This window comes from Streptomyces sp. NPDC059866 (assembly GCF_042731325.1).
In the GTDB taxonomy this organism is placed as follows: Bacteria; Actinomycetota; Actinomycetes; order Streptomycetales; family Streptomycetaceae; genus Streptomyces; species Streptomyces flavusporus.
Genome location: NZ_JBHWJT010000003.1, coordinates 103,469 through 458,893 on the forward strand (window position 1 = coordinate 103,469; position 355,425 = coordinate 458,893).

Sequence of the window (355,425 nt, forward strand, 5' to 3'; positions counted from 1 at the left end):
ACGTGACCGTCCCCGTCGGAGACCCCGCACCCGGCGCGACGGCAGCGACCGTCGCAGTGAACGACACCTGCTCCCCCACCGCCGACGGATCCGGATCCGAGACCACGGTGACCTCCGTCTCCGCCGCGGTCACCGTGTGCGTGTCGGTACCGGTGGCGGACTGGAAGTCGGCGTCGCCGCTGTAGTCCGCGGTGACGGTGAACGGGCTGCCGGTCGTGGTGGTGTAGGTGTGGGTGACCGTCGCGGTACCGCCGGCGACCGGCGCCGTCACCGGCGCGCTGCCGTCACCGAAGTCGAACGTGACCGTCCCCGTCGGAGACCCCGCACCCGGCGCGACGGCAGCGACCGTCGCAGTGAACGACACCTGCTCCCCCACCGCCGACGGATCCGGATCCGAGGCCACGGTGACCTCCGTCTCCGCCGGCGTCACCGTATGCGTGTCGGTGCCGGCCGAGCCCGTGAAGTTGCCGTCACCGCCGTAGGAGGCGGTGATGGTGAACGGGCTGCCGGTCGTGGTGGTGTAGGTGTGGGACACCGTCACCGTGCCGCCCACCAGGGTCACCGTCTCGGCCGGGCTGCCGTCACCGAAGTTGATGGTGACGGCACCCGTGGGCGTGCCGGTCCCCGGTGCCGTTGGTGCCACCGTCGTGGTGATGGTCACCTCCTCGCCGACCGTCGACGGATCGGGCGTGGACGTGACCGTGGTGGTCGTGGCCGAGGGGATGACGGCGTGGGTGTCCGTGTCCGTCGAGCCGGTGAAGTTGGCGTCGCCGCTGTAGGTGGCCGTCACCGTGAACGGGCTTCCGGTCGTGGTGGTGTAGGTGTGGGACACCGTCACCGTGCCGCCCACCAGGGGCACCGTCTCGGCCGGGCTGCCGTCACCGAAGTCGAGGGTGACCGTGCCCGTCGGCGTGCCCGCGCCCGGCGCCACCGGCGCCACCGTCGCGGTGAAGCTCACCGGCTGCCCCACCACCGACGGATCCGGCGAAGACGTCACTGTCGTGGTGGTGTCCGAGGCCCCCACGGTGTGGGTGTCCGTGCCCGACGACGGGGTGAAGCTCCCGCTGCCGCTGTAGGTGGCCGTTACCACGAACGGGCTGCCCGTGGTGCTGGTGTAGGCGTGCGTGGTCGTGGCCGTGCCACCGGCCAGCGGCACGGTCACCGGCGGCGACCCGTCCCCGAAGGTGAAGGTGACCGTCCCCGTCGGCGTCCCCGCACCGGGCGCCACCGGCGCCACCGTCGCGGTGAAGCTCACCGGCTGCCCCACCACCGACGGATCCGGCGAAGAGGCCACCGTCGTGGTCGTCGTGGCCGGCAGCACGGTCTGGGTGTCGGTGCCCGTTGACGGGTTGAGGTTGGCGTTCCCGCTGTAGGTCGCGGTGACCGTGTACGGGCTGCCGGTGGCGCTGGTGTAGGTGTGGTTGACCGTGGCCGTACCTCCCACCAGGGGAACCGTCGCCGGCGGCGACCCGTCGCCGAAGGTGAAGGTCACCGTGCCTGTGGGCGTGCCCAGCCCGGTGGGCACCGGCGCCACGGTGGCGGTGAAGCTCACCGGCTGCCCCACCACCGACGGATCCGGCGAGGAGCTCACTGTCGTCGTGGTGGCCGCCTTGCCCTGGACCGTGTGCGTGTCCGAGCCTGTCGACGGCAGGAAGTTGGCATCCCCGCCGTAGATCGCGGTGATCGTGTGCGGGCCGACGCTCAACGTGTTGGTGGTGACCGTCGCCGTTCCCCCCACCAGCGGCGCCGTCAGCGTCGGCCCCCCGCTGATGACGAAGGTGACGGTGCCCGTCGGCGTGCCCGCCCCCGGCGCGACCGGCGCCACCGTCGCCGTGATCGTCACCGGCTGGCCGAAGACCGACGGGTCCGGCGAGGAGGTCACCGTCGTCCGGGTGGACGCCTTGATGACCACCTGGACAGTGGCCCCCGTCGACGAGGTGAAGTTGGCGTCACCGCTGTAGGTGGCGGTGACCGGGAGGCTTCCGACGGGCAGGTTGGTGACCGTCGCTGTCGCGGTACCGCCCACGACGGGCGCCGTCACGGTCGGCCCGCCCGTCACGGTGAAGGTGACCGTCCCCGTGGGAGTCCCCGCCCCGAGCGGGATGATGGTCGCGGTCAGCGTCACCGGCTGACCGAAGACCGCTGGATTCGGCGAGGTGGTGACCAGAGTTACAGTGCCAGGCATGAATGCGGCCCTCCAGTGATCGAGGCTGGTCGAGGCCGCCTCTTGTCGCCGCACTGCTGGGGGCTGCTACCGCCGGTGATCGATGTTGGGCACCACAGACCGCCATCCCCCGACAGTGAGATGGGCGGCCCCGGTCGGTCTCACAAGTACGCGCCCGACCGGCTCCGCCACGCCAGATGCGCGACAGCAATTCCCTCGAACTGACGAGCGCACAAGCCGCGCGCGGCGCCGACACGGCCTACACCACCGGCGCGCAACGATCGGCGTGCGCCGGGCAGTTGGACGGGGAGGAAAAACACGCCGGTCGTGCGCGTGGTGGACCTGGTTGATGTTCACCATGATTCCGTCGATGCAGATGGTGGCGTACCTGGACGAGCATCCACTCGGGATGGTTGATCGCCCAGATGGCGACACCGCCTTTGCGAACGGGACTTCACCGGCCCCGAGGGTCTACGGCAACTCCGACGTCATCGGAAGTCCTCCTCGCGGTACTCGTTCTGCGAACCCGCGGCCGTGGCCTCGCGCAGCTCGATGCGGCGGATCTTGCCGGAGACGGTCTTGGGCAGTTCGCCGAACTCCAGGCGCCGGATGCGCTTGTAGGGGGCGAGGACGGTGCGCGAGTGCTCGAACAGCACCTTCGCCGTGTCGGGGCCGGGTTCCCACCCGTCGGCGAGGACGACGTACGCCTTCGGTACGGCGAGGCGCAGCTCGTCGGGGGCGGGCACGACGGCCGCCTCGGCGACGGCCTCGTGCTCCAGCAGCGCGCTCTCCAGCTCGAACGGGGAGATCTTGTAGTCGGAGGCCTTGAAGACGTCGTCCGCCCGCCCGACGTACGTGATGTGTCCGTCCTCGTCCCGGGCGCCGATGTCGCCGGTCCGGTAGTAGCCGCCGGCCATCGCCTCCGCCGTACGGTCCGCGTCGCCGTGGTAGCCGGTCATCAGGCCGACCGGCCGCACGGACAGGTCGAGCGCGATCTCGCCCTCGGCCGCGCCCGGTTCGCCCGTCACCGGGTCGAGGAGTTCGACGTGGTAGCCGGGGCTGGGGCGGCCCATGGACCCGGTCTTCAGCGGCTGGCCGGGGCTGTTGGAGACCTGCACGGCGGTCTCCGTCTGTCCGAAACCGTCGCGGATGGTCACACCCCAGGCCCTGCGGACCTGTTCGATGACCTCGGGGTTGAGCGGCTCTCCGGCGGCCACCGCCTCGCGCGGCGGGGTGCGCAGCTGGGTGAGGTCGGCCTGGATGAGCATGCGCCAGACGGTGGGCGGGGCGCAGAAGGTCGTCACCCCTGCCCGGTCCATCTCGGCCATCAGCCGGGCCGCGTCGAACCGGCCGTAGTTGTGGATGAACACGGTCGCCTCCGCGTTCCAGGGGGCGAAGAGATTGGACCAGGCGTGCTTGGCCCAGCCCGGCGAGGAGATGTTCAGGTGCACGTCGCCGGGTTTCAGGCCGATCCAGTACATGGTCGCCAGGTGCCCGATCGGGTACGAGGTGTGGGTGTGCTCGACCAGCTTGGGGCGGGCGGTCGTCCCCGAGGTGAAGTACAGCATCAGCGGGTCGTCGGCCCGGGTGGGGCCGTCGGGCGTGAAGCCCGCGGGGGCGGCGTACGCGTCCTCGTACGACTGCCAGTCCGCCGGCGCCCCGCCGACCGCGATGCGCGTGTAGTCGCCGGGCACCTCGGCGAACTTGCCGGTGTCCTCGGAGCGGACGACGACGTGCCGGACGCGGCCCCGGTCGACGCGGTCACGCAGGTCGGCGGGGCCGAGCAGCGGGGTGGCCGGGATGACGACCGCGCGCACCTTCATCGCGGCGAGCGCGGTCTCCCACAGCTCCGCCTGGTTGCCGAGCATGACGAGGATCCGGTCCCCGGCGCGGACGCCGCGCTCGCGCAGCCAGTCGGCCGTCCGGTCGGAGCGCTCGGCCAGCTCCGCGAAGGACAGGCGGGTCTCACGGCCGTCCTCCTCGACGATGTGCAGCGCGGTGCGGTCGTTCCCGTCCGCGACCACGTCGAACCAGTCGAGCGCCCAGTTGAAGTACTCGGGGCGAGGCCAGGCGAAGCCCTGGTAGGCGGTGGCGTAATCCTCGCGGTGTTCCAGCAGGAAGTCCCGCGCCGTGCGGAACTGCTGCGTCGCCGTCGTCATCTGTCCTCCTCGTTACCGGACCATTGCCGGGCGGCTCGCTGCCGACGTGTCATCCATGACGCAGGTCTCACTACCCCGAACGGGAGCAGGGGCACTGCCGCAGCGCATGAGCCCTCCCAGTCATTCAACGCTCACCTGAAATTGCCTATACATCCAGGTTGTTAGTTCCCTCACCACGTCGCCTCTCCGAATTTCAACGACTCGTTGCCTAGAATTTGGCCCGAACACGACACACGGAGGGAGCGGTGACCGTGCGACGGGACTTCAAGGAGCCTGCCCGAAGCCGCCCCGACCTGGTCATCGGCCGGGAGGAACCGTTCACGGCGGCGCGTGAGCAGCTCGGCCGAGGGGGCAGTGTGCTGCTCCACGGGCCCGCAGGAATAGGAAAGTCGACCGTCCTGCGGTCTTTGGCCGCGGATTACGCCCGAGCGGCCCGGACCGTGTTGCGCTGCTCCGCCACGGAGTCCGAATCCCATCTGCCCTTCCTGGCCCTGGCCGACCTCCTCGGGCTGGTCCTCGACGAGGTGTCCGAGAAGCTGCCCGTCGCCCAGCGCACCGCCCTGGAGTCGGCGCTCACCGGCCGCGGCGAGTCCACCCTCCAGCGCGACGGCCTCGCGCTGCGCCTGGCGGTGCTGTCCGCGCTGCGCGCGCTCGCCGCCGAGGGACCCGTCCTGGTCGTCGCCGACGACGTGCAGTGGCTGGACTCGGCCAGCGCCGAACTCCTCGGCTTCGCCGCCCGCCGTCTCGGCGACACCCCGGTCCAGGTGCTGTACGCGGTACGGACCGAGGGCCAGGAGTACGACCGCCATCTGCTCGCCTCTCCTCCGGACACCCTCCCCGTCCGTCTGGGCCCGCTCTCCCGCGCCCAGGTCTCCGCGCTGCTCGACGACCGCGGCTACACCGGCCTGCCGCGCTCCACCGTCCGGGACATCCACCGCACCAGCGGCGGCAACCCGCTCTTCGCCCTGGAGCTCGGCCGCGCCCTCGCCGAGAACCCGACCCCGCCGCGGCCCGGCGAGCCGCTGCCGGTGCCGACCTCGCTGCGGGCCCTCGTCCTCAACCGGCTGGGGATGCTGTCCGGCGAGGCCCGGCACACCCTCCTCGTGGCCAGCGCGGGCGCCCGCCCCACGCTTGCCCTGCTGCATGCGGCCGGCCGGGAGAGCGCCGAGGCGGAGACCGCCCGGGCGGCCGAACTCGGACTGCTGGCCACAGAGCCGGAGGGGCCCGCCGTACGCTTCGCGCATCCGCTGATCTCGGCCGCGCTGTACGCGGAGGCATCCGCGCAGGAGCGGCGGGCCGCGCACGCGGCGCTGTCCACGGCGGCCTCCGATCCGATCGAGCGGGCCCGGCATCTGGCCCTGGCGACCACCGGCACGGACCCGGAAGCAGCGGCGCGGCTCGCGGAGGCCGCCGCACTCGCCCGGGACCGCGGGGCACCGTCGGTCGCCGCGTCCCTCGGGCTGCTGGCCGCCCGGCACACCCCGGCCGACAGCGTGCCCGGCCCCGACGACCGGCGCTTGCAGGCCGCCGAGGACGCCATCACCGCCGGTGAGGTGGACCTCGCCCGGGACATCGCCCGCGAGGTGCTGACCCGGGCCACCGTGCCCGCGGAGCGGGTGCGGGCCTGGATGGTGGTGATCGAGGCGGCCGGGCAGGCCCTCGGGGAGGTCGACGCCGTCTTCCCGCAGGTACTGGCCGACGCCGGCGACGATCCGCGGCTGCTGGCCCTGGTGCACTACCAGCTGGCGTGGCGGGCCCTGGTGGTCGAGGGCGACTTCGCGGAGGGCCGGGAGGAGGCCGCGCACGCGGCGGACCTGGCCGCCCGGGCCGGCGACCGGCGAACCGAGTTGCTGGCGCTCGCCTTCCAGGCGCAGGCCGAGACCTTGATGGGCCACCCGGGCGCGCCCGCGACCATCAAGCGGGCGCTGAAGGAACCGCAGGACCCGCAGGTGGCGTGTCACCACAACGGCGCGGGTTCGACGCGCCTGCGCTGGCTGCTGATGAGCGACCAGCTGCCCGAGGCCCGTAGCACTGTGACCGCACTGCTGCGCGAGGTGCAGCGGCGCGGGATGGTCGAGAGCGAGGTGCACTTCCTGCGCCTGCTCGCCGAGACCGAACTGCGCTCGGGCCACTGCGGCCGGGCTCTCAACCTGGCCCGCGAGAGCCTGCGCCTGGCCCGCGACTCCGGCATCGGCGAGGTCGCCTCCGCCGTGCTCACCTCCATCGCGGAGGCCTCGGGCGGGGATGTGGACCGGGCGCTGGCGCTGGCGCGGGAGGCGGTGCAGCACGCCGAGGAGGACGGCGACCAGATCTACATGTCCCGGGCCCTGGCCGCCCTCGGCTACGTCCAGTTGGTCGCCGGGGACGCCCAGAGCACGGTCGTGTCGCTGCGCCGGGTGCGGGAGCTGGAGCAGGGGCTCGGCGTGACGGACCCGGCGCGCGGGCGCTGGCACGGTGACCTCGCGGAGGCGCTGGTGCGCATCGGTGAGCCGGCCGAGGCGCAGGACGTCATCGACGTGACACGGGAACAGGCGATGCGGCTCGGCCGGGAGAGCGTGCTGGCCGTCCTGGACCGGGCCGAGGCACTGGTGCGGGCGGCGCACGGCGAACACGAGGCGGCACTGGCCCGGTTGACGTCCGTCCAGGACCGGCTGGCGAAGCTGGGCTACGGGCTCGAGGAGGCGCGGGCCGCCTTCGAGTCGGCGCGGCTGCGCACCCTCTCCCACTCCCGGCTTCTCCCCCACTCTCGACTTCGCTCGAGCGGGGGGACCCCCATGGGCGGGGGGATCCCCGTCCCGGGCCCGACGTCGTACGACGAGGCGGCGCGGCTGTTCAGACGGTGCCGGGCGCTGCCCTGGCTGCGCCAGGTGGACGCGGCGGCCGCCGCGGGCCCGTCCGGCCGGCCGTCCGTCCCGGCGGCCGCGCCCGCCGCGCTCGACGCGCTGGAGGGGCTGGCCTCGATGGAGCGTCAGGTCGCCGCGCTCGTCATGGAGGGCGCGACCAACCGGGAGATAGCCGGGCGTCTGTTCATCAGCGTCAAGACGGTCGAGGCCACGCTCACGCGGGTCTACCGCAAGCTGGGGATCCGATCGCGGGTGGACATCGTCAGACTGGCGGCGGGACGCCACGCCAGGTGAGGGCCGTACGCGAGATCAAGCCGTACACCAAGTGAGGCTCACACAGGGCCTGTTGCGGGGAAACCGAGGGATTCCCCTCCCCAATTCCCTTAGGGAGTTCCCTCATTGGGACGGAAGCGTTCCGGGTTCTAGCGTAAGGGAGTGCCGCTCGCCGGGCACGCGGGGGTCGGTCCCGAGACCCTCGTGCTCAACCCCCACACCCGCGCGACCCCCCACCGGCAACCCTTGAGGAGACTCATGCCCGGGCTCACCCGTCTCAGAAAGACCGCCGCCGTCCTCACGGCGGCCGCTGCCGCCGCCGCGACCGCGCTGCTGACCGCTCCGGCCGCGGTCGCCGCCCCGCAGCCCATCGTCGGCGGCACGACGACCACAACGACCGCGTACCCGTTCATGATGCAGATCACGGACGCCTCGCAGGACCAGTTCTGCGGCGGCACGCTGGTCTCCCCCACCAAGGTCGTCACCGCCGCGCACTGCATGGTCGGCGAGACCACCAGCAGCGTCCGCGTGGTCGGCGGCCGCACCTACCTGAACGGCACGAACGGCACGGTGAGCCGGGTCAGCAAGATCTGGATCCACCCGAGCTACACGGACGTCACCAACGGCGACGACGTGGCCGTCCTGACGCTGTCGACGTCCATGCCGTACACGACGGCGCCGTACGTCTCCTCCTCGCAGACCTCCGTCTACGCGGCCGGCACCACCGCCCGCATCCTCGGCTGGGGCACCACCTCCTCGGGCGGCAGCTCCTCCAACCAGCTGCGCACCGCGACGGTCCCGACGGTCTCCGACTCCAGCTGCGCCGGCTCGTACGGCTCGGACTTCGTCGCGAGCGACATGGTGTGCGCCGGATACACCTCCGGCGGCGTGGACACCTGCCAGGGCGACAGCGGCGGTCCGCTGCTCATCGGGGGCCGCCTGGCGGGGATCACTTCCTGGGGCGAGGGCTGCGCGGCGGCCGGCTACCCGGGCATGTACACCCGCCTCACCACCTTCTCGAGCCTGGTGACCGCGCAGGTCAACTCCTAGGCAGAACAAGGACTCCTGAGTACCCCTCAGGTGAGTGACCAGGGGGCGTTGCGGGCCTCCACGAGCGGCCCGCAACGCCCCCTTTCCATGCCGTACGGGTTCCCTGCCGTTCAAGGGATGACGGTCCCGAAGCGGATGTCGTACGACGACTCCTTGTGCAGCACCCGGAGCATGCGCGCGCCCTCCTCGGTCACCTCGGCTCGCTGGGCCTTGGTGAGCCTGCCGAAGGGCTCGATGACGAGGGCGTCGCCGAGCAGCCGCCACACACCGGCCAGGAAGCCGTCGACGAGGAGCGGGCAGTAGACGGTGTTCGCCTGCCAGGTACGGCCCCGGTTCGCGGGCGGCACCACCCGGGTGCGGTCGGCGTGGGACAGCAGCAGGTTGTCGAACTCGGGCAGGAAGCGCGGCGGGGCCGGGGTCTCCGGGTCGGGGCGGGGCGCGTCGGGGAGGTCGAAGAGCTCGACGCCGTGCTCGTCGCGGAACGTGACCAGCCGGGGGCGGAGCCGTTCGAAGACGGGGCGCATCCGGGTCAGGCCGGACCAGGTCTGCATGTCCTTCACGGAGGCGGGTCCGAAGGCGGCGAGGTAGCGCAGCACGGCGGTGTCGGGGCCGTCGGCGGGCTCGGCGGGGCGGCCCAGCCAGTGCTCCGCGGTGGTGAGGGCGACCTGGGCGCTGCGGCCCCACAGTCCGCGCGGGGTGACCTGGACGAGGGGGAGCGTGCAGCGGGCGGCCACGGCGAGGGCCTGCGGGTCGGCGTCCGGCCACTCGACGAGCAGGGCCTCGCGCAGCTGCCGCATCGTGCGCGGCTCGGCCTCGACCAGGTCACGGGCGAGCACGGCGAGCCGGTCCAGGTCGACGCCGGCGAGCCCCTTGCGGAACAGGTTGAGTTCCCGGGTGCGGGCGGGCTGTACCAGCGGCCGCAGGGTGAGGCAGTCGTCGGCGGTGTGCAGGTGGATGGTCGAGCGCAGGGTGACGATACGGACGGCCTCGCGGCGGGCCAGCAGCCCGGACAGCTCCTCGGGGGTGAAGCCGTCGAGGCGGGCGGCGAGCGCGTAGTACGGGGGCTTGACCTCCTGCGCCTGGAGGCCGACGAGGTGTTCCACGGCCGCCGCCGCGGACAGCGGGGAGCGGCGCAGCAGCAGCTGCCGGTCGAGGGTCGCGCGGTTCAGGGCGCGGGTCCCGAGCACCGGGGCGGTCACGACGGGCTTCGTCCTGGTCATGCAGCGCACGCTAACGCGACCTGCGGACAGCTTCTGTCCGCAACTCTCACCGGGTCTCCGGCCGACCGCCCCACCGATACCGTTTGCCCCGTATATCCTGCTGAACGATCCTGCTGAACGATCACACAGCCGCAGGCCAGACCCGGAAGGCAGCGCGATGTCCGAGCGACGCGCCCGACCCGCCGCGAAGAACTCCAGAAAGTCCGGCTGGCGCCGCGCCCTCCCCCCGACCCAGCCGCCGAAGACCCCGGACCCCGCCCCCGAGGCCCCGGAGCCGCTGCCCACGGAGATCCCCAGCGTGGTCCAGGCCGTCGTCTACCAGGACGGCGTCCGCGTCTCCTCCCCCGTCGGCCTCGCCGAAACCTACCGCGAACTGCGTGAGCAGCCGTCCGGCATGGCGTGGATCGGCCTGGCCCGCCCCACCGAGGGAGAACTGCTCTCCCTCGCCGACGAGTTCGATCTGCACCCGCTGGCCGTCGAGGACGCGATGGAGGCCCATCAGCGCCCGAAGCTGGAACGCTACGGCGACACGCTGTTCGTCGTGCTGCGGGCGGCCCGGTATCTCGACGCACCGGAGGAGGTCGAGTTCGGCGAACTGCACGTCTTCGTGGGCCCCGACTTCGTGATCACCGTCCGCCACGGCGCGGCCCCCGACCTGTCGGCGGTGCGCCACCGCATGGAGGAGACGCCCGAGCTGCTGAAACTGGGCCCGGAGGCGGTGCTGTACGCGATACTGGACGCGGTGGTCGACGGCTACGTGCCGGTTGTCGCCGGCGTCCAGAACGACATCGACGAGATCGAGACCGAGGTCTTCGGCGGCGACCCCGCGGTCTCCCGTCGCATCTACGAACTCTCCCGCGAAATGGTCGAGTTCCAGCGCGCCACCCGCCCCCTCGTCGGCATGCTGCACGGCCTGATGGCCGGCTTCGCCAAGTACGGCACGGACGAGGAACTGCAACGGTATCTGCGGGACGTCGCCGACCACGTCACCCACACCAGCGAGCGGGTCGACGGCTTCCGTCAGGCCCTGACGGACATCCTCACGGTGAACGCGACCCTGGTGACCCAGCAACAGAACGCGGAGATGCGGGCGTTGGCGGAGGCGGGGTTCGAGCAGAACGAGGAGATCAAGAAGATTTCAGCGTGGGCGGCGATCCTGTTTGCTCCGACGCTGGTCGGGACGATCTACGGGATGAACTTCGACCACATGCCGGAGCTGCACTGGGTGTCCGGATACCCCTTCGCAGTGCTTCTGATGGCGGCTGTATGTACCAGTTTGTACGTCATCTTCAAGCGGAAGGACTGGCTCTGAGTAATCGCCGCGAGAGGTGCTGCCCTGAGGGGATGCGGCTCCGATCGCAGGCGCTGACGGCCCTGGAGTCCTAGCTCAGACGCCAGCCGCAAACTAGCCGGGTGATCACGTGGCTGCCGTCGTGGCGGCCTGTTCGTCGTGTTCGCGCAGCATCCGCATGACGGTGGCGGGCGAGGGGTGCTGGCCCTTCTTCACGCCCGTGGTGATGACGAGCCGTTTGGCGATGTCGCGCAGGCTCATCTCCTGGTCGCGTAGGTGAAGGGCCATGGAGAGCATGGACTCGTCGGTGACGCCCGCACCGCCGATGGTCTTGCCGCGCTTGCGGGCGGACTCGTGGCCTTCGAGGGTGCGGTCGCGGATGTACTCGCGCTCCATGCCGGACATCGCCGCGAGCACCGTGAATACGATCCCGGAGGGATCGTGCGAGCCCTTGAGTTCCCCGGTGAGGAACTCCAGACCGACGTCGCTCGCCTTCAGTTCCTCGGCGAGCATGGCAAGTTCGATGCCGCGACCGAGTCGTTTGTGTTCGTGGACGACGAGGGTGACGGCGACGCCGGAGGAGCGGATCTCCCCGGCGAGCTTCACAGCGGCCTCCAGTTCGGGGCGCCGGGTGGCGCGGGTGGAGATCATCTCCGAGAAGACGCGCGTCACTCCGGCCTCGGTGAGGGAGTCGAGTTGTGCGTCGAGGGACTGCCGGGCGGTCGAGGCGCGGGCGTATCCGAGGCGGACGTGCCCGACTGGTTCGGCGCCGGCGCTCACCGGCCGGGGCAGCTCGGTCCAGACCGACCCCGGCTTGCGTACGGCGGGGGTCGGCACGCTCAGGGCCTTGGCGAGTTGGGGCACGAGGCGGAAGCGGGCGGTGTGGTACTGGATGGCCACCTTGTTCTTGCCGGTCCGGCACGGGGAGCCCGCGGGGGCGGCGCAGGTGGACCGCCGGGTGATCACCTGTTTCACGAGCGACCACCTATGAAACGGCCTGTGCATCTCGTCGCTCCTCGGCTAGGTCATTCAGGCCGCTCCCTGCGGACCGGGCTGTCGCGCCAGTTGGGGACCCCCTCGTCATTGGGCCAGAACTGCTCACCGCAGTCGCAGAACCAGACGGTCCCACTCCCGCCGGGCCAGATCATCTGATCGGACCAGGGCCGGTGTCCGGTGCGCCGGGCGTGCCACATCGCTCGGATCTGGTTCAAGTGCCCCTCCTTGTCCGCGAGGTCCCCAGTGTTCCAGGCACGGCGCTATGGTCCGGGCGACCGATCAGATGCTGGTGGTCCACTCACCATCTCCGCGCCGAATGCCCTCGCTCCTCCTGAGCGAGGGCATTCGGGGTCCCGGACGCGAGCTACTACAAGGTGGTCGTCCTCTACATCGAGGACGACTTCCACGCGGACGACGAACCCGTGGCCCGTACGCCCTTCCAGCCGGGCCCGAGTCCGCGTCGGCGCGGCCGTCCGGGGTCCAGCGCGGGCACCTCGGCGACGTCCTCGGTGGCGGCCGGGATGAGTCGGCGGCGCAGTCCGGCGGTTGCGGCCGGCACCGCGGCGAGGGCTCGCGCGGCCTCCGGGTCGATCGCTGCGAGGGCCTCGGCGAGCATGTCGATGGCGTCCGCCGCGTCCTCAACCGCGCCCGTGCTCCACGCGCTCGGGGTCACCGCGTCGACCAGCTCGCACACAGCATCGGCCGCCGCCGCCCGTTCCTCGACACCCGGCCCGGCCTCTCCCAGTTCCATGTCCCGCCCAACGACCTTGCCGTCTGCCAGATGCCCCGCCGCCACGGCGTGGGCCCGCGCCGATGGACGTGGCGCGGGCCCACACTCCCGACGATGCCTCTGACCAGGTCAGACAGCGAAACGCTGCTGGAGTACCAAGGGTTAGGTCGTGATCAGCTCCGGTGGTACCGGTAGCGACATGAGGCGGAGGAGGTCAGCGACTTTGGTGTCGAGTTGTCCTCCGACCTCGGAGCGATGCGGGGATCGCCGAAGCTGGCTCAGGATCGTGCTGCCACGCTCTTGCGGCGCTGCACGATCTCGTTCAGGCGCGCGGTCTGCTCATCGATGGCATGCGGCCCGTTGCCGGTCAGGACACCGTGGGTGTCGTCCCGGATGACCTTGACCTCGGCTGGGTTGAGGGTCACGTCGACCTTGTATCCGGCATCCTTGAGCGCCACGTCGACGAAGAAGGCCAGACGGGTCTCCTCGCCAGGGATCTTCGGGTAGCCGCCGTCGAGAATCTGCAGCTCGCCGTAGTCGGGAACGGTGGTGATGTTGGCGCCCTTGAACGCGTGGTCCTCGTTGATGCTCACCTTGCCGTCGGCGTCGACGCGGTACTTGGCAGCCGTCATCGCGACGGGCGCGTGGCAGATCAGCGAGCTCGGGACGTCGTTCTCCCGCAGTTGGTGGAGCAGTTCGCCGACCACCGGGTTGTCGTGGAAGTCGATCATCGGTGCGTGGCCGCCCGGCGCGTGCATGAAGTCGAAGTCGGCAAGCGAGAAGTCGTCCGTTCCGTCGCGGTGCCGGGCGAGCAGTTCCTCGATGGAATACCACTTCTGCTCCGGCAGGGCCTCCAGGCTTGCGACGAGCTCCTCACGGATGGAGCCACCCTCCTTGTCGGTATTCGGCAGGACCTGGGAGACCGGCATCCGGCCGAGGTGGCGACGCAGAAGGGCGAGCTCGGTGTCACGGCGGGCGACCAGCTCGGGGTTCTCCTCGCGCACCTTTTCGACGCTGTACTGCTCGTTCTGCATGGCTACGCGCACGCTGGCCGGGCCGAGGTCTGCGCCGCCGTGCATGCCGAGCGCCATGCCGTTGATGTCGAGCGTCGGGAGCTTGCCGTCCGGCGTCGCGAGGACGAAGTCGTGGGTGTCCTCGTACTGTGCGAGAACAGCGGCCAACTCGACGAGGAACCAGCCGATGTTGATGCTGCGGCCTTCCGGCTTGGTCAGTGGCAGCTGTGATCCCGACGAGACGACGATGAGTGCCTTGGGGCGGGTGCTGTCGTTGGTCATGATGGTTCTTCCTTGTATCCGTTGTGGTTCTGGTCGCATGTCTTGTGGAAATTGATCGGGGATCTTTGGTCAGGCCGGCGCACCGGAAGCGCGCTTGATGAGGGCGTCGAAGACCCGGGGGCAGGAGGCGGCTGAACAGACCAGCGGCGACGCGCGCCGCTGACCCTGCTGTGACTGGTGTGCCCCAGCGTTGAGGGTCCACGGCCGGACGCGTACCGCCGCTCGGTTCAGGCCGGGTTGCCCTGGGACAGGGCGGAGACGTCGGCCCAGTCCTGCCAGGTCTTGAGGCGCTCGGCGTACACAGGGGGAAGCAGCTCCAGTCCCGCGGTGCCGAAGAAGACGCGCAGGGGCGGGGTGCCGGCGTCGACGATCTTCAGAAGTGCCGGTCCGGCCGCGGTGGGGTCGCCGATCTTCATGTCGCGCCAGCCCTCGGCCACGGCCGCACGCACCCCGTCGTAGACGGGCAGCTGCTCGGCAAAGCTGGCGGAGGCACCGGACCAGTCGGTGGCGAAGCCGCCGGGCTCGACGCTTCATCACGCCCGGCAGCCGGGAGAGCCAAGCCGTGTTCGTGTGCAAGAACCCGGACTGCGGCTGGTCGGGCAACGCCGACTGGAACGCCGCCCGGAACATCTTGCACCTGTACCGGATGGGCCACGCGCTCATCCCGGCTGCCGGGAGGGCAGTCGTCAGGCGCACTCGTGGCGTCAAGCCCGCCACCGCAAGGTAGGCAGGAACCTCCTTCCTGAGCCTGCGAAGGGAGGAGAGCACTTCAAAACGTCAACGCCGATCTCGCGGCGTCGGCCCTGGCCGTGGCCCTCGACGCCGAGCGGCTGGTGGTGCTCACCGATGTGGCGGGGCTGTACGCGAACTGGCCGCACAGCACCGAGGTGATCGAGCGCCTGACGGCCGACGCACTGGACGGGCTGCTGCCCGGACTGGCGAGCGGGATGCTGCCGAAGGTGGAGGGCTGCCTGCGGGCCGTCCGCGGCGGCGTGCGCAGGGCGCACGTACTCGACGGCCGCGTGCCGCACGCGGTACTGCGCGGCGTCCTCGACGAGGACGGGCCCGGCACCACCGTGGTTCCCGACGACAGCCCGGTCACAGGATCCTTCTGAGGATCCGCGCATTGCGCCGTGGGTCCAGGGACTCCGCCCAGGACCGGGGTGCCAGGCGCGCAGTCGTGGGCGTGAAGCCGTACCGGAGGAACAGGCCGCCGCTGCCGGTCGTCGCCGTGAACAGGCCACCGAGCGACAGGGCGTGCGCCCTGGCCAGCACGGCGTGCAGGAGCCCGGCTCCCACTCCGCTTCCCTGCCTCTGCCCGGCCACGCAGAAGTTGTACACGACGCCCGCGGCCCTGCGGCCCTCCCCCGGGCCGGCCGGGTGCACGCGCAGGCCCACGCAGCCTTCGAGGGTGCCTGCGGGGGTCTCCGTCACGAGGAAGTCGGCCGCGTGGGTGGCGTAGAGCGATACGGGCCGCTCCCGCAGCGCCCCCGAGCGGACGAAGGGCCGGGACAGGTCGGCGAGTGCGGCAGCGTCCTCCGCACGGGCGACGCGCACGGAGAACGTCGGCGCGAGGAGCGTATGCGGCCCGGTCACCCCTCCGCGCACGGGCGGCCCGGATAGTCGTCGGTCTCGGGTACGCCCGCTGCGCGCATCCGGCGCAGAACCTCGTGCAGGACCGACTCGTCGCCGAGGTCCACGGGGCAGTTGGTCTCCCGGTCGAAGACCAGGGTCTCGCCGGCCGTGTTCCAGACGACCCAGCGACGCCGTAACCCCTGTTCCTCCCAGAGGTGCGCATAGCTCTCCACAACTGCCGTCTTCCTGCTCATCACGCCGCCCTGCCGGTTTCACGGCCGTCGACGTACGTCGCCACCACCTCGATGTCTCCGATGCGGGACGTGTCGACGCGCCGGGGGTCGTCGCCGAGTACGACCAGGTCGGCGAACTTGCCCGGGGTGAGGCTTCCGAGGTTGTCCTCCCAGTGGCAGGCGAAGGCGCCGGCGACCGTGTAGGCCCGCAGGGCCTCGTCGACGGTGATGCCCTCGTCCGGGCCGATCACCTGACCGGACCCGGAGGCGCGCTCGACCATGAACTGGACGGCCCGCAGCGGGGATCCGTCCGTGACGGGGCGATCGGAGCTGCCCACCAGCGTGATGCCGTGATCGAGGAACGCCCTGCCGCGGTAGAGCCACGGCGCCCGCTCCTCGCCCATGATCGCCGCGTAGTCGTCGCCGAAGTAGCGCAGGAAGTTGGGCTGGACGACCGCACTGATGCCGAGCTGCGCGAAGCGCGGGAGCTGGTCGGGGCGGATCAGCCCGGCGTGCTCGATGCGGTGCCGGGCACCGGGGCGCGGCCGGAGGTGCTGGGCCCGTTCCAGGGCGTCCAGGGCGACGTCGGCGGCGCGGTCGCCGATCGCGTGGACGGCGAGCTGCCACCCGGCGAGGTGGCCGTCCACGATCGTGTCCGCGAGCACGTCCGGGTCGTCCTGCAACTGGCCGGTGTGGTCCAGCCCTTCGTACGGACTGCTGAGCGCCGCGGTCCGGGCCATCATGCCGCCGTCGGTGAAGATCTTCAGCGCGCCCACGGAGAGCCGGTCGTTGCCGAAGCCGGTGCGCAGGCCGAGGTCGAGGGCCCGGGGAATCCCGTCGGCTTCGTGGGCGGCGACCGGGTGCAGCCGGTCGGCGGACACCATGAGCTGCACACGCAACGGCAACCGGCCGGTGTCGCAGGCGAGTTGGTAGGCACCCAGCTCGACCGGGCTGTGGCCCAGGAGGGTGCCGCCGATTCCGGCCTCGGCGCAGGCCGTGACGCCCTCGGCCAGGCAGGTCCGGGCGGCGCGCCCGATCGCCTCGGCCAGTTCCTCCTGGGAGTGGGGCAGGCGCAGTGCGCGGGCGGCGCCCATGGCACCCTCGGCGAGGAAGCCGTTCTCGTGCGGGATGCCGGCGGGGAGCAGGTCGAGTACGGCGGAGTTGACGACGCAGCCGTGCCCGGAGTCGTGCAGCATGAACACCTTGTGCCCGTGGCTGACCTTGTCCAGTTCGGCGGCGGTCAGATGACGGCCCAGGGCCCGCTGGTCGTAGCCGGCGATGCTCACCCAGGTGCCGGGCGAGCCCTTCCGGGTGACGGCCTCCTCCACGACGGCGAGCACGTCGTCGATCCGCGTGCACCCCGCGATGCTCGGGGTGTTCTGCTTGAACCCGGTCCAGGCCAGGTGGACATGGGCGTCGATGAACCCGGGCAGCACGGTGGCGCCCTGCAGGTCGATCACCTCGCGGGCGGGCAGGGAGGTCACGGCCTCGTCCAGGCCGACGATCCGGCCCTGCCAGATGCCCAGGTCGTGGGCGACGGGGTGGCCGGGGTCCATGGTGAGGAAGCGGGCGTTCGTCAGTCTGGTGCTGAGCATCGGGCGTCAGGCGTCCATGGACTCGGCGAGCGAACGGGGGCGCAGGTCCGTCCAGTTGGCCTCGACGAACTCCAGGCAGGCGTCCCGGGTGTTCTCCTCGAAGGCGATCGTCCACCCCCCGGGCACGTCCGCGAAGGACGGCCAGAGCGAGTGCTGGCCCTCGTCGTTCACGAGGACGAGGAAACGGCCGTCGGCGTCGTCGAAGGGGTTGGTGCTCATGTGCGGTGGCCTCCTGGAGAATTAGGTTAGGCTCGCCTAATCAAAAACGAGCTTAGCCTTCTCGGTTTCCGCTCCACAAGGAGACGTTCATGAAGTTGGTGGGGGAAGACGCCTTCGTCGCGTTCGGACTGTCCGGCGCACCCGGCACCGACGAGTTCTGGGCGACTGCGAGGACACCGGCGTCGATACCCGACGGCGACGGTTGGGTGACCCTGTTCCTGCGGCGCGGGTCCGAAGCGGCGAGCATCGGCTTCGAGAGCTGGTCGGAGCCGGTCCCCCTGCGCCGATGGGGCGACACGGACTGCTGGTACGCCGAGGTGCGCATGCCTGCGCGACTGCGGGTGACCTACCAGTTCCTCGTGGGCGACGAGGCGTACGCCGACCCGTTCAACCCGGTCGGTGCGGGCGGTGACCGGTCCATCGCCGCGACCCCGGACGCCCCGGCCCAGCCGCACTGGCCCGTCGTCGGCGCGGCCGACGTCCTCCCCCTGCCGCGTACCCGGCTCCGCTGGAGCAGCGAACGGCTCGGCGGGCGGCGTACGGTGCGCGTCCACCCGGCGGGCGGCGGCGGACCGGTGGTCCTGCTGCTCGACGGGGACGACTGGCTGTACCTGCACCCGGCCATGACCGCGTTCGACTCGGCCGTCGCCAGTGGCGAGATGCCCCCGGTCACCCTGGTCTTCCTTCCGGCCAAGGACCGGGCGGCCGAGTTCGCGTGCAGGCCCGAGCTGTGGGAGGCGGTCCGGGACGAACTGCTGCCGCTGGTGGCGGAGAGCGGCGTACCCGCCGACCCGGACCGGCTGGTGGTCGCCGGGCAGAGCCTCGGCGGGCTGAGCGCGATGTACGCGGCGCTGGAGTACCCGGAGTTGGTGTCTCGCGTCGCCTGCCAGTCGGGGTCGTTCTGGTGGACACCTGATTCCGTGGACCTGGCGGACCCCTTGGGCGGCCCGGCCGGCGGCGCCATCGCCGCGCGGCTGCGGGAGCGCCCCGACCTGTCCGGGCTGCGGGTCGCGTTCGACGTGGGGGAACACGAGACGCGGATGCTGCCGCACTGCGAGCTGGTGGAGAGCCTGGCCGAACAGGCCGGGGCGGCTGTGCGGGTTTCGCGGTCGGCAGCGGAGCATGACCGAGCGGGCTGGCGGCACGCACTGCTCAGGGATGTCGCCTGGGCGCTCCGCTGGGAGGGCCGGGAGTAACTGCGGGCCGGTGGGGGCTGGTCGCGCCCCGCGGCGGAGCCGCAAAACGACACAGCCCCGCGCCCCTTTCGGGGCGCGTCACCGCGCCACCGCCGAGCAGTACTCCTCGTCGGTGGCCAGCAGGTTGCGATGGGTGTCCTCGGCCGTGATGACGCCGTCGTCCAGGACGAGGACCCGGTCCGCGGCGTCCAGGAGGGCCGGGCTGCTGGTGATCACGATGGTGGTGCGGCCCCGGCGCAGCTTTGCGACGTTGCGCGCGATGAGCTGTTCGGTGACCGCGTCGACGGCTGTCGTCGGATCGTGCAGGACGAGGACGTCGGTGTCGGCGGCCAAGGCGCGGGCGAGGGACAGCCGTTGGCGCTGTCCCCCGGAGAGGTTCGCGCCGCGGTCGCGGACGGCGTAGTCCAGCCCTTCGCGGTGCAGGGCGACGACGTCGGTCAGCATGGACGCCTCGACGGCCTCGGGGACCGTCCGGCTGGTGCCCGAGGGGTCGATGTTCGTACGGAGGGTGCCCGCGAAGATCTCCCCGTCGTACGGGTTCACCAGCATGTGTGCGCGGACCGCCTCGATCGACAGGTCCGCGAGCTCCTGGCCGCTGACCCGCACCACTCCCTCGTACGCGTCGGGCGGGACGTTCACGGCCAGGACGAACGCGAGGTCGGCCGCCGCGCGCGGCTGGTAGGGGGCGATCGCCACGAACTCACCGGCGGCCACCTGGAACTTCAGATTCCGCAGGGTCCCGTGGCGGACGCAGTCGATCTCGAGGTCTCCGCCCGTGGCCGGGCGCCGAGGCCCCGGGGTCGTGACCGGCGGTGCGGTCAGCACCAGCGCCATCCGCTCGGCGGAAGCGCGCGCGATCATCACGTACTTGGGCATCTCGGAGAACAGCTTGAGCGGTTCCATGATGAACTGCGCCAGCCCTACGGCCATGACGAGTTCCCCGATGTTGATCCGGCCGTTGAACGCCAGCCAGCCGGCCGTCAGGGTCACGGCGGCGGCGAGGACCGCGTTGAGGGCCAGCGCGGTGCCCGCGTACGCGCCGTTCACCTTGGCGACGGTGATCGCCTGGAGCTTCGCCTCCGTACTGACCTTCCGGTAGGACCGGAACGCCGCGTGGTTGCCGCCGAAGCCGTGCAGCGGGCGCAGGCCGGTGATCAGGTCGGCGACCTTCGCGCCCGCCCGCGCCACCCGGGCCTGCTGTTCCTGGGTACTGGAGCCGATCCGCTTGGACAGCACGCTCAGGATCGACAGGATCGCGACGGTTCCCACGATCACCAGCAGACCGAGCCGGATGTCCGCCAGGCCCAGCGCGACCGCCGCGACCAGCACCGCGACCAGCGAGCTGATCAGCAGCGGCACCACCTCGATGATGTCGGCGGTCTGGTCGGCGTCCTCGGTGGCGATGGTCAGCACCTCGCCGGACTTGAGGTCGACGTCCCTGGCCACCGGCTGGAGTCCGCAGGCCGCGACCTTCACCCGCCAGCGGTGCGCCTCGGTCGTGTTGGCCTTCTGCAGGATGCGCATCCCGAACCGCCACGACAGCGACACCGTCGTGATGATCACGGCCAGCGCGCCGATCGACAGGCCGAGCGCGCCGAGGCTCCGGTCCCGCATCGTGTGCTCGACGATCAGGCCGAGCGCGATGGGAAAGGCGGTCTCCCCCGCCTGGTACAGGCCCATGAGGAGGGTGCCCCAGGCCATGGCGCCGATGTTGCGGCGCAGTGCGGTGCGGAGGATGTCGGACCCCGGGCGGGGCCGCTGCGTGTCAGGAGTGGTCATCGAGGTGGCGGGCAATCGCTTCCGGGGTGCGCAGGGTGAACAGATCGCGGATCGTGATCACAGGACCGTACTCCCGGCGGAGCAGCCCGGTCAGCCGCACCGCCAGCATGGAGTGCCCTCCGAGGGACACGAAGTCGCTCACCGCGCTCACCTCGTCGTCGTCCAGGTCCAGTGCCTCGGCGAAGAACTCGCAGACCGTGGTCTCGGTCTCGGTTTCCGGGCCGCGCTCCCCCGCCGTGGTCAGCGCGCCGAGCGGCTTGGCCTCCGGCAGCGCCTTGGTGTCAGCCTTCCCGTTCACCGTCAGCGGGATGCTGTCGACCTGGGCGTAGTGCGTCGGCCGCAGGAAGTCCGGCAGCCCGGCGCCCACCTCGGCGGCGACCGCCGCCAGGTCGGAGCCGTCGAGGACGAGATAGGCGGCCAGCCGGTACGCGCCGTCGACCTGCGGGTCGGGCTGGGCGACCGCGGCGACGAACCGCACCGCCGGGTGCGCCGCGAACACGGCCTCGACCTCGCCCAGTTCGACCCGGTGCCCCCGGATCTTGACCTGCTGGTCGGTGCGGCCCAGGTACATCAGGTTCCCGTCGGGCCGCCGGACCACCAGGTCCCCGGTGCGGTACATGCGCTCGCCAGGTTCGCCGAACGGGCAGGCGACGAAGCGGTGCGCGGTCTGGGCGGGCTGTCCGAGATAGCCGCGCGCGATGCCGATGCCGGACACGTACAGCTCGCCGGGAACGCCGTCCGGCAGGGGCCGCAGCCATGGGTCCAGCACGTACACGTCGGTGTTGTCGATCGCGACTCCCACCACCGGGTCCTGGCACTCGAAGGTGCCGACGCCGAGGGTGTTGATGGTGTACTCGGTGGGTCCGTACAGGTTGTAACCGACCGTCCCCTCGGTCTCCGCGAGCCGCTGCCACAGCGTCGGGGTGACGGCCTCGCCGCCCAGCAGCACCAGCGCCGGCCGTCGTGCGGGGTTGTCGAGCAGGCCCTCGGCCACCAGCTGCTGCGCGTAGGTCGGGGTCACGTTGATGACGTCGATGCCGTGCTCGAGGCAGTACTCGACCAGCCGGGGCGCGTCACGGCGCAACTCCTCGTCGCAGATGTGCACTTCGTGCCCGTCGGCGAGCCACAGCAGCTCCTCCCACGACATGTCGAACGCGAACGACACGGTGTGCGCGATCCGGAAGACCCGGTGGCCGTGCTCCGCCAGCACCGGCTCGAAGATCCGGCGCTGGTGGTTGATCAGCATGTTGGTGAGCCCGGCGTACTCGGTCACCACGCCCTTGGGCTTCCCGGTCGATCCGGAGGTGTAGATCGTGTACGCGGGGTGCCGCAGGCGGCCCGGGTCGTCCGGCGCGAATGTCACGAACGGCTCGGCCTCGGGGAGGGGACGGTCCAGTTCGATGAGTTCACCCGTCAACCGGGGTGACACGGCGCTCACCGTGAGGATCACGTCCGGGCGGGCGTCCGCGACGATCGCGGCGATCCGCTCGTCCGGGTGGTCCAGCTCCAGCGGTACGTACGCGGCGCCGACGCGCAGCACGGCGAACAGCGCCACGATCGAGTCGAGGGAGCGCGGGATCGCGAGACCCACGGTCGTCTCGGGGCCGATACCGCGCCCGGCGAGCACACCCGCCAGCGCCCGGCTGCGGTCCCGGAGTTGGGCGAAGGTCATGGTCGAGCCGTGCGCGACGAGCGCCACCCGCTCCGGATCGCGGTCCGCCGCCTGGTCGAACCGGTCGACGACGGTGTCCGTGCCGACGTCCGTGCGTTCGGCGGGTTCGGGCTCCGGCCCCAGACCCGGCAGCGCGCCGACCGGCCCGGTCGACCGGGCCAGGTCCTCGAGGACGCGCAGATAGTCGTCGAGGAGACGACGGGCGTTCCCGGTGTCCTCGTCGCGGTACTCCAGCTTGACCGTGAGCCGGTCGCCGGGCGTGACGACCCACGTGAACGGGTAGTGCGTGGAGTCATCGGCCTTCACCGAGGTGATGCCGTGCCGGGCGTTCATCTCGGCGAACGCGTCCATGTCCAGGAAGTTCTGGAGCACGAACAGGTTGTCGAACAGGGTGTCGTGCCCACTGGCCCGCTGGATCTCGCCGAGGCCGAGGTGCTCGTGCTCCATCGCCTCGACCCTGGCCGCCTGCACGGCCGACAGGTACGCGCGGACCGTGTCGTCCGGCCGGGCCCGCGTCCACATCGGCACGGTGTTGAGCAGCACACCGACGATGCCGTCCAGGCCTTCGCCCTCCCGGCCGGAGACGGTCACGCCGAACACGGCGTCACTGCGGCCCGTGCGGGCGCCGAGGAGGAGGCCGAACGCGCCGGTCAGCACCGAGTTCAGCGTGACGCCGTGCGCCCTGGCCGCTTCCCGCAGCAGGTCCGACTGTTCGGCGGACAGCGTGTGCACGAGCGCGCGCGGCAGGTCGTCCGAGAGGGTCGGCGCCGGTCCGGCGAGCAGGGTCGGGCCCGGGAGGCCGGCCAGGTGATCCGCCCAGAAGCGTTCCGATACGGCGGGGTCCTTGGCGTCGAGCGCCCGGGCGTGGTCCTCGAAGCCCGGCGTGGCCGGGGTCGTGTCCCACGGCTCGCCCGCTACGACGGCCTGATAGGCGTCGAACAGGTCCCGCAGCACGATCTCGCGGGACCAGCCGTCCCACAGCAGCAGGTGGTAGCTCAGCAGCAGACCGTCGCGGTCGTCGGGCAGCCGCACCACGGTCAGCCGGATCAGCGGCGGCTCACCGGGGTCGAATCCCGTGTCGCGGTCCCGGACGCGCAGGGCTTCGACTTCCGCGTCCGTCGCCAACTCGACCGTACGGACGGCGACTTGCCGCCCCGCACTGAGGACCTGGACCGGATTTCCGTCGTCGTCGGTCGTGAAGCCGGCGCCCACGACCGGGTGCCGCGCGATCACGTACGCCATCGCCTCGGCCAGCGCGTCGGTGTCCAGGCGCCGGTCGAAGGTGAACCAGCTCTGCGCGACGTAGTGTCCGGCCGTGCCGGCCATCTGGGCCTGGAAGTACAGGCCGCGCTGGAGCGGGGTGACCGGTGCGGTGCGCTCGGCTGTCGCGGAGGCGTCCGCGATGCGTTCCAGTGCGCTCCGCCAGTGCTCGGTGAGCTCGTCGGGGATGCCCTCGGCGAGGGTGAAGGCCGCGTGCAGGCTGCCGGTGGCCTCGTCGAGCCACGCGTTGACCTCGACGGCGTACGGGCTGCCCTGGTCGCCGCCGGTGATGTGCAGGGCCTGGGACTCGCTGCCCCGGCCGAGGTAGTTGAACAGCACCTGCGGGCGGGCGTTCAGCAGGGGGGCCGTCTGTGGGTTGAGGTACCTGAGCCGGCCGTAGGCGACGTGCGCGCGCTCGTCCGGCTGGCGTTCGGTGACCTCGCGCGCCGCGGCGACGGGGTCGGTGTGCGCGGTGAGCCGTACGGGCGCGATGGAGGTGAACCAGCCGACCGTGCGGGTGTAGTCGTGGTGTTCGAGAGCCGGGACCCGGCCGTGCCGCTCCAGCTCGATCGCGAGATCGGTGGGCGACGGCTGGACGTGGGTCAGCGCGGTGCGCAGCGCGCCGCACAGCAACTCGGTGAGACCGACGCCGAGTGCGGCGGGCGCGGTACGTGTCACGCGGTGGCTCACTTCGGGCGCGAGCACGACCGTGGTCTCCCGCAGCCGCTCGACCGTGGGCAGCAGCGCGGGTGCCTGGAGCGTGGTGACCCAGTGCCCGAGGTCGTCGACGGCCTGGGCGGACCGGAGCGTCAGTGCTTCGGCGTACTCGGCGTACGACGTGGTCGGCGGCGCCAGGGTCTCTCCGCGCAGGGCAGTGGCCAGGTCGTCCAGCAGGATCAGCCAGGACACCGAGTCGACGGCGAGGTGGTGCACGGTGACGACCAGGGTCCGGCTCGCCTCCAGCCACGAGAACGCGATGACGTCCCCGGACTCGGGGTCGAGCCGTCCGGCGGCTTCGTTCGCCGCCGTGGTGGCATCGGTCGTGTCCGGTCGTACGACGGTGACCTCGCGGGCGGGTTCGGTGCGCAGTGCCCACACCCCGTGCTCGACGCGCAGCCGCAGCCGGAGGGCCGGGTGTGCGGCCACGACGGCGTTCGCGGCGCGCTCGGCGTCGGCGAGCCCGGTGCCCTCGGGTGCCACCAGCGTCCTGGCCTGGGCGAACCGGGCGAGCGATCCGCCCAGCTCGCGCTGGCGCAGGATGATCGGCGTCGGTATCAGCGGGCCGTCCTCGCGGCGGACGGGTGCGGGCGTCGCTGACTGCGGGGTACTCGTCCCGACGTGCTCGGCGAGCGCGCGCGGCGTCCTGAGCAGGAACACGTCCCGGGGCGCGATCGGCAGGCCGAGCGTCCTGGCCCGGTTGATCACGGTGATGGCAAGGATGCTGTCGCCGCCGGCCCTGAAGAAGTCGGTGTCACCGTCCACGGCGGAGCCGGGCAGGGTGTCGGCGAAGATGTCGACCAGGGCGGCGAGCGCGGAGTCACTCACGGCCACCGGGGCGTCGTCCTGTGCTGCCCGTGCGATCAGGGCCTTCCGGTCCAGCTTGCCGTTGACCGTCAGCGGCAGCGCGTCGACCGGCAGCACCCGGCCCGGCACCATGTGCACGGGCAGCTTCGTGGACAGCTGCTCGGTGACGTCACGGGGCACCCGGCCCACGACGTGCGCGACCAGGTGGTCGCCGCTGTCGGCCACGGTGACGGCCGCATCGACCACGCCGTCGAGTTCCCTGATCGCGGACTCCACCTCGCCGAGCTCGATCCGGAATCCCTTGAGCTGCACCTGGTCGTCGGCGCGGCCGACGAACTCCAGCTCGCCGTCGAGCGTGCGGCGGGCGAGGTCGCCCGTGTGGTACATGCGGGAGCCGTCGCCCGCGAACGGGTTCGCCACGAACCGTCCCGCGGTGAGCCCGGGCCTGCCCAGGTAGCCGAGCGACACCTGGTCACCGGCGACGTAGATGGCGCCCACCCGGCCCGACGGCACCGGCCGGAGCCGGTCGTCGAGCAGGTAGGTGACCAGGCCGGGTATCGGACCGCCGATCGGGCTGACGTCGTCGCCGGAGGCGAAGTCCTCGTCGGTCAGCACCCGGTGGGTGACATGGACGGTGGTCTCGGTGATGCCGTACATGTTGACCAGCTCGGGCGAACCGGTGCCATGCCGCTCGACCCAGCCGCGCAGCCGCCCCAGGTCCAGCGCCTCGCCGCCGAAGATGATCCGGCGCAGTGCGGGCAGCGGCTCACCGGCATGCCGGTCCGCCTCGATGAACTGGTAGAACGCCGACGGGGTCTGGTTGAGCACGGTCACTGAGCGCTCGCGGACCAGCCGGTGGAAGTCGACCGGGGAACGGGTCAGCCCGTACTCCGGCACCAGCAGCTCACCGCCGTACGCCAGCGCGCCCCACAGCTCCCAGACCGCGAAGTCGAAGGAGAAGGAGTGGAACTGGACCCACACGTCGTGCGGGCCGAAGTCCATGTCGGGCCGGGTGTTCGCGAGCAGCGTCACCACGCTGGAGTGCGGGACGACGACACCCTTGGGCCGGCCGGTCGATCCGGACGTGTAGATCACGTACGCGGGGTCGTGCCAGCCGGCCTCGGGCTCGGTGGTGTCCCCCACCGGCAGTTCGTCCCCCTGCACGAGCACGCGGGCCGGCACGCCCGCCCGGGCCAGCAGTTCCGTGAAGCGGTCCCGCTGCTCACGCTCCACGAGAACGACCTGCGGAGCGGCGTCGGCGAGGATGTACTCCAGCCGTTCGTCCGGGTAGGCCAGATCCAGCGGCACGTACGCGCCGCCCGCGCTGACGATCGCGACCAGGGCGACCACCTGCTCGACGGAGCGCGGGACGGCGACGGCGACCCGCTTGCCGGGCCCGACACCGGCCGCGCGCAGGGTAGAGGCCAACTCCTTCTTCGCGTCCGCCAGTTCGCCGTAGGTCAGTGACCGGGTCCCGCCGTCGAGACCGCACTGTGTGACGGCGGTGGCGGCCGGGTCGCGGTGCGCGGCGGCGTCGAACAGTCCGCCCAAGGTCGTCGGGGCGATCCGCGCGGGTCGCCCGGCGTTCCCGGGCCCCAGGTCGTCGACCCGGGCGTCCGGCCGGGTGAGCAGGCCGGTGAGGGCCGAGGTGAACGTACGCAGGATCTCCCGGACGCTCGCCTCCCCCAACAGCTCACCGTCGTAGATCAGGTTGAAGCGCGGACGACCGTCGACCGCCCGCTCCACCACCAGCGTCAACGGGTAGTGTGGAGCGCCCTCGTTCACGATGTCGGTGATGACCAGCTCATCGCCGGCCTCCCGCAGACCGTCCACATCGGTCGCGACGTCAAACACCACCAGGGTGTCGAACAGCGGGCCGCCGGCGCCGGCCTGGCGGCCGATCCTCGCCAGCGAGACATGCTGGTGCGGCAGTACCGCGCTCTGGTGCTCCCGTACCGAGGCAAGCAGGTCACCGGAAGTGGTCGTACCGGTCCAACGAGCGCGTACGGGGATCGTGTTGATGAACAGACCCACCATGTCCTCGATACCGGGCACCTCCGCGTCGCGCCCGGACACCGTGGAGCCGAACACCACGTCCCTGCTGTGCAGGATGCCGCCCAGCGTCACCGCCCAGGCGCTGTGCACGGCCACGCTCAGCGGCACGCCGGCCGAGCGGGCGGCCGCGTCGATGTCGTCCGCCGGCTCCACGGCGGTGTCGGCGAACCGGTCGGACGGGGTGTGTCCCTCGGCGACCAGCGAAGGGCCCGGCAGGTCGGCGAGTTGCTCGCGCCACACCCGGTCGCTCTCGTCCTCGTCGCGGCCGGCCAGCCGGCGCACGTAGTCGGGGAAGCCGCCGACGGGGTGGACGCTCCCCGGCGCGTGGTACTCGGCCAGCAGCGCGCGGAGCATCGGCGGCACCGACCAGCCGTCGGCGATGATGTGGTGCACGGTCTGCACCAGGACGTTCCGGCCGGAGCCTGCGCGAAGGAGCGTGTACCGCATCAGCGGGCCGGTGGCCAGGTCGAACCCGGCGCGGCGGTCCCGCTCGGCGTACTCGCGTATCTCGTCGTCGGTGATGCCGGGGCGGTCCAGCGTGGTGAACGGCGCCTCCACACCGCTCTCCAGCACGGAGACCACACGGCCGTCGGCGAGGGCCACGAACCGCGCGGCCAGGTTCGGATACAGCGTGAGCAACCGGGTGGCCGCCGCGGCGAGCCGGTCGGGGTCCACCTCTCCGTCCAGCGTCAGCAGTTGCTGCTCGACGTAGGCGCCCGCCGAGTCGTCGTCGAAGACCGAGTGGAAGTACAGGCCCTCCTGCAGCGGGGTCAGCGGCAGGATGTCCCGAAGCCGGGGGCCGTCCAGGGCGTCGACGTCGGCCTGAGTGAGCGGCACCGGGCCGAAGTCGCTGGGAGAGTGGCCGCCCTGGTCGAGCGCGGCAAGCCCGGCCAGAGCCACCCGGAAGTACTCGCCGAGGGTCGCGATGTCGTCGTCGGTGAACATCCCGTCGGGCCAGGAGATGGTGGTGACCAGTTCGTACTCGCCACTCGCCGCGGGTTCGGCGATCGCGTTGAACTCCAGGGGACGCGGCAGACGCATCCTCGGGTCGCGCTTCTCGCCCAACTGGCCTGTGGTGCTCGCAAGTTGCCAGTCCCCGGAGGCGCCCGCATCGAAGCGGCCGAGGTAGTTGAACAGCACCTGCGGTGCGGGCGCGTCGAACTCGGTGTGGGTCAGGTACCGCAGGGCACCGTAGGAGACGCCGTTGTCCGGGACCCGGGCGAGGTCCTCCTTGACCGCCTTGAGCGCGGCGGCCAGGTACTCGGGCGCCGTGAAGTCGGCCGCCGCGCCGGGGTCCACGGTCACCGGGAACAGGGTGGTGAACCAGCCCACGGTCCGCGACAGTTCCGGCTCGAAGCCGGCGGTGCCCGCCACGAACTGTCCTTCGCGGCCGTGGCCCTCGAGTTCGATGTGCGCGAACGTCTGGTCCTGCCCGAGGTCGCGGCGCCGGCGGGCGAGGGTGACGGCGAGGGCGGTGAGCAGGACGTCGTTGACGCCCGCGTGGAACTTCGCGGGGATCTCGCCCAGCAGCGCGGCCGTGACCTCGGGACCGACCGAGACGGTCCGGAGCCGCTCCCGCGCGACGGTGTCGGCTTCGGACAGCGCGCGCCTGCTCACCGGCCCGTCCGCTCCCGGCAGGGGACGCCAGTAGTAGGCGCTGTCCGCGTCGAACGCCGCACGTTCCAGCAGCTGCGTCCAGCGCCGGAACGACGTGCCCACCGGGGGCAGCTCGATCGGCGTGCCCGAGGCGAACTGCCGCCATGCCGTGGCCAGGTCCTCCATCAGGACCCGCCAGGACACGCCGTCGATCACCACGTGATGGGCGACCAGGACCAGCTGCCGTGCCTCGCGGCGCCAGACCGCCCGCAGCATCACGCCGCCCGCCGGGTCCAGCCCTTCGGTGGCGAGCGCGACGCACTCCTCGACCGGGCCGTCGCTCTCCTGCCACCCCGCGACGGCCTGGTCCGCCTCCGGTATGTCGAAGCTCCAGCGGTCACCGCGCACCAGCGTGGCGCGCAGCATGTCGTGCCGCCGGACCACGGCGGCGAGGATCGCGTCGAGCGCGTCGGCGGTCAGGTCCGCCGGGGTGTTCAGCACCACCGACTGCACGAAGCCGTCGATCGCGTCCGTGGTCTCGCCGAGCCACTGCACGATGGGCGAGCCCACGACGGAACCGGTCGCGACATCGCCGTGGTCCACCGTGGAGACGTCCTCACGGCTCGCCACCGCCGCCAGCGCCCCCACGGTGCTGTGGGCGAAGATCTGCCGTGCCGTGACGTAGAGACCGGTGTCGCGCAGCGCGCTCAGCAGCGAGATCGCCAGAATGCTGTCTCCGCCGAGCTGGAAGAAGTCCTGGTCGACGCCGACCTCTTCGAGCCGCAGCACGGACGCGACCGCCGCGCACACCGCGCGCTCGTTCTCGGTGGTGGGCCGGACGAGCGAGCCCGTCCCGACGGCAGGCTCGGGCAGCGCGTTCCGGTCGAGCTTGCCGTTCGCGGTGAGCGGGAACTCCGTCATCACGACGATGTGGGCGGGCACCATGTACTCGACCATGTGCTCGACGGCCCACGTCCTGACCTCGTCCGCCCGCAGGTCCTCGCTGCCTGCGGCCGGGATCACGTATCCCACGAGGTAGGTGCCGCCGGCCGCGTTCTTCTTCGCGACGACGCAGGTGTGGCGTACTCCGGGGTGCTCCGCGAGACCGACCTCGACGTCCTCGATCTCCAGCCGCATACCGCGGATCTTGATCTGGTTGTCGGCCCGGCCGAGGAAGTCCAGCGACCCGTCCGGGTTGAACCGGGCGAGGTCACCGGTCCGGTACAGCCGGGAACCGTCGTTCGCGAAGAGGTTCGCGACGAAGCGGGACGCCGTCAGGCCTGGCGCGCCCACGTACCCCCGCCCCAGGAGGAAGCCGCCCACGTACAGCTCGCCGCCGACCCCGACGGGGACCGGGCGCAGCTCGTCGTCGAGCACGTACAGCTGGGTGTTGGGGTTGGCCTTGCCGATCGATGTCGACAGGCGTTCCGCCGCGCCCCGGTAGATGACGTGCGAGACGCCGATCGTCGTCTCGGCCGGGCCGTAGCCGTGGTACATGGGGATGTCGAGCCTGGTGCGGAACCGTTCGTACAGCTCCGGGGTCAGCACCTCGCCGCCGCACCACACGTGCCGCAGGCTGTCCAGCCGTCCGGAGTCGCCGGCGATCTCCAGCAGCACGTCCAGCATGGACGACACCAGGTACGTGAAGGTGACGCGCTGTTCGGCGATCACGCTGAGCAGGTGGTGCGGGTCGCGTTCGCCGCCGGGCCGCAGGACCACCAGCCGGGCACCGGACACCAGCGGCAGGAAGATCTCGTTGATGGAGATGTCGAAGGACAGCGGCGCCTTGAACAGCGACGCGTCGTCGTGACCGAAGCCCAGGATCTCGCCCACCTGCCACAGCAGACGCTCGCTGATCGCCTCGTGCCGGATCATCGCGCCCTTGGGCCGCCCGGTCGAACCGGACGTGAAGATCACGTACGCCAGGGCGTCGCCGAGGACGGTGACCCCGGTCCCCTCGGTCGGGTAGGAGCCGAACCGCCAGTCTCCCAGGTCGACGGCCACGGCTTCCGGTTCGGCCGAGTCGTGCTCGCCCGAGGCGTTGAGCTGCACCACGACCCGGGCGTCCTCGATGACGACGGCCCGGCGCGCGGCGGGCCACTGCGGATCGAGCGGCACGAACGCGCACCCCGCCTGGAGCACGGCGAGCAGCCCGATCACCATGTCGGCGGAGCGGCTCAGTGAGATGCCGACGACCTGTTCGGCGGTGAGCCCGCGTTCGAGCAGATGGTGGGCCAACTGACTGGAGAGCTCAGCTGCCTGACGGTAGGTCAGTGTCCGGTGCTCGTCGACGACGGCGACGGCGTCCGGCCTGGTCCGCGCCTGCTCGCGGAACATCTCCACGATGGTCGGGCGGACCCGGTCGGCCCGGGTGTCGTTCCACTCGGCCAGGGCCTCGAGCCGCGCCGCCACACCGGACGGGCCGATGGTACCGAGGGGCCGGTCCGGGAAGTCGGCCAGGTCGTCCAGCGCGAGCTGCGCCTCGGCGGCCACTACGCCGTCCGGGACGGTGATGCTCCGGCCGTCCGCGCCGGCCTCCCAACCGCCGAGCCCGGCACCGCCGTTGTCGACCCATGCGAGGACGTCGGCGAACAGCGTGCCGGGGGTGAGGTCGATGCCGTCGGGACTCCGGCCCGTCGCCCAGTACGACAGCCCGATGGCGCATGCTTCGGCGATGGTCCGGTCGGAGAAGTCGCCGGTTCGCCGGCGTACGTCGGCCAGGCGCTCGGGAGTAAGCCGTACGAGACGAGTGCTCGGTTCCATCATCGAAGCCTCAGCATCCCTTCCGAGGAATGAAAGTAAGCTCTCACCTGAATCAGGGTTACCTAACTGCCTTCTCGCCAGGCCCGCCACAGTCGCGCATACCGGCCGCCCAGAGCCACCAGCTCCTCGTGAGTTCCCTGCTCCACGACGCGCCCCGCGTCCAGCACGGCGATCCGGTCCGCCGCCATCGCCTGGGTCAGCCGGTGCGCCACGAACAACGTGGTCCGGCCCTGGCACGCGGCCAGCACGGCCCGCTCCAGCTCGGCGGCGCCCTCGCTGCCCGCCTCCGCCGTCGACTCGTCGAGCACCACCACCGGAGAACGGCCCAACACCAGCCTGGCCAGGGCGATCTGGGCGACCTTGGTGACGTCCAGGCGCTCACCGCCCTCGCCGACCAGGGTGTTCAGCCCCTCGGGCAGCGCGTCGACCCACCCGTCGGCGCCGACCGTGCGCAGCGCACCCATCAGCTCGGCGTCGGTCGCTTCCGGCGCGGCCAGCCGCAGGTCGTCGGCGAGCGGACCGGAGAACACATGCGTCTCCTGCGTCAGGATGCTCACCAAGGCCCGCGCCCCGGCCTCGTCCAGACCGGCGAGGTCGGTCGACCCGACGCGCACCGATCCGGTCTGCGGGGTTCCGATGCCCGCGATCAGCGCGGCCAGGGTCGTCTTGCCCGCGCCCGTCGCCCCCACCAGGGCGAGCGAACCACCGGCCGGGATCGTCAGGTCGACGTCCTTCAGGACCGGCTCGTCGGTGCCGGGGTAACTGAACGTCAGCCCCTCCACCGTCACCGGGAACGGCCCTGCATGCGCCGACGCGACGGACGCGTCGCCCACCAGCCGGTCCTCCGCGTCCTCCCCCAGGACCCCGACCAGCCGGGTCAGGCTCGCGCCCGACTTCTGCGCCTCGTCGAAGGTGAACATGATGAGGCCCAGCGGGGTGAACAGCTTGTGGAACAGCAGCGGGGCCGCCGACACCTCGCCCAGGCTGGCGGCATCGGCCTCCAACAGGGCGTACCCCACCACGAGGATGAGGACCAGCCCGATGAACTCGGCGCGGTTCTCCCTGCCGACGAACCGGCCGAAGAACCGGAACACCTCGATACCGAGGTTGCGCACCCGCCACGACTCAGCTGTGACCTTCTCGCGGAAGGCCTCCTCGAGGCGGTACGCCCGGACCGTGTCGATCCCGTCCAGACCGCTGATCAACGCCTGCGCACGGTCGGCCTGGGCCAGCCGCTGCTTCCGGTAGAGCGGGGCGGACCGGGGGAGATACCAGCGCAGGGCCAGCACGTACGCGGGCAGCGCGCCGGCGCCCGCCAGGCCGAGCCGCCAGTCCAGTCCGAACATGCCGACCGTGGCGATGGCGACCAGCACTCCCGCCGAGAACACCGTGGGAACGGCCGTGCGGATGCCCTTGGAGATGACGGCCACATCGTCACCGACCCGGGAGAGCACGTCTCCGCGGCCGACCTGCTCGATCCGTGCGCTCGGCATCCCCAGCACCGCCCGGACGGCGCCTTCGCGCAGCCGCGCGAGCAGATCCGCGCCCAGCCGCCCGATCAGGTACGTCGACACCGCGGTGGCCGCCGCGCCGAGCAGCGCGGCGGCCGCCATCAGGGCCCCGATCGTGACCAGGACCGACTGCGATGCGCCGTCGACCACCCCGTCGACCACCCGGCCGAGCAGAAGCACCGGGAGCACCTGGAGCGCCGCCCCGGCCACCGTGGTGAGCACGGTGGCGACCGTCAGCCAGGGCACTTCGCGGCAGTGTGCCGCGACCCATCGGGTGGCCTCGCGTCCGGTCGCCGTGCGCAGGGTCGCCGGGGCGACGCGTGTGACGGTGGTGCTCACACCTACTCGACCGACTTGACGAGTTCGTCGATCGCGTACGGCATGGAGAGCAGCGTGCCCTGGGAGATGGCCGCGCCGACCGCCGGGCCCTCACTGTCCAGCAGGTACGACACCTTGCCGTTCTTCACCGCGTCGAGGTTGGCGAACAGCTTGAACTTCTTCAGCGCGTCCGTGTCCGCCTTGTCGTTGATGACGAAGATGCGGTCGACGTCGACCAGGTCGATGCGCTCGGGAGAGAGCTTGGTGTAGAAGCTGCCGTCCGCGACCTTGTCGATCTCGGTCTGGTACGTGAAGCCGATGCCCGTCACCAGCCGTCCGCGCACGTCGGTGGAGGTGAACGGCGCCACCGAGTCCTCGTACCAGGACAGCGCGACGGCGGTCTGGTCCGCGAACTCGGGGTGCGCCTTCTTGGCCGCGTCGAGTTGCCCCTGGATGTCCGCGACCATCTTCTCGCCCTCCTCGGCCTTGCCGAGTGCCTTGGCGATGTGGAGCGCGTTGTCCTGCCAGGGCGCGCTGAAGGGCTCCTTCTCGGCCTTGGTACGGCCCACCGTCGGGGCGATCTTGGAGAGCTTGTCGTAGGCGGCCTGGTCGACCTCGGAGTAGACCGCGATGATCAGGTCCGGGCGCAGGGCGGCGATCTTCTCGTAGTTGGGGCCGGAGTCACCGTTCTTCATGATGACCTCGGGCTTGGTGTCGCCCCACTTGTCCTTCACCCAGGGCCACTGGGTGTTGATGTCGGGGCTCTGGCCCGCCGGGTTCGGGTACTGGTCGGTCATGCCGACCGGCTTGATGCCGAATGCCAGGACGCTCTGGTCGTCCGTGTAACCGACGGTGACCACCCGCTCGGGGGCCTTGGCGACCTTCGTGGATCCGAACGCGTGCTCCACGGTGACCGGGAATACGCCGGCGGCGGTCGAGGTGTTGTCGCCGGCGTTGTCCGCCGAGTCGGACGAGTCGGAACCGCATCCCGCGAGGAGGCCGACGCCGAGAGTCGCAGCGGACAGTACGGCCGCCAACCGCCGCAACGGCTTCGTACGCGTCGTTCTTGTGAGGAGCATCCGGAATCCCCTTGCTGTCGCGCTGTCCACTACACCCCGTCTGAGGGCAGGCAAACCGTACCGTGAGCGAGTGAGGTTAGCCTAGCCTAACTTAGGTAACTTTGCAGTGGTTCAGTCGAGTTGGACGTGAGTACGGCCGATCGGCACGATCAGCGGCCGGTCGCCCACCGGGTCGTCGATCACCTTGGCGCGCAGTCCGAACGCCTCGTGCAGCAACTCGGCGGTGATCACGTCACGGGGGTGCCCCTGCGCCAGGATCGACCCCTCCCTCATCACGATGAGGTTGTCGCTGTAGCGGGTGGCCAGATTGAGGTCGTGCAGCACCATGACCACGGTGCACCCCGACTCGTGCAGGTCGTCCACCAGGTCGAGCACGTCGATCGCGTGCGCCAGGTCCAGGTAGGTGGTCGGCTCGTCCAGCAGGAGCAGGTCGGTGCCCTGGGCCAGGGTCATCGAGATCCAGACGCGCTGGCGCTGTCCGCCGGACAGTGAGTCGACCGGGCGGTCGGCCAGGTCGGACACCCCGGTCATGGCCAGCGCGCGCTCCACGACGGCGGCGTCGTCCGACGACCACTGCCGCAGCCAGCTCTGGTGCGGATGGCGGCCCCTGGCGACCAGGTCGGACACCGTCAGCCCCTCGGGCGCGACCGGTGCCTGGGGCAGCAGGCCGAGCTTCTTCGCCACGTCCCTGGTCCTGAGCCTGCCGATGTCGTCGCCGTCCAGCACAACCGTCCCCCTGGCCGGCTTGAGCAGCCGCGACAGGGTCCGCAACAGGGTCGACTTGCCGCAGCCGTTGGGGCCGATGACCGTGGTGATCACCCCTGGCGGGATCGCCACGTCGAGTTCGTCGATGACGGTCCGGGCGCCGTACCCGACCGTGACACCCCTGGCTGCCAGCCGTGCGGCGTCCTCGACCCCGGACTCGGTCTTGGTGATGGACTGAGCGACCACAAGGCCCCCTTATTCAGGCTTGCCTAACTTTGTATCAGCTATCTGCGGTTCGCCCGTACGAGCAGATAGACGAGGAAGGGGCCGCCGATCGCGGCGGTGACCACGCCGACCGGGAGAGTGATCGGCAGTGCCGTGCGCGCGACCAGGTCCGAGCCGATCAGCAGCAGCGCTCCGACCATGCCGGAGGCCACCATCGGCGGTGTGGGGCACCTCGCCAGACGCATCGCCACCTGCGGCGCCACCAGCGCGACGAACGGGACCGGGCCCGCCGCGCTCACCGCCACACCGGCCAGCAGGACCGCGCACAGCAGCAGGACCGCCCGCACCGTCGAGTAGCGGACGCCCAGGCCCGCGGCGACCTCGTCGCCGAAGTGCAGCGGCTTGAACTGGAACGAGACACACGCCACGACGATCAGGAGGACGAGTGTGCACCAGAGCGCGATCCGGACCTCGCCCCACGACCGGTCGTCCAGCGAGCCGACCAGCCACGCCTGGGCCCGGGCCACGTCCCTGATGTCGGCCGTCACCAGCAGCCAGGTGGTGATCGCCTGCATCACGGCGCTCACCGAGATACCGATGAGGATGAGCCGGAAGCCGTCGATCCCGCGCCGCCACGCCAGGAAGTACACCAGCAGCCCCGTGCCCAGACCGCCGGCGAGCGCCGCCGCGGACAGGCCCACGGAGTCGACGACCGCCGCGGCGGCCCCGCCCGACACCGTCACCCCGAACACCGCGACCGCGCTGGCGCCGCTGGTGATCCCCAGGATGTCCGGGCTGGCCAGCGGGTTACGCGCGACGGACTGGGTGATCGCCCCGGACACGCCCAGCGCGATCCCCACGACGAGCCCGGCCAGGGCACGCGGCATCCGCAGGTCCATGATCACGAACTCGTCGACCTGTTCGCCCCCGCCGGTGATCGTGGCGATCACCCGGGGCAGACTGATGGGGAAGTCCCCGATGCCGATGGACAGGCAGAACACCAGGAAACTCGCCCCCGCCAGCAGCAGCGTGACGAGGACGATCCAGGGCCGCCAGACGAACGACACATGACCGAGCCGCACGCCCGGCGCCACCGATGGCTTCAACTCTGTCCCGTTCATGCGTTCTTGAACTTTCCGCGCCACACCAGACCCGCGAAGAACGGGGCACCGAGGAGAGCGACGAGGACACCCGCGTCCAACTCGCCCGGCCGCACCACCAGGCGGCCCACGATGTCGCAGACCAGCAGGACGACGGCGCCGAGCAGACCCGCGTACGGCACCAGCCAGCGATAGTCCGGCCCGGTGAGATACCGGGCCACGTGGGCCACCATGAGTCCGAGGAACGCGATGGGGCCGCACGCCGCCGTCGCCGCGCCCGCAAGGAGGGTGATGGCGGCGATGCCGACGGTCCGGCTCAGCGTGATGTTCACGCCCAGCCCCCGTGCCACGTCGTCGCCCAGGTTGAGCAGGTTGATGGCGGGCAGCGTGGTCAGGGCCAGCACCAGGCCGACCGCGATGAACGCGGTCACCGGCCAGATGACGTCGAATCCGACACCGGCCACGGAGCCCGCGTTCCAGAACCGCAGCGCGTTCAGCGACTCCTTGTCCGACAGCGCGACCGCCGTGGTCATCGCCGCGAGAAACACCGTGACCCCTTGCCCGGCCAGTGCGAGCGTCAACGGATTGCCGGCGCCCCGGCCGATGCTCGCAAGCCCGAACACGACGACACCGGCAACTGCCGCCCCCAGGAAGGCGAACCAGACGTACTGGAACGGGTTGTCGAACCCGAACACGGCGATCACCGAGACCACGGCGAACGAGGCACCGGAGTTCACCCCGAGCAGGCCGGTGTCGGCGATCGGGTTGCGCGTGTACCCCTGGATCAACGCCCCGCCGACCCCGAGGGCGATGCCCGCCACGATCGCGAGCACCGTCCGGGGCACCCGCACGGTCTGCACGATGAGCCTGATCTCGGTGAGCCGCTGGTCGGGGTCCGGCGCCGCGAACAACCCGTGCCACACCTCGGCAGGACTCAACGCGCGCGCACCGACGGCCAACGACACCGCCCCCGCGACCACGAGGATCACCACAAGCGTGCCCAAACCCACAACCCGCCGCCGACGGGCCTCTGTTGTGGCCTTGGACGCGGGGCGCTCCACTGCAGTCGTGCCCATGTCGACGTACGTTATCCCTTTGGTTTCACGGGGTTGCACAGGGCTGCCGCGCCTGCCGGATGCGATGCCACCCGGCGGGGCGCGGCGGTGTGGGGGCGAACCTGTGGGCGGACTAACGGGCCGTGCTGCCGGTTCCGTCGGCAACCGCCCGGGCCTCGTCCGAGGCGGACTTGAGACCCCGGTCGAGGAGCGAGTCCAGGATCTCACCGACCCTGATCGCGGTGTTGGACAGCAGGGACGACGTGATGCCGTGCGTGTGCTCCGTGCCGCCCTGCAGATAGATGCCGCAGTGCAGGCCGGGGTCCGTCGCGATGCGGTAGTCACGCTCGACGCGGACCCGGCCCTCGTCGTCGCGGAGGCAGCGGTCCGCGACCTCGCCGAGGAGGCCGAGGGGGTCGGCCGGGCTGTAGCCGGTGGCGAAGACCACGACGTCCGCGTCGAGGAGCGTCTCCTCGCCGGTGACGAGGGACTTCACGGTGGCACGGACCTGGCCCTGTGTCTCCTTGACGTCGGTGAGCCGGGAGACGTTGAGGAAGCGCAGCCGCTCGGTGCCGAGGACCTTCTCCTGGTACATCTGCCGGTACAGGTCGTCGATCAGGTCGATGTCCACCACGGAGTAGTTGGTGTTGCCGTGGTAGTCCATCAGGCGGCGCTTGACGTTCTCGGGTGCGGCGAAGTACTCGTCGACCGCCGCGGGGTCGAAGATCCGGTTGGCGAAGCTGCTGTCGTCCGCGGGGCTGTAGCCGTAGCGGGAGAAGACCGCGCAGACCTCGGCCCGGGGGAAGCGGCGGTGCAGATAGGCGACGTTCTCGGCGGCACTCTGCCCGGCGCCCACGACGACGAACCGGGAGGGCGAGGTGCCCTCCAACGCGTCGACCTTCGCCAGCAGTTCGGAGTTGTGCCAGACGCGCTCGCCGCGCTCCACGCCCTCCGGCATGAGGGGACGCAGCCCGGTGCCGATGACGAGGTTGCGGGCCCGGTGGACCACGAGCCCCTCCCCCGAACGGACCGTCACTTCCAGGTACTCCACGGCCCCGTCACGGACGACGGGCGCGACGCCGACGACCTCGTGACCGTAGGAGACCATGTCGTCGACCTGGGCCGCGGCCCACTCGAAGTAGTCGTGGAACTCCACCCGCAGCGGGAAGAGGTTCTTGTGGTTGATGAAGTCGATCAGCCGTCCCCTGCTCTTCAGGTAGCAGAGGAAGCTGAACTCGGAGGCCGGGTTCCGGAGCGTCACCAGGTCCTTGAGAAAGGACACCTGCATGGTCGCGTCGTCGATCAGCATGCCGCGGTGCCAGCCGAAGCGCGGCTGCTGCTCGAAGAAGTGAGCGGTGATCGCCTCGTGCCGGCCGACGCGTGCGTTGTGCTCGCTGAGTGCGATCGCCATGGCCACATTGGACGGCCCGAAGCCGATGCCAATGAGGTCGTGGACCAGTGGTGCGTCAGCAGGAAGAACCTGTGACATGTCACTCCCATCGTGCGGGGCAGTCGCCTGTCGAGCGTGGGGAAGTCGAAAGGTGGGCACGCCGACGGAGCGGCCCGCGAACTTAGGTGAGCCTAAGCTAATCCCGTGAAGCTGTCGATAGGGCAAACCGGACAGCCGGAACATCGACACCTGTCAACTGGGGCTTTATACACAGCCGTTGCAAACTAAGGTAAGCCTTGCTTCACTTGTCCCTGGTCAGCCCCTGTCCTGAGGAGGAACCCATGCGGGTCGTCATGTTCGGTTACCAGACCTGGGGGCACCGCACCCTGCAAGCCCTCCTGGACTCCGAACACGACGTGGTACTGGTCGTGACGCACCCCAAGAGCGAGCACGCGTACGAGAAGATCTGGAGCGACTCCGTCGCCGACCTCGCCGAGGAGCACGGCGTCCCGGTGCTGATCCGCAACCGCCCTGACGACGACGAGCTGTTCGAGCGTCTCAAGGAGGCCGACCCGGACATCATCGTGGCGAACAACTGGCGGACATGGATCCCGCCGCGCATCTTCGACCTGCCGCGCCACGGCACGCTGAACGTGCACGACTCGCTGCTGCCGAAGTACGCCGGCTTCTCCCCGCTGATCTGGGCGCTGATCAACGGCGAGTCCGAAGTGGGCGTCACGGCGCACATGATGAACGACGAACTCGACGCCGGCGACATCGTCCGGCAGGAGGCGGTGCCGGTCGGACCGACGGACACCGCCACGGACCTCTTCCACAAGACCGTCGATCTCATCGCCCCGGTCACGATCGGCGCGCTCGACCTCATCGCCGCCGGGCAGACGGAGTTCACCAAGCAGGACCGGTCCCGGGCGAGCTTCTTCCACAAGCGGTCCACCGAGGACATCCGCATCGACTGGACCTGGCCGGCGGAGGACCTCGAGCGTCTCGTCCGCGCCCAGTCCGAGCCGTACCCCAGCGCCTTCACCTTCCACAAGGGCAAGCGTCTTGAGGTCCTGGCCGCCGTGGTGTCCCAGGGCCGCTACGGCGGTACGCCCGGCCGGATCTTCTATCGCGAGGGCGACGGCGTGGTGATCGTCGCCGGGGCCGACGCGCGCACCGGCCGCAACCACGGCCTGGCCATCACGCGCGTACGGACCGAGGACGGCCGGGAGCTGGGGGCGACGGAGTACTTCACCTCCATGGGCGGCTACCTGACCAGCCGCCCCTGAGCGACCACCGGCCGGCCTTCACTCAGAAGTTCCTGACCACCTCGGTCCCCAGCCAGAACAGGATGGCCAGGGCCGCGAGCACACCGACGGCCTGCATGACCCAGCGCGGAATTCCACTCATGGCACCCGTCCTCACCGAGTGGGTGTACGCGTCCTGCCCTCCACCTACCCTCAATGACCGGACTCCGCACCCCCGGGCCCCGCACACGTAGGTGCGCCCACGCCCACCACTGACGACCGGACCGGCAGGTGGGGCCGTTGCGGCGCGCCGCCTGCCGGCCGGAATGCCGGTGGCTCAGGACGGGCGGGCGACGGGCAGCCAGATGCGCATGCCCGTCGGTCCCCGCTCGGCCCACCGGTGGTACGGGACGAGGACGAGGTCCATGGATGCGGTACTGCCCGTTCCGCGTACGTCGGCCGGTGTCCCGTACGGCCAGGCCGGTTCGGGGTCCTTCCGGTGGTTCGTGGAGGCCCGGATCGTGACGCGGTCCTCGTGGTCCATGGGCGCTGCGCGGGTGTCGACTGTCAGATCGTCGAGCTCGGTGCCGTCCGGGAGGTCGACGGATTCCGCGCAGTACACGAGCGGGCCGCGTTCGACGGCGACGCAGCCGCGGAGGGCGTCGATGCGGTGGTCCGGCCAGGTGAAGCGCGGGGTCATCGGGAGGTGGAGGCGGATCTCCTCCCCGGTGGTGAGTTCCCGGTCCACGACGGCCAGGCCCGTGGCGACGGAGCGCCGGCGCCCGCCCTCGTCGAGCTCGGCGCCCCGGGCCCAGGCGGGCACGCGCAGCCGGAGGGTCACCGGCCCCTCGGGCGCCCGCACCACCCGTACGGTCACGAGGCCGTCCCGCGGGTAGTCCGTCTCGACCTCGAGCGACACGGTCCGTCCGTCCCCCAGCTCGGCCTCGATCCGGGCGCCGGCGTACTGCAGCAGCGTCAGTTCGTGCCGCCCCGCCGTGGCGAGGTGGGTGTGCCAGGTGGCCAGCGTGCGGGCGACGTTGGTGGGGCAGCAGGACACGTCGAACCAGGCGGCGCGGGAACCGCCCTCGGCGCGGGGGCTCACGGCGTCGTCGTCGGAGGTCTCGCCGGACACCCGCTGGTGGAGCGGGTTGGCGTAGAAGAACGCCCGCCCGTCCGAACGCGGCGAGGTGGCGATGATGTTGAAGAAGGTGCGCTCGACGAGGTCGGCGTACCGGACGTCTCCGGTGGCGAGGTACAGCCGCCACGACACCATGACCGAGGCCACGCCGGCGCAGGTCTCGCAGTAGGCGCGGTCCGGGGGCAGCTCCCAGTCCTCGCCGAACCCCTCGTCCTGGTGCCGGGATCCCATGCCGCCGGTCAGATGGGTCCGCCGCGCCACCGCGTTCGCCCACTGGCGCTCGACGGCGGCGAGGAGCTCCTGGTCGTCCTGCTCCACGGCGACGTCGACGGCCGCGGCCGACAGGTACAGCGCGCGCACGGCGTGGCCGCGCCAGGTGTCGGCCTCGCGGATCGGCACGTCGTCCTGGAAGTAGGCGCGGCCGAGCGGGATGTCCTTCAGGGCGCCGTGCCCGCGGCGGTCCAGGAACAGCCGTGCCTGCTCGACGTAGCGGCTCTCGCCCAGCGCGCGCCCCAGCTCGGCCAGTCCGACCTCGATCTCGGGATGGCCGCAGATGCCCTGCAGCCCGTCGGGGCCGAAGGTGTCGCAGACGTGGTCGGCGGCCCGGCGGGCGACGGCCACGAGCTCGTCGGCGCCGGTCGTGCGGAGCCGGGCGACGGCGGCCTGCAGCAGGTGCCCGGTGCAGTACAGCTCGTGGCCGAACTCCAGGTCGCTGTAGCGGGGCTGCCGGCCGGCGTGCCCGAAGCAGGTGTTGAGGTAGCCGTCGGCGTCCTGGGCGCGGGCGATGCGTGCGGTGAGCCGGCGCACGGCGTCGTCGTGGACCTGATCGCCGGAACGGCCGTACTCCCATGCCAGGGCCTCGATGAGCTTGTAGACCTCGGAGTCGGCGAAGGACCAGCCGGGCCGGTCGGGTCCTGTCGTGCCGTCGGCGACCCGGTCGAAGTTGGCGAGCCAGCCCAGCCGTTCCATCCACTGCTCGCAGTGCTCGAGGCTCGCCGTGGCGTTGGTCTGCTGCAGCGTCGCCCAGAATCCGCCGGTGAGCGTCGTCTCGCCCATGCCGAGCGGTCGCTGCCGGCCCCGGGAGGGGAGTACCGGGCGGCCGCCCTTGGGGTCGGCGCCGGTCGTGCTCTCCTGCACGGTCACGTTCGTGGTTCTCCTCATGCGGTCAGGGGGACGTCCGCGCCCTCGCGGGTGAAGACGGGGATGTGGTCGATGGGGGCGGGCACCGTCACGGTGCGGCCGCCCTCGTGGACCTCGCCGCTCCCGGCACAGACCCAGCGGGTGCCGGCCGGGAGGTACACCTCCCGCGACCGTTGCCCGGGCTGTGTCACCGGCGCGACGAGGAGGTCCGGGCCGAACAGGAACGCGTCGTCCACCGCCCAGGCGTGCGGATCCTCCGGATGGTCCACGAACAGCGGCCGCATCGGCGGCAGTCCGGTACGCGCGGCTGTGCGCATCTGCTCGTGGATGTACGGGCGCAGCCGCTCCCGCAGGTGCAGCAGGCCCGAGATGATGTCGTACGCCTCTTCTCCGTACGACCACACCTCGTTGGGGCCGCCGGTCTGCGCGAAGGAGGTGGGGTTGCGCGGCTCGCGGTCGCCGTGCAGCCGGAACAGCGGGCAGAACACGCCGAACTGGAACCAGCGGATCATCAGTTCCCGGTAGGCCGCATCGCGCGCGTCGCCGCCGTGGAAGCCGCCGATGTCGGTGGTCCACCACGGGATGCCGGACACGGCGGTGCTCAGCCCGGCCCGTATCTGCTGCCGCAGGGACTGCCAGGTGGCGGGGATGTCGCCCGACCAGAGCGCCGCCCCGTACTTCTGTGCGCCCGCCCAGGCCGAGCGGCACAGCAGCACCGTCGGCTCCCCGTCCGCCGCCATGCCCTCGGCGAACAGACGGGCGTTGTCCCGCGGGTAGATGCCGGCGACCTCGGCCCCGGGCCCGGCGTACAGGGACAGGTGTCCGGGGTGTGCCGGGTTCAGCTCGGGTTCGCAGGCGTCCAGCCAGAACACGCGGACGCCCAGGTCGCGGTAGTTGCGCCGGACCAGGTCCCATACGAACTGCCGTGTCCGGGGGTTGGTGGGGTCGTAGAACGCCACCGGCATCGGCGCGGCCATGCCTTTGTCCTGGATGGTCTGGTGGAACTCCACGCCCTGGTGGGTGCCGACGAGGAGACCGCGGTCGCGGTAGTCCGCGAAGTGCTCCGACAGCGGCGAGACCGTCGGCCAGATCGAGACCATGAGCTCGACGCCCAGTTCGGCCAGCTCGTCGACCATCGCCTTGGGGTCGGGCCACTCGCTCTCGTCGAAGCGGTAGTCGCCCATGGCCGACCAGTGGAAGTAGTCGGCGACGATGACGGACAGCGGCAGGCCTCGGCGCCGGTGCTCGCGGGCGACGGCGAGGAGTTCGTCCTGGTCGCGGTAGCGCAGCTTGGACTGCCAGAAACCGCTGGCCCACTCGGGCAGTTCGGGGGTGTGCCCGGTCGCGTCGGCGTAGCGGGCGAGGATGCCTGCGGGTGTCGGGGCGGCGGTGAACCAGTAGTCGATCTCGTGTGCCTGGCCGGCCTGCCAGCGCGTGGCGTTCTGCGCGAACTCGGCGCGGCCGACGGCCGGGAGGTTCCACAGCAGCCCATAGCCCCGGTTCGACAGCACGAACGGGATGCTCACCTCGCCGTTGCGCTGGACGAGGTCCAGGGCGAGCCCTTTGAGGTCCAGCCGGCCGTGGGTTCGCTGCCCCATGCCGTACAACCGCTCGCCGTCGTACGCGGCGAACTGCTGGTGCACCTCGTGGGTGCCCCACTGGTTTCCGGTGAAGACCCGGGCCCCCGGCAGCCAGAAGTGCTCGCGGCTCTCGGCCAGCAGCTCGTCTCCCGTGCTCGTGCGCGTGAAGGTCAGCAGCGGCTCGGGGTAGGCGGCTCGCCGGTCGAAGTCCACCTGCACGGTGAGGTCGCCGTGGACGAACGTGGCCCGGTCCTTCTCGGCGGTGATCTGCGGGAGGGCGCACGGCGGGGGCTGGTCGTCCAGGGCGCCGTGGCTCTCGGCCGGGATCCGGTGCTGTGCCGCGCGGACGCGGACACTGTCGGCGCCCCAGGCCTCGATGGTCAGGACCTCGTGGCGGTGCCGTACCTCGAGGGCGGTCGGGGACGGTCGGAAGCTCACCATGAACTCTTGTTCCTCACAGTCGGTTTCCCCACGGTCAGTCCTTGACGGCGCCCGCGGTGACGCCGCCGGCGACGAAGCGCTGGGCGACGACCAGCAGGACGGCCGCGGGGACGGAGGCGACAGCGGCGGTCGCCATGATCGAGTTCCACTCGGTGGTGTTGTTGCCGATGTAGGCGTAGATCCCGAGGGTGATCGGGATCGCGTCGCCGTTGCGGTCGAGCGTGGAGGCGAAGACGAAGTCCGACCACGCCCACAGGAACGCGAACAGCGACACCGTCAGCACGGCGTTGCGGCTGAGCGGCAGGATCACGGAGCGGAAGATCCGCCAGGTGTTCGCGCCGTCGATCTTCGCGGCCTGCAGGAGCTCGCCGGGGATGCCGGACATGAACGCCGTCAGCACCATGACGCCGAAGGGCACGGCGATCGTGGAGTCGGCGATGATCAGGCCCCAGACCGAGTTGAGCCAGCCGAGCCGCACATAGATGGCGTAGAAGCCCACCGCCATGACCACGCTGGGGACCATCTGCGCGACCAGCAGCAGGAAGTTGACCGTGCCCGCCCCCCGTGGGCGCAGCTTGGCCAGCGAGAACGCGGCGGGCGCGGAGATCGCCAGGGTGAGCAGCACACAGCCGAGGCCGACGCCGAGGCTGGTGGTCAGGGCCGGCAACTGGTCGCGTACGACGTTCGCGTAGCCCTCGAGCGTCGGGTCCCACGGGAACCAGTGCGGCGGGTCGGACCGCATGTCCTCGGTCCTGGTCAGGGACACGTTGAAGATCCAGTAGACCGGGAAGAGCATGACCGCGGTGAGGAAGACCCCCAGGGCCGTCTTCCACCAGGGCCTGCGCCGGGGGTGCCGGGGCGTGACCGAGGGCGTCGGCGCTGTCATGACCGCTCCTGTCGACGCTGGAGGTGGAGGTAGAGGAAGCCGAAGGCCAGGGCGATGAGGATGAGCAGGTTGCCGATCGTGGCCGCGGGCGAGAAGTCGGGCAGCCCGGTGCCGAAGGCCTCCCGGTAGGACCACACGGCCAGCGTGGTGGAGGTGCTGCCCGGCCCGCCGGTGGTCATGATCCAGATCACGTCGACGACCTTGAGCGTGTAGACCAGACCGAGCAGCAGGGTGATCGCCGAGACGGGGCGGAGCAGCGGGAAGGTCACCCGCCAGAACTGCTGCCAGGCGTTCGCCCCGTCCAGCGCCGCCGCCTCGTACAGCTCGCGCGGGATGTTCTGCAGACCCGAGTAGAGGATGACGAGGTTGAACGGGATACCGAGCCAGATGTTCGCGATGATCACGGAGGTCAGCGCCCAGCCCGGGTCGGTGAGCCAGTTGATCTGACCGATGCCGAACGCCTCGAGGGCCGCGTTGACGATCCCGTTGTCGCTGTTCATCATCCACGACCAGGTGGAGCCGGAGACGATCAGCGGCAGCAGCCAGGGGACGAGGAACATGCCGCGCAGCACCCCGGACAGGCGGAAGTTGTCGCGGAAGAACACGGCGAGCGCGAGGCCGATGGCGTACTGCGCGGCGATCGAGACGAGCGTGAAGACAAGGGTGTTCCGCAGCGCGGGGCCGAACGCCTCCGATCCCATGATGTCGCGGTAGTTGGCCAGACCGGTGAACTCGGCGCCGCCCTGCACGAACGACCTGACGGTGTAGTCGTGCAGGCTGAGATCGATGTTCCGGTAGAGCGGGTAGGCGTAGAAGGCCAGCAGGTAGGCGATGAGCGGGGCCAGGAACGCGAACGCGGCCCACTGGGTGGAGCGCCCGCGCCCGCGGATCCGCGGGCGCGGGGCGGAGGTTGGCTCGCCGGCCGCCCCGCCGGCCTGCCGGGCCTGCGGGGCGGACTTCGTGGACATGTTCATGAAACGGCTCCTCGGGCGGCGGTCAGCCGACCTCGTCCTCGGCGGTCGCCTGTGCTTCGCCGAGCGCGTCCTTGGTGCTCTTGCTTCCGCTGAGGGCCTGCTGCACGGCGGTCCACAGGGGCTCGGAGATCTTCGGGTAGTCGGTCCCGAGGTCGTCGCTGGTGCGTCCCTTGGCGGTGCGTACGGCCTCGACCCACGGCTCGAGTCCGGCCTGGTCGGCGAGGAGCTTGTCCTGTCCGGCCTTCGTCGGCGGGATGTAGTACGCGAAGGTCGTGGCCGTCTCCACCATGCCCTCCGGGGTGGTCATGCACTCCACGATCTTCTTGGTGGCCTCGTACCGGCCCGTGTCGTCCTGCACGGGAGTCGTGAGGAACTCGCCGCCGGTCGGGGTCGGGGCCACCCCGCCGTCCTTGCCGGGTATCTGGATCACGCCGGTCGGGAAGTCGGCCTCCGCGGCGCTGTTGACCTGCCAGGTGCCGTTCACACCGAAGGCGAAGTCGCCGGTCAGGAACTCCTCCCAGGTCGTGTTCTGGGAGTTGTTGATCACGGAGTTGGGTGCGTAGCCGTTCTTCAGCCAGCCGGTCCACAGGTCGAGGGCCTCGGCGGCCTCGGCCGAGTCGAGGTCGCGCAGATCCGCCCCGGCGCCCCAGAACCACGGCAGGAACTGGAAGGAGCCCTCCTCGGTGCCGATGCCGGCGAACGTGATGCCCTTGTGCCCGGCGTCCTTCACCTTCTTCAGGGCGGCGGTGAGCGACGCCCAGTCCTTGACCGAGCCGGGGTCGACGCCGGCGTCGTCCAGGACGGTCTTGTTGTAGTAGATGGCGAGCGTGTTGGCGCCGATGGGGATGCCGTACTCCTTGCCGTCCACCACACCGGCCGCGAGCAGGTTCTCGTCGATCTCGGAGGTGTCGAGGCCGAACTCCTCCATCGTGGTCAGCATGCCGGTGTCGGCGAGCGTCGAGACGGCGGGGTTGTCCAGCAGGATGATGTCGGGCGACGTGCCCTCCTGGGCGGCGAGCAGGGCCTGGTTGGTCAGCGCCGTGGTGTCGTAGGCGGTGCGCTTGATGGTGACGCCCGCCTCGTCACCGCACTTCGTGACCCGCTTGGCCCAGTCGGACGACTTGTTGTGCTGCGGGTACGGGTCCCACCAGGTGTAGGTGTCGTCGGCCTGGTCGCCGCCGCCGCTGCCGGTGTTCGACGAGCAGGCGACCGCGCCGGTCATGAGGACGAGGGCGGCGCCGAGCACGCCCGCGGCACGGAAGGGCTTCGGGAGGTCTCTCACTGTCTTTCTCCTTGAACTCATGAGGTGCTGGGTGGTGCGGAGGGCACGCCGGTGCTCCCGCGGTCGACGAACTCGGGCGTGAGGAGCCGCAGAACGTGCGGCTCGTCCCTGGCCTGCGGGGTGACGATCCGGCGCACGAGCTGCCGTACGGCCATCTCCCCGAGGAGGTCGGGTGCGCTCTCGATGGAGGTGAAGGGCAGCGAGAAGGTGCGGGCGAACTCGTCGGAGTAGCGGCCGATGACCGACAGGTCCCGTGGTGTCCGAAGACCGCGGGCGTGCAGGACGGACGGCAGCGCCGCCGCGGCCGCCTCGTTGTTGAGCAGCAGGCCGGTCGCGGCCGGGTGGGCGTCCAGCAGCGCGTGGAGCGTCCGTCCGACCTCCGGCTGCCGCGACTCGCCGAAGACCGCGTGGAGTTCGATGCCGCGGGCCCGCGCCTGCTGCACCACCGCGTTCTGCAGCCGCCACACATAGGCGCCGCCGCGCTCGACGACGTGCTCGGGCTGCGAGACCAGGATCAGCTCCCGGTGCCGCAGCTGGTGCATGTGGTCGACCATCAGCCGGCCGGCCGCCTCGAAGTCGAGGTCGAAGACGTCCACGCCGGAGCAGTCACCCGGCAGCCCGACCAGCGCCCCTGGCTGGGGCGCCGACCTGAGGAGCGGGAGCCGGGCGTCGTCCTGCGCGACGTTCAGCAGGACGACGCCGTCGACCATCCGGGAGCTGGTGATCCGGCGCAGCGCGCGGGCGCCGTCGGTCTCCGTGACGAGCAGGGTGTCGTACCCCAGCTCGCGCGCGGTGTCGGAGACGCCCAGCATGTACTGGAGCATGGCCGGGGCGAACTCGTCCTCGTGGAACTGGGCGAGCAGGCCGAGGACCATCGTCTCCGCGGTGGCGAGGGCGCGGGCGCCGGCGTTGGGGGTGTAGCCCAGCTCCCGCGCCGCGTCCGCCACCCGCTGCCGCACTTCCGCGGAGATGGACCGCTTGCCCGACAGTGCGTACGAGGCGGTGCTGCGGGAAACCCCGGCGGCGCGCGCGATGTCGCCGATCGTGACCACTCTGACTCCCTTGTCCTTTCACTTCACGGCCGTGAGGGCGTTCACCTCACGGCCGTGGGGCCGTTCAACCTCACGGCCGTGGGGCCGAGAACCTGGCGACCGTGATCCTGTCGATGAGGGGCGCGTACTTCGAGCGCAGCAGGACGCCCGGGAACGTGTCCGACGCGTACGTCTCGCCGTCGAAGTTGGGCAGTTCCTCGGACCTGAAGGTGATGGCGTTGTCACCCTTCTCCAGGCGGACGGGGACGGTGAGTTCCCAGAAGTTGTTCTCGTGGAACGAGTGCGGGAACGTCACACGCTGCGGCTTGCCACCGCCCACCGTGATGTCCGCGTGCCGGACGAGGGGGTCGGGGTTGTAGTGCGTGGCCTCCGACTGCTCGGGGTTGGAGTAGCGGATGCGCAGGGCGTACAGACCGGCCCGGTCGACCGTGACGTGGAACGTCGCGGTGTTGCCGTTGCCCGGTTCGCCGCCGATGCCGGTGACGGCCGTGCCGTCGGTGGCCAGGGAGAGCGGGCTGAGCTCGGCCGAGCCCGCGAGCTCGGCGTCCTGAGCTTCGTAGGTGCGCTCCGGCAGCGCGCCCTCGGTCGGCGTGACCGTGAGGCGGTCGACGAGGATGGTGGACGAACCTCCGGTCAGCGTCACCTTGTTGACGCCGCCCGAGAGGGAGACCGCCGCGCTGCTCCTGCCCTTGGCCAGGCGCAGGACGTCGTGGCCGTTGACGGAGAGCCGGGCGCCCGAGCCGGCGAGGGCGTCGACCTTGAGGGTGGCCTCGCGGTCGGCGGGCGAGTAGACCCAGAACGTGGCGGTCTGGCCCTTCGCGAGCCGGGCCGCGCCCGATCCGGTGGTCGCCTGCTTCGGCAGGTCGTAGACGGGGCGCGCCCCGCCGCCCAGCCAGGCCAGTTCACCTTCGTACACCTGGGTGCCGGCCGACGCCTCCGGCAGGGAGAGGGTCAGGCGGTCGACGATGGCGTCACCCTTGGTGGCGCGCTTGCCGTCGAGGCTCTTCGCGGCGAGCGTGAGGGTGTGCCTGCCCTTGGTGAGCTTCACCTTGGTGTCGGTGTGGTCCCACACCACCCACTTGTAGCCGAGCGGCAGGTACAGCTCCTGCTCGCTGTCCGCCTTGCCGTCCACACTCAGGAAGACGTTGGTCGGGCCCTGCTCCTTCACCTTGTCGAAGGTGTTGAGGGAGTTGGCGAAGACGCTCAGGTCGTACGTGCCGTCCTCGGGCACGTCCACGGTGAAGTCGAGCTCGACGTCCGAGCCGGTGCGCAGGCCGCCCACGTCGTAGCCGCCGGAGGTGTAGAACTTCGACACGTCGCGGGGCGAGCCCTCCGGACCGTTCTTCGAGTAGCCGGAGCCGGTGTGGGCGGCGTCCTCCGCCTCGTACGAGCCCTGCCAGCGCACGGGCGGGGACTGCGTGCCCGCCGCCTTTCCGGCCGGGCTGAGGACGATCTCGTACGCCGAGGACTCCTTCAGCTTCGGCAGCGCGCCGTCACCGAAGTCGACGACGACCTTGCCGTCGTCACCGACCTTCAGGTTCTGCTCCGAGAGCAGCTTCGGGCCGGAGTTGTCGCCGACCTGCCCGCTCCACTCGATCTCCCTCACCCAGGCGTGCACGCGGTCCCCGAAAAGATTCTTCGGGACGTTGTCGAAGGTGATGTGACCCTTGCCGGTGGAGCCGCCGAAGATCAGCCGTGACTGCTTCTTCTTCTCGTCGAGCGTGGCGACGCCCTGCATGGTGTAGTTCTCGCCGGGGAACGGCGGGGTCACCTTCACGGTGTGCCCGCTCATCGAGGCGTACGAATTCAGCAGCCACCACTGGCCGTTGCCGCGGTTGGACTGCACCGCGGAGTCGGAGAGGTTGCCGTCGATGTTCCAGTACGCGATGTCGGCGTCCACCTTGGACTCCTCGATCGCGGACACCCACTGGATCATCTGGCCGGGGACCGAGGTGTGGTAGTTGAACGCGTACTCGTTGATGTTGACGGGGAGTTGGGTGCCCTCACGGTCGGTGCCCTTGAACAGGTCCTTCTCCCACGCCCGGTACTTGGCGACGCTCTCGCGCACCGCCTCCGGGTGGCTCAGCTCGTGCCAGGTGATGACGTCCGGGAGGGTGCCGGCGGCCAGGGTGTGGGTGAGGAAGCCCTTGACCTGGTCGTAGAGGATGCTGGTGTTGGGGCCGGCGATGCGGACCTCGGGCATCCTGCTCTTGATGAGCTTGTGGAAGTCGTCCCAGGCGGCGAAGTAGTCGTCCGGGTCGTTGAGCCAGCTGACCTTGTCGTAGCTCCACTCGCCGGTGCCGAACATGTTGCCCTCGGGCTCGTTGAACGGCACGAAGACGATGTTGTCCTGGTACTCCTTCGGCAGCTTCAGGACCTGGTCGACCTGCTCGGCGATCTTCTCCCGGTAGAGCTTGAGCTTCTCCTCGGGGGTGTCGCCCGGCCACTGGTACGGGAAGCCGCGGTGGATGTCCGTCATGTAGATGTACACGTCGCCGTCGGTGCTGTCCGCGAGCGGCTTGACGACCTCCAGCGCGTCGGCGCCCGGGTGCTGCGGCCCGTCCTGCGCCTTGGTCGAGACGGTCCGCAGGTTCATGCCCTCGATGAGGTTGTTCGTCGGCACGTCCTGCCCGTACACGCCGTACAGGGTGCCGGAGGCGCCGCCGTGGAACTTGCCGGTGTCCGAGCCGAGGTCGACGTTGAGCTGACCCTCGCGGACCACGGTGACCGTCGCCTGCACGGCGCGCCCGGCCGCTGTTCCCGCCACGGTGAACGTGCCCGTCTGGGCATATTTCTCGGGCGGTACGGCGTCCCAGGTGATCGGGGTGTCGCGGTCGTAGCCGTCGGAGAAGGAGGAGCGGACGGCGACGGGGAGGGACGGGGCGGTTCCGGTCGTGGTGCGGGCCTCGAAGGACGTCCGCGAGAGCTGCTGGAGAGTGGGGAGGTTCCCGGCCATGTCGGCCACCTGTTCCGAGTTGAGCGCCGAGTGCCACACGGCGAAGTCGTCGACCGCGCCCTTGAGCAGCGGATCCGGCCAGAACGACTTGCCGATGTAGCCGGCGGCCGTGGCCGAACTGTCCAGCAGATCCTTGGCCTTGATGCCGGTCTCGGCGGAGGAGACCGCCACACCGTCGAGGTAGGTGGTGAGTCGGCGGGCGGAGCTGTCGAGGGTGACGGTGACGGTCCGCCACTCGTTCGCGGGAAGCATCGCGTAGCCGTTGACCTGTGCCTCCGCGTTCCCTCCGCCGGTGGTCGCGGCGGTGCGCAGCACACCGTTTCCGCTGTACGGGGTGGCGAAGAGGTACTTGGTGGTGTCGGTGCCCAGATCGAAGATCCGCTGCCAGGACGACTTGTCGCCGCTCCACTTCACGCGCGCGGAGACCGTCAGGTCGGTTGCGGAGCCGACCGCTTCGCGGGGCAGACGGACGTACGCGCCGTCGGAGGTGGGCGCCCCGCCGGGCAGGTCCAGCGCCGAGCCGCCGTCCGCGCCGCCGACCAGGGCGGCGGTGGAGCCGTTGACGAGAGAGCCGTCGAGCCCGTTGCCGGAGCTGTCGGTGACCTTTCCCGAGCTCAGGTCGTCGGCGTCGAAGGTGTAGTGCAGCTTCGGGGCCGGCAGTTCGGCGGCGGTCGCAGCCGGCACCGTCAGGCCCGTGGCCAGCAGGCCGGCGCCCAGTGCGGTGACGACCAGCGCGCGTGGGCCCGGGCGCGCCCGTCTTGCTCTCGATTGCACCATCGGTTGCAGCTCCTGTGAGTCGATACGTGGTCTGTCGAACCGGTTCGACGCCGCTCGCTGCCGCCCTCTTTCGAACCGGTTCGACAACGAGGCCGCCGTCACTCTCCTTGCTGTGTGGCGCCGTGGTGATACGCGATGCCGCCGAGGTTCGAAATCACGAACGTCATGCGGGATTTCGCCTCGGCGAGGATGGCTTCACTCCGGGCGTGGCGTCAACACCCGTGACACACATCGGTCATGGCGCTCTTACGGAGGACGCGTACGTCAGCCCGTGGGGGGCTGTTCCCCTGGGACCGTGAGCAGCGTCAGATGGGCCAGATCTCCCGGTGGAGGCGTCGTCACCGACCACAGCGGCGCGGGGGTTCCGTCGGCGACCGCGGCCGGGGCGTCGGTCAGCCTCATCCGCTCGCGCAGCCGGCCGTAGAAGTCCATCGGCCCCAGCCGGACGGCCCGCAGCCGGCGCGGGGCGGCGTACACGCCGATCCAGTCCCCGGGGCTGAGTACCCCCCGCACCTGACCGTCGATGCTGACCGCGGCCTGTCCCGACCGTTCGAGCACACGCAGGCCGACCGGCTCGTCGGGGGCCGTGACGACCGAGCGGTTGAACGCCATGTGCGGGGCGACCGGCGTGAAGACCAGGACGTCCGCCCGGGGCGAGACGACGGGTCCGCCGGCGGCGAAGCTGTAGGCGGTCGAGCCCGTGGGCGTGGCGACCAGCAGGGCGTCGGCGGAGTAGGACGCCAGGAGCCGGCCGGAGACGTAGACACCGACCGACACCTGGCGGTCCCTGGAGAGCTTCTCCAGTACGACGTCGTTGAGCGCGGTGACGTTCAGGGGGATGCCCCACTCGTCGTCGACCTGGCAGTCGGGGAGCACCTGCGGAGACGGCAGGAGCGGCCCGCGGCCGTACCGCATCAGGGCCTCCATGCTCGCCGGCACTTGCAGACGGCAGGAGGCGCGCAGGGTGAGCAGCATACGGCTGTCGATCTGGAACCGGTCTTCCCGCACCGCGTCCAGCGCCGAGCGCACCGTGGCGGCGCAGACCTCCGTCAGGAAACCGACCCTGCCCAGGTCGACCCCGAGGACCAGCGCGTCGTGCTCGGCGGCCAGCCGGGCGCCGCGCAGAAAAGTGCCGTCGCCGCCCAGGGTGACGATGAGGTCGGGATCGCCCGCGGCTTCGACCTCCTCCTGGGCACTGCGCCGCCCTCCCTCGTCCCACACATCGATGTCCGTGCATCGCACGGCGTGCTCCCCGCACCAGGCCCGGACGACGCAGGCCGCCTCCACGGCCTCCGTACGCCCGCCGTGCACGACCAGTCCGAGTCGGCTCACCGTCATCTCTGCCTCCCCGACATCACATGACTCGTTCAGGCGCGGGGACGTCTCATCGAGTCGATCAATACATCACACCCCTTGCGCAGTCCTGCGGCAACCGGATGCCCTCTGCGGGGGGCCTGCCGTCATCCTCCGTTCATACGACCTTTGTTGTGACATGTACTGACTAAGTCGAAGAATGGCGCCATGAGCGAATCCGAGCAGCCCCACCACCATCACGGCGCCCGCGGCATCGTCGAGCGGATCACCGAGCACCACGAGCAGGCCGTAAGGCGCCGCGAGGAGGAGGCCCTCGCCGAGGCCGCCGGGAGCGCCGCTTTCGATCTCGGCGCCGACATCGCGCTGCCCACGGCGGGACACGGCCCCGTGGGCTACGACGTCGAAGCGGACCTCGGCACCGACAAGGAGCCCCCGGAGCTCCGCTCCTAGGAGCTCCTCGGGGAGACGGGCGACCGGTCAGGCACGGACCAGGGGTGTGTCGACCAGGTGCTCGTACGTCGGTGACCGTGCGGACGTGATCGGCGATCGCGTCCGCACGGCCAGGGGTGGCGCCCGGTCAGCCCGTCGCGCGCACCGCGTCGAGGATCACGTCGGCGGTCTTCTTCGGCTGGGAGACCGCGACGGCGTGCGAGGCGCCCTCGATCTCGACGACGGTGGCCCCGGCCCGCTTCGCGCCGAACAGCTGGACCTCGGCGTCGATGGCCTGGTCGGCCCCGGCCACGACCGCCCAGGACGGCTTGGTCTTCCACGCCGCCGCAGCCGCGGTCTCGGTGAAGGCCGAGGCGGCGAGCGGACGCTGCGCCACCGCGAGCACCTTGGTGACGGCCTCGGGGACGTCGGCCGCGAAGATGGCGGGGAACGCCTCGGGGGTGATGGTGACCTCGACGGCCGGGTCCGCGCCCTCGACGGGGTACGTGACCTGCCTGAGGTTGCTGACCAGCGGCGAGTCGGGGAACCGGCCCTGCAGCTCGCCGAGGCTCTCGCCCTCCTCCAGGACGTAGGCCGCGACGTAGACCAGCCCGACGACGTTCTCGGTGACACCGGCCACGGTGATCAGCGCACCGCCGTAGGAGTGGCCGACCAGGACGACGGGACCGTCGATCTGGGCGGCGACGGAGGCGATGTAGGCGGCGTCGGACGCGAGGCCCCGCAGCGGGTTGGGCGGAGCCACCACGGAAACGCCCTCCTTCTGCAGTTCCTCGATGACCCCGGTCCAGCTCGCCGCGTCGGCGAACGCGCCGTGTACGAGGACCACCGTGGGTGTGGACGTGCTCATGTCTGTGTCTCCTCGGATGCTCGGAACGGCCGGCTTCAGGCCGTGTGCAGCGCGGCGCGCAGGGTGGCGACGGCCATCGTGATGGCGGCTTCGGCGGCGTGGGTCCCACGCAGGGCGTTGAGCATCACGAAGTCGTGGATGATGCCCTGGAAGCGCACCGCGGTGACCGGGACGCCCGCCTCGCGCAGCTTGTTCGCGTACGCCTCACCCTCGTCCCGCAGCACGTCCGCCTCGCCGGTGATGACCAGGGCCGGGGGCAGGCCCGTGAGCTGGTCGGTGGTGGCGCGCAGCGGGGAGGCGGTGATCTGCGCGCGCTCGGCCTCATCGGTCGTGTACTGGTCCCAGAACCACTGCATGCCGTCGCGGCGCAGGAAGTAGCCTTCTGCGAACTGATGGTACGAACCGGTGTCGAAGGCGGCGTCCGTGACCGGGTAGAACAGCACCTGCTGCACCAGCGGGACGTCACCGCGCTCCTTGGCCATCAGGGTCAGCGCGGCGGTCATGTTGCCGCCGACGGAGTCACCGGCGACGGCCAGCCGGGAGCCGTCGAGCCCCTTGCTCGCACCCTGCCGGACGACCCACTGGGCGACGGCGTAGTTCTGCTCGATGGCGACGGGGTAGCGGGCCTCGGGAGAGAGGTCGTACTCGGGGAAGACCACGGCGGCGCCGGCGCCGACGGCGAGTTCCCGGACCAGGCGGTCATGGGTGTGGGCGTTGCCGAACACCCAGCCCGCGCCGTGGATGTAGAGGATCACCGGGAGGGTGTCCGCGGCGCCGGCGGGCTTGACGATGCGGGCCCGCACGCTGCCCGTCGGACCGCCCGGGACGGTGATCCACTCCTCGTCGGTCTCCGGCTTCTCGACCGGGCCGGACTGCACCTCGTCGACGGCCTTGCGCCCCTCCGCCGGAGGCAGGTCGAACAGGTACGGCGGGTTGGCTGTGGCCTCCGCGAAGGCGGCTGCCGCGGGTTCCAGTACCGGCTGGACCGGCTCGACGGCATCGGACATGTGTGTCTCCTGGTGTGTCGTGCGCTACGCCGGGCTTTCCGGCGTGAAACGGCCCCGGGCCGTGCACAGAGCACTCCGGTGCCGCCGCTCGCCACGCTAAATCCGCCGGGCGGTGGGGAATTGTCCGCCAGCGCACCACGACTGGTCCCACAACGCCCGGAAATCAGTCCGGGGGCGGCCTGTGCGCCGCCCGCAGGCCGAGGCGCTCGCCGTGCGCGCCGGCGTCATCACGGTCGTGGGGCGCCGGTTGCGGGGCGCACCAGTCCGCGATGTCCCGTCCGTCACGGTCGATCCGCTCGACCGTGACGGCGTCGTCGTACCCGGCGGCGTACCCGGCCCGGCGGATCAGCGCCGGTCGGCGCGCGCGGCCCGGCCTGTCGTGTCCCGCCACTCGCTGGGAGACATGCCGTAGGCGGCGCGGAAGACCCTGCTGAAGTGGGCGGCGCTCAGGAAGCCCCAGCGGTTGGCGATCGCCGCGATGGTCCAGTGTCCCCGGGTGTACAGCATGAGTTCACGTCGGCACTCCTCGAGCCGGCGGCGCTGGATCCACCGGCCGACCGTCGTGCCCTCGTCCTTGAACAGCTTGTGCAGGTACCGGACGGATATGTAGTGGGCGCCGGCGATCGTCTCCGGTGACAGGTCGGGGTCCGCCAGATGCAGCTCCACGTACTCCCGGATCCGCGTCATCAGCGGTGACGGGGCGTCGGGTGTGCCCGGCCCGTCCCCGCCCAGTTGTTCCACGGCGAGGGTGGCCAGGAGGTTCACGGCGTTCCGGGCGAGCATCTCGCCGACCGGGGGGCGGGACGCGGCGGCGGTGTCGGCGAGGTCGGACAGGAACGGCGACAGCAGGGCGCCCAGGCGGGAGGTGCGGGCCACCGGCGTGCTCATGAGCCGGTGCACGTCGGACTCCTCCAGCCCGAGCGACTCGCGCGACACGAGGAACACCTTGGTGCGGAACCGCTCCGGGAAGTCCAGCGTCGTCGGGTGGTGGAGGTCGTAGAAGCAGATGTCCCCCGGGCCGAGGGAGACGTCCACCGGTTCCTGCGGGGTGGGGTGGCCGCCGCGAATGCCCACGAAGAGATACTCGCCGCCGGCCCGGGCGGTCAGCCGGAGCGGCCGCCGGGCCGGGCGGGGACCGTCGCCCGCCGGGCCGGCCGACGGGTGCAGCCGCTTCTCCCTGGGCAGGTCCGTGGCCGGCGCGTCGGTGACGACGATGTCGAGGCCCCCGGGCATCCGGCACACCGTGTCCTGCCTGTCCTGCCTGTCCTGCCGCAGCGGCGTCCCCCGTGGCGTTCCCGTCTCCTCGTCCCGAGCCTCGATGGTGCTGGTATGGGACATCATCCGCCGTCGCCTCCGAGGCCAGCCGAAACCGTCTGTGCGTGAAGCGGTGACGGTGTCGCGGGCCGGGGTTGCCCGGCGCCCCTGGTCAGGCCGTCATCCGCTCGGTTCGGAGCGTAGGTCGGCCGGTGTGCAAAAGAAGTGACAAGGAAGTGACACGGCCTCTTTCGGCGGACTCTTCCGGACTTGCCCCGCGTTCGGTGCGCGACCGGCGTCGTCGTACGTCTCGGTGAGTTCGGCGGCGAAGGCGCGCACCAGGTCGTGCAGGGCGTAGCGGCCGGGCTGGTGCTCGGTGACGAGGTGGGCGTCGGCGAGTTCGCCGAGGACCAGCCGGGCCCGGCGGGCGGGAAGGCCGGCCAGGGTGGCGGCGGTGGGCGCGGTGATGTCGGGGCCGGGGTGCAGTGACAGCAGCCGGAACAGCCGGGCGCTCTCCGGCGGCAGAAGCCGGTAGGAGCACAGGAAGGCGGCCCGGGGGTCGGTGGTGCCGTCGACGGCGGAGAAGGCGTCGAGGCTGCCGTGGGGGGCACGGAGTTCGGCGGCGATGGCGGACAGCGGGAAGTCCGGGCGGCCGGCCGCGCGTGCGGCGACCACGGCCAGCGCGAGGGGCAGACGGCCGCACCGGGCGACGATCTCGTCGGCCGCCTCGGGCTCGGCGGCCAGGCGGGCGGGTCCGATCCGCAGGCCCAGCGTGGCGCGGGCGTCCGCCGGGGACGGCGGTTCCAGGCGCAGCGGGCGGGCGCCGGAGGCGATCAGGCCGGCGAGTGCGTTACGGCTGGTGACCACGGCCAGGCAGCCCGGCGAGACGGGCAGCAGTGGGCGTATCTGTTCGGCGTCGGCGGCATCGTCGAGGACGATGAGGATCCGCCGGTCCGCCAGCACACTGCGGTACAGGCCGCCGAGCGCGTCCACGCAGTCCTCCTCCGGGACGCGGTCCGGGGGGACGCCCAGCGCTCCGAGCATCATGCGCAGCGCCTGCGGGGGGTGCAGCGCCGGCCGGGCGGGGTCGAAGCCGCGCAGCTCGATGTGGAGTTGGCCGTCCGGGAACCGCTCGGCGACCTGGTGGGCCCAGTGCACCGCCAGCGTGGTCTTGCCGATGCCCGCCATTCCGGTGATCAGGATCGTCGCGGGTGCTCCGGCGGAGGTCGCCGCAACGTCGGTGAGGGCGGCGAGTTCGGCTCGCCGGCCGGCGAACACGGTGAGGTCGGGCGGTAGTTGAGCGGGCCGGGCGTACGGCTCGACGGGGTCCGGCCGCGCCGTGCCGGGCGCTGGGCCTGCCGTCCGCGTCGGCCGGTCGAGCGGCCGCACCTGCTGACGGAGCACTCGGGTGTGGGCCGCGCCGAGCTCGGGACCGGGAGAGACGCCGAGTTCCTTGTCCAGTCGGCGGCGGACGTCGTCGTACGCCGCCAGTGCCTCCGCCTGCAGTCCGCATGCCGCCAGCGACAGGACCAGCCTGGCGTGCAACGACTCGTTGAGCGGGTCGAGTTCGACGGCCTGGCGGAGGCTGGGCAGAACGCGCTCCGTGCGGCCGCACAGCAGTGCCGCGTCGGCCGCCATCTGCGTGGTGTGCGCCAGCTCGCGCTCCACGTCGGCGAACGGCGCGTGCTCGCGCGTGGCCGCGGGCACGCCCATCGCCACCCGCCCCTGCCACAGGCTGAGCGCGTCGGCGAAGTGCCGCGCCGCCACCTCGGGCCGTCCGGTGACGGCGGCCCGCTTGCCCCGCCGGGTGAGGTCGCGGAACCGCAGCAGATCGACCTCCTCGGTCTCCGCCTCCAGCACATAGCCCCCGGTGCGGCGCAACAGGCGTCGTCCGGGCGCCCGCGGCGGCAGTCCCGGTTCGAGCAGCCGCCGCAGCGAACCGGCGTAACGGCGCACCACATTCTGCGCGGTGGCCGGTGGCCTGCCCGCCCACAGCGCGTCGACGATCTCGCCCAACTGCACGGGGCGGCCGGCCTGCACCAGCAACAGACCGAGCAGGGCGCGCTGTTGGGGATACCCGAGATCGAGCTCCCGCTCCCCCTGCCACACCCGAAGGGGCCCCAGCACCTCGAACCGCATCATCGTTCTGAGCTCCGTCTTGCCGCCGCGCACCATCGGGCGCCGCACCGGCCGCGCCCCCGCACAGCGTAGAAGCGCCTGCTGCCGTCAGGCGGGGCCGGCATGTTCCTCCTGCTCGTGGCCCTGCTGCCCGGCCAGCCGGGCAGCGACCCGGTCGGCGCCGGGGTGCCCGAGCGCGGTGAAGAGGTCACGGGCCTGCTGCCAGGAGGCGCGGGCTCCCGGGAGGTCGCCGGTCGCAAGATGGGTGTCGCCCATGTGACTGAGCGTCTCGGCCTCCATGTGCGGCACCCCGAGATCCCGGTAGAGCGTGAGCGCGTTGCGGTAGCCGAGGAGGGCCTGCGGGTGGCGGCCCAGGTGGTGGTAGGCGTAGGCGATGCTGTCCCAGGTGGCGGCCTGTCCGTAGCGGTCGCCCAGTTCCTGCAGGAGGGTCAGGGCCCGGAAGCAGTGGCGCAGCGCCTCACGGTGCTCCCCCAGCTGGGAGTGGTACCAGCCGACGGAGTTGAGGACACCGGCTTCCGCGGCCTGGTGGCCGGCGGCCCGGAAGAGGTCCAGCGCCAGCTGGTTGTGCCGGAGGGCACCGGCGAGATCGCCCTGCTGCTCGCTCTCCCAGCCCAGGCTGCGGTGGGTGTGCGCGCGGCCGATGGTGTCGCCCAGTTCGGCGGCCATGGCCAGGGCACGGTCGAGGCGGGGGCGGGACAGCTCGTGCAGGCCCAGTCGGCCCTCGGCCCGGGCCAGTCCGCGCATCCCCCGGGTCTCCCGGGCACGGTCGGCCCGCCGGAGGGCGGCGTCGAGCGCGGTGCGCTGCGCGGCCAGCCCGTCGTGCCAGTGGCCACGCCGGTCGAAGTACGGCTCGAGCGACCAGGCCAGCAGGCAGGCGAGCCGGTCGTGGCCGGAGCCGGCGGCCGCGTCGAGGACGGCGAGCAGCACGGGGTGTTCGACGGTGAGCCAGGCCAGGGCGTGGTGGTCGTCGGCGAGCGGCTCGGGGGGTACGTCCTGCACGTCTGCCGGGGCCGGCTGGGGCACGGGATCCCCGTTCGGCGCGAGCAGCGCACCGGCGGTGTGGGCGGTGTGCGCGTAGTGCTGGTAGAGGCGGTGCGCGGCCGCCCGGCGCTCGGCCTCGGGGTGCTCGGCGTGCACGAGTTCGGCGGCGTGGGCGCGCAGCAGGTCGTGGAAGGTGTGGCGGCCGGGGGCGTGCTCGCTGATGAGGTGGGCGCCGGAGAGCTCGGCCAGCAGCAGCCGTGCCCGCCGTACCGGAAGGCCGGCCAGGGCGGCCGCAGCGGGTGCCGTGAAGTCCGGGCCCGGGTGCAGGGCGAGCAGCCGGAAGAGCCGGGCGGCTTCCGGCGTCAGGACACGGAAGGACCAGGAGAACACCGTGCCGACGTCCGCGGAGGTGTCGGTTCTGGCGAAGGCGTCGAGGCTGCCGTGGGCCTCGCGCAGTTCGGCGGCGACGGCGGACAGCGGGAAGTGCGGGTGGGCGGCGGCGCGCGCGGCGACGCAGGCCAGCGCGAGCGGCAGTCCGGCGCACAGCCGGGTGATCTCGTCCACCGCCCCGGGCTCGGCGGTGACGCGCTCGGATCCCAGCCGGCGGACGAGGAAGGCCCGTGCCTGGTCGGCGTCGAACGGACGCAGGGTCAGCCGATGGGCCGCGTGCGCGGCCACCAGGCCGGACAGTTCGTTGCGGCTGGTGACGATGGTGAGACAGCCGGGGGTGCCGGGCAGCAGCGGCCGTACCTGGTCGGTGTCGCGTGCGTTGTCCAGCAGGACGAGGACCCGTCGTCCGGCCAGCACGCTGCGGTAGAGCGCGGTCTGCGCGTCCACGTGGCGTGGAATGCGTTCGGGCGGCACGCCGAGGGCGTCCAGGAAGCCGCGTACCGCCTCGCTCGGTTCCAGGATCGCCCCGGAGGTGTCGAAGCCCCGCAGGTTGACGTAGAGCTGACCGTCGGGAAACCGGTCGGCGATCCGGTGGGCGAGATGCACGGCGAGCGTGGTCTTGCCGACGCCCGCCATCCCGCCGATCGCACCGATCACCACCGTCCCGGCCGTCCGCGCGTCGTCGGCGAACAGCGCGAGCGCCTGGTCCAGCTCGGCCCGTCGGCCGGTGAAGACCGGCAGTTCGTGCGGCAGTTGTACGGGGACGGGAGGGGCGGCCGTCCGTGTGGCGGGGCGAGGGCCGGCCCCGGCGGCCGGGGCCGGCCCGCCGGCCAGGACCGCCCGGTGGGCGTCGCTCAGTTCCGGACCGGGGTCGATCCCCAGCTCGTCCGCGAGCCGTGCCCTGACGGTCCGGTAGGTGCTCAGTGCCTCCGGCCGCAGACCGGTGCCGGCCAGGGCGAGGATCAGTCGGGCCAGCAGGGGTTCGTCCAGCGGGTGGTCGGCCGCGGCACTGCGGAGTACGGGCAGGACCGCGTCCGGCGCACCGGCGTGCAGGGCGGCGTCGGCGGCCTCCCGCACGGCCGTGAGGTACTCGTGTTCCAGCGCGTCGAGCGCCAGGTGCGCACGTGTCTCCGGGGGGATCCCGGAGGCGACCGGCCCCTGCCAGAGGGCCAGTGCCTGCGTGAGGAGCTCCACGGCCCCTGGGTACGCCCCGTCCGCGGCGGCCTGCCGGGCCTCTTCGCGCAGTCTGCGGAAGTGGAGGAGGTCCAGGGAGTCGCTGTCGGTGACGAGCCGGTAGCCGCCGGCGCCCCGGTGCAGCCAGCGGCCCTCCGAGCGGGTCGGCAGCCCCGGCTCCAGCAGGCGGCGCAGCGTTCCGACATGGCGGCGGACCACATTGACCGCGCTGTGCGGTGGGTTCGGCCCCCACAGTGCGGTGACGATGTCGTGGACGGCGGCGGGCTGACCTGCCCGAACCAGCAGCAGGGCCAGCAGAGCCCGTTCCTGGGGGCGCCCGAGGCTCAGCTCCTGCTCCGCACGCCAGACGCGGACCGGCCCCAGGATCGCGAACCGCACCGGCTCCAACGGCACGTCATCCCCCTCCGGTCGCCCCGTCCAAGGCTCAACTGTACGTCACCCAAAGCATTACCCAGAGTTACGAACTGGACGTGACGCCCGGCCGCAAACCGGCAGAGCGGCTTGCCTAAAGCCATTAGGCAAGCGCATAATCAATTCTGTCGAATGATGGGAAGGCTATGGCACGCGCAGGACTGACTCCCGAACGCCTGGCCCTGGCCGGGGCGGAACTGGCCGACGAGGTCGGCTTCGACCAGGTGACCGTCTCGGCGCTGGCCAGACGGTTCGATGTCAAGGTCGCGAGTCTGTACTCGCATCTGAAGAACTCCCAGGACCTCAGGACCAGGATCGCCCTGCTCGCCCTGGAGGAACTCGCCGACCGGGCCGCCGACGCCCTCGCCGGGCGGGCCGGCAAGGACGCCCTGATCGCCTTCGCCGACGTCTACCGCGACTACGCCCGGCAGCACCCCGGGCGCTACGCCGCGGCGCAGCTCAGGCTCGACCCCGAGACGGCCGCGGCAGGCGCCGGCGTCAGACACGCACAGATGACGCGGGCGATCCTGCGCGGCTACGACCTGACGGAGCCGGACCAGACCCATGCGGTCCGTCTGCTGGGCAGCGTCTTCCACGGCTACGTCAGCCTGGAGGCGGCAGGCGGATTCAGCCACAGCGCTCCCGACGCGCAGGAGTCCTGGACACGAATCCTGGACGCCCTCGACGCCCTTCTGCGCAACTGGCCGCCCAGCCCCTGACCCGGAACCTCCCGAGAACCTCGATCCGAGCGACCCTCTCCATCAACAGGCCGAGGCCATGCACCCCCACCCCACCTGGATCACCACGCCCCTCACCGCGGACCTCCTGCGCGGTGCCCTCGAACTGGAACACACCGCGCACGGTGTGCTGCCGCACCGGCTGCCCGCCCGGGCCCGCGCCCAGTGCGCCGACGGACAGCTCGCCATGGCGGAGTCCCAGCCCTCCGGCGTACGGCTGGTCCTCCGCACCGAGGCCACCGCCGTCGAACTGGACACACTGCCCACCAAACGGGTCTACACGGGCGCCCCGCCCCGCCCGGACGGCATCTACGACCTGCTCGTCGACGGCCGCCTGGCCGGCCAGGGCAGCGTGACCGGCGGCAACACCCTGACCATCGACATGGCCACCGGCACCACCGAGAGCCGGCCCGGCCCGCCCGGCACCCTCCGCTTCACCGGCCTGCCCGACGGGATGAAGGACGTCGAGATCTGGCTGCCGCACAACGAGACCACCGAACTCGTCGCCCTGCGCACCGACGCACCCGTCGAGCCGGTACCGGCCCGTGGCCGCAAGGTGTGGCTGCACCACGGCAGTTCGATCAGCCACGGCTCCGACGCCGCAAGCCCCACCGCCACCTGGCCGGCCCGCGCCGCCGCACTCGCCGGCGTGGAACTGATCAACCTCGGTCTCGGCGGCAGCGCCCTGCTCGACCCGTTCACCGCGCGCGCCCTGCGGGACACCCCCGCCGACCTGATCAGCGTCAAGATCGGCATCAACCTGGTCAACACCGACCTGATGCGCCTGCGTGCCTTCATCCCGGCCGTCCACGGCTTCCTCGACACCGTCCGCGAAGGCCACCCCGGCACGCCGCTGCTGGTCGTCTCGCCCATCCTGTGCCCCATCCACGAGGACACGCCCGGCCCCAGTGTCCCGGACTTCACCGCCCTCGGCGCCGGGCGACTGCGGTTCCGGGCCGCGGGCGACCCGGCGGAGCGCGCGAGCGGGAAACTCGCGCTGGGCGTCATCCGGGACGAGCTGGCCCGGATCGTGGAGCAGCGATCGGCCGACGACCCGAACCTGCACCACCTCGACGGGCGCGCACTCTACGGCGAGGCCGACCACGCCGAACTCCCCCTGCCGGATGAACTCCACCCGGACGCCGCCACCCATCGCCGCATGGGCGAACGGTTCGCGGAGCTCGCCTTCACCGCCGACGGCCCGTTCACGGACCGCAGTTCGTCACCTGCCTGCGCTGAAGCATCGGAAAGGTTCCCGGGTCGGTCTGCCTAGGATCTTCCTGTGGCCACCTTCCTCCTCGAACGCACAGCGCCCCTTCCCCTGCCCGAAGCGTGGCACCGGCTCACCGACTGGCCCCGCCACGGCGAGGTGGTCCCGATGACCCGCGTCACCGTGACGACGCCCCCACCGACACACGAGGGCACGGTCCTCGTCGCCCGCTCCGGCATCGGCCCGTTCACCGTCGCCGACCGGATGGAGGTCACTGTCTGGCAGCCGCCGGCCGACGACGACACCCCCGGCCTGTGCCGTCTGGAGAAACGCGGCCGGGTCGTGCGGGGCTGGGCGGAGATCGAGGTCCGTCCGGGCCCCGGCGGCCGTACGCGCGTGTTCTGGCGGGAGGAACTCCGGCTCCGCCTCCTGCCCGGCATGTTCGACCCGGCCCTGGAGCGGGCGGCACGTGCGGTGTTCGGCCGGGCGGTGAACCGGCTGCTGCGGCGGCCGTGACGGTGTCCGACGGCCGGTCGGGGCGCCGGCCGGACGGCCGCTCAGGCCACCGACCCGATCCGCCCCGCCGACGCCGACGGCATGTCGTGGTGGATCGGGGTGTGCGCGCCGGTCAGTGACATCCCGCTGCCGCCGCGCCGGTCGGCGACGATCTCCGAGGCGATGGACAGGGCCGTCTCCTCCGGTGTACGGGCGCCCAGGTCGAGGCCGATGGGTGAGCGCAGACGCGCCAACTCCGGCTCGGTGACGCCGACTTCGCGCAGGCGTGCGGTGCGGTCCAGATGGGTGCGGCGGGAGCCCATCGCGCCGACGTACGCCACCGGCAGGCGCAGCGCGAGCTTGAGCAGGGGTACGTCGAACTTGGCGTCGTGGGTGAGGACGCACAGGACCGTGCGGGCGTCCACGTCGGTGCGTTCCAGGTATGTGTGGGGCCACTCGACGACGATCTCGTCGGCCTCGGGGAAGCGGGTGCGGGTCGCGAAGACGGGGCGGGCGTCGCACACCGTGACGTGATAGCCGAGGAACTTGCCGACGCGGACCAGCGCCGACGCGAAGTCGATCGCCCCGAAGACGATCATCCGGGGGGCGGGGACCGACGACTCGACCAGAACCGTGAGCGGCGCTCCACAGCGAGAGCCCCGCTCTCCGATCTCCAGGGTGCCGGTGCGGCCGGCCTCCAGGAAGGCGCCCGCCTCGGCCGCGACCGTGCGGTCCAGTTCCGGATGGGCGCCGAAGCCTCCGTCGTACGAGCCGTCGGGGCGGACCAGCAGCGCACGGCCCGTCAGCTCCGCCGGGCCGGTCACGATCCGCGCCACCGCCGCCGCCTCCCCTCGCGCGGCGGCGGACAGTGCGGAGGCGAACACCGGCCGGACGGGATCGTCCGCCCGTACCGGTGTGACCAGGATGTCGATGATGCCGCCGCAGGTCAGCCCGACGGCGAAGGCGTCCTCGTCGCTGTAGCCGAAGCGCTCCAGGACCGGCTCACCGTCCTGCAGCGCCTGCCCGCACAGCTCGTAGACCGCGGCCTCCACACACCCGCCGGAGACCGAACCGATCGCCGTGCCGTCGGCGTCCACCGCGAGGGCGGCGCCGGGCTGACGCGGGGCGCTGCCGTCGACGGCCACCACGGTGGCCACCGCGAAGTCGCGTCCCTGCCCGACCCACCGGTACAGCTCTTCGGCGATGTCCAGCATCTCTCGGTCTCCTTGACGGCGGTTGTGTGGAGGGCACTTGGATGAGCGGCTAGTGGACGCCCAGCCAGCTCTCGATCGGGTTGAGGGCGAAGTAGACGACAAAGATCACGGTCAGCGCCCACATGAAGGCGCCGATCTCGCGCGCCTTGCCCTGGGCGACCTTGATGGCGACGTACGAGATGACACCGGCGGCGACACCCGCGGTGATCGAGTACGTGAACGGCATGATCACGACGGTCAGGAAGACCGGGATCGCGGTGGCACGGTCGGACCAGTCCACATGCCGGGCGTTCATCATCATCATGGCGCCGATCACCACCAGGGCGGCGGCCGCGACCTCACCCGGCACGATCGCCGTCAGCGGGGTGAAGAACAGGCAGGCCGCGAAGAACAGACCGGTCACCACGGACGACAGGCCCGTACGGGCGCCCTCGCCGACACCGGTCGCCGACTCCACGAACACCGTCTGACCCGAGGCGCCCGAGACGCCGCCGATCGCGCCGCCCGCGCCGTCGATGAACAGCGCCTTCGACAGACCCGGCATCCGGCCCTGCGCGTCCGCCAGCCTGGCCTCGGTGCCGACGCCGATGATCGTCGCCATGGCGTCGAAGAAACCGGCCAGCACGAGCGTGAACACGATCATGCCGACGGTCATCGCGCCGACCTCGCCCCAGCCGCCGAACTCGACGTTGCCGAAGATCGAGAAGTCCGGCATCGAGACCGCGCTGCCGTGCAGTTCGGGGGCACCGCTCGCCCACTGCCCGGGATCGATGACGTCCAGTGTGTTGAGGAGGACGGCGAGCAGGGTGCCGACGACGATGCCGATCAGGATCGCGCCGGGGATGCCGCGCGCCTGGAGCATGAAGATCGCGAGCAGGGTCACGGCGAAGAGCAGGACCGGCCAGCCGGCGAGTTCACCGGCCGGGCCGAGGGTGACCGGGGTCGCCTCGCCCTGGTGCACGAAGCCGGCCTTGTAGAAGCCGATCAGGGCGACGAACAGGCCGATGCCCATGGTGATCGCGTGCTTCAGCGGCAGCGGGATCGCGTTCATGATCATCTCGCGTAGGCCGGTGACGACCAGCAGCATGATGACCACGCCGTACATCACACACATGCCCATCGCCTGCGGCCAGGTCATCTGGGGAGCGACCTGGGAGGCGAGGACACCGGAGACGGAGAGGCCGGCGGCGAGCGCGAGGGGGACCTTGCCGAAGACGCCCATCAGCAGCGTGGTGAGGGCCGCCGCGAACGCGGTCGCGGTGATCAGGGCCTGCTGGGCGAGCGTGTCCCCGGCGGCGTCCTTGCCGGACAGGATCAGGGGGTTGAGGAGGAGGATGTACGCCATCGCCATGAAGGTGGTGACGCCGCCGCGGACTTCGCGCGCGAGCGTGGATCCTCGGTGGGATATGTGAAAGTACCGGTCGAGCCAGGACCTGCCGGCCGCGGTGCGGGTTCCTTCGCCCGCATCTTCGGCGGTGGTCCTGGGCTCGAGTGACTGCTGGGTCATGGTGCCGTCTCCCAAGGTTCACAGGGGCACCCGTGCGTTTGCCTTCGGCGACTCACGGGATTTGGGATGTGCACGACCCGGGGGACGGCCCGAGACGGACAATGGGGGCCCGGGGGACGAGGTCCCCCAGGAAAAATCACCTGCTCGACTCCCGGCGGGTCACGTTCCCGTCAGGTGCTCCGGGCGTACCGGCGTCCTGTTCAGCTCCAGGCCCGTCGCGTTGCGGATCGCCGCGAGTACGGCCGGAGTTGAGGACAGGGTCGGGGCCTCGCCGACGCCTCGAAGGCCGTACGGGGCGTGGTCGTCGGCGAGTTCGAGGACGTCGACCGGGATGGTCGGGGTGTCGAGGATGGTGGGGATCAGGTAGTCCGTGAAGGAGGGGTTCCTGACCTTGGCCGTCTTCGGGTCGACGACGATCTCCTCCATCACCGCCACGCCCAGCCCCTGGGTCGTACCGCCCTGGATCTGGCCGATGACGGACAGCGGGTTGAGTGCCTTGCCGACGTCCTGGGCGCAGGCCAGCTCGATCACCTTCACCAGGCCGAGCTCGGTGTCGACCTCGACGACGGCGCGGTGCGCGGCGAAGGAGTACTGGACGTGGCCGTTGCCCTGGCCGGTGCGCAGGTCGAAGGCCTCGGTCGGCCGGTGCCGCCACTCCTCCTCGACCTCCACGGCCTCGTCCTCGAGGACGTCCACCAGGCCGGCCAGTACCTCGCCGGCGTCGGTGACGACCTTGCCGCCCTCGAGCAACAGCTCCGCCGTCGCCCAGGCCGGGTGGTACGGACCGAACTTGCGGCGGCCGAGGTCCAGGACCTTCTCGCGGACGAGCTCGCAGGCGTTCTTCACCGCGCCACCCGTGACGTACGTCTGCCGCGAGGCCGACGTCGAACCGGCGCTGCCCACCTGCGTGTCCGCCGGGTGGATGGTCACCTGGGTGACGCCCAGCTCGGTGCGGGCGATCTGCGCGTGGACGGTGACGCCGCCCTGGCCGACCTCCGCCATGGCCGTGTGCACGGTGGCGACGGGCTCTCCGCCCACCACCTCCATGCGCACCCTGGCGGTGGAGTAGTCGTCGAAGCCCTCGGAGAAGCCGACGTTCTTGATGCCGACCGCGTAGCCGACACCGCGTACGACGCCTTCACCGTGCGTGGTGTTGGACAGACCGCCGGGCAGCTGCCGTACGTCCACGCCCTCGGAGCTCTCCCACTCGCGCTCCGGCGGCATCGGCATCGCCTTGACGCGGCGCAGGAGTTCGGCGACGGGGGCCGGGGAGTCCACCGGCTGCCCGGTCGGCATGATCGTGCCCTGCTCCATGGCGTTGAGCTGCCGGAACTCCACCGGGTCCAGGCCGAGTTGCTTGGCCACCTTGTCCATCTGCGCCTCGTAGGCGAAGCACGCCTGGACCGCGCCGAAGCCGCGCATCGCCCCGCACGGCGGGTTGTTGGTGTAGAGGGCGAGGGCCTCGATCTCGACGTCGTCGACGACGTACGGCCCGATGCCGAGGGAGGCGGCGTTGCCGACGACCGCCGGGGAGGCGGAGGCGTACGCACCGCCGTCGAGCACGATGCGGCACTTCACATGGGTGAGCTTGCCGTCCTTCGTCGCCCCGTGCTCGTAGTGGAGCTTCGCCGGGTGGCGGTGGACGTGTCCGAAGAAGGACTCGAAGCGGTTGTAGACGATCTTGACGGGCTTGCCGGTGCGCAGCGCCAGCAGACAGGCGTGGATCTGCATCGACAGGTCCTCGCGTCCGCCGAACGCACCGCCGACGCCGGCCAGCGTCATACGCACCTTGTTCTCGGGCAGGCCGAGCACGGGCGCGATCTGGCGCAGGTCGGAGTGCAGCCACTGGGTGGCGATGTAGAGGTGGACGCCGCCGTCCTCGTCGGGGACCGCGAGGCCGGACTCGGGGCCGAGGAAGGCCTGGTCCTGCATGCCGAAGGTGTACTCGCCCTCGACGATGACGTCGGCGCGCTCCCGGGCCGCCCGGACGTCCCCTCGGACGATCGGCTGACGGTGCACGATGTTCGGGTGCGGGACGTGGCCGACGTGGTGGTCGTCGCGGTTCTCGTGGACGAGGATCGCGTCCGGCGCGGTCGCGGAGGCCTCGTCGGTGATGACGGGCAGTTCGCGGTAGTCGACCTTGATCTTGGCGGCGGCGCGGCGGGCGGTCTCCGGGTGGTCGGCGGCGACGATCGCGACCGGCTCGCCGTGGTGGCGTACCTTGCCGTGGGCGAGCACCGGGGTGTCCTGGATCTCCAGGCCGTAGTTCTTCACCTCGGTCGGCAGGTCGTCGTACGTCATGACGGCGTAGACGCCCGGCGTCGCGAGGGCCTCGCTCGTGTCGATGGAGACGATCTCGGCGTGGGCGACGGTGGAGCGCAGGATCTGGCCCCAGAGCATGTCCTCGTGCCACATGTCGGACGAGTACGCGAACTCGCCGGTGACCTTGAGGGTGCCGTCCGGGCGGAGCGTGGACTCGCCGATGCCTCCCTTGGTCCGGGAGCCCTGGGTGATCTTTGTGGGTGCGCCGTTGGTCGGCATCGTCAGACCGCCTCTCCCTGCCGGGCGGCCGCCAGGCGGACCGCGTCCATGATCTTCTCGTAGCCGGTGCAGCGGCACAGGTTGCCCGAGAGCGCCTCGCGGATGTCCGCGTCGGTCGGGTTCGGGTTGCGCTCCAGCATCTCGTCGGCGGCGACCAGCAGGCCCGGGGTGCAGAAGCCGCACTGGACGGCGCCGGCGTCGACGAACGCCTGCTGGATCGGCGAGAGTTCCGTACCCTCACCGGTCTGCGAGTCGGTGCCCTTGGCCTGCCATCCCTTGGCCTCGTCGAGCGAGGTCCCGCAGGAGTCGCCGCAGGACCGCTGCTTGGCGTGGTCCGCGAGCCCCTCGACGGTGACGACCTCCCGGCCCTCCACCTGACCGGCGGCGACCAGACACGAACACACCGGCACGCCGTCCAGCCGGACCGTGCACGACCCGCACTCGCCCTGCTCGCAGGCGTTCTTCGAACCCGGCAGTCCGAGCCGCTCGCGCAGCACGTACAGCAGGGACTCGCCCTCCCACACGTCGTCGGCTTCCTGCGGGCGGCCGTTGACCGTGAAACTGACGCGCATCACGCGACTCCCTCTGTGCGTGCGGCGGTGCCGCGGTACGACTCCCAGGTCCAGGTGAGCGTCCGGCGGGCCATCACGCCCACCGCGTGCCGGCGGTAGCTCGCGGTGCCCCGGACGTCGTCGATCGGGTTGCAGGCGGCGGAACACAGGTCCGCGAACTGCTTGGCGACCGAGGGGGTGATGATCTTTCCGTTGTCCCAGAAGCCGCCCTCTTCGAGCGCCGCGTTCAGGAACTCCTCGGCGGCCCTGGCCCGGATGGGCGTCGGGGCGGCCGAGCCGATCCCCGTACGGACGGTCCGCGTCTGCGGATGCAGCGCGAGCCCGAAGGCGCACACGGCGATGACCATCGCGTTGCGCGTGCCCACCTTCGAGAACTGCTGCGGCCCGTCGGCCTTCTTGATGTGCACGGCGCGGATCAGCTCGTCGGGCGCCAGGGCGTTCCGCTTGACGCCCTGGTAGAACTCGTCGATGGGGATCAGGCGGGTGCCTCGCACCGACTCGGCCTCGACCTCGGCGCCGGCCGCGAGAAGGGCGGGGTGGGCGTCACCGGCCGGGGATGCGGTGCCGAGGTTGCCGCCGACGCCGCCGCGGTTGCGGATCTGCGGGGAGGCGACCGTGTGCGAGGCGAGGGCGAGGCCCGGCAGCTCGGCGCGCAGGCTCTCCATGATCTGGGAGTACGGGACGGAGGCACCCAGGCGCACGGAGTCCTCGCCGACCTCCCATTCGGAGAGGTCGCCGATGCGGTTGAGGTCCATGAGGTACTCGGGCCGGCGGTGGTCGAAGTTGATCTCGACCATCACATCGGTGCCGCCCGCAATCGGCACAGCGGTGGGGTGCTCGGCCTTCGCGGCGAGCGCCTCCTCCCAGCTGGCGGGGCGAAGGAAGTCCATGACCGGCTCTCTTCTTCGTCTCGTGAGTCGTACAGATTGAGCCAATCCGTGTGCGGCGGGCCCGGCTCGTTCATGTGCTCTTAACGCGGATCGACGTCAGTACACAGCGCCGTGCTCCGGCAGGGTCAGTCACCGAAACCATGAAGGAGTTGGCTGGCCAGGGCGGTCATCTTGTAGATTCGTATGAATGGAGGTCATCAGTAACCTCCTGGTTTTCCTGTGGAAACGTGCAGGAACAGTCACGTGACCAGGGACACAGCGCGGGAGACGGCGAGCACCGCTCGACCGCCCACCGAACGGGCCTCTCACCGGCGGACCCGTCAAGATCCATCGTAGTTTTCGAGACAAAGAACGGCGGCGACGAGAAATGCGGCTGCGCGCACTGCTGGACACCGACGCGCTGGGCCTCAAGCTGCTCGGCGGCGAGGACGAGCTGGACCGCACCGTGCGGGGCGTGATGACCACCGACCTGCGGGACCCCAGCCGTTACCTCTCCGGTGGTGAGCTGGTGCTGACGGGTCTGGCCTGGCGCCGGGGCGCCGCCGACTCGGAGCCTTTCGTACGGATCCTGGTGCAGGCCGGCGTGGCCGCCCTCGCGGCCGGTGAGGCCGAGCTGGGCGATGTGCCCGAGGACCTCGTCCAGGCCTGCGCCCGGCACCGGCTCCCCCTCTTCGCCGTGCACGAGTCGGTGGCCTTCGCGACGATCACCGAGCACGTCGTACGGCAGGTCTCCGGCGAGCGTGCCGGGGACCTGGCGGCCGTGGTGGACCGGCACCGGCGGATGATGACCTCGGGCCCGGCGGGTGGTGGCCCGGACGTGGTCCTGGACCTGCTCGGCTCGGACCTGGACCTGCGTGCCTGGGTGCTGTCGCCGACGGGACGGCTGATCGCCGGCCCGAAGGCCGGGGGGCCCGGGCTGCCCGCGGAGGCGTGCGCGAAGCTGGCGGCCGAGCACCTGGCGGCCGCCCGCACCGGCCGCCGCGGGCCGCACCGGATGATCCTCGGCAGTACGACGTACTCCCTCTTCCCCATCCGCAGCAGCGGCCGCTCCCCGCAGGACTCCCGGGACGTGCGCGAGACGGTGCTCTCCGACTGGCTGCTCGCCGTGGAGGCGGACGCCGGTGACTGGGCGGAGGAGCGGCTCGACCTGCTGCACGGCGTCACCCAGCTGATCGCGGTCGAACGGGACCGCCGGGACGCGGCCCGCACGGTACGGCGACGGCTGGCCCAGGAGGTGCTGGAACTGGTCCAGACAGGCGCCGCACCCGCCGAGATCGCCGCCCGTCTGCGCGTCGCCGCTCCGGTCCTGCTGCCCGGCCTCGGCACCGCCCCGCACTGGCAGGTGGTCGTCGCACGGGTCGAGTGGGACGAAGCGGGCAGCGGGCCCGCAGGACCCTCGGCCGAGGAGGGTGGCGGGCGACGGGTGGGCGGGATCGAGGCCGGCCCGGTGGCTCAGTCCCTCCTGGAGGAGATCCTGGTCGACCCGCTCGCCACCGGCCCCGAGCCGTCCGACCGCATAGCCGTGGCGCACACGGGTGACGAGGCGATCGCACTCGTCCCCCTCCCGGCGGTGTCGACGGAGCACGACGGCTCCGAGACCGGCGTCCTGGCGGACGCGCTCCTGGCCTCCGTACGTGACCCCCTGTCGGCGGGCCTCGACGACGACGGCCGGGTCACGCTCGGCGTCAGCGCGGCGGTCCACTCGGCCGAGGGCCTGCACGGGGCACTGGAGGAGGCCCGGCACGCCCGCCGGGTGGCGGCGGCCCGCCCCGGCCGGGTCTGCGCGGCCGGCCACCACGAGCTGGCCTCGCACGTCCTGCTGCTCCCCTTCGTCCCCGACGACGTACGCCGCGCCTTCACCGCCCGCCTCCTGGACCCGCTGCGTGACTACGACCGCCGGCACCGCGCCGAACTGATCCCGACCTTGGAGGCGTTCCTGGAGTGCGACGGCTCCTGGACGCGCTGCGCGTCCCGCCTGCACCTGCACGTCAACACACTGCGCTACCGGGTCGGACGAATCGAGCAGTTGACGAGCCGCGACCTGTCCCGCCTGGAGGACAAGCTGGATTTCTTCCTGGCGTTGCGGATGAGCTGAAACCCGAAGGGCCCGAAGAGCCCACGAGTTTGTGAAATCCTTCACCCGCCCCCTTGGCCGGGCAGCTGAATTGGTGCTGAAATGCGGCCACCACTCAACAGCTCAATGGCGTGCTCGGGGAGGGCAACGTGGCGCATACCGCCATGTCTGGTACCGGAACGACCTCAGACGACGATCCCCTCCAGACCGCGGTATGGCGGTTGCGCTCGCGGGCGTGCTGGGCCGACGCGGCGGCCCTGCTGCCGCCGACCACCCCGGCCGCAGCGCTCCAGCGGGCCGCGCTGCTGGTCGAACGGTGCCTGTACACCGAGCAGGGCTGGGAGGACGCCGAGGACGCGCTGCGGACGGCGGAGGCACTGGCCCACACCGACGAGGAGCGGGGGGCGGCCGCTTGTGAACGCGGGCAACTTGCCTACGCGGCCACGCTGCACGGGGTGCGGGACCGGGCCGACGAGGCGCGGGCCGCGCTGGGGCGGGCGGCGGCGCTGATCCCTCCGGGGGCCGCGGGGCGGGCGCTGCTGGACTTCCGGCGCGGGCTGCTCGCCGAGAACCTGGCGCACGCGCCGCAGGCCGCGCGGGCGGCGTACCGGCGGGCGCATGCGGGGGCGGCGGCGCATGCCGACGCGTTGCTGCTCTCCTTCACCTGGCGGCACCTTGCCGGACTCGCCCTGCGGGACGGGGAGTTGGCCGAGGCCCGGAACGGCTTCGCCGAGTCCCTGCGGATCCGGGAGGAGTTGGGCTACCTGGTCGGTACGGCACCGGCGCTGGTGTCCCTGGCCGACGCGGAGACGGAGCCGGAGGCGTCCCGGCTGCGGGAGGAGGCCCGTCGGCTGTTCCGGCTGCTCGGGGGCGTACCAACGTGGCTGGAGCCCCGGTTGGCACCGCCGGCGGCGACGGCGTAGGCCTCAGGCGGGGCGCCGGACATGGGTGGGCCGCGCGGCCCGGTGCCGCCGCGCTCTCACCGCGTACCGACGAAGTGCACCCGCACCAGTGCCCGTACGGCGTCCAGGTCCCGTGCGATCAGGGCGTCCAGCACGGCCGCGTGCTCGGCCGCATCGGCGACCAGGTCCGAACGGCCGGCCGAGGCCGCGGCTCCCGCCGGCGGCCACTGCGTCCGGCGGTGCAGGTCGTCGGCGATGCGCACCAACTGCTCGTTCCCCGCGAGCGACAGCACGGCCCGGTGAAAGGCCCGGTCGGCCTCCGCGTACGTCGCCCGGCAGCCGGACGACGCCGCGCGGACCGTCGCCTCGGCCGACGGCCTGAGCTCCGCCCAGCGTTCCGCGGGAACCGTACGCGCCAGCCGCAGGATGACGGGAACCTCGATCAGCCCCCGGACCTCGGCCAGTTCGGCCAGTTCCCGGGCGTCCCGCTGGACCACCCGGAAGCCGCGGTTGGGCACGACCTCGACGGCGCCCTCCAGGGCGAGCTGCTGCATCGCCTCCCGGACGGGTGTCGCGGACACCCCGAACCGTTCGCCGAGCGCAGGCGCCGAGTACACCTCGCCGGGCCGCAGCTCCGCCGTCACCAGCGCGGTCCGCAGGGCGTCGAGGATCTGCCCGCGCACGGAGGCCCGCTGGACCACGGGCCGGGCCCGCTCGGCGAAGGGCCGCGGGACTGGCTGCTCGCTGTGCGTGTGTTCACCGCGCACCGCACCGGCCGAGTCGGCCCGTTCCCGGTCGACGTCCGCAGCCCGGGGCTGCGAGGGCACTCGCACCGCCGGGGCCGGAAACTCCGGAACGCCCGTCTCGGCGAAGCCCTGCGTGCCCTGCTTCACGGGTCCTCCTCCGGATGTTTCCGTACTTGTTTCGGTACTTGGGTCATTACGGCGGCTTGTTACTCGTCCGTCAAGCACCTTAGGGGCAGAAGCCACCGGTTCAAACCCGGACTGGGGTTCGGTAAGGTAAGGCTTACCTTCAACCCACTGGGAATCGGTGATCCCGTATGCCTGTGTCCCGTTCGGCCGTCGCGGACGCGTACGCCCGTCTGACCGAGGTCCTCCCCGGGCTCGCCATCACGGAGCCGGCCACCGGTGATCCCCTCCCGAGCGGTGCCGGATGGATCACCGCTGCCTCGCTCGCAGCAGGCGGGACCGGCCTCGACGCCTTCCTGGCCTGGGACGACGCACAGGTACGGAGGGACTACGGACAGCAGGCCCGCCCGGATGTGGTCGCAAGTTTCGGCCTGCACCGGTACGCCTGGCCGGTCTGCCTGCTGATCACCGTGCCGTGGTTCCTGCACCGACGCGTCCCCCGCTTTCCCGTGACGCACGTCTCGTACAACCGGAGCGTCCCCGGCCTCTCCATGGGCCGCCTGGCGGTCCGCCCGGACGGCTTCGCCTGTCTGCCCGGCGACCCGGCCACCGCCCTGCCCGGCGCCACCGTGGTCGCCGGCGAGGAGGCGCTGCGGGCCGAGCTGCGGGCGGCGGTCGCCGAGCACTTCGAACCGGTCCTCGCCGCCTTCGGCCCGCGCATGCGGCGCCGCGGACGCGCGCTGTGGGCCACGGCGACCGACGAGATCGTGGAGGGGCTCTGGTACGTCGCCGGTCTCCTCGGCGAGCGGGAGCGGGCGAAGCGCGAGCTGGAGCTGCTGCTGCCGGGCGCCACCAAGCCGTACGTCGGTTCGGCGGCGTTCCGCGAGCTGACCGGGCCGAACGGCGAGTCGCTGCCCACCCGGGACCGGGCGAGCTGCTGCATGTTCTACACCCTCCGCCCCGAGGACACGTGCACCACCTGCCCGCGCACCTGCGACGCGGAACGGGTCGTCAAACTGGCGGCGGCCGCGGTCGGCTGAGGCCGCGTCCACAACTCCTTAATCGAACTCAACTCCCATACTTCAAGCGGCAGTTCGAGCCGAACGTCGCCGCAGGCATCCCCTTGCACTTCGTTGGCGGCCTCTTGCCCCGAAACCCCCTGAGGACCGGCGGGTCTGGGCCACCATGGCGGGCGTTACGCCCTATCCCAATGCAAGGGACCCCCAGATGAGATTGACCGACATATCGCTGAACTGGCTGCTTCCGGGCGCCGTACTGCTCCTGGGCATGCTGGCGGCGGTGGCGGTGCTCCGGCGCGGCAGGACGGCCGCGGGGAAGGACACGAGCGCGGACGACTCGTGGGAGCGTGCCGAAGAGCGCCGCAGGCGCAAGGAGGCCATCTACGGCACGGCCTCCTACGTGCTGCTGTTCTGCTGCGCCGCGGTCGCTGCGGCCCTGTCCTTCCACGGCCTCGTCGGCTTCGGCCAGCAGAACCTCGGCCTGACCGGCGGCTGGGAGTATCTGGTGCCGTTCGGCCTGGACGGCGCGGCGATGTTCTGCTCCGTGCTCGCGGTGCGCGAGGCCAGCCACGGTGACGCGGCGCTCGGCTCCCGGATACTCGTATGGACGTTCGCGGGCGCCGCGGCCTGGTTCAACTGGGTGCACGCGCCCCGGGGCGCCGGCCACGCGGGTGCCCCGCACTTCTTCGCCGGCATGTCCCTGTCGGCCGCCGTGCTCTTCGACCGGGCGCTGAAGCAGACCCGCCGGGCCGCCCTGCGCGAACAGGGACTGGTCCCGCGTCCGCTGCCGCAGATCCGGGTGGTCCGCTGGCTGCGGGCGCCCCGCGAGACGTACCGGGCCTGGTCGCTGATGCTTCTGGAAGGCGTGCGCACCCTCGACGAGGCGGTCGACGAGGTGCGCGAGGACAGGCGGCAGAAGGAGGAGACCCGGCTGCGGCGGCGCGAGCAGCAGCGGCTGGAGCGTGCCCGGCTCAAGGCGATCAGCCGGGGCCACGGCCGGGGTTTCGTCGGCCGCGGCGGTGGCCGGCAGGTGGAACTGCCCGCCGTGGAGCAGGGCGCCGAGCGGCTCTCCGCGGAGCCTGCCATATCGGCGCCGGAGCAACTGCCCGTGCGCGCACGGCCCTCGCTCCAGCCCGTGCGCAGCGGTTCTGAGCCAGTCACCGTGGACCTCACCGCGGAGGACGACACCATGGCCCTGCCACGCCTGGACTCCCTGGAGCGCAAGCTCAAGGACCTCGAGCAGCAGTTCGGCTAGAACGCGCCTCGGGGCGTCGGGACGGGGGCGCGGCGCACGCGATGTGGCCGCGCCCCCGTCCCGTTCGTCATGCGGCGTCCGCGTCGAGCTCGAACCACACCGACTTGCCCACCGCGTGCGGCCGTACGCCCCACGCGTCCGCGAGGGACTGCACCAGCACCAGGCCCCTTCCGTGCGTCCCCTCGTCGGCCTTCGGTGCGCACAGCCGGGGCCGGCGGGCCACGAAGTCCCGTACCTCCACCCGCAGTCCACCGGGTCCGACGGTGGCCGTCAGGACCGCGTCGTGGTCGGTGTGGACGATCGCGTTGGTGACGAGCTCGCTGGTGAGCAGCTCCGCCGTCTCGGACCTGCCGGGCCCTCCCCAGTGTCGCAACAACTCACGCAGTTCCCTGCGGGCCTGTGGGACCGCCCGCAGGTCCGCCCGGCCGAGTCTGCGCCTCAGCTGGGGCGCCTGTGCCCGCTCCTTGGCGGCGCCCCCTCGTGCCTGCCTCTCCATGTCCCCCGCCCGCGTGCCGATGTCGGTTCCCCTCCTGCTCGAACACGTTCACGGAGATCCATGCCCCGTCGACAACGGGCCAGTCATGCGGAATCGTCAACGACCGGGTGTTCGGGGAGACTGGCCGATTTTGTACGCCGTGACGCCGCCGGACAGCCCCTGAAGCGGCCCTAAGGCGCCTCCCAGACGGCCGCCGCCGTACGGTCGTCGGCGTAGCCCTTGACTCTCACCTGGGTGTCGGCGAGGAAGGCGGCGAGGCCCGGCGGCTCCGGGTGGGACCACCGCTGGGTGAGATGGGCGGGCAGCTCCGGCTCGCCGCGCAGCGGGTCGGCGAGGCCGCCGGTGCACATCAGGAGCGTGTCGCCCGGCCGGGCGACGGAGGCGCGGAAGCGGAAGGGTTCGCGGGGTGGCTCGGGGGGCGGGTCGTACGGGGTCGGCGGTGTCGGGATGCCGAGGTCCATGGTGAGCCGGTCGCCCTCCGGCGTCTCGGACGGCAGCGATCCGAAGCCCACCACGGGCTCGCCGGTCACCTCGGTGACCTTGGGTTCTATGTCCTGCCAGGCACCGTCACGCAGCCGGAACAGTCCACCCGCGCCGACGCCGAAGAAGACGCGGGTACGGCACTCGGGGTCGGCGGGCAGGAGCAGACAGCGCAGGGTGGCGGCGTACTCGTCGGGCTTCAAGCCCTGTTCGGCGGCGCCGGCCCGGAGTCTGCCGAGGCTGCGATCGGTCAGCCGGTGCAGTCCGGACTTCAGGTCGCCGCGCCGGCCGGCCCGGATGTCCTCGGTGAGCCGCGGATGGCTGCGGCCGACCGCCCGGCCGATCCACCGGCACAGCTCGGCGGCCGCGCGGTGTGCCCCGGCCGTGGCCCGCGCGCCGGTCGCCATCGCCACCAGCACCAGCGCCTCGTCGCCGCTGCCGAAGCGGGCGGTGAGCAGCGAGTCGCGGCGCGGTTCGCCCCGGTACCGCGCGGAGTCCCCCCGCACCGAGGCCGCGCGCAGGGTGCAGGCCCCGTACCGGGCGCCGTCCAGCACGGTGTCGGCCACCAGGTCGCCGAGGTCGTCGGGATCGGCGGGAGGGAGGGCGGTGGGCTCGGCCTCGTAGGTGGGTGGGCCGGAGCCGACGTGATGCAGGGCCGGGGTGACGTGCCGGGCGGGGGCGGTCGGCTGCGGGGGGCCGTCCGGGGGCGTCTCGGAGGGTTCGCGGGGTGCGGGTGCGGCGGTGGTCGTGGACGGGGGGTCTGCCGAGGTACCGCTCCCGGTCGCCGCGGCGGTGGGGCCCTGGGGCGCGGACGGGAAGGTGTCCGGACCCGGCGGTGCGGCGGTCGGCGGCTGCGAGGGGGCACGGCGTACGCCCGAGCCGTCCCTCGGTTCCGGGACGCGGGTGTCCGGGTGGTGGGTGTGGTTGCCGTCGGTGTCGCCCACCGCTCCGGCCGCGGAGGCGAAGCGGTCGTCCAGCGAGTCCGGTGTGCGTGTGGGACCCGTGTCCTCGGTGGAGTCGTCGTACAGCTGCCCCCACCAGTCGTCGGAGTGACCGGTGGGCCTTCCCCCCTGCTGGCTCATGCCCCCAATTGTCCACCGCACGGGCCGTATGAAAACGGGGCATCCGGAAAATGCGGCGCGACACTCCGCACCGGACCACGTGTCGGGTGAGCTGTCGAACGGACACGCGAGAGACGTCGCCGGGCGGCTCCACCCCCCACAGGAGAACCACCCGGCGACGTCGGGAGACCCGGCCCCCCGCCTGCGCCGGTGGCCCCCACCTTGGCAGAGTTGCGGGAGGTACGGCGATGATGTGCCCAGGCGGTTTTGCGCCGTGGCCGGTTTCCGCCACGGCCCGCACCGCGGGGTCTGGTGTCCGGGGAGGGACGACGGCTGATGCTGGCGGCGATAGGGCTGGACGAGACGCACGAGGGGGCGTACCGGGCACTGGTGGCCGTGGGCGCCGCCGACGTACCCGATCTCGCCCGGCGGCTGACGCTCGGCGAGTACGACACCGAGCGGGCGCTGCGCCGGCTGGAGCGGCACGGGCTGGCGGCCCAGTCCTCCGGGCGACCCGGGCGCTGGGTGGCGGCCCCGCCGGGGGTGGCGCTCGGGGCGCTGCTCGCCCAGCAGCGGCACGAACTGGAGAAGGCGGAACTGACCGCCGCCCTGCTCGCCGAGGAGTACCGGGCGGCGGCGGCCGAGCCGGCCGTGCACGACCTGGTCGAGGTGGTGATCGGCGCGGCCGCGGTCACGCAGCGGTTCCTGCAGTTGCAGCTCGGTGCGAGTGACGAGGTGCGCGCGCTGGTCACCGGCAACCCGGTGGCCGTGACCGGGATGGAGAACCACGCCGAGGAGCAGGCGGCCGGCCGGGGGGTGCGCTACCGGGTCGTGGTCGAGCGCTCGGTACTCGACCAGCCGCACGGACTCACCGAGTTGGGCGCGGCGCTCGGCCGGGACGAGCAGGTGCGGGTGGTGGACCAGGTGCCGACGAAGCTGGTGGTCGCCGACCGGGCGCTCGCACTGGTGCCGCTCACCTCGCCGGTCGCGGAACCGGCCGCGCTGGTGGTGCACGCCAGCGGGCTGCTGGAGCTGCTGTCCGGGCTGTTCGAGTCGGTGTGGCGGGACGCGCTGCCGCTGCGGATGGGCGACTCCGGCGTCACCGTGGAGGGCCCGGACGGTCCCGACGGCACCGATCTGGAGATCCTGTCGCTGCTGCTCGCCGGGCTGACCGACGCGAGCGTCGCGAAGCAGCTCGACCTGGGCCTGCGGACCGTGCAGCGCCGGGTGAAGCGGCTGATGGAGCTGACCGGGGTGACGACCCGGCTGCAGCTGGGCTGGCATGCGTACGAGCGGGGCTGGGTGGCGCGGGACCGGTAAAGGTCCTGTCCGGGGACCTGCGAGTTCGGGCGGGCTCCGGCACGCTGGGCAGATGGGAGTGTGGGAGCTCCTGCTGGCCGGACTGGTCATGCTGCTCGGCCTGTGCGGAGTGCTGGTGCCCGGCGTGCCCGGGTCGTGGCTGGTGTGGGCCGCGGTCATGTGGTGGGCGTTGCTGGATCCGCGGCCGGTCGCCTGGTTCCTGCTCGTCGGCGCCACCGTCGCGCTGCTCCTGTCGCAGGTGGTGCGCTGGGCGCTGCCGCCCCGTCGGCTGCGGGCGAGCGGCGCCACCCCACGGATGGCTGTGTACGCCGGAGCCGGCGCGTTCCTCGGTTTCTTCCTCGTCCCCGTGGTCGGGGCGATCCCCGGCTTCATGGCCGGCATCTACGTCTGCGAACGGCTCCGCCTGGGCCGGCACGGCGAGGCGCGCGCGGCCCTGCGCACGGCGATGCGCTCGGGTGGCTCCAGTGTGCTGGCGGAGCTGTTCACCTGCCTGCTGATCATGGGCGCATGGCTGGGCGTGGTGATCTGGGCCTGACCGGCCCCCACCGGGCCCCTGGGTCAGAGCACGCCTTCCAGCGTGAGCAGCTGCACCTTCCGGTCGAGGCCGCCCGCGTAGCCGGTCAGTGCGCCGTCGGCGCCGATCACGCGGTGGCAGGGGCGGAGGATCAGCAGCGGGTTGGCGCCGATCGCGCCGCCGACGGCCCGTACGGCGGCCCTGGGGGCGCCGATCCGGGCCGCGATCTCGCCGTACGTGGTGGTGGCGCCGTACGGCAGTGAGTCCAGGGCGGCCCACACCCGCTGCCGGAACGCGGTGCCCTCGGTGCGCGACGGCAGGCGGAACTCCTTGAGCTCGCCGGCGAAGTACGCGGCGAGCTGTTCCTCGGCCTCGCGAAACAGCCCGGGGTCGTGCAGCCAGCCGTCCTGGACGGTGCGGCCGCCCTTCTGGCCGGGCACGGACAGGGACGTCAGTGTGCCGCTCGGGTCGGCGGTGAGGAGCAGCTCGCCGAGCGGGCCGGCGACGGTGGTCCAGTGGGTCGGGGTGGTCATCGGTACTCCAACTCCCCTGCTGTGAGCAGGTGTTGTACGGCGTACGAGCGCCAGGGGCGGCAGCTGTCGGGAAGGTCCGTGTCGGGCGGCGCCACGTCGGGGTCGCCCAGGGCGCGGGTGCGGATGGCGGTGACGGTGGCGCCGTCCAGGCCGGGCACGGCGAGCAGTGCCGCCTGTGCGTCGTCCCGGTCGGCGCCCGGGTCGAGCCGTACGGCGCCGTCGGCGAGGGCGGCGGTGAGCGCGCCCAGGGTGCCGCCGGGCTCGGCCTCCGCGAGGACGGCCGGTTCGGGGAAGACATGGGTGAGGGTGCCGCACGGGACGTCGAGGGTCTTGCCGTACCGCCGTACGAGCTGCTCCGCCGCCGGTCCCACCAGTGCGCGGACCGCCAGCTCCGCCGGGTCGGCGGCGCCCGGCGAACGCAGTCCGGGCCGCGCGGCGACCAGCGGGGCGAGCCGTGGGTCGGCGCCGAGCCGCTCGTCGACGGCGTACGGATCGGCGTCGAGGTCGAACAGCCGCCGCAGCCGCTGCACGGCGGTGGTGAGGTCGCGCAGGTCGGTGAGGTGCAGCCGCGCGTCGAGCCAGCCGCCCCGGTGGCGGGCCGAGCCGGAGCTGCCCGGCCGCTCGTCGACCGCGGCGATTCCCGTGCCGTAGGGCAGGCGGAGCGTACGGCGGTAGGTGCGGCCGCCGGGCGCCCCGCTCACCTCCTCGATGCCGGGCACCGCCTCGCGGGCCAGCAGGTCGAAGACGGCACCGGCGTGGTACGGGCCCCGGTGGGCGAGCCGCAGCGGAATCCCGGCGCTCGGGGTGTCCGCCCGCCGGGCCGGACGGCGCCTGGGTGCGGCGGCACGCAGTTCGCTCGGCGTCGACGCGTACACGGCGCGGATCGTGTCGTTGAACTGGCGCACGCTGGCGAACCCGGCCGCGAACGCGATCTCGGTGATCGGCAGGCCGGTGGTCTGGAGCAGCACCCGGGCGGTGTGCGCCCGCTGGGCCCGGGCCAGTGCGACGGGGCCGGCGCCGAGCTCGGCGGTGAGCTGGCGCTGCACCTGCCGGGCGCTGTAGCCGAGCCGCGCGGCGAGGCCGGCGACGCCTTCCCGGTCGACGACGCCGTCGCCGATCAGCCGCATGGCCCGCCCCACGACGTCGGCCCGCGCATTCCAGTCGGCCGAGCCCGGCACCGCGTCCGGCCGGCACCGCCGGCAGGCCCGGAATCCCGAGCCCTGCGCGGCGGCGGCCGTCGCGAAGAACCGCACGTTGTGCCGCCTGGGCGTCACGGCGGGACAGCTCGGCCGGCAGTAGATGCCGGTCGTCTCGACGGCGAAGAAGAACGCCCCGTCGAATCGCCCGTCCCTGCTGCGCACGGCCTCGTACCTGCTGTCTTCGTCCATCACGCTGTCCAGTCTCCGCCGTGGGGAGCGGAGCTGCTGGCGGAAATCGGACGTGACGTCGGTCTACGTCCAGCGCCCCCGCTTCGCCTCCATCGCCGCGCGGCCCTGCGCACCCTTCCGCTTCCAGTCCTTGCGGATCTCCGCACGCAGCCGCGCGTCGGTCTTGGCCACGATCCGCTGGTTCTCCCGCAGGAGCTTGCGGTAGCTCTCCAGCCGTCGCACGGGCAGTTCCCCGGAGTCGATGGCGGCCAGCACCGCGCACCCGGGCTCGGACTCGTGGGCGCAGTCGTGGAAGCGGCAGCGTTCGGCGAGCTCCTCGATCTCGGAGAACACCTGCCCGACCCCGGTCTCGGCGTCCCAGAGGCCCACACCCCTGAGCCCCGGGGTGTCGATCAGCACACCGCCGGCCGGCAGCAGGAGCAGATTGCGCGTGGTGGTGGTGTGCCGGCCCTTGCCGTCCACGTCCCGCGTGGCCTGCACATCCATCACGTCCTCGCCGAGCAGCGCGTTCGCGAGCGTCGACTTGCCCGCGCCGGACTGCCCGAGCAGTACGGACGTACCACCGGAGACGACCGCCGCGAGGACCTCGAGCCCGTCCCCGTCGACCGCGCTGACCGCGAGCACCGGCACGCCCGGCGCCGTCGTCTCCACGTCCTGGACGAGATGCGCGAGCGTCGCCGCGTCCGGCACCAGGTCGGCCTTGGTCAGGACGACGACCGGCTGCGCCCCGGATTCCCAGGCGAGCGCAAGGAAGCGTTCGATACGGCCGAGGTCGACGTCGACGGCGAGCGACACGGCGACGATCGCGTGGTCGACGTTGGCCGCGAGGATCTGCCCCTCGGACCGCTTGGAGGAGGTGGAGCGCACGAAGGCGGTACGGCGTGGCAGACACGTCCGTACGTAGCGGGGGTTGCCCGCGGGTTCGACGGCGACCCAGTCGCCGGTGCACACGACGCGCAGGGGGTCGTGCGGGGTGACGAAAGCGGTGTCGGCCCGCAGGACGCCGTCGGTGGTGACCACGTCGCACTGACCGCGGTCCACCCGGAGCACACGCCCGGGCAGCAGCCCTTCGGAGTCGTACGGGGCGAACGTCTGTGCCCATGCCTCGTCCCAGCCGTAGGGAGCGAGCGCGGTGGAAGCAGAAGTGGAAGTCAAGGGTGACCCTTCACAAGGGTGGCCCCGGCGGGCGCGCGGATGTCCGGCGCGCGAAAGGTGTCGGGTGTCAGCCGGTGACCACGGAGGTGGACTTGATGAACTTCTGGTTGCGGGCAGCGCCCATCACAGAGACAGCCATCGGTCACACCTCCCGTTCCGCACTCGGTCGACAGCGGCGACCATGCGGTCGCCGTGCGAAGCAGTCCTCACCGTAGAGCGGCACGCACGCGAGTGCCACCGATTTATGCACCTGCGCCCGGCGCGCCTCGGTGATCGACCGCGGTCCGCGGAGCTGTGCTACAGTTCCGGAGTTGCAGTTGTGGTACCCATGAAGCTATGTGCGCCTGACAGGAATGCTTTTCCTCGAGGCGCACTATTTGTTTTCCGGCATCTCCGGATGGGGCCTCTGCCTACAGAAGGAGAACGTCATGGCACAGGGAACCGTGAAGTGGTTCAACGCCGAAAAGGGTTTCGGCTTCATCCAGCAGGACGGCGGCGGCCCCGACGTCTTCGCCCACTACTCGAACATCGCGACCCAGGGCTTCCGTGAGCTCCAGGAGGGCCAGCGGGTCTCCTTCGACGTCACGCCGGGCCAGAAGGGCCCGCAGGCGGAGAACATCGTCCCCGCCTGATCGCCGGACGCGTATCCGCTCACCGGGGTCCGCACCGCCATGGTGCGGACCCCGGTTTGTGCTGTTTCCAGGAAGGCAAATAACTGCATGTCCCGCAGGCCCCAGAAGCCGAACCGGCGCGCCTCGTCATCCCCACCGTCCGCGTCGTCGCCAAGGGAATTCCGGCTGCCGGAAAGCGCGACGCCCGCACTTCCCGCCGTCGAGGACTTCGCCGGTCTGGACATGCCGGCGGCGCTGCTGAAGACCCTCACCGCGCAAGGCGTCACCACCCCCTTCCCCATCCAGGCCGCCACGCTGCCCAACTCGCTGGCCGGCCGTGATCTGCTGGGACGGGGACGCACCGGCTCCGGCAAGACCCTCGCGTTCGGGCTGGCGCTCCTGGCCCGCACGGCCGGACTGCGCGCGGAGCCCAGGGCACCCCTCGCCCTCGTGCTGGTGCCCACCCGTGAACTCGCCCAGCAGGTCACCGACGCGCTGACCCCCTATGCGACGGCGGTGAACCTCAGGCTGGCCACCGTGGTCGGCGGGTTGTCCATCACCAAGCAGGCCGCCGCGCTCCGGCGCGGCGCCGAGGTGCTCGTGGCGACCCCCGGCCGGCTCAACGACCTGGTGGCACAGGGTGACTGCGTGCTCGACAGCGTACGCATCACGGTGCTGGACGAAGCCGACCAGATGACCGACATGGGCTTCCTGCCGCAGATCACCAAGCTGATCCAGCGCGTACGGCCCGACGGACAGCGCATGCTCTTCTCGGCCACCCTGGACCGCAACATCGACCGCCTGGTGCAGCGGTTCCTGACCGACCCCGTGGTGCACTCCGTGGACCCGTCCGCGGGAGCGGTGACCACCATGGAACACCACGTGCTCCACGTCCAGGACGAGACCGACAAGAAGGCCGTCACCACGCGCATCGCGGCCCGTGACGGCAGGGTCATCCTCTTCCTCGACACCAAGAGGTCCGCCGACCGCCTCACCAAGCGGCTCCTGACCGTCGGTGTCCGCGCGGCCGCACTGCACGGAGGCCGCTCCCAGCCGCAGCGCAACCGCACCCTGGAACAGTTCAAGAGCGGCCAGGTCACCGCACTCGTGGCGACCAACGTCGCGGCCCGGGGCATACACATCGACAACCTCGACCTCGTCGTGAACGTCGATCCCCCCACCGACCACAAGGACTACCTCCACCGAGGCGGACGCACGGCCCGCGCCGGCGGCTCCGGCAGCGTGGTCACGCTGGTCCTGCCCGAGCAGAAACGGGACGTCACCCGGCTCATGTCGGACGCGGGCATCCGTCCCCGGACAGCCCGCATCACGTCGAGCGACGCGGAGCTGGCCACCATCACCGGCGCCCGCGAGCCTTCCGGCGTGCCCGTCACCATCGAGGTCCCCCAGCCGGCGACACCCACAGCGTCCCGCCGAGACCGGAAAACCGGCACCGAGCCCAGCAGGCGTTCCAGCCGCCGACGCCGAAACAGCGGCGGGTCCGGAGCGGCGACAGGTGCTGCCACCGGGACGGGGGGCCGGAGCTCGGACCGCCGGGCCACGGCCGAGGCGGCAGCCACTGCCGGCACTGCCGCAACCGGCGGGCGCGGCTCTGCCCGCCGAGCAGGAGCAGACGGAGCCAAGGGTGGTGCCGTCGGCGCGGGCGGCCGCAGGGCCGCTGCCGCTGCGGCGACCGGCGCTGCCTCCGGCAAGACCGTCCGCGGATCCGGCCGGCGCACGGCGAAGGGATCAACCACGCGCGGCACGGCCGGCACCGGCGGCCGCGGCTCCGACCACCGAGGAGGCCGCCGCAGCTCTGCCACCTAGGGAGGTATCAGGCACCATCCCCCTGTTGATCACCTCGCACAGGCGTTCGTCGGCGGCGCAGGGCTGGACTCGCGAGCAGTCGCGAGTCGCGCCCTGGGCCACCCACGACCTCGGTCAGCGCGGCGATCGTGGACACCTCCTGCAAGGCCTGTTCGCCGAAGGCGTGGGCATCGGCGTAGTCGGCGTAGCCGTACCGTGCGAAGGGGGCGGTGTCGAAGAGTTCCCGTACCAGGACACGAGCCCGCCCAGGGCCGCGGTTCCCTCCGGCACCTGACCGCTCCGGCGCCGAGCCGCCGCTCCGGTGCTCATCCAGGTCTGCCTGGTCCCGTGTGCTGATGTGCGGCCGCTCGTGGCGGTCGCGTAGGTGACCGCCTTCTACCTCAGGTCAGCGGACGGGGCTTTGCTGTCCACGGACGCCTTGGCGCAGTCCTCCCCGTTCAGCGTGAAGCCGTACGCCGGTGAGTTCTTGCCGCGCCAGGACGACAGGAAGCCGAAGGAGATGCTGCCGTCGGCGGGGACGGACCGGTTGTAGTCGGCGGCGTCGACGACGACGCGCGCGCCGTTCTGGGTGAAGCTCGCGTCCCACATCTGGTCGATCCGCTGGCCGTCCCGGAAGGACCAGGCGACCCGCCAGTCGTCGAGGGCGTGCTCGGTGGTGACGGTGACGGTGGCCTGGAAACCGTCGGGCCACTGGCCGACGAGGTCGTACCGGACATGGCAGGCGGCCGGTTCGTCATCGGCCGGGCCGGTGTCCGCCGGAGTGGTGGAGGTGGAGGTGCCCTGGGGTTCCGGGTCGGGGTCCTCGTGCCGGGTCGGCGGGTCGGACCCCTCGCGATCGGACGGCTCGGGCGACGCGGACGCCGGGTCGGAGGGGCGGGGGTCGGCGGACGGTATGGAGGGGTGCGGGTCGGCGACGGGCTGGCGGTCGGAGCCTTCGCCGGATCCCGCGGCGTTGTCGCCGGTGCCGCCGCGGGGCATCAGGGTGACGGCGAGGGCGAGCAGGGAGACGAGGGTGGCGGCGACGAGGAGTCCGTTGCGCAGGACGCGGGACTTGTCGGCACCGGCCCCTGCCGCCTCGTCGTCCCCGTCGCCCGCGGCGGGGCGGCCGGCGCCGAGGCGGACCTCGGCGGCCCGGCGACGGCGTTCCAGGTAGGCGAGGCCGCCCCAGCCGATGACGCCGCCGGCCAGGGCGCCGGGCAGTCCGCCGCCGTGCAGCCGCAGGCAGGCGGCGGCTTCCGCGCACTGTGTGCAGCGGGCGAGGTGCCGGGAGAGGTCGTCGGGGGTGTCGGCGATCGGCGAGCGGGTGATCGCGTCGAGCAGCCGGGCGTAACTGCGGCACTGTGGGGGCAGCGGCGTGTCGAGGTGGTTGCGCAGGCAACGGTCCCGGAACAGGCCGCGCACTTCGGTGAGTTCCTCGGCCACGCCGGACGGGTCGAGGCCGAGCCGACGGGCCACCACCGGCAGCGGCAGCGCCTCCACCTCGGCCAGCCACAGCAGTTCCGCGTCGGGTCCCTGCATGTCGCGCAGGGCGCGCAGGGCGAGCGGGCGGTGCAGCGGCGGTCCGGTGTAGCGGGCGGCCTGCTCGGAGTTGAGCCACAGGCGCAGTTCGGGGTCGAGGCGGTGGCCGTCGCCCTGGCTCTCCCAGTCGGCTGCCGTGGTGCGGACGGCGGTCAGCAGCAGGGCGATCCGCGGCAGTCGGGGGGCCCGCCGGCCACCGCTGCGGTGCGTTCCGGAGTCGGCGGAGCGGGCCTCGCGTATACCGTGTGCGAACGCCTCCCGGGCGAGCTGTGTCGCCGCCGCGGAGCCGGACGTGCACAGGTCGGCGTACGAGAGCACCGTGTCCCAGCACTCGGAGAACAGCGCGGCCTCAGCGGCGTCCTGGGGGGTCGGCAGGTCGGGCATGAGTCTCCTGCATCCACATGCGAGGTCAACTCGCCACATCGGCAAGGGAGTTGGGGGGAACCTCAGGGCGGGTCAAGAGCTTTTCACGGTTCCGCCACAACTGACAAGCCGCGTATTCAAATCCCCCTGCGTTCCTCCGTCCACGCATCGGCGCTCGGTGACTCATACGGATGGGAGGCCGGATCGTCTCGATCCGGCCCGGGGCGTGTCCCTCCTACACCTCTGCCGGCTCCTGCGCGGGCAGACTGTCCATGAAGGAGCTCACCGAGAAAACCGCACGGCCGGGTCCGGGCGGGCCGTAGCCGGGGGGCGAGGAGAGACCGAAGTCGTCCATGGTGGCGCGGTAGGCCTCCAGCAGCCGGATGTGGTACTCCAGCGGCGCGCCCTGCGGGTTGGCCTTGCCGAGCGGGGTCGTGGGCTCGGGGCACCAGGTGGTGAACCGGGGCGTGATGCCGTGCGACATGAAGAAACGCAGGCCCTCGGTGGTCGACTCGATCGCCTCGTCGACCGTCGTGAAGCCGAAGGGCTCCGCCATCTCCACGCCCGCGACGAAGTTGGGGATGACGTTGCGCGCGCCGAAGATCTCCGCGGAGTCGAGGATGCGCTTGTGCCACTCGTCACGGCCGACGTAGCGCTCCTTGCCCGGGCAGTACAGCTCGAACAGACGCCGGTCCCACACCTCGTAGTTGGGGTGGTAGATCTGCACGCCGTAGTCCTTGAAGCGCTGTACGTCGTCCTTCGGCAGCGCCTGGGCCACGACCTTGCCGATCCACCGCCCCGGGAAGCGCTCCTCGATGGCCTTGGCGTAGTGGCCGTAGAAGTCGGCCTCGTCCCGTCCGGCGACCGTCTTGGTGATGGCGCCGCCGGTGAGCGTGTAGGCGGTGGACGCCTTCGCGGTGTCGTACCGGTCGATGATCTCCAGGGCCTCGAGGACCTCCTCGACGTCCTTCACGCCCGTGTACGGCCGTCCGGCGGCCTTGTGCTGGCGCCAGTTGTGGTTGATGTCGCAGTACTGGCACTCCTCCTTGGCGCCGAAGTACTGGCAGACCCGGAAGACGGTCAGGTAGATGAGGTAACCCCACTGGATGGTCGGGGCGACCTCCATGACGGACTTTCCGTTGGACAGCTTGTGCCGGTAGTACTCGGGCATCGGCGGCACACCGACGTCGGCGATGCGCCTGCCGTCCAGGTAGAGCCCCAGCAGGCCCTCGTCGTCGGCGGCGACGCGGTACGGCGAGGACGGGTTCACGCGCACGGACACGACGGTCCGCCGCAGGTCGTACGGGCCGCCCGTGAGGATGATCTCCTCCGGCGGACGCCGCAGCGCGGCCTCGCCCAGCTCGGGCAGGGTGCCGTGGTCGAAGGAGAAGATGAAGTACGACTTCGGCTTCACCTCACCGCCCTCGTTGTCGCTGAGCGCGGACGGGTCGAAGGCCACACCTCCGCGGAGCAGGTCCTCTTTGAAGACGGCCTCCCGCGGCACATGCGGGAAGCGCTCCATCAGATCCTCGACGAGCGCGGTGCGGCTGCCCATCACGTGTCTCCTCCTTGTGGCGATTCCCTGGTGCGACGTTCGACATCTCACGGTATGCCCCCTGCCTCCTCAGGTGCGCAGCCGGGTCCGGCACGGCACGGACGTATCCGACATTTCGGGTATCAGATGGCCTCCGACCGGCGCCCGCCGCATCGGCGCCGGTCACCGCAGTGATGTGATGGCCCCGACGTTCTCGACACCTCGGGGAGGGGCCGCCGTATGACCGGGACCGTGACCAACTGGGCCGGCAACATCACGTACACCGCCAAGGAGCTGCACCGCCCGCGCACGCTGGACGCGTTGCGCTCGCTCGTCGCGGACAGTGCGCGGGTGCGGGTGCTGGGCAGCGGGCACTCCTTCAACGCGATCGCCGACCCCGGCGCCGAGGGCGCGCTGGTGTCCCTGACCGCGCTGCCGCCCGGGGTCGACGTCGACACGACGGCCCGTACGGTACGGGTCTCCGGTGGCGTCCGGTACGCCGAACTGGCCCGCCGGGTGCACGACCACGGTCTCGCCCTGCCCAACATGGCGTCCCTGCCGCACATCTCGGTGGCCGGCTCGGTGGCCACCGGCACCCATGGTTCGGGGGTCGGCAACGCACCGCTCGCGGCTGCCGTACGGGAGGTGGAGCTGGTCACCGGCGACGGTACGACGGTGACCGTCGGCCGGGGTGAGGAGCGGTTCGGCGGTGCGGTCACCTCGCTCGGCGCGCTCGGCGTCGTCACCGCGCTCACCCTCGATCTGGAGCCGGCCTTCGAGGTCGAACAGCATCTGTTCACCGAACTGCCGCTGGCCGGGCTGGACTTCGAGACGGTGATGGCGGTGGCGTACAGCGTGAGCCTGTTCACCGACTGGCGCGAGCCGGGCTTCCGGCAGGTGTGGGTCAAGCGGCGCACGGACCAGCCGCTGCCCGGCTTCCCCTGGGCGGCGCCCGCGACCGAGGCGCTGCACCCGGTGCCGGGGATGCCCGCCGTCAACTGCACCGAACAGTTCGGCGTGCGCGGGCCGTGGCACGAGCGACTGCCGCACTTCAGGGCGGAGTTCACGCCGAGCAGCGGCGCCGAGTTGCAGTCGGAGTACCTGATGCCGCGCGCGTACGCCGTCGACGCGCTGCACGCGCTCGACGCGATCCGTACGGTCATGGCGCCGGTCGTGCAGACCTGCGAGGTGCGGACGGTCGCCGCCGACGGCCAGTGGCTGAGCCCGGCGTACGGACGGGACACCGTGGCCGTGCACTTCACCTGGGTCGAGGACCTGGCGGCCGTGCTGCCGGTGGTGCGGCGGGTGGAGGAGGTGCTGGAGGCGTTCGAGGCCCGGCCGCACTGGGGGAAGGTGTTCGCGGTGCCGGGGGCGCGGTTGCGGGAACTGTATCCGCGGCTGGGGGACTTCCGGGCGCTGGCGAAGGAGCTCGATCCGGCGGGGAAGTTCACCAACGCCTTCGTCCAAGCCATCCTGCGCGACTGACTCCCCGACTTTCTCCACCCCCTTTCCTAACCCCTTGTCGAAAGGCGCGCCAGCCCATAGCCTTGCGCCGCGCCGGTGCCGACGTCGTCCCGGCCTGGTCCGGAAGGGATGGGGGCACCTGCGGTGAAGACTCCGGCGCTGTGCTTTTCCGGGGGACAACCCCCGGACCCCCGGCAGGAGTTCAGCGACTGGTGCTTGTCAGTGAGGGGAGTTCGATGAAGCGCAGCACGTCACGCGACATCCGCACCGCGAACCGCTACGAGGTGCTGCGCCAGATCATCGCCACGTCCCCCACCTCACGGCAGGAGCTCGCCGCCGCGACCGGCCTGAGCCTCGCCACGGTCGCCACGCTCGTCGGGGAGCTGCTCGACCTCGGGATGATCACCGAGGTCGGGTTCGAGGACTCGGCGGGCGGCCGGCCGCGCGGGCTCGTGGCCGTCAACGCGTCGGGCGGCGCGCTGATCGGCGTCGACATCGCGGAGACATACGTCCATGTCGAGCTGTTCGACCTCGCGCTGACCGTGCTGGCCCGCGCCGACGAGGACATGCGGCCCGGCGAGAGCCGCCCGGAGCAGGTGGTCAGCCATGTCGCCGCCGCCGTCGGTTCGGTGGTCGCGCAGGCCGGGATCGAGGGCGCCCGGGTGCTCGGCGTCGGGGTGAGCGTGCCGGGGCAGGTGGACCGCGACACCGGTGTCTCCGAGTACGCGCCCAACTGGGACTGGCACGACGTGCCCCTGCTCGACCTGCTCGCCGAGCACATCGCCTACCCCCTCTACCTGGACAATCCGCTGCGCGCCTGCGCGGTGGCCGAGCTGTGGTTCGGGGCCGCGCGGGGCCGCGGCGACGCCGTCGTGGTCAACCTCGGGACCGGGGTCGGCGCCGGGCTCGTGCTGGGCGGCGGGCTGCACCGGGGCGTCAGCAACAGCGCCGGCGAATGGGGCCACACCACCCTCGTGCTGGACGGCCGGCTGTGTCACTGCGGCAACCACGGCTGCGTGGAGACCTATGTCGGCGCGCCCGGAATCATGCAGCACCTGCGGGAGTTGAGCCCCGGCAGCACCCTGCTGCACCCCGAGGACCAGACCGCCACCATCGACGCCCTCGCCCGCGCGGTCACCGCGAACGACCCGGTCGCCGTGAAGGTCGTCCGGGACACCGCCCGTTATCTGGCCGCCGGCATCGCCGACCTGGTCAATCTGTTCAACCCCGAAGTGGTCGTGCTCAGCAGCTGGGTCGCGGCCACCCTCGGCGAACCGCTGCTCGCCGAGGTGCGCGAGGCCGTCGCCCGGCATGCGCTGCGCCGGCCGCTGGCCGCCACCGAGATCGTCCTCTCCCCGATCCCCACCGACCCGGTCTCCCTCGGCGCGGCGACGTTCGCGCTCGAGGGCGCCCTGCAGTCCGTCGGGCAGAGGAGTGCACGACGTACCACCGCCCCCGCAAGGAGCCGTACCGCACCACCTTCATGACGACGGAAGGGATGCACGTTGCGCACCAGCAGATCGATCCTCACGACAGCCGCGGCCGCACTGGCTGTCTCCGGAGCCCTGATATCCGCACCCCCCGCAGGCGCCGCCGACTCCGCACCCGCCCAGGTCTCCCCCCACGCCGCCCAGACCATCGACAACATCGGCGCCTCGGGCGCCTGGTGGGTCAACGATCTCAAGAACTTCGACCCCAAGGTCCAGGCCCGGGTGGCGAAGCTGCTGTTCTCCTCGAAGGGCCTGGACCTGAGCAGCTACCGCTACAACATCGGCGGCGGCGGTACGGCGGTCACCACACCGTCGCGCGCCCCCGAGGACTTCCGTAACGACGACGGAACGTACGACTGGAGCAAGGACAAGGGCGGCCGTACGTTCCTCAGGTACGCCGCCGCTTACGGCGTCGAGGACCTCATCGCCTTCGTCAACAGCGCGCCCGCCGAGTGGAAGACCAACGGCAAGAGCTGCGGCGGCCATCTGAAGGCGGAGAACGAGCAGGACTTCGCGGAGTACATCGCCGACGTCACCGACCACTTCGCCGCGCAGGGCGCGAAGTTCGACTACATCAGCCCCTTCAACGAGCCGACGAACAGCTTCGACAGCTGCGGCCAGGAGGGCATGCTCGTCGACGTCCCGCAGCGCGACGACATCGTGCGGGCGCTCGGCGCCGAGCAGCAGGCCCGGCACCAGAAGACCGGCATCATCGCCGACGAGTCCACCAGCACGGTGAAGTTCAACGACGAGGTCCCGCAGTGGATCTCGCAGCCGGGCACGGCGCAGTACGTCGACAAACTGGCCCACCACACCTACGACAACCCGTCCGACGCCAACCGGGCGAGGGTGTACGAGACGTCCAGGTCGGTCGGCAAGACGTCCTGGTCGACGGAGATCTGCTGCTTCGGCAAGGGCGGCACCGGTTGGGCGCAGGAGTACGACCCGACCATCGACGGCGGCCTCAACCTCTCCCGGATCATGTACAAGGACTTCGCCGTCGCCCACGACTCGGCGTTCCACTGGTGGGTCGCCCTGTCGGAGATGATCGGCACCGATCCGTACGCGAAGAACGACCAGGGCTGGAACGACGGCCTGATCTACTACGACCCGGACTACGCCACCAACGGCAACCAGACCCTGTACTTCACGAAGCGCTACTACGCGCTCGGCCAGTACAGCAAGTTCGTGAAGCCCGGCGCGGTCGCGCACAACGTCACCGGCGTGCCGGACGGCGTCGAGGTGAGCGCGTACGACAGCAAGGGCAAGTGGGTGGTCGTGGTCAACAACCACAACGCCACGGAAACCGCCCTCGACCTGAACTTCAACAGCAAGTCGCCGCTTCGGGCGAGCAAGGCCGTGCGCACCTCGGCGGACGAGAACTGGGCGAACGTCTCGAAGCCGGCGGTGAACGGATCGGCCGTTTCGGCAACGCTTCCCGCCCGTTCCATCACCACGTACGTCTTCGACCAGAAGGGCCGCGGCAGTTCGGCCGTCACCGGCGCCTGGCAGGGCGAGCAGTCCGGAAAGTGCCTGACGGCGGACGCCTCCGGGGCAGCGATCGGCACGTGCACGGGCGGCGCCGAGCAGTCGTGGTCGTATGACGCGAAGGGTGGCCTGAAGAGCACCAACGGGTATCTGACGACCGGGACTTCGGGCCTCACGACCGCCGCCGAGTTCACGGGTGACGCCGCGCAGCGCTGGCTGCTGAACTCCAACGGGCAGATCGTGAACGAGGCGTCCGGGAAGTGCCTGGACGTCAGCGGTCAGGCGACGGCCGACGGCAGCCGGGTGATCCTCTACAGCTGCACGGGCGGCACCAACCAGGCCTGGTTCCGGCAGTAGTTCATCCCTTGTGAGGGTCGGCGGGCCGCCGGTGCGGTGGCCCGCCGCTCCCTCACGTTCGGCATCCCGAACCTTACGCAACGCTTCGAACAGGCTTCGTCCAACCCCTTGCCGAAGCCTTAGCCGAAGGTTAACGTCCCGCAGCGCAAGTCCATTTGAGCCATCTGGCGCTGAGCCAACCGAGCCGCAGCCGTACTCGAGACAAGGACGTCAGCATGTCGGCATTCAGCAACACCAACTGGGACCGCCGATCCGTACTCCGGGCCGCCATGGGCCTGGCCGCCGCCGGCGGGCTGGCGGCCTGCGGGAGCAACAACGGGCGTGGGGGCGGCTCGGGTTCGGGCACGAACCTGGTGCAGTACTTCCACGCGTACGGCGAGGCCGGCACCGAGCAGGCCATCAAGAAGTACGCGGCGGCCTACGACAAGGCGAAGGTGACCACGCAGTGGATCACCGGCTCGAACTTCGAGAGCAAGCTGTTCTCCGCCCTGCTCACCGACAACGCGCCGGACGTCTTCGAGTTCCACCCGCAGATCCAGCTCGTCAAGAGCGGCCAGGTGGCGGATCTGAGCGACATCATCAACCCGGTCAAGGACGACTTCAACCAGGCCGACATCGCCTCGCACACCATCGACGGGAAGATATGGGGCGTCCGTATGATCGACGACCCGCAGTTCTTCTACTACCGCAAGTCGATGCTCGAGGACGCCGGCATCGAGCCGCCGACGACGCTGGACGAGCTGGTCGAGGCGGCGGCCAAGCTCACCACCGACAAGGTCAAGGGTGTCTTCCTCGGCAACTCGGTCACCCCGGTGATGAACCCGCTGATCTGGTCGGCCGGCGCCGACACCCTCGACGACAAGAACCAGATCGCGTACCACACGGACGCGGTCGCCGAGGGTCTGACCAAGCTCCGCACGATGTTCAAGGGCGGCCACATGCTGCTCGACGCCCCCGCCGACTGGTGGGACCCGTCGGCGCTCACCCAGGGCCTGGTCGCCATGCAGTGGTGCGGCATGTGGGCGATGCCGGTGATCCAGCAGGCGCTCGGTGACGACGTCGGCATCATCCCGTTCCCGTCCTCGGCGGACGGCGCCAAGCCGGCGGTCACGAACGGCGGCTGGTCGATGTTCGTCAACGCCAAGTCGAAGCACCTCGACGAGGCGAAGGAGTACGTCAAGTGGCTCTGGATCGACCAGAAGGAGTACCAGGAGGACTGGGCCCTCTCCTACGGCTTCCACATCCCGCCGCGCACCTCGCTCGCCGAGTCCGCCGACAAGCTCAAGTCGGGTCTGGCCGCCGAGGGCGTGAAGCTCTTCAACGAGTTCGGCCACTTCGACAACCCGGCCTGGACGCAGGCCATGATCGTCGCCCTGGAGGGCGTCATCGCCGACTCCGTCCGCAAGGGCGGTAACCCGGAGGCCGCGCTCGACAAGGCCGACAAGACGGTGAACCGCGAGCTGAAGAAGCTGTTCGGATAGGCCGGCGGACGGACCACGACATGTCGACCACCACCACGCCCGGGGTCGCCAAGAGCCCCGCCGCCGCGAAGACCCCCTCGGTCCCGCGGCGGCGCGGCATCCGCGGCCGCACCCTCAACTTCTGGCTCTTCACCGGCCCGTTCCTCGTCGGGCTCGTGATCTTCGTCTACATCCCGATCGGCTGGAGCGCCTACCTCTCCTTCTTCGAGGCCCGCTTCACGGTCACGCCCAGCGAGTTCATCGGCTTCGACAACTACAAGTACATGCTGACGAACGACAAGTTCGTCGACTCCCTCGTCACCTTCACCGTCTTCGCCGCGATCGTCGTACCCATCACCTGGGCGCTCTCGCTCGGCCTGGCGTTGCTGGTGCACCGCATCCGGTTCATGAAGGCGTTCTTCCGGTCGGTGTTCTTCCTGCCGACGGCGGTCAGCTTCGTCGCCGCCTCGCTGATCTGGAAGATGTCCATCTTCAGCGGTGTCCGCTTCGGCCTGATGAACACCGTCCTCAGCTGGTTCGGCATCGACAACATCGCCTGGCTGGCCAACCCCGACCCGCCCTGGTACTGGCTGGTCATCGTCACCGTACGCCTCTGGCTCCAGGCCGGCTTCTACATGATCCTGTTCCTGGCGGCGCTGCAGAACATCCCGAACGAGCTGTACGAGGCCGCCGCCATCGACGGCGCCAAGCCCGGCTGGCAGACCTTCCGGTACGTCACCCTGCCGCAGCTGCGCGCGACCTCGACGGCCGTGATCCTGCTGCTGCTCGTCGCCGCCTACCAGGCCTTCGACGAGTTCTTCAACCTGCTCGCCAAGACCACCTGGGGCCGCCCGCCACTGGTCGAGCTCTACTACACGGCCCTCGGCGAGAACCAGGACTACGGCGCCGGCAGCGCGGGCGCGATGATCCTGACCCTGCTCATCTGCATGGTGACCCTGCTCCAGGGCAGGATCATGGGCTTCGGAAGGGGTGAGGAGTCCAAGTGACCACCACCACGCCCACCGTCGGGAAACCGCGCAAGATCAAGCGCGGCGGTGTCCTCGGCTCCACCGGCCTGTACGTCGCAACCGGTATCGCCGCCTTCCTCTTCCTGGTCCCCTTCTATCTGATCGTCCGCAACGCCCTGTCCACGGACGCGGAGATCACCGGCGAGAACTGGAAGTTCTTCCCCACCGACATCCAGTGGGGCAACTTCACCGAGCTGTTCGACGACCCGACGGTCCCCTTCGCCCAGTCCCTGTGGAACTCCACGGTCGTCGGCGTCCTGCACACCATCGGCACCCTCCTGGTGTGCTCGCTCGCCGGATACGGCCTCGCCCGCATCCCGTACAAGCACGCCAACAAGATCTTCTACGCCGTTCTGGTGACCCTGATGGTCCCGACCGCCGTCACCTTCGTCCCCAGCTTCGTGCTCGTCTCGTCACTCGGATGGGTGTCCACACTGCGCGGACTGGTCATTCCGGGGCTGTTCAGCGGTTTCACCTGCTTCCTGTTCCGGCAGTACTTCCTGGGGTTCCCCAAGGAGCTGGAGGAGGCGGCACGCGTGGACGGACTCGGCTACTGGGGCGCGTACTGGCGCATCGTCGTGCCCAACTCGCTGAACTTCTTCGCCGCCATCGCGACCATCACGTTCATCAGCGGCTGGAACGCCTTCCTGTGGCCCCTGGTCATCGGCCAGGACCAGGAGGCGTGGACGGTGCAGGTCGCGCTCTCCTCGTACATGACCAACCAGACCGTGAACTTCCACCTGATCTTCATGGCCACCGCCATTTCCATCCTGCCCCTGGTGTTCGTGTTCCTGTTCCTGCAGCGCTGGCTGGTCCAGGGCGTCGCACAGACCGGCATCAAGGGCTGACCTAGGAGACCGATGTCCTTCCGCACCACCACCGTCATCGACTACGTCGAGGACGTCGCACCGGGCAGCGGGGCCCTGCCGCCCCGCGCCTGGTACGCGTCCTCCGACGCGGCCTCCCTGTCCCTCAACGGCACCTGGCGCCTGCGCCTGTCGCCGACCGCCGACGCCGAGGACGACTCCTTCGCCGAGCCCGGGTACGACGCCGGGGCCTGGGCGGAGGTCGCCGTCCCCGGCCACTGGGTCCTCCAGGGGCACGGCTCACCCATCTACACCAACCACCTCTACCCGTTCCCGGTCGACCCGCCGCACGTCCCCACCGAGAACCCCACCGGCGACCACCTCCGGGTCTTCGACCTCCCGGACGACTGGCCGTCGGACGGCGACGCCGTCCTGCGCTTCGACGGCGTCGAGTCCTGCGCCCGCGTCTGGCTCAACGGCACGGAGCTCGGCCAGTTCAAGGGCTCCCGCCTGCCGCACGAGTTCGCGGTCGGGCAGCTGTTGAAGCCGGCCGGCAATGTGCTCGCCGTCCGTGTCCACCAGTGGTCGGCGGGCTCGTACCTGGAGGACCAGGACCAGTGGTGGCTGCCGGGCATCTTCCGTGACGTCACCCTGCTGCACCGCCCGGCGGGCAGTGTGCGCGACTTCTTCGTGCACGCCTCCTACGACCACGTCACCGGCGAGGGCACCCTGCGCGTCGACTCCGACGTCGAGGGCCGGGTCACCGTGCCCGCCCTGGACATCGATGTCGCGACCGGCGAGCCGGTGACGGTCGCGGTCGAGCCGTGGAGCGCCGAGACGCCTCGGTTGTACGACGGCCGGCTGGTCACGGAAGGCGAGAGCGTTCCTCTGCGCATCGGCTTCCGTACGGTCGTCCTCGAGGACGGCCTGATCAAGGTCAACGGCAGGGCGATCCTCTTCAAGGGCGTCAACCGCCACGAGTGGCACCCCGAGAAGGGCCGCGCCCTCGACCTGGAGACCATGCGCGAGGACGTGCTGCTGATGAAGCGGCACAACCTCAACGCCGTCCGCACCTCGCACTACCCGCCGCACCCGGCCTTCCTCGACCTGTGCGACGAGTACGGCCTCTGGGTGATCGACGAGTGCGACCTCGAGACGCACGGCTTCACCGAGCAGGCCTGGCGCGACAACCCCGTCGACGACGACCGCTGGACCCCCGCCCTGCTGGACCGCGCGGCCCGCATGGTCGAGCGCGACAAGAACCACCCGTCCGTCGTGTTCTGGTCCCTCGGCAACGAGGCCGGCACCGGGCGCGGGCTGACCGCGATGGCCGAGTGGATCCACGACCGGGACCCCGACCGGCTCGTGCACTACGAGGGCGACATCAACTGTCGTGACACGGACGTGTACTCGCGGATGTACGCCTTCCACGAAGAGGTCGAGAAGATCGGCCGGAAGCTCGACGGCGGCACCCACCGGCGCCGCGAACTCCCCTTCATCCAGTGCGAGTACGGGCACGCCATGGGCAACGGCCCCGGCGGACTCGCCGACTACCAGCGGCTGTACGAGGCGTACGACCGGCTCCAGGGCGGCTTCATCTGGGAGTGGATCGACCACGGCATCAAGCACCCCGAGCTGGGCTACGCCTACGGCGGCGACTTCGGTGAGGAGCTGCACGACGGGAACTTCGTCTGCGACGGGCTGATCTTCCCGGACCGCACACCCTCCCCCGGGCTCGTCGAGTACAAGAAGGTCATCGAGCCGGTCCGTATCGAGGGCGACGGCGCGGACGGCACCGTACGCGTGACCAACAAGTACGACTTCGCCGATCTGTCGGCACTCGCCTTCGAGTGGTCGTACCAGGTGGACGGCGAGACGGTCGAGGCGGGCGCGCTGTCGGTGCCGGTGTTGGCGCCGGGCGAGTCGGCCGAGGTGAAGCTGCCCGAGCCGCCGGCCGACGCGCGGGGCGGTTCGGAGACCCAGTGGACGGTGCGGGCGCTGCTGGCGTCGGACACGGCGTGGGGCCCGAAGGACCACGAGGTCGCATGGGGCCAGTTCCCCGTCTCCGCCCGTCCGTTGCCCACGGTGGCCGCGACCGACCGCCCCACCGCGAGCGAGCAGCAGATCCACCTCGGCCCGGCCGCCTTCGACGCCCGCACCGGCGCGCTGAGGACCATCGGCGGCGTCGAGGTGAGCGCCCTGCGTCTGGATGTGTGGCGGGCGCCCACCGACAACGACGACGGCGCCGAGTGGCAGACCGACACCCGGTACGGGTTGCTGTGGCGCAAGTACGGGCTGCACCGCATGCAACACCGCCTGGATGCCGTGGAGTCGGGCGACGACGCGCTGACGGTACGGACCCGGGTGGCGCCCGCCGCCTGGGAGGTGGGCCTGAGCACGGTGTACCGCTGGACCTCCGACGGCACCCGGCTGCGACTGTCCGTGTCCGTGGCGCCGGAGGGCGACTGGACGGTGCCGCTGCCCCGGCTCGGCATCCGGTTCGCTCTCGCGCAGGCCGACCGGGTGAAGTGGTTCGGCGGCGGTCCCGGCGAGGCCTACCCGGACACCAGGTCCGCGTCGATGCTGGGCAGTTGGCACTCCACCGTCGACGAGCTGCAGACTCCGTACGTCCGCCCGCAGGAGAACGGCGCCCGCGCCGACGTCCGCTGGGTGGAGATCGGCGGCCTGCGCATCGAGGGCGACCCGGAGTTCTGGTTCACCGCCCGACGCTGGACGACCGAACAACTGGACGCCGCCCGCCACCGCACCGACCTCACGCCGGGCGACACGGTGTGGGTCAACCTCGACCACCGCCAGCACGGCATCGGCTCGCAGTCGTGCGGCCCGGGCCCGCTGCCGCAGTACTTCCTGCGGGCGGAGCCCGCGGAGTTCTCCTTCGTCTTCTCGGAGATCAATTGAGTGGCAGTATCGAGGTCCGGGGCCTGACCCGGACCTTCCACACCACCGTGCGGCGTCCCGGCCTGGCCGGGGCGCTGCGCTCCCTCGTCAACCCGGAGCGGGTCGCCAAGCATGCCGTCGTCGACGTCACCTTCGACGTGGCCCCCGGCGAACTGCTCGCCCTGCTCGGCCCGAACGGCGCCGGCAAGTCCACCACGATCAAGATGCTCACCGGCATCCTCACCCCGACGGCCGGTGAGGCCCGGGTCGCGGGCGTCGTGCCGTACCAGGAGCGGGAGCGCAACGCCCGCAACATCGGCGCCGTGTTCGGGCAGCGCACCCAGTTGTGGTGGGACCTGCCGGTGCGGGAGTCGTTCGCGATCCTGCGGGACATCTACGAGGTGCCGAAGGCCGAACACGCCGCGCGCCTGAAGGAGTTCGACGACCTCCTCGACCTGTCCTCCTTCTGGGACACCCGCGTACGTCACCTCTCCCTCGGCCAGCGGGTGCGCTGCGACCTCGCCGCCGCCCTGCTGCACGACCCGCAGGTCGTCTTCCTCGACGAACCGACCATCGGCATGGACGTGGTGGTCAAGGAGCAGGTGCGGGAGTTCCTGCGGCACCAGGTCGAGGAGCGCGGCCGTACGGTCCTGCTCACCACGCACGACATGACGGAGGTCGAGCGGCTCGCCGAGCGCGTGGTCCTGGTCAACCACGGCCGCCTGGTGCTCGACGGCACACTCGACGAGATCCGCCGCAAGTTCGGCTCCACCTGGCAGGTGCGGGCGACGCTTGCCGACGCGCACACCGACGTCGTACCGCTGCCCGGTATCACCCTGGTGCGGCAGGACGGCCCGCGCGTCGTCTTCGGCCCGGACGGTCCCGGCGCACCCACCGTCCACCAGGCGCTGAAGGCCGTCATCGAGCGGTACGAGGTGAGTGACATAGCCATCGACGAGGCGGACCTGGAGGACGTGATGCGGGCGGCGTACGTCCAGGCGGGAGACGCGTGATGGCGATGGCGCACGCCTGGCGCGCCGCTCGGGTCACGCCGCTCGGCGAGCTGCACACCCCTGCGCGCATCACCGGGGCCCTGCTTCGGCTGACGGTGCAGGTGGTGCTGGTGTGGTCGCTGTGGCAGGGCCTGTACGCACAGACCGACAGCACCGCAGGACTCGACCGCGACCAGGCGGTGACGTACGCCGTGATGGCGGTACTCGCCCTGAGATTACGGGAGTTGGACCAGTACGCCGGTCGGGACACCGTGCTGCAGCACATGCACTTCGGCACGATCGTCTACTGGTACCTGCGCCCGCTGCCCCCGCAGCGCTACTACGCGCTGCGGGCGCTGGGCGAGCAGTTGTACGGCCTCGCCTGGGCGCTCATGGGATACGCCGTGTGCCTCGCCGCGGGTGTCGTTGAACCCCCCGAATCCGCGGCCGTGGCAGCCGTGTTCGTACTGAGCATGCTGCTCGGCCAGTGGGTCCTGTACTACGTCATGCTCGTCATCGACCAGCTGTGCTTCTTCACGCTCCGCAACGGCGCCGCGATGCTCATCCTGATCTTCGCGCAGAACCTGCTGGCCGGGGTGTACGCGCCGCTGTGGTTCTTCCCGGACTGGTTCATCACCCTCAGCGGCTTCCTTCCCTTCCAGGCGACGCTGAACGTGCCGCTGTCGCTGTACGTGGGTCGGATCCCCTTGTCCGAGGCGGGCGCCGAACTCGCCGTACAGGCCGCCTGGGTCGTGGCGCTGGCCCTGTTCACCCGACTGCTGTGGCGGCGCGCCGCCCGGCGTGTGATCTCCCAGGGAGGCTGACCGGTGAACGCGGTGCGCATCGTCTGGCGGATCACCCGCCTGAACTTCCGCGCGCAGCTGGAGTACCGCTCCGAGTTCCTGATGATGATCGCGATCGGCGCGGTCTGGCAGGTCTCGGTGATCGTGTTCGCGACCGTGCTGCTCACCCGGTTCACCGGGATGGGCGGCTGGGACAGCTCGGACGTGCTGCTGATCCCGGCGACGCGGATGCTGGCGCACGGCCTGTTCGTGCTGTTCCTGGGCCGGGTGCACGGTCTGGGCCGGCACATCCAGGAGGGCAGGATCGACGTCTACCTCCTGCGCCCCATGCCGGTCCACCGCCAGGTGCAGCTGGAGTTCTTCCCGACCAACGCGATCGGTGACCTGACGGTCGCGGCGGGCCTGATGTGGGGCGCGCTGGCCCGCTCCGACCTGGACTGGACGGCGGGCCGGATCGGCTATCTGATCGCCGCGGTCCTCGGGGGCATGCTCCTGGAGGCGGCCCTGTTCACGGTGGTGGCCTGCGCGTCGCTGCGCTTCCCGGCCGCCGACTACTGGGGCCGCTGGCTGGAGGAACTCCTCGGCACGTTCGGCAGCTACCCGCTCAACGTCCTCCCGAGGGCGGTGGGCGGCCTGTTGACGTACGGTCTCCCCCTCGCCTTCGTCGCGTACTTCCCGGCGGCGGTCCTCACCGGGCACGACACGAGCGTCCCCTACTGGCTGGCGGCGGCGTCACCGCTGCTGGGGCTGGTCGGGTACCTCGGGGCGAGGCTGCTGTGGCGGTGGAGTCTGAGGCACTACGCGGGGGTGAACGGCTAGGGCGGTACGGCCCCCTGGGGCCGGGTCCGTGATCTGTTCCGACGCACGGTCCTCGCCGCCCGAGCCGATGTCACGCGCCGCGCGGCGCGCGCTCGAACGATTCGAAGGACTCCCGCGCCACACACAGGGACCAGATGATGAACCCCGAGATGGCGATCATCACGACGGACCAGACCGGGTAGTACGGCAGGGAGAGGAAGTTGGCGAGGATGACGAGTCCGGCGATGGCCACGCCGGCGACGCGTGCCCACGTCGCCCCCTGGAACAGCCCCAGGCTGACGATGACAGCGAGCGCGCCCAGGGCGAGGTGGATCCAGCCCCATCCGGTGAGGTCGAACTCGAAGATGTAGTTCTGCGTCGAGACGAAGACGTCGTCCTCGACGATCGCCGCGATGCCTCGCATGATGTCGAGCACTCCGGCGATCATGAGCATGACGGCCGCGAAGGCCATCAGGCCGGTGGCCCATGCCTGCTTGGCCGGGTGTGCGCGTGCGGGTTGTGTGGCAGCCATCCTGTTACCTCTTTCGATGTCGTGCTGTCCGGTTGGTGGTCGTCCGGCGGTTCAGCGACCGGAGGCGGGGGTGGTGCGGGTCGGGTGCTCCATGGGGCCCGAGCCGGTCAGGACCAGTTCTTTCGCCCTGCGGAACTCCTCATCCGTGATGTCGCCGCGGGCGCGGATCTCGGACAGTTTGGCGAGTTCGTCGACGCTGCTGGGCCGTCCTGCGCCGCCCTTGGCGGCGTCCCGGATGTAGCTCTCGAACGCCTCCTGTTGCATGCGCGCCTGCGCGATCTCCCGGCGGCCCATGTTCTTGCCGCGGGCGATCACATAGACGAACACGCCCAGGAAGGGCAGGACGACGACCAGCACCAGCCAGCCGGCCTTGGCCCAGCCACTCAGGGAGTCGTCACGGAAGATGTCGACGACGATCCGGAAGAGCAGGACGAACCACATGATCCACAGGAAGAACCACAGCAGGGTCCAGAAAGCGCTCAACAGCGGAAAGTCGTACGCGAGGTACGTCTGCGCGCTCATGGTCTCGTCTCCGTCCCGGGCGTGCGTCCGGTAGGCGGTGGGTGCCGTTTCTCAGCGTGCCCACGGCAAGGCCCGTGCGCCTCACCCGAGGCGGGTGAGCGTGCCCGCCGACGGTCGGCGGCGGGCGTACCGTGCGGCCTGATCACCGTTCGACATCTGTCGGCCATGGCTCACGGGGCCCGTCGCCCCGGCTCCCCCGCGGCGGTCGCGGCCGGCTCCGGTCCCGCTGCGGCGGCGAGCACCGCCACGACGGCCAGCACGACCAGGACCAGGCCGAGGACGAGCGCCACCGCGCCGACCGTGGGGTGGTTCCAGAGCACGAGTGCCACGGCGCCCGCCCCGATGACGACTCCGGTGATCCACGACCGGTGGGCGTCCAGCCACCGTCCGGTCGAGCCGGTGTGCACCCCGACGCGGTGCAGTCCCCGCCCGGTGGCCGTGGTGCCCCGCTGGGCGAGCGTCCGTACGCCGCGGGCCGCGCGTCCGGGACCGAACAGGTAAGCGGCCAGTGCTGTGATGACGGCCACGACGAGGAGGGTGCGGGTGCTGTCGCGCAGGAAGCGCACGAACGTATCGAAAATCACCGCAGCGGCGTCGGGGGGCAGGGCCGACGGTGGGACGGCGTCGAGGTAGACCCGTCGTACGACGGCCAGCGCAACAAGCAGCACCACCATCATCACACCGACGCCGACGGCCGCGATCAGGAGCATCACCCGGTGTGCCGGAGCGGTCCACACGGCGAGGGCGGCGAGCAGGACGGTCAGCACGGGCAGCCAGGTGCCCATGATGTCCAGCAACCGCATCGCGTCCTGTGCCTTGCCCAGTTTCTCCGTCTCGAACAGCGTGATCGTCCGGTCGGTGTCCGGGATGGCGGAGGCCTTGTCGAATCCCGCGTCGACGAGGCGCTGGCGCACCTCGTCGACGACCGCTCCGAGGTTCAGCTGGACGGCGTCGCCTTCGGCGCGCAGGGCACCCTCACGCTCTCCGGTGAGCATGTTCACCACCGCGGCGTGGGCACGCCGGTTGGCGCCCTCCCATGCCTGCTCGAAGGTGTCGCTGGTGACCACTCGGCGGATGACGCGGTCGGCCACGGACCTGACCGCGGAGCGCAGCGGGCCGTCGAGCGCCTCGGCTCCCTGCACCACGCGCGGTGGCGCTCCGGCGTCCGCGAGCGCCTTGGCGAGCGCGTCCGTCACCGCCTCGACGCCCACGTTGTCCACCACGCGGTCGGTCAGCCGGTCGATCAGGGCCTCCTGAACCGCCGGATCCGCTGCCAGCGGCGCGACGGTCTGCACGTACCGGTCGGTGTCGGAGACCTCGTCGTCCACCCAGGCAGCGACCACGGCCGCGGGGGCGAGCAGGAGGGCCAGCAGCAGGAGGACGGAGGCGCCCACCTGTTTTGCCCACCGGTGGCGTGTCTTCGCTGCTCGGCGCAGACGCTCGTACTCCGCGTGTTCGGCGGCCGTCAGAACTCGGCCCGTTTCCGGGGTTCCGCCGGAGGGGGAGGACCCGGAGGCGTTGTTCGGGACCATGGCTGCTCCTTGGTCGTGCCTGCTGCCCCGGCAGGTGCCGGCACGTTGCCACCAGGTGACGGAGGGGGTGGCCACCACCCCGGCCGGCCCGGCCCGGAGCCGCCTGACCACGCACCGAGCGGGATGTCACACAGTCGCGGTGGTTCCGCGCGGTGCCGGGGTGCGCGACCTGCGGAGTGCGGCTCGCCGGGCGGGGGCGGCCGCCGTCTCGAACAGGCCGGGCAGCCGGGTCGGCGGGCGCGCCGAAGACGTCATCGCGCCAGCGTCCCGCGCGCCGTCAGCCGCGTGGTCACCCACAGCGGGTGATCCGTCGGCGGCACCTGGGCGATGAGGTGGGAGCGGACGCGTTCACCGGTGTCCGGCAGACCGAACGAAGAGGGCACGAGATGAGCGATCCCCCGGCTGTCCGGGCGGAGGACACCCGGCCCGGCCAGGGCCCCGGTCGGCGGGCGGCGGCCGTGGCCGTCGCCCGCGCCATGTTCATTGCGGCGGGCCTCGTCACCGCGTACTACCTGCTGCCTCTGGAACGGAGCGACACGATCGGTGCGGCGGCCGTGCTCGCGTGCGGCCTGTTCGTGGTCGCCCTGGTCTTCTCGTGGGAGGTGTGGGCCATTGTGCGCTCGCCCCATCCCCGTCTGAAGGCCGTCGAAGCCCTGGCCGCCACGCTGACGCTGTATCTGGTGCTGTTCGCCGACGTCTACTACCTGCTGGAGCGTTACCTCCCGGGTTCCTTCAGCGAACCGCTGACCAGGACGGACGCCCTGTACTTCACGCTCACCACGTTCACCACTGTCGGCTACGGCGACATCACCGCCCGCTCTCAGACCGGGCGGGTGGCGACGATGGTGCAGATGGCGGGCGGTCTGCTGCTCGTGGGCGTCGCCGTACGGGTGCTCGCGGGCGCGGTACGGGCGGGGCTGCGGCGGCAGGGCCGGGAGCCGCCGGAGTAGGACTCCCCGGCAAGAGGACGGCGGCCCAGGAGGTTGAGCCATGACCATACCGAGCGCGTTCACGGCCTCTCTGACACCGGCCGAGAGAGCGGCGTACGGCAGGAACGCGCGCAAACGCGCCTCGCGTTCCTGCCACGGCTGGTTCGAGGCAGGACAGGAACGGCCCGACCCCGTCGAGGTGCTGGAGCGGCAATCGGCCACGCGGCTACCGGAATTGGTTCCGATCCGCTACGGCCGGATGCTCGAGTCCCCCTTCCGCTTCTACCGGGGTGCGGCGGCGGTCATGGCCACGGACCTGGGGCCCGTCCCGAACACCGGCCTGACGGTGCAGCTCTGCGGCGATGCCCACCTGCTGAACTTCCGGCTGCTGGCCTCGCCGGAGCGTCATCTGGTCTTCGACATCAACGACTTCGACGAGACGCTGGCCGGGCCGTTCGAATGGGACGTCAAACGGCTGGCGGCAAGCTTCGCGATCGCGGGCCGTGCCAACGGTTTCCCGGTCAAGGAACAGGACAGAGCGGTGGAGGCATGCGTGCGGGCGTACCGGCGGCGGATGCGGGAGTTCGCCGGCATGCGCACCCTGGACATCTGGTACGCGCAGGACGACGCCGACCACCTACGGGATCTGCTGGCCGCGTCGATGACCAGGGAGGCCAGGAGCCGTACCGCCGAGGCGATGGCGCGCGCCCGTACCCGTACCCACCTGCAGGCCTTCGCGAAACTCACCCGGGCCACGGCCGAGGGCCGCCGGATCGCACCGGACCCTCCACTGATCACCCCGCTGCGGGACATGATGACCGACCCGTCCGAGCAAGCGCAGGAGAAGCTGCTGCACCGCGTTCTGGAGGGATACGCCCGGACCCTGTCGTCCGAGCGCCGGCACCTGTTGCACCACTACCGTCTGGTGGACATGGCCCGCAAAGTGGTGGGCGTCGGCAGTGTCGGTACCCGCTGCTGGATCCTGCTCCTGCTCGGCAGGGACGACGACGACCCCCTTGTACTGCAGGCCAAGGAGGCGCAGGAGTCGGTGCTCGCCGCCCACACCGGCGGCGAGCACTACGACAACCAGGGCCGCCGGGTGGTGGCCGGTCAGCGGCTGATCCAGACGGCCGGCGACATCTTCCTGGGCTGGACGCACGCCGAGGGCCTCGACGGGCGCGGACGCGACTTCTACGTACGCCAGCTGCGGGACTGGAAGGGCATCGCGCGGCCGGACACCATGAGCCCTGCCCTGCTGTGCCTGTTCGCGCGGCTGTGCGGAGCCTGTCTGGCGCGGGCCCACGCCCGCTCCGGCGACCCCGTCGCCATCGCCGCCTACCTGGGCGCCGGCGACCGCTTCGACCGGGCTCTCGCCGGGTTCGCGCAAGGCTACGCCGACCAGAACGAGCGGGACTTCGAGGCGCTGGGCGCCGCCACCCGCTCAGGAAGGATCAGTGCGGAACGCCTGTGACATGCCGATGCGGCCGCCGTGCGGAGGGATCACTCCGGCACCTGGCGCATCTCCACGATCCGCAACCCCAGCGACTGGCAGCGGGCCAGCAGCCCGTACAGGTGCGCCTCGTCGACGACAGGCCCGTACAGGATGGTCTGACCGGACATCACCACGTGGTCCAGCTCCGGGAATACTTTGGCCAGCACCTCCGACATGTTTCCGTCGATGCGGATCTCATAACGCATGAGCTGCTCTCCCCGGACCGCCAAGGGCAGCCGGACGGCGCCCTTGACTGCGATCGTGCGCCTCGATACGCCTCCCGCCCTCACCCGGTACAGGTGATCCGGCGCCGCCGACGCGGACGACCTCTGTCAGTGCAGGATGAGCTTGAACAGGATGATCAGCAGACCCAGCAGCAGGTTCACCAGTGCGGTGACGGCCGTCAGACGCCAGGACGTGCCGGCACGCCGTGCCGCGGCCATCGACCAGCCCACCTGCCCGGCCACGGCCACGGCGAGCGCCAGCCAGAGAGCACCGGGCACGTCCAGGCCGAGCAGCGGACTCACGGCCACGGCGACGGCCGGCGGGATCGCCGCCTTCACGATGGTCCACTCGTCCCGGAACACGTGCAGCACGGCCCGGCGGTCCAGGGTCTGCTGCGCCAGGCGCGCCCCGAACAACTGGGCGTGCACATGCGCGCCCCAGAACACCCCGCCGGTGAGCAACAGCAGCAGCACCAGCTGCACACGTGGAAACGAGCCCAGGTGACCGGCGCCCACGATCACGGAAGCGGCGAGCATGGAGCCGTAGACGCCACCGGTGTAGTCGGCGTGGGCGCGGCGTTCGATTCTGCGCTCCCTGGGCGTGCTCTGCTCTGTCTGGTGCATCGCGGCCTCCCTGCGGACTCAGCGCGTCGAGTCCGGCACCTCGGTCGGGGCACCGGTGCCGGGGGTCTGCGTCCCGTTTCCCCGCCCGGCCGGCAGACGCGGGGTGACCAGGAAACTGGCGAGAGTGATCCCACCGGTGGCGAGGATCGCCGCCTTCAGCCCGTCCAGCTGCGCGGACGCATAGGAGTGCGCGACGGCATCGACCTCGGCAGGTGGCAGCCCGGCGCGTTCGGCCGCCGAGCGCACCTGCTCGGTGGGGACGAAGCTGATCCCGGCTTCGAGGGCCACGCCCGTCTGCCGACGGGCTTCCTCCGACAGCCGTGGGTCGTCCTCCACGTGCGTGGTGAAGGCGTGGGCCAGGGCGCCGATGAGCAGCGACCCGATGAGTGCGGTGCCCAGCGCGGAGCCCAGGTTCTGAGCGGTGAACTGCAGCCCACCTGCCTCGCTGCGCTCCTCCTCGCCCACGCTGGACTGGACGACGTTGCCCAGCTGCGAGGCCAGCAGGCCCATGCCGACCCCCAGCAGGGCCATGGCCGCGGCGAACTGCGCGTCGTCGATGACCGGGTCGATGGTGGCCAGCAGCCATACAACGGCTGCCGCCAGGGTGCCCAGGGCCAGACGGACCACCCGGCGCGGTCCCGCCACCCGCCCCAGCCGGGAGCCGACTGTGGAGGCGACCAGCATGGTGGCGGACACCGGGAGCAGTCGCAGACCGGTCTGGAAGGCGTCGAAGCCCTGCACCACCTGCAAGTACAGCGGGATGGTGAAGAACAGCCCCAGCAGGATGAGGTTCTGGCTGAGCAACGACAGCAGTCCGGAGCGCAGCACGGGTTGACGCAGCAGGGACAGGTGCACCAGGGGATCGGTGCCGTGGGCCTCCCGCCGCCGCTCCCAGTGCGCGAAGCCGGCCAGTACGGCCACTGAGGCACCGATGAGGAACAGCGTCGGGGCGAAGCCCAGGACGGTGAAGGGCGGGTTGCGGGGCCGCACCCAGCCCCAGGTGCCGCTCTGCAGCACCCCGAGCACGCCCAGCCCCAGACCGGCAGCCGAGAGGGCGGCGCCGACACCGTCCAGCCGGGGGCGCCGACCGGTCCGGGGGGACACCGCGATCACACGGTGGAAGCACAGAACGGCCACGACGATCACCACCTCACCGGCAAAAACCAGCCGCCACGTGAGGTACGTCGTCACCCAGCCGCCCAGCAACGGGCCGACCGCGATCCCCGCACCGGCCAGTCCCCCGATGACGCCGTAGGCGACGGCCCGGTCCCGCCCCGGGTAGTTCTCGGCGACGAGAGCCGCCATGGCCGGCAGCACCATCGCGGCCCCGAGCCCCTCGATGACCGACCAGCCCAGCGCCAGGACCCACAAGGTGGGGGCCATGGCGGTCAGGGCCGACCCGGTGGCGTAGACGACGAGCCCCAGGAAGAACATGCGCCGCCGTCCGAGGATGTCCCCGAGCCTGCCGCCCACGATCATGAACGCCGCCATGACCAGCGCGTACAGCGTGATGACGGCCTGGATGGCGGTGACCTCGGTGTCGAAGTCGTCGACCAGTTGGCTGATGGAGACGTTCATGACGGCCGTGTCCAGGACCATCAAGAACTGGGCGGTACCCAGGGCGATGAGCGCCCGCCAGTGTGTCACGGTGTCCACCTCGCCGAGTCGGCCCGGGCCACGGCACGGGCATCCCGGGCGGCGCCGGGCAGGCCCGCCGCCGCTCCCATCGCACCCGAAACGCCCACCTGGCACCTCACCCGCCGTGGGGGAGAGCGCCGCAACCGCATGGATCCGCCCCGGCTCAGGGTCGGCGCGCGGTCATCAGCGAGTGGGTCACAGCAGCCCCAGCTCCCGTGCCCGCCGCACCGCGTCGTGGCGCCGATTCACCGCCAGCTTTCGGTAGACGCTCTTGAGGTGGGTCTTCACCGTGTTCACCGACACATACAGATCGGCGGCGATGTCCTCGGTCGACATCATCTGGGCGAGCCGCTGCAGCACTTCGCGCTCACGTCCGCTCAGCGGCTCCACCAGCAGGGGCGCCGGCTCGGCCGCGGGACGGAGCGGCCCGCCTCGTGCCGCGGGGCCCGGCGTGAGCCAGCCGGCAGCCAGTTGCTGCAGCGGTGCCGAGACCAGGAAGGGCCCGAGCCACGGTCCGGCTTCCAGGAAGGGACGGCGCAGCCTCTCGCGCCGGGCTTCCTGGAGCGCCTCGGCCAGCAGCCTGCGGGCGGTGGCGACGTCTCCCGCCGTGTTCGCGGCCTGCGCCCGGACCAGCGTGGCACGGACGCGCACCGCCGGGCCGACGCGCCCCTCGGCGGCGATGCCGTCGAGTGCGTGGACGGCCTCCAGCCGATCGCCTGCCGCGAGATGCGCCCGTGCCGCGCCCACAGCACACGCCGGCTGCCCTCCGGCCACCTGCCGCAGCACCTCGGCGGCCGCGTCCGGGCGGCCTTCGGCCAGGTGGGCGGCCGAGGCGACCAGGGCGGCGTGGCCTTCCGCCCAGGGCGAGGCGACGTCGGCCGACACGGCCGGATCCGCGGCCGCCAGCGCGGCGCGCGCCTTGCCCCGGGCCAGGAGCAGCCGGGCCGTCGCGATGGACCGGCCCGCAGCCGTCACCGGGTCCCGCGTCACCGCGTCGGGCGTCTGGTCGAGGAGTGCCTGCGCCCGGCCCAGTTCGTCCCGGTCGACGGCCACCGCGGCCAGGACCAGCCGTCCGAGCCCGGAGCCGCACGGCTGGGGCAGGCTGAACCGTTCTGCCTCGCTCGTCGCCGCACAGGCGTTGCGCTCCGCCCTGCTCGGCCACCCGTCGAGGTAGTCGATCAGCGCCAGGTGCCCCAGGGACTCTTCCCGGGCAATCGCCGTGGAGGCACCGCCGGGGCTGCCGGCCACCGCGGTGAGGGCGGCTCGCGCCTCGTCGAAGCGCCCGGCCCACAGCTGCGTGGAGGCCAGATGGGTCAGCAGCAGAGCGGGAAGTTCCGGGTGCTGGTCCAGCAGAGGGGCGGGGACTTCCCGCTGCAGTTCCCGGGCCGCTGCCGCGGCCTGCTCCGCCCGGCGAGGGGATCCGGCCAGCCGGGCCGCCAGGACCTCGAGCAGGGCGCAGCTCAGCCGGGCCGCCGCGGGCCCGGAAGCGTCCAGCTGCTGCTCGGCATGGTGGAGGTGGGCCAGACCGCGCTCGAGGTCGTGCCGGGACAGCTCGCGAGCCGCGCGGAGCAGGTCCGTCGCGGGGCTCGTCGCCTCGGGTCCCATGCCGGCGAGCAGGTCGGCCAGGTCGTCGGAGCAGAGGCGGGTGAGCAGCTGCCCGATCGCCAGGTCGTCGACCAGGGCACGGGCGGTGAACTCCCAGTCTCCCGCGGCGGCGCCGTGGGTCAGCATCTCCGGCAGCCACCCGGACCGCCGCAGCCACTGCGCGGCCCGTCGGTGCAGTTCCGGCTCCAGGCCGGGACAGCGCTCCCGCAGATGGGCCCGGAGTATTTCCCGGAACAATGGATGGAGGCGGTACCAGGCGTGTCCGAGGTCCTCGACGAACGCGTTCTCGCGGTGCAGGCCTGCGAGGACGGTCTCGGCATCGGTCCGCTCGGTCAGCGCGTTCGCCAGGTCGGCGCAGAAGCGGTCCAGGACACTGACGCGCAGCAGGAGGTCCTGGGTGTGCGGCGTCTGCCGCTTGAGCACCTCGGCCAGCAGGAAGTCGGCGACCGTGCTGTGGCCCGCCTCGAACTCCTTCAGATAGACCTCCGGGTCCGGGCTCTCCTGCGCGGCCAGGGCGCACAGCCGAAGGCCGGCCGCCCAGCCCCGGGTGCGGTCCACCAGAGCACGCGCCGCCGGCACGGAGAGGTGCAGTCCATGGAGCTCCAGCAGCGCGACCGTCTCCTGAGGGGTGAAGGCCAGCTCGGCGTTCCTTATCTCGGTCATCGTGCCGGCCGCCCGGTACCGGTGCAGCGGCAACAGCGGCTCGGTGCGGGTGACGAGGACCAGGCGCAGTGCCGGCCCGGCGTGGTGCAGGACGAACTCCAGCTGTTCCGCGATCTCCGGGGCGATCACTTGGTCGTACTCGTCGAGCACCACGATCACGATCCGGTCGCTGCCACTGAGCTGCGCGGCGAGCCGGGTGAGGAACGTGTGGTTCACCCCGCTCGCGCCGACGGGGAAGCCGATCTCGCCGGGCACCGTCACACCGCCGGCGCGCAGGGCCTGGAGCAGATGGGCCCAGAACATCACCGGGTCCTGGACCGCCGCGTCGAGGGTGAGCCAGGCGACCGGCCGCCCAAGGCCCGCGGCCCAGTCGGCGACCAGCAGGGTCTTGCCCGCACCGGCGGCACCGTTGACCATCGTCAGGGGTGTCAGCAGGGCCTGATCGAGGTGCTCGGCCAGCCGTTCGCGCCGCAGGAACGTGACGGGTCTCGCCGGCACGGCGAACCGTGTCCGCAGAAACGGGTCTCCCAGCGGATCGACGTACGGGACGGCAGGTCCGTGCGGGGTTTCGCCGCTCACTGCCACGACGTTCACCACCCCTGTCTGCGGGGGACTGCTCTCTCCCACCAGCATCACAGTCTTCCCCCGTACAAGCGCGCCGCACAGGGCCCAGGGCCCCTGCCTCAGTCGTCCCGCCGGGAAGCTCGGCCGCTCGTGGGAGCCGGTCGTGAGCGGTGTTCGAGGTACCGACGGCCGACGACCGCTCCGAGGTGGATGACCACGCCCACCGCTACCAGCCAGGACAGGATGATCATGACGACGCCGATGGGGCCGTACTTCTGCTCGTTGGCCACGATCGCCGTGGAGAAGTAGAAGGCGGAGAAAAACCCGAGGCCCACCCAGCAGACACCGGTGGCGAGGGCCGACGGGAAAAGGGTGCGCCACCGGACGGCTCCCACCAGGAGCACATACATGCTCCACCACCAGAAGAACGTCGCCACAACCAGGCCGCACAGGCTCTGGAGCAGCGGCCCGCCGAGGGCTCTGCCGATCGCTGCCTGCGCCGCAGCGTACGCGAGCAGTGTCGCGAGCCAGTAGAGCCGTGCTGCGATGTCCCGCCATCCCCGGACCGGGACGCTGAAAACCATCTGGTACCAGCTCTGCAGGACGCCGGCGACCGCGACGGCCCCGAGAACCAGCAGGAATGCGCTCGGTACCGTGAGGGTGGCCGGACCATGGCCGGGCACGAAGAGGGACGCCACGGCCTGGGCCGCCTGCTTGTTCAGTCCCAGCCAGTTGGCGACCACTGCAGCGGCGTCACGGCCGGCCGCGGCAGTGACGACGATGAGGAAGGGGAAGAAGCACAGCAGGGCGAGGGCGGCCAGTTGGAACGAGTGACCGAAGAAGTCGACCGCGGTGAGCTGACTCCACAGCCTGCCTGCCTCGCCGGTTCTCAGGCGTTGGGCCGCCGCCCAGCGCCTCGGATCCAGGGGCATCCGCTGCACGGGCTTGCTCCCGCGCCGCCCGCGCGGGCCGGGGGACGTCCCGCGGCCTGCCATGGAATCAAGTCAACCTGCTTCCCGGTGCGTCCGCACCAGGCCGACAGGTACTTGGGTGAACGGATGGCGTCGGCTGGGCGCCGGGTCGTCCGCCGGCGAGCGGAAAACAGTGTGATGACAAGAATCACACTGTCTTGAGTAGTCACTGTGCTTGGCGGAGTATCTGGCAAGGCCACACCACGACGGTGAAGAACCGTCGGTGGATGACCGCTCAGGCTCTGTGCAGGGCGATCACCCGGCCGGGGCATTGCCCGGTTCTGGTCCGCTCGGTCAGCCGACGACAGCGGTGATCATCGCGCTGCACAGGCCGAGCATCATCACGGTGATGAGAGTTGCCGCCAGGTACGCGCTCCGGCGCAGCTGTGCACAGCGCTTGGCGTGGTGATCTTCCACCGCGGTGATGTGCTCGGTGATGTGCTGCGTCATCATCCGGCACACCCGGACCTGCTCTTCCACGTACCACCGCTCGATCTCGGCTTTCTGTCTCTCGCTCAGCCCGGCGACCCGTGCGGCGAATTTGGCCGCACGACTTTGAGCGGTACGGCGGTGGGCTTCCCAGAAGAGGAATCCTTCGATGTCGGTCAGGCCGCGTGCGGCCTCATCACTGGCGTCCACAAGGCCCTCCAGGCGGGTGATGAATTGTCGATCTGCACCGCGGCGCAAGGCGCATCACAACAGGCCGTTCGGACGTGGAAACAGACCGACGGAACACATGTTGTGACCAGCCATGGATGCTTACGCATGAACGATGCATGACGACAACGCGTCGGCTCTCTCCCCGCGCGGAGCACCGGATCAATACCGAAATTCAGCATATCTCCCTGGTGGAAGCAGCAAAGAGTGGGGTGGCGGCGCCACCGCCGAGCCCGATCCTCTGGCCGAGATCCCTTGTGCCGGCCCGGCACACGTCGTCTTCTGACGTCACACGTCATGAAACACACTGTTGCCGTACTACTATGCCTGCGGTTCCGCCCAGGCCGAGAACCACGACCCCCTTCTGCGTCCGCCCAACCGCACTGGTCCTCCTGTGCTTTGGCTCGGCTGACCGTGCGGATACGGCTTTCGGACGGGGGGTCCGGCCCGCGCGGCACGTTCCCACTCTTCGCATCAGAAAGATTCGGATGCGAATCAAAGACGTGAGCATGATGCTCGCCGGCTCCACCCTGATCGCCACGCTGGCGGCCTCCCCTGCCGTCGCGGACGGCTCCGCCCCTCCCGCCCCGGACACCGCTGCGGTGCGCTCCGTTCAGAAGACGGCCGTGGCACAGGGCGCGCCCGGAGCGCTCACCCGGATCGACGAGGGCCTCAGGAGCTACCACATCGTCACCGGGGAGGCGAACACCGCCACCCACACCAAGATGGACACCGGCCGCAGGTTCCGGGTGGGCAGCGTCAGCAAGACCTTCACCACCGTGGTGCTGATGCAGCTCGCCGCCGAAGGGCGCGTGGACCTCGACGCCCCTGCCAACACCTACCTGCCCAAGTCGCTGCCCGACGACCGCATCACCGTGCGGCACCTGCTCAGCCACCGCAGCGGCCTGTACGACTACACCAACGACATGTTCTACTACACCGTTCCGGGCTTCGAGTCGGTCCGGAACAAGGTGTTCAGCTACCAGGAGCTCATCGACCTGTCGACCGCCCGCCCTCTGAACAACGCACCGGGCGCGGCCTACAGCTACTCCAACACCAACTTCGTCGTGCTGGGGCAGCTCATCGAGAACATCACCGGCACGCCCATGGCCACCCACTACCAGCAGCGCATCTTCGGTCCCCTGCGGCTGAGGAACACCTCCTACGTCCACCCGCAGACCACCATCGCCGGCTCCCATGCCCGCGGTTACCTCCGGCAGGACGACACCACCCTGCCCCTGGTCGACTCCACCGAGCAGACCGTCTCGTGGGGGCAGTCCGCAGGTGCGGTCATCTCCAACGCAGCAGATCTGAACCGCTTCTTCTCTTCGCTCGTCTCCGGGAAGCTCCTCCCCGCCGAGCAGCTGGAGCAGATGATGACCATGGTTCCGGTCAACGCGGACGGCAGCCAGTCCTACGGCCTGGGGCTGCGCGCCAGGAAGCTGTCCTGCGGCACCACGGTCTACGGCCACACCGGCACCGTGCAGGGCTACTACACCTACGCCTTCACCACCGCCGACGGCACCCGAAGCATGACCTCCCTGGCGAACACCTCCAACAACAGAACCGTCAACGCGACACTCGGTGCGACGCTGGAGGCCACGTTCTGCGGAGCCACCGGCACAAAGGCTGTATCCCCCTCCGGATCCGGCACGAACGGATTCACCGAGGACATCGCACCCCAGGTCGTCCGCCGCTGAGTCAGCTCTCCACCCATGACGGCCCGGTGCGATCAGGGGCTCGCTGTGCGCGGCTCCCCACCGGGCCGTCCCGTCGCTGCCGCCATCGCCCGATCGAAGGAACGGTTCTCGGGCTTGTGGTTGTGCTACGACACCTGTCACACCGTCGCGGCGATGCTGGTCTTACTTGTCGTCCCCCTCCGCGCGGGGATGGTTCGGTCGACCACAAGGAGAGAAACGTGACGGTCCGGTCCAAGGAATTCGGCTTCGGTATGCCGTGGGAGTCTCTTTACGGGTTCAGCCAGGCCGTGCAGGCCGGCGACACGCTCTACGTCTCCGGGCAGTTGTCGCACGACATGACCGGGGCCTTCGTCGGGGCGGGCGACTTCGAGCTCCAGGTGAGGACGACGCTCGACAACCTCGACCGGGTACTGGAGCACTTCGGCGCCACCCGCGACCAGATCGTCGAGACCACCGTCCTCGTCAGAGACCTTCGGGAGCACTTCGACACGGTCGCCCGCCTGCACGCCGCGTACTGCGGCGACCACCGGCCCACCAGCACCGTCATGGGGGTCTCCGACCTTGCGCTGCCCGACCAGCTCGTCGAGATCGGCGCGGTCGTCCGCCTCGACGTGACGCACCAGTGACCTCAGTGGTCGGCGCAGCAGGGTGTCGGATCCGGCACCTCGAACGGGACGAGCGTGCCGCCCGCCGCGGGCATGACGGCCAGGACCAGCTCGCCGTTCTGCCACTGCGGGCGTATGTGATCCCGGGTGACGACAGTGGTGTCCGACGCGGCTTCCCCGCCGGTGCCCAGGACCGTCACGCGGTCGATCGCGGAACCGGACAGCAGCTCCGCGATCGTCAGCGTGCCGGTGAGGGCTTCCGAGCCGGGGTAGAGGACCGCACGGCCGGCCTCGTCGGGAGCGCCGTCCGTCACCTCGTACCCCTTGGCCGTCAGCCACTCGCAGGCCGCGCCCAGGACCTCCTGCGACTCGACCGCGAAGGAGAGGGCCACCCGCGGCCGGTCCCCCCGCACCAGGTGCGTACAGCCGAACGTGCCCTCGGGGAGGGCGAGTTCGGCCGCCAGCGTCAGGAGCAGGTGATCGGCCGCGCGCAGGTCCTGCGTCCCCGCGTCCACCGTGAGGACGTACGGCGTCACGACGGCAGGACCCACACCGGGTTGGAGTAGAACCACAGGTCCGTCCACGGGTCGGCGTCGCCGACGACGTCCAGGGCCGGGCCGCTCGGGTCCACGGCCGCGCCCATCGGGCCGACGGCGGTGCGATTGCCGTCCGTGCCGCGCAGGCGGACGTAGACGGGGCGGTCGACCTGGCCGAGCTCGTAGGTGAGCCGGACGGTGCCGGTGGACTTGTTCACCTCGTACGACTTGACGACCTTGGCCGTCGGCGCGGTGAAGGTGTCCTTGTCGGCGACCTCGCCGGTGACATCGCCCTGGATGACGTCGACGCGGGCCAACTGCGGGAGGAAACCGGCCCAGTTGGGGCCGCCGGCCAGGGCCACGTCCACGGTCAGCGTGACCTTCGTGCCCTTGCGGACGTGCAGCGCGCCGCCCAGCGTCGCCCAGCGGCTGCCGCCGGACACCCGGACGTCGAGGCCGCTGATCAGCTGGCCGTGGTCGACCCAGATGCGGCCCGCGCGGATGCCGTCCATGACGGCGGCGTAGGAGAAGCCGTCCGCGCCGACGTGGGTGCGGCTGTAGTAGCCGGGCCAGTAGTCGCCCTGGGTGAGGTCGATCTTGCCGCCGTAGACCGGGTCCTCGTACTTGCCGTTGGCGTTGTAGTCGCTGTTCGGGCCGCGCATCGCGGTGTCGGCGTACACCTGGTGGGAGTCGGAGTTGGCGGTGATCCACCACGGCTTGCCCTCGGCGAGGAGGCTGTCCCACAGGCCGCCGACGGTGGCGGTCATCCAGTCGAAGCCGCCCCACGTGCGGTAGGACTCCAGCGGGTAGCCGGCGAAGGAGTTGGCGCTGGGGTTGTTGTCGTAGATGCCGCGGGCCCGGGCCATGCCGAGCGGCGCCGGGATGCCGGCGGCCTGGTGGCCGGGCGCGCCCTCGAAGCCGACGGCGATCTGGTGGCTCGCGGGGGTCGCGTCACGCCAGGCGCGTATCTCGTGCGGGGAGTCGACACCGCGCCGCGCCGGGTGGTTGGCGAGCATCAGCGCGTCCTTGACCTTGCGCCGCCGCACCTGGTCGGAGAGGAAGGCCAGACCTGCGACGGCGAGCGCCTCGTTGGCGGGCGTGGAGTCGGAGGCGCCCTTGACGCTGCCGTCGTAATCGGTTTCGAACTGCTTGAGGACGGAGACCTCGTTCTTGCCGGGGTGCACGAAGACCGTGCCGTGCTCGGCGGCCGGGATGTTCCACTCCAGGCCCTGGAAGACGAGGGTGTCCTCGTACGCGGAGCGAGCCTCCCGGATGTCCGGGTTGACCTTCTCCACACCGATCTTGGCGTGCGTGGCGTTGCCGTGGTCGGTGATGACCAGCCAGTCCATGCCGTGCTTGGCGCCCTGGCGGACCTGGTCGACGACGCGGTACTTGCCGTCGTTGCTGTACTGGGTGTGGATGTGGTGGTCGCCGGCCAGCCACAGGAAGCCCTTACTGCGGCTGCCCGAGGAGGCGGCGTGCGCGGCGGCCTGCGGGGCGAGAACGCTCCCGGCGGCCAGGCCCGCGCCGAGGAGACCGGCGCGGCGCAGCAGCGAACGGCGCGACTGCTGCTCGGGGTTCAGTGCCTCGTCGGGCACGGAGGTGTCGAAGGCGGCGGGGAGCGCCGCGTGCTCGTGGTCATGGTCGTGGTGGTGGTGATGCCCGGGTCCGTGACTGTGGCCGTGCCCCATGATGCGCCTCTCTCACTCCACCGCCGCCTTCTGCGGTGGCCGCCTCCAACGGCGCTGCTGCGCCGCGTGAGGAGAATCGAGGCAGAAGATGAACATTGAACGACCGCGGGGTGTGCGGTGGGCGACGCGGGCGCGGCGGCTCATACCGGCATGCACAGTTTCCTCAACTCACCTTGTACGTCACTCTGGTTGGGCTGGAACCTGAGCACCGTTCAACTCTCCTTCGCACCTCCCCTACCGGAGACACCCCCCATGAGAAGACTCCTCGGCGCCCTCGCCGCCGGCGCGCTCGCCCTCACCGGCCTCACCGCCACCACCACCCCCGCCCAGGCGGCAACCACCGGCACCTTCGACGTCCTGACGTACAACATCGCGGGCCTGCCCCTGGGCCTCGGCGACAGCGACCCGGAGACCAACACCCCGCTGATCGGGCAACGGCTCGGCGGGTACGACATCGTCAACGTCCAGGAGGACTTCAACTACCACGCCTCCCTCTACGCCAACGACACCCACCCGTACCGCACCGCAACCAGCGGCGGCGCCGGGATCGGCGACGGCCTCAACACCCTCTCCGACCACCCCTTCGAGGACTTCCAGCGCGTCGACTGGAACGACTGCACCAACGCCGACTGCCTCACCCCGAAGGGCTTCACCCTCGCCCGCGTCCGCCTCGCCGAGGGCGTCTTCGTGGACCTCTACAACGTCCACACCAACGCCGACGTGACCGACGCGGCCCTCGCCGCCCGCCGCGCCAACATCGAGCAGCTGTCGGACTTCATCCAGGCCAACTCCGCGGGCAACGCCGTGATCGTCATGGGCGACACCAACACGCGGTACACGCGCGCGGGCGACAACATCCGCACCCTCGTCGGCGAGAACGGCCTCAAGGACCCGTGGGTCGACCTGGTCAAGGGCGGTACGCCGCCCGCGCAGGGCAGCGACGCGCTGGTCTGCGACGCGGCCGCCCCGACCAACGACTGCGAGGTCGTCGACAAGGTCCTCTACCGCGGCAGCGACCTCGTCAGCCTCGACGCCACCCGCTACCACAACGAGTGGGCGTCCTTCCTCCGCTCCGACGGCGAGCACCTCTCCGACCACTTCCCGCACACGGTCGACTTCTCCTACACCGTCAACCCGTCCCTGAAGGCGAGCGACTTCTTCGGCGGCCCGCACGGCACGGCCTTCAACGACGCGGACGACCTGCCGGCGGCCCCGGCCCCCCGCACGCTGACCCTGCGCGGCGGCGCCCGCCTGGACGCCGTGTCGCTGACACACGACGGCGGTACGGTCCTGTCCCACGGTGGTACGGGCGGCACGGCGACGTCCCTGACCCTGGCCTCCGGCGAGCACCTCACCTCGGTGAAGCTGACGCAGGGCCAGAAGGACGGCCGTACGCGGCTCTTCTCGGCGGCGTTCACGACGGACAGGGGCCGCACCCTGTCGGCCGGTACGGCGACGGCGGCCACCAAGAGCTTCACGGCCCCGTCCGGCTGGCAGATCGTCGGCTTCACCGGCCGTTCCGGCGACGAGATCGACAAGCTGGGCGTGCTGTACGCGCCGATCGGCTGATCGGCCGGGGCAGGGTTCGCCTGGTCGTCGAGGCCCCTGACGACCAGGACGAACCGGATGGCGACGAGGTCACCGCTCACTCACTGTGCAGCGCCTCCGCAACCGTCAGCCGCCCCGCCCTCCGCGCCGGAACGAACGCCCCCAGCACCGCGATCGCGAGCCCCGCGAGGGCGAGGAGGCTCAGCGCAGGGACCTGCCAGACGTCCGTCATGTACGACGGCAGGGTGAGATCCACCGCCTCCGCCATCCGCGGGACGACCACCTGGTGGCCCACCACGCCCAGTGGGATGCCGAGCAGAGAGCCGAGTGCGCCGAGCACCGCCATCGACGTCACCGTCATCACCGTGACCTGCCAGGGCGTCATGCCGATGGACTTCAGCATGCCCAAGTCCCTCCGTCGGTCATGGGTGTTGAGGACGACACTGTTGAAGACTCCGAGGGACGCGACCACGGCGAGCATCAGGGTGAGCACCGAGGCCGAGCCGACGATGGTCTGGGTGATGGAGTTGGAGCCGTCGACGGTCGGGTTGATACCGGCGTCGGCGGCCCTGGCCGCGCGGACGTAGGCCGCCGGGTCGGCTCCGTCGCGGAGCTTCACGTGGTAGGCGATGGGCTTCTCGTGCGGGGACAGGGCCGTCGTCGTGGACCAGTCGGCGACGATCCGCCGGGCGTTGCTCTCCATGAACTCCCCGACGACGACCGCCTTTTCGTCCCGGTCGCCCTTCTCCAGGACGAGCCGGTCGCCGACCTGCAGACGGTTCTGGCGCAGGAAGGCCGATCCGGCCACGATCTCACCGGTACCGCGCATCCACCGGCCCTCGGTGAGTACGCCGTCCAGCTGGGGCCGGTCACCACGACGGCCTTCGAGCTCGACCTCGTGTGCCGAGCCCGCCATGCGCACGTCGGTGTTCGCCCGGGCGGTGACCTCGAGCGCGCCGGGCAACGAGCGCAACAGCGACTGGAGTCGGAGGTCGTCGTGCTCCGGCTTGATCTCCTTGCCGTCCTTGACGTTGAAGGCGTACGCCGTGACCTGGAAAGCATCCTGGCCCGCGTTCCCGAACCGGGTCATCGTGGTGGCCAAGCCCGTCGCGAACGTCACCGTGGTCACGCCGAGGACGACGGCGGCGAGCGTGAGGGCGCTGCGGCCCGGCCGGGCGAACGGCAGCCCCATCCCCAGGCTCACCGAGCGCGGCAGCCTGCTGCTCGCCAGCCGGCGCTGGATGCCGAGGGCCCGCCCGGCGCGAGGTGCGGTGCCCGCGCTGATCGCCCGCGCCGCCGACAGGCGGTGTGCGCGCACGGCGGGGGCGAACGCGGCGAGGAGGCACACGGCGGGCATGCCGAGCAGGGCCACGGCGTTCACCCAGGGCGCGATGGACGCGCTGCCGTGGAACACCCCGGCGTCGGGCCCCATGAACACGAACTCGAAGAAGGGCTGCGCCAGCAGATTGCCGAGGGCCGTGCCGAGCGCGCAGCCGAGGACCGCCGGGACGGAGATCATCGTGAGGTGGACGGCGACCACCTGCCCCGGCGTGAACCCGATGGCCTTGAGCACGCCGATGTGCCGGAAGCCGGAGATCACCGCGCCGCTGACCACGTTGCCGATGATGAGCACGGCCACCGCGATGCCGAGGATGCCGAAGGCCATCAGGTAGGGGGTGTACGCCCGGGCCGAACCGCCCACCTGGTGCTTGAGGGTGAGATACGACCGTGAGGCGGTCAGCGCGTCCGCCGGGAGCCCTTCGGTCACCGTGGCCAGCTGTCCGCGCAGCCGTTCCTCCGACGACGCGTCCGCGAAGCGGAAGAGCATCTGAGTGGCCGTCGGGTGCAGGGCTGCGATCTGGCCGGGCGCGACCCAGGCGTCCGCGGTCCGGCTCAGGTCGAAGGCGAAACCGACCACGGTCAGGGTCGGGCCCTGCGGCACGTGGATCTTCTTGCCCAGGTCGTCCGGGGTCCAGCCGGGATCCCGGTTCAGGACGACCTCGCCGGGGCGGGTGGCCCAGCGGCCCGCCCACAGGTCGAGCCGGTCCACCGGGCCGTCGGGGTCGGCGCGGCCGACGACCGTGATCTCGCTGCCGAGGCCGAAGTTCATGCCCCCCTCGCCCGGCAGTTCGACCGTGGCCTGGGCGAAGGGCCCGGCGGCGGCCTCGACACCGGGCCGCCGGGCCGCCCGCGTCAACTGCGCGTCCGACACCTTGTCCGGGTCGAATGCGGCGACGACATGCGGGCCGCGCTGCTTCCCGAAGGCCTTGTCGAAGGGGGCGGAGGCCGCGTCGGACAGGCCGAGGGCCACCACCATCGCGGCCGTGGACGTCAGCGTGACCAGGGCGATGACGAGCGTCTGCAGCCTGCGTCGCCGTACCGCGGCGCGGGCCGCATGCCATACCGCCCTCATGCGGACGGCTCCAGGGTGTGATCGCCGGTCACCCGGCCGTCGGCGAGTTCGACCAGCCGGCTGGCGCAGCGCCGGGCGAGGTGCTCGTCGTGGGTGACGAGGATCAGCGTCTGGCCGATCTGGTTGAGGTCGAGGAGCAGGTCCATCACCTGCTCGCCGGACCGGCTGTCCAGGGCACCGGTCGGCTCGTCGGCCAGCAGCAGGGCGGGGCGGTTCATCAACGCCCGTGCCACGGCGACGCGTTGCCGCTCGCCGCCGCTGAGCACCGCCGGGTAGGCGTGGCGCCGGTCGGTGATGCCGAGTTCCTCGAAGAGCTCCAGCGCGCGGCGCCGGGCCTGCCGGGCGGGTGTGCCGGTCAGCTGCGCGGCGAGCGCGACGTTGTCGAGCGCCGACAGGTCGTCGATGAGGTTGAAGAACTGGAAGATCATGCCGATCCGGCGCCGCCGGTACAGGGCGAGCCCCTTCTCGCTCAACTCGCCCACGTTCTCGCCGTGCACGACGACCGTGCCGCCCGTCGGACGGTCCAGACCGGCGATCATGTTGAGCAGGGTGGACTTGCCGCACCCCGAAGGTCCCATCACCGCGACGGCCTCCCCGGCCCGGATCTGCAGCGACACCCCGTCCAGCGCGGTCGTCTCGCCGTACTCCTTGCGCACACCGTCGAGCCGAACGACGGCGGCGGCCTCTCCCCTGCTGCCCTCAATGACCATGCACAGGACGCTAAGAGGCGGACCCGTGCCTGAACATCCCTCCCCGGATGGCACATCGGCCGCGCATCGTCCTGGAGATGCAGGCCCCTGCATCCACAGGCCGATGCGGATCCGGTGGTCGTCTGCAAAGGTGAACGCGTGTGGGAGTGGGAGTCGAACGGGCTGTGGGCGGCGCTGGGGGTGGCGTGTGCGGCGGTGGCCGGGCTGACGGTGGCGCTGGTGCGGATGCGGCGCCGCTGGCAGGCGGCCGTCGGGGAACGCGGCTGGCTCCTCGAACGCGAGCGGGAGAGCGCGGCCCGTGCCGCGATCGTGGCCGAACGCGACCGTATCGCCCGCGAGTTGCACGACATCGTCAGCCACAACGTCAGCCTCATGGTGGTGCAGGCCGGCGCCGCCCGTGAGGTGCTGGGCACGATGCCGGACGAGGCGGCGACGGCCCTGCGGGCCGTGGAGGACGCCGGCCGGGGCGCGATGACGGATCTACGGCATCTGCTGGGCCTGTTGGCACCGTCGCAGAGCGGCGAGGACGCGGAGGAAGAGGATGGCGAGGGTTCTGGTGTCGGCACCGCACCCGATCTCTCACCTCAGCCCGGCCTCGACCGCCTCGGCGCGCTCGTCGACCGGATCTCGTTCGCCGGGCTGCCCGTCGAGGTGCGGATCTCCGGGGAGCCGCGTCCGCTGCCACAGGGGATCGACGTGACCGCGTACCGGATCGTCCAGGAGGCGCTGACCAACGCGCTCAGGCACGGCGACGGCGGCAAGGCGGAGGTCACCGTGCGGTACGCGGACCACGCGCTGCGCGTGGAGGTGCTGAACACCGGCCCGAGCGTGCTGACCGGCCACGCGCACGCCCAGCCGTCACCGAAGCGCCACCGTGAGGGCACGGGCCGCGGCCTGCTGGGCCTGCGGGAGCGGGTCGCGGTCTACGGCGGCGACCTGGACGCCCGTCGCCGCCTGGGCGGGGGCTACCGGGTCCGGGCGCGCATTCCCCTGGACCGCCCATGAGGACACCGGAAACCGACCGAGGCCCCCGTGTCCTCGTGGTCGACGACCAGACGCTGATCCGGACCGGCTTCCGGCTGATCCTGACCGCCCGCGGCATCGAGGTGGTGGGCGAGGCGGCCGACGGGGCGGAGGCGGTGGCGCTGGCACACGAACTCGCTCCGGACGTCGTGCTGATGGACATCCGCATGCCCACCATGGACGGCCTGGAGGCCACCAGCCGCATCCTCGAACAGGCCCCGGACTGCCGGGTGCTGATGCTGACCACCTTCGACCTGGACCGCTACGTCTACCAGGCCCTGTCGATCGGCGCGAGCGGCTTCCTCCTGAAGGACGTCACGCCGGAACACCTGGCGGCGGCGGTACGCCTGGTCAACACGGGCGACGCCCTGCTGGCCCCCTCGATCACCCGCCGTCTGGTGGAACGCTTCGCCACGGAGCCCCCGGTCCGCTCACCGGTCGCACACACCGACCTGGCGCCCCTGACACCCCGCGAACTGGAGGTCCTGACCCTCCTGGGCCGCGGCCTGTCCAACACCGAACTGGCCGACCGGCTCACCCTGAGCGAGGCCACGGTGAAATCCCATGTGGCCCGCATCTTCGCCAAGCTCGCCCTGCGGGACCGTGCCCAGGCCGTGGTGCTGGCGTACGAGACCGGGCTGGTCAGACCGGGCGACTCGAACGCAAGGAGATCCGCAGAACAATGAGGCGTGGTTGCGAAGGCCGAGGCGGCTTCCGGCGGGAGCCGCCTCGGCCCGGCCGGGCGGCTCAGCCGCAGGAGCCGGAGATCCACCGGTGGGAACGCAGCTTGTACGTGCCCGCCAGGTTTCCGCCGTGCTGCTGGCGCGTGCAGCCCTTACGGTTCACATAATTGGCGCCGCTGTAATAGGCCACACCAGTCGCGCTGGACGTGCCGGCGTTGAACACCGACTTGACATTGTGGGTCGCGGACCAGGAACAACGGATGCTCCCGCCCTGCCAGTCGGGGTCGGCCACGTCCCATTGGCATTTGGAGCCGGTGAAATTGGATCCGGTCCAGAAGCAGACGTATCCGCTGGGACAGCTCACCGCGGCTCGCGCGAGATCGTCCCTGCTCACGGTCGGGGTATTGGTACCGGCATGGGCGCTCGGAGCGGCCAGTGCCGTCGCCGCGGCGACGGCCGTCCCGACGGCCATCACTCGCATTCGATTCGACTTCAATATTCGCGATTTCACCTTTCCCCCTTTCTCATGGAAAACGCCATCCGGCGCAGCAAGCGACGATATAAGCACCGCCATTCCACCCCAAGGAGGAAATGCGCCACACGTTTCCGTCCGCCGGCCCGCACCTCACCCTGCGTCCCGGGACCGGGCCGTCGACGCCCTGCACGCGGCGCCGGAGCACCGGCCCGCTCAGCCGCAGGCGTGTGGGAGGACGAAAACAGCGGTACGAACGAGGAGTCGGAGACGAATCCATAGACTGGAAACTTCACAGTCGTCACATGCTGCCGCGGGGGAGGGATCGCGCTGTGAGCCAACAGCTGGGACGCGGTCCCGTGAGAACCACCGGCCGTCCGGACCCCGCACCGCCCGGCGGTCCGGACGACGGCGGCTCGCCGCCGGCGCGTTTCGTCGGCTGGCTCGGCGGCCTGGGCTGCGCGGCCGCCGGGTACACGGTGTTCCAGTTCCTCTTCCAGGTGCTGCCCTCCTCCCTCGACGGCGAGCCCGCCAAGTACCTCATCGCCGGCATCAGCGGGCTCGGCACGGGCGTGGCCGCCTGGCTGGCGGCGGCGCTGCTGCGGGCGCGGGCGCGGTCGGCCGCCATGCCGCCGGCCCCGACGGCCGGAGCCCGGCCGCAAGAGCCCGGTCCGCTTCCCGGGGTGTTCAACGCCGCGTACGAGACCCTCGTCGGCCAGGTCACCGTCGTCGACGACCCCGGCGTCGGGCTGCTCACCGGCTGGCCGCACTCGCTCGGCGAGAGCCCCTCACGGCCGACCCCGGTGGGAACCGCTTACGGCCTGCACATCATGCTCGACCTGGGCGTGCCCGACGGGCAGCTGAGCACGGGCGACCTGGTGGACACACTGTGGCGGCTGCGGCTGCCGGACGGCGGCTGGTCGGCGCGGTCGCAGGGGGCCGAGGCCCGCCCGGAGGTCACCGCGCTGGTGCTGGGCGCGCTGGCCCGGGCCGGGGCGTCCCGGGAGCGGCTGGCCGCGGAGGTGGCCCGCTGCACGGCCGCGTTCACTCCGGAACTCGACCGCGCCGGACGGGAGTCGACGCATGTCCTGACGACCGTGCTGCGCGGGCTGCTGCGCGCCGCGCCCGCCTCCGCCGTACTGCCCCGGCTGCGCGAGGCGATCGTCGACGGCGCGATCAGCGACCCGGGCCGCGCGCACCTGCGCTGCTGGGGCTACCGGCTGGACCCGCCGCACGGCCCGCCGTCCCCGCTGCACACCGCGCAGGCCGTGGTCGCCCTCGACCGGACCGCCCGTGTCCTCGGCGAGTCCGCGGGCGCCCGCGCCGCCCGGGAGGACGGGGTCCGCTGGCTGCTGGCCTGCCCGGACGCACCCCACCACGGCTGCCTCGACCTGGAGAACCTCAGGGAGGAGGTACGGCGCCCGCGCACCGACGAACCCGCGCGTCACGAGGTGCTGAACGTACGGCACTTCACGTCCTCCTGGGTCGCCCGCGCCCTGCTGACCCCGGCAGCCCGGCGGATCGCCGAGGAGGACGGGCTGGAGGCGGAGTGGCGGGAGCGGCTGGACGGCGCGGTCGCCGCGGTGTGGGCCGGGCAGACCGACGGCATCTGGACCTGGGAGCGCGGCGACGGCACGGACCTGCGCAAGCCGATCTGGATGACCTATCAAGGCCTTTGCGCGCTGCGCGCCCATGCCGTATGGATGTATCAGCCGGTTCAGCCGGATCACTGAACCTGTCCGGCAGGGGCGGGAGTTGGGGGATGGTGCATGGGTGGTCACCACGTCCGCGCGGCTCGGCGACTGCTGGCCAGGGCGCTCGACGGTGAACTGCCCGAGCACGAACAGGTGGTGGCGGCCCGCTCCGTCATCGCCGAACTGGGCTCCTCCGACGGCCTGCTGGAGCTGATCGCCGAACTCGCCTCCGGGGAGGGCGACCCCGAGGGCTGTGCCCGGCTGTCGTACCGTCACGTACTCGGTTTCGACAAGTTGCTGCTGATCGACGGCGGCCCCCGCCACATGCTGCGCGCGCATGTGTGGCATCCGGGCGCGGGCGCGATCGGCAAGGAGGACATCCACAACCACCGCTCGCCACTGGCCTCCTACGTCGTCCGCGGCCGGCTCGCGATGGAGCTGTACGAGGTGGGGGACGCCGGCGGGATCGAGGCCGCGCGCTACCAGGAGTCCCTGGCGGAGCGGTCTGCCGACTGGCGGCTGGAGCCGGCGGGTCCGGCCCGGCTGCGGCTGACGCAGACGGGCCAGTACGCGGCGGGCAGCGCCTACGCCCTGCCGGCGCACACCCTGCACCGGGCCTGGTGCGACACGGACGTACCGACGGTGACGCTGTTCCTGGAGACGGGCAGCGGACGGCGCCCGCACACCGACGTGTTCACGGCCGCGGGCCCGCATCCCGGGGCGGTCGCCAAGGTCCCGCTGGACGTACCGGACTACCTGGCGGCGCTGCGCGGGCTGGCCGAGCTGCTCAGGAGCTCGTGAGGGCCTGTCGTACGACGTCGAGGTTGTAGTCGTCGACGGCGACGCTCGTCAGCTCGGCGGGCCGGAGCCAGGCGTGGGCCTGGTCCGGCTTCGGCAGGGTCACGTCCAGGGACAGCGGGCGGACCAGGAAGTTCTCCTGCCAGCTCTTGACCTCGTGACCCCGGTAGTCACTGACGAAGGACGACTCGCCGACCTTGCGCACAATCTCGCCGCGCAGCCCGGTCTCCTCCTTCAGCTCGCGCAGCGCGCCGTCCGCCGCACTCTCGCCCGGCTCCAGCTTCCCGCACGGCACGCCCCACACCCGTGGCAGGAACCGCTCCGTCTCACTACGCCGCACCAGGAGCACCCGCCCCTGCTTGTCCACCACGACGGCGGCCGCCAGTCGCATCTCGCCGGGGATGTCCATGGCCATATCTTCCTCGGTCCCTCGGTCCCTGGGTCGGCAGCCGGAGTTGAGTCCAAAGGGTCTGATACCCACGAAAACCTCAACTCTACCAGTCCGCCCGCTACGAGGCTGTGCAGCCGGTCTCACTCTGCCCGGCCGGGTTACTGCCGCTGAACGCCTGGACGTCGGCGTACGTCGGCACGGTGCCGTGCGGCGGTCGGCCCGCCCGGATGCCGTCGAGCATCTCCAGGGCGGCGCCCAGGGAGCGTCGGTACAGCAGGGAGCCGAGGCTGACGCGGCGCACGCCGAGGTCGGTGAGGTGGGCGACGGTGGGGCCGGTGAGTGAGTAGAGGATGTTGAGGGGGACGTCGAGGTGCCGTACGAGGATGGTGATCTCGGCGGGGTCGGTGAGGCCGGGGACGAACACGCCGTCGGCTCCCGCCTGCTGGTAGGTGTCGAGGCGGGCAAGCGTTTCTCTTCGGTCGCCGTCGCCGGTCCAGTGGGTGTCGGTGCGGGCGTTGACGAAGAGGCCGGGGGCGGCCGACTTGACGGCGGCGATCTTCGCGGCATGACGGGTGACTGGCCCGAGCCCGTCCTCCAGGTTGATGCCGACGGCCCCGACGGCCGCCAGTTCCCGTGCGAACTGCGCCACCTCCTCCGGATCGTCACTGAAACCGCTCTCCGCGTCGACGGAGAGCAGAAACGGCTCCGTCCCGAGAGCGAGAGCGAGCCGGAGGGTCTCGTCGCGGATCGCCGACGCGCCGTCGGGCACACCGGCGGCCGCGGCCACACCCAGACTGGTCGTCCCGATCGCACGAAACCCCGCGGCGGCCAGGGCTGCTGCCGAGGCGTGATCCCAGGCGTTGGGCAGCAGAAGGGGCTCGTCGGCGTGATGCAGGTCGGCGAACGCGGTCACGACAGATCACCGACCGCGTCGGCGTAGTACGTGGATTCCTTGAGGTGCAGGGCAAGTTCGCGGAAGGTCCAGCCCTCACCGGGCGAGTGGTCGAGCTGGTCCTCGGTGAGGACGTCGAGCCGGTTCGCCCAGATCCGGGCGAGCCGGGTGAGGCGGCTGCGTGCCTCGTCGAGGTCCTCCTGGGTGAAGGGGGCGAAATCCGCTTCGGTGGTGGCGGCGGACGCATGCCAGCGGTCGGGCTGCGGGAGCTCGCCCACGAGCCTCGCCTCCAGTTCGGCGAGGTGATCGACGAGATGGTCGGCGACACGGCGGATCGCCTTGTGCGGGGTGTAGACGCGGTCGTCGACGTGCGCGGGCTTGCCGTCCCAGTCGGTCCAGGTGGCGGCGAGGGAGAGAACGTGGTCGACCATGCCGGTGACGGCCTGTGCGGGGGTTTCCTGCGGGTTTTCGGTCACACCGGCACGCTAGGCGCACATCACTTCGGCGCCGGCCGAAGCGTGCCAGGGCCTGTCCGGCGGATCAGGTCTGCCTTAAGGCGGAGTTCGGGTGTCCGTCAGCCATCGTTCACCTGTACTGCCGGTCCGGTACACCGAGCCCGACTGGGATGCGGAGAGCGGGCGGGGCATCTTCCTGATCGCGTCTGTGGTGGACGTGGGGGGGCGTCACGCCCAGGAACGGCGGCAAGCAGGTGTGGGCGCAGTTCACTGCCGTGAACTTTTGACCCATCCGGTGATCCCGGACTTGGGGTGGCCGCCCCGAACAGGAGCACCCGACCATGAACAGCGTCTCTGATCAGCTAAGCGATCCCATGCAAGACATAGCGTCTGGTATGGGTTGTGCCCACCTGGGTGGGGTGGCATGGGCGTGCAGGTGGAATCCTGCGCCCAGTGCCGCTCCTCGTGGCCGGTGTCGGCCGGTGGGGGGTGTGCTGATCGTCGTCACGCCCTGGTGCCGGTGGGCTGCGCGGGGCAGCCGACCTGGGCCCGTGTGAGCGTGTCCCTCCGGACGCTTGCCCGCCGGCCCCGAGGGGCCGGTGGGGGAGGGTGCCCGGCGTCGCCTGGGCGCGGGGCGTGTGGTGCGGCGCCGGGTGGGGCCGTTCTTGGACCGGTCCTTCCGGCTGGTCTTCGTGGCCGGGGTGACCACGGCTTGAGTTTCGAGCTTGTCCACCACCGAGCGGATCATCATGATGCCGGTGGCGCGGTCGGTGACGGTCTTGGTCTGGTGGGCCAGACCGCGGGCGGCGATGCGCTGCCAGGCTCCGGCGTCGCGGTCGCCCTGCCAGCCGCACTCCGGGTTCGGGCAGATGGCCCATTTCCAGCCGGGCGCGATGGGCCGGTCGGGGGCCTTGCGGTGGCGCAGCGGGACCAGACAGCGGGGGCAGCGCCGGGAGGTGTCGCGGGCCGGAACGGTGACGACGGCGATACCGGCCTCGGCGGCCAGGTGCCGTATCCGGTTCACGATCTGCCCGCGGACTTGCTGGGACAGGCGAGTGTTGAGGGTGTGGCCCATGCCGCGGGCCTCCATGGAGCGGAGGTCTTCGATGTAGATCACGCTCGCGCAGGCGGTGAGGGCCTGGTCGACCGTCCAGCGGGCGGCAGCCCATGCCAGGGCGTCGTTGAGGTGGGAGCGGCGGTCGCAGACGTGCCGGAGCTCTTCGGCGAGCAGCTGCTGTCTGCCCGTCAGCGGATGCGTGTCGTCTCCGGCGATGAGGCGTTCGTAGTGGCCGGTCTTGGCGTGCAGGTGCTCACTCTCGCGGCGCAGCCGGTGCTGTCGGGCCAGCACTCCGGCGGCGCGGAACATACCCCCGGCCCCGACAGCGGTGATCTTCCCGTCGTCGTGCAGGCGGACGGCGCCCGCGCTGAGCAGGGTGTTCAGCCCCCAGTCCACGCCCAGTGCGATCGTGTGCCCACTGCGCCGGGCCTTCGGCACGGCGTGCGTGTAGGCCAGATCGGCCCGCACCCCGCGTTGGCGGACCTGCAGGGTGGGCAGGTGCAGCACCGCGCCGGGCGGGATGGTCGGCGGCAGCGCGATGGGGCACGCCACCCACGCCCAGTCCCGGTAGGAGCGCGGGTCGGGGCACGTCGGGAGCTGCAGCCGCAGCAGCGCCCGGCCCGGATCGTCACCACGGATGATCGACGCCTGCTGCCCGTCGCAGGCCGACAGCAGCAGCATCCGCGCCGTGCGGGGTGCGGCCTCCAGCTCGAACACGTCGGCAGGCAACCGCCCGTGCTTCTTGGCGAAGGCGGCGATCTGCCGGGTACGGGACCTGATCACGCTGGAGGGCAGATCCCGGCCGTCGGGCACGGCCTCACGGACGGCATCCCACTCGTCCGGGGTACGCCTGCCCGCCTCGGCGGGCCAGGTCTCGATGACTCCGGCGGTCAGGTCCGCCCGCCACTTCGCCGACCGCAGCGTGCGCCCGGCCTGCTCCTGGGCCATCCGCACGATCCGGTCATTGACGCGCGCGCCCTCGGCCGGGGCGACGGTCCAGCCCAGACGCCGCAGCGCCATCCACGCGTTCGACGGCAGCCCGCGGCCTGCGCCGTCCACGCCCGAGGCCAGCAGGTCCACATCGGCGGCGTTCCAGTGCACGCCCAGCAGATCGGCAGCCATGCCGGACACCAGATCAGCCGCCCAGCCCACCCGCTGGGCCAGCACTGCGGCCGACAGCACCTCACCCGTCTGCTCCACCACGCCCGCCCGCAGCAGACCACGGACACCGGCGGTACGGGCCGTCTCGCCCTCGCCCAACGGCAGCCTCCGGCTCACCGGTACCCCTCCCCTCCGCCCGTGGTGCTGTCATCCGATCAACGACACTCCCGCGAAAAGGTCACTCATTCGATCTGCGCACTTACATACGACGCCGACACCGGTACCGGACACACGACATGACGCTGGCGGGGACGACACATCACTACGGATCCCAAAGGAAACACGTGAGCCTGTACGTGCGGGAGATACCGCGCCGGGAACATCTGGCCCACCTACGGCTGTATCCCGACGCGAGCCATCTCCAGATCCCCGAGTGGGGCGATGTGAAGCCCGACTGGCTGCCGGAGAGCGTCGGCTGGTTCGAGGACGGGGAGATGATCGCGACGGCGCTGGTCCTGTACCGGCCGCTGCCCGGGACGCGGCGCTTCCTCGCGTACCTTCCCGACGGACCCGCGATCGACTGGCGGACCCCTCGTCTGGAGCGGTGGCTGGACCCGCTCGTCGCCCACCTGAAGCGGATCGGGGCGTTCTCGGTGCGGATCGGGCCGCCCCTGGTCGTACGTCACTGGGACGCGGCCACCGTGGCGGCCGGCATCGCCGACCCCGACGTACGTCATCTGCACGATCTGCCCGCGGCCGGCATCGACGGATACGCGTTCGACGTCGCGGAGCGGCTGCAACGGCTCGGCTGGCGGCGGTGCGAGGAGGACGACGGGAGCGGGTTCGGCCTCGGCCAGCCGCGCTACGGCTGCGAGATCCCGTTGGCGGGGCGCTCGGTGGACGACCTTCGCGGCGCCCTCGCACCGCATTGGGAACAGTCCTTGCGCACGGCCGAGACGGCAGGCGTCCGTGTGTCGTGGGGCTCGGCCTCCGACCTGCCCGAGTTCCACCGCCTGTACACTGCGACCGCCGCCCACGACGGCTTCAAGGCCCGCCCGTTGGACTACTTCCTGCGCATGTGGAAGGCCCTGAACGCCGAGGACGACAACCGGCTCAGCCTCTACCTCGCCCGGTACGACGGGGAGGTGCTCTCCGCGGCCCTCATGATCAACGTCGGCTCCCGAGTCTGGCACTCGTACGCCGCATCCGGCCGCCGAGGACGCCAACTGCGGCCCAGCAGCGCATTGTTGTGGCGCATGCTGTGTGACGCACAGGCGGCGGGCGCCGAGACGTACGACCTGCGCGCCATCACCCCCGCTCTCACCGAGGACCGCCTGCTCGGCCGGCTCCGCTTCAAGACGGGGACGGGCGGCCGGGCCGTGGAGTACCTCGGGGAGTGGGAACTACCGGTGGGCAGCCAGGGCAAAGTGCTGCAGCGGGCGTTGGGGGTCTACCTCGGGCGCAGGTGACACCTGCCGCAGCGGTCGTCGTCGACGCCGATCCGTTCGCGTCTGCGCGGACGGCAGGGCCTGTCCGGTTCAGTCGCCGCGTTCCGCCGCGCTGCGCTCCACGCAGAACTCGTTGCCCTCCGGGTCGGCGAGGACGGCCCAGCCCGTGCCGTCGGGGTTGCGGCGGTCGTCGAGGAGCGTGGCGCCGAGGGCGAGGATGCGGTCGACCTCCTTGTCGCGGGTGCGGTCCTGCGGCTGGAGGTCGAGGTGCACGCGGTTCTTGACGGTCTTGGTCTCCGGCACCGTGATGAAGAGGAGGCCCGCACCCTCGATCAGCACCTCTGCGTCGCCGGGCTTGTTGCCCTCGTGCACGGGGAGGTCCAGGACCTGCGACCAGAAAGAGGCGAGTTCATAGGCGTGGGTGCAGTCGATCGTGGTGTGGCGGATTCTGGAAGTCATGCGGGGATTCTTGGGCACGCCGATGATCCGGGCAACGCAAGAGCAGGCAATGGCGGCAACCTTCCCTCCTCCGGCGGCGACAGGAAGGCATGACTTCAGCAAGACCCACCACACGTCACCGCCGTATCCGGGGTGCCCGCAAGCCCCTGATCGGCGGTCTCGCCGCCACCGCCGCCCTGGTCGGGGCGTGGTACGCGGCAGCCGGGGCGGCGACGACCACCGCCGACGGTCTCGCCGTGACCAGCACCGCCGTGAGCCTGCCGGCCAAGTTCCCTTACCTGTCAGCGGGTTACAACAACACCCGCGAGTGGACCCGAACGGCGACCGCAGTGGCCCCCAACGGCACCCTGCGCGTGGCCTGGCCCGCCTCGGACGGCATCCATGTCACCCCGCTCACCTCCGCCGGGAAGCGCTCGGGCGCGGACACGGTCGTCAAGGGCGCCAAGGAGGTCGGCGGGCTGGTCGCGCACAACGACGGCTTCGCGCTGCTCACCCGGGTCTCCGACAGCAACAAGTGGAAGGAGACGGCGGCCGCGATCGTCCGCTACACGGGCGGGAAGAAGACCTGGACCACCAAGCTCACCGGCACCTCCACCAACGACACGGCCCCGCTGCTCGACGGTCAGCTCAGCTGGAACGGCAAGAAGTACGGCGCGTACTTCGTCGTGCACGGCGCCGGAGGCTTCGCCGACGGACACTACGGCGACAAGTTGACCTACGTCAGCGCCAAGGGCGCGAAGCTCAGCGGCGGTTGGAGCTGGGGGTGCAGTCACAACGAGGGCATCGCACTGCACGCCGAGGCCTCCGGCGCGTTCACCTCCCTCTGTTTCGACGACTGGCGCTCGGGTCTGTTCGTGTCGACGGGGATCGGCGCGCCCGACACCGCGCCGGTCGTGCAGCGCGAGCAGTGCTGGGCGGGCTACTGCGGCGGGACGTTCGCCGGCCGTACCGGCGATCTCGTCAAGTCCTCCACCGGCCGCTACGCGACCGCCTTCGCCTCCCGCGGCGCCGCGTCCGCCAAGAAGAACCCGGACGACGCGAGCGGTCGCGGCTGGACGGTCAAGCCGCGGACGAGCACCCACCAGGTGGCCGTCGCCTTCCTGAAGAACCGCAACTCCGGCCCCGGCAAGGCGATGTACCTGACCAGCGCGAAGGGCACCGAACACGTCAACGTGCGCATCGCCCCCTACGGCAAGGACCGTCTCCTGTTGTCCTGGGAGTCCCTGAAGAACGCCAAGTGCTCAAGCGGCACCTGCACCGGCACCTTCACGGGCACGCACCTCAGGACCATCGACTGGAACGGAAAGTTCCAGAGCGCGGACAAGGTGGTGAACACGCGGATCACGGGCGACATCGCGGTCCAGAAGGACGGGACACTGACATGGGCGTACGCCCCGGTCACACCGTCGTACACGACCGCGCTCACCGGCGCGTCCCCGACCTCGACGAAGCTGAGGATCGCCCGACTCACTCCGTGAGGGCCCGTCTGCCGGTGGAGCCGGCGAACGCCTCGGCGATCACGCTGTTCCGGTCCCCGGCCCCGGGACCACTTCCACCCCGGAGCCGTCCAGCCGAACCCGCACCTCGGATTCGCCGCTCCACCGCACCCTCAGCTCCCCCGCCGCCGTCCTGTGCACCGTCACCGTCTCCTCCAGCGGCACGGGATCCGGTTCGCCGGTGAGCCGTGCCAGGGCGACGAAGAGAGTGCCGCCGTCGTCGTCACCGGTGACGCCCGTGAGGGAGCCGGTCAGCCCCAGAACAGGCAGCAGTTCGGCGCGCACACCGTCCCCCGTCGCCCACCCGGTGACCCGCACCGTCGTGCCGGGACCGGCGCCCGTCACCAGATGCGCCCGCACTTCGGCGGCCCCGTGCGCGAGCACCACGCTGGTCACCCGTACCCCGTCCCCGACTGTGTGCCGGGACGCCGCCCAGCCCTCCCCGACCCCCAACGGCACGATGTCCGTCCGGCTCGGATCGTCGCCGACGATCACGCTGTTGTCGTACGACCCCTCGTACGACGCCGAGGGCTCCGTCACCGTCGAGTACGCGAGCCGCGTGTAGTACGGGTCGTAGCGGACGTCCTCGCTGCCGTGGTTGTGGAGGCGGACGACGCCGTCCGAACGTGTGGACTGGAGCAGCCAGTTGGGGGCGGCGATCGGGGTGACCGCGTCCGCGCGCTCCGCCGGGGCCGGTTTCTCGGTCGCCGTCCACGCCTCGTGGTCGGGCGGGAGCAGCAGGCCGAGGAAGCCCTTGCCGGCCCAGTACGGGGACGCGGGGCCCGAATAGCCTTGCAGTACGGCGGAGTCGGGGCCGTGCCAGCCCAGGGTCAGCAGGCCCCGTCCGTCCACCGCGCCCCGCTCCAGGAAGTACCGCAGCGCCCCGGACGCCAGCCTCCGTGTCTCCCCCGGTGCCAGCGGGGTGTGGCCCGTCAGCGGGCCCAGCCACAGCGGGGCCGTGGTCGCGAAGCGGTACGTCAGAGAACGGCCCTGGTGCATCGGGGCGCCGTCCGCGCCGAACAGGCGGGCGTAGTCGTCGAGGTGGCGGGAGAGCCGGCCGCCGTACAGGTCCAGCAGCCGGGTGTCATCCGCCAGCCATGCGTGCAGCACCGGATACAGGTGCATCGCCCAGCCGTTGTAGTAGTCGAACTTGCGGCCGTCGCCGTCGGTGTACCAGCCGTCCTGGACGTACCACTGCTCGATCCGCTCCAGCCCTCGCTCGATCGCCTTCCCGGACGCCTCCGGCTCGTGGCCGATCTCCTGGAGGAAACCGGCGACCGTGACCGGGAACAGCTCCCAGTTGCAGGGCCAGGCCTCGGCGGTCAGCGCGTCGCCGAGCCAGGCCGCCGCCCGCTGTCGTACGCCGTCGTCCAGGCGGTCCCACAGCAGTGGCCTGGTCAGCCGCAGCGCGAGGGCGATGGAGGCCGCCTCGACGAGCGGCTGGCTGCGGTCCTCGATGCGGGGCCAGACGCCGCGGACTCCGGCGGCGAGTCCGTCGGCGTACCGCTCGAGCGCGGCCTCGTCCCTGCGGAAGGCTGCGAGGAGCAGCGTACGGGCGTACCCCTCCAGGCCGTCGGAGAGGCGGCCCGACCAGCTCTGACGGTCACCGGGGAAGTGGTAGAGGGCGTGGTCCTCGGTGGCGTACGGCGCCACGGCGGCGAGCAGGGCGTCGGCCGCCGCCTCCCAGTGGCGGCGGGTGTACCCCGTGTGCGGGCTGAGGACGCGGTCGTCCCGGGGCAGATCCATCGGAAACGGTTTCCTTCCAGCTGGGCCTGGGCCGCCCCGGTTCCGGTCGGGGCGGCCCAGGGGCTCATCCCACCCTTACCTTGCCCTCGGGCACCAGATGCTGGGCGACGAGTTCATCACGGACCAGCTCGGCGTAGGCGGTGGCGCCGCGCACGGAGGTGTGGGTGTTGTCCCGTTTCTCGTTGTAGAGGTACAGCGCCTTGGAGGCCTCGACGCCCAGGGATTCCACCAGCGTCTTGGTCTTCGTCGTGAGGTCGATCAGTGGGACGTCGCGGTCGGCGGCGACCGAGCGGATGACGGCCGGGTGGTCGACGCCGAGGCCGTTGACGAGGAGGGCGGTGCCGTTGTTCAGGGTGCCGTCGGCGTTGAACCAGCGTCGCACGATGGGGGTGACGAGGACCGGGCGGCCGCCCTGCGCGCGGACGCCGTCCACGAGGGCCTCGAGGTTGGCCCGGTAGGTCGCCTCGTCGGTCGTCTTGTCGTTGTGGGCGAGCTGGACGAGCACGAGGTCGCCGCGGCGGATCTGCGGCTGGACGGTGGCCCAGAGCCGGGTGTCGGAGAGGTACGTCACCGTACTCTCGCCGGAATCCGCGTAGTTGGCGACCGACAGGCCCTTGCGGAGGTACTGCGGCAGCTGCTGGCCCCAGCCGTAGTAGGGGTCGCCGGGCTGGTCGCAGACTGTGGAGTCGCCGACGAGGAAGATCTGCCGGGCGTGCCGGGCGGGGGTGACGCGGATGTCGGCGAGGGCGGGGGCCGTGCCACCGAGCACCAGGTCGAGGCCGGGGGTGCCGTCGGGGCCGGTGGGCTCGCCCTCGGGTGTGCGGACGTTCACCGTGAAGCTGCGGGCGGCACGCTCACCGGCCGCGACGGCGGTCTCGGGGAGCAGGGCGCGCCGGGTCTCGCCGCCGATGCTCGTGCTGGACGCCGTCTCGCCGCCGAGGAGCACCTGGACGTCGTACGTGCCGGGCGGGACGTCGAAGTGGCAGGCGGTGGCGGTGCAGTTCACCGGTGACGAGACCGGTCCCGAGGGCGACTCGGGGGCGGCGTGGGCCGGTACGGCCGTCAGGCCGGCGCTCAGGGTGACCGCCGCCAGGACGGCGAGGTGGAAACGTCTCATGCGCGACTCCTCCGACAGGTCGACAAGGCCTGGCTGCTGGACGGTACCGCTCACAGCAAGCGCTTTCCAGCCCTTGCGGTGAGCGGCTCGTGGGCGACCGGCTGCCTCAGCGCGGGCACGTCGATCGACGCGATCGATCTGCCGGCCTGATCCCGAGGCGGATCATGTCCCGCGCGTCCACTGCTGGTTGGTTCCTCCGTTGCAGGTGTACGTGATGAGCGCGGCGGAGTTGGCGGTGGACGCTCCGGACACGTCCAGGCACTCGCCGGTCGCGCGGGATCTGACGTTCACGTAGCTGCCCGTGGTGGTGAGCGACCACTGCTGGCCGGCGGCCGACGCGTTGCAGTTCTCCTGGGTGACCGTGCTCGCGTTCTCCTGCACGCACAGGGAGCTGTTGCGCACCATCAGCTGGTAGTAACCGCTTCCGACGGGCTTGAACCAGTACTTCTGGTTGTTGCCGCCGTTGCAGTCGTACTGCTTGATCTGGGCGCCCTGCCACAGCGACTGGCCGGTGACGTCGGCGCACCTGGAGCTGTGCCGGGCGATCAGCGTGTGGTACGTGGCACTCGTCCCGCTGATCGTCCCGGCCGCCGCGTCGACGGTGACCTCCGGGGACCAGGACATCGACATCGAGGTCGAGGTGGGGAAGGTCAGCGGCAGCCAGACGTAGCGGGAGTCGTTGACGGTCCCGCCGAAGGAGTTGCCCCAGCGGTCGCCCAGGTACAGGTACGAGGTGCCCGAACTGCCCTGCACCGGAAGGACGTACGTGGTCTGGGAGCCGTACGCCGTCGAGTCGCCGACGTTCGTCATCGCCGACCAGGGGCCCGCGAGGTTGGTGGCCGTCGCGTACTGCTGCTGGTTGGGGCTCCAGCCGGTGGCGCCCGACGTCAGCATGAAGTACACCCCGTTGCGCTTGAACAGCGCCGGGGCCTCGCGGTGTCCGCCGTGCCAGGGGTCGGCGACCAGGGCGGCGATGCCGGTGTAGTCGCTGGTCAGGCGGTAGATGTGCAGGTCGTAGTTCTCGCGGGCGGCGGAGACCATGTAACCGGTTCCGTCGGTGTCGACGAAGACCGTGATGTCCCGGGACATGTGCTGGCCGAGCGGGCGGAAGCTGCCCTGCCAGGTGTAGTTGCCGTCGACGGTGTCCGAGACGGCGACGGCCGCGCGGGCCTCGCTGTAGTCGGAACCGTTTTCCTTGTGCATCCACATCACGAACTTGCCGGTGGACGCGTTGTACATGACCTTCGGCCGCTCGATGTTGGCGACGGCCAGCTCCGGGTGGGTGGACTGGGTCAGGACGTGGTTCCTGAACTCCCAGTTCTTCAGGTCGGTGGAGCGGTAGGCGTCCACGTACCGGAAGGTGTTGTCGGCGTTGCGGTGCTCGCCGAACCAGTAGTAGTACGAGCCGACCTTGATGACGCCGCCGCCGTGGGCGTGCACGGGGTTGCCGGAGGTGTCCGTGAACCGGGTGCCGTTGGTGAGGGTCTGGGGTGCGGCGCTCGCCGGGGCGGAGGTGACCAGGGCACCGGCGAGCGCACAGCACAGCGCCAGGAGGATCGCGTACGCGCGTCTCATCTCACGCCCCCTGCCGCAGCGGTGTCGGCGACGGGAACGCCGAAGTCGGGCGTGCCGTCCGGCTTCCAGCCGAGGGTCTGGACGCGGGTGTGGCGGTTGGGGTCGTTGAGCGGGTCGCCGTTGATCTCCTTGTACTGGCGGGCGTGGTACACGAGGACGTCGGTGCGGCCGTCCTCGGCGACCGTGAAGCAGTTGTGGCCCGGGCCGTACTGCTTGGTGGTGTCGTTGCTGGTGAAGACCGGGGTCGGGGACTTCGACCAGTTGGCCGGGTTCATGAGGTCGCTGTCGGCGGGGGCGGTGAGCAGGCCCATGCAGTAGTTGTGGTCGGTGGCGCTCGCCGAGTACGTCATGAAGACTCGGCCGTTGCGCTGGAGGACGTACGCGCCCTCGTTGACCTTGTATCCGATGCACTCCCAGTCGTACTGGGGGGTCGAGAGCCGGACCTGGGGGCCCGTCAGGGTCCAGGGGTTCGCCATCCTGCTCAGCCACAGGGCGGTGTTGTTGTCCATGCCGGGCTCGTGCTGGGCCCAGGCGAGGTAGCGGGTGCCGCGGTGGGTGAAGGCGGTCGCGTCCAGGGAGAAGGTCTCCCACGCCGTCTTGATCTGCCCCTTCTCGACCCAGGTGCCGCGGAAGGGGTTGGGGTGGGAGTTCTCCAGCACCCAGATGCGGATGCGCCACACGTCCTCGGCGGGCGCGGCGGCGAAGTAGATGTACCACTTGCCGCCGATCCGGTGCATCTCCGGCGCCCAGATGTGGGCGCCCATGTCGCCGGTCGGGTGCGCCCGCCAGATGACGGACTCGGCGGCGGTCGTGAGGCCGTTCAGGGTGCGGGAGCGGCGCAGGATGATGCGGTCGTACTCGGGGGCGGTGGCGGTGAAGTAGTAGAAGCCGTCGGTGTGACGGGTGATGTGCGGGTCGGCGCGGTGGGGGACGAGGGGGTTCACGTAGGGGCCTGCTGCCTTCGGCTTCGCGGTGGGGGTGGCTGCCAGGGCCGTTGCGGGTGCGGCGGCCAGGGCGCCCGCGGCGAGGGCGGCGCCCTTCAGCACCAGTCGGCGGTCGGGGGTGGGGGGCAGGTCGTCGGCGCGGCTCATGCGGACTGCCTCTCGGTCTCGGTGGCCTGTCGACTCTCTAGTTCGAGATTTCGTACGACATCTGTTATTCCGAACGCCGAAAAGGTAAGGGTGTGTTACGAGGAGGTCAACGGGTCCGGCGAGACAAAGAGGAACGCGAATTTTCTGTTATCGGCGGCAGCCTCCGCCCGTCTCCGATCACGTGCGCAGCCTTACTCACACGACAGCAGCGGCCGCCGGCGCCCTCGCCGCGGTCGCCGCCCTCACTGTCACCGCTCCCCCCGCGGTGGCCGCCGGCCCCCGGGACGTCACCGCCGACGTCCTCGGGGGCCGGGACGTCACGCTCACCGGCGACACGGTCGTCACCGTCCCGTCCGGGACGACGACGTACGACGGCGTCTTCCGCGGCGAGGGCACGCTCACCGTGCGCGGCAGCGGAACGCTCATCCTCACCAAGGACAGTGACTTCACACTGCCCGAGTCCCGGCAGCGGCAGAAGGTGACCACGCAGGGCGGCAACCACCCGTACGTCACCACGACCAGCCCCGACCCGCCCGCGGTCACCGTCGAGCGCGGCACCACGCTCCAGTACGGCAACGGCGGGACGACCGGCCTGATCGGCCACTTCCCGTACAACACGCCCGCGTTCCGGCTCAACCAGGACAACATCCGGGTCGACGGCACCCTGCGCCTGTCCCTGAAGAGCGCCTACAACCTGGGCACCATCAGCGGCACCGGGCTGATCACCCAGCCGAGGTTCCTCTGGGGCACCTGGGACCTGTCGGGCACGCACTCCTTCTCCGGGGTGATCGACAACGGTACGCAGGTCAACGCCGGACGGCCGGAGTTCGCGACGTCGCTGCCGAACGTACGCAAGGTCCTCAACCAGGGCACGTACACCGTGGACACCCCACTCGGCCGGACCGTCACCATGGGGATGGACTTCTACCAGCGCGAGTACGGCAGCGACATCAACGTCCAGTCGCGGCCCGGCAGCAAGGTCGTCCTCACCGGCCAGTACAGCTGGTCCGACCAGGGCGGCGACACGAACCCCTCGCTCAGCGACCCCGCGCTGAACTGGACGCCCGCGCGCAAGAACGTCAACAAGCGCGGCACCAACATCAAGGGCGCGAACGTCCAGTGGGGCGACGGCACGACGAACAAGATCTTCATGCCGGGGACCGCCGAGACGGTCTACATCAACCTGCTGGCCGCTCGGTCGCGTTCCCTGCTCACCTTCGACTACAACGGGCCGGTGACGCTGGGCGCCCCCATCGGCGGCGGCCGGTTCCACGACACCCTGGCCGCGCCCGGCGCCGGGGACGTCGTCATCGCGGGGACACGCGGGAACGACGTGACCTTCGCGGCGAAGCAGTACTACGACGGCTCGACCACCGTCGAGAAGGGCGCGGTGCTGCGGCTGGGGTCGGCGCAGGGTGACGGCTCGCTGTGGATGGACGGCGGCCTGTGCCGGGTGGTGAACGACGGCACGCTCGTGGTGCGGAACGCCTCGACGCCGGTCTCGCTGTCCCGGGTCAGCGGCTCCGGGGCGTTCGTGCAGTCGGGCGCGGCGACCACGACGCTGGCCGGGAAGGGGGTGACGTACACCGGCACGACGACGGTCAGGAAGGGCACGCTGGCGCTGCGCTCGGGGGCCACGCTCACCCGCAGCAGGGCGATCCGGCTGACGTCGGCGGGCGCGCGGCTGGACGTCGGTGCGTCGGGGCTGCGGGTGACGACCACACTCACCGGCAAGGGCACCGTGAAGGGGGCGGTGACCAACGAGGGCGTGGTCGCGGGCGGGCTCGCGGTGACCGGGGGCTTCACGCAGCGTGCGGACGGTCGACTGGTCCTCGGGGACGTGCCGTTGAAGGTGAGCGGGGGTGCGGTGCGACTGGCCGGTGACCTCGACCTGTCCGCCGCCGGGAGGGACCCGGACCGCGAGATCACCGTCCTCGACAACACGGGCCGGGGGGCGACGAAGGGCGCCTTCAAGGGCCTGCGCGAGGGCGCCGAGGTGAAGCTCGCCGGCACCGTCCACCGCATCACCTACCGGGGCGGCGACGGCAACGACGTCGTCCTCACCGCCGCCGCCGAGAGCCCGTCGGCGTCCCCGGCCCACGCACCGGCATCCGGCGCGCCGACACCGGGCACGCGCAGCGCGAGCACCGCCGACGACTCAGGGCTGGGCTGGTGGCCGTACGTCCTTGCCGCCGGGCTGCTGGGCGGGCTCCTGATCCCGGCGAGGCGGCGCACCCGCCGCGGGCGACGGCGTGGCGGACGGCACGCCGCCCACGGGTGACTCCTGGTCCGCGTCGACCGGTCGGTGGTGTGCAGGGGGCATCACCGGCCGGCCGACGCCTGGGATGTCCCCAAGGGAGGCGGGAACTGCGTGACCAGCCACGACGCACCCGCAGGTGATGTACCGCATTCCCAGCGGAGCGCTTAGCGTCGTGACATGACCAGCAACACCCCCGAAACCCCGCTCGGCCTCGCAGACGCCCTCGCCACCGGCACGGTCGTCCTCGACGGCGGCATGTCCAACCAGCTCGAGTCGGCCGGGCACGACCTGAGCGACGAGCTGTGGTCGGCGCGGCTGCTCGCCGAGCGGCCCGAGGCGATCACCGAGGCGCACCTCGCCTACTTCGAGGCGGGCGCGGACGTGGCGATCACCGCCAGCTACCAGGCCACCTTCGAGGGCTTCGGCAAGCGCGGGATCGGCCGCGAGCGGGCGGCCGAACTCATCGGCCTGAGCGTGGAGTTGGCGCGCGAGGCGGCGCGCCGGGCACGCGCCGCGCGCCCGCTGTGGGTGGCGGCGTCCGTCGGCCCGTACGGGGCGATGCTCGCGGACGGCTCCGAGTACCGGGGCCGTTACGGGCTCACGGTCGACGAACTGGAGCGCTTCCACCGGTCCCGCATGGAGGTGCTGGCCGCCGCCGCGCCGGACGTCCTGGCGCTGGAGACGGTCCCCGACGCCGACGAGGCGACGGCGCTGCTGCGGGCGGTGCACGGACTCGGGGTGCCGGCCTGGCTGTCGTACACCGTGACCGGCGACCGCACCCGCGCCGGGCAGCCGCTGGAGGAGGCCTTCGCCCTGGCCGCCGACGTGGACGAGGTGATCGCGGTGGGCGTGAACTGCTGCGCCCCCGAGGACGTGGACGCCGCGGTGGAGACGGCGGCGCGGGTGACCGGCAAGCCGGTGGTCGTCTACCCCAACAGCGGCGAGACCTGGGACGCGGAGGCCCGCGCCTGGAGCGGCCGCTCCACCTTCACCCCGGAACAGGTCGAGGGCTGGCGCTCCGCCGGGGCCCGGCTGATCGGCGGGTGCTGCCGGGTGGGACCGGAGGCGATCATGTCCATCGCGCGCACGCTGACGGCCTGACCGACGGCTCGTCGGCCGTCGGCGGCCTGGCCCTTCCCCCCTCCCGCCGCTCACCTCGTCCTGCCCCCTCCGCGCTGCTAGCCTCACCGCACCGGGAACCGGTTTCCATCGTTGTTGCCGCAGTTCCCGGAGGGGGAGCAGGGATCGGGGCGAGGGGCGGGGTGGGGTATGACGCGCAAGAGTGGGAGCGCGAGCCGGAGCACGATCCGGGACGTGGCGTTGCGGGCGGGGGTGTCCGCGTCGACCGTGTCGCGCGTGCTCGGCGGGGCGTACCCGGTGAGTTCGGCGACCCGGACGCGTGTGATGCGGGCCGTGCGCGACCTGGACTACGTCGCCGACGCGCGAGCCAAGGCGGTCGCGGGCGTCGGAACGCCCACGCTGGCGTTCGTCCTGGAGGACATCACCGGTCCGTCGTTCGCGCACATGGCGCACGGCGTGGAGCGCGAGGCGACCCGGCTCGGTCATCTGTGCCTGGTGTGCAGCACGGAGGGCGACGTCCAGCACGAGCTGGACTTCGTGGAGATGATGCGCGCCCAGCGGGCCGCCGCGGTGATCCTGGTGGGCGGCGGCGCCGACACCCCGGAGTACCGCGAACGCACCCGCCGGATGGCCGACTCACTGGCCTCGGCGGGTTCCCGGCTCGTCCTGTGCGGCCGCCCGCCGCTGGGCCCGGGGGCGCCGGTCACGGTCATCGAGTACGACAACGAGGGCGGCGCCTACGCCCTGGTCGCGCACGTCCTGGCCCAGGGCCACCGGCGGATCCTCTTCCTCGGCGGCAAGCCCGACCACAGCACCGCGCTGGGCCGCGAACGCGGCTACCTCGCCGCCCACCGCGCCCGCGGCGTCGACCCCGATCCGGCCCTGCTCCTGCACGGCGACTTCACCCGCGACTCCGGACACCAGCTGATGCGCCGAGCCCTCGCGGAGGGGCTGGAGTTCACCGCGGTGGTCGCCGCCACCGACATGGTCGCGGCGGGCGCGCTCACCGCCCTGCACGAGGCGGGCCTCGACGTCCCCGGCGATGTTTCGCTGGCCGGTTACGACGACATTCCCTTCGCCCGCGACCTGCACCCCGCCCTGACGACGGTGCACGTCCCCTACCAGGAACTGGGCCGCCTGGCGGTCCGTACCGCCCTCGGCCACACCGCGGACGCCCCGGCCGAGCACCTGCTGCTGGGCACGCATGTCGTGGTGCGGGACTCGGTGCGTGCGGTGGGCTGAAGCCCCCCTCCCCCGTAGTCCGGCCTCGGTCACTGCCGACGGACGCCGCTCGAGCGACGGAGCAGACGGGCGACCGACCGCAGTTCCGCACGGCGCGCGGCCGCACCGTCGGCGGGGACGGCCGGGGGCGCGGATTCCCGAGCCGTGGCGTCGGCCGTCCACAGGGCCAGCTCGCGGTCGCGCGGGCCGTACACGGTGTACGGCTCTCTCAGCGCCCTCTGCTCGCCCGACGCCCCCCGATCACCGGCCTCTCCCGCCGGCCCGGCTTCGCCGAAGATCCGCACCGGACGGGTGGCGTCCCACGCCTCCCAGCCCGGGTCTCCGTCGGCCGCGAAGCGCACCCACGCCGTGTGCATCGCGTCGGCCAGCTCGGTCGGCGCACCCCACCCCGCCAGCTTGGCCGCCTCGGGCACCTCCCCGGTGTCGAAGACGAACCCGAGTTCCAGGGCGTGGCAGGCGCCGAGGCCGGGCAGCAGGGAGGGCCAGGCGAACTCGTAGACGTACGACGATCCGGGGCGGGCGTCGGCCAGGCGGTGCAGCGGAATGCGCAGCAGGTGGTCGGTGACCAGCTGGCCGACGGTCTCCGCGGTGCCGGCCTCGGGGTGCAGGGCACGGTAGCCGCGCGGGACCTCGTGGCCGCAGTGGCAGCGGGCCATGGCCCCGGCCAGGGCGACCGGGCCGAGCCGGTCGACGCGCTCCAGCAGCCCGCCGGGCACGAGCCACAGCCGGTACTCGTCGCGGGTCCAGCCCATGAGCAGGTCCACGCCCTCGGCGACCCGGCCCTCGACCAGGGCCTGAAGGGGATCGCGGGGGACGATGTCGTCGTCGACGACGATCCCGAAGGCCGGCCCGCCCAGCACGGGGCTGCTGAGCCGGCTCACCTCGGCCTGGGTGCGCAGCAGCAGGTCGCGGTCGACGGCGGCGAAGGCCTCGGCGGTCGCGGGCACCTTCAGCCGGGTCGCCATCCGGCGCACCATCCGCCGTACCTTGTCCCGCTCGGCCGCCTCGGGCGGCCCGCTCTGCAGGACCGCGCGCCGGAACAGGCCCTGGGCCTGCGGGGCGGCGATCAGGGCGCCGATGCTGATCGCGCCGGCCGACTGTCCGCAGAGGGTCACCCGGTCGGGGTCACCGCCGAAGGCCTCGATCGACTCGTGCACCCAGCGCAGGGCGGCGAGCTGGTCGCGCAGGCCGGGATTGGCGGGGGCGTCCGGGAACAGTCCGTAGCCCTCCACTCCGAGCCGGTAGTTGAGGGAGACGAAGACGATCCCGTCGCGGGCGAAGGTGCGTCCGTCGTACACGGGCACACACGACGAACCCCTGGTCAGGGCCCCGCCGTGCAGCCACACCAGGACCGGGAGCCGGGCGCCGGGGCCCGGCTCGGGGGTCCACACGTTCAGGTTGAGGCAGTCGTCGCCGGGCACGACCGGGTCCGAAAGATACTGGGCGAACGCCTCCGAGTACGGCGGTTTCGGCGGCGTCGGCCCGAAGGCGCCCGCGTCCCGCACACCGTCCCAGGGCTCGGGCGGCACCGGGGGCCGGAAGCGGCGCGGCCCGAAGGGGGGTGCGGCGTACGGGATGCCCCGGAACACCGCGATCGAATGCTCGTACCGGCCGCGTACCGCCCCGTACGGCGTGCTCACCACGGGGCCCGTCAGGTCTGCTGCGGTCATCCGCCCACCAGCCCTTCGCCGTGCTCGTGCACCGTTCACATCAGAGCATCACATCGCTCGGAGGTATTCCGGTGCACGAGCCGGTTCAGCGCCTATTTGGCGTACATCAGCGTGCCGAAGCCGAGCTGGTCGAAGCCGCCGCTGGTGGAACCGTAGTCACCTCCTCCGCCCTCGGGGGCGACCGAGAAGCACATCTGGGAGATGTACCTGTCGTCGAGGTACAGGCGCCGGTTGTAGTGGTAGTGGAGCATGGCCCACACCGGGCGGACCTGGCCGCGGGACCCGGAGCCGATGACCGTCTGTGACTGCTGGGCGCAGTTCTGGCCGCTGCCCCAGGTGTAGGTGGTGTAGGGCACGTTCATGCCCAGGTTGTACTTGGCGACGTACTGGGCGGCCTTCATGAAGCGGCGGCCGTCGTAGGAGTACAGGTCGTCGCCCTGGTTCCAGGCCATCTCGCACAGGGCGCCCATCTGGCCCATGCCCATGACGGTGTGGCCCTGGTCGCGGCCGGACTCCTGCCACTGGCCGAGGTCGTAGCCCTCGACGTTCGGGTACAGGAACGGCACCGCCCGCTGGATCTGGCCGTTGCCGCCGCCGCTCTTGAAGTAGTTGACGGCCTGGTCGTACTTGGCGCCGTCGTCGCAGAGAATCCCGATGGCCATGATCGAGGCCATGTTGCACAGGTCCCAGTTCGCCCAGTAGTTGGTGATGCAGGCGTCGTTGTGCTCGCGGAGGAACCGGTCGTTGAGCGGGTAGAAGACGTTGAGCATCATCGTCTTGAACCGGTTGAGGTCGAACCCGGCGTAGCCGCACATCAGTTCGGCGACGTTCGCGAACTGCCAGCCGTAGAGGCCGGCGGCCAGGTACCGGTCGGCGTTTCCGGTGATGGTGGTGAGCGTGGACGACCACGCGTTGAGGATGCGCACGGCGCAGTCACCGTTCGCGGCGGTGCCGCCCACGTGCCAGCGCAGCGCGTTCTGGTAGGCGGCGTGGATGTCGTTGTAGAGCTGGGGGTAGTTCTGGCCGTCGCCGCCGCGGATGATCGTGGCCGTGGGGCGGGGCGTCCAGGTGGACTGTGAGTGGGAGTTGGCGGTCAGCCGGTTCCAGCCGGACAGCCAGGGGTCGTTGCCCGCGGCCACCCTGACCTTGGCCCGGTTGATGTCGCCCCAGTTGTGCAGCATGCCGGGGTGGGTGAAGGTCGCGGGGGCCGCGTCGGCCGTGCTGCCCGCCAGCACGGCCGCGGACCCGCCGGCTGCGAGGGCGGCGGTGAGGCCGCCGGCGGTCTTCAGCAGACCGCGGCGGCTCAACTCTGGTGTGTGGAGGTGCCTGTGGGGGGAAGTGCGGCTCATTCGTGCATCTCCATTCCTTGGCGGATCTACATGGCGGTGATGCTCACCTCGTCGAACTCGGTGGTGCTGCGGACCAGGGGGCTGCGGGAGCAGACCACGAGGCCCACGTAGTAGGGGGCGTCGCCGAAGCCGGGGATCTCTCCCTCGGCGAGGGGGGTCCAGCTGACGCCGTCATCGGTGGACAGGGCTGCGGTGAAGGCGGTCCCGGTGCGCTTCAGCCGAAGCAGGCCGGGGAGTCGGGCCGTGCCGTTGCCGGTGAACGTCGACCGGCCGGCCACGGTGGTGCGCAGCATGAGCTGCGCGGTCGTCCCGCCGGAGACGATCGCCCCGGCGGCCTGGTCGAACGGCGACAGGGACTTGGCCATCAGCAGGCCCACCCGGTCGGCACTCGCGCCCGTGCGGGAGACGAGCCGGGCGGTGATCTCGCAGTCGCCGGTGACCGGGCGGCGTACGAACTGGCCTGTCATTCCCTGGTTGTTGACGGTCAGATCGGTCCCGGCGCCGCGCACCACGAAGGTCCCGTCTTCGTATGCGGTGCTGCCGGGGGTGCGGATGGACACCACGCCGTGGGCGCCGAGTTCGCGCTCGTCGAGCACGACGTCGCCGAGATCGCCGTACGACCAGGGTGCGGGCGGTGGGGTGCCGACGGTGAGCGTGAGGGTGGAGGTCGCGGTGCCCGCCGCGTTGGCCGCGGTGGTCGTGACCCTGAACTCTCCCTTCTCGGTGGGCGTTCCGTGGACGAGGCCGGTGCGCGGGTCGAGGCGCAGGCCGTCGGGCAGGCCGCGCGCGGTGAACCGTACGGGTTGGTGCGCGGCCCGCAGCAGATGACGGAACTCGTCGCCCCGGTTCGCGAACGCGGTGTCCTGGGAGACGAACTCCGGCTCGGCGGGGGTCGGCATCTCGGCGTGCGCCGGAGCCGAACGCGGTCCGCGTCCGTCGGAGTTGGTCTTGACGACGGTGTAGTGGTACGTCGTGCCGGGTCTGCCGGTGGCGTCCGCGTACCGGATGCGGGTGCCGAAGCCGACCGGGCCGACACCGTTCGCGAGCGTCGTGTACGGGCCTGCCGCGTCCGTGGCCCGCAGCACCGTGTACGTGGCCGAGAGGTCCGGGTCGCTCCAGCTGAGCTCGACGGCGTCGGCGCCGGTGGCCGCCCGCAGGTCGGTGGCGGTGCGCGTGGGGCGTGGCGGGTGCCAGACCTCGCCGGTGGCCGACGAGGTCACGCTGACGTTGTCGAAGGCGCCGGTGCCGGTCTCGGCGTACGCCTCGTCGACGCCCAGGCAGGAGGTGAGGACGAGACCCGCGTACGTCGCACGCCCCAACTCGACCTCGGCGGAGCCGACTTCGGTCCACCGGATGCCGTCCGGGGAGAGGGAGCCGGTGCAGCGTCGGCCCCTGCGTTCCACGCGCACCCAGTACGGCATCCGCAGCCGGTAGCCGTCGCCGGCGCCCTCGACGTACGGCGCCTGAAGGGGGGTCGCCGACTCCGGCAGCGTGCCGAGGTCGGAGATCGGGAACGCCGCGGCGCTGGTGATGGCCTGCTGCTGGGAGGGCGGCACGGGCGTGCTGCCGGTGCCGGAGACGGATGCCCCGGCCGACGGGCGGACGCTCCACACGCCGCTCCAGGTGTGCAGCGGCAGCCCCTGGATCAGCATCGAGGCGTGCGCGGCGTCCGGGTCGAGCAGGTCGCGGACGGTGACGCCGATCTTGGAGTACTGGGAGCTGAGCGGGAAGACGATCCGCGCGGTGACGACGCCGTCGCCGTACAGCGGCAGGTGGGCGAGCCGGTAGGTGTCCGCGGTGCCGCTCGCCGTCAGCACGAAGCGCTCGCCGTCGAAGGACGCGGAGCCCGGGATCCTCACGTTCCCCAGGTCCCGGGTCGACCAGGGCGCGGGGAGACCGGCGGTCGCCGCGGTCCAGGCGGAAGCCGCGCTCGTGCCCAGGGAGTTGGTGGCGGTGACCGTGCAGTAGTACGTCCGGCCGGGGCGGACGTCGTGGTCGGTGAACCGCACCCCCTCGATCCCGGACGCGAGCCGCTCGTACGGCCCGTCCGGGCCGGTCGCCCGCCGGACCGTGTAGCCGGTCGCCCACGCGGACGGCAGCCAGGACACGGTGACGGCGTGGTCGTCGCCGACGGCGGTGATCCCGGCGGGTGCCGTCGGCGCGGCGGGTGAGGCGGGCTCCGTCCCGGCGTAGGTGAGCGTGCCCCAGCCGGGGTGGTCCTCCTGGTAGCCCTCCATCACGCGTGCTCCGTCCGTGCCCCGGAAGATGACCTTCTCGGTGTGGGGGGCGGGTTTGCCGAGGCGTCCCGCGTAGTGCGCGTACGCCATCTCCCACAGCGGCCGGAACACTCCGCGCTGCCGGTCGGAGACGGTCGGCTTGAGGTACTTGCCGGTGCGGTCGAGGTCGGGGGTGAACGGTACGGAGTTGTCGCCGAGGTTGTAGCGGGCGAAGTACTCGAAGTTGGCGAGGATCCGGTCGTCGGCGAAGCCGTACAGGTCCACGCCCTGCTGCCAGGCGACCTCGGCCGCGTCCGCCAGCAGGCCGACCGCGAGCTGTTCGTGGGCCTGGTCGCGGCCGGACTCCTGGCCCTGGCCGGCGGCGGTGACGATGCGGTGCAGCACCGAGCCGTTGCCGGACCCGGCGGCCGCGAACCGCAGGGCGTCCTCGAACATCACCCGGTTGTCGCAGAACACGGCGATGGCGAGGATGGTGCGCAGCGCGGCGACGTCCCAGTTGCCGTTGGCGTACAGGCAGTAGCCGGACAGCGCCGGATACCAGACGTCGGTGAAGGAGCGCTCGCAGCGCAGCACGGACTCCCGGGGCCAGCCGTCGTAGCCGCTGTGCCGCAGGATCTCGGCGGCGTTGACGAACTTGAAGCCCTGGATCCCGGCTCCGAGCTGTCCGTCGGCGCCGGTGATGCCGGTGAGGGAGGCGGCCCAGACGTCGAGGACGTCGCGGGCCTTGTCGGCGTGGCGTACGTCGCCGGTGACCGCCCACATCAGGGCGTTCTGGTAGGCGGCGGCCGCGTCGGTGACGGCCTGGCTGGTGTTGTCGGTGGGGCCGCGGCCCCAGGTGGTGATCTGTCCGGTGTTGCGGACGGCGTAGGTGTGCTGGGAACGGAAGTCGGCGGCCAGCGCGGCGAAGCCGGAGGCGATCGGGTCGCGTCCCTGCGCCACCGCGGACTTCATCCGGGCCAGGTCCGCGCGGGAGTGCAGCAGACCGGGGTGCGCGAAGGCGAACGCCGCTTCGGCGGCCCGGGCCCACGCGGGCGTGGCGGAGGCGGACAGCAGTCCTCCTCCGGCCATGGCCGCGAGTCCCGCCGTGCCGAGGAGCGTCCGTCGGCTGAAGGAAGGCACGGGTCGCTCCTGGCTCACGGGTTCTGCACGGTCAGCTGGAGGGCCTTGGTCGCCGTGCCGGTGCTGTTGGTGGCCGAGACGGTGACCGTGTAGGTGCCGCGTTCCTGCGGGGTGCCGGAGATCAGTCCGGTCTTCTCGTCGATCCTCAGGCCCTCCGGCAGCCCCTCGGCACCGAACGACGTCGGCAGCGCGGTCGCGGTGACGAGGTGGTTGAAGATGCGCTTCTTGGTGGCCGTCACCTCGCCCGCGCTGGTGATCTCGGGGGCCACGGTGGCGGCCGGTGTGGCGGCGTCCAGGAAGCGGAGGTCCTTCACGTGCTCGTTGACGAACATCGGGACCATGTCCGGGGTCAGATACCAGCCGGGCTTGCGCATCTTGTCGTGGATGACCGTGCCGTTGATCTGCAGGTTCTGGAAGGTGAGGTTCTTGATGGGGCGGTCGGCGTCGTAGCCGACGACGATCGGCATGATGGCGTTCCTGCCGTCGTACGTCAGGTTCCGGACGTAGACGTCCTGGATGCCCCGGCCGGGTGAGGCGTTGTACCGGTTGGCCATGACCCGCATGTTGAACAGCTGGCCCCAGGTGAAGTCCTCCACCCGGACGTCCTGGATGCGCACGTTCCGGATGAGGTTGCTGTCGCCGGGGTTCAGGGCGAAGCAGCCCTGGTAGAGGACCTGCGGTTCGCGGTGCTGGAGGACGTCGATGTTGCTGAAGACGATGTTCTCGATGGTCTCGGGCTGTTCCGGGTTGCCGTGCGTACCCATGTTCACCGGGTGCGCGACGTCCGCCCACAGGGTGGAGTTGCGGACGGTGACGTTGCGGCAGTCGCCGTAGTTGTCCCAGCGGTGGGCGTAGATGGCGATGCAGTCGTCGCTGTTGCGCATCCAGACGCCCTCGATCAGGACGTCCTCACTGCTGAACACGTCGATGCCGTCGCCCCACTGACCGCTGCTGTAGGAGTGCAGGTTGCGGACGGTGACCTGCTGCGACTGGCCGATGGTGCAGGAGTAGCCGGTCTTCGGGTTGAGGACGAGGATGCCGTCGATCTCGATGTTCCTGGAGAACTGCACCAGGGTGGCGGCGTCGGAGTCCCAGATGATGCCCCGGCCGAGCAGGCGGGCGTTCTCCACGTTGACGAACTCCACCCGGGCCTTGAGCACTGCGCCACCGGCCAGGTACACGGTCTTGCCGCTGGGCACCTTCACCACGCCGCCCGCCGGGGTGTGCAGGCCCGGGCCGAAGTAGATGACGTCCTCGTCGTCCTCCTCGGGCTGCCTCTTCTCGATCGGGTTGGCGTGCAGTTGCAGGTTGCCGTAGATGTCGCCGTCGATCTCGATGGAGAGGTTGCGCGGCTCGGTCAGGCTGAAGGTGAGCGTGTCGCCGCTGACCTGGGGCTCGATGCCGTACGACAGCGGGCGTATCCGCGCGGCGGGGATGGTGCCCTTGGACCAGGTGACCTGCACTTCCACGGTGCCGGTGAAGTCGAGGCCGGCGACCGAGGTGGGGCGGATGATGTCGGAACCGGTCTTCTCGTTGATGGTCTTCGTCGTGGCGCGGAGCACCGGCACCGGCTTCCACTGGCCGCCGGGCGTACGGGCCTTGACGACGAAGCTGGTGTTGACCGGCATCGCGCCCGGCACGGGGTGGATCACCAGCCGGTCGGCGGCCTCCGGTCTGTCGTCCGCGGCAGAGGCAGTGCCTGCCGCTGTGCCGATCAGGGAGTAGGCGGCAGCGGCGGCCCCCGCGGCCTGGATGACGGTGCGTCGGGTCAGGCCGGCGCTCTGGGTGTCATTCATGGTGAAGTCCCTTGAGGAATAGACGCGTTGGTTACTTGAGACCGGAGGTGGACATGCCGGCGACGAATCCGCGCTGGGCGACGAGGAAGATCAGCAGGATCGGGACGACGTACATCACGGAGGCCGCGGCCTGGAGTTCGGGGACGGGCGTCCCGCCTTCATTGACGTAGGTGGTCATCACGGCGACGGCGAGCGTGGTGCGGTCGGTGGACAGCAGCAGCTGCGGGGCGATGTAGTCGCCCCAGGTCCAGGTGAAGGCGATGATGAAGCTCGCGGACAGCACGGGCCAGGACTGCGGCAGGAAGATCCGCCAGAAGACCGCCGTGTACCCGCAGCCGTCGACGATCGCGGCCTCCTCCAGCTCGCGCGGCATGCCCGCGAAGAACTGCCGGAAGAGGAAGACCAGATACGGGGCTGCGGACAGGCCCCACAGCACCCACGGCCAGTACGTGTCGACCATGCCGACCTTGGCGAAGATGAGGTAGGTCGGCAGCAGGGTGACCATCTGGGGCAGCATCATCGAGCCGAGCAGGATGCCGAACAGCACCTTCTTGCCGGGCGCGTCGAGCCGGGCGAAGCCGAAGCCGACCCAGGCCGAGCTCAGGGTGACGAGCGTGGCGTAGAGGAGGGCGATGATCAGTGAGTTGCGGGCGTAGCCGAGGAAGTCGATCTGGTGGAAGGCATCGGCGAAGTTGTGCCACTGGAAGACCTCGGGCAGCCAGTGCACAGGTGAGGCGGCCAGTTCGCCCTGGGTCTTCAGGGCGGAGAGGACCAGCCAGCCGAAGGGGCCGAGGAACAGCCCGGTGACGGAGACGAGGACCGTGTAGAGGACGAGGCGCTTGGCGCGCACCCGCACGCGCACGTCGGTCGTCAAGGGCTTGGGCGGCAGACTGGTGGCGGTCACTTCTTCGCCTCCGGGTCGACGTTGTAGAACACCGCGCCGGACGTGAACTTGAAGATGAGTCCGGTGACGATGAGGATCAGGACGAAGAGCACCCACAGCAGCGCGGAGGCGTAGCCGTAGCGGCCGAGCGCGAAGTACTGCGCGAACACGTGCATCATGTACAGGTAGTTGGACTGCGGGACCGTGGTGACGCCGCTCGTGTCACCGAGCGGGGCCAGCAGCAGCGGCATGATGGTCTGCACCGAGGCGATCATTCCGGTCACCGTCTGGAAGAGCAGGACGGGTGACAGCAGCGGCACGGTGATGCTGCGGAAGGTGCGCCAGGCGCTCGCCCCGTCGATGCGGGCGGCCTCGTGGAGTTCCCGGGGTACGTCCCGGAGGCCGGCCAGCGAGATGATCATGATGTTTCCGGCGGCCCAGAGCACAGTCATCAGCAGCACGTAGCGGGCGTAGGGGTCTGCGAGCCAGCCCACGGCGTCGATGCCGAAGATGGTCAGGGCGCCGTTGGCGGCACCGGAGTTCTGGTCGAAGAGCAACTTGAAGGCGAGGCCCGCGCCCACCGGCGGCACCACGGCGGGCAGGTACAGCAGGGTACGGAACAGGCCGCGCGCCTTGATCGGCCGGTTGACCAGGACCGCGAGGGCCAGCCCCGCGATGATCGACAACGGCACCGAGGTCACGGCGAACAGGCCCGCGCGGCCGAGTGCGTCCCAGGTCACCGGATCGTTCAGCAGCTCGCGGTAGTTGCCGAGTCCGACGTAGCGCCAGTGGGGCGAGATGCCGTCGAACGTGGTGAAGCTCAGCCACAGCGCGTACACCATCGGCGCGATGGTCAGCAGCAGGAACCCGATGATCCAGGGCGAGGTGAACATGTAGAACGCCCGGTGCCTGCGCGCGGTCATGGAGATCCGCGGCCCGCCGGTGGCCGGTGCGCGTCCGGCGTGCGCGCCGGCGCCGGGCCGGTCCGCGACGGAGGAGATCTGGTCGACCGTCATCCCACTTGCTCCTTACCGCGCTTCATCTGCTCGTTGATGGCCGAGTTGAGGCGCCCGGCGAGGGTGTCGACGGAGATCTGGCCGTTCATCGCGGCGGGGGCGATCTGGTTGAAGAGGGCGTCGATCGCGTCCGCCCTGGTGTAGGGAGTGAAGGAGACGACCGAGAAATGCTTCAGCTCGTTGTTCTGTGCCTCCAGCACCCGCTTCTGGTAGTCCTCCTGGGCGGGCATCAGCGAACGCAGCGACTTCAAGGTGGGGATGCCCCAGCCGCCGGAGGCGCGCTCCTTGGCCGGCTCCTCGCCGAAGAACCACTCGAAGACCCGCCATGCGGCGTCCTTGTTCTTCGCCCCGCGCGGCATCCACAGGCCGGTACCGCCCTGGCAGGCGCTGATCCGCGGGCCGCCCGCGAAGACGGGGGCGGGGGCCAGGCGGGACACCTCCGCGAGCTTCTTGTCGGGGTAGATCATGCCGCCCATCCAGTAGCCGGCGTTCGACATGGCCAGCCGCCCGGCCTGGTAGGTGGGCCCGTCCCAGCCGTTGGGGTCGGGCTGGATGAGGCTCGGCCCGACCTTGGTCCTGGCGTAGTCCATGTACCAGGCCAGGGCCTTGCGGGCCTCGGGGGTGGTGAAGTCGACCCGGGAGAAGTCGTCGCTGAAGAGGCTGCCGCCGGCGGACGCCGTCATGGTCGCCAGGAGCGTGACCCGGGTCAGCCCGTTGAAACTGCCGCCGAAGACGGTGGTCTGGCCGCTCTTGCGCTGCACGAGACGCTCTGCGTTGTCCAGCCACTCCTCGTAGGTGACCGGGTCGGTCTCCGGCGGGTAGTCGACACCGGCCTTGTCGAAGGCCGCGGTGTTGTACCAGAACATGGAGTCCTGCGAGAAGTCCTTCGCCATGCCGTAGCGAGGGCCCTTGCCCTGGGTACGGCCGTCGAACCGCCACAGGTCGTTGACGGGGTCCAGGTCGTCGGGCTTGAGGACGCTGCTCCGGGCGAAGTAGGGGTCCAGTTCCTCGGCCACGTCCCGCGCCGCGAAGTACGGCAGTTCCACCGCGCCGACGCCGCGCACCAGGTCGGGCGGGTTGCCGCTGGTGAGCATCGCGATCAGCTTGGTGATGTCGTACTTCACCAGTTTGATCTTGATGCCGAGGTCCTTCTTGGCCTGCTGGACCTGCTCCGTGAGTATGTCCCCGGAGTTGACCATCACGGTGACGGTCTCGCCGGAGCCGCTGACCCCGGTGGACACCTGCATCGCACAACCGCTCAGCGCCGCCGCACCGGCCACGGCACCGCCGGCCGACAGGGCGAGAAACCGGCGGCGGCTGGGGGGAGCACCGGCGTGGGAAGGCATGGGGCCTCACCTTCTGGTTCGGGGAGCACGGCACGGCCGGATCGCGGATCTGGCCGCAGTAACAAGTAGCAACCGGTTGCTATGACCGAGTGGCCAGAGCTTCGGCCCGTCCGGAGGGCGCGTCAAGACTCCTCGCACGATTTCGAAAGCTCCACGACACGTCGGTGACCCGCCCAAGAGGCCCGACGGCGAGCCTCAACTGACCGCTGACCAGCGCGAACCCAGGATCGCCCCACGGGCGCGAAACCGGGCGGCCACCCCGACAACCGGTTGCCCACATCTCGCGGAGCGGACGCCCCCGGCACCCGTCCCCCACCGTGACGTCGGCGTCCGCGGCAGGCGACCCGAAAACTTGCGGATCTTCCGCCCCGTTCCGCCGATTGACCCTCCATCGACTGCGGATCTACGGTAGAAGACGCTTTCAGAAAATGTTTCTAACCACCCCTCCCTCTTCAGGAGTGCCATGCCCAGCGCCCCGCTGCCCCGGGCCGTGTTCGCCATGGATCCGGTACATCTCCCGCTGCTCTTCCCCGAGCCCCTGGTGGCACGGCTGCAGCAGACGGCCGAGATCGACCCCACGTTCGTCGTACGGGACTTCACCGCCCCCGGCGCCGCAGCGCAGCTGGCCCGCGCCGACGTGCTGATCACCGGCTGGGGCTGCCCGCACCTCGACGAGGACACCCTCACCGCGGCACCCGGCCTGCGCGCGGTCCTGCACGCCGCCGGCTCCGTCCGCTCGCTGGTCGGCGAGGCCCTGTGGAAGCGCGGCGTCACCGTCTCCAGCGCGGTCACCGGCAACGCCCTGCCGGTCGCGGAGTACACGCTCGCGATGATCCTGCTGGCCGGCAAGGACGCCTTCGCGCACCGCGAGCGCTTCCGCGCCACGCACGCCCACCCGACCCCCGCCGAGACCGCCGCCACCGGCAACCTCGGCCGCCGCGTCGGCGTCATCGGCGCCTCGCGCGTGGGCCGCAGACTCCTCGAGCTGCTGCGTCCGTACGACTTCGAGGTCCTGCTCCACGACCCCTACGTGAACGCCGCCGAGGCCGCCGCGCTCGGCACCCGGTCCGTGTCCCTGGAGGACCTGCTGAGCAGCAGCGACATCGTCAGCCTGCACGCACCGGACATCCCCGAGACCCAGCACATGCTGGACCGCGAACGCCTCGCGCTCATCCACGACGGCGGCGTCCTCATCAACACCTCCCGGGGTGCCCTCGTCGACCACGACGCCCTCACCGACGAACTGCTCTCCGGCCGCCTCAGCGCGGTTCTGGACGTCACCGAACCCGAGCCGCTGCCCGCCGAGTCGCCCCTCTACCGGCTCCCCAACGTCTTCCTCACCCCGCACATCGCGGGCTCGCTCGGCAACGAACTCGAGCGCCTCGGCCGCATCGTCGTGGAGGAGCTGGAGCGCCTGGCCGCGGGCCTGCCCCTCGCCCACGAGGTGCGCCAGGCGGACCTGCCCCGGGTCGCCTGACGCCCACCGCCCGAGGGTTGTCCACAGGCGTCCTACCTGGAGGAACGATGGGATACGGTTTCCGCACCGGAAGCGAGCGCGCCCGCCCCGGTGTCCGGGTCACGACGGTGAAGGAGCCGCAACGGTGAGTCAGCGCAAGGCACCGGGCGACGCCGGCCGGGCGACCATCCGGGACGTGGCGGAGCGCGCGGGCGTCTCCGTGGCGAGCGTGTCGCGCGTGCTGTCCGGCAACTATCCGGTCTCCGACGACCTGCGCCGCAGGGTGATGAAGGTCGTCCGGGACCTGGACTACGTGACCAACGCCCATGCCCGCTCCCTGGCCGGTGGCGGGACCCCGACGGTCGCCATCCTCATCAACAACATCACCGGCGCCGCCTTCGCCCATGTGGCCAAGGGCGTCGAGGGCGCGGCCACGCTGCGCGGCTGGCTCTCGCTGGTCGGCACCACGGGCGACGACCCGGAGCGCGAGCTGGCCCTGGTGAACCTCATGCGCCAGCAGGGTGTGGCCGCCGTCGTCCTGCTCGGCGGCGCCTACGACTACGACGAGTACCAGCTGCGCATGGCCCGCTTCGCCCGCTCCCTGGACGCGGCCGGCTCCCACCTCGTCCTGGTCGGCCGGCCGCCGCTGGAGGGCGACGTCCCGGCGACGACCGTCGACTACGACAACGAGTCCGGCGCCTACGCGATGGCCAGCCACCTGCTGTCCGCCGGCCACCGGGACATCCTCGTGCTGCCGGGCCCGGCCGAACTGACCACCGCTCAGGGCCGGTTGCAGGGCGCCCGGCGCGCCTTCGAGGCGTACGGGGTGCCGTTCGAGCCGGGCATGGTGCGGCACGGACCGTACGACTACGAGCACGGCTACGAGGCCGCCGGGACGGCCCTGCGCGAGAAGCTCGACTTCACCGCCGTGCTCGCAGGCACCGACGTGGTCGCCGCGGGCGCCATGCAGGCCCTGCGGGCGGCCGGACTGCGCGTGCCGGAGGACGTGTCGATCGTCGGCTACGACGACATCCCGCTGGCGTCCCAGCTCACCCCCCAACTGACCACCGTGCACGTGCCGTACGAGGAGATGGGCCGGGTCGCCCTGCGCGCGGTGGCCGACCGGCGCGAGGGCGGGGCAGGGCGGCGCAAGGGGGCCGACGGGGAGCATCTCGTGCTGGGCACCCATGTCGTCGTACGCCACTCGGTACGGCCGCCCCGGCGGCGCGGTTAGCCGCCCAACGGCCCGGCCCTGTTTCCGTAAACGTTTTCCACCATTCCACCCAAACAAAATGCCGCAGACCTCTTGCTAGAGCCCAGGACTACGGCCTACCTTCCCAGCAACCGGTTTCTATCACTTCTGCCTGGCCGCCCCGTCCGCCGAGCCGACGGTTCTCAGACCGCCCTCGCCGGCCAGTACCGAGCCGCCGCGTCCTCCCCTTGCGAGACGCCTACTTTCCGAAGGAACACGGTCAGATGAACTTCACCAGCCCCCGGAGAAGGTTCGCCCGCGCCGCAGTCGCGGGTCTCGCGCTCACCGGTCTGCTCGCCGCCTGCGGCGGCTCCGACTCCGACTCCGGAGACTCCTCGGGTTCCGGCCCGGTGACCCTCCCCTTCTGGGGCTGGGCGAACGGCCAGGAGGCGGTCGTCAAGGCCTTCAACGCCAGTCACGAGGACGTCAAGCTCAAGTACACGAAGGTCACCGACCAGCTGACCATGCAGAAGCAGCTGACCAACGCGGTCAAGGCGGGCAACGCGCCCTGCCTGGTGCAGAACACCGCCGAGTACGTGACCAGTTGGGTCGCGGAGGGTGCGCTCGCCGACATCACCCGGTACGTCGAGGGTGAGAAGGACAAGTTCAACGCCGGTTCCTGGGCCGGCGCCCAGGTGCAGGGCAAGCTCTACGGCGTCCCGACCAGTTCCTCGCCGAACTTCACGATCTACCGGGCCGACATCTTCGAGAAGTACGGCATCGAACCCCCCGCCACCTGGGACGACTTCATCGCCGCGGGCAAGGAGCTGAAGAAGCACAACATCAAGATCACCAACTATGCCGGTGAGGACCCCAGCACCCTGGAGGTGCTCGCCATGCAGGCCGGCGCGCACTGGTACGCCGTCGACGGCAACTCCTGGAAGGTGAACTTCCAGGACGAGGGCACCCTCAAGGCCGCCGAGGTGATCCAGGAGATCATCGACAACGACCTCAACTCCAAGCTGTCCTTCGCCGACTACGCCGCCGTGCAGCGCAACTACGACAAGGGCGGCACCGCGACCCGGCAGATCTCCACCTGGCAGATGGCCGGCATGGTGCAGAACTTCACCGAGTCCTTCGGTGACTGGGCGCTCTCCCCCTGGCCGACGTTCACCGGCGAGGCGCCCAAGACGCCTGCCGGCACCAACCTCACCGGCAGCGTGACCCTGGTGACCGAGCAGTGCGAGCACCAGGAGCAGGCCGCCGAGGCGGCGCTGTGGATGTCGACCGACGCGGGCGCGGTCAGGACGATGGCGAGCCCGGAGACCGGCAACGGGGTGATGCCGGCCCTCGCCGACAGCGAGACGTACGTCGGCGAGTCGATCTCCGAGAAGCTGCTCGGCAAGAACTACGAGCCCGCGCAGAAGATCGTGACCGACAGCCTCGACACCGTCACCACCGACTGGACCTTCGGCCCCAACTGGACCGCGATGTTCACCGAGATGCAGGCCGGCTGGGCCAAGGTCGTCAACAAGGAGCAGAAGGTCACCGACCTCCTGGCGCACATGCAGGAGTGGACGGTCAACGACCTGAAGTCCCGCGGTATCAGCGTCAAGGGCTGAGGCAGCTTCCGATGATTCGCTCCCTGCGCTGGAAGGGTGCCGCCTTCACGGTGCCCTTCCAGCTCGGCTTCGTCTTCCTCTACCTGCTCCCCATCGGGTACGCCGTCCACCAGTCCCTGTTCACCGAACAGAGCTCGGGCCTCGGCCTCGGCGGCTCCACGGAGACGTTCTCCGGGCTCGACAACTACCAGCAGGGCCTGACCGACTCCGCGTTCATGGGCTCCGTCCTGCGGGTGGTGCTGTTCGCCTGTGTGCAGATCCCGGTGATGCTGCTGATCAGCCTGGTCCTGGCGCTGTTCCTGGACGCGGTCACCGCACGCGCGGCCGGCCGCTTCCGGATCCTGCTGCTGGTCCCGTACATGATCCCGGGTGTGGTCGCCGCGATCGTCTGGATCAACCTCTACAGCCCCGAGGTCGGCCCGCTGACCCCGCTGGGCGAGGCCTTCGGCTTCGACTGGAACTTCTTCGCCCCGTCCATGGTCTGGCCGTCCATCGGCAACCTGCTCACCTGGCACGGCATCGGCTACAACATGGTGATCATCTACGCCGCCCTGCAGGCGGTGCCCCGCGAACTCTTCGAGGCCGCACGCCTCGACGGCGCCTCCGAGCGCCGGATCGCGCTCAGCATCAAGATCCCGCACGTACGCGGCGCACTCGTCCTGACGGGCATGCTCTCGATCATCCAGATGCTGCAGATCTTCAACGAGCCGGCCCTCTTCCGCAACGTCACACCGCAGACGGTGGACGACAGCTTCACCCCGATCATGATCATCTACAACCAGGCGTTCAACGCCGGCAACTACCACTACGCCGCGGCCCTGTCGGTACTGCTCGCGCTCATCCTCGGCGTCGCCTCCTTCCTCTTCTACCGGCTGACTTCGAGGGAGGCCGACTGATGGTGCTCACCGAGGACCGTACGAAGCCGCCCACGCGCACGGTGCGCCGCCTGGGCCGCCCTGATCACGCTGCCCGTTCACGGGGCGGGCAGCGTTTCCTCCTCATCGGCCTGGTACTGGCGAGCGTCTACAGCCTGTTCCCGGTGTGGTGGCTGATCGTCGCCGCCACCAAGGACCGCACGGGGCTGTACCAGAGCAACGGCCTGTGGTTCTCCGGCATGCACCTGTGGGACAACCTGCAGCAGCTCTTCGCCTACGACGACGGCATCTTCCTGCGCTGGACGGCCAACTCGCTGCTGTACGCGGGCGTCGGCTCCCTGGGCGGCACCCTCATCGCCCTCGCCACGGGTTATGGCCTGGCCCGATTCGACTTCCCCGGCCGCAACTTGGTGTTCGCCTGCGTGGTGGGCTCGTTCCTGATCCCGATCGCCCTGCTGACCCTGCCGCTGTATCTGATGTTCTCGGAGATCGGCCTGGTCGACACCGCCTGGGCGATGCTGATTCCCTGCCTGATCAACCCGTTCAGTGTGTACCTGGCCAAGGTGTACACCGAGTCGACGGTCCCCTTCGAGCTGTTGGAGGCGGCCCGCATCGACGGCGCCGGCGAGCTGCGCATCTTCTTCAGCATCGTGCTGCGCATGATGACGACCGGCGGCGCAACGGTCTTCCTGCTCGCCTTCGTCAACACCTGGAACGCCTTCTTCCTGCCCCTGACCGTCCTGCGTGGCGAGGAGAACTGGACCCTCAACCTGGGCCTGTACAACTGGTCCGGCAAGCGCCTCGAATCCGGCGTCGACCTCACCAGCCTCGTGCTGACCGGTGCGCTGCTGTCCATCATCCCGATGGCGATCATGATGGTCGCGATGCGCCGCTACTGGCGGACGGGCGTCACGCTGGGGGCGCTGAAGTGACCCTGCTGCACAACCCGTCATCCGTGGCTTCGCCCTGACGTGCACGCCGTGGCAGGCGGAGGTCTTCGCAGTCCTGCGATTCCGGTGTCTTCACGTCTCCGTGCCGCACGCTTAGTGTAGGAAGCGCTTTCTATCCCGAGGTCGGTGTGCCGACCCACGAAAGCAGTGCTGGTCGCGACTTTCGATGGCCCTCGGGCGGGCCGGAGGGGCGGTTTCCGATGGGCCGTACGGCAAGTGCGAGCGCTCCGGCCGGGCCGACGCTGGCGGTGGTGGCCCGTGAGGCGGGGGTGTCGGTGCCGACCGCGTCCAAGGTGGTCAACGGCCGCGATGACGTGGCGCCCGAGACGCGCCGCCGGGTCACGGAGGCCCTGGACCGGCTCGGTTATGTGCGCAGACCGCGCTTCGACGCGGCGAAGGCGCCCCGCCTCATCGACCTCGTCGTGCACTCGCTGGACAGCTCCTGGTCCGGCGCGGTGCTGCACGGCGTGGAGCAGGCGGCGCACGACGCCGGCCTGGACGTGGTCGTCTCGGCAGGCCTCGCCCGCAGCCGCTCCGGCCGCCCGGAGCGCGGCTGGCTGGACAAGCTCACCGCGCGCGGCTCGGCGGGCGTGCTGTTCAACCTGGCCGAACTGACGGAGCCCCAGTACGCGTGGCTCACACAGCACCGCATCCCCTTCGTGATGATCGACCCGGCGCACGAACCCCCGCCCGGCGTGGTGTCGGTGGGCGCGGCGAACTGGCAGGGCGGGGTGACGGCGACCCAGCACCTGCTGGGGCTCGGCCACGAACGCATCGCCGTCGTCGCCGGCCATCGCCGCACGATGTGCAGCAGCGCCAGGATCGCGGGCTACCGTTCGGCTCTCGCCTCGGCCGGGCTGCGGCACCGCCCGGAGTATGTGCGGCACGCCGGGTTCGACGAGGCCGTCGCCCGCGGACGCATGCGCGAACTCCTCGACCTGCCCGAGCCGCCGACGGCCGTCGTCGTCTGCTCCGACCGTATGGCCCGGGGGGTGTACGACGCCGCGGCCGAGCGGGGATTGAGAATCCCGGACGACATCAGCGTGGTCGGTTTCGACGACCTGCCCGAGGCCCGCTGGGCCTCCCCTCCCCTGACCACGGTCCGTCAGCCCATCTCGGAAATGGCGGCCACGGCCCTGCGCCTGCTCGTCCGCATGATGGCCGGCGACCGCCCGGAGAGCACCCGCACCGAACTGTCGACCCGTCTGGTGGAACGGTCGAGCACGGCTGCGCTCCGCTGAATGCTCGGTCGGCTGCGGCGCCGTCGTGGCTGGTCGGTCAGGTGACTGCGGCCGACGGCTGCGGTTCGTAGAAGGTTCCGTCGCGGAGCATGGCGAACAGGACGTCGGCCCGGCGCCTGGCGAGCCATCGCGACGGTCGTCGGTTCAGCGGTGGGCGACGCACTGGGACACCGGGTCCGCGGGGCTGACTTCGCGTCACCGGGTCGACAGCCCGGATGCGAGGCGCGATCCTCATGCCATGGTGCTCCGTTGGCTCCGCCCTCGCCGCCGATCGCCGCTCTCTTCCTTCCAGCCGCCGTCCCGCCCGGGACAGGACGGGGGCGGTGACGGGGAGGCCGCGTGCACGGGGTGCGACAGGACCGCTCGTGAGCCGGACTCCGTGCCGACGTGCCCGGCGTGTGGGAGGGAGGACCACGAGTTCGTCGCGCGCGCCGTGGCCAAGCGTGTGCTGCGGGACGGGTCCTTGACCACGCAGTGCCTCGGCTGCCGGCAGGTGACGTTCGTCTTCGAACCGGACATGGTCTGCGCGCCCTGCCAACGCCTGCTGCCCGACCTCAACCAGCGGCTGCGGGAGAGATTCGCCGTGCAGGGTCCAGGGAGTTCAGAGGGGATGGCGTGCGTCGGCTGCGGATTCGGGGAGCGGATCCCGCACATGGCGCAGGTCGTGGCGTGCCCGCACTGCACCGGAGACCTGGCCATCGCGCAGGACGACTTCCCACGGGAGGGAATGTTCCTGTCGTGCCCGTCGTGCGGCGGGTCCGTTCGCATCCCGCCCACCGTCTGGTGTCCCGACTGCGGCCTCAACTTCCGGCGGAAGGGCATCGCCGACCTGGTCAGGGAGGCCAACGCCTGACCTCCCGTACGGCGGGGTCCTCCGCCGCCGGGAAATCGGCCCGCCTCCTGGAAATGCTGTACGTCCACCCAGCGTCCTGATCGGCAATCGTGCGGTCCGGCTCGATGGTGCGCGTTCGGCGGCGAGTTCCTCATCTGCGAGGCGGGCTTCGAGATCGGCGCCCCGGCGGTCTTGGAAGCGGAGGTGGGAGCAGGCGACCTGGAGGCACTCGTCGAGGGTCCGGTTGTCGGCGGTGAGCTGGCGGAATCGCTGCTTGAGCGTGGTGTTCTCGGTGGTGCTCCGCTGGATGGCCTCCTGGATCCACTCTGCTTGCAAGTCCTGGATCCGGCCGAGGAGTTCGCCGATTCGCTTCCGCTGGGCGAGGACAGCGCTCATCCGACCGTACGACGCAACCGCGTCCTCGCCCGAGTCGGGCCGACCTACTCGCCGAGCCGGGCAGCCCAGGTGATCCCGCCCTTCAGATGGGCACGGAAGTCCGAGTCGGCGTACGCCTCGGAGGCGTGTCCGAGGGCGGTGTAGAAGACGCGCCCGGCCCCCTGCTCCCGGCACCACACCAGCGGATGGTCGTCGCCCATCCGCCCGCCCTCGTACGACGACTCGTCGGCGGACACGAGCACGCGCACCGCCCCTCGCGGGTTGGAGCGGAAGTCGTACCACTCGTCGGCGAAGTCCCAGACGGCCGGCAGGTGGCGGGTGGCGGGGTGATCACGATCCTCGACGACCGCCTTACCGGGCTGGTACTCGGGGTGCCGGTCGAACCAGGCGCCCAGCAACTCGCCGTAGTACGGCCACTCGTACTCGGTACAGGCCGCGGCGTGCACGCCGACGAACCCGCCCCCCGACTCCACATACCCGGCGAGCCGCTCACGCCCGGCCTCCGTCAGGACCTCACCGCTGGTGGAGAGGAAGACGACGGCGGCGTATCCGTCCAGCGGGGCCTCCAGGTCCGCGGGCTCCTCGGTGTGGTGGACGTCGAAGTCCCCGAGCGCGCGGAGGGCGGCGACGGCAGCCGGGATGGAGTCGTGCCGGTAGGCGGTGGTGCGGGTGTGGACGAGGAGTCGGGGAAGCATGCTGCCGAGCGTAGACGGCGCGGGGGGCCGCCCCCCCTACTCCGGGAAGATCCGAAAGTTTCGGATCACCGGTGGTCGGCGCCCGGCGATGACGCAGCAACGCGTGCTCCTGCGGGAGGCCCGGGCGACGCCGGATGCCGTCGAGGCCGCCGAGCATCGCACCCGCCGCGCTGCCCTCGCCGCGACCGGCCAGGCCGGCGTGGTCCTTGCCACGAAGGCCGGCGCGTGGGCGGCTGACCGCTGAAGGTGGCGCAGACGCGGGCCGGGAGCCACCGTCAGGGGCTCCCGGCCGCGCGGCGACTGCCGAATCAGTGGTAGGCGTGGACGACGGCATGGCCCTTGCCGCGGCCGATCATCCACTTGTTGACCGGGGTGGTCACGAAGAACGCCACGACGAAGCCGCCCAGCAGCGCGCCCCAGAACAGTGCCTCGTCCAGGTGGGCGTCCATCGCCCCCGGGGTCAGAGCGATGATGCCGTTGTCGACCAGTTCCATCACCGCGATGGAAACGGTGTCGGCGGCCAGCGCCACCTTGATCGCACTCTTGAAGTCCAGGCCGGCCCGGAGTACGGCGAACAGCGTGAACGAGTAGCCGAAGACGAAGGCCAGCGCAATCGCCAGCGCCATGGTGGGGACATTGCCCCACAGCAGGGCAGTGCCGATCGCCATGCCGAGGATCTCGCCGATGGCGCAGCCGGTCAGGCAGTGCAGGGTTGCCTTGGCCGCCGTGCTCCAGGTCGTCCCGGCAGGCCCGCCATGGTGACCTTCATGGCCGGCGTGCCCCTCGTACGCGGTGCCGGTGTGGTGAGCGGTGTGGTCCATGGCTCTCATCCCCATTCCCGTCCAGGGTGGTCCGTTCCTCGGTCTCCACACCACGAACCATATACCCCCCCGGGGTATTCCTCCAGTAGTGGTCCGATACAGCGACCGGCCCGTGGAGCAGCTTCCCGGTCGTCCTGAAGCGGCGAATTCGCGGGCGAGTGCCGGTGCTGTTCGCCGCCGCAGGCGCCGCCGGGTCACGCGGTGGGCATGCCGGACGGGGCGAGCACGCTGGGTGCCCGCCCCGTCCTGGACTTCGGTCAGTTCTTGCCGAGCAGCTTGTTCATCCGGGTGATCTCGGCGGTCTGCGAGGTGATGATGTCGCCGGCCATCTTCTTGGCGGGGGCGTAGGCACCGTCGGCCTGCTCGGCCTTGGCCATGGCCACCGCGCCCTCGTGGTGCTTGACCATCAGCTCCATGAAGGCGGTGTCGAACGCCGTGCCCGAGGAGCTCTTGAGCTTGTCCATCTCCTCAGTGCTCATCATGCCCTCCATGCCGCCGTGCATGGAGTGGTCCATCGCGCCCTCCGCGGGCACGTCCTCGCCCCAGGAGGTGAGCCAGCCGGACAGGGTCTTGATCTCCGGGTCCTGGGCCTTCTTGATGTCCTCGGCGAGCTTCTTCACCTCCGGCGACTGTGCCCGATCCGGGGCGAGGTCGGCCATCTCCACCGCCTGGCGGTGGTGCGGGATCATCCCCTCGGCGAAGGCGATGTCGGCGGCGTTGTGTCGGCCCTGGTCAGCGGACGCCGACGCGGAGGGCGACTTCGAGGTGTGGCCGTCGTGGCCGGCCGAACTGTCGCCGTTGCCGCCGCAGGCGGCCAGGACGAGCGCGGCCGCACCGGCGGCAGTCACCGCGGCGGCACGGCGAACGAGGGAACGCTTGCTGTTCATACGAGGTGCAACTCCTTCACGCGCGGCCACGACAGGCCGCGGGATTTTGCGGGTTCAAGGGTGTACGCGAGCGCGACACCACTCACCGGCCAATGCCGGCGGCTGGTGCCGTGCGGTGCGGCCCTATATCCGCAGAAGTTGCAGCTCAGACAGGTCGGGCGGCGCCCGGCCGCTCTCGGCCGACGCATGCGCGCCAACGGCCGGGACGGACACGGCCGACGTGTCCACGGCAGCCGCGGTCAGAGCAGGCGGCGCGTACGGCGAGCCGATCCCGGCCGCCGCGCACGCCCCGTCCGCATGATCAAGGTGATCCGGCCCGTCAGCGGTGTGCGAGCAGCCCGCGCTCACGTGCTCTCCGTCAGCCGGGTGAGCCATCACCATCGTGTGCGCATCGGGTGCTCCGGCGGGAACGAGGGCGTGCATACCCAGGACCCCGCCCAGCACCGCCATGACCAGCAGCACAAGCAGCCGCCCGGCTGGGCGGCTCCTCGATGTGATGGCCGTGGTCACGCGCCCATCGTACGGTCACGTGCCGTGACAGGTGCGCGGCAGGGCTCCACCCAACGGCGGAGCAGTTGGTCTGCGCCGCGGCCCACCCCGAAGTCCCACGACACTCCCCTCAACTCAACACGCTGAACTCGACAGAGAAGTCACCTGCCCCGGCGGGACAGCGGTCACCTCGCCTGCTGCAGCCGCGTCCATGGACATGACCCGGGCCTGCGCGTCCTCGAATGCGGGACAACCCGATCGCCCCGGCGTCGATGCTCCCGTAGGGTGCGCGGGTTGTCGTGGTGGAGAGGTGGTTCGGAGCGTGGCAGCCAGGGCAGTGACGCGGGAGCAGTTGGCGGGCGCGGCGCGGGCCGCGCTGGGCGGCGGACGGCGGCTGGAGGGAGTTGAGCGGATCGCGGGTGGCAGCAAGAAGGGCGTGTACCGCCTGGTGATGGACGACGCGACCACCGCAATCGCCTACCTGTGGGACGACACCGAGAACTACTGGCCGGCGGCCGAGGGCGACGACGACCTCACCGACCCGTTCTCGCCCGGTCTCGGACTCGACCTGTTCGAGGCCGCGCACGCGCGACTGGACGCACTCGGCGTCCGCGTCCCGGCGATCCGTCTCGTCGACCGCGACGGCGCCCACCACCCGGCCGACCTCGCGATTGTCGAGGACCTCCGGGGCGAGAACCTGGAGGAGCTTCTCGCCCGCGACCCACGCGCGGCCGCCCCGGTCATGGCCCGGCTCGGGGAGGCGCTGGAGGCGATGCGTCGTCATCGGGCGTCCGCGTACGGCAAGGTGGCCGTGGTCGACGGAGGAGGATCGTCGCGCGGGGCGTCGTGCGAGGGGGTCGTCCTGGAGCGTGCGCTGCGGGACCTCGCCGAGGCGGGGGCGCGTGATCCGCGGATCACGGAAGCCCGCGACCGGCTGGAGGAGCGACTGCTGGGCCTGGCGGCGGCGGTACGACCGCGCGCGGAGTACGCGGTCGTGCACGGCGAACTGGGGCCCGACCATGTGCTGGTGGACACGGACGGGCACCCGGTCTTGATCGACATCGAGGGCTCGATGTACTTCGACGTCGAGTGGGAGCACGTCTTTCTGCGGATCCGCCTGCACGACGCCTATCGGCCCCTGGGCGTGGACGGACTGGACGAGGACCGGCTCGCGTTCTACACGCTGGCACAGCGGCTCTCGCTGACGGCGGGCCCCCTGCGGCTGCTCGACGGAGACTTCCCCGACCGGGCGTCCATGGCGGGCATCGCCGAGTACAACCTGCGGAAGGCGCTGGAACTGGTCCGCGCCGGAGAAGCTGTTGTCGATCCCTCCCTTTCGGGCGAAGTGCTGTCTTAGCGTGGAGGGGTGGTCGACACGAGCAAGGCGGACGGTTGGCGCCGATCCCCAGGCCAGACCAGTGCCCCGCTGCAAGGCGCTTCGCTTGCCTGACCCCTCGTTCGAGCCGCCCTTCGAAGAGTTCCGGGCGTTCTGACCTCGCCGCTGGTGGAGAGGCCTTGCTTACGGTGTTCACGCGTCGTAAGGCGCGCTGAACCTGCTCAATGCCCAGATGGCGAGGAGGTCGAGCGTCATCACGCTGATCGACCACAACGGATAGTACGGAATGAACATGAACTGGGTGACCAGGCTCACCGCGCCCAGCGCCACACCGGCCCCTGTGCTCCAACTCTTGCCGAGCAGGACTCCCAGGCCGGCGGCCACGAGCGCGATCCCGATCACCAGATGGAGCCAGCCCCAGGTCGTCAGGTCGAACCGGTAGGTGTAGCGGGGTGCGCTGAAGATGGTGTCGCGTGCGATGCCGGTGATGCCGAGAAGAATGCTCAGCGACCCGCTCAACTCCAGCGCCCAACCGGCGAAAAGGGACGGACCTGTCACCCGGTCGCTGCTGCGGGGCTCTGTCGTGCGCTGCCGGACCCCGCCGGGTGTCTCCGCCATGGTCACGACCTTTCCGAACGGCGTTTCCCTGAGAGCCTCAGCCTCGCTTTGCTGCCTTCGCGGCGCGACTGCACCAGGCTGTCCGGGTGACGGGGCCGTGCCCTGCTACTGACGCAGCAGCAGGTCTGCGGCCATGTCGACGACGGTGTCGGCAGCCGGCGTTGCGTCGAGCTCGGCTCCTCGCTCGTCCGGTTCGAGGGGTTCGAGCGTGGCGAGCTGCGAGTCGAGGAGCGATGTCGGCATGAAGTGGCCGGTGCGCCGGCCGATCCGGTCTGCCAGGAGCTCGCGGCCGGCTGTCAGGTGCAGAAAGAAGGCGCCCGGGCAGGCCGCTCGCAGCGTGTTTCTGTAGCGTCGCTTGAGTGCGGAGCATGCGACCACGGCACCGGTGCCCGCTGCGTCGCGCTCGTGCAGCCAGCGACCGATGGATTCCAGCCAAGGTTGACGGTCGGCGTCATCGAGCGGAGTGCCGGCGGACATCTTGGCGATGTCGGCCGGGGAGTGGAAGTCGTCGCCCTCCGCGAAGGGGACGCCCAGCCTCTCCGCGAGCAGGCGAGCCACCGTGCTCTTGCCGATCCCGGCGACACCTGTGACCACGATGCACGGGGTTCGACGCTCAGCGCTGCGGGACACCACAGGGTTCAGGGCGCACCACCCGGGGGTGCCGTTTCCGCGTGCAACAGGTCACCCCGTCGCTGCTGCCCGCTTCCGTATGGCCGGGGAGGGGGCCCGTCGGAGCCGGCCTGGTACTCCTCGAGCGGAACCAGATCCCTCTCCCATGCGCTCAGCACGGGTGTCAGGACGCGCCAGGCCTCTTCGGCCTCGTCGCCTCGGATGGACATGGCGGGGTCCCCGGTCAGGACGTCCAGCAGCAGCCGGCCGTAGGCGGGAAGGTGGGGCGGTTCCATCTGCGCTGTCAGCGACAGCGGGGCGAGGGTGTTGGTGTGGGCTCCGATGCCTGTCAGATCGAAGGTCAGGCCTTCCGGTTCGAGGCCGAAGCGGAGCACGTTGGGGCGGGGTTCTCCGCTGTGGCCGAAGGGCAGGTGGGGCACGGACCGGAAGCGCACCGCGACCTCCTTGCGGTCCGCACGGAGTGCTTTGCCGCTGCGGAGCCGGAAGGTTGTTCCCGACCAGCGCCAACTGTCCAGTTCCAGTTCCACCTCGGCGTAAGTCTCGATACGGCGCTGTGGGTTGACGCCTTCCTCGTCGGCGTAGGCGGGGACGTCGTGGTCTGCGATCCGGCCGGCCAGGTAGCGTGCACGGCGTGTGCGGCGTACGACGTCGTCCTCGGTGAGGAGCCGCACGGACCGCAGCACGTCGACCTTCCGGTCGCGGAGGTCGCGCTCGCCGAGGGTGAGGGGGGGTTCCATGGCCACCAGGCAGAGCAACTGCAGCAGGTGGTTCTGCACCATGTCCTTCAGCGCCCCGACCGTGTCGTAGTAGCCGGCCCTGCCTTCCAGTGCGAGGGTCTCGTCCCAGACGATGTCCACCTCGGCGATGTGGGTGCTGTTCCAGATGGGCTCCAGGACGCGGTTGGCGAGTCGGCTGCCGAGCACGTTCTGGACGGTCGTCATGGCCAGGAAGTGGTCGACTCGGAACACGGCCTGCTCGGGGAGGAGGTCGGCCAGCAGCTGGTTCAGCTGCTGTGCGCCGGCCAGGTCTTCGCCGAAGGGCTTCTCCAGCACGATCCGGCTGCCCGCCGGCAGGCCCGCCTGGTGCAGCGCGGTGACCACGCCGGGGAAGAGAGCCGGGGGCAGGGCGAGGTAGACAGCGACGGGCCCCTCACCGGCGATGACCGAGGCGAGGTCGGCCGTGTCGGTGACGTCGGCCCGTTGATAGCGGGCCGTGCCCGCGATCGCCGCCTTGGCGTCGGCCGGATAGTGCCCACCATGGCGATCGATCTGCTCGGTCGCCCATGCCCGGTATCGCTCGCTGTCCCAGTCCTCCCGGCTCGCGCCGGTCAACTGGAACCGGTCGCCGACGTGCCCTTCCGCACGCAACGCGACCAGTGCCGGCAGCAGGTAGCGTGCGCTGAGGTCACCTGTCGCGCCGAAGATCACGAGCCGGTTGATCATGCGTTGACGCCTGCTTTCGCTCGGGCGAGGTTCACACCGCTGGCAGTGATCCCGATGTGGCTGAATGCCTGAGGGAAGTTGCCCATGAACTCTCCGGTGGACGGGTCGATCTGCTCCGACAGCAGTCCCAGGGGGCTCGCGCGGGCGCACAGCGAGGCGTACAGCTCCTCCGCCTCGTCGATCCTGCCCTGGCCGATGAGGTTGTCGACGAGCCAGAAGCTGCACAGCACGAAGGCGCCCTCGTCGCCGGCCAGGCCATCGGGTGACTCCTTGTGCAGATAGCGGTAGAGCAGGCCGTCTCCGGCCGACAGGCGTTCGGCGACGGCCCTGGCGGTGGCCACCATCCGCGGGTGATCGGCCGGGACGACCTGGCGCAGCGGAAGCGCGAGCAGGCTGGCGTCGACGGCACCGCCGCCGTCGAGATGCACGCTCAGGGTCTGTGCCTCCTCGTCCCAGGCCCTGTCGAGGATGAGCCGGCGCAGTTCGTCGGCCGAGGCTCGCCACATGGCGACGTCTCCGGGCAGGCCGAGCCTCTCGCCGATCGTCGCAGCCCGGTCCAGGGCCACCTGGCACATCCCGGCCGAGTACGTGAACACCCGGCCTTCGCTGCGCACCTCCCAGATCCCCTGATCCGGCTGTCGCCACGCCTGTTGAGCTGCATCGGCCAGCTTGGCCAGGTTGGCCCACAGCGCCGGCTGGATGTCCCCGCCGGAGCGAAGCCACTGGTCGGCGCAGTCCAGGATCTCGCCGTAGACGTCGTGCTGACGCTGGTCGGCCGCTCCGTTGCCCCAGCGCACCGGTGCGGAGCGCTGGTAGCCCTCCAGCTCGGTGTCCTCCACCTCGTCCGGCACCGGGCTGCCGCCGAGGGCGTACATGATCCGGGGGCGTCGGCTGTACTCGAAGGCGTCGAGAACCCATCCCAGGAAGGCGTCGGCCTCGCCCCCGAAGCCGATGCGGCGCAGCGCGAACACGGCGAATGCGGCGTCCCTGATCCAGGCATAGCGGTAATCCCAGTTGCGGATCCCGCCGATCGGTGCAGGCAGGGAGGAGGTGGGGGCCGCGACGAGCGACCCGTTGGCCCAGTCGTCGCACAGTTTCAGTGTGATGGCCGCGCGTCGGACCAGCGGTTCCTCGGGACCGTCGTACCGGAAGTGCTGCATCCAGCGGCGCCACGCGTCGGCGGTGTCCCGCAGCATCGCGTCCGCGTCGAACCGGTGGTGGCGATGGAAGCGACCCCAGGACAGCACGAGATCGAGGCGTTCGCCCTGCCGGAGGTCATGGGTACCGTGCAGAGCGGTCAGGGGACGGTTGGAGCGCAGGTGCAGACGCAGGTCCGGCCGCCGGGACGGTCGTACCTCCAGCCCGCTGAACAAGGCCTGCGCCTGCCCGCCGCCCCGGGGCTCGAGGTCCATCCGCAGGCGTACCCTCCCGTCCAGGACCACAGCCGTACGGACGAGCTCGGCCCGGTCGGCAGGGGCGTCGTCGCTGAGGTCGGCCCCGGAGCGCAGGACCAGCGCATCGGTGATGCGGACCAGGCCGGTGGTGCTGCGCAACTCGGTCGTCAGGATGCCGGTGTCGGGTTCGTAACGCTGCCGTGCCTCGACCAGGTCCTCCGGAGCCAGGGTGAAATGCCCGCCGCGTGCGCGATCCAGCAATCCGCAGAACAGTGGCTCGTCATCGAATCGAGGAAGGCACATCCACGGAATGGAACCGTCCAGGCCGACCAGCGCAGCCGTCGCACCGTCCCCGATGAGGCCGAGATCCTCCAGCGGCAGGTATCCCTCCCGCCTGTGAACCGGCCGGAAGGGGGGGTCGGGATCGTGCATGCCGTCTCTCTTCCCGCAGCGCCGTCAGTCGGCCACCGGAACACCCGGCTAGAAGGTGATCATTACTTTCACGACGTCGTCGAGCTTCTTGTCGGAGACCTCGAAGGCCCGCTCCATGTCGTCGAAGCGAAACTCATGGGTCGTCATGTGTGAGGGGTCGACAAGCTGTGCTTCCAGCACCCGCAGCAGTCGCTCCATGCGCAGCCTGCCGCCAGGGCACAGTCCCGTCGCGATCGTCTTGTCGGCCATGCCGACGCCCCATTCGACGCGGGGAATGCGCACGAACTCTCCCTCGCCGAAATATCCGATGACGGAGACCGTGCCCCCGGGCTTGGTGATCTTGACTGCGGTCTGGAACGTCACATCCGCGCCCAGCGCCTCGATGGCGGTGTCGACTCCCTCGCCCCGCGTCAGGTCAAGGATCCGCTCGACTACGTCCTCGCTGGTGAAGTCGACGATCTCGCCGGCACCGTACGTGCGCGCGAGTTTCTGCCGGTCGGGGACCGATTCGACCCCGATGACAAGGCCGGCACCGCGGAGCCTGGCCCCTGCGGTCGCCATCAGACCCACCGGCCCCTGGGCGAGAACAGCCACGGTTCCGCCGATCGGGATGTTCCCCTTCTCCGCCCCCATGAAGCCGGTCGACAGCATGTCGGCGCAGTAGACCGCCATTTCATCACTGATGGCGTCGGGGATTTTCGCGAGATTGGCGTCGGCCTCGTTCACGTGGAAGTAATCGGCAAAGACCCCGTCCTTGGAATTTGCGAACTTGAACCCCCCGAGCGGCGCTCCGGACTGCGACGGATACCCGTTCTGCGAGGCCAGGTCACCCCAGTCGGGGGTGATGGCACCGACCAGCACCCGGTCGCCGGGCCGGAAGTCCTTCACCTCGCCGCCCACGGCATGCACGATGCCCACCGCTTCGTGGCCCAGCGTCAGGTTCTCCCGCGGACCGATGCCACCTTGGACGGTGTGGGAATCGGACGTGCAGATCAGGGCCCTGGTCGTCTGTACGACGGCATCGCCCGGACCCGGCTGCGGATCGGGCTTCTCCATGAAACCCACACGCCCGATCTCCTTCATCACGAATGCCTTCACTTGTCTGCCCCTTTCCTGGCGCGCCGTTGCCGCAACAACGCCATGCACGCCCGAATCGGCTCCTGGCATCCGGCGGCCGGCATCAGCCGCTCACTCTTACAACTGTCCCAAGGCCCGAGCAGGCTCGCGACCCGACCAAGGCGCAAACCACCTCCGCATCCCCCACGGCCATGTTGCTGAACCTGCCGCCCACACGCCGCATCACGTGATGTCGCACCGGCGACACCCGGCTAGCGTCGGTTTCGCGCGCGAGCAAGGGCGGAGGACGCTGTGGGTGACAAAAGCACAGAGCGAGCCTTCATCGGGTCGTTCACCTCGGCGGGCGGGCGCGGAATCATGGCGGCCACCGTGGATCCGGCGACCGGAGCGCTGACCGGGACCGATGTCGTCGATGCCGTGGCCGACCCGTCGTATCTCGCCGTCGAGCACACGGGGGCGGGCCCGGTCCTCTACGCCGTCTCCGAGACGGCACAGGGAGCGGTCGCCGCCTACGACATCGCCGGTCCGGTGCCCCGCCCGATGTGCGCACCCGTGGCCGTGCACGGGGAGTCACCCACCCATCTCGCGGTCGCTCGCGGGCATCTGCTGACCGCCAATTACGAATCCGGCAGCGTCACCGTCCTGCCGCTCGCCGCCGACGGCGCCCCACAGCCCGCCAGCGACGTGCTGCGCCACCAGGGCACAGGCCCGGACCCCGCCCGCCAGGCGGGCCCGCATGCGCACCAGGTGCTTCCCGATCCCTCGGGACGCTGGGTGCTCAGCGTCGACCTCGGCACCGACTCGGTGCGGATCTGCTCCCTGGACGTACCAGCGGGCAAGCTGGCGCTGCACAGGGAGACCGCACTGCGGCCCGGCACCGGTCCGCGTCACCTCGCCTTCCACCCGGCCGGAGACCATGCGTACGTCCTCGGCGAGCTCGAGCCCACCGTCACCGTGTGCCGATGGGACGCCGCCGCCGGGGTGCTCGAGCCGGTGGGGGCGACATCGCTGTTCCCGGACGGTACCCCCCATGCCGTCTCTCCCTCGGCGCCGGTCGTCTCACACGACGGCCGCCACTTGTGGGCGGCGGTACGGGGCACCGACACCATCGCCGTCCTGACCCTCGACGCGGGCGGCGAGCAGGCGGACCTCGTCGCGTCGGTGCCGTGCGGGGGTCGGTGGCCGCGCGATCTGGTCCTGCACCCGTCGGGCACGCGCCTGTATGCGGCGAACGAGCGCTCGGGCGACGTCACATGGCTGGACGTCGACTCCACGACAGGCATCCCCCACCGCGCTGGTTCCCTGCCGGTCCCGGCGGCATCCACCATCGTCTTCGTCTGACGGCGGGACCTCAGCGACGGGCAACCCTCACCACGCAGCTCTGGTCATGCCCTGCCGCGGACGACGGCGACGGGGCAGTGCGCGTGGTGCAGCACCGCCTGGCTCACCGAACCCAAGAGCAACCCGGCAAAACCGCCGCGCCCCCTGGCTCCGACGACCACGAGCTGCGCGGTCCTGCTCGCCTCGATCAACACCTCGCGGGTTTCGCCGCTCGCCACTTCATGCCTGACCGTGACGTCCGGATACCTCTCCGTACGGCCGGCGAGCGCCTGGGCCAGCAGACGCTCCGCGCTCTCGACGCCCGTACCGACCGGCGCATAGTCCGGCAGCCACGCGTGCACGGCGACGATCTCAGCTCCCCGCAGCGCCGCCTCCGCAAAGGCGAACTCGACCGCCTTCTCACCACCAGGGGAGCCGTCGACACCCAGCACGATCGGCCCGGCGCCGACCGGTTCCTCGCGGACCACCAGCACCGGACACTGGCTGTGGGCGGCGAGGGACACCGCCGTCGACCCCAACAGCATGCCGATGAAGCCCCCCATACCCCGGGAGCCGACCACCACCAGGTCCGCGGCACGCGATTCAGCCTCCAACACCGCCACCGCGTCACCGGTCACCACGGCCTCGGCGACCTCCACCTCGGGCGCCACGCTTCGGGCACGCTGCGCGGCATCGTGCACCAGGCGATTGAACGGCGACGGGTCCAGCGGTGCATACATGGGCCTGACCGGCCAGCTGAAGGCGTACACCACACGCAGCTCCGCCCGACGCCGCCGGGCCTCCCGGGCCGCCGCTTCCGCCGCGACAAGACTCGACGACGAGCCGTCCACTCCGACGACGACCAGGTTGCCCACCGCTCCTCCAACACTCGCTTCGGCCTCCCAGCATCACTCCGGCGATACGTCGCTGCCACCTGGGCAGGCATGCGAGGCGCGCTGTCGCCTCGCAGGTCAGTACCGCTGCGCCTGTTGTCGATCCCTCCCTTTCGGGCGAAGTGCTGTCTTAGCGTGGAGGGATGGTCGACACGAGCAAGACGGAGGAACGCAGGACGCAGGTCCGCGAGGTACGCCGCCGGCTCGCGCAGGAGGGGCCGCCGTGGACGCGGGACCTGGAGGCAGACTTCGAGACAGTCACGGTGCCCGAACGCGATTGCGACCAGCTACGCGACCTGCTGATCTCCGAGGGCGCCCAGACGGTTGTCGAGGTCGGTCTCGCGTACGCCAGTTCCGCGCTCGCGATCGGTGAGGCGCTGATCACTGTCAACCCGCCGCATCCCCGGCACGTCATCATCGACCCGTTTCAAGAAGGCGCATGGTCCAATGCCGGCTGGGATCTGCTGCGCTCTGCGGGGCTGGACTCGATCGCCGCGCTCATGCTCACTCCATCGTCGATCGCCCTCCCGCAACTCCTCACCGAAGGCCTCGTCGCCGACGCGGCATTCGTGGACGGCAGTCACCGGTTCCACGAGGTCTTCGTGGAACGGGGACGACGGTTGGCGCCGATTCCCAGGCCAGACCAGCACCCCGCTGCAAGGCGCTTCGCTTGCCTGACCCCTCGTTCGAGCCTCCCTTCGAAGAGTTCCAGGCGTTCTGACCTGCTGCCTCGTGATCAGGCTGCTGCGAGGGGGCGCTCACCGATCGGCGAATTCGCACCACACGATCTTCCCCGGATCCCGCTCCCCCACGCCCCACTTGTCCGCCAGCTCCGACACCAGCAGCAGCCCGCGCCCACCCTCGCCCTCGCCGGGCTCCCGCGCGTTCGGCACGCCGTCCCCGCTGTCGTGGACCTCGACACGCACCCCGTCGCCGTACGACAGCCGGAGCAGGAAACCGCGGCCGGGCGGGACGCCGTGCGCGAGGGCGTTGGTGGCGAGTTCGCTGACGCACAGCACGATGTCGTACGCCCGTTCCCGCACACCCCAGTCGACGAGCGCCTCGCGCGTGAACGCGCGGGCAGCGGGGACGGACTGACGTTCGCGGCGGTAGAAGCGTTCGCGTGGGGAGGGGTGAGGAATCTCTGCGTTCACGTGACGAGAGTCACAGAATGTAGCCATCATGGAACAGTGCGTGCGCTCGTACAGCCGGTTTGTACGGGTGCACGCCGGTGAACGTACGCGCGCGGGTGGGGAGTTGGACCGCATGAGCACGACTCGACGGTCACGGAGGAACGCCTCGGCGATGAAGATGGTGGGCGCGCTGCTCGCCCTCTATCGCGAGGCCGCCGGATACACGCAGAAGACGCTGGGCGAGCGGTTCGTCGTCGGCGAGCAGCAGATCGCCTCGATCGAGCAGGGCCGACGGCCGCTGAAGCCGGATCTAGCCGAGCAGCTCGACGAATTCCTGCAGACCAAGGGCGCGTTGACGACTGCGTTGAGCTGGATGCCGGAGGTGGATCTCGTCCCGATGTGGGCCGAGGAGTACTTGGATCGGGAACGGGAGGCGATCACCATCTCGTGGTACGAGAGCCTGCTGGTCCCGGGTCTGCTCCAGACCGAGGCATACGCACGAGCGATCTTCGGTAGCCGCGTGCCGGTCTACGACGAAGACGAGATCGAGCAGTTGGTGGCGAAGCGCATCGAGCGGCGGGAGGTTTTGCACCGCAAAGTGCCGCCGACGGCGAGCTTCGTGATCTGGGAGGCGGCGCTGCGCGACCGCCTGGGTGGGGACGAGGTGTACTTCGAACAGGTGCGGCACCTACGCGAGTACGCCGATCTACCCGGTCTCGCACTCCAGATCTTGCCGCTCGGCCGCACCTCACACGCCGGGCTCAATGGCCCGTTCATCCTGCTGGAAACTCCCGAGTACCAGCGGCTGGCGTACAGCGAGACCCAGCGCGGCAGCCAGCTGATCGCCGATCCTGACGGCGTGGGGATCCTCACCCAGAAGTATGCGATGCTGCGGACGCAGGCCCTCAACACCGAGGACACGAGGGACTTGTTGGACCGTCTTCTGGGAGAGCAATGAGCGGCACCGCACTTGAATGGTTCAAGTCCAGCTACAGCGGCGACGAGGGCGGCGCATGCATCGAAGTCGCCCTCCAGCCCACCGCCATCCACATCCGCGACTCCAAGACCCCCGCCACCCCCCACCTCACGGTCGCCCCCTCCGCCTGGGCCGCCTTTCTGAAGCTTGCCAACAACGCCGGTTGTTGAGTCGGTTCGGTCAGCCGCTCGTTCCCACGTCGTTGTTGGGCGCTCCGTCGCCCACCGGGGGCAGATCACCGCGTTCCACCGGCTCAGCAGCGTCGGGGGCGGCCGGCAGGAGGGTGTCGAACTCGGCGGCGGACGGGTGGTGGGCGCCGAGGGCGGCCTCCCGCAGCACGTCACGGGAGACGCCGGGACCGCCGCTGACCCGCAGCACGTGCCCGTCCTTGGGTACGGCGTACTCGCGCTGTTCCCCGGCGCTGCGGTACCAGACGTCGCCGTCGCGCGAACAGTCAGGGCAGTTGGCCGAGTTGACGGTGCCCCGGTCGACGGTGAGCTGGATCTGCGCTCCGGCCTGCTGTGACACGTACACGGCGGAGAAGCCGTCGCCGCCGTACACGCCGACGGACTGCTGGGCGAGGGTGAAACCGTCCGCCTCGGTGACGTAGACGTGTTCCGGGGTGATGCCCAACGCCGAGGCGCGGGAGGCGATTTCCGCCGGGTCGGCGGGCTCCTTCTCGGTGCCGCAGCCGATGAGCAGCACGGGGATCAGCAGGGCCGCCAGGGGCAGCGCACGTACGGGACGCATCATGCGCCCATCCTGCCGCACAGGTGTTCCACAGTTGGGTGGGGGTTGCGTAGCCTCGGTGACGATGAACACGATTCCGACACACCTGGACCATCTCGTCCTCGCAACGCCCGATCTGGCGGCGACGGTTGCCGACTTCACCCGGCGCACCGGTGTGGCACCGGCGGTCGGCGGCACGCACGTCGGTCTCGGGACCCGCAACTGCCTGGTCGGTCTGGGCGGAACCGCTTACCTGGAGATCATCGGGCCGGACCCGGAACAGTCCACGCCCGGCGGGCCGCGCCCCTTCGGTGTCGACGAGTTGCCAGGACCGCGCACACTCACCTGGGCGATCAGCCCTCCCGACCTCGACACGGCGATCGCGGCCGCCCGCGCACGGGGCTACGACCCCGGCCCACCGCTCCCGATGAGCCGCCGCACCCCCGACGGCACGCTCCTGCAATGGCGCCTGACCGACGGCGTGGCCGCCCACCCCTCGGGCCTGGTCCCCTTCCTCATCGACTGGGGCGCCTCACCCCACCCCACGGCGTCGGGCCTGCCCACCACTCCCCTGCTGGCCCTCTCGGCCACCACCCCCGACCCGGCCGGGCTCCGCCCCCTCCTGACCGCCCTGGACACGGAACTCACCCTCACCGAGGGCCCGGTGGGCCTGACCTTCACGGTGGACACACCGCGGGGGCCGGTGCGGTTCGACTGAGGGACGGGGAAAAGTGGTCAGCCGGTCAGGGGCTGCCACTGGTCTTCCTGCGCGGGGCTGATCCTTTTGCGCCACACCAGCGCCCTGCCGATCAGGCCGGGCTTGTCCCGCGTGGCCAGGGCCGGGGCGTCGAGCATGTCGGCAGCTTCCTCCAGGTAGGTGACCAGCGTGTCGAGTTCTTCTCCGGGGGCTTCGTTGTAGCGGGACCAGCGGCCCAGGTAGCCGGTCGCGGCGTCCAGGTACAGACCCGAGGTGCTGTCAGCCGCGCCGTGCGAGACAACCGGAATCCAGGTTGCCTTCCACACGGTGATCCGTTCGTCCTCGGAGCGGTCGGCGTTGAGGGTGTCCTCGTGGGCCTGGGAGTCCACCTTCCGCCGGTAGAAGGCGGCTACGGCGTCCAGGGGCATCAGAGCCTCATTGCCTGGAAGGCATCCCGAGCCCCAGCCGTTCACCCCGTCATCACCCGCTGTCAGCAGCCACAGCACGCGCAGCTCGACGGGTATCCGAACGCCGAGGTCGTCTTCCAGGGCGGCGATGGCGGCGGGGCCGGCGCCGGCGCGGAGCGCGGCGTAGGAGTCGGGAGCGTGGTGCTGGAGCCAGCGGGTGATGCGGTGCCAGGCGTCGGCGATCTGCCGTACGGTGACCGCGGCGGCGGCAGGGTCGGCAGGCTGGTCCTGGTCTCGGCCCTGCTCCTGCTCCTGCTCCTGCTCCTGGTCATGGGCGTCCGTGGAGGGCTCGGTGGAGGGGGCCGCTCTCAGAAACCGGATCTCGATCCGGTCCGGCTCGCGGATGTAGCCGACGGACAGGTCGGGGCAGTCCTCGAACATGTCGCCGTCGACCGTCACGTCGAGGATCCCGGGCAGCCCCGAGGGCCGTCCCATGTCGGGGTCGTCGGCCAGCCGGCCGGCCAGGGCCTTCAGCGCGTAGGGAACGCCGGCCCCCAACCGGGCGGCGGTGTCGCGTACGTCCGGCTGGATTTCGACCTTCACAGCCTGGTGCTCCTTGCTCGTCGGATGCAGGACGGTGTCCCTCGCGCCGTAGGCGTCGGCGTTCACCAGCGGATGGTGCAGCGGGCCACGCACCGGCTTGCGTGCCACGAACACGAACTCCCGCCCGGGTCTGTCGGGAGCATCCCGGATGCCGTCCACCGTGAAGCCCGCGTCGAGAAGATCCGCCTCCGCCTCCTCGCGTGAGCGGAACCGCAGGGTGGAGTCCGAGGTCAGGCGTGCGCCGTCCGTCGCGAACACGAAGGTCCAGCGGAAGGTCACCAACGGCCCGTCGGCGTCGGTCACTTCGACCCAGTTCTCGACCGCACCGACGCCGGGGACGTCCGTGACGCGGTGGGTGGCGTCCCGGTTCCACTCCTCCCAGGCGCGGCGGGCCGGGTCGCGGGTCTCGAAGACCAGGTGTCCGCCCGGTTGCAGGGCGGCGTGGGATGCCCGCAGGGTTGCCCGCCACATCTGCGGGTCGACGATGGCCTGGGCGACGTTGCCGGTCATCGTCGCGAGGTCCGCCTGGAGCGGTGGAAGCGCGGTGGCGTCGCCATGGATCCAGCGGACGCGGTCGCCGCCCGGTTTCGCGCGGGCGACGTCCAGGGAGGCCCCCGCGGGATCGACGCCGACGACCTCGATGCCGTGGTCGGCCAGCAGCAGCGCGAAAACGCCCGTTCCGCAGCCGATGTCCAGCACCCGGCGTGCGGCGAACTCCCCGGTGAGGCCGAGATAGGCGTCGAGGTCGCTGCGGTCGGAGTCGAGCACGTCGTAGATCGCGGCCAGTCGCGGGTGCCCGAAGATCGCGTCAACCATGCGGCGACGGTAGAGAGGCATGCGGGGGCGGGCAAGTGGATTACCGGCACTCAGCAGGGTCGGGGACCGGCACGGTGATTGACGCCCTAGCCGCGGTCCGAACGTGGCGCGGCAGTGCCGCCTGAGGTCGTTTCGGGTTTCGTGTGGAGGATGTCGCGGGCCTGCTCCGCGGCGCGGGCGGTGCTCTCGCCGACGAAGTCGAGGAAGCGGGCGATGTTCTCGAAGCGGGCACCGGCCGGGGTGTCGGGGCCGAGGACGCCGACGCCCTGCCGTGCGGTCTCGACGATCTGGGCGATGGACCGGGCGCTGGCCATCATCGACTGGTACCAGACGTCGTCGTCGACGACGTAGCGCTCGCGGCGGCGCTCGTCACGCTCCCGGCGGACGAGGCCCTGGCTCTCGAGGAACGCGACCGCTTTGGAGACGGACGCCGGGCTGACCTGGAGGCGCTGGGCGAGTTCGGACGCGGTGAGGCTGCCCGTGTCGGTGAGGGTGATGCAGGCCAGCACCCGGGACATCATCCTGGGCATGCCCGATTGCATGACGACGGTGGTGAACACCTCCTCGTACTCGCGCACCGCCTCGGCGTCGCGTCCGTGCGCCTGCGCGGGCGCCTCCACCCCGCGGGGCGCGGCCTGCCTGCGTCGGCGGGTGCGGCGTTCGGTGGCGCGGTGGGCCAGGTCGGCGCGGTAGGCGGTGGGGCCGCCGTTGCGCATCACCTCGCGGGTGACGGTCGAGGTCGGGCGGTCCAGGCGTCGGGCGATCTCGGCGTAGGCGAGGCCGTCGGCCAGTCCCAGCGCGATCTGCTGGCGTTCCTGCTGGGTGAGTCTGCCTCCGGGCATCGCGGTCTCCTCCGTACTCCCTGCGTGCCTCCACCATAGCGTTCACCCTCAAAGCATTGCAACGCACAGCCTAAGAAGCGTTGCATTACCCTTGAGCCCATTGCAACAATTCCTCGGCCTTCACCTGCATTGACGGCGATTTAGCGCAACAGACTTGTTGCCAGATCATTGAACGCAACGTAGCTTTTCCATCGTCCGAAACAACGAGTCACAGGAGCCCGCGATGCAGAAGTTCGACACCCCCGCCCCGATCTCCGCCGTCCTGGACATCCCCGCCGGACGCATCCAGATCATCGCCGCAGACCGCGCCGACACCACCGTCGAGGTCCTGCCCGCCAACCCCGCCAAGAGCCGCGACACCAAGGCCGCCGAGCAGACCACCGTCACCTGCACCGACGGCGTCCTGCGGCTCGCGGCCGCACCGGCCAAGAACCAGGCCTTCGGCCCCTCCGGAGCCATCGAGGTCACCATCCAGCTGCCCGTCGGCTCCCGCATCGAGGCCAAGACCGCCGGCGCCGAACTCCGCGGCGTCGGGCGCCTCGGCGACATCGTCTTCGACGGCGCATACCGCCAGATCAAGATCGACGAGGCCGCGAGCGTCCGCCTCACCGCGCTCGACGGCGACGTCGAGGTCGGCCGGCTGGGCGGCCCCGCGGAGATCAGCACCACAAGGGGCGACATCCGCATCGCCGAGGCCGTGCGCGGCACGGTCGTGCTCCGCACCCAGTCCGGCGACATTTCGGTCGGCGCCGCCGCCGGGGTCTCGGCCGCCCTGGACGCCGGCACCGACTACGGCCGCGTCAGCAACGCCCTCAAGAACGACGGCACCGCCGAACTCGACATCCACGCGACCACCGCCTACGGCGACATCACCGCCCGCAGCCTCTGAGCCTCAAGGAGCTTCCCTCATGACCAGCTTGGCCATCGCGGCGCACGGGCTGCGCAAGTCCTACGGCGACAAGACCGTGCTCGACGGTATCGACCTGACCGTCCCGGAAGGAACGATCTTCTCCCTGCTCGGCCCGAACGGCGCCGGAAAGACCACCGCCGTCAAGATCCTCTCCACCCTCATCACCGCCGACGCCGGCGACCTGCACGTCGGCGGCCACGACCTGGCCGCCGACCCGCAGGCGGTGCGTGCCGCGATCGGCGTCACCGGGCAGTTCTCCGCCGTCGACGGGCTGATCACCGGCGAGGAGAACATGCTCCTCATGGCGGACCTGCACCACCTGTCCAAGCACGAGGGGCAGCGCACCGCCGCCGAACTGCTGGAGCGCTTCGACCTCGTCGACGCCGCCCAGAAGCCCGCCTCCACCTACTCCGGCGGCATGAAGCGCCGCCTGGACATCGCCATGACCCTGGTCGGCAACCCGCGGATCATCTTCCTCGACGAGCCGACCACCGGCCTCGACCCCCGCAGCCGCCACAACATGTGGCAGATCATCCGCGAGCTGGTCTCCGACGGCGTCACCGTCTTCCTCACCACCCAGTACCTGGAGGAGGCCGACGAACTCGCCGACCGTATCGCCGTGCTCAACAACGGCAAGATCGCCGCCGAGGGCACCGCCGAGGAGCTCAAGCGGCTCATCCCGGGTGGGCACGTCCGGCTGCGCTTCTCCGACCCGGCCGCCTACCAGTCCGCCGCCTCCGCGCTGCGCGAGGTCACCCGGGACGACGAGGCGCTGGCGCTGCAGATCCCCAGCGACGGCACCCAGCGCGAGCTGCGCTCCGTCCTCGACCGGCTGGACTCGGCCGGCATCGAGGCGGACGAGCTGACCGTGCACACCCCCGACCTCGACGACGTGTTCTTCGCCCTGACCGGCTCCACCGTGCCGAGCCAGCCCAACGAGCCCAAGGAGGCTGTCCGATGAGCTCCCTCTCCCTCGCCGCACGCGACTGGTCCACGATGCTGCGCCGCAACCTCCTGCACGCGCGGCGCTACCCGTCCCTCACCCTCAACCTGCTGCTGACGCCGGTCATGCTGCTGCTGCTCTTCGTCTACATCTTCGGCGACGTGATGAGCGCGGGCATCGGTGGCGGCGGCGCCGATCGCTCCGAGTACATCGCCTATATCGTCCCGGGCATCCTGATGATGACCATCGGCAGCACCGTGATCGGGGCCGCGGTGTCCGTCTCCACCGACATGGCCGAGGGCCTCATCGCCCGCTTCCGTACGATGGCGATCCACCGCGGCTCCGTGATCATCGGGCACGTCGTCGGCAGCGTGCTGCAGGTGCTCGCCAGCCTGGTCCTCGTCGGTGCCGTCGCCGTGGCCATCGGCTTCCGGTCCACCGGCGCCACGGCCCTGGAGTGGCTGGCGGCGTTCGGACTGCTCGCGCTCTTCGCCCTGGCGCTCACCTGGATCGCGGTCGGGATGGGCATGGCCAGCCCGAACGCCGAGGCGGCCAGCAACATGGCGATGCCGCTGATCCTCCTCCCGCTCATCTCGAGCGCCTTCATCCCGGCCGACACGATGCCGGGCTGGTTCCAGCCGATCGCCGAGTACCAGCCGTTCACGCCGGCCATCGAGACCCTGCGCGGCCTGCTGCTCGGCACCGAGATCGGCAACAACTGGTGGATCGCGATCGTCTGGTGCGTCGGCCTGTCCGCGCTCGGCTACCGCTGGTCGATGGCGTTGTTCAACCGCGGTCCGAAGTAACCGCCATGACAGCGCGGGCCGCCTCCCGCAACTCGTCCCACCCCAGGGCGGCGTACACCGACACCGCGTCGGCGTACGCCGCCCCTCCGCGTCATCGGCCGCCCACCGGGCCCGGCGGACGAAACATCAGGAGAAAACGACCTCTGACGGACTTGACCTCTGCTTGCTGGACGAGATCCGGCCGGCCCGATGGTTACGGCGTGGAGAACAGGCCGGGCTCCGGAGGCGAGGGGCCGTCGGCGCGGACGCCGTTCGTGACCCTCAGGAAATCCAGCTTTTCCGCATCGACGGAACCCGCGGCCACCGTGTAGACGACGAGCCGGAGGTCGCAGCCCGGGACGGTGAGGACGTCGCAGTCGCATGTCACCTCGCCGACCTGGGGGTGCACGACGGTCTTGCGGGCCGAGACGTGCGGTCCGACCGCACCCTCGTCCCACAGCCGGGTGAACTCCGCACTGGTGGAGCGCAGTTCCTCGACAAGGTCGATCAGGCCACGGTCGCGGGGGTAGTTGACGAGAGCCGTGCGCAGATCGGCGACGAGGGCGGGTTTCAGGGCGTCGTCGTCCTGGAGCACGGGCCAGGACGCGAGCCGGCTGGGCCCTGTGGCGAAGACCGCCCGTGCCAGGTTGCGCTCGTCGTGCGTCCGTGCGCTGGGGTCGCCCAGCAGCACTGCCCATGCGGGAGTCCAGGACAGCAAGGTCCAGTCGGCGCTGAACACGCCCACCGGGAACTCCCCGAGGCGAGCCAGCATCCGTTGGACCCCCGCCGGCACATGCGTGGAGATCGTCCCCTCCTGGGGAGGGAGGAGGCCGGCCAGCCGGTAGGCGTGATCGCGCTCCAGGGGCTGCAGCTGCAGTGCCCTGGCCAGGCTCGCGACGACCTGCGCCGAAGGGCTCGTGGCGCGCCCCTGCTCCAGCCGCACCACATAGTCGACCGACAGCCCCGCGAGCTCGGCCAGTTCCTCGCGTCGCAACCCCACCGCACGGCGTCCGGGCCGCGCAGGCCGCCCGACGTCGAGGGGAGAAAGCCGGTCGCGCCAGCGGCGCAATGCCGTGCCAAGAGTCTCGTCCACTCGACCATTGTGTCCGCCGGACAGCCGTTGTGCCTGGTACTGGCCGTCCTACCGTCGCAGAGGGCACTGGTTGTCCTCTCGTCACGGGCCGAGAGTGAACGCATGACAACAACATTCATCACCGGAGCCAACAAGTCCCTCGGGTACGAGACCGCCCGCCGCCTGATCGATGCCGGCCACACCGTCCTCGTCGGCGCTCGTGATCCAGAGCGCGGCCAGGCAGCCGCCGACGCACTCGGTGCCCGTTTCGTCCAGATCGACGTGACGGACGACGCGTCGGTGGCCGCGGCCGCCGCCGACATCGGGGCTCGCGAGGGCGGCATCGACGTCCTGATCAACAACGCCGGCGTCCTCGGGACACACAACCCCGCCGACCAGATCACGGCCGCCGACGCCAGCGAGGTGTTCGACGTCAACGTCATAGGAATCGTCCGGGTGACGCACGCCTTCCTGCCCCTGCTGCGCAAGTCCGCGCACCCGGTCATCGTCAATGTGTCCAGCGGCATGGGGTCGTTCGCGCTGACCCACGACGCCGAGCGCGTCGAGGGCCGGAACCTCGCGCCGCTCTACACGGCGTCGAAGGCCGCCGTGACCATGCTGACCACGCAGTACGCGAAGTCCTGGCCGGACGTGAAGGTCAACGCGGCCGACCCGGGCTACACCGCGACCGACTTCAACGGGCACAGCGGCCCGCAGACAGTGACCGAGGGCACCGACGCGATCATCGAACTCGCCACCATCGGCGCGGACGGACCGACCGGAACCTTCCGTGACCGTCACGGTGAGATGCCCTGGTGAAGACCGGCCGGTTCGACCTCCGTCCCAGCCAGACCGTCAGCACGAAAGGAAAGGCGCAACCATGACGAGCGCCAGCCCTGGACATGTGATCGTCCACGACAGCTTCGAGGGGCCGACCCTGGACATGACCCGTTGGTTCCACTTGACCTTCCCACTCTCGGACGGCGCGACGTTCGTCGCCGATGAGCCGGGAGCCAAGGTTGCGATCGGTGATGGTGGCCTGCGGGTTGTCATCGACCAGTTCACCCAGAGCCATCCCTTCCAGATGGCCGACAACTGCAAGTACCTCGTGCTCTCCACCGAGGACTTCGCCTTGCCCGAGGCCGGCAGGATCAGTTTTTCCGCCTCGATCGCAGCCGAGGCGATCAACGCGACGCCGTACGACTACCGAGACGGCTTCGCGGCCTTCGTGCTCTGCGATCCGGTCAACGGCTGGGTCTACGACCTGTGCACGAGCGGCGAGACCGTGTTCGCGATCACCGAACGCCTGGCGTACCCCGGGGTGACCTCACCCTTCACCCGCGTGGTGAGCGACCCGCTGTTCGGCCCTTCCGCGACGCCCGGACAGCTCCACCACTGCGAGATCACCATCGACACTGCCGTCAAACGGATCACCTGGCAGATAGACGGAAAGACCGTTCACGAAGAGCTGGTCGCCGAGCTGCCTGCGTCACTCAAGATCGGCATGGGCATCTTCACCGTGCACCAGGTTGCAGATGCTGCCGGCACTTCCCTGCGCGGGCAGGGACTCACCGCCTACTGGCGAGACCTCCGCGTCCGCAACTGAAACCGAGCGCGGTGAGACGGCCTGGTGATCCACCTCTGAATAACGTAGCCGCGCTTGTCATGGCGAGTGGCCACCGCCCGAGACTGCTTCAGCCTGTTGATCGCGCGTTCAACGGTGTTGCGTTTCGTGCACCGCTCTTCGTCGAAACCGGGCGGCCGTCCACCGCGCGAACCTTTGCGCAGGCGGGCGGCTTGGCTGTCGGTCTTCTCGGGGATCGCGTGAACACTGTCCGCGTTGCAGGGAGGCGCGGGGCGGAGTGAGACTGGTGCCGGGGAGTCGTGTGCCGGCGTGGAGTTGTGCGGGCTTCCAGACGGCCGTGGGCAAGGACAGGCGATACACCTCCGCGCTGCTGTACCCCGGGCTGGGCCTGGGCATCATCGTTGCCGACGCCTCGCGGGTGACCGACGGGATGCTGCTCGCTGCCGCGCAGGCGGTGGCCGACCAGGTCGACGTCTCCGACCGGGGCGCCTCACTGCTGCCGCCGGTGGAGGACTTGCGGACGTCCTCCGCGATCAGCGCGGCAGCAGTGGTGGAAGCGGCGGTCAGCGAGGACGTCGCCACCAGCAAGCCGGCCGATCCCGGCCAGGCCGTCCGCCAGGCCATGTGGGAGCCCGTCCACGGCGACGGAGCGGCGGCATGAGCGCGCAGCAGTCCGGCACGGCCGGAGCCGACGACGCCCCGAAGGCCCGCCGTGTCCGATTCGTTCAAGACCCGGTCTCCCGGTGCCGCCTACGGTGGCCCCATGAGTCCACGATTCGATGCCATTGGCCTGGTCGTCTCCGACATGGCCGCCTCTGTTGCCTTCTACCGTCGTCTCGGATTCGCGTTTCCCGAGGGGGCCGAGGAGCAGCCGCATGCCGAGGCCGAACTGCCCGGCGGGCTGCGGCTGTTGCTGGACAGTGAGGAGAGTGTGCGGTCCTTCCGTCCCGGGTGGCAGCCGCCCGTCGGGGGCGGCCGGGCCTCGCTCGCGCTGCTGTGTGACGGGCCCGGTGAGGTCGACGCGGTGTACGAGGAGCTGGTGGGTGCCGGCTACCGGGGCGAGCTCAAGCCGTGGGACGCCTTCTGGGGTCAGCGCTACGCCGTCCTGAACGACCCGGACGGCAACGGGGTCGACCTGTTCGCGCCGCTGCCGTCAGCCGGCGAGTAGCTCGCCCAGCGTCGTTCCCGCCAACTCCCTTACGTCCCGGGCCAGGTGGGCCTGGTCCGCGAATCCGGCCCGGGTCGCCGTGTCCGCGAAGGGCACGCCCTGCCGCGCCAGGGTCAGCGCCCGTTGCAGCCGCAGTACGCGGGCCAGCGTCTTCGGGCCGTAACCGAACGCGGCCAGTGAGCGGCGGTGCAACCGGCGTGCGCCGACGCCGAGTTCGTCGGCCGTGGCGGCGACCGGGCGGCCCGCGTCCAAGGCCGCGACGACCTGCCGCAGCAGGGGGTCGGGCGGCTCGGCGTCGGCCGCGAGACGCAGGGCCACGTCCTCCAGCCCGCCGGCCGGATCGGCGGCCGCGTTCACGCGCGCGGTGAACTGCCGTACCCGCGCGGCCGGCCACAGGTCGGCGAGTTCGACGCGCCGGTCACGGACCTCGTACGCGGGCATCCCCAGGAGGGCGGGCGCGGTGCCCGGGTAGAAGCGGACGCCCGCCCAGGGGCCGGCCGTGCCCTCGGTGACGTACGCGCGTGTGTCCGGGCCGGCGACGAGCAGTCTGCCGTCGTTCCAGAGCAGGTCCATGCAGCCGTCGGGCAGGACCCGCCCCGCACCGGACCCGGCCGGCGTGTTCGTCCACACCACCGCGCCGCTCACCCTCGACGCCCGTTCCGCGTACACGTACGCCAGACTACGGCGCCCCCAGGACCGGTCCGGCGACCCCGACGATCTGCGCTCCCCTCGTCCGGTGCTCCTGCGGGCTCACCCCGTACACCCGTTTGAAGGCGTTGGAGAGGGCGAAGGCGCTGCCGTAGCCGACCTGGCGGGCGATCGCCTCCAGGGTGTCGTCGGAGTCGCGCAGCCGGTCGGCGGCGAGGGCGAGGCGCCAGCCGGTGAGGTAGGCCATGGGGGGTTCGCCGACCAGGCCGGTGAAGCGGCGGGCCAGCGCGGCCCGCGACACCCCGGCCTTGACGGCGAGCGACGCCACGGTCCACGGGTGGGCGGGGTCGTCCTGGACGAGGCGCAGCACCCGGCCCACGACGGGGTCCGCCAACGCCCGGTACCAGGCGGGGGCCTCGGCCTCGGGCCGGGAGAACCAGGCCCGCAGCGCGGCGATGACCAGCAGGTCCAGCAGCCGGTCCAGGACGACCTCCTGGCCCGGTTCGTCGCGCACGATCTCCTCCATGAGCAGCGGCGTGAGCGGGCAGCGCCACACGTCCGTCGGCAGGGACAGCAGCGGCGGCAGGGCGTCCAGCAGCCGGCCGCTGATCTCGCCCTGCCAGAGGTAGGTGCCGATCAGCATGACGGCGGAGCCGTCGAGGCGGTCGCCCCAGGTGCGTACGCCCAGGTCCATGGAGCCGCGCAGGGAGCGGCCGTCGGGGTAGCGGCACTCGGCGCCGGGCAGGATCAGCGCCTGCGGCGGTGTGCCGGGGTCGTCGGCGCAGGTGTAGGGGTCGGGGCCGCGGGCGATGGCGAGGTCGCCGGCCCGCAGCCGCACCCGCTCCCCCGTGTCCGGGACGACCCAGGCGTCGCCGCGCACCATCAGCATCACCGTCAGCGGCGCCCGGTCCTCCACCCGGACGGCCCACGGCGGATCGAAGCACGCCCGGATCATGAAGGCGCCACGTGCGCGTGGACCCTCCAGGAGACCTGCGAGTGCGTCCATGCGGCCAGCGTAGAGGTGCACGTATGGGAATGAGCCGTTCAGCGATGGGCCCGTACCGCACTGCGGCAGTTCACTGGACTCATGACACGGAAAACGGACATGACGGTGGTGGTGACCGGTGCGTCCGGTCGTACGGGAAGCCGGGTCGCCCGGGGCGTGCAGGCCGCCGGGCTGACGGTGCGGCCCGCCACGCGCGCCCAGGGCTTCGACTGGGCGGACCGGTCGACGTGGGCGCAGGCGCTGCGGGGAGCCGACGCGGCGTACCTCGTCCACCCCGGGGACGTCGGTTCGGCGGCGGCCACGCGGGCGGTCGGGCTGCTCGCGCACGAGGCGGTCGCTCTCGGCGTACGGCGGCTGGTGCTGCTGTCGGCGCGCGGCGAGGAGCAGGCGCGGCCGACCGAGGAGGCGCTGCGGGAGTCGGCCGCGGACTGGACGGTCGTACAGGCCGCGTGGTTCATGCAGAACTTCAGCGAAGGGCCGCTGGTGGAGGGGTTGCGGCTGGGCGAGCTGGTGTTCCCCGGTGGTGAGGTGCGCGAGCCGTTCATCGATGTGCGGGACATCGCCGACGTGGTGGTGGCGGTGCTGCTGGCGGGTGACCGGTACGTGGGGAAGGCGGTCGACGTGTCCGGGCCGCGGCTGCTGACGTTCGGGGAGGCGGTCGCGGAGATCGCGAAGGCGACCGGGCGCGAGCTGGCATACACGCCTGTCCCGCCGCGCGCATACGGCGAGCACCTGGCCGGACTCGGTGTGCCGGACGAGGAGGTCGAGCTGCTCGTGGAGGTGTTCGAGACGCTGCTCGACGGGCGGAACGCGCATCTGTCGGACGGCGTCCAGCGGGTGCTGGGGCGCGAGCCGCGCGACTTCGCGGAGTTCGCCGCCGAGGCCGCGGCGGTGGGGACGTGGAGGGCCTGAGCGCCCAGCGGCTCTACTCCTGCGGCGGCGTCTCCCCGCCCCCCTTGTGCGTGCTCTTGACCTGTGTGCGCAGGCGGGAGGTCACGTCCTCCGGCGGGAGGAAGCGGGACCAGCGCTCCGGGAACTCGGACGGCATGTCGGGGTCGTCCGGGTCCGGGTCGTGCTCGCGGGCCGCGGCCGCGCGGGCGACGTACTCGGCGACCTGCGCCTCGCGCATCCGCTCGTTGGCGGCGCGGGCGGCGGCCGTGGCGGCGGCGGGCCAGACCCGGTCGATGGCCGCGTTGACGGCGGCACCGACGAGGACGGCGAAGGCGGACACGCCGATCCACAGCAGCACGGCGACGGCGGCGGCGAGGGAGCCGTAGATCGTCGCGCCCTCGATGGTGTTCGTCAGGTAGATCCGCAGCAGGAAGCTGCCCAGCACCCACATGGCGAGGGCGACCAGGGCGCCGGGGACGTCCTCCACCCAGGGCGAGCGCACCGGCACCGACACGTGGTAGAGCGTGGTCAGGAAGGCGATGGACAGCACGATCACCACGGGCCAGTACAGGACCTGCACGACCGTCGTCGACCACGGCAGGATCCGTACCACCGCGTCGGGGCCGGCCACCATCAGCGGCAGCGCGACCGAGCCGATCAGCAGGGCCGCGAGGAACAGCAGGAACGCCACCAGGCGGGTCCTGACGATCCCGCGGACGCCGTCGAGGCCGTACATCACGGTGATGGTGTCGATGAAGACGTTCACCGCGCGCGAGCCGGACCACAGGGCGAACAGGAAACCTATGGAGATGACGTCGGGGCGGCCGCCCTTCATCACGTCGTCCAGGATCGGCTGCGCGATCTGGGTCACGCCCTTGTCGGACAGGACGGTGCGGGAGGCCTCCAGGAGGTTGGCCTCCAGGCTGGAGATCGTGTCGGTGCCGGTCCAGTCGTCGACGTAGCCGAGCAGGCCGATCAGGCTGAGCAGCAGCGGCGGCACGGACAGCAGGGTGAAGAACGCGGCCTCGGCGGCCAGACCGAGAATGCGGTACTCGATGCAGGAGTTGACGGTGTCCTTGAGCAGCAGCCAGGCGGTCCTGCGCTTGGAGACGTTCCGGTAGAGGGCACGCGCCCGGTGGAGACGGCCGGACGGCGCGGGGGATTCACTTGCTGGCTGCACAAACCAAAGGTATCCGCCGTACGGGGCCCGGTTCACCCTGGTGGGACGGTGGAGGGCTGCCGGGTCCGCGGGGTGACCCCGCCCGTACCGCGCGGTAGGTTCGCACACATGGCACGCAGCACCCACACCGTGACCAACCAGCCCCCACCGCTCGTCGGCTACGACGTCTTCACCGCCGACCGTGCCCTGGTGGCCGCCGTCGAACGGCACCTCGGCCCCGCCCTGCTCGACGAGGCCCTCGACGAGCTGGCGGCGCTCGGGCGGACCGCCGGGTCGGCGCAGGTGCAGGAGTGGGGGGTGCTGGCCAACGAGCACCCGCCGAGGCTGCGCACCCACGACCGCTACGGCCACCGGATCGACGAGGTCGACTTCCATCCGGCCTGGCACCGGCTGCTCGGCAAGGGCGTCGCGGCGGGCCTGACCGCGGCCTGGGCGCGGCCCGGCGGGCATGTGCGGCGGGCGGCCGGGTTCCTGGTCTGGTCGCAGGCCGAGGCGGGCAACGGCTGCCCGCTGTCGATGACGCACGCCGCGGTGCCCGCCCTGCGCACGGATCCCGAGCTGGCCGCCGAGTGGGAGCCGCGGCTGACGTCGATGGTCTACGACCGTGAGCTGCGGCCCGCCGGCCAGAAGGCCGGGGTGCTGTTCGGGATGGGCATGACGGAGAAGCAGGGCGGCAGCGACGTCCGCGCCAACACGACCGTCGCCCGGCCCCTTGCCCAGGAGGGGACGTACGAGCTGACCGGGCACAAGTGGTTCTGCTCGGCGCCGATGTCGGACGGGTTCCTGGTGCTGGCCCAGGCGCCGGGCGGGCTGACCTGCTTCCTGGTGCCGCGGGTGCTCCCCGACGGCACCCGCAACGTGTTCCTCCTGCAGCGGCTGAAGGACAAGCTGGGCAACCGGTCCAACGCGTCGAGCGAGGTCGAGTTCGACGGGACCTGGGCGCGCCGGGTCGGCGAGGAGGGGCGCGGGGTGCGGACCATCATCGGGATGGTGGCGGCGACCCGGCTCGACTGTGTGCTCGGCTCGGCGGGTCTGATGCGGCAGGCGGTCGCGCAGGCGATCCACCACTGCACGTACCGCGAGGCCTTCGGCGGAAAGCTGATCGACGCACCGCTGATGCGCAACGTTCTGGCCGATCTTGCGCTCGAGTCGGAGGCGGCGACGACGCTCGCGCTGCGGCTCGCGGCCGCCTACGACGACGGAGGCGAGCAGGAGCGCGCGTTTCTGCGGCTGGCGGTGCCGGCCGCCAAGTACTGGGTGACCAAGCGCTGTACGCCGGTGGCGGTGGAGGCGGCCGAGTGCCTGGGCGGCAACGGGTACGTGGAGGAGTCGGGGCTGCCCCGGCTGGTGCGTGAGTCGCCGCTGAACTCGATCTGGGAGGGCGCGGGCAACGTCCAGGCGCTGGATGTGCTGCGGGCGTTGCAGCGCGAGCCCGCCGCGCTGAACGCGTATCTGGTGGAAGTCGGCCAGGCGCGCGGCGCCGATCATCGGCTCGACGGCGCGATCAAGAACCTGCTGACGGAACTCGCCGACCTGGATGGCATCGAGGCACGGGCGCGTCGGATCGTCGAGCGGCTCGCGGTGGTGCTGCAGGGCTCACTGCTCGTGCGGTACGCGCCCCCGGAGGTCGCCGACGCGTTCTGCGCCTCGCGGCTGGGCGGCGACTGGGGCAGCGCGTTCGGGACGCTGCCGCACACCCTGGACCTGAGGTCGGTGGTGGCCCGGGCGCAACCGCTTTCGTGACCCAGCACGTCAGCAGGGGTGGTGCTGCGCCGACACGGCACCACCCCTGCCCACCTGGCCTGCTCGAGGCCATGAGCGCCGCAGGGCGACGTCGCTCAAGTTTCAATCATCGTACGGCTGTTCACCAGGGTTGCAAGGGGTTGCAACTTTCCGATCTCGGTGACCGGAGTGTGCCCCTCCGTCACCAATGGGCGGCAGTATGGGACGGACCATCAGGGCGCGACCGGAAACCGCGGCCCGCAGGGGTCGACACCGGTCGCACACCAGGGTCCATCCAGGGAGGACTCAGTGACGCGGTCGCCGATCAACGTGACGCAGCTCGCCACCGTCGACGCGACACGGGCGGCACGGGTGCTCAGCGAGATGCGCGAGGCCGCCCTCTCCGGGGAGCACACCCACCTCGCTCCCCGGCCGGTCATCGGGGAGTCCTGGGGGCGAATGCAGCGCAGCGGGGTGGACCCGGAGCACGACTTCAGATCCGGGCTGCTGTCGCCGGAGGAGATCCGGCGGCGCCGCGAGGAGTCCCCGCTGCGCCATGTGCTGCCGGTGCTCAGGGAGGGGCTGGTGTCGGTCGCGGACACCGCTCACCACATCATGGTGGTCGCCGACGCGGAGGGCCGGGTGCTGTGGCGGGAGGGCAGTTCGGCGGTGCTGCGCAAGGCGGACGGGCTGGGGTTCCTGCTCGGCGCCGACTGGCGGGAGAACGTCGTCGGCACCAACGGGGTGGGCACCCCGGTGGTGGTACGGCGGCCCGTGCAGGTGTTCGCCGCGGAGCACTTCGTGCGCTCGCACGCCTCCTGGACCTGCGCCGGCGCCCCCATCACGGATCCGCGGGACAGCCGGCTGATCGGCGTGGTGGACGTCAGCGGCCCGCTGGAGACGATGCATCCGGCCACCCTCGCCTGGGTCGATTCGGTGGCCAAGCTCGCCGAGGCGCGGCTGCGGGAACTGCATCTGAGTGCGCTGGAACGGCTGCGCGCGGTGGGCGCACCGGTGCTCGCCCGGCTGACCGGCCGTGCGCTGGTGGTGGACCGGGACGGCTGGACCGCGACGGTGACCGGGATGCCGTACACCAGCCGGATCGGGTTGCCCAAGTCGCTGTCGGCGGGCCGCCGGTGGCTGCCGGCGCTCGGGCTGTGCACGGTGGAGCCGCTCGCCGAGGGCTGGCTGGTGCGGGCGGCCGACGAGCCGGTGCCGCCCGGGGCCACCCGGATCGTGCTGGACCTGGGACAGCCGCGCCGCTGGTCGGTGACGGTGTCCGGCAGCGCGGGTTCCTGGACGCACGAACTGAGTCCGCGGCACAGCGAGTTGCTGTTCCTGCTGGCCCAGCACCCGGCCGGCCGCAGCGCCGCGCAGCTCGCGCAGGACATGTGCGGCGATCCGGCCCGCACGGTGACGGTGCGTGCCGAGCTGTCGCGGGTCCGGCGGTACCTCGGGAGTTTTCTGGAACACCGGCCGTACCGTTTCCGTGAGGGTGTGGAGATCGAGGTGATCCTGCCGTCCGACCCGCGCGAGCTGCTGCCGCACTCGACCGCACCGGCGGTGGTCCGGGCCCGGGCGTCGGCAACCGTGCCCTGACCTGCGGCGACCATGCCCCGGCCCGAGGGTGCGTCGGTATGGTCACAAGGCGGCATCTTCCGCGGAATTACGGGGTCTTCGTCCGCGAAGCCGGTGACCTGCCGTAGCATCCCCTACGGGTCACCCCACCTGCTCCTGGACCAACGCACGGGTCATCAGGTGCAGTTGGCCCGCCTCGGGAGGACGGATGAAGCATCGCGGCAGACACCGCCGACGCAAGCAGGGCCGGGCGCTGCGGGCGTTCCTGGCCGGGACCGCCCTCGCGCTCACCGGCGCCGCCACCCTGATCAGCACCTCCCAGGCCACGGTCAGCGCCGATCCGGGCGCTCTGAAACCGCTCCCTTCCGACGTCTCGCTCGAGACACTGCGCCTCCACGAGGAGCCGCTCCCGTCGCCGGCCTCGGCAGCGGGCGGCACCGTCGGGGTCGGCGCCGTCCTCGCGGACGCCGACCACACCCTGCGCCCCGCAGCCGACTGCACCGGCGCCGAGCGCCGTGCGCTGCCCGTCTCGCCCGCCGCCACCCGCGTCCACTGCTGGGCCGAGGACGACACCGAGGGGTGGCGGCCGGGCGCGGTCACCACCTCCGGGGACGCCGACGACGACGGCCGCTGGGGCGCGAACCGGGTGGTCCTCTCCGGCTGGAGCGACCACAGGGGCGCTGCGCGGGTCGCCGTGGTGGATGCGAACGACTCCGCCCGGCTCTCCTACACCTGGGTGCTGCTCGCCGTCCCCGCCGTCGACGGGCGCGACAACCGCCCGCTCCTGTCGCCGCTGTCCGGCATGGTCTGGTACCAGGACAAGCTGCTGGTCACCGGCGACGAGGGGCGCGCCCTGTACGTGTACGACCTGGACCGCATCCAGCGCACCACCACCGACGACGCCACGACCGACCGGACACCCGGCGGCCCGGCGGCACGCGGCATCGGATACGTGCTGCCCGCCGTCGGCTCGTACCGCCTGCCGGGCGGGACCCGTATGGGCGGCCTCTCCCTGGACCGCAGCACCACGCCGGACAGCCTGGTCGCGAGCGAGTCGGTACCGGCGGGCGACGACCGGCCGACCCGGCTGTGGCGCTACTCCCTCAGTGACGACCCGTCGGGCGCCGGACTCCTGACCACCGGCCCCTACGAGGCCTACGAGACGAAGGCGACCGACGTCCGGGGCGTGCTCTCCTACCGCGACCGCTGGTACCTGGCCCGCGCGGCCGGTGAGCACGACGGGCACGGGACGCTGTGGCGGCAGGACCCGGGCGGCGCGCAGGCGGCGCGGTGCGGAACCGACGAGACGTATCAGTGCTGGAGCGGCCCCGCGCAGTCGCTGTCCCACTGGGAGGAGACCGGCGAGGTCTGGTCGCAGTCGGGGCGGGTGCTGTTCTCGCTGCCGCTGCACACGATCGACCGGGCGCTGGACTAGGGCCGATCGACAGGGCACCGGACCGGATGATTCCCTGTCCGGCATGACGAACATCCCCGTGACCACCTGGTCCCTGGAGCAGAGCGCACCCACCGACCTGCTCCCGGCCGCCGCTCCGGAGGGCGACATACGCATCGTCCGCGCCGAGGTGCCCTCGCCCGAGTTCAGCCGTTTCCTGTACGCGTCCGTCGGCGGCGACATCCGCTGGACCGACCGGCTCGGCTGGACCTACGCGCAGTGGCGGGAGTACCTGGACCGGCCCGGGGTGGAGACCTGGGTGGCCTACGACCGGGGCACGCCCGCCGGGTACGTCGAACTGGAGCCGCAGGACGACGGGGTGGTGGAGATCGTCTACTTCGGGCTGGTTCCCGCTTTCCGCGGGCGCCGCATCGGCGGACACCTGCTGTCGTACGGCACCGCGCGCGCCTGGGACCTGGCGGACCGCTGGCCGGGCCTGGCGTCGACGAAGCGGGTGTGGCTGCACACCTGCAGCAAGGACGGCGAGCACGCGATGGACAACTACCTGCGCCGCGGCTTCCAACTCTTCGACACCAAGGTCGAGGAGGAGCCGGACGTGGCCACGCCCGGCCCCTGGCCCGGCGCATACCCCGTCTGACCTGGTCCGACAAGACGGCGTTCGCGCCATGTGAGCGACGACACCCTTGTTCCGGAATCCGAGACAAGGGTGTCCGCATGATGGACGAAGCTGGACTCTGTCCAGATCGCCATGACACGCTTCCGTCATGTCTGGAACTGGAATTGCCTTGGTGAGTCGGCGGCACGTCGACCTCGGCCGCATGTCCAGCGCCATCTGTCCGGCGAGCTGAGACCTCTCCAGCAACGCCGTTCTCCCCCCTTTTGTCTGCCCCTGCGCAATGATGCGCCCGCATGCCCGCATGCGCCCATATGTGCAGGTCAGAGCCGCTTCCCAGCCTGTCCCGAAGGACGATTGATCATGGCCGCCACCCCGCAAGATCCTGCCGCCGCGACTTCCCGCCGCAAGGTGAGCCGTCACCGCGGTGAGGGGCAGTGGGCCGCGGGGCACTTCACCCCGCTCAACGGCAACGAGCAGTTCAAGAAGGACGACGACGGTCTCAATGTGCGGACACGCATTGAGACGATCTACTCCAAGCGCGGCTTCGACTCCATCGACCCCAACGACCTGCGCGGCCGGATGCGCTGGTGGGGTCTGTACACCCAGCGCAAGCCCGGGATCGACGGCGGCAAGACCGCGATCCTGGAGCCGGAGGAGCTGGACGACGAGTACTTCATGCTGCGGGTGCGCATCGACGGCGGGCGGCTCACCACCCAGCAGCTGCGGGTGATCGGGGAGATCTCGCAGGAGTTCGCGCGCGGCACGGCCGACATCACCGACCGGCAGAACGTCCAGTACCACTGGATCCGGATCGAGGACGTGCCCGAGATCTGGAACCGCCTGGAGGCGGTCGGCCTGTCCACCACCGAGGCCTGCGGTGACACGCCCCGTGTCGTCCTCGGCTCGCCCGTCGCCGGTATCGCTGCCGACGAGATCATCGACGGCTCCCCGGCCATCGACGAGATCCAGCGCCGGATCATCGGCAACAGGGCCTTCTCGAACCTGCCCCGCAAGTTCAAGTCCGCGATCTCCGGCTCGCCGCTGCTGGACGTGGCGCACGAGATCAACGACGTCGCCTTCGTCGGTGTCACCCACCCCGAGCACGGCCCCGGCTTCGACCTGTGGGTCGGCGGCGGTCTGTCCACCAACCCGAAGATCGGCGTCCGGCTCGGCGCCTGGGTGCCGCTGGACGAGGTCCCGGACGTCTACGAGGGCGTCATCTCGATCTTCCGCGACTACGGCTACCGGCGCCTCCGTACGCGCGCCCGCCTGAAGTTCCTCGTCGCCGACTGGGGCGCGGAGAAGTTCCGACAGGTGCTGGAGGACGAGTACCTCAAGCGCAAGCTGGTCGACGGCCCGGCCCCCACGCAGCCCGTGGAGCGCTGGCGCGACCACGTCGGCGTGCACCGGCAGAAGGACGGCCGCTACTACGTCGGTTTCGCCCCGCGCGTCGGCCGGGTCGACGGCACCACCCTGACGAAGATCGCCGACCTGGCGGAGGCACACGGCTCGGGCCGGGTCCGCACCACGGTCGAGCAGAAGATGATCGTGCTCGACGTGGACGAGTCGCAGGTCGACTCCCTGACCGAGGGCCTGGAGGCGCTGGACCTCACGGTGCAGCCCTCGCCGTTCCGGCGCGGCACCATGGCCTGCACCGGCATCGAGTACTGCAAGCTCGCCATCGTCGAGACCAAGGCGCGCGGCGCCTCCCTGATCGACGAACTGGAGCGCCGGATCCCGGACTTCGACGAGCCGATCACCATCAACATCAACGGCTGCCCGAACGCCTGCGCCCGTATCCAGGTGGCGGACATCGGTCTCAAGGGGCAGCTGGTCATGAACGACCAGGGCGAGCAGGTCGAGGGCTACCAGGTGCATCTGGGCGGCGCCCTCGGTCTGGAGGCCGGTTTCGGCCGCAAGGTGCGCGGTCTGAAGGTCACCGCGCAGGAGCTGCCCGACTACGTCGAGCGCGTCCTGAAGCGCTTCCAGGCGGAGCGCGAGGAAGGCGAGCGGTTCGCGACCTGGGCGGCCCGCGCCTCCGAGGAGGCCCTCTCATGAGTGAGCGTGCCGCGCCCTTCTACTGCCCCTACTGCGGCGACGAGGACCTGCGTCCCAGCGAACAGGGCCACGGCGCCTGGGAATGCGCGGCGTGCAACCGCGCCTTCCAGCTGAAGTTCCTCGGGCTGCTGGCCCGCGGGCTCCAGCACGACACAACGGGAGGGGACCCGACATGACGACGGCTCAGGAAGACCGAGCAACCCAGGAGTTGAAGGATCTCGCCGAGCAGGCGGGCCGCGAGCTGGAGGACGCCTCCGCGCTGGAGATCCTCCAGTGGGCCGCGGACACCTTCGGCAAGCGGTTCTGCGTGACCTCCTCGATGGAGGACGCGGTGGTCGCCCACCTCGCCTCCCGCGCGATGCCCGGAGTCGACGTCGTCTTCCTCGACACCGGCTACCACTTCGAGGAGACCATCGGCACCCGGGACGCGGTCGAGGCCGTGATGGACGTCAACGTCATCACCCTCACCCCGGCCCAGACGGTCGCCGAGCAGGACGCCGAGTACGGCCCGAAGCTGCACGACCGGGACCCCGACCTGTGCTGCTTCCTGCGCAAGGTCCAGCCGCTGGAGCAGGGCCTGCGCGGCTACGACGCCTGGGCGACCGGACTGCGCCGCGACGAGTCCCCGACCCGGGCGAACACCCCGGTCGTCGCGTGGGACGAGAAGCGCCGGAAGGTGAAGATCTCCCCCATCGCCCGCTGGACCCAGGACGACGTGGACGCCTACGTCGCCGAACACGGCGTCCTCACCAACCCGCTGCTGATGGACGGATACGCCTCCATCGGCTGCGCCCCCTGCACCCGCCGGGTTCTCGAGGGCGAGGACGCGCGGGCAGGCCGCTGGGCCGGGCGGGCCAAGACCGAGTGCGGGCTGCACGGATGACGACCACTGACCCCCAGGAGAACCACGTGACGACCGGAGCCACCGTCTGGCTCACGGGTCTGCCGAGTGCCGGCAAGACCACGATCGCGTACGAGCTGGCCGGCCGGCTCCGCGAAGAGGGCCACCTCGTCGAGGTGCTCGACGGAGACGAGATCCGCGAGTTCATCTCGGCGGGCCTCGGCTTCTCCCGCGAGGACCGGCACACCAATGTGCAGCGCATCGGCTTCGTCGCCGAGTTGCTCGCCCGCAACGGCGTCAAGGCGCTCGTCCCGGTGATCGCGCCGTACACCGACAGCCGTGACGCGGTGCGCAAGCGGCACCAGACGAACGGCACGGCGTATGTCGAGGTGCACGTGGCGACTCCGGTCGAGGTGTGCAGCGAGCGCGACGTGAAGGGCCTGTACGCCAAGCAGGCCGCGGGCGAGCTCAAGGGGCTCACCGGCGTCGACGACCCGTACGAGGAGCCCGAGTCGCCCGACCTGCGGATCGAGTCGCAGAACCAGACCGTGCAGGAGTCCGCGGCGTCGGTGTACGCCCTGCTCAGCGAAAGGGGACTGGCATGACGACCGTCGCCACGATCGAGGAGGGCACGGACACCCCGTACGCCCTCTCGCATCTGGACGCCCTGGAGTCCGAGGCGGTGCACATCTTCCGGGAGGTGGCGGGCGAGTTCGAGCGGCCGGTGATCCTGTTCTCCGGCGGCAAGGACTCCATCGTCATGCTGCATCTGGCGCTGAAGGCGTTCGCGCCCGCGCCGGTGCCGTTCTCGCTGCTGCACGTCGACACCGGGCACAACTTCCCCGAGGTCCTCGACTACCGCGACCGTGTGGTGGCCGCACATGGGCTGCGCCTCCATGTGGCCTCCGTACAGGACTACATCGACCGCGGGGTGCTCAAGGAGCGCCCGGACGGCACCCGTAACCCGCTGCAGACCCTTCCGCTGACGGAGAAGATCCAGAGCGAGAAGTTCGATGCGGTGTTCGGCGGCGGGCGCCGGGACGAGGAGAAGGCCCGGGCCAAGGAGCGGGTGTTCTCGCTGCGGGACGAGTTCTCCCAGTGGGACCCGCGCCGCCAGCGCCCCGAGCTGTGGAACCTGTACAACGGCCGGCACGCCCCCGGCGAGCACGTCCGCGTCTTCCCGCTGTCCAACTGGACCGAGCTGGACGTCTGGCAGTACATCGCCCGCGAGGAGATCGAGCTGCCGGAGATCTACTTCGCGCACGAGCGTGAGGTCTTCCAGCGGAGCGGCATGTGGCTGACCGCCGGTGAGTGGGGCGGCCCCAAGGAGGGCGAGACCGTCGAGAAGCGGCAGGTCCGCTACCGCACGGTCGGCGACATGTCCTGCACCGGCGCCGTCGACTCCGACGCCGACACCATCGAGAAGGTGATCGCCGAGATCGCCGCCTCCCGCCTGACCGAGCGGGGCGCCACCCGGGCCGACGACAAGCTGTCCGAGGCCGCGATGGAAGACCGCAAGCGCGAGGGGTACTTCTAAGCATGAGCACGATCACGACCGAGGAACTCTCGGCCACCACCCTGCTGCGGTTCGCCACCGCGGGCTCCGTCGACGACGGCAAGTCCACCCTCGTCGGCCGGTTGCTGCACGACTCCAAGTCGGTCCTCGCCGACCAGCTGGAGGCCGTGGAGCGCGCCTCGGCGAGCCGCGGCCAGGAGGGCCCGGACCTCGCGCTGCTCACGGACGGTCTGCGCGCCGAGCGCGAGCAGGGCATCACCATCGACGTGGCCTACCGCTACTTCGCCACCCCGCGCCGCCGGTTCATCCTCGCCGACACCCCCGGCCATGTGCAGTACACCCGCAACATGGTCACCGGCGCCTCGACCGCCGAGCTGACCGTGATCCTCGTCGACGCCCGCAACGGCGTCGTCGAGCAGACCCGCCGGCACGCCGCCATCGCCGCCCTGCTGCGCGTCCCGCATGTCGTCCTCGCCGTCAACAAGATGGACCTCGTCGGCTACGAGGAGAAGGTGTTCGCGGCGATCGCCGAGGAGTTCACGGCGTACGCCACCGAACTGGGCGTCCCCGAGGTGACCGCGATCCCGATCTCGGCGCTGAACGGCGACAACGTCGTGGAGCCGTCCGCGAGCATGGACTGGTACGGCGGCCCGACCGTCCTGGAGCACCTGGAGACCGTCCCGGTCGCGCACGACCTGGCGCACTGCCACGCCCGTCTGCCCGTGCAGTACGTGATCCGGCCGCAGACCGCCGAGCACCCGGACTACCGGGGCTACGCGGGCCAGATCGCGGCCGGTGCGTTCCACGTCGGTGAGCAGATCACGGTCCTGCCCTCCGGCCGCTCGACGAAGATCTCCGGCATCGACCTGCTGGGCAAGCCCGTCGACGTCGCCTGGACCACGCAGTCGGTGACCCTCCTGCTGGAGGACGACATCGACATCTCCCGCGGCGACCTGATCGTGCCCAGCAAGGACGCGCCGCCGACCACGCAGGACATCGAGGCGACCGTCTGCCATGTCGCCGACGCCCCGCTCACCGTCGGCCACCGGGTCCTGCTCAAGCACGGCACGCGCACGGTCAAGGCGATCGTCAAGGACATCCCGTCCCGGCTCACGCTCGACGACCTCTCCCTGCACCCGCACCCGGGGCAGCTCGTCGCCAACGACATCGGCCGGGTGAAGATCCGCACCGCCGAGCCGCTGCCGGTCGACTCCTACGCCGACTCGCGGCGCACGGGCTCGTTCATCCTGATCGACCCGGCGGACGGCACCACGCTGACCGCGGGCATGGTCGGCGAGTCCTTCGCCTCCCCGGAGCCGGTCCGGGACGAGTCCGAGGACGACGGGTGGGACTTCTGATCATGAACTCCACGGACTACTTCTCCACGTTCGCGAAGGAGGGCGGCCGCGTCGGCAGCGGCGCCCTCGGCAGCGGGCAGGGCGGGGTGGCGCGATGTGCGCGATGACATACGCGCCCCGGGCGCGCCGCCGAAAACCTGCCGACCTCCCGGCCACGACCTGACAGACCGTGACCCGCCGGGCCAACGAGAGGACCACCTCCCGTGCCTGCCACCACCGTCCTCCGCCGCACTCTCGCGGCGATAGCAGCACTCCCCCTCCTCGCGCTCGCCGGCTGCGGCTACGGCTCCCAGGCGCAGGACGACACCAAGCAGCAGGTCGTCGCCGGGGCGAAGAAGATCGACGGTCTCGACAGCGTGAAGATCGGCTACTTCGGCAATCTCACCCACGCGACCGCGCTGGTGGGCCAGAACGAGGGGCTGTTCCAGAAGGAACTGGGCGGAACGAAGGCGGAGTACGCGACCTTCAACGCCGGTCCCTCCGAGATCGAGGCGCTCAACTCGGGGTCCATCGACATCGGCTGGATCGGCCCGTCCCCGGCGATCAACGGATACATCAAGTCGGGCGGCAAGAACCTGCGGATCATCGGCGGTTCGGCGTCGGGCGGCGTGAAGCTGGTGGTCAACCCCGAGAAGATCAGGACCCTGGACGACGTCAAGGGCAAGAAGATCGCGACCCCTCAGCTCGGCAACACGCAGGACGTGGCGTTCCTCAACTGGATCGCCGAGCGGGGCTGGAAGGTCGACGCGGAGAGCGGCCAGGGCGACGTCTCGGTCGTCCGCACCGACAACAAGATCACGCCGGACGCCTACAAGTCGGGCTCCGTCGACGGCGCGTGGGTGCCGGAGCCGACCGCGTCCAAGCTGGTCGCCGAGGGCGCGAAGGTGCTGCTCGACGAGGCCGACCTGTGGCCCGACAAGAAGTTCGTGATCACGAACATCATCGTGTCGCAGTCGTTCCTGAAGGATCACCCGAAGGCCGTCGAGGCGGTGCTGCGCGCGTCCGTGAAGACCAACGCGTGGATCAACGCCAACCCGGACCGGGCCAAGGCCTCCGCGAACGCCCAGCTCAAGGTGGACTCGGGCAAGGAGTTGCCGGCCGAGGTGCTCGACCCGGCGTGGGAGTCCATCCACATCACCGACGACCCCCTCGCCGCCACCCTCGGCACCGAGGCCGAGCACGCCGTCGAGGCAGGGCTGCTGGAGCAGCCGGACCTGAACGGCATCTACGACCTCACGCTGCTCAACAAGGTCCTCGCCGCCGAGGGCAAGCCGACCGTCGACGACGCCGGTCTCGGCGCCCAGTAACCCCAAGCCCCGTTGAGTTCCCAGGAGGTGACGACCATGGCAACCGCCCTCGCCAAGGCCGCCGACGCCGGTACGTCGGTCGAGTACTCCGCACGCATCGAGCATGTCTCGAAGTCCTTCGCCGGCCCCGCCGGGCAGCAGCTCGTCCTCGACGACATCACGCTCGATGTCGCGCCGGGTGAGTTCGTCACCCTCCTGGGCGCCTCGGGCTGCGGCAAGTCGACACTGCTCAACCTGGTGGCGGGCCTGGACCGGCCGACCGCCGGTGACATCACGACCGACGGCCGGCCCGCCCTGATGTTCCAGGAGCACGCCCTGTTCCCGTGGCTGACCGCGGGCAAGAACATCGAACTCGCCCTGAAGCTGCGCGGCACGCCCAAGGCGGAGCGCCGTGGCCGCGCCGAGGAGCTGCTGGCGCTGGTCCGGCTGCAGGGGGCGTACGGCAAGCGGGTGCACGAGCTGTCCGGCGGTATGCGCCAGCGTGTGGCGCTGGCGCGTGCGCTCGCCCAGGACAGCAGGCTGCTGCTGATGGACGAGCCGTTCGCGGCGCTGGACGCGATCACCCGTGACGTGCTGCACGACGAACTGACCCGGATCTGGCGCGAGACGGGGCTGTCGGTGCTGTTCGTGACGCACAACGTGCGCGAGGCGGTCCGGCTCGCCGAGCGTGTCGTCCTGCTCTCCTCCCGTCCCGGTCGCGTGGCCCGGGAGTGGCGGGTCGACATCCCGCAGCCGCGCCGTATCGAGGACGCCGCCGTGGCGGAGTTGTCCCGGGAGATCACCGAAGAACTGCGTGGGGAGATCCGCCGCCATGGCCAGCACTGACACGCCCGTCGTCAAGGACGGCAACGACCTGGCCGGGCTCGAGGCGGGCCTGGACGCCCTGGAGACGGTCCAGACGAGCCGTACGCCGTTCCGTACGACCTTCACGCAGAAGATCGTGCCGCCGGTCACCGCCGTCGTGCTGGTGCTGCTGGTGTGGCAGGCGCTGGTCTCGTTCAACATCGTCGACGACCCGAGCAAGCTGCCCTCCCCCGGGGACGTGTGGGGCGAGGTCGAGGAAGCCTGGCTGCAGGGCACGCTTCTGGACTACATCTGGACCAGCGTCTCGCGCGGTCTGCTGGGCTTCCTGATGGCGCTGGCGATCGGCACGCCGCTGGGCCTGCTGGTGGCCCGGGTGAGGTTCGTACGGGCCGCGATCGGGCCGATCCTGTCCGGTCTGCAGTCGCTGCCGTCCGTGGCGTGGGTGCCGCCGGCCGTGATCTGGCTCGGCCTGAACAACTCGATGATGTACGCGGTGATCCTGCTCGGCGCCGTCCCGTCCATCGCCAACGGCCTGGTCTCCGGCGTCGACCAGGTGCCGCCGCTGTTCCTGCGGGCGGGCCGCACGATGGGCGCGACCGGCCTGAGGGGCACCTGGCACATCGTGATGCCGGCCGCGCTGCCCGGCTATCTGGCCGGCCTGAAGCAGGGCTGGGCGTTCTCCTGGCGGTCGCTGATGGCCGCCGAGATCATCGCGTCCTCGCCGGAACTCGGCGTGGGGCTCGGCCAGTTGCTGGAGAACGGCCGCAACACCAGCTCCATGTCCATGGTGTTCCTCGCCATCCTGCTGATCCTGGTCGTCGGCATCGCGATCGACCTGCTGATCTTCAGCCCGCTGGAGCGGCGGGTGCTGCGCAGCCGCGGCCTGTTGGTGAAGAGCTGATCCCCGTGCGCAACCCGGTCCTCCTCGTCATCGCCCACGGCAGCCGCGACCCGCGGCACGCCGCGACCGTGCACGCCCTCGTGCGGCGGGTACGGACGCTGCGGCCGGGGCTGCGCGTGGAGACCGGTTTCCTGGACTTCAACGTCCCGTCCGTGCAGCGTGTACTGGAGTCTCTCGCAGCGGAGGGTGTCCGCGATGTCGTGGCCCTTCCGCTCCTGCTGACCCGGGCGTTCCATGCGAAGGCCGACATCCCGGCGGTCCTGCGGGACGCGCCGCGGCAGCTCCGGATCCGCCAGGCGGAGGTGCTGGGTCCCTCCCCGCTGCTGCTGTCGGCGCTCGAACGGCGGCTGTACGAGGCGGGTCTGACGCCCGCCGACAAGCCCTCGACCGGGGTCGTGCTGGCCTCGGCGGGCTCCACCGACCCGGAGGCGATCGCAGTGATCGCAGAAATCGCGCGGGAGTGGCGGCACACCGGTTGGTGCGCCGTGCGACCTGCGTTCGCCTCCGCATCCCTTCCCCGCACCGAGGACGCAGTCCGCGAACTGCGCGCGCTCGGCTGCCGGCGCGTCGCCGTCGCCCCGTACGTCCTGGCCCCCGGCTTCCTGCCGGACCGCATCGCGCGGGGCGCGGCCGAGGCGGACGTACTCGCCGATGTCCTCGGCCCGGCGCCGGAGGTGGCACGGGTGCTGCTGGAACGGTACGACGGGGCGCGGACGCCGCTGCGGGCGGCGGTCGGCGCGTAGGCGCTCCGCTGGGGTGCCGCGACGTGTCGTCTGTCGTCTGCGGCGCCATCGTGGCTGGTCGCTCCCCCGCTCTCGGCTTCTCCCCCACGCTCGGCTTCGCTCGCGCGGGGGGACCCCCATGAGCGGGGGGACCCCCATCGCGGCGGAGCCGCATATCGGTACAGCCCCGTGCTCCTTCAGGGCGCTGCTGCGGACGGTCACCCTGCCGTCGGCTCGGTGAGCTCCACCAGTTTGACGACCGTGTTCCAGTTCCGGGTCGTGGCGATCACGCCCTTGTTCAGCCGCGGTCTGGCCAGGTACTCGCCGAGCTTGGACCGGCCGAGGCCGTTCGGTGCGTACAGGTACAGGGCGCGGTCGCCGAGCCGGAACTCCTCGGGGAGGAAGGCCTCCTGGTCGATCTCCGCGAAGCGTCCGGCGTCGACGGGCGCGGAGAAGTACGTGACGTGGAGCTGCTTGGCCTCCAGATCGGCGGCCGGGAAGGGACAGGCCTCGGCTGTCGCCTTCAGGTAGGCGTGGTCCCGCACGATCACCTCGACCGCGAAGCCGAACTTCCGCTCGACGGCCCGGGTGAGCTCGGCGGCCAGGGACTCCTCGTCGCCGTGCTCGCTCGTGAACACGGCCTGACCGCTCTGCAGATACGTGCGCACGCTGTCGTGACCGAGGCTCTCCATCAGGGTGCGCAGATCGGCCATCGGGACCTTCTTGGCGCCGCCCACGTTGATTCCCCGCAGCAGCGCCGCATACGTCGTCGTCACCCGCAACACCCTAAGCGGCCGTCGTGCCCCGTGGGGGCGGGCACGACGGCCGCGTCCCTGTGGTGCGGGCTGCGCGAAACTCTGGCCGATGGGCGGGCCCGGATCAACACCTACACGCACCTGTGACTTGTTCAACAAGGTTTCGTAATCACAAACGGTGCGAAGGGGATCCCTGATCACCGGCCCCGACATCTCCCGATGGATGTAAGGGGCCGCTGTCCTCCCCAGTGGGGAGAGGAGGGGAGCCGTCGGGAGGACCCGGGCGTCCGGCGCTTCACCGGGCAGCACGACGAGATGGCCTTATCCGGCCCATACCTTCGAAGCGAAAGGTGGCGGCAGGGGGCCGCCGCCGCTCACGAGGGGGCAGCCCGTCATGGGGAACGGAGAAACACGGGTGCGGGGACTCGCCGCCCGGGCAGGCGGCTGGAGCGCCCGGCACCGATGGGCGGCCGTCGGAATCTGGGTACTGTTCGTCGTCCTGGCGATGGGGCTCGGTTCGGCGGCGGGCCGGGTCGACGTCAAGGACAGCGACCAGCTGAAGGGCGAGACACACACCGCCGCCAAGATCGTCGAGGACGCCGGGATCGACGAGCCGGCCGGTGAGACGGTCCTGATCCAGGCGAAGGACGGCTCGCTCAAGGCCACGGACAGCGAGTTCCGGGCCGCCGTCACCGCGGTCGTCCAGGCGGTCGAGGGCACCGGCAAGGTCACGGACGTGACGTCGCCGTACGACACGAACACGATCTCGAAGGACGGCCGCAGCGCGCTGGTGCAGTTCGACATGCGCGGCGAGGCGGACACCGCGGGCGAGCGCGTGGAGCCCGTGCTGAAGGCTGTCGAGGACGTCCAGAAGGACCACGAGTCGCTGCGGATCGAGGAGATCGGCGGCGCGAGCATGATGAAGACGTTCGACGACGCGTTCGGGGACGACTTCCAGAAGGCCGAGTACTCCGCGGTGCCGGTGGCCCTCGGCATTCTGCTCATCGCCTTCGGCGCGCTGGTGGCGGCGCTGCTGCCGGTGCTGCTGGCGATCACCGCGATCATGGCGACGATGGGCCTGATGGGCGTCGTCAGCCATGTGATGCCCATGAGCGACACCGCCAACTCCGTGATGCTGCTGGTCGGTCTGGCCGTCGGGGTCGACTACTGCCTGTTCTACCTGCGCCGCGAGCGCGAGGAACGGGAGGCCGGCCGGGACGCGCAGACCGCCCTCAGGGTCGCCGCCGCCACCAGTGGCCGGGCGATCATCGTCTCCGGTGTCACGGTGTGCGTGGCGATGGCCGGCATGCTGTTCACCGGGCTCGCCGAGTTCGAGGCGATGGGCCTGGCGTCGCTGATGGTCGTGGCGGTCGCCATGGTCGGGTCCGTCACCGTCCTGCCCGCGCTGCTGTCGCTGCTGGGCGGCCGGGTCGAGAAGGGCAAGGTCCCCTTCCTGCACCCGGAGAGCCGGCTCCGTCGCAAGCGGGGGCGCGGCAACCGTGAGAGCCGGTTCTGGACGGCCGTGCTCAAGGGTGTGCTCGCCCGGCCCGTCCTCTCGGTCGTCGTCGCGACCGGCGCGCTGCTCGCCGTCGCGGCTCCCGCGGTCGGCATGAAGACGCAGAACCTCACGCTGGACCAGGAGTTCGGCGACTCCCTGCCCATCGTGGCGACGTACAACCGCGTCAACGAGGCCTTCCCGGGCGGTGCCGAGCCGGCCGAGGTGGTCGTCAAGGCCGACGACATCAACGCTGAGGAGGTGACGTCCGCGCTCGCCGACTTCCGTGAGCGGGCGGTCAGTTCGGGTGCCTCGCGCGGCCCGGTGGAGATCAAGCTGCACGACGACATGAACGTCGCCTTCGTATACGTCCCGCTGGTCGGCGGCTCCGACCTCGACAAGGCGGGCGCGAGCCTGGAGAAGCTGCGCGACGAGGTACGGCCGGCCACGCTCGGCAAGGTCGACGGCGTCGAGGCGCCGATCACCGGTCAGGTCGCCGGCTCGCACGACTTCAACAACCAGCTGGCCGGAGCCGTCGTCCCGGTCTTCGCGTTCGTCGTGGTCTTCGCCTTCCTGCTGATGCTGCTGTCGTTCCGCTCACTGACGGTCGCGGTCACCTCGATCGTGCTGAACCTGCTGTCGGTGGGTGCGGCGTACGGCATCCTGGTCGCCGTCTTCCAGCACGGCTGGGGGGCGTCCCTGGTGGGCGCGGAGGGCGTCGGCGCCATCGTCAGCTGGCTGCCGCTGTTCCTGTTCGTGATCCTGTTCGGCCTGTCGATGGACTACCACGTGTTCGTGGTCTCGCGGATCCGCGAGGCGCGGCTGCGGGGCCGCAGCACCAAGGACGCGATCCAGCACGGCGTGGTGACCACGGCCGGGGTCGTCACCAGCGCCGCGGTCATCATGGTCGCCGTGTTCGCGATCTTCGGGACGCTGTCCATGCAGTCCATGAAGCAGATGGGCGTGGGCCTGGCGGCCGCGGTGCTGATCGACGCGACGATCATCCGCGGTGTGCTGCTGCCGGCGGTGATGGCGCTGCTCGGTGAGCGCAACTGGTACCTGCCGAAGTGGCTGCACCGGCTGCCGGACCTCACGCACGACGAGTCCGCCGAGGCGGTGGCGCAGCCGCGCCCGCCGGCGGTGGAGGGCGAGCGGGTGGGGGTCTGACCCTGACCCCTTGCACTGAGGGCCCGTTGGTTCCCCTGGGGAACCAACGGGCCCTCAGTTGTGCCTGTCACTTCCGGAGTTCGGCCTCGATGAGGTCGGCGGCCCGCTGTGTACCGCCCTCCTTCGCCATCTCCGCCTGGAGGTCCGTCAGCCGGCGGGCCACCTCGGGGTCGTCGATGAGCGCAAGGGCCGCCTCGCGCAGGGTTTCCGCGGTGGCCTGCTCCGCCGGGACGTGGCGGGCGACACCGAGCGCCTGCAGCATGTCCGCGTTGCCGAACTGGTCGACGGCCTGCGGTACGGCGATCATCGGAGTGGCCGTGGCCATGCCCTCCTGGCTGCCGCCCGCACCGGCGTGCGTCACGAACAGGTCGGCCTCCTTGAGGATCGCCAGCTGCGGGACCCAGGAGCGTACGTCGACACTCTCGGGTACGTCCCCCAGCTCGGCCGGGTCCACGTGCTTGCCGATCTGGAGCACCAGGTGCCAGCCCGGCAGCTCACCGAACGCCTTGACGCACTCCTGGTAGAAGTCGGGCTGCTTGGTGAAGGCCGACCCGAGCGAGACGAGCACGACCTTCTCGGCGTCGGCGGGCCGCTGCCAGTCGCCCTCCGCGCTGCGGTCGCCCTGGCAGGCGCCGACGAAGGTGTGCACGGACTCGTCGACCCGGTCGGCGTTGGGCTGCAGCGCCTTGGGGATCAGGACGAGGGAACGGGCCGGGCGGCCGGCGAACGGATCGGGATGCTGGGTGATCCCGTTCTCCTCCAGCCAGCTCTGGAAGCGGGCGTAGTAGGCCCGGCCGCGCTCGGTCTTCTTCGGCTCCTCCCACATCGGCTCGGCGACCTCCTCCTCGTAGCCGTCCCAGGCGACCAGGTTCGGCGAGAGGGAGATCGCGGGCACGCCCCAGCGGTGGGCGAGGACCCGGGCCGGGTAGGAGGCGATGTCGTGCAGGACGAGGTCCGGCTCGTCGCCCGCGTACGCCTCGATCAGCTGCGGCAGTGCCTGGATGGCGTCGGCGAGGAAGGGCTCGACGTTGTCCAGCAGCGTGGTGCCCCACGCCTCCGGGTCGTCGTCGGGCGAGGGCAGCGTCGAGTTCCAGAGCTTCACCTCGGCACCGGTCTCGGCGACCTTCTCCGCGAACACCGGGGGGATCGCATACGTCACCCGGTGCCCGCGCGCGACGAGCTCGCGGATCACCTCGAGGCTCGGGTTCACGTGGCCGTGGGCGGCGATGGAGAACATGGCGATATGGGTCATGGCCAAGACCATAAACGAGACGAGACGTCTCGTACAACCTGGTTTCACGGGGCCAGCACCTCGTGCAGCCTCAGCCACGCCCCCGGCGGCACCTCGCCGACGAGGACCCCTGTGCCGAGGCGTGCCGCGCGGAACGCCGCGTCGACCCGCCGCCCCGGGTGGGCCCGGCGCAGCGACGCGTGCAGCGAGCCGCCGGCTCCGGAGAAACCCAGCTCGACCAGGCGCCGCCAGCTGTCGTAGGTGCCGTCGTCGAGCAGTGGGGTGCGGCGCCGCTCGATCCGTACGATCCCGGCGTCCACGCGTGGCACGGGCCGGAAACTGCGCCGCCCGACCCGGCCGACCAGCCGCCACTCGTGCCGCGGCCAGGTCAGGATCGTCAGCCGGGTCCAGCTTCCGTAGTCGCCGGTGCGTTTGCGGGCGTACTCGAGCTGGGTGAGGAGCGTGGCGTCGGTGAGGGCGGGTGCCCGCAGGCACCAGTCGACGATGGCGGCGGTGCGGGAGAAGGGGACGTTGCCTGCGACGGAGAAGGGAGCGCGCGGGGGACGTGCGGCGAGGAAGTCGTCGCCGATGACGCGGACGTGGGGTGTGTCCGAGAAGCGGGCTCGTAGGGCGGGAACGAGTCGTGGGTCGATCTCGTAGGCGTGCAGTTCGCGGCAGCGCGGCGCGAGCAGCTCGGTCAACGCGCCTTTTCCCGCGCCGACTTCGAGCAGCAGAGGGCTCTCTTTGCGGCGCGGGACGGCGAGTTGGGCGAGGCGTGCGGCGGCGGTGCGGTCGGTGAGGAAGTTCTGCGAGAGCGCGCGGGAAACGCGGGTGGGGCGGCCCATGGCCTGCGGTCCTTGTCTTCCGTGACGGGAAACGGGCAGACGAAGGCCCCGACCGGAAGACGAAGAAATGGAGGAGTCGCCGACGCGCGGGCGTCAGAGCGTGCTGCTCCCCGGGCCGGTCAGGGCACCGGGGCCGCGGCGCATCCGGATGGAGTACGTGCAGCCCCGGCCGTGACCGGAGATGAAGATCGCATGGGGTCCCACGTACGGCACGCTAGGCGGGCCGGGGCGGGGCGGGCAACGGGTTTTCCCGCAGGACGGCCCCACGCCGTCCGACCTGTGGGAATGCGACACTGGCGGGCGGTGGGGGATCAGGACGGCCGGGGGACACGGAGGCGGACGATGGACGAGGCACGGGCGCGGGACGTACTGGTCGCGGCGGGGGTACTGCCCGGTCCGGCGCCGGACGCGCGGCTGCTCGCCCTGGGCGAGAACGCGGTGTTCGCCGCCGGTGACCTGGTCGTCAAGGTAGGCCGTGACGCGGAGCTTTTCGACCGGGCGCGGCGCGAACTGGACATCGCGGTGTGGCTGGCCGAGGCGGGCGTACCGGCGGTGCGGGCGGCCGAACCCGAGGCGCTGCTGGTGGAAGGGCACCCGGTGACCGTGTGGCACCGGCTGCCCGATCCGGTACGGCCCGCCGAGCCACGGGATCTGGCCGAACTGCTACGGCTCGTCCACGCCCTTCCCACGCCCTCCTTCGAGCTGCCGCCCCGTGAGCTGCTGGGCGGTGTGGAGCGCTGGCTGCGGCTGGCGGGCGACGCGATCGATCCGGCGGACGCGGCGTATCTGCGTGAGCGGCGGGACGGGTTCGCGGCGGCCGCGGGTGGGCTGCCGCCTCATCTGCCGCCGGGGCCCATTCACGGGGACGCGCTCCCCCGGAACGTCCATGTCGGACCCGGCGGTCCCGCCCTGGTCGACCTGGAGACCTTCTCCGCCGATCTGCGTGAGCACGATCTGGTGGTCATGGTGCTTTCCCGTGACCGGTACGGGGTGCCTGCGGCGGCTTATGACTCGTTTGCCGAGGCATATGGCTGGGATGTGCAGGAGTGGGAGGGGTGTTCGGTGCTGCGCGGCGCACGAGAGACGGCCAGTTGTGCGTGGGTGGCTCAGCATGCGCCCAGCAATCCGAAGGCGTTGGCCGAGTTTCGGCGGCGGGTGGCTTCGTTGCGGGAGGGGGACGAGACGGTGCGGTGGTATTCGTTCTGAGCGCCTGAGGTTTGGGGGCTGCGCGCAGCACGGCGGCCGTGGGTCGTGTGTGGCCGATCGCGCCCACGGTGGGGTGCCCCTCCCCGCTCATGGGGGGTCCTCCCACACATGGGGGTCCCCTCCCCCGCGCGAGCGAAGCCGAGCGTGGGGGAGAAGCCGCATCTCGACACAGCCCCGCGCCCCTTCAGGGCGTTACCTGACCGGACCTCAGATCGCCTCACCCGTCACCGGCTCCCCCGTCGGCTCCCTCAGTGGCCATGTCCCGTCGATCACCGCGGTCGCGTCGCCCTTGCGGCGCAGGAAGCTCTGGAAGTCCGCCGCCCACTCGGCGTACCACTCGATCTGGCGGCGGTGCAGTTCCGCCGGGCCGAGGGCCGCGATCTTGGGGTGGCGGGTGGCTATCGCGCAGGCCAGCCGGGCCGCGGCGAGGGCGTCGGCGGAGGCGTCGTGCGCGGAGTCGAGTGTGATGCCGTACTCCCGGCAGACCGCTTCGAGGTTGCGCTTGCCGCGGCGGTAGCGGTCGGCCCAGCGGTCGATGGTGTACGGGTCGATGACCGGAGCGGGGTCCAGGCCGCCCAGGCGCTCGCGCAGGGACGGTAGTGCGTACCGCCGCAGCTCGGCGGAGAGCAGGCTCAGGTCGAAGGCCGCGTTGTAGGCGACGACCGGCACGCCCGTCTTCCAGTACGCCACGAGGACGTCCGCGATGGCGTCCGCCACCTGGTCGGCGGGGCGGCCATCGGCGGCCGCGCGCTCGTTGCTGATCCCGTGGACCGCCACCGCGTCCGCCGGGATCTCCACGCCCGGATCCGCCAGCCATTCCCTGCGCCCTATGGACTGCCCGTCCCTGACCTCGATCACGGCCCCCGTGACGATGCGCGCCTCGCGCGGATCCGTCCCGGTCGTCTCCAGGTCGAAGCCGATCAGCAGCTCCCGGTGCCAGCCCATGGGCGGCCCCCCTTCTTGGTGGTGCGTTCCCCCAGTGGTCTCCACCTTCCCATGCGCCACTGACAATCAGAGGACTGCATTCCGCTTCCGCGGTGGGACAGGTCAGGACACGGGCCGCGAATCCGCCCACATGAGTTCGAACTCCTCGCGGTACGTCGGGAAAAGCCCGCCTTCGTCGATCTCGTCCGACTTGACCACCCTGCTGCCGTTGCGCAGCACCAGGACCGGCGCCTCCAGCCCCCGCGTCCGCCGCAGATAGGACTGCACGACCGCGATGCCGTCGGAACCGTCGCCGTCCACGAGGTAGGCCGTGAAGCGGGGCGTCTCGTCGAAGACCTGGATCTCGAAGGCACCCGGGTCACGCAGCCTGGACCGCACCCGGCGCATGTGCAGGATGTTCATCTCGATCGCGCGGCTCAGCTCACCCCGTTTGATGCCGAGTTCACGCTCGCGCCGCTTCACCGCGCTGGAGGCCGGGTTGAGGAACAGCAGCCGCACCCGGCATCCGGCCTCCGCGAGGCGCATGAGCCGTCGGCCGGAGAAGTTCTGCACGAGCAGGTTGAGGCCGATCCCGATGGCGTCGAGCCGGCGCGCCCCGCCGAAGATGTCCTCGGCCGGGAACCGGCGCAGCAGCCGCACCCGGTCGGAGTGCACGGCGACCACGTCCGCGTACCGGTCGCCGACCAGGTCCTCGACCGCGTCGACCGGCAGCCTGCGCGCCGACGGCACGTCGCCGCCCGTGCCGAGGATCTCGAGGAGGCGCGCCGAGGCCCGCTCGGCCTGGTTCAGCACCGCCTCGGACAGGGCGCGGTTGCGCGAGACGACGTTCCGGGTGACCTCCAGCTCGTCCAGGGCCAGCTCGACGTCCCGGCGCTCGTCGATGTACGGCTCGAAGCACGGCCAGTGCTGCACCATCAGCTCGCGCAGCTGCGGCAGCGTGAGGAAGCTGAGGACGTTGTCGTCGGCCGGGTCGAGCAAGTAGCCCTTGCGGCGGCTGACTTCGCGCACGGCGACCGCGCGCTGCACCCACTCCTGCCCGGCCGGCCCGGCCGCGGCGACCACCCAGTCGTCGCCGTGGACGGGTTCGTAGATGGGGCGCAGCACCGCGGCCACGACCGCGCGCAGCCGCTGTTCGACGAGGTTCAGCCAGATGTAGGCACGGCCGGCCCGCTGGGCGCGCGTACGCACCTCGCGCCAGGCGTCGGCGTCCCAGTCCAGTTCGGGTCCGATGGAGTGGGTCTCCATCGGCCGGGCCAGGGACACCGTGCCGGGCGGGACGTCTGCGGAGTTCCCCTCGTGACCCTCGTCACCAGGGGGCAGCTCCAGCCCTCCCGAGCCCACCCGCGCACCGCCTTCCGCTCCCCCGAGCACTCCCCGTCTCAACGATCAAGGAAGGGTACTCCGGGAGCGGTCGGCGGTGCAGCCGGATGGACAGGCTCGTTTCCCAACTTCCTTATTCCACGTGCCCGTTCTGATCGGCCAGCTCCGTCGGCGTGAGCGGATTCATAGCGGTCACGTCACGCGGGGCGATGGAGAGGCCCTGCCAGTGGACCGGCATGGGCTGCTGGTCCTCGTCGCGCGCGATGTGGTGGAAGCCGATGTTCACCCAGACCACGGGGTGTTTGAGGGCCTGTCCGTTCACCCACCTGTCGACGGACTTTCCGTGGCCGGCGCCGCAGTTGGGCAGGTTGTCGCTGGCGAACTGCTCGCACTTGTTGTACTCGGTGAAGTACACGTCGTGCCTGGTGTAGCCGCGCCCGGGGTACTTGGCGCTGGGGCCGGGGACGATCTCGTACGAGCGGGCGTGACCGTCCTTGTTCTTGCCGGTCGCGCTGACGACCCGCCACCAGCGCATGTTCCTGGCGTCGCCCGCGAGTTCCTTGGTGACCGGGGTGCGGGTCGTCTTGTTGCTCGGTGCCGGGCGGCCCGCCGCGGGCGCGCTGACCTTGGAGTCGTACTGCTCGATCTTCCCCTTGGAGGAGCCGTCGAGGTTGAAGTTGAGCCGCCAGAAGACGTTGTGGCTGTGGCTGGTGGCGTAGTCCTTGGCGCCCTTGCCGATCGGCCAGCCGCGGCCGTCGCCGGCGTCGTAGTCCTCGGGGGCGAGGGTGCCGGTGGCGCCGACGTTCATGTTGATCGTGCCGTCGTCCTGGAAGCGCCACTCGGTGATGTACTCGTACCAGCCGACCTGGTTGACGGTGTAGACGAGCAGGTCCTTGCCCTGCTTCTGGAACACCTTGTTCGCCGCGTCGCCCTGCATGCGGTAGGCGTGGCCACGCGAACGGGTCGTGGTGCACAGCCCCTTGACGTTCTCGCGGGAGGGGTCCCAGGCCTCGGGGACCCGGACGGTCTTGATCGTGCCGCCGGGGCACTCGCCGGGCGCCAGGTCCATCAGGCCCTGACCGAAACCGGCCTGGGTGAGGTCGCTGTACTCGTTCTTGCCGTCGTCGTACGGCACGTGGATCTGCCCGAGCTTGGCGGTGGCCAGCACCTTGATGGGCCGGGACTCGCCCGGCGGCTGGTACGAGATGTGCTCCAGGACGAGGCCGGCCTCCTTGTGGTAGCGCCAGCACATGCGCCAGGTGGTGCCGGTCGAGAGCTTCTGCTCGATGCGGTACGCGGCGCTGCACTCGGCCGCCGGGGCCGGGGCGGCCTTGGGCTGGGCCGCGGCCGGACCCGCCCCGGTCGTGGTGCCGGCGGCCAGCCCGGCCACGGCGAGGGCCAGGGCCGTCCGCCTGCGGGCACGGCTGTTTCTGATCACGGGCATGACGAAGTGACTCCCCTGCGGAAGGCTTGCTCCATGGAGCAAGTTGGAAAAGTGGACTGGCTGTCGGCGCGAGCGCGGCGGCTCAGCGGTCGAGCTCGGCCACCTTGCGGGCGCTCAGATCGATCACCAGGGAACGGGCGTCGATCCACGACCCGTTCTTCACCTTGGGGAACAGCCGCACACAGCGGTGCTCGCCGCACTGGTCGAGTGCGGCGGGCTGGGCGCCGGGCGACGCCCGGTAGACCATGCTGTTGAGCAGCAGCTGGTCGGGCGAGGTGAGTTCCCTGCCGGTGGCGTCCTTGTAGTCCGCCTTCAGGCCCGCGCCCAGTGGATCGGCGATCAGCAGCCGGGCGGCCTCGGTGGCCTCGGCGCGGGTCAGCGGCGGCTGGACGCCCTGCTGGGTGCCGGTCCGCTCGACCTTCCCCGTCTCGAGATTGACGGTCCTGGTGACGAGCGTGTCGTGACGGTAGTCGTAGAACGTGGCCTCGGCGCGCCGGGGCGCGTCCGGGTCGTCCAGCTCGCCGGCCTCCGGGTCCGCGAGGTCGACACCCAGTCGCTGCGGCCCACGGCCCCCGTCGACGTCCTCACCGGAGGTCCGCAGCTGCCGGCTGAGGGCGATCCGCTCGACCTGCTCGATCTCGTCGTCGGTGAGCGGGTCCCGGCCCGTGCCCTTCTCGCCCTCGACCGGGGCTTCCTCCACCACACCGGGCGGAACCGCTGCCTGGCCCTGCTCGCCGGGCCCCTGGGCCTCCTGCTGGGCGCTCTGCCCGCCGGCCGTCCCCCCGGACGTGTCGTCCGCTCCCGCCGTACCGGGCAGCGTGACGCCGACCATCACGGCGGTACCCGCCACCGCAATGGCCGCACCGGCCACCACCTTGCCCAGATGGCGGTGCACTATCTTGCGCACATTTTCCCCCTACTCCCCCTGTCTCCTCGGGAGTACGTGTTTGCCCCACTGGTTCGGCATACCTGGGTATGCACTGGTCGATCGGTAAGAGGGCAGTAAGCCGGAGGGGGTTCCATCACTTTCGGGGAGACTCGGTGTCAAGGCGGCCCCACCGGGGCGGCACACCTGGAAGAGTCGTGTCCATGCAGGTCTGGCCTGGAGAGGCATATCCGCTCGGCGCCACCTACGACGGCGCCGGCACCAATTTCGCGGTCTTCACGGAGGCCGCCGACCGAGTAGAGCTGTGTCTGCTGCACGACGACGGCTCCGAGACGGCGGTGGAACTGCGGGAGAGCGACGCGTTCGTGCGGCACGCGTACCTGCCCGGCGTCATGCCGGGGCAGCGGTACGGCTACCGCGTGCACGGCCCGTACGCCCCGGAGCGGGGTCTGCGCTGCAACTCCGCGAAGCTGCTGCTCGACCCGTACGCGCGCGCGATCAGCGGCTCGATCGAGTGGGGCGAGGAGGTCTACGGCTACCCGTTCGGCGCACCCGACCGGCGCAACGACCTGGACTCCGCCCCGCACACCATGTCGTCGGTCGTGGTGAACCCGTACTTCGACTGGGGCGACGACCGGCGGCCGCGCACCGAGTACCACCACACGGTGATCTACGAGGCCCATGTGAAGGGCCTGACGATGCGGCACCCCGGGCTGCCGGAGGAACTGCGCGGCACCTATGCGGCACTCGCCCATCCGGCGGTCATCGAGCACCTGACCGGGCTGGGCGTGACCGCCCTGGAGCTCATGCCCGTACACCAGTTCGTCAATGACCACCGTCTGGTGGACATGGGCCTGAACAACTATTGGGGCTACAACACCATCGGCTTCTTCGCCCCGCACAACGCGTACGCCTCCTGGGGCGACCGCGGGCAGCAGGTCCTGGAGTTCAAGTCGGCGGTGCGCGCGCTGCACGAGGCCGGGATCGAGGTCATCCTGGACGTCGTCTACAACCACACCGCCGAGGGCAACCACCTCGGTCCCACGCTGTCCTTCCGGGGCCTGGACAACCCGTCGTACTACCGTCTCGCGGACGACCCCCGCTACTACATGGACACCACCGGGACCGGGAACTCCCTGCTCATGCGGTCCCCGCACGTCCTGCAGCTGATCATGGACTCGCTGCGGTACTGGGTCACCGAGATGCACGTCGACGGCTTCCGCTTCGACCTCGCCGCCACCCTGGCCCGCCAGTTCCACGAGGTGGACCGGCTGTCGTCGTTCTTCGACCTGGTGCAGCAGGACCCGGTCGTCTCGCAGGTGAAGCTGATCGCCGAGCCGTGGGACGTGGGCGAGGGCGGCTACCAGGTGGGCAACTTTCCGCCCCTGTGGACGGAGTGGAACGGCAAGTACCGCGACACCGTACGGGACCTGTGGCGGGGCGAGCAGCGCACGCTCGCGGAGTTCGCCTCCCGCCTCACCGGCTCCTCGGACCTCTACCAGGACGACGGCCGCCGCCCCCTCGCCTCCATCAACTTCGTGACCTGCCACGACGGCTTCACCCTGCACGACCTGGTCTCCTACGACCACAAGCACAACGAGGCCAACGGCGAGGACAACCGCGACGGCGAGAGCCACAACCGGTCCTGGAACTGCGGCGCGGAGGGCGAGACCGACGACCCCGCGGTGCTGGAGCTGCGAGCCCGGCAGATGCGGAACTTCATCGCCACGCTGATGCTGTCCCAGGGTGTGCCGATGATCAGCCACGGCGACGAGTTCGCCCGCACCCAGCGCGGCAACAACAACGCCTACTGCCAGGACAGCGAGCTGTCCTGGGTGGTGTGGCCCGAGGACGGCAGCGACCTGTTCGACTTCACGCGCGCGATGGTGTGGCTGCGCAAGGACCACCCCGTCTTCCGCAGGCGGCGCTTCTTCCACGGGCGGCCCGTGGAAGGCACCCACGACGACCTGTCCGACATCGCGTGGTTCACGCCGGAGGGCCGGGAGATGACCCAACGGGACTGGGAGTCCGCCCAGGCGTCCGCGCTGACGGTGTTCCTCAACGGCAACGCGATCTCCGAGCCCGGTGCGCGCGGGGAACGCATCACCGACGACTCCTTCCTGCTGATGTTCAACGCCTCACCCAAGGCGCTGGACTTCGTCGTGCCGGTCGATCACGGACGCCAGTGGCACGTCGTCGTCGACACCGCCCGACCCGACGTGGTGCCGCCCGGCACGGACGCGAAGGTGGCTGCCGGCGACCGTCTGACACTGCCGGACCGCAGTCTCACGGTGTTGCAGCGGCCCGCCTAGGTGTGGACTCGAGAGAGCCCCGCTGCCGCGCTCGTCACTCACGCGCAGGGGACGATGACAGGAAACCCGGCGGGGCGGGTACGTAGCTTTCCATGACACCTGAGCGTCCTGACCCGGTGGTGCCCACGGCCACCTACCGGCTGCAGCTGCAGCCCGAGTTCCCGTTCGGGGCCGCGGCGGCGGCCGTGCCGTACCTGGCCTCGCTCGGCGTCTCGCATCTGCACCTCTCCCCCGTCCTGGAGGCCGTACCGGGCTCACTGCACGGATACGACGTCGTGGACCACGCGCGCGTGCGCGCCGAGCTGGGCGGCGAGGACGGACTGCGCGCGCTCGCCCGCACCGCGAAGGAGCACGGGCTGGGGCTGGTGCTGGACATCGTGCCGAACCACATGGCCATGGCCCCGCGGCACAACCGCGCCCTGTGGGAGGTGCTGCGGGAGGGACCCAAGTCGCCGTATGCGCGGTGGTTCGACATCGACTGGGAGGCGCAGGGCGGTCAGGTGCTGCTGCCGGTGCTCGGGCAGCCGCTCGGCGCCGAGATCGACCGCCTGGAGGTCGACGGCGACGTCCTGCGCTACCACGACCATGCCTTCCCGCTGCGTGAGGGCACCGAGGAGCTGCCGGTGCCGCAGCTCCTGGACGCACAGTGGTACCGCCCGGTGTGGTGGCGGCTGGCCCGTACCGAGCTCAACTACCGGCGGTTCTTCAGCATTTCGGAGCTCATCGGGCTGCGGGTGGAGGTACCGGAGGTCTTCGAGGCCACCCACGCCAAGATCCTGCAGCTCCTGCACGACGGTGTCGTGGACGGGCTGCGCATCGACCACCCCGACGGGCTCGCCGATCCCGACGCCTACCTGCAGCGCCTGCACGAGGCGACCGGCGGCCGCTGGACGGTCGTGGAGAAGATCCTCTCCGACGGGGAGCACCTGCCGGCCTCCTGGCCCGTCGCGGGCACCACGGGCTACGACGCCCTGCGGCACGTCGACGGCCTGTTCACGGATCCCGCGGGCGCCGGGGAACTCCTCGGCCAGTACCGGCGGTTCGCCGCTCCCCAGACGGACCGGGGCGGGAACTGGGAGGCGACGGTGCGCCGCGCCGCGTACCGGGTGCTCGAGCACGAGCTGGCCGCCGAGGTGGACCGGCTGACCCGGGTGGCGAGCCGGCTCTGCGTCACGTCGCCGGACCCCGCGCTGCGCGACCGCGCGCCCTGGGCGCTGCACACCGCCCTGCGGGAACTGCTCGTGCGGATACAGGTCTACCGGCCGTACGAGTCCGGCGACGCCGCTTCCGTCGTCACCGAGGAGGCCGCCGCGCAGGCCCGGGCGGCCTTCGTCGTGCCCGAGGAGGCCGGTGCGGTCGACGTGGTGCGCGGCCTGGTACTCGGGCGCCACGGTGACGGTCCGGACCATCTGGAGTTCCGGGCCCGGTTCGCGCAGACGGCGTCGGCGCTGCGCGCGAAGTCCGTGGAGGACACTGCGTTCTACCGCTATGTGCCGCTGCTGTCGGCGACCGAGGTGGGCGGGAATCCGGGGAGCCCCGCCATGCCTCCGGAGGACTTCCACGCCTACTGCGCGCGCGTGCAGCGCGACTGGCCCGGCACCGGGACCGTGGTGTCCACACACGACACCAAGCGCAGCGCGGACCTGCGGGCGGCGCTGGCCGTGCTCACCGAGTGTCCGCAGCGCTGGGCGGACACACTGGCCGAGGTGACCCGCACGGGCGAGGGCGTACCGGACGCCCAGCTCGCGTGGGCGGCCTGGCAGACGGTGTTCGGACTCGGCCCGGCGGATCCGGACCGGGTGCAGCGGGCGCTGCTCAAGCACATCCGGGAAGCCGGGCTGTACACGAGCTGGACGGAACAGGAGCCCCCGTACGAGGAGGCGGTGGCGGCGTTCGTCGCGGCGGGGCCGTGCGGGGCCCCGGGCGAACGGGTGCACGCCCTCCGCGGCACGCTGGAGCCGCACATCCGGGCGAACGTGCTCGGCACCGCGCTGGTCCACCTGACGATGCCGGGGGTGCCGGATCTGTACCAGGGCACGGAGGGCGAGTACCGCGCGCTGGTCGATCCGGACAATCGCCGGCCCGTCGGGTTCCCGCCCGGGGACCTTGGCGACAAGGGGGCGGTGACCGGGGCGGCGCTGCGGCTGCGCAGGCGGCGGCCGGAGGTGTTCGGGGATGCGGCCACGTACGCGCCACTGACCGCCGAGGGGCCCGCGGCGTCCCACTGTGCGGCGTACGTGCGCTCCGGGGAGGTCGTCACCGCCGTCACGCGGCTGTCGCTGCGGCTGGCGGAGGCGGGCGGCTGGCGTGACACGCGGCTGACGCTGCCGCCGGGTCGCTGGGCCGACGTACTGGCTCCGGAGCGGGAGTTCACCGGGCACACGCGCGTGGACGACCTTTTCGCGCCACTGCCGGTCGCCCTGCTGGAGAGGGTGGGCTGAAGGGCGCGGGGAGCCGTGGGTCCGGTGCCGGAGCCGTTGGCACGGCCGGTGTGCCTCCGGGAGCCCCCTGGCGCCTCCCCCGCGACGTCCTTGACACCGCACGGAGACCGTGCGGTACTGCGGGTGCGAAGCCGGGCGGACACATGACGGGGGTGAGTCTCCTGCCGGAGCTGCGCTACCCCACCGTGACCGAAATCGTGTCGTCCGCCCGGGCGTTGGCCGCTCAGCACCCCCGCTTGTGTGTCCTCCGGCAGGTCGGCGTCTCCCGCGGCGGCCGCCCCCTGCGCCTGCTGTCCGTCGGCCGCGCCCGGCGCGCCGTCCTGGTCGTCGCGGGCGCCCACGCGAACGAGCCGACCGGGGGCTCCACACTTCTCACGCTCGCCGAACGGGTCGTGCACGAACGCCCGTTGCGCTCCGGTGTGTCCTGGCACTTCCTGCTGTGCGCGGACCCGGACGGGGCGAGCCTGCACGTGACGCCGGCGCCGCGCAGCCTGCTCGACTACCACCGGGGCTTCTTCCGGCCCGCGGGCCCGGAGCAGCCGGAGTGGTCGCCGGCGGTGCTGCCACCGGACCGGTTGCCGCCCGAGACGCGTGCCCTGACCGGGGTCATCGACGAGCTGCGCCCGTACCTCCAGGTGACCCTGCACGGGACCGATCTGGGCGGCAGCTGGGTGCAGTTGACGAAGGACGTCCCGGGCCTGGCCGAGCCGTTCGCCAAGTCGGCGGCGGAGCTGCACATTCCGGTGGAGACGGGCGCTTCGGACGCCGCCGGCTGGCCCGCGGCGGGCCCGGGGGTGCATGTGATGCCGGGTCCCGGTTCGGGCGCGGCGTACCCGAGCATGCCGGACGACGCACGGCGCAGCACCTGGTACCACGTGCACCGCTACGGCGGTCTGACCGCGGTCGTGGAGGTGCCGATGTGGGCGAGCGACCTGGTGGACGACCCGGCTCCGCATCCGGCGCCGGCCGCGGCGATGCACCGCCTCGCGAGCCGGCTGCTGCGGGACACCCTGGAGGTGGAGCGGGTGCTTGACGAGGCGCAGCCGCGTCTGGAGGGTGTCGACGGGCCCCTGTTACGGGCCGCGAGATGGGCGCTGGAGCTGGTGCCGGGGCTGGCCGGGGACTGGAGGCACACACCGCCCGCCGACCACACGCGCGCGTATGTGGGCAGCGTCGACGCGTTCGCCCGCCGGCTGCCGCTGCGTGCCGCGGCGATGCTGCTGCGGGTCCTTCAGGAGAACGACGACCGCGCGGCACCACGCCTCGAGCAGCTCGTCGCGATGTGGAGCGACGCCTTCGCCGAGCGTTTCCGCGCCCGCTGGGTGCCCTTGGAGCACCAGGTCGAGCACCAGTCCCGCACGGTCGTCGCGGCAGCCCGGCACGCGCGCGAACGATCGGGCTGAAGCCCAGGGCGCCGAAGCGCCCCGACGCCGCTCCACGCGCGCGTGCCGGGTTTTCCCCACCGGCGTCAACGGTCCTGCACGAACACCGCACCGGTACGGGCCACCAGTGCGCAGGTGTTCGTGAACGTCTCCCGGTACTCGATCGGCCGTCCTTTCCACCGTCCGCGCGCGTGGGCGGTCACGGGCGCGTAGACCATCGGGCAGTAGCCGTCCTTCAGGGGGATACGGCCGATGTCGCCGTCCACCGCATCGAGCTGGTTGCAGGCCTCGGCGGCCCGTCGGTGTCCCTGGGGCGGGTCGCACCGCAGCAGGGTGCTTCGTGGTTCGCCGGACCGGGCGTCGCCCCGGGTGACCGTGAGGTAGAGCCAGTCGCCGGTGCGGGCCTCCTGGACCGTCCCCTGTGCGGGCGTCGCGCCGACGACGAGCAGTGCGGCCGCCGCCGGCAGAACGCCCCGTACTACGTTCGCTGTGAGGGTGTGCGTCATTCCCGATGCATCGGCACGACCGGCTCGGGTCCCCAGCCCGGATCACCCGAACGGGAGGTCGCGGACGCGTGCCGCAGGGCCAGTTCGAACGCGTCGAGCACCACCTGTGACTGGTACTCGACCTGGCGCTGCATGGGGATCCAGCGGGCCCCGCAGTCGTCACGGTAGTCGGCGCACCACGCGTCGACGAGCGGGTCCAGCTCCGGGAGCACACCGGCCGGGTCGTCACCGGTGGCGGTGGCGAGCTGGTGCAGCAGTCCGGCCGTCCGCAGGGCGAGGCGCCGCCCGGCGATGCGCAGGGCGGCCAGGTGGGCGCTGCTGAGCGGCGGCAGCGGGCGCGCCCGGTCGCCCAGGTCGGGGTCCCAGGCGTCGGCGAGTCCGGGGCAGACGAGCAGGTAGTCGTCGACCGGCGCCAGCAGGCGTGCGGCGTCCGGGAGCGCGGCGACATGCGGGCGCACGCGCGCGAGGAGCCGCCGCAGCAGCAGGGTGTCGTGGCGCAGCGTGCGGCTGACGGTGCGCAGCGCCCCGTCCGGGTCGGCAGGCACGGAGCCGTCCTCCACGGCCGCCACGCCCCACATGGGCGCCTCCACGACGGCCGTGACCGTGCCGTGCCGGTGCGGGTGGTACCAGGTGGACTCGACGGCGGCCTCGGTGATGGCCGCGGCCAGATCGCCCCGGCGCGGCGACGGGATCCGGTAGACGGCGGGTCCCAGGCTCGGCCAGTACAGGGTGTCGTAGGCACCGAGTTCGCGCGGGATGCCGAAGCGGGCCGCGGCGCGGGCCACGCGTGGGGCGAGGCCGGGCAGGTCGCGGGTCAGCTCGACGAAGCCGCCGCCGATGTCGACACCGTGCAGGGAGCCCTGGAAGAAAGGTTTCAGTTCGTCCTGGAGGGCGAGCAGGGCACGCGTCTCCGGCAGGACGGCTCCGTCCGCGCCCTCGGGCAGCCATTCGGGCTGTTCCAGGAAGCCGGGGCGGAAGAAGTGCCGGAAGTACTTCTCGAGGCTGTACGGGCCCGCCAGCCAGTTCTCGTTGCGGCGCAGTCCGTCGGGGTCGAGGCACAGCAGCAGGTTCCAGGTGACGTCGGCGTCGTCGGTGAGGCTGCGGTCGGCGAGCACCTGCCCGGCCAGGCGCAGGGCGGTGGCGCCGCCGACGGGCTCGTTGGCGTGCGGTCCGGCCACGACCAGGGCCTGACGGCGGCCGTGGCCGAGGGACAGCAGGTGCAGTGGGGTGCCCGCGCGGGAGACGCCGATGCGGCGCAGCCGGGCGGTACGGGGGTGGCGGGCGACGAGGGCGGCCGCTCGTGCACCCAGCTCGTCGACGGTCGGATAGCGGAGGAGTGGCGGCAGGGCGCACCTCCGTGGTGCCGTCGGTTCACCTGATGTGTGTGGTGTACGCACAGTCAGTCACGAGTTCAGGTGTACGTCAACACCGCGCCCCGCCAGCCCACTTGGGGGTGGCTGAACAGCGGCGACGGGCCCGATCAGCTCACCGCGAGCCGGAAGGCCATCTGCCCGAAGCCGACCTGGTCGCCCTCGCGGACGACGGCCGCGCCGATGACCCGCCGCCCGTTCACCGTCGTCCCGTTGGTCGAGCCGAGGTCGCGCAGCACCCACATGCCGCCCTGACGGCTGAGTTCGGCGTGCACGCGGGAGACCGTCTCATGGTTCAGCCTGAGTCCGCTGCCGGGGTCCCGGCCTATGCGCAGCGGCCGCCCGGCCGCCGGGTGCGGCAGCAGCAGCTTGGGCAGCCGCTCGGCCTGCCAGGCCCGGCGCAGCCGCTCGGTGAAGCCGGACACCGCCTCGACGGTGCCGAACACCACACGGGACAGGCGTCCCTCCGTGGGCAGGTCGGCGGTGAGGACGGCGAGCTCGTCGGAGCGGCGGGCGGCGAGTGCCAGTTCCATGCGCCGGATGAACGTGTCGTGCGAGAGACGGCCCATGGCGACGCCGTCACGCAAGCGCTTCAGTGCCTTGTCGCGCTCGGCGTCGGAGAGCCGCGCGGGATAGGTCGGGAACTCGAAGGACGACGTCACGCTCGTGATTGTCGGTCAGTGAACCCCCGGTGTCCAGAAACCGGGGAAACGGTCGGCACCCGCGCGTACGTGACGACACCCGCCGCAAAAGGAGGTATTCACAAGCGGATTGATCGTGTTTGAAGCACGATGGTCGGGCTACATCACGGTGAGCAGACGAAGGGGAACCGTCCGTGCAGTTCGAGGTGTGGGCACCACAGGCCGGCCGTGTGACGCTCCATTGCGACGGCGCCACGCGCGCGATGGAGCGAGATCCGGAGCGAGCGGGGTGGTGGACCGGGGAGGCAGAGGCCCGCGACGGTACGCGGTACGGCTTCGCGCTGGACGACGGGCCGGTACGGCCCGATCCGCGTTCGCGCCGGCAGCCGGACGGCCCGGACGGCCTGAGCGCGGTGGTCGACCACGGGCGCCATGGATGGCGCACCGAGTGGTCGGGCCGCCCGCTGCAGGGTGCGGTCCTGTACGAGCTGCATGTGGGCACGTACACACGCGAAGGCACCCTGGACGCGGCTGCCGAGCGGCTCGGACATGTCGCCGAACTGGGGGTCACACACGTCCAGTTGATGCCGCTGTGCCCTTTTCCCGGGCGGCACGGCTGGGGATACGAGGGCGTGTCGCTGTGGGCGGTGCACGAGCCGTACGGCGGGCCCGAGGCGCTGAAACGGTTCGTCGACCGGGCGCACGAACTCGGTCTGGGCGTGGTCCTGGACGTCGTGCACAACCACCTCGGCCCGTCCGGGAACCACCTGCCCGAGTTCGGGCCCTACTTCACGGACAGGCACCACACTCCGTGGGGCGTCGCCGTCAATCTGGACGCTCCCGGCTCGGACGAGGTGCGGGCGTTTCTGGTCGGCAGCGCGCTGGCGTGGCTGCGCGACTACCGGCTCGACGGACTGCGGCTGGACGCGGTGCACGCGCTGGCGGACACGCGCGCGTGCCACTTCCTGGAGGAGCTGTCGACCGCGGTGGACGCTCTCGCCGCCGAAACGGGACGCCCGCTGTTCCTCGTGGCCGAGTCGGACCTGAACGATCCACGGCTCATCACGGCCCGCGAGGAGGGCGGGCTGGGGGTGCACGCGCAGTGGAACGACGACTTCCATCACGCCCTGCACACCGCGCTGACGGGCGAGTCCCAGGGCTATTACGCGGACTTCGCGCGCGCTCCCCTCGAGGCGCTCGCCAAGACGCTGACGGGCGGCTACTTCCACGACGGCACGTACTCCAGCTTCCGGGGCCGACGTCACGGGCGTCCGCTGGACCGTACACGCGTGGCCGCACACCGGCTGCTCGGCTACAGCCAGACCCACGACCAGGTGGGCAACCGCGCCCAGGGAGACCGCCTTTCGGCCACCCTGTCCCCCGGCTTGCTGGCCTGCGCCGCCGCGGTGACGCTGACCGGCCCCTTCACGCCGATGCTGTTCATGGGTGAGGAGTGGGCGGCCGGCACACCCTGGCAGTTCTTCACCGACCACACCGATCCGGCGCTCGCGGAGTCGGTACGGCGCGGCAGGCGGCGGGAGTTCGCGGCGCACGGCTGGGCCGAGGAGGACGTGCCCGACCCGCAGGACCCGGCGACCCGGGACCGCTCCTGCCTCGACTGGTCCGAACCCGGCAACGAGTCCCACGCGCGCGTACTGGCCTGGTACCGACGGCTCATCGCGCTCCGGCACGAGCAGCCGGACCTCACCGATCCCGACCTCTCCGACATCAAGGTGGCCTATGGCGAGGAGGCGCGCCGGCTCGTCTTCCGGCGCGGGGACGTCTGCGTGGCCGTGAACCTGGGCAAGGAGGCGGCCGCGATCCCCCTGGGCACCCGTCCGGCGCAGGTACTCGCCGCGTGGGAACCGGTCGGGCCCCCGGACGGGGAAGGTGTGCTGCACGTGCCCGGGGAGTCGTGCGTGGTGGTGGCGCAGCCGTGAGCGCGGCGCCGGCCCACGCGCGCGTGCCCCGCGGCTGAGGGCGTCGTAGGGGCGCGCGCGGCGCTACAGCGCGTCGTCCGTGGCGTCCTCGCGCAGTTCCGTCACGCGTTCCAGGAGGATCGCCTCCCAGGCGTGGCGCAGATGGGTCCTCAGGAGGGCCGGCGGGTCGTCGCCACGGCCGGCGAGACGCTCGGCGAGCCGTACGACGCTGTCGCAGCGGGCGAGCCACAGACCGCGCAGACAGGGGCGGGCGCCGTATCCGGCGAGGGTGGCGGCGCGCACGGCGGCCGGGGAGCCCACGGCGAGGGCCAGTCCGGCGATGTCCTCGGCGGGATCGCCGACGACCGCGTCGGCCCAGCCGAGGACGCCGCGCACCCGGCCGTCGGCGCTGACCACGAGGTGGTCGCCGGTGAGGCCGTGGTGGACGAGGACCGCGGTGCCGGGCTGCGCCGCGAGCTGGACCGCCGCGGGACCGGTGAGCTGACGCAGGAGCCCGGCGTCGAACTCGTCGGCCGCGGCGAGGCGTCCGGCGGCGCGTCCGGCGGCCCGGCGCAGGGCCTCCAGGGAGCGCGGGGAGAGGCGCGGCACGCCGAGCGCCTCCGCCTGCCGTACGGGCACCTCGCGCAGCCCCGTGAGCAGTCCGGCCAGATCGGCCTCGCCGACGGCGGACACGTCGTGCTCCGCGGCCGAGCCGCCGGGCACCTTGATGTCCAGCGTGTAGGTGAGCCCCGGCGCCCACTCGCCGTGCGCCACACTGACCGGCACGGCGACCGGGACGTGCGGGCGGACGAGGTCGCGCAGCCGCAGTTCGCGGCGCTGCTGCGCGGCGGCCTCGCGGTCGGGGGCGAGGCGCAGCACATGGCGGGTGCCGACCCACCAGATGGCGTGCCCGCCGGTCCCGGTGACCGGCCGGACCTCGGGGCCGGCGGCGCCCGCGCCCTCCTTGAGCAGGGAAAGGACCAGCCGGCGGACGGTGTCCGCGGTGGGTGTCGGTGCCTGGGTCATGGTCGGACCCTCGTCACTCGGGTTCGTACGGGGGGCTCCTGGGCTGGGGTCAGTCCACTATGACCAGCTCGCGCGTGGTGTCGTTGAGGCGTCGGCCGCCGTCCTCGGTCACCGTCACGATGTCCTCGATGCGCACGCCGAAGCGGCCCGGCAGGTAGATGCCCGGCTCCACGGAGAAGCACATCCCGGGGACGAGGGGCTGCTCCTCGCCCTCGATCATGTACGGGGGCTCGTGGGTCGTCACGCCGATGCCGTGGCCGGTGCGGTGGATGAAGTACTCGCCGTACCCGGCGTCGGCGATGACCGCGCGGGCGGCCCGGTCGACCTCCTGGCAGGCGGCTCCCGGCCGCACCGCGCGGAAGCCCGCCTCCTGGGCCTCGCGCACGATGTCGTGGACCCGGCGCTCCTCCTCGGTCGGTTCGCCGACGTGGACGGTGCGGGAGGTGTCGGAGCCGTAGCCGTTCTTGAGGCCGCCGAAGTCGAGGACGACCATGTCACCGCGTTCGATGACGCGGTCCCCCACCTCGTGGTGCGGATTGGCGCCGTTCGGACCCGAGGCGACGATGGTGAAGTCGACCTGGGCGTGCCCGAACCGGCGCAGCAGACCGTCGAGGTCGCGGGCGACGTCCGACTCCCGGCGGCCGGCGAAGGGAACCTTCCGGATCTCCTCGTACGTTGCATCTGCGGCCGCTCCCGCGGCCGCCAGCAGCTCCAGCTCCGCCGCGTCCTTGACGGCGCGCAGCATCGGCAGGGCTTCGGTGAGGGAGGCGTAGGAGCTGCCGGGCAGCGCCTTCTGCAGGCCCAGCAGATGCATGGCCCAGGCGTTGTCGCTGACACCGAAGTGTCCTGTGGCGTCGAGCAGGGCGGCGGTGGCGACGTAGGGGTCCTTGCCGTCGGTCCAGTCGCGCAGGCTCAGGGCGGGCGCACCGGGGGCCTTGGCGGCGTCCGGGGCCTCGAGGGTGGGGACGACGAGGACGGGATCCTGCCCGGCGGTAAGGACCAGGAGGGTGAGCCGTTCGGTGGTCGCGGTGGGTGCGTAGCCGGTGAGCCACACCAGGTCCGGTCCCGGCGCCACCAGCAGCCCGGTGAGCCCGGCGTCCGCGGCCGCCCGCGCGGCGCGCTCCATGCGGGCCCGGTAGTCGTCGGCGGTGAAGGGCGCAACCGTACTGCCGGTCATCCGGTCCTCCTTGAGCCGTGTGGGTACCACGGGCAGCATCCTGCCCGGCCGGAGGGGGCCGCGCGAGCCGGTGAGCCGGGGTTTCGGGCCGGAAGCCGGCCACGCCCGGCCCACCCGCTGATGCTTTCACATTGCCCACCCATTTCATCTAATGCTTAGATGCAGCCATCCCGTTAATCCGCGCTGCAGGGAGGCCCCACCCGTGCTCGTACTCGCCCACATCAGCGATCTGCACCTGGACGGAAGCCCACGGGCGACGGAGCGCGCCGAGCGGGTGCGCGACCGGTTGTGGGGACTGCCGGGTCACGTGGACGCGCTGCTGGTGACGGGGGACATCGCGGACCACGGCACGGAGGCGGAGTACGAGGAGGCCGCCCGCATCCTCGGCCTGGACACCGGCGACACGCCGTTCCCGGTGCTGACCTGCCCGGGCAACCACGACCGCCGCGAGCCGTTCCGCAAGGCGCTGCTGGGGCGGCCCGCGGCCCAGGGGCCGGTCAACGGCGTGCACCTCTTCGACGACGCCGCCGTGCTGATGTGCGATTCCAGCATCCCCGGCAGCGACGAAGGGGCGCTGGACGACGAGACGTACGACTGGATCGAGGCGACGCTGGACGAGCTCGACGCAGCCGTTCCGGTGCTGCTCGCCTTCCACCACCCGCCCGTCGCACTGCATCACCCCCTGCCCGACTCCTACCAGCTCCGCGAACCGCACCGGCTGGCCGCCCTCATGGAGCGCCGCCCCGAGATCGCCGGGCTCGTCACGGGGCATGCGCACACCCCCGCGGCCACCGCGTTCGCCGGACGGCCCCTGGTCGTCGGCCCCGGGGTGACATGGACGCTGCGGCTGCCCTGGGAGGGCGAGCAGGTCGCCGACCGGGACGCACCGGCCGGGCTGGCCTTTCACGTCCTGGACGACTCGGGGCGGCTCACCAGCCACTTCCGGGTGGTCACGTGATGACACCGGGCACCACCGTCAACTGCTGGTAGCCACCGCTTTCATGACGTACCGTCATATCGACCGCCACCCCCGGCCGTGCCGCACCCACCGCACGGACCAGGTCCGACGCGGACTCGACGGGAGTGCCGTCGAACGTGAGGAGTACGTCCCCGCGCACCAGGCCCGCCGCGAAGCCGGGCCCCGGGACGTGGACCCCCACGACCATGGCGCCGGACTTCTCGGCGTCCACGACCTCCACGGCCAGGGTCGCCCCCGCGGGCGCCGACGGTGAGGGGCTCGGCGCGGTGGCCGGCATGGACGGGCCCGGGCGGGACGAGACGGACGGGCCGACCCGCGCCCCCGGTGCCGCGGGCCCGGCCTGCCCCGCCTGTCGCTGGAGTTCGGCGACCTTGCTCATGCCGATCACCGTGGCGCCCACCGTGCCCAGTCCGACGCCGGACAGCACCAGCACCGTTCCGATGAAGAGGCCGAAAAGCAGGGTCGTGAGCCGTCGGCCGCGACGGCGCGCGGCGTGCGGCCGCCGGCCGGGGCTCGATCCGGTGCCGCCGCCCGGCTCCCGACCGGGCATCGGCTTGGGACGCAATGCAGTCTGTTCCATGGTTCGCCTCCGGTGGTGCACTACCCGGCGCACCGGCGCACAACGAGCCACGAACGAGTGAGACTGACGCCCTGTCAACCATGGAAGAGGCGGGATCAGCTGACGGGGACGGGGCCGGAAAGCCGGCCGGGGATCGGCACGGCCGGGGCCCGGTCCGGGAGGAAGCCGTGGGCGCGCCGGGCCAGCCAGTCGGCCTTGTAGCGGTCGACCTCCCGGTGCCAGTTCAGGATGCCCGCCATCCAGTTCTGCAGATCGACCACATAGCCCTGCATGATCGCGCGCGCCTCGTCCGAGAGGTCGAAGTCGTCATACACGACGGGCAGTTCCTGCGCGGCCACGTGCTGGAACTGCTGCATGCGCTGGGTCATCAGGTCGTGGACGACGCCCAGCGCGGCCGGGTAGTCGCAGCCGAAGAAGTTCTGGACGACAAGGATCGCGTTGTGGATCTCACCTTCGTACTCGATCTCCTTCTGGTAGGAGAAGACGTCGTTGAGCAGGCAGGCGTAGTCGACGGCGGCGTTCTCCAGGGAGCGGACGGAGCCGCTGCGGTAGACCTCCGGCGGTACGGCGGGGCCGTGGCCCATCCGGCACAGGCTCATGGTGAGGTCGGCGCCGAAGGTCTCGCGCCGCATCTCCAGGTAGTCGACCGGGTCGGGGATGCGGTTCTGGAGCTGGTTGGACAGCTCCCACACCCAGCTCCGGGTCATGACGTCCACCGCGGACTTCAGGGTGCACCGTTGCTCGGAGGTCATCCCCGCCGTCGTCCGGGCCCACAGGTCGATCAGTCCGCGCTCCATGGCGTTGGCCGGGACCGGAGCCTCCTCGCCGTCGACGGGCATGCAGGCGGACAGGCGTGCCGTGGTGAGACGGGCGGCGGCCAGGTCGCGGCGGTGGCCGTAGACCAGCGGGTAGTAGTCGTCGCCGTACGTGCCCCAGGCGAGCCACTGCGCGCTGAGGTCCAGGGCCTCGGGGGTTGCGTCCGGGTCGAGGCCCGCCGAGCACAGAGCGAGGTCGTAGGCGCGAAGCTTGTCCAGGTCCCAGACGCCCTCCTGGAGGATGCCCATGCGCTGCGCCCAGCCGGTGAGGCGGTGGCGGGCGTCGTCCAGGTGCGGGCTGAGCTCCACCTGGAAGGGCATGTGGAAGTCGGGCAGCAGGGACGGGCCGACCTTCTGGAACGGCACGTGCGTATAGGCGCGAAGCCGCTCGGCGCCGGCCGCGGCGAGCAGCGCGCCGACGTCGGCGGCGGACGTGCCGGGGCCGGTCAGACCCTGCCGGGGCGAAGTGGCGCGGGCGCGTTCGTTCATGTACCGGCTGGAGCGCATATGCCATTCGTGGCCACCGGACTGCCAGTCCTGCAACCCCTTGGTGTACGCGGCGACCGCGGCGACCTCCTCGGGGGTGAGGCCCTTCTCCAGGGCCAGTGCGGGCACTTCGGTGAGGGCGGTGTGCTCGAACTGGTGCAGCCGGGAGGTGAGGATGTCGTTGACGGTGTCGGCGGCCTCCTGGGTGGTGCAGCCGAAGAAGGTCTCCAGGACGAGCACGCCGTTGCTGAGTTCCCCCTCGTCCTCCACCTCGCGCTGGTAGGAGAACAGGTCGTTGCGCAGGTGCACCGCGTCGGAGAAGGTCTCCATCAGCACCCTGAGCGGCCTCGACCCGGCGACGGACACGGGCACTTCGGCCGTCGCGTACTCCACCAGCCCCGAGGACCAGGGCGCGCCGCCGACCTTGCGGCGCATCTCGACGTATTCGACGGGGTTGGCGATCCGGCCCTCGTTGATGTTGGACAGCTCCCACAAGGACTCGTTCAGCAGGTGCTCGGTGGCCACGGCGAACCGCCGCCGCCAGTCGACGGACATGGCGGGCACCGTGCGCGCCCACAGGTCGGCGAGGCCCGCCTCGACCGGGTTCTGCGGCTCGGGCACCTCGGTCGACAGGTCCATCGGCATGAACAGGGGCAGCCGGTCCAGGTAGGCCTTGCCGCCGGCGCGGTCCTGGGTGCGCTTGAAGATCTCCAGGAAGTGGTCGTCGAAGAAGAAGACCCACACGTACCAGTCGGTGATGAGCGAGAGGGCCTCGGCGTCGCAGTCGGGGTGGGTGTAGGCGCAGAGCAGGCCGTAGTCGTGCGCGTCGAGGTCGGCCTGCTCCCAGATCCCGGAACCCTCCAGCATGCCCATCTCGCGCGCCCACCCGGTCGAGTGGGCCCGGGCCTCGTCGACATGGGGGTTCAGCCGGGCGGGATACGGCATGTAGAAGTGCGGGAGTTCGAAGGGCTGCTGCGTCATGGCCGGGCCCTACCCGTGGCCCGCCGGGGGCATCCGCGGGCCCGGACATGATCACACCATCGTGTGAGTCGGGACCGTCGGAGCGTCGAGCGCGGGCGCTGTGGAGGCCGCGCCGGGCCGAGCCCCCCGACATGCTGTTCGAGACGATCCGCGAGGACCTCGGCTACCTCCCCCAGCCACGTCTGATCTGGTGAATTACCTGCGAAATCAGCCAGGTTGCCACCACTTCACCCGACCTCCACATGGGAGCGGCAGCCATGAGCCAGCAGCAGAAGACCTTCCGTGCCATCGAGGTCGGTGACGGCAGCGACGGGCGTTGGGCTGCGGCGGGCACGGCTGCCGTAGTGGTCACCTGCGCCGTAGGAAGCGCGTACTGGCACGGCGACGGCTCCCACTTCACACGGCGGGGCTGGATCGTGGCATTCCTGCTGGCCGTGCTCACCTTTGGTGCCGGACTGGCGTCGCGCCGTCGGCGGATACCCCGCCCACTGATCGAACTGGGAACGATCAGCTACTCGGTCTACCTGGTGCATCCGGTTCTGCTGGCAGTGATCGACGACACGATCGGCCGGTGGCGGCAGGACCATCCCGTACTCGAAGCGACATTCTTCGCCGTGCTGCTGCCACTATGCGTCCTGACCTACCGTTACATCGAAGCGCCGTCCCAGACATGGGGCCGAAGGCTGGCCCGCCGCGTGCAGCCACCGTGACGAACGGCTGTGCCCCACCGCCTTTGCGGTGCGACCACTGACGCGTGTGCACCCGACACGACGCCGATCGATCTCTGAGGAACCAGACCCCGGATGCACCCCCTGCGAGCTTTGTCAGGCAGGGCTCAGAGACAGCTTCTGACCTGGATCAGGGCATGGGTGCCGCCGATCCGCCAGCGCCCGCCTTCCGCGGCGTCCAGCGCGGCCTCGGTGCCGGCGTCGAGGCCGCAGATCACGTCGGACTTCAGGGTGCGCAGAGCGGCGACCGGGCCGGGGAAGTAGCCGGTGACGTCGGGGAACGGCGTCGTCGGGGGCCACAGCCGGTCGCCGACGAGGCGGCGGTAGTTGAGGTCGCCCTTCACGATCGTCACCGTGGCGGCGGCGAACTCGGCGCGCAGGTCGTCGGGCATCTCGGCGTACGGCAGCGGGCCGCAGGAGAAGGGGTGGGCCCGCACCGTGAGACGGCCGTCGGTCAGCGCCGCCCACAGCCGCCGCCCGTAGCCGCGGGCCGCGCCCGGCGCCGCCGTCAGCCGGCGCAGCGCGTCGAGCACATCGGTGGGGGTCGCGTCGGAGACGTAGTACGGGTGCGGCTTGACGTGCAGGACCGCCCGCTCGACGCGGCCACCGGCGAGCAGATGCGCGATGAGGAGCAGGTCGGGGATGAGCTCGCGGCCGGCGTTGTCGGCGATCAGGCACAGGGTGCCCGCGCCGGAGGGCGGGAGCAGCGACCACAGGGTCTCGCTGTCGTCGGCGACCAGGCCGGGGACGGCGGCCGAGATGTCGGCTCCGCCGGCGGACAGCCGGAAGCCCAGGTCTGCGCGGTTGCCCCAGAGCGAGCCGTGCAACAGGGCCCGGTCCCGTTCGTCGGCCGGGCGGTCCTCCAGGGCGTCGAGCGCTGCGAGTTCCTCGTCCGTCTGCGGTGCGTCGAGCTCGGCGAGCTTGTCGGGGCGGAAGGGGTCGATGCCCTGCCAGGGGCCGGGGGCGAAGTATCCGACGGATTCGAGGAGTTGGCGGTAGAAGTAGCTCTCGGACCACAGCCAGGGCACGTCGAACCAGGAACGCCCGGCGTAGGTGTCGAGCCCCCAGGCGGCCCAGCGGTCCCGGTCGTGCGCGTCGGCGGGGAGCGGTTCGATCACGCCCTTGGTGCAGCTTGTGAGCAGCGCGTCGAGCGCGCGCCGGCGGTCGGGGCCGTACGGGAAGGCCTCCCGCACCTGCCGGATGATCGCGGGATGGCGTTCGGCCAGCACGCTGTGCGGGAAGGAGCCGGGTTCGTTACCGAGGATCAGGGGCGCGGAGGCGGGCATGCGGCTCACCGTACCGCGCCGCTCACGCCGTTCTGATCTCCCGCTCCAGCTGTACGGCGAGGCCGAAATAGCGCGGGCGTCTGGTCACGGGCACGAGGCCGCGGATGAGGACGTACCACATCTCGGTCACCCGGCGGGGCAGGCGCAACAGGGATTCCAGGGTGCGGCCGGTGACACGTATGCCGACGAAGAAGCTGACGACGGAGTGGGCGACGACGTCGATGTCCACATCGGGGTGGAGGTCGGATTCCTTGACGGCGCCGAGCAGTTTGCGCGAGACGATCTCCAGCCACTCGGTGAAGGGATGCGGCATCGGTGGCCGCACCCCCACTCCGCCGGTGGCGAGCCGGAGGCCTGCTCGGGCGACCGGACCCTCGACGGTGAGCCGGGTGAGGCCGAAGGTGATGCGCATCAGGGCTTCGAGCGACGAGCAGTCCCGGCCGTCCACCTCGCGGGCGAGCTGCCGCGAGGCCTGCGACTGGATTTCCATGATGGCGTGGGCCAGGTCTTCCTTCGCCGCGAAGTGGAAGTACAGGGCGCCCTTGGTGACTTGGGCGTGCTCGACGATGTCGCTCAGGCTGGTCGCCTCGTAGCCGTGACGGTCGAACAGATCGGCGGCGGCCGTGATGATCGTCGCGCGGGTCTGTTCGGCTCGCAACTGCCTCGCCATCGGCTGGACTCCCCTGAAAATAAAACGGGTTACGCCGTTTGTTTCTCCCTGTTCACACGATAGCTCACTCGGTGACGACTCCCACCAGGCACTCGAAGACCGTCGACTCTCCCTGTGCGGCAACGATCCGTGTCCCGGTTCCCCGCTCTTCCACGGCCTCGATCCAGACGGGTTCGTCCAGTTCGGCATAGCGATGGAAGGCGGCGTGGAAGGAGGCGGGCGAGCCGGGCTTCGCCGCTCGCACCCAGGCCGCCTGGCGGGCCGCCTCCAGCAGGAGCATGCCTGGTGCGTGGTCGAGGGGGTGGTCGAAGAAAACGGGATGTGCGGTATCGATTCGCAGCTGCCAGCGATCGTCGCGTTCGGTCGGCGCCAGTACGACGTCCGCGGCCAGAGCGCGCCCCACGGTCTCCGCCGGGAGTCCGGGCGGTACGGGCGGCGCGGACACGGTGTCCGGGGTGCGGCCGCCGCGCAGCCTGCGGTAGACCGAGTCGCCGACGCAGGTGAACGCGACGCGTGCGGAGGCCACGCGGGTGCCGTCGACCAGCACCTCGGCGGTGTAGCGGGCGCCGGCCGGGCGGCCGCCGCGGTGCCGCACATCGAAGAAGTCGAGCTCGACGAGCGGCTCGGCCGGTATCGGGCCGACCGTCAAGTGCTCGGGAAACGTGTCCACTTCGAACTGCTGGAGCACGAAGTGGTACCCCAGGGGCACCTCGTACTCGGTGTGCGCGATCAGGGTTCCGGCCTGGCGGATCGTCTCCACGACGAGCAGCGGTTCGTACGCGGAACGGTCGGACGACACGTGTAACCCATGGGCGCGGGGCCACTGGGCGGACACCGTGAAGCGGTCGGCTCCCTTCCGGCTCCAGTCGGTGAGGAAGGTCTCGGCGACGGCCGCACGGTGGACGAACTGCCGGGGAACGGTCGCCATCAAGGACGGGGTCTCGGCAAGCGGTTGAGGCATGTCTCTCCTACGGTCCCCCGAAAGCCAGGCGGAGCGTGATGTGTCCGCTGCGGGCGAGCGCCAGAATACGAGGCGACCGGTTTGTTTTCAATGAGATCACTCCGTAGCACTCTATGATCGGGGCAGTTCCGGCACGATCGTGGCGCCCACGGCGAGAACCGGCCAACAGGGCGCCGGGGAGGGTCTCTCATGGCGAAACAGGAGCGCGCCATCAGAACACGCAGGGCGATCCTGGAAGCCGCCGGCGCGGTCTTCGACGAACACGGCTACACCTCCACCACCATCGCCATGGTGCTGGAGCGGGCCGAAGTCACCAAGGGCGCGCTGTACTTCCACTTCCCGTCCAAGGAGTCCCTCGCCCAAGCGGTGCTCGACGAGCAGGTGCCGTTCGGGGCGGTCCCCCAGCAGCCCTGCAGGCTGCAGGAGATCATCGACATGACCTTCGTGGTCGGCGAACGGCTGCTGACCAACCCCCTGTTGCGGGGGAGCGTACGGCTGACAGTGGACCAGGCGACACCCTCCGGTGTCGATCACAGCGGGCCGTTCCGGCAGTGGGGCGAGCGTCTGATGGTGCTCATGGAACAGGCGCGCGAGCGGGGTGAGTTGCTGCCCACGGTGGAGCCGCGGAACACGGTCGACCTGCTGGTCGGCGGTTTCGCGGGCCTGCAGCTGATGTCGCGGGCGCTGAGCGGCCGGGCCGACCTCGGGCATCGGCTGTCCGTGCTGTGGGGTCACATCCTGCCGAGCATCGCCGTGCCGGGGCTGCTCCTGGGCCTCGACAGCAAGGCCGACCGCGGTGCCCGCGTCCTCGCCTCGCTCGACCTTCCCGCGTCGTGATCCTGCTGACCGGGGCGACCGGAACCGTCGGACGGCTGGTGGCCGAACGCCTGCCCCACACCGAGCCCGTACGCCTGCTGACCCGCACCGTGCACCGCGCCGCCGCGCTCGTGCGCCCGCACGCCGAGGTGGTGTCCGGGGACCTCGACGACCCCGGCGCGCTGCGCGCGGCGCTGACCGGCGTGCGGTCCGCGCTGCTCGTCACCGCGAACCCCCTCACACACACCCACGACGAGAACTTCCTGACTGCCGCCGAGGCAGCGGGCGTCGATCATGTGGTGAAGCTCTCGGCCCAGGCGGTGACCGACCCCGGGGCCACCGATCTGATCACTCGGTGGCAGCGGGAGAACGAGCGGCTGCTGCGCGCCTCGAGTCTGTCGTGGACCCTGCTGCGGCCGCGTGCCTTCATGTCCAACACCCTGAGCTGGGCCCGGCCGATCCGCGAGGACGGCACGGTGCGCGCCCTGTACGGCACCGCGGCGAACGCGACGGTGGATCCACAGGACATCGCCGACGTCGCGGTACGGGTGCTGACGGAACCGGGGGAACACGCGGGTCGGGCTTACGCGCTCACCGGGCCGGCGGCGGTGAGTCCCGTCGAACAGACGGCGACCCTCGCAAAGTTGCTGGAACGGCCGTTGATCTTCACAGAGTTGACGGAGAACCAGGCACTGAGCGGACTCCTGGGCCGCTACCCCGCTCCCGTGGCCCACGCCCTGCTGGAGAGTGCGAGGCGCGGACGGGACGGGACGAAGGGGCACGTGGACCCGACGGTCGCAGCACTCCTCGGCCGTCCCGCCCGCTCACGAGGCGCGCAGCCTCAGCTCACCGTGAGCCGTTCAGAACGTCAGGCTCCAGCTGTTCAGCCGGCCCGTGTCCTGGGCCGCCGTGTCCTGGACGCGCAGCTTCCAGGTGCCGTTGGCGGTCTCGCCGGAGGCGTTCACCGAGTAGGTGGTGTTCACGTTGTCCGCGGAGTCCGAGGAGCTGGAGGACTTCAGGCGGTACGTCGAACCGTCCGGCGCGACCAGGTCGATGACCAGGTCACCGCGGTAGGTGTGGGTGATGTCGACCGCGACCTGGAGGGCCGAGGGCGCGTTGCCGCTGCGGCCGCTGACGGTGATCGGCGACTCGACGGCCGAACCGGCGTCCGGGATCGAGACGGCGGAGCTGCTGGAGAACGTCGTACCGGTGGACGTACCACCGGCCACGGCCTGGACCGTCTTGGCGGCGTCCGCCAGACCCGCACCGCAGCCACCGGAGCAGGAGCCGGGCAGCGCACGGGCGTTGGACTTGATCGCCGACTCGATCTGGGCCGGGGTCAGCGAGGACTTGGCCGACTTCATCAGCGCGGCGAGGCCCGCGATGTGCGGGGTGGCCATGCTGGTGCCCTGGTAGTAGGCGTACGACTCGGTGGACGGCGTCCTGGTGCCGGAGTTCAGCGTGGAGTAGATGCCGTTGGCGGTGCCGGTGCTGGTCTGGCCGCCCGGGGCCGAGATGTCCACCAGGGAGCCGTAGTTGGAGTACGAGGCCTTCGCACCGGTGCGGTTGGTCGCGGCGACCGAGATGACGTTGTTGCAGTTGCCCGGCGAGTGGTTCGCGACGTTGTCGTTGTCGTTGCCCGCGGCCACGGCGATCGTCGTACCCCGGTTCACGGCCGCGTTGATGGCGCTCTGGGTCGCCGAGGTGCAGGCACCGTCGCCGCCGAGGCTCATGTTGATGACCTTGGCGACGTTGGAGTTGGCGGGCACGCCCGAGACGGTGCCGCCGGACGCCCAGGTGATGGCGTCGATGATGTCGGAGTCGTAGCCGCCGCACTTGCCGAGCACGCGCACCGGGGAGATCTTCGCGCCGTACGCGATGCCCGCCATGCCCTTGCTGTTGTTGGTGACGGCGGCGATGGTGCCGGCCACGTGCGTGCCGTGCCAGGAGGAGTTGCTGGCCGGGATGCCGGAGCCGCACTCGTTGGCGTTGTACCAGTCGCCCGGGTCGGCCGGGTTGCTGTCACGGCCGTCGCCGTCCACGGAGACGGCGGTGTCGGCGATGAAGTCGTAGCCGCCGACGATGTTCGCGGCGAGGTCGGAGTGGGCGACGTAGCCGGTGTCGATGACGGCGACCGTCACACCGCTGCCGGTGGAGGTCGGCCAGGCGGCCGGCACGTTCATGCCGGCGGTGGCCTCGAACAGGTCCCACTGCTTGGCGTAGTCGGTGTCGTTCGGGTCGGCCTGCGGGGTGTTGAGGCGGTCCGGTACGACATAGGCGACCTGCGGGTCGGCCCGGTACTCGGCGACGACGTCGGCGACATCGCGCTTCGTGAGGTTCTCGCCGAGGTCGACCAGGGCGGCGCCGGTGCCGAGGCGGCGCCGGAAGTCGAGCTTCTCGCCGGCCTCCTTGCCCTTGGTCGCGGCGTCGGCGTCGGCGGCCTTGTTCGACTTCGCCTCCGCGGCGCCGGACTTGTAGCCGACGATGAGGCGTTCGGCGGGGGTGCCCGGTGCGGCCTCGGTCTGCGCGGCCGGGACGGCGGCTTCCTGAGGTGCGGGTTCCTGGGCCACGGCGACCGATGCGGTGGCGACCGTGAGCAGCGTCGCGGAAACGGCGGCGACGGATATCAGCTTGCGTCTGATGGCAGGGGAGGTTCGCAAAGGCTTGCCTTTCGTGGCCGGTCTCCGGGCAACGCGGAGCGGCGGTCGATGCGCTTCGTCGTCGAAGCGGAGGGGGGTGAACCGAAAAGCGGAGCGCGATGGCCGGCCAGGCGCGAGGGGCGACCCGTAGCAGGGGTTACCTGTGGGTCGCCTGTGCTCGAACGATAGGCAACGTGACGGTGCCTCGGATACAGGGGAAACCCTTGATCCGGCCGGAAACCCACCCTTTCCATAAGCCGGTTGACCGCGAACGTTCCCTTTGGTGCCGCATGTCGACGCGTGAACGCGCCGGGCCGGTTTCCCGTACTGCACTCGGCAGACCGTTCGCGCACCGGCCGAGGAGGAGGGGTTCGCATGCCCCGGACCACCGTATGTCGCACCGCCCTGGCGGCCGCTGCCGTAGGCCCGTTGCTGCTGGGACTCTGGGCGGCGGGTCCGGCGCAGGCGCACGGCGCGCCGACGGATCCGGTCAGCAGGGTGGTGGCCTGCTCCCCCGAGGGCGGCGAGCGGGCCCGGTCCGCGGCGTGCCGGGCCGCCGTCGCCGCGAACGGCGCGTCGTTCGAGGCCTGGGACAACCTCCGGGTCGCGAACGTGAACGGCCGGGACCGGCAGACGATCCCCGACGGGCGGTTGTGCAGCGGGGGCCTGCCCGCCTACCGGGGCCTCGACCTGCCCCGCCCCGACTGGCCGGCCACCCGCCTGTCACCGGGCGGGTCGCTGACCATGAGGTACGTCTCGACCATCCCGCACACCGGCACGTTCCGGCTCTATCTGACCGAGCCCGGATACGATCCGGCGAAGCCGCTGACCTGGTCCGACCTGCCGGAGCGGCCGTTCGCGGAAGTCGAGGACCCCACCCTGACGGACGGCGCCTACCGCATCGGGGCAACACTCCCGTCCGACCGGACGGGACGTCATGTGCTGTACACGGTATGGCAGAACAACAGTACGGCCGATACGTACTACTCGTGCTCGGACGTGGTGTTCACAGCGGGCGGCCCGCCGTCCGCGGCGGGCCGCCCCGAGGACGGCCCGGCCGCCGCTCCCTCCAGGACGCCCGAGGGCCGGGCCGCTGCCCGGCCTACGACGACGGCACCCACCGGTACCCCGGTGGCGTCCGCCGAGGGCACCGGCTCCGGCCCCTCGGCACCCCTGCTGGCGGGTGGCGCCGCCGCTGTGCTGGCCCTCGTCGGCGGCGCGGCTCTGGCCCTGCGGCTACGGCGGCGGTGAACCGCCGTGCAGTGAGGGCCGGTTGGCCGTGCACCGGGCGTGCCCCGCGGGCCTGAGGGCGGCGCGGGGCACGGCGAGGCGGAGCAGCCCGGTGATGGTCAGTTCAGGCCGACCGACTTCAGCCAGGCCTTGGCCACGTCCAGCGGGTCCTTGTTCTCCAGCTGCACCTGGGAGTCCAGGTCGAGCAGCGTCTTGGTGTCGAGCTTGGCGGAGACCGCGTTGAGCGCGTCGATGCCCTCCTGCGAGAGCCCGCTCTTGTAGACCAGCGGGGTCACGTTGGCGAACCCGAAGAGGTTCTTCGGGTCCTGCAGGACGACGAACTTCTCCTTGGTGATGGTCGGGTCGGTCGTGAAGATGTCCGCGGCCTGCACGGTGTTCTTGGTCAGCGCGGCCTGGGTGAGCGGGCCGCCGGCGTCGAGGGCCTTGAAGGACTTGAACTCCAGGCCGTATTCCTTCTCCAGCCCGACCAGGCCCTGGTGCCGGGTCTGGAACTCGGGCGAGCCGCCGATGACCAGTTCCGGGGCGATGTCCTTCAGGTCCGCGAGGGTGGACTGCGCGGTGAGATCGTACTTCTTCGCGGTCTCCGCGTTGATGGACACGGAGTCCTTGTCCTCGGCCGGCGCCGACTCCAGCAGGGTCAGCTTGGAGTCCAGCTTGGACTTGACCGCGGCGTTCACGGACTCGGCCGACTTCTGTTCCGCGTCGGGGTCGAGGTAGGCCAGGAGCGAGCCGTTGTACTCGGGCAGAACGGCGATGGAACCGTTCTTGAGCAGGCCGTAGGTGGTCTCGCGGCTGCCGATGTTCGGCTTGTACTCGACCTTGATGCCCTTGGCCTTCAGGGCTTCGCCGTAGATGTCGGCGAGGAGGATGCTCTCGGCGAAGTTGTTGGAGCCGACGACGACGGTGTCGCCGTCCGCCTTGCCCTCCGAGAGCGGGTTGTCGGACTCGTCGTCGGAGGACGAGCCGCAGCCCGCGACCAGCGCCGCCGCGACGGCGAGGGCGACGGCGGCCGCGCCGCGGTGACGTGTTCTGGACCAGCTGCTCTTCACGGTAGAAGTCACAATTCCCGTTCCGGGCTGAGGATGTGGTGGGGGAAGCTTGGCGTTGGCGGGACGTGCGGGTGCGTGCGGCGTACGGGTGCGGACACACCGCACCCGCTGATCCAATCCAGCGAGTTCTCGGTCAGTCAAGAGCAGCCAGGTCACCGATTGGCTTCGATGAGTGACCTGTTGTGAAGGAACCGCGAACGAACGTCTCCTCAAGCGGAGCGGGTTGTAACGGATTCTTGACTTGGAGTGGCACGATCACACCACCCAAGAGGCGATAGTCTCACCGGAGTTGCTCTCCGGTCACAGCGGCGACACAGACCGCACCGGTGTCGTCGTACACCAGCCGGAACCGATCAGAACGACACGCGAACGGACACGCGCGTTTTTCGTGCGCCGTGCGACACCCCATGAAGGAGGCCTGGTGTCCACGAACGAGCGGAGCGAAGCCGCAGCGAGGGGTGGCATACGGGGCTTCGCCGACCGCTGGCCGTTCCGCCGCAAGCTCAACGTGCTGGTCGGAGTGCCGCTCGCCGGACTCGCCCTGCTGCTCACCTACCTGATCAGCGACCAGGTGATGCAGGCGCGCAGCGCGGCGGAGGCCGCCACGCTCGTCCGGGACAGCGCGCAGGTCGCGGAGCTGGTCGACCGGGTGGAGACCGAGCACCAGCAGGCCATCCTGCTGTCGGTGCGCCACGAGGCCCAGGGCACCGGCGCGAAGCCCGGGCTGTCCGCCTACCGCGAGGCACAGGACGCGGTGGACGCCCAGGTCGAGAAGGTGCGTGCCGCCTTCGGCGACCGGCTGCCGGACACCGAGGCACAGGCGCTGCGGGAGATCAGCGGACTCGGCAGCCTGCGGCGGACCATCGAGCAGGGCTATCTGCCCGCCGACAACATCGACCCGGCCTACACCAACGCCGCCAAGGGCCTGATCGACGGCCTCGGTCTGGACCGCAACACGGCCCTCGCGGCCACCTTCACCGGTAATCTGCTGGACTCGCTGCTGCGCGCGGATGCCGCCCACAGCTCCTTCGAGACCAGTGTGTTCTCGGCGTCGACCGGCGACTCCAACGCGCTGATCGAGTTCATCGGCGCGGTCGGCTCCTACGAGCTGTACACCCACCAGGCCGAGCGCTTCAGCCGGTTCGCCACCGAGGAGCAGGCGACCGAGCTCCGCGGCATCGAGCACAGCAGCGCCCAGGCGACCATCCTGCGGCAGTACGCCGAGCTGCAGATCGACCCCAGCTCGCTGCAGGCCGGGTCGCCGGCGCAGATCCGCGAGAAGTTCACCGCGGCCCTCGCCTCCTACCCCGAATACCGGAAGCAGTCGGAGAGCCGCCTGAAGATCACCGGCTCGCTCATCAACCAGATCGCCGACCGCGCCGACGACTCCTCCAGCGACGCCTGGTGGAACGCCGCCTGGCTGTTCGCCCTCGCGCTGGCCGGCTTCCTCCTCTGGGGCGCCTTCTCGGTGGCGGTGCGCCGCTCGGTGGTCCGGCCGGTGCAGGCCCTCACGGGGGCCGCCCGGCAGGTCGCCGACGTCGCCGGACGTGAGCTCGCCCGGGTGGCCGACGACGACGCCGAGGACGACACACCGCCCCGGCTGCGCGAGATCCCGGTAGGTGCGAAGGACGAGATCGGCGATCTCGCCGAGGCCTTCAACCATGTGCAGACCACCGCGGCCGCCCTGCTGGAGCGCCAGGTGCTCAGCCGGCGCAACGTCGCCGAGATGTTCGGCAACGTCGGCCGACGGGTCAGCAACCTCACGACCCGGCAGCTCGCCCTCATCGACGCCGTCGAGCGGGGCGAGACCGACCCCGCTCTCCTCGAACGCCTCTACCGCATCGACCACATCGCGGTCCGCCTGCGTCGCAACGCGGACAGCCTGATGCTGCTCGCCGGCATCCGCGAGACCGTCCTGGACTCCGGGCCGACCGCGCTCACCAACGTCGTACGGGCCGCGCTCGGCCAGATCGAGGGCTACCAGCGGGTCGAACTGCACGCCGGTACCGAGATCATGGTGGAGCCGGACATCGTCGGCGACCTGATGCTGATGGTGGCCGAACTCCTGGAGAACGCCGTGTCGTTCTCCCCGGCCGGCAGCCCCGTCGAGGTGACCGTGCGCAGCGGCGACTCCGGTGCGACGATCACCGTCGCCGACCACGGCCTGGGCATGAGCGCCGAGCGGCTGGCCGAGGAGAACGCCCGGCTGATCCGGCGCGAGCGGCTCGACCTGGTGCCGACGAAGGTGCTCGGCCTGTTCGTGGTGGGCAACCTGGCCCGCCGCTGGGAGATCGGCGTGACCCTGTCCCGTACGCCCGGGGGCGGCGTGACGGCCGAGGTGACGATCCCGTCGTCGCTGCTGCTCACGATGAGCGCGCTGGCCTCCGGCGGTACGGCGGGGGACGGCGCGGCGGCCTCCGGCGGTACGGCGGGGGACGGCGCGGCGGCCTCCGGCGGTACGGCGCACGACGGCGCGGAAGCCCGGACGGCGACCGACCCGCCCGCGCACGACCGCGCGGGAGCCCGGACGGCGACCGACCCCGCTCCGGCGGCCGGGCCGCGGCCCTCAGCCGCCGTGCCGGCCGTGCCGGGAGACCCGGTGGACGCCGCACCGGACACCGCGCGTGCGCAGCACGACGCCCCCGCGGACGACCCCACCCCGCTCCCCCGCCGTGTCCCCCGGCGCGCACCCGCGGCCGGCGACGACAAGCCGCTGATCCCGAAGGCCCGCACCGAGACGGCCCCGGACGGCTCCCGCCCGCTGCGCCGCCGCGTCCGGGGCGCCACGCTCCGTACGACCGCCGAGGCCGACCGGCAGACGGCCGCCCGTCCGGCCGCCCCCGCCGACGCGGAAGCGGTCCGCAGCGCCCTGGAGGAGTTCGAGGCGGCCGTGGAACGCGCCCATCGCGACAGCGACACCCCGAGCGAGGGCGCCGGCAACAGCCGCGCTCCCGACGAAACCCGCGAACCCAGCGGCTCGCACGACCAGAACCACCTCCCGGAAGGAGCGGAGCAGTGAGCACGTCGACAGGTGGCACTCCCACAGGAGACTCCACGCCGGACGAACTGCGGGCCGCCGCAGCCGACTTCACATGGCTGCTCAACCGTTTCGCGACCGAGACCGCGGGTGTCGTCGACGCCATCGCGGTGTCCTCCGACGGCCTGCTCATCGCCGTGGCACAGCTGCGGGAGCGGGCCCACTCCGAGCGGCTGGCGGCGATCGTCTCCGGCCTCACCAGCCTTGCCGCCGGCGCCTCCGGCAACTACGGCCTGGGCGCTCTCAACAAGGTCATCATCGACCTGGAGGGCGGCCATGTCCTGGTCTCCGCGATCGGCAGCGGCGCCGTGCTCGGCGTGGTCGCCGACAAGGAGGCCAAACTGGGCAACATCGCCTACGAGATGACGCTGTTCGCCAACCGCGCCGGTGCCGCGCTCAGCCCTCAGCTCGTGCTCGAACTGAAGAACAGCGTCGGCGTCCCGTCGACGGGCTGACCGGTCACCGGCCGGTCGAGGAGGAAGACACCCCATGGCGGACGGCTTGACGCCCCCGGGCCCCGACCCGGCCGGACACGTCCCCGCCGTACGGCCGTTCCTCGTCACCGCCGGCCGGGTGGCCGGCGCGGGCGAGGCCGCGTCCGGCCGGACGATCCCGGTCGAGACCCAGGTGGTCGCCACCACCGAGGGGCTCGACGCGCTCGACCGGCTCTCCTTCGAGCAGCACGACATCGTTGCCGCCTGCAAGCAGCCGCAGTCCATCGCCGAGATCGCAGCCCGGCTGCGGCTGCATCTCAACGTCGTCCGGGTCCTCGCCGAGGACCTGCGCACCGCCGGACATCTGGCGGTGTACGTGCCGAACGCCGCCGTCACCCACGACGCGTCCGTCCTGCGAAGGGTTATCGATGGCCTCCGCGCCATCCCCGACTCCCGGGGGGTACTCCGTGACACCGACTGAACCGCTCACCGTCGGCGCGGCCGCGCAGCGAGCCGTACGGCCGCCGCTGCCGGTGAAGATGGTGATCGCAGGCGGCTTCGGCGTGGGCAAGACCACCACCGTCGGCGCCATCTCCGAGATCGAGCCGCTGATCACCGAGGCCGCCATCACCGAGGTCGCGGCGGGGGTGGACGACCTCTCCCACACCCCGCGCAAGACCACGACCACGGTCGCGATGGACTTCGGCTGCATCACCATCGATCCCACGCTGAAGCTGTATCTGTTCGGCACGCCCGGTCAGGACCGGTTCGGCTTCATGTGGGACGACATCGTGGAGGGGGCGGTCGGCGCGCTCGTCATCGTCGACACCCGCCGGCTCGACGACTGCTATGCCGCCGTGGACTACTTCGAGCACCGGCAGATCCCGTTCGCCGTGGCGATCAACGCCTTCGACGGGCAGGTCGAGCACGCCCTGGAGGAGGTCCGCTGGGCGCTGGACGTCGCCGAGCACGTCCCGGTGGTCGTGTTCGACGCCCGCGAGCGCGGCTCGGTGCGGGACGCGCTGCTCGTCGTACTGGAGCTGGCGCTGGCCCGCACCGAGGGGTGACTCAGCTGCTGCGGCGCACGCCGGGCGAGACCGTGAGGCGGGCGATCGCCCAGAACACCGCGAGCGTGGCCAGCGCCATCCCGGCGACCAGGGTGGCGCCGCCCACGACCTTCTCGTAGTTCTGCTGGTAGAGGCCGTCGATGATGTAGCGGCCGATGCCGCCGAAGCTGACGTACGCGGCGATGGTGGCCGTCGAGACGATCTGGATGGCCGCCGAGCGCAGTCCGCTCAGGATCAGCGGCAGGGCCACCGGCAGTTCGACCCGGAACAGGACCCCGGCCTCGGCCATGCCCATGCCGCGAGCGGCGTCCACCGGCGCGGGGTCCACGGAGCGCATCGCCTCGTAGGTGGTGACCAGGATCGGCGGGACGGCGAGCACGACCAGGGGGATCATCACCGGGGCCATGCCCAGGCCGAGCAGCACGAACATCAGCACCATCAGGCCGAAGCTGGGCAGCGCACGGGCGGCGGTGGCGACCAGGGCGAGCGTGTTGCCGCCGCGGCCGGTGTGCCCGGTGAGCAGGCCGATCGGCAGTCCGACGGCGGCGGCGATGCCGAGCGCCAGCAGTGTGTACTCGATGTGCTCGACGACGCGCGTCGGGATGCCGTCGTAGCCCTGCCAGTGGGCGCTGTCGCTGAAGAAGGCGTCGATGTGGTTCAGGACGTTCACCGGGCGGCCTCCTGCACGGCGGTCGTGCGCGCGTTCTTCCGGGCGCCGCGCGGCATCCAGGGCGTCACCAGCAGCCGCAGGACGATCAGCGCGGCGTCCACGAGGATGGCGAGGACGGCCGTGCCCACCACGGAGAGCCAGATCAGCCGGTCCTGGTGGTAGATCATGCCGCTGTTGAGCAGGTTGCCGAGGGCTCCCTCGTTGCCGATCAGCATGCCGACGCTGACGAGGGAGATGCTCGACACCGACGCCACCCGCAACCCGGCGATGATCGCGGGCGCCGCGATCGGCAACTGCACCTGGACATAGCGTCGTACGGGCCCGAAACCCATGGCGGTGGCGGCGGCCAGCGTCTCCTGCGGCACCGACCGCACGCCGTCCACGATCGCCGGGACCAGCACCACCAGGCTGTAGACGGCCAGCGGGATCATCACCGTGAGCTCGCTCAGGCCGGTGTAGTCGATGAGGACGACGAAGAAGGCGAGCGACGGGATCGCGTACAGCACGGTCGTCACCCACAGCACGGGCGGGTACAGCCAGCGCAGCCGCACGCACAGCTGGGCGACGGGCAGCGCCACGAGCAGCCCGGCCAGCACCGGAAGCAGCGCTTCGCGCAGGTGCAGTGCGACCACGCCGAAGTAACCCTGCTGGATGTCGCTGGGCATGTCGAAGAGTTCGTTCATCGCGCGACCTTCTGGGCCTTCTCGGCCGTCCCGTCGGCCCGTCGCTCGGCGTGGGCACCACGGATCGCCTCGCCGATGGTCTGCTGGGAGACGACCCCGGCCACCCGGCCCTCGCCGTCCACGGCGACGGCCCAGCCGGTGGGCGAGAGGACGGCGCAGTCGAGCGCGGCCCGCAGCGATTCCGTGCCTGCCACGAACGGCCGCCCGTACGGCAGGAGTTGATCCACCGCGATGTTCCCGGCGGCCAGCTCCCGCGGCTCGCTCCAGCCGAGAGGCCTGCCGTCCAGGTCCGTCACGAGGAGATAGGGGACGTCCGTCGTGTCGCGCGCGGCGATCTGCTCGGCCGTGGCGTCGACGGCGACGATCGGCGCGGTGAGCAACTCCAGCCCGGCGGACGGGAAGAAGGACAGGCGCCGGATGCCGCGGTCGGCGCCGAGGAAGTCCTCGACGAAGGCGTCCGCGGGGTGGGACAGCAGCTCGGCGGGCGGCGCGAACTGGGCGAGCCGGCCGCCGGTGCGCATCACGGCGACCATGGTGCCGAGCTTGACGGCCTCGTCGATGTCATGGGTGACGAAGACGATGGTCTTGCCCAACTCGTCCTGGATCCGCAGGAGTTCGTCCTGCAGGCCCTTGCGGACCACGGGGTCGACGGCGGAGAACGGCTCGTCCATGAGCAGCACGGGCGGGTCGGCGGCCAACGCCCGGGCCACACCGACGCGTTGCTGCTGTCCGCCGGACAGCTGGTAGGGGTACCGCTTGGCGAGGGAGGCGTCCAGGCCGACCCGTTCCATCAGCTCCCGGGCCCGGGAGCGGGCCTTGTCCTTGCCCCAGCCGAGCATGCGGGGCACGGTGGCGATGTTGTCGACGATCGTGCGGTGCTGGAAGAGGCCGGCGTTCTGGATGACGTAACCCATGGACCGGCGCAGTGTGTTGACCGGCTGCTGCATGATGTCGACGTCGTCGAGGAGGATGCGGCCCTCGCTCGGCTCGACCATCCGGTTGATCATCCGCAGGGTGGTGGTCTTGCCGCACCCCGACGGCCCGACGAGGACCGTGATCGAACGGTCCGGTATCTCCAGTGACAGGCGGTCGACCGCCACCGTGCCGTCCGGGTACCGCTTGGTGACTGAATCTATCCGTATCAAAACGCCGAACGCCCTTCGGGTTTGGCCGTCGCTGCCCGCTCTCGCCATGGCGGCGGGCCGTTGCGGGGAGAGTCTAGACCGGTTGTGGTGCAGGACTTCGACGGGTTGCGTCGCGTGCTGACCGGTTGCAGTCCCCGCCGACGGTCATGCCGCCCTGGGCAGCCCGGCCGTACGGCGCACCCGCCGCCCGGCGTCCACGGCGTACACCTCGCAGCCCGCCCGTCCGGCCGCCCAGGCGACGCCCTCCGCGCCCATCGCGAACGCCGCGGTGGCCACGGTGTCCGCCTCCGTCAGGGTCGGGGCCACGACGGTGACGCTGATCAGTTCGGTCGCCGGACGTCCGGTGCGCCCGTCGACGATGTGCTCGCCCCGCTCGTACAGCGCGGACGTCGCGACCGCCCCGTGGTCGAGTTCCAGGACCGTGCACACCCGGTCGGCGTGGTCGGGGTGCCGTACGCCCACCCGCCACGGACCGCCGGCGACGACCACGTCGCCCCCGGCGTTCAGGCAGTACCGCCGTACGCCCGCGGCCGTGAGCAGCTCCGCCGCCCGCTGCACCGACCAGCCCTTGACCACGGCGCAGGGGTCGAGGCCGCGGCCGGGCAGGCGGGCGTCGAAGGCGCCGCCGGTGGCGAGGCGGTACTGCTCGCACAGGTCGAGCACCTCGGCGAGGTCGGCGCTGACCTCGCCGAGGGCGATCTCGCCCCGGTCGAGGCGGGACACCTCGCTGTCGTCCTTGAAGGGACTGAACCGCTCGTCGACCTCGCGCAGCCACGCGAAGACGGCGTCGGCGAGCCCGGCGGGGACGTGCTCGTCGTCGATCCGCAAGGAGACGGGGAAGCCCATCACGTGCTCGACCCGGCGCATGTCAGGCGCCCTTCGCGTCGATGGCGGCCTGCAGGGACTTCTTGTAGCCCTCGCTGGTGATCGTCGCGCCGGACACCGCGTCGATGTCCGCGCTCTGCGCCTGCAGCGTCTCCTCGATCAGCGTCGGCACGGCGGCCGTCGTCTGGGGGTGGTTCGGCTGCTTCAGCATGCGTACGGCGGTGATCGCGCCGCCCTGGAAGGTCACCTCCACCTGTACATCGCCCTTCTCCGTGGTGACGGTGGAGCCCGCGACGACGCTCTGGGCCGAGGTGTCCGGGGATCCCGTGGTGGAGGTCGCGGAGGGGGCCGTGGAGGGGGGCGCGGCCGGCTGGGCGGCCTCGGTCGTGGTCGTGCCGTCCGAGGGCGCGTACCGCCAGACGGGGATCAGTCCGGCAACGGTCAGGACCAGGACAGGAAGTGCTCGTTTCACGGTAGGTACCTCGTCCCCGTCATCCGGCCAGGCTGAAGCGTTCGAAGTGGATCTGCGGCTTGGGCACGCCGAGCTCGCGCAGGCTGCGCAGCACCGCGGCCGTCATACCGGGCGGACCGCAGACGTAGACGTCCCGGTCGGCCACGTCCGGGACCAGTCGGCCCAGCTCGCCGGGCGCCAGCTTGTCCGGGACGACCGGGCCGGTGACCAGATACAGTTCGGCGCCCTTGGCCCGGGCGAGGTCGCGCAGCTCGTCGTAGAGGACGGCGTCCCGGTCGCTGGACACGCGGTAGATCACCACGGCGTGGCCGTGCAGCTCCTCCAGCAGGGCCCGGATGGGGGTGACGCCGACACCGCCGGCTATGAGCAGGGCGTCGGGGCGGGTGCGGTGCATGGTGGTGAAGGCGCCGTAGGGGCCCTCGGCGAAGACCCGGGTGCCGGCCTTCAGATGACGCAGGGCGGCGGTGCCGTCGCCGGCGGCCTTGGCGGTCAGGCGCAGGGTGCGGCCGTCCGGGGCCGCCGACAGGGAGAACGGGTTGGCCTGCCACCAGCGGTCGCGGGTGAGGAACCGCCACAGGAAGAACTGGCCGGCCCGTGCGGGCAGCCGGTCGAGGTCGCGGCCGGTGACGTAGACCGAGACGACGTTGTCGTTCTCGGGGACGACGGCCGAGACGCGCAGCTGGTGGCGGTGGTTCCGCCACAGCGGCAGCACCACACGGCCCACGGCGACCGAGCCGAGCGCGATGCCCCACAGGGTCCACCAGTACGCGGTGGCCGCCGGCGAGGCGACGAAGGTCGTACCGACCGCCACCTGGTGCGAGAAGGCCAGGACGACGGCGATGTAGGTGTAGAGGTGGATGAAGTGCCAGGTCTCGTAGGCCAGCCGGCGTCGGGCGAACCGCCCCGAGACCAGGCCGATCACGATGATCAGCGCCAGTGCGACGACCGCACGCAGCACGCCCTCGACGGTCTCGGCCAGGTCGATCAGCTGGTTCACCGGATCCAGCCCCGAGGAGTCGGCGTAACCGAAGGTGATGAAGACCGCATGGGCCAGCAGCGTCCACAGCAGGGAGAAGCCGACCCAGCGGTGCCACAGGGTCAGCCGGTCCATGCCGATCCGGCGGTCGAGCCAGGGCAGCCGGGCCACCAGCAGCAGCTGGAACGCCATGAGGAGGGCGCCGTACAGCCCGGCCAGCCGGCCCAGGACGATCAGCGCGTTGGAGGCGAACCCTGCCTGGACGAAGAAGACGGTGACCACGGCCACGTTTGCGGCCAGCACGGCGTACAGACCGGTGCGGGCCACCACCTTGGGGCGCAGCGCCGCGGTGGGCGCGGGAGGTGACTGGACTGTCGTCACGGACGGCAACTCCTTGATCGGGGCCTTGAGAACTCCGAGCTTCGCTGGCGGGAGCTGTCGAATTCCTGTCGTACGACTTTCAAGTGGATATCGATGTGGGCGGGGGTGGTCACGTGGTCCGGCATGGGAGAACGGTTGGCGCACTATGAACGGGTGGAAAAAGTACGGCTCCTGGTCGTGGACGACGACCCGCCCATCGCCGACCTCGTCGCCACGGTCGCCCGCTACGAGGGGTGGGAGGCGGTCACGGCGAACTCCGGCGACGAGGCACTGCGCCGTGTCGCCGAGTTCCATCCGGACATCGTCGTGCTGGATCTGATGCTGCCCGACATCGACGGCTTCGGCATCCTGGACCGGCTGCGCAGTTCGGGGACGATGGTGCCGGTGGTGTTCCTCACCGCGCGGGACGGGATTTCCGACCGGGTGGCGGGACTCACCCGGGGCGGTGACGACTATCTGGTCAAGCCGTTCGCCGTGGAGGAGCTGATGGCCAGGCTGCGGACGGTGCTGCGGCGCACCGCCGGGCCCGGTTTCCAGCGGTCGGTGCTGCGGGTGGCGGACCTGACGATGGACGAGGACACCCGGGAGGTGCGGCGCGGCGGGAAACTCCTGACGCTGACTCCGACCGAGTACGAGGTGCTGCGCTATCTGATGCGCAGGTCGCCGACCGTGCTCACCAAGGCGCAGATCCTCGACCATGTGTGGGAGTACGGCTTCGGCGGCCGCTCCAACGTCGTCGAACTGGTCGTCAGCCGGCTGCGCCGCAAGCTCGACGACACCGGCTCCCCGCTGATCCACACCGTCCGGGGCTTCGGATACGTGATCCGGCGGGCCGCCGAGTGATCCGCCGGCTCCGGCAGACGTACCGCAGGCTCCGCCTGGGCACCCGGCTGGCGCTGGGCCTGGGCGCCCTGGCGCTGGTGGTGTTCGCCGTCGTCGGCACGGCCCTGACGACGTACATGCGGGACTATCTGTCGGCCCAGCTCGACACGCAGCTGGCACAGGGCCAGATCGCCCAGTCCAAGAGCATCGCGGACTACGGCACGCTCTCGGGAAAGAAGTACTACAGCTGGTTCTACGCCGTGTACGACGTGTCGGACGGCAAGCCCGTCCTCCGCAGGCCGGAGGACCCCGGCGACCTGCCGCGGGACGTCGACGACTTCACCGCCCTGGCCCGGGCGCAGACCACCGCGGACACCGAGCTTCTGCGCACCGGCCACCTCGAGGGCAAGGGCACCTACCGGCTGCGCGCCTGCGAGGTCGAACCCGGAGTGGTCCTGGTGAGCGCCGCGCCCATGGACGACATGGAGGACACGGTCAGCCGGCTGATCACGATCCAGGTCGTGACGTTCGTCCTCGCGCTGATCGCGCTGGTGATCTTCGGCCGGAGGATGCTGCGGCGCGGGCTGAAGCCGCTGAGCGACATGGCGCACACCGCGCACGGCATCGCCTCGCACGATCTGACCGAGTCGGCGGCGCGGCTGCCGCTGCGGGCCGACGGCCCCGGCGGCGGGCCGGAGGTGGAGGAGCTGCGCACGGCGTTCAACACCATGCTGGAACACATCGACGACTCCCTCGCCGTGCGCGCCGAGGCCGAGCAGCGGCTGCGCCGGTTCGTCGCGGACGCCTCGCACGAACTGCGGACGCCGCTGATGTCGGTACGGGGCTATGCGGACCTGTTCCAGTACGCGGCCGCCAACGCGCCCGAGGAACGGGAGAAGCATCTGGCGCGGCTGCGCGCCGAGGCCGCCCGGATGGGCTTCCTCCTGGACGACCTGCTGCTGCTCGCCCGGCTGGACGCCGCCGAGGTGGAGGCCCCGCTGCGGCTCGTGGACGCCGACCTGGTGGAGCTGGTCGAGCAGGCCGCGGACGCCTTCCGCGCCGCGCACCCGAGTCACCCGCTGACGGTGACGACCGGGGACGGGCCGGTGCGGCTGCGGCTGGATCAGCAGCGGATCCGGCAGGTACTGGACAACCTGCTCACCAACGCCGCCGTGCACACACCGGCCGGCACAAAGGTGTGCGTGGAGACCTCCGTGACGGCCGGCGCGGCGCTGGTCCGGGTCACCGACCGGGGACCCGGAATACCGGCCGCCGACCGGGAGCGGGTCTTCGACCGCTTCTACCGCGTCGACAAGGCCCGCAGCCGCGACCGCGGCGGCAGCGGGCTCGGGCTGTCGGTCGCGAGCTCACTGGTGCGGGCCCACGGCGGCACGATCGGGCTGGCCGGCGAACCGGGGAGGACGGTGTTCACCGTCCGGCTCCCGGTTCAGGAGTATTCCGGGGTCAGGAGCAGGTGACGTCCGAGGTGCTGTAACGGCAGTGCGTGCCGTCCGGCCCGCTGCCGGGGGACGCCGGCTCGGTCGCCGCTGCTGTGGCCCGGCAGCGCCGGCAGACGGCCGGCCGGCGGACGCGTCAGGTGTCGGCCGGCGGGAGCGTCACTTCGAATCGGCAGCCACCGGTGACATTGCGTACGGCGGCCCGGCCGTGGTGGGCCTCCACGATGCCCCGCACGATGGCGAGCCCCAGCCCGGCCCCGGCCGGTGGCGTCCGCGCGTCGGTGCCGCGCCAGCCGGTGTCGAAGACGCGCGGCAGGTCCTCGTCCGGGATCCCGCCGCAGCCGTCCGTCACGGACAGGACCACACCGTCGGGCGAACGTTCGGCGGCCACCGCGACCGTACCGTCGGCCGGGGTCCGCCGGATCGCGTTCACCAGCAGGTTGCCGAGCACCCGGCTCATCTCCCTGCCGTCCACCTCGACCGGCACCGGCTCGACCCGGTCGCCGACGAGCCGTACGCCGTGCTCGCGGGCGAGCGGGTCCGCGCCCGCGAGGGCGTCGCCGACGAGGTCGTACACCGAGATCCGGCTCGGGCTCAGCGCCAGCGTCCCCGCATGGATGCGGGAGAGCTCGAACAGGTCGCCCACCATGTCGTTGAGCCGCTCGGCCTCGGCGCGGATCTGCCGCAGATAGCGGTCGGGATCGGCGGCGACACCGTCCTCCAGTGCCTCGGACATCGCGCGCAGTCCGGCGAGCGGGGTGCGCAGGTCGTGCGAGATCCAGGCGACCAGCTCGCGCCGGGAGCTCTCCAGGGCGCGCTCACGGTCCCGGGACTCGGCGAGTTTACGGCTGGTCGCCTCCAACTCCCGGCTCAGCGCGGCCAGTTCGGCGGTAGCCGGGCCGTCGGGGCTGGTGAAGTCGCCGCCGTCGCCGAAGGAGCGGGCGGCGAGGGTGAGGGCGTGGCTGCGGGCGACCACCCAGCGGCCGAGCAGCAGCGCGGTGGCCAGCGAGACCACGGTGGCCATCGCGACGACGGTGGTCACGACGGTCAGGTCGTGCCGGGACAGGAACATCGCCTGCGCCACCGCGAGCGTGCCGGCGAGCATGGCGCCGACGGCGACGGCGACGACCACGGCGAGGTGCGCGGTGAGCGAGCGCCGGCGGATCAGCAGCAGCACGCCCGCCCCGAGCAGCCCGGCCGCGGCGGCGCCGAGGAAGGCGAACAGGGCGATGAGCAGGGTGTCGCGCACGGCTCACGCCTCCCCGTCGGCGGAGTCGAAGCGGTAACCGACGCCCCACACCGTCTGGATGAACCGCGGCCGGGCCGGATCGTCCTCCACCTTGCCGCGCAGCCGCCGCACATGGACGGTCACCGTGGACAGATCACCGAAGTCCCAGCCCCATACCTCGCGCATCAGCTCCTCCCGGCTGAACGCCCGTCCGGGATGCCGCAGGAAGAACGCGAGCAGGTCGAACTCCCTGATGGTCAGGGCGAGTTCGATGCCGTTCTTGGCGGCGCGCCGGGCGCCGGGTTCGACGGTGAGTCCGGCGGTCCGCAGGGTGCCGGCGGGCTGCCGGCCGGGCCGGGCGCGGCGCAGCACCGACTCCACCCGCAGGACCAGCTCGCGAGGGCTGAACGGCTTGGTGACGTAGTCGTCGGCGCCGACCTCCAGGCCGAGAATCCGGTCGTCCTCGTCGCCGCGCGCGGTGAGCATGATGACCGGCACGGGTCCGCGGTCCCGCATCCGCCGGCACACCTCGAGGCCGTCCATGCCGGGCAGCATCAGGTCCAGCACCACCAGATCCGGCCAGTGGACGGCGGCCCGCGCGAGCGCGTCGGGGCCGTCACCGGCCCGGTCCACGACATATCCGGCCCGGTCGAGATACCCGGAGACGACCTCGGAGACGGTCGGGTCGTCATCGACGACCAGAACCCGCGCCCCGTACGACTGTTGTTCCATGCCGCCAGCCTCGCACCCGGCATCGGCAGGTGGCGCCGCCGCCCCCGGATGTCCCGGATTCGTAAGGAACCCGACCGTGGTGGAAACGTTCAGGCGTGCCCGAGGACCTCGTGCACCGAGGGCGGCCGGCTCCGCAGCCGGGCCGCCAGGACAGCCACGTCGTCCTCCGCGTGCCGGGCGTCGAGGCGGGCCAGGACGGTGTCGAGGATGCCTTCGACCCCCTCCGAAGCGTTGAAGTGGAGCCTCGCCAGTCGGTCCAGGGACTGGTCGATGTCCTCGCCACGGTGCTCGACGAGCCCGTCGGTGAACAGCACCAGGGTGCTCTCGGCGTCCAGCTCGTACGTGGCCGGCTCGTAACCGCCCAGTCCCGTGCTCAGCGGCGGGCCGACCGGCACCGGGAGCAGCGACGTGTCGCCCTTGCCGTCGATCACCGCGGGCGGCAGATGGCCGGCGCTGGCCAGCGTGACCTGTCCGCGGTTGGGGTCGACACGCGCGATCAGACAGGTGGCCGGCCGGCGGTCGGACTCGCTGGAGGCGATGTCGTCGAGCTGGCGCAGCACCCGGTGCGGCGGAAGGTCGGCGGAGGCGATGTAGCGCAGGGCCGAGCGGTATGCGGTCATGTCCACGGCGGCTTCGATGCTGTGCCCCATCACATCACCGACGACGAGCAGCGTCCGCCCGAAGTGCAGCCGGACGGTCTCGCACCAGTCACCGCCGACCAGGGCGCGGTGCCCCACGGGCAGATAGCGGATCGCGACATCCAGGTTCGGATGCGGCCGGCCGGGCTCGGCGAGCAGCGCGCGCTGGAGATCGCCGACTATGCGGCTCATCCGGTCGTGCTCCCGGGCGTGCCGGACGTGCGAGGCGGCCCGCTCGGCGAGCAGGGCGAGGGCGTCCGTCTCCGAGCGCGTGAAAACCCCCTCCTGCCGGGCGCACACGAGGACGCCGTAGTGGTCCTCGCCGCTGGCGAGCGGCACACAGAGCGCCGGGCCGGCCTCGTGCCGTCCGACCCGGCTGCCCACCCTGCGGACCACCGCCGCGGCCCACGCGATGTCCGGCAGTACGGCGGCGTCGCCACTGACCGCCTCGTACGCCGACTCCGTCTCGGTACCGCCCCGCACTATCGCCGCGGCGCCGCCGATCAGGTCGGACACCGCGCCGGTCAGCTCCGAGCAGGTGGTCTCCTCGTCCAGCGTCGTGCCGATCCCGGCAGCGGTCGACCGCAGCGCCGTCAGCCGCGACGACACGCCGGTCCCGGCAGCGGGCACGTTCGTACGGCCGACGGCGTGCACCATCGAGGGTCTTCGGAAGGACTGGAGCCATCGAGCCACACTGAACACCTTAAAACGTACTTAACAGACATAGACCGCGCAGGTTCCCCCCCCGGGCAACCACCTGCGGGCGTCCAGACGCCCCCACGTCGACACACTGAACGGCTGAAGTCCCCATGAGCTGGTTCGAATCCATCATCCTCGGCCTGATCCAGGGCCTGACCGAGTTCCTGCCCATCTCCTCGAGCGCGCATCTGCGGCTCGTCGCGGCCTTCTCGGGCTGGCAGGATCCGGGCGCGGCCTTCACCGCGATCACGCAGATCGGCACGGAGACCGCCGTGCTCATCTACTTCCGCACCGACATCGGCCGCATCATCAGCGCCTGGTGCCGTTCCCTGGTGGACCGGAAGACGCGCCAGGACCAGGATGCCCGCATGGGCTGGATGCTGGTGATCGGCTCGATTCCCATCGGGGTGCTCGGTGTCACCTTCAAGGACCAGATCGAGGGCCCTTTCCGTGACCTGCGCCTGACCGCCACCATGCTCATCGCCATGGGCATCGTCCTGGGCATCGCCGACCGCGTCGCCGACCGCGCCGAGGCCGGCGGCCGCCACCGCACCGTCGTGGAGGGCAAGACCCTGCACGACCTCACCGTCCGGGACGGCCTGATCTACGGCCTGTGCCAGGCGATGGCACTGATTCCCGGTGTCTCCCGGTCCGGCGCCACCACCAGCGGCGGCCTGTTCATGGGCTACACCCGGGCGGCCGCCGCACGGTACTGCTTCCTGCTCGCCGTCCCGGCCGTCCTCGCCTCCGGGCTCTACGAGCTGAAGGACGCCACCGAGGGCGGTCACGCCACCTGGGGTCCGACGCTGCTGGCCACTCTCATCGCCTTCGCCGTCGGGTACGCCGTCATCGCCTGGTTCATGAAGTTCATCGAGACCAGGAGTTTCATGCCGTTCGTGCACTACCGCATCGCCCTCGGCCTGGTCATCATCGCCCTGGTGACCTTCGGCGTGATCAGCCCGCACGCCGCCGAGTCCGCCGGCTGACGCCTCAGGGCAGTGGCTGTTCCGTCCAGATGACCTTGCCGTCCGTGGTGTAGCGGGTTCCCCAGCGCTCGGTGAGCTGGGCGACGAGGAACAGCCCGCGCCCGCCCTCGTCCTCGGTCCTGGCGCGGCGCAGCCGGGGTGAGGTGCTGCTGCCGTCGGAGACCTCGCAGATCAGCGCACGGTCGCGCAGCAGCCGCAGCCGGACCGGGCCGGTCGCGTGCCGGATGGCGTTGGTGACGAGTTCGCTGGCGACGAGTTCGGTGGTGAAGGCCATGTCGTCCAGCCCCCAGACGGCCATCTGGCCGGTGACCGCCGCACGGGTGCGGGAGACCACCGCCGGGTCGCTGGGCAGCTCCCACTGCGCGACCCGCTCCGGCCCCAGTGCGTTCGTACGGGCCACCAGCAGGGCCACGTCGTCGCTCGGCCGGTCCGCGAGCAGCGCGTCGAGGACCGCGTCACAGGTCTCCTCCGGCGGTCGGCCTGCGCAGGCCAGTACGGTACGCAGCCGCTCCAGGCCGGTGTCGATGTCGCGCAGCCGGTCCTCGATCAGGCCGTCGGTGTACAGCACGAGCTGGCTGCCTTCGGCCAGATCGAGCTCCACGGTCTCGAACGGCATCCCGCCGAGCCCGAGCGGCGGCCCCGACGGCAGATCGACGAACTCCACGGTGCCGTCGGGTCCGACGACCGCCGGGACGGGATGCCCGGCACGGGTGAGGCTGCAGCGCCGGGTCACCGGGTCGTAGACGGCGTACAGGCAGGTGGCGCCGACGATGCCCGCGTCCGGGTGGGTGTTCTCCACCGCCCAGCCCTCGCCGCGGTCGAGCCGTCCGACCAGGTCGTCGAGGTGGGTGAGCAGGTCGTCGGGCGGCAGGTCCAGGGAACAGAAGTTGTGCACGGCGGTCCGCAGCCGGCCCATCGTCGCGGCGGCGTGCAGCCCGTGGCCGACGACATCGCCCACGACCAGCGCCACCCGGGCGCCGGACAGCGGGATGACGTCGAACCAGTCGCCGCCGACGCCGGCCTGCGCGGGCAGATAGCGGAAGGCGGCCTCGACCGCGCTCTGCTCGGGACGCCCGCGGGGCAGCAGGCTGCGCTGCAGGGCGAGAGCGGTGGTGTGCTCGCGCGTGTAGCGGCGGGCGTTGTCGATACAGATCGCTGCGCGGCCGGCCAGTTCCTGGGCGAGGGACAGGTCGTCGTCCTCGAAGGGGGCGGGCTGCCGCGAGCGGTAGAAGCTGACCACGCCGAGGGTCGCGCCACGCGCCTGCAGCGGAACGGTGATCAGGGAGTGGAAGCCCGCCGCGAGCATCCGCTCGGTCCCCTCCGAGTCCTGGCCGTGCCGGCCTTCGGCCGCGGCCAGGTCGGGTTCCAGCACCGACTGGCCGCTCTCCAGACCGTGGGCCTGCGGTGTGGCCGGGCCGTAGTGGACCGCTCCGCCGGTCTCCTGCAACGGGGACTCCCCGGATACGGCGCCCAGTGCGACCCGGCGCAGCGCGGTGTCCTCGCCGAGCGGCCCCGGCTCGTCGCCGCGCAGCACGGAAGCGGGCAGATCCACGGCGGTGAAGTCGGCGAACCGCGGAACGGTCACCTCCGCCAGCTCCTCCGCGGTGTGCGCGACGTCGAGGGTCGTTCCGATCCGGACGCCGGCGTCGTGCAACAGCTCCAGCCGCCTGCGCGCCAGCACGGCCAGCCGACCGACACCGGGCTCACCGACGAGCAACAGCCAGCCGTCGGCGGCCGAGTCACCGGCGTCCTCCCGCAGCGCGGTGAACGCGGAGACAGCGGGCGCAGCGGGCGCCTCCGGCGGGGGGACAGCAGGCGCGGCCGACGCCTCCGGCGGGAGGACAGCCGGCGCAGCGGGTGCCTCCGACGGGGAGACAGCCGGCGCGGCCGGGTCAGCCGGTGCGGATACGACCGTCCGCATGACGACGGCCGACGCCGACGGCACGGAAGCCGTGGCCGACGCCGCCAGGAACGGTGACACGGCGGGAGCATCCGATGCAGGTGGCGACGATACGGCAGAAGGTGCCGATGCGGCAGGAGGCGTCGACTCGGCAGAAGAGGCCGACGCGGCAGGAAGTGTCGGCGCGGCAGAAGAGGCCGCCCCAGAAGCCGTCGGCCCAGCAGACGAACCCGCCCCAGGGGCCGGCGCCACCCCAGGTGTGGCCGACGCGGTGGAAGCCCCTGGTGTCGGGACCGGCGCCGCAGTCACCGTCGGGAGGGCGGCGGACAGGGGCGGTGCCCCGGGCGCGGCGGAGCCGTCCGTCGCCAGTTCCACGTGCCGCAGGCGCGGCTCGCCGAGCACTCGGGCCTCGACCACGACGCCGATCTCACCGGCATCACCCCTGATCGGCCGGCGCAGCAGGATCGCCACTCGGCCACCGGAGAGGGCCACCTCGTCGAAGGTGAGGTGCGGTGAGGCGATGAGCTCCTCGGCCTTCTCCCGCAGCACGGCGAGATCGAGCCGGCCGAGGCCCGCGCCCTCGTGGAGGGCCTCGGCGCCCGTGGGCGCCTGCTCGGGCTGCCGCGGCCATGCGTCGCCGCCGTCCGCGGCATGCGAGGCCCGCCGGTACGCGGTGAGCAGCGCCCGCTCCCGCTCCGTCGCCTGCTCCAGCAGACGGGTCTCGATGTCCCGGGCGGCATCGTGCACCAGCCGCACCATGGCGGGGTCGCCCTCGTCCCGCAGACAGGTGAGGTCGAGGACAGCCTCGATACGCCCGCTGAGCGGGTTCCGCACGGGTGCGCCCGCGCAGGTGAACAAGGACAGGCAGTCGGCGAAGTGCTCACGGCCGACGACGTAGACGGGCCGCCGCTCGGCCAGCGCGGTGCCCACGCCGTTGGTGCCGGCGACCTCCTCCGACGCGCAGAAGCCCGGGGCGAAGTTCACCTCGTCGAGCAGTGCGAGCAACTGCCGGTCACCGCCGTGCCGCTGGACCAGGCGGGCCTGCCCGTCGCACAGCACGACCGCCATGCTCACCTTCTCGAACGACGCGGTCAGACGCTTGAGCACCGGTTCGGCGGCGCGCAGCAGCGGGTCCTCGACCGCGAGGTCCGGCGCGTAGGGGATCAGCAGCCGGTGCGGCTCGAGCCCCGCGAACCGGCACCGCTTCCAGGAGTCGAGCACCGAGTCGCGTACGTCCGACTCGACCCGTGCACCGGCCAGGAACCGCTCATGAGCATCGACGAGACCGCCGATGTCGTCCCATGCGACCGACAACGGGACCACTTCCTTCACCTGGAGGAGACCCCGGCGCACACCGTCGTTCGGCTCGCCCTGCGGGGAGATCCTCCAGGTGCTTCAACCCTAAACCTTGCGTGACACACGCCACAACGTGCGCTCACTCCCCCTCGGGCTGCAACCTCAGGGAGATCGAGTTGATGCAGTACCGCTGGTCCGTGGGGGTCGGATACCCCTCACCCTCGAACACATGCCCGAGATGGGATCCGCACCGCGCACACCGCACCTCGGTGCGCACCATGCCGTACGAGCGGTCCTCGACGAGCTCCACGGCGTCGGTGTCCTTCGGGTCGAAGAAGGACGGCCAGCCGCAGTGGGACTCGAACTTCGTGTCCGAGGTGAACAGCTCGGCACCGCAGGCCCGGCAGGAGTAGACGCCCTTGGTCTTGCTGTCGGTGTACTCACCGGTGAACGCGGGCTCGGTGGCGGCCTCGCGCAGTACGGCGTATTCGGCCGGCGTCAGCTCCGCACGCCACTGCTCGTCCGGCTTTTCGACGTCGTACGACATGAGCGTTCAGCCCCTCACTTCGACAGGTGGTCCAGGATGCGCGGGCCGAGGTCGGTGACATCGCCCGCGCCCATGGTCAGAACGAGATCACCGGCCTTCGCCATTCCCGCCACGGTCTCGGGCACCTCCGCCTTGTCGTGGACGGGTGTCACGTCGGCGCCGGCCGCGCGGGCCGCCTCGATGATCAGTTCGCTGGTCACGCCGGGGATCGGGTCCTCACGGGCCGGGTAGATGTCCAGGACCACGGAGGCGTCGGCCAGGGCCAGGGACCGGCCCATCTCCTTGCCGAGCTCCTGGGTGCGGGAGAACAGGTGCGGCTGGAAGACGACCAGGATGCGCGCGTCGCCCGCCGCCGCGCGCATCGCCTCCAGGTCCGCCGTCATCTCGGTCGGGTGGTGGGCGTAGGAGTCGATCACCTGAACGCCGGCCGCCTCGCCCTTCAGCTGCAGGCGCCGCTTCACTCCCGTGTACGCGGCCAGCGCCGGGGCCAGCTCCGCGGCCGGCACGCCGAGGGCCGCGCCCGCCGCGAGGGCGGCGACCGCGTTGTGGGCGTAGTGGCGGCCCGGGACGGAGACGGTGAAGGTGAGTTCCGCACCGTCCAGGAGGACCGTGACCTCGCTCTTCAGCCCTTGCGGCACGACCGACAGGACACGTACGTCGGCGTCGTCCGCCTCCCCGTAGGTCACCGTCCGCACGGCCCCGGCCAGCCGCCGGGTCAGCTCCCGCGCGCCCTCGTGGTCCGCCGAGATCACCAGCGTCCCGCCGGGCACGATCCGCCCGGCGAACGTCTCGAACGACTCGTAGATCTCGTCCATCGACGCGTAGTTGGCGTGGTGGTCGAGCTCGACGTTGAGGACGATCGCCACCTCGGGCGCGTACTTGTGGAAGCTGCGGTCGCTTTCGTCCGCCTCGGCGACGAAGATCTCGCCCTCGCCGTGCAGCGCGTTGGAGCCGGGGGCGTCGAGGTCGCCGCCGATGGCGTACGACGGGTGCAGGCCCAGCTCGGACAGCGACACCGCCAGCATCGAGGTGGTGGTCGTCTTGCCGTGCGTGCCCGCGACCGCGATCGGGCGCAGGCCGTCCATCAGGGCGGCGAGCGCGTCGGAGCGGTGGATCACCGGGATGCCCCGTTCGGCCGCCCGGGCCAGCTCCGGGTTGTCCGCGCGGATCGCCGACGACACCACGACACAGCTGGCGTCGTCCGCGAGGTGCTCGGCCGCATGTCCGATATGCACGGTCGTACCCAGCGCGCGCAGGGCCTCGGCGGTCTCCGACTCCTTCGCGTCGCTGCCGGCGACCTTGGCACCGCGCTGCGCGAGGATCTTCGCGATGCCCGACATCCCGGCGCCGCCGATGCCGATGAAGTGCGGTCGGTCCATGGCGGTAGGAAGGCCGGGTGCCATGCGTGTATCTCCCCAAGATCCGAATGCGACGATCAGCGCCCGCGAGCGAACGCGGGCCCCAGCCTATTGCCTGCGGCCGACAGCGCCTCACTACGCCTTGCTGTGCGAGAACAACTTCAGCACGGGCACGCCCACCCGGTGCCGGGCCCGGGAAGCCCAGTCGCGGTGGAAGAACTCCTCCACGTAGTGGGGATCGGTCAGGACGATCACCTCGTCGGCACCGGTCTCCTCGACGAGGTCCTTGAGCACATCGAGCGGGTGGGCCTCGATCAGCCGCCCCTCGGCCTCGCTGCCCGAGGCCCGCAGCGCCTGCAGGGACACCTCGAGCGCCCGCTGCCCCTCGCTTCTGGCCGCCTCTCCCTCCGGGGTCTCCCCCTCGCGCACCGCCTCGTCGAGATCGCCGAGGGCGAGGTCGTCGATGGCGCGCAGCAACCGGTCCGCCTGCTCGCCGCGCGGCTGGAGCAGCACGTGGAAGGTGACCGGCTCGTCCCCGTGCAAGGTGGTGACGAACTCCACGTCGGCGGACGTCAGGGCCTTCTCGATCATCAAAACGCTTGTGAACACCAGGCGCCCCTTCTCCTCCGTGGGCCGTACCAGGCCCTGCGGAAAACCATCCTCCCCGTGATCGCACGGGTACTGCGAGTCCTAGTGTGCCCGGCGAAAGTTAAACGGAACGGATGATTCCGCCGTTCTCAGGACCGACGGTAACGGGAGAACAGAAACCCGGCCTCTTCCAGCAGGGACGCCAGGGCGAAACGCTGCGGTACCGCCACCGACGGCCCCCCTGCGATCCGCTGCGCGTCGCCCGCGACGAGCATCGGGGACACGGTCAGGCACAGTTCGTCGAGGACCCCGGCGGCCACCAGCTGGCCCAGCAGCCGTGGGCCGCCCTCGGTCAGCAGGCGTGTGTGTCCCAGCTCGGCGAGGGCCCGTACGGCCCGGGCGGGCTCCACTCCGACGCCGTCACCGGCGAGCACCACGCGGGCGCCGGCCTTCTCGGCCGCCACGATCCGGTCCGGGGCCGCGGCGGCGCCCGTGAGGACCAGGGTCGGAACCAGGGGCGAGGTGAACAGCGGAAGCGAGAAGTCCAGATCCAGACTCGCGGTGACCACCGCGATCGCGGGGGCGGGCCCCTGCCCGGCCGCCTTGCGCAGCCCCGCGAACTCCGCACGCGCGCGTGCCGGGCGATACCCCTCCTGACGGACCGTTTCAGCACCGACCACGACCACGTCCGCCAGCGCCCGGAGCGTGCCGAAGATCCGCATGTCGGTGGCGTTGGAGATGGGCTGTGAGCGACCGTCGTGCTGGGCGGCGCCGTCGAGCGTGCTCACCATGTTGGCCCGCACCCACGCCACCGGCTCTCCCGGCCGGGGTTCGGGATAGGCATAGGCGGCGGCCAGCTCGGCGAGGCTCCACTCGCGGTCGTCCGTCTGGTCGGTCACAGGGAACAGGCGTCGCATGCGGTGCAGTGTTCCACGCGGGGGAGGAACTGTCCGACGTCTCGCCTTCCCTCCAGCGGGGGACCCCCATCGTGGGCCCGGCCACATACAGCCCGCAGCCCGCAGCCGAACCCGAGCCACCCCTTAGCATGGGTAAGCGTGTCCCCCTCTACCGCCGCCGGGCGGAGCCCGATAGCCGAAGCCGGCCCGCTCTCCCTGTGCACCCGCGAGCCGCACGTCCCCGCGGACCGCCTGGTCGCCGAGATGGTGCCCCCGCCCCGCTTCGACTCGGTGCGCTTCAGCACCTACATCCCGGACCCGAACCAGCCCAGCCAGAGCGAGGCGGTAGGGGTCCTCGAGGGCTTCGCCACCGGCCTCGGCGGAGTGCCCGACACGGGCAGGCGCGGATTCTTCGGGTTCGGCAGGTCCAGGTCCCCCAAGCCCCCGGCGGGACCGCGCGGCGTCTACCTCGACGGCGGCTACGGCGTCGGCAAGACCCACCTGCTCGCCTCCCTGTGGCACGCCACCCCGGCCGAGCCCGCACTGAAGGCGTTCGGCACGTTCGTGGAGCTGACCAACCTCGTCGGCGCTCTCGGCTTCCAGCAGACGGTGCGGACCCTGTCCGGCCACCGCCTCCTGTGCATCGACGAGTTCGAGCTCGACGACCCGGGTGACACCGTCCTGGTCTCCACCCTGCTCGGCAAGCTGGTCGACGCGGGCGTCGCGCTCGCCGCCACGTCGAACACCCTGCCGGGCAGGCTCGGCGAGGGCCGTTTCGCCGCGGCCGACTTCCTGCGCGAGATCCAGGGCCTGTCCGCCCACTTCCGCACCCTGCGCATCGACGGTGAGGACTACCGCCACCGCGGCCTGCCGCAGGCTCCGGCCCCGTACTCGGACGAACAGGTGACAAAGGCGGCGTACGCCATGGAGGGCGCCTCGCTCGACGACTTCCCGCACCTGCTGGACCACCTCGCCCGGGTCCACCCCAGCCGTTACGGCGCCCTGACCGACGGCCTGAAGGCGGTGTGCCTGACGGATGTGCGGCCGATTCCGGACCAGTCGACGGCGCTGCGGCTCGTCGTCCTCGCAGACCGGCTCTACGACCGGGAGGTTCCGGTCCTGGCCTCGGGACTGCCGTTCGATCAGCTGTTCAGCGAGGACATGCTGAAGGGCGGCTACCGCAAGAAGTACTTCCGCGCGATCTCCCGGCTGACCGCACTGGCCCGGGACGCGAAGCGCCTGGTCGACGCTCAATAGCGGACCAACCCCTCAGATTCAAGGGCTGGATCACGCCAAATCACCCTCGCTTTTGAGGCTCTCTTCGGGTCGAAACGCCGAGTTAACCCTGCAAACAACTTCGCAGGGTTAATGTCTTTCTTGACCAACCGTTGACCAACCGTTGGTGCGGACTAGAGGCGTGAACAAACCGGAGGGAGGCTCATGTTTCGAGGTGGGACGGCCCGCACGCTGCACTCGGTCCTGGCTGCCCTCCTGCTGACCCTCCCGTTCTTCACGTCCACGGCGTCCTTCGCACATGCGTACACAGCCCGTCATGCAGAGGCCGAGGCGCAGCCCGGAACCAACCCCTCCGGCAAGGCGCTGCGCGCCGGGGACGCCGCCTGCCACCACAACACGCAGTTCGGGGACCCGACCGGTCCCCTGCGTATCCGCGACCGCCACCGCGCGGTCGACTCCGCGCCCTGCGCGCCCGAGCGCCCGCTGCCGGCGCGGGATCAGGGGGCCGATTCCGACGCGGGCGTGCGCAACGCCGCACACGACCACGCGTCGAGACCCTCGACAGCCCACTCTCCGGCGGCACTTCAGGTCTTCCGCTGCTGAGAGCAGAGCAGTCCCCCACCTCTGTCCTGCCCGCCCGACGCGCCCTGACTGCGCGCCAGGAGGAATCACCACATCATGCAGCCCCTCATCGACAACGCCCGCACGTTCGGACAGCGCCCTGAGGAGTTCGCCCAGCTTGCACAGGGCCAGTCCCCCGAGGTCCTGTTCATCACCTGCTCCGATTCCCGGGTCGTACCGGCCCTGATCACGGGCGCCCGCCCCGGCCAGCTGTTCGAGCTGCGCACCGCGGGCAACATCGTTCCCCCGTACACCTCCGGCCGCCCCACCGGTGAAGCGGCCACCATCGAGTACGCCGTGGAGGTGCTCGGCGTCCAGGACGTCGTGGTCTGCGGCCACTCGCACTGCGGTGCCGTCGGCGCGCTGGTGCGCGGCGACGACCTCGATGCCGTACCTGCCGTGCGCGACTGGCTGGCGCACGCCGCCGACGAGCCCAGGTCCGCCGACCCGGCGGACCCGACGGTCGCCGAGGCGGTGCAACAGCATGCGCTGGCCCAGTTGTTGCGCCTGCGCTCCTACCCGTGCGTCGAGCAACGGCTCGCGGACGGCCGGCTGCGGCTGCGCGGCTGGTACTACGAGGTACACACCGGCACCGTGCGCGAACACCGCGCAGCCACCGACGCGTTCGAGGCGCTGTGAATCCCGTCATGACCAATTCCCCCCACAAGCACCCCCAGAAAAACCTCCACAAATACCCTTATCTCAAGCAGGACTTCGGCGCCTCCATCGTCGTCTTCCTGGTCGCGCTGCCGCTGTGCGTCGGCGTGGCCGTCGCCTCCGGTGTCCCGGCCGAACTCGGTCTGGTCACCGGCATCGTGGGCGGCATCGTCACCGGCCTGCTGCCCGGCAGCAGCCTGCAGGTGTCCGGCCCGGCCGCGGGGCTCACCGTGCTGGTCTTCGAAGCGGTCCGCGAGTTCGGGCTGCCCGCGCTCGGCGCGATCGTGCTCGCCGCCGGAGTGCTCCAACTCGTCATGGGCGCCCTGAAGCTGGGGCGCTGGTTCCGGGCCATCTCCGTCTCGGTCGTCGAGGGCATGCTGGCCGGCATCGGGCTCGTGATCATCGCGGGCCAGATGTACGCGGCGGCCGGCATGACGGCCCCGGCATCCGGCATCGACAAGATCACGGGGCTGCCGAGGGCGTTCGTCGAGGCCGTGGGCAGCACCACGGCACTGACCTCGATCGCGATCGGCGCGGGCACCGTGGCCGTGCTCGTGCTCTGGAAGCGGCTGCCCGAGACCGTGCGGGCGGTGCCGGGTGCGCTCGCGGCGGTGGTGTTGGCCACGCTCGCCGCGCTCGCGTTCGATCTGCCGGTGGCCACCGTGGAGGTGCAGGGCCTGCTCGACGCCGTCCAGGTGCCGGGCGCCGACGCCTTCGGCGAGCTGGCGAGCCCGGCAGCTCTCGGCACGGTCCTCGCCTTCGCACTGATCGCCTCCGCGGAGAGCCTGTTCAGCGCGGCGGCCGTGGACCGGATGCACGACGGTGAGCGCACTCGGTACGACAAGGAACTGATGGCGCAGGGCGCGGGCAACGCGGTCTGCGGGGCACTCGGCGCACTGCCCATGACCGCGGTCATCGTGCGCAGCTCGGCCAATGTCCAGGCGGGTGCGAAGACCAAGACCTCCCGCGTCCTGCACGGCGTCTGGCTGCTGCTGTTCGCCGCGCTGCTGCCGGGCGCCCTGGCGCTGATCCCGCTGCCCGCGCTGGCCGGCGTCCTCGTCCACGCGGGCTGGAAGCTGATCCCGTTCCGGCAGATCGTGTCGCTGTGGCGGACACACCGCGGCGAGGCGCTGATCCTCGTCGTCACCGCGGTGGCCATCGTCGCCGTGAACATGTTCGAGGGCGTCCTGATCGGTCTGGCCCTGTCGGTCGCCAAGACCGCCTGGGAGGCCTCGCACATCAAGCTGGAGGTCATAGACAAGGGCGCCGGACCGGTCCAGGCGTACCTGTCCGGCAACGCGACCTTCCTGCAGCTGCCGAAGATACTGGACAGCCTGGAGGCGCTCCCCCAGGACCGGCCGATCGAGCTGGACCTGTCCGGCCTCCACCACCTGGACCACGCCTGCCGTACGGCGCTGGAGAGCTGGGCCGAGCGGCACAGCGCGTCCGACACCGAACCGGTCAAGGTCACCTCGTCCTGACCGGGGCCCGCATCGGGTCCGGGACCGACCATGGCCCCGGACCCGATACCGGGCATATCTTTACAGGAGAAGGCTTTCACTCATTACGCTCCTCCGGGTGAGGGGGACGTCATATGCTCGACGAACTCCTGGCGGTGGCCGCGACGGTCGGTTCCGCGGGCGCGCTGTATCTCGCCGCAGCAGCGCGGGTGGTCAAACAGTACGAACGCGGCGTGGTGCTACGCCTCGGCCGGCTCAAAGGTTCCGTGCGTCCGCCCGGATTCACGATGATCATCCCGATCGTCGACCGGCTGCACAAGGTCAACATGCAGATCGTGACGATGCCCGTGCCCGGCCAGGAGGGCATCACCCGGGACAACGTGACCGTGCGGGTGGACGCGGTCGTGTACTTCAAGGTGGTCGACGCCGCCAGCGCGCTCATCAAGGTCGAGGACTACAAGTTCGCGGTCTCGCAGATGGCGCAGACCTCGCTGCGGTCGATCATCGGCAAGAGCGACCTGGACGACCTGCTGTCCAACCGCGAGAAACTCAACCAGGGCCTGGAGCTGATGATCGACAGCCCGGCCGTGGGCTGGGGTGTGCAAGTGGACCGGGTCGAGATCAAGGACGTGTCGCTGCCGGAGACGATGAAGCGCTCCATGGCCCGGCAGGCGGAGGCCGACCGGGAGCGGCGGGCCCGGGTCATCAACGCCGACGCCGAGCTCCAGGCGTCCAAGAAGCTGGCCGAGGCGGCACAGCAGATGGCGGACACGCCCGCCGCGCTCCAGCTGCGGCTGCTGCAGACGGTCGTGGCCGTCGCCGCCGAGAAGAACTCGACGCTCGTACTCCCCTTCCCGGTGGAACTGCTGCGCTTCCTGGAGACCCACACCACGGACCACCGCTCCACAGCACGAGCGGCGGGCGCCACGCACGCGGTTCCGGAGATCGACGACAGCTGAGCGGGTGACATCGAAGGGACACCAAGGGACCGAATGCCCTGTTTATATGCTTTTCTGCTTATGTTCATTCGGTGATCCTTCCCGTACGACGTCTCACCGCCGTCTGCGTACTTGGCGCCGCCCTCGTCGGCTGCGGCGGCACCGAGCGCCCGCAGCCCCGCCCGGCCCGCCCGGGCCCGTCGGCCGCCGACTCCCGTGCGCCCGCCCTCGCCCAGGGCCCCGAAGGCCTCACCCCCGTCTTCACCAACGGGCCGCGCACCCAGGGCAGGACGGTCGCGCTCACCTTCGACGCGGACATGACCGCCGACCAGGGCCCCCGCGCAGCCGCGGGCGAACGTTTCGACAACCCCTCGCTGATCGCGACGCTGCGGTCGCTGCAGGTGCCGGCCACCGTGTTCATGACCGGACGCTGGGCGGAGGAGTACCCCGTCCAGGCCCGGAGCATCGGCCGGGACCCCCTCTTCGAGGTCGCCAACCACTCCTACAGCCACTACGCCTTCACGCCCGACTGCTACGGGCTGCCGACGGTCGCCGAGGACCGGATGCGGGCGGACGTGGAGCGGGCGTACACCGCCTTCCGCAGGGCGGGCGTACCGGATCCGAAGCCGTACTTCCGCTTCCCTGGCGGCTGCTACGACCGGCGGGCACTGCGCGCGCTCGGCGGAGCCGGCCTGACCGCGGTGCAGTGGGACGTGGTGAGCGGGGACGCGTTCGCGACGGACGCCGACGCCGTGGCCCGGGACGTGCTGGACGGCGTACGGCCGGGGTCGGTCGTCGTACTGCACTGCACCCGCAGCGCGGCCCCGACGACCGAACGCGCGGTACGGGTGATCGTGCCGGAGCTGCGCCGGCAGGGGTACCGGTTCGTGAAGGTGTCCGAGCTGATCGGGGCCGCCCACGCGGCTCAGCCGCACACCGAGACCGCCCTGCGCCCCTGAGGTTGGCAGACTGGACGGCGTGACCAGCGAACTGAACGACAGCCCCTTCCGGTCCGAGCCCAGCGCCCGCGACACCGCGCCGCAGTTTGTGCTGCCGCTTGTCGTGCGGATCGAGCGAGGGGCGCCGCCTGCCCGTACCGACGCCCTGGAGACGGCCGCCCGTGCCGTCCTGGTGATGCTGAGTGACGAGCGGTCGCTGGGTGAGGGCGAGTGGGCGCAGGCGATGCGGGACTGGCAGGACGCCCGGATCCGCAAGGTGGTGCGGCGGGCGCGTGGCGCCGAGTGGCGGCGGGCGGAGGCGTTGCCCGGCATCACGGTCACGGGCAAGGCGGCGGAGGTACGGGTGTTTCCGCCGGTTCCGCTCGACGGCTGGCCCAAGGAACTGGCGAAGCTCCAGGTCTCCGGCACCGACCTCGACGACCCGGAGCCGCCCCTCGAGGCGGACCGGAGCGCGCCGGTGCTGTGGCTGAACCCGGACGTGGAGATGTCGGCCGGCAAGGCCATGGCCCAGGCCGGTCACGGTGCCCAGCTCGCCTGGTGGGAGCTGTCGGACGAGGAGCGCGCGACCTGGCGGGACGCGGGCTTCCCGCTGGCCGTGCGCACCGCCGACCCGGCCCGTTGGCGTGAACTCACCTCGATCGGGCTGCCGTTGGTCCGCGACGCCGGGTTCACGGAGATCGCTCCCGGCTCCTGCACGGTGGTCGCGGATCATTCGGCGCTGCGCTGAACGTTCCGTGGCCGGCCGTGAACGTCCGGGGTCTCCCGTCCGTACCTTCTGGCGCCGGCCACGCAACCTCAAATGTTGCTCTGAACGTGCGCGCCGAAGGGTTTGTGCCCCGGAGCCGGGGCCATACCCCCCTCACGCCGGAACAGCGGGCCGTCGAAGGAGACGACACAGCGGATCCAGGTGGCAGATCGGACGTGAAGGAGGGGGCCATGGAGCGACTGGGGACCGGAATCGGGTGGCGGCCGGAGATCGCGGACGCCGTGGAAGCCATGCCGGGCGTCGACTGGGTCGAGGTCGTCGCCGAGAACGTCTGCCCCGGCCATCTCCCCGACGCGCTGCTACGGCTGCGTGAGCGCGGGGTGACGGTCGTCCCGCACGGCGTCTCCCTGGGCCTCGGCGGCGCCGAGCGGCCCGACCCCGCACGGCTGACGGCCCTCGCCGAGCGGGCGGAGGCGCTGGGCTCGCCGCTGGTGACCGAGCACATCGCGTTCGTCCGGGCCGGCGGCCCGCTGACCGCGTCCCCGCAGCTGGAGGCCGGGCATCTGCTGCCGGTGCCGCGCACCCGGGACGCCCTCGACGTGCTGTGCGAGAACGTGCGCATCGCGCAGGACGCGCTGCCCGTGCCGCTCGCCGTGGAGAACATCGCGGCGCTGATCTCCTGGCCGGGCGAGGAGATGACCGAGGGCCAGTTCCTGTACGAGCTGGCCGAACGCACCGGCGTACGGCTCCTGATCGACGTGGCGAACCTGCACACCAACCACGTCAACCGCGGCGAGGACCCGGCCAAGGCGCTCGCCGAGATCCCGCTGGAGGCCCTCGCCTACGTCCATGTGGCGGGCGGCTTCGAGCGCGACGGCGTCTGGCACGACAGCCACGCCCACCCGGTCCCGCAGCCGGTCCTCGACATCCTGACCGACCTCGCGTCCCGTGTCTCACCGCCGGGAGTGCTGCTGGAGCGGGACGAGAACTTCCCCGAACCGGCGGAGCTGGAACGGGAGTTGGTGTCGATTCGGGATGCCCTGGAGGAGGGGCGGGCAAGGGGCGGTGAGCCGGACCGAGCCGCTCTCCCGACGGCCGGGCCGGCCCTCTCGACGCAGGCCTGCGACCCCGCTCGCCAGCGGCTCGGCCTCGCGCAGGCCGCGCTGCTGTCCGCGCTCGTCGCCGGTACGCCCGTGCCGGAGGGGTTCGACCGGGTGCGCCTCGGGGTGCAGGCGCGGGCGCTGGCCGGGAAGCGGGCGGACGTGGTGGCGAAGGTCGCGCCGGAGCTGCCGGAGATCCTCGGTGACGCCTACCGGCCCGCCTTCCTCGCGTACGCCCACCGGCACCCGATGACCGGCGGCTACCGGCGCGACGCACTGCACTTCGCCGAGCAGTTGCTGCTCGCCGAGCGGCCCGAAGACGCCCGCGCGCGGCGGGAGTTGCGCCAGTGGTGGCTGGACCGGGCGGGTACGACACCACGTCCGCGCTCCCGCATGGCACGCGCCCGCCGGGTACTGCTCCGCCGCTGACCGGGCCTCCCCCGGATCGAGGCCACGCGTACTCGCCGTGGGCCTCCCGGGCGGACAGGGCCTGGGGGGCGTACGGGCGCATTGGCGACGGCACCGACCGTTCGGTGCTTGCCTTCACCCGCAATAGCCCGAAATATCCCTTTTGTCGCTGCCGCGCTCCGAAGGGATACCCGATGAGAGCTGCCGTCCTCTACACGGCCGCCGGTTCCTTGCTCCTCACCACGCTCATCGCCGCCCCGGCCGGCGGCGCACCCGGCGCCCCGGACAGGGTGGCCGAGACGCGCGGCACCGCCCTGGCCGCCGCCCGCGCACAGGCCGAGGGCATCGACTTCGGCAAGTGCCCCGACGCCCAGGACCTGCCGGGGACCATGGAGTGCGGCACGGTCACCGTCCCGCTCGACTACGCCAAGCCCCGCGGCAAGCAGATCGAACTCGCCGTCAGCAGAGTACGGGCCACCCATCGCGACCCGCACAACAGCAAGCGCAAGGTGCCGCGGCAGGGCGCCCTGGTCTACAACCCGGGCGGTCCGGGCGCCTCCGGATACCACTTCCCGCTGGTCGGCCGACTCCCCGAGTGGAAGCGCCTCGCGGCCGCGTACGACCTGGTCGGCTACGCCCCGCGCGGCGTCGGCCGTTCCGCACCCCTGTCCTGCCAGGACCCCAAGCACTACTTCAAGGCGCCCTCGCAGGCACCGACGCACCCCTCCGAGTCGTACAAGCAGGAGCGCATCGCGGGGGCGAAGGCCTACGCCCGCGGCTGCGCCCAGCGGTCCGGAAGCGCGCTCAGGCACTACCACTCCCTCAACAACGCCCGCGACCTGGACGTCCTGCGCGCGGCGCTCGGCGAGCAGAAGCTGACCTTCGTGGGCGCGTCGTACGGCACCTACTTCGGGGCGCTGTACGCGACGCTGTTCCCCTCCCACGTACGGCGCATGGTGTTCGACGCCGCAGTGAACCCCCACCCGGCGCAGATCTGGTACCGCAACAACCTCGACCAGTCGGCCGCGTTCGAGGGGCGCTGGACGGACCTGAAGGCGTGGATCGCGGAGCACGACACCGTGTACGGGCTGGGCGCCACCGCGAGGGAGGTGCAACGCAGCTACGACACCGCACGGGCGCGGCTCGCCGCCGAGCCGGCCGGCGGCAAGGTCGGGCCGGGGCAGTTGCAGAACATGTTTCTGGAGGCCGGGTACTACGACCACTTCTGGCCGCGCCGCGCCGAGGCGCTGTCGGCCTATCTGAAGGGCGATCCGCGGCCGTTGGTCGACCTGGCCGCGCCGCGGAAGGAGAAGGCGGTGGAGGCGGAGAACTCCAGGGCGGTCTACACGGCCGTCGAGTGCAACGACGCGCCCTGGCCGACGGACTGGAAGGTCTGGGACCGGGACAACACCCGGCTCGCCCGCGTGGCACCGTTCGAGACCTGGGACAACGCGTGGATGAACCTGCCGTGCGCCTACTGGCCGGCGCCGCGTCAGCAGCCCCTCGACGTGCGGACCGGGCCGGGAGAGCTGCCGCCGACGCTGATCCTCGCCGCCGAGCGGGACGCGGCCGCCCCGTACCGCGGCGCCCTCGAACTCCACCGCCGGCTCTCGGGCTCCGTCCTGGTGACCGAACGGGACGCCGGCACGCACGGCATCGCGGGCGGCGCGAACCCCTGCGTCAACGGCCATATGGAGGCGTACCTGCTGCAGGGCCGTCTCCCGTCGGGCCGGGCGGCCTGCGCACCGCACCCGGAACCGAAGCCGACGACACCGGGCGACCGCACCCCGAAGGCAACGGCCGCCCGGCCCACACACTGATCAGGCGAGGCCTGCGACCAGCTCCGTCACGGACTTCCGGCGCCCGGTGAAGAAAGGCACCTCCTCGCGGACGTGCCGCCGGGCCTCCGAGCCGCGCAGGTGGCGCATGAGGTCGACGATGCGGTACAGCTCGTCGGCCTCGAAGGCGAGGATCCACTCGTAGTCGCCGAGGGAGAACGAGGCGACCGTGTTGGCGCGCACGTCCGGGTAGCCGCGGGCCATCTTGCCGTGGTCGGCGAGCATCCGGCGGCGGTCCTCCTCGGACAGGAGGTACCAGTCGTAGGAGCGCACGAACGGGTAGACGCTGACGTAGTCGCGGGGCGTCTCGTCGGCGAGGAACGCCGGGATGTGCGAGCGGTTGAACTCGGCGGGGCGGTGCAGCGCCATGTTCGACCAGACCGGCTCCAGGGCACGGCCTAGCCGCGTGCGGCGGAAGAGGTTGTACGCCTCCTGCAGCTGGTCGCTGGTCTCGGCGTGCCACCAGATCATCAGGTCGGCGTCGGCACGCAGCCCGGAGACGTCGTAGGTGCCGCGGACGGTGACGTCCTTGGCGGCGAGCTGGTCGAACAGCTCCTGGACCTCGTCGGCGTAGCCCGCGCGGTTCTCGGGCAGTACGTCCTTCAGCTTGAACACGGACCACAGGGTGTAGCGGATGACCTCGTTGAGGTCCTTGGCCAGCTTGCCCTTGTTCGGGATCCGAGCAGGGCCGGTGGTGGGGGCGTCGTCACTCATGTCCCTTATTCTCCCGCTCCGCCGTGCAGACTCTGCACCGGGTTCGCGGTGAGCTCCTGCACAGCGCCCAGGTCGCCGTGGATCTGGTCCACCGCGGCGTACGCGCTCGCGATGCACGCCGGGATGCCCACGCCGTCGTACACCGCGCCGCACACGGCCAGTCCCGGCAGCTTGCCGAGGTGCTCGCGGATGCGGGCCACGCGCGCGTGGTGGCCGACGGGGTACTGGGGCAGGCCGTCGGACCACCGGGTGACGCGGGTCTCGACGGGGGTCGCCGCCAGGCCGGTCGCCGCGCGCAGGTCGGTGCGCGAGACCTCCACGAGCCCGGCGTCGTCGCGCTGGAGGATCTCCGTCTCGCCGTACCGCCCGACGGAGGTGCGCAGCACGACCAGGTCCGGGTTCTCGTCGGCGATCCAGCCCCACTTCTGCGAGGCGAACGTCGACGCCTTGATGGTCCGCCCGTCGACCGGCGGCACCAGGAACCCGCTGCCCTCGGGCAGGTGCGCCTCGGTCCTGCGGTAGGCGAGGGTGACCAGGGCCATGGACGCGTACTCCACGGCGGCGAGCTCGGCAGCGGCGGCGGGGGCCTCTGCGCGCAGCAGCCCTGCTGCGGCGGGCGCGGGCGCGGCGACGATCACGGCGTCGGCGTGCAGCACCCGGTCACCGGCGACGATCCGCCACCCGGCGGCCGGCTCCCGGCGCAGCTCCGTCACGGGTGCCCCGGTGACGATCTCGCCCCCGCGGGCGCGCACCGACTCCGCGACGGCGAGGGGCAGGCTGCCCACGCCCCCGCGGATGCCCATGAACACCGGCCCGGTCTGCTGGGCCGCGGCCGCCCCGGCCTGGATCTCCCGCACCCCCTCGGTGAGCGAGGTGTGGGTGCGGGCGACCTGGAAGAGCTGGGGGACGGCCGACCGCATCGAGATGCGGTACGCGTCGCCCGCGTACACCCCGCCCAGCAGGGGCTCCACCAGGCGGTCGACGACCTCGCGGCCGAGCCGCGCCGCCACGTACTCCCCCACCGCCACGTCGTCGCCGACCTCGGTGCGGGGCAGGTCGGCGTCCCGCTCGATGCGGTGCAGGCCCTCGTCGGACAGGACCCCGGAGAGGGCGGACGCAGTGCCGGGCACGCCCATGACGTGGCCCTTGGGCATGGGGCGCAGGGCGCCGCGGGTCCACAGCGAGGCGGACGCGGTCGCCGGTGGCTGGAGCCGGTCGGTCAGCCCCGCCTCGCGGGCGAGGGCCACCGCCTCGGGCCGGCGCGCCAGCATCGACTCGGCGCCCAGGTCGACCCGCACGCCCGCGATCTCGCCGGGCAGCAGCTTCCCGCCGACCCGGTCCGACGCCTCCAGCACGGTCACCCGCGCCCCCCGCGCCAGCAGCCGGTGCGCCGCGGCCAGCCCGGCGATTCCGGCTCCGATGACGACGACATGCCCGGCGTCCGTGCCTGCTCCGTTCATGGCTCCACCTTCTCAGACTCCACCGACAGTCCCGCCGCGGCCCCGTGGCCCCACCGAGTCCCGACCGTGACCGCATCGGGACCGGCCCGGTCAAACGTCCCGCCCCCTCCCGGCGTCGAAGAAGCGTCAGTCGTCACGACCCTCGGGGGGATGCACCCACATGCGCGCACGACGTTCCGTACGACGGCCGGCCCAGGCCCTGGCCGGGATCCTGATCGCCGCCGCCCTCGCCCTCACGGGCTGCACCGGCGCGGACGACAGCGGAGGCGACAGCAGTGCCGGCGAGGCCGCGGCCCAGGCCGATTCCAAGGCAGGCGTCCCCGACAGCGGCGGCCGTGCCGACTCGGGCCGCGCCACCGCGCCGCCCCGGCTCGGCACGAGCGACATCATCCACACCGCCTCCTTGACCGTGCAGGTCAAGGACGTGCCCAAGGCGCTGGACGACGCCCGCGCCACCGCCGAGAACGCCGGCGGCTACGTCGGCAGTGAGACCACCACGCGGGACGAGAAGGGCAACGAGCGCACCCGCGTGGTCCTGCGCGTGCCCGCCGACCGGTACGAGGACGTCCTGACCGATCTGGAGGGCGCCGGCAAGCTCCTCGACCGCACCGCGAAGGCACAGGACGTCACCGACCAGGTCGTCGACGTGGAGAGCCGGATCAGGACGCAGCGCGCCAGCGTCGCCCGGATCCGCGAGCTGATGGACCGGGCGACCAAACTCAGCGACGTGGTGGAGCTGGAGGGCGAACTGAGCGGCCGCCAGGCCGACCTGGAGGCACTGCTCGCCCAGCAGGCGTCCCTGAAGGACCGTACGAGCCTGGCCACCATCACGCTCTCCCTGTCCGAGACGCCGGTGAAGAAGGCCGCCGAGGGCGACGACGATCCCGGGTTCGTGGACGCGCTGACGGGCGGCTGGGACGCGTTCGTGGCGATGCTGCGCTGGATCGTCGTGGCCGTCGCCGCGGTGCTGCCGTTCGCTGCCCTGGCCGCGCTGCTCGTCCTGCTCTGGCTGCGCCTCGTACGGCCCCGGCTGTCGGACCGCCCGGCCGCGGAGAACGCGATGACGGCGCTGGGTCCGCTGCCCACCGCCCGGCCTGCGCCGGAGAGCGCCGGGGAGGAGCAGCGGGGCGAGCAGGACTGAAACGCCCGGTCCCCGTAGCGTGTCCGCATGAGCATGAGCCGTACCAGCCGTGGCAGCAACGGGGCAGAGCGCCTGGTCGTGATCGGCGGTGACGCCGCGGGGATGTCCGCGGCGTCACAGGCCCGCCGGCTGAAGGGCCCGGACGAGCTGGAGATCGTGGCCTTCGAGCGCGGCCACTTCACCTCCTACTCCGCATGCGGCATCCCGTACTGGGTGGGCGGCGATGTCTCCGAGCGGGACGAGCTGATCGCGCGCACTCCGCAGGAGCACCGCGCGCGCGGCATCGACCTGCGTCTGCGCACGGAGGTCACGGAGATCGATGTCGAGAAAGGGGGAGTACGCGCGCGTGACGTCGATTCCGGGGAGGAGTCCTGGACGCCGTACGACAAGCTCGTGATCGCCACCGGCGCCCGCCCGATCCGCCCCGACCTGCCGGGCATCGACGCCCTCGGCGTCCACGGGGTGCAGACCCTGGACGACGGCCAGGACCTCCTGGACACCCTCACGTCCGCGCGTGGCCGGCGTGCGGTCGTCGTCGGCGCGGGCTACATCGGCGTCGAGATGGCCGAGGCGCTCATCAACCGCGGCTTCGAGGTGACGGTCGTCAACCGTGGCAGGGAACCGATGTCCACCCTCGACCCGGACATGGGCCGCCTGGTGCACCGGGCCATGGAGGGCCTGGGCATCACCATGGTCAACGACGCCGAGGTCACCAAGCTGCACATGGGCGAGGACGGCCGGGTGCGGGCGGTGGCCACGGCGGACGCCGAGTACCCGGCGGACGTCGTCGTGCTCGGCATCGGCGTACGCCCGGAAACCGCGCTGGCGAAGGCGGCGGGACTGCCCCTCGGCGAGCACGGAGGGCTGCTCACCGACCTGGCGATGCGGGTACGGGGGCACGAGAACATCTGGGCCGGCGGCGACTGCGTGGAGGTCCTCGACCTCGTCTCCGGCCGCGAACGGCACATCGCGCTCGGTACCCACGCCAACAAGCACGGCCAGATCATCGGTGCGAACGTCGGCGGTGGCTACGCCACGTTTCCCGGCGTGGTGGGCACGGCGGTGAGCAAGGTGTGCGATCTGGAGATCGCCCGGACCGGGCTGCGCGAGAAGGACGCCCGGCGGGCGGGGCTGCAGTTCGAGACGGTGACCATCGAGTCCACCAGCCGCGCCCGGTACTACCCGAGCGCCTCCCCCATGACCGTCAAGATGCTCGCCGAGCGCCGCACCGGGCGGCTTCTCGGCGTGCAGATCGTCGGCCGGGAGGGGGCGGGCAAGCGGGTGGACATCGCGGCGGTGGCGCTGACCGCCGGTATGACGGTGGAGCAGATGACGGCGCTGGATCTGGGGTATGCGCCGCCGTTCTCGCCGGTGTGGGATCCGGTGCTGGTCGCGGCGAGGAAGGCGGCAGCGGCGGTGCGGAACAAGACGCCTTAGGGGCAGCACCCCAAGGGGAACTGCGCGAACAGCCACGGACAACCCGCACCCGGCGCACAACGCACGGTCTACGGCGCCATCCGCACCGCTACGCCGTGCCGTTGATCCGGTCGATCGCCTGCCGTGCCTGCTCCGCCGGCGGGCGTGACGGCAGCGACGACACGGATGCGGCGGACGGCATGGCTGTCGGCTGTGCCCCCGCCGGTTTTGCGTGCGCGCCCGGGGACACGGATCGCAGCCGGTGGCTCACCGCCTCGTCCAGCGTCACCGGCCGCTGCAACTGCTGCGCCAGCCGGCCGGCCTCCTGGCCGAGCCGGGCGACGTCCTCCCAGGGGAGGTGGACCACCAGCGCCATCTGTGCCTCGCCGTCGGGCGTGGCCTGCATCGCAGGAGTAACTCGGTCGTTCATCGCCTGTTCCTCACGTCGTCCCGCGACGCGCCTCGCCGTGCCGCGGCCGGTCGAGAAGACATACGCACACCCGGACGGCCGCGTTCACCGGTTCGGCGGACGTATCGCGGGCACTACTTCCTTGTGGTCATCCCCGTCCATGACGTGAACCCGGCGCGCCGCACGCCCTGGGTGACATACGCGCTGATCGTGGCGAACGTCGTCGTGTTCCTGTCCATGCCCGGCATGGCGGGTTCCGTGGCGGGCGACGGCAGCCTGGCGCAGCTGTGCCATCTCCAGGCCTACCTGGACCAATACGCCGTGGTGCCCCGCGAACTGATTCATCATCAGATGCCGCGGCTGGTGCCCACCGGCGACATCGCGGTGGGCCCGCAGGGCCCGGGCTGCGTGGTCGGCCCGCCGGGTTACGACAAGTCGCCGGAACTCAGCGTCCTCACCGCGATGTTCCTGCACGGCAGCTGGCTGCACCTGCTGGGCAACATGCTCTTCCTGCTGATCTTCGGCAACAACATCGAGGACCGCATGGGCCATGTGCGGTTCACGCTCTTCTACGCCGTCTGCGGCTATGCGGCCTCGTACGGCTTCTCCGTGCTGAACGCCGAGTCCGCCGAGCCGCTGATCGGCGCCTCGGGGGCGATCGCCGGTGTGCTGGGCGCCTATATGGTGCTGTATCCGAAGGCCAGGGTGTGGGTGCTGGTCCCATTCCTGATCTTCCTGCCGCTGAGGTTGCCGGCCTGGCTGGTGCTCGGCTTCTGGTTCGGGCTGCAGGCGGTGTACTCCTCCGGCGAGGGCATCTCCGACGCCGGCACCGTGGCGTACGCGGCGCACATCGTCGGCTTCCTCGCGGGAATGCTGCTCGCCTGGCCGCTCCGGCCCGGCACCCCGCCGCCACCGGAACCGCGCGGCCTGCTGTTCGGCAGGCGCGCACGGCCGGGTTGGTGAGAGGGCCGGCCAAAGACGCGGACCGCGAGTCGAGTCAAGGCAGCACAAGGTGCTCGGCCATCAGCCATCCCTGCCGGGCTCGGGTTCGATCGTCCCGCCTACGCCCCGCGCGGGTGCGGGCGGACAAGGCGCCGAGTGCCGTCCCGGGCGGACGGATTAGAGACCCGTGCGGGGCTGCTCAGGCAGCACCGGCGGCCGCATGCTCCGCTGTGCAGCAGACGTCGCACGTCAGTCGTCTGGCTTCCGGCCTGGGCGGGGGGGTTGGGTACGCCAGGAAGCGGATCGCTGGTGACATGCAGATGCTAGCGGCACATCCCGGCTCCGCACCGGGCGCAAGCGGCTACAGCGACAGCCTGTACCGGTTGAAGCGCGTTGGTAGCGCAGTCGTAGCAGTTCATGGCATCGGCCTTTCTCGACCATAAAGCCCTGCCATATTGTTGAGCCTTGCTGTTGTTCCCCCGTCGTCGAACGTACTCCTTGGGTGCCAGGCGTGGTGTCACCGGCCAGGCTGGCGTTCCGTGATCTCCTGAAGAACCCAGCCGTTGCCGTCCGGGTCGCTGAAGGTGGCGTAGGAGGCATAAGAGGTGCGCTCGGGGTGAGGGCCGGAAATCCGCTCCTGGCCGGCGCCGCGGTGGACGGCGTCTCCGGCCTCGTGGCCGTGGTGCAGAAGCCCTCCGGCGTCGTGGAACACCTCGCTCACCTCGATGCCGCGGCCGACGAGCTCCGCACGGGCCTGCTCGACGTCCGAGACGATGAGGTACAGGCCCTGGGTCGAGCCGGGGGCGGCGGAGAGTATTCCCTTGCCGAAGATGATCGAGCACCCGGAGCCGGGCGGCGTGAAGTGCACCAATCGGTAGTCGTCACTGAACGTGTTGTCGACGTCCAGGCGGAATCCCACCGCCTCGTAGAAGCTCTTGGCCCGATCGACGTCAGAGACGGGCAGCATGATGACTTCGAGCTTCAGCTCCATCTTTTCACTCACCTTCGTGGATTCGGGTTCCGCCTGCGTTATCGGCTGAGCAGGTGGAGGGAGCGCTCAATTCGTCACCTGTCAAAGGGAAGGCGATGACGTCGCCCGTCAACGTGCCACAGCCGGAAATACCCAGAATTTGGGCGTCACCGCCGGCAAGGACGTCTCAGAAGGCGCCCTGAACTCGCCCTTCCAGCGTGCCTCCAGCGTGACCCTGGCGCACTCTGGAGGAACGGCCCCCTCCTTCCGCTCCGCCGCGCATCACTCGGGCCGCTGTACCGAGGCGGGTTGCGTCCTGAGGAGTGGCGCAGCACCTGGGACGAGCCTCAGGCCTTCTGCGAGGTCGAGGAGCTGATGCTCGCGGTGATCGTCTTGAATCAGACGATCCGACAGTGATGGGCGATGTTCGACCCGGCCTACGCGAGAGCGGCGGCCGCACCTGGCTAATCTGCCGCCCCTCGGGATGCCGTGTCGCGCCCGGCCAGTGGGGCCTCTTCGGTGACGGTGAGCGCCGTGAACCATTCCTCCAGGTCGGCTCCGAGAGGGGTGTCGCAGACGCGGGGTCTGCCACCCCCATCTGCGGCGTTGTCGTCGGTGGCCGGCCGCCTCGCCGGTCGCGGTGGCGGCGGAGTGCGACGGACACGGACGATGGTGGAGTCGATCTGCTTCAGTGGAGTTCGGGTGATCCGACTCGCCGAGAGGGCGCAGGCTGCGGCGAGGTCCGTCATCCGCAGTTCCTGGTTCTTGGCCTCGGAGAGGTTCACGAGGACGACATGGTCGGTGAGCGACAGGCCCGTTGACCGGAGCAGATCTGCGTCCAGCGAGCGCGGCAGCGCCACCGTGACGCGCATCAGGGCACGCCAGAAACGTTCTTCATCGACGGTCAGCGGCTCAACATCACTCACCCGTTCCATGCACTCGCCGTTTGCCGTCAGCATCTCCCCCGACGAGCTCAACGGCGCCCCTGATTCGGGTGGATCGCGCTCGACACGCGGCCCGCCGTGCCGCGTGTCGAGGTCCTGGGTGCGGTGCGCCCGGTCATGGTTCGGCCGGGTGTCACCTCAGGCCCCACGAGCCCGCTCGATCTGGGGGCTGGGAGCGGTTTTGCGGTGACGGCCGCGCCCCCCAAAGGTTGCGCTTCCGGGCGTGCAGCGATCGTCCTTGGCACGTGGGCCCCGATGCCGGCCGGCGCCCGGGCCGGCGAGGGAGTTCGCCGACAAGGAGTGGTCGGCCCGAATGTCAGTGATGGAGGTAGCCATGACTTCCTTTCCAAGGATGGTTTCTCTTGACGTGTCAACTGTGTGGGTGCTCGTAGGCGCCGCCAGCCGAGCTCAGGGTCGGCGGTCAGGCGGCTTGGCCGGTCACCGGTGAGGCGGCGGCGCCCCTTGCGCTGATCACGGCGCGTCCACGTGCCGATTCCGGGAAGCGGACGAGCATCGCGCGCAGTTCCCCGGCGCCAACGTTGGCGCCGAAAGGCTCGGTCCCTGGTTCGAGCCGTACTCCGTCAGCGAGGAGACCTGCGGTGACGGGGTCGAAGCCGAGAGCGGTGACGAGGCCCGCGACGGTGTCCAGGTCGTCCGGGTCGTCACCGGCGATCGCGATCGCCTTGCGCCCCGGCGTTCCCTCGGGCTGAGCGCTGTCCTCAAGATCGTGGTAACCCATGTGGTTGAACGCCTTGACCACCCGCGCTCCGGACAGATACGCCTGCACGATCTCGCTTGAGGAGGTGAGTGGGTCGGTGAGGTCATCGCGGATGCCGTCGACCTCCCACCAGTAGTTCATAGCGTCGATGACGAGCTTGCCCCGCAGGGCCTCGGCCGGAATCGTGCGGTACTTGCCGAGCGGGAGCGCCAGGATGACAACCTCCGCCTCCGCGGCGGCCGGCGCGGTGACCGGGACGGCGCCGGGGGCGAGGACTTCGACGGTGAGCGCGATCTTGGCCGGGTCGCCCGATCCGGCGATGAGTACGCGATAACCGGCTGCCAGGGCCAGCCGTGCCAGCACGGTGCCGACCTTCCCCGCACCCAGGATGCCGACCGTGCGCACGGCAGCGGTGGTGGTGTCCATTTCTACTCCGTTCACGGTGTCAGCCCGCGAGGATGTCGCGGACCATCGGGAGCACCTTCGTGCCGTAGAGCTCGACTGTGCGCAGGCGGGCGCTGACCGGCTGTGCCCCCGTGGTGTAGATGAGGTCGAAACGGCCCACGCCGAGCGCTGTGATGGCGCGGGCCATCTTGCGGGCGACCGTCTCGGGCGAGCCGATGTAGAGCGAGCCGTGCTCGATCTCGGCCTCGTACTCCTCCTTGCGGAGCGGCGGCCAGCCGCGCAGCGCGCCGATGCGGTCACGGATGACCTTGTAGTGCGGCCAGTGCAGCTCCCGGGCCTCCTCGTCGGTGTCGGCGATGAAGCCGGGCGAGTGCATCCCGACCGGATGGGCGGTCGTGCCGAACTTGTCGGTGGCGCGCTGGTAGAGGTCGATGTAGGGCGCGAAGCGCTCCGGGTTGCCGCCGATGATGGCGATCATGAGCGGGAACCCGTAGTGCGCGGTGCGGATGACCGACTGGGGTGAGCCGCCGACACCGACCCAGGTGCTGAGGTGTCCGGACTCGGTCTTGGGGAAGACGTCGGCGTTCTCCAGTGGAGCGCGCTTGGTGCCGCTCCAGGTGACGGGCTTCTCCTCCAGCAGCTTGGCGAAGAGCTCGATCTTCTCCTCGAACAGCACGTCGTAGTCGGCCAGGTCGTATCCGAAGAGCGGGAACGACTCGGTGAACGAGCCGCGCCCGAGGATCACCTCGGCGCGGCCGTTGGAGAGCGCGTCCACGGTCGAGAACCGCTGGAACACGCGGACCGGATCGTCCGAGCTCAGCACGGTCACACCCGACGAGAGGCGGATACGGCTGGTCCGTGTGGCGATGCCGGCGAGCACGGTCTCCGGAGTGGAGATCGCGAACTCCGGACGGTGGTGTTCACCGAGGGCGAGGACGTCGACACCGGTCTGCTCCGCGAGCACGGCCTCGTCGAGGACCTGCCGGATGGCCCGCGCGTCGGACACCGGGGTGCCCGAGTCGTCCTCCGGCACATCGCCGAACGTGTCCAGACCGAAGGTGAGTTCAGACATGGGCGGGCTCCTTCGCGAGCAGCTCCCTGACCCGCGGGGCGACTTCGCGGCCCAGCAGCTCGATCGTGCGGGCTCGGGCTTCGCGGGGGAGGTACATGAGGTCGTACTTGAGATCGAAACGGCTGAGATGCAGATCGCGGGCCATCGTGGCGATCTTGCGTGCGACGGTCTCGGGAGAGCCGACGAAGAGCGCGCCCTTGCCGACTTCCGACAGGTAGCGCTCACGGGTCGGCTGGTAGAACCCGCGCTCCTCCGCAAGGGCGGCGACGACCGGCTGCCAGTACCGCCACCAGGTCTCGATCGCCTCCTCGTCGCTGTCGGCGACGAGCCCCAGTGAGTGCTGGGCGACGGGCTGCCTGGCGTGTCCGAACTGTTCGAGCGTCCGGTGGTAGAGCTCGACGTGGCCGGCGAAGCGCTGGGGGCGTCCACCGATGACGGCCAGCATGAGCGGCAGGCCGTAGCGGGCCGCGCGTACCACGGAGTTCGGGCTGCCGCCCACGCCGATCCAGGTGGGAATGCCACCGGGCGGCATCCGGGGGCGCAGTCGCTGCTCGACGAGCGGCGGCCGGAACCGACCCGACCAGGTCACCGTCTCCTCACGCTGGAGGCGCATGAACAGGTCGAGCTTCTCCTCGAACAGCTCCTCGTAGTCGGCGAGGTCGTAGCCGAACAGCGGGAACGACTCGGTGGCCGACGCCCGCCCCAGTACCAGCTGGGCGCGACCGTTCGAGGCGGCGTCCAGCGTGGAGAACTCGTGGTAGAGCCGCACGGGGTCGTTGGTGCTCAGCACGGTCACCGAGGTGCCGAGCCGGATGCGTTCCGTCGCGGTGGCGATCGCGGCGAGCAGGACCGGAGTGGCGCTGTCGTTGTGACCTGCGCGGTAGTGCTCGCCGACACTGAACGAGTCGATACCCACGGCTTCGGCGAGCTGGGCCTCCTCGATCAACAGGCGGACGGTCTCGGCATCGCTCAGCGACCGGTCGCCGTCGGTCGCGACCTCTCCGAACGAGTTCAGCCCCAATTCGAACGCGGTGGCCGTCATGGACTCCTCCTACTGGTACCGCGGACATTCGGTGTCGCGCGACAGCCGGTTGGTTGACGCGTCAAATACTTACCCAGCATGATTGACGTGTCAACCAAAGGGAGGGTCAGTGGGAGAGCGACGCAGAGGGTTGCCCACCGCCGAGGAACTGCGGACATGGCAGGACTTCATCGAAACGATGCAAGCGCTTCGCTCGGAACTCTCCTCGCGCCTGGTCAGCGAGTCCTCGTTGTCACCGGGTGACTACGCCACGCTCCTCGCGCTGCGAGAAGCGGGAGGGCGACTGCGCCCCTCCGAACTGGCGGCCCACATCGGCTGGCAGCGCAGCCGGCTCTCGCACCAGATCAAGCGCATGGAGCGACGAGGGCTGATCCGGCGCGAGGACTGCGTCGCCGACGGCCGCGGCACCGAGGTGGTGCTCACGGCCGCAGGTGCGGAGGCGTTCCGCAACGCTTTGCTGCCGCATCTGCGTGCGGTCCGCGAACTGTTCGTCCATGCGCTCACGCCGGACGAACTCGCCGCAGCCGGGCGGATCTCGGCGGCGCTGCGCGACCGCCTGAGGGCGTCGCATGACAGGTGACTCATCAACTAATCTAAACTGACTCCATGGCAGAAACGGTGCGGTGGTTGACGACGGAGGAGCAGCACGCGTGGCGCAGCTACGTCCGCCTTCAGGAGAAGCTCCGGAGCCGGCTGTCACGCTTGCTGCAGACGGAGTCCAACGTCTCGGAGGCAGACTTCGCAGTGCTGGTCGAGCTGACGGACGTACCGGACGGGCGGCAGCGGGCTCAGGATCTTGCCCGTGCGCTGGAATGGGAGAAGAGTCGGATTTCCCACCACATCTCCCGCATGGTCAAGCGTGGGCTGGTGGTGCGGGAAGAGTGTCCCGAGGACGGACGGGGCGCTTTCGCAGTGATCACAGACGCGGGGCGCGCAATGATCGAAGCCGCTGCCCCACGTCATATGGAGGCGGTGCGCGCACTGTTTCTCGACCATGTCACGCTGGCGGAGCTGCGAGTACTGACTCAGATCTCCGAGCGCGTGGTGCAGAAACTGGACGAGGCAGCGTCCCGAGAGGCGGTTCCGCCAGGCACCGCGCCAAAGCGCAGTCGCAGGTCTTGAAGAAAGAGCCATGCCACGGGCGAGCTGTCGGGGCAGGCATCGAGCCTTTCGATGAGGACCGAGGGGCACCGCCGGTCACGGCCCCCTCTGCGCCTGCCGGCAGACGTGGTGACTCAGCGGGCCGTCCGCGTGTGGACGTACTCCACGAGACGGGTCAGCGCGTCCGGGTTCGTGGACGGCATGACGCCGTGGCCGAGGTTGAAGACATGGCCCTCCAGCTGCGCCGCCGCCTCCAGGACCTCGCGGGTCTTGGCCTCGACGGCCTCCTGCGGGGCGAACAGGACCGTCGGGTCGAGGTTGCCCTGGAGCGCCTTGCCGGGACCGACCCGGCGGGCGGCCTCGTCCAGCGGGACCCGCCAGTCGACGCCGACGACGTCCGCACCGGCCTCGCCCATCAGGCCCAGCAGCTCGCCGGTGCCGACGCCGAAGTGGATGCGCGGGACGCCGTACGCCTCGACCGCGCGGAAGACCTTCACCGAGGCGGGCAGGACGGAGCGCCGGTAGTCGGCGGGGGCGAGAGCGCCGGCCCAGGAGTCGAAGAGCTGGACCGCACTCGCGCCCGCCTCGATCTGCACCTTGAGGAACGCGGCGGTGATGTCCGCGAGGCGGTCGAGCAGGTCGGCCCACAGCTCGGGGTCGCCGTACATCATCGCCTTGGCGTTCTCGTACGTGCGGGACGGGCCGCCCTCCACGAGGTAGCTCGCCAGGGTGAACGGGGCGCCCGCGAAGCCGATGAGGGGCGTCTGACCGAGCTCGGCGGTCAGCATGCCGATCGCCTCCGTTACGTAGGACACGTCCTCCGGGGTCAGATCGCGCAGCTGGGCGAGGTCGGCACGGGAACGGATCGGGCGCTCGACGATCGGGCCGACGCCGGGCTTGATGTCCAGGTCGACGCCGATGGCCTTGAGCGGGACGACGATGTCGCTGAAGTAGATCGCCGCGTCCACGTTGTGCCGCCGCACCGGCTGCAGCGTGATCTCGGTGACCAGCTCGGGCCGCATGCAGGACTCGAGCATCGGGATGCCCTCGCGCACCTTGCGGTACTCGGGCAGCGAGCGCCCGGCCTGCCGCATGAACCACACGGGCGTGTGCGGCACGGGCTCGCGCCTGCACGCCTTCAGAAAGGCGGAGTCATACGTCGCTGTCGGCTGCTTGCCCGTGGGGCTTCCGTTCGCACTCACGACGAAAAGTCTCGCACGCCGCACCGACAAGGGGGGCAGGGGGCAGCCGGCCTCAAGGGCGCGGGGAACTGCGCGACCAGCCACACACGGCCCGCACCCACCGTGCGACAGGAACCACCCACGACGAGGCGGGGTCTGGGGGCGGCAGCCCCAGCGAGGCCGGCACCAACAGGCAGGGCGGGGTGTCACCCTGCACTCAGCCCCCGTTCCGCTTAATCTGCACCGCATGGCTGCGGCTCAGGGACGACTGTCGGACGACGCTGGCGGAACGGACGACCCGAAGGAGGAGGACCTGCATTCGGGCGAGACAGCTCCGCTGCCCTTCCGGGCCGCCGTGGACGCACTGCGGTCCGCGCGGCTGCGGCCGCAGATCGAGGTCGAGCCGACCCGCGCGCCGCAGCGGCTGGCCCCTCACTCGTACGCGCTGGAGGCCACCGTCGTCGACGGCGACGAGGACCTGGCCGACGGCCGGCTGGTGCTGCTGCACGACCCCGCCGGGCACGACGCCTGGCGGGGTACCTTCCGGTTGGTGACGCTGGTGCGCGCGGAGCTGGAGCCGGAGATGGCCGCCGACCCGCTGCTGCCGGAGGTGTGCTGGACCTGGCTGACGGGGGCGCTGCAGGCGCGCGGTCTGACGTACGGGGAGGCGAGCGGCACCGTCACGCGCGCGAGCTCCCACTACTTCGGCGGGCTGTCCGCGCGCCCGTCCGCCTCGCAGATCGAGATCCGTGCCTCGTGGACACCGCGGGAGGGCCTGGGCGGGGTGCCGGACACGGCGGCGCATCTGGCGTCCTGGTGCGATCTGCTCGCGCAGGTCGCGGGCCTGCCGCCGGCCGGTCCGGGTGACGCCTCGGTGGTGACGCTGCCCCAGCGGCGCGGCCCGCAGTCACGCTGAGCGTCACCCGGCTGGGCCGTTTCAGGCCGAACCCTTTATTGATACGACCATTTTCGGCCGTACCACGATGCGAACCGAAGCCGTTCGATCTTCGAATGATCGACCGTGTGTCCGAATTGCACAGATTGTTACTCACTGGATCGCGATCATTTTCTAAAGGCAGACCGGTTTGGTGCCGAAGACGTCTGTGACCTTGAAAGCACGGTTCGTCCCGGCTTCACCCCCTACGAGCCGGCCCCGTCCCGCACCCCAGGAGGCCTGGTGTCCGTTCTCCTCGAGCAGCCCGCAAGCCTGGTCGCCTACCGCCCGAACAAGCCGACCGCCATGGTGGTCGTGGCCGACCCGCGCGTCCGTTCCACCGTCACCCGCCATCTGTGGGCGCTCGGTGTGCGCGATGTGATCGAGGCCTCGTCCATCGCAGAGGCTCGTCCCCGCATCGGCAACCCCCGCGACATCTGCGTCGCCGACGTCCATCTGCCCGACGGCTCCGGCCTCACGCTCCTGTCGGAGACCCGCGCCGCCGGCTGGCCCAACGGTCTCGCCCTGTCCGCCGCCGACGACATCGGCGCGGTGCGCAACGCCCTCGCGGGCGGTGTGAAGGGCTACGTCGTCACCGGCACCCGCACCAACGTCGGGCTCCCCACCCGACCGGGTGCCGCTCCCATCGGCGCGGCCGCCGCCCGTCTGCACCGCCGCCCCCCGGGTGCCCCGAGTCACCCGGGTGGCTACCGCGAGCTGTCCGGCCGCGAGGTGGAGGTACTGCGGCTGGTCGCCGAAGGCCAGTCGAACAAGGCGATCGGCGTCTCGATGGGCCTGTCCGCCCTGACCGTCAAGAGCCACCTCGCCCGCATCGCCCGCAAGCTCGGCACGGGCGACCGCGCCGGGATGGTGGCGGTGGCCCTGCGCACCGGCATCATCCACTGACCCCACCGCACCCCCGATCCTTCGAACCGCCCCTCCCCCGCCACCCCGCCTCACCACCACGGACGTGAACCGGATCGGCCGCCGATCCGCTCCGTCTCCCCCACCCGTCGTGCACCCGGTCCCGCACCTGCCTGACTGGTTCACGACCTCGCGCGCCCGTCGACGGAACGTTCCGTCGGCGGGCGCTGTCCATCCACGGATACCCTTGACAGGTGACCGACGCCCAAGACACCGCAGCAGACACTTCACTGCGAACCACCGGGGGCGCCCCTCCGGACGACGGCGGAACTTCTGCAGCAGGGGCGCCCGACCTGTCACCGATCCCTTTGCTGGAGCCGCGCGAGGGCATTCCGCCCGTGATCGCGGACGAGGCCGCCCTCGCGGAGGTCATCGCCGCCTTCGCCGCGGGCTCCGGCCCGGTGGCCGTGGACGCCGAGCGCGCCTCCGGTTACCGCTACGGACAGCGCGCCTACCTCGTGCAGCTGCGCCGGGAGGGCGCGGGCACCGCGCTGATCGACCCCGCCGCCTGCCCCGACCTGTCGGGGCTGGGCGAGGCGCTGTCCGGCGTGGAGTGGGTGCTGCACGCGGCCACCCAGGATCTGCCGTGCCTGCGGGAGATAGGCATGATCCCCACGCGGCTGTTCGACACCGAGCTGGCCGGACGGCTCTGCGGGTTTCCGCGGGTCGGCCTGGGGGCCATGGTCGAGAACGTACTCGGCTTCGTCCTGGAGAAGGGGCACTCCGCGGTCGACTGGTCCACCCGCCCGCTCCCCGAGCCCTGGCTCCGGTACGCGGCCCTCGACGTCGAGCTGCTCGTCGATCTGCGCGACGCCCTGGAGAAGGAGCTGGACCGGCAGGACAAGCTGGAGTGGGCGTGGCAGGAGTTCGCCGCGATCGCGTCGGCTCCGCCGCCCGAGCCCCGTAAGGATCCGTGGCGTCGTACGTCGGGGATGCACAAGGTACGGCGTCGGCGGCAGCTGGCCGTCGTGCGGGAGCTGTGGCAGATGCGGGACCGGATCGCCCAGCGCAGAGACGTATCGCCGGGCAAGGTTCTCAGTGACGCGGCCATCGTCGAGGCCGCGCTTTCCATGCCGGCGAATGTGCACGCCCTGTCGGCCCTGAACGGGTTCGGGCACCGGGTGGGGCGGCGGCAGCTGGAGCAGTGGCAGGCCGCAGTGGATCGCGCGAAGGCGCTGCCGGAGGACCGGCTGCCGCAGCCGGGGCAGCCGGTGGCCGGGCCGCCCCCGCCACGGGCGTGGGCGGACAAGGATCCGGCGGCCGCGGCTCGGCTGTCCGCGGCGCGCACCGGGGTGTCCTCGCTGGCCGAGCAGCTCAACCTGCCTCAGGAGAACCTGATCACGCCGGACACCGTGCGGCGCCTGTGCTGGGAACCGCCGAAGCCCGCCGACGGGGAGGCCATTGCTGCCGCGCTGGTCGGGTACGGGGCCCGGGCGTGGCAGGTGGCGCTGGTCACGCCGGTTCTGGTGGCTGCCCTGTCCGCCAAGGCGCCGTAGCGGCGCTCTACCTGGTCGCCCCCTTCATGAACCCGTTGTAGATGAAGCGCTGCAACAGCAGGAAGACGATCAGCGTGGGCAGGATGACCAGGACCGCGCCCGCCGCGATCGTCTCCCAGTGCGCCCCGAAGGGGCCGCGGAAGCGGAACAACGACGTCGACATCACGCCGAGGTCCTCCGACGGCATGTACAGGAAGGGGATGTAGAAGTCGTTGTAGACGGTGATGCCCTTCACGATCACGACCGTGGCGATCGCCGGTTTCAGCAGCGGGAAGATGATCTTTCGGTAGATCGTGAAGGCGTTTGCGCCGTCCAGGCGGGCCGCCTCGTCCAGGGAGGTCGGGATGGAGCGGACGAACTGCAGGAAGATGTAGATCGACACGATGTCCGTGCCCATGTAGAGCACGATCGGCGCCCAGCGGGTGTCGAACATCCCGAAGCTGTTGACGATCTGGAAGGTCGCCACCTGGGTCGTGACGCCGGGGACCAGGGCGGCGATCAGGAACAGGGCCACGACCAGTTTCTTGAAGCGGAAGGTGAAGCGGTCCACGGCGTACGCCGTCATCGAGCCGATGAGGACCGTGCCGCCGATGGCGAAGAGCAGGATGATCGCCGTGTTGGCGAACGCCGAGAGCATCCGGCCGTCCTGGAACGCGGTCGCGTAGTTGCTGAAGTTCAGCAGGTCGTCGGGGAGGGCGAGTGCTCCGCTGTCGTTCGCCATTTCCCGTTCGGACTTGAGGGACGTCAGGAGTACGGCGGTCAGGGGAAGCAGGACCACCACCGTCGCGGCGATCAGGGACAGGTACACCAGGGTGCGGGCCACTGCGCGGTGTGTCATGCGAGGTCCGCCTTGTCGTCGGGGACGAGGCGCCGCTGTACCCAGGTCACCGCCAGGACGATCAGCAGCAGCACGACCGCGGCAGCCGAGGCGAGCCCCGTCTTGTTGAACTGGAAGGCCAGCTTCACGGTCTGGATCACGAAGGTCTCGGTGCCGGTCGCCCCGCCCGTCATGATGTACGGGATCTCGAAGACCGAGAGCGATCCCGAGACGGAGAGGATCACGGTGAGGGACAGGACCGGCTTGATGCCCGGCGCGATGATGTAGCGGAACTGGTGCCAGCGGCTCGCGCCGTCCAGTTCGGCCGCCTCGTACAGCTCCCCGGGGATCGATTGGATCGCGCCCAGGAAGAGAACGAAGTTCAGGCCCAGGTAGCGCCAGACGGAGACGGCGGCGAGGGAGGTGTTCGCCGACGTGGGCGTGCCCAGCCAGGCGCGGTCCGTCTCCACGCCGAACAGGCCGAGGACGGAGTCGAGGGTGCCGCCGTCCTGGAAGAAGTAGAGGAAGACGAAGCCGATCGCCACCCCGTTGATCAGATACGGGAAGAACAGCACACCCTTGAAGAAGTTCCGGAAGCGGACGTTGAAGCTGAGGATCGTGGCGAAGTAGAGCGCGGCGACTATTTGGACGACGGAGGCGGCCAGGTAGTAGCCGCTGACCCAGAAGACCTCGAACAGGTCGGAGCGGGTGAACAGTTCGGCGTAGTTCTCGGTGCCCGTGTAGTGCAGCTCGGGGCTCACGCCGTCCCAGTCGGTGAAGCTGTACGCGACCATGTTGGCGATCGGCGCGTAGGTGAAGACGAGCAGCAGCGCGAGCGGGGCGAGCAGGAAGAGCCAGGGGGTGGCCCCGCGCCACAGACGTGCCGAGCGCGGGGCGGGGGCCGGTTCGGGTGCGGTCGGCCCAGATGTGGGCTCGACGGCCGCCTTCACGGTCGTGTCCGTCATCAGGACCCCAGGGACGCTTGCGTGTCGGTCCACTTCTTGCTGAGGCCGGTCAGGAAGTCGTCCAGACTGCCCTTCGTGGCGCCGCGGGCCAGGTCGACCAGGTCCTGGCGGTAGTCGGGCTTGTTGATGCCGACCTCGGACTGGTTGTCGATGGACTTCACCTCGGCGCCCTTGGTGTCGTCGAGGTCGAGGAGCTTGACGCCCTCCTCCTCGTACGGCTTCAGCACGTCGGGCAGTGGGGCGTCCTTGAGCGGGGACAGCGCCAGGTTCTCCGCCGCGTAGCCGGACTTGTCGGTGAACCAGTCGATCCAGGCGCGGGCGGCTTCCTTGTGCTCGGAGTGGATGTTGACGGCCTGGTTGTAGTCGGGCAGGGCCACCGCGCAGAACGTGCCGTTCCGCTGGGCGGGGAAGGGCATGAACCCGATGTCGTCGGGGTCGGCGCCGGCCTGTTTCGCGGCGCCCTGCATCTGGATGACGGCCCAGGAGCCGAGCCACATCGTGGCGATCTCGCCCTTGGCGATGCGGGGCTTGGACGCCTCCCAGTTGGTGGTCGTCGGGTCCTTCTCGATGAGCCCTTCGCGCACGATGTCGTACAGCAGTGTGTCGGCGACACGGAGATCGGCGCCCTCGGCCCACGGGTCGCCCTCGGCCAGCTTGGTGGTGGCCTGCTCGTCGCAGCTGACCGAGCCGTTGACCTGCGTCCACTGGGTGAGCGGCCACATGTCCTTGAAGTTGGTGTAGTACGGGATCGCGTCGGTCTTCGACTCGATCGCCTTCAGAGCGTCGAGGAACTCGTCCGGTGTCGTGGGCCAGTCGGTGATCCCGGCCTCCTGCCACACCTTCTTGTTGTAGATGAAACCCGGGACCGCGCCGAGCGGGCTCTGGCCGTAGACCTTGCCGTCCACGGTGGTGTAGCCGGTGAAGCGGTACTTCTCGCTCCGCTCTGCCTGACTGCCCAGCGAGGCGAAGAACTTGGGGTAGTCCTTCTTCTCGACGACCGCGGGGATCATCAGGACGTCACCGTAGTTCTCGGTGTTCATACGGATCTTGACTTCGCCCTCGTAGTCGGTGATGGCGTCGAACTCGACCTTCACCTTGGGATACGTCTTGTTGAACTCGGCGGCGTACTTCTTCATCGTCCCGTCCTGCACCAGGTCGGTCCGGTGGGTGAGAACCGTGATGGTGCCGCTCACCTTTGACGGGTCGTCGGCCGCCTTGGCCTCCGCACCCTGCGAACTGCCTCCGGTGCCGGTGCACGCCGAGAGCAGCAGGGCACCCGTGGCCATGGCGAGGACTGTACGGCGGTTCATGTGCATCAGCTCCGTTCTCGGGACGGACGAGCACGAGCGGGTTGGCTGGTTCCGAACTCTGACAACGTTTTCTTAACCGGTAAAGTCCCTATCTCGCCAACGATGCCAAACTGTTCCCCACTGCTGGGATGGATCGGTTTAGGGAGTTCGCATGCTTCAGGCGGCACCGCTCACCGAAGGATGGGTCCTGCGGCACGAGGGAGGTCTGCTCCCGGCCACCGTGCCCGGCTGTGTGCACACCGATCTGCTGGCGGCCGAGGTGATCCCGGATCCCTTTCTCGGGCGGAACGAGGCCGAGGTGGCGTGGGTCGGGCGACGCGACTGGACCTATGAGACCGAGCTGCGGGCAGCCTCGGCGCAGGAACAGACCGACCTCGTCTTCGACGGGCTCGACACGGTCGCCGAGGTCTCGCTCGACGGTCAACTCCTGGGCCGGGTACGGAACATGCACCGCTCGTACCGCTTCGACGTGACAGGGCTGAACGGGCGGCTGTCGGTGCGGTTCACCTCCGCTTACGCCGAGGCGGAGGCCGTACGCGGCAAGCTGGGCGAGCGGCCCGCCGCCTATGCCGAGCCCTACCAGTACGTGCGGAAGATGGCCTGCTCCTTCGGCTGGGACTGGGGGCCGACCCTGGTGACGGCCGGGATCTGGCGGCCGGTGCGGCTGGAGCACTGGTCGACGGCCCGGATCGCCCATGTGCGACCCCTCGTGACCGTCGAACAGGGCACCGGACGCGTCGAGTTGGCGGTCGACGTCGAACGGACCCGGGTCGAGGCACCGCTCACCGTGGAGGCGACGGTCGGCGGTGTGCGGGCGCGGGCCGACATCGAGGGGGCGAGCGGCGTCGTACGGCTGGAAGTTCCGGACGCTGAGCTGTGGTGGCCGCGTGGATACGGCGAACAGCCGCTGCACGACGTCGAGTTGACGCTGCTGCACGGTCAGGACGTGCTGGACGTGTGGCGCCGCCGGATCGGCTTCCGGACGGTCGAGCTGGACCAACGGCCCGACGCGCACGGCACCGGCTTCACTCTCGTCGTCAACGGCGAGCGGCTGTTCGCCCGGGGCGTCAACTGGATCCCGGACGACGTGTTCCCGTCCCGGGTGACCCGCGAGCGGTACCGGGAGCGGCTGCGGCAGGCGGCCGACGCGGGCGTGGACCTCGTACGCGTCTGGGGTGGCGGGATCTACGAGAGCGAGGACTTCTACGACGCCTGCGACGAGCTGGGGCTGCTGGTCTGGCAGGACTTCCCGTTCGCGTGCGCGGCCTATCCGGAGGAGCAGCCGCTGCGCGGGGAGGTGGAGGCGGAGGCGCGGGAGAACGTCGTACGACTGATGCCGCATCCCTCGCTCGTGCTGTGGAACGGCAACAACGAGAACCTGTGGGGGTTCCGGGACTGGGGCTGGGAGCCGCCGCTGGCCGGGGACTCCTGGGGCGAGGGTTACTACCTGGGTCTGCTGCCGCGTGTGGTGGCCGAGTCGGATCCGACGCGGCCGTATACGGCGGGCAGTCCCTGGTCCGGGTCGTGGGAGCGGCACCCGAACGACCCGGCCCACGGCACGCACCACTCCTGGGAGGTGTGGAACCGGGAGGACTACGCCGAGTACCGCGCGAACGTGCCGCGTTTCGTGGCCGAGTTCGGCTGGCAGGCACCTCCCACGTACGCCACGCTGCGGCGCGCCCTGCCCGGTGAGGAGCTCGCGGCCGACTCCCCCGGCATGCTGCACCACCAGAAGGCGGACGACGGCAACGGCAAGCTGCGCCGCGGACTGGAGCGGCATTTCGCCTTTCCCGAGGGCGACTTCGACCGCTGGCACTACCTCACACAGCTCAACCAGGCGCGTGCCGTCGCCGCCGGGATCGAGTACTGGCGGTCGCACTGGCCCGTGTGCGCGGGAGCGGTCGTCTGGCAGCTCAACGACTGCTGGCCGGTGACCTCATGGGCGGCGATCGACGGGGACGGGCGGGAGAAACCGCTGTACCACGAGCTGCGACGGCTGTACGCGGACCGGTTGCTGACGGTGCAGCAGCGGGACGGCCGGCTGGTCCTGGCGGTGGTCAACCAGGCCGGGCGGGCGTGGGCGGGTGAGGTGACGTTGCGCCGGATGTCCGTCGAGGGCGGGGTGATCGGCACGACGGACGTGGGCTTCACGGCCGGGCCGCGAGCCGTGACGGTGGTGCCCGTGCCGCGGGAACTGGAGCCCGTCGGGACGAAGGAGTTCCTGGTCGCCGATGCGTGGGGGTCCTCCCGCGCATGGGGGTCCCCCCGCGCATGGGGGTCCCCCCGCGCGAGCGAAGCCGAGCGTGGGGGAGAAGCCGAGCGTGGGGGAAGGCTGCGGGCCCTGCACTTTCCCGCGCCGGACCGCGACATCCCGTACCCCCGGCCGGAGTTCGACGTGGCGCTCGTGCCGGGCGGGATCACGGTGACGGCCCGCACCCTCGTACGGGATCTGCTGCTTCAGGCCGACCGGCTCGACCCGGACGCGCGGGCCGATCGCGGGCTCGTGACCCTGCTCCCCGGGGAGCAGGTGACGTTCGGCGTCAGCGGCTGGAAGACTCCCGAGGCGGCCGCCGCCCGAGCCGCCCTGTACTGCGTGGAGCCCACCCCATGACCACTCCCCGCGTCACCATCAAGGACGTGGCCGCGCGCGCCGGCGTGTCCAAGGGTGCCGTGTCGCTCGCCTTCAATCACAAGCCCGGACTGTCCGAGGCGACCCGGGACCGGATCTTCCGGGCCGCCCAGGAGCTGGGCTGGGCGCCGAACCTGACCGCACGGACACTGGCCGGGGCGCGGGTGGACGTGGTGGGGCTGGCGATCTGCCGGCCGGCGCAGATGCTCGGGCTGGAGCCGTTCTACATGGAGTTCATCTCGGGCCTGGAGGGCGTGCTGACCGAGCACTCCTGCTCGCTGCTGCTACGGCTGGTGAAGAACCTGGACGAGGAGGCCGGGCTGCTCGACTCCTGGTGGAAGGGGCGGCAGATCGGCGGCTCGATCCTGGTGGACTTCCGGGCCGACGACCCCCGGGTGGCCGTGGCCGAGCGGCTCGGGCTGCCGGTGGTCGCCGTCGGTCATCCGTCGCTGACCGGCGGGCTGACCTCGGTGTGGACCGACGACGCCACGGCCGTCACCGAGGCGGTGCGGTATCTGGCCGCCCTGGGGCATCGCCGGATCGCCCGGGTGGGCGGTGCGGCGGCCCTCGGGCACACCGCGATCCGTACGGCCGCGTTCGACGAGGCGGCGCGCGGACTGCAGCTGGCCGGCGCCTGGCAGGTGGCGACGGACTTCTCGGGCGACGCGGGCGCGCGGGCCACCCGGTCGCTGCTCACCGCGTCCCCGCCGGACCGGCCGACGGCGATCGTGTACGACAACGACATCATGGCCGTGGCGGGGTTGTCGGTGGCGGCGGAAATGGGGCTGAGCGTCCCCGGCGACGTCTCCCTCCTGGCCTGGGACGACTCCCAGCTGTGCCGCCTCACCCACCCGACACTCTCCGCAATGAGCCATGACGTGCACGGATTCGGGGCGGAGGTGGCGAGAACCCTGTTCGGCCTGATCACGGGCGAGGGACCGGGCTCGCATCCGGTACCGACCCCGGTACTGACGCCGCGGGGATCGACGGCACCGCCGCGGGGGTAGGCGCCTGCTGAGGCGACGCCCACCGGTGTGACCTTCACCGCTCGACCCGGCAGGACTGTGCAGCTACGTTACTCATTAGTAGCATGGTCATAAGCGCGCGCTCAGCGCCCCCGCACCTCTGGAGGAGAGCCATCGTGCCTCGTACCGTCAGGGACGTCGTCTTCGTCGACGGCGTCCGCACCCCGTTCGGCAAGGCGGGCCCGAAGGGCATCTACCACGAGACCCGCGCCGACGACCTCGTCGTGAAGGCGATCCGGGAGCTGCTGCGCCGCAACCCCGGTCTCGACCCGAAGAAGATCGACGAGGTCGCCATCGCTGCGACCACCCAGATCGGCGACCAGGGCCTGACCCTCGGCCGCACCGCCGGCATCCTCGCGGGCCTCCCGCAGTCCGTCCCCGGCTACTCCATCGACCGCATGTGCGCCGGCGCCCTGACCGCGGTGACGACCACCGCCGGTTCCATCGCCTTCGGCGCCTACGACGCCGTCATCGCCGGTGGTGTCGAGCACATGGGCCGCCACCCCATGGGCGAGGGCGTGGACCCGAACCCGCGGTTCGTCAGCGAGAAGCTGGTCGACGAGTCGGCCCTGTTCATGGGCATGACCGCGGAGAACCTGCACGACCGCTACCCGCACATCACCAAGCAGCGCGCCGACGAGTACGCGGTGCGCTCGCAGGAGAAGGCCGCCAAGGCGTACGCCAACGGCAAGATCCAGCAGGACCTGGTGCCGATCTCGGTGCGCCGCACCAACGCCGAGGCCGGCGAGACGGGCTGGGGCCTGGTCACCGCCGACGAGCCGATGCGCCCGGGCACCACCCTGGAGAACCTGGCGGGCCTCAAGACCCCGTTCCGCGTCCACGGCCGGGTCACCGCCGGTAACGCGGCCGGTCTGAACGACGGCGCCACCGCGTCGATCATCGCGAGCGAGGACTTCGCCCGCGAGAACAACCTGCCGGTCAAGATGCGCCTGGTCTCCTACGCCTTCGCGGGCGTCGAGCCGGAGGTCATGGGCTACGGCCCGATCCCGGCCACGGAGAAGGCCCTCGCCAAGGCCGGTCTGTCGATCGAGGACATCAACCTCTTCGAGATCAACGAGGCCTTCGCCGTCCAGGTCCTGGCCTTCCTGGACCACTACGGCATCGCCGACGACGACGAGCGCGTCAACCAGTACGGCGGCGCCATCGCCTTCGGCCACCCGCTGGCCTCCTCCGGCGTCCGTCTGATGACGCAGCTGGCCCGCCAGTTCGAGGAGCAGCCGCACGTCCGCTACGGCCTGACCACCATGTGCGTCGGCTTCGGCATGGGCGCGACGGTCATCTGGGAGAACCCGCACTTCGAGGGGGACAAGTGAGCACCACCGCTGAGCTGTTGAAGGGTGCGGCCGAGCTGTTCCCGGACGAGGTCGTCACGAGCGCGCACGTACGCCACTTCGATCTGCCGTTCCAGGCCGGGCGGTTCGCCCTGATCACCCTGGACAACGGGCACGACCACACCAAGCCGACCACCTTCGGCCCGGCCTCGCTGGCGAACCTCAACACCGCCATCGACCAGGTCGAGAAGGAGGCCGCGGACGGCGACATCGTCGGCGTCGGCATCACCGGCAAGCCGTTCATCTTCGCGGTCGGCGCCGACCTCAAGGGCGTCGAACTGCTGAAGGAGTACGACCACGCGCTCGCCATCGGCAAGGGCGGCCACGAGGTCTTCAAGCGCCTCGCCGGCCTCGCCGTGCCGACCTTCGCGTACTACAACGGCGCGGCCATGGGCGGCGGCGTCGAGGTCGGTCTGCACTGCACGTACCGGACCGTCTCGAAGGCCGTCCCGGCGTTCTCGCTCCCCGAGGTGTTCCTGGGCCTGGTCCCGGGCTGGGGCGGTTGCACGCTGCTGCCGAACCTGATCGGCGCGGACCGCGCGGTCAGCGTCATCATCGAGAACTCGCTCAACCAGAACAAGCAGCTCAAGGGCCAGCAGGTCTTCGACCTCGGGATCGCCGACGCGATCTTCGAGGGCGCCGACTTCCTGGAGCAGTCGCTGCTGTGGACGGCCTCCGTCCTCAAGGGCGACATCGAGGTCGAGCGCCCGGTCATCGACCGCACCGAGGCCTGGGACCAGGCCGTCGCCAAGGGCCGTTTCATCGCCGACGGCAAGGTGCACGGGGCCGCCCCGGCCGCCTACCGCGCACTCGACATCATCGCCGCCGCCAAGAACGGCGACCTCCAGCAGGGCTACGACGCCGAGGACAAGGCCCTCGCCGACCTGATCATGGGCGGTGAACTGCGCGCCGGTATCTACGCGTTCAACCTGGTGCAGAAGCGCGGCAAGCGTCCGGCGGGTGCTCCGGACAAGTCGCTGGCCCGTCCGGTCACCAAGGTCGGCGTCGTGGGCGCGGGCCTCATGGCCTCGCAGCTCGCCCTGCTCTTCCTGCGCCGCCTCGAGGTGCCCGTCGTCCTGACGGACATCGACCAGGAGCGCGTCGACAAGGGTGTGGGTTACGTCCACGCCGAGATCGACAAGCTGCTCGGCAAGGGCCGGATCAACCAGGACAAGGCCAACCGCCTCAAGGCGCTGGTCTCCGGTGTCCTGGACAAGGCCGAGGGCTTCGCGGACGCGGACTTCGTCATCGAGGCCGTGTTCGAGGAGATGGGCGTCAAGCAGCAGGTGTTCGCGGAGGTCGAGGCGGTCGCCCCGGCGCACGCGATCCTTGCCACCAACACCTCCTCCCTGTCGGTGTCGGAGATGGCGTCGAAGCTGAAGCACCCCGAGCGGGTCGTCGGCTTCCACTTCTTCAACCCGGTCGCGGTCCTGCCGCTGCTCGAGATCGTCCGCGGCGAGCAGACCGACGACGCCTCGCTGGCCACCGCCTTCGGCGTCGCCAAGAAGCTGAAGAAGACGGCGGTTCTGGTGAAGGACGCCCCGGCGTTCGTCGTGAACCGCATCCTCACCCGCTTCATGGGCGAGATCCAGAACGTCATCGACGAGGGCACGCCGGTCGAGGTCGCCGAGAAGGCGGTCGAGCCGCTGGGCCTGCCGATGTCGCCGCTGGTCCTGCTCGAGCTGGTCGGTCCGGCGATCGGCCTGCACGTCTCCGAGACGCTCAACAAGGCGTTCCCGGACCGCTTCACGGTCTCCCCGAACCTCAAGGCGGTCGTCGAGGCGGGCAAGCGCGGCTTCTACGTCTACGACAGCGGCAAGCCCGAGCTGGACCCGGAGGTCGCCGCGCTGCTGAAGCAGGGCGACACCGTCCTCACCGAGGAGCAGGTGCGGGCCCGGGTGCTGGACGCGGTGGCGCAGGAGATCGGGCTCATGCTCGACGAGGGCGTCGTCGCCGAGGCCCAGGACATCGACCTCTGCCTGATCACGGGCGCCGGCTGGCCCTTCCACCTGGGCGGCATCACGCCGTACCTGGACCGTGAGGGTGTCTCCGAGCGGGTGAACGGGAAGCGGTTCCTGGCTCCGGGCGTGGCATCGGTTCCGGTGTAAGCGCTTCGCTGTGTACGCCGGTGCCCTGCATGCCGACTGGTGTGCAGGGCACCGGCGTTCCGGTCGCCCCAGCGGGGGGACCGGAACGACTGGCTAGAGGTTCTCCCGCCAAGCCGCCAGTGCAAGCCCCGGCTCGTCCTTCTGGCGGGCAAGGCGCAGGACACCGTCCGGTGTCGTCGTCGCGGCCACCACGCCCCCCTCGGTGTCCTCCGCCAGCGCGACCCGCGCGCCCGCCGGCAGCTGGGGTCCGGACTCGGTCCACCACAGGCCCGCCGCCTCCTGCTCGGTGGGATACGCCGCGAAGGCCACCCTCCCGGAGGACGAACGCTGGGCCAGCAGGGTGCAGTCATGGCCCTCGAGGACGCAGCGCAGGACCGCCACGGGCCCCGGCCCCGCGGCGGCGACCAGCGCGATCGGCTCACCGCCGGGACGCCAGGCGTACACCATGCCCTCGGGGTCCGTGTAGAACAGCGTCGTGTACTCCTTCGAGGTGGGCAGCGCGCTCAGCGTGCCCGGCTCGATCCGTACGGGCAGCGGGTCGGCCGCGACCGGACGGGCGCCCGGCTCCTGCTGCAACCAGCGCAGGACGCCCGCGGGGCTGGTGGCGTACACCTCGACCCGTCCCGACTCCCCTGTGACGGCGACGAGTTCCTCGTCCACCTTGGAGCCCTTGAGGTCGTGCCAGCCGTTCCAGCCGCCGCGCTCCTTCTGGTTGATGGTGTGGACGCCCCTGCCGCGGTTGCGGACGAAGACGTAGGCGCGTCCTTCGGCGTCGACGGCCACGGCGGGCATCCCCGTCCGCTGGCCCTTCTTGTTGGGGTGACCGATCGGTATCCAGTCGAGGGCGGCGAGGTGGGGGCGGAAGTGTGTGGAGTGGACGAGCCCCGCCTCGCCGCCCGCGGTGGGCCGCCAGGCCACGAGGTGCGCGTATCCGTCGGCGCCCTGGCCGACGGCGAGCCCGGGGTGCAGACGCTGGTCTCCGCCCACCTTGCGGGAGGGCAGCCAGGCGCCGCCCGGATGGCGCTCGGCCCAGCACCACACGGCCTCGTCACTCGGGGCGTAGGCGCTGAGCCGCCCGTCACGGCCGCGTATGAGCCAGTCGCCGTTCACTGCACGGACCATTGACACGCCCCTACTTTAATCGGGTCTGCCGGGTTCCCTCTCGGCGGCTCGTGCGACCCTGGGGGGCATGAGTGCGCCACTCCTGGTCATCGTCGACGCCGCCAACGTGGTCGGTTCGGTGCCTGATGGCTGGTGGCGGGACCGGCACGGGGCGGCGGAGCGGTTGCGGGATCGGCTGGCGGCGGACGGGGTGCCGGGGCGGGCGGAGCCTGTGGACATCGTCCTTGTGGTGGAGGGCGCGGCGCGTGATGTGGAGTCGGTGCCCGGGGTACGGGTGGAGGCGGCGCCCGGCAGTGGGGACGACCGTATTGTCGAACTTGTTGCCGAGGTCGGCGAGCGGCGCTGTCTGGTTGTCACGGCTGATCGGGAACTGCGGGGGCGGGTGGGGGAATTGGGAGCGGATGTCGTGGGGCCGCGGGCTGTGAGGTGAGCGGGGTTGGTGCGGGCGCAAGGGTCGCGCTGCCCGACGGTGCGGGGTGCCTCCCCCAGAGGGGGGACCCCCAGCGCCCACCCGTGCCGCCCCAGCGGCACGACTGCCCGCAGCTAGGACGGCTGCCCGCAGCTACGTGCGGCGCGATTGCCCGCAGCTAATCCACTCGGGCGTACAGCACCGCCCCGTCCACCTCCCCCACCTCCTCATATCCCGCCGACAGCAAGCGTCGTAGGCTCGGCAGGCGTTCCGGTGCGTACGACTTTCCTCGGGAGTCGTCGATGATCAGGGCGGGGGGATGTGCCGCCAGCTCGGCGCGGAAGACCGGCCAGGCTCCCGCTACGGCGTGTTTCTCGCCGACCTGGGGGCCGTTGCGGCCGCCGCTGTAGTTGGTGAGCAGGCCGGCGGTGAGGTAGCGGCTGGCGGGGGCGCGGTCGGCGAGCCAGTACGTCTCCGGGTGCATGCCCCAGATCAGGACGCGGTCGCCGGGGTCGGTGCGGCGTGCGGTGGCGTCTGCGAGGCGCTGGGCGTGGGCGAGTTCGGTGCGGGGGGCCAGCAGGCCCCAGGCCAGGAAGAGGGTGCAGCAGCAGGCCGAGGTGAGGACGGCGGCGATCAGACGCTCGGGGGGCAGGATGTGCAGCGCGGCCGTCGCCAACAGGACCAGCGGCGGCAGGAGTTGCAGGTAGTAGTGGCCGAAGAAATGGAAGCCGGCCAGCACCGCCCCGGCCGATGCGGCGTACCACAGCCACAGGTCGGCAGCGCCGGTGCGGGCGATGCGCAGCACCCGCACGACCGGCGGGATCAGGCCCGCGCACCCCACGGCCAGGATCGCGGTGTTGGCCAGGGCCCGGCCCAGTACGTGGAGTTCGGAGCCCGTGAAGGAGGCGTACGCCCCCGATCCGGTGACCGTCCAGAAGAGGAAGCCGGCCGGGTCGGTGACCAGGGCCGCGCCCAGTACCGGCAGCACGGCCCCCGCACCCAGCCGCAACAGCCCTCCCCGCGAGCCCCCGCCCGCCCGGATGCACAGCCACATCACCGGCAGCAGTACGGCCGCCCCGGTCTGCTTGGTGAGGAAGGCACAGGCGACGGCCACCCCCGCGGCTCCCCAGTGGCGGCGGTCCGCGCACCACATCGCGGCGGCCGTGCAGGGCAGTATGAACACCTCGAAGCCGGCGGCCTGCGCGTCCTCGGGGTTGAGCCCCACGGAGGCCGGCAGGTACAGCAAGCCGGCGGTGCGGCCGGCGCGGTCGCCCCAGCGGCGCCGGGCGTGCGAGGCGAGCAGGACGGCAGTGAGCAGGTGGGCCAGCACCGCCAGCACTCTGACCGGTGCGAGCGACTCGGATCCGGCGACCGCGAACATCCCCTCGTACAGCCACGGCACGAGCGGCGGCTTGCGGTCCACGACCGTCTCGTACAGCTCTCCCCCGTGCGCCAGCATCCGCGCCTGTACGGCGAGATAGCCCTCGTCGGGATTCCACAGCGGCCGGACGAAGGAGGGGGCCCGGGTGAGACAGGCCAGCCCGGCCAGCAGAGGCAGCAGCCGGGGCCAGTAGCCGCGCTTCTCCCCCGGTGCGGACACGGAGCGTGTCGGGGCGAGGGACTCGGCGCGCATACGCCGTACGCTATCCGGCTCCGTATGCCCCACTGAAACAGGACATACGGTGACGGGGACTCAAACTGCGACGGTCACTCCTCGTCGCCGCGGGCCGGTTTCATCACCTCGGCGAGGGTGGTCTCCTCATGGCGTCCGAGACGGCTGTGGGAGCGGCCGTAGAGGAAGTAGACGACGAAGCCGATCGCCATCCAGATGGCGAACCGCACCCAGGTCTCGGCGGACAGGTTCAGCATCAGCCACAGGGAGGCCAGCACGGACACGATCGGGAGCACGGGCACCCAGGGGGTGCGGAAGGCGCGGTGCAGGTCGGGGCGGGTCCTGCGGAGGATGATCACGCCCAGCGCGACGACCACGAAGGCGAACAGGGTGCCGATGTTCACCAGCGCGGCGAGTTCCTGCAGGGGCGTGAATCCGGCGAGGATCGCGATGAGGACGCCGAGCAGGATCGTCGGCCGGTGCGGGGTCCTGAACCGCGGGTGGACGCGGGAGAAGAAGCGGGGCAGCAGACCGTCGCGGCTCATCGCGAAGAACACCCGGGTCTGGCCGAGCAGCAGGATCATGCAGACGGTGGTCAGGCCGACGGCGGCGCCGAAGCTGATGAAGCCCGCGTACCAGGGGTGCCCGGTGGCCTTGAACGCGTCGGCGAGCGGGGCGTCCACCGACAGCCGGCTGTAGTGCTGCATACCGGTGACGACGATCGACACCAGGACGTAGAGCGCGGTGCAGATGAACAGCGAGCCGAGGATGCCGCGGGGCATGTCGCGCTGCGGGTTCCTGGTCTCCTCGGCGGCGGTGGCCACGACGTCGAAGCCGATGAACGCGAAGAAGACGACCGAGGCGGCGGTGAAGATGCCCATCACGCCGAAGTCGGACGGCGCCCAGCCGAACATCAGCTGGATGAGCGGCGACTCCAGGCTCCTCCCCGCCTCCTGGGGCTGCGCCTCGGGAATGAACGGTTTGTAGTTGTCGGCCGTGATGAAGAAGGCACCCGCGATGATCACGACCAGGACGACGGTCACCTTGATGGCGACGACGAGCGAGGTGACGCGCGCGGACAGCTTCATGCCGAGCACCAGGATCACGGTGAGGACGAGCACCAGAGCGGCGGCGAGGATGTCGAAGCCGAAGCCCTCGGCGCCCTCCCGGGTCCCGAGCGCCTCGGGCATGTGCCAGCCCACGTTGTCCATCAGCGAGGCGATGTAGCCGGACCAGCCGACGGCCACCACCGCCGTGCCCAGCGCGAACTCCAGGACGAGGTCCCAGCCGATGATCCAGGCGGGCAGTTCGCCCAGGGAGGCGTACGAGAAGGTGTACGCGGAGCCGGCCACCGGGACGGTGGAGGCGAACTCCGCGTAGCACAGCGCGGCCAGGGCGCAGACGACGCCGGCCACCACGAAGGACAGCGCCACGGCCGGTCCGGCGTGGTTCTTCGCGGCCGCGCCGGTGAGGACGAAGATGCCGGTGCCGATGATGACGCCGACGCCGAAGACCGTCAGGTCCAGGGCGGACAGGGATTTCTTGAGCGCGTGCTCGGGTTCCTCGGTATCGAGGATCGACTGCTCGACCTTCTTCGTCCGGAAAAGGGTGCTGCTCACGGCGCACCTCCCACGCTTGGCGTCCTCGACATGATCGAGAGGGGGCGTAGTGCGTATGCCCCGGCATGGTCGGTTTCACGCTGATAGGCCGGTTTCACCACTCTTCACCGTGGTGAAACCGACCCGTTCAGGGGTTGTGAACCGGACGTGAGTAGTTGAGGTACAGGAAATCCCGGTGAGATTGATCTTGCTGGGGTTCACCTACCTCGCGGGCGCTTCGAGCTGGCGGGGAGGGTGCCCGCGCGCAGTTCGCGCAGGTCGGGGATGTGGTTGTAGAGGGTTCTCGGGGAGACGCCAAGGAGCGCGGCGATCGAGGTGATGGAGCGGCCGGGGTCGGGCAGGAGGTCGCGTGCGGCGCGGATGACTTCCTCGGTGGCGACGGTGGGGCGGCCGCCGACGCGGGCGGCAGCCAGGCCCTCGTTGGTGCCGATGACGATGAGTTCGCGGATGAACTCCACGAGGGCGGCAAAGACGTGGAAGACGAGCCGGCCACCGGGGGTGGTGTCCAGGTTCTCGTGCAGCGAGGTGAAGCCGATGCCGCGCTCGCGCAGTTCGGCCACCATGTTGATGAGGTTCTGGAGGCTGCGGCCGTAGCGGTCAAGCGAGGGAACCACGAGGGTGTCGCCGGGGTCGAGGAAGGTGTGGCACGCCTTCAGCTCGGCGCGGAGGGCGTTCTTGCCGGACTTCTTGTCCGCGAAGAGCTTCCGGCACCCGGCGGCGGCGAGGGCGTCGATCTGCCGTTCGAGCTTCTGCCCGTCAGTGGAGACCCGGGCGTATCCGATCTTGATTTCGGTGCGGACGAGAGGGGGTCCAGCACTGGCGACCTCGCGTATTCGGCTGTCGCGTATTCCTCTGCGCGTGAGGTTCCGTGGCGACCGTCTGTGGTCGTGCCGACAAACAGGCGGACAGAGGGAAAGGCTGTCACCGCGGCTGTCCAGGCCCCGGGCAGGCATTGGGCAAGGCCCCATTTCCCAGTCCGAGTCCGGGATGCCGCGGCTATACGCTCCAGTTACTTGACGCCGATGTCATGCAGCAGGCGGAGGCGCGACAACTGGTGGGTTGAGGCGGGCGAAGCCTTCCTGGCGCTGGTAAGGGAAGTACGGGTAGGGCGCTGTCCTGCCGCTCGCCGCATCGAGTTTCGCCATCTGGTTGGGCGTGAGCGTCCAGCCGACGGCACCGAGGTTCTGGCGAAGCTGGTCCTCGTCGCGGGCGCCGATGATGACGGAGGAGACGGTCGGTCGCTGCAGCAGCCAGTTGATGGCGATCTGCGGAATGCTTTTGCCGGTCTCCTGCGCGATCTCATCGAGGGCGTCGACCACGCGGTAGAGGTGTTCGTCCTCGACCGGCGGGCCGTAGTCCGCGGTGTGGTGCAGTCGGCTGTTGGCCGGTAGCGGCTGGCCGCGGCGGACTTTGCCGGTGAGCCGTCCCCAGCCGAGCGGGCTCCAGACGAGGGCTCCGAGGCCCTGATCGAGCCCGAGGGGCATCAGCTCCCATTCGTAGTCGCGGCCGATGAGGGAGTAGTAGACCTGATGCGCGACATAGCGCGGGTGACCGTATCTCTCCGCGATCGAGAGGGACTTCATCGCCTGCCAGCCGGAGAAGTTGGAGATGCCGAGGTAGCGGACCTTCCCTGCTCGTACGAGATCGTCGAGTGTGGACAGGACTTCCTCGATCGGCGTGCCGGCGTCAAAGGCGTGCAGCTGGAACAGATCGATGTAGTCGGTGCCGAGCCGGCGCAGGGCGTCCTCACATGCGGTGATCAGGCGCGAACGGGAGGAGCCCGCATCGCCTGGGCCGTCGCCCATCGGTAGGCTGGTCTTGGTGGACACGATCACCTGATCCCTGCGACCTTTGATCGCTTCGCCCAGCACCTCCTCGGAGGCCCCGCTGGAATAGACGTCGGCGGTGTCGAACATCGTGATCCCGGCGTCGAGGCAGATGTCCACGAGACGGCGTGCTTCTTGTGCGTCGGTGTTGCCCCAGGCGCCGAACAGCGGTCCTTGGCCGCCGAAGGTGCCGGCGCCGAAGCTCAGTGTGGGGACCTTGAGGCCGGATGTGCCCAGCCGCCTGTATTCCATGGCTGTTCCTCTCTCGTCGCCCGACCTGACTAATGGGCTTGGAGTTCCGTTAGTGTGGGCCTCAACGTAGCAGGTGCGAGTGATTAACGAAACTGGAGTCCCGTTATGGGGTTTGAGGGTGCGGATCCGGGGACCGTCCGTCCTGGAGGGCGCACGGCGCGGGTGCGGGCGTCGGTGCTGCGAGCGGCTGGGGACGCCTTGGCGGAGCATGGCTTTGCCCACCTGGACCTCGCTGACATCGCGCGCCGTGCCGAGGTGGGCAAGACCACCGTCTACCGCCGCTGGGGAACGGTGACCAGCTTGGTGGCCGATTTGCTGCTGGACATGGCCGAGCAGTCACTGCCGCGTACCGAGACCGGCTCGCTGCTCGGTGACCTCAAGGCCAACGCCCGGCTCGTGCAGCGCACCTTGGCCGACCCCCGGCAAGGAGCGCTGTTCAAGGCAGTGATCGCCGCCGCCACCTGCGAGGCGAAGACAGCCGAGGCCCTGCACCGCTTCTACGACATCCGCGTCAAGGAGTGGGCACCCTGCGTCCAGCAAGCCATCGACCGGGGCGAGGTGCCCGAGGGCACCGATGTCCACGAGGTCATCCGTGCTGTCTCCGCCCCCCTCTATTACCGCCTGCTGACCAGCAGCGACCGCCTCGACGAAGCCGCCGCAGACCAGGCCGCCGAGGCCGCCGCGGCTGCAGCGCGCGCGGGAGCGTACCTGCGGGGCGACGAAGGTCGTGCGTGACCGGCTTCCCGCATCCGTCGCTGAGCGCGGGTCACCGTGAGTGGTCACCTGGGGCATAGTGACGCCAGGTTCCTCCGGCCTCTTCGGCGAGCCGGGTGGTGTGGTCGTCGTTGTAGCCGAGCATCCGGGCGATCACCGGGGCAGGGGCCTGGAGGACGAGCTGGCGGATCGCCGCTGCGCGTCCTGGCCGGGTAGGGAAGCCCAGGTGGCGGAGCCGGGGTGCCAGAGCCTCCGGAGTCATGGGCTGTCCGGCCCGGCGGCCGGGGAAGAGCCATCGGGCATCGGGGTTGGTCGCGGTCATAGTGTTCGGCCGCTGCCCCAGGTAGTCCAGCAGCATTCCGTCGAACGGCGCCGGAACGGGCGACGGTGGGTCACCGAGCCGGACGAGGACTTCGCCGTCCTTGTACTGAACGTCGTCCGTGCCGAGCCTGGTAATCCGTGTAAGCGGCTGGGCGTAGAGAAGGACAAGCGCGGCGGCCACGCGGTCCTGGAGCGGGACGTCATCGCGGTTCACGAGCTGCCGCAGCGGCGCGAGCCGCTGGTGCTGAGTGATCGGCGCCGGATTGCTTGTCGAGCGGTGCGGGACGGTGACGGCGGGCATGTGCTTGGACCGCATGGCCCAGCGGAGGAAGGCGTGAGTGCGGTGCCGGGCGGTGTAGCCGCCTGCGTACCAGGCGTCGATATCGACCTGGGTGCAGTCGGCGAGAGCACGTCCATGCTGGGCGAGGTGGTCGAGGAAGGCGATCGCAAGGCAGAGCTCGTTCCGGGCCTTCTGGGTCTGGCTGCCGGTGAGCGGGCCACGGCTGGCCAGTGCGCGGAGACGGCGTTGGATGTGCCAGGCGGCGAAGAGCTCCAGGAGCTTGCGGTGCTCGGGGGCGCTGACGGTCGGCAGTTTCTCGGCGAGCCACCGCTGAAACAGCAGCAAGTGCCGGTCGGCTGGCGGCAGGACGCCGCACTGCATGAGCAGGTCGCGCAGGTAGGCGACCGCCCGCCAGGGCGTGAGCTGGCTCAGTCCCTCGTGGGTGAGCGGGACTTGGTCGCGGGCCAGGGCTTGCAGGTTCCGCTGGACGTGGGGCTGGTTGCTCCAGGTCAGCCCGCCCCAGGGGCGTTTCATCTGTCGGAGGGTGTCGAACAGTGGGAGGAGTTCGCGCCTGATGCTGCCGGTGCCGTCGTCGAGGAGTTCGTGGAGGCGCTCGGCCAGGACGCATCGGCCGCAGACTCCGCGGCAGTAGCGTCGTGCTTCCTGGTCGCACTGTTCGCAGGTGAAGTCGCCGAGGCCGCCGGCGCAGTCGGTGCAGAGCTTGCCGCCGTCCGGTGCCAGGCCCGGGGTGAGCCGTTCGACGCCGCAGCCAGTGCAGGTTCCGTAGGTCTCCAGGGCCCGGGCGTAGCAACCCGCGCAGAGGTAGCCCTCGGGCCAGTGGGCTGCCCCGAGTCGGACGGCCCGGCGGCATCGCGCGCAGAACAGGTCTTCGGCGCGGACGCGGGTGCGGCTCATCATTCGGGCCGGATGCGGGCGCGTTTGGGCCGGACGGCTGACAGGTCGACGACCGCGTCGCCGGTGGCGACCTTGCGGACGGCGGTGTTCTCGGCCTTGGTGGCGATCAGATCGGCCGGAGTGCAGTCGAAGATGTCGCAGAGCGCGGCCAGCACCGGCAGAGACAGCCGCTCGGGAGTGCCGGTGACCAGGCGGTGGACCTGCGAGAGGGAGAGATTGATACCGCGTTCGGCGAGCGGCGGGGCGAGCTCGCTGGTGGTGAACATCCCGGCGGCGGCCATCCGCTCGCGCAGTCGCCACTGATAGCTGACCTGGCGTTTCATCAGGCCCTCCTCGCGAGCTTGAGCGCGGCCTCGACCGTGGCGTCCAGGGCGCGACGCAGGGTGCGGGTGCGGAAGTCGGAAGACACGCAGGTATAGATGGAGGTGGTGGACGCATGATCGTGGCCGGCCTGCTGCTGCACGAACAGCGAATCCCAGCCGTCCTCGATCAGATGGGTGACGTAGGACCTTCGCAGTGAGTGGAAATCCAGGACCGGGTCCAGGCCGAGGTCGTCGCGGTAGGCGGCGAAGCGGGAGTCCAGCCGTTGCAGGCCGACCCGCCGGCCGCGTTCGGACGGCCATAGGGCGGGCCCGTCCGCGTGCCGCATCGCGGGCCTCACCTCGCTGACCCACTGGTCGAGGATCTCGGCCGACCACTCCCACACGGTCAGCACGCTGCGGCGCTTCGGGGGCGATCCCTTCTTCGCCTTGCCGTGGCGGACGTAGCAGACGCCGTACTCGCCGAACTCCGCCCCTTCGGGGTTGCGGCCGAAGTCGGCCGTGTCCAGCATCCGCGTCTCGTTGCGCCGCAGCCCGTAGGCGTACGCAGTCTTGAAGAGCATCGCGTCGCGGAAAGCAGGCAGCCAGCCCTTGCGGCCGCGTCCGCGAACCCGGCTCACCTCGTCGTCGGCGTGGTCGAAGAACGCCTGTAACTCGTCCCGGGTGAAGGCCCGTTTCGGGGCCTCGGCCTCGCACTCCTGCATGTGCACGGCGGTGTTCCACTCGTGACACACCTGGATCGGATGGGTGCCGAAGCGGCGCTCGCACTCGGCCGCCCAGCCGTAGGCCGGGTCGGTGGCGTAATCGCAGAACAGCCGCACTGCTCCCTGGTAGCCGCGCAGCGTCGAGCGGACACAGCCGCCGACCGCCCGCAGGTCGCTGAACCATTCGTCCGCCAGCATCGAGGACCAGCTCCACGGAAAGGCATCCGCGTGCGTGGCGAAAGCCCGCACCTTCCGCTCCCGGCCGTTGATGGTCGACAGCGCGAGGTTCCGCGCCAGCTGCTGGTTCCGCCAGCCATCGAGCATCGCCTCGAAGACCTGCTCCTCCGGCCGCAGCAGCGGAACCCCGTCGGCAAGGTGCAGCCGCGCGGCCCCCGGTAATCCCCCATCCTTGCCCGCCAATTCATCACGCTCCGTAGGTCGCATCGAGCGCGAGAATCTCGCATCAGATGCGAAGCCCGGAGGGGAACGGCAGGCCAGCCATCCGATCGAGTGGAGCAGAACGACACGACCCGGCTCTTCGGCTACCGTCTCAGCAGGTATGCGACGGAGTCTCTATCCGCTGATCAGCGGCTTCTCCGCGCCCGCCCGGCCAACGCGGCGCCATGTGCGTCCAGTTCGCATCGGATGCGATTCGCGTCGGTCCCAAGGTGAGCCCAAAAGAGGCAGTGAGATGATCTTGGTGAATCAGCAGTGCGGTTCGGCAAGGACGTCCTCGGCCGTGTCGTGGTCGTCCTCGTGGCCGTCCTGATCGATCCAGACGCCGAAGGGGCCGGGCAGGCCGTGCTCGTCGGCGCCGAGCTGGAGGGCACCGCCCTTGAGACGGCGCGGGCCGGGGATCACCGGGCGCCGCCCTCGATCTGGGCCGGGACGCGGCCGGCCCGCAGCTCCTGCAGATCGGGGATGTGGTTGTAGAGGGTGCCGGGGCTGACCCCGAGCAGCTTGGCGATCGAGGTGATCGAGTGCTCGGGGTTGGGGAGCATGTCGCGGGCGGCACGGATGATGTCCGCGTTGACCACGGTGGGCCGGCCGCCGACCCTGCCACGGGCGCGGGCGGAGGCCAGGCCCTCGCGGGTGCCGGAGACGATCAGCTCGCGGATGAACTCGGCGAGCGCGGCGAAGACGTGGAAGATCAGGCGCCCACCGGCGGTGGTGGTGTCCAGGCGCTCCTGCAGCGAGGTGAAGCCGATCTCCCGGCTCCGCAGCTCGCCGACCATGGTCACCAGGTCCTTGAGCGAGCGGCCGTAGCAGTCGAGCGCGGGGACCACCAGGGTGTCGCCGGGCTGGAGGAAGGCGTGGCACGCCTTCAGCTCGGGCCCCAGGTCGTCCTTGCCGGACCTCTTGTCCGCGAAGATCCGGCGGCAGCCGGCCACGGTGAGGGCGTCGATCTGGTGGTCGAGCTTCTGTCCGCCGGTGGACACCCGGGCGTAGCCGATACGAATCTCGGTCCGGACGGCGGGCTCAGCGACCAGGAGGTCGAACGCGGCGGGTTCAAGTGGCGTGGCCACGCCCGAAACCCTGTCAGAAAACGGTGATCCGAGGTTGTTGAACCACGGGGGTTTTGAAGGAGTTTTTGAAGGATCTGAGGGCCGTCCGGCTGCCTGCCCGGCGGTCTTCAACAAACGAGGCTTTTGAAGGTCAGTAGCTCTGCGAGCAAGTAATCGGTTGTCTGTAAGCGATGGTTGTGACTCCATTGGTGGCCATGGCTACCCAGGTGCGCCCGCCACGGCGAGATGAGATGTACGCGTACTACCGGGCCTTGCCCTATACGAGCGGGTTGCCGCAGTGGGAGCCGGCTGATGCCGCATGGCATGGTGGTCCGGAGCCGTGGCCTCCACAGCGCACTCCGGCGACCGCCGAACAGCTTGAGGAGTGGGCAGAAGCTGACGCCGAGGACGGATCTTTCCATCCGATTGCGACGTTCACCGACGGCGCGTGCGTCGGCGCATCGGCCACCATCTCCTTCGACGTGACGGTACCCGGCGGGAGCACGGTCAAGATGGCCGGCGTCACTGCCACCGGGGTTATCGCTACACACCGCCGCCGCGGTTACCTGCGGCGGATGATGCAGGCCATGTTCGATGCGGCTTTGGACCGGGGTGAGCCGTTGGCAATGCTCAGTGCGAGCGAGGGCGGCATCTACGGCCGATTCGGGTTTTCGCCAGCAACCTATCGCGCGCGGTGGGAGCTGGACCGTCACGAAGCCGCCCTCCTTCCGGCAGCGCCCGATCCGGGTTCGCTGGAGCTGGTCGACGCCGCGCAGGCGAAGCAGTTCTGGCCTGTGGTGCACGCGGAGGTGCGTGTAAACCGTGTCGGTGAGCTCACCCCCTTGCCCGGACGCTGGGATGGATTGTCCGACAGCGCAGACGGCACGAATGGACCGCTGCGATATCTCGTCCACCGTGACCAGCATGGCGATGTGGACGGCGTTGCCAACTTTCGGTTGCCGTGGTCCTCGACAGTCGCGAACGCGGGAACGCTCGTCGTCGAGGCGTTGGAGGCGACAAACCCGGTGGCCTATCGCGCCCTGTGGAGCCTGCTGGTCGACTTCGATCTCACCAGGACCATCGTGGCGCCAGGTCGTCCGCGCGACGAACCACTGCGGTGGATGCTCGCGAACCCACGGGCGATGCGCATCACCCGTCAGTCGGACAACCTGTGGGCGCGCCTTCTCAACGTTCCCCTCGCCCTGACACAGCGTTCGTACGACACGGCCGGCGAGTTGACGTTCACCATCGATGACGACCGAATGTGCTCGGCAAACAACCGGACATGGCTCCTCCGTGCGTGTGGTGCCTCGGTGACATGCGTTGCCACTGACCGGGAAGCGGACCTGACCATCACAGTGCCGGCGCTTAGTTCGCTCTACTTCGGGGGCATGTCGGCACATGACCTGGCGTATGCGGGCCACGTCACTCCGCACTCCGACGGCGTGATCGGGCAGCTGGCCCGGATGCTCCGCATCGACACCGAACCGCACAACTCCTTCGGCTTCTAGGGGCATCACTCGAACCCGGCCACTCGCAGCGCGGTCAGTCCTCGTTCTCGCCGTCCTCAGAGGCGTCCGGGTCCCGGAAGGGGCGCAGGCCCTGGTCGGGGCCGCTGGCCTTGATGTTGAACAGGTAGCGGCCCAGGAAGTTGATGTGCCGGTCCTTGAGCGGGGGGAGCCGGGCCACGTCCTCGTCGTTGATGTTGTGGCCCTCGGCGCGGAGCTGGGCAACGGCGGCGTCCAGGTAGCGGGTGTTCCACAGGACGACGGCGTTGAGGACCAGGCCGAGGGCGGCGAGCTGGTCCTCCTGGCCCTCGCGGTACGCCTGGCGGATCTGGCCCCGGCCGCCGTGGCAGGTCGCGCGGGCCAGGCGGTGGCGGGACTCCTGCACAGTGAGCTGCCGGTTCATCAAGCGGCGGTAGGTGTCGTCGACCGGGTCGACCAGGGCGAGCAGGTGCATGGTCTTATCGATCCGCCTGTACTCGGCGAACGCCGCGCCGAGCGGAGTGGGGTGCCCTCGCGGCCGAACATCCGCAGCAGGTCGTAGGCCCGGACCTGGTTCGTGATGAGCGACCCTGCGACGCGGAGCATGTCCGGCCAGTGCGTGGCGATCTGCTTGAGGTTCGCCTTGTTACAGGCCACGGCCTCCAGCGGCCCGTACCCGGCAGCCGGTCCCTCCCCTTCGGGCAGGTCGGCCCGCCAGAACCGCTGGTCGGCCAGGTCTCGGAAGCGCGGGGCGAAGCGGAAGCCGAGCATCTTGTACAGGCCGAACGGCCATGTCGGAGTACGAGGCGTTGTCGGTCGCCACCATCTCCGGCTTCACCCCACCGTCGAGGTTCAGCAGGGTGTCCAACGTGTAGAGGCTGTCGCGTCGGGTGCCGCGCACAACCATCGCGCCGATCCCCGCGACCTGGTCGTTAACCGCATTCAGCCAGGTCAGCGACTCCGGCTCACCCACCGCGCCGAGCTTGTCCACCGACAGGCGGGCCCAGCCGCCGCCCTCGGGGACGACGATCTCCACCTTCGCGTCGTCGCCGGCCTCCTCCAGCCGGTCGGCCATCTGCCGCCACGCCGCGTCCTGCCCGCGCGTGAGCTGGGCCAAGTGCTCGCCCGCGTCCTCGGTCAGGGACAAACCCGCCAGGACGTCCGCGCGCATCGCCTCCCACCGCGGCCCGTCCAACAGCCGGGCGCGCGGGTCGGCCCACCGGTTGGACGGGGAGGCGAACACGTCGCGCCGGTTCAGGCCGCGATGCAGCTGCTCCAGCACGCCCACCACGTACGCGTCGCGGTCGACCGCGCCCTGCGGCAGCTTGGTGTTGGAGAACACCGCGCGCTTCCACATCGCGGGCACCAGCTCGGCGTCGACCTCGCGGGGCAGCAGAGGCCGGTCCTTGACCCGTCAGCGCGAGAGCGCGGGCAGGCGGCGCACCGCCTTCAGGATGCGCGACCGGCCGGGGCGGCACCCAGCGCGTCCGACTCGCCCAGCAGGGACAGGAAGGGGCGCACGGTGCTGTAGCGCAGGGCCAGCTTCTCGCGCATCGCCGCTTCGGCCGAGCCGTCGTCCTCGGGCATCAGGGCCTCGACGGTCGCGACCGCGCCGGCCACCGCCGTACGCGGCACGGCCTCCTCCACCGCCCACAGCGCGGCCCCGTCCAAGTCCGCCTCGTGCTCGGCGACCAGGTCCAGCTCCTCGGTGAGGATCTTCGACGCCTTCGCCAGGATGCGCGCCGCCTTCTCCAGCTGCGGCAGCATCGCCAGCCGCTCCCGGTCCGACGCCCGCCGGGCCGGGCTGATCAGCCGGTTCGCCATCAGCACCGCGAACAGGTCCAGCGCGTCATCGACCGCCTGCGCCTCCAGCTGACGCACCACCGCCGTCAGCAGCGCGGCCGCCGCGGCTCCGGCGCCCGCTCGATCGTCTGCGCCTTGCTCAGCTGCCCGTACCGGGCCAGCGCGGACAGCCGGTTCACCGGTACCCGCGACAGGTTCACCCGGCACAGCGCGAACGCGGAGATCTCCTCCACCCGCTTCATCGCCGTGCCCGTCGACTTCACCGGAGGCGTGCGCAGCCGCTCCAGCTCCGGGCGCGTGGGCACCTCGGTGAACGTCCCGTACGCCTCGGCCTGCTCATCAGTCAGAAACTCCACCGGCACGGCCGGACCGTAGCCAGCGTCACCACCCGCCCGACGATCTTTCCGGGAACCTCAGCGAGGCCCCCGGCAGGTGTGCTAGCCGACCAGGATCAATCTCACCGGGATTTCCTGTACCTCAACTACTCACACCCGTGAACCGCTGTCGCATGACAGCGCACGAGCATGTTCTGGGGCGTATGAGTGAGTGTCCGGGCTGCGGCAGGTGTGCTCCCTGGAGAGGGGAACGTGAGTTCTTACGTCGAGTGGGTGACCTTTTCGTGGGGTGGTCGTTGGGTGCGGTGACGGGTTCTTCGGCGCCGGTTGAGGGGGGAGCGGGGTGGGCGGGCTGCGGGAGGTGGCGGCGCCGTTCGTCGTGGCCGGCCCCTCGGGGGTGGCGGTCCGCGACCGGCTCAAGCACCTGACCACCGTGGACGAGGAGGTGCTGCGCCTGGTCGGCGACCATCTGGGCGCGCTGGCCTCCCGTGACCTGAAGGCCCGTTGCGCGGCCGGGCTGGACCACGACACCGACGCCTGGGCCGAGCGCAAGCGGATCCTCACGACGCAGTCGTCGTCCCGCTGGGCCGGGAGCATCACGAAGGCCACCCACGACCAGTGGGCGCTGGCCCGCCGGGCTCAGCTCGCGCACATCCAGAACCTTGAAGCCGGGGTACGGACGATCGCGCACCGGCTGTCCCTGCCCGTGGGCGAGAAGGGCACCAAGCACTCTCCGGGCGGCTACCACAGCAGGCAGGAGTGGTTCGCCAAATCCCGCCGCCTGCACGTCCTCGAAGACCGGCTGGGCGCGGCGCGGGCCGACTGGCAGGCCGGGCTCGTGCGCGTGGTGCGGGGCGGGAAGCAGCTGCTGAACACCCGCCACCACCTGCAGGCCGCCCGGCTCACCGAAGCCGAGTGGCGCCGGCGGTGGCAGGCCGGGCGACGGTTCCTCACCGCGGACGGCGAGTCCGGCAAGCGGTACGGCAACGAGACCCTCCGCGTCACCCCCGACGGCGAGGTCTCGATCAAGCTCCCTGCGCCGCTGGCGCACCTGGCGAACGCCCCGCACGGCCGGTACGTGCTTGCCGCGCGGGTGGCGTTCGCGCACCGGGGCGAGCCGTGGCGCGACCGCGTGGCCGCGAACCGGGCCGTCGCCTACCGCATCCACGAAGACGTGCCCCGGGGTCGCTGGTACCTCACCGCCTCATGGACCGTTCCCCCGGTCACCACCGTGCCTCTGGCCACCGCCCGCGCGAGGGGCCTGGTCGGCGTCGATACCAACGCCGACCATCTGGCCGCCTGGCGTCTCGACGAGCACGGCAACCCCGTCGGTGCCCCGCGCACCTTCGCCTACGACCTTTCCGGCACCGCCCGACACCGTGACGCCCAGGTCCGCCACGCCCTCATCCGGCTGCTGCACTGGGCCAAGCGGTACGGTCTGGCCCTCGCGGTCGAAGACCTCAACTTCGCGGCGGACAAGACCCGGGAGAAGCACGGCAGACGCAAGCAGTTCCGCAAGCTCATCTCCGGCATGCCCGTGGCGAAACTGCGCTCCCGGCTGGCGTCGATGGCCGCCGAACTCGGCATCCCCCTCGTCGCCGTCGACCCCGCCTACACCTCCAAGTGGGGCGCCCAGCACTGGCAACGCCCCCTCGCCAGCAAGACCAGGACGACCACCCGTCACCACACCGCAGGCGTGGCGATCGGACAACGCGCCCTCGGGCACCCGATCCGGCGACGGACGGCACCACCCCGCGACGACCAGAGCGATCGTCGCGGGTATCGGACCGCCCAGGCCGGACCAGGCACCCCAGGGCGTGAGGAAAGCCGCCCCCGCATCCCCGGACCACGGACACGATCCGTGCGCGCCGGATGCGGTGGGAAAGCGGCCGACCAGTGTGCCCAACACCGTTCGGGGCACACGGCTGAGCACGGGTTCTGGCAACAGGACCCACTCCCGCTCAGTCCGTAGGAACGGTTTCAGTCGCGTGCGGCCTCGATCTCGTCGGCCGCGGACCGCTCGTAGCGTCCGTCGAGCCTGGCGACCAGCCCGGTGACCTGGCGGGCGATGTCCGGGGCGGTGAGCCCGATCTCCGCCATGACCTCGGCGCGGGAGGCGTGGTCGAGGAAGCGCGGCGGGATGCCGAAGTCCCGCAGCGGGACGTCGACGCCCGCGTCCCGCAGGGTCTGCGCGACGGCCGATCCGACGCCGCCGACACGGGAGTTGTCCTCGACGGTGACGACCACGCGGTGCCGCTCGGCGAGCGGCGCCATGGCCTCGTCGACCGGCTTGACCCAGCGCGGGTCGACGACGGTGGTGGAGATGCCCTGCTTGTCGAGGAGCGTGGCGATCTCCAGGCACATCGGCGCGAGGGCGCCCACGGAGACCAGCAGCACGTCGGGGGTGGTGGTGCCGGGCTCGCGCAGCACGTCCATGCCGCCGACGCGGCCGACGGCGGGTACGGCGGGGCCGACGGCGCCCTTGGAGAAGCGGACGACGGTCGGGGCGTCCTCGACCTCGACGGCCTCGCGGAGCTGGGCGCGGACCTGCTCGGCGTCCCGCGGTGCGGCCAGCCGCAGCCCGGGGACGACCTGGAGGATCGACATGTCCCACATGCCGTTGTGGGAGGCGCCGTCGGTGCCGGTGACGCCGGCGCGGTCGAGCACGAAGGTGACGCCGCACTTGTGCAGGGCCACGTCCATGAGGACCTGGTCGAAGGCGCGGTTGAGGAAGGTGGCGTAGACGGCGAAGACGGGGTGCACCCCGCCGTGGGCGAGGCCCGCGGCCGACACGGCGCCGTGCTGCTCGGCGATACCGACGTCGTAGACCCGCTCGGGGAAGCGCTTGGCGAACTTGTCGAGGCCCACCGGCTGGAGCATGGCGGCGGTGATGGCGACGATGTCCTCACGCTCCTCGCCCAGCTTGACCATCTCGTCGCCGAAGACGGAGGTCCAGTCGGCACCGCTCGTGGCGATCGGCAGGCCGGTGTCGGGGTGGATCTTGCCGACGGCGTGGAAGCGGTCGGCCTCGTCCTGGAGGGCGGGCTGGTAGCCGCGGCCCTTCTCGGTGAGGCAGTGCACGATGACCGGCCCGCCGAAGCGCTTGGCACGCGCGAGCGCCGATTCCAGGGCCTCGATGTCGTGGCCGTCGATCGGGCCGACGTACTTCAGGCCGAGGTCCTCGAACATGCCCTGCGGGGCGATGAAGTCCTTGAGGCCCTTCTTGGCCCCGTGCAGGGTCTCGTAGAGGGGCTTGCCGACGACCGGGGTGCGGTCGAGGATCTCCTTGGTGCGGGTGAGGAAGCGCTCGTACCCGTCGGTCGTGCGCAGCGTCGCCAGGTGGTTCGCGAGGCCGCCGATGGTGGGCGCGTACGACCGCTCGTTGTCGTTGACGACGATGACGAGGGGGCGGTCCTTGGCCTCGGCGATGTTGTTCAGCGCCTCCCAGGCCATACCGCCGGTGAGCGCGCCGTCACCGATGACGGCCACGACATGGTCGTCGCGTTTGCGCAGCTGGTTGGCTTTCGCGAGGCCGTCGGCCCAGCCGAGGACGGTCGAGGCGTGCGAGTTCTCGATGACGTCGTGCTCGGACTCGGCCTGCGAGGGGTAGCCGGACAGGCCGCCCTTCATCTTCAGCCTGCTGAAGTCCTGACGGCCGGTGAGCAGCTTGTGGACGTAGGACTGGTGGCCGGTGTCCCAGAGCACCTTGTCCTTCGGCGAGTCGAAGACCCGGTGCAGGGCGATGGTCAGCTCGACCACACCGAGGTTGGGGCCGAGGTGGCCGCCGGTCTTGGAAACCGCCTCGACGAGGAAGGTCCGGATCTCCTCTGCCAGCTGGTCCAGCTGCTCCAGGCTGAGCCGGTCCAGATCGCGCGGTCCCCTGATGCGGGTCAGCAGCGGCACCCGTGCCTCCTTGCAGTAGAGCTGTTCGAGCTGTTGCCGGGCCTGACGAGTCTAATGTTCCGCCCAGGCGACCGACGCCGGGGCGGTGCGTCATACATCACGCGTTCGGCTCTACCCAGCTCAGGGCTTTCTTACGACGTGACTGTGCCCGGTACCCCCATCGGTACCGGGCACAGTCACGCCGCCTGTTCCTACGCTCGACCGGCAGTCTTCTGCGTACGACGAGTGATGGAGTCGATAACCACCGTCGTCAGCAGCACGCCCGCCGTGATCATGTACTTCACCGGCTCGGCGATGGACTCCAGCTGAAGCCCGTACTGGATCGAAACGATCACCAGCACACCGAGAAGAGCGTTCCAGGTGCGGCCCCGGCCGCCGAAGAGGCTCGTGCCACCGATGACCGCCGCCGCGATCGCGTTCATCAGCAGGTCACCCGTGCCCGCGCTCTGGTTGGCCGACGCGATCTTCGACGCCAGGAACAGACCACCGATCGCCGCGAACCCACCGGAGATCGCGAAGACGGAGATCCGCACCGCAGTGACGTTGATACCCGCACGACGCGACGCCTCGACGCTGCCACCGAGCGCGAACACCTTGCGTCCGTACGCCGTCCTGCGCAGCACGAAGTCCGTGCCGACGAGGAACACCAGGAAGATCACCGTGGCCAGCGGCAGGCCCTTGTACTGGTTGTACATGAACGCCGCGGCGAAGGAGACCACCGCCAGCAGCCCCGTCCGCAGCAGCGTGTCGCTCAGCGGCCGCGAGGGGACACCCGCCGCCTCACGGCGCCGGTTGCCGAGGAACGAGGTGATGAAGAAGACCGCGGTCACCACGGCCGCCAGGCCGTACGCGGCGGCGATGTCCGTGAAGAAGTACGTCGTCAGCCGGCCGATGAGGCCGTCGCTGTCGAGGTTGATCGTGCCGTTCTCGCCCAGTGTCTGGAGCATGAAGCCCAGCCAGAAGAGCAGACCGGCCAGGGTGACCGCGAACGCCGGAGCGCCGAGGACCGCGAAGAAGAAGCCGTGCGCCGCGCCGATGACGGCGCCCGCGCCGACGGCGAACAGCACCGCCAGCCACTCGGGCCAGCCCTGGTTGACCGCCATCACGGCCGCGATGGCGCTGGACGCGCCGCTGACCGAGCCGACGGACAGGTCGATCTCGCCGAGCAGCAGCACGAAGACGATACCGACGGAGATCATGCCCGTGCCGACCATCGTGACGGTGATGTCGCTGATGTTCTGCGCGGACAGGAACGCCGAGTTGAGGGACTGGAAGACGATGCAGATGACGACCAGGCCGACGATGACGGGCAGGGAGCCCAGCTCGCCCGCCTTCATCTTGCGCTTGAACTCACCGAGGTAGCCGGCGAGGCCCTGCTCGCGCACCAGGAGCCGCGGGTCGACCGCGGTCACCGCGGCCGCGGCGGCCTCGGGGTTCTCGACGACGGTCTCGTCCTGCGGGGACGTGGAGGTCTTGTCGATGCTCACTGGGAAACCTCCCCGGTCGTGCGCGCCGCACGGCGGGTCACGGCGTTGTCGGTGGCGCCGGTGATGGCGGAGATGATCTCCTCCTGCGAGGTCGTCTTGACCTCGAAGACGCCGTTGTTGCGGCCCAGGCGCAGCACCGCCACCTTGTCGGCGACGGCCTTCACATCGGCCATGTTGTGGCTGATCAGGATCACGGCGTGGCCGCGCTCGCGCAGCCGCTCGACCAGGTCGAGGACCTGGGCGGTCTGCTCGACACCGAGGGCCGCGGTGGGCTCGTCGAGGATGACCAGCTTGGGCTCGCCGAGCATGGAGCGGGCGATGGCCACGGTCTGGCGCTGACCGCCGGAGAGCGAGGCGATCGGGATGCGGACGCTGGGGATGCGGATCGACAGCGTCTTCAGCAGCTCCTGGGCGCGGCGCTCCATCTCGACCTCGTCGAGGACGCCCCACTTCCGCAGCTCACGGCCGAGGAACAGGTTGCCGACGACGTCGATGTTGTCGCACAGCGCGAGGTCCTGGTAGACCGTCGCGATGCCCAGGGCCTGGGCGTCGTGCGGCCTGCTGATCGAAACGGACTTGCCTTCCCATTCGATGACGCCCTCATCGATGGGGTGCACGCCGGCGATCGTCTTGACCAGCGTGGACTTTCCGGCGCCGTTGTCGCCGACCAGGGCGACCACTTCACCGGCGTGGACCTCAAGCTCTACGTCGGTGAGCGCCTGAACGGCACCGAACCGCTTGGAGACCCCGCGCAACGCCAGCACGGGCGTAGCGGACACGTGAACCATCTCCTTCGCCGCCTGACCCGGCGGGAGGTTGTGCAGAAGACTGGGGGGATGTTCCGTCCGGCGCCCCGCACGAGCTTGCGGGGCTGTGTGTACGCGGGGCGCCGGAGGAGCCTGGAGAACTGCAGTCCCGTACGGGAATCCCAGGACGAGTTCCTGGGTGATTCCCGTACTTCAAAGGGACTTGCGGCTGCTTACTTCAGACCGATCTTGGCGCAGGCCGACTTGTACTTGCCGGTGCAGATCTCGTCGACCGTGTAGACGCCGTCCTTGATGACGGTGTCGTTGATGTTGTCCTTGGTCAGCGAGGTGACCGGGACCAGAACCGACGGAACATCCTTGGCGCTGCCGCTGGAGACCTTGTCCTTGGCGATGGAGTCCAGGGACTCGCCCTTGGCGAGCGCAACGGCCATCTCGGCGGCGGCCGCGGCCTCGGGGGCGTACGGCTTGTAGACGCTCATGTACTGCTCACCGGTGACGATGCGCTGGACGCCGGCGAGTTCGGCGTCCTGGCCGGTGACCGGGACCTCGATGCCGGCCGACTTCAGGGCGGTGATGATGCCGCCCGCCATGCCGTCGTTGGCGGAGTAGACACCGACGATCTTGTTCTTGCCGAGCGCGGAGATGGCCGCCTCCATGTTGGAGTTGGCGTTCTCCGGCTTCCACTCCTTGGTGTCGTACTCCTTGCCGACCTTCACCTTGCCGTCGAGGACGGAGTGCGCGCCCTCCTTGAACTGGGCGGCGTTCGGGTCGGTGACGGAGCCGTTCATCATGACGATCTGGCCGCCCTTGGCCTTGTCGCCGAGCGCCTCCAGGAGGGCCTCGCCCTGGGTCTTGCCGACCTGGACGTTGTCGAACGAGGTGTAGGCGCTGATCGGGCCCTCGGCCAGGCGGTCGTAGGCGACGACCTCGATGCCGGCGTCGACGGCCTTCTGCACGGAGTTCTTGATGGCCTTGGCGTCCACCGCGTCCAGGATCAGCACGTCCACCTTGTTGGTGATCATGGTGTCGACCTGCTGCGCCTGCAGGTTGGCGTCCTGCTTGGCGTTGTTGTACTGGATCTCCGCCTTGTTGTTCGTCAGCTCCTTGATCTTCTGCTCGATCAGAGGCCGGTCGAACTTCTCGTAGCGCGCGGTCTGGTTCTCCGGAAGGAGGAGGCCGACCTTGATGTCGTCGCCCTTGGCGGCGGAGCCGGTGGAGTCGTTGTCGCCGCCGCCCGCTTCCTCAGCGCTGCCACAGGCGGCGAGAGAAACGGCCATCGCACCCGCGGCAATGGCAACTGCGGCACGACGCATACGCGTGTTCACTTCATAACCTCCCTGACGAGGCCGCGACGTTGCGGCCGAGGTGGCTGGAAGTCAACTCGGCCGCACGTGCGACGTCAAGAAGTAAATCCTTAACGGGTTGGCAACGGTGCCATCCGTTCTCTAAGTGAAGGCGGGTGCCGCAGCCCTCAGCACACCGGCCGCACTTCCGTCCAAAAGGGTCGAATCACCCATCTCGCTGAGTGCGAGGGCGAGCGCTCCGAGCACCTCCGCACGGCCCCCAAGTGCCCCGGGAAGAATGGAGAGTTGACGCGCGGCGCTCGGGATGGCGTAGCGGCCGACGGACTCCCTGATCGACCCGAGCACCAGCTCACCGGCCTCCGCGAGATCACCGCCCAGCACCACGCGGCTCGGGTTCAGCAGGTTGCAGAGATTGGCGACTCCCATGCCGACGTGACGGCCGACGTCGGCGATCACCCGACGGCAGCCCGGGTCGCCGTCCCGCGCCAGCCGTACGACCCCTTCCATGGTCAAGTCGGTGCCGTGACTGGGCTGGAGGAGCGGGAGCACATAGCGCGCGGCCGCGAAGGTCTCCAGGCAGCCGCGGTTTCCGCAACGGCAGACGGGCCCGGATTCATCGAGGGTGATATGCCCGATCTCACCTGCGGTGCCGCCGGGACCCCGGTAGATCTTCCCGTCGATCACCAGGCCGGCGCCGACACCGCTGGAGACCTTGATGTACGCCAGGTCCCGCACGCCCTTGCCGCTGCCCCAGACCAGCTCGCCCAGGGCGCCCAGGTTGGCGTCGTTGTCCACGTGCACCGGCACGCCGAGCCGCCCCCGCAGCTCCTCGGCGGGCTTGGCGCCGGTCCAGCCGGGCAGGATGGCGGTCGAGCCCAGCGTCCCGGACTCCACGTCGATCGGGCCGGGGACGCCGAGGCCCACCCCGGCGATCTTGGCCCGGTCCACTCCGGTCGCCGCGATCAGCCGGTCGACCAGCACTTCCGCCCGGTCGAAGCCCTGCGCCGCGGAGGCGTCCACGTCCAGCGGCTCGGACTCCTCGGCCAGCACCTGATGGGCGAGGTTCCCGACCGCGACGCGCAAATGCGTGTGCCCGAAGTCCACCCCGATGACAATCCCGGCGTCACCGCTGAGCGAGACGCTGCGGGCCCGCCGGCCACCTGCCGAGGTGGGCGTGACCTCGACCTTTCCGCCGTCCTTGAGCTCCCGGACGATGTTGGAGACCGTCGCCGCGGACAGTCCGGTCGTCCTGGCGATCTCCGCCTGGGTGAGGGATCCCGCCAGCCGCACGGCTCGTACGACCCGCTCCAGGTTGGCTCGGTGCAGCGACGACTGCGACCCCGGAGTCTCCACGACGACCTCCTGCGCACGGGACCGCCTCGACGAGGCCCCGTCTATGTCCAACTAGTGAACTCTAAGCTGAGCCGTACAGGGCGCGTCCCGTCAAGAGGTTGAACAATTTCCGGGGTCGCGCGCACAGCACGCACACCGCTCCCCGGTGCGGAAGCGGTGTGCGCGCAATCGGTTACGGAACGCTACTTCAGGGTCGCCGAGGTCAGACCCGCCTGCACCTGGCGCTGGAAGGACAGATAGACCACCAGCATCGGGATCATCGCAATCGTCACGCCTGCGAACAGCACGGGCAGGTCGGTGGCGTATCCCTGCTGCTGCTGGAGCTGGATCAGACCCTGGGTGAGGACATAGCGCTCGGGATCGTCGCCGCTCTGCGGCTGCATGAGAACCGTCGGCAGGATGAACTGGTTCCACTGACCGAGCGTGTTGAAGATCCCCACGCTGATCAGACCGGGCTTGGCCATCGGCAGCATGACCTGGAAGAAGGTCCGGGTGTGCGAGGCCCCGTCGAGGATCGACGCCTCGAACACCGCCGTGGGCAGGGTCCGGAAGAAGGCATGCATGAAGAACACCGTGAACGGCATCGAGTAGGCGACGTACACCAGGATCAGGCCCTGGTAGGTGTTCAGCATGTCCAGCCGCTTCACCATGAAGAACAGCGGGACGAGGGCCAGGAACACAGGGAACATGGCGCCCGCGACGAAGAAGTAGTACAGCAGGCGGTTGCCCCAGAACTCGTAGCGTGCCAGCACGTACGCGGCCATGGAGCCGAACAGCATGGTCAGCGGCACCGAGAAGGCGAGCACGATGACCGTGTTGAGGAAGTAGTCCCCGATGCCCTTCTCCCACGCGCGCGTGAACACGTCGAAGGACCAGTTGTCCGGCCAGCCGAAGGCCGAGCCCGCGATCTGGGCGTCGGTCTTGAAGGAGCTGAGCACCAGCCACAGCAGCGGCAGGACGATCAACAGGGCCCACACGGCCAGGAAGCCGTGCGAGAAGGCGTTCAGGACGACGCCCTCGCCGCGCCGCTCGCCGGCCCGCGCCGGACGCTTGTCCACGGACCGCTGGTCAGGGATGGCCGCGGTCTCCTTGATGGGTGCGCTCATCATTGTTTCTCCCGCTCAGAACTCGACGCGCTCGCGGCGGGTGGCGCGCAGCATGACCACGGACAGGATCAGGGTGAGGAGGAGCATGACCACGCCCATGGCGCAGGCGTAGCCGCTCTTCCCGTAGATCAGGAAGTTGCGCATCATCACGGTCGACATGACCTCGCTGGCGTGGTCCGGGCCGCCGCCGAACTCGCCGCCGGGCGTGGTCATGGTGGACACCAGGATGAACATGTCCATCGCGACAATGCCCAGGTAGACCCACGCGGTCTGCACGGAGTCCCACAGCAACGGCAGCGTGATGCGGAAGAAGGACTGGGCGCGGCCGGCGCCGTCGATGAGGGCGGCCTCGTAGATGTCCTTCGGGATCGACTGCATGGCGGCGGAGAACAGCACGAGATAGAAACCGACACCGTGCCATACGACGACCAGGATCAGCGCCCAGAGCACCATGTTCGGCTCGTTGAGCCACTCGACGGGGTCGTTCGCGTCGACCAGCCCCAGTTTGACGAGGAAACCGTTGAGCATGCCGCCGCTGTCACTGCGGTAGACCGCGCCAAAGAGCACGGCCATGATCGCCAGCGACAGCACCTGCGGGAAGAAGTAGATGATTTTGTAGAACTTGGACCCGGCAACCCCCGTGACCCCACCGGCCCGGCTGCGCCCGCCCGCGTTCAGCATGAAGGCGAAGAACAGGGCGAGCAGAATGGTGATCACCGGGATGAACACCAGGAACAGGATGTTGTGCCAGATGGCGTCCATGAAGATGTCGTCCTGGAACAGCGCTGTGTAGTTGTCCAGTCCGACAAAACTGAAGGTCTGCGACTGCCCCTTCCAGTCGGTCAGCGAATACCCGAACGTCTGGATGTACGGCCAGATCACGAAGATCAGATAAAGCGCCACGGGAACGAGGAGAAACCCCGCGACGAACCGGTACTGCCCCTTGCGCATTGAACCTGCCCCTGCTGTCCCGATCCAAAGGGGCGCGGGGAACTGCGCGACAAGCCACCCACGACCCGCAGCCCGCAGCCCGCAATCCACCGCACCCCTACGGCGCTTCCCGGAAACTACTCCCGACGGTTCTTCTTCGACGCCGGATCCTCAGCAGCCTTGTCCACCGCAGCCTGCGCCCGCTTCAGCCACTCCTTCGGCTGAATCCGCTTCGCCATCAGTTCGTTGGACGCGTTCTGAATCGCCGTGTCCATCTCGCTGTACCACTCGGTGTACAGGTACCGGAAGGTGTTGTCCCCGGCCGCCTTGGACGCCTCGACGGTGGACTGCGTTCCCGGCCGCAACTGGACGCTGGGGTCGACGCCGTCCTGAAGGATCGTCAGCGAGTTCGCCTCCTTGGCGAACAGCGTCGACCACTCCCGGGAGAGCATCAGCCGCATGAACTCCTTGGCCGCCGGCAGGTTCTTCGCCTTGGCCGGGATGATGAACGGCTCACCGGAGCCGGCCCGGATCGCCTCGAACGGCATCACGCTGTCCGGCAGCAGCGGCATCGGCAGGAACTTCATGTCGAAGTCGGACGGCGTCTGCTTCAGCTGCTCGTTCTCCAGCCAGGAACCGCTGGTGATGAACGCGGCCTTGTACTGGTTCCACCGGGTCTGCGACTCGGTGTGGGTCAGGCCGTTGGTACCGGGCATCAAGTAGCCCTTCTCGACGACCTCGTAGACCGCCTCGACGGCCGCCTGCGCCGCGTCGGAGCCGACGAACGCCTTGGGGTCGAGGTTGTCGATCGCCTTCATGGCGTCCAGACCGCCCTTCTTGGCGATCAGGTCCATGATGGCGACGTTGATGTAGTACGGGTACTTGCCCTGGTGGGCGAGGCCGCCGATGCCCTGGGACTTGGCGTCCTTGCAGATGGCGAGGAAGTCGTCCCAGGTCTGGGGCTCCTCCCAGCCCTTGTCCTGGAAGAGCTTGCCGGAGTACCACAGGCCCCACACCGTGTAGATGTAGTTGAGGGCGACGACCTTGCCCTCCTGCAGGCCCGGGTCGAGCGTGCCGGGGATGACGGTGTCGCGGACCTTCTTGCCCGGATCGTCGACCGACGGGGCGTCGAGGACCTCGGCGAGGTCGAGGAGCTGGCCGTTCTTGTGGAGGACGTCGATCTTGATCTTCTGGGCGCCCGAGTTGTCGACGATGTCCGGCGGGTTGCCCGCGTTGAAGCGGGGCTGGAGCTTGCCGGTGATCTCCTGGGTGCCGGTGTGGGTGGAGGTGACCCCCCACTTCTTCTGGAAGGCGGCCTCCCAGGCCTTGGCGTAGTCGTCGCCGTAACCGCCCTTGAAGATGACGACGTCGAGCTTGCTGCCCTTCTTCACTCCGAAGGGATTGTCCTTGGACGTCTTGCCCTTGGTGTCCTCGCCCGTGTCCTCGCCCCCACCGCCGCTGGCACACGCGGACAGGAAGCTCATCGCAGGGACGGAGACCAGGCCGAGCGCGGCGGACCGCTTGATCAGTGCGCGGCGGCCGACCCCTCCGGCACCGTCGTGGTCGGCGTTCTGGGCGTTCCGGGCGTTCTCGGTGTTCTCGGCGGAAGTGGATCCCATGCTCAAGTCCTCGCCTTCTCCAGGACTCAGGCGGTGAACCGGATCCTCCCCGGCACCGCGGTGGGGTCAAACAGGTTCGTGCAGGAAGTGCGGATCCCTTGAATCGCCGACAGGTATAGTCCACTTCCCGCCAACGGGGCAAGATCGAATGCAAGGTTGGCCGTCGGCTTTTCCGAGTTGAGACCTCGCGGAAATATGAGCTGCCTGTGTGCGCCTTGCCGGAAAAATCCGCGACATTGAGCCCGAATGCCACAGCCAACACCCTTGACAGCACTGACAACTTGAGCCACTACTGGACCTTGCGCACGGAAGTTGACAACGTTGTCCAGCGCGCAGGGAGGGTGCTCGCTCATGCAGCACAGAGTTCGGCACAGATGGGGTCCGGCGGTCGTGACGGCGACCGCCTTCGCTTTGACCGTGGGCTCACAGGGTGTGGCAGTCGCACTGCCGGAAGCACCCACCGCCGACCGGGAGTTCACATCCTCGTTCGAGGCCGGGGAGCCGGCCCCGGACTGGCTCAACACCGTCGACACCGCACCGGACGGCAGTAAGCGTGCCGCGGGCGTCGACGGCGGGTACAGCAGCGGCATTCCGGGCAATGTGACCGACCATGTCACCGACGTACGGGCGAGCGGCGAGAACTCCGGTGCCGGCGAGGTGAAGGAGAACCTCGTCGACACGGAGCCGAGCACCAAGTGGCTGACGTTCGAGCCCACCGGCTGGGTCGAGTTCGACCTGGACAAACCAATCAAAATCACTAGATACGCGCTCACTTCGGCCAACGACCACGACGAACGCGACCCCGCGGACTGGACCCTGCAGGGCTCCACCGACGGCAAGGACTGGAAGACCCTCGACACCCGCACCGGCGAGTCCTTCCCGGAACGCTTCCAGACCAGGACGTACGACATCGCCGAGACCGCCGCCGTCGAGTACCGGCACTACCGGCTCGATGTCAGCAAGAACCACGGCGGCGACATCCTCCAGCTCGCGGACGTGCAGTTCTCCACGGGCGGCGACGACGGCCCCGTACCGCAGGACATGCTCTCCCTGGTCGACCGCGGCCCGAGCGGCTCGCCCACCGCGAAGGCGGGCGCGGGCTTCACCGGCAAGCGGGCGCTGCGCTACGCCGGCCGGCACACCGCGGACGGGCGGGCGTACTCGTACAACAAGGTCTTCGACGTCGACGTGGCCGTCGGCCACGACACCGAACTCGCGTACCGCATCTTCCCGTCGATGGCGGACGGCGACCGCGACTACGACGCCACCAACGTCTCGGTGGACCTGGCGTTCACCGACGGCACCCACCTGAGCGACCTGGGCGCCACCGACCAGCACGGCTTCGCGCTGTCCCCGCGAGGGCAGGGCGCCGCCAAGGTGCTGTACGTCAACCAGTGGAACAACGTCGTCTCGCGGATCGGTTCGGTCGCGGCGGGCAGGACCGTCGACCGGATCCTGGTGGCGTACGACTCCCCCGCGGGCCCGGCGAAGTTCCGGGGCTGGGTCGACGACGTGTCCCTGAAGGTCAGGGCCCCCGAGAAGCCGAAGGCACATCTGTCGGACTACGCCGTCACCACCCGCGGCACCCACTCCAGCGGCGGTTTCTCGCGCGGCAACAACTTCCCGGCGACCGCAGTGCCGCACGGCTTCAACTTCTGGACGCCGGTGACCAACTCGGGCTCGCTGAGCTGGCTGTACGACTATGCACGTGCGAACAACGCGGACAACCTGCCGACGATCCAGGCGTTCAGCGCCAGCCATGAACCCAGCCCCTGGATGGGTGACCGGCAGACCTTCCAGGTGATGCCGTCCGCCGCCGCCGGAACCCCGGACAACGGCCGTGAGGCCCGGGAGCTGGCCTTCCGGCACGAGAACGAGACCGCGCGGCCGTACTACTACGGCGTACGGTTCGAGAACGGGCTGAAGGCCGAGATGGCGCCGACCGACCACGCGGCGGTGCTCCGCTTCACCTACCCCGGCGACGACGCGAGCGTGCTCTTCGACAACGTGACGGACCAGGCGGGCCTCACGCTCGACAAGGAGAACGGGATCGTCACCGGCTACTCCGACGTGAAGTCCGGGCTGTCGACGGGCGCGACCCGCCTCTTCGTCTACGGCGTGTTCGACAAGCCGGTGACGGACGGGGCGTCGAGCGGGGTCAAGGGGTACCTGCGGTTCAAGGCCGACGACCGAACCGTCACACTGCGGCTCGCGACCTCCCTCATCAGCGTCGACCAGGCCAGGGACAACCTGCGCCAGGAGATCCCGGACGGCACCTCCTTCGAGGAGGTCAAGGACCGCGCCCAGCGGCAGTGGGACCGGCTGCTCGGCAAGGTCGAGGTCGAGGGCGCGACGCCGGACCAGCTGACGACGCTGTACTCCAGCCTGTACCGGCTGTACCTGTACCCCAACTCCGGCTTCGAGAAGGTCGGTTCGAAGTACCGGTACGCCTCCCCGTTCTCACCGATGCCGGGCCCCGACACCCCGACGCACACCGGCGCGAAGATCGTGGACGGCAAGGTGTACGTCAACAACGGTTTCTGGGACACGTACCGGACGACCTGGCCGGCGTACTCGCTGCTGACGCCCTCCCAGGCGGGCGAGATGGTCGACGGGTTCGTGCAGCAGTACAAGGACGGTGGCTGGACCTCGCGCTGGTCCTCGCCGGGGTACGCCGACCTGATGACCGGCACGTCCTCGGACGTCGCCTTCGCGGACGCGTACGTCAAGGGAGTCGACTTCGACGCGAAGGCGGCGTACGACGCGGCGGTGAAGAACGCGACGGTGGTGCCGCCGTCGTCGGGCGTGGGCCGCAAGGGCATGGCGACCTCACCCTTCCTCGGCTACACCAGCACCGACACGCACGAGGGTCTGTCGTGGGCGCTGGAGGGCTACCTCAACGACTACGGCATCGCGCAGATGGGCCAGGCCCTGTACCGGGAGACCGGCGAGAAGCGCTACAAGGAGGAGTCCGCCTACTTCCTCGACCGCGCCCAGGAGTACGTGAACCTCTTCGACTCCGAGGCCGGTTTCTTCCAGGGCAGGGACGACCGGGGCAACTGGCGTGTGGAGTCCTCGAGGTACGACCCGCGCGTGTGGGGCTACGACTACACCGAGACCAACGGCTGGGGCTACGCCTTCACCGCCCCGCAGGACAGCCGGGGCCTGGCCAACCTGTACGGCGGCCGGTCCGGGCTCGCGGAGAAGCTGGACGAGTACTTCAGCACGCCCGAGACGGCGTCGCCGGAGTTCGTCGGCTCGTACGGCGGCGTGATCCATGAGATGACGGAGGCGCGGGACGTCCGGATGGGCATGTACGGGCACTCCAACCAGGTCGCCCACCACGCCATCTACATGTACGACGCGGCCGGACAGCCCTGGAAGGCGCAGAGAAACGTCCGTGAGGTGCTGTCCCGGCTCTACACCGGCAGCGAGATCGGCCAGGGCTACCACGGCGACGAGGACAACGGCGAGCAGTCGGCCTGGTTCCTCTTCTCCGCCCTCGGCTTCTACCCCCTGGTGATGGGCAGCGGCGAGTACGCGGTCGGCTCCCCGCTGTTCACCAAGGCCACCGTCCATCTGGAGAACGGCCGGGACCTGGTGGTCCGGGCCCCGAAGAACAGCGCGAAGAACGTATACGTCCAGGGCCTGAAGGTCAACGGCCGTACCTGGTCGTCGACTTCACTCCCCCACTCGCTGCTCGCGAAGGGCGGAGTCCTGGACTTCGACATGGGCCCGAAGCCCTCGAAGTGGGGCACGGGCCAGAACGCCGCGCCCGTGTCGATCACCCAGGGCGACAAGGTGCCGACGCCCCGCACGGACGTGCTCCGGGGCGCGGGCCCCCTGTTCGACAACACGTCCGCGACGGATGCGAGCGTGACGTCCGTGGAGCTGCCGGTGTCCGGGCGCGCCCGGGCCGTGCAGTACACGCTGACGTCGTCGGCCGACCGCACGAAGGCCCCGACCGGCTGGACCCTCCAGGGCTCGTCCGACGGGACCACATGGCGGACCCTGGACAAGCGCTCCGGGGAGTCCTTCACCTGGGACAGACAGACCCGCGCGTTCTCCGTGGGGTCACCGGGTCCGTACGAGAAGTACCGCCTGGTCCTGGACGGCGAGGGGACCGTGTCGGAGGTGGAACTGCTCTCCTGAGCGAGGAGTTGAGCGGACCCGGTGGACGTCGGCCCACGCCCACCGGGTCCGCTCGGGTCGGACAAGGGGCGGCCTCACCCGTCCCGACAGGGCGCAAACGGCTCGCGCGGGACCGAGTTCGAGTCACGCGGTCGGCCGGCGCGGGGGTCGGTCACGCTCTTGCCGCAGTCCGTCCCAGGCGCTTCACTTGGCCCACCTCCCACAGGAGAACGCCTGCTCACACCTGCAGAAGAGGTAGGTCTCTTGTCAGCCATACGCGCCACCGCCGTCACCGTGGCGGCCTGTGCGGCCGTGCTCACCACCGCGCTGCCGTCCTCGGCCATCAACTCCTACAACGCGACGCCCGCCCCCGAACGCACCGAGGTCGGCGCGCTCGTCGCGACGTGGGACCACGACGACAACCCGGCGACCCCGGACCGGGTCGACTGGGTCTGTTCCGGCACCATGATCGACGCGGACACGTTCCTGACGGCCGCGCACTGCACCACCGACTGGCCGGACAACGTGAAGTTCCACGTCTCGCTGGACCAGGACGTGCAGTCCGGACTCGACGCCGCCGCCAAGAAGTATCCGGGCAACCCGGCAGCCCAGGCGGGCGCCGTAGCCGTCCGGGGCACCGCCCACAGCCACCCCGACTTCCCCGGGCCCGCCTCCGACACGCACGACATCTCGGTGATCGAACTGCCCGCCGCGCAGATGAAGGCCCGCTGGTCCTTCACGCCGGCGACACTGCCGAAGGCCGGCCAGCTCGACGCGCTGGGCCCGCAGGGGCTGAACTCGACCGACTGGTTCGTCGCCGGGTACGGCACCCAGGAGGCGGTGAACGGCCCCGGCGGCCAGACCCACCCCGGCGGCGGCGTTCGGATGAAGGCACCCGTCACTTTCGACGCCCTCAACGACACCTGGGTCCGCCTTGCGATGACCGCGCCGCAGGACAACGGCGGTGCCTGTTACGGCGATTCGGGCGGCCCCAACTTCGCGGTGATCGGAGGCCGGAACGTCCTGGCCGCCACCACGATCACGGGTGACACACCCTGCTACGCGACGAACGTGACGTACCGTCTGGACACCTCGGGCGCTCGCGCGTTCCTGTCGCCCTTCGTGAAGCTTCCGTAGTTCTGGGGCCTTCTGCCCGAACGGGCCGGTACTGGGCCGGCCCGTTCGGGACCACAGAGGAACACCCGTTCCTCACCGCCGACCACCGTCGAACACCCGTCGCCCGCCGATCGCCGGTCTCGTGATTCCCGCCGATGTCCGACGGCCCTCATGGGAGGCTGGTGCGGTGACTTCACCCCATGAAGCGGACGACCGCACCGTCCTGGTCGAACAGCGCAGACAGTTGGCCCGCGGGAGAGACAAGGCCTTGCAAGATCTGCTGAACATGCGAAGTTACGTTGCGGAAGGACGGCGGTCTCCGGAAGACCTCGCGGCAGCCGCCGTCGAGGCAGAGGCCGCCTGCCGCGCGGTGGCCGCGTTCGATGCGGAGCACCCCCACATCCGAACGAATGGAAATGCGGAGGACGACGCTCAGGCGCTGCGTTTTCTGGCCTCGATGACCGGCTTGTGAGAGGACAGACACCCGAGGTACGGCGAAGGGCCGCATCCCCGTCGCCGGGGGTGCGGCCCAACTGCCGTACAGGATCCGTTACTTGCGGATCAGGCTGCGCAGCACGTACTGCATGATGCCGCCGTTGCGGTAGTAGTCGGCCTCACCGGGGGTGTCGATGCGGACGACCGCGTCGAACTCGACGCCCGTGTCGGTGGTGACCTTGACCGTGCGCGGCGTGGTGCCCTCGTTGAGCTCGGTGACGCCGGAGATGGAGAAGGTCTCCTCGCCGGTCAGACCGAGGGACTCGGCGGACCGGCCCTCCGGGAACTGCAGCGGCAGGACGCCCATGCCGATGAGGTTGGAGCGGTGGATGCGCTCGTACGACTCGGCGATGACGGCCTTGACGCCCAGGAGTGCGGTGCCCTTGGCCGCCCAGTCGCGGGACGAACCGGAGCCGTACTCCTTGCCGGCCAGGACGACCAGCGGGATGCCGGCGGCCTGGTAGTTCTGCGAGGCGTCGTAGATGAAGGAGACCGGGCCGCCGTCCTGGGTGAAGTCGCGGGTGTAGCCGCCCTCGGTGCCCGGCGCGATCTGGTTGCGCAGGCGGATGTTGGCGAACGTACCGCGGATCATGACCTCGTGGTTGCCGCGGCGGGAGCCGTAGCTGTTGAAGTCACGACGCTGGACGCCGTGCTCGGTGAGGTACGTGCCGGCCGGGGTGTCGGCCTTGATGGCACCGGCCGGGGAGATGTGGTCGGTGGTGACCGAGTCGCCCAGCTTGGCGAGGACGCGTGCGCCCGAGATGTCGGAGACCGGGGTGGTCTCCATCGTCATGCCCTCGAAGTACGGGGGCTTGCGAACGTACGTCGACTCCGGGTCCCACTCGAAGGTGTTGCCGGTCGGGATCGGCAGCGCCTGCCACTGGGCGTCGCCGGCGAAGACGTCGGAGTAGGACTTGTTGAACATGTCCTCGCCGATGGCGTTCGCCACGACGTCGTTGACCTCGGCCTCGGTCGGCCAGATGTCGGACAGGTAGACCGGCTTGCCGTCCTGGTCCGTGCCCAGGGCGTCCTTGGTGATGTCCACCTTCATGGAGCCGGCGATCGCGTAGGCGACGACCAGCGGCGGGGACGCCAGGTAGTTCATCTTGACGTCGGGGTTGATGCGGCCCTCGAAGTTGCGGTTGCCGGAGAGGACCGAGGTGACGGCGAGGTCGTGGTCGTTGACGGCCTTGGAGACCTCCTCCGGCAGCGGGCCGGAGTTGCCGATGCAGGTGGTGCAGCCGTAGCCGACGAGGTTGAAGCCGACCTTGTCGAGGTACGGGGTCAGGCCCGCCTTGTCGAAGTAGTCGGTGACGACCTTCGAACCCGGGGCGAGGGTGGTCTTGACCCAGGGCTTGCGGGTCAGGCCCTTCTCGACCGCCTTCTTGGCCACCAGGGCGGCGGCGACCATGACGTACGGGTTGGAGGTGTTGGTGCAGGAGGTGATGGCGGCGACCGTCACGGCGCCGTGGTCCAGCGTGTAGGCCGAGCCGTCGGGGGCGGTCACGGTGACCGGGTTGGACGGGGCGCCGTTCGGGATCGAGGAGGGCGCGTCGGAGCTGGGGAAGGACTCCTTGCTGGCCTCGTACTCGTCGCTGACGTAGTTGCGGACGTCCTGCTTGAACTGCTCGGCCGCGTTGGCGAGGACGATGCGGTCCTGCGGGCGCTTCGGGCCGGCGATGGACGGGACGACCGTGGAGAGGTCGAGCTCCAGCTTCTCGGAGAAGTCCGGCTCGGCGGCCGGGTCCAGCCAGATGCCCTGCGTCTTGGCGTACGCCTCGACGAGCGCGACCTGCTGCTCGGAGCGGCCGGTCAGGCGCAGGTAGTTCAGGGTCTCGTCGTCGATCGGGAAGATCGCGGCGGTGGAGCCGAACTCCGGCGACATGTTGCCGATGGTGGCGCGGTTGGCGAGGCTCGTGGCGGCCACACCCTCGCCGTAGAACTCGACGAACTTGCCGACCACGCCGTGCTTGCGGAGCATCTCGGTGATGGTCAGCACCAGGTCGGTGGCGGTGGTGCCGGGCTTCAGCTCGCCGGTCAGCTTGAAGCCGACGACGCGCGGGATGAGCATCGAGACCGGCTGGCCGAGCATCGCGGCCTCGGCCTCGATGCCGCCGACGCCCCAGCCGAGGACGCCGAGGCCGTTGACCATCGTGGTGTGCGAGTCGGTGCCGACCAGGGTGTCGGGGTAGGCCTTGCCGTCGCGGACCATGACGACACGGGCCAGGTGCTCGATGTTGACCTGGTGGACGATGCCGGTGCCGGGCGGGACGACCTTGAACTCGTCGAAGGCGGTCTGGCCCCAGCGCAGGAACTGGTAGCGCTCCTTGTTGCGGCCGTACTCCAGCTCGACGTTCTGCTGGAAGGCGTCGTTGGTGCCGAACTTGTCGGCGATGACGGAGTGGTCGATGACCAGCTCGGCCGGGGCCAGCGGGTTGATCTTCGCCGGGTCGCCGCCGAGCTCCTTGACGGCCTCGCGCATGGTGGCGAGGTCGACGACACAGGGAACGCCGGTGAAGTCCTGCATGATGACGCGGGCCGGCGTGAACTGGATCTCCTGCGAGGGCTGGGCCTGCGAGTCCCAGCCGCCGAGGGCGCGAATGTGGTCGGCGGTGATGTTCGCGCCGTCCTCGGTGCGGAGCAGGTTCTCCAGCAGGACCTTAAGGCTGTAGGGGAGCCGGGCCGAGCCCTCCACCTTGTCCAGGCGGAAGATCTCGTACGACTCGTCGCCCACCTGCAGCGTGCTGCGGGCGTCGAAGCTGTTCGCCGACACGACAGTCTCCTTCATTCATGTGCGCGTACCACCGCATCCTGCCGCCACGCCGTCTTGGCCGATCCGCTAAGGTAAGGCTAAGTTAGGTAACCCTTACTGCCAGACCGGTGAGGGCGTGCGGCCGCGGTGCGCCTCGGCAGATATCTCGATGTCGAGATAACTCTAGTACATGAGGCCGGGATGGTCATGCCCGGCCTCCCTGTGATGTTCTCTGGCGGCGATGCGCCCGAACCGCTTTCCGCCTTTTTCCGCCTTTCAGTACGCCGAGCAGGGGTAGCCGAGAGGGACGGGTTCGCCCGGACAACCCCGAAGGCGGGCAGGCATGCAACTCAGGACGATGTACGACATCGGTGGATTTGCCGGACCTTTCGGAAGGCGTCAAACCCCTTCTCCGCGGCGGCGTTGACATGCCGTCACCCGAATGGACCCCCCAACAGGCGCCATCTCATATCTGAGATAACCTCAACCCCATGGCAGACGACTACCTCGTACGCATCGGCAAGCTCATCCGTGACGCCCGGCAGCACCGGGGCTGGACACAGTCGCAGCTTGCCGAGGCGCTCGGAACCAGCCAGAGCGCCGTCAATCGCATCGAGCGCGGCAACCAGAACATCAGCCTTGAGATGATCGCCCGTATCGGTGAAGCCCTGGACAGCGAAATCGTCTCCCTGGGCTACTCGGGCCCGATGCATCTCAGGGTGGTCGGCGGTCGCCGGCTGTCCGGGGCCATCGATGTGAAGACGAGCAAGAACGCGTGCGTGGCACTGCTGTGCGCCTCACTGCTCAACAAGGGCCGCACGGTACTGCGTCGGGTCGCCCGCATCGAGGAGGTGTACCGCCTGCTGGAGGTACTCGGCTCCATCGGCGTGCGCACCCGCTGGATCAACGACGGCATCGACCTGGAGATCGTGCCGCCGGCCGACCTCGACCTCGACTCCATCGACGCGGAGGCGGCCCGCCGCACCCGGTCCATCATCATGTTCCTCGGCCCGCTGCTGCACCGCATGGACCGCTTCATGCTGCCCTACGCCGGCGGCTGCGACCTCGGCACCCGGACCGTCGAGCCGCACATGATCGCGCTGCGCCGGTTCGGCCTGGACATCGCGGCGACGGAGGGCCAGTACCACGCCCTGGTCGACCGCTCCGTCCGCCCCGACCGCCCGATCGTGCTGACCGAGCGCGGGGACACGGTCACCGAGAACGCGCTGCTGGCCGCCGCCCGCCACGACGGCGTGACCACGATCCGCAACGCCTCCTCCAACTACATGGTCCAGGACCTGTGTTTCTTCCTGGAGGCGCTCGGCGTCAAGGTCGAGGGCATCGGCACCACCACGCTCACCGTGCACGGCATGCCGAACATCGACGTCGACGTCGACTACTCCCCCTCCGAGGACCCGGTCGAGGCGATGAGCCTGGTCGCCGCCGCCGTCGTCACGGAGTCGGAACTGACGGTGCGTCGGGTACCGATCGAGTTCCTCGAGATCGAGCTCGCGGTCCTGGAGGAGATGGGCCTCGACCACGACCGCACGCCCGAGTACGTCGCCGACAACGGCCGTACGCGACTGGTGGACCTCACCGTCAAGCCCTCCAAGCTGGAGGCGCCGATCGACAAGATCCACCCGATGCCGTTCCCCGGCCTGAACATCGACAACGTGCCGTTCTTCGCGGCGATCGCGGCCTCCGCACAGGGCAAGACCCTCATCCACGACTGGGTCTACGACAACCGCGCGATCTACCTGACCGACCTCAACCGCCTCGGCGGCCGCCTCCAGTTGCTGGACCCGCACCGCGTCCTGGTCGAGGGCCCGACCCGCTGGCGCGCCGCCGAGATGATGTGCCCACCGGCCCTGCGCCCCGCGGTCGTCGTCCTGCTGGCGATGATGGCGGCGGAGGGCACGTCCGTGCTGCGCAACGTGTATGTCATCAACCGGGGTTACGAGGATCTGGCCGAGCGGCTGAACTCGATCGGGGCGCAGATCGAGATCTTCCGGGACATCTAGCGAGCAGGACAGACCGGCGAAAATGCCACGCGTCCTCGTTCGACCGAGGCCCCGTCACTCTTCTCGGAGAGTCGCGGGGCCTCGCTCTGTTCGCCTGACGACGGTCGGTGTGATCCGGTACCTCTGGACTGCGACAACACCTTGTCGTCGACCTGGTGTCGGCAGAGTCCGGGCTACTCCTGCCCGGCCCGCGGCGACGGCCCGTACTCGGCGATCGGCTGCGCGAGCCGGTCGGCCACGTGGGCCAGCCAGCCGCTCGGGGTGTACGGGGCGGGCGGGTCAACCTCCATGCCCAGCTCACCGACGGCCAGCGCCCACTGGGCGGTTTCCCGGCCGGGATAGGTGGCGGACCGGTTCACGGACGGCACGGCAGACGGGACCTCTGGTGGATCTCGGGTCAGGGCAGTGCGACGTGTTCCTGCTGCATGTGGTCGTCGACGGCCCGGAGCAGGTCACGCAGCGCCTGGGGGGTCGCCCAGCCGACGACGGGGGACAGGCTGTCCTGCATGGCCCGCTCCCCCGGGAAGAGCACCAGCGCGGACTGGGCCTCCGCGGCGAGCGAAGCCAGGAACTCACCGCAGTAGGGATGTTCGGAATCGATCGCGGCCTCCAGGGACTCCTCAAGGGTCGCGAATTCCCCCTCGTACACCCAGTTGACTCCGAAGCCGGAAAGCTGGGGGAATCTGACGTCGATCTCCCAGCGGGACAAAGGGAGTTCGTCGTAGTCGTCCTGCGGGTCCTGTTCTAGGGCGCGGAGCTTCTCCGCCAGGGAGTGCAGGTACGCGGCGGCGTCCGCTCCGGCGCCGGCTCGCTCCAGGAGCTGCCGGAATTCCCGGGGCGGGGCTTCTGTGCCGTCGGCGCAGAGACCGGCGACATGGTCGAGCAGCGCGGTCACGGTGGCGAGCGGGCACATCCAGTCCGTGGCGACGGTCGCGCGCGTGGTCCGGATGAAACGCCGCAGCTCCGTGTCGAGGAACAGCGATCCCTCGGAGTTCCGCACCGTGGCGGCGAGCTCCAGGACCCTTCTCATCGGGCCGTCGATGAAGAGACGCGTGGTGTACAGGATCAAGCCGTCACCGTCCTCGTTGCCACGTGAGGCCGGCTGTGAGGGAGGCGACGATCTCGTCCATCGGAGCGGGGTTCTCGGTGGCGACGTCGAGGTCGCGGCTGAAGCGTTCGACCAGGCCGTGGGCCTGCACGGCGTATCCGCCGGTGAGAACCAGAGGACAGGGGGAGCCGAGGTCGAGGATGTCGGCAAGGAGACGCTCGTGGAGCGGGGTGGGCTTCACGCGGCGGTCGTGCCGGCCGGAGCAGTGCGGGGCAGTTCGGGGAAGGCGTCCTCCCAGACCTCGCGGATGCAGGGGCTGACCAAGCGACGCAGAACGGGCCACTGCTCGGCCGGCAGCCGGTGGTGAAGGAAAGCCGCCAGGTCCTCGCGCAGGCCCTCGGCGAGGACCGTCCGGTAGAGCGTCATGCGGGACTTCGGGCGGTCCGGACTGTAGCTCGTCCGCCCGGACCAGACGATGTGCAGCGGCAGGTCGACAGTGCCCTCGACCGGGCCGGCCGGCTCCTGCAGGCGCTCGGGCAGCCGACTGCGGTAACGGTCCCGCAGCACCTCGGCGCGGGGGCGGTGGTCGTCGCAACCATGCATCCAGTATCGCTGGTGGGAGGCGGCGACAAGCGCATCGGGGAGAACGCCGGCACCGCCGACGTCGCCCTGACCGACGCCGGCCTCGCCGCGATCGACGAGATCCTCCCCCACGGCGGCTTCGGCGCCCCGAGGGCCCCGGCAGCGCTGCGCACCTGCCGTCTGGAGCCGACGCCCCGGTACGAACACCGCGTCAGGAGGCGTTCAACTCCTCGACGGCACCGGCAGCGCTGCGCACCTGCCGTCTGGAGCCGACGCCCCGGTACGAACACCGCGTCAGGAGGCGTTCAACTCCTCGACGGCACCGGCTACGCGCTGCCCGAGGTGCTGACCCGCTGCAACGGCTCCTGAACCACCATGCACCGCCCCCGGCGCGAAGCATTTCTGAGCCTGGCGCAATTTCGTCTTGCGCTTGGCCGCCCCTCCCTCTTCACAGGACCCTATAAGGGTAGGCTAACCTACCTGCCGTGAATGCCGGTGATGAGATCTCTGCGGCCATGCGTCCCCGCGGCCATGAACTGTCGGCCACGGGTGTCACCGTGGCGTACGACGGCGTGGACGTCGTGCACGACGCTTCGTTGGCGCTGCGGCCCGGCGAGGTGACCGTCCTGGTGGGTCCGAACGGCAGCGGGAAGTCGACGCTGCTGCGTACGCTCGCGCGGCTGCAGCGGCCCCGGACCGCCACGCTCGTCATCGACGCCGACATCGACGGCCTGGCTCTGACGTCTCGTGAGTTCTCGCGCCATGTGGCCCTGTTGACCCAAGGACGCCCCACCCCCAGCGGGCTGACCGTACGGGACGTCGTCGAGTTCGGCCGCTACCCCTACCGGGGCCGCTGGGGCAGGGCGGATCCGGACGGCCGGGCGGCGGTGGACCGTGCGCTCGTCATGACGGGCGTCACGGAGCTCGCCGAGCGCGGCGTCGAACACCTCTCCGGAGGGCAGCTCCAGCGCGTCTGGCTGGCCGGCTGCCTGGCGCAGGAGACCGGTGTGCTGCTGCTCGACGAGCCGACGACCTATCTCGATCTGCGGTACCAGATCGAGCTGTTGGACCTCGTCCGCGACCTGGCGGACGAGCACGGGATCGCCGTCGGTGCCGTCCTGCACGACCTCGACCAGGCTGCGGCCGTCGCCGACCGGATCGTGCTGCTCCACAAGGGCCGGGTCGTCGCCGACGGCCTCCCCCAGGACGTACTGACACCGGAGCGGCTGACCGACACGTACGGCATCCGCGTCGAGGTCGACACCGACCCGCTCACGGGCCGGCTGCGCACCCGCGCGATCGGCCGACACCACACGCGAAGCGAAAGGCTCACCACACCCTCATGAGACGCCTCCTGATGACCGCGGCGGCCGCCACCGCCGCGGCCCTTGCCCTGACCGCCTGCGGCACGACCGAGCCCGCCGCCGACAGCAACGACGCGAAGAAGGCCGGCGAGGGCATCACGCTCACCGATGCCTCCGGTGCGAAGGTCGAACTCGACGGGCCGGCCAAGAAGGTCGTCGGAACCGAGTGGCACGAAGTCGAGCTCCTGATATCGCTGGGGGTCGACCCGGTCGGCGTCGCCGACGTCAAGGGCTACCAGACCTGGGACCAGGCGGTGCCGCTGAAGAACGAGCCCAAGGACATCGGCACCCGCGGCGAGCCCAGCATGGACACCATCGCCGCCCTGTCGCCGGACCTCATCGTCGCCAGCACCGACCTGCCGCCGGCCGCCGTGAAGCAGCTGCGCAAGGTCGCCCCGGTCGTGGAGGTGCAGTCCGCCAACGCCGCCGACCCGATCGGGCAGATGAACAAGAACCTCGACCTCCTCGCGCAGGCCACCGGCACCACCGAGCAGGCCGAGAAGATCAAGAAGGACTTCGACGCCAAGATCGCCGAGGGCAAGAAGGCCCTCGCGGACGCCGGTCTCGACGGCGCCAAGTACGCCTTCGCCGACGGCTACGACATCTCCAACCAGGTCTCGATCCGGCCGTTCACCAGCGGCTCGCTCATCGGCGCGGTCAACGAACAGCTCGGCCTGAAGAACGACTGGACGGTCGAAGGCGACAAGGACTACGGGCTCGGCACCACCGACGTCGAGGGACTCACCAAGCTGAGCGACGACGTCCGGTTCGCCTACATCGGCAACGACGGCGACAAGAGCAGCACCCCGTTCACCGACGCCCTGGCCAAGGACAAGGTGTGGACCTCGCTGCCGTTCGTGAAGAAGGGCAACGTGCACCGGCTGCCCGACGGCATCTGGATGTTCGGCGGTCCCGAGTCGATGGGGCAGTACATCGACTCCGTCGTCGCCGCGCTGACGAAGTAACCGATGGCCGTCACCGCAACGACCCCCGCCACCCGTCCGTCGGCGGCCACGTCCCGGACGGGCGCGGCCGCGGTGACGGCCGCCCTGGCCCTGCTGGTCGCGGCCCTCGCGGTCGTGGACATCACGCAGGGCACGGCCGCCGTCGGCGCCGGTGAGGTGTGGAAGGCGCTCACCGGCCGGGCCGACCCCGCCGACGCCTCCGTCGTCATCGCCTCCCGGCTGCCGAGGGCGGCCGCGGGGCTGCTCGTCGGGGCCGTCCTCGGAATGGCGGGCGCCGCCCTGCAGGCGGTCAGCCGCAACGTACTCGCCTCACCCGACACCCTCGCGGTGAACGCCGGCTCCTATCTGGCCCTCGGCCTGGCCGCGGTCACCGGTGTCTCGCTCCCGCTGTTCGCCTCCTCCGGCGTCGCGTTCGTCGGCGGCCTCGCGGCGGCGGCCGTCGTGCTCGGCCTGTCCGGCCTGGGCGCGGGCACCGTCCGGCTCGTACTCGCCGGCAGTGCCCTCACCCTCGGCCTCACCGCCATCACCGAGGGGCTCCTCCTGCTGTTCCCCCAGCAGACCGAGGGCCTCTACCAGTGGAACCAGGGCAGCATCTCCCAGAACGGCTTCGACGGCGTGCTGCAGATGGCGCCGCTCGCAGTCGCCGGGCTCGTCGGGCTGCTCCTCGTCGCCCGCCGGGTCGACGCCCTGGCCCTCGGTGACGACGCCGCCCGCGGCCTCGGCGTCCCGGTCCGTCCCACCCGGATCACCGCGGTCGTGCTCGCGGCGCTGCTCTCCGCGGCGGCCGTCACCCTCGCCGGACCGATCGGCTTCGTCGGCCTGTGCGCCCCCGCCCTCGTGCGCCCCCTCGCCCGCAGATTCCGTGCGTTCACCCGGGCGCGCGCGAGCCTTTCCCTCGCGGGCCTGACCGGTGCCGCGCTGGTGCTCGGCTCGGACGTACTCCTGCGCGCCGTCGTACCGGCGGACGTCGCGGTCGCCGTACCGACGGGCGTCGCCACCAGCCTCGTCGGCGCGGTGTTCCTGATCGTGATGGCCACCCGGGTCCGGGACACCGCGGGAGCCGCCGCATCCGAACGGCTGCGCATCCGGAGCCGGGCCGTCTTCCTGACCACCACGGCCGTCCTGGTGGCCGTCGTCGTCGGCGTGACGATCGCCGCCGTACTGCTCGGTGACAGCAAGCTGTTGCTGGGCGACGTGGTCAACTGGGCCCAGGGCAGGGCAGGACGGACCGTCGGCTTCGTCCTGGACACCCGGGTGCCCCGGGTGCTCGCGGCACTCCTCGCCGGCGCGGCCCTCGCCCTGGCCGGGACCCTGGTCCAGGCCGTGACCCGCAATCCGCTCGCGGAACCCGGCATCCTGGGCGTCTCCGGTGGAGCCGCACTCGGCGCCGTGCTCCTCGTCACGACGGCGCCCGTGGCCGGATCGTGGAGCCTGGCCGGCGCGGCGTTCGCGGGCGCCGCGATCAGCTCCGTCGTCGTCTTCGGCCTCGCCGCACGAGGCGGGTTCCAGCAGAACCGGCTCGTCCTCGTCGGGTTCGGCGTCGCCACCGGGACCGCCGCACTGATCAGCCTGCTCATCGTCCTCACCGACCCGTTCAACGCGACGAAGGCCCTGACCTGGCTGTCGGGCTCCACCTACGGCCGAACCCTGCCGGACGTCGTCCCGCTCGCGGCCGTGCTCACCGTGGGCGTGCTCGTCGCGGTGCTGCGGCGGACCGAACTCGACCTCATATCGCTCGACGAGGACACCCCCAGACTCCTGGGGCTCAACCTGTCACGCGGCCGCCTGGGCTTCCTCGTGCTGAGCGTCCTGCTCAGCGCCACCGCCGTGGCCGCCGCGGGCACGATCGGCTTCGTGGGGCTCGTGGCACCGCATGCGGCCCGGGCCCTGGTGGGCCGGCAGCATGCCCGGGTGGTCCCGGTGGCGGTGCTCCTGGGCGCGGTGCTCGTCTGCACCGCGGACCTGACGGGCCGAACCGTGATCGCGCCGGCTCAGCTGGGCGCCGGCCTGATGACCGCCGTGATCGGCACCCCGTACTTCCTCCATCTGCTCATGCGCGGCCGCCGGTAGGCGCGAAGGCCACCCGCCGCTTGAACGGCGCCGGGGAACCTGCAGGACACCGTATCGAGCTGGTTGGTGCGGGGCTCCGCCCACGCCGCCGCCGACGCCTCTGCAGAGGGTCGGGGTCCATCTGGCCGTATTTCGCGCCCGGTTGGAGAGGGCGACCACGGTCGGCGGTGAACGGTGAGCCCGACCTCGGTGTTATCTTCCCTATGTTTCCTATCGACTTACTAGGAAAGCGTTGACGGCCTTTCCAGCGGGTGCGCAGGATGATGTCGCCGACCTTGAGGAGGCCACCACCATGGGCGTTGCCACTGCGCCGTCCGGCCCCGCCGCGGAATCCGACCGGACCGGGCCCGGCCGTGCGCACTGGCTGCGCGTCGCCCGTGAGACGGCGGACGACCTGGCCACGGACGCGGTGGCCAGGGAGCAGGCGGGCAAGGTCCCGTTCGACGAGGTGTCCCGGCTGCGCGAGTCGGGTCTGTTGACGCTCCTCATACCGGCCGAGCTCGGAGGAGGAGGCGCGGACTGGGCCACGGCCTACGCCGTCGTCCGGGAGATCGCCGCGGCCGACGGCGCGATCGGTCAACTGCTCGGCTGTCACTACTTCCTGTCGTGGAGCGCCCGGTTCTTCACCGAGCCTTCGCTCGCCGCCCAGGTCGAGCGGCAGTCCGCGGTCGAGCAGTGGTGCTGGGGCGGTGGTTTCGCCCGTCAGGAACCGCCTCTGACGCTGGCCAGGACAGCCGACGGCCATGTGCTCGACGGCCGGCAGAGCTACGCCACCGGAGTCCTGGTCGCCGACCGCCTCGCCGTGCGGGCCGTGCGGGCCGACACTGGCGAACCACTCGCCGTCGTCGTCGATCCCGCCCGTCACGGCGTGGGGGTCGACGGCGGCGCCGACACCTTCGGCCAGCGGCTCGCGGCCGGCGGAAGCGTGGAGTTCGACGCCGTACCGGTCGCCGCCGACGACGTACTCGGCTCCCTGTCCGCGGACGAGGACGTCCTGTCGCCCCGGCGCGCACTGGCATCGCCGATCGGGCGCCTCCTCTCGGTCCAGCTCCGTCTCGGCATGGCTGAGGGAGTGCTCGCCGAAGCCCGTGAGTACAGCAGGACGGGCCACTCACCCTGGCACCCCGCCTGGCCGGCCGGCTCTCCCCAGGACCCGCAGGCGCTGACCGCCTACGGAGAACTCACCGTCCTCACCCGCTCCGCCTCCGCACTCACCGAGCAGGCACTGGAAGCCGTGCACGGCGGGCTGGCACGCGGCGAAGACCTCACCTACGACGAGTACGCGGAGATCTCCGTCCTCGTGGCCATGGCCGAAGCCGCCGCCTCCAGGGCTGCGCAGGAGTCGACCGCCCGCGCCCTCGACGTCATCGGCGCCCGCTCCGCGTCCTCGCGGCTGGGCTTCGACCGCTTCTGGCGCAATGCCCGGACCCACACCCTGTACGAGCCCGTCACTCACCGGCTCCGCGATGTCGGGGACTATTTCCTCAACGGTGCGCACCCTCCGTTCGTTCTGCCTGTCTGAGCCTGCGATGCCCTCGTTTTCCGGCAATTGTGAACGCCGCACTTCACTCACATGTCGGGCGGTTGAGAATACGAGACGCCCGCGCGGGCGACATTGACTTGGCCGGTCCTCGCGGCAACTCTCATGACTGTGAGCAAGTCCGAGAACCTCGCCGCCCGCCCGCACGTCGATCTGCGACGTCAGGCCAGCGCCATCTGTGCCGCCGGCCGCTGAACAGGCTGACGGGCACCGCTCTCCCACTCCTTTTCGCAGTCGGCCACCACGGCCGTACCTCTGTTGTCGTGGACGACTGATTCCCCGCAGGAATTCCTGACGGCCCTCTGTCCCCTTTTGGTGCCCGCTTTCTTGCGCCCAACTGCTTCGCCGATCACCTCCTGAAAGGAACACCCGCACATGACCACCAGCACCGCCTTCGACATCCGCAGGATCGGCGGCCGTATCGGCGCCGAGATCCTCGGCGTGGATCTCTCCACCGACCTCGACCCCGCCGTCGTCACCGAGATCAACTCCGCGCTCCTGGAACACAAGGCACTCGTCTTCCGCGACCAGAACCGCTGCGCCAACTGGCGGACAAGCTGTGGGCGGTGCACACCAACGACTACGACCACGCCGCCCCGAAGAGCGAGAAGGCGGCCGAGCACCGCAGGCGGTTCGTCTCCCGGAAGTACCGCACCGCCCACCCGGTCGTCCGCGTCCACCCCGAGACCGGGGGGCGCGGGCTGTTCATCGGCGGCTTCGCCACGAGCATCGTCGGCCTCGGCTCCTCCGACTCCCGCGACCTGCTGCGCATCTTCCAGTCGTACGTCACCCGCCCGGAGAACATCGTGCGCGTGGCCTGGACGCCGGGCGACCTCGTCCTGTTCGACAACCGCATCACCCAGCACTACGCCCCCGACGACTACGGCGACCTGCCGCGCCTGCTGCACCGGGTGACCGTCGCGGGCGACGTCCCGGCCGGCGTCGACAGCACCCTCAGCCACGTCGTCGAGGGCGACGACGCCGCCCACTACACGCCCGCCGCGGCCTGAGCACCGCACCCGCCACGCGCGGCCGCCGGGCAGGGGGCTCCGCTCCCGCCCGGCGGCCCGCCGGTAGCGGATACCGGCCGAAGCCTTACGGAATAATGTGCGCATGCGGATCTCAGCCAGGGCGGACTACGCGGTACGTGCCGCGCTGCAGCTTGCCGCGTCACGGGACGACGGGCCACTGAAGGCCGAGGCCATCGCCGATGCGCAGGACATCCCGCACAAGTTCCTCGAGAGCATCCTGAACGACATGCGCCGAGGCGGTCTCGTCGTCAGCCAGCGCGGCGGCAACGGCGGCTACCGGCTGGCCAGGCCCGCCGAGTCCATCAGCATCGCCGACGTCATCCGCGTCGTGGACGGGCCGCTCGTCTCGGTGCGTGGGGTCCGCCCGCCCGAGCTGTCCTACACCGGCCCCGCCGAGTCGCTGCTCCCCCTGTGGATCGCGCTGCGGTCCAACGTGCGCGAGATCCTCGAGGGCGTCTCGCTCGCCGACGTCGCATCGGCCCAACTACCCGCCGACGTATCCGCGTTGACCGACGCTCCGAGCGCCTGGGTGAACCCCTGACACGCCGGGCCGCCACCAACTGCCGATCCCACACCGCGATATAGCGGCGTCCATCATGCGAACACCCCCTTGGGGCGCGCGCCACCTTCTGCCACGATCCCTATCAGCCAGGTAGGAAAACTAGGGATCTGTGGGGGTGGCGGCCTTGGGAACGCGCGACCGCACAGACCAGTTGCTGCTCCTTCTGACCTCGCGTCGGCACATCGACCTCGGCCGTACGTCCAGTGCCATCTGTCGGCCCCTCTGACGCCACAGAACCTGGCTCTCTCTCCAGAACCAGCACTGCCTCATCGCTGCCCCGCCTCTGCCGGCGGAGCACACCCCTCGGCGCCTTCGTACCTCCCTGATCACCATCCTCTGAGAGGACACCTCCGTGTCTGCCGCAAGACCGCTCACCGCCCTGCGCACCCTCGCCGTCATAGCCGCGCTTCCCCTCCTGCTCACCGCCTGCGGC

The 355,425-nt window shown here is 70.8% G+C and carries 297 protein-coding genes and 9 pseudogenes; 136 read left to right on the plus strand and 170 right to left on the minus strand.

What is annotated here, in order from left to right; all coding sequences use genetic code 11:
* Window positions 1–2,185, minus strand: a 2,185-nt coding sequence (locus tag ACFV7R_RS04945) for a beta strand repeat-containing protein (RefSeq protein ID WP_385259976.1), incomplete at its 3' end; no start/stop codon positions are given.
* A gap of 467 nt (window positions 2,186–2,652) precedes the next feature.
* Window positions 2,653–4,323, minus strand: a complete 1,671-nt coding sequence (locus tag ACFV7R_RS04950; protein ID WP_385259977.1) for an AMP-binding protein — start codon at window positions 4,321–4,323, stop codon at window positions 2,653–2,655.
* Between the two features lie 245 nt (window positions 4,324–4,568).
* On the opposite strand from ACFV7R_RS04950, the gene ACFV7R_RS04955 reads away from it, so the two are divergent.
* On the plus strand, window positions 4,569–7,460 hold the full coding sequence (locus ACFV7R_RS04955; RefSeq protein WP_385259979.1) for an AAA family ATPase: 2,892 nt from the start codon (window positions 4,569–4,571) through the stop codon (window positions 7,458–7,460).
* A 237-nt stretch (window positions 7,461–7,697) separates the two neighbouring features.
* Window positions 7,698–8,489: a S1 family peptidase gene (locus ACFV7R_RS04960; protein WP_385259980.1), complete on the plus strand. Its 792-nt coding sequence runs from the start codon at window positions 7,698–7,700 to the stop codon at window positions 8,487–8,489.
* A 110-nt stretch (window positions 8,490–8,599) separates the two neighbouring features.
* Here the strand turns inward: ACFV7R_RS04960 and ACFV7R_RS04965 are convergent, their stop codons facing one another.
* Window positions 8,600–9,709 carry a winged helix DNA-binding domain-containing protein gene (locus ACFV7R_RS04965; protein ID WP_385259982.1) on the minus strand — a complete coding sequence of 370 codons (1,110 nt, stop codon included), beginning with the start codon at window positions 9,707–9,709 and terminating at the stop codon, window positions 8,600–8,602.
* A gap of 157 nt (window positions 9,710–9,866) precedes the next feature.
* Here ACFV7R_RS04965 and ACFV7R_RS04970 point away from each other — a divergent pair, with 157 nt between their 5' ends.
* Window positions 9,867–11,021: a magnesium and cobalt transport protein CorA gene (locus ACFV7R_RS04970; protein WP_385259983.1), complete on the plus strand. Its 1,155-nt coding sequence runs from the start codon at window positions 9,867–9,869 to the stop codon at window positions 11,019–11,021.
* Between the two features lie 105 nt (window positions 11,022–11,126).
* On the opposite strand, the gene ACFV7R_RS04975 is transcribed toward ACFV7R_RS04970, so the two are convergent.
* The 5 genes from ACFV7R_RS04975 to ACFV7R_RS04995 form a co-directional block, all read right to left on the minus strand.
* Window positions 11,127–11,975, minus strand: a complete 849-nt coding sequence (locus ACFV7R_RS04975; RefSeq protein WP_385259985.1) for a recombinase family protein — start codon at window positions 11,973–11,975, stop codon at window positions 11,127–11,129.
* A 50-nt stretch (window positions 11,976–12,025) separates the two neighbouring features.
* Window positions 12,026–12,211, minus strand: a complete 186-nt coding sequence (locus tag ACFV7R_RS04980; RefSeq protein WP_385259987.1) for a hypothetical protein — start codon at window positions 12,209–12,211, stop codon at window positions 12,026–12,028.
* 170 nt (window positions 12,212–12,381) lie between these two features.
* Window positions 12,382–12,747 (minus strand): hypothetical protein, encoded by a 366-nt coding sequence (locus ACFV7R_RS04985; RefSeq protein WP_385259988.1) that lies wholly within the window; start codon window positions 12,745–12,747, stop codon window positions 12,382–12,384.
* A gap of 257 nt (window positions 12,748–13,004) precedes the next feature.
* Window positions 13,005–14,021 carry a hypothetical protein gene (locus ACFV7R_RS04990; RefSeq protein WP_385259990.1) on the minus strand — a complete coding sequence of 339 codons (1,017 nt, stop codon included), beginning with the start codon at window positions 14,019–14,021 and terminating at the stop codon, window positions 13,005–13,007.
* A 227-nt stretch (window positions 14,022–14,248) separates the two neighbouring features.
* On the minus strand, window positions 14,249–14,458 hold the full coding sequence (locus tag ACFV7R_RS04995) for a hypothetical protein (protein WP_385260602.1): 210 nt from the start codon (window positions 14,456–14,458) through the stop codon (window positions 14,249–14,251).
* A gap of 98 nt (window positions 14,459–14,556) precedes the next feature.
* Here ACFV7R_RS04995 and ACFV7R_RS05000 point away from each other — a divergent pair.
* Both ACFV7R_RS05000 and ACFV7R_RS05005 read left to right on the plus strand, forming a co-directional pair.
* Window positions 14,557–14,748: pseudogene (locus ACFV7R_RS05000) on the plus strand (zinc ribbon domain-containing protein); the annotation flags it as partial.
* 46 nt (window positions 14,749–14,794) lie between these two features.
* Window positions 14,795–15,136 (plus strand): annotated as a pseudogene (locus ACFV7R_RS05005) (acetylglutamate kinase); the annotation flags it as partial.
* Here ACFV7R_RS05005 and ACFV7R_RS05010 read toward each other — a convergent pair.
* The 4 genes from ACFV7R_RS05010 to ACFV7R_RS05025 are packed head-to-tail and all read right to left on the minus strand — an operon-like array spanning window position 15,120 to window position 17,643.
* Window positions 15,120–15,617: a GNAT family N-acetyltransferase gene (locus ACFV7R_RS05010; protein WP_385259993.1), complete on the minus strand. Its 498-nt coding sequence runs from the start codon at window positions 15,615–15,617 to the stop codon at window positions 15,120–15,122. The pseudogene ACFV7R_RS05005 and the gene ACFV7R_RS05010 overlap by 17 nt on opposite strands.
* Window positions 15,614–15,850, minus strand: coding sequence for a hypothetical protein (locus tag ACFV7R_RS05015; RefSeq protein WP_385259995.1), 237 nt, complete (start codon window positions 15,848–15,850; stop codon window positions 15,614–15,616). The genes ACFV7R_RS05010 and ACFV7R_RS05015 overlap by 4 nt, the downstream gene beginning before the upstream one ends.
* Window positions 15,850–17,424 carry an amidohydrolase gene (locus tag ACFV7R_RS05020; protein WP_385259997.1) on the minus strand — a complete coding sequence of 525 codons (1,575 nt, stop codon included), beginning with the start codon at window positions 17,422–17,424 and terminating at the stop codon, window positions 15,850–15,852. Before ACFV7R_RS05020 ends, ACFV7R_RS05015 begins: the two co-directional genes overlap by 1 nt.
* 6 nt (window positions 17,425–17,430) lie before the next feature.
* The gene (locus tag ACFV7R_RS05025; protein WP_129801476.1) at window positions 17,431–17,643 is read right to left on the minus strand and encodes an MbtH family protein; all 213 of its coding nucleotides are present in this window, start codon (window positions 17,641–17,643) and stop codon (window positions 17,431–17,433) included.
* An 89-nt stretch (window positions 17,644–17,732) separates the two neighbouring features.
* Here ACFV7R_RS05025 and ACFV7R_RS05030 point away from each other — a divergent pair, with 89 nt between their 5' ends.
* Window positions 17,733–18,839, plus strand: coding sequence for an alpha/beta hydrolase-fold protein (locus ACFV7R_RS05030; protein ID WP_385260000.1), 1,107 nt, complete (start codon window positions 17,733–17,735; stop codon window positions 18,837–18,839).
* A gap of 78 nt (window positions 18,840–18,917) precedes the next feature.
* On the opposite strand, the gene ACFV7R_RS05035 is transcribed toward ACFV7R_RS05030, so the two are convergent.
* The 8 genes from ACFV7R_RS05035 to ACFV7R_RS05070 form a co-directional block, all read right to left on the minus strand.
* The gene (locus tag ACFV7R_RS05035) at window positions 18,918–20,618 is read right to left on the minus strand and encodes an ABC transporter ATP-binding protein (RefSeq protein WP_385260003.1); all 1,701 of its coding nucleotides are present in this window, start codon (window positions 20,616–20,618) and stop codon (window positions 18,918–18,920) included.
* A complete protein-coding gene (locus ACFV7R_RS05040; RefSeq protein WP_385260005.1) occupies window positions 20,605–31,491 on the minus strand; it encodes an amino acid adenylation domain-containing protein in 10,887 nt (3,628 codons plus the stop codon). Before ACFV7R_RS05040 ends, ACFV7R_RS05035 begins: the two co-directional genes overlap by 14 nt.
* Before the next feature lie 59 nt (window positions 31,492–31,550).
* Window positions 31,551–33,338, minus strand: a complete 1,788-nt coding sequence (locus ACFV7R_RS05045; RefSeq protein WP_385260007.1) for an ABC transporter ATP-binding protein — start codon at window positions 33,336–33,338, stop codon at window positions 31,551–31,553.
* Window positions 33,339–33,340: 2 nt separating this feature from the next.
* A complete protein-coding gene (locus ACFV7R_RS05050) occupies window positions 33,341–34,396 on the minus strand; it encodes an iron-siderophore ABC transporter substrate-binding protein (protein WP_385260009.1) in 1,056 nt (351 codons plus the stop codon).
* Between the two features lie 111 nt (window positions 34,397–34,507).
* Window positions 34,508–35,347, minus strand: coding sequence for an ABC transporter ATP-binding protein (locus ACFV7R_RS05055; RefSeq protein ID WP_385260011.1), 840 nt, complete (start codon window positions 35,345–35,347; stop codon window positions 34,508–34,510).
* Between the two features lie 38 nt (window positions 35,348–35,385).
* On the minus strand, window positions 35,386–36,447 hold the full coding sequence (locus ACFV7R_RS05060) for a FecCD family ABC transporter permease (protein WP_385260013.1): 1,062 nt from the start codon (window positions 36,445–36,447) through the stop codon (window positions 35,386–35,388).
* A complete protein-coding gene (locus tag ACFV7R_RS05065) occupies window positions 36,444–37,502 on the minus strand; it encodes a FecCD family ABC transporter permease (RefSeq protein ID WP_385260014.1) in 1,059 nt (352 codons plus the stop codon). Before ACFV7R_RS05065 ends, ACFV7R_RS05060 begins: the two co-directional genes overlap by 4 nt.
* A gap of 112 nt (window positions 37,503–37,614) precedes the next feature.
* The gene (locus ACFV7R_RS05070; RefSeq protein ID WP_385260016.1) at window positions 37,615–38,970 is read right to left on the minus strand and encodes a lysine N(6)-hydroxylase/L-ornithine N(5)-oxygenase family protein; all 1,356 of its coding nucleotides are present in this window, start codon (window positions 38,968–38,970) and stop codon (window positions 37,615–37,617) included.
* A 242-nt stretch (window positions 38,971–39,212) separates the two neighbouring features.
* On the opposite strand from ACFV7R_RS05070, the gene ACFV7R_RS05075 reads away from it, so the two are divergent.
* A complete protein-coding gene (locus ACFV7R_RS05075; protein ID WP_385260019.1) occupies window positions 39,213–40,160 on the plus strand; it encodes a methionyl-tRNA formyltransferase in 948 nt (315 codons plus the stop codon).
* Between the two features lie 295 nt (window positions 40,161–40,455).
* Here the strand turns inward: ACFV7R_RS05075 and ACFV7R_RS05080 are convergent, their stop codons facing one another.
* The 8 genes from ACFV7R_RS05080 to ACFV7R_RS05115 all read right to left on the minus strand — a co-directional run bounded on the left by ACFV7R_RS05080 (window position 40,456) and on the right by ACFV7R_RS05115 (window position 53,682).
* Complete coding sequence (locus tag ACFV7R_RS05080; RefSeq protein ID WP_385260020.1) at window positions 40,456–42,399, minus strand: glycoside hydrolase family 127 protein; 1,944 nt, start codon at window positions 42,397–42,399, stop codon at window positions 40,456–40,458.
* Window positions 42,400–42,413: 14 nt separating this feature from the next.
* Window positions 42,414–44,417 carry a TIM-barrel domain-containing protein gene (locus ACFV7R_RS05085; protein WP_385260022.1) on the minus strand — a complete coding sequence of 668 codons (2,004 nt, stop codon included), beginning with the start codon at window positions 44,415–44,417 and terminating at the stop codon, window positions 42,414–42,416.
* Between the two features lie 34 nt (window positions 44,418–44,451).
* A complete protein-coding gene (locus ACFV7R_RS05090) occupies window positions 44,452–45,303 on the minus strand; it encodes a carbohydrate ABC transporter permease (protein ID WP_385260024.1) in 852 nt (283 codons plus the stop codon).
* Window positions 45,300–46,277 carry a carbohydrate ABC transporter permease gene (locus ACFV7R_RS05095; RefSeq protein ID WP_385260026.1) on the minus strand — a complete coding sequence of 326 codons (978 nt, stop codon included), beginning with the start codon at window positions 46,275–46,277 and terminating at the stop codon, window positions 45,300–45,302. Before ACFV7R_RS05095 ends, ACFV7R_RS05090 begins: the two co-directional genes overlap by 4 nt.
* Window positions 46,278–46,299: 22 nt before the next feature.
* On the minus strand, window positions 46,300–47,559 hold the full coding sequence (locus tag ACFV7R_RS05100; protein ID WP_385260028.1) for an extracellular solute-binding protein: 1,260 nt from the start codon (window positions 47,557–47,559) through the stop codon (window positions 46,300–46,302).
* A gap of 17 nt (window positions 47,560–47,576) precedes the next feature.
* Entirely contained in the window at window positions 47,577–48,611 is a 1,035-nt protein-coding gene (locus ACFV7R_RS05105; RefSeq protein ID WP_385260030.1) for a LacI family DNA-binding transcriptional regulator, read from the minus strand.
* 70 nt (window positions 48,612–48,681) lie between these two features.
* A complete protein-coding gene (locus ACFV7R_RS05110) occupies window positions 48,682–52,344 on the minus strand; it encodes a LamG-like jellyroll fold domain-containing protein (protein ID WP_385260033.1) in 3,663 nt (1,220 codons plus the stop codon).
* 264 nt (window positions 52,345–52,608) lie between these two features.
* Window positions 52,609–53,682 carry an NAD(+)/NADH kinase gene (locus ACFV7R_RS05115; protein WP_385260035.1) on the minus strand — a complete coding sequence of 358 codons (1,074 nt, stop codon included), beginning with the start codon at window positions 53,680–53,682 and terminating at the stop codon, window positions 52,609–52,611.
* 183 nt (window positions 53,683–53,865) lie between these two features.
* Between ACFV7R_RS05115 and ACFV7R_RS05120 the strand changes: the two genes are divergently transcribed.
* The gene (locus ACFV7R_RS05120) at window positions 53,866–54,108 is read left to right on the plus strand and encodes a hypothetical protein (RefSeq protein WP_385260038.1); all 243 of its coding nucleotides are present in this window, start codon (window positions 53,866–53,868) and stop codon (window positions 54,106–54,108) included.
* Window positions 54,109–54,235: 127 nt separating this feature from the next.
* Here the strand turns inward: ACFV7R_RS05120 and ACFV7R_RS05125 are convergent, their stop codons facing one another.
* From ACFV7R_RS05125 to ACFV7R_RS05150, 6 genes are all read right to left on the minus strand, one after another.
* Window positions 54,236–54,955 carry an alpha/beta fold hydrolase gene (locus ACFV7R_RS05125; RefSeq protein ID WP_385260041.1) on the minus strand — a complete coding sequence of 240 codons (720 nt, stop codon included), beginning with the start codon at window positions 54,953–54,955 and terminating at the stop codon, window positions 54,236–54,238.
* A gap of 35 nt (window positions 54,956–54,990) precedes the next feature.
* A complete protein-coding gene (locus ACFV7R_RS05130; protein WP_385260043.1) occupies window positions 54,991–55,962 on the minus strand; it encodes an alpha/beta hydrolase in 972 nt (323 codons plus the stop codon).
* A 163-nt stretch (window positions 55,963–56,125) separates the two neighbouring features.
* Window positions 56,126–56,353, minus strand: a complete 228-nt coding sequence (locus ACFV7R_RS05135) for a hypothetical protein (RefSeq protein WP_385260604.1) — start codon at window positions 56,351–56,353, stop codon at window positions 56,126–56,128.
* Complete coding sequence (locus ACFV7R_RS05140; RefSeq protein WP_385260044.1) at window positions 56,308–57,195, minus strand: helix-turn-helix domain-containing protein; 888 nt, start codon at window positions 57,193–57,195, stop codon at window positions 56,308–56,310. The genes ACFV7R_RS05135 and ACFV7R_RS05140 overlap by 46 nt, the downstream gene beginning before the upstream one ends.
* A gap of 201 nt (window positions 57,196–57,396) precedes the next feature.
* Window positions 57,397–59,358 (minus strand): BTAD domain-containing putative transcriptional regulator, encoded by a 1,962-nt coding sequence (locus tag ACFV7R_RS05145; protein ID WP_385260047.1) that lies wholly within the window; start codon window positions 59,356–59,358, stop codon window positions 57,397–57,399.
* A gap of 84 nt (window positions 59,359–59,442) precedes the next feature.
* Entirely contained in the window at window positions 59,443–62,313 is a 2,871-nt protein-coding gene (locus ACFV7R_RS05150) for a BTAD domain-containing putative transcriptional regulator (RefSeq protein ID WP_385260050.1), read from the minus strand.
* Between the two features lie 164 nt (window positions 62,314–62,477).
* Here ACFV7R_RS05150 and ACFV7R_RS05155 point away from each other — a divergent pair, with 164 nt between their 5' ends.
* From ACFV7R_RS05155 to ACFV7R_RS05165, 3 genes are read left to right on the plus strand one after another with little or no spacing between them, the layout of a single operon-like run.
* Window positions 62,478–63,050 (plus strand): TetR/AcrR family transcriptional regulator, encoded by a 573-nt coding sequence (locus ACFV7R_RS05155; protein WP_385260052.1) that lies wholly within the window; start codon window positions 62,478–62,480, stop codon window positions 63,048–63,050.
* Window positions 63,051–63,108: 58 nt separating this feature from the next.
* Window positions 63,109–64,341, plus strand: coding sequence for a GDSL-type esterase/lipase family protein (locus ACFV7R_RS05160; RefSeq protein WP_385260055.1), 1,233 nt, complete (start codon window positions 63,109–63,111; stop codon window positions 64,339–64,341).
* A 9-nt stretch (window positions 64,342–64,350) separates the two neighbouring features.
* Window positions 64,351–64,794, plus strand: coding sequence for an SRPBCC family protein (locus tag ACFV7R_RS05165; RefSeq protein WP_385260057.1), 444 nt, complete (start codon window positions 64,351–64,353; stop codon window positions 64,792–64,794).
* A gap of 41 nt (window positions 64,795–64,835) precedes the next feature.
* On the opposite strand, the gene ACFV7R_RS05170 is transcribed toward ACFV7R_RS05165, so the two are convergent.
* The 5 genes from ACFV7R_RS05170 to ACFV7R_RS05190 all read right to left on the minus strand — a co-directional run bounded on the left by ACFV7R_RS05170 (window position 64,836) and on the right by ACFV7R_RS05190 (window position 71,497).
* On the minus strand, window positions 64,836–65,987 hold the full coding sequence (locus ACFV7R_RS05170; RefSeq protein WP_385260059.1) for an XdhC family protein: 1,152 nt from the start codon (window positions 65,985–65,987) through the stop codon (window positions 64,836–64,838).
* A 49-nt stretch (window positions 65,988–66,036) separates the two neighbouring features.
* A complete protein-coding gene (locus ACFV7R_RS05175) occupies window positions 66,037–67,494 on the minus strand; it encodes an NCS2 family permease (RefSeq protein ID WP_385260060.1) in 1,458 nt (485 codons plus the stop codon).
* Between the two features lie 159 nt (window positions 67,495–67,653).
* The gene (locus ACFV7R_RS05180; RefSeq protein WP_385260063.1) at window positions 67,654–70,035 is read right to left on the minus strand and encodes a xanthine dehydrogenase family protein molybdopterin-binding subunit; all 2,382 of its coding nucleotides are present in this window, start codon (window positions 70,033–70,035) and stop codon (window positions 67,654–67,656) included.
* A 2-nt stretch (window positions 70,036–70,037) separates the two neighbouring features.
* A complete protein-coding gene (locus ACFV7R_RS05185; RefSeq protein WP_385260065.1) occupies window positions 70,038–70,607 on the minus strand; it encodes a (2Fe-2S)-binding protein in 570 nt (189 codons plus the stop codon).
* Entirely contained in the window at window positions 70,607–71,497 is an 891-nt protein-coding gene (locus ACFV7R_RS05190; RefSeq protein WP_385260068.1) for an FAD binding domain-containing protein, read from the minus strand. Before ACFV7R_RS05190 ends, ACFV7R_RS05185 begins: the two co-directional genes overlap by 1 nt.
* A 367-nt stretch (window positions 71,498–71,864) precedes the next feature.
* On the opposite strand from ACFV7R_RS05190, the gene ACFV7R_RS05195 reads away from it, so the two are divergent.
* Both ACFV7R_RS05195 and ACFV7R_RS05200 read left to right on the plus strand, forming a co-directional pair.
* Complete coding sequence (locus ACFV7R_RS05195; protein WP_385260069.1) at window positions 71,865–73,592, plus strand: PucR family transcriptional regulator; 1,728 nt, start codon at window positions 71,865–71,867, stop codon at window positions 73,590–73,592.
* 128 nt (window positions 73,593–73,720) lie between these two features.
* Window positions 73,721–74,494 (plus strand): hypothetical protein, encoded by a 774-nt coding sequence (locus ACFV7R_RS05200; RefSeq protein ID WP_385260071.1) that lies wholly within the window; start codon window positions 73,721–73,723, stop codon window positions 74,492–74,494.
* A 56-nt stretch (window positions 74,495–74,550) separates the two neighbouring features.
* Here the strand turns inward: ACFV7R_RS05200 and ACFV7R_RS05205 are convergent, their stop codons facing one another.
* The gene (locus ACFV7R_RS05205) at window positions 74,551–75,366 is read right to left on the minus strand and encodes a GntR family transcriptional regulator (RefSeq protein ID WP_385260072.1); all 816 of its coding nucleotides are present in this window, start codon (window positions 75,364–75,366) and stop codon (window positions 74,551–74,553) included.
* Between the two features lie 167 nt (window positions 75,367–75,533).
* On the opposite strand from ACFV7R_RS05205, the gene ACFV7R_RS05210 reads away from it, so the two are divergent.
* Complete coding sequence (locus ACFV7R_RS05210) at window positions 75,534–76,382, plus strand: (2Fe-2S)-binding protein (protein ID WP_385260073.1); 849 nt, start codon at window positions 75,534–75,536, stop codon at window positions 76,380–76,382.
* A gap of 187 nt (window positions 76,383–76,569) precedes the next feature.
* A complete protein-coding gene (locus ACFV7R_RS05215) occupies window positions 76,570–77,616 on the plus strand; it encodes a DUF2637 domain-containing protein (protein WP_385260075.1) in 1,047 nt (348 codons plus the stop codon).
* A gap of 67 nt (window positions 77,617–77,683) precedes the next feature.
* Here the strand turns inward: ACFV7R_RS05215 and ACFV7R_RS05220 are convergent, their stop codons facing one another.
* Together ACFV7R_RS05220 and ACFV7R_RS05225 are read right to left on the minus strand one after the other, a co-directional pair.
* Window positions 77,684–78,112 carry an ATP-binding protein gene (locus ACFV7R_RS05220; protein WP_385260077.1) on the minus strand — a complete coding sequence of 143 codons (429 nt, stop codon included), beginning with the start codon at window positions 78,110–78,112 and terminating at the stop codon, window positions 77,684–77,686.
* 170 nt (window positions 78,113–78,282) lie between these two features.
* Complete coding sequence (locus ACFV7R_RS05225; protein WP_385260079.1) at window positions 78,283–79,674, minus strand: protein phosphatase 2C domain-containing protein; 1,392 nt, start codon at window positions 79,672–79,674, stop codon at window positions 78,283–78,285.
* A gap of 315 nt (window positions 79,675–79,989) precedes the next feature.
* Between ACFV7R_RS05225 and ACFV7R_RS05230 the strand changes: the two genes are divergently transcribed.
* Both ACFV7R_RS05230 and ACFV7R_RS05235 read left to right on the plus strand, forming a co-directional pair.
* Window positions 79,990–80,973, plus strand: coding sequence for a helix-turn-helix domain-containing protein (locus ACFV7R_RS05230; RefSeq protein WP_385260081.1), 984 nt, complete (start codon window positions 79,990–79,992; stop codon window positions 80,971–80,973).
* Between the two features lie 52 nt (window positions 80,974–81,025).
* On the plus strand, window positions 81,026–81,508 hold the full coding sequence (locus tag ACFV7R_RS05235; protein ID WP_385260084.1) for a DUF456 domain-containing protein: 483 nt from the start codon (window positions 81,026–81,028) through the stop codon (window positions 81,506–81,508).
* Window positions 81,509–81,531: 23 nt separating this feature from the next.
* Here the strand turns inward: ACFV7R_RS05235 and ACFV7R_RS05240 are convergent, their stop codons facing one another.
* The 3 genes from ACFV7R_RS05240 to rsgA form a co-directional block, all read right to left on the minus strand.
* Window positions 81,532–82,020, minus strand: a complete 489-nt coding sequence (locus tag ACFV7R_RS05240) for a methylated-DNA--[protein]-cysteine S-methyltransferase (protein ID WP_129801521.1) — start codon at window positions 82,018–82,020, stop codon at window positions 81,532–81,534.
* A complete protein-coding gene (locus ACFV7R_RS05245) occupies window positions 82,017–83,408 on the minus strand; it encodes a DNA-3-methyladenine glycosylase 2 family protein (RefSeq protein WP_385260565.1) in 1,392 nt (463 codons plus the stop codon). The genes ACFV7R_RS05240 and ACFV7R_RS05245 overlap by 4 nt, the downstream gene beginning before the upstream one ends.
* 63 nt (window positions 83,409–83,471) lie before the next feature.
* Window positions 83,472–84,563, minus strand: coding sequence for a ribosome small subunit-dependent GTPase A (rsgA, locus tag ACFV7R_RS05250; RefSeq protein ID WP_385260086.1), 1,092 nt, complete (start codon window positions 84,561–84,563; stop codon window positions 83,472–83,474).
* A 428-nt stretch (window positions 84,564–84,991) separates the two neighbouring features.
* Between rsgA and ACFV7R_RS05255 the strand changes: the two genes are divergently transcribed.
* From ACFV7R_RS05255 to ACFV7R_RS05265, 3 genes are all read left to right on the plus strand, one after another.
* On the plus strand, window positions 84,992–85,195 hold the full coding sequence (locus ACFV7R_RS05255; RefSeq protein ID WP_307623925.1) for a cold-shock protein: 204 nt from the start codon (window positions 84,992–84,994) through the stop codon (window positions 85,193–85,195).
* An 87-nt stretch (window positions 85,196–85,282) separates the two neighbouring features.
* On the plus strand, window positions 85,283–87,001 hold the full coding sequence (locus ACFV7R_RS05260; RefSeq protein ID WP_385260088.1) for a DEAD/DEAH box helicase: 1,719 nt from the start codon (window positions 85,283–85,285) through the stop codon (window positions 86,999–87,001).
* Window positions 87,002–87,026: 25 nt separating this feature from the next.
* Window positions 87,027–87,275, plus strand: coding sequence for a hypothetical protein (locus ACFV7R_RS05265; protein WP_385260091.1), 249 nt, complete (start codon window positions 87,027–87,029; stop codon window positions 87,273–87,275).
* A 101-nt stretch (window positions 87,276–87,376) separates the two neighbouring features.
* On the opposite strand, the gene ACFV7R_RS05270 is transcribed toward ACFV7R_RS05265, so the two are convergent.
* Both ACFV7R_RS05270 and ACFV7R_RS05275 read right to left on the minus strand, forming a co-directional pair.
* Entirely contained in the window at window positions 87,377–88,903 is a 1,527-nt protein-coding gene (locus tag ACFV7R_RS05270; RefSeq protein WP_385260093.1) for a cellulose binding domain-containing protein, read from the minus strand.
* Between the two features lie 214 nt (window positions 88,904–89,117).
* Window positions 89,118–90,437: a radical SAM protein gene (locus tag ACFV7R_RS05275; protein WP_385260095.1), complete on the minus strand. Its 1,320-nt coding sequence runs from the start codon at window positions 90,435–90,437 to the stop codon at window positions 89,118–89,120.
* 219 nt (window positions 90,438–90,656) lie between these two features.
* Here ACFV7R_RS05275 and ACFV7R_RS05280 point away from each other — a divergent pair, with 219 nt between their 5' ends.
* The 10 genes from ACFV7R_RS05280 to ACFV7R_RS05325 all read left to right on the plus strand — a co-directional run bounded on the left by ACFV7R_RS05280 (window position 90,657) and on the right by ACFV7R_RS05325 (window position 104,021).
* A complete protein-coding gene (locus tag ACFV7R_RS05280) occupies window positions 90,657–91,901 on the plus strand; it encodes a D-arabinono-1,4-lactone oxidase (RefSeq protein WP_385260097.1) in 1,245 nt (414 codons plus the stop codon).
* A 215-nt stretch (window positions 91,902–92,116) separates the two neighbouring features.
* Entirely contained in the window at window positions 92,117–93,367 is a 1,251-nt protein-coding gene (locus tag ACFV7R_RS05285; RefSeq protein ID WP_385260098.1) for an ROK family transcriptional regulator, read from the plus strand.
* Window positions 93,368–93,385: 18 nt separating this feature from the next.
* Window positions 93,386–95,215 (plus strand): glycoside hydrolase, encoded by a 1,830-nt coding sequence (locus tag ACFV7R_RS05290; protein ID WP_385260099.1) that lies wholly within the window; start codon window positions 93,386–93,388, stop codon window positions 95,213–95,215.
* A gap of 215 nt (window positions 95,216–95,430) precedes the next feature.
* Window positions 95,431–96,696, plus strand: a complete 1,266-nt coding sequence (locus tag ACFV7R_RS05295; RefSeq protein ID WP_385260101.1) for an ABC transporter substrate-binding protein — start codon at window positions 95,431–95,433, stop codon at window positions 96,694–96,696.
* A 20-nt stretch (window positions 96,697–96,716) separates the two neighbouring features.
* Entirely contained in the window at window positions 96,717–97,682 is a 966-nt protein-coding gene (locus ACFV7R_RS05300; protein ID WP_385260103.1) for a carbohydrate ABC transporter permease, read from the plus strand.
* Window positions 97,679–98,551, plus strand: coding sequence for a carbohydrate ABC transporter permease (locus ACFV7R_RS05305; RefSeq protein WP_385260105.1), 873 nt, complete (start codon window positions 97,679–97,681; stop codon window positions 98,549–98,551). The genes ACFV7R_RS05300 and ACFV7R_RS05305 overlap by 4 nt, the downstream gene beginning before the upstream one ends.
* Before the next feature lie 12 nt (window positions 98,552–98,563).
* Complete coding sequence (locus ACFV7R_RS05310; RefSeq protein WP_385260107.1) at window positions 98,564–101,428, plus strand: glycoside hydrolase family 2 TIM barrel-domain containing protein; 2,865 nt, start codon at window positions 98,564–98,566, stop codon at window positions 101,426–101,428.
* Window positions 101,425–102,420: an ATP-binding cassette domain-containing protein gene (locus ACFV7R_RS05315; RefSeq protein ID WP_385260109.1), complete on the plus strand. Its 996-nt coding sequence runs from the start codon at window positions 101,425–101,427 to the stop codon at window positions 102,418–102,420. Before ACFV7R_RS05310 ends, ACFV7R_RS05315 begins: the two co-directional genes overlap by 4 nt.
* A complete protein-coding gene (locus ACFV7R_RS05320; protein WP_385260111.1) occupies window positions 102,420–103,223 on the plus strand; it encodes an ABC-2 family transporter protein in 804 nt (267 codons plus the stop codon). The genes ACFV7R_RS05315 and ACFV7R_RS05320 overlap by 1 nt, the downstream gene beginning before the upstream one ends.
* Before the next feature lie 3 nt (window positions 103,224–103,226).
* The gene (locus ACFV7R_RS05325; protein ID WP_385260113.1) at window positions 103,227–104,021 is read left to right on the plus strand and encodes an ABC transporter permease; all 795 of its coding nucleotides are present in this window, start codon (window positions 103,227–103,229) and stop codon (window positions 104,019–104,021) included.
* 70 nt (window positions 104,022–104,091) lie between these two features.
* Here ACFV7R_RS05325 and ACFV7R_RS05330 read toward each other — a convergent pair whose 3' ends face one another.
* From ACFV7R_RS05330 to ACFV7R_RS05350, 5 genes are all read right to left on the minus strand, one after another.
* Window positions 104,092–104,532: a hypothetical protein gene (locus ACFV7R_RS05330; RefSeq protein ID WP_385260116.1), complete on the minus strand. Its 441-nt coding sequence runs from the start codon at window positions 104,530–104,532 to the stop codon at window positions 104,092–104,094.
* Window positions 104,533–104,583: 51 nt separating this feature from the next.
* On the minus strand, window positions 104,584–105,054 hold the full coding sequence (locus tag ACFV7R_RS05335) for an SHOCT domain-containing protein (RefSeq protein WP_385260118.1): 471 nt from the start codon (window positions 105,052–105,054) through the stop codon (window positions 104,584–104,586).
* Between the two features lie 170 nt (window positions 105,055–105,224).
* On the minus strand, window positions 105,225–106,586 hold the full coding sequence (locus ACFV7R_RS05340) for a hypothetical protein (RefSeq protein ID WP_385260121.1): 1,362 nt from the start codon (window positions 106,584–106,586) through the stop codon (window positions 105,225–105,227).
* 126 nt (window positions 106,587–106,712) lie between these two features.
* The gene (locus ACFV7R_RS05345) at window positions 106,713–106,841 is read right to left on the minus strand and encodes a hypothetical protein (RefSeq protein WP_385260124.1); all 129 of its coding nucleotides are present in this window, start codon (window positions 106,839–106,841) and stop codon (window positions 106,713–106,715) included.
* Window positions 106,838–106,969, minus strand: coding sequence for a hypothetical protein (locus ACFV7R_RS05350; RefSeq protein ID WP_385260126.1), 132 nt, complete (start codon window positions 106,967–106,969; stop codon window positions 106,838–106,840). The genes ACFV7R_RS05345 and ACFV7R_RS05350 overlap by 4 nt, the downstream gene beginning before the upstream one ends.
* Before the next feature lie 3 nt (window positions 106,970–106,972).
* Here ACFV7R_RS05350 and ACFV7R_RS05355 point away from each other — a divergent pair, with 3 nt between their 5' ends.
* Complete coding sequence (locus ACFV7R_RS05355; RefSeq protein ID WP_385260128.1) at window positions 106,973–107,536, plus strand: potassium channel family protein; 564 nt, start codon at window positions 106,973–106,975, stop codon at window positions 107,534–107,536.
* 40 nt (window positions 107,537–107,576) lie between these two features.
* A complete protein-coding gene (locus ACFV7R_RS05360; protein WP_385260131.1) occupies window positions 107,577–108,986 on the plus strand; it encodes a DUF2252 domain-containing protein in 1,410 nt (469 codons plus the stop codon).
* Window positions 108,987–109,015: 29 nt separating this feature from the next.
* Here ACFV7R_RS05360 and ACFV7R_RS05365 read toward each other — a convergent pair whose 3' ends face one another.
* From ACFV7R_RS05365 to ACFV7R_RS05390, 6 genes are all read right to left on the minus strand, one after another.
* A complete protein-coding gene (locus ACFV7R_RS05365; RefSeq protein WP_129801708.1) occupies window positions 109,016–109,213 on the minus strand; it encodes a hypothetical protein in 198 nt (65 codons plus the stop codon).
* Between the two features lie 126 nt (window positions 109,214–109,339).
* Entirely contained in the window at window positions 109,340–109,855 is a 516-nt protein-coding gene (locus ACFV7R_RS05370; protein WP_385260135.1) for a hypothetical protein, read from the minus strand.
* 18 nt (window positions 109,856–109,873) lie between these two features.
* Window positions 109,874–111,502, minus strand: a complete 1,629-nt coding sequence (locus ACFV7R_RS05375; protein WP_385260137.1) for an MFS transporter — start codon at window positions 111,500–111,502, stop codon at window positions 109,874–109,876.
* Between the two features lie 186 nt (window positions 111,503–111,688).
* Window positions 111,689–114,394: a LuxR C-terminal-related transcriptional regulator gene (locus ACFV7R_RS05380; protein WP_385260139.1), complete on the minus strand. Its 2,706-nt coding sequence runs from the start codon at window positions 114,392–114,394 to the stop codon at window positions 111,689–111,691.
* Between the two features lie 50 nt (window positions 114,395–114,444).
* Window positions 114,445–115,257: a ribonuclease BN gene (locus tag ACFV7R_RS05385; RefSeq protein WP_385260568.1), complete on the minus strand. Its 813-nt coding sequence runs from the start codon at window positions 115,255–115,257 to the stop codon at window positions 114,445–114,447.
* A gap of 333 nt (window positions 115,258–115,590) precedes the next feature.
* Complete coding sequence (locus tag ACFV7R_RS05390) at window positions 115,591–115,983, minus strand: hypothetical protein (RefSeq protein ID WP_385260142.1); 393 nt, start codon at window positions 115,981–115,983, stop codon at window positions 115,591–115,593.
* A 458-nt stretch (window positions 115,984–116,441) separates the two neighbouring features.
* Here ACFV7R_RS05390 and ACFV7R_RS05395 point away from each other — a divergent pair, with 458 nt between their 5' ends.
* Both ACFV7R_RS05395 and ACFV7R_RS05400 read left to right on the plus strand, forming a co-directional pair.
* Window positions 116,442–117,653: a serine hydrolase domain-containing protein gene (locus tag ACFV7R_RS05395; protein WP_385260144.1), complete on the plus strand. Its 1,212-nt coding sequence runs from the start codon at window positions 116,442–116,444 to the stop codon at window positions 117,651–117,653.
* Window positions 117,654–117,871: 218 nt separating this feature from the next.
* On the plus strand, window positions 117,872–118,279 hold the full coding sequence (locus ACFV7R_RS05400; protein ID WP_385260147.1) for a RidA family protein: 408 nt from the start codon (window positions 117,872–117,874) through the stop codon (window positions 118,277–118,279).
* Between the two features lie 2 nt (window positions 118,280–118,281).
* On the opposite strand, the gene ACFV7R_RS05405 is transcribed toward ACFV7R_RS05400, so the two are convergent.
* Together ACFV7R_RS05405 and ACFV7R_RS05410 are read right to left on the minus strand one after the other, a co-directional pair.
* Window positions 118,282–118,794, minus strand: a complete 513-nt coding sequence (locus ACFV7R_RS05405; RefSeq protein WP_385260150.1) for a hypothetical protein — start codon at window positions 118,792–118,794, stop codon at window positions 118,282–118,284.
* The gene (locus ACFV7R_RS05410; RefSeq protein WP_385260151.1) at window positions 118,791–120,485 is read right to left on the minus strand and encodes a PHP domain-containing protein; all 1,695 of its coding nucleotides are present in this window, start codon (window positions 120,483–120,485) and stop codon (window positions 118,791–118,793) included. The genes ACFV7R_RS05405 and ACFV7R_RS05410 overlap by 4 nt, the downstream gene beginning before the upstream one ends.
* A 252-nt stretch (window positions 120,486–120,737) precedes the next feature.
* On the opposite strand from ACFV7R_RS05410, the gene ACFV7R_RS05415 reads away from it, so the two are divergent.
* Window positions 120,738–122,054 (plus strand): jacalin-like lectin, encoded by a 1,317-nt coding sequence (locus ACFV7R_RS05415; protein ID WP_385260153.1) that lies wholly within the window; start codon window positions 120,738–120,740, stop codon window positions 122,052–122,054.
* Window positions 122,055–122,130: 76 nt separating this feature from the next.
* Here the strand turns inward: ACFV7R_RS05415 and ACFV7R_RS05420 are convergent, their stop codons facing one another.
* Both ACFV7R_RS05420 and ACFV7R_RS05425 read right to left on the minus strand, forming a co-directional pair.
* Window positions 122,131–124,446 (minus strand): ABC transporter permease, encoded by a 2,316-nt coding sequence (locus tag ACFV7R_RS05420; RefSeq protein WP_385260155.1) that lies wholly within the window; start codon window positions 124,444–124,446, stop codon window positions 122,131–122,133.
* Window positions 124,443–125,156 carry an ABC transporter ATP-binding protein gene (locus tag ACFV7R_RS05425; RefSeq protein ID WP_385260158.1) on the minus strand — a complete coding sequence of 238 codons (714 nt, stop codon included), beginning with the start codon at window positions 125,154–125,156 and terminating at the stop codon, window positions 124,443–124,445. The genes ACFV7R_RS05420 and ACFV7R_RS05425 overlap by 4 nt, the downstream gene beginning before the upstream one ends.
* A 138-nt stretch (window positions 125,157–125,294) precedes the next feature.
* On the opposite strand from ACFV7R_RS05425, the gene ACFV7R_RS05430 reads away from it, so the two are divergent.
* Complete coding sequence (locus tag ACFV7R_RS05430) at window positions 125,295–126,161, plus strand: sensor histidine kinase (protein WP_385260160.1); 867 nt, start codon at window positions 125,295–125,297, stop codon at window positions 126,159–126,161.
* Entirely contained in the window at window positions 126,158–126,865 is a 708-nt protein-coding gene (locus ACFV7R_RS05435; RefSeq protein WP_385260163.1) for a response regulator, read from the plus strand. The genes ACFV7R_RS05430 and ACFV7R_RS05435 overlap by 4 nt, the downstream gene beginning before the upstream one ends.
* A 61-nt stretch (window positions 126,866–126,926) precedes the next feature.
* On the opposite strand, the gene ACFV7R_RS05440 is transcribed toward ACFV7R_RS05435, so the two are convergent.
* Window positions 126,927–127,334: a peptidase inhibitor family I36 protein gene (locus ACFV7R_RS05440; protein ID WP_129801816.1), complete on the minus strand. Its 408-nt coding sequence runs from the start codon at window positions 127,332–127,334 to the stop codon at window positions 126,927–126,929.
* A 359-nt stretch (window positions 127,335–127,693) separates the two neighbouring features.
* Here ACFV7R_RS05440 and ACFV7R_RS05445 point away from each other — a divergent pair, with 359 nt between their 5' ends.
* Both ACFV7R_RS05445 and ACFV7R_RS05450 read left to right on the plus strand, forming a co-directional pair.
* Entirely contained in the window at window positions 127,694–129,067 is a 1,374-nt protein-coding gene (locus ACFV7R_RS05445; RefSeq protein ID WP_385260167.1) for a hypothetical protein, read from the plus strand.
* Between the two features lie 36 nt (window positions 129,068–129,103).
* The gene (locus tag ACFV7R_RS05450; RefSeq protein WP_385260169.1) at window positions 129,104–129,829 is read left to right on the plus strand and encodes a hypothetical protein; all 726 of its coding nucleotides are present in this window, start codon (window positions 129,104–129,106) and stop codon (window positions 129,827–129,829) included.
* On the opposite strand, the gene ACFV7R_RS05455 is transcribed toward ACFV7R_RS05450, so the two are convergent.
* The 4 genes from ACFV7R_RS05455 to ACFV7R_RS05470 form a co-directional block, all read right to left on the minus strand.
* Window positions 129,816–130,235 (minus strand): NUDIX hydrolase, encoded by a 420-nt coding sequence (locus ACFV7R_RS05455; RefSeq protein ID WP_385260171.1) that lies wholly within the window; start codon window positions 130,233–130,235, stop codon window positions 129,816–129,818. The genes ACFV7R_RS05450 and ACFV7R_RS05455 overlap by 14 nt on opposite strands.
* Before the next feature lie 100 nt (window positions 130,236–130,335).
* Entirely contained in the window at window positions 130,336–131,130 is a 795-nt protein-coding gene (locus ACFV7R_RS05460; RefSeq protein WP_385260172.1) for an isocitrate lyase/phosphoenolpyruvate mutase family protein, read from the minus strand.
* A complete protein-coding gene (locus tag ACFV7R_RS05465; protein ID WP_385260571.1) occupies window positions 131,127–131,540 on the minus strand; it encodes a hypothetical protein in 414 nt (137 codons plus the stop codon). The genes ACFV7R_RS05460 and ACFV7R_RS05465 overlap by 4 nt, the downstream gene beginning before the upstream one ends.
* Before the next feature lie 382 nt (window positions 131,541–131,922).
* Complete coding sequence (locus ACFV7R_RS05470; protein ID WP_385260176.1) at window positions 131,923–133,899, minus strand: zinc ribbon domain-containing protein; 1,977 nt, start codon at window positions 133,897–133,899, stop codon at window positions 131,923–131,925.
* Between the two features lie 167 nt (window positions 133,900–134,066).
* Between ACFV7R_RS05470 and ACFV7R_RS05475 the strand changes: the two genes are divergently transcribed.
* A complete protein-coding gene (locus ACFV7R_RS05475) occupies window positions 134,067–135,191 on the plus strand; it encodes a lipid II:glycine glycyltransferase FemX (protein ID WP_385260178.1) in 1,125 nt (374 codons plus the stop codon).
* Between the two features lie 69 nt (window positions 135,192–135,260).
* Here ACFV7R_RS05475 and ACFV7R_RS05480 read toward each other — a convergent pair whose 3' ends face one another.
* A complete protein-coding gene (locus ACFV7R_RS05480; protein ID WP_385260181.1) occupies window positions 135,261–135,629 on the minus strand; it encodes a VOC family protein in 369 nt (122 codons plus the stop codon).
* A gap of 89 nt (window positions 135,630–135,718) precedes the next feature.
* On the opposite strand from ACFV7R_RS05480, the gene ACFV7R_RS05485 reads away from it, so the two are divergent.
* Window positions 135,719–137,107, plus strand: a complete 1,389-nt coding sequence (locus ACFV7R_RS05485; RefSeq protein ID WP_385260184.1) for a hypothetical protein — start codon at window positions 135,719–135,721, stop codon at window positions 137,105–137,107.
* Between the two features lie 39 nt (window positions 137,108–137,146).
* Here the strand turns inward: ACFV7R_RS05485 and ACFV7R_RS05490 are convergent, their stop codons facing one another.
* From ACFV7R_RS05490 to ACFV7R_RS05505, 4 genes are all read right to left on the minus strand, one after another.
* The gene (locus ACFV7R_RS05490) at window positions 137,147–138,871 is read right to left on the minus strand and encodes a DUF2264 domain-containing protein (RefSeq protein ID WP_385260186.1); all 1,725 of its coding nucleotides are present in this window, start codon (window positions 138,869–138,871) and stop codon (window positions 137,147–137,149) included.
* A 64-nt stretch (window positions 138,872–138,935) separates the two neighbouring features.
* Window positions 138,936–139,988 carry a rhamnogalacturonan acetylesterase gene (locus ACFV7R_RS05495; protein WP_385260189.1) on the minus strand — a complete coding sequence of 351 codons (1,053 nt, stop codon included), beginning with the start codon at window positions 139,986–139,988 and terminating at the stop codon, window positions 138,936–138,938.
* A 162-nt stretch (window positions 139,989–140,150) separates the two neighbouring features.
* Window positions 140,151–141,563 carry an RICIN domain-containing protein gene (locus tag ACFV7R_RS05500; protein WP_385260192.1) on the minus strand — a complete coding sequence of 471 codons (1,413 nt, stop codon included), beginning with the start codon at window positions 141,561–141,563 and terminating at the stop codon, window positions 140,151–140,153.
* Entirely contained in the window at window positions 141,560–142,654 is a 1,095-nt protein-coding gene (locus ACFV7R_RS05505; protein ID WP_385260195.1) for a family 43 glycosylhydrolase, read from the minus strand. The genes ACFV7R_RS05500 and ACFV7R_RS05505 overlap by 4 nt, the downstream gene beginning before the upstream one ends.
* 181 nt (window positions 142,655–142,835) lie before the next feature.
* Here ACFV7R_RS05505 and ACFV7R_RS05510 point away from each other — a divergent pair, with 181 nt between their 5' ends.
* The 3 genes from ACFV7R_RS05510 (at window position 142,836) to ACFV7R_RS05520 (ending at window position 147,236) form a co-directional block, all read left to right on the plus strand.
* Window positions 142,836–144,935, plus strand: a complete 2,100-nt coding sequence (locus tag ACFV7R_RS05510) for an autotransporter (protein ID WP_385260197.1) — start codon at window positions 142,836–142,838, stop codon at window positions 144,933–144,935.
* Between the two features lie 156 nt (window positions 144,936–145,091).
* Complete coding sequence (gene mmuM, locus ACFV7R_RS05515) at window positions 145,092–146,015, plus strand: homocysteine S-methyltransferase (RefSeq protein WP_385260200.1); 924 nt, start codon at window positions 145,092–145,094, stop codon at window positions 146,013–146,015.
* Between the two features lie 168 nt (window positions 146,016–146,183).
* Window positions 146,184–147,236: a LacI family DNA-binding transcriptional regulator gene (locus ACFV7R_RS05520; protein ID WP_385260203.1), complete on the plus strand. Its 1,053-nt coding sequence runs from the start codon at window positions 146,184–146,186 to the stop codon at window positions 147,234–147,236.
* Between the two features lie 29 nt (window positions 147,237–147,265).
* On the opposite strand, the gene ACFV7R_RS05525 is transcribed toward ACFV7R_RS05520, so the two are convergent.
* The 7 genes from ACFV7R_RS05525 to ACFV7R_RS05555 form a co-directional block, all read right to left on the minus strand.
* Window positions 147,266–148,906, minus strand: coding sequence for a carboxylesterase/lipase family protein (locus ACFV7R_RS05525; RefSeq protein WP_385260205.1), 1,641 nt, complete (start codon window positions 148,904–148,906; stop codon window positions 147,266–147,268).
* Window positions 148,907–148,998: 92 nt separating this feature from the next.
* The gene (locus ACFV7R_RS05530; protein WP_385260208.1) at window positions 148,999–150,255 is read right to left on the minus strand and encodes an alginate lyase family protein; all 1,257 of its coding nucleotides are present in this window, start codon (window positions 150,253–150,255) and stop codon (window positions 148,999–149,001) included.
* Between the two features lie 26 nt (window positions 150,256–150,281).
* Window positions 150,282–153,611 carry an alginate lyase family protein gene (locus ACFV7R_RS05535; RefSeq protein ID WP_385260211.1) on the minus strand — a complete coding sequence of 1,110 codons (3,330 nt, stop codon included), beginning with the start codon at window positions 153,609–153,611 and terminating at the stop codon, window positions 150,282–150,284.
* Between the two features lie 14 nt (window positions 153,612–153,625).
* Entirely contained in the window at window positions 153,626–155,407 is a 1,782-nt protein-coding gene (locus tag ACFV7R_RS05540) for a putative Ig domain-containing protein (protein ID WP_385260213.1), read from the minus strand.
* A gap of 31 nt (window positions 155,408–155,438) precedes the next feature.
* Window positions 155,439–156,311 carry a carbohydrate ABC transporter permease gene (locus ACFV7R_RS05545; protein WP_385260214.1) on the minus strand — a complete coding sequence of 291 codons (873 nt, stop codon included), beginning with the start codon at window positions 156,309–156,311 and terminating at the stop codon, window positions 155,439–155,441.
* Window positions 156,308–157,306, minus strand: coding sequence for a carbohydrate ABC transporter permease (locus tag ACFV7R_RS05550; protein WP_385260217.1), 999 nt, complete (start codon window positions 157,304–157,306; stop codon window positions 156,308–156,310). Before ACFV7R_RS05550 ends, ACFV7R_RS05545 begins: the two co-directional genes overlap by 4 nt.
* Window positions 157,303–158,652: an extracellular solute-binding protein gene (locus tag ACFV7R_RS05555; RefSeq protein ID WP_385260220.1), complete on the minus strand. Its 1,350-nt coding sequence runs from the start codon at window positions 158,650–158,652 to the stop codon at window positions 157,303–157,305. Before ACFV7R_RS05555 ends, ACFV7R_RS05550 begins: the two co-directional genes overlap by 4 nt.
* 463 nt (window positions 158,653–159,115) lie before the next feature.
* Here ACFV7R_RS05555 and ACFV7R_RS05560 point away from each other — a divergent pair, with 463 nt between their 5' ends.
* The 7 genes from ACFV7R_RS05560 to ACFV7R_RS05590 all read left to right on the plus strand — a co-directional run bounded on the left by ACFV7R_RS05560 (window position 159,116) and on the right by ACFV7R_RS05590 (window position 166,841).
* Window positions 159,116–160,129, plus strand: coding sequence for a hydroxyacid dehydrogenase (locus ACFV7R_RS05560; RefSeq protein WP_385260222.1), 1,014 nt, complete (start codon window positions 159,116–159,118; stop codon window positions 160,127–160,129).
* A 124-nt stretch (window positions 160,130–160,253) separates the two neighbouring features.
* Window positions 160,254–161,342 carry a LacI family DNA-binding transcriptional regulator gene (locus ACFV7R_RS05565; RefSeq protein WP_385260225.1) on the plus strand — a complete coding sequence of 363 codons (1,089 nt, stop codon included), beginning with the start codon at window positions 160,254–160,256 and terminating at the stop codon, window positions 161,340–161,342.
* Window positions 161,343–161,584: 242 nt separating this feature from the next.
* The gene (locus ACFV7R_RS05570; protein ID WP_385260227.1) at window positions 161,585–162,922 is read left to right on the plus strand and encodes an ABC transporter substrate-binding protein; all 1,338 of its coding nucleotides are present in this window, start codon (window positions 161,585–161,587) and stop codon (window positions 162,920–162,922) included.
* A gap of 11 nt (window positions 162,923–162,933) precedes the next feature.
* Window positions 162,934–163,818, plus strand: coding sequence for a carbohydrate ABC transporter permease (locus ACFV7R_RS05575; RefSeq protein ID WP_385260230.1), 885 nt, complete (start codon window positions 162,934–162,936; stop codon window positions 163,816–163,818).
* Entirely contained in the window at window positions 163,818–164,729 is a 912-nt protein-coding gene (locus ACFV7R_RS05580; RefSeq protein WP_385260232.1) for a carbohydrate ABC transporter permease, read from the plus strand. Before ACFV7R_RS05575 ends, ACFV7R_RS05580 begins: the two co-directional genes overlap by 1 nt.
* A gap of 218 nt (window positions 164,730–164,947) precedes the next feature.
* Window positions 164,948–165,988 carry a LacI family DNA-binding transcriptional regulator gene (locus tag ACFV7R_RS05585; RefSeq protein ID WP_385260234.1) on the plus strand — a complete coding sequence of 347 codons (1,041 nt, stop codon included), beginning with the start codon at window positions 164,948–164,950 and terminating at the stop codon, window positions 165,986–165,988.
* A 463-nt stretch (window positions 165,989–166,451) separates the two neighbouring features.
* Complete coding sequence (locus ACFV7R_RS05590; RefSeq protein ID WP_385260236.1) at window positions 166,452–166,841, plus strand: hypothetical protein; 390 nt, start codon at window positions 166,452–166,454, stop codon at window positions 166,839–166,841.
* Between the two features lie 419 nt (window positions 166,842–167,260).
* Here the strand turns inward: ACFV7R_RS05590 and ACFV7R_RS05595 are convergent, their stop codons facing one another.
* On the minus strand, window positions 167,261–167,911 hold the full coding sequence (locus ACFV7R_RS05595) for a ThuA domain-containing protein (protein ID WP_385260238.1): 651 nt from the start codon (window positions 167,909–167,911) through the stop codon (window positions 167,261–167,263).
* An 88-nt stretch (window positions 167,912–167,999) separates the two neighbouring features.
* Here ACFV7R_RS05595 and ACFV7R_RS05600 point away from each other — a divergent pair, with 88 nt between their 5' ends.
* On the plus strand, window positions 168,000–168,155 hold the full coding sequence (locus tag ACFV7R_RS05600) for a hypothetical protein (protein WP_385260241.1): 156 nt from the start codon (window positions 168,000–168,002) through the stop codon (window positions 168,153–168,155).
* Between the two features lie 64 nt (window positions 168,156–168,219).
* On the opposite strand, the gene ACFV7R_RS05605 is transcribed toward ACFV7R_RS05600, so the two are convergent.
* The 3 genes from ACFV7R_RS05605 to ACFV7R_RS05615 form a co-directional block, all read right to left on the minus strand.
* Window positions 168,220–168,732, minus strand: coding sequence for a DUF4396 domain-containing protein (locus tag ACFV7R_RS05605; protein WP_385260244.1), 513 nt, complete (start codon window positions 168,730–168,732; stop codon window positions 168,220–168,222).
* 257 nt (window positions 168,733–168,989) lie between these two features.
* Window positions 168,990–169,619 carry a DUF305 domain-containing protein gene (locus tag ACFV7R_RS05610; RefSeq protein WP_385260247.1) on the minus strand — a complete coding sequence of 210 codons (630 nt, stop codon included), beginning with the start codon at window positions 169,617–169,619 and terminating at the stop codon, window positions 168,990–168,992.
* A gap of 123 nt (window positions 169,620–169,742) precedes the next feature.
* Window positions 169,743–170,129, minus strand: coding sequence for a DUF6153 family protein (locus ACFV7R_RS05615; RefSeq protein WP_385260249.1), 387 nt, complete (start codon window positions 170,127–170,129; stop codon window positions 169,743–169,745).
* Between the two features lie 316 nt (window positions 170,130–170,445).
* Between ACFV7R_RS05615 and ACFV7R_RS05620 the strand changes: the two genes are divergently transcribed.
* Window positions 170,446–171,465: a phosphotransferase family protein gene (locus ACFV7R_RS05620; RefSeq protein ID WP_385260573.1), complete on the plus strand. Its 1,020-nt coding sequence runs from the start codon at window positions 170,446–170,448 to the stop codon at window positions 171,463–171,465.
* Between the two features lie 171 nt (window positions 171,466–171,636).
* On the opposite strand, the gene ACFV7R_RS05625 is transcribed toward ACFV7R_RS05620, so the two are convergent.
* The 5 genes from ACFV7R_RS05625 to ACFV7R_RS05645 all read right to left on the minus strand — a co-directional run bounded on the left by ACFV7R_RS05625 (window position 171,637) and on the right by ACFV7R_RS05645 (window position 177,058).
* Window positions 171,637–172,062: a hypothetical protein gene (locus tag ACFV7R_RS05625; RefSeq protein ID WP_385260576.1), complete on the minus strand. Its 426-nt coding sequence runs from the start codon at window positions 172,060–172,062 to the stop codon at window positions 171,637–171,639.
* A 105-nt stretch (window positions 172,063–172,167) separates the two neighbouring features.
* Window positions 172,168–172,659, minus strand: coding sequence for a gluconokinase (locus ACFV7R_RS05630; RefSeq protein WP_385260579.1), 492 nt, complete (start codon window positions 172,657–172,659; stop codon window positions 172,168–172,170).
* A 41-nt stretch (window positions 172,660–172,700) separates the two neighbouring features.
* Window positions 172,701–174,134, minus strand: coding sequence for a glucose-6-phosphate dehydrogenase (locus ACFV7R_RS05635; protein WP_385260252.1), 1,434 nt, complete (start codon window positions 174,132–174,134; stop codon window positions 172,701–172,703).
* Window positions 174,131–175,960 (minus strand): glycoside hydrolase family 15 protein, encoded by a 1,830-nt coding sequence (locus ACFV7R_RS05640; RefSeq protein ID WP_385260255.1) that lies wholly within the window; start codon window positions 175,958–175,960, stop codon window positions 174,131–174,133. Before ACFV7R_RS05640 ends, ACFV7R_RS05635 begins: the two co-directional genes overlap by 4 nt.
* A gap of 48 nt (window positions 175,961–176,008) precedes the next feature.
* On the minus strand, window positions 176,009–177,058 hold the full coding sequence (locus ACFV7R_RS05645) for an NAD(P)-dependent alcohol dehydrogenase (RefSeq protein ID WP_385260258.1): 1,050 nt from the start codon (window positions 177,056–177,058) through the stop codon (window positions 176,009–176,011).
* Between the two features lie 270 nt (window positions 177,059–177,328).
* Between ACFV7R_RS05645 and ACFV7R_RS05650 the strand changes: the two genes are divergently transcribed.
* The gene (locus tag ACFV7R_RS05650) at window positions 177,329–178,378 is read left to right on the plus strand and encodes a lactonase family protein (protein WP_385260260.1); all 1,050 of its coding nucleotides are present in this window, start codon (window positions 177,329–177,331) and stop codon (window positions 178,376–178,378) included.
* 44 nt (window positions 178,379–178,422) lie between these two features.
* On the opposite strand, the gene ACFV7R_RS05655 is transcribed toward ACFV7R_RS05650, so the two are convergent.
* From ACFV7R_RS05655 to ACFV7R_RS05665, 3 genes are all read right to left on the minus strand, one after another.
* A complete protein-coding gene (locus ACFV7R_RS05655; RefSeq protein WP_385260263.1) occupies window positions 178,423–179,232 on the minus strand; it encodes a universal stress protein in 810 nt (269 codons plus the stop codon).
* A gap of 305 nt (window positions 179,233–179,537) precedes the next feature.
* Complete coding sequence (locus ACFV7R_RS05660; RefSeq protein WP_385260266.1) at window positions 179,538–179,843, minus strand: hypothetical protein; 306 nt, start codon at window positions 179,841–179,843, stop codon at window positions 179,538–179,540.
* A gap of 165 nt (window positions 179,844–180,008) precedes the next feature.
* Entirely contained in the window at window positions 180,009–180,404 is a 396-nt protein-coding gene (locus ACFV7R_RS05665) for an ATP-binding protein (RefSeq protein WP_385260267.1), read from the minus strand.
* Window positions 180,405–180,516: 112 nt separating this feature from the next.
* Here ACFV7R_RS05665 and ACFV7R_RS05670 point away from each other — a divergent pair, with 112 nt between their 5' ends.
* Window positions 180,517–181,341, plus strand: coding sequence for a helix-turn-helix domain-containing protein (locus ACFV7R_RS05670; RefSeq protein WP_385260582.1), 825 nt, complete (start codon window positions 180,517–180,519; stop codon window positions 181,339–181,341).
* Complete coding sequence (locus ACFV7R_RS05675) at window positions 181,338–181,529, plus strand: DUF397 domain-containing protein (protein ID WP_385260269.1); 192 nt, start codon at window positions 181,338–181,340, stop codon at window positions 181,527–181,529. The genes ACFV7R_RS05670 and ACFV7R_RS05675 overlap by 4 nt, the downstream gene beginning before the upstream one ends.
* 10 nt (window positions 181,530–181,539) lie before the next feature.
* Here ACFV7R_RS05675 and ACFV7R_RS05680 read toward each other — a convergent pair whose 3' ends face one another.
* On the minus strand, window positions 181,540–182,112 hold the full coding sequence (locus ACFV7R_RS05680; RefSeq protein WP_385260272.1) for a hypothetical protein: 573 nt from the start codon (window positions 182,110–182,112) through the stop codon (window positions 181,540–181,542).
* A 61-nt stretch (window positions 182,113–182,173) separates the two neighbouring features.
* Between ACFV7R_RS05680 and ACFV7R_RS05685 the strand changes: the two genes are divergently transcribed.
* Entirely contained in the window at window positions 182,174–182,806 is a 633-nt protein-coding gene (locus ACFV7R_RS05685) for a VOC family protein (RefSeq protein WP_385260274.1), read from the plus strand.
* Between the two features lie 1,082 nt (window positions 182,807–183,888).
* Here the strand turns inward: ACFV7R_RS05685 and ACFV7R_RS05690 are convergent.
* Together ACFV7R_RS05690 and ACFV7R_RS05695 are read right to left on the minus strand one after the other, a co-directional pair.
* A pseudogene (locus ACFV7R_RS05690) lies at window positions 183,889–184,611 on the minus strand (class I SAM-dependent methyltransferase); the annotation flags it as partial.
* A gap of 86 nt (window positions 184,612–184,697) precedes the next feature.
* Entirely contained in the window at window positions 184,698–185,453 is a 756-nt protein-coding gene (locus ACFV7R_RS05695) for a helix-turn-helix domain-containing protein (protein WP_385260277.1), read from the minus strand.
* A 223-nt stretch (window positions 185,454–185,676) separates the two neighbouring features.
* Here ACFV7R_RS05695 and ACFV7R_RS05700 point away from each other — a divergent pair, with 223 nt between their 5' ends.
* Genes ACFV7R_RS05700 through ACFV7R_RS05710 form a run of 3 tightly spaced genes read left to right on the plus strand, consistent with a single transcriptional unit; the run spans window position 185,677 to window position 188,112 of the window.
* A complete protein-coding gene (locus ACFV7R_RS05700) occupies window positions 185,677–186,342 on the plus strand; it encodes a DUF4097 family beta strand repeat-containing protein (protein ID WP_385260280.1) in 666 nt (221 codons plus the stop codon).
* Window positions 186,343–186,361: 19 nt separating this feature from the next.
* Window positions 186,362–187,324, plus strand: a complete 963-nt coding sequence (locus tag ACFV7R_RS05705; protein ID WP_385260283.1) for an ATP-binding cassette domain-containing protein — start codon at window positions 186,362–186,364, stop codon at window positions 187,322–187,324.
* The gene (locus ACFV7R_RS05710) at window positions 187,321–188,112 is read left to right on the plus strand and encodes an ABC transporter permease (RefSeq protein WP_385260286.1); all 792 of its coding nucleotides are present in this window, start codon (window positions 187,321–187,323) and stop codon (window positions 188,110–188,112) included. The genes ACFV7R_RS05705 and ACFV7R_RS05710 overlap by 4 nt, the downstream gene beginning before the upstream one ends.
* Window positions 188,113–188,305: 193 nt before the next feature.
* Here ACFV7R_RS05710 and ACFV7R_RS05715 read toward each other — a convergent pair whose 3' ends face one another.
* Entirely contained in the window at window positions 188,306–189,184 is an 879-nt protein-coding gene (locus ACFV7R_RS05715; RefSeq protein ID WP_385260288.1) for a helix-turn-helix transcriptional regulator, read from the minus strand.
* Window positions 189,185–189,286: 102 nt separating this feature from the next.
* Here ACFV7R_RS05715 and ACFV7R_RS05720 point away from each other — a divergent pair, with 102 nt between their 5' ends.
* Together ACFV7R_RS05720 and ACFV7R_RS05725 are read left to right on the plus strand one after the other, a co-directional pair.
* On the plus strand, window positions 189,287–189,982 hold the full coding sequence (locus ACFV7R_RS05720) for an SDR family NAD(P)-dependent oxidoreductase (RefSeq protein ID WP_385260291.1): 696 nt from the start codon (window positions 189,287–189,289) through the stop codon (window positions 189,980–189,982).
* An 85-nt stretch (window positions 189,983–190,067) separates the two neighbouring features.
* Window positions 190,068–190,769, plus strand: a complete 702-nt coding sequence (locus ACFV7R_RS05725; protein WP_385260293.1) for a DUF6081 family protein — start codon at window positions 190,068–190,070, stop codon at window positions 190,767–190,769.
* Here ACFV7R_RS05725 and ACFV7R_RS05730 read toward each other — a convergent pair.
* Window positions 190,739–190,981: pseudogene (locus ACFV7R_RS05730) on the minus strand (hypothetical protein); the annotation flags it as partial. The gene ACFV7R_RS05725 and the pseudogene ACFV7R_RS05730 overlap by 31 nt on opposite strands.
* Before the next feature lie 68 nt (window positions 190,982–191,049).
* On the opposite strand from ACFV7R_RS05730, the gene ACFV7R_RS05735 reads away from it, so the two are divergent.
* The gene (locus ACFV7R_RS05735; protein WP_385260295.1) at window positions 191,050–191,409 is read left to right on the plus strand and encodes a malic enzyme-like NAD(P)-binding protein; all 360 of its coding nucleotides are present in this window, start codon (window positions 191,050–191,052) and stop codon (window positions 191,407–191,409) included.
* Between the two features lie 102 nt (window positions 191,410–191,511).
* Window positions 191,512–191,916, plus strand: a complete 405-nt coding sequence (locus ACFV7R_RS05740) for a VOC family protein (protein ID WP_385260297.1) — start codon at window positions 191,512–191,514, stop codon at window positions 191,914–191,916.
* On the opposite strand, the gene ACFV7R_RS05745 is transcribed toward ACFV7R_RS05740, so the two are convergent.
* Both ACFV7R_RS05745 and ACFV7R_RS05750 read right to left on the minus strand, forming a co-directional pair.
* Entirely contained in the window at window positions 191,902–192,585 is a 684-nt protein-coding gene (locus ACFV7R_RS05745; RefSeq protein ID WP_385260300.1) for a helix-turn-helix domain-containing protein, read from the minus strand. The two genes, ACFV7R_RS05740 and ACFV7R_RS05745, sit on opposite strands and share 15 nt — an antisense overlap.
* A 10-nt stretch (window positions 192,586–192,595) precedes the next feature.
* A complete protein-coding gene (locus tag ACFV7R_RS05750; protein ID WP_385260302.1) occupies window positions 192,596–193,570 on the minus strand; it encodes an AraC family transcriptional regulator in 975 nt (324 codons plus the stop codon).
* Between the two features lie 81 nt (window positions 193,571–193,651).
* Between ACFV7R_RS05750 and ACFV7R_RS05755 the strand changes: the two genes are divergently transcribed.
* Complete coding sequence (locus ACFV7R_RS05755) at window positions 193,652–194,482, plus strand: NmrA family transcriptional regulator (RefSeq protein ID WP_385260304.1); 831 nt, start codon at window positions 193,652–193,654, stop codon at window positions 194,480–194,482.
* 13 nt (window positions 194,483–194,495) lie between these two features.
* Here ACFV7R_RS05755 and ACFV7R_RS05760 read toward each other — a convergent pair whose 3' ends face one another.
* The gene (locus ACFV7R_RS05760; RefSeq protein WP_129801763.1) at window positions 194,496–195,641 is read right to left on the minus strand and encodes a YihY/virulence factor BrkB family protein; all 1,146 of its coding nucleotides are present in this window, start codon (window positions 195,639–195,641) and stop codon (window positions 194,496–194,498) included.
* A gap of 108 nt (window positions 195,642–195,749) precedes the next feature.
* Here ACFV7R_RS05760 and ACFV7R_RS05765 point away from each other — a divergent pair, with 108 nt between their 5' ends.
* The 15 genes from ACFV7R_RS05765 (at window position 195,750) to ACFV7R_RS05835 (ending at window position 210,499) form a co-directional block, all read left to right on the plus strand.
* Window positions 195,750–197,384: an acyl-CoA dehydrogenase family protein gene (locus tag ACFV7R_RS05765; RefSeq protein ID WP_385260307.1), complete on the plus strand. Its 1,635-nt coding sequence runs from the start codon at window positions 195,750–195,752 to the stop codon at window positions 197,382–197,384.
* Window positions 197,385–197,687: 303 nt separating this feature from the next.
* Window positions 197,688–198,962 (plus strand): GAF domain-containing protein, encoded by a 1,275-nt coding sequence (locus ACFV7R_RS05770; protein WP_385260584.1) that lies wholly within the window; start codon window positions 197,688–197,690, stop codon window positions 198,960–198,962.
* A gap of 187 nt (window positions 198,963–199,149) precedes the next feature.
* Entirely contained in the window at window positions 199,150–200,376 is a 1,227-nt protein-coding gene (locus ACFV7R_RS05775; protein WP_385260310.1) for a hypothetical protein, read from the plus strand.
* Window positions 200,377–200,419: 43 nt separating this feature from the next.
* Window positions 200,420–200,992: a GNAT family N-acetyltransferase gene (locus ACFV7R_RS05780; RefSeq protein WP_385260312.1), complete on the plus strand. Its 573-nt coding sequence runs from the start codon at window positions 200,420–200,422 to the stop codon at window positions 200,990–200,992.
* A gap of 127 nt (window positions 200,993–201,119) precedes the next feature.
* Window positions 201,120–201,203, plus strand: coding sequence for a putative leader peptide (locus ACFV7R_RS05785; RefSeq protein WP_309486338.1), 84 nt, complete (start codon window positions 201,120–201,122; stop codon window positions 201,201–201,203).
* 128 nt (window positions 201,204–201,331) lie between these two features.
* Window positions 201,332–203,029 carry a nitrite/sulfite reductase gene (locus tag ACFV7R_RS05790; protein ID WP_385260313.1) on the plus strand — a complete coding sequence of 566 codons (1,698 nt, stop codon included), beginning with the start codon at window positions 201,332–201,334 and terminating at the stop codon, window positions 203,027–203,029.
* Window positions 203,026–203,205, plus strand: coding sequence for a hypothetical protein (locus ACFV7R_RS05795; protein ID WP_224737165.1), 180 nt, complete (start codon window positions 203,026–203,028; stop codon window positions 203,203–203,205). Before ACFV7R_RS05790 ends, ACFV7R_RS05795 begins: the two co-directional genes overlap by 4 nt.
* Window positions 203,202–203,912 carry a phosphoadenylyl-sulfate reductase gene (locus ACFV7R_RS05800; protein WP_385260314.1) on the plus strand — a complete coding sequence of 237 codons (711 nt, stop codon included), beginning with the start codon at window positions 203,202–203,204 and terminating at the stop codon, window positions 203,910–203,912. The genes ACFV7R_RS05795 and ACFV7R_RS05800 overlap by 4 nt, the downstream gene beginning before the upstream one ends.
* A gap of 26 nt (window positions 203,913–203,938) precedes the next feature.
* On the plus strand, window positions 203,939–204,475 hold the full coding sequence (gene cysC / locus ACFV7R_RS05805; protein ID WP_240797782.1) for an adenylyl-sulfate kinase: 537 nt from the start codon (window positions 203,939–203,941) through the stop codon (window positions 204,473–204,475).
* On the plus strand, window positions 204,472–205,407 hold the full coding sequence (cysD, locus tag ACFV7R_RS05810) for a sulfate adenylyltransferase subunit CysD (protein WP_129801772.1): 936 nt from the start codon (window positions 204,472–204,474) through the stop codon (window positions 205,405–205,407). The genes cysC and cysD overlap by 4 nt, the downstream gene beginning before the upstream one ends.
* 2 nt (window positions 205,408–205,409) lie before the next feature.
* Window positions 205,410–206,744, plus strand: a complete 1,335-nt coding sequence (locus ACFV7R_RS05815) for a sulfate adenylyltransferase subunit 1 (protein ID WP_129801773.1) — start codon at window positions 205,410–205,412, stop codon at window positions 206,742–206,744.
* Window positions 206,745–206,947: 203 nt separating this feature from the next.
* A complete protein-coding gene (locus tag ACFV7R_RS05820) occupies window positions 206,948–208,051 on the plus strand; it encodes an aliphatic sulfonate ABC transporter substrate-binding protein (RefSeq protein WP_385260316.1) in 1,104 nt (367 codons plus the stop codon).
* Window positions 208,052–208,087: 36 nt separating this feature from the next.
* Entirely contained in the window at window positions 208,088–208,876 is a 789-nt protein-coding gene (locus ACFV7R_RS05825; RefSeq protein WP_129801776.1) for an ABC transporter ATP-binding protein, read from the plus strand.
* Window positions 208,863–209,756 (plus strand): ABC transporter permease, encoded by an 894-nt coding sequence (locus tag ACFV7R_RS05830; protein WP_385260319.1) that lies wholly within the window; start codon window positions 208,863–208,865, stop codon window positions 209,754–209,756. The genes ACFV7R_RS05825 and ACFV7R_RS05830 overlap by 14 nt, the downstream gene beginning before the upstream one ends.
* 5 nt (window positions 209,757–209,761) lie before the next feature.
* Window positions 209,762–210,499 (plus strand): sirohydrochlorin chelatase, encoded by a 738-nt coding sequence (locus ACFV7R_RS05835; RefSeq protein ID WP_385260321.1) that lies wholly within the window; start codon window positions 209,762–209,764, stop codon window positions 210,497–210,499.
* 197 nt (window positions 210,500–210,696) lie between these two features.
* On the opposite strand, the gene ACFV7R_RS05840 is transcribed toward ACFV7R_RS05835, so the two are convergent.
* Window positions 210,697–211,254 carry a DUF1697 domain-containing protein gene (locus tag ACFV7R_RS05840; RefSeq protein WP_385260322.1) on the minus strand — a complete coding sequence of 186 codons (558 nt, stop codon included), beginning with the start codon at window positions 211,252–211,254 and terminating at the stop codon, window positions 210,697–210,699.
* A gap of 373 nt (window positions 211,255–211,627) precedes the next feature.
* Here ACFV7R_RS05840 and ACFV7R_RS05845 point away from each other — a divergent pair, with 373 nt between their 5' ends.
* Window positions 211,628–213,895, plus strand: coding sequence for an MMPL family transporter (locus ACFV7R_RS05845; protein ID WP_385260325.1), 2,268 nt, complete (start codon window positions 211,628–211,630; stop codon window positions 213,893–213,895).
* A gap of 67 nt (window positions 213,896–213,962) precedes the next feature.
* Here ACFV7R_RS05845 and mgt read toward each other — a convergent pair.
* Window positions 213,963–215,184 (minus strand): annotated as a pseudogene (gene mgt / locus ACFV7R_RS05850) (macrolide-inactivating glycosyltransferase).
* Window positions 215,185–215,191: 7 nt separating this feature from the next.
* Window positions 215,192–215,971 carry an ErmE/ErmH/ErmO/ErmR family 23S rRNA (adenine(2058)-N(6))-methyltransferase gene (erm, locus tag ACFV7R_RS05855; RefSeq protein ID WP_385260328.1) on the minus strand — a complete coding sequence of 260 codons (780 nt, stop codon included), beginning with the start codon at window positions 215,969–215,971 and terminating at the stop codon, window positions 215,192–215,194.
* Window positions 215,972–216,313: 342 nt separating this feature from the next.
* Here erm and ACFV7R_RS05860 point away from each other — a divergent pair, with 342 nt between their 5' ends.
* Entirely contained in the window at window positions 216,314–217,177 is an 864-nt protein-coding gene (locus ACFV7R_RS05860; RefSeq protein WP_385260329.1) for a phosphotransferase enzyme family protein, read from the plus strand.
* 207 nt (window positions 217,178–217,384) lie between these two features.
* Here ACFV7R_RS05860 and ACFV7R_RS05865 read toward each other — a convergent pair whose 3' ends face one another.
* The 4 genes from ACFV7R_RS05865 to ACFV7R_RS05880 all read right to left on the minus strand — a co-directional run bounded on the left by ACFV7R_RS05865 (window position 217,385) and on the right by ACFV7R_RS05880 (window position 221,793).
* Window positions 217,385–218,122 carry a 3'-5' exonuclease gene (locus ACFV7R_RS05865; RefSeq protein ID WP_385260330.1) on the minus strand — a complete coding sequence of 246 codons (738 nt, stop codon included), beginning with the start codon at window positions 218,120–218,122 and terminating at the stop codon, window positions 217,385–217,387.
* Window positions 218,123–218,224: 102 nt separating this feature from the next.
* Window positions 218,225–219,463, minus strand: a complete 1,239-nt coding sequence (locus ACFV7R_RS05870) for an SAV2148 family HEPN domain-containing protein (protein ID WP_385260586.1) — start codon at window positions 219,461–219,463, stop codon at window positions 218,225–218,227.
* 112 nt (window positions 219,464–219,575) lie between these two features.
* Complete coding sequence (locus tag ACFV7R_RS05875) at window positions 219,576–220,886, minus strand: copper amine oxidase (protein WP_385260332.1); 1,311 nt, start codon at window positions 220,884–220,886, stop codon at window positions 219,576–219,578.
* A gap of 82 nt (window positions 220,887–220,968) precedes the next feature.
* Window positions 220,969–221,793, minus strand: a complete 825-nt coding sequence (locus ACFV7R_RS05880; RefSeq protein WP_385260333.1) for a Tat pathway signal sequence domain protein — start codon at window positions 221,791–221,793, stop codon at window positions 220,969–220,971.
* A 182-nt stretch (window positions 221,794–221,975) separates the two neighbouring features.
* On the opposite strand from ACFV7R_RS05880, the gene glgX reads away from it, so the two are divergent.
* From glgX to ACFV7R_RS05895, 3 genes are all read left to right on the plus strand, one after another.
* Window positions 221,976–224,084, plus strand: coding sequence for a glycogen debranching protein GlgX (gene glgX / locus ACFV7R_RS05885; protein WP_385260335.1), 2,109 nt, complete (start codon window positions 221,976–221,978; stop codon window positions 224,082–224,084).
* Window positions 224,085–224,176: 92 nt separating this feature from the next.
* Complete coding sequence (treY, locus tag ACFV7R_RS05890; RefSeq protein ID WP_385260337.1) at window positions 224,177–226,525, plus strand: malto-oligosyltrehalose synthase; 2,349 nt, start codon at window positions 224,177–224,179, stop codon at window positions 226,523–226,525.
* 152 nt (window positions 226,526–226,677) lie between these two features.
* On the plus strand, window positions 226,678–227,928 hold the full coding sequence (locus ACFV7R_RS05895; protein WP_385260588.1) for a M14 family zinc carboxypeptidase: 1,251 nt from the start codon (window positions 226,678–226,680) through the stop codon (window positions 227,926–227,928).
* A gap of 65 nt (window positions 227,929–227,993) precedes the next feature.
* Here the strand turns inward: ACFV7R_RS05895 and ACFV7R_RS05900 are convergent, their stop codons facing one another.
* The 3 genes from ACFV7R_RS05900 to ACFV7R_RS05910 all read right to left on the minus strand — a co-directional run bounded on the left by ACFV7R_RS05900 (window position 227,994) and on the right by ACFV7R_RS05910 (window position 230,445).
* Window positions 227,994–228,413, minus strand: a complete 420-nt coding sequence (locus tag ACFV7R_RS05900) for an SSI family serine proteinase inhibitor (protein ID WP_385260339.1) — start codon at window positions 228,411–228,413, stop codon at window positions 227,994–227,996.
* Window positions 228,410–229,759 carry a M14 family zinc carboxypeptidase gene (locus tag ACFV7R_RS05905; protein ID WP_385260591.1) on the minus strand — a complete coding sequence of 450 codons (1,350 nt, stop codon included), beginning with the start codon at window positions 229,757–229,759 and terminating at the stop codon, window positions 228,410–228,412. The genes ACFV7R_RS05900 and ACFV7R_RS05905 overlap by 4 nt, the downstream gene beginning before the upstream one ends.
* A gap of 134 nt (window positions 229,760–229,893) precedes the next feature.
* Window positions 229,894–230,445, minus strand: a complete 552-nt coding sequence (locus ACFV7R_RS05910) for a DUF1707 and FHA domain-containing protein (protein WP_129801794.1) — start codon at window positions 230,443–230,445, stop codon at window positions 229,894–229,896.
* A 173-nt stretch (window positions 230,446–230,618) separates the two neighbouring features.
* Here ACFV7R_RS05910 and treZ point away from each other — a divergent pair, with 173 nt between their 5' ends.
* Window positions 230,619–232,364, plus strand: a complete 1,746-nt coding sequence (gene treZ, locus ACFV7R_RS05915) for a malto-oligosyltrehalose trehalohydrolase (RefSeq protein WP_385260342.1) — start codon at window positions 230,619–230,621, stop codon at window positions 232,362–232,364.
* Window positions 232,365–232,427: 63 nt separating this feature from the next.
* Here treZ and ACFV7R_RS05920 read toward each other — a convergent pair whose 3' ends face one another.
* A complete protein-coding gene (locus ACFV7R_RS05920; protein WP_385260343.1) occupies window positions 232,428–233,369 on the minus strand; it encodes an aminoglycoside phosphotransferase family protein in 942 nt (313 codons plus the stop codon).
* A 49-nt stretch (window positions 233,370–233,418) separates the two neighbouring features.
* Window positions 233,419–234,546 carry an aminopeptidase P family protein gene (locus tag ACFV7R_RS05925; RefSeq protein WP_385260345.1) on the minus strand — a complete coding sequence of 376 codons (1,128 nt, stop codon included), beginning with the start codon at window positions 234,544–234,546 and terminating at the stop codon, window positions 233,419–233,421.
* Window positions 234,547–234,748: 202 nt separating this feature from the next.
* On the opposite strand from ACFV7R_RS05925, the gene ACFV7R_RS05930 reads away from it, so the two are divergent.
* Window positions 234,749–235,504, plus strand: a complete 756-nt coding sequence (locus ACFV7R_RS05930) for a metallophosphoesterase (protein ID WP_385260348.1) — start codon at window positions 234,749–234,751, stop codon at window positions 235,502–235,504.
* On the opposite strand, the gene ACFV7R_RS05935 is transcribed toward ACFV7R_RS05930, so the two are convergent.
* A complete protein-coding gene (locus ACFV7R_RS05935; RefSeq protein WP_385260350.1) occupies window positions 235,497–236,105 on the minus strand; it encodes a PDZ domain-containing protein in 609 nt (202 codons plus the stop codon). The two genes, ACFV7R_RS05930 and ACFV7R_RS05935, sit on opposite strands and share 8 nt — an antisense overlap.
* A 95-nt stretch (window positions 236,106–236,200) precedes the next feature.
* Window positions 236,201–238,387 (minus strand): germacradienol/geosmin synthase Cyc2, encoded by a 2,187-nt coding sequence (cyc2, locus tag ACFV7R_RS05940; RefSeq protein WP_385260353.1) that lies wholly within the window; start codon window positions 238,385–238,387, stop codon window positions 236,201–236,203.
* 320 nt (window positions 238,388–238,707) lie between these two features.
* Here cyc2 and ACFV7R_RS05945 point away from each other — a divergent pair.
* Window positions 238,708–239,097 (plus strand): annotated as a pseudogene (locus ACFV7R_RS05945) (acyltransferase family protein); the annotation flags it as partial.
* 125 nt (window positions 239,098–239,222) lie between these two features.
* Here the strand turns inward: ACFV7R_RS05945 and ACFV7R_RS05950 are convergent.
* The 3 genes from ACFV7R_RS05950 to ACFV7R_RS05960 form a co-directional block, all read right to left on the minus strand.
* A complete protein-coding gene (locus ACFV7R_RS05950; protein ID WP_385260356.1) occupies window positions 239,223–240,401 on the minus strand; it encodes a damage-control phosphatase ARMT1 family protein in 1,179 nt (392 codons plus the stop codon).
* Window positions 240,402–240,423: 22 nt separating this feature from the next.
* The gene (locus ACFV7R_RS05955) at window positions 240,424–241,071 is read right to left on the minus strand and encodes a ScbR family autoregulator-binding transcription factor (RefSeq protein ID WP_385260358.1); all 648 of its coding nucleotides are present in this window, start codon (window positions 241,069–241,071) and stop codon (window positions 240,424–240,426) included.
* Window positions 241,072–241,135: 64 nt separating this feature from the next.
* Window positions 241,136–242,032, minus strand: coding sequence for a ScbA/BarX family gamma-butyrolactone biosynthesis protein (locus tag ACFV7R_RS05960; RefSeq protein ID WP_385260361.1), 897 nt, complete (start codon window positions 242,030–242,032; stop codon window positions 241,136–241,138).
* 189 nt (window positions 242,033–242,221) lie between these two features.
* On the opposite strand from ACFV7R_RS05960, the gene ACFV7R_RS05965 reads away from it, so the two are divergent.
* Complete coding sequence (locus tag ACFV7R_RS05965; protein ID WP_385260363.1) at window positions 242,222–242,869, plus strand: ScbR family autoregulator-binding transcription factor; 648 nt, start codon at window positions 242,222–242,224, stop codon at window positions 242,867–242,869.
* 38 nt (window positions 242,870–242,907) lie between these two features.
* Window positions 242,908–243,378, plus strand: a pseudogene (locus ACFV7R_RS05970) (SDR family oxidoreductase); the annotation flags it as partial.
* A gap of 330 nt (window positions 243,379–243,708) precedes the next feature.
* On the opposite strand, the gene ACFV7R_RS05975 reads toward ACFV7R_RS05970, so the two are convergent.
* Window positions 243,709–245,508 carry a S8 family serine peptidase gene (locus ACFV7R_RS05975; protein WP_385260366.1) on the minus strand — a complete coding sequence of 600 codons (1,800 nt, stop codon included), beginning with the start codon at window positions 245,506–245,508 and terminating at the stop codon, window positions 243,709–243,711.
* A 354-nt stretch (window positions 245,509–245,862) separates the two neighbouring features.
* Between ACFV7R_RS05975 and ACFV7R_RS05980 the strand changes: the two genes are divergently transcribed.
* A complete protein-coding gene (locus tag ACFV7R_RS05980; protein ID WP_385260368.1) occupies window positions 245,863–246,738 on the plus strand; it encodes a lytic polysaccharide monooxygenase in 876 nt (291 codons plus the stop codon).
* Window positions 246,739–246,836: 98 nt separating this feature from the next.
* Here the strand turns inward: ACFV7R_RS05980 and ACFV7R_RS05985 are convergent, their stop codons facing one another.
* Window positions 246,837–247,799, minus strand: a complete 963-nt coding sequence (locus ACFV7R_RS05985) for an ABC transporter substrate-binding protein (RefSeq protein WP_385260370.1) — start codon at window positions 247,797–247,799, stop codon at window positions 246,837–246,839.
* Window positions 247,800–248,208: 409 nt separating this feature from the next.
* On the opposite strand from ACFV7R_RS05985, the gene ACFV7R_RS05990 reads away from it, so the two are divergent.
* Genes ACFV7R_RS05990 through ACFV7R_RS06005 form a run of 4 tightly spaced genes read left to right on the plus strand, consistent with a single transcriptional unit; the run spans window position 248,209 to window position 252,325 of the window.
* Window positions 248,209–250,806 carry an ATP-binding protein gene (locus tag ACFV7R_RS05990; protein ID WP_385260372.1) on the plus strand — a complete coding sequence of 866 codons (2,598 nt, stop codon included), beginning with the start codon at window positions 248,209–248,211 and terminating at the stop codon, window positions 250,804–250,806.
* Window positions 250,803–251,279, plus strand: coding sequence for a roadblock/LC7 domain-containing protein (locus ACFV7R_RS05995; RefSeq protein WP_224738375.1), 477 nt, complete (start codon window positions 250,803–250,805; stop codon window positions 251,277–251,279). Before ACFV7R_RS05990 ends, ACFV7R_RS05995 begins: the two co-directional genes overlap by 4 nt.
* 34 nt (window positions 251,280–251,313) lie before the next feature.
* On the plus strand, window positions 251,314–251,739 hold the full coding sequence (locus ACFV7R_RS06000) for a DUF742 domain-containing protein (protein ID WP_385260374.1): 426 nt from the start codon (window positions 251,314–251,316) through the stop codon (window positions 251,737–251,739).
* Window positions 251,726–252,325 (plus strand): ATP/GTP-binding protein, encoded by a 600-nt coding sequence (locus ACFV7R_RS06005; RefSeq protein ID WP_385260377.1) that lies wholly within the window; start codon window positions 251,726–251,728, stop codon window positions 252,323–252,325. The genes ACFV7R_RS06000 and ACFV7R_RS06005 overlap by 14 nt, the downstream gene beginning before the upstream one ends.
* A 1-nt stretch (window position 252,326) precedes the next feature.
* On the opposite strand, the gene ACFV7R_RS06010 is transcribed toward ACFV7R_RS06005, so the two are convergent.
* The 6 genes from ACFV7R_RS06010 to ACFV7R_RS06035 all read right to left on the minus strand — a co-directional run bounded on the left by ACFV7R_RS06010 (window position 252,327) and on the right by ACFV7R_RS06035 (window position 257,477).
* Window positions 252,327–252,995 (minus strand): ABC transporter permease, encoded by a 669-nt coding sequence (locus ACFV7R_RS06010; RefSeq protein ID WP_129802939.1) that lies wholly within the window; start codon window positions 252,993–252,995, stop codon window positions 252,327–252,329.
* Complete coding sequence (locus ACFV7R_RS06015; protein ID WP_129802940.1) at window positions 252,992–253,678, minus strand: ABC transporter permease; 687 nt, start codon at window positions 253,676–253,678, stop codon at window positions 252,992–252,994. Before ACFV7R_RS06015 ends, ACFV7R_RS06010 begins: the two co-directional genes overlap by 4 nt.
* Window positions 253,675–254,823, minus strand: a complete 1,149-nt coding sequence (locus ACFV7R_RS06020; protein ID WP_385260380.1) for an ABC transporter ATP-binding protein — start codon at window positions 254,821–254,823, stop codon at window positions 253,675–253,677. The genes ACFV7R_RS06015 and ACFV7R_RS06020 overlap by 4 nt, the downstream gene beginning before the upstream one ends.
* Window positions 254,824–254,967: 144 nt before the next feature.
* The gene (locus ACFV7R_RS06025; RefSeq protein ID WP_385260383.1) at window positions 254,968–255,690 is read right to left on the minus strand and encodes an FAD:protein FMN transferase; all 723 of its coding nucleotides are present in this window, start codon (window positions 255,688–255,690) and stop codon (window positions 254,968–254,970) included.
* Window position 255,691: 1 nt separating this feature from the next.
* Entirely contained in the window at window positions 255,692–256,120 is a 429-nt protein-coding gene (locus ACFV7R_RS06030; RefSeq protein ID WP_385260385.1) for an FMN-binding protein, read from the minus strand.
* Between the two features lie 19 nt (window positions 256,121–256,139).
* Window positions 256,140–257,477 (minus strand): ferric reductase-like transmembrane domain-containing protein, encoded by a 1,338-nt coding sequence (locus ACFV7R_RS06035; RefSeq protein ID WP_385260387.1) that lies wholly within the window; start codon window positions 257,475–257,477, stop codon window positions 256,140–256,142.
* A gap of 153 nt (window positions 257,478–257,630) precedes the next feature.
* On the opposite strand from ACFV7R_RS06035, the gene ACFV7R_RS06040 reads away from it, so the two are divergent.
* Both ACFV7R_RS06040 and ACFV7R_RS06045 read left to right on the plus strand, forming a co-directional pair.
* On the plus strand, window positions 257,631–258,320 hold the full coding sequence (locus tag ACFV7R_RS06040) for a response regulator transcription factor (protein ID WP_385260389.1): 690 nt from the start codon (window positions 257,631–257,633) through the stop codon (window positions 258,318–258,320).
* Window positions 258,317–259,777, plus strand: a complete 1,461-nt coding sequence (locus ACFV7R_RS06045; RefSeq protein ID WP_385260391.1) for a sensor histidine kinase — start codon at window positions 258,317–258,319, stop codon at window positions 259,775–259,777. Before ACFV7R_RS06040 ends, ACFV7R_RS06045 begins: the two co-directional genes overlap by 4 nt.
* 115 nt (window positions 259,778–259,892) lie before the next feature.
* On the opposite strand, the gene ACFV7R_RS06050 is transcribed toward ACFV7R_RS06045, so the two are convergent.
* The 3 genes from ACFV7R_RS06050 to ACFV7R_RS06060 all read right to left on the minus strand — a co-directional run bounded on the left by ACFV7R_RS06050 (window position 259,893) and on the right by ACFV7R_RS06060 (window position 263,047).
* A complete protein-coding gene (locus ACFV7R_RS06050; RefSeq protein WP_385260394.1) occupies window positions 259,893–261,005 on the minus strand; it encodes a sensor histidine kinase in 1,113 nt (370 codons plus the stop codon).
* 3 nt (window positions 261,006–261,008) lie between these two features.
* On the minus strand, window positions 261,009–261,716 hold the full coding sequence (locus ACFV7R_RS06055; RefSeq protein ID WP_385260396.1) for a response regulator transcription factor: 708 nt from the start codon (window positions 261,714–261,716) through the stop codon (window positions 261,009–261,011).
* 89 nt (window positions 261,717–261,805) lie between these two features.
* A complete protein-coding gene (locus tag ACFV7R_RS06060) occupies window positions 261,806–263,047 on the minus strand; it encodes a PP2C family protein-serine/threonine phosphatase (protein WP_385260397.1) in 1,242 nt (413 codons plus the stop codon).
* Between the two features lie 116 nt (window positions 263,048–263,163).
* Between ACFV7R_RS06060 and ACFV7R_RS06065 the strand changes: the two genes are divergently transcribed.
* Window positions 263,164–264,039 (plus strand): undecaprenyl-diphosphate phosphatase, encoded by an 876-nt coding sequence (locus tag ACFV7R_RS06065; RefSeq protein WP_385260400.1) that lies wholly within the window; start codon window positions 263,164–263,166, stop codon window positions 264,037–264,039.
* A 4-nt stretch (window positions 264,040–264,043) separates the two neighbouring features.
* On the opposite strand, the gene ACFV7R_RS06070 is transcribed toward ACFV7R_RS06065, so the two are convergent.
* The 5 genes from ACFV7R_RS06070 to ACFV7R_RS06090 all read right to left on the minus strand — a co-directional run bounded on the left by ACFV7R_RS06070 (window position 264,044) and on the right by ACFV7R_RS06090 (window position 270,645).
* Entirely contained in the window at window positions 264,044–267,262 is a 3,219-nt protein-coding gene (locus ACFV7R_RS06070) for a SpoIIE family protein phosphatase (protein ID WP_385260593.1), read from the minus strand.
* Window positions 267,263–267,374: 112 nt separating this feature from the next.
* Window positions 267,375–267,782 (minus strand): peptide-methionine (R)-S-oxide reductase MsrB, encoded by a 408-nt coding sequence (msrB, locus tag ACFV7R_RS06075; RefSeq protein ID WP_129803316.1) that lies wholly within the window; start codon window positions 267,780–267,782, stop codon window positions 267,375–267,377.
* A gap of 14 nt (window positions 267,783–267,796) precedes the next feature.
* Complete coding sequence (gene murC / locus ACFV7R_RS06080; RefSeq protein WP_385260401.1) at window positions 267,797–269,185, minus strand: UDP-N-acetylmuramate--L-alanine ligase; 1,389 nt, start codon at window positions 269,183–269,185, stop codon at window positions 267,797–267,799.
* A 90-nt stretch (window positions 269,186–269,275) separates the two neighbouring features.
* The gene (locus ACFV7R_RS06085; RefSeq protein WP_385260402.1) at window positions 269,276–269,749 is read right to left on the minus strand and encodes an indole-3-glycerol phosphate synthase; all 474 of its coding nucleotides are present in this window, start codon (window positions 269,747–269,749) and stop codon (window positions 269,276–269,278) included.
* Window positions 269,750–269,877: 128 nt separating this feature from the next.
* Complete coding sequence (locus tag ACFV7R_RS06090) at window positions 269,878–270,645, minus strand: pyrimidine reductase family protein (RefSeq protein ID WP_385260405.1); 768 nt, start codon at window positions 270,643–270,645, stop codon at window positions 269,878–269,880.
* 138 nt (window positions 270,646–270,783) lie between these two features.
* On the opposite strand from ACFV7R_RS06090, the gene zapE reads away from it, so the two are divergent.
* The 9 genes from zapE (at window position 270,784) to ACFV7R_RS06135 (ending at window position 280,529) form a co-directional block, all read left to right on the plus strand.
* Window positions 270,784–271,881: a cell division protein ZapE gene (gene zapE / locus ACFV7R_RS06095; protein ID WP_385260407.1), complete on the plus strand. Its 1,098-nt coding sequence runs from the start codon at window positions 270,784–270,786 to the stop codon at window positions 271,879–271,881.
* 183 nt (window positions 271,882–272,064) lie between these two features.
* Entirely contained in the window at window positions 272,065–272,463 is a 399-nt protein-coding gene (locus ACFV7R_RS06100; RefSeq protein ID WP_385260409.1) for a hypothetical protein, read from the plus strand.
* A 75-nt stretch (window positions 272,464–272,538) separates the two neighbouring features.
* Complete coding sequence (locus ACFV7R_RS06105; RefSeq protein WP_385260412.1) at window positions 272,539–273,120, plus strand: carbonic anhydrase; 582 nt, start codon at window positions 272,539–272,541, stop codon at window positions 273,118–273,120.
* An 8-nt stretch (window positions 273,121–273,128) separates the two neighbouring features.
* On the plus strand, window positions 273,129–274,619 hold the full coding sequence (locus ACFV7R_RS06110) for a SulP family inorganic anion transporter (RefSeq protein ID WP_385260414.1): 1,491 nt from the start codon (window positions 273,129–273,131) through the stop codon (window positions 274,617–274,619).
* A 113-nt stretch (window positions 274,620–274,732) separates the two neighbouring features.
* Window positions 274,733–275,557, plus strand: coding sequence for a slipin family protein (locus tag ACFV7R_RS06115; RefSeq protein WP_385260417.1), 825 nt, complete (start codon window positions 274,733–274,735; stop codon window positions 275,555–275,557).
* Between the two features lie 71 nt (window positions 275,558–275,628).
* Window positions 275,629–276,495 (plus strand): polysaccharide deacetylase family protein, encoded by an 867-nt coding sequence (locus tag ACFV7R_RS06120; RefSeq protein WP_385260419.1) that lies wholly within the window; start codon window positions 275,629–275,631, stop codon window positions 276,493–276,495.
* Between the two features lie 19 nt (window positions 276,496–276,514).
* Window positions 276,515–277,222, plus strand: coding sequence for an aminoacyl-tRNA hydrolase (locus ACFV7R_RS06125; protein WP_385260421.1), 708 nt, complete (start codon window positions 276,515–276,517; stop codon window positions 277,220–277,222).
* A 209-nt stretch (window positions 277,223–277,431) separates the two neighbouring features.
* The gene (locus ACFV7R_RS06130) at window positions 277,432–278,730 is read left to right on the plus strand and encodes a DUF692 domain-containing protein (RefSeq protein ID WP_385260424.1); all 1,299 of its coding nucleotides are present in this window, start codon (window positions 277,432–277,434) and stop codon (window positions 278,728–278,730) included.
* A gap of 173 nt (window positions 278,731–278,903) precedes the next feature.
* A complete protein-coding gene (locus tag ACFV7R_RS06135; RefSeq protein WP_385260426.1) occupies window positions 278,904–280,529 on the plus strand; it encodes an alpha/beta hydrolase in 1,626 nt (541 codons plus the stop codon).
* Here ACFV7R_RS06135 and hemQ read toward each other — a convergent pair whose 3' ends face one another.
* Window positions 280,530–281,261 carry a hydrogen peroxide-dependent heme synthase gene (hemQ, locus tag ACFV7R_RS06140; protein WP_385260428.1) on the minus strand — a complete coding sequence of 244 codons (732 nt, stop codon included), beginning with the start codon at window positions 281,259–281,261 and terminating at the stop codon, window positions 280,530–280,532.
* 5 nt (window positions 281,262–281,266) lie between these two features.
* The gene (gene hemG / locus ACFV7R_RS06145; RefSeq protein ID WP_385260430.1) at window positions 281,267–282,721 is read right to left on the minus strand and encodes a protoporphyrinogen oxidase; all 1,455 of its coding nucleotides are present in this window, start codon (window positions 282,719–282,721) and stop codon (window positions 281,267–281,269) included.
* Window positions 282,722–282,881: 160 nt separating this feature from the next.
* Between hemG and ACFV7R_RS06150 the strand changes: the two genes are divergently transcribed.
* On the plus strand, window positions 282,882–283,862 hold the full coding sequence (locus ACFV7R_RS06150) for a DUF4349 domain-containing protein (RefSeq protein WP_385260433.1): 981 nt from the start codon (window positions 282,882–282,884) through the stop codon (window positions 283,860–283,862).
* A gap of 27 nt (window positions 283,863–283,889) precedes the next feature.
* Window positions 283,890–285,299: an FAD-dependent oxidoreductase gene (locus tag ACFV7R_RS06155; RefSeq protein WP_385260434.1), complete on the plus strand. Its 1,410-nt coding sequence runs from the start codon at window positions 283,890–283,892 to the stop codon at window positions 285,297–285,299.
* 88 nt (window positions 285,300–285,387) lie between these two features.
* Here ACFV7R_RS06155 and ACFV7R_RS06160 read toward each other — a convergent pair whose 3' ends face one another.
* Window positions 285,388–285,708, minus strand: coding sequence for a hypothetical protein (locus ACFV7R_RS06160; protein WP_129803300.1), 321 nt, complete (start codon window positions 285,706–285,708; stop codon window positions 285,388–285,390).
* A gap of 123 nt (window positions 285,709–285,831) precedes the next feature.
* Here ACFV7R_RS06160 and ACFV7R_RS06165 point away from each other — a divergent pair, with 123 nt between their 5' ends.
* Complete coding sequence (locus ACFV7R_RS06165; protein WP_385260436.1) at window positions 285,832–286,650, plus strand: rhomboid family intramembrane serine protease; 819 nt, start codon at window positions 285,832–285,834, stop codon at window positions 286,648–286,650.
* A 496-nt stretch (window positions 286,651–287,146) separates the two neighbouring features.
* Here ACFV7R_RS06165 and ACFV7R_RS06170 read toward each other — a convergent pair whose 3' ends face one another.
* The 5 genes from ACFV7R_RS06170 to ACFV7R_RS06190 all read right to left on the minus strand — a co-directional run bounded on the left by ACFV7R_RS06170 (window position 287,147) and on the right by ACFV7R_RS06190 (window position 291,780).
* The gene (locus tag ACFV7R_RS06170) at window positions 287,147–287,620 is read right to left on the minus strand and encodes a VOC family protein (RefSeq protein WP_385260438.1); all 474 of its coding nucleotides are present in this window, start codon (window positions 287,618–287,620) and stop codon (window positions 287,147–287,149) included.
* A gap of 443 nt (window positions 287,621–288,063) precedes the next feature.
* Window positions 288,064–288,525: a hypothetical protein gene (locus tag ACFV7R_RS06175; protein WP_385260441.1), complete on the minus strand. Its 462-nt coding sequence runs from the start codon at window positions 288,523–288,525 to the stop codon at window positions 288,064–288,066.
* Between the two features lie 439 nt (window positions 288,526–288,964).
* Entirely contained in the window at window positions 288,965–289,687 is a 723-nt protein-coding gene (locus ACFV7R_RS06180) for an NADPH-dependent F420 reductase (RefSeq protein WP_385260442.1), read from the minus strand.
* Window positions 289,688–289,706: 19 nt separating this feature from the next.
* Window positions 289,707–290,738, minus strand: a complete 1,032-nt coding sequence (locus ACFV7R_RS06185; protein WP_385260445.1) for an LLM class flavin-dependent oxidoreductase — start codon at window positions 290,736–290,738, stop codon at window positions 289,707–289,709.
* A complete protein-coding gene (locus tag ACFV7R_RS06190) occupies window positions 290,731–291,780 on the minus strand; it encodes an LLM class flavin-dependent oxidoreductase (protein ID WP_385260447.1) in 1,050 nt (349 codons plus the stop codon). Before ACFV7R_RS06190 ends, ACFV7R_RS06185 begins: the two co-directional genes overlap by 8 nt.
* A 109-nt stretch (window positions 291,781–291,889) precedes the next feature.
* Here ACFV7R_RS06190 and ACFV7R_RS06195 point away from each other — a divergent pair, with 109 nt between their 5' ends.
* Both ACFV7R_RS06195 and ACFV7R_RS06200 read left to right on the plus strand, forming a co-directional pair.
* Window positions 291,890–292,360, plus strand: coding sequence for a MarR family winged helix-turn-helix transcriptional regulator (locus tag ACFV7R_RS06195; RefSeq protein WP_385260450.1), 471 nt, complete (start codon window positions 291,890–291,892; stop codon window positions 292,358–292,360).
* 26 nt (window positions 292,361–292,386) lie between these two features.
* Complete coding sequence (locus ACFV7R_RS06200; protein ID WP_385260453.1) at window positions 292,387–292,902, plus strand: MarR family winged helix-turn-helix transcriptional regulator; 516 nt, start codon at window positions 292,387–292,389, stop codon at window positions 292,900–292,902.
* 113 nt (window positions 292,903–293,015) lie between these two features.
* On the opposite strand, the gene hemE is transcribed toward ACFV7R_RS06200, so the two are convergent.
* Window positions 293,016–294,083: a uroporphyrinogen decarboxylase gene (gene hemE / locus ACFV7R_RS06205; RefSeq protein ID WP_385260456.1), complete on the minus strand. Its 1,068-nt coding sequence runs from the start codon at window positions 294,081–294,083 to the stop codon at window positions 293,016–293,018.
* A gap of 226 nt (window positions 294,084–294,309) precedes the next feature.
* Between hemE and ACFV7R_RS06210 the strand changes: the two genes are divergently transcribed.
* From ACFV7R_RS06210 to ACFV7R_RS06220, 3 genes are all read left to right on the plus strand, one after another.
* Entirely contained in the window at window positions 294,310–294,978 is a 669-nt protein-coding gene (locus ACFV7R_RS06210; RefSeq protein WP_385260458.1) for a DUF3000 domain-containing protein, read from the plus strand.
* Between the two features lie 261 nt (window positions 294,979–295,239).
* A complete protein-coding gene (locus ACFV7R_RS06215) occupies window positions 295,240–295,902 on the plus strand; it encodes a response regulator transcription factor (RefSeq protein ID WP_003993737.1) in 663 nt (220 codons plus the stop codon).
* Between the two features lie 212 nt (window positions 295,903–296,114).
* On the plus strand, window positions 296,115–297,416 hold the full coding sequence (locus ACFV7R_RS06220) for a ribonuclease D (RefSeq protein WP_385260460.1): 1,302 nt from the start codon (window positions 296,115–296,117) through the stop codon (window positions 297,414–297,416).
* A gap of 7 nt (window positions 297,417–297,423) precedes the next feature.
* On the opposite strand, the gene ACFV7R_RS06225 is transcribed toward ACFV7R_RS06220, so the two are convergent.
* Genes ACFV7R_RS06225 through ACFV7R_RS06235 form a run of 3 tightly spaced genes read right to left on the minus strand, consistent with a single transcriptional unit; the run spans window position 297,424 to window position 300,514 of the window.
* Entirely contained in the window at window positions 297,424–298,254 is an 831-nt protein-coding gene (locus ACFV7R_RS06225; RefSeq protein ID WP_385260461.1) for a carbohydrate ABC transporter permease, read from the minus strand.
* Complete coding sequence (locus ACFV7R_RS06230; protein WP_385260462.1) at window positions 298,251–299,198, minus strand: carbohydrate ABC transporter permease; 948 nt, start codon at window positions 299,196–299,198, stop codon at window positions 298,251–298,253. The genes ACFV7R_RS06225 and ACFV7R_RS06230 overlap by 4 nt, the downstream gene beginning before the upstream one ends.
* Window positions 299,198–300,514, minus strand: a complete 1,317-nt coding sequence (locus tag ACFV7R_RS06235; RefSeq protein WP_385260464.1) for an ABC transporter substrate-binding protein — start codon at window positions 300,512–300,514, stop codon at window positions 299,198–299,200. The genes ACFV7R_RS06230 and ACFV7R_RS06235 overlap by 1 nt, the downstream gene beginning before the upstream one ends.
* Before the next feature lie 145 nt (window positions 300,515–300,659).
* Between ACFV7R_RS06235 and ACFV7R_RS06240 the strand changes: the two genes are divergently transcribed.
* From ACFV7R_RS06240 to ACFV7R_RS06255, 4 genes are all read left to right on the plus strand, one after another.
* Entirely contained in the window at window positions 300,660–303,119 is a 2,460-nt protein-coding gene (locus ACFV7R_RS06240) for a glycoside hydrolase family 2 protein (protein ID WP_385260467.1), read from the plus strand.
* Window positions 303,116–304,144, plus strand: coding sequence for a LacI family DNA-binding transcriptional regulator (locus tag ACFV7R_RS06245; RefSeq protein ID WP_385260469.1), 1,029 nt, complete (start codon window positions 303,116–303,118; stop codon window positions 304,142–304,144). The genes ACFV7R_RS06240 and ACFV7R_RS06245 overlap by 4 nt, the downstream gene beginning before the upstream one ends.
* A gap of 134 nt (window positions 304,145–304,278) precedes the next feature.
* Complete coding sequence (locus ACFV7R_RS06250; RefSeq protein ID WP_129802090.1) at window positions 304,279–305,496, plus strand: acetyl-CoA C-acyltransferase; 1,218 nt, start codon at window positions 304,279–304,281, stop codon at window positions 305,494–305,496.
* The gene (locus tag ACFV7R_RS06255) at window positions 305,493–307,622 is read left to right on the plus strand and encodes a 3-hydroxyacyl-CoA dehydrogenase NAD-binding domain-containing protein (protein WP_385260472.1); all 2,130 of its coding nucleotides are present in this window, start codon (window positions 305,493–305,495) and stop codon (window positions 307,620–307,622) included. The genes ACFV7R_RS06250 and ACFV7R_RS06255 overlap by 4 nt, the downstream gene beginning before the upstream one ends.
* A 93-nt stretch (window positions 307,623–307,715) precedes the next feature.
* Here ACFV7R_RS06255 and ACFV7R_RS06260 read toward each other — a convergent pair whose 3' ends face one another.
* The gene (locus ACFV7R_RS06260; RefSeq protein ID WP_385260475.1) at window positions 307,716–308,744 is read right to left on the minus strand and encodes a hypothetical protein; all 1,029 of its coding nucleotides are present in this window, start codon (window positions 308,742–308,744) and stop codon (window positions 307,716–307,718) included.
* A gap of 67 nt (window positions 308,745–308,811) precedes the next feature.
* On the opposite strand from ACFV7R_RS06260, the gene ACFV7R_RS06265 reads away from it, so the two are divergent.
* The gene (locus tag ACFV7R_RS06265; RefSeq protein ID WP_385260477.1) at window positions 308,812–309,174 is read left to right on the plus strand and encodes an NTP pyrophosphohydrolase; all 363 of its coding nucleotides are present in this window, start codon (window positions 308,812–308,814) and stop codon (window positions 309,172–309,174) included.
* A 157-nt stretch (window positions 309,175–309,331) separates the two neighbouring features.
* On the opposite strand, the gene ACFV7R_RS06270 is transcribed toward ACFV7R_RS06265, so the two are convergent.
* The 4 genes from ACFV7R_RS06270 to ACFV7R_RS06285 all read right to left on the minus strand — a co-directional run bounded on the left by ACFV7R_RS06270 (window position 309,332) and on the right by ACFV7R_RS06285 (window position 314,462).
* A complete protein-coding gene (locus ACFV7R_RS06270) occupies window positions 309,332–310,786 on the minus strand; it encodes an ArnT family glycosyltransferase (RefSeq protein ID WP_385260479.1) in 1,455 nt (484 codons plus the stop codon).
* A 74-nt stretch (window positions 310,787–310,860) separates the two neighbouring features.
* Entirely contained in the window at window positions 310,861–312,384 is a 1,524-nt protein-coding gene (locus tag ACFV7R_RS06275; RefSeq protein ID WP_385260482.1) for an amino acid permease, read from the minus strand.
* 197 nt (window positions 312,385–312,581) lie between these two features.
* Complete coding sequence (locus ACFV7R_RS06280; RefSeq protein WP_385260484.1) at window positions 312,582–313,337, minus strand: recombinase family protein; 756 nt, start codon at window positions 313,335–313,337, stop codon at window positions 312,582–312,584.
* Between the two features lie 72 nt (window positions 313,338–313,409).
* Window positions 313,410–314,462 (minus strand): aldo/keto reductase, encoded by a 1,053-nt coding sequence (locus tag ACFV7R_RS06285; protein ID WP_385260486.1) that lies wholly within the window; start codon window positions 314,460–314,462, stop codon window positions 313,410–313,412.
* 105 nt (window positions 314,463–314,567) lie between these two features.
* On the opposite strand from ACFV7R_RS06285, the gene ACFV7R_RS06290 reads away from it, so the two are divergent.
* On the plus strand, window positions 314,568–315,197 hold the full coding sequence (locus ACFV7R_RS06290) for a TetR/AcrR family transcriptional regulator (protein WP_385260489.1): 630 nt from the start codon (window positions 314,568–314,570) through the stop codon (window positions 315,195–315,197).
* A 31-nt stretch (window positions 315,198–315,228) separates the two neighbouring features.
* Here ACFV7R_RS06290 and ACFV7R_RS06295 read toward each other — a convergent pair whose 3' ends face one another.
* The 5 genes from ACFV7R_RS06295 to ACFV7R_RS06315 form a co-directional block, all read right to left on the minus strand.
* A complete protein-coding gene (locus tag ACFV7R_RS06295; RefSeq protein ID WP_385260491.1) occupies window positions 315,229–316,695 on the minus strand; it encodes a hypothetical protein in 1,467 nt (488 codons plus the stop codon).
* Window positions 316,692–317,015 (minus strand): helix-turn-helix domain-containing protein, encoded by a 324-nt coding sequence (locus ACFV7R_RS06300; protein ID WP_385260494.1) that lies wholly within the window; start codon window positions 317,013–317,015, stop codon window positions 316,692–316,694. Before ACFV7R_RS06300 ends, ACFV7R_RS06295 begins: the two co-directional genes overlap by 4 nt.
* A complete protein-coding gene (locus ACFV7R_RS06305) occupies window positions 317,015–318,136 on the minus strand; it encodes a tyrosine-type recombinase/integrase (RefSeq protein ID WP_385260495.1) in 1,122 nt (373 codons plus the stop codon). The genes ACFV7R_RS06300 and ACFV7R_RS06305 overlap by 1 nt, the downstream gene beginning before the upstream one ends.
* Window positions 318,137–318,421: 285 nt before the next feature.
* Entirely contained in the window at window positions 318,422–318,577 is a 156-nt protein-coding gene (locus tag ACFV7R_RS06310; RefSeq protein WP_385260497.1) for a hypothetical protein, read from the minus strand.
* Complete coding sequence (locus tag ACFV7R_RS06315) at window positions 318,574–319,242, minus strand: recombinase family protein (protein WP_385260499.1); 669 nt, start codon at window positions 319,240–319,242, stop codon at window positions 318,574–318,576. Before ACFV7R_RS06315 ends, ACFV7R_RS06310 begins: the two co-directional genes overlap by 4 nt.
* A gap of 194 nt (window positions 319,243–319,436) precedes the next feature.
* Between ACFV7R_RS06315 and ACFV7R_RS06320 the strand changes: the two genes are divergently transcribed.
* Window positions 319,437–320,732 carry a GNAT family N-acetyltransferase gene (locus tag ACFV7R_RS06320; protein WP_385260501.1) on the plus strand — a complete coding sequence of 432 codons (1,296 nt, stop codon included), beginning with the start codon at window positions 319,437–319,439 and terminating at the stop codon, window positions 320,730–320,732.
* 34 nt (window positions 320,733–320,766) lie between these two features.
* Here the strand turns inward: ACFV7R_RS06320 and ACFV7R_RS06325 are convergent.
* From ACFV7R_RS06325 to ACFV7R_RS06335, 3 genes and pseudogenes are all read right to left on the minus strand, one after another.
* Window positions 320,767–322,110, minus strand: a pseudogene (locus tag ACFV7R_RS06325) (Tn3 family transposase); the annotation flags it as partial.
* 47 nt (window positions 322,111–322,157) lie between these two features.
* On the minus strand, window positions 322,158–322,592 hold the full coding sequence (locus ACFV7R_RS06330; protein ID WP_385260504.1) for a hypothetical protein: 435 nt from the start codon (window positions 322,590–322,592) through the stop codon (window positions 322,158–322,160).
* 5 nt (window positions 322,593–322,597) lie between these two features.
* The gene (locus ACFV7R_RS06335; protein WP_385260506.1) at window positions 322,598–322,873 is read right to left on the minus strand and encodes a hypothetical protein; all 276 of its coding nucleotides are present in this window, start codon (window positions 322,871–322,873) and stop codon (window positions 322,598–322,600) included.
* A gap of 316 nt (window positions 322,874–323,189) precedes the next feature.
* On the opposite strand from ACFV7R_RS06335, the gene ACFV7R_RS06340 reads away from it, so the two are divergent.
* The gene (locus ACFV7R_RS06340; RefSeq protein WP_385260508.1) at window positions 323,190–324,818 is read left to right on the plus strand and encodes an IS200/IS605 family accessory protein TnpB-related protein; all 1,629 of its coding nucleotides are present in this window, start codon (window positions 323,190–323,192) and stop codon (window positions 324,816–324,818) included.
* Between the two features lie 8 nt (window positions 324,819–324,826).
* Here ACFV7R_RS06340 and dxs read toward each other — a convergent pair whose 3' ends face one another.
* From dxs to ngcE, 8 genes are all read right to left on the minus strand, one after another.
* Window positions 324,827–326,749: a 1-deoxy-D-xylulose-5-phosphate synthase gene (gene dxs, locus ACFV7R_RS06345; protein WP_385260509.1), complete on the minus strand. Its 1,923-nt coding sequence runs from the start codon at window positions 326,747–326,749 to the stop codon at window positions 324,827–324,829.
* 191 nt (window positions 326,750–326,940) lie between these two features.
* Window positions 326,941–328,236: a sugar ABC transporter permease gene (locus ACFV7R_RS06350; protein WP_385260511.1), complete on the minus strand. Its 1,296-nt coding sequence runs from the start codon at window positions 328,234–328,236 to the stop codon at window positions 326,941–326,943.
* On the minus strand, window positions 328,233–329,024 hold the full coding sequence (locus ACFV7R_RS06355) for an ATP-binding cassette domain-containing protein (RefSeq protein ID WP_385260513.1): 792 nt from the start codon (window positions 329,022–329,024) through the stop codon (window positions 328,233–328,235). Before ACFV7R_RS06355 ends, ACFV7R_RS06350 begins: the two co-directional genes overlap by 4 nt.
* Window positions 329,025–329,215: 191 nt before the next feature.
* A complete protein-coding gene (locus ACFV7R_RS06360) occupies window positions 329,216–330,316 on the minus strand; it encodes a sugar ABC transporter substrate-binding protein (RefSeq protein ID WP_385260595.1) in 1,101 nt (366 codons plus the stop codon).
* Window positions 330,317–330,448: 132 nt separating this feature from the next.
* Complete coding sequence (locus ACFV7R_RS06365) at window positions 330,449–331,660, minus strand: ROK family transcriptional regulator (RefSeq protein WP_385260516.1); 1,212 nt, start codon at window positions 331,658–331,660, stop codon at window positions 330,449–330,451.
* Window positions 331,661–331,842: 182 nt separating this feature from the next.
* Window positions 331,843–332,766, minus strand: coding sequence for a carbohydrate ABC transporter permease (locus ACFV7R_RS06370; protein ID WP_385260598.1), 924 nt, complete (start codon window positions 332,764–332,766; stop codon window positions 331,843–331,845).
* A gap of 15 nt (window positions 332,767–332,781) precedes the next feature.
* Window positions 332,782–333,717 carry a carbohydrate ABC transporter permease gene (locus ACFV7R_RS06375; protein ID WP_385260518.1) on the minus strand — a complete coding sequence of 312 codons (936 nt, stop codon included), beginning with the start codon at window positions 333,715–333,717 and terminating at the stop codon, window positions 332,782–332,784.
* Window positions 333,718–333,833: 116 nt separating this feature from the next.
* On the minus strand, window positions 333,834–335,315 hold the full coding sequence (gene ngcE / locus ACFV7R_RS06380; RefSeq protein WP_385260520.1) for an N-acetylglucosamine/diacetylchitobiose ABC transporter substrate-binding protein: 1,482 nt from the start codon (window positions 335,313–335,315) through the stop codon (window positions 333,834–333,836).
* A 351-nt stretch (window positions 335,316–335,666) separates the two neighbouring features.
* On the opposite strand from ngcE, the gene ACFV7R_RS06385 reads away from it, so the two are divergent.
* The 3 genes from ACFV7R_RS06385 (at window position 335,667) to ACFV7R_RS06395 (ending at window position 341,034) form a co-directional block, all read left to right on the plus strand.
* Window positions 335,667–339,467 (plus strand): GH92 family glycosyl hydrolase, encoded by a 3,801-nt coding sequence (locus tag ACFV7R_RS06385; protein WP_385260522.1) that lies wholly within the window; start codon window positions 335,667–335,669, stop codon window positions 339,465–339,467.
* Between the two features lie 243 nt (window positions 339,468–339,710).
* Window positions 339,711–340,583: a trypsin-like serine protease gene (locus ACFV7R_RS06390; protein ID WP_385260523.1), complete on the plus strand. Its 873-nt coding sequence runs from the start codon at window positions 339,711–339,713 to the stop codon at window positions 340,581–340,583.
* 166 nt (window positions 340,584–340,749) lie between these two features.
* Window positions 340,750–341,034, plus strand: a complete 285-nt coding sequence (locus ACFV7R_RS06395) for a hypothetical protein (RefSeq protein ID WP_385260525.1) — start codon at window positions 340,750–340,752, stop codon at window positions 341,032–341,034.
* A 78-nt stretch (window positions 341,035–341,112) separates the two neighbouring features.
* On the opposite strand, the gene acnA is transcribed toward ACFV7R_RS06395, so the two are convergent.
* Window positions 341,113–343,830, minus strand: a complete 2,718-nt coding sequence (gene acnA / locus ACFV7R_RS06400) for an aconitate hydratase AcnA (RefSeq protein WP_385260528.1) — start codon at window positions 343,828–343,830, stop codon at window positions 341,113–341,115.
* Window positions 343,831–344,300: 470 nt separating this feature from the next.
* Here acnA and ACFV7R_RS06405 point away from each other — a divergent pair, with 470 nt between their 5' ends.
* Window positions 344,301–345,830, plus strand: a complete 1,530-nt coding sequence (locus tag ACFV7R_RS06405) for a helix-turn-helix domain-containing protein (protein WP_385260529.1) — start codon at window positions 344,301–344,303, stop codon at window positions 345,828–345,830.
* A gap of 173 nt (window positions 345,831–346,003) precedes the next feature.
* Here the strand turns inward: ACFV7R_RS06405 and ACFV7R_RS06410 are convergent, their stop codons facing one another.
* From ACFV7R_RS06410 to ACFV7R_RS06425, 4 genes and pseudogenes are all read right to left on the minus strand, one after another.
* Window positions 346,004–346,189, minus strand: coding sequence for a hypothetical protein (locus tag ACFV7R_RS06410; RefSeq protein ID WP_385260532.1), 186 nt, complete (start codon window positions 346,187–346,189; stop codon window positions 346,004–346,006).
* Window positions 346,190–346,227: 38 nt separating this feature from the next.
* On the minus strand, window positions 346,228–346,899 hold the full coding sequence (locus tag ACFV7R_RS06415) for a hypothetical protein (protein WP_385260535.1): 672 nt from the start codon (window positions 346,897–346,899) through the stop codon (window positions 346,228–346,230).
* A gap of 25 nt (window positions 346,900–346,924) precedes the next feature.
* Window positions 346,925–347,119, minus strand: a pseudogene (locus ACFV7R_RS06420) (nucleotidyl transferase AbiEii/AbiGii toxin family protein); the annotation flags it as partial.
* Window positions 347,116–347,481: a hypothetical protein gene (locus tag ACFV7R_RS06425; protein WP_385260537.1), complete on the minus strand. Its 366-nt coding sequence runs from the start codon at window positions 347,479–347,481 to the stop codon at window positions 347,116–347,118. The gene ACFV7R_RS06425 and the pseudogene ACFV7R_RS06420, both read right to left, overlap by 4 nt.
* Here ACFV7R_RS06425 and ACFV7R_RS06430 point away from each other — a divergent pair.
* From ACFV7R_RS06430 to ACFV7R_RS06470, 9 genes are all read left to right on the plus strand, one after another.
* A complete protein-coding gene (locus ACFV7R_RS06430; RefSeq protein WP_385260539.1) occupies window positions 347,476–347,829 on the plus strand; it encodes a hypothetical protein in 354 nt (117 codons plus the stop codon). The two genes, ACFV7R_RS06425 and ACFV7R_RS06430, sit on opposite strands and share 6 nt — an antisense overlap.
* A 146-nt stretch (window positions 347,830–347,975) precedes the next feature.
* Window positions 347,976–348,806 carry an ABC transporter ATP-binding protein gene (locus ACFV7R_RS06435; protein WP_385260601.1) on the plus strand — a complete coding sequence of 277 codons (831 nt, stop codon included), beginning with the start codon at window positions 347,976–347,978 and terminating at the stop codon, window positions 348,804–348,806.
* A complete protein-coding gene (locus ACFV7R_RS06440) occupies window positions 348,803–349,789 on the plus strand; it encodes an iron-siderophore ABC transporter substrate-binding protein (RefSeq protein WP_385260542.1) in 987 nt (328 codons plus the stop codon). The genes ACFV7R_RS06435 and ACFV7R_RS06440 overlap by 4 nt, the downstream gene beginning before the upstream one ends.
* Window positions 349,790–349,792: 3 nt before the next feature.
* Window positions 349,793–351,859, plus strand: coding sequence for an iron ABC transporter permease (locus ACFV7R_RS06445; protein WP_385260543.1), 2,067 nt, complete (start codon window positions 349,793–349,795; stop codon window positions 351,857–351,859).
* Window positions 351,860–352,151: 292 nt separating this feature from the next.
* Window positions 352,152–353,381 carry an acyl-CoA dehydrogenase family protein gene (locus ACFV7R_RS06450; RefSeq protein WP_385260545.1) on the plus strand — a complete coding sequence of 410 codons (1,230 nt, stop codon included), beginning with the start codon at window positions 352,152–352,154 and terminating at the stop codon, window positions 353,379–353,381.
* A 123-nt stretch (window positions 353,382–353,504) separates the two neighbouring features.
* Entirely contained in the window at window positions 353,505–353,594 is a 90-nt protein-coding gene (locus tag ACFV7R_RS06455) for a putative leader peptide (RefSeq protein ID WP_385260547.1), read from the plus strand.
* Window positions 353,595–353,965: 371 nt separating this feature from the next.
* Window positions 353,966–354,409: a TauD/TfdA dioxygenase family protein gene (locus ACFV7R_RS06460; protein WP_385260549.1), complete on the plus strand. Its 444-nt coding sequence runs from the start codon at window positions 353,966–353,968 to the stop codon at window positions 354,407–354,409.
* A 103-nt stretch (window positions 354,410–354,512) separates the two neighbouring features.
* Entirely contained in the window at window positions 354,513–354,971 is a 459-nt protein-coding gene (locus ACFV7R_RS06465; RefSeq protein WP_385260552.1) for an RrF2 family transcriptional regulator, read from the plus strand.
* A 136-nt stretch (window positions 354,972–355,107) separates the two neighbouring features.
* Complete coding sequence (locus ACFV7R_RS06470) at window positions 355,108–355,218, plus strand: putative leader peptide (protein ID WP_385260553.1); 111 nt, start codon at window positions 355,108–355,110, stop codon at window positions 355,216–355,218.
* Window positions 355,219–355,425 lie beyond the last annotated feature (207 nt).

Coding starts and splice junctions, on each gene's coding strand:
- ACFV7R_RS04950 (WP_385259977.1), bottom strand. CDS start 4,323: ATGACGACGGCGACGCAGCAGTTCCGCACGGCGCGGGACTTCCTGCTG.
- ACFV7R_RS04960 (WP_385259980.1), top strand. CDS start 7,698: ATGCCCGGGCTCACCCGTCTCAGAAAGACCGCCGCCGTCCTCACGGCG.
- ACFV7R_RS04965 (WP_385259982.1), bottom strand. CDS start 9,709: ATGACCAGGACGAAGCCCGTCGTGACCGCCCCGGTGCTCGGGACCCGC.
- ACFV7R_RS04970 (WP_385259983.1), top strand. CDS start 9,867: ATGTCCGAGCGACGCGCCCGACCCGCCGCGAAGAACTCCAGAAAGTCC.
- ACFV7R_RS04985 (WP_385259988.1), bottom strand. CDS start 12,747: ATGGAACTGGGAGAGGCCGGGCCGGGTGTCGAGGAACGGGCGGCGGCG.
- ACFV7R_RS04990 (WP_385259990.1), bottom strand. CDS start 14,021: ATGACCAACGACAGCACCCGCCCCAAGGCACTCATCGTCGTCTCGTCG.
- ACFV7R_RS05015 (WP_385259995.1), bottom strand. CDS start 15,850: ATGAGCAGGAAGACGGCAGTTGTGGAGAGCTATGCGCACCTCTGGGAG.
- ACFV7R_RS05020 (WP_385259997.1), bottom strand. CDS start 17,424: ATGCTCAGCACCAGACTGACGAACGCCCGCTTCCTCACCATGGACCCC.
- ACFV7R_RS05025 (WP_129801476.1), bottom strand. CDS start 17,643: ATGAGCACCAACCCCTTCGACGACGCCGACGGCCGTTTCCTCGTCCTC.
- ACFV7R_RS05030 (WP_385260000.1), top strand. CDS start 17,733: ATGAAGTTGGTGGGGGAAGACGCCTTCGTCGCGTTCGGACTGTCCGGC.
- ACFV7R_RS05035 (WP_385260003.1), bottom strand. CDS start 20,618: ATGACCACTCCTGACACGCAGCGGCCCCGCCCGGGGTCCGACATCCTC.
- ACFV7R_RS05040 (WP_385260005.1), bottom strand. CDS start 31,491: ATGATGGAACCGAGCACTCGTCTCGTACGGCTTACTCCCGAGCGCCTG.
- ACFV7R_RS05050 (WP_385260009.1), bottom strand. CDS start 34,396: ATGCTCCTCACAAGAACGACGCGTACGAAGCCGTTGCGGCGGTTGGCG.
- ACFV7R_RS05060 (WP_385260013.1), bottom strand. CDS start 36,447: ATGAACGGGACAGAGTTGAAGCCATCGGTGGCGCCGGGCGTGCGGCTC.
- ACFV7R_RS05065 (WP_385260014.1), bottom strand. CDS start 37,502: ATGGGCACGACTGCAGTGGAGCGCCCCGCGTCCAAGGCCACAACAGAG.
- ACFV7R_RS05070 (WP_385260016.1), bottom strand. CDS start 38,970: ATGTCACAGGTTCTTCCTGCTGACGCACCACTGGTCCACGACCTCATT.
- ACFV7R_RS05075 (WP_385260019.1), top strand. CDS start 39,213: ATGCGGGTCGTCATGTTCGGTTACCAGACCTGGGGGCACCGCACCCTG.
- ACFV7R_RS05085 (WP_385260022.1), bottom strand. CDS start 44,417: ATGGTGAGCTTCCGACCGTCCCCGACCGCCCTCGAGGTACGGCACCGC.
- ACFV7R_RS05090 (WP_385260024.1), bottom strand. CDS start 45,303: ATGACAGCGCCGACGCCCTCGGTCACGCCCCGGCACCCCCGGCGCAGG.
- ACFV7R_RS05095 (WP_385260026.1), bottom strand. CDS start 46,277: ATGAACATGTCCACGAAGTCCGCCCCGCAGGCCCGGCAGGCCGGCGGG.
- ACFV7R_RS05110 (WP_385260033.1), bottom strand. CDS start 52,344: ATGGTGCAATCGAGAGCAAGACGGGCGCGCCCGGGCCCACGCGCGCTG.
- ACFV7R_RS05115 (WP_385260035.1), bottom strand. CDS start 53,682: ATGACGGTGAGCCGACTCGGACTGGTCGTGCACGGCGGGCGTACGGAG.
- ACFV7R_RS05120 (WP_385260038.1), top strand. CDS start 53,866: ATGAGCGAATCCGAGCAGCCCCACCACCATCACGGCGCCCGCGGCATC.
- ACFV7R_RS05125 (WP_385260041.1), bottom strand. CDS start 54,955: ATGAGCACGTCCACACCCACGGTGGTCCTCGTACACGGCGCGTTCGCC.
- ACFV7R_RS05130 (WP_385260043.1), bottom strand. CDS start 55,962: ATGTCCGATGCCGTCGAGCCGGTCCAGCCGGTACTGGAACCCGCGGCA.
- ACFV7R_RS05140 (WP_385260044.1), bottom strand. CDS start 57,195: ATGCCCGGGGGCCTCGACATCGTCGTCACCGACGCGCCGGCCACGGAC.
- ACFV7R_RS05145 (WP_385260047.1), bottom strand. CDS start 59,358: ATGATGCGGTTCGAGGTGCTGGGGCCCCTTCGGGTGTGGCAGGGGGAG.
- ACFV7R_RS05155 (WP_385260052.1), top strand. CDS start 62,478: ATGGCACGCGCAGGACTGACTCCCGAACGCCTGGCCCTGGCCGGGGCG.
- ACFV7R_RS05160 (WP_385260055.1), top strand. CDS start 63,109: ATGCACCCCCACCCCACCTGGATCACCACGCCCCTCACCGCGGACCTC.
- ACFV7R_RS05170 (WP_385260059.1), bottom strand. CDS start 65,987: ATGCTGGACATCGCCGAAGAGCTGTACCGGTGGGTCGGGCAGGGACGC.
- ACFV7R_RS05175 (WP_385260060.1), bottom strand. CDS start 67,494: ATGACCCAGCAGTCACTCGAGCCCAGGACCACCGCCGAAGATGCGGGC.
- ACFV7R_RS05180 (WP_385260063.1), bottom strand. CDS start 70,035: ATGCCGACCAACGGCGCACCCACAAAGATCACCCAGGGCTCCCGGACC.
- ACFV7R_RS05185 (WP_385260065.1), bottom strand. CDS start 70,607: ATGCGCGTCAGTTTCACGGTCAACGGCCGCCCGCAGGAAGCCGACGAC.
- ACFV7R_RS05190 (WP_385260068.1), bottom strand. CDS start 71,497: ATGGACTTCCTTCGCCCCGCCAGCTGGGAGGAGGCGCTCGCCGCGAAG.
- ACFV7R_RS05195 (WP_385260069.1), top strand. CDS start 71,865: ATGCGGCTGCGCGCACTGCTGGACACCGACGCGCTGGGCCTCAAGCTG.
- ACFV7R_RS05210 (WP_385260073.1), top strand. CDS start 75,534: ATGCCTGTGTCCCGTTCGGCCGTCGCGGACGCGTACGCCCGTCTGACC.
- ACFV7R_RS05215 (WP_385260075.1), top strand. CDS start 76,570: ATGAGATTGACCGACATATCGCTGAACTGGCTGCTTCCGGGCGCCGTA.
- ACFV7R_RS05220 (WP_385260077.1), bottom strand. CDS start 78,112: ATGGAGAGGCAGGCACGAGGGGGCGCCGCCAAGGAGCGGGCACAGGCG.
- ACFV7R_RS05225 (WP_385260079.1), bottom strand. CDS start 79,674: ATGAGCCAGCAGGGGGGAAGGCCCACCGGTCACTCCGACGACTGGTGG.
- ACFV7R_RS05230 (WP_385260081.1), top strand. CDS start 79,990: ATGCTGGCGGCGATAGGGCTGGACGAGACGCACGAGGGGGCGTACCGG.
- ACFV7R_RS05235 (WP_385260084.1), top strand. CDS start 81,026: ATGGGAGTGTGGGAGCTCCTGCTGGCCGGACTGGTCATGCTGCTCGGC.
- ACFV7R_RS05240 (WP_129801521.1), bottom strand. CDS start 82,020: ATGACCACCCCGACCCACTGGACCACCGTCGCCGGCCCGCTCGGCGAG.
- ACFV7R_RS05245 (WP_385260565.1), bottom strand. CDS start 83,408: ATGGACGAAGACAGCAGGTACGAGGCCGTGCGCAGCAGGGACGGGCGA.
- ACFV7R_RS05255 (WP_307623925.1), top strand. CDS start 84,992: ATGGCACAGGGAACCGTGAAGTGGTTCAACGCCGAAAAGGGTTTCGGC.
- ACFV7R_RS05260 (WP_385260088.1), top strand. CDS start 85,283: ATGTCCCGCAGGCCCCAGAAGCCGAACCGGCGCGCCTCGTCATCCCCA.
- ACFV7R_RS05270 (WP_385260093.1), bottom strand. CDS start 88,903: ATGCCCGACCTGCCGACCCCCCAGGACGCCGCTGAGGCCGCGCTGTTC.
- ACFV7R_RS05275 (WP_385260095.1), bottom strand. CDS start 90,437: ATGGGCAGCCGCACCGCGCTCGTCGAGGATCTGATGGAGCGCTTCCCG.
- ACFV7R_RS05280 (WP_385260097.1), top strand. CDS start 90,657: ATGACCGGGACCGTGACCAACTGGGCCGGCAACATCACGTACACCGCC.
- ACFV7R_RS05285 (WP_385260098.1), top strand. CDS start 92,117: ATGAAGCGCAGCACGTCACGCGACATCCGCACCGCGAACCGCTACGAG.
- ACFV7R_RS05295 (WP_385260101.1), top strand. CDS start 95,431: ATGTCGGCATTCAGCAACACCAACTGGGACCGCCGATCCGTACTCCGG.
- ACFV7R_RS05300 (WP_385260103.1), top strand. CDS start 96,717: ATGTCGACCACCACCACGCCCGGGGTCGCCAAGAGCCCCGCCGCCGCG.
- ACFV7R_RS05310 (WP_385260107.1), top strand. CDS start 98,564: ATGTCCTTCCGCACCACCACCGTCATCGACTACGTCGAGGACGTCGCA.
- ACFV7R_RS05320 (WP_385260111.1), top strand. CDS start 102,420: ATGGCGATGGCGCACGCCTGGCGCGCCGCTCGGGTCACGCCGCTCGGC.
- ACFV7R_RS05330 (WP_385260116.1), bottom strand. CDS start 104,532: ATGGCTGCCACACAACCCGCACGCGCACACCCGGCCAAGCAGGCATGG.
- ACFV7R_RS05335 (WP_385260118.1), bottom strand. CDS start 105,054: ATGAGCGCGCAGACGTACCTCGCGTACGACTTTCCGCTGTTGAGCGCT.
- ACFV7R_RS05340 (WP_385260121.1), bottom strand. CDS start 106,586: ATGGTCCCGAACAACGCCTCCGGGTCCTCCCCCTCCGGCGGAACCCCG.
- ACFV7R_RS05345 (WP_385260124.1), bottom strand. CDS start 106,841: ATGACGTCTTCGGCGCGCCCGCCGACCCGGCTGCCCGGCCTGTTCGAG.
- ACFV7R_RS05355 (WP_385260128.1), top strand. CDS start 106,973: ATGAGCGATCCCCCGGCTGTCCGGGCGGAGGACACCCGGCCCGGCCAG.
- ACFV7R_RS05360 (WP_385260131.1), top strand. CDS start 107,577: ATGACCATACCGAGCGCGTTCACGGCCTCTCTGACACCGGCCGAGAGA.
- ACFV7R_RS05365 (WP_129801708.1), bottom strand. CDS start 109,213: ATGCGTTATGAGATCCGCATCGACGGAAACATGTCGGAGGTGCTGGCC.
- ACFV7R_RS05370 (WP_385260135.1), bottom strand. CDS start 109,855: ATGCACCAGACAGAGCAGAGCACGCCCAGGGAGCGCAGAATCGAACGC.
- ACFV7R_RS05380 (WP_385260139.1), bottom strand. CDS start 114,394: ATGCTGGTGGGAGAGAGCAGTCCCCCGCAGACAGGGGTGGTGAACGTC.
- ACFV7R_RS05385 (WP_385260568.1), bottom strand. CDS start 115,257: ATGCCCCTGGATCCGAGGCGCTGGGCGGCGGCCCAACGCCTGAGAACC.
- ACFV7R_RS05395 (WP_385260144.1), top strand. CDS start 116,442: ATGCGAATCAAAGACGTGAGCATGATGCTCGCCGGCTCCACCCTGATC.
- ACFV7R_RS05410 (WP_385260151.1), bottom strand. CDS start 120,485: ATGGGGCACGGCCACAGTCACGGACCCGGGCATCACCACCACCACGAC.
- ACFV7R_RS05415 (WP_385260153.1), top strand. CDS start 120,738: ATGAGAAGACTCCTCGGCGCCCTCGCCGCCGGCGCGCTCGCCCTCACC.
- ACFV7R_RS05420 (WP_385260155.1), bottom strand. CDS start 124,446: ATGAGGGCGGTATGGCATGCGGCCCGCGCCGCGGTACGGCGACGCAGG.
- ACFV7R_RS05425 (WP_385260158.1), bottom strand. CDS start 125,156: ATGGTCATTGAGGGCAGCAGGGGAGAGGCCGCCGCCGTCGTTCGGCTC.
- ACFV7R_RS05435 (WP_385260163.1), top strand. CDS start 126,158: ATGAGGACACCGGAAACCGACCGAGGCCCCCGTGTCCTCGTGGTCGAC.
- ACFV7R_RS05440 (WP_129801816.1), bottom strand. CDS start 127,334: ATGGCCGTCGGGACGGCCGTCGCCGCGGCGACGGCACTGGCCGCTCCG.
- ACFV7R_RS05450 (WP_385260169.1), top strand. CDS start 129,104: ATGGGTGGTCACCACGTCCGCGCGGCTCGGCGACTGCTGGCCAGGGCG.
- ACFV7R_RS05455 (WP_385260171.1), bottom strand. CDS start 130,235: ATGGACATCCCCGGCGAGATGCGACTGGCGGCCGCCGTCGTGGTGGAC.
- ACFV7R_RS05465 (WP_385260571.1), bottom strand. CDS start 131,540: ATGGTCGACCACGTTCTCTCCCTCGCCGCCACCTGGACCGACTGGGAC.
- ACFV7R_RS05480 (WP_385260181.1), bottom strand. CDS start 135,629: ATGACTTCCAGAATCCGCCACACCACGATCGACTGCACCCACGCCTAT.
- ACFV7R_RS05485 (WP_385260184.1), top strand. CDS start 135,719: ATGACTTCAGCAAGACCCACCACACGTCACCGCCGTATCCGGGGTGCC.
- ACFV7R_RS05490 (WP_385260186.1), bottom strand. CDS start 138,871: ATGGATCTGCCCCGGGACGACCGCGTCCTCAGCCCGCACACGGGGTAC.
- ACFV7R_RS05495 (WP_385260189.1), bottom strand. CDS start 139,988: ATGAGACGTTTCCACCTCGCCGTCCTGGCGGCGGTCACCCTGAGCGCC.
- ACFV7R_RS05500 (WP_385260192.1), bottom strand. CDS start 141,563: ATGAGACGCGCGTACGCGATCCTCCTGGCGCTGTGCTGTGCGCTCGCC.
- ACFV7R_RS05505 (WP_385260195.1), bottom strand. CDS start 142,654: ATGAGCCGCGCCGACGACCTGCCCCCCACCCCCGACCGCCGACTGGTG.
- mmuM (WP_385260200.1), top strand. CDS start 145,092: ATGACCAGCAACACCCCCGAAACCCCGCTCGGCCTCGCAGACGCCCTC.
- ACFV7R_RS05520 (WP_385260203.1), top strand. CDS start 146,184: ATGACGCGCAAGAGTGGGAGCGCGAGCCGGAGCACGATCCGGGACGTG.
- ACFV7R_RS05525 (WP_385260205.1), bottom strand. CDS start 148,906: ATGACCGCAGCAGACCTGACGGGCCCCGTGGTGAGCACGCCGTACGGG.
- ACFV7R_RS05530 (WP_385260208.1), bottom strand. CDS start 150,255: ATGAGCCGCACTTCCCCCCACAGGCACCTCCACACACCAGAGTTGAGC.
- ACFV7R_RS05540 (WP_385260213.1), bottom strand. CDS start 155,407: ATGAATGACACCCAGAGCGCCGGCCTGACCCGACGCACCGTCATCCAG.
- ACFV7R_RS05550 (WP_385260217.1), bottom strand. CDS start 157,306: ATGACGGTCGACCAGATCTCCTCCGTCGCGGACCGGCCCGGCGCCGGC.
- ACFV7R_RS05555 (WP_385260220.1), bottom strand. CDS start 158,652: ATGCCTTCCCACGCCGGTGCTCCCCCCAGCCGCCGCCGGTTTCTCGCC.
- ACFV7R_RS05560 (WP_385260222.1), top strand. CDS start 159,116: ATGCCCAGCGCCCCGCTGCCCCGGGCCGTGTTCGCCATGGATCCGGTA.
- ACFV7R_RS05570 (WP_385260227.1), top strand. CDS start 161,585: ATGAACTTCACCAGCCCCCGGAGAAGGTTCGCCCGCGCCGCAGTCGCG.
- ACFV7R_RS05575 (WP_385260230.1), top strand. CDS start 162,934: ATGATTCGCTCCCTGCGCTGGAAGGGTGCCGCCTTCACGGTGCCCTTC.
- ACFV7R_RS05580 (WP_385260232.1), top strand. CDS start 163,818: ATGGTGCTCACCGAGGACCGTACGAAGCCGCCCACGCGCACGGTGCGC.
- ACFV7R_RS05585 (WP_385260234.1), top strand. CDS start 164,948: ATGGGCCGTACGGCAAGTGCGAGCGCTCCGGCCGGGCCGACGCTGGCG.
- ACFV7R_RS05595 (WP_385260238.1), bottom strand. CDS start 167,911: ATGCTTCCCCGACTCCTCGTCCACACCCGCACCACCGCCTACCGGCAC.
- ACFV7R_RS05600 (WP_385260241.1), top strand. CDS start 168,000: ATGACGCAGCAACGCGTGCTCCTGCGGGAGGCCCGGGCGACGCCGGAT.
- ACFV7R_RS05605 (WP_385260244.1), bottom strand. CDS start 168,732: ATGGACCACACCGCTCACCACACCGGCACCGCGTACGAGGGGCACGCC.
- ACFV7R_RS05610 (WP_385260247.1), bottom strand. CDS start 169,619: ATGAACAGCAAGCGTTCCCTCGTTCGCCGTGCCGCCGCGGTGACTGCC.
- ACFV7R_RS05625 (WP_385260576.1), bottom strand. CDS start 172,062: ATGGCGGAGACACCCGGCGGGGTCCGGCAGCGCACGACAGAGCCCCGC.
- ACFV7R_RS05635 (WP_385260252.1), bottom strand. CDS start 174,134: ATGATCAACCGGCTCGTGATCTTCGGCGCGACAGGTGACCTCAGCGCA.
- ACFV7R_RS05640 (WP_385260255.1), bottom strand. CDS start 175,960: ATGCACGATCCCGACCCCCCCTTCCGGCCGGTTCACAGGCGGGAGGGA.
- ACFV7R_RS05670 (WP_385260582.1), top strand. CDS start 180,517: ATGAGCACGACTCGACGGTCACGGAGGAACGCCTCGGCGATGAAGATG.
- ACFV7R_RS05675 (WP_385260269.1), top strand. CDS start 181,338: ATGAGCGGCACCGCACTTGAATGGTTCAAGTCCAGCTACAGCGGCGAC.
- ACFV7R_RS05680 (WP_385260272.1), bottom strand. CDS start 182,112: ATGATGCGTCCCGTACGTGCGCTGCCCCTGGCGGCCCTGCTGATCCCC.
- ACFV7R_RS05685 (WP_385260274.1), top strand. CDS start 182,174: ATGAACACGATTCCGACACACCTGGACCATCTCGTCCTCGCAACGCCC.
- ACFV7R_RS05695 (WP_385260277.1), bottom strand. CDS start 185,453: ATGCCCGGAGGCAGACTCACCCAGCAGGAACGCCAGCAGATCGCGCTG.
- ACFV7R_RS05700 (WP_385260280.1), top strand. CDS start 185,677: ATGCAGAAGTTCGACACCCCCGCCCCGATCTCCGCCGTCCTGGACATC.
- ACFV7R_RS05705 (WP_385260283.1), top strand. CDS start 186,362: ATGACCAGCTTGGCCATCGCGGCGCACGGGCTGCGCAAGTCCTACGGC.
- ACFV7R_RS05710 (WP_385260286.1), top strand. CDS start 187,321: ATGAGCTCCCTCTCCCTCGCCGCACGCGACTGGTCCACGATGCTGCGC.
- ACFV7R_RS05720 (WP_385260291.1), top strand. CDS start 189,287: ATGACAACAACATTCATCACCGGAGCCAACAAGTCCCTCGGGTACGAG.
- ACFV7R_RS05740 (WP_385260297.1), top strand. CDS start 191,512: ATGAGTCCACGATTCGATGCCATTGGCCTGGTCGTCTCCGACATGGCC.
- ACFV7R_RS05750 (WP_385260302.1), bottom strand. CDS start 193,570: ATGGACGCACTCGCAGGTCTCCTGGAGGGTCCACGCGCACGTGGCGCC.
- ACFV7R_RS05755 (WP_385260304.1), top strand. CDS start 193,652: ATGACACGGAAAACGGACATGACGGTGGTGGTGACCGGTGCGTCCGGT.
- ACFV7R_RS05765 (WP_385260307.1), top strand. CDS start 195,750: ATGGCACGCAGCACCCACACCGTGACCAACCAGCCCCCACCGCTCGTC.
- ACFV7R_RS05775 (WP_385260310.1), top strand. CDS start 199,150: ATGAAGCATCGCGGCAGACACCGCCGACGCAAGCAGGGCCGGGCGCTG.
- ACFV7R_RS05780 (WP_385260312.1), top strand. CDS start 200,420: ATGACGAACATCCCCGTGACCACCTGGTCCCTGGAGCAGAGCGCACCC.
- ACFV7R_RS05785 (WP_309486338.1), top strand. CDS start 201,120: ATGTCTGGAACTGGAATTGCCTTGGTGAGTCGGCGGCACGTCGACCTC.
- ACFV7R_RS05790 (WP_385260313.1), top strand. CDS start 201,332: ATGGCCGCCACCCCGCAAGATCCTGCCGCCGCGACTTCCCGCCGCAAG.
- ACFV7R_RS05795 (WP_224737165.1), top strand. CDS start 203,026: ATGAGTGAGCGTGCCGCGCCCTTCTACTGCCCCTACTGCGGCGACGAG.
- ACFV7R_RS05800 (WP_385260314.1), top strand. CDS start 203,202: ATGACGACGGCTCAGGAAGACCGAGCAACCCAGGAGTTGAAGGATCTC.
- cysD (WP_129801772.1), top strand. CDS start 204,472: ATGACGACCGTCGCCACGATCGAGGAGGGCACGGACACCCCGTACGCC.
- ACFV7R_RS05815 (WP_129801773.1), top strand. CDS start 205,410: ATGAGCACGATCACGACCGAGGAACTCTCGGCCACCACCCTGCTGCGG.
- ACFV7R_RS05825 (WP_129801776.1), top strand. CDS start 208,088: ATGGCAACCGCCCTCGCCAAGGCCGCCGACGCCGGTACGTCGGTCGAG.
- ACFV7R_RS05830 (WP_385260319.1), top strand. CDS start 208,863: ATGGCCAGCACTGACACGCCCGTCGTCAAGGACGGCAACGACCTGGCC.
- ACFV7R_RS05845 (WP_385260325.1), top strand. CDS start 211,628: ATGGGGAACGGAGAAACACGGGTGCGGGGACTCGCCGCCCGGGCAGGC.
- erm (WP_385260328.1), bottom strand. CDS start 215,971: ATGGGCCGCCCCACCCGCGTTTCCCGCGCGCTCTCGCAGAACTTCCTC.
- ACFV7R_RS05860 (WP_385260329.1), top strand. CDS start 216,314: ATGGACGAGGCACGGGCGCGGGACGTACTGGTCGCGGCGGGGGTACTG.
- ACFV7R_RS05865 (WP_385260330.1), bottom strand. CDS start 218,122: ATGGGCTGGCACCGGGAGCTGCTGATCGGCTTCGACCTGGAGACGACC.
- ACFV7R_RS05875 (WP_385260332.1), bottom strand. CDS start 220,886: ATGCCCGTGATCAGAAACAGCCGTGCCCGCAGGCGGACGGCCCTGGCC.
- glgX (WP_385260335.1), top strand. CDS start 221,976: ATGCAGGTCTGGCCTGGAGAGGCATATCCGCTCGGCGCCACCTACGAC.
- treY (WP_385260337.1), top strand. CDS start 224,177: ATGACACCTGAGCGTCCTGACCCGGTGGTGCCCACGGCCACCTACCGG.
- ACFV7R_RS05900 (WP_385260339.1), bottom strand. CDS start 228,413: ATGACGCACACCCTCACAGCGAACGTAGTACGGGGCGTTCTGCCGGCG.
- ACFV7R_RS05920 (WP_385260343.1), bottom strand. CDS start 233,369: ATGACCCAGGCACCGACACCCACCGCGGACACCGTCCGCCGGCTGGTC.
- ACFV7R_RS05925 (WP_385260345.1), bottom strand. CDS start 234,546: ATGACCGGCAGTACGGTTGCGCCCTTCACCGCCGACGACTACCGGGCC.
- ACFV7R_RS05935 (WP_385260350.1), bottom strand. CDS start 236,105: ATGGAACAGACTGCATTGCGTCCCAAGCCGATGCCCGGTCGGGAGCCG.
- cyc2 (WP_385260353.1), bottom strand. CDS start 238,387: ATGACGCAGCAGCCCTTCGAACTCCCGCACTTCTACATGCCGTATCCC.
- ACFV7R_RS05950 (WP_385260356.1), bottom strand. CDS start 240,401: ATGCCCGCCTCCGCGCCCCTGATCCTCGGTAACGAACCCGGCTCCTTC.
- ACFV7R_RS05955 (WP_385260358.1), bottom strand. CDS start 241,071: ATGGCGAGGCAGTTGCGAGCCGAACAGACCCGCGCGACGATCATCACG.
- ACFV7R_RS05960 (WP_385260361.1), bottom strand. CDS start 242,032: ATGCCTCAACCGCTTGCCGAGACCCCGTCCTTGATGGCGACCGTTCCC.
- ACFV7R_RS05965 (WP_385260363.1), top strand. CDS start 242,222: ATGGCGAAACAGGAGCGCGCCATCAGAACACGCAGGGCGATCCTGGAA.
- ACFV7R_RS05980 (WP_385260368.1), top strand. CDS start 245,863: ATGCCCCGGACCACCGTATGTCGCACCGCCCTGGCGGCCGCTGCCGTA.
- ACFV7R_RS06000 (WP_385260374.1), top strand. CDS start 251,314: ATGGCGGACGGCTTGACGCCCCCGGGCCCCGACCCGGCCGGACACGTC.
- ACFV7R_RS06015 (WP_129802940.1), bottom strand. CDS start 253,678: ATGAACGAACTCTTCGACATGCCCAGCGACATCCAGCAGGGTTACTTC.
- ACFV7R_RS06025 (WP_385260383.1), bottom strand. CDS start 255,690: ATGCGCCGGGTCGAGCACGTGATGGGCTTCCCCGTCTCCTTGCGGATC.
- ACFV7R_RS06055 (WP_385260396.1), bottom strand. CDS start 261,716: ATGGAACAACAGTCGTACGGGGCGCGGGTTCTGGTCGTCGATGACGAC.
- ACFV7R_RS06065 (WP_385260400.1), top strand. CDS start 263,164: ATGAGCTGGTTCGAATCCATCATCCTCGGCCTGATCCAGGGCCTGACC.
- msrB (WP_129803316.1), bottom strand. CDS start 267,782: ATGTCGTACGACGTCGAAAAGCCGGACGAGCAGTGGCGTGCGGAGCTG.
- murC (WP_385260401.1), bottom strand. CDS start 269,185: ATGGCACCCGGCCTTCCTACCGCCATGGACCGACCGCACTTCATCGGC.
- ACFV7R_RS06090 (WP_385260405.1), bottom strand. CDS start 270,645: ATGCGACGCCTGTTCCCTGTGACCGACCAGACGGACGACCGCGAGTGG.
- ACFV7R_RS06100 (WP_385260409.1), top strand. CDS start 272,065: ATGTTTCGAGGTGGGACGGCCCGCACGCTGCACTCGGTCCTGGCTGCC.
- ACFV7R_RS06105 (WP_385260412.1), top strand. CDS start 272,539: ATGCAGCCCCTCATCGACAACGCCCGCACGTTCGGACAGCGCCCTGAG.
- ACFV7R_RS06110 (WP_385260414.1), top strand. CDS start 273,129: ATGACCAATTCCCCCCACAAGCACCCCCAGAAAAACCTCCACAAATAC.
- ACFV7R_RS06115 (WP_385260417.1), top strand. CDS start 274,733: ATGCTCGACGAACTCCTGGCGGTGGCCGCGACGGTCGGTTCCGCGGGC.
- ACFV7R_RS06130 (WP_385260424.1), top strand. CDS start 277,432: ATGGAGCGACTGGGGACCGGAATCGGGTGGCGGCCGGAGATCGCGGAC.
- ACFV7R_RS06135 (WP_385260426.1), top strand. CDS start 278,904: ATGAGAGCTGCCGTCCTCTACACGGCCGCCGGTTCCTTGCTCCTCACC.
- hemQ (WP_385260428.1), bottom strand. CDS start 281,261: ATGAGTGACGACGCCCCCACCACCGGCCCTGCTCGGATCCCGAACAAG.
- hemG (WP_385260430.1), bottom strand. CDS start 282,721: ATGAACGGAGCAGGCACGGACGCCGGGCATGTCGTCGTCATCGGAGCC.
- ACFV7R_RS06150 (WP_385260433.1), top strand. CDS start 282,882: ATGCGCGCACGACGTTCCGTACGACGGCCGGCCCAGGCCCTGGCCGGG.
- ACFV7R_RS06155 (WP_385260434.1), top strand. CDS start 283,890: ATGAGCATGAGCCGTACCAGCCGTGGCAGCAACGGGGCAGAGCGCCTG.
- ACFV7R_RS06160 (WP_129803300.1), bottom strand. CDS start 285,708: ATGAACGACCGAGTTACTCCTGCGATGCAGGCCACGCCCGACGGCGAG.
- ACFV7R_RS06170 (WP_385260438.1), bottom strand. CDS start 287,620: ATGGAGCTGAAGCTCGAAGTCATCATGCTGCCCGTCTCTGACGTCGAT.
- ACFV7R_RS06180 (WP_385260442.1), bottom strand. CDS start 289,687: ATGGACACCACCACCGCTGCCGTGCGCACGGTCGGCATCCTGGGTGCG.
- ACFV7R_RS06185 (WP_385260445.1), bottom strand. CDS start 290,738: ATGTCTGAACTCACCTTCGGTCTGGACACGTTCGGCGATGTGCCGGAG.
- ACFV7R_RS06190 (WP_385260447.1), bottom strand. CDS start 291,780: ATGACGGCCACCGCGTTCGAATTGGGGCTGAACTCGTTCGGAGAGGTC.
- ACFV7R_RS06200 (WP_385260453.1), top strand. CDS start 292,387: ATGGCAGAAACGGTGCGGTGGTTGACGACGGAGGAGCAGCACGCGTGG.
- ACFV7R_RS06210 (WP_385260458.1), top strand. CDS start 294,310: ATGGCTGCGGCTCAGGGACGACTGTCGGACGACGCTGGCGGAACGGAC.
- ACFV7R_RS06225 (WP_385260461.1), bottom strand. CDS start 298,254: ATGACACACCGCGCAGTGGCCCGCACCCTGGTGTACCTGTCCCTGATC.
- ACFV7R_RS06230 (WP_385260462.1), bottom strand. CDS start 299,198: ATGACGGACACGACCGTGAAGGCGGCCGTCGAGCCCACATCTGGGCCG.
- ACFV7R_RS06235 (WP_385260464.1), bottom strand. CDS start 300,514: ATGCACATGAACCGCCGTACAGTCCTCGCCATGGCCACGGGTGCCCTG.
- ACFV7R_RS06240 (WP_385260467.1), top strand. CDS start 300,660: ATGCTTCAGGCGGCACCGCTCACCGAAGGATGGGTCCTGCGGCACGAG.
- ACFV7R_RS06245 (WP_385260469.1), top strand. CDS start 303,116: ATGACCACTCCCCGCGTCACCATCAAGGACGTGGCCGCGCGCGCCGGC.
- ACFV7R_RS06260 (WP_385260475.1), bottom strand. CDS start 308,744: ATGGTCCGTGCAGTGAACGGCGACTGGCTCATACGCGGCCGTGACGGG.
- ACFV7R_RS06265 (WP_385260477.1), top strand. CDS start 308,812: ATGAGTGCGCCACTCCTGGTCATCGTCGACGCCGCCAACGTGGTCGGT.
- ACFV7R_RS06270 (WP_385260479.1), bottom strand. CDS start 310,786: ATGCGCGCCGAGTCCCTCGCCCCGACACGCTCCGTGTCCGCACCGGGG.
- ACFV7R_RS06280 (WP_385260484.1), bottom strand. CDS start 313,337: ATGCCTGCCCGGGGCCTGGACAGCCGCGGTGACAGCCTTTCCCTCTGT.
- ACFV7R_RS06285 (WP_385260486.1), bottom strand. CDS start 314,462: ATGGAATACAGGCGGCTGGGCACATCCGGCCTCAAGGTCCCCACACTG.
- ACFV7R_RS06290 (WP_385260489.1), top strand. CDS start 314,568: ATGGGGTTTGAGGGTGCGGATCCGGGGACCGTCCGTCCTGGAGGGCGC.
- ACFV7R_RS06295 (WP_385260491.1), bottom strand. CDS start 316,695: ATGATGAGCCGCACCCGCGTCCGCGCCGAAGACCTGTTCTGCGCGCGA.
- ACFV7R_RS06300 (WP_385260494.1), bottom strand. CDS start 317,015: ATGAAACGCCAGGTCAGCTATCAGTGGCGACTGCGCGAGCGGATGGCC.
- ACFV7R_RS06320 (WP_385260501.1), top strand. CDS start 319,437: ATGGCTACCCAGGTGCGCCCGCCACGGCGAGATGAGATGTACGCGTAC.
- ACFV7R_RS06355 (WP_385260513.1), bottom strand. CDS start 329,024: ATGGTTCACGTGTCCGCTACGCCCGTGCTGGCGTTGCGCGGGGTCTCC.
- ACFV7R_RS06360 (WP_385260595.1), bottom strand. CDS start 330,316: ATGCGTCGTGCCGCAGTTGCCATTGCCGCGGGTGCGATGGCCGTTTCT.
- ACFV7R_RS06370 (WP_385260598.1), bottom strand. CDS start 332,766: ATGAGCGCACCCATCAAGGAGACCGCGGCCATCCCTGACCAGCGGTCC.
- ACFV7R_RS06375 (WP_385260518.1), bottom strand. CDS start 333,717: ATGCGCAAGGGGCAGTACCGGTTCGTCGCGGGGTTTCTCCTCGTTCCC.
- ngcE (WP_385260520.1), bottom strand. CDS start 335,315: ATGGGATCCACTTCCGCCGAGAACACCGAGAACGCCCGGAACGCCCAG.
- ACFV7R_RS06385 (WP_385260522.1), top strand. CDS start 335,667: ATGCAGCACAGAGTTCGGCACAGATGGGGTCCGGCGGTCGTGACGGCG.
- ACFV7R_RS06405 (WP_385260529.1), top strand. CDS start 344,301: ATGGCAGACGACTACCTCGTACGCATCGGCAAGCTCATCCGTGACGCC.
- ACFV7R_RS06430 (WP_385260539.1), top strand. CDS start 347,476: ATGCATCCAGTATCGCTGGTGGGAGGCGGCGACAAGCGCATCGGGGAG.
- ACFV7R_RS06425 (WP_385260537.1), bottom strand. CDS start 347,481: ATGCATGGTTGCGACGACCACCGCCCCCGCGCCGAGGTGCTGCGGGAC.
- ACFV7R_RS06435 (WP_385260601.1), top strand. CDS start 347,976: ATGCGTCCCCGCGGCCATGAACTGTCGGCCACGGGTGTCACCGTGGCG.
- ACFV7R_RS06440 (WP_385260542.1), top strand. CDS start 348,803: ATGAGACGCCTCCTGATGACCGCGGCGGCCGCCACCGCCGCGGCCCTT.
- ACFV7R_RS06445 (WP_385260543.1), top strand. CDS start 349,793: ATGGCCGTCACCGCAACGACCCCCGCCACCCGTCCGTCGGCGGCCACG.
- ACFV7R_RS06450 (WP_385260545.1), top strand. CDS start 352,152: ATGGGCGTTGCCACTGCGCCGTCCGGCCCCGCCGCGGAATCCGACCGG.
- ACFV7R_RS06455 (WP_385260547.1), top strand. CDS start 353,505: ATGACTGTGAGCAAGTCCGAGAACCTCGCCGCCCGCCCGCACGTCGAT.
- ACFV7R_RS06465 (WP_385260552.1), top strand. CDS start 354,513: ATGCGGATCTCAGCCAGGGCGGACTACGCGGTACGTGCCGCGCTGCAG.